The sequence below is a fragment of the Orrella marina genome (assembly GCF_003058465.1).
Classification (GTDB): domain Bacteria; phylum Pseudomonadota; class Gammaproteobacteria; order Burkholderiales; family Burkholderiaceae_B; genus Algicoccus; species Algicoccus marinus.
The window spans coordinates 2,707,033-3,168,405 of the sequence record NZ_CP028901.1 but is presented as its reverse complement, the minus strand read 5'-3'; the positions used below and the strand labels follow the sequence as shown (position 1 = coordinate 3,168,405).

Annotated in this window: 427 protein-coding genes, 7 tRNA genes, 12 pseudogenes and 4 riboswitches; of the genes and pseudogenes, 244 read left to right on the top strand and 202 right to left on the bottom strand. The window is 55.2% G+C overall.

The annotated features are described in order from the left end of the window. Nucleotides 1-531: 531 nt before the first annotated feature. On the bottom strand, nt 532-1,431 hold the full coding sequence (locus DBV39_RS14475; protein ID WP_108622137.1) for a LysR family transcriptional regulator ArgP: 900 nt from the start codon (nt 1,429-1,431) through the stop codon (nt 532-534). Between the two features lie 97 nt (nt 1,432-1,528). On the opposite strand from DBV39_RS14475, the gene DBV39_RS14470 reads away from it, so the two are divergent. From DBV39_RS14470 to DBV39_RS14445, 6 genes are all read left to right on the top strand, one after another. After that, a complete protein-coding gene (locus DBV39_RS14470) occupies nt 1,529-2,149 on the top strand; it encodes a LysE/ArgO family amino acid transporter (RefSeq protein WP_108621386.1) in 621 nt (206 codons plus the stop codon). 10 nt (nt 2,150-2,159) lie between these two features. Then, nucleotides 2,160-2,804: an FMN-binding negative transcriptional regulator gene (locus DBV39_RS14465; RefSeq protein WP_108621387.1), complete on the top strand. Its 645-nt coding sequence runs from the start codon at nt 2,160-2,162 to the stop codon at nt 2,802-2,804. Between the two features lie 188 nt (nt 2,805-2,992). Beyond that, nucleotides 2,993-3,619 carry a tyrosine-type recombinase/integrase gene (locus tag DBV39_RS14460; RefSeq protein ID WP_108622136.1) on the top strand — a complete coding sequence of 209 codons (627 nt, stop codon included), beginning with the start codon at nt 2,993-2,995 and terminating at the stop codon, nt 3,617-3,619. A gap of 368 nt (nt 3,620-3,987) precedes the next feature. Beyond that, nucleotides 3,988-4,944: a reverse transcriptase family protein gene (locus DBV39_RS14455; protein ID WP_108622135.1), complete on the top strand. Its 957-nt coding sequence runs from the start codon at nt 3,988-3,990 to the stop codon at nt 4,942-4,944. Between the two features lie 38 nt (nt 4,945-4,982). Beyond that, nucleotides 4,983-6,278, top strand: coding sequence for an AAA family ATPase (locus DBV39_RS14450; RefSeq protein WP_227870646.1), 1,296 nt, complete (start codon nt 4,983-4,985; stop codon nt 6,276-6,278). Between the two features lie 118 nt (nt 6,279-6,396). Continuing rightward, nucleotides 6,397-6,960: a hypothetical protein gene (locus DBV39_RS14445; protein ID WP_108622133.1), complete on the top strand. Its 564-nt coding sequence runs from the start codon at nt 6,397-6,399 to the stop codon at nt 6,958-6,960. A 191-nt stretch (nt 6,961-7,151) separates the two neighbouring features. Here the strand turns inward: DBV39_RS14445 and DBV39_RS14440 are convergent, their stop codons facing one another. Further along, nucleotides 7,152-8,318: a hypothetical protein gene (locus DBV39_RS14440; RefSeq protein ID WP_159078966.1), complete on the bottom strand. Its 1,167-nt coding sequence runs from the start codon at nt 8,316-8,318 to the stop codon at nt 7,152-7,154. Nucleotides 8,319-8,807: 489 nt separating this feature from the next. On the opposite strand from DBV39_RS14440, the gene DBV39_RS14435 reads away from it, so the two are divergent. From DBV39_RS14435 to DBV39_RS14405, 7 genes are all read left to right on the top strand, one after another. Further along, a complete protein-coding gene (locus tag DBV39_RS14435) occupies nt 8,808-9,662 on the top strand; it encodes a metallophosphoesterase (RefSeq protein ID WP_108622131.1) in 855 nt (284 codons plus the stop codon). A 378-nt stretch (nt 9,663-10,040) separates the two neighbouring features. Beyond that, entirely contained in the window at nt 10,041-10,253 is a 213-nt protein-coding gene (locus tag DBV39_RS14430; protein ID WP_159078965.1) for a hypothetical protein, read from the top strand. Nucleotides 10,254-10,431: 178 nt separating this feature from the next. After that, a complete protein-coding gene (locus DBV39_RS14425; protein ID WP_108622129.1) occupies nt 10,432-11,268 on the top strand; it encodes a hypothetical protein in 837 nt (278 codons plus the stop codon). Nucleotides 11,269-11,503: 235 nt separating this feature from the next. Then, nucleotides 11,504-13,930, top strand: a complete 2,427-nt coding sequence (locus DBV39_RS14420; RefSeq protein ID WP_108622128.1) for an AAA family ATPase — start codon at nt 11,504-11,506, stop codon at nt 13,928-13,930. A 152-nt stretch (nt 13,931-14,082) separates the two neighbouring features. After that, entirely contained in the window at nt 14,083-14,382 is a 300-nt protein-coding gene (locus DBV39_RS14415) for a metallophosphoesterase (protein WP_108622127.1), read from the top strand. A gap of 32 nt (nt 14,383-14,414) precedes the next feature. Further along, nucleotides 14,415-15,581: a Shedu immune nuclease family protein gene (locus DBV39_RS14410; protein ID WP_159078964.1), complete on the top strand. Its 1,167-nt coding sequence runs from the start codon at nt 14,415-14,417 to the stop codon at nt 15,579-15,581. Further along, nucleotides 15,578-16,555, top strand: a complete 978-nt coding sequence (locus DBV39_RS14405; RefSeq protein WP_108622125.1) for a DUF3644 domain-containing protein — start codon at nt 15,578-15,580, stop codon at nt 16,553-16,555. Before DBV39_RS14410 ends, DBV39_RS14405 begins: the two co-directional genes overlap by 4 nt. Before the next feature lie 170 nt (nt 16,556-16,725). Here DBV39_RS14405 and DBV39_RS14400 read toward each other — a convergent pair whose 3' ends face one another. The 6 genes and pseudogenes from DBV39_RS14400 to DBV39_RS14380 all read right to left on the bottom strand — a co-directional run bounded on the left by DBV39_RS14400 (nt 16,726) and on the right by DBV39_RS14380 (nt 22,874). After that, a complete protein-coding gene (locus DBV39_RS14400) occupies nt 16,726-18,066 on the bottom strand; it encodes a hypothetical protein (protein WP_227870957.1) in 1,341 nt (446 codons plus the stop codon). 237 nt (nt 18,067-18,303) lie between these two features. Further along, nucleotides 18,304-18,585: pseudogene (locus tag DBV39_RS20660) on the bottom strand (hypothetical protein); the annotation flags it as partial. Nucleotides 18,586-18,587: 2 nt separating this feature from the next. Beyond that, complete coding sequence (locus DBV39_RS14395) at nt 18,588-19,619, bottom strand: TniB family NTP-binding protein (RefSeq protein ID WP_108622123.1); 1,032 nt, start codon at nt 19,617-19,619, stop codon at nt 18,588-18,590. After that, nucleotides 19,619-21,577: a Mu transposase C-terminal domain-containing protein gene (locus tag DBV39_RS14390; protein WP_108622122.1), complete on the bottom strand. Its 1,959-nt coding sequence runs from the start codon at nt 21,575-21,577 to the stop codon at nt 19,619-19,621. The genes DBV39_RS14395 and DBV39_RS14390 overlap by 1 nt, the downstream gene beginning before the upstream one ends. Beyond that, nucleotides 21,558-22,181 (bottom strand): TnsA endonuclease N-terminal domain-containing protein, encoded by a 624-nt coding sequence (locus tag DBV39_RS14385; RefSeq protein WP_108622121.1) that lies wholly within the window; start codon nt 22,179-22,181, stop codon nt 21,558-21,560. Before DBV39_RS14385 ends, DBV39_RS14390 begins: the two co-directional genes overlap by 20 nt. A gap of 285 nt (nt 22,182-22,466) precedes the next feature. Next, nucleotides 22,467-22,874 carry a helix-turn-helix domain-containing protein gene (locus DBV39_RS14380; protein ID WP_108622120.1) on the bottom strand — a complete coding sequence of 136 codons (408 nt, stop codon included), beginning with the start codon at nt 22,872-22,874 and terminating at the stop codon, nt 22,467-22,469. 1,038 nt (nt 22,875-23,912) lie between these two features. On the opposite strand from DBV39_RS14380, the gene DBV39_RS14370 reads away from it, so the two are divergent. The 7 genes from DBV39_RS14370 (at nt 23,913) to DBV39_RS19560 (ending at nt 32,681) form a co-directional block, all read left to right on the top strand. Beyond that, nucleotides 23,913-24,230, top strand: a complete 318-nt coding sequence (locus DBV39_RS14370) for a GIY-YIG nuclease family protein (RefSeq protein WP_108622118.1) — start codon at nt 23,913-23,915, stop codon at nt 24,228-24,230. Nucleotides 24,231-24,450: 220 nt separating this feature from the next. Further along, complete coding sequence (locus tag DBV39_RS14365) at nt 24,451-26,175, top strand: class I SAM-dependent DNA methyltransferase (RefSeq protein WP_108622117.1); 1,725 nt, start codon at nt 24,451-24,453, stop codon at nt 26,173-26,175. Beyond that, a complete protein-coding gene (locus tag DBV39_RS14360) occupies nt 26,165-27,145 on the top strand; it encodes a restriction endonuclease subunit S (protein WP_108622116.1) in 981 nt (326 codons plus the stop codon). Before DBV39_RS14365 ends, DBV39_RS14360 begins: the two co-directional genes overlap by 11 nt. A gap of 110 nt (nt 27,146-27,255) precedes the next feature. Continuing rightward, a complete protein-coding gene (locus DBV39_RS14355; RefSeq protein WP_108622115.1) occupies nt 27,256-27,639 on the top strand; it encodes a restriction endonuclease subunit S domain-containing protein in 384 nt (127 codons plus the stop codon). Beyond that, complete coding sequence (locus DBV39_RS14350) at nt 27,632-28,810, top strand: DUF4268 domain-containing protein (RefSeq protein ID WP_108622114.1); 1,179 nt, start codon at nt 27,632-27,634, stop codon at nt 28,808-28,810. Before DBV39_RS14355 ends, DBV39_RS14350 begins: the two co-directional genes overlap by 8 nt. Nucleotides 28,811-28,842: 32 nt before the next feature. After that, nucleotides 28,843-31,977 carry a type I restriction endonuclease subunit R gene (locus tag DBV39_RS14345; protein ID WP_108622113.1) on the top strand — a complete coding sequence of 1,045 codons (3,135 nt, stop codon included), beginning with the start codon at nt 28,843-28,845 and terminating at the stop codon, nt 31,975-31,977. A 38-nt stretch (nt 31,978-32,015) separates the two neighbouring features. Further along, nucleotides 32,016-32,681, top strand: coding sequence for a hypothetical protein (locus tag DBV39_RS19560; protein ID WP_159078963.1), 666 nt, complete (start codon nt 32,016-32,018; stop codon nt 32,679-32,681). A 208-nt stretch (nt 32,682-32,889) separates the two neighbouring features. Here DBV39_RS19560 and gyrB read toward each other — a convergent pair. From gyrB to dnaA, 3 genes and pseudogenes are all read right to left on the bottom strand, one after another. Further along, nucleotides 32,890-35,339 (bottom strand): annotated as a pseudogene (gene gyrB, locus DBV39_RS14340) (DNA topoisomerase (ATP-hydrolyzing) subunit B). 5 nt (nt 35,340-35,344) lie between these two features. Next, on the bottom strand, nt 35,345-36,457 hold the full coding sequence (gene dnaN, locus DBV39_RS14335; RefSeq protein ID WP_108622112.1) for a DNA polymerase III subunit beta: 1,113 nt from the start codon (nt 36,455-36,457) through the stop codon (nt 35,345-35,347). Nucleotides 36,458-36,460: 3 nt separating this feature from the next. Then, on the bottom strand, nt 36,461-37,924 hold the full coding sequence (gene dnaA / locus DBV39_RS14330; RefSeq protein ID WP_108622111.1) for a chromosomal replication initiator protein DnaA: 1,464 nt from the start codon (nt 37,922-37,924) through the stop codon (nt 36,461-36,463). Between the two features lie 179 nt (nt 37,925-38,103). Between dnaA and rpmH the strand changes: the two genes are divergently transcribed. The 6 genes from rpmH (at nt 38,104) to DBV39_RS14300 (ending at nt 44,904) form a co-directional block, all read left to right on the top strand. Then, complete coding sequence (gene rpmH / locus DBV39_RS14325) at nt 38,104-38,238, top strand: 50S ribosomal protein L34 (RefSeq protein WP_006578231.1); 135 nt, start codon at nt 38,104-38,106, stop codon at nt 38,236-38,238. Nucleotides 38,239-38,337: 99 nt separating this feature from the next. Beyond that, nucleotides 38,338-38,628, top strand: coding sequence for a ribonuclease P protein component (gene rnpA / locus DBV39_RS14320; RefSeq protein ID WP_227870643.1), 291 nt, complete (start codon nt 38,338-38,340; stop codon nt 38,626-38,628). 61 nt (nt 38,629-38,689) lie between these two features. Beyond that, nucleotides 38,690-38,923, top strand: a complete 234-nt coding sequence (gene yidD / locus DBV39_RS14315) for a membrane protein insertion efficiency factor YidD (protein WP_108622110.1) — start codon at nt 38,690-38,692, stop codon at nt 38,921-38,923. A gap of 59 nt (nt 38,924-38,982) precedes the next feature. Then, on the top strand, nt 38,983-40,656 hold the full coding sequence (gene yidC, locus DBV39_RS14310; RefSeq protein ID WP_108622109.1) for a membrane protein insertase YidC: 1,674 nt from the start codon (nt 38,983-38,985) through the stop codon (nt 40,654-40,656). Between the two features lie 47 nt (nt 40,657-40,703). Beyond that, on the top strand, nt 40,704-42,023 hold the full coding sequence (gene mnmE, locus DBV39_RS14305) for a tRNA uridine-5-carboxymethylaminomethyl(34) synthesis GTPase MnmE (RefSeq protein ID WP_108622108.1): 1,320 nt from the start codon (nt 40,704-40,706) through the stop codon (nt 42,021-42,023). A 352-nt stretch (nt 42,024-42,375) separates the two neighbouring features. Then, on the top strand, nt 42,376-44,904 hold the full coding sequence (locus tag DBV39_RS14300) for a bifunctional diguanylate cyclase/phosphodiesterase (RefSeq protein WP_227870641.1): 2,529 nt from the start codon (nt 42,376-42,378) through the stop codon (nt 44,902-44,904). A 2,340-nt stretch (nt 44,905-47,244) separates the two neighbouring features. Here DBV39_RS14300 and DBV39_RS14290 read toward each other — a convergent pair. Further along, complete coding sequence (locus DBV39_RS14290; RefSeq protein ID WP_108622106.1) at nt 47,245-48,414, bottom strand: methionine aminotransferase; 1,170 nt, start codon at nt 48,412-48,414, stop codon at nt 47,245-47,247. 62 nt (nt 48,415-48,476) lie between these two features. Between DBV39_RS14290 and DBV39_RS14285 the strand changes: the two genes are divergently transcribed. The 33 genes and pseudogenes from DBV39_RS14285 (at nt 48,477) to rpsQ (ending at nt 78,464) form a co-directional block, all read left to right on the top strand. Beyond that, entirely contained in the window at nt 48,477-49,526 is a 1,050-nt protein-coding gene (locus DBV39_RS14285) for an AbrB family transcriptional regulator (RefSeq protein WP_108622105.1), read from the top strand. 118 nt (nt 49,527-49,644) lie between these two features. After that, nucleotides 49,645-51,570 carry a tRNA uridine-5-carboxymethylaminomethyl(34) synthesis enzyme MnmG gene (gene mnmG, locus DBV39_RS14280; RefSeq protein ID WP_108622104.1) on the top strand — a complete coding sequence of 642 codons (1,926 nt, stop codon included), beginning with the start codon at nt 49,645-49,647 and terminating at the stop codon, nt 51,568-51,570. A gap of 237 nt (nt 51,571-51,807) precedes the next feature. Beyond that, nucleotides 51,808-52,521 (top strand): 16S rRNA (guanine(527)-N(7))-methyltransferase RsmG, encoded by a 714-nt coding sequence (gene rsmG / locus DBV39_RS14275; RefSeq protein WP_108622103.1) that lies wholly within the window; start codon nt 51,808-51,810, stop codon nt 52,519-52,521. Next, nucleotides 52,506-53,306: a ParA family protein gene (locus tag DBV39_RS14270; RefSeq protein ID WP_108622102.1), complete on the top strand. Its 801-nt coding sequence runs from the start codon at nt 52,506-52,508 to the stop codon at nt 53,304-53,306. The genes rsmG and DBV39_RS14270 overlap by 16 nt, the downstream gene beginning before the upstream one ends. A gap of 20 nt (nt 53,307-53,326) precedes the next feature. Then, nucleotides 53,327-54,241: a ParB/RepB/Spo0J family partition protein gene (locus tag DBV39_RS14265; RefSeq protein WP_108623296.1), complete on the top strand. Its 915-nt coding sequence runs from the start codon at nt 53,327-53,329 to the stop codon at nt 54,239-54,241. A gap of 494 nt (nt 54,242-54,735) precedes the next feature. Continuing rightward, nucleotides 54,736-54,822, top strand: a tRNA-Tyr gene (locus tag DBV39_RS14260). 50 nt (nt 54,823-54,872) lie between these two features. After that, nucleotides 54,873-54,946: transfer RNA gene (locus tag DBV39_RS14255), tRNA-Gly, on the top strand. 98 nt (nt 54,947-55,044) lie between these two features. Beyond that, nucleotides 55,045-55,119, top strand: a tRNA-Thr gene (locus tag DBV39_RS14250). Nucleotides 55,120-55,199: 80 nt separating this feature from the next. Beyond that, nucleotides 55,200-56,390: an elongation factor Tu gene (tuf, locus tag DBV39_RS14245; protein ID WP_108622091.1), complete on the top strand. Its 1,191-nt coding sequence runs from the start codon at nt 55,200-55,202 to the stop codon at nt 56,388-56,390. Nucleotides 56,391-56,449: 59 nt separating this feature from the next. Beyond that, nucleotides 56,450-56,525 (top strand) — tRNA-Trp (locus tag DBV39_RS14240). Nucleotides 56,526-56,581: 56 nt separating this feature from the next. After that, nucleotides 56,582-56,965 carry a preprotein translocase subunit SecE gene (gene secE, locus DBV39_RS14235; RefSeq protein ID WP_108622101.1) on the top strand — a complete coding sequence of 128 codons (384 nt, stop codon included), beginning with the start codon at nt 56,582-56,584 and terminating at the stop codon, nt 56,963-56,965. A gap of 12 nt (nt 56,966-56,977) precedes the next feature. After that, nucleotides 56,978-57,511 carry a transcription termination/antitermination protein NusG gene (gene nusG, locus DBV39_RS14230; protein WP_108622100.1) on the top strand — a complete coding sequence of 178 codons (534 nt, stop codon included), beginning with the start codon at nt 56,978-56,980 and terminating at the stop codon, nt 57,509-57,511. A gap of 61 nt (nt 57,512-57,572) precedes the next feature. Then, nucleotides 57,573-58,004 carry a 50S ribosomal protein L11 gene (rplK, locus tag DBV39_RS14225; protein WP_108622099.1) on the top strand — a complete coding sequence of 144 codons (432 nt, stop codon included), beginning with the start codon at nt 57,573-57,575 and terminating at the stop codon, nt 58,002-58,004. 1 nt (nt 58,005) lies between these two features. After that, complete coding sequence (gene rplA / locus DBV39_RS14220; RefSeq protein ID WP_108622098.1) at nt 58,006-58,704, top strand: 50S ribosomal protein L1; 699 nt, start codon at nt 58,006-58,008, stop codon at nt 58,702-58,704. A 256-nt stretch (nt 58,705-58,960) separates the two neighbouring features. Beyond that, entirely contained in the window at nt 58,961-59,485 is a 525-nt protein-coding gene (gene rplJ / locus DBV39_RS14215; RefSeq protein ID WP_108622097.1) for a 50S ribosomal protein L10, read from the top strand. An 83-nt stretch (nt 59,486-59,568) separates the two neighbouring features. After that, on the top strand, nt 59,569-59,943 hold the full coding sequence (rplL, locus tag DBV39_RS14210) for a 50S ribosomal protein L7/L12 (protein ID WP_108622096.1): 375 nt from the start codon (nt 59,569-59,571) through the stop codon (nt 59,941-59,943). Nucleotides 59,944-60,096: 153 nt separating this feature from the next. After that, the gene (rpoB, locus tag DBV39_RS14205) at nt 60,097-64,209 is read left to right on the top strand and encodes a DNA-directed RNA polymerase subunit beta (RefSeq protein ID WP_108622095.1); all 4,113 of its coding nucleotides are present in this window, start codon (nt 60,097-60,099) and stop codon (nt 64,207-64,209) included. Further along, complete coding sequence (rpoC, locus tag DBV39_RS14200) at nt 64,209-68,459, top strand: DNA-directed RNA polymerase subunit beta' (protein ID WP_108622094.1); 4,251 nt, start codon at nt 64,209-64,211, stop codon at nt 68,457-68,459. The genes rpoB and rpoC overlap by 1 nt, the downstream gene beginning before the upstream one ends. A gap of 314 nt (nt 68,460-68,773) precedes the next feature. Further along, a pseudogene (gene rpsL / locus DBV39_RS14195) lies at nt 68,774-69,150 on the top strand (30S ribosomal protein S12). 182 nt (nt 69,151-69,332) lie between these two features. Next, entirely contained in the window at nt 69,333-69,803 is a 471-nt protein-coding gene (rpsG, locus tag DBV39_RS14190) for a 30S ribosomal protein S7 (RefSeq protein ID WP_108622093.1), read from the top strand. Nucleotides 69,804-69,821: 18 nt separating this feature from the next. Continuing rightward, nucleotides 69,822-71,924 carry an elongation factor G gene (gene fusA, locus DBV39_RS14185; protein WP_108622092.1) on the top strand — a complete coding sequence of 701 codons (2,103 nt, stop codon included), beginning with the start codon at nt 69,822-69,824 and terminating at the stop codon, nt 71,922-71,924. A 27-nt stretch (nt 71,925-71,951) separates the two neighbouring features. Then, the gene (gene tuf, locus DBV39_RS14180) at nt 71,952-73,142 is read left to right on the top strand and encodes an elongation factor Tu (protein ID WP_108622091.1); all 1,191 of its coding nucleotides are present in this window, start codon (nt 71,952-71,954) and stop codon (nt 73,140-73,142) included. A gap of 56 nt (nt 73,143-73,198) precedes the next feature. Further along, nucleotides 73,199-73,510 carry a 30S ribosomal protein S10 gene (gene rpsJ / locus DBV39_RS14175; RefSeq protein WP_108622090.1) on the top strand — a complete coding sequence of 104 codons (312 nt, stop codon included), beginning with the start codon at nt 73,199-73,201 and terminating at the stop codon, nt 73,508-73,510. A 182-nt stretch (nt 73,511-73,692) separates the two neighbouring features. Beyond that, on the top strand, nt 73,693-74,382 hold the full coding sequence (gene rplC / locus DBV39_RS14170; RefSeq protein ID WP_108622089.1) for a 50S ribosomal protein L3: 690 nt from the start codon (nt 73,693-73,695) through the stop codon (nt 74,380-74,382). Nucleotides 74,383-74,385: 3 nt separating this feature from the next. Then, on the top strand, nt 74,386-75,006 hold the full coding sequence (rplD, locus tag DBV39_RS14165; RefSeq protein WP_108622088.1) for a 50S ribosomal protein L4: 621 nt from the start codon (nt 74,386-74,388) through the stop codon (nt 75,004-75,006). Further along, complete coding sequence (gene rplW, locus DBV39_RS14160) at nt 75,003-75,299, top strand: 50S ribosomal protein L23 (RefSeq protein ID WP_108622087.1); 297 nt, start codon at nt 75,003-75,005, stop codon at nt 75,297-75,299. The genes rplD and rplW overlap by 4 nt, the downstream gene beginning before the upstream one ends. After that, on the top strand, nt 75,300-76,127 hold the full coding sequence (rplB, locus tag DBV39_RS14155; RefSeq protein ID WP_108622086.1) for a 50S ribosomal protein L2: 828 nt from the start codon (nt 75,300-75,302) through the stop codon (nt 76,125-76,127). An 11-nt stretch (nt 76,128-76,138) separates the two neighbouring features. Continuing rightward, a complete protein-coding gene (gene rpsS, locus DBV39_RS14150) occupies nt 76,139-76,414 on the top strand; it encodes a 30S ribosomal protein S19 (protein WP_108622085.1) in 276 nt (91 codons plus the stop codon). Nucleotides 76,415-76,417: 3 nt separating this feature from the next. After that, nucleotides 76,418-76,747, top strand: coding sequence for a 50S ribosomal protein L22 (gene rplV, locus DBV39_RS14145; protein WP_108622084.1), 330 nt, complete (start codon nt 76,418-76,420; stop codon nt 76,745-76,747). A gap of 9 nt (nt 76,748-76,756) precedes the next feature. Beyond that, nucleotides 76,757-77,551 carry a 30S ribosomal protein S3 gene (rpsC, locus tag DBV39_RS14140; protein WP_108622083.1) on the top strand — a complete coding sequence of 265 codons (795 nt, stop codon included), beginning with the start codon at nt 76,757-76,759 and terminating at the stop codon, nt 77,549-77,551. 2 nt (nt 77,552-77,553) lie between these two features. Further along, complete coding sequence (gene rplP, locus DBV39_RS14135; protein WP_108622082.1) at nt 77,554-77,970, top strand: 50S ribosomal protein L16; 417 nt, start codon at nt 77,554-77,556, stop codon at nt 77,968-77,970. A 22-nt stretch (nt 77,971-77,992) separates the two neighbouring features. Beyond that, entirely contained in the window at nt 77,993-78,184 is a 192-nt protein-coding gene (rpmC, locus tag DBV39_RS14130) for a 50S ribosomal protein L29 (protein WP_108622081.1), read from the top strand. Between the two features lies 1 nt (nt 78,185). After that, entirely contained in the window at nt 78,186-78,464 is a 279-nt protein-coding gene (gene rpsQ / locus DBV39_RS14125; RefSeq protein WP_108622080.1) for a 30S ribosomal protein S17, read from the top strand. 147 nt (nt 78,465-78,611) lie between these two features. Here the strand turns inward: rpsQ and DBV39_RS14120 are convergent, their stop codons facing one another. Beyond that, nucleotides 78,612-80,039, bottom strand: coding sequence for an NAD-dependent succinate-semialdehyde dehydrogenase (locus DBV39_RS14120; protein ID WP_108622079.1), 1,428 nt, complete (start codon nt 80,037-80,039; stop codon nt 78,612-78,614). 420 nt (nt 80,040-80,459) lie between these two features. On the opposite strand from DBV39_RS14120, the gene rplN reads away from it, so the two are divergent. The 22 genes from rplN to DBV39_RS14010 all read left to right on the top strand — a co-directional run bounded on the left by rplN (nt 80,460) and on the right by DBV39_RS14010 (nt 94,227). Then, a complete protein-coding gene (gene rplN, locus DBV39_RS14115) occupies nt 80,460-80,828 on the top strand; it encodes a 50S ribosomal protein L14 (protein WP_108622078.1) in 369 nt (122 codons plus the stop codon). A 10-nt stretch (nt 80,829-80,838) separates the two neighbouring features. Further along, nucleotides 80,839-81,159 (top strand): 50S ribosomal protein L24, encoded by a 321-nt coding sequence (rplX, locus tag DBV39_RS14110; protein WP_108622077.1) that lies wholly within the window; start codon nt 80,839-80,841, stop codon nt 81,157-81,159. An 11-nt stretch (nt 81,160-81,170) separates the two neighbouring features. Then, a complete protein-coding gene (rplE, locus tag DBV39_RS14105) occupies nt 81,171-81,710 on the top strand; it encodes a 50S ribosomal protein L5 (RefSeq protein WP_108622076.1) in 540 nt (179 codons plus the stop codon). Nucleotides 81,711-81,721: 11 nt separating this feature from the next. Next, a complete protein-coding gene (rpsN, locus tag DBV39_RS14100) occupies nt 81,722-82,027 on the top strand; it encodes a 30S ribosomal protein S14 (RefSeq protein WP_108622075.1) in 306 nt (101 codons plus the stop codon). A gap of 11 nt (nt 82,028-82,038) precedes the next feature. After that, on the top strand, nt 82,039-82,434 hold the full coding sequence (gene rpsH / locus DBV39_RS14095; RefSeq protein ID WP_108622074.1) for a 30S ribosomal protein S8: 396 nt from the start codon (nt 82,039-82,041) through the stop codon (nt 82,432-82,434). A gap of 11 nt (nt 82,435-82,445) precedes the next feature. Beyond that, nucleotides 82,446-82,979 (top strand): 50S ribosomal protein L6, encoded by a 534-nt coding sequence (rplF, locus tag DBV39_RS14090; RefSeq protein ID WP_108622073.1) that lies wholly within the window; start codon nt 82,446-82,448, stop codon nt 82,977-82,979. A 21-nt stretch (nt 82,980-83,000) separates the two neighbouring features. Further along, nucleotides 83,001-83,366, top strand: a complete 366-nt coding sequence (gene rplR, locus DBV39_RS14085) for a 50S ribosomal protein L18 (RefSeq protein ID WP_108622072.1) — start codon at nt 83,001-83,003, stop codon at nt 83,364-83,366. Between the two features lie 15 nt (nt 83,367-83,381). Then, nucleotides 83,382-83,900: a 30S ribosomal protein S5 gene (gene rpsE / locus DBV39_RS14080; RefSeq protein ID WP_108622071.1), complete on the top strand. Its 519-nt coding sequence runs from the start codon at nt 83,382-83,384 to the stop codon at nt 83,898-83,900. Nucleotides 83,901-83,903: 3 nt separating this feature from the next. Continuing rightward, on the top strand, nt 83,904-84,089 hold the full coding sequence (gene rpmD / locus DBV39_RS14075; protein WP_108622070.1) for a 50S ribosomal protein L30: 186 nt from the start codon (nt 83,904-83,906) through the stop codon (nt 84,087-84,089). 13 nt (nt 84,090-84,102) lie between these two features. Further along, a complete protein-coding gene (gene rplO, locus DBV39_RS14070; RefSeq protein ID WP_108622069.1) occupies nt 84,103-84,543 on the top strand; it encodes a 50S ribosomal protein L15 in 441 nt (146 codons plus the stop codon). A gap of 14 nt (nt 84,544-84,557) precedes the next feature. Further along, a complete protein-coding gene (gene secY / locus DBV39_RS14065; RefSeq protein ID WP_108623295.1) occupies nt 84,558-85,880 on the top strand; it encodes a preprotein translocase subunit SecY in 1,323 nt (440 codons plus the stop codon). Nucleotides 85,881-85,889: 9 nt separating this feature from the next. Continuing rightward, nucleotides 85,890-86,108 carry a translation initiation factor IF-1 gene (gene infA / locus DBV39_RS14060; protein WP_003806927.1) on the top strand — a complete coding sequence of 73 codons (219 nt, stop codon included), beginning with the start codon at nt 85,890-85,892 and terminating at the stop codon, nt 86,106-86,108. Nucleotides 86,109-86,143: 35 nt separating this feature from the next. Further along, entirely contained in the window at nt 86,144-86,257 is a 114-nt protein-coding gene (gene rpmJ, locus DBV39_RS14055) for a 50S ribosomal protein L36 (RefSeq protein ID WP_003806928.1), read from the top strand. Nucleotides 86,258-86,294: 37 nt separating this feature from the next. Then, nucleotides 86,295-86,660: a 30S ribosomal protein S13 gene (gene rpsM / locus DBV39_RS14050; RefSeq protein ID WP_108622068.1), complete on the top strand. Its 366-nt coding sequence runs from the start codon at nt 86,295-86,297 to the stop codon at nt 86,658-86,660. A 12-nt stretch (nt 86,661-86,672) separates the two neighbouring features. Then, complete coding sequence (gene rpsK / locus DBV39_RS14045) at nt 86,673-87,071, top strand: 30S ribosomal protein S11 (RefSeq protein ID WP_108622067.1); 399 nt, start codon at nt 86,673-86,675, stop codon at nt 87,069-87,071. A gap of 11 nt (nt 87,072-87,082) precedes the next feature. Next, a complete protein-coding gene (rpsD, locus tag DBV39_RS14040; RefSeq protein WP_108622066.1) occupies nt 87,083-87,706 on the top strand; it encodes a 30S ribosomal protein S4 in 624 nt (207 codons plus the stop codon). Between the two features lie 117 nt (nt 87,707-87,823). Continuing rightward, nucleotides 87,824-88,810 carry a DNA-directed RNA polymerase subunit alpha gene (locus DBV39_RS14035; RefSeq protein ID WP_108622065.1) on the top strand — a complete coding sequence of 329 codons (987 nt, stop codon included), beginning with the start codon at nt 87,824-87,826 and terminating at the stop codon, nt 88,808-88,810. A 111-nt stretch (nt 88,811-88,921) separates the two neighbouring features. Next, nucleotides 88,922-89,323 (top strand): 50S ribosomal protein L17, encoded by a 402-nt coding sequence (gene rplQ, locus DBV39_RS14030; RefSeq protein ID WP_108622064.1) that lies wholly within the window; start codon nt 88,922-88,924, stop codon nt 89,321-89,323. Nucleotides 89,324-89,551: 228 nt separating this feature from the next. Beyond that, nucleotides 89,552-89,893: a divalent-cation tolerance protein CutA gene (gene cutA / locus DBV39_RS14025; protein WP_108622063.1), complete on the top strand. Its 342-nt coding sequence runs from the start codon at nt 89,552-89,554 to the stop codon at nt 89,891-89,893. Continuing rightward, entirely contained in the window at nt 89,874-91,850 is a 1,977-nt protein-coding gene (dsbD, locus tag DBV39_RS14020) for a protein-disulfide reductase DsbD (protein WP_108622062.1), read from the top strand. The genes cutA and dsbD overlap by 20 nt, the downstream gene beginning before the upstream one ends. Beyond that, nucleotides 91,847-93,034, top strand: a complete 1,188-nt coding sequence (locus DBV39_RS14015; RefSeq protein WP_108622061.1) for an MFS transporter — start codon at nt 91,847-91,849, stop codon at nt 93,032-93,034. Before dsbD ends, DBV39_RS14015 begins: the two co-directional genes overlap by 4 nt. Further along, nucleotides 93,031-94,227, top strand: coding sequence for an MFS transporter (locus DBV39_RS14010; protein ID WP_108622060.1), 1,197 nt, complete (start codon nt 93,031-93,033; stop codon nt 94,225-94,227). The genes DBV39_RS14015 and DBV39_RS14010 overlap by 4 nt, the downstream gene beginning before the upstream one ends. Before the next feature lie 27 nt (nt 94,228-94,254). Here the strand turns inward: DBV39_RS14010 and hemB are convergent, their stop codons facing one another. Together hemB and yihA are read right to left on the bottom strand one after the other, a co-directional pair. After that, nucleotides 94,255-95,274 carry a porphobilinogen synthase gene (hemB, locus tag DBV39_RS14005; RefSeq protein ID WP_108622059.1) on the bottom strand — a complete coding sequence of 340 codons (1,020 nt, stop codon included), beginning with the start codon at nt 95,272-95,274 and terminating at the stop codon, nt 94,255-94,257. Then, the gene (yihA, locus tag DBV39_RS14000) at nt 95,271-95,894 is read right to left on the bottom strand and encodes a ribosome biogenesis GTP-binding protein YihA/YsxC (protein WP_108622058.1); all 624 of its coding nucleotides are present in this window, start codon (nt 95,892-95,894) and stop codon (nt 95,271-95,273) included. Before yihA ends, hemB begins: the two co-directional genes overlap by 4 nt. Before the next feature lie 95 nt (nt 95,895-95,989). On the opposite strand from yihA, the gene DBV39_RS13995 reads away from it, so the two are divergent. The 5 genes from DBV39_RS13995 to DBV39_RS13975 all read left to right on the top strand — a co-directional run bounded on the left by DBV39_RS13995 (nt 95,990) and on the right by DBV39_RS13975 (nt 102,819). Continuing rightward, the gene (locus DBV39_RS13995) at nt 95,990-96,688 is read left to right on the top strand and encodes a c-type cytochrome (protein WP_407669206.1); all 699 of its coding nucleotides are present in this window, start codon (nt 95,990-95,992) and stop codon (nt 96,686-96,688) included. 154 nt (nt 96,689-96,842) lie between these two features. Beyond that, a complete protein-coding gene (locus DBV39_RS13990) occupies nt 96,843-98,915 on the top strand; it encodes a cytochrome c biogenesis protein ResB (protein ID WP_407669205.1) in 2,073 nt (690 codons plus the stop codon). Further along, nucleotides 98,915-100,249 (top strand): c-type cytochrome biogenesis protein CcsB, encoded by a 1,335-nt coding sequence (gene ccsB, locus DBV39_RS13985; protein ID WP_108623294.1) that lies wholly within the window; start codon nt 98,915-98,917, stop codon nt 100,247-100,249. Before DBV39_RS13990 ends, ccsB begins: the two co-directional genes overlap by 1 nt. Nucleotides 100,250-100,273: 24 nt before the next feature. Beyond that, on the top strand, nt 100,274-101,485 hold the full coding sequence (locus DBV39_RS13980) for an MFS transporter (protein WP_227870640.1): 1,212 nt from the start codon (nt 100,274-100,276) through the stop codon (nt 101,483-101,485). Nucleotides 101,486-101,574: 89 nt separating this feature from the next. Next, entirely contained in the window at nt 101,575-102,819 is a 1,245-nt protein-coding gene (locus tag DBV39_RS13975; RefSeq protein WP_108622055.1) for a Zn-dependent hydrolase, read from the top strand. On the opposite strand, the gene lysA is transcribed toward DBV39_RS13975, so the two are convergent. After that, on the bottom strand, nt 102,816-104,117 hold the full coding sequence (gene lysA / locus DBV39_RS13970) for a diaminopimelate decarboxylase (RefSeq protein WP_108622054.1): 1,302 nt from the start codon (nt 104,115-104,117) through the stop codon (nt 102,816-102,818). The two genes, DBV39_RS13975 and lysA, sit on opposite strands and share 4 nt — an antisense overlap. Nucleotides 104,118-104,138: 21 nt before the next feature. Continuing rightward, the gene (gene lptM, locus DBV39_RS13965; RefSeq protein WP_159078962.1) at nt 104,139-104,375 is read right to left on the bottom strand and encodes an LPS translocon maturation chaperone LptM; all 237 of its coding nucleotides are present in this window, start codon (nt 104,373-104,375) and stop codon (nt 104,139-104,141) included. Nucleotides 104,376-104,418: 43 nt separating this feature from the next. Here lptM and cyaY point away from each other — a divergent pair, with 43 nt between their 5' ends. Continuing rightward, nucleotides 104,419-104,748, top strand: coding sequence for an iron donor protein CyaY (cyaY, locus tag DBV39_RS13960; protein ID WP_108622052.1), 330 nt, complete (start codon nt 104,419-104,421; stop codon nt 104,746-104,748). Nucleotides 104,749-104,828: 80 nt separating this feature from the next. Here the strand turns inward: cyaY and DBV39_RS13955 are convergent, their stop codons facing one another. Beyond that, on the bottom strand, nt 104,829-107,255 hold the full coding sequence (locus DBV39_RS13955) for a penicillin-binding protein 1A (protein WP_108622051.1): 2,427 nt from the start codon (nt 107,253-107,255) through the stop codon (nt 104,829-104,831). Nucleotides 107,256-107,304: 49 nt separating this feature from the next. On the opposite strand from DBV39_RS13955, the gene aroK reads away from it, so the two are divergent. Genes aroK through DBV39_RS13935 form a run of 4 tightly spaced genes read left to right on the top strand, consistent with a single transcriptional unit; the run spans nt 107,305 to nt 110,641 of the window. Further along, nucleotides 107,305-107,847, top strand: coding sequence for a shikimate kinase AroK (gene aroK, locus DBV39_RS13950; protein ID WP_108622050.1), 543 nt, complete (start codon nt 107,305-107,307; stop codon nt 107,845-107,847). Next, on the top strand, nt 107,835-108,914 hold the full coding sequence (gene aroB / locus DBV39_RS13945; RefSeq protein ID WP_108622049.1) for a 3-dehydroquinate synthase: 1,080 nt from the start codon (nt 107,835-107,837) through the stop codon (nt 108,912-108,914). The genes aroK and aroB overlap by 13 nt, the downstream gene beginning before the upstream one ends. Before the next feature lie 24 nt (nt 108,915-108,938). Continuing rightward, nucleotides 108,939-110,078 carry a deoxyguanosinetriphosphate triphosphohydrolase gene (locus DBV39_RS13940; protein WP_407669204.1) on the top strand — a complete coding sequence of 380 codons (1,140 nt, stop codon included), beginning with the start codon at nt 108,939-108,941 and terminating at the stop codon, nt 110,076-110,078. 2 nt (nt 110,079-110,080) lie between these two features. Next, nucleotides 110,081-110,641: a hypothetical protein gene (locus DBV39_RS13935; protein ID WP_108622048.1), complete on the top strand. Its 561-nt coding sequence runs from the start codon at nt 110,081-110,083 to the stop codon at nt 110,639-110,641. Nucleotides 110,642-110,717: 76 nt separating this feature from the next. Here the strand turns inward: DBV39_RS13935 and uvrA are convergent, their stop codons facing one another. Then, a complete protein-coding gene (gene uvrA / locus DBV39_RS13930; RefSeq protein ID WP_108622047.1) occupies nt 110,718-113,543 on the bottom strand; it encodes an excinuclease ABC subunit UvrA in 2,826 nt (941 codons plus the stop codon). Between the two features lie 77 nt (nt 113,544-113,620). Between uvrA and DBV39_RS13925 the strand changes: the two genes are divergently transcribed. Continuing rightward, a complete protein-coding gene (locus DBV39_RS13925) occupies nt 113,621-114,841 on the top strand; it encodes an MFS transporter (protein WP_108622046.1) in 1,221 nt (406 codons plus the stop codon). Nucleotides 114,842-114,893: 52 nt separating this feature from the next. On the opposite strand, the gene DBV39_RS13920 is transcribed toward DBV39_RS13925, so the two are convergent. The 3 genes from DBV39_RS13920 to DBV39_RS13910 all read right to left on the bottom strand — a co-directional run bounded on the left by DBV39_RS13920 (nt 114,894) and on the right by DBV39_RS13910 (nt 118,883). Then, the gene (locus DBV39_RS13920; RefSeq protein WP_108622045.1) at nt 114,894-116,150 is read right to left on the bottom strand and encodes a D-amino acid dehydrogenase; all 1,257 of its coding nucleotides are present in this window, start codon (nt 116,148-116,150) and stop codon (nt 114,894-114,896) included. A 297-nt stretch (nt 116,151-116,447) separates the two neighbouring features. Further along, entirely contained in the window at nt 116,448-117,341 is an 894-nt protein-coding gene (locus DBV39_RS13915; protein ID WP_108622044.1) for a LysR family transcriptional regulator, read from the bottom strand. Nucleotides 117,342-117,347: 6 nt separating this feature from the next. Next, nucleotides 117,348-118,883: a M81 family metallopeptidase gene (locus DBV39_RS13910; protein ID WP_108622043.1), complete on the bottom strand. Its 1,536-nt coding sequence runs from the start codon at nt 118,881-118,883 to the stop codon at nt 117,348-117,350. Between the two features lie 328 nt (nt 118,884-119,211). Between DBV39_RS13910 and ssb the strand changes: the two genes are divergently transcribed. Beyond that, a complete protein-coding gene (gene ssb, locus DBV39_RS13905; protein WP_108622042.1) occupies nt 119,212-119,739 on the top strand; it encodes a single-stranded DNA-binding protein in 528 nt (175 codons plus the stop codon). 107 nt (nt 119,740-119,846) lie between these two features. Here the strand turns inward: ssb and DBV39_RS13900 are convergent, their stop codons facing one another. Then, nucleotides 119,847-121,949: an acetate--CoA ligase family protein gene (locus DBV39_RS13900; protein WP_108622041.1), complete on the bottom strand. Its 2,103-nt coding sequence runs from the start codon at nt 121,947-121,949 to the stop codon at nt 119,847-119,849. Between the two features lie 290 nt (nt 121,950-122,239). On the opposite strand from DBV39_RS13900, the gene DBV39_RS13895 reads away from it, so the two are divergent. Continuing rightward, a complete protein-coding gene (locus tag DBV39_RS13895) occupies nt 122,240-122,611 on the top strand; it encodes an ArsR/SmtB family transcription factor (RefSeq protein WP_108622040.1) in 372 nt (123 codons plus the stop codon). 19 nt (nt 122,612-122,630) lie between these two features. Further along, entirely contained in the window at nt 122,631-123,665 is a 1,035-nt protein-coding gene (gene arsB / locus DBV39_RS13890; protein ID WP_108622039.1) for an ACR3 family arsenite efflux transporter, read from the top strand. 150 nt (nt 123,666-123,815) lie between these two features. On the opposite strand, the gene DBV39_RS13885 is transcribed toward arsB, so the two are convergent. Then, nucleotides 123,816-124,439, bottom strand: coding sequence for an SAM-dependent methyltransferase (locus tag DBV39_RS13885; protein ID WP_227870639.1), 624 nt, complete (start codon nt 124,437-124,439; stop codon nt 123,816-123,818). Between the two features lie 38 nt (nt 124,440-124,477). After that, the gene (locus DBV39_RS13880) at nt 124,478-125,575 is read right to left on the bottom strand and encodes a branched-chain amino acid aminotransferase (protein WP_108622038.1); all 1,098 of its coding nucleotides are present in this window, start codon (nt 125,573-125,575) and stop codon (nt 124,478-124,480) included. Between the two features lie 156 nt (nt 125,576-125,731). Between DBV39_RS13880 and DBV39_RS13875 the strand changes: the two genes are divergently transcribed. Next, nucleotides 125,732-127,324, top strand: coding sequence for a GMC family oxidoreductase (locus DBV39_RS13875; RefSeq protein WP_108623290.1), 1,593 nt, complete (start codon nt 125,732-125,734; stop codon nt 127,322-127,324). A 171-nt stretch (nt 127,325-127,495) separates the two neighbouring features. Here the strand turns inward: DBV39_RS13875 and DBV39_RS13870 are convergent, their stop codons facing one another. The 10 genes and pseudogenes from DBV39_RS13870 to DBV39_RS13820 form a co-directional block, all read right to left on the bottom strand. Further along, entirely contained in the window at nt 127,496-128,593 is a 1,098-nt protein-coding gene (locus DBV39_RS13870; protein WP_159078961.1) for an Rpn family recombination-promoting nuclease/putative transposase, read from the bottom strand. A 380-nt stretch (nt 128,594-128,973) separates the two neighbouring features. Continuing rightward, nucleotides 128,974-130,286 (bottom strand): annotated as a pseudogene (locus DBV39_RS13865) (Na(+)/H(+) antiporter subunit D). 388 nt (nt 130,287-130,674) lie between these two features. Next, nucleotides 130,675-130,992: a hypothetical protein gene (locus tag DBV39_RS13855; protein WP_108622034.1), complete on the bottom strand. Its 318-nt coding sequence runs from the start codon at nt 130,990-130,992 to the stop codon at nt 130,675-130,677. A 73-nt stretch (nt 130,993-131,065) separates the two neighbouring features. Next, nucleotides 131,066-132,538: a monovalent cation/H+ antiporter subunit D family protein gene (locus tag DBV39_RS13850; RefSeq protein ID WP_108622033.1), complete on the bottom strand. Its 1,473-nt coding sequence runs from the start codon at nt 132,536-132,538 to the stop codon at nt 131,066-131,068. Beyond that, entirely contained in the window at nt 132,535-134,034 is a 1,500-nt protein-coding gene (locus DBV39_RS13845; protein WP_108622032.1) for a monovalent cation/H+ antiporter subunit D family protein, read from the bottom strand. Before DBV39_RS13845 ends, DBV39_RS13850 begins: the two co-directional genes overlap by 4 nt. Next, a complete protein-coding gene (locus DBV39_RS13840; protein ID WP_108622031.1) occupies nt 134,031-134,393 on the bottom strand; it encodes a cation:proton antiporter subunit C in 363 nt (120 codons plus the stop codon). The genes DBV39_RS13845 and DBV39_RS13840 overlap by 4 nt, the downstream gene beginning before the upstream one ends. Before the next feature lie 10 nt (nt 134,394-134,403). Continuing rightward, nucleotides 134,404-135,393, bottom strand: coding sequence for a DUF4040 domain-containing protein (locus DBV39_RS13835; protein WP_108622030.1), 990 nt, complete (start codon nt 135,391-135,393; stop codon nt 134,404-134,406). After that, nucleotides 135,390-135,713 carry a monovalent cation/H(+) antiporter subunit G gene (gene mnhG / locus DBV39_RS13830; protein WP_108622029.1) on the bottom strand — a complete coding sequence of 108 codons (324 nt, stop codon included), beginning with the start codon at nt 135,711-135,713 and terminating at the stop codon, nt 135,390-135,392. The genes DBV39_RS13835 and mnhG overlap by 4 nt, the downstream gene beginning before the upstream one ends. Next, entirely contained in the window at nt 135,710-136,006 is a 297-nt protein-coding gene (locus DBV39_RS13825; RefSeq protein ID WP_227870637.1) for a monovalent cation/H+ antiporter complex subunit F, read from the bottom strand. Before DBV39_RS13825 ends, mnhG begins: the two co-directional genes overlap by 4 nt. Further along, a complete protein-coding gene (locus DBV39_RS13820) occupies nt 136,006-136,488 on the bottom strand; it encodes a Na+/H+ antiporter subunit E (protein WP_108622028.1) in 483 nt (160 codons plus the stop codon). The genes DBV39_RS13825 and DBV39_RS13820 overlap by 1 nt, the downstream gene beginning before the upstream one ends. A 602-nt stretch (nt 136,489-137,090) precedes the next feature. Between DBV39_RS13820 and DBV39_RS13815 the strand changes: the two genes are divergently transcribed. From DBV39_RS13815 to DBV39_RS19550, 8 genes and pseudogenes are all read left to right on the top strand, one after another. Continuing rightward, nucleotides 137,091-138,509, top strand: coding sequence for an amidase (locus DBV39_RS13815; protein WP_108622027.1), 1,419 nt, complete (start codon nt 137,091-137,093; stop codon nt 138,507-138,509). A 4-nt stretch (nt 138,510-138,513) separates the two neighbouring features. Further along, a pseudogene (locus DBV39_RS13810) lies at nt 138,514-140,000 on the top strand (N-acyl-D-amino-acid deacylase family protein). A gap of 101 nt (nt 140,001-140,101) precedes the next feature. Continuing rightward, nucleotides 140,102-140,431 carry an FmdB family zinc ribbon protein gene (locus tag DBV39_RS13805; RefSeq protein ID WP_108622025.1) on the top strand — a complete coding sequence of 110 codons (330 nt, stop codon included), beginning with the start codon at nt 140,102-140,104 and terminating at the stop codon, nt 140,429-140,431. 38 nt (nt 140,432-140,469) lie between these two features. After that, nucleotides 140,470-141,078, top strand: a complete 609-nt coding sequence (locus DBV39_RS13800) for a DUF502 domain-containing protein (RefSeq protein ID WP_108622024.1) — start codon at nt 140,470-140,472, stop codon at nt 141,076-141,078. Then, nucleotides 141,079-142,881, top strand: coding sequence for an aspartate--tRNA ligase (gene aspS / locus DBV39_RS13795; RefSeq protein ID WP_108622023.1), 1,803 nt, complete (start codon nt 141,079-141,081; stop codon nt 142,879-142,881). A gap of 7 nt (nt 142,882-142,888) precedes the next feature. After that, nucleotides 142,889-143,755, top strand: coding sequence for an endonuclease/exonuclease/phosphatase family protein (locus DBV39_RS13790; RefSeq protein WP_108622022.1), 867 nt, complete (start codon nt 142,889-142,891; stop codon nt 143,753-143,755). A gap of 3 nt (nt 143,756-143,758) precedes the next feature. Beyond that, a complete protein-coding gene (locus DBV39_RS13785; RefSeq protein WP_108622021.1) occupies nt 143,759-144,355 on the top strand; it encodes a glycosyltransferase in 597 nt (198 codons plus the stop codon). Continuing rightward, nucleotides 144,352-144,654, top strand: a complete 303-nt coding sequence (locus DBV39_RS19550) for a galactosyltransferase-related protein (RefSeq protein ID WP_159078958.1) — start codon at nt 144,352-144,354, stop codon at nt 144,652-144,654. Before DBV39_RS13785 ends, DBV39_RS19550 begins: the two co-directional genes overlap by 4 nt. On the opposite strand, the gene DBV39_RS13775 is transcribed toward DBV39_RS19550, so the two are convergent. After that, nucleotides 144,628-145,308, bottom strand: coding sequence for a LysE/ArgO family amino acid transporter (locus DBV39_RS13775; protein ID WP_108623288.1), 681 nt, complete (start codon nt 145,306-145,308; stop codon nt 144,628-144,630). The genes DBV39_RS19550 and DBV39_RS13775 overlap by 27 nt on opposite strands. Nucleotides 145,309-145,441: 133 nt before the next feature. On the opposite strand from DBV39_RS13775, the gene argP reads away from it, so the two are divergent. Continuing rightward, nucleotides 145,442-146,374 (top strand): HTH-type transcriptional regulator ArgP, encoded by a 933-nt coding sequence (gene argP / locus DBV39_RS13770; RefSeq protein WP_108622019.1) that lies wholly within the window; start codon nt 145,442-145,444, stop codon nt 146,372-146,374. Here argP and DBV39_RS13765 read toward each other — a convergent pair. Both DBV39_RS13765 and DBV39_RS13760 read right to left on the bottom strand, forming a co-directional pair. Further along, nucleotides 146,359-147,816, bottom strand: a complete 1,458-nt coding sequence (locus DBV39_RS13765; protein ID WP_108622018.1) for a mannose-1-phosphate guanylyltransferase/mannose-6-phosphate isomerase — start codon at nt 147,814-147,816, stop codon at nt 146,359-146,361. The genes argP and DBV39_RS13765 overlap by 16 nt on opposite strands. A 108-nt stretch (nt 147,817-147,924) precedes the next feature. After that, complete coding sequence (locus DBV39_RS13760) at nt 147,925-148,917, bottom strand: PaaI family thioesterase (RefSeq protein WP_108622017.1); 993 nt, start codon at nt 148,915-148,917, stop codon at nt 147,925-147,927. A gap of 118 nt (nt 148,918-149,035) precedes the next feature. On the opposite strand from DBV39_RS13760, the gene dinB reads away from it, so the two are divergent. After that, nucleotides 149,036-150,175, top strand: a complete 1,140-nt coding sequence (gene dinB / locus DBV39_RS13755; protein WP_108622016.1) for a DNA polymerase IV — start codon at nt 149,036-149,038, stop codon at nt 150,173-150,175. On the opposite strand, the gene DBV39_RS13750 is transcribed toward dinB, so the two are convergent. Together DBV39_RS13750 and rfbC are read right to left on the bottom strand one after the other, a co-directional pair. Then, entirely contained in the window at nt 150,151-151,329 is a 1,179-nt protein-coding gene (locus DBV39_RS13750; RefSeq protein WP_227870635.1) for a hypothetical protein, read from the bottom strand. The two genes, dinB and DBV39_RS13750, sit on opposite strands and share 25 nt — an antisense overlap. Before the next feature lie 113 nt (nt 151,330-151,442). Continuing rightward, complete coding sequence (gene rfbC / locus DBV39_RS13745; protein ID WP_108623287.1) at nt 151,443-151,988, bottom strand: dTDP-4-dehydrorhamnose 3,5-epimerase; 546 nt, start codon at nt 151,986-151,988, stop codon at nt 151,443-151,445. 858 nt (nt 151,989-152,846) lie between these two features. Here rfbC and DBV39_RS13740 point away from each other — a divergent pair. The 6 genes from DBV39_RS13740 to DBV39_RS13715 all read left to right on the top strand — a co-directional run bounded on the left by DBV39_RS13740 (nt 152,847) and on the right by DBV39_RS13715 (nt 158,746). Further along, nucleotides 152,847-153,623, top strand: a complete 777-nt coding sequence (locus DBV39_RS13740) for a FadR/GntR family transcriptional regulator (RefSeq protein ID WP_322348719.1) — start codon at nt 152,847-152,849, stop codon at nt 153,621-153,623. Between the two features lie 6 nt (nt 153,624-153,629). Beyond that, the gene (locus tag DBV39_RS13735; RefSeq protein ID WP_108622014.1) at nt 153,630-154,412 is read left to right on the top strand and encodes an enoyl-CoA hydratase; all 783 of its coding nucleotides are present in this window, start codon (nt 153,630-153,632) and stop codon (nt 154,410-154,412) included. A 197-nt stretch (nt 154,413-154,609) separates the two neighbouring features. Beyond that, nucleotides 154,610-155,371 (top strand): sulfite exporter TauE/SafE family protein, encoded by a 762-nt coding sequence (locus DBV39_RS13730; protein ID WP_108622013.1) that lies wholly within the window; start codon nt 154,610-154,612, stop codon nt 155,369-155,371. A 37-nt stretch (nt 155,372-155,408) separates the two neighbouring features. Continuing rightward, nucleotides 155,409-156,347, top strand: a complete 939-nt coding sequence (rfbD, locus tag DBV39_RS13725; protein ID WP_108623285.1) for a dTDP-4-dehydrorhamnose reductase — start codon at nt 155,409-155,411, stop codon at nt 156,345-156,347. Then, entirely contained in the window at nt 156,335-157,279 is a 945-nt protein-coding gene (gene waaC, locus DBV39_RS13720) for a lipopolysaccharide heptosyltransferase I (protein WP_108622012.1), read from the top strand. The genes rfbD and waaC overlap by 13 nt, the downstream gene beginning before the upstream one ends. Nucleotides 157,280-157,417: 138 nt before the next feature. Beyond that, nucleotides 157,418-158,746: a 3-deoxy-D-manno-octulosonic acid transferase gene (locus DBV39_RS13715; RefSeq protein WP_322348762.1), complete on the top strand. Its 1,329-nt coding sequence runs from the start codon at nt 157,418-157,420 to the stop codon at nt 158,744-158,746. Here DBV39_RS13715 and DBV39_RS19545 read toward each other — a convergent pair. From DBV39_RS19545 to DBV39_RS13705, 3 genes are all read right to left on the bottom strand, one after another. Beyond that, nucleotides 158,734-158,904, bottom strand: coding sequence for a hypothetical protein (locus tag DBV39_RS19545; RefSeq protein ID WP_159078957.1), 171 nt, complete (start codon nt 158,902-158,904; stop codon nt 158,734-158,736). The two genes, DBV39_RS13715 and DBV39_RS19545, sit on opposite strands and share 13 nt — an antisense overlap. Before the next feature lie 8 nt (nt 158,905-158,912). Further along, nucleotides 158,913-159,734, bottom strand: a complete 822-nt coding sequence (locus DBV39_RS13710; RefSeq protein WP_159078956.1) for a type III pantothenate kinase — start codon at nt 159,732-159,734, stop codon at nt 158,913-158,915. A gap of 78 nt (nt 159,735-159,812) precedes the next feature. Continuing rightward, nucleotides 159,813-160,637 carry a biotin--[acetyl-CoA-carboxylase] ligase gene (locus DBV39_RS13705; RefSeq protein WP_108622009.1) on the bottom strand — a complete coding sequence of 275 codons (825 nt, stop codon included), beginning with the start codon at nt 160,635-160,637 and terminating at the stop codon, nt 159,813-159,815. Nucleotides 160,638-160,841: 204 nt separating this feature from the next. Here DBV39_RS13705 and DBV39_RS13700 point away from each other — a divergent pair, with 204 nt between their 5' ends. The 10 genes from DBV39_RS13700 (at nt 160,842) to lipA (ending at nt 169,214) form a co-directional block, all read left to right on the top strand. Then, the gene (locus tag DBV39_RS13700) at nt 160,842-161,957 is read left to right on the top strand and encodes an MlaE family ABC transporter permease (RefSeq protein WP_108622008.1); all 1,116 of its coding nucleotides are present in this window, start codon (nt 160,842-160,844) and stop codon (nt 161,955-161,957) included. A 2-nt stretch (nt 161,958-161,959) separates the two neighbouring features. Beyond that, a complete protein-coding gene (locus DBV39_RS13695; protein ID WP_108622007.1) occupies nt 161,960-162,736 on the top strand; it encodes an ABC transporter ATP-binding protein in 777 nt (258 codons plus the stop codon). Nucleotides 162,737-162,751: 15 nt separating this feature from the next. Then, nucleotides 162,752-163,699, top strand: coding sequence for an MlaD family protein (locus DBV39_RS13690; RefSeq protein WP_108622006.1), 948 nt, complete (start codon nt 162,752-162,754; stop codon nt 163,697-163,699). 12 nt (nt 163,700-163,711) lie between these two features. After that, a complete protein-coding gene (locus DBV39_RS13685; protein ID WP_159078955.1) occupies nt 163,712-164,329 on the top strand; it encodes an ABC-type transport auxiliary lipoprotein family protein in 618 nt (205 codons plus the stop codon). Nucleotides 164,330-164,349: 20 nt separating this feature from the next. After that, the gene (locus DBV39_RS13680) at nt 164,350-164,994 is read left to right on the top strand and encodes an alpha/beta hydrolase (RefSeq protein WP_108622004.1); all 645 of its coding nucleotides are present in this window, start codon (nt 164,350-164,352) and stop codon (nt 164,992-164,994) included. 73 nt (nt 164,995-165,067) lie between these two features. Then, nucleotides 165,068-166,282 carry a D-alanyl-D-alanine carboxypeptidase family protein gene (locus DBV39_RS13675; protein WP_108622003.1) on the top strand — a complete coding sequence of 405 codons (1,215 nt, stop codon included), beginning with the start codon at nt 165,068-165,070 and terminating at the stop codon, nt 166,280-166,282. A 77-nt stretch (nt 166,283-166,359) separates the two neighbouring features. Then, nucleotides 166,360-167,256 (top strand): D-amino acid aminotransferase, encoded by an 897-nt coding sequence (locus DBV39_RS13670; protein ID WP_227870932.1) that lies wholly within the window; start codon nt 166,360-166,362, stop codon nt 167,254-167,256. Continuing rightward, on the top strand, nt 167,256-167,528 hold the full coding sequence (locus DBV39_RS13665) for a DUF493 family protein (RefSeq protein ID WP_108622001.1): 273 nt from the start codon (nt 167,256-167,258) through the stop codon (nt 167,526-167,528). Before DBV39_RS13670 ends, DBV39_RS13665 begins: the two co-directional genes overlap by 1 nt. Beyond that, the gene (gene lipB, locus DBV39_RS13660) at nt 167,528-168,193 is read left to right on the top strand and encodes a lipoyl(octanoyl) transferase LipB (protein WP_108622000.1); all 666 of its coding nucleotides are present in this window, start codon (nt 167,528-167,530) and stop codon (nt 168,191-168,193) included. Before DBV39_RS13665 ends, lipB begins: the two co-directional genes overlap by 1 nt. A gap of 67 nt (nt 168,194-168,260) precedes the next feature. Beyond that, a complete protein-coding gene (gene lipA / locus DBV39_RS13655; protein WP_108621999.1) occupies nt 168,261-169,214 on the top strand; it encodes a lipoyl synthase in 954 nt (317 codons plus the stop codon). Nucleotides 169,215-169,252: 38 nt separating this feature from the next. Here the strand turns inward: lipA and DBV39_RS13650 are convergent, their stop codons facing one another. After that, nucleotides 169,253-171,127 carry a sensor histidine kinase gene (locus DBV39_RS13650; RefSeq protein ID WP_227870633.1) on the bottom strand — a complete coding sequence of 625 codons (1,875 nt, stop codon included), beginning with the start codon at nt 171,125-171,127 and terminating at the stop codon, nt 169,253-169,255. A gap of 13 nt (nt 171,128-171,140) precedes the next feature. After that, entirely contained in the window at nt 171,141-171,890 is a 750-nt protein-coding gene (locus tag DBV39_RS13645; protein ID WP_108621998.1) for a LuxR C-terminal-related transcriptional regulator, read from the bottom strand. A 294-nt stretch (nt 171,891-172,184) separates the two neighbouring features. Here DBV39_RS13645 and DBV39_RS13640 point away from each other — a divergent pair, with 294 nt between their 5' ends. Further along, nucleotides 172,185-172,517, top strand: coding sequence for a hypothetical protein (locus DBV39_RS13640; protein ID WP_108621997.1), 333 nt, complete (start codon nt 172,185-172,187; stop codon nt 172,515-172,517). A gap of 342 nt (nt 172,518-172,859) precedes the next feature. Here DBV39_RS13640 and DBV39_RS13635 read toward each other — a convergent pair. The 8 genes and pseudogenes from DBV39_RS13635 to DBV39_RS13600 all read right to left on the bottom strand — a co-directional run. Beyond that, a pseudogene (locus tag DBV39_RS13635) lies at nt 172,860-172,977 on the bottom strand (IS630 family transposase); the annotation flags it as partial. A gap of 28 nt (nt 172,978-173,005) precedes the next feature. Beyond that, nucleotides 173,006-174,484, bottom strand: coding sequence for an aldehyde dehydrogenase (locus DBV39_RS13630; protein ID WP_108621996.1), 1,479 nt, complete (start codon nt 174,482-174,484; stop codon nt 173,006-173,008). 151 nt (nt 174,485-174,635) lie between these two features. Then, nucleotides 174,636-175,199: a cob(I)yrinic acid a,c-diamide adenosyltransferase gene (locus DBV39_RS13625; RefSeq protein WP_108621995.1), complete on the bottom strand. Its 564-nt coding sequence runs from the start codon at nt 175,197-175,199 to the stop codon at nt 174,636-174,638. Nucleotides 175,200-175,265: 66 nt separating this feature from the next. Continuing rightward, on the bottom strand, nt 175,266-176,597 hold the full coding sequence (gene hslU / locus DBV39_RS13620; protein ID WP_108623283.1) for an ATP-dependent protease ATPase subunit HslU: 1,332 nt from the start codon (nt 176,595-176,597) through the stop codon (nt 175,266-175,268). A gap of 22 nt (nt 176,598-176,619) precedes the next feature. Continuing rightward, nucleotides 176,620-177,153: an ATP-dependent protease subunit HslV gene (gene hslV / locus DBV39_RS13615; protein ID WP_108621994.1), complete on the bottom strand. Its 534-nt coding sequence runs from the start codon at nt 177,151-177,153 to the stop codon at nt 176,620-176,622. A 71-nt stretch (nt 177,154-177,224) separates the two neighbouring features. Beyond that, nucleotides 177,225-177,689 carry an RNA polymerase-binding protein DksA gene (dksA, locus tag DBV39_RS13610; RefSeq protein ID WP_108621993.1) on the bottom strand — a complete coding sequence of 155 codons (465 nt, stop codon included), beginning with the start codon at nt 177,687-177,689 and terminating at the stop codon, nt 177,225-177,227. A gap of 45 nt (nt 177,690-177,734) precedes the next feature. Beyond that, entirely contained in the window at nt 177,735-178,817 is a 1,083-nt protein-coding gene (locus DBV39_RS13605) for a CobW family GTP-binding protein (RefSeq protein ID WP_108621992.1), read from the bottom strand. A gap of 148 nt (nt 178,818-178,965) precedes the next feature. Further along, complete coding sequence (locus DBV39_RS13600; protein WP_108621991.1) at nt 178,966-179,352, bottom strand: Fur family transcriptional regulator; 387 nt, start codon at nt 179,350-179,352, stop codon at nt 178,966-178,968. A 182-nt stretch (nt 179,353-179,534) separates the two neighbouring features. Between DBV39_RS13600 and DBV39_RS20325 the strand changes: the two genes are divergently transcribed. Genes DBV39_RS20325 through DBV39_RS13580 form a run of 4 tightly spaced genes read left to right on the top strand, consistent with a single transcriptional unit; the run spans nt 179,535 to nt 182,449 of the window. After that, nucleotides 179,535-179,660: a hypothetical protein gene (locus DBV39_RS20325; RefSeq protein ID WP_265416006.1), complete on the top strand. Its 126-nt coding sequence runs from the start codon at nt 179,535-179,537 to the stop codon at nt 179,658-179,660. 2 nt (nt 179,661-179,662) lie between these two features. Next, nucleotides 179,663-180,553: a metal ABC transporter ATP-binding protein gene (locus tag DBV39_RS13590; protein ID WP_108621989.1), complete on the top strand. Its 891-nt coding sequence runs from the start codon at nt 179,663-179,665 to the stop codon at nt 180,551-180,553. Continuing rightward, a complete protein-coding gene (locus DBV39_RS13585; RefSeq protein ID WP_108621988.1) occupies nt 180,550-181,422 on the top strand; it encodes a metal ABC transporter permease in 873 nt (290 codons plus the stop codon). Before DBV39_RS13590 ends, DBV39_RS13585 begins: the two co-directional genes overlap by 4 nt. 1 nt (nt 181,423) lies before the next feature. Next, nucleotides 181,424-182,449, top strand: coding sequence for a metal ABC transporter solute-binding protein, Zn/Mn family (locus tag DBV39_RS13580; protein WP_227870632.1), 1,026 nt, complete (start codon nt 181,424-181,426; stop codon nt 182,447-182,449). 31 nt (nt 182,450-182,480) lie between these two features. Here the strand turns inward: DBV39_RS13580 and DBV39_RS13575 are convergent, their stop codons facing one another. The 7 genes and pseudogenes from DBV39_RS13575 to DBV39_RS13540 all read right to left on the bottom strand — a co-directional run bounded on the left by DBV39_RS13575 (nt 182,481) and on the right by DBV39_RS13540 (nt 188,793). Beyond that, nucleotides 182,481-183,518 carry a nickel/cobalt transporter gene (locus DBV39_RS13575; protein WP_227870631.1) on the bottom strand — a complete coding sequence of 346 codons (1,038 nt, stop codon included), beginning with the start codon at nt 183,516-183,518 and terminating at the stop codon, nt 182,481-182,483. Nucleotides 183,519-183,537: 19 nt separating this feature from the next. Then, nucleotides 183,538-184,134: pseudogene (locus DBV39_RS13570) on the bottom strand (DUF1007 family protein). A gap of 225 nt (nt 184,135-184,359) precedes the next feature. After that, on the bottom strand, nt 184,360-185,349 hold the full coding sequence (gene xerC / locus DBV39_RS13560) for a tyrosine recombinase XerC (RefSeq protein ID WP_108621985.1): 990 nt from the start codon (nt 185,347-185,349) through the stop codon (nt 184,360-184,362). Further along, nucleotides 185,346-186,017: a DUF484 family protein gene (locus DBV39_RS13555; RefSeq protein WP_108621984.1), complete on the bottom strand. Its 672-nt coding sequence runs from the start codon at nt 186,015-186,017 to the stop codon at nt 185,346-185,348. Before DBV39_RS13555 ends, xerC begins: the two co-directional genes overlap by 4 nt. Before the next feature lie 4 nt (nt 186,018-186,021). Next, nucleotides 186,022-186,915 (bottom strand): diaminopimelate epimerase, encoded by an 894-nt coding sequence (dapF, locus tag DBV39_RS13550; protein ID WP_108621983.1) that lies wholly within the window; start codon nt 186,913-186,915, stop codon nt 186,022-186,024. 20 nt (nt 186,916-186,935) lie between these two features. Then, nucleotides 186,936-187,904, bottom strand: coding sequence for a lysophospholipid acyltransferase family protein (locus DBV39_RS13545; protein ID WP_108621982.1), 969 nt, complete (start codon nt 187,902-187,904; stop codon nt 186,936-186,938). Beyond that, nucleotides 187,897-188,793: a lysophospholipid acyltransferase family protein gene (locus DBV39_RS13540; protein WP_108621981.1), complete on the bottom strand. Its 897-nt coding sequence runs from the start codon at nt 188,791-188,793 to the stop codon at nt 187,897-187,899. Before DBV39_RS13540 ends, DBV39_RS13545 begins: the two co-directional genes overlap by 8 nt. A gap of 258 nt (nt 188,794-189,051) precedes the next feature. Between DBV39_RS13540 and metK the strand changes: the two genes are divergently transcribed. Beyond that, complete coding sequence (gene metK, locus DBV39_RS13535) at nt 189,052-190,215, top strand: methionine adenosyltransferase (protein ID WP_108623280.1); 1,164 nt, start codon at nt 189,052-189,054, stop codon at nt 190,213-190,215. A 168-nt stretch (nt 190,216-190,383) separates the two neighbouring features. After that, nucleotides 190,384-190,641 carry a DUF1289 domain-containing protein gene (locus DBV39_RS13530; RefSeq protein ID WP_108621980.1) on the top strand — a complete coding sequence of 86 codons (258 nt, stop codon included), beginning with the start codon at nt 190,384-190,386 and terminating at the stop codon, nt 190,639-190,641. 86 nt (nt 190,642-190,727) lie between these two features. Here the strand turns inward: DBV39_RS13530 and DBV39_RS13525 are convergent, their stop codons facing one another. After that, nucleotides 190,728-191,627: an NAD(P)-dependent oxidoreductase gene (locus tag DBV39_RS13525; RefSeq protein ID WP_108621979.1), complete on the bottom strand. Its 900-nt coding sequence runs from the start codon at nt 191,625-191,627 to the stop codon at nt 190,728-190,730. Continuing rightward, nucleotides 191,624-192,034 (bottom strand): carboxymuconolactone decarboxylase family protein, encoded by a 411-nt coding sequence (locus DBV39_RS13520; protein ID WP_108621978.1) that lies wholly within the window; start codon nt 192,032-192,034, stop codon nt 191,624-191,626. Before DBV39_RS13520 ends, DBV39_RS13525 begins: the two co-directional genes overlap by 4 nt. Before the next feature lie 242 nt (nt 192,035-192,276). Here DBV39_RS13520 and DBV39_RS13515 point away from each other — a divergent pair, with 242 nt between their 5' ends. The 5 genes from DBV39_RS13515 to metF all read left to right on the top strand — a co-directional run bounded on the left by DBV39_RS13515 (nt 192,277) and on the right by metF (nt 196,640). After that, nucleotides 192,277-192,987 carry a GntR family transcriptional regulator gene (locus DBV39_RS13515; protein ID WP_108623279.1) on the top strand — a complete coding sequence of 237 codons (711 nt, stop codon included), beginning with the start codon at nt 192,277-192,279 and terminating at the stop codon, nt 192,985-192,987. Then, nucleotides 192,977-193,795 (top strand): N-acyl homoserine lactonase family protein, encoded by an 819-nt coding sequence (locus DBV39_RS13510; protein WP_227870630.1) that lies wholly within the window; start codon nt 192,977-192,979, stop codon nt 193,793-193,795. The genes DBV39_RS13515 and DBV39_RS13510 overlap by 11 nt, the downstream gene beginning before the upstream one ends. A 25-nt stretch (nt 193,796-193,820) precedes the next feature. Continuing rightward, nucleotides 193,821-193,924, top strand: a riboswitch (S-adenosyl-L-homocysteine riboswitch). 76 nt (nt 193,925-194,000) lie between these two features. Then, nucleotides 194,001-195,416 (top strand): adenosylhomocysteinase, encoded by a 1,416-nt coding sequence (gene ahcY, locus DBV39_RS13505; RefSeq protein ID WP_108621977.1) that lies wholly within the window; start codon nt 194,001-194,003, stop codon nt 195,414-195,416. A 40-nt stretch (nt 195,417-195,456) separates the two neighbouring features. After that, nucleotides 195,457-195,795, top strand: coding sequence for a phage holin family protein (locus DBV39_RS13500; RefSeq protein ID WP_108621976.1), 339 nt, complete (start codon nt 195,457-195,459; stop codon nt 195,793-195,795). Beyond that, nucleotides 195,792-196,640: a methylenetetrahydrofolate reductase [NAD(P)H] gene (gene metF / locus DBV39_RS13495; protein ID WP_108621975.1), complete on the top strand. Its 849-nt coding sequence runs from the start codon at nt 195,792-195,794 to the stop codon at nt 196,638-196,640. Before DBV39_RS13500 ends, metF begins: the two co-directional genes overlap by 4 nt. Here the strand turns inward: metF and DBV39_RS13490 are convergent. Beyond that, nucleotides 196,632-197,294: a 5-formyltetrahydrofolate cyclo-ligase gene (locus tag DBV39_RS13490; RefSeq protein WP_108621974.1), complete on the bottom strand. Its 663-nt coding sequence runs from the start codon at nt 197,292-197,294 to the stop codon at nt 196,632-196,634. The genes metF and DBV39_RS13490 overlap by 9 nt on opposite strands. 181 nt (nt 197,295-197,475) lie before the next feature. On the opposite strand from DBV39_RS13490, the gene DBV39_RS13485 reads away from it, so the two are divergent. The 3 genes from DBV39_RS13485 to DBV39_RS13475 are packed head-to-tail and all read left to right on the top strand — an operon-like array spanning nt 197,476 to nt 200,538. Further along, nucleotides 197,476-198,768 carry a hypothetical protein gene (locus tag DBV39_RS13485; RefSeq protein WP_108621973.1) on the top strand — a complete coding sequence of 431 codons (1,293 nt, stop codon included), beginning with the start codon at nt 197,476-197,478 and terminating at the stop codon, nt 198,766-198,768. Beyond that, nucleotides 198,660-199,391 (top strand): lytic transglycosylase domain-containing protein, encoded by a 732-nt coding sequence (locus tag DBV39_RS13480; RefSeq protein WP_108621972.1) that lies wholly within the window; start codon nt 198,660-198,662, stop codon nt 199,389-199,391. Before DBV39_RS13485 ends, DBV39_RS13480 begins: the two co-directional genes overlap by 109 nt. Nucleotides 199,392-199,413: 22 nt before the next feature. Beyond that, nucleotides 199,414-200,538, top strand: a complete 1,125-nt coding sequence (locus DBV39_RS13475) for a CCA tRNA nucleotidyltransferase (protein WP_108621971.1) — start codon at nt 199,414-199,416, stop codon at nt 200,536-200,538. Here the strand turns inward: DBV39_RS13475 and DBV39_RS13470 are convergent. The 7 genes and pseudogenes from DBV39_RS13470 to DBV39_RS13440 all read right to left on the bottom strand — a co-directional run bounded on the left by DBV39_RS13470 (nt 200,529) and on the right by DBV39_RS13440 (nt 207,781). Continuing rightward, on the bottom strand, nt 200,529-201,728 hold the full coding sequence (locus DBV39_RS13470) for a class I SAM-dependent methyltransferase (RefSeq protein ID WP_108621970.1): 1,200 nt from the start codon (nt 201,726-201,728) through the stop codon (nt 200,529-200,531). The genes DBV39_RS13475 and DBV39_RS13470 overlap by 10 nt on opposite strands. Further along, nucleotides 201,688-203,013 (bottom strand): annotated as a pseudogene (locus DBV39_RS13465) (DEAD/DEAH box helicase); the annotation flags it as partial. The pseudogene DBV39_RS13465 and the gene DBV39_RS13470, both read right to left, overlap by 41 nt. A gap of 317 nt (nt 203,014-203,330) precedes the next feature. Continuing rightward, complete coding sequence (locus DBV39_RS13460; RefSeq protein WP_108621968.1) at nt 203,331-204,089, bottom strand: uracil-DNA glycosylase; 759 nt, start codon at nt 204,087-204,089, stop codon at nt 203,331-203,333. A 10-nt stretch (nt 204,090-204,099) separates the two neighbouring features. Next, entirely contained in the window at nt 204,100-205,017 is a 918-nt protein-coding gene (locus tag DBV39_RS13455; RefSeq protein WP_108621967.1) for an HpcH/HpaI aldolase/citrate lyase family protein, read from the bottom strand. Beyond that, nucleotides 205,014-205,463, bottom strand: coding sequence for an HIT family protein (locus DBV39_RS13450; RefSeq protein ID WP_108621966.1), 450 nt, complete (start codon nt 205,461-205,463; stop codon nt 205,014-205,016). Before DBV39_RS13450 ends, DBV39_RS13455 begins: the two co-directional genes overlap by 4 nt. Beyond that, nucleotides 205,456-206,940, bottom strand: coding sequence for a polyphosphate:AMP phosphotransferase (pap, locus tag DBV39_RS13445; protein WP_108621965.1), 1,485 nt, complete (start codon nt 206,938-206,940; stop codon nt 205,456-205,458). Before pap ends, DBV39_RS13450 begins: the two co-directional genes overlap by 8 nt. A 10-nt stretch (nt 206,941-206,950) precedes the next feature. Further along, the gene (locus DBV39_RS13440; protein ID WP_193853073.1) at nt 206,951-207,781 is read right to left on the bottom strand and encodes an MBL fold metallo-hydrolase; all 831 of its coding nucleotides are present in this window, start codon (nt 207,779-207,781) and stop codon (nt 206,951-206,953) included. A gap of 215 nt (nt 207,782-207,996) precedes the next feature. Here DBV39_RS13440 and DBV39_RS13435 point away from each other — a divergent pair, with 215 nt between their 5' ends. Then, nucleotides 207,997-208,341 carry an ArsR/SmtB family transcription factor gene (locus DBV39_RS13435; protein WP_108623277.1) on the top strand — a complete coding sequence of 115 codons (345 nt, stop codon included), beginning with the start codon at nt 207,997-207,999 and terminating at the stop codon, nt 208,339-208,341. Nucleotides 208,342-208,412: 71 nt separating this feature from the next. Further along, nucleotides 208,413-208,610: a YgaP family membrane protein gene (locus DBV39_RS13430; protein ID WP_108621963.1), complete on the top strand. Its 198-nt coding sequence runs from the start codon at nt 208,413-208,415 to the stop codon at nt 208,608-208,610. A gap of 133 nt (nt 208,611-208,743) precedes the next feature. Here DBV39_RS13430 and trpC read toward each other — a convergent pair whose 3' ends face one another. From trpC to DBV39_RS13375, 11 genes are all read right to left on the bottom strand, one after another. Next, nucleotides 208,744-209,556 (bottom strand): indole-3-glycerol phosphate synthase TrpC, encoded by an 813-nt coding sequence (trpC, locus tag DBV39_RS13425; protein ID WP_108621962.1) that lies wholly within the window; start codon nt 209,554-209,556, stop codon nt 208,744-208,746. Then, on the bottom strand, nt 209,553-210,584 hold the full coding sequence (gene trpD, locus DBV39_RS13420; RefSeq protein ID WP_108621961.1) for an anthranilate phosphoribosyltransferase: 1,032 nt from the start codon (nt 210,582-210,584) through the stop codon (nt 209,553-209,555). The genes trpC and trpD overlap by 4 nt, the downstream gene beginning before the upstream one ends. Further along, nucleotides 210,584-211,162, bottom strand: a complete 579-nt coding sequence (locus DBV39_RS13415; RefSeq protein WP_108621960.1) for an anthranilate synthase component II — start codon at nt 211,160-211,162, stop codon at nt 210,584-210,586. The genes trpD and DBV39_RS13415 overlap by 1 nt, the downstream gene beginning before the upstream one ends. Before the next feature lie 915 nt (nt 211,163-212,077). After that, a complete protein-coding gene (locus DBV39_RS13410) occupies nt 212,078-213,253 on the bottom strand; it encodes a transposase (protein WP_265416005.1) in 1,176 nt (391 codons plus the stop codon). 41 nt (nt 213,254-213,294) lie between these two features. Continuing rightward, a complete protein-coding gene (locus DBV39_RS13405; protein WP_108621958.1) occupies nt 213,295-213,624 on the bottom strand; it encodes an MBT domain-containing protein in 330 nt (109 codons plus the stop codon). Between the two features lie 144 nt (nt 213,625-213,768). After that, nucleotides 213,769-214,080: a hypothetical protein gene (locus DBV39_RS13400; RefSeq protein ID WP_108621957.1), complete on the bottom strand. Its 312-nt coding sequence runs from the start codon at nt 214,078-214,080 to the stop codon at nt 213,769-213,771. A 355-nt stretch (nt 214,081-214,435) separates the two neighbouring features. Then, nucleotides 214,436-215,329, bottom strand: a complete 894-nt coding sequence (locus DBV39_RS13395; protein ID WP_227870629.1) for a fumarylacetoacetate hydrolase family protein — start codon at nt 215,327-215,329, stop codon at nt 214,436-214,438. Between the two features lie 69 nt (nt 215,330-215,398). Then, entirely contained in the window at nt 215,399-216,373 is a 975-nt protein-coding gene (locus DBV39_RS13390; protein WP_108621956.1) for a Bug family tripartite tricarboxylate transporter substrate binding protein, read from the bottom strand. 62 nt (nt 216,374-216,435) lie between these two features. After that, on the bottom strand, nt 216,436-217,416 hold the full coding sequence (locus DBV39_RS13385) for a Bug family tripartite tricarboxylate transporter substrate binding protein (RefSeq protein ID WP_108621955.1): 981 nt from the start codon (nt 217,414-217,416) through the stop codon (nt 216,436-216,438). Nucleotides 217,417-217,433: 17 nt separating this feature from the next. Next, nucleotides 217,434-218,510, bottom strand: a complete 1,077-nt coding sequence (locus DBV39_RS13380; protein WP_108621954.1) for a mandelate racemase/muconate lactonizing enzyme family protein — start codon at nt 218,508-218,510, stop codon at nt 217,434-217,436. Nucleotides 218,511-218,532: 22 nt separating this feature from the next. Then, nucleotides 218,533-219,423 carry a TauD/TfdA dioxygenase family protein gene (locus DBV39_RS13375; RefSeq protein ID WP_108621953.1) on the bottom strand — a complete coding sequence of 297 codons (891 nt, stop codon included), beginning with the start codon at nt 219,421-219,423 and terminating at the stop codon, nt 218,533-218,535. Nucleotides 219,424-219,553: 130 nt separating this feature from the next. Between DBV39_RS13375 and DBV39_RS13370 the strand changes: the two are divergent. Beyond that, nucleotides 219,554-220,396, top strand: a pseudogene (locus DBV39_RS13370) (LysR family transcriptional regulator); the annotation flags it as partial. On the opposite strand, the gene DBV39_RS20655 reads toward DBV39_RS13370, so the two are convergent. Both DBV39_RS20655 and DBV39_RS19735 read right to left on the bottom strand, forming a co-directional pair. Next, nucleotides 220,390-220,713: a mechanosensitive ion channel domain-containing protein gene (locus tag DBV39_RS20655; protein ID WP_407669293.1), complete on the bottom strand. Its 324-nt coding sequence runs from the start codon at nt 220,711-220,713 to the stop codon at nt 220,390-220,392. The pseudogene DBV39_RS13370 and the gene DBV39_RS20655 sit on opposite strands and share 7 nt — an antisense overlap. Next, nucleotides 220,646-220,843, bottom strand: a complete 198-nt coding sequence (locus tag DBV39_RS19735) for a mechanosensitive ion channel domain-containing protein (RefSeq protein ID WP_193853091.1) — start codon at nt 220,841-220,843, stop codon at nt 220,646-220,648. The genes DBV39_RS20655 and DBV39_RS19735 overlap by 68 nt, the downstream gene beginning before the upstream one ends. Before the next feature lie 386 nt (nt 220,844-221,229). Here DBV39_RS19735 and DBV39_RS13360 point away from each other — a divergent pair, with 386 nt between their 5' ends. The 4 genes from DBV39_RS13360 (at nt 221,230) to DBV39_RS13345 (ending at nt 224,257) form a co-directional block, all read left to right on the top strand. Next, on the top strand, nt 221,230-221,697 hold the full coding sequence (locus DBV39_RS13360) for a hypothetical protein (protein WP_108621951.1): 468 nt from the start codon (nt 221,230-221,232) through the stop codon (nt 221,695-221,697). 122 nt (nt 221,698-221,819) lie between these two features. Further along, nucleotides 221,820-222,203, top strand: a complete 384-nt coding sequence (locus DBV39_RS13355; RefSeq protein WP_108621950.1) for a hypothetical protein — start codon at nt 221,820-221,822, stop codon at nt 222,201-222,203. A gap of 71 nt (nt 222,204-222,274) precedes the next feature. Next, nucleotides 222,275-222,991 (top strand): hypothetical protein, encoded by a 717-nt coding sequence (locus DBV39_RS13350; protein ID WP_108621949.1) that lies wholly within the window; start codon nt 222,275-222,277, stop codon nt 222,989-222,991. A 78-nt stretch (nt 222,992-223,069) separates the two neighbouring features. After that, a complete protein-coding gene (locus DBV39_RS13345; protein ID WP_159078954.1) occupies nt 223,070-224,257 on the top strand; it encodes a hypothetical protein in 1,188 nt (395 codons plus the stop codon). A 598-nt stretch (nt 224,258-224,855) separates the two neighbouring features. On the opposite strand, the gene trpE is transcribed toward DBV39_RS13345, so the two are convergent. The 3 genes from trpE to rpe form a co-directional block, all read right to left on the bottom strand. Then, nucleotides 224,856-226,382 carry an anthranilate synthase component I gene (gene trpE, locus DBV39_RS13340; protein WP_108621947.1) on the bottom strand — a complete coding sequence of 509 codons (1,527 nt, stop codon included), beginning with the start codon at nt 226,380-226,382 and terminating at the stop codon, nt 224,856-224,858. A 276-nt stretch (nt 226,383-226,658) separates the two neighbouring features. After that, on the bottom strand, nt 226,659-227,402 hold the full coding sequence (locus DBV39_RS13335; RefSeq protein WP_227870628.1) for a phosphoglycolate phosphatase: 744 nt from the start codon (nt 227,400-227,402) through the stop codon (nt 226,659-226,661). After that, a complete protein-coding gene (gene rpe, locus DBV39_RS13330; RefSeq protein ID WP_108623274.1) occupies nt 227,399-228,115 on the bottom strand; it encodes a ribulose-phosphate 3-epimerase in 717 nt (238 codons plus the stop codon). Before rpe ends, DBV39_RS13335 begins: the two co-directional genes overlap by 4 nt. 97 nt (nt 228,116-228,212) lie before the next feature. On the opposite strand from rpe, the gene apaG reads away from it, so the two are divergent. Genes apaG through DBV39_RS13300 form a run of 6 tightly spaced genes read left to right on the top strand, consistent with a single transcriptional unit; the run spans nt 228,213 to nt 233,956 of the window. After that, a complete protein-coding gene (apaG, locus tag DBV39_RS13325; protein WP_108623273.1) occupies nt 228,213-228,587 on the top strand; it encodes a Co2+/Mg2+ efflux protein ApaG in 375 nt (124 codons plus the stop codon). A 31-nt stretch (nt 228,588-228,618) separates the two neighbouring features. Beyond that, on the top strand, nt 228,619-229,890 hold the full coding sequence (gene mltA / locus DBV39_RS13320; RefSeq protein WP_108623272.1) for a murein transglycosylase A: 1,272 nt from the start codon (nt 228,619-228,621) through the stop codon (nt 229,888-229,890). Then, nucleotides 229,887-231,074, top strand: a complete 1,188-nt coding sequence (locus tag DBV39_RS13315; RefSeq protein WP_108621946.1) for an FAD-dependent monooxygenase — start codon at nt 229,887-229,889, stop codon at nt 231,072-231,074. Before mltA ends, DBV39_RS13315 begins: the two co-directional genes overlap by 4 nt. Nucleotides 231,075-231,115: 41 nt before the next feature. Beyond that, complete coding sequence (locus DBV39_RS13310; protein ID WP_108621945.1) at nt 231,116-231,865, top strand: DsbC family protein; 750 nt, start codon at nt 231,116-231,118, stop codon at nt 231,863-231,865. Between the two features lie 43 nt (nt 231,866-231,908). Then, nucleotides 231,909-232,856: a D-2-hydroxyacid dehydrogenase family protein gene (locus DBV39_RS13305; RefSeq protein WP_108621944.1), complete on the top strand. Its 948-nt coding sequence runs from the start codon at nt 231,909-231,911 to the stop codon at nt 232,854-232,856. Next, on the top strand, nt 232,856-233,956 hold the full coding sequence (locus tag DBV39_RS13300; protein ID WP_108621943.1) for an AI-2E family transporter: 1,101 nt from the start codon (nt 232,856-232,858) through the stop codon (nt 233,954-233,956). The genes DBV39_RS13305 and DBV39_RS13300 overlap by 1 nt, the downstream gene beginning before the upstream one ends. On the opposite strand, the gene DBV39_RS13295 is transcribed toward DBV39_RS13300, so the two are convergent. The 11 genes from DBV39_RS13295 to phnD (DBV39_RS13250) all read right to left on the bottom strand — a co-directional run bounded on the left by DBV39_RS13295 (nt 233,898) and on the right by phnD (DBV39_RS13250) (nt 244,643). Beyond that, nucleotides 233,898-234,662 (bottom strand): ABC transporter ATP-binding protein, encoded by a 765-nt coding sequence (locus DBV39_RS13295; protein ID WP_108621942.1) that lies wholly within the window; start codon nt 234,660-234,662, stop codon nt 233,898-233,900. The genes DBV39_RS13300 and DBV39_RS13295 overlap by 59 nt on opposite strands. After that, the gene (locus DBV39_RS20035) at nt 234,655-234,963 is read right to left on the bottom strand and encodes an ABC transporter permease (RefSeq protein WP_227870626.1); all 309 of its coding nucleotides are present in this window, start codon (nt 234,961-234,963) and stop codon (nt 234,655-234,657) included. The genes DBV39_RS13295 and DBV39_RS20035 overlap by 8 nt, the downstream gene beginning before the upstream one ends. Next, nucleotides 234,960-235,859: an ABC transporter permease gene (locus DBV39_RS13290; protein ID WP_227870625.1), complete on the bottom strand. Its 900-nt coding sequence runs from the start codon at nt 235,857-235,859 to the stop codon at nt 234,960-234,962. The genes DBV39_RS20035 and DBV39_RS13290 overlap by 4 nt, the downstream gene beginning before the upstream one ends. After that, on the bottom strand, nt 235,849-237,006 hold the full coding sequence (locus DBV39_RS13285; RefSeq protein ID WP_159078953.1) for an efflux RND transporter periplasmic adaptor subunit: 1,158 nt from the start codon (nt 237,004-237,006) through the stop codon (nt 235,849-235,851). The genes DBV39_RS13290 and DBV39_RS13285 overlap by 11 nt, the downstream gene beginning before the upstream one ends. An 18-nt stretch (nt 237,007-237,024) precedes the next feature. Further along, nucleotides 237,025-238,182, bottom strand: coding sequence for an alpha-hydroxy acid oxidase (locus DBV39_RS13280; protein WP_108621940.1), 1,158 nt, complete (start codon nt 238,180-238,182; stop codon nt 237,025-237,027). Nucleotides 238,183-238,207: 25 nt separating this feature from the next. Continuing rightward, nucleotides 238,208-240,106, bottom strand: a complete 1,899-nt coding sequence (locus tag DBV39_RS13275) for a TRAP transporter permease (protein WP_108621939.1) — start codon at nt 240,104-240,106, stop codon at nt 238,208-238,210. A 29-nt stretch (nt 240,107-240,135) separates the two neighbouring features. Then, on the bottom strand, nt 240,136-241,086 hold the full coding sequence (locus DBV39_RS13270) for a TAXI family TRAP transporter solute-binding subunit (protein WP_108621938.1): 951 nt from the start codon (nt 241,084-241,086) through the stop codon (nt 240,136-240,138). A 115-nt stretch (nt 241,087-241,201) separates the two neighbouring features. Next, nucleotides 241,202-242,020 (bottom strand): phosphonate ABC transporter, permease protein PhnE, encoded by an 819-nt coding sequence (gene phnE, locus DBV39_RS13265; RefSeq protein WP_108621937.1) that lies wholly within the window; start codon nt 242,018-242,020, stop codon nt 241,202-241,204. Between the two features lie 8 nt (nt 242,021-242,028). Further along, nucleotides 242,029-242,841: a phosphonate ABC transporter, permease protein PhnE gene (phnE, locus tag DBV39_RS13260; protein WP_108621936.1), complete on the bottom strand. Its 813-nt coding sequence runs from the start codon at nt 242,839-242,841 to the stop codon at nt 242,029-242,031. Next, nucleotides 242,838-243,659 carry a phosphonate ABC transporter ATP-binding protein gene (phnC, locus tag DBV39_RS13255; RefSeq protein WP_108621935.1) on the bottom strand — a complete coding sequence of 274 codons (822 nt, stop codon included), beginning with the start codon at nt 243,657-243,659 and terminating at the stop codon, nt 242,838-242,840. The genes phnE (DBV39_RS13260) and phnC (DBV39_RS13255) overlap by 4 nt, the downstream gene beginning before the upstream one ends. 33 nt (nt 243,660-243,692) lie before the next feature. Beyond that, nucleotides 243,693-244,643 carry a phosphate/phosphite/phosphonate ABC transporter substrate-binding protein gene (gene phnD, locus DBV39_RS13250; protein ID WP_108621934.1) on the bottom strand — a complete coding sequence of 317 codons (951 nt, stop codon included), beginning with the start codon at nt 244,641-244,643 and terminating at the stop codon, nt 243,693-243,695. Between the two features lie 84 nt (nt 244,644-244,727). On the opposite strand from phnD (DBV39_RS13250), the gene DBV39_RS19540 reads away from it, so the two are divergent. Then, nucleotides 244,728-244,889 carry a hypothetical protein gene (locus tag DBV39_RS19540; protein WP_159078952.1) on the top strand — a complete coding sequence of 54 codons (162 nt, stop codon included), beginning with the start codon at nt 244,728-244,730 and terminating at the stop codon, nt 244,887-244,889. A gap of 119 nt (nt 244,890-245,008) precedes the next feature. After that, the gene (locus DBV39_RS13245) at nt 245,009-246,106 is read left to right on the top strand and encodes a TRAP transporter substrate-binding protein (protein WP_108621933.1); all 1,098 of its coding nucleotides are present in this window, start codon (nt 245,009-245,011) and stop codon (nt 246,104-246,106) included. A gap of 275 nt (nt 246,107-246,381) precedes the next feature. Here DBV39_RS13245 and DBV39_RS13240 read toward each other — a convergent pair whose 3' ends face one another. The 10 genes from DBV39_RS13240 to DBV39_RS13200 form a co-directional block, all read right to left on the bottom strand. Beyond that, a complete protein-coding gene (locus DBV39_RS13240) occupies nt 246,382-247,770 on the bottom strand; it encodes a TRAP transporter large permease (RefSeq protein WP_108621932.1) in 1,389 nt (462 codons plus the stop codon). Nucleotides 247,771-247,772: 2 nt separating this feature from the next. Next, entirely contained in the window at nt 247,773-248,339 is a 567-nt protein-coding gene (locus tag DBV39_RS13235) for a TRAP transporter small permease subunit (protein WP_108621931.1), read from the bottom strand. Between the two features lie 197 nt (nt 248,340-248,536). Then, a complete protein-coding gene (locus DBV39_RS13230) occupies nt 248,537-249,424 on the bottom strand; it encodes a DUF6279 family lipoprotein (protein WP_108621930.1) in 888 nt (295 codons plus the stop codon). A 27-nt stretch (nt 249,425-249,451) separates the two neighbouring features. Next, a complete protein-coding gene (locus DBV39_RS13225) occupies nt 249,452-250,705 on the bottom strand; it encodes an MFS transporter (RefSeq protein WP_108621929.1) in 1,254 nt (417 codons plus the stop codon). Nucleotides 250,706-250,865: 160 nt separating this feature from the next. After that, nucleotides 250,866-251,870, bottom strand: a complete 1,005-nt coding sequence (locus tag DBV39_RS13220) for a YeeE/YedE family protein (RefSeq protein ID WP_108621928.1) — start codon at nt 251,868-251,870, stop codon at nt 250,866-250,868. Between the two features lie 167 nt (nt 251,871-252,037). Next, complete coding sequence (locus tag DBV39_RS13215) at nt 252,038-253,507, bottom strand: TauD/TfdA family dioxygenase (RefSeq protein WP_108621927.1); 1,470 nt, start codon at nt 253,505-253,507, stop codon at nt 252,038-252,040. A 73-nt stretch (nt 253,508-253,580) separates the two neighbouring features. Next, nucleotides 253,581-254,048: a DUF3750 domain-containing protein gene (locus DBV39_RS13210; RefSeq protein ID WP_265416004.1), complete on the bottom strand. Its 468-nt coding sequence runs from the start codon at nt 254,046-254,048 to the stop codon at nt 253,581-253,583. Then, nucleotides 254,045-254,365 (bottom strand): DUF3750 domain-containing protein, encoded by a 321-nt coding sequence (locus DBV39_RS20320; protein ID WP_265416003.1) that lies wholly within the window; start codon nt 254,363-254,365, stop codon nt 254,045-254,047. Before DBV39_RS20320 ends, DBV39_RS13210 begins: the two co-directional genes overlap by 4 nt. Continuing rightward, nucleotides 254,366-255,031, bottom strand: coding sequence for a carbonate dehydratase (gene can / locus DBV39_RS13205; protein WP_108623271.1), 666 nt, complete (start codon nt 255,029-255,031; stop codon nt 254,366-254,368). Nucleotides 255,032-255,177: 146 nt separating this feature from the next. Continuing rightward, nucleotides 255,178-255,702 (bottom strand): GNAT family N-acetyltransferase, encoded by a 525-nt coding sequence (locus tag DBV39_RS13200; RefSeq protein ID WP_108621926.1) that lies wholly within the window; start codon nt 255,700-255,702, stop codon nt 255,178-255,180. 225 nt (nt 255,703-255,927) lie between these two features. Between DBV39_RS13200 and rsmI the strand changes: the two genes are divergently transcribed. Beyond that, on the top strand, nt 255,928-256,893 hold the full coding sequence (gene rsmI, locus DBV39_RS13195; protein ID WP_108621925.1) for a 16S rRNA (cytidine(1402)-2'-O)-methyltransferase: 966 nt from the start codon (nt 255,928-255,930) through the stop codon (nt 256,891-256,893). Here the strand turns inward: rsmI and DBV39_RS13190 are convergent. The 10 genes and pseudogenes from DBV39_RS13190 to DBV39_RS13145 all read right to left on the bottom strand — a co-directional run bounded on the left by DBV39_RS13190 (nt 256,858) and on the right by DBV39_RS13145 (nt 264,236). Then, nucleotides 256,858-257,748 (bottom strand): septal ring lytic transglycosylase RlpA family protein, encoded by an 891-nt coding sequence (locus DBV39_RS13190; protein ID WP_108621924.1) that lies wholly within the window; start codon nt 257,746-257,748, stop codon nt 256,858-256,860. The genes rsmI and DBV39_RS13190 overlap by 36 nt on opposite strands. A 9-nt stretch (nt 257,749-257,757) precedes the next feature. Beyond that, nucleotides 257,758-258,636: an RNase adapter RapZ gene (gene rapZ / locus DBV39_RS13185; protein WP_108621923.1), complete on the bottom strand. Its 879-nt coding sequence runs from the start codon at nt 258,634-258,636 to the stop codon at nt 257,758-257,760. After that, nucleotides 258,629-259,560, bottom strand: a pseudogene (hprK, locus tag DBV39_RS13180) (HPr(Ser) kinase/phosphatase). Before hprK ends, rapZ begins: the two are co-directional and overlap by 8 nt. A 16-nt stretch (nt 259,561-259,576) precedes the next feature. Beyond that, nucleotides 259,577-260,044 carry a PTS IIA-like nitrogen regulatory protein PtsN gene (gene ptsN, locus DBV39_RS13175; RefSeq protein ID WP_108621922.1) on the bottom strand — a complete coding sequence of 156 codons (468 nt, stop codon included), beginning with the start codon at nt 260,042-260,044 and terminating at the stop codon, nt 259,577-259,579. An 87-nt stretch (nt 260,045-260,131) separates the two neighbouring features. Beyond that, nucleotides 260,132-260,467, bottom strand: coding sequence for a ribosome hibernation-promoting factor, HPF/YfiA family (gene hpf / locus DBV39_RS13170; RefSeq protein ID WP_108621921.1), 336 nt, complete (start codon nt 260,465-260,467; stop codon nt 260,132-260,134). Between the two features lie 99 nt (nt 260,468-260,566). Next, nucleotides 260,567-261,340: an LPS export ABC transporter ATP-binding protein gene (gene lptB, locus DBV39_RS13165; RefSeq protein ID WP_193853028.1), complete on the bottom strand. Its 774-nt coding sequence runs from the start codon at nt 261,338-261,340 to the stop codon at nt 260,567-260,569. Nucleotides 261,341-261,399: 59 nt separating this feature from the next. Then, on the bottom strand, nt 261,400-262,038 hold the full coding sequence (gene lptA / locus DBV39_RS13160; protein WP_108621920.1) for a lipopolysaccharide transport periplasmic protein LptA: 639 nt from the start codon (nt 262,036-262,038) through the stop codon (nt 261,400-261,402). After that, nucleotides 262,035-262,634 carry an LPS export ABC transporter periplasmic protein LptC gene (gene lptC, locus DBV39_RS13155; RefSeq protein WP_108621919.1) on the bottom strand — a complete coding sequence of 200 codons (600 nt, stop codon included), beginning with the start codon at nt 262,632-262,634 and terminating at the stop codon, nt 262,035-262,037. Before lptC ends, lptA begins: the two co-directional genes overlap by 4 nt. Nucleotides 262,635-262,647: 13 nt before the next feature. After that, nucleotides 262,648-263,244: a KdsC family phosphatase gene (locus tag DBV39_RS13150; protein ID WP_108621918.1), complete on the bottom strand. Its 597-nt coding sequence runs from the start codon at nt 263,242-263,244 to the stop codon at nt 262,648-262,650. Beyond that, nucleotides 263,241-264,236: a KpsF/GutQ family sugar-phosphate isomerase gene (locus tag DBV39_RS13145; RefSeq protein ID WP_108621917.1), complete on the bottom strand. Its 996-nt coding sequence runs from the start codon at nt 264,234-264,236 to the stop codon at nt 263,241-263,243. The genes DBV39_RS13150 and DBV39_RS13145 overlap by 4 nt, the downstream gene beginning before the upstream one ends. Before the next feature lie 209 nt (nt 264,237-264,445). Here DBV39_RS13145 and purT point away from each other — a divergent pair, with 209 nt between their 5' ends. Further along, nucleotides 264,446-265,663, top strand: a complete 1,218-nt coding sequence (gene purT, locus DBV39_RS13140; protein WP_108621916.1) for a formate-dependent phosphoribosylglycinamide formyltransferase — start codon at nt 264,446-264,448, stop codon at nt 265,661-265,663. Nucleotides 265,664-265,707: 44 nt separating this feature from the next. Here the strand turns inward: purT and ilvA are convergent, their stop codons facing one another. Next, the gene (gene ilvA / locus DBV39_RS13135; RefSeq protein WP_108621915.1) at nt 265,708-267,216 is read right to left on the bottom strand and encodes a threonine ammonia-lyase, biosynthetic; all 1,509 of its coding nucleotides are present in this window, start codon (nt 267,214-267,216) and stop codon (nt 265,708-265,710) included. A gap of 8 nt (nt 267,217-267,224) precedes the next feature. On the opposite strand from ilvA, the gene DBV39_RS13130 reads away from it, so the two are divergent. From DBV39_RS13130 to DBV39_RS13120, 4 genes are all read left to right on the top strand, one after another. Further along, a complete protein-coding gene (locus DBV39_RS13130; protein ID WP_108621914.1) occupies nt 267,225-267,887 on the top strand; it encodes a nucleotidyltransferase family protein in 663 nt (220 codons plus the stop codon). After that, complete coding sequence (locus DBV39_RS13125; RefSeq protein ID WP_159078951.1) at nt 267,887-268,330, top strand: YqaA family protein; 444 nt, start codon at nt 267,887-267,889, stop codon at nt 268,328-268,330. The genes DBV39_RS13130 and DBV39_RS13125 overlap by 1 nt, the downstream gene beginning before the upstream one ends. Nucleotides 268,331-268,551: 221 nt before the next feature. Next, nucleotides 268,552-269,955 carry a DUF3683 domain-containing protein gene (locus tag DBV39_RS20650; RefSeq protein ID WP_407669201.1) on the top strand — a complete coding sequence of 468 codons (1,404 nt, stop codon included), beginning with the start codon at nt 268,552-268,554 and terminating at the stop codon, nt 269,953-269,955. Next, nucleotides 269,916-272,480 carry a DUF3400 domain-containing protein gene (locus tag DBV39_RS13120; RefSeq protein WP_407669292.1) on the top strand — a complete coding sequence of 855 codons (2,565 nt, stop codon included), beginning with the start codon at nt 269,916-269,918 and terminating at the stop codon, nt 272,478-272,480. Before DBV39_RS20650 ends, DBV39_RS13120 begins: the two co-directional genes overlap by 40 nt. Nucleotides 272,481-272,593: 113 nt before the next feature. Here the strand turns inward: DBV39_RS13120 and DBV39_RS13115 are convergent, their stop codons facing one another. The 6 genes from DBV39_RS13115 to phoB are packed head-to-tail and all read right to left on the bottom strand — an operon-like array spanning nt 272,594 to nt 277,669. After that, nucleotides 272,594-273,352, bottom strand: coding sequence for a LamB/YcsF family protein (locus tag DBV39_RS13115; protein WP_108621912.1), 759 nt, complete (start codon nt 273,350-273,352; stop codon nt 272,594-272,596). Further along, a complete protein-coding gene (locus tag DBV39_RS13110) occupies nt 273,336-274,391 on the bottom strand; it encodes a 5-oxoprolinase subunit C family protein (protein ID WP_108621911.1) in 1,056 nt (351 codons plus the stop codon). Before DBV39_RS13110 ends, DBV39_RS13115 begins: the two co-directional genes overlap by 17 nt. Further along, the gene (pxpB, locus tag DBV39_RS13105; protein WP_108621910.1) at nt 274,388-275,125 is read right to left on the bottom strand and encodes a 5-oxoprolinase subunit PxpB; all 738 of its coding nucleotides are present in this window, start codon (nt 275,123-275,125) and stop codon (nt 274,388-274,390) included. Before pxpB ends, DBV39_RS13110 begins: the two co-directional genes overlap by 4 nt. A gap of 13 nt (nt 275,126-275,138) precedes the next feature. Further along, on the bottom strand, nt 275,139-275,573 hold the full coding sequence (locus tag DBV39_RS13100; RefSeq protein ID WP_108621909.1) for a VOC family protein: 435 nt from the start codon (nt 275,571-275,573) through the stop codon (nt 275,139-275,141). Nucleotides 275,574-275,614: 41 nt separating this feature from the next. After that, nucleotides 275,615-276,922, bottom strand: a complete 1,308-nt coding sequence (phoR, locus tag DBV39_RS13095; RefSeq protein WP_108621908.1) for a phosphate regulon sensor histidine kinase PhoR — start codon at nt 276,920-276,922, stop codon at nt 275,615-275,617. Between the two features lie 48 nt (nt 276,923-276,970). After that, on the bottom strand, nt 276,971-277,669 hold the full coding sequence (gene phoB / locus DBV39_RS13090) for a phosphate regulon transcriptional regulator PhoB (protein ID WP_108621907.1): 699 nt from the start codon (nt 277,667-277,669) through the stop codon (nt 276,971-276,973). Nucleotides 277,670-277,806: 137 nt separating this feature from the next. Here phoB and ubiE point away from each other — a divergent pair, with 137 nt between their 5' ends. The 6 genes from ubiE (at nt 277,807) to rfaE2 (ending at nt 283,552) form a co-directional block, all read left to right on the top strand. After that, nucleotides 277,807-278,547, top strand: a complete 741-nt coding sequence (gene ubiE / locus DBV39_RS13085; RefSeq protein ID WP_108621906.1) for a bifunctional demethylmenaquinone methyltransferase/2-methoxy-6-polyprenyl-1,4-benzoquinol methylase UbiE — start codon at nt 277,807-277,809, stop codon at nt 278,545-278,547. Between the two features lie 281 nt (nt 278,548-278,828). After that, on the top strand, nt 278,829-279,770 hold the full coding sequence (locus DBV39_RS13080; protein WP_108621905.1) for a Tim44 domain-containing protein: 942 nt from the start codon (nt 278,829-278,831) through the stop codon (nt 279,768-279,770). A gap of 92 nt (nt 279,771-279,862) precedes the next feature. Beyond that, nucleotides 279,863-280,528 carry a ubiquinone biosynthesis accessory factor UbiJ gene (locus DBV39_RS13075; RefSeq protein ID WP_159078949.1) on the top strand — a complete coding sequence of 222 codons (666 nt, stop codon included), beginning with the start codon at nt 279,863-279,865 and terminating at the stop codon, nt 280,526-280,528. Next, nucleotides 280,525-282,072: a ubiquinone biosynthesis regulatory protein kinase UbiB gene (gene ubiB, locus DBV39_RS13070; protein ID WP_108621903.1), complete on the top strand. Its 1,548-nt coding sequence runs from the start codon at nt 280,525-280,527 to the stop codon at nt 282,070-282,072. Before DBV39_RS13075 ends, ubiB begins: the two co-directional genes overlap by 4 nt. A 92-nt stretch (nt 282,073-282,164) precedes the next feature. Beyond that, nucleotides 282,165-283,040: a ferritin family protein gene (locus tag DBV39_RS13065; protein ID WP_108621902.1), complete on the top strand. Its 876-nt coding sequence runs from the start codon at nt 282,165-282,167 to the stop codon at nt 283,038-283,040. Nucleotides 283,041-283,057: 17 nt separating this feature from the next. Next, nucleotides 283,058-283,552 (top strand): D-glycero-beta-D-manno-heptose 1-phosphate adenylyltransferase, encoded by a 495-nt coding sequence (gene rfaE2, locus DBV39_RS13060; RefSeq protein ID WP_108621901.1) that lies wholly within the window; start codon nt 283,058-283,060, stop codon nt 283,550-283,552. Nucleotides 283,553-283,634: 82 nt separating this feature from the next. Here rfaE2 and DBV39_RS13055 read toward each other — a convergent pair whose 3' ends face one another. The 10 genes from DBV39_RS13055 to DBV39_RS13015 all read right to left on the bottom strand — a co-directional run bounded on the left by DBV39_RS13055 (nt 283,635) and on the right by DBV39_RS13015 (nt 293,294). After that, entirely contained in the window at nt 283,635-284,312 is a 678-nt protein-coding gene (locus DBV39_RS13055) for a 3-oxoacid CoA-transferase subunit B (RefSeq protein WP_108621900.1), read from the bottom strand. Further along, nucleotides 284,305-285,000 carry a 3-oxoacid CoA-transferase subunit A gene (locus DBV39_RS13050; protein ID WP_108621899.1) on the bottom strand — a complete coding sequence of 232 codons (696 nt, stop codon included), beginning with the start codon at nt 284,998-285,000 and terminating at the stop codon, nt 284,305-284,307. Before DBV39_RS13050 ends, DBV39_RS13055 begins: the two co-directional genes overlap by 8 nt. 386 nt (nt 285,001-285,386) lie before the next feature. Continuing rightward, entirely contained in the window at nt 285,387-286,373 is a 987-nt protein-coding gene (locus DBV39_RS13045; RefSeq protein ID WP_108621898.1) for a Bug family tripartite tricarboxylate transporter substrate binding protein, read from the bottom strand. Nucleotides 286,374-286,639: 266 nt separating this feature from the next. Continuing rightward, nucleotides 286,640-287,461 carry a TolC family protein gene (locus DBV39_RS20030; RefSeq protein ID WP_227870624.1) on the bottom strand — a complete coding sequence of 274 codons (822 nt, stop codon included), beginning with the start codon at nt 287,459-287,461 and terminating at the stop codon, nt 286,640-286,642. 35 nt (nt 287,462-287,496) lie between these two features. Further along, on the bottom strand, nt 287,497-288,024 hold the full coding sequence (locus DBV39_RS20025; protein ID WP_227870623.1) for a TolC family protein: 528 nt from the start codon (nt 288,022-288,024) through the stop codon (nt 287,497-287,499). Between the two features lie 18 nt (nt 288,025-288,042). After that, nucleotides 288,043-288,723 carry a protein-L-isoaspartate O-methyltransferase family protein gene (locus tag DBV39_RS13035; protein WP_108621897.1) on the bottom strand — a complete coding sequence of 227 codons (681 nt, stop codon included), beginning with the start codon at nt 288,721-288,723 and terminating at the stop codon, nt 288,043-288,045. Between the two features lie 40 nt (nt 288,724-288,763). Then, complete coding sequence (gene thiD / locus DBV39_RS13030; protein ID WP_108623269.1) at nt 288,764-289,588, bottom strand: bifunctional hydroxymethylpyrimidine kinase/phosphomethylpyrimidine kinase; 825 nt, start codon at nt 289,586-289,588, stop codon at nt 288,764-288,766. Nucleotides 289,589-289,592: 4 nt separating this feature from the next. Next, nucleotides 289,593-290,393: a thiazole synthase gene (locus DBV39_RS13025; RefSeq protein ID WP_108621896.1), complete on the bottom strand. Its 801-nt coding sequence runs from the start codon at nt 290,391-290,393 to the stop codon at nt 289,593-289,595. A gap of 38 nt (nt 290,394-290,431) precedes the next feature. Then, nucleotides 290,432-291,373 carry an ABC transporter substrate-binding protein gene (locus tag DBV39_RS13020; RefSeq protein WP_159078948.1) on the bottom strand — a complete coding sequence of 314 codons (942 nt, stop codon included), beginning with the start codon at nt 291,371-291,373 and terminating at the stop codon, nt 290,432-290,434. 1 nt (nt 291,374) lies between these two features. Continuing rightward, entirely contained in the window at nt 291,375-293,294 is a 1,920-nt protein-coding gene (locus DBV39_RS13015) for a TonB-dependent receptor domain-containing protein (RefSeq protein ID WP_108621894.1), read from the bottom strand. Between the two features lie 66 nt (nt 293,295-293,360). Next, nucleotides 293,361-293,563, bottom strand: a riboswitch (cobalamin riboswitch). A gap of 182 nt (nt 293,564-293,745) precedes the next feature. On the opposite strand from DBV39_RS13015, the gene metH reads away from it, so the two are divergent. After that, nucleotides 293,746-297,519, top strand: a complete 3,774-nt coding sequence (metH, locus tag DBV39_RS13010; protein WP_108621893.1) for a methionine synthase — start codon at nt 293,746-293,748, stop codon at nt 297,517-297,519. Nucleotides 297,520-297,643: 124 nt separating this feature from the next. Here metH and thiC read toward each other — a convergent pair whose 3' ends face one another. Beyond that, nucleotides 297,644-299,557 (bottom strand): phosphomethylpyrimidine synthase ThiC, encoded by a 1,914-nt coding sequence (gene thiC, locus DBV39_RS13005; protein ID WP_108621892.1) that lies wholly within the window; start codon nt 299,555-299,557, stop codon nt 297,644-297,646. Nucleotides 299,558-299,730: 173 nt separating this feature from the next. On the opposite strand from thiC, the gene DBV39_RS13000 reads away from it, so the two are divergent. Continuing rightward, the gene (locus DBV39_RS13000; RefSeq protein ID WP_108621891.1) at nt 299,731-300,324 is read left to right on the top strand and encodes a hypothetical protein; all 594 of its coding nucleotides are present in this window, start codon (nt 299,731-299,733) and stop codon (nt 300,322-300,324) included. 85 nt (nt 300,325-300,409) lie between these two features. Here the strand turns inward: DBV39_RS13000 and proB are convergent, their stop codons facing one another. The 4 genes from proB to rplU all read right to left on the bottom strand — a co-directional run bounded on the left by proB (nt 300,410) and on the right by rplU (nt 303,329). Next, nucleotides 300,410-301,552 carry a glutamate 5-kinase gene (gene proB / locus DBV39_RS12995; RefSeq protein WP_108621890.1) on the bottom strand — a complete coding sequence of 381 codons (1,143 nt, stop codon included), beginning with the start codon at nt 301,550-301,552 and terminating at the stop codon, nt 300,410-300,412. A gap of 2 nt (nt 301,553-301,554) precedes the next feature. Next, nucleotides 301,555-302,661, bottom strand: coding sequence for a GTPase ObgE (gene obgE / locus DBV39_RS12990; protein ID WP_108621889.1), 1,107 nt, complete (start codon nt 302,659-302,661; stop codon nt 301,555-301,557). 66 nt (nt 302,662-302,727) lie between these two features. Next, nucleotides 302,728-302,985, bottom strand: a complete 258-nt coding sequence (gene rpmA / locus DBV39_RS12985; protein WP_108621888.1) for a 50S ribosomal protein L27 — start codon at nt 302,983-302,985, stop codon at nt 302,728-302,730. Nucleotides 302,986-303,017: 32 nt separating this feature from the next. Beyond that, nucleotides 303,018-303,329: a 50S ribosomal protein L21 gene (rplU, locus tag DBV39_RS12980; protein ID WP_108621887.1), complete on the bottom strand. Its 312-nt coding sequence runs from the start codon at nt 303,327-303,329 to the stop codon at nt 303,018-303,020. A gap of 137 nt (nt 303,330-303,466) precedes the next feature. Here rplU and ispB point away from each other — a divergent pair, with 137 nt between their 5' ends. Beyond that, nucleotides 303,467-304,393, top strand: coding sequence for an octaprenyl diphosphate synthase (ispB, locus tag DBV39_RS12975; RefSeq protein ID WP_108621886.1), 927 nt, complete (start codon nt 303,467-303,469; stop codon nt 304,391-304,393). 188 nt (nt 304,394-304,581) lie between these two features. Continuing rightward, nucleotides 304,582-304,658: transfer RNA gene (locus DBV39_RS12970), tRNA-Pro, on the top strand. A 138-nt stretch (nt 304,659-304,796) separates the two neighbouring features. Here DBV39_RS12970 and DBV39_RS12965 read toward each other — a convergent pair. Further along, nucleotides 304,797-306,047: an amidase gene (locus tag DBV39_RS12965; protein ID WP_227870622.1), complete on the bottom strand. Its 1,251-nt coding sequence runs from the start codon at nt 306,045-306,047 to the stop codon at nt 304,797-304,799. A gap of 303 nt (nt 306,048-306,350) precedes the next feature. On the opposite strand from DBV39_RS12965, the gene DBV39_RS12960 reads away from it, so the two are divergent. The 8 genes from DBV39_RS12960 to DBV39_RS12925 all read left to right on the top strand — a co-directional run bounded on the left by DBV39_RS12960 (nt 306,351) and on the right by DBV39_RS12925 (nt 314,962). Then, complete coding sequence (locus DBV39_RS12960; RefSeq protein WP_108621885.1) at nt 306,351-307,124, top strand: YoaK family protein; 774 nt, start codon at nt 306,351-306,353, stop codon at nt 307,122-307,124. Between the two features lie 165 nt (nt 307,125-307,289). Continuing rightward, nucleotides 307,290-308,342, top strand: a complete 1,053-nt coding sequence (locus DBV39_RS12955; RefSeq protein WP_108621884.1) for a cytochrome-c peroxidase — start codon at nt 307,290-307,292, stop codon at nt 308,340-308,342. A gap of 230 nt (nt 308,343-308,572) precedes the next feature. Further along, the gene (locus DBV39_RS12950; RefSeq protein ID WP_108621883.1) at nt 308,573-309,085 is read left to right on the top strand and encodes an anti-virulence regulator CigR family protein; all 513 of its coding nucleotides are present in this window, start codon (nt 308,573-308,575) and stop codon (nt 309,083-309,085) included. Nucleotides 309,086-309,310: 225 nt separating this feature from the next. Beyond that, nucleotides 309,311-310,774: an FAD-dependent oxidoreductase gene (locus tag DBV39_RS12945; RefSeq protein WP_159078947.1), complete on the top strand. Its 1,464-nt coding sequence runs from the start codon at nt 309,311-309,313 to the stop codon at nt 310,772-310,774. Between the two features lie 280 nt (nt 310,775-311,054). Further along, nucleotides 311,055-312,623, top strand: coding sequence for an FAD-dependent monooxygenase (locus tag DBV39_RS12940; RefSeq protein WP_108621881.1), 1,569 nt, complete (start codon nt 311,055-311,057; stop codon nt 312,621-312,623). Nucleotides 312,624-312,650: 27 nt separating this feature from the next. Next, nucleotides 312,651-313,088 (top strand): acyl-CoA thioesterase, encoded by a 438-nt coding sequence (locus DBV39_RS12935; protein WP_108621880.1) that lies wholly within the window; start codon nt 312,651-312,653, stop codon nt 313,086-313,088. Between the two features lie 309 nt (nt 313,089-313,397). Further along, a complete protein-coding gene (locus DBV39_RS12930; protein WP_108621879.1) occupies nt 313,398-313,976 on the top strand; it encodes a carboxymuconolactone decarboxylase family protein in 579 nt (192 codons plus the stop codon). A 17-nt stretch (nt 313,977-313,993) separates the two neighbouring features. Then, nucleotides 313,994-314,962, top strand: a complete 969-nt coding sequence (locus DBV39_RS12925) for a hydroxymethylglutaryl-CoA lyase (protein WP_108621878.1) — start codon at nt 313,994-313,996, stop codon at nt 314,960-314,962. 124 nt (nt 314,963-315,086) lie between these two features. Here DBV39_RS12925 and DBV39_RS12920 read toward each other — a convergent pair whose 3' ends face one another. The 5 genes from DBV39_RS12920 to DBV39_RS12900 all read right to left on the bottom strand — a co-directional run bounded on the left by DBV39_RS12920 (nt 315,087) and on the right by DBV39_RS12900 (nt 319,559). Then, nucleotides 315,087-315,770, bottom strand: coding sequence for a dienelactone hydrolase family protein (locus DBV39_RS12920; protein WP_159078946.1), 684 nt, complete (start codon nt 315,768-315,770; stop codon nt 315,087-315,089). Between the two features lie 161 nt (nt 315,771-315,931). Continuing rightward, on the bottom strand, nt 315,932-316,753 hold the full coding sequence (gene nfsA, locus DBV39_RS12915; protein WP_108621876.1) for an oxygen-insensitive NADPH nitroreductase: 822 nt from the start codon (nt 316,751-316,753) through the stop codon (nt 315,932-315,934). A 93-nt stretch (nt 316,754-316,846) separates the two neighbouring features. Next, nucleotides 316,847-317,659, bottom strand: coding sequence for an enoyl-CoA hydratase/isomerase family protein (locus DBV39_RS12910; protein WP_108621875.1), 813 nt, complete (start codon nt 317,657-317,659; stop codon nt 316,847-316,849). A 182-nt stretch (nt 317,660-317,841) separates the two neighbouring features. After that, complete coding sequence (locus DBV39_RS12905; protein WP_108621874.1) at nt 317,842-318,876, bottom strand: ROK family protein; 1,035 nt, start codon at nt 318,874-318,876, stop codon at nt 317,842-317,844. A gap of 5 nt (nt 318,877-318,881) precedes the next feature. Next, nucleotides 318,882-319,559, bottom strand: a complete 678-nt coding sequence (locus DBV39_RS12900; RefSeq protein WP_159078945.1) for a GntR family transcriptional regulator — start codon at nt 319,557-319,559, stop codon at nt 318,882-318,884. Nucleotides 319,560-319,800: 241 nt separating this feature from the next. Here DBV39_RS12900 and DBV39_RS12895 point away from each other — a divergent pair, with 241 nt between their 5' ends. From DBV39_RS12895 to DBV39_RS12855, 9 genes are all read left to right on the top strand, one after another. Beyond that, nucleotides 319,801-320,979 carry a CaiB/BaiF CoA transferase family protein gene (locus tag DBV39_RS12895; protein WP_108621872.1) on the top strand — a complete coding sequence of 393 codons (1,179 nt, stop codon included), beginning with the start codon at nt 319,801-319,803 and terminating at the stop codon, nt 320,977-320,979. Next, nucleotides 320,976-321,776, top strand: a complete 801-nt coding sequence (locus DBV39_RS12890; RefSeq protein ID WP_108621871.1) for an enoyl-CoA hydratase/isomerase family protein — start codon at nt 320,976-320,978, stop codon at nt 321,774-321,776. The genes DBV39_RS12895 and DBV39_RS12890 overlap by 4 nt, the downstream gene beginning before the upstream one ends. Nucleotides 321,777-321,873: 97 nt before the next feature. Next, the gene (locus tag DBV39_RS12885; protein WP_108621870.1) at nt 321,874-322,815 is read left to right on the top strand and encodes a hydroxymethylglutaryl-CoA lyase; all 942 of its coding nucleotides are present in this window, start codon (nt 321,874-321,876) and stop codon (nt 322,813-322,815) included. A gap of 50 nt (nt 322,816-322,865) precedes the next feature. Next, the gene (locus DBV39_RS12880) at nt 322,866-324,047 is read left to right on the top strand and encodes an acyl-CoA dehydrogenase family protein (protein WP_108621869.1); all 1,182 of its coding nucleotides are present in this window, start codon (nt 322,866-322,868) and stop codon (nt 324,045-324,047) included. Between the two features lie 30 nt (nt 324,048-324,077). Beyond that, entirely contained in the window at nt 324,078-325,448 is a 1,371-nt protein-coding gene (locus tag DBV39_RS12875) for an MmgE/PrpD family protein (RefSeq protein WP_108621868.1), read from the top strand. Nucleotides 325,449-325,621: 173 nt separating this feature from the next. Then, a complete protein-coding gene (gene dctP, locus DBV39_RS12870) occupies nt 325,622-326,650 on the top strand; it encodes a TRAP transporter substrate-binding protein DctP (protein ID WP_108621867.1) in 1,029 nt (342 codons plus the stop codon). A gap of 31 nt (nt 326,651-326,681) precedes the next feature. Continuing rightward, nucleotides 326,682-327,233, top strand: coding sequence for a TRAP transporter small permease (locus DBV39_RS12865; RefSeq protein WP_159078944.1), 552 nt, complete (start codon nt 326,682-326,684; stop codon nt 327,231-327,233). Between the two features lies 1 nt (nt 327,234). Further along, nucleotides 327,235-328,512 (top strand): TRAP transporter large permease, encoded by a 1,278-nt coding sequence (locus DBV39_RS12860; RefSeq protein WP_108621865.1) that lies wholly within the window; start codon nt 327,235-327,237, stop codon nt 328,510-328,512. Continuing rightward, nucleotides 328,479-330,059 (top strand): class I adenylate-forming enzyme family protein, encoded by a 1,581-nt coding sequence (locus DBV39_RS12855; protein ID WP_108621864.1) that lies wholly within the window; start codon nt 328,479-328,481, stop codon nt 330,057-330,059. Before DBV39_RS12860 ends, DBV39_RS12855 begins: the two co-directional genes overlap by 34 nt. 53 nt (nt 330,060-330,112) lie before the next feature. Here DBV39_RS12855 and DBV39_RS12850 read toward each other — a convergent pair whose 3' ends face one another. Further along, a complete protein-coding gene (locus DBV39_RS12850; RefSeq protein ID WP_227870621.1) occupies nt 330,113-331,279 on the bottom strand; it encodes an iron-containing alcohol dehydrogenase in 1,167 nt (388 codons plus the stop codon). Nucleotides 331,280-331,566: 287 nt separating this feature from the next. Between DBV39_RS12850 and DBV39_RS12845 the strand changes: the two genes are divergently transcribed. Together DBV39_RS12845 and DBV39_RS12840 are read left to right on the top strand one after the other, a co-directional pair. Further along, nucleotides 331,567-332,964: a CoA transferase gene (locus tag DBV39_RS12845; protein ID WP_108621863.1), complete on the top strand. Its 1,398-nt coding sequence runs from the start codon at nt 331,567-331,569 to the stop codon at nt 332,962-332,964. Nucleotides 332,965-333,141: 177 nt separating this feature from the next. Beyond that, nucleotides 333,142-334,299, top strand: coding sequence for a PQQ-dependent sugar dehydrogenase (locus DBV39_RS12840; protein ID WP_407669200.1), 1,158 nt, complete (start codon nt 333,142-333,144; stop codon nt 334,297-334,299). 68 nt (nt 334,300-334,367) lie between these two features. Here DBV39_RS12840 and pagP read toward each other — a convergent pair whose 3' ends face one another. From pagP to phnD (DBV39_RS12815), 5 genes are all read right to left on the bottom strand, one after another. Then, complete coding sequence (gene pagP / locus DBV39_RS12835) at nt 334,368-334,946, bottom strand: lipid IV(A) palmitoyltransferase PagP (RefSeq protein ID WP_108621862.1); 579 nt, start codon at nt 334,944-334,946, stop codon at nt 334,368-334,370. Nucleotides 334,947-335,034: 88 nt separating this feature from the next. Next, on the bottom strand, nt 335,035-335,874 hold the full coding sequence (gene phnE, locus DBV39_RS12830) for a phosphonate ABC transporter, permease protein PhnE (RefSeq protein ID WP_108621861.1): 840 nt from the start codon (nt 335,872-335,874) through the stop codon (nt 335,035-335,037). Beyond that, nucleotides 335,871-336,746, bottom strand: coding sequence for a phosphonate ABC transporter, permease protein PhnE (gene phnE / locus DBV39_RS12825; protein ID WP_193853027.1), 876 nt, complete (start codon nt 336,744-336,746; stop codon nt 335,871-335,873). The genes phnE (DBV39_RS12830) and phnE (DBV39_RS12825) overlap by 4 nt, the downstream gene beginning before the upstream one ends. Then, entirely contained in the window at nt 336,734-337,504 is a 771-nt protein-coding gene (gene phnC, locus DBV39_RS12820; RefSeq protein WP_108621860.1) for a phosphonate ABC transporter ATP-binding protein, read from the bottom strand. The genes phnE (DBV39_RS12825) and phnC (DBV39_RS12820) overlap by 13 nt, the downstream gene beginning before the upstream one ends. 35 nt (nt 337,505-337,539) lie before the next feature. Continuing rightward, nucleotides 337,540-338,484, bottom strand: a complete 945-nt coding sequence (gene phnD, locus DBV39_RS12815; protein WP_227870931.1) for a phosphate/phosphite/phosphonate ABC transporter substrate-binding protein — start codon at nt 338,482-338,484, stop codon at nt 337,540-337,542. 391 nt (nt 338,485-338,875) lie between these two features. Between phnD (DBV39_RS12815) and DBV39_RS12805 the strand changes: the two genes are divergently transcribed. Together DBV39_RS12805 and DBV39_RS12800 are read left to right on the top strand one after the other, a co-directional pair. Continuing rightward, complete coding sequence (locus DBV39_RS12805; protein ID WP_108621858.1) at nt 338,876-339,490, top strand: chromate transporter; 615 nt, start codon at nt 338,876-338,878, stop codon at nt 339,488-339,490. After that, entirely contained in the window at nt 339,487-340,080 is a 594-nt protein-coding gene (locus DBV39_RS12800; protein ID WP_108621857.1) for a chromate transporter, read from the top strand. Before DBV39_RS12805 ends, DBV39_RS12800 begins: the two co-directional genes overlap by 4 nt. A gap of 13 nt (nt 340,081-340,093) precedes the next feature. Here DBV39_RS12800 and DBV39_RS12795 read toward each other — a convergent pair whose 3' ends face one another. Beyond that, the gene (locus DBV39_RS12795) at nt 340,094-341,791 is read right to left on the bottom strand and encodes a sensor domain-containing diguanylate cyclase (RefSeq protein ID WP_159078943.1); all 1,698 of its coding nucleotides are present in this window, start codon (nt 341,789-341,791) and stop codon (nt 340,094-340,096) included. A 386-nt stretch (nt 341,792-342,177) separates the two neighbouring features. Here DBV39_RS12795 and DBV39_RS12790 point away from each other — a divergent pair, with 386 nt between their 5' ends. From DBV39_RS12790 to DBV39_RS12780, 3 genes are read left to right on the top strand one after another with little or no spacing between them, the layout of a single operon-like run. Then, nucleotides 342,178-343,455 carry an exonuclease SbcCD subunit D C-terminal domain-containing protein gene (locus DBV39_RS12790; RefSeq protein WP_108621855.1) on the top strand — a complete coding sequence of 426 codons (1,278 nt, stop codon included), beginning with the start codon at nt 342,178-342,180 and terminating at the stop codon, nt 343,453-343,455. Between the two features lies 1 nt (nt 343,456). Continuing rightward, nucleotides 343,457-346,867, top strand: a complete 3,411-nt coding sequence (locus DBV39_RS12785; RefSeq protein WP_159078942.1) for an AAA family ATPase — start codon at nt 343,457-343,459, stop codon at nt 346,865-346,867. Then, nucleotides 346,864-347,136: an SbcC/MukB-like Walker B domain-containing protein gene (locus DBV39_RS12780; RefSeq protein WP_159078941.1), complete on the top strand. Its 273-nt coding sequence runs from the start codon at nt 346,864-346,866 to the stop codon at nt 347,134-347,136. The genes DBV39_RS12785 and DBV39_RS12780 overlap by 4 nt, the downstream gene beginning before the upstream one ends. A 333-nt stretch (nt 347,137-347,469) precedes the next feature. Here the strand turns inward: DBV39_RS12780 and DBV39_RS12775 are convergent, their stop codons facing one another. The 6 genes from DBV39_RS12775 to DBV39_RS12750 form a co-directional block, all read right to left on the bottom strand. After that, nucleotides 347,470-348,093, bottom strand: coding sequence for a CoxG family protein (locus tag DBV39_RS12775; protein ID WP_108621852.1), 624 nt, complete (start codon nt 348,091-348,093; stop codon nt 347,470-347,472). A gap of 89 nt (nt 348,094-348,182) precedes the next feature. Then, nucleotides 348,183-349,406 (bottom strand): vWA domain-containing protein, encoded by a 1,224-nt coding sequence (locus DBV39_RS12770; RefSeq protein ID WP_108621851.1) that lies wholly within the window; start codon nt 349,404-349,406, stop codon nt 348,183-348,185. An 11-nt stretch (nt 349,407-349,417) separates the two neighbouring features. Next, nucleotides 349,418-350,344 (bottom strand): AAA family ATPase, encoded by a 927-nt coding sequence (locus tag DBV39_RS12765; RefSeq protein ID WP_227870620.1) that lies wholly within the window; start codon nt 350,342-350,344, stop codon nt 349,418-349,420. Beyond that, the gene (locus tag DBV39_RS12760; protein WP_108621850.1) at nt 350,345-351,145 is read right to left on the bottom strand and encodes an FAD binding domain-containing protein; all 801 of its coding nucleotides are present in this window, start codon (nt 351,143-351,145) and stop codon (nt 350,345-350,347) included. A 14-nt stretch (nt 351,146-351,159) separates the two neighbouring features. Then, nucleotides 351,160-353,541 carry a xanthine dehydrogenase family protein molybdopterin-binding subunit gene (locus DBV39_RS12755; RefSeq protein ID WP_108621849.1) on the bottom strand — a complete coding sequence of 794 codons (2,382 nt, stop codon included), beginning with the start codon at nt 353,539-353,541 and terminating at the stop codon, nt 351,160-351,162. Nucleotides 353,542-353,556: 15 nt separating this feature from the next. Next, the gene (locus DBV39_RS12750; protein ID WP_108621848.1) at nt 353,557-354,024 is read right to left on the bottom strand and encodes a (2Fe-2S)-binding protein; all 468 of its coding nucleotides are present in this window, start codon (nt 354,022-354,024) and stop codon (nt 353,557-353,559) included. 369 nt (nt 354,025-354,393) lie between these two features. On the opposite strand from DBV39_RS12750, the gene DBV39_RS12745 reads away from it, so the two are divergent. Then, nucleotides 354,394-355,311 carry a pirin family protein gene (locus tag DBV39_RS12745; RefSeq protein ID WP_108621847.1) on the top strand — a complete coding sequence of 306 codons (918 nt, stop codon included), beginning with the start codon at nt 354,394-354,396 and terminating at the stop codon, nt 355,309-355,311. On the opposite strand, the gene DBV39_RS12740 is transcribed toward DBV39_RS12745, so the two are convergent. Next, complete coding sequence (locus tag DBV39_RS12740; RefSeq protein ID WP_108621846.1) at nt 355,312-356,190, bottom strand: N-formylglutamate amidohydrolase; 879 nt, start codon at nt 356,188-356,190, stop codon at nt 355,312-355,314. It abuts the gene before it with no gap. 464 nt (nt 356,191-356,654) lie between these two features. Here DBV39_RS12740 and DBV39_RS12735 point away from each other — a divergent pair, with 464 nt between their 5' ends. Further along, nucleotides 356,655-357,509 (top strand): M90 family metallopeptidase, encoded by an 855-nt coding sequence (locus tag DBV39_RS12735; RefSeq protein WP_108621845.1) that lies wholly within the window; start codon nt 356,655-356,657, stop codon nt 357,507-357,509. A gap of 64 nt (nt 357,510-357,573) precedes the next feature. After that, nucleotides 357,574-359,583, top strand: coding sequence for an aconitase family protein (locus DBV39_RS12730; protein WP_108621844.1), 2,010 nt, complete (start codon nt 357,574-357,576; stop codon nt 359,581-359,583). Between the two features lie 35 nt (nt 359,584-359,618). Here the strand turns inward: DBV39_RS12730 and DBV39_RS12725 are convergent, their stop codons facing one another. Further along, nucleotides 359,619-360,299, bottom strand: a complete 681-nt coding sequence (locus tag DBV39_RS12725) for a helix-turn-helix transcriptional regulator (protein ID WP_159078940.1) — start codon at nt 360,297-360,299, stop codon at nt 359,619-359,621. Between the two features lie 231 nt (nt 360,300-360,530). Between DBV39_RS12725 and DBV39_RS12720 the strand changes: the two genes are divergently transcribed. Both DBV39_RS12720 and DBV39_RS12715 read left to right on the top strand, forming a co-directional pair. Beyond that, complete coding sequence (locus DBV39_RS12720) at nt 360,531-361,538, top strand: hypothetical protein (RefSeq protein ID WP_227870619.1); 1,008 nt, start codon at nt 360,531-360,533, stop codon at nt 361,536-361,538. Between the two features lie 48 nt (nt 361,539-361,586). Further along, nucleotides 361,587-364,196, top strand: coding sequence for a VWA domain-containing protein (locus DBV39_RS12715; protein WP_108621842.1), 2,610 nt, complete (start codon nt 361,587-361,589; stop codon nt 364,194-364,196). A gap of 67 nt (nt 364,197-364,263) precedes the next feature. Here the strand turns inward: DBV39_RS12715 and DBV39_RS12710 are convergent, their stop codons facing one another. Then, nucleotides 364,264-364,872: a pyridoxamine 5'-phosphate oxidase family protein gene (locus DBV39_RS12710; protein WP_108621841.1), complete on the bottom strand. Its 609-nt coding sequence runs from the start codon at nt 364,870-364,872 to the stop codon at nt 364,264-364,266. A 199-nt stretch (nt 364,873-365,071) separates the two neighbouring features. Here DBV39_RS12710 and DBV39_RS12705 point away from each other — a divergent pair, with 199 nt between their 5' ends. After that, nucleotides 365,072-366,796: an N-acyl-D-amino-acid deacylase family protein gene (locus DBV39_RS12705; protein WP_108621840.1), complete on the top strand. Its 1,725-nt coding sequence runs from the start codon at nt 365,072-365,074 to the stop codon at nt 366,794-366,796. 31 nt (nt 366,797-366,827) lie between these two features. Here the strand turns inward: DBV39_RS12705 and DBV39_RS12700 are convergent, their stop codons facing one another. The 5 genes from DBV39_RS12700 to DBV39_RS12680 form a co-directional block, all read right to left on the bottom strand. Beyond that, nucleotides 366,828-368,132: a pyridoxal phosphate-dependent decarboxylase family protein gene (locus tag DBV39_RS12700; RefSeq protein ID WP_159078939.1), complete on the bottom strand. Its 1,305-nt coding sequence runs from the start codon at nt 368,130-368,132 to the stop codon at nt 366,828-366,830. Then, complete coding sequence (locus DBV39_RS12695; RefSeq protein ID WP_108621838.1) at nt 368,129-369,637, bottom strand: tripartite tricarboxylate transporter permease; 1,509 nt, start codon at nt 369,635-369,637, stop codon at nt 368,129-368,131. Before DBV39_RS12695 ends, DBV39_RS12700 begins: the two co-directional genes overlap by 4 nt. Nucleotides 369,638-369,660: 23 nt before the next feature. Further along, entirely contained in the window at nt 369,661-370,137 is a 477-nt protein-coding gene (locus DBV39_RS12690) for a tripartite tricarboxylate transporter TctB family protein (protein ID WP_108621837.1), read from the bottom strand. 50 nt (nt 370,138-370,187) lie between these two features. After that, the gene (locus DBV39_RS12685) at nt 370,188-371,135 is read right to left on the bottom strand and encodes a Bug family tripartite tricarboxylate transporter substrate binding protein (protein ID WP_108621836.1); all 948 of its coding nucleotides are present in this window, start codon (nt 371,133-371,135) and stop codon (nt 370,188-370,190) included. 241 nt (nt 371,136-371,376) lie between these two features. Continuing rightward, a complete protein-coding gene (locus DBV39_RS12680) occupies nt 371,377-371,790 on the bottom strand; it encodes a YchJ family protein (protein WP_108621835.1) in 414 nt (137 codons plus the stop codon). A 291-nt stretch (nt 371,791-372,081) separates the two neighbouring features. On the opposite strand from DBV39_RS12680, the gene glnH reads away from it, so the two are divergent. From glnH to DBV39_RS19535, 9 genes are all read left to right on the top strand, one after another. Further along, complete coding sequence (gene glnH / locus DBV39_RS12675; protein WP_108621834.1) at nt 372,082-372,843, top strand: glutamine ABC transporter substrate-binding protein GlnH; 762 nt, start codon at nt 372,082-372,084, stop codon at nt 372,841-372,843. A 32-nt stretch (nt 372,844-372,875) separates the two neighbouring features. Next, entirely contained in the window at nt 372,876-373,532 is a 657-nt protein-coding gene (gene glnP, locus DBV39_RS12670) for a glutamine ABC transporter permease GlnP (protein ID WP_108621833.1), read from the top strand. After that, a complete protein-coding gene (glnQ, locus tag DBV39_RS12665; protein ID WP_108621832.1) occupies nt 373,529-374,257 on the top strand; it encodes a glutamine ABC transporter ATP-binding protein GlnQ in 729 nt (242 codons plus the stop codon). Before glnP ends, glnQ begins: the two co-directional genes overlap by 4 nt. Further along, a complete protein-coding gene (locus DBV39_RS12660) occupies nt 374,247-375,299 on the top strand; it encodes a C45 family autoproteolytic acyltransferase/hydolase (protein ID WP_108621831.1) in 1,053 nt (350 codons plus the stop codon). The genes glnQ and DBV39_RS12660 overlap by 11 nt, the downstream gene beginning before the upstream one ends. An 8-nt stretch (nt 375,300-375,307) precedes the next feature. Further along, nucleotides 375,308-376,228, top strand: a complete 921-nt coding sequence (locus DBV39_RS12655; RefSeq protein ID WP_108623262.1) for a MurR/RpiR family transcriptional regulator — start codon at nt 375,308-375,310, stop codon at nt 376,226-376,228. A gap of 144 nt (nt 376,229-376,372) precedes the next feature. Beyond that, nucleotides 376,373-377,170, top strand: coding sequence for an enoyl-CoA hydratase/isomerase family protein (locus DBV39_RS12650; protein WP_108621830.1), 798 nt, complete (start codon nt 376,373-376,375; stop codon nt 377,168-377,170). Nucleotides 377,171-377,227: 57 nt separating this feature from the next. Further along, nucleotides 377,228-379,387, top strand: coding sequence for an acetate--CoA ligase family protein (locus DBV39_RS12645; protein WP_108621829.1), 2,160 nt, complete (start codon nt 377,228-377,230; stop codon nt 379,385-379,387). 16 nt (nt 379,388-379,403) lie between these two features. Further along, nucleotides 379,404-380,204, top strand: a complete 801-nt coding sequence (locus DBV39_RS12640; protein ID WP_108621828.1) for an enoyl-CoA hydratase-related protein — start codon at nt 379,404-379,406, stop codon at nt 380,202-380,204. A gap of 156 nt (nt 380,205-380,360) precedes the next feature. Then, on the top strand, nt 380,361-380,543 hold the full coding sequence (locus DBV39_RS19535; protein WP_159078938.1) for a hypothetical protein: 183 nt from the start codon (nt 380,361-380,363) through the stop codon (nt 380,541-380,543). 77 nt (nt 380,544-380,620) lie between these two features. Here the strand turns inward: DBV39_RS19535 and DBV39_RS12635 are convergent, their stop codons facing one another. Continuing rightward, a complete protein-coding gene (locus DBV39_RS12635) occupies nt 380,621-383,056 on the bottom strand; it encodes a sensor domain-containing protein (protein ID WP_159078937.1) in 2,436 nt (811 codons plus the stop codon). A gap of 158 nt (nt 383,057-383,214) precedes the next feature. After that, nucleotides 383,215-386,211 (bottom strand): CheR family methyltransferase, encoded by a 2,997-nt coding sequence (locus DBV39_RS12630; protein WP_108621826.1) that lies wholly within the window; start codon nt 386,209-386,211, stop codon nt 383,215-383,217. A 372-nt stretch (nt 386,212-386,583) separates the two neighbouring features. Here DBV39_RS12630 and DBV39_RS12625 point away from each other — a divergent pair, with 372 nt between their 5' ends. From DBV39_RS12625 to DBV39_RS12615, 3 genes are all read left to right on the top strand, one after another. Then, a complete protein-coding gene (locus tag DBV39_RS12625; RefSeq protein ID WP_108621825.1) occupies nt 386,584-387,510 on the top strand; it encodes a 3-hydroxyacyl-CoA dehydrogenase in 927 nt (308 codons plus the stop codon). Between the two features lie 219 nt (nt 387,511-387,729). Next, nucleotides 387,730-389,901 (top strand): sulfatase-like hydrolase/transferase, encoded by a 2,172-nt coding sequence (locus DBV39_RS12620; RefSeq protein WP_108623261.1) that lies wholly within the window; start codon nt 387,730-387,732, stop codon nt 389,899-389,901. Beyond that, nucleotides 389,888-391,045 carry a formylglycine-generating enzyme family protein gene (locus DBV39_RS12615; RefSeq protein ID WP_108621824.1) on the top strand — a complete coding sequence of 386 codons (1,158 nt, stop codon included), beginning with the start codon at nt 389,888-389,890 and terminating at the stop codon, nt 391,043-391,045. Before DBV39_RS12620 ends, DBV39_RS12615 begins: the two co-directional genes overlap by 14 nt. Nucleotides 391,046-391,080: 35 nt before the next feature. On the opposite strand, the gene gspF is transcribed toward DBV39_RS12615, so the two are convergent. The 12 genes from gspF to gspG are packed head-to-tail and all read right to left on the bottom strand — an operon-like array spanning nt 391,081 to nt 401,469. Then, nucleotides 391,081-392,289, bottom strand: a complete 1,209-nt coding sequence (gene gspF, locus DBV39_RS12610; protein WP_108621823.1) for a type II secretion system inner membrane protein GspF — start codon at nt 392,287-392,289, stop codon at nt 391,081-391,083. Between the two features lie 21 nt (nt 392,290-392,310). After that, entirely contained in the window at nt 392,311-393,732 is a 1,422-nt protein-coding gene (gene gspE, locus DBV39_RS12605; protein ID WP_108621822.1) for a type II secretion system ATPase GspE, read from the bottom strand. Nucleotides 393,733-393,739: 7 nt separating this feature from the next. Then, on the bottom strand, nt 393,740-394,522 hold the full coding sequence (locus DBV39_RS20470) for a type II secretion system protein D (RefSeq protein ID WP_322348718.1): 783 nt from the start codon (nt 394,520-394,522) through the stop codon (nt 393,740-393,742). Beyond that, entirely contained in the window at nt 394,519-396,159 is a 1,641-nt protein-coding gene (gene gspD, locus DBV39_RS20465) for a type II secretion system secretin GspD (RefSeq protein WP_322348717.1), read from the bottom strand. Before gspD ends, DBV39_RS20470 begins: the two co-directional genes overlap by 4 nt. A 41-nt stretch (nt 396,160-396,200) precedes the next feature. After that, a complete protein-coding gene (gene gspN / locus DBV39_RS12595) occupies nt 396,201-396,965 on the bottom strand; it encodes a type II secretion system protein N (RefSeq protein WP_159078936.1) in 765 nt (254 codons plus the stop codon). 2 nt (nt 396,966-396,967) lie between these two features. Further along, nucleotides 396,968-397,561 carry a type II secretion system protein GspM gene (gene gspM / locus DBV39_RS12590; protein ID WP_108621820.1) on the bottom strand — a complete coding sequence of 198 codons (594 nt, stop codon included), beginning with the start codon at nt 397,559-397,561 and terminating at the stop codon, nt 396,968-396,970. Next, complete coding sequence (locus DBV39_RS12585) at nt 397,558-398,625, bottom strand: GspL/Epsl periplasmic domain-containing protein (protein ID WP_159078935.1); 1,068 nt, start codon at nt 398,623-398,625, stop codon at nt 397,558-397,560. Before DBV39_RS12585 ends, gspM begins: the two co-directional genes overlap by 4 nt. Before the next feature lie 23 nt (nt 398,626-398,648). Next, nucleotides 398,649-399,587, bottom strand: coding sequence for a type II secretion system minor pseudopilin GspK (gene gspK / locus DBV39_RS12580; protein ID WP_159078934.1), 939 nt, complete (start codon nt 399,585-399,587; stop codon nt 398,649-398,651). Beyond that, a complete protein-coding gene (locus tag DBV39_RS12575) occupies nt 399,584-400,171 on the bottom strand; it encodes a PulJ/GspJ family protein (protein WP_108621817.1) in 588 nt (195 codons plus the stop codon). Before DBV39_RS12575 ends, gspK begins: the two co-directional genes overlap by 4 nt. After that, nucleotides 400,168-400,539, bottom strand: a complete 372-nt coding sequence (gene gspI / locus DBV39_RS12570; RefSeq protein WP_108621816.1) for a type II secretion system minor pseudopilin GspI — start codon at nt 400,537-400,539, stop codon at nt 400,168-400,170. The genes DBV39_RS12575 and gspI overlap by 4 nt, the downstream gene beginning before the upstream one ends. After that, the gene (locus DBV39_RS12565) at nt 400,536-401,078 is read right to left on the bottom strand and encodes a prepilin-type N-terminal cleavage/methylation domain-containing protein (protein ID WP_159078933.1); all 543 of its coding nucleotides are present in this window, start codon (nt 401,076-401,078) and stop codon (nt 400,536-400,538) included. Before DBV39_RS12565 ends, gspI begins: the two co-directional genes overlap by 4 nt. After that, nucleotides 401,047-401,469, bottom strand: coding sequence for a type II secretion system major pseudopilin GspG (gene gspG / locus DBV39_RS12560; protein WP_108623260.1), 423 nt, complete (start codon nt 401,467-401,469; stop codon nt 401,047-401,049). Before gspG ends, DBV39_RS12565 begins: the two co-directional genes overlap by 32 nt. A 269-nt stretch (nt 401,470-401,738) precedes the next feature. Between gspG and DBV39_RS12555 the strand changes: the two genes are divergently transcribed. Then, a complete protein-coding gene (locus DBV39_RS12555) occupies nt 401,739-402,257 on the top strand; it encodes a type II secretion system protein N (protein ID WP_108621814.1) in 519 nt (172 codons plus the stop codon). Between the two features lie 31 nt (nt 402,258-402,288). After that, nucleotides 402,289-402,963 (top strand): prepilin peptidase, encoded by a 675-nt coding sequence (locus DBV39_RS12550; RefSeq protein ID WP_108621813.1) that lies wholly within the window; start codon nt 402,289-402,291, stop codon nt 402,961-402,963. A gap of 42 nt (nt 402,964-403,005) precedes the next feature. Here the strand turns inward: DBV39_RS12550 and DBV39_RS20020 are convergent, their stop codons facing one another. After that, nucleotides 403,006-403,137: a putative transporter small subunit gene (locus DBV39_RS20020; RefSeq protein ID WP_227870618.1), complete on the bottom strand. Its 132-nt coding sequence runs from the start codon at nt 403,135-403,137 to the stop codon at nt 403,006-403,008. A 31-nt stretch (nt 403,138-403,168) separates the two neighbouring features. Next, nucleotides 403,169-404,932, bottom strand: coding sequence for a sodium:solute symporter family protein (locus tag DBV39_RS12545; protein WP_108621812.1), 1,764 nt, complete (start codon nt 404,930-404,932; stop codon nt 403,169-403,171). A gap of 455 nt (nt 404,933-405,387) precedes the next feature. Here DBV39_RS12545 and DBV39_RS12535 point away from each other — a divergent pair, with 455 nt between their 5' ends. Further along, nucleotides 405,388-406,104, top strand: coding sequence for a DUF937 domain-containing protein (locus tag DBV39_RS12535; protein WP_227870617.1), 717 nt, complete (start codon nt 405,388-405,390; stop codon nt 406,102-406,104). Between the two features lie 119 nt (nt 406,105-406,223). Here the strand turns inward: DBV39_RS12535 and DBV39_RS12530 are convergent, their stop codons facing one another. Both DBV39_RS12530 and DBV39_RS12525 read right to left on the bottom strand, forming a co-directional pair. After that, a complete protein-coding gene (locus DBV39_RS12530) occupies nt 406,224-407,021 on the bottom strand; it encodes a TAXI family TRAP transporter solute-binding subunit (protein ID WP_159078932.1) in 798 nt (265 codons plus the stop codon). Between the two features lie 81 nt (nt 407,022-407,102). Further along, entirely contained in the window at nt 407,103-407,360 is a 258-nt protein-coding gene (locus tag DBV39_RS12525) for a glycine betaine ABC transporter substrate-binding protein (RefSeq protein ID WP_159078931.1), read from the bottom strand. A 210-nt stretch (nt 407,361-407,570) separates the two neighbouring features. On the opposite strand from DBV39_RS12525, the gene DBV39_RS12520 reads away from it, so the two are divergent. The 4 genes from DBV39_RS12520 (at nt 407,571) to DBV39_RS12505 (ending at nt 410,532) form a co-directional block, all read left to right on the top strand. Next, complete coding sequence (locus tag DBV39_RS12520) at nt 407,571-408,326, top strand: carbonic anhydrase family protein (protein ID WP_108621808.1); 756 nt, start codon at nt 407,571-407,573, stop codon at nt 408,324-408,326. 653 nt (nt 408,327-408,979) lie between these two features. Beyond that, nucleotides 408,980-409,375: a hypothetical protein gene (locus DBV39_RS12515; protein ID WP_108621807.1), complete on the top strand. Its 396-nt coding sequence runs from the start codon at nt 408,980-408,982 to the stop codon at nt 409,373-409,375. Nucleotides 409,376-409,621: 246 nt separating this feature from the next. Further along, nucleotides 409,622-410,173: an NAD(P)-binding domain-containing protein gene (locus tag DBV39_RS12510; RefSeq protein WP_108621806.1), complete on the top strand. Its 552-nt coding sequence runs from the start codon at nt 409,622-409,624 to the stop codon at nt 410,171-410,173. Beyond that, the gene (locus DBV39_RS12505; RefSeq protein WP_265416002.1) at nt 410,170-410,532 is read left to right on the top strand and encodes a DUF2520 domain-containing protein; all 363 of its coding nucleotides are present in this window, start codon (nt 410,170-410,172) and stop codon (nt 410,530-410,532) included. The genes DBV39_RS12510 and DBV39_RS12505 overlap by 4 nt, the downstream gene beginning before the upstream one ends. A 255-nt stretch (nt 410,533-410,787) precedes the next feature. Here DBV39_RS12505 and DBV39_RS12500 read toward each other — a convergent pair whose 3' ends face one another. Continuing rightward, the gene (locus DBV39_RS12500) at nt 410,788-412,029 is read right to left on the bottom strand and encodes a TIGR03862 family flavoprotein (RefSeq protein WP_108621804.1); all 1,242 of its coding nucleotides are present in this window, start codon (nt 412,027-412,029) and stop codon (nt 410,788-410,790) included. Between the two features lie 366 nt (nt 412,030-412,395). Here DBV39_RS12500 and DBV39_RS20315 point away from each other — a divergent pair, with 366 nt between their 5' ends. Further along, nucleotides 412,396-412,518, top strand: a complete 123-nt coding sequence (locus DBV39_RS20315) for a hypothetical protein (RefSeq protein WP_265416001.1) — start codon at nt 412,396-412,398, stop codon at nt 412,516-412,518. Nucleotides 412,519-413,391: 873 nt separating this feature from the next. Here the strand turns inward: DBV39_RS20315 and DBV39_RS12490 are convergent. Together DBV39_RS12490 and DBV39_RS12485 are read right to left on the bottom strand one after the other, a co-directional pair. Continuing rightward, nucleotides 413,392-414,301 (bottom strand): annotated as a pseudogene (locus DBV39_RS12490) (nucleotidyl transferase AbiEii/AbiGii toxin family protein). Beyond that, the gene (locus tag DBV39_RS12485; RefSeq protein WP_108621802.1) at nt 414,294-415,049 is read right to left on the bottom strand and encodes a type IV toxin-antitoxin system AbiEi family antitoxin domain-containing protein; all 756 of its coding nucleotides are present in this window, start codon (nt 415,047-415,049) and stop codon (nt 414,294-414,296) included. Before DBV39_RS12485 ends, DBV39_RS12490 begins: the two are co-directional and overlap by 8 nt. 925 nt (nt 415,050-415,974) lie before the next feature. Here DBV39_RS12485 and DBV39_RS12480 point away from each other — a divergent pair. Then, nucleotides 415,975-416,445 (top strand): helix-turn-helix domain-containing protein, encoded by a 471-nt coding sequence (locus DBV39_RS12480; RefSeq protein WP_108621801.1) that lies wholly within the window; start codon nt 415,975-415,977, stop codon nt 416,443-416,445. Then, nucleotides 416,445-417,026, top strand: a complete 582-nt coding sequence (locus DBV39_RS12475; protein ID WP_108621800.1) for a PIN domain-containing protein — start codon at nt 416,445-416,447, stop codon at nt 417,024-417,026. The genes DBV39_RS12480 and DBV39_RS12475 overlap by 1 nt, the downstream gene beginning before the upstream one ends. A 376-nt stretch (nt 417,027-417,402) precedes the next feature. Here the strand turns inward: DBV39_RS12475 and DBV39_RS12465 are convergent. After that, a tRNA-Leu gene (locus tag DBV39_RS12465) sits at nt 417,403-417,487 on the bottom strand. Between the two features lie 119 nt (nt 417,488-417,606). On the opposite strand from DBV39_RS12465, the gene DBV39_RS12460 reads away from it, so the two are divergent. From DBV39_RS12460 to htpG, 3 genes are all read left to right on the top strand, one after another. Continuing rightward, entirely contained in the window at nt 417,607-418,422 is an 816-nt protein-coding gene (locus tag DBV39_RS12460; RefSeq protein WP_108621799.1) for a cysteine dioxygenase family protein, read from the top strand. Nucleotides 418,423-418,488: 66 nt separating this feature from the next. Further along, nucleotides 418,489-419,268 carry a 3-oxoadipate enol-lactonase gene (pcaD, locus tag DBV39_RS12455; RefSeq protein WP_108621798.1) on the top strand — a complete coding sequence of 260 codons (780 nt, stop codon included), beginning with the start codon at nt 418,489-418,491 and terminating at the stop codon, nt 419,266-419,268. Nucleotides 419,269-419,609: 341 nt separating this feature from the next. Beyond that, the gene (gene htpG, locus DBV39_RS12450) at nt 419,610-421,517 is read left to right on the top strand and encodes a molecular chaperone HtpG (protein ID WP_108621797.1); all 1,908 of its coding nucleotides are present in this window, start codon (nt 419,610-419,612) and stop codon (nt 421,515-421,517) included. A gap of 48 nt (nt 421,518-421,565) precedes the next feature. On the opposite strand, the gene ampD is transcribed toward htpG, so the two are convergent. Genes ampD through DBV39_RS12435 form a run of 3 tightly spaced genes read right to left on the bottom strand, consistent with a single transcriptional unit; the run spans nt 421,566 to nt 423,265 of the window. Continuing rightward, nucleotides 421,566-422,150: a 1,6-anhydro-N-acetylmuramyl-L-alanine amidase AmpD gene (ampD, locus tag DBV39_RS12445; protein WP_108621796.1), complete on the bottom strand. Its 585-nt coding sequence runs from the start codon at nt 422,148-422,150 to the stop codon at nt 421,566-421,568. Next, on the bottom strand, nt 422,147-422,407 hold the full coding sequence (locus DBV39_RS12440) for a PP0621 family protein (RefSeq protein ID WP_108621795.1): 261 nt from the start codon (nt 422,405-422,407) through the stop codon (nt 422,147-422,149). Before DBV39_RS12440 ends, ampD begins: the two co-directional genes overlap by 4 nt. 3 nt (nt 422,408-422,410) lie before the next feature. Continuing rightward, on the bottom strand, nt 422,411-423,265 hold the full coding sequence (locus DBV39_RS12435; RefSeq protein WP_108621794.1) for a cytochrome C assembly family protein: 855 nt from the start codon (nt 423,263-423,265) through the stop codon (nt 422,411-422,413). A 27-nt stretch (nt 423,266-423,292) separates the two neighbouring features. Here DBV39_RS12435 and ffh point away from each other — a divergent pair, with 27 nt between their 5' ends. Next, a complete protein-coding gene (gene ffh / locus DBV39_RS12430; protein WP_108621793.1) occupies nt 423,293-424,705 on the top strand; it encodes a signal recognition particle protein in 1,413 nt (470 codons plus the stop codon). Between the two features lie 189 nt (nt 424,706-424,894). Here the strand turns inward: ffh and trmB are convergent, their stop codons facing one another. Further along, complete coding sequence (trmB, locus tag DBV39_RS12425; protein ID WP_108621792.1) at nt 424,895-425,584, bottom strand: tRNA (guanosine(46)-N7)-methyltransferase TrmB; 690 nt, start codon at nt 425,582-425,584, stop codon at nt 424,895-424,897. A 5-nt stretch (nt 425,585-425,589) separates the two neighbouring features. Further along, nucleotides 425,590-425,790, bottom strand: a complete 201-nt coding sequence (thiS, locus tag DBV39_RS12420) for a sulfur carrier protein ThiS (RefSeq protein WP_108621791.1) — start codon at nt 425,788-425,790, stop codon at nt 425,590-425,592. 58 nt (nt 425,791-425,848) lie between these two features. Between thiS and DBV39_RS12415 the strand changes: the two genes are divergently transcribed. Next, a tRNA-Gly gene (locus DBV39_RS12415) sits at nt 425,849-425,921 on the top strand. Between the two features lie 783 nt (nt 425,922-426,704). Here the strand turns inward: DBV39_RS12415 and DBV39_RS19530 are convergent. Further along, complete coding sequence (locus DBV39_RS19530; protein ID WP_159078930.1) at nt 426,705-426,842, bottom strand: hypothetical protein; 138 nt, start codon at nt 426,840-426,842, stop codon at nt 426,705-426,707. Nucleotides 426,843-427,127: 285 nt separating this feature from the next. Here DBV39_RS19530 and acuI point away from each other — a divergent pair, with 285 nt between their 5' ends. From acuI to DBV39_RS12390, 3 genes are all read left to right on the top strand, one after another. Then, nucleotides 427,128-428,111, top strand: coding sequence for an acrylyl-CoA reductase (NADPH) (gene acuI, locus DBV39_RS12400; protein ID WP_108621789.1), 984 nt, complete (start codon nt 427,128-427,130; stop codon nt 428,109-428,111). A gap of 111 nt (nt 428,112-428,222) precedes the next feature. Next, nucleotides 428,223-428,822: a peroxidase-related enzyme gene (locus tag DBV39_RS12395; RefSeq protein ID WP_108623258.1), complete on the top strand. Its 600-nt coding sequence runs from the start codon at nt 428,223-428,225 to the stop codon at nt 428,820-428,822. A 55-nt stretch (nt 428,823-428,877) separates the two neighbouring features. Beyond that, nucleotides 428,878-430,578: a carboxylesterase/lipase family protein gene (locus tag DBV39_RS12390; protein WP_227870616.1), complete on the top strand. Its 1,701-nt coding sequence runs from the start codon at nt 428,878-428,880 to the stop codon at nt 430,576-430,578. 130 nt (nt 430,579-430,708) lie between these two features. On the opposite strand, the gene DBV39_RS12385 is transcribed toward DBV39_RS12390, so the two are convergent. Together DBV39_RS12385 and DBV39_RS12380 are read right to left on the bottom strand one after the other, a co-directional pair. Then, nucleotides 430,709-432,700: an acyl CoA:acetate/3-ketoacid CoA transferase gene (locus tag DBV39_RS12385; protein WP_108621788.1), complete on the bottom strand. Its 1,992-nt coding sequence runs from the start codon at nt 432,698-432,700 to the stop codon at nt 430,709-430,711. Nucleotides 432,701-432,962: 262 nt separating this feature from the next. Next, nucleotides 432,963-433,850 (bottom strand): LysR family transcriptional regulator, encoded by an 888-nt coding sequence (locus DBV39_RS12380; RefSeq protein WP_108621787.1) that lies wholly within the window; start codon nt 433,848-433,850, stop codon nt 432,963-432,965. A 104-nt stretch (nt 433,851-433,954) separates the two neighbouring features. Here DBV39_RS12380 and metE point away from each other — a divergent pair, with 104 nt between their 5' ends. From metE to DBV39_RS12355, 5 genes are all read left to right on the top strand, one after another. Then, nucleotides 433,955-436,375 (top strand): 5-methyltetrahydropteroyltriglutamate--homocysteine S-methyltransferase, encoded by a 2,421-nt coding sequence (metE, locus tag DBV39_RS12375; RefSeq protein ID WP_108621786.1) that lies wholly within the window; start codon nt 433,955-433,957, stop codon nt 436,373-436,375. Between the two features lie 250 nt (nt 436,376-436,625). After that, complete coding sequence (locus DBV39_RS12370) at nt 436,626-437,030, top strand: group III truncated hemoglobin (protein ID WP_108621785.1); 405 nt, start codon at nt 436,626-436,628, stop codon at nt 437,028-437,030. After that, nucleotides 437,023-438,222, top strand: a complete 1,200-nt coding sequence (locus DBV39_RS12365; RefSeq protein ID WP_108621784.1) for an NnrS family protein — start codon at nt 437,023-437,025, stop codon at nt 438,220-438,222. The genes DBV39_RS12370 and DBV39_RS12365 overlap by 8 nt, the downstream gene beginning before the upstream one ends. A gap of 2 nt (nt 438,223-438,224) precedes the next feature. Further along, nucleotides 438,225-438,725, top strand: coding sequence for an RrF2 family transcriptional regulator (locus tag DBV39_RS12360; RefSeq protein WP_108621783.1), 501 nt, complete (start codon nt 438,225-438,227; stop codon nt 438,723-438,725). A 139-nt stretch (nt 438,726-438,864) separates the two neighbouring features. Next, complete coding sequence (locus DBV39_RS12355; protein WP_407669199.1) at nt 438,865-440,037, top strand: IS4 family transposase; 1,173 nt, start codon at nt 438,865-438,867, stop codon at nt 440,035-440,037. Nucleotides 440,038-440,104: 67 nt separating this feature from the next. On the opposite strand, the gene serA is transcribed toward DBV39_RS12355, so the two are convergent. Beyond that, nucleotides 440,105-441,304, bottom strand: coding sequence for a phosphoglycerate dehydrogenase (gene serA / locus DBV39_RS12350; RefSeq protein ID WP_108621782.1), 1,200 nt, complete (start codon nt 441,302-441,304; stop codon nt 440,105-440,107). 255 nt (nt 441,305-441,559) lie between these two features. On the opposite strand from serA, the gene kch reads away from it, so the two are divergent. Both kch and DBV39_RS12340 read left to right on the top strand, forming a co-directional pair. Then, a complete protein-coding gene (gene kch, locus DBV39_RS12345) occupies nt 441,560-442,810 on the top strand; it encodes a voltage-gated potassium channel protein (protein ID WP_159078929.1) in 1,251 nt (416 codons plus the stop codon). 246 nt (nt 442,811-443,056) lie between these two features. Beyond that, nucleotides 443,057-443,854 (top strand): sulfurtransferase, encoded by a 798-nt coding sequence (locus DBV39_RS12340; protein ID WP_108621780.1) that lies wholly within the window; start codon nt 443,057-443,059, stop codon nt 443,852-443,854. A gap of 69 nt (nt 443,855-443,923) precedes the next feature. Here DBV39_RS12340 and metG read toward each other — a convergent pair whose 3' ends face one another. Together metG and DBV39_RS12330 are read right to left on the bottom strand one after the other, a co-directional pair. Further along, the gene (gene metG, locus DBV39_RS12335; RefSeq protein ID WP_108621779.1) at nt 443,924-445,999 is read right to left on the bottom strand and encodes a methionine--tRNA ligase; all 2,076 of its coding nucleotides are present in this window, start codon (nt 445,997-445,999) and stop codon (nt 443,924-443,926) included. A 296-nt stretch (nt 446,000-446,295) separates the two neighbouring features. Beyond that, nucleotides 446,296-446,565: a hypothetical protein gene (locus tag DBV39_RS12330; RefSeq protein ID WP_108621778.1), complete on the bottom strand. Its 270-nt coding sequence runs from the start codon at nt 446,563-446,565 to the stop codon at nt 446,296-446,298. A 79-nt stretch (nt 446,566-446,644) separates the two neighbouring features. Here DBV39_RS12330 and apbC point away from each other — a divergent pair, with 79 nt between their 5' ends. From apbC to gcvP, 8 genes are all read left to right on the top strand, one after another. Then, the gene (apbC, locus tag DBV39_RS12325; RefSeq protein ID WP_108621777.1) at nt 446,645-447,727 is read left to right on the top strand and encodes an iron-sulfur cluster carrier protein ApbC; all 1,083 of its coding nucleotides are present in this window, start codon (nt 446,645-446,647) and stop codon (nt 447,725-447,727) included. A gap of 238 nt (nt 447,728-447,965) precedes the next feature. Next, entirely contained in the window at nt 447,966-448,529 is a 564-nt protein-coding gene (gene dcd / locus DBV39_RS12320; RefSeq protein ID WP_108621776.1) for a dCTP deaminase, read from the top strand. Between the two features lie 17 nt (nt 448,530-448,546). Next, nucleotides 448,547-450,808 (top strand): arginine/lysine/ornithine decarboxylase, encoded by a 2,262-nt coding sequence (locus tag DBV39_RS12315; RefSeq protein ID WP_108621775.1) that lies wholly within the window; start codon nt 448,547-448,549, stop codon nt 450,806-450,808. A gap of 47 nt (nt 450,809-450,855) precedes the next feature. Next, nucleotides 450,856-452,040, top strand: a complete 1,185-nt coding sequence (locus tag DBV39_RS12310; protein ID WP_108623256.1) for a BaiN/RdsA family NAD(P)/FAD-dependent oxidoreductase — start codon at nt 450,856-450,858, stop codon at nt 452,038-452,040. Nucleotides 452,041-452,327: 287 nt separating this feature from the next. Beyond that, on the top strand, nt 452,328-453,290 hold the full coding sequence (locus tag DBV39_RS12305) for a Bug family tripartite tricarboxylate transporter substrate binding protein (RefSeq protein WP_108621774.1): 963 nt from the start codon (nt 452,328-452,330) through the stop codon (nt 453,288-453,290). Between the two features lie 162 nt (nt 453,291-453,452). After that, nucleotides 453,453-453,546: riboswitch (glycine riboswitch) on the top strand. An 18-nt stretch (nt 453,547-453,564) separates the two neighbouring features. Next, nucleotides 453,565-453,675: riboswitch (glycine riboswitch) on the top strand. 43 nt (nt 453,676-453,718) lie between these two features. After that, the gene (gcvT, locus tag DBV39_RS12300; RefSeq protein WP_108621773.1) at nt 453,719-454,813 is read left to right on the top strand and encodes a glycine cleavage system aminomethyltransferase GcvT; all 1,095 of its coding nucleotides are present in this window, start codon (nt 453,719-453,721) and stop codon (nt 454,811-454,813) included. 39 nt (nt 454,814-454,852) lie between these two features. Further along, nucleotides 454,853-455,233, top strand: a complete 381-nt coding sequence (gcvH, locus tag DBV39_RS12295) for a glycine cleavage system protein GcvH (protein ID WP_108621772.1) — start codon at nt 454,853-454,855, stop codon at nt 455,231-455,233. A 1-nt stretch (nt 455,234) separates the two neighbouring features. Continuing rightward, nucleotides 455,235-458,105 carry an aminomethyl-transferring glycine dehydrogenase gene (gcvP, locus tag DBV39_RS12290; protein ID WP_108621771.1) on the top strand — a complete coding sequence of 957 codons (2,871 nt, stop codon included), beginning with the start codon at nt 455,235-455,237 and terminating at the stop codon, nt 458,103-458,105. Between the two features lie 113 nt (nt 458,106-458,218). On the opposite strand, the gene DBV39_RS12285 is transcribed toward gcvP, so the two are convergent. The 3 genes and pseudogenes from DBV39_RS12285 to DBV39_RS12275 all read right to left on the bottom strand — a co-directional run bounded on the left by DBV39_RS12285 (nt 458,219) and on the right by DBV39_RS12275 (nt 459,976). After that, nucleotides 458,219-458,728, bottom strand: a complete 510-nt coding sequence (locus tag DBV39_RS12285) for a dihydrofolate reductase (RefSeq protein WP_108621770.1) — start codon at nt 458,726-458,728, stop codon at nt 458,219-458,221. After that, a pseudogene (locus tag DBV39_RS12280) lies at nt 458,725-459,518 on the bottom strand (thymidylate synthase). Before DBV39_RS12280 ends, DBV39_RS12285 begins: the two are co-directional and overlap by 4 nt. Continuing rightward, nucleotides 459,515-459,976, bottom strand: a complete 462-nt coding sequence (locus DBV39_RS12275; protein ID WP_193853071.1) for an OsmC family protein — start codon at nt 459,974-459,976, stop codon at nt 459,515-459,517. Before DBV39_RS12275 ends, DBV39_RS12280 begins: the two are co-directional and overlap by 4 nt. Nucleotides 459,977-460,382: 406 nt before the next feature. Here DBV39_RS12275 and coq7 point away from each other — a divergent pair, with 406 nt between their 5' ends. Further along, the gene (gene coq7, locus DBV39_RS12270) at nt 460,383-461,051 is read left to right on the top strand and encodes a 2-polyprenyl-3-methyl-6-methoxy-1,4-benzoquinone monooxygenase (RefSeq protein ID WP_108621768.1); all 669 of its coding nucleotides are present in this window, start codon (nt 460,383-460,385) and stop codon (nt 461,049-461,051) included. The last annotated feature ends 322 nt before the right edge of the window (nt 461,052-461,373 follow it).

The following is a 461,373-nucleotide window of genomic DNA, read 5'->3' as shown; positions in this document are numbered from 1 at the left end:
ATCACAAATCAGGACCCATCAACAATAGCTATCAAAGCAAATAGACCCATAAACATCTGTAGGATCCGATTAGAACTTAGATTGAGCGATCAACGGATCAAGAACTTAGAAATCTTAAATCGGACACTCAAATCGATCCGTCCGGTTTTGGTTAGATTTTCCTACTAAGATTGGCTTTCAATCAACTACTTGAAACTGTCTCCCGCCTAACGAACAGTCTTTTCCTGGCTACTTCACCAGAACCGACCGAGAAACAAGATATCACTGCAATCGAACTGAGGATAATTGAGGAATGAAAACGGGCGAAGAAGCTTGACCAGGTTGGCGGATCTGGCCAAGCTTGCCTTTCAAACTGAAATCGTCACTTTATTACCATAGCGATTCAGAGGTAGGTGCTGTAGTTTAAATCATCGCTCGGCAGCTTTCGGCCAATAGCCGTCACTGCCGTCGCGCTCTTAATTTCAGCCATATGCGCATCCCGAACGGCAGCAATAAGGTAAGCAAATTAATCCATGGAATTTGGCGCCACAATCAACCCGTCTGCACCAGCGCCACTTTCGCGGCATCAATCACTACCCTCGACAAACCTTCTAGAAGAGACGATGAAGCTCTGGCGTGCTGCCAAAACAATGACACATCCAAGTGAGAATCGGGAACCAACTCGACCAGATCTCCAGCCGCAAGATAGGGAGTGATGAGCGATTGCGGATGCAGTCCCCAACCCATGCCAGCTAAAGCGGCCGTCACAAATGCATGGGGAGAGGGAAAGGTGTGTCGCGGCAATTCCACATGTCGATGGCACAACCGATAGGCCCAACGCGCCTGTAATTCGTCCTTCGTATTGAAGACCAAACTGGGTGCGCGTGCCAACGTACCCGCGCCGACGCCTGCAGAGAAATATCTAGCTACGTAGGCGGGGCTGGCAACTGCCAGATACCGCATGGCACCCAGTGCCCGACTGTTGCACCCGGCAGGCGGTCGCGATGACCCCGTCACTGCAGCGATGACGACACCACTGCGCAACCATTCTGCTGTATGGTCCTGATCATCAAGCGCCACATTAAGCAGCACAGGAGACTCGGCAGCAAACGTTGCTGCCACGGGCGCAAACCACGTCGCCAGACTGTCAGCATTGACCGCAATTGGCATTTCCACTCGGGCGTCACCATCCGTTGCAAGCGTTGGTAACGCATCGTGTAATTCCCTTTCCAGCAACCGTACGCGATCGACGTGCTGGCAAAGTCGCCTACCCATTTCTGTCGCGTGGCATGGCTGCCCTCTCACGACCAAGGGCGTGCCGACACGCTCTTCCAGCAAGCGAATTCGCTGCGACACCGCGGATGGGGTCACGTTCAGGGTACGTGCTGCACGCTCAAAGCTACCCTCACGAATGATGGCGGCGAGCGCAAAAAGCGATTCGTAGTCAAACACTCTTTAGATTTCCTAATCTTGGTTCAGTAAAGATAGTTTGCCTTCATTGCATCCGGAAGGCAATCTGTCTGACATCAAGCATCGGGGAGCAATAAAGATGGCCGTCGCAGTATTTATTCAAGGTCTTGTACTCAGCCTCGGTTTGATTGTCGCTATTGGCGCGCAAAACGCATTCGTCCTGCGTCAAGGGTTACGGCAAGAGCACGTCGGGTTGATTGTGCTGTTCTGCGCTTTGGCGGATGCCTTATTGATTGGCGCAGGGGTCTTTGGCTTGGCCCAGGTTATTGGCGATCGACCCGATTTGGCGAAGGCCATGGCGTTATCTGGCGCCGTGTTTCTTGGTTGGTATGGATGGCAAGCACTACAGCGCATGCGACAAAAAGCAGAATTGCGCGCCGATGCGAGAAGCGATGGACTTAGCCGAGGCGCTGCGGTGGCACAGGCGGCTGCCTTTACGCTGCTCAATCCACACGTTTATTTGGATACCGTCTTGCTGGTCGGGAGCATCGGTGCGCAGCAACCATCTTCTCTCAGGGGATGGTTTGTTGCCGGTGCTAGTTCGGCGAGCTTGGCGTGGTTCAGCGCATTGGGCTTGGGTGCCCGCTGGTTGGCGCCATTATTCGCCAAGCCGAGGTCCTGGCAAGTGCTAGATGGCATCATTGGCGTGACCATGTGGGTATTGGCGGCCTTGCTACTCAGCCACGTCGTGAGCAATTGAAGGAGAAAACATGTACCGGCCGAAATATCACGCCTTAAACGATCTGGCCCAGATGCATGCCCATATCGACCAATATCCACTAGGTGGATGGGCCTGCCAGACGGGCGACGGTCTCGTGGCTAACCACATACCGTTTGTTCTTGACCGAACGTACGGGGAAAGCGGTCGCTTGATCGGGCACGTGTCGAGAGTCAATCCGGTTTGGCGACTACTTCTTGCAGGTGCCCCGTCAGTCGTCATGTTTTTGGGGCCTCAAGCCTATATAACGCCGTCGTGGTATCCCGGCAAGGAGGGACATGGCAAGGTCGTTCCCACCTGGAATTACGTCACGGTTCATGCCCATGGAAATGCGAGGGCTGTTGAAGACGGCGAGTGGATTCTGAGCATGCTGCATCAATTGACTGATGCCCAGGAGTCGTCACGGCCGACTCCGTGGAGCGTGAAAGATGCTCCGACGGACTATGTCGAAAAGCTACTGCGCGCTATTGTCGGTATTGAAATTCGCATTGATCGACTGGAAGGGCGACTCAAGGTCAGTCAGGATGAAGCGCTCGTCGACAGACACGGGACGGTTGATGGATTAATGGCTGAGCAGGACTCCCAATCAAACGCGATGGCGGAACTCGTGCGTCAGCAGATTGACAGCCCCCAGTAGCGGGAGCCGAGTGGCGGCTTCCGAGAATCGAAGTAAAGATTTGAGTGTTCGGGCAACGGCGCCTTAGGGGCTGGCACAACGTCGACAAAGGGTCGGTAGCGTTTGATCATGTTCTCACTCGACAGCCTATGGAATTTGAGTCATTGGCAGCACACTAAAACTCCTTTCCCTATAAAAAGGAGCTCCTCATGAAACCGAATGTGCATACTGCCTTAACGCACGAGCCATGGAACAAGGGCAAGCTCGTTGGGCAAAAAGCACCGTTAAAGCTCAAGGACATATGGGCTATCCGTGTCCGACTACAACTGTCGAACGATCTCCGTAATCTTGCTCTTTTCAATCTCGCCATTGACAGCAAGCTACGGGCCTGCGACTTGGTGAAACTACGAGTCCGAGACATCGCACACGGGGAGCATGTGGCACCTCGTGCGATTGTTATGCAGCAAAAAACCCAACGCCCTGTGCAATTTGAAATCACTCAGCAAACACGCGAATCGTTGGTGAGATGGATACGCTACAAACAACTGCGCGCTGATGATTTCATTTTCTCAAGCCGGATCCACGCATCTTTGCACTTATCGACCAGGCAATACGCTCGGATAGTCGATGCTTGGGTGGTCGCCATTGGTTTAGATCCGACAGCATACGGAACGCACACAATGCGAAGAACAAAGGCATCTTTAATTTACCGTCGCACAAAAAACCTGAGGGCAGTTCAATTGCTCCTCGGTCACACCAAGCTCGAAAGCACGGTGCGATACCTTGGCATCGAGGTCGATGACGCCCTTGAAATGGCAGAGCAGACAGAAGTGTGATGTTTACTTAATCTCGGACAGTGCGGCCACCCAACTGGTCGCTGTCCGGCCATGAGCGGCCGGTGAACTGGTACCCACAGCGCTGAGCCTCTACTGGCCGAAGTCTAGGCTCTCCGTCGAATGCCCCGGATCTAGTGTCAGCACCCTATTTGCTTGTCTATCGAAACGGAGCTGTGCTACAGTTTTTCCATACCAGCGACTAGGAGTAGCTCCAGTCTAATGTCTGGTACCTAGGGCGTTTTATCAACTTACGCGTGCCCGGTCGAAGGCTTGTGCTATGTTCGGCCGGGTATTTCGTAAATGCCAACGGGCTGCAGTCAGGCACGCCTCAGCTTTAGTTGTGAAGGGATGCCCAAGGTGAGTGATCGATGACTCCACGACCGCTGCATCAGTTGTTCGATGCCATGTATCACGGGAAGTATAGGTTCGAAGAGTTCTCTGAGTTAAACCCTAGGGAACACTATACTTCCGTGCAGTGGAACAACAGAACCATCTATAAGCCTTCTAAAAAGCTGAAGGACTTTCACTCGTTCCTCAACGGGTTTCTGCTTGAGTTTCTTCCAGTTAATCAATCTGTGTCGTTTGCTTATCGCAAGGGGGCAACCCTTCTGCAAGCTGTTATGCCCCACTCACGCAGCAGAGCTTTCTACCGAACAGATCTGGAACGGTTCTTCGATAGCATTACCTCTGGCCTAGTCCGATCAGCTCTTGAGAGGGCCGTAACCCCCATCTCTGACTTGGCCGAGCATATTGACCATCTTCTGGACCTGCTCACAATCAACGGCAAACTGCCAATTGGCTACTCAACATCCCCCATCCTAAGCAACGCTTGCCTGCTCGGATTCGACGAACGACTCGCGTCTATAAGTAGAGAGCGACAATGGATATACACGCGCTATGCTGATGACATCATTATTTCAGCAGATGATCGCTCGGCTATTGAAGCTGCTAGTGACGTGATCAAAAGTTGTCTTTCAACTGAGTTGGGAGATGAGTTCGCGCTCAATTCCAGCAAAAGCAAATTTACGACTATCGGAAGAAAAGTGAAGCTGCTAGGCCTTGTCATTTTGCCTAATGGCACTATCGCTATTGATCGCGACGTTAGGAACAGGGTCGAGTCTTGGCTTCACTTCTATGTAAGCGATCGATCGCGGTTGGCGAAAATTTTCGAGGAAGAACGAAGCGAGGGAATGGAGGAAGGGCTGCAAAGGCTAAGCGGCTTGATCAGTTACGTATATGCAACTGATCCTCGCTACTTGGAAAAGCTTAGGGCCAAGTTCGGGACAACAGTCATTGATAGCTTCTTGCATAGATCCGCCCAATGAACAGTCTTCGAGTCCACCTCGAGTTCATCCAGCACGTTATGAGCCTTACGCTAGAACTGGATCTCTCTGCTCCCGGACTGATTTGTTTGGTAGGACGAAACGGAACCGGTAAAACTACTTTGGTTCGTGCGTTGCGCAACCTCTCGAGCGCCGATACTTTTATTAAGACAGCAACACCCTATGCGTTCTCATTCAATAGTCGAATCACCTACATCGTAGACGGAACCAAGTTAGTGTTTTCGTATGACGAGAAGATTCGATCACTGAACTGCAGGGAGGTAATTCCGTTCGAGCTGCGCGGCCTCATTTCAGCCGAGCTGCCGATGCCCCACGGCAATCGCTTCAATTACTTCAAAAGTGCTAGCGAGGCGGACTTAGATATCCGTAAGGCGATTGCACTCGGCAGTCATGGCCGCCCGGATGAGCTTATTGCCTTTCTCACCGCAATATATGGTTCGATACGCTACTCGAGCATGGTAGAGGTGACCGTCAAAGGTAAGAGTTACTACGCGATCGTCAAGGACGATCACACCTACATCCGTGAAGACTACCTGAGCTCTGGGGAGTATTTTCTTATAAACTTGTATCGGACTATCAAGGGGTCAGCTCAACTCATCGTGATTGATGAGATTGACCTTTCTCTCGATGCGGCAGCGCAGGCTAACTTGACTGCGTGGCTACGCGATTTCTGCGCCAGGTATGAGCGCAAGATTCTATTTACAACCCACTCGCTTGCCCTAATGCGACAGCTTGAGGCGAGAGAACTTTTTTATATTGACGAAAGCCAAGGACAGATTTCTATTAGTCCAAAATCTTATAGCTACGCCAAAGCGCGCCTTTTCGGATTCTCGGGATGGGATAAGTATATCTTAACAGAAGATGAAGTTCTTCTTGGTTTCATTGAAGCCATCATACAAAAGTACTGTCCTCAGATATTCTTTCGCTACAAGATCATCTTCATCGGTGGAGGAACCCAAGTGATTAATCTGATGAAGCACAATGAGAGGGAACAATTTCTGTCTTCACCTGGCAACGTGATGGCAATCCTTGATGGTGACCAAAAAAATGAGAAATTTGTTGAACACTCTGGGGTATATACGATCCCTCTCGAAAGCGTTGAAAAGGCTATCTATGCAGAAAGCCAAGTAGATAATCAATTTCCGTTTGTGACGAGCAGAGGTAGCTTTACTGGTCCCAAGGATTTCCATAATTATCTTCAGGAAAAGAAAGTAGCGACACAGAAGGAGATTTTCGAATATTTGATGGACAGAAACGATATAGCGCTGCAGGGCCTTGTTAGCGTGCTTCGTGATTTTCTCGCTCGCGTAGCCTGACTCTGATTGGTGGAACAGCGTGAGATACCCTCAAAATCGGGCAAAGATTCTCTCGAGAACCCCAGTACAGAGCTTCCACTAAAGATCAGGCTCAGCAACTGTTTGTGAGTAAAAACCCATGACTATGCCTGTAAGCCGATACTCCATCGAGAAACACAAACACGTGTACGCTCAATGGTGCGCCGCCGCCGCATATGGCCGTGGCTTGGTCGGCGGCGGTAACTCCCTGGCGTTTGATCTAATAGAGGTAAGTGGCTTAGGTCAGGTAACCGGGCCAGAACATATCGGACAAAATGTCGATGAATGGCAGATGAGTTTTATGAAGAAGATCGAGGCGGAGGCTGCGCGTTTAGGTGTGAGGAGTTTCTCATTCGGCCGTGCCCAGAAGCTAGTCAACATCTACTTAAAAACGATATTGGTCTGCGGAGGCCACCACGACCACCCAAAGGTTCCCTTGCTCCATCCTCCGCTAGACTTAGAGCTGTTCAAAGGGCTACGCACTTTCCTGTCGAAGAACCGGGATGCTATGAGTGAGGCGCGTTCAGCATTTCTCTGTGCGCAAAGGCGTAATCCGCGATGGACCACGTTCTCTGAGGCTGACTACGTGGCCCACATAGATGCCATTAAACTGCTGATGGCCAGCAAGCCACTCTATCAGGTCGAGGAACACTGGAAACTCTGAGTTGATCAGCAACGTAGACTTATGAAAGCTAGCTTGAAACCTCGCGAGAGACAGGTTTGGGTCGGGAGCTGCCACTCATGACCGTCTGGTTTCGACACAAACCGGTAGTTGGCTGCTTGTGAAAGTAGACGTTCACCGTTTGAAGTCACCGGTTTGCGCGGCTTTTCGCGCAGGTCCGGTGGAGTGACAAGTTAGGTTTCAAGTGGGGCGTCTTCTTCCAGTGGATTCGACATAACGGCACTTGGGAAAGCCTCGGCGAATATTTCCTGGTATGCCACCAGAAACTCGGGTTGGGTGCGAAGCTCGCGGAAAAGTGGCCAGTCACGATAGTTCAGCTTTGAAATTGACCCACTCGTTCCGATACGACGCACGATTTCAATTGCCTTTGGCCAATCCTCCCTCAACGTTGCTTCAGCCAACTTAAATTCATCACCTTTGGCTGACCAATCAACTATTCTCAACGTGTTAGTGCACTCAGCTTTCTTTCCAGACCACTTGTACGCTTGCGCTCGATTGATCGTAAATGCAAGTTGAAACCACTCTGAGGAGTGCTTCTTGAACGTGTCGCAAGCCAAGTCGAGAAGAGCTAAGGCTAGATCGTTGTCGTCACGGTCAATCAGTTCGTAAGTAGTAGAAGCGAGATTGCCATCAGCGGATTCTCTTTCATCTGGCAGCAATTTCCTCCATAGGACGTGCCCAAGCTTTACGCCAAGCTCGAAAACGCAGCAATACGCTAGATCAAAATACTTTTGTGGAACTCCTAGCCGTGCGCCCTCTATTGTTTCTGGATCAAGGGTGACACCATGTTGCCTGCAAACTGAAAGGTACTGACTGGAGACCGTTCCGTCGGTATGAACAAACAGGTTTCTTCGCTCCGTCAATTCAATAAACCTTGGCCAAATAGCAAGTCCTTTTGTTAAGGTCAGATCGAAGCGGCTTTCCATCCATTTGATCTGATCGGAGTGGCTCGTTCGAAGCACAGCTTCGATTTCCTTTTCAATTAGATGATCACGAATACTTTCGATCGAAGGAAATGATGCGACCTGCGAAAATGACAGAGACTTTTCTGAAGCATTTAGTAGCTCAGGTCTAGCTAAAAAGATTGCTCTCAACAATCGGCCAATGAACGCGTCGTATTGGCTGACAAGCGATACCATCATGCTCCTTGGCACGAGTATCCTTGCATGTTCCGATTGATCGTGCCGACTGTTTAGCTTCTTCCAGCGCCTTATGTGTTCCAATGGGATAGAAACACGTCGTTTATCTCCGTCGGTTGTTACGGCGCAATTGTCTGTTTCGAACTTCACTAACTCTGAGGAGAATTTCTTCCCTACCTCTTGAATGACAAGCATCGTCATTGGTAGCGTTCCACGAAGACTATCGATGTGGCGAACGAACAAATTGATCTCATCGCCGATTGACTGTTTTGGGGTGGTAGCTTGTGTCATATCGAGAGGGGTGAGTCTGAAACCTAAGTAAAATAGACCGCATGATTGCCGCATAAGCTGGCCGACTGCAGTATGTTCTGGATAGCACTGCACATAGTAAACCTTACTAATACTACTGATCGGAAGACTCCTGGCGATATTTGCCAGAATATATAGCCGTCATACGCGGCGCAGTCCAATGACGTAGGGGTTGTGCCAGCCGTACTCCCAGTTGTTATTCCGTGAGCTTCTATTGCCTAAGGCTGCTTTGGAACAATTTCCCCTGCGTCGGCTCCTGGCCGTTTACAGCCACTCACCCCTTAGACAAACAGTATCGCATCTGACAGAAGCGGTGTAACCTGATCAAAAGATTCTTGCCCCCCCCGTTGAGCACAATTGCAGGATCAATCTGCGTCAACCATGCAACCACTTCACAAGCGCTTGCCCTCCAATACGAACGGACGCGATTTCATCGTCGGCGACATGCATGGCTGCTACGACTTGTTTGAAGTAGAGCTGGAGAAGGTCAGTTTCGATCCTGCTTGTGATCGCGTCATCAGTGTAGGTGACCTGATTGACCGAGGGCCGAACTCCCTGGCGTGCCTGCGCCTGCTCAAACAACCCTGGTTTCATGCGGTTCTTGGCAACCATGAAATCATGCTGCTCAATTACGCCTACCCTGCTCTGAGGTCCTGCCCGCTCTTGCAGAACGACGACCTGTTTCTCAAAAACGGCGGCAACTGGGTAGAGAGGCTCGATGATATAGGGCAGACAGAGCTGCACTACCAACTCTTACCCCTGGTTGCCGCCCTGCCCTTTGTCATCAGCGTGGGAGAAGGTTCGGACAGGTACCACGTGGTGCACTCAGAGCTGCTGACAGGCGACCCGGAGCTGAACACCCGCTTTTTTGCACAACAGAGTATCCACGAGAAACCCGTACCCGACAGGATTCTGACTGATGCCGACCTCGATTCGTGCCCCGAGGATGTTCTGGGTACTATGCACGATGCCATGGTGTGGGGAAGACGAGTATTCAAAGCGGCCAAGCCGGGCCAGGCCCAAGCGGTTGACTCACCCGCAGGCCGGCTTCTAGTGAGCCGAAAGCCCTGGCACCCGGGACTATCACTCACCTATGCAGGGCATACACCCGCATATCAGTTGCGGCTGCACGCCTCGCACCTCTTCCTTGACCGGGGAGCCTTTAAGCGGGATGCAAACAGTTGCCTGCAGCTGTTGTGTCATCAGCACATTCACCCGTGGCTGACGGGACTTTGATCACAAAGTCCGGAGTACAGCCCGTCAGCAACCTGCAAACAACCCTCGAGCCATCAGCAGAACCGGACAATGACATCCGCTGGAACGCCTTTACTGGCGAAGAAACCCAAAAAAGACTGAACATGCCTATTCCAGACGAAGCAGTCGCCGAAAACCGGTACGACTGTGACGGCACGTTAGTCGTAAGATATCTGAGAAGAAGGTCTGTGACCTGCACCTGATGACATCAAACCGATCGTCTTGATACATTTTCGCAAGAACGATGATGCAGGTTGGACGGCGGTCCATGAAAGCCAGATGCTAGGCCGTGCTAAATCTTCCGACCTTATCGAACGAGGAGGCCAAGATTCACAGACAGCAGTCCAGGAACTTCAGTTCTTGTCTCAAGCAGTGAATCTTGCGATGGAATCGGTCGCCGACGAAGCGACTCACATTCAGGCGCGGTTTTTTGAAGGAGTACGAACACTACAAGAAATTGCTAGCGAATTCCCGGAGGGCGAACAACGAGAGGCGTTGGCTGCGTACGCCACTGTCCTCCATTTCTGCTATCTGAATCGCCTTAACTGGCTAGTTGCCGGACATGCTGGCTAACCCATTCCACCGGGCTACGCGAAAAGCCGCGCAGCCCGGTGGATTCGAGCGTTGATAATTTGGCTGTCTGCTATGGGGAGGGGACAGCCGTAAAGGTCTGCAACCGGCCAGGAGCGGTCTATTGCCAACTGAGCAATAATCTGGTGCTAGGAGAATTTATGAAACCGTGGGGCTCAGCATGACGGCCATTGCCATTTGGTTTAATAATGAATCGCAAGAGCACCCGACACTGTGGGTCGCCGCGGACAGCCGTATCAGTGCATCGCAGACCGGAAGAGTACTGCTTGAGGATGGCGCGAAGATTTTCCCTCTTCAGATTGTTTGTCGCGAACCTGGAGCGGACGGTTTCTTTTCAAATCTCAGCTATTTCCATTCGGTTGGCTTTTGCTTCGCTGGCAACACTCTTATGGGGCAGAACGCATATCTTTCACTTGCTCCACTTCTCAGCAATCTAATATCGCCTACAGGATACGTTCCTTCTATGGCTGACATTGCTCGATATGTTCATACCTACCTGCAGCGTACATTCGACGACTACAAGAGTCGAGTGGGGAAACATGCCATATTCGAGGCGGCTCTTTTTGGCTATTGCCACTCAATCAAAGCGCTCGCGATCATTCACTTTAGGCCTCAGATGAGTGACGGCATGTGTGTGCTTGGCGCCTCGACAAAGAATGTAATGCGGACTGGCGAGTTCCAGTATCTGGGAGACAAGAATGAGCTGATGACGAAAAGACTGTCTGAAGCTCTGTCGGGAGTGCCCGCTCCGGGAAGACCGATTAGCAGGATGCCGCGTTACGTTATTCAGGACTGCATCGACGACGAGTCATTGCCAAGCATCGGGGGAGACCTTCAACTTGGCATCGCGAGTTCATTCGGCTTTCAACCATTGGCGCTATGCAAGCCTCGAATTGTTGGGCAGCCCGAAGCCTTCCTGAGCTACCTTGGTAGGGAGCTGACGACTGAGCTCCTGCATGTCGGCGAAGCCCGAGTGGGCTTTCCTGCACTAGCTTAGCGCTGTATCACCGAGCACAGCTTGCGCTTGTCCGGCACCGGCCACAACCCGTCGTTCAGATGTGTCGTCGGTGAAACGTCCAGGCGCAGGATCCGCTCTGTAGCCGATCATTCGATTATCGAAGGAAAATCCTCCTTGGCCGAAAAGGAATTGTCTTGTACAAGGGGAGCCTTGTAGACTTGAAGCAACATTCTGTTTCGAACAGCTTGAGGGCCGCTATAGGGGGACTGAGCCGGTGATTAATCAGATAGACATAGCAAGCTTTGGTAGCTTCCAAGGTCTGGAGTGGAAAAAGACCGTTCGGGACAGCGGCAAAAGCGTCAAGCTCTTTCAGCGTCTGAACATCCTCTATGGACGCAACTACTCTGGCAAGACGACTCTCTCTCGTATTTTTCGTGCGCTGGAAACGCGCAAGCTCCCTCTGAACTATATTGGCTCGTCCTTCACCGTGACTGGTGAGAAAGGTGCGGTCACCGATGCTGATCTGCTGACGCACAACTATGACGTGCGGGTCTACAACCGCGACTTCGTGACCGACAACCTGAGCTTCCTGGTCAATCAGGAGATCGGAGGCGTTATTAAGACCTTCGCCATCGTCGGTGAACAGAACAAGGAGATTGACGACGCCATTGCTGCCATCGAAGCCAAGCTTGGTAGTGTGGAGGGCAAGGCTGGACTGCGCTTTGATCTGGAGGCCAAGAAGAGAGAGCGTGATCGCACCAAGACAGCCCACAGCACGGCTTTGAGCGGCTTAGAACAGAAGCTGCGCTCACATGCTGCTGAGAAGATCAAGAAGAATCCCCTGTACCGCGTACCCGTCTACACCATCGACCACATCAAACGTGACATTGATTCCACCAGTAAGCCCGGCTTCTCCGCCCTGACCCCTGAGGAACAAGCAAGCAAGCTCACCTTGCTCAAGCAGGAAGCCCTACCTGACATCGAAGGCACTCTGGCCATCATCCTCAAGCTGGAGTCGCTGAAGGCCACTGCTGAACCTCTTCTATCCAAGGCGATAACGCCTACCAAAGCGATTGAAGAGCTGCTCAAGGACAGCGCTTTGCAGCTTTGGGTCAAGCAAGGTATCGGACACCACCGGGACAAACGGAACACCTGTGCTTTCTGCCGGCAGGACTTGCCGCACGACATTTGGCAGGTGCTGGACGAGCACTTCAGCAAAGAGTCGGGCGACCTGGAAACCGCCTTGGATGCTGCTATAGCGTCAGTCACGGACGAGATCAAGTCCGTTGCTGGACTCAATACCTTTACAGGTGCTCAGTTTTATGCGGATGAACGTACCGCGTTTGAAGCGAGCAGCAAGGCACTGTCGGAAGCACTTGGTGTCTACGAGAAGGACTTGGAATTCCTGAAGAAGTCGCTTGAGACTCGCAAAAACAACCTGTTCCAGCTTGTGATTCTGAAGCCCCCTTCCCATGACGCCAAGGAGATCGAGAAGCATGTTCAGGACATCAATGCGCTGATCGTCACGAGCAACGGCAAGACGAGGACTCTGGAAAAAGACAAGGCTGCTGCCATAGATGCACTTCGCCTGGCTGACGTGTTCGAGTTTGCTGATGCGATCACCTATGACAATGAGGTTGCCCGCATAGCTACCCTCAAGACCGGCGCCGACACGGCAGGCACGGCCCATACGGACGCGGAAAAAGAGATCCGTGACGCGGAAGCAGAAGTCCAAAATTTGAGAGCCAAGCAAAAGGATGAGCGGAAGGGGGCCGAGCGAGTCAACTCACTGCTCAACAACTTCTTCGGTCATGACGGTATCAAACTTGAAGCCCGCGACGGCGCAGACAAAGCCACGGTCAAGTTTGAAATCACGCGAAACGGCAAGGCCGCGTACAACCTCAGCGAAGGTGAGTGCAGCCTGATTGCATTCTGCTATTTCATTGCCAAGCTAGAAGACCCTGAGAGCAAAGGCAAAGAACTGATTATCTACATTGACGATCCAATTTCTAGTCTAGACGGAAACCATATCTTCTTCATGTTCAGCTTGATTGAGAGCTTGATTGCCAAGCCGATCAAGAATGCTGACGGTTCAAACGCCTACCGCTACAAGCAGCTTTTTATCTCCACCCATAATCTGGACTTCTTGAAGTACCTCAAGCGCCTGTCCATTCCGAAGAAGAAACTCCCTGCTGGTGAAGGCAAGACGAAAAGTACCGATGACCACGAGCATTTCATGATCGAGCGCAACGGCGCTTCTAGCAACATCTTGCTCATGCCGTCTTATCTCAAAGATTACATAACTGAGTTTCACTACCTCTTCCATCAAATCTACAAGTGCAAAGATCAAGCTGCCGCAGCAGATAGCCATGAACCGTTTTTCGGCTTTGGCAACAATCTGCGAAAATTCCTAGAAGCCTTTTTGTTCTTCAAGTACCCCTATCATGATGATAGAAACGACGCGTTTGAACGGATAAAGAAATTCTTTGGGGAAGAGGAAGATACAGCAGTTGCACTGATCAATCGGCTTAACAACGAGTTTTCGCACCTGGAGGCCGTCCCAGATCGAGGCTTTAAGCCCGTAGAAATTCCTGAGATCGCCAAGGTAGCTAACTATGTGTTGGACAAGATTTACGCTGCCGACAAGGTGCAATATAACGCTCTGTTGAAGAGCATTGGAGAGCCTGAGCGAGTAGGCTGAAGGATCGCTCCCAATGTTCGCTTGTGGCCGTTCGCAGCCACTCACCTCCCCAGACGAACAGTACCGCATCTGAAAGAACCGGTGTACCCTACGCAAAAGATTCTTCTTCCCCATAAACACCCTTGCAGGATCGACACACAACTGCGTCAACCATGCAGCCACTTCACAAGCGCTTGCCATCCAACACGACTGGACGCGATTTTATCGTGGGTGACATGCATGGCTGCCACGACCTGTTTGAGGCAGAATTGGAAAAGGCCAGTTTCGATCCTGCATGTGATCGGATCGTCAGCGTAGGCGACCTCATTGACCGAGGACCGAACTCCTTGGCGTGCCTGCGTTTTCTCAAACAACCCTGGTTTCATGCGGTTCATGGCAACCACGCTACCCAGCGCCTCAGATCCGTTTTGAAAGACTCCTTTTCCCCCGCCTTGACGCTCGGCGAACCATGATCGACTTCATCCGAAGTGGAGATCATCTGCTAATGATTTACGTACCCGAGAGAGGTGCGGATAACTGGCTGGTGAAACCCTTGGAGAAGAAAGAAGACATTCCGCTTTCCGGTCGAGCTTTGCACGTCCGTCAGGAAATCTACCAACCAGAGTTCAACGATGGGGACTATGGAATGGATGTCTGCTACCGCTTCTGCGTTGGAAATCTCGTAGATGATTACTACCAGATCGATCGTCGTTTCCTTGGCATTGAGTATGACTTGTTCATCCATCACGCACTCAAGTTCAGGCGTTCAATGTTTGTAGCCGAAACAAATATCCCGATTTTCCGAGGTTTTAACGATTACGGCTTCAACGCCCTGTACGTCGGTGGTGACCATCCCGACGCGCTGCCTGAGGAAGTCTTCAAGGAAATGCTTCGCCAGTTTCCCAATACCTACGAGTTGAAGAAATACGCTAGAGCGCGGGTCAGCAGCATGCTCCGCAGCTATATTCCTATCAAGGAAGACCACGAGGCCCAGTATCTGAAATACCGGCAGCGTAAAAAATCTGCCAAAGGCTATCAGCCCCAAAAGGTTTTCGCATGCTACGAAACAGATAAATTCGCGTTGCTGGTGGAGAAAATCGAAGGAATGTTAGTCAGTGCTGACACCTACAGCGAATCACAATGGCAGGCGGAGATTCTGCAGGTCATCCAGTTTCTTTACCCCAAGTACGTGTGCGCATTCCCCGAAGCCCCTGTGATGGACAGCCTGGCGGGCAAACATAGGAAGATTGATTTTTTGCTCGTAGACGCATCCGGATACGTCGATGCCATCGAAATCAAAAAGCCATTTTCCGAATGCCTGGTCACCAGCAATCGCTATCGAGACAACCACGTCCCCATGCGGGAGCTCAGTGGCACGATCATGCAGCTGGAGAAATACCTCTACCACCTTAGCCGCTGGGGGCAGACGGGCGAAGAAAGACTCAACGATCGCTATTCTGATCAACTTCCCAATGAACTGCGCATCAAGATTGTGAATCCCTCCGGCATGATCATCATGGGCCGCGATGCCGCATTGTCACCGGATCAACGCACTGACTTTGAGGTCATCCGGCGTAAGTTCCGGCACGTCGTTGAAATCATGACCTACGATGATTTACTCCACCGATTAAAAGTCATCCGTGCTCAATTTAAATGTAAAGTAACGCTATGAAGGCCCGCTCCAAGGAATTACTTGATCGCGCCGTTGCAGCCACCGTCGCCGCCATCGAAATCTACAACAAGCCAGACTTTCTCTATCGAGAAGAAGCCTTCTCTGTTCTTGCCATCAACGGCTGGGAACTGCTCCTTAAGGCGAAATGGCTGGCTGATCACAACAACAAAGTCAGTACGCTCTATGTCATGGAGCCGCGCACAAAGAAAGACGGCACCAAGAGCAAGAAGCTTCGAGTCAAGGAAACTCGCTCCGGAAACCCGTTCACCCACTCCATAGACTTTCTTGCCAAGAAACTGATTGAAACGAAATCTTTCGATGCCAACGCGTGGGCCAACATCCAGGCATTGCTGGAACTTCGGGACTCATCGATTCATTTCTACAACCGATCAGGCGCATTTCCCTTGCGCCTCCAGGAGATCGGAGCCGCAAGCCTGAAAAATTTCGTCGCTGTCACGAAAGCATGGTTTGGGCGTGACATGTCGGAATTCAATTTTTATCTGATGCCGCTGTCGTTCGTCACCCTGCCGCAACAGACAGCGGCTGTCGTACTAAACCAGGAAGAGAAGAAGTTTCTCGCATTCATAGAGAGCCTCGAACCCGCAAACGACGATGCCGAGTCTCCCTATTCAGTGACGGTGAACATCGATATAAAGTTCACTCGTTCAAAGGCTAAGGATGCACTTGGCGTGCAGGTGACGAACAATCCCAACGCGCCCGAGGTCCGGCTCACCGAAGAGCAAATCCGTGCTCGTTTCCCTTGGGATTACGTCCGCCTGACTCAAGAATGCCGCAAGCGATACGAAAACTTCAAAGTCGCCCGAAAGTATCACGATGTGCGAATGAAACTGCAGAAGGATAAGCGTTTTGGAGAAATCCGTTTCCTTGACCCGAGCAATCCCAACAGCCCAAAGAAATCATTCTTCAATCCCAGTATCCTGCAAGAACTGGACAAACACTTCACGAAGAAGTGAACGGTGTTAACGAACAAATTGTCAGTTTGATAAGGGCTCACGACCATCTCGCTGGCACACAAGCCAATCCAGCTTGATGCCACGGCATCATAAACCTGTTGTTCCAGAGCGAACCACATAGGGTGGAAACAACCGGCTAGACAGCGTCTCAAAAAATTATATTTGCATAGTCATATATTCCTTTGCGGCAGAACGACCTTGATGCGACTAAGAAAATCCATCAAACGCGGAGTCTTCGCATAGAAGGTCTTACCGCATTTCTCTAATTCGTTGTTGATACCGGACACCGGATAGAACCCTTCGTCCGCCAGCACTACTTTCATTCTTTGTGGTGTGACGTTGAGTTGCGCGGCGATATCAGCCGAAAACACATAGCGCTCATTAAACCGCCTTGCATCGTCACGATGAATTTGCGCACCACATCCACCTCGCTGAGATATCTGACGGGTCAGCTTCACAAACTCGTTTCTTGCAAGCCAGTAGCCCACCCTCTCCGTCACTCCCATCAAAGTCGCAAACGCTGGAATGCTCAGGTATGTCGCGCGTTCCGGGGTGTGATTCGTTACCCATGCTTTAACTGCCTTGATCTCAAACAGCCATCCTGCGACACCTGGAACAGATTCCAAGGCTCCTACCAATTCGGGGCCTTTCGAAGCCATGACATCTCGAATTAGATCGATCACTTCCATATGGCGCCACGCCCAAAATTGCAGGATATGGGCCAGCGAGACCTGGTGCTCTTCAGGAAGCGCAACAACGCGAGTTATAGCTCGTCGCTCAACGTAGTTCTCGACATCAACACGACGAATGCGCCAGCCAGCCTGCCCTGGGACTGACGGAGCCCGAGGGGCGATCGGAAAGAGATGCATCAGCAACTCTCTTGTTCGTATTTTTCCCAGCCCTAACATCCGGGATACGTCCTTGAGGGTAACCTCATTCAATAGGCTGACATCGATGCGATCAACCTCTTCTTTTGCAATGACGAGATAGACGCGTAGACTTTGGGGAGCAATGAGCTTGTATCCCTGGATAACATTTTCCTCGACGAGTTGCTTTAACCGATTCAGGCTTATCCCTAGCTTTTTCGCGACAACAGGTCCCGGGCGCCAGCGAATGTAATCCAAAAGCTTTTCACTTAACCACCGGTTTCGTTTACCGACTGCACCCGTCCAATTCTCAACAAACCAACCCTCGAATGCCTGGCGAAGAGGGTCAAACACGTCGTCCTTGATAACCGCATAAAGGTAGACATAGGCTCGCTTGAAGGTTTTAGGCAAACCCTGTCGGCGCGGCGGTTTGCCATTCAGACGCGTAAAGCATTCCCCAAATGCCTGTGGCCAATTAGCCAGGATGCTGGCGGCATAGCTACTGATTGGCCAAGACCTTTGTAGATCGCTCAAGTTCGCAACTGTTATTGAGCGCGCTGCCGTGTTCGGATCGAGACGAATCCCAACAAACCGGATCAGCCGGTGTAGCTGCTCCAAAGTCATCGGCCCGAGCCATGAAGGCACCAGCTCGTCTTCACGCTCGTGTAACTTCTGATGCAAAGCCTTAGACAGTGCGCACACCTCTGCCGGCGCCTCTCGCGCCACTTCGCATCGAAGATCCGACCCACAATCACAGCGCAGTAGTTCTGTTCGCTTCCACGAGAGCGGTTTTGTACAACTCGAGCAGGCGTCCACCATCCATACTTGGTGCTCATGGCAGGCATCGTAGAAAGTCAGCTCCCAGCACGCTCGCCAACTATCGTCCTCGACAAGACAGTGCGGACAGAATCGCCCGCGTCGGGCATTCCAGAGACGCGGGTGATTTTTGCGCAAGCGAGCAATTCGAGAGATCCACTCCCACAATCCAGGATCAAGCTCTTTCATGGGCATGAGACCATGGGCATCGAGCCATTGCGTATCGAACGTTAGGCCAACATTAGCGAGATCCTTGATGACCAGTCGATTTGATTCTGCCAATCGCAACAGATACCCCAGCGCACCCTCTGTTCGATAGGGTGCATGTTTGAACAACAACGCGTCCATCATCACCTCCCTTTGGGCACATGTAGTCTTGTTCGGGTCGACGTCTCTTTCGTCCGGCCCTGGCCAGCGTTGTGGAGATAGAAAGGTTCACCACCCTTGTCCAAAGGCTGAAGATAAGAGTCAGGGTGAAACGGGTTCTTGCGATCCGGGACTTCACGCCAGATATTTTCCCTAAACGCGGCTGCGAACACCTCCTGCGTAATTCGGTCGAGACCTGCTCGCGCGCATACACTCGTGGCACCCTCAATTAATTTTCGAACATAGTCCAGTAACCCATAACTCGCGAGGTGTATTCTGCGCGCAAGATTTGCGTCGTGAAACGGCGTCTCGGACTCAATCGGTAAAATTGACTGCAACATCCTGAGTACACTGCGGAATTCTTTAAAGTCTTCCGCGTCCTCCAGATCAAATCGCGACATTTGAAAATGAGTCGAAAAGCGACGTTGCAACTGCTCATTCGATGACACGACCAGACTCGATTCATGCAACCCACACGCCACCACCACGACTTTTACGAGATTTATCAGATTCTTTAGCCAGTCGGTAACATCCCGATACAGCGCATTGGTGGGTGCATAGAAGAGGTGCTGAAATTCATCGAGCACCAGCACTTCGACATCGCAGCGTGTGATCAGGTCGCAAATCAAAGCCGTTTTCTGTGGAGCACTGCCATTGTGAGCTTTGGGATAGCCAAGTGCCAGCAGAATCGCGGCAGCAAGGCTTTTGGAGGTTGGCGACGAAGGCACCGTGACCATCAAAACCGGAATCTTTGTGTGTTGCAGGTTGGCCTCTCGCTGATGCTTCTCGGCGTACGCGCCAACGAGCATGGTTTTGCCCACACCCGAAGGCCCGGTCACCAGAATGCCTGCCGCTCGGCCATGCAAACGTCGAGCATGGTGAAGCTCCCCTATGGTGTAAATACCTTTCTTGAACCGTTGATGAATGATGGGTGACGTTTTCAGACGGTATCCGTACAGATCCCGCTGCGTGGCCTCCTCAGATACACAGTTGGCTAGCCTTTCTGCGAAAGTCATCACTTACCCTCCGTGCCAAAGACATCGAGGTCAGGCAGATCGTCATCTAGACCATCTGGTAACGGGTCCGGCAAGGGTGTACGACGCTCCTCTGGTACCGGATTGAGGGCGTCGTCAATCGGATTCTCCTTGCGCAGTACCGCTTCGCTGTCGTGCATGACGGTGCGAGCCGCTTTCTTTCGATGTGCTGTCTTTTTTGACACGATAGAGTTAGCGACCATCTCTCTGATCGCTTCCTCGGCTTCGTACAATTCCCGGATACTGTGGTTTTCGCCAAACGTCTTTCGGGCGTACTCCCGGATCAATCGATGCATTGGACGGTTGCGCCCAACCGCATATTCCTGGTCTTTGGCGGGCACTTTCAAATAGCATGCTGCCTGCTCATCAAAGACATGCACATATGCAATCTGGTCTTCATCAAACTTCAATTGAACCTTTGGGTTCTTGCCTAATTTCTCACGTAGTGCATTCAACTCCGGGCTGTGATAAAAGAGGCCTTCCAACTCGATACCATAATGAAACACAGTCCGCTCTGCTTTCTGTGCCGCCAAAATTGCGAGTGACTCTGGATAGGCCGGCATCTCAATAATGGCTCGCTCGGCCAGCTTCGCCCACTCTCTGATTGGACTGTTTTTCAGCGTTCTATGATGCTTGATGTGATAGACATCAACAATCCACTTCACCAGTAACTGCGTTAGATCGGTCAATGTGATGCAGCTCTCAAGCTCCGAAGGGTAATCGCCGCGCTCTCTCGGATTCGAAAAGGTCGTTCCGGGCAAACGATGAATGAGCCCTTGACCGGACGTTCTCATAAATCGCTCGATTACAGCCTTGAACTCAGGTCCCCCCGCAGGGCAAAAAAGAGTCTCGATGCCAGTGTCCTCGCAAAACGCCTCCACCGACGCTGCATGAAGATCCATGCCGTTGTCGACCGCCACTAGCGTTGGCAATCCCTGGGCAGGCCAGTTCCCAGTAACTTGCTTGAATCGCTCGAGCCACTGGTTTTTTGGCAAAATCGCGCATCGGATCGCCTGGTTGACACTGTGGGCACTCGGGGCACCAAAAGAGATATAGAAGCCCATGATCATGCGTGTAGCGCAATCGATCACTAGGGTGATCCAGGCTCTGCCCAACACAAGATTGGTTACGCTATCAAACACATGCAAATCGAGCGGCGTGTGGTCGATCTCCCATCTCTCATTAACTTCTTTTGTTTTGACATGAAACAGCGCCGCCCGGTACTTGAGCCCCGCCTGTTTGGCGCCTAATCGCTCGACGTCGACCATCTGTTGGTTTAGCTCTTTGAGCCACTCATAAACTGTGGAGCGAGACACCGGTTTGATCTTCTCAGGTGAGCCATCATTGACGTTCCTGATTCGATGGTCAACCCTCTCAAAAACCAGCTGTGCCGGTAATCTCTGCTTGTTTAGATAGACCTCCTCGATAACCTCCAGGAATATGCTGTGTCGCGGGCACTCTATGGGTCTGCGACGCCCCTTTCGCTTAGGAATCAGCGCGTTAATCGACTTCGTGTTCCGATACTGCCTCCACCAGTTCTGAACGCTGGCGACACAAGGGGGCCTCTTGTCTACGGTCTTTTCGGCATGTTCGCTGATCAGCGAACCCCACCGCTCCCGATTGAATCGATTGACTGACGGATCGACAGCCTTAAGGTATCCGTAGCGATATCTCGCCGTGCGCTGTTCATAGTCAGTGAAAGTGGAGAGATCTCGGGGTGCCACCATGTAGGTAGCTTTCGAAAGTGAGCCAATTGAGGCCTCATCGATCACCCATTCCCCCGCAAGCCACTTGCTATCAATCTCTGACCGGGTAATTTCAAGATGCTCGCCCTCGCCCGAGATCAGCTGGTACTTGTTGGTCACCAGCAGACGCTCCAACTGCCAACGCGTCTGCCCTTGAATGAAAACCAGGCCGCGCTTATAGGTATAACGAATCATGTCCGACCTCCTCAGCACGTTGAACCAGCAAAGATCCCTGGAGCGGTTGCTCGAGATTGCACTGCCAGATGCCCAATGCGACCCGCTTCATGAGCGCGTAGTGGCCAACCCTTGATTCCAGCCCCTCCCATGGCTCGCCACCCCCACGCAGCGATAGCGTCTCAACATCACCCGTCGGCCGAGCGCGCAAGCCAGAAAGCTTGCGCAGGTTTGAGTGAAGTGGCTCTCTTCGCACCACAGTCTCTGTGACCACCTGATATTGCTCGGAACGATGATTGGCATAGTGCTGAGCGATGTGGTCGTACTTGGTCCGTGTCTTGATCGAATCAAGCTTGGCCTGCGGTTTGGCCTCCAAGTGAAGTCTTTGACCCGTAACCAGTTCAACCGCAAAGTCCGGGAAGTACACCCGCATCGTTTCGCCATCAAAGTACTCAAGTCGCTCGGGTTGTTCCTCATACGAAACAACCCCTGTGGAGAACTCCAGCAACTGGATCAAATCCCTCTCAATCAGTGACTCGAACTCAACCATCCTGCCCATCTTTCGGGACGGATAGCGACCCCGAAATCCGCGCCCACTGCGCGTAATAACCCGTCTTGCAACCATGATTCTTCTCCTGTGCGTCAGGCAACAGAAAGCCCTGCGCCCTTGCACGCATCAAAATGAAATGTGTTTCAAAGCCTGATCGACGGCAAAAGTGAACCCCTCGCGGGTATCAAAAGCCACGATCGATCGTCTGAAAATGGGGATAAGGCCTTGACGCCTCTGGAGAAGAATTCGATACTGCAGGTGTCAAATCACAGTATCTCTTCCCTTTGAGCGGCGGGCCTGCCTGACTCGCTTGTCTCTTTTAGGTCATCAACTTCTCCTCTTTGATCTGTCCTGTCTTCCCTAGCGTTCGCGGGCACACGCGAAGTGCGCGTGTTGCTCGTGATCGCTAGCCGTAGACATGGGTAAGGAAAGTGCAATCTGAATCAGCGCAATTTGCTGTTCAGAAAGGTTGCCCAGTTGCGGTTCAAGAGCCCGGATGAGCGCGTATTCTTCCTGTGGTGCGTTTGCGGGCAATACGATCTGACGGCGTGACAAGCGCAAAGCGTCATTGAGCTCGGATCTCTCGGCAGGTGTCAGTTTGAGACCCCGAACCAGCCGGGACAGGAAATCATGACGGGGCGGGCCCTTCACGCTGCGTTCGAGCGCAGACAAATAGCTCTGCTCATACCCAAGCAGATCAGCCACGTCCTTTTGCTTCAAACCTCGACGCTGACGCACGGTTCTCAAAAACTGCGCGAAGGGGCTCATGACATGCCTAACGCCAGACAGTCATCATGCCAACCCGGGTCCCGAGTCTTGCTCGGGCTTCGCCTGCCAAATCCTGACCATCATGCCGACTCCTCAACCACTCTTTGGTCGATCAGATTACATCGGAATGGCAAGGCTAGTCAACATTTTATTTAATAAAATCAATATGTTATGAGAATCATACTGATGATTCAAATGTAATTTTCTGGAAATTAATTGTGCGAAATGTCCGTGCCCTTCCAATTCCAATTGTTTTGGTCGTATGGAAGCACTCCGATACTGCAGCCCCGAAAACTATTCGATGCAAAAGTCATAGCAGCCGCATCACAACGACGCCTCTAGCCAGTTGGAAATAGTGAATTTGGGGTGTACCAAGATGCTCCGGGGCATGCTGGTCTCCAGCACCATGGGTGTACTCGAGGGGTGTTTTCCCTTGGGCAAATTATTTGCTAAACATTAATGAGTTCGCTAAGGCACGGAAAGGGTATGGCAATTGAAGTGTTGTGCGTGTAGATGGTTTTATTGTCGTTACTGGCAGGCGCTTTAGGGGCTGTGTCGTTCAGTGACGTTCCAATGATATCCAGCGCCGGCATGTCCTACCATATAGAGAGATCCTGGTGGTTTGTGACCTACTGGCTGTCTGGTGGAGTGGTAACTACTTTGCTCTGGTACGTACTGAACGGAATCGGCACCATGATCAGATAGGCAGAGATATCTTCAAGTTCAGGCTCTCGTGGCAAAGTTGGATCATCAGATTTGCGTGAAAAATACACAGACACGGACAGTCTCAGTTAAGCTCAAAAGGATTATTGGAGACCAAGCAATGCTCCTTTGCTGGCCATCTGGAGCGTGATCGCATTCATTGTGGTGATCGTCATGATCGTTGGTCGTTGATACCGTGGTCCAAGAGTAGTCCTGAGCCATTGCGCTTGAGCGCTCCTGATCTGGGGTCGATATCCAATACTGTTGTCATTTCGTAGTCCCGCTTTTCTGCGTGCCAGCCACGACCCTATCCTTTTGTCCAAACAACGGATTGACATGTCCTTCTTCCAGCACGTGGTCTACAAGATCACCTTCCCGAACGGCAAGATCTATGTCGGTATGGACATCGGAAATCCCGGGCACTCCATCCGTTATTTCGGAAGCTGGGACCGGGACCTTGTCAGCAGAGACTTCACCCGAGAGCAGCTCGCGGATTTCACGCTGCGCAAGCAGATCCTGTTTGAATCCAACGACAAGGCTGAGATTGCCCGCATGGAAAGTCATTTCATTCGTGAGCTGCGAAGCAATGAGCCTGCCATTGGTTACAACCAGACTCACCGGGGCCAACCGATACCTGAGCCAAAGGATCAATGATCATGCCACCAGCCCACTCAGGACGGGCGTGAAGAGACGGCAGCCTTCCCCCTGGGCGTAGAAGTACGGTAACCTGCAATTTCTTTAGGCGTGCGGTGCCATCGCGTTGCTGCGACAGGTTTCGTCGCAACCGGATGGCACCCTTGGCCGCGTCGACGCCTGTCAATGGCGCGATCTTTGCGGTCGGCTCACCCCCCTATACACGGACTCTCGACGAGACATGTCAGACACAAGCCAAACAGAACAACAATTCCTCAAACAGCTGGATGACAAGCTCTGGGCTTCGGCCAACAAGCTGCGCTCAAATCTCGATGCCGCGAACTACAAACACATCGTCCTCGGTCTGATCTTTCTGAAGTACGTCTCAGACGCGTTTGAGCAACGGCAGGAACAGCTTGTCGAGCTCTTTCAGACGGATAACGACGACAACATTTACTACCTCTCACGCGACGACTACGACAGCGAGGCGGAGTACCAGCAAGCGATTCTGGATGAACTGGAGGTGCTGGACTACTACCGGGAAGCCAACGTCTTCTGGGTACCCAAAGCCGCGCGCTGGAGCACGCTCAAGGAGAAAGCGGTTTTGCCCATCGGATCCGTGATCTGGCAGGACGCGGCTGGGAATGATGTGAAGCTGCGCTCGGTGTCCTGGCTGATCGACAATGCCCTTGAAGAAATCGAAAACAACAACCCCAGACTCAAGGGGATCCTGAACCGGATCAGTCAGTACCAACTCGACAACGACAAGCTCCTGGGTCTGATCAACACCTTTTCTGACACGTCCTTCACCAAGCCCGTCTTCAATGGCGAAAAGCTCAACTTAAAGAGCAAGGACATTCTGGGTCACGTTTACGAGTACTTTCTGGGCGAGTTTGCGCTGGCCGAAGGCAAGCAAGGCGGTCAGTACTACACCCCCAAGAGCATCGTGACGCTCATTGTGGAGATGCTTGAACCCTACTCTGGCCGTGTGTATGACCCGGCCATGGGCTCTGGGGGATTTTTCGTCTCCAGCGACAAGTTCATTGAACAACATGCGGGTGAGCAGCACTACGACGCCTCCGAACAGAGAAAGCGCATCTCGGTCTACGGCCAGGAATCCAACCCCACCACCTGGAAGCTCGCTGCCATGAACATGGCCATCCGGGGAATCGACTTCAACTTTGGCAAAAAGAACGCCGATACCTTTCTGGATGATCAGCACCCGGACTTGCGGGCCGATTTTGTGATGGCCAACCCGCCCTTCAACATCAAGGACTGGTGGAGTGAGTCGCTGGCTGAAGACGCGCGATGGAAGTACGGAACACCACCCAAGGGCAATGCAAACTTTGCATGGGTTCAGCACATGCTGCACCACTTGGCTCCAACTGGCAGCATGGCCATCTTGCTCGCCAATGGTTCCATGAGTTCCAACACCAACAACGAAGGTGAGATCCGCAAGCGTCTGATCGAAGAGGATCTGGTGGAATGCATGGTGGCCTTACCCGGGCAACTGTTCACCAACACGCAGATCCCGGCCTGCATCTGGTTCCTGACCAAAGACAAAGCCAACGGGATGGTCCACAATGAAAAGAAGCGTGACCGCCGCAAGGAATTCCTGTTCATTGACGCTCGCAACCTTGGATTCATGCGCGACCGTGTCTTGCGCGACTTCACCAACGAGGACATCGCCAAGGTTGCCGACACATTTCACGCCTGGCAACGTGGTCAGAGCTATGAAGATGCCCCTGGCTTTTGCGCGTCTGTCACGCTCGATGACGTCAAGAAGCATGATTATGTGCTCACACCAGGTCGATACGTGGGCGCACCAGACCAGGAGGACGATGGTGAGCCGTTTGCTGACAAGATGGCCCGATTGACAACACAACTCTCGGAACAGTTCGCAGAGAGCGCCCGGCTGGAGGCAGAGATTAAGCGGAATCTTAGGGGGCTTGGGTATGACATCTAAGACGCGCTTATTTCATTTAGGAAATCTTACAGTTTGGTTTTCTGGAGGCACCCCTTCGAAAAAAAACACTGACTACTGGGACGGAGACATACCCTGGATAAGTGCCTCATCAATGGAAGGTGATTTATTTTCGAATTCCGAACTTAAAATCACAAAGCAAGGACTATTAGCCGGATCACGACTTGCTCCATCTGGCTCAATTTTACTTTTAGTCAGAGGAAGCACATTACACAAAAAGATTCCTCTCGGTATGGCCTCTTGTGACGTCGCCTTTAACCAAGACGTTAAAGCTATTCGGGTCAAACCGAACCTACTCAACGAAAAAGTCGTTGACGAACGCTTCTTGTATTACTGGCTAAAAGCTAACGAGCCAAAATTACTCGAGATGGTAGAACATACCGGAATCGGTGCTGGCAAGCTCGAAACCAAACGTCTTCAAGAAATGAAGGTAGAACTCCCGACTTGGGACGAGCAAAGACGCATTTTGGCGGTTGCTAGCGCGCTTGATCAGAGAATCCGAAACAACAACCAAATCAACCAAACCCTCGAATCGATGGCTCAGGCGATTTTCAAGAGCTGGTTCGTAGACTTTGATCCGGTTCGCGCCAAGATGGCTGCCCTCGAAGCCGGTGGGTCAGAGGAAGATGCCCTTCTCGCAGCAATGCAAGCCATCTCCGGAAAAGATCCCGAGCAGCTCGCTCAAATGGCCGAGGAGCAGCCCGAAGAGTACGCGGAGTTGAAAACGACTGCGGGGCTTTTTCCGTCGGCCATGCAAGACAGTGAGCTTGGGGAGATTCCGGAGGGGTGGTACCTAAGACCCTTTGGCTCCGTTTTACTCAAGACCATAGGGGAGATTGGGGCAAGGACTCACCTGATGAAGAACACACAGAGAAAGTCAAAATCGTTCGCGGAACAGACATACCAAACATCTACTCCGGTAATTACGGCACAGCACCAGTTCGCTATGTAAGTACGAAAAAGCTATTGCAGCGCCAACTACAGCCTAGCGATATCATTCTAGAAGTATCCGGGGGTAGCAAAGGCCAGCCAACCGGTCGATCGCTAATGATCACGAAACACATGTTTGATCAACTGGGCGTAGCAGAGCCAGCAAGTTTTTGTCGTCTCCTTCGACCGCAGAGCAATGACATCGGACTGATTCTCGGACTGCATCTGCAAAAAATTTATGCTGACGGTAAGACTTGGCTGTATCAAAACCAAAGCACTGGGATTAGTAACTTTCAGACAAAGGTCTTCCTTGAAAAAGAACTCGTAGTCATTCCCAACGAGGTAACAATGTCGTGCTTCTCATCGATAGTAATGCCACTAGTTGAGAAGATATCCAGCAACTCAAACACGAACCTAAATGCACTTCGCGACACCCTCCTCCCCAAACTCCTCTCAGGCGAACTGACGGTTTCAGATCTGCCTTCGATTGAGATACTGGAGACAGGCGATGTTTAAGATCGACGTCAGCCAGAACCGGATCATGCCGCTGGAGACAAAGCGCTTTATTGAGCTCGGATTCACTGAGCGCAAGCATTTGCAAGAATGGCTGGAGAACTGCCCACAGGCCCTGGCACAAGGCGATGGTGACGAGCTTCTCATCATCCAGAAAGAGTTTGACGGCTTTGATGACACTCGTGAGCGCCTGGACCTCCTGGCCATCGACAAGGAAGGCAACCTTGTCATCATTGAAAACAAGCTCGATGACTCCGGCCGGGATGTGGTCTGGCAGGCATTGAAGTATGCGGGCTATTGCGCCAACCTCAGCAAGACGCAGGTGGTGGAGATCTACCAGCGGTACTTGAACCAGAGAGCCCAGGTGTCCGGAGAGTCCGTCGGAAACGCCGCAGACAATCTGATCGAGTTCCTGGAGGTGGATGATCTGGATGCGGCCCAGATCAATCGGATCAAGACCCAGCGCTTGATCTTTGTTGCAGCACGCTACCGCAAGGAAGTGACCAATACGGTCTTGTGGCTCAGCCAGTTCGGAATCGCCTGCCAATGCTTCAAGGTCACGCCCTACCAGGCAGGCGGGGAGCTCTTTCTGAACGTGGAGCAAATCATCCCCACGCCCGAGTCCACCGACTTCATGGTCGGCATGGTGGCCAAGGAAGCCGAGGAGAAGAATGCCGACACAGAGCTCAAGCTCCGTCACAAGCTGCGCCTGGAGTTCTGGGAGCAAGCACTGGAGGCCTTCAGCCACAGTCAGTGCACGCTGTACACCAACATCAGTCCCGCCAAGGATCACTGGCTCAGTGCTGGCTCAGGTATTCGGGGCATGCCCTTTCAGCTGATCTTTGGAAAGGACGAGATCCGCGTGGGATTCAGTCTGCAAAGCGGTAGCGCCGAGGTCAACACCTTCGTCTATGACCGACTGTACGAGCAAAAGGCAGAGATTGAGTCGCAGTTTGGTCAGCCACTCGTTTGGCTGCCCCTACCCAACAAGAAAGCCTGCCGGGTTCAGTTCGAAAAGTCGGTTGACGGCTACGACAAGGGTAACTGGCCCGACATGATCAGCTGGATGGTGACTCATATGACAAGGCTAGAGTTCGCCCTACGCAAACCCCTTGATCAAATCAAGCGAGAGTTGCGGCAGACAGACTTCACCACAGAGCCTGTCGAGGAATGAAGGCGACCCGCGGCTAACAAGAGGATTGCGGCATGACCGAAGATCAACTGGAACAGCAATGCCTGCTGTGGTTCGCTGAAGGCGGATGGGATGTGGCCCATGGACCCGATCTTGCGCCAGATGGTCCCTCCCCTGAGCGCGTTGATTACCGACAGGTGCTGCTCTTGGGCGATCTCGAACACGCCATCAGCCGCATCAATCCCCATTTGCCTACCAGTGCTGTCGAGCAAGTCGTTGCTCGAGTACGAAAGCCTGAGAGCCTCGACACCGTTATCAATAACCGAGCCTTTCACCGTATGCTCCTCGATGGTGTGCCCATCGAGTACAAGCGCGATGACGAGTGGATCCATGATCGCGCGTTTCTGATCGACTTTGAATCAATCGAGACAAACCGGTTCCGCGCAATCAACCAGTTCACCCTTCAGGGCAGTCGACAGCCGCGAAGGCCCGATATCATCTGCTTCATCAATGGTCTGCCTTTGGCTGTCCTGGAGCTCAAAAGCCCTGGGGCAGAGAACGTCGATATCTGGGATGCCTTCAATCAGATCCAGACGTACAAGAGTGAGATCCCAGACCTCTTTGCGTACAACGAGGCACTGGTCGCAAGCGACGGATACACCGCCCGTGTCGGGTCCCTGACCGCTGATCGCGAGCGGTTCATGCCCTGGCGCACCCTCAAGCACGAGAATGACAAACCCCTGTTGTCCTGGGAGCTGGAAACCATGGTCAAGGGCTACTTTGATCGGGAACTGTTTCTGGACTACATCCGCTTTTTTGTGATCTTTGAGACCGAGTCTGATCGGCTGACCAAAAAGATTGCCGGCTATCACCAGTTCCACGCCGTGCGAGAAGCCGTCCGAGCCACCGTCCTGGCCGCCAAGATCCCCAAAGGGGGTCAACTCTCCTCAGATCGTCATTACGGCAGCAAGAAGGCGGGTGTCATCTGGCACACCCAGGGATCCGGCAAAAGCATCTCCATGTGCTGCTACGCGGGCAAGCTCCTGCAACAGCCCGAGATGAACAATCCGACGATTGTTGTTGTAACGGATCGCAATGATCTGGATGGGCAGCTGTTTGCTACCTTCACGGCCGCGAGAGACCTGCTCAAGCAAGATCCCGTGCAAGCCGATGATCGAGACACGTTGCGGCAATTGCTGGCTGAGCGCGAGTCCGGTGGCATCATTTTCACGACGGTCCAGAAGTTTGCCTTGCTGGACGATGAAGATGGACACCCCATCCTGAACGCGCGTCACAACATCGTGGTGATCTCGGACGAAGCCCACCGCAGTCAGTATGGCCTGAAAGCGACCTTAAAGAAGGACGGCAGCTACAAGTACGGGTACGCCAAACACATGCGCGATGCGCTGCCCAATGCCTCTTTCATTGGCTTTACCGGTACCCCGATCGCGTTTGAGGACAAGGACACCCGGGCAGTCTTTGGCGATTACGTTTCCGTCTACGACATCAAGGATGCGGTCGATGACGGGGCAACCGTGCCCATCTACTACGAGTCTCGTCTGGCCAAGCTTGATATCAACCAGGAGGCCATTGAGGAACTCTCTGCGCAGGTTGAGGAGGTGGTTGAGGACGAGGAAGACGTCAGCACCCGCGAAAGAACCAAAAGCCAGTGGAGCCGGCTGGAAAAACTTGTCGGAGCCGAACCACGCCTGAAGGAAGTTGCCAAGGATCTCGTCGAGCATTTTGACGCTCGCAACCAGGTCATTGAAGGCAAAGCGATGATCGTGGCCATGAGCCGGGAAATCTGCGTACACCTGTACAACGAGATTATTGCGCTGCGCCCAGAATGGCATGATGTCGACCCGGAGAAAGGCGCCATCAAGATCGTGATGACAGGGTCCGCATCGGACAAAGCCTTGTTGCAACCCCACGTGTATAACAAGGCCGTCAAAAAGCGCCTTGAGAAGCGCTTCAAGGATGTGAACGACCCGCTCAGACTCGTGATTGTGCGAGACATGTGGCTCACAGGCTTTGATGCGCCCTGTTGCCACACCATGTACGTCGACAAACCCATGAAAGGTCACGGGCTCATGCAGGCCGTGGCGCGTGTTAACCGGGTATTCAAGAACAAGCCCGGTGGACTGGTGGTGGACTACATCGGCATTGCCAATGAGCTCAAGCAGGCATTAAAGACCTACACCGAATCGAAGGGCAAGGGTGAGCCCACGCACGATGCTCACGAGGCGTATGCCGTGCTTCTGGAAAAGCTCGATGTCATCCATGGATTGTTCGCCAAAGGACCCGAGTCTGACGGTTTCGACTACAGCGACTATGAGGAAAACGCGAACCAGTTGCTGATCCCGACCGCAAACCATGTCCTGGGGCTCAAAGACGGGAAGAAGCGTTTCCTGGATGCAGTATTGGCCATGAACAAGGCCTACTCGCTATGCAACACCCTGGACGAGGCACGACAGCACCAGAAGGAGGTGGCATTTCTCTCTGCGGTCAAAGCGGCCATCACCAAACACACCAGCGTCGACAAGAAATTGACCGAGGACGAAAAGAACACCGTCCTGAAACAGATCCTGGACAATGCCTTGGTTGCGGAGGGTGTGTCGGACGTATTCGCATTGTGTGGGCTGGACAAACCCAACATCGGACTCCTGTCAGACGAGTTTCTCGAAGACGTGCGACAGATGCCGTACAAGAACTTTGCCGTGGAGCTACTGGAGAAGTTGCTCAAAGATGACATTCGCGCCAAAACGCGCAACAACGTGGTGCAGGAAAAGAAGTACGGCGATCGCTTGCAGGAAACCTTGCGCAAGTACAACAACCGAGGCATTGAAACGGCCCAGGTAATCGAAGAGCTCATTGCCATGGCGAAACAGTTCAAGGCAGATCTTGAGCGAGATGAAGCCTTGGGACTGAACCGCGATGAAATCGCCTTTTACGACGCGCTGGCCAACAATGAAAGTGCTGTCCGTGAGCTGGGTGACGCCACGCTAAAAAAGATTGCGATCGAACTGACTGAGAAGTTGCGTAAATCCACGACGGTTGACTGGCAAGTGCGAGAGAGTGTGCGAGCCCGATTACGCATTCTGGTCCGGCGAACGCTCCAGCGTCACAAATATCCACCCGATGGACAGGAGGATGCGATTGACATGGTGCTGGAACAGGCTGAGGCGCTATCAAATGCTTGGAGTAACTAAAAGCACCTTCCCTGTGATGGATAATGTAATTATCACCCATGAAAAAAGAGGGTTTCATGTGTAACGCCCATAATCATCCTCCGGGATGTACTTGTGGTTGGGGTGGAGCATCATATTCCAGTCTTGGACAGGGATATTCTCCAAAAATTTTTAAGGCTACCCCTCGTCTTGCCCCCCAGATTCCAAATTTCTCTGGTTTTGCCTCGAGCTATACAAAGCCGAATGCGCGGTGTCCGGTCTGTGGTGTCCCTGTATTTTTTTACGCTTCTGAGAATGGCGGCCGCGTATTTTTTGATTCACTCGGGCCTCCTTGGCCAAAACATCCTTGCACGGATCGAACTGGCTCAGCAATATTCTCAAATAATGTTATCGGTGCCACCCTGTCTCAAGTAAAGCATCAGCCCCCAGAACACTCAAACGAATGCTGGAAGGAAGTTTCATCATTCTTCTTCAGTGTAGATGAATACGAGGGTTACAGACACAAAATAGTAGCTGAGCTTGACGGTAGAAAGTATGCATTTTTTACCTACTTCAAAATTGAAGAGGGACAGCCAGATTTTTTGTTCGTGAGAGATTTGAAAAATGGTAAATACGTTTTCGAACTGATGTATTTCGGAAACAACTACCAGGAAGAAATCATGACCAAGAAATTGCTGGCCATATACGACAGCAGAGCAACTCGTTATATTAATATCGATCAGTGATCTGTTTTGAAACTCATTAAAATATTTGTTATTAATTAATCACTCCTAAGGATCTTGATGCAAAAAAAGACCACCCGAAGGTGGCCTATCTAAGATTAAACCGGAAAATCTAAACTACTCCGGATAAATCTAAGTTCTAATCGGATCCTACAACATCTCTGTTTGTGGGTCTATTTGGCTCATATTTTATATCTACCTACAACAACGCTTAAATGTCTATATTTGATGCATAAAGTGCATTACGTTCTATGAACGCGCGTCTTGGTTCGACATGATCCCCCATCAGCGTCGTGAAGATTTCGTCCGCAGCAATCGCGTCTTCAATCTGTACTTTCCAGAGTCGGCGGACGGTCGGATCCATCGTGGTTTCCCACAACTGTTCAGGATTCATCTCACCTAGACCCTTATATCGCTGCTTGGAAACACCGCGTTCGGCTTCCGAGCGCAGCCACTTCATCACCTGACCAAAATCCTCGACCGGTGATTCTCGACGCTTCTCTCCGTCACCTTTGTAGACAACACCACCCTCTCCGATCAGATCCCGGAAAGTCCGAGCCGCATTGACCAGGACCTCGTTGTCCGCGCCTATCAGAAAGTCTTCTGTTATGTGAGAAGCCTTGACGTTGCCATGATGTACACGCTCGATAGCGAGACGGCGCTTCTCTGTTACCTCGTCATACTCAGCCCGTACAGCCAATGCTTGAGGTGCAAGAGGATCCGTGAGTGCCTCCTGAAGTTGTTGCGCACTCTTGTTTGCCGCTTCCTCACTACTCAGATCAAGTCGGATACCGTTCATGATTGCCCACAGCGCCTCAGCGTCCATGTGACGAGCCAACCTGCCGACTACAGCCTCTGCTAGCGCATACTGGCGTGCCAGATGATCAAGTCCTTCACCAGCGATAGGTTCTGCATCCTTTCGAGGTGTAAGACCAGCGTCCTTGAGTGCCATCTGCAGCATGAACTGGGCTTCTTCGGCCTCGTCCTTAAGATAGCGCTCATCTTTGCCAACTTTTACTTTGTACAGAGGTGGCTGAGCAATGTAGATGTGACCTCCCTCTACAAGCTGCGGCATCTGGCGATAAAAGAGCGTCAGAAGTAGTGTACGAATGTGTGCACCGTCTACGTCCGCGTCAGTCATGATGATGATGCGGTGATATCGCAGTTTCTCGATATTGAAATCCGGCCCAATGCTGGTGCCAAGTGCCGTGATGAGCGTGGCGATCTGATCGCTGGCAATCAATCGATCAAAGCGGGCTTTCTCAACGTTGAGAACTTTGCCTCGCAGAGGCAGAATTGCCTGAAACTTGCGGTCGCGCCCTTGCTTGGCCGACCCACCAGCAGAGTCACCCTCGACGATATAGATTTCGCTAAGCGCTGGATCCTTTTCCTGACAGTCAGCAAGTTTGCCTGGCAGACCCGCTCCTTCGAGAACACTCTTTCGACGCGTCATTTCACGAGCTTTTCGAGCGGCCTCGCGTGCTCTAGCTGCCTCGACAACCTTGGCACATAACGCCTTTGCATCGGTTGGGTTCTCAAGCAACCAGCTTTCGAGCGTTCTAGCAACGGCCTCTTCAACAGCTGGACGCACCTCACTGGAGACCAGTTTGTCCTTTGTCTGGCTGCTGAACTTTGGTTCGGGAACCTTCACCGACAACACACATGACAAGCCTTCACGCATGTCGTCACCGGAGGTCTCAACCTTTGCTTTCTTGTTGATCTCGTTGTCGTGAATGTACTTGTTGATGATGCGCGTCATCGCAGCGCGCAGGCCTGTCAGGTGGGTACCACCATCGCGCTGAGGGATATTGTTGGTAAAGCAAAGCACTTGCTCGCTGTATCCGTCATTCCATTGCATTGCCACTTCAACACCGACAGAGACTCCCCCGGCATCTGACTCCGTGGAGACACTGAAGACATTCGGATGCAGAACTGTCTTGCTGCGATTGATGTATTGAACGAATCCCTGAACACCACCGGCAAACGCAAAGTTCTCTTCCTTATTGTGGCGTTGATCAACGAGACGGATCTTGACACCGTTGTTCAGGAAGGAGAGCTCACGCAAACGCTTGGACAGAATCTCGTAGTGATACTCGACGTTGTTGAAGATGTCCGTATCAGCCAGGAAATGGACTTCCGTTCCCTGTCTCGTCGTGTCTCCGATGACTTTCAGTGGCTCGAGTCGCTCACCACGACGAAATTCCATCTGATGAACTTTTCCATCACGTCGAATCGTCAGACGTAGCCAGGAGGAGAGTGCGTTAACGCAGGAAACACCTACGCCGTGCAGACCGCCAGACACTTTGTACGAGTTCTGATCGAACTTTCCACCAGCGTGCAATTCGGTCATCACGATTTCAGCAGCACTACGCTCAAACTCGTCATCCTTATGGATAGCAGTCGGAATTCCCCGACCATTATCTGTCACAGAGATGGAGTTGTCCGAGTGAATAGTGACCACGATGTCATCACAATAGCCCCCAACGCCTCATCAATCGCGTTGTCCACCACCTCGAAGACCATATGGTGCAGACCCGTTCCATCGGATGTGTCTCCAATGTACATGCCGGGACGCTTCCGCACAGCCTCAAGGCCCTTGAGCATCTTGATCGAATCGGCACCATATCCGGAGTTGGCTCCAGCGTTCTGAGTATCTGACATATTGATTAAATCCGCATTGGCATTACGACGTACTGAAAGGAATCCTCGCCTGGTACTCCTAGAAGTACTGAGGAACTGGTCTCTGGCTTGACCGACCAGCGAACTGTTTCGGACTTCACGCTCGACAGGAAATCCTGCAGATAGGTTACGTTAAAGCCGATATCAAGGGGCGAGAATGAATAGTCGATCTCGAGTTCTTCGTTCGCGGCTTCCTGGTCCGCATTACTTGAAGAGATCGTCATGAGGTTATCCCCAAGCTGAACTCTGACACTGCGCAGCTTTTCGTTTGTAGTGAGAATCGCCGCGCGATTCAGACTACCAAGGAGCTGTTCACGCTCGACATCGAAGTAGCAGACATAGTCGGTCGGAAGAACCCGTTTGTAATCCGGGAATTTGCCTTCGACCAGCTTGGAAATAAGTTCGACATTACCAAAGCTGAATCGCACCTGTCCGATACCTACCTGTAGCCTTACCTGATCGTCCGAGTCTGGAAGCATGCGTTGAAGCTCTGTGACTGTCTTTCTGGGAAGAATGATGTCATGTGGTTCTTCCACTCCTTCAATCTCGACCGCGCAATGTGCCAGACGATGAGCATCGGTACCGACCGCATGAAGCAACGTCGGCTCGAACACCAGCAAAGTACCATTCAGGTAATACCGAATGTCCTGCTGGGCCATCGAATAATGGGTCATATTGAACAAGTGCTTGAGCTTGTTCGACGGAATATTGATCTCAATGTCGCTGCGTGTCAGTTCGGTCAGCGTCGGGAACTCGTTCGCGCTGACAGTCTGAATGGTAAACCGGCTCTTGCCGCACTGGATCAGCAACTTGGACTTTTCCACCGACAGTGATACCTGTCCTACCGACGGCAAGGCCCGGAGGACATCTATCAGCTTGCGGGTGTTGACGGTTGTTGCTGATTCTTCAGGAGTCTCATCGAAGACAGCCTTCGCGGAAATCTGTACTTCCAGATCGGTCGCGATAAAGAACACCGATGTACCCACTTTCTTAATCAGGACGTTGGCAAGAATGGGCATCGTGTGCCGTCGTTCAACAATACCAGCCACTGTCAATAATGGCTTTAGCAGTTCATCCCTGCTTGTCGAGATCAGTCGCATGGATCATCCTTTGAGAGTTTGTTCGAGCACGTGCAACGCGTGATTCAATTCTGCTTGCTTGCCCCGTAATTCGGTAATTTTTCTGACTGCATGTAGCACCGTGGTGTGGTCGCGTCCCCCAAAAAGTTCGCCAATCTCTGGCAGACTTTTCTGTGTCAGCTCTTTCGCCAGGTACATCGCTATCTGCCTGGGAACCGCAATACTGGCAGGTCTGCGTTTCGAGTACATGTCGGCGACCTTGATCTTGTAGAAGTCCGCGACCGTCTTCTGAATATTCTCAACCGTAATCTGTCCATTGAAGACCGACAGCAAATCCTTCAACGCTTCCCTGCACAATTCGACTGACAGTTCGTTACGTCCGTGAAAACGGCTGTAGGCGAGGACCTTGTGAAGCGCACCTTCAAGCTCCCGCACGTTACTACGCAGATGCTTTGCAATGAAGAACGCCACCTCTTCAGGCATGCGCACGCCCTCGACTTCCGCTTTGCGCAACAGAATAGCCACTCGCATCTCCAGTTCCGGTGGCTCAATAGCCACCGTCAGTCCGGAGTCGAAGCGAGAGATCAGTCGGTCATCGATTCCGGACAGCTCCTTGGGATAGGTGTCACTGGTGATGATGATTTGCTTGTGCTGAACCACCATTGCCTCAAACGCATAGAAAAACTCTTCCTGCGTCCGGTTCTTTCCCGAGAAAAACTGAATATCGTCAATCAAGAGCAGATCAAGCGAATGATAGTACCGCTTGAAATCGTCAAATGCCTTACGCTGGTAGGCTTTGACCACATCGGAAACGTACTGGTCAGCATGGACATACCGTACTCGTACGTCATTGCGGCGCTGGAGCATCGAGTTACCGATCGCATGGATGAGGTGCGTTTTCCCGAGGCCAACACCCCCGTACAGAAACAGCGGGTTGTAAGAACGTCCCGGATTCTCTGCAACCTGCAATGCTGCAGCCCGTGCAAGCTGGTTGGCCTTCCCGGTCACAAACGTCTGGAAAGTCAGGTTGGCATTCAAACGCGACGGGTTAGGCAGATTCTTCTCACTGTCAGCCGTTGCCGGTTTGGCGTGCACAGCAGGCTGACCTGACAACGGCTGAACGGATGTGAGATTCGGTGTAATGCCCCCCTGCTGCGCTGCTGCCTGGGTACCACTCGCTCCTGCAGACTGTCGTGCACCCGTCTCAGGGCTAGCCAGTGGACGCAGACCAGATCCCGCTCCAGGAGCAGCCAGGGTCAGCGTCAAAGAAACAGGTTTCTCGAAAAAGTCACTTGCGAGCTCTTCAATCCGCGAAGTGAAGTTCTTCTTGACCCAGTCAAGCTTGAAACGATTGGGCGCAGCAATCCGCACCGTCGATTCCGCATCATCGAAATCGATCGGTGTCAGTGGCCTGATCCAGGCGTTCATTTGTTGAGGGGGAAGCTCCTGCTCGAGCGTCTCGAGACAGGCTTGCCAGAATTCATCCATAATGCTGCTTAGGTAAACCTTGATTTTAACTGTTTGTAGATAGGTTATCCACAGGGACAGGATACTCTAGGACATTTGGATACATCGACTGAAGAAATTGTGATATTTGACTATCTTTCAAATAACTGTTGAAATAGAGGGCTTTTCCGGGGGACCGGGATTACATTTCGAGTGATGTCATGAAAAGAACTTATCAACCGTCAGTTACCCGCCGTAAGCGTACGCACGGATTTCGTGTGCGCATGAAAACGCGTGGTGGCCGCGCAGTGATCAATGCACGTCGTGCCAAGGGTCGCAAGCGTCTGGCCGTCTAACATGTATCAGACTGCCTCCGGCCCCAGTGTTTCCGACACTGGGCCTGGCGACCTGCACAACTTGCACTTTGTTTTACCGTCTATCTGGTAGGTGGCGTTATGCCGGAGTTTCCGCGCGCCGCTAGGATGCTGCAACCTTCCGACTTTGCGGCTACCTTAAGAACACGGCCTGTCGCAAGAGGGTCCGTTCTCGTCCTGAATCACAAGCGGGCCAGCAATACCGAGTGCGCCCGACTGGGATTGATTGTTCCTAAGCGCTTCCTGAAGCACGCCGTTTCCCGAAACGCCGTCAAGCGGGTCGTGCGAGAATTTTTCAGAAACAATCAACATCTGCTTCCCCAGGAACTTACGCATTTAGAGTGCATTCTAAAGTTGCACCCTTGTCCCTGACAGCGCTCAAGCAATTGATCGCTTTCGAATGCAGCAACCTGACCCATAGACTGCTCAAGTCATGATTGCCTGGCTTCTCATCAAGCTCGTAAGAGGCTATCAGTTTTTTCTCAGTCCATGGGTTGGAAGTAACTGCCGTTTTACACCAACCTGTTCACAGTATGCGATTGAAGCACTGCGCGAACATGGCGCTTTGCAAGGCAGCTGGATGACCATCAGGAGACTTTCCCGATGTCATCCCTGGAGTCACGGTGGCCACGATCCGGTTTCGAAATCCAAACCACATGATCACTGACACCGAATAAGGCTACACTGCCATGTTTTCTTGAATTCTCCTCAGGTAGCTCGCTAAGAATGGATATCCGTCGCACTATCCTACTGATGATTTTTGCTTTCTCGTTGCTCATGCTCTGGAGCAACTGGCAGATTCATCAAGGTGGAACCTCAATATTTGGTGGACCCGCCCCTCAAAGCCAAGAGTCCACGGCATCTGGTAATGCTTCTGGGCCAGCTGGTGTTCCCAGTGCTCCGCAAAACGCCAGCGGAACCCCTGCTGCCACGCCGATGGCGCAACCACCCGCACCCGATCCAGCTGAAACCATCACCGTAACGACTGACGTCCTGAGACTGCATTTCGATCTCAACGGAGCTCAGCTCGTTGGTGCAGACCTGCTCAAGTATCCATCTTCGGATGACAAAAACGAGCCTTTTGTCCTTCTGGAGCAAGGCAACCTGCACACCTATGTCGTGCAGACCGGTGTTGTTGGCGCAGAGGATGGCTCTAGCTTTCCCACCCACCTGACCCGGTTCGAGTTTGTGGGTGGCGACACCAACATGACCGGAGACACTCTGCCTGTTCAGTTTGTTGCCGAGTCCGGCGGTGTCAAAGTAACCAAGACCTTCACTCTGCACAAAGGGTCCTACGCAATCGATGTTGACCATCAGATTGAGAACCTTAATGACTCGCCCGTCAATCCTTCACTGTATCTTCAGATTACGCGTGATGGCGAGGACCCGGAGAACACCTCAAGCTTCTATCACACCTTCACCGGGCCAGCCATTTACTCGGAACAGGACAAATTCCAGAAGGTATCCTTCTCAGACATCGAGAAGAAGAAAGGCGACTATATCCGTCAGGCTTCAGACGGCTGGTTCGCCATGATCCAGCATTACTTCGTTACTGCCTGGGTTCCACCACAAGGAAAAGAACGCTCCTATGAAATGGCGCCTCTCGGACAGAATCTGTATGCAGTTCGCAGTATCGAGCCGCTTGGTTCCATCAATGCCGAGCAAAATGCATCCCTGCAAGCCAAACTGTGGGTCGGACCTCAAGATCAGGACCAGCTCAACGAACTCGCTCCCGGACTGGGCCTGGTGGTTGATTACGGCTGGCTGACCATCATTGCACGTCCTTTGTTCGTTCTGATGACCTGGATTCATGATGTCATCGGTAACTGGGGGTGGACAATTGTTGCCCTGACGATCCTGATCAAGCTGGCCTTCTACCCGTTGTCGGCCGCGAGCTATCGTTCGATGGCCAAAATGAAGCTGGTTGCGCCTAGACTGCAGGCACTTAAAGAGAAATATGGCGATGATCGCCAGAAGCTCAACACGGCAATGATGGAGATGTATCGGACTGAGAAGATCAATCCACTTGGAGGATGTCTGCCGATTCTGATCCAGATCCCTGTCTTCATTTCACTTTACTGGGTGCTACTGGCCAGTGTGGAAATGCGCGGGGCTCCCTGGATTTTGTGGGTGGACGACCTGTCAGCGCGTGACCCGTTCTTTATCCTGCCAGCAGTCATGATGGCAACGATGTTCCTGCAGATCAAACTCAACCCTACACCTCCGGACCCAATGCAGGCCAAGGTCATGATGCTCATGCCGCTGGTGTTTGGTGGAATGATGTTTTTCTTCCCGGCCGGACTGGTACTTTACTGGTGCGTGAACAACATTCTCTCGATTGCACAGCAGTGGTATATCACCCGCAAAATGAACCAGTCGGCGAATCAGCCGCACCGATAAGTGCCGATTCAGGCGCGCCTGAGCCCATTGCTGCGATCGCAACAGCAATGGGTAAGGGTGGCGTAGGTGTGATTCGTATCTCCGGCCCAAACCTGCGCCAGTTCATCAAGAAACTCCTCGGGCGGGACCTGATCCCACGGCACGCTCACTACCTTCCTTTCCCAGGCGCTGACCAGACAGTGCTGGATTATGGTATTGCCCTGTATTTCCAGGCACCCGCTTCCTATACCGGAGAAGACATACTCGAACTGCAAGGACATGGTGGTCCTGCGGTGCTCCGCATCCTGCTTGCCCATTGTCTTGAAGTTGGAAAGGCATACGGACTGCGTCTGGCCAACGCTGGGGAGTTCACCCTCAGAGCCTTTCTGAATGACAAGATCGACCTGGCTCAAGCAGAGGCAATCGCTGACTTGATTGATGCCAACTCGACCGCAGCCGCTAAAGCCGCGGCAGCATCACTTAGCGGCAGGTTCTCTGAAGAAGTCACCAGACTGATCGAAGATCTGGTTGAACTGCGGATTCTGGTTGAAGCCACACTCGATTTCCCGGAAGAAGAAATCGAATTCATCGAGAAGTACCAGGTGCGATCCCGTCTGGAAACGGTATACAGCAAGCTTTGTGAGACGCTTGAAATTGCGAAGCAGAGTCGCTTCCTGAGAGAAGGCCTGAAGGTTGTTCTGGCAGGGCAGCCCAACGTCGGAAAATCCAGTCTGATGAACGCGTTGTTCGATCAGGATATTGCGATTGTCACTGACATCGCTGGTACGACTAGAGACTCCATCCGTGAAACCTTGAATCTAGATGGAGTGCCTGTCACGGTCACTGACACAGCTGGCTTGCGTGATGCGACAGATCAGATCGAGATGATAGGTATCGAGCGAAGCTGGGCTGAGATCCGGTCTGCTGACGTTATTCTTAATGTCATGGATAGCCGTCATCCAGTCTCCGTACTGGACCCGACACTCCACGGGGACGTACTGAAAGGAAAGATCCTGCTCAACGTCTTAAACAAAGTGGATTTGATCGACTCATCCTCTGAGCCATTTCAATCGTCTGGAACGGTCCGGGTATCAGCCAAGACAAGGAAAGGGCTCGACAGCCTTCGCCAGGCTATCCTGGATGCTTCAGGCAGGACACTGGGTGAGGCATCTCCCTGGCTCGGTCGCGAGCGTCACATCCAGGCCATGCAAGCCGCGTTGGAGCACCTTGAGCTAGCCAGGGACCATGCAAGACTCAATGATGCTGTTCTGGATCTGTTAGCAGAAGAATTGAGGCTATGCCACGACCAGCTTGGGGAAATCACCGGCAGGATGACGTCAGACGACCTGCTGGGACGTATCTTTTCTAGCTTTTGTATCGGCAAATGATTGACAGGCTATGGATCAGCTTCATCGACAACACCTGAGGCTTCGCAAGAGTCGGCTGTCTGGCTTCTTGATCACGGAAAAGATACTATTTTTGAATAGCATCAATATGCATATTTCTTAAGCATATAAGTAACTGCTGTTTCACATCGGTAGAATGTCACGAGTTTCCTTTTCGGGCGAGTTGCATGGCGTTCTTCCCAGGCTTTCATCATGACGGCATAATTTGTATGCATCAGTCCGGTTAAGGCCAACGATGCCGTTACCTAGACCCTTACCTGACAGGTTGGTAGGCGACATGATGAACAGACCCGATGAGCAGTCGTTGCTTGACTCACAGCAACGAATACACGAAATGATTGTCCATCAGCACTCTCTATCAGAGACGCTCGGTGCTATCACGAACTGGATTGAGCTGATGATTCCCGACGCACTTGTGTCGGTCATGCAGTACGACCAGACGTCCCACACACTCAGCCTGGTATCGGGGCCTCGCTTCTCTGAGCACTATGTTCTGGCAATGCAAGGTATCCCGGTGAATGCGCACACAGGCACTTGTGGATTCGCCGCTCACAACAAGAAACTGGTTATCACCAAAAACATTTCCACAGATTCCAACTGGTCCGGCTACCATCATCTGGCGCACGAGGAGGGGTTGAAAGCTTGCTGGTCCATGCCAATCATTGGGGGCAACGGCGAGTTACTCGGAACGTTTGCGACCTATTATCAAAAGCCCCATCTTCCTCGTGAAAACGATCTCAGGTCTCTTGCAAGAGGAGCGGGACTGGCGGCTCTCGCTTTACTTCGCGATCGGGACACTCACAAACACCTGGTCCTGACCCAATGGCATCAAGCCCTGTTCGAGAATCACCCCGATGGCGTCTACACATTTGATCTGCAAGGAAGATTTTTATCGGGCAATCGATCGTTTGAAAGGATTAGTGGTTATGGACAGGCTGACATCATTGGCTTTCACTTTTCTGAGTTCATTGACCCTGCCTATCGTGACAGCACTCTGGAAGCATTTCAAAGAGCATGCTGTGGAGAATCCGTCACCTACGAAACCGCTGGACGCCATGCCAGAGGACATACTTATCATCTCGAGATTACAAATTTTCCTGTTCTCATTCAATCCAAGATTGTTGGCGTGTACGGAATCTGCCGTGATGTGAGCGAGCGCAAGAAGCAACAATGCGAACTTCGATACCTGAAACGCGGCATCGAAGCCAGTCCACACGGACTGGTGTTACTCGACGCGCGACAAATGCATACGCCAGCTACCTATGTGAATCCTGCGTTTCTCCAGATTACTGGATATGCACCAGAAGAGGTCATAGGGAGGGATCTCAGCTTTCTCGAAGGTCCCGATACCTCACCTGAACATGTTAGCTTGATATACGAAGGTTTGAAGAATCAAACAGAAGTAGACGTGGTGATCAAGAACTACCGTAAGGATGGAAGCTGGTTCTGGAATCATCTCATGATTCGACCTGTCTTCAATGAAGAGAAGGAGTGTTCACACTTCATCGAGATTCAACAGGACGTCACGCGAGAACGACAGCAGGCGCAACAGATCACCTACCAGACAACTCACGATGTACTGACCGGACTTCTTAACCAATCCGCGTTCACTGATTTGATGAACGAAGCGTTCGAAGAGAGCAAGATCTCGCCATCCCTGATTGGCTTGCTTTCCATCGATCTGGATGATTTCAAACCAATCAATGATGGGCTCGGGCATCACATCGGAAGCAGAGTACTTTCGATCATAGGAAATAGGCTCAAGAAACTTGCTGGTCCACGGGATTTCGTCGCAAGAATAGCGGGGGACGAATTTGCCATATTGTTACGAGGATACTCCAACAGGACAGAGATAATTCATGCGGTCAACAGAGTTCTTAGGGCAGTTGGTGAACCGCTTCTTGTGGGAGACCGTCCCATTCACCTGAGTGCTAGCATTGGGATAGCCTGCAATTCTGAGCCACTTGATCACGCTCACGAACTGTTCCACTATGCGGATCTCGCCTTATCCGAAGCCAAGAAACAGGGCCGCAATACCTGGATCTGGTCGAAAGATCGTAGAGAAAAGGCAACCGTTCATAACGTGACCGTGCGACAGGAATTACACGAAGCGCTCAATTCTGATCAGTTCCAGATACACTATCAACCCATCTTGCGAACAGCCGATCAGTCCATCTGTGGCGTCGAAGCACTTGTGCGATGGCTACACCCAAAACGAGGGCTGATCATGCCGAGTGAGTTCATCCCATTGTCGGAACAATCAGGTCAAATTATTCCGATTGGAAGATGGATTCTTCATCATGCCTGCAAGGAAATCGGTTCGCTCAATGACAAACTTGATAAGCCCTTATCTGTTGCAGTGAACATATCCTCATTGCAGTTCCACCGCGACGGATTTCTTGACGATGTACGTAGTGCGCTTCAGGCGGCAGATATGCAACCAGGACAGCTGGAACTCGAGGTAACCGAGAGCATCTTGCTCGATGGGACTGACAACGTTCTTAAACTGATGGACTCCCTCAAACATCTGGGAGTCGGAGTCGCGATTGACGATTTCGGAACAGGGTTCTCGAGCTTGAGTTACTTGTGCGATCTACCGACACATAAACTGAAACTAGACCGGACTTTTGTACAGCGCACCAAATCAGAGCAACGGATGGCAGCCATCGTTGAAGGAGTGATCACGATGGCCCACCACATGGGGATGCTGGTTGTTGCTGAAGGCATAGAGACCTTAGAACAACATAAAGAATTAGCAAATCGGCAATGCGATCAGATGCAGGGTTTTCTCTTTGCGCGGCCCATGCCTCTCAGCCAACTTGTCACCTACTTGCAGAACCATCCGACTCCAGTCACCCATTAGCAAGGGCTCCGTCAGAGCATGTCAACCTTACCGTCGCCGGAATCACGCATCCGATCTCGTTTTATCTTTAACCTGAATCTCTGCTTTCACCGCTTCCCTCTCGTTCCGGGTCGGGTTGAGGTAACCGCAACGACAGGAGACCCATTCCTGGCTTGGTCCGGGCAACGTGGTGGATTCGTCCGTTTCCGCTGTTAGTAAAGCGTATAGCGGGCATCCAGAATCCGGGTGTCTTCACCACGATACTACGTGCCGACATGACGGACGCGATACCCCCATGTGCCAGTGTTTATGGTTATTCCAGCATAAACAAAATCGCTCTCCATCGCTATCTCCCATTCAGGAAGACTGTAGTGGGCGTGTACGGCCTCTGTGAAAGGGTCTGGCCATGTTGCCTGAGTACACCATAGATCGTGGCCTCAGAGCCCATAGGAACACCTTCGTCAGCCAGCATCGGCACGATGCACGCAGGGGACAGTCCGCAAGACTGGCCGCTTGCTGATGGGCTTAATCAATGTGATGGACAAGTACCGGTATATCGCGATCTTTCTGGCCAGCCATTCTGACACAGCGCGGGGATCGTGCTTAAGTTCCTGGATCCGTTTTCGATCGACCTTGGAGCGCTGACGCGATCAGCACGCGCCATTGATCAAATTCCTGGTAGGGGTAGATATGCCTCACACATTGTCAGACTCTGGCCCGTAGACGCCAACGTACACGTTTCCATGTCATAGCCATCGCCACATCGCTGTCGCCCATCGCTTCAGCAGCATGTGCTTGAAAGTAATCGAGCATAGAGCTTCATTCCAGACCCGGTCCCTCGGAAATTGAGAGAACATTTCAGCCTGGTGCGATTCAAGCTATCCAGGCATCTAAAGCAACCACATCTGGGGAAAATTTCGCCAGAATACTGAAAAAATGTCCACTGGATAACGTTGTTCACAAGGTGTGCGTGGTTTGTGGACAAAGCAAGATATTGCTTTGAAGAAGAAAGTTATCCAACTTGGTCCCCAATTTCAAACAGATCTTCTGCACAGCAAAATTTGACTGTAACCATCTGATAAAAAAGATTCATTTCAAGATGATCAAGTTATCCACAACCTGTATTATCCATTAGTAGTTATATATAAAGAATGTTGGTAACAACTACTGGTTTGCCATTGTTCTGGCGTTCATCGAAGTTCCGGGCAGTCATCAAAAGATAGTTTCAGACATCTGGTCCAGCCTTTTTTGTACCGATAAGGCTGGTACGATGTTGTCTGTATTTGAATTGAAGGTCAGACAGGTTCGTACTGCTGCTGGAACAACTGGAACTCAGGCCAGAGCGCCATTTTTTTGAAAAAATATATATATTTCAATTAGTTGAAACTGATAATCCGGAGCTGTCGACTGGGGTGTGAATGACCGCCACAGGCCGGAAACAGCGGTTATTTGACGGCAGGCTTTCGGTCACAGCCAGAGTTGCCGAGCAGGTCTACCAACTCTGCAAGAAGGCTGTGGGTGCTTTGATGGGTAGCAATGCGCGTCAAATGCCATACCCAGCCAGAATTGCCGAGCCATGTGCTTGTCCAGCTGCGCATAGGCTAGCGTGTCAGATGTCGAGAAGCATTGATGAAAAGAGGTACGTCTCGGGCAGACTTCTAGCGGTGTTCAGGACGATTGTTGGGTGACGGTTACCGACAAGTCTGAAAGCTAAAGTAGCTTTGTGAACAAGCATGCCTGTTCATCAGCGTATCTTGTTTAAGTCAGTTGCCGGTTGGTGAATCGATGGTTGACTTCTGACAAGAAAGAAGCGCGGCCAGGTTCTCAGTGTTGCTTCTGAAGATAAAGACTACCTGAACCTTTCATCTTGGAAACCAAAATATTTCTTTTTGACTGATTGTTGGTTTCATTACCGAAGCGTTTACAGCCCCATGGCGCTGTTTTAGATACCATGTTCACCCCGGGGTATGAAAAAGGTTGTAAAACCGGCTAGAGGGCTCTTAAGACCTCTCAGTGGGGCTGTTTTTGAAGTGGCCAGCCTGGATTTGACTTGCTGACAGGACTGGCTAGCTGACTCGATATCTTTCACTCACATTGTTCTCACGAGTCATCCTTACGGTGGATAACCCTGTTTAGAAGCTGTGCTGCAATTGGTGACAAGTACCGATTGTCACGGTCTGTCCGAAGTTATCCAACTTGGTCCCCAATTTCAAACAGATCTTCTGCACAGCAAAACTTGACTGTAACCATCTGATAAGAAAGATTCATTTCGAGATGATCAAGTTATCCACAACCTGTATTATCCATTAGTAGTTATATATAAAGATAAGTATTCATAACTACATGTCGTACGATCAAAGGCTAAAGACTCATGAGCTGATCTACAGCTCTGTCGAGTGTTGCGTCTTGTTTTGCAAAACAAAATCGGACGATCTTGTGATTGGATGAGTCAGACAGAGGATCACCGTAGAAGGCAGCAACTGGAATGACAGTGACGCCGTGTTCTTTTGTCAGCCAGATAGAAAAATCTGATTCGTTCATATCTGAAATTTCACTGTAGTCTGCAAGCAAGAAGAATGTGCCGGGACAGTCAAGGGGACGGAACTTCGTATTCAGTAATCCTTGCTGTAGTCTGTCTCGTTTGGCTCGGTAAAATTCTGGCAGTTTTCTGTACGTCTCAGGATTGCCCGTGTATTGTGCAAGCGCGTACTGAAATGGTGATGGTACGGTGAACACCATGAACTGATGGACCTTTCGCAGTTCTGCAGTCAGGTTGGCCGGCGCACAGCAATATCCCACCTTCCATCCGGTTGTATGTGTTGTCTTGCCAAAAGATGAAATCACAAAGCTGCGCTCGGCCAGAGAGTCCCGGCTTGCGAGACTGATGTGTCCTTGGGGCGCAAAAATGATGTGCTCGTACACTTCGTCAGAGAGGAGCAGGATGTTAGTATTGGTGACAATCTGTTCCAGAGCGTCAAGATCGTCTTGCTTGAGGACTGCACCGGTCGGGTTATGCGGAAAGTTCAGGATAATCATCCGGGTTCTGGGTGTAATAGCATCAGACACCTTGTTCCAGTCGATCTCGAATGTTTCATCCAGGGTTTCGGGTGGTCGCATGCTTACACGGACTGGAATGCCACCTGCTAGTCTGATCGCCGGAACGTAACTGTCATAACACGGCTCAATCACGATTACCTCGTCGCCGGTGTGTACGACTGCGGTGACTGCTGCCATGATGGCCTCTGTTGCACCACTGGTAACGGTGATTTCTGAATCCTTGTCGTATTGCTTTCCGTATAGCGCACTCACCTTGTCAGCAATCACTTGACGCAGAGGTTCGACTCCAGGCATGTATGGATATTGATTATGCCCGGCGTTCATTGCATCGGTCACTAATGTGAGTAGTTTTTGATCAGGATTGAAGTCTGGAAATCCTTGACCGAGGTTGATTGACTTGTGTTCAAGAGCCAATTTGCTCATGACGGTAAATATCGTTGTGCCAATCTCTGGCAATTTTGAAGCTAGTTGCATGTTGACTGTCGCTCTCGTGGATTGTCGATAGATAAACTGATCATAGATAATTTTTTTGCCTAATGTTTGAGCATCTTTTTGCTAGGCGAGTCCTTGGTGGACTAACAGCCTTGAGCGGGGCGTTACTCGCAAGTTTTCTTAATTTTCCTTTGCCATGGCTGCTCGGGCCGATGCTTTGTGTTGCTACCTTCAGACTTGCTTCCGCTCCAGTGTCTGCGTATAAGCCATTCAGATCGACTGGGCAATGGGTCATCGGAGTATCTCTCGGGTTGTATTTCACGTCCGAGATCCTTGATCTTTTTGCGCAGTACTGGTTCGCGATAGGTATCGCTACACTTGTCCCTATCCTTATCAGCATTGTTGGAACAGTGGTGTTGAAGTATGTCGGAAATGCTGATCTGAAGACGGCCTGGTTTTCTTCAGCGATTGGCGGCGCGAGTGAAATGAGCACCCTGGCCGAGCGATACAGTGCCAGGGTTGATCTAGTTGCAAGCGCCCATTGTCTGCGGATTCTTGCCGTTGTTATTGTTGTGCCGTTTGGTTATCAGGCTTGGAATGTCACTGGTGGTGATGTTTCAAGTCTTACTCAGCGTTTAGTTAATTGGGAACAGATTCCGGTTCTTTTGCTCGCAACAGTTGCAACAGGATTTCTTTTCAAGAAGTATCGCGTTCCAACATCCTGGGTTCTCGGCCCTTTGTTGGCTGCCGGAGTTCTTTCCATGTCCGGGTTGGTTGAAACAACTTTGCCTGGGGTGGTGGTGAATGTAGGGCAACTTCTCATTGGCTGGAGTCTTGGAGATAACTACCGACCAGCTTTTTTCAAAGCGGCGCCGCGATTTCTTCTCGGTATTGCCTTGTTTTCCGCTTCTGCGATTGGAATTGCTGCCCTCGCCGGGTATGTCATTTCATTCATGACTGATATTCCTTTGGAAACGATCTGGTTGGGACTAGCGCCAGGCGGGCTGGCAGAGATGACGATTACTGCCAAGGTTCTGGGGCTTGGAGTTCCTATAGTTACTGCGTTTCAGGTTAGTCGACTCGTGTTTGTCGTGATGGTAACGGGGTGGTTGTATAAGAGGTACCTGGCACATCTCGAGAAGGAAGATCAATAGTCTTGCACAGGTTATCCAGGACTTATACACATAGTTTTCCATATGTTTCACGTGGAACATATGGTTAGTGGGATCTATAATATGAACCTTCAACAGGTCATTGGCTACGTGGATATATATGTCATCTGACAATTTCTTTGATGTGATCGTTGTAGGTGGAGGCCACGCCGGAACAGAAGCAGCCTTGGCGTCTGCTCGCACCGGCGCGAGTACTTTATTGATCACGCATAATGTCGACACACTCGGCCAAATGTCTTGTAATCCATCGATCGGCGGTATTGGGAAAGGGCACCTTGTAAAAGAAATCGATGCGTTAGGTGGCGCAATGGCGCTTGCAACTGACCACGCCGGTATTCAGTTCCGAATACTGAATAGCTCAAAAGGACCGGCAGTCAGAGCAACTAGAGCGCAAGCGGACCGCACGTTGTATAAGCAAGCTATCCGGCATACGCTTCAGCATCAGCCTAACCTCCGGATTTTTCAGCAGGCGGTTGACGATTTACTCGTCACTGGGGATCGTGTCACCGGAGTCGTTACTCAGCTAGGATTTGTCTTTAACGCACGCTCTGTCGTTCTTACCGCTGGTACCTTTCTAAACGGTTTGATTCACGTTGGGCTTCAAAATTACCAGGCGGGAAGAGCTGGAGACCCACCGGCTGTCTCGCTGGCTTCTAGATTGAAAGAGCTCTCTCTTCCTGTTGGACGTCTCAAAACCGGGACGCCTCCAAGATTAGATGGCAGATCGATCAATTTTGCGCAACTTGCAGAGCAACCCGGAGATAACAATCCTGTGCCAGTATTCTCTTTCATGGGGAATTCGGAGATGCACCCGCGACAGGTGCCATGCTGGATCACCCATACGAGTGAAAGGACACACGAAATCATTCGAAAGGGACTGGATAGATCACCACTATACAGTGGAGTTATCGAAGGTGTAGGCCCTCGGTATTGCCCTTCCATTGAGGACAAAGTCAATCGATTTGCTGACAAAAACAGTCATCAGGTCTTCCTTGAGCCAGAGGGTTTGGACACTACTGAGATCTACCCAAATGGTGTCTCAACGAGTCTTCCGTACGATGTTCAGTTGGAATTGATTCGATCCCTACCGGGTTTGGAGAGTGCATGTATTGTTAGGCCGGGATATGCGATCGAATATGACTATTATGATCCACGAGGTCTTCTTCCTTCCCTCGAAACAAAGGCTATAAGCGGTCTGTTTTTCGCTGGTCAGATTAATGGCACCACAGGATACGAAGAGGCTGCTGCGCAAGGTTTGCTAGCCGGACTGAATGCTGCAAATGTTTCACGTGAAACAGAACCGTACATTCCTACACGGGACAGCTCATACCTAGGGGTACTTATAGATGATTTGGTCACAAAGGGTGTGACGGAACCTTACCGTATGTTTACTTCTCGCGCTGAATATCGCTTAAGCCTCAGGGAAGACAACGCTGATTGGAGGTTGACAGAAATCGGCCGGAAGATGGGGATCGTGTCAGATCAGAGGTGGGATTCTTTTTCTCGGAAGTACGATGCCGTCACAGCTGAAGTTCGACGTCTTGGCCAGACCTGGGTCCATCCTGGGAATGTGGATCAATCGGCAATTGAAACTCTACTCGGAAATCGAATTGAGAAAGAATATCTGTTAGCAGATCTGCTGCGTCGTCCAAATGTTAAGTATCGAGATCTGTCGAACTTACGTACAAACGACGGAAACCCATTTGGCAATTTATTAGAGGATGAGATCCATGCCGAGCAGGTCGAAATTCAAATCAAGTACGAAGGCTATATCAGTCGACAGAAAGAGGAAATCGATCGCCAGCGCAAGAGTGATCAACAGCCGATCCCGCAAGATCTTGATTACGACGAGATAAAAAGTCTTTCTTTCGAAGTTAGACAGAAGCTTAAGGAGCACAGCCCTTTAACGATAGGCCAGGCTTCCCGAATTTCCGGCATTACTCCAGCTGCAATCGCTGGTCTGATGATTCACTTACGTAAGCTGAGCCGCTCTCGTTCGAGTGTTGCAGACAGAACTGATTGTTGATAACGATTGAATCGTTCAGGACCATAATTGAGGCTATTGGGTTGTCTAGCGTGGGCCGGGGGCTAAAGGTTAGCTTCAATCGAGCCCTTAGAGACCCTATTTTTATTGAACCAAACGCGACCGTATTTCGCTCGTGCACCCAAGTACATTTACCAAAGATGACGTACTGGAACTAATCCTGGTCAGGATGCAATTGTTCACAAACCGTCCACTCAGTTTGGTTAACGCTATTGACTAATGACTAAAGCGAACAATTCTGATTTTGCCACCTCTTCAAACTGTCAGATAGTGGAGAGGGTCACAGCTGCAGCCACTTTATTGGAGATTGATGTTTCACGTGAAACACTCCAGAAAATATACTGCTATGTCGAACATCTTCAAAAATGGAATCGAACTTACAACTTAACGGCACTCCGAAACTTCGATGACATTCTGATCCACCACATCTTTGACTGCATGGCAATCATCCCGGTAATAAGCTCGTTAACAGGCGGTAAAAAATTCACGCTTGTGGACGTGGGAAGTGGAGCGGGATTACCAGGTCTTGTCATAGCGGCGTGGTTTCCTGAGAGTCAGGTAGTGTGCGTGGATAGTGTCGAGAAAAAGACTACATTCATACGCTATGTAGCTGGACGAATGGCATGTGTGAACGTCCAAGCGTTACACAAAAGAATAGAAGACATTCCGATCCTGAATGCTGAGATTGTCATCTCTCGAGCGTTTGCTTCTCTTAAACTATTTTCAGAGCTTGCCGGAAAACATGTCAGCGAGGGTGGATGGTTACTCTCGATGAAAGCCGCAATGGTGAATGAAGATATAGCAGAGCTGGAATCGTCGGAAGATAAGGAATGGAAGGTTAGCTTGACTAAACAACTAACGGTCCCTGAAAGCGTTGCGTCACGCTACCTGGTTGGTTTGCAGAGGAATCGAACGAGATGGATCAGACAGTGAAGAGCAAAGATATGCAAGTCTTTTGTATCGCAAATCAGAAGGGTGGGGTCGGTAAGACGACGACAGCTATCAACTTGGCCGCTGCACTAGCCAAACATAAAAAGAAGGTACTTCTTGTCGACCTGGATCCTCAAGGCAATGCAACGATGGGAAGCGGGATCGATAAGGCAGCAGTTGAAAGAAGTGTTTATAACGTGCTAATTGGCCAGGCGACGCTGGATCAGGCAACACAGTATTCCGAGACAGGAAACTACGATGTCATCGCTGCCAATCGAGAGTTGTCTGGTGCGGAGATCGATCTGGTCAGCATGACTGAGCGCGACAAGCAGTTAAGAAAAGCAGTTGAGGCAAGCGAGAAAAGTTATGATTTCGTTCTGATTGACTGCCCGCCAACGCTTTCGTTGTTGACGCTGAATGGGCTCGCCGCGGCAGATGGGGTGATTATCCCAATGCAGTGCGAGTACTTTGCGCTGGAAGGCCTCTCTGATCTGGTGAACACCATTAAGCGTGTATATCGAAACATTAATCCGAACTTGAGCCTGATTGGATTACTTAGAGTGATGTTTGACGGAAGGGTAACGCTTCAGCAACAAGTGTCTTCCCAACTGCACAATCATTTTGGTGAAAAGGTGTTTGATACTGTCATTCCACGAAACGTCAGACTTGCTGAAGCTCCGAGTTATGGCATGCCAGGTGTTGTATATGATCCATCGTCACGTGGAGCGAAGGCGTACATGGCATTCGGCTCAGAACTTATTAAGCGAGTTAAATCCAGCAAAGCCTAGTGAACACAGAGAACAAGACAATGGCCACAAGAAAGCAAAAGGGTTTGGGAAGAGGGCTCGACGCACTGTTAGGCGTTGATAGTGATGTTATCTCAAGCTTGGGAAAGGGAAATCCTGTACTGAACAGCCTTCAGGAAATGCCGATTCAGAGCCTTCAACCGGGAAAGTACCAGCCGCGTTCGTTCATGGACACTGAGTCGATTCAAGAACTGTCGGAGTCAATCAAAGAACAAGGTGTGATGCAGCCTATCATCGTCCGAAAGGTCGATGGAAAGAATGACTTGAAGTTTGAGATTGTCGCCGGTGAGCGACGGATGAGGGCCGCAAAACTGGCTGGTCTGGAAACCGTACCGGTGATCATCAGGGATATATCGGATGAAAGCGCCGCTATCATGGCGCTCATCGAAAACATCCAGCGCGAAGATCTGAATCCAATTGAAGAGGCGCAAGGAGTAAGGCGGTTACTGGACGAGTTTGGCCTGACTCATGAGCAGGCATCAAAAGCGATAGGGAGATCTAGATCTGCTACAAGCAACATTCTTAGGCTGCTAAACCTGGTGATGCCTGTCCAGAAAATGTTACTAGCCGGTGACATTGATATGGGCCATGCCAGGGCACTGCTTTCGCTGTCTGCTGCTGAGCAGATACAGATTGCAAATCTCGTTGTAGCGAAGCGACTCTCCGTACGTGAAACAGAGAAACTGGTTCAGAACGGATTGAATGAGCCTGACAATACAAAGGTAAATTCAAAAAAGGAAAAAAGCCGCGATCTTCTGAGACTAGAAGAGGCATTATCTGATCGTCTGGGCACATCAGTCCGTATTTTGTCAGCAAAGGGACAGAAAGGAAAAGTAGAGCTTCCTTACCATGACTGGGAGCAGCTACAAGGTATTTTGCAAAGGATGGGGCTGGATAGTGTTCTTGAGGAAAACTGAACAGAATATATTTTCCCTTGTAACGACAACAGGCAAGCACCAAGCACCTGGTGGACTCGTGAAGACTTTGAATTAGCCACTCCGCGATGCAGTGAGTTTGTACGCCCCATGTTCTGCAGTGTTTCTGAAACCTCTGCAGCACCGCCCCTGATTCACGGGCTCCAGGTTCTTCTCCTCGGACACATCTCATTAACAGCAAGACATGAAAAGTGACCAGGCACCTAGGAGCATCCACACCATCGCCTCCCGTACACAGCTAAAGAACTAAAATCCATCGTCTGAAACATACCTACCACTTGAGTTGTATTGATTAATATTCTTTAAAATCAATTAGATAGAAAAGACATTCAACCTGAAAAACATAAAATCAAAACATCGGTTAAACTATCGCCCAGATGCACTCGATATAGACAAGTCGTTCCTTGAATTACCAAAAATTTATTGATCGACTTGACAACAAGAAAATATACGAGCATAATCTTCGGTTCTCATATGGAGGGGTGCCCGAGTGGTTAAAGGGGGCAGACTGTAAATCTGTTGGCCTTGCGCCTACGTTGGTTCGAATCCAACCCTCTCCACCAAGAGAAACCGGTTTTTAATTGGAAGCCGAAGATTAAGGAAAACAACTCGTGCGGGTGTAGCTCAATGGTAGAGCAGAAGCCTTCCAAGCTTACGACGAGGGTTCGATTCCCTTCACCCGCTCCAGCGATTTTGACATCCTGATCCTGATTTCATGGCTTTACTGAAATAAGAACCGATCAGTAACAGTTTAAATACGCGTCAGATGTAAAATCTGTCGTTTTGCCCATGTGGCTCAGTGGTAGAGCACTCCCTTGGTAAGGGAGAGGTCACGCGTTCGATCCGCGTCATGGGCACCAAAAATATTTCCGAGTACGGCAGCAGTTAAGTCTAGTAGTTTTTAAACCTACCAGCTTCCATTCAGGTTCAGGAGTTTGTCATGGCAAAAGGCAAGTTTGAGCGTACCAAACCACACGTGAACGTGGGTACGATTGGTCACGTGGATCACGGCAAGACGACGCTGACAGCAGCGATTTCGACAGTGCTGTCGCGCAAGTTTGGCGGTGAGGCCCGGGACTATGCAGCGATTGACGCCGCACCTGAAGAGCGTGCACGAGGTATCACCATCAACACGTCACACGTGGAATACGAGACCGAGAGCCGTCACTACGCGCACGTTGACTGCCCGGGCCACGCTGACTATGTCAAGAACATGATCACGGGTGCAGCGCAGATGGACGGCGCGATCCTGGTGTGTTCGGCCGCTGACGGCCCAATGCCGCAGACGCGTGAGCACATTTTGCTGTCGCGCCAGGTGGGTGTGCCCTACATCGTCGTGTTCCTGAACAAGGCTGACATGGTCGATGATGAGGAGCTGCTCGAGCTGGTCGAGATGGAAGTGCGCGAGCTGCTGTCAAAGTACGACTTTCCGGGTGACGACACCCCGATCATCAAGGGATCGGCACTCAAGGCACTTGAGGGCGACACCGGCGAGCTGGGCGAGCAGGCGATTCTGAAGCTGGCCGAAGCACTGGACAGCTACATTCCGACACCAGAGCGAGCCATTGACGGCACGTTCCTGATGCCCGTTGAAGACGTGTTCTCGATTTCGGGTCGCGGTACTGTGGTGACGGGACGTATCGAACGTGGAGTGGTCAAGGTTGGTGAGGAAATCGAGATTGTCGGTATCCGTGACACCGTCAAGACGACCTGCACGGGCGTGGAGATGTTCCGCAAGCTGCTCGACCAGGGTCAGGCGGGTGACAACGTGGGCATTTTGCTGCGTGGCACCAAGCGTGAAGACGTCGAGCGTGGTCAGGTACTGGCCAAGCCCGGTTCGATCAACCCGCACACCGAGTTCACCTCCGAGGTGTACATTCTGTCCAAGGAAGAGGGTGGCCGTCACACGCCGTTCTTTAACGGATATCGTCCGCAGTTTTACTTCCGTACGACGGACGTAACCGGTTCGATCGAGTTGCCGGCCGACAAGGAAATGGTGTTGCCAGGTGACAACGTGGCCATGACGGTCAAGCTGATTGCTCCGATCGCGATGGAAGAAGGTCTGCGCTTCGCGATCCGCGAAGGTGGCCGTACGGTTGGTGCCGGCGTCGTCGCAACCATCCTGAAGTAATTAGTTGTTCAAGGCTGGGTTAAAGATAAGTAATCTTCAACCCAGCTATATCAAGGTAAAGGGGCATAGCTCAATTGGCAGAGCGTCGGTCTCCAAAACCGAAGGTTGGGGGTTCGAGACCCTCTGCCCCTGCCACCTAAATATGGCTCGATATAGCCAACATCGTGCCCACGCACAATGAGTCACTGTTGATGTCCAACACAAGCGTACAAACTGTCACAAGCGCAGCCGACAAGGTCAAATTGATCCTGGCGGTTCTTGTTGTTATTGCAGGTATCGTGGCTTTTTCCGTACTTGAGACTCAACTTGCCGCTCCTGTCAGAGCAGCGATATTTATTGTCAGCTTGCTCGCCGCAGCAGGAATAGTTGCAATCAGTGAGCCGGGTAAAAGATTTATTGGATTCGCCCAGGACTCCTACTACGAAGTTCGCAAGGTTGTTTGGCCTACCCGCAAAGAAACGTTTCAAATGACAGGAATCGTTTTTGCGTTTGTTGCGGTAATGGGCATCTTCCTCTGGATTCTGGATAAAAGTCTGGAGTGGCTTCTCTATAGTGTGTTGCTTGGCTGGCGATAACAGGGGCAACAGATGAGTAAAAAATGGTATGTAGTCCATGTCTATTCAGGCATGGAAAAGAGTGTTCATAAAGCACTCGTAGAAAGAATTGACCGGGCTGCGTTACAAACATCATTTGGCCGGATACTCGTTCCATCGGAAGAAGTGATCGAGATGAAAGGGGGCCAACGGTCAATCAGCGAAAGAAGAATCTTTCCTGGGTATGTTTTGGTTGAGATGGAGCTGACAGACGAAACCTGGCACTTGGTGAAGAGTACACCGAGAGTCACAGGGTTCCTTGGAAGCTCTGCAAATAAACCGACACCTATTTCAGAGAAGGAAGTTGAAAAAATTCTTTCTCAGATTGAAGAGGGTGTTGAAAAGCCAAGACCCAAGATTCTGTTTGAAGTAGGTGAAATGGTTCGAGTCAAAGAGGGCCCGTTCGCCGACTTCAATGGAAACGTGGAAGAAGTTAACTACGAGAAAAGCAAAGTCCGCGTTTCAGTAGCTATTTTCGGACGTTCCACACCAGTGGAGCTCGATTTCAATCAGGTCGAGAAAACCTGAGTTTTTTCACCGGGGAGTCAGCGCGAATGTGCTGACGTTAGCACCCATCAGGAGTTAACAAATGGCGAAGAAAATCGTCGGCTATATCAAGCTGCAAGTACCAGCTGGTAAGGCCAATCCGTCCCCCCCAATTGGTCCCGCACTCGGTCAGCGTGGCTTGAACATCATGGAATTCTGCAAGGCGTTTAACGCCAAGACTCAGGGCATGGAGCCCGGTCTGCCGATTCCAGTGGTTATTACTGCCTTTGCAGACAAGAGCTTCACCTTTGTGATGAAGACTCCACCTGCTGCGATCCTGATCAAGAAGGCAGCAGGAATTCAGAAAGGTTCGGCACGCCCGCACAGCGACAAGGTCGGCAAGCTAACCCGCGAACAGGCTGAAGAAATAGCCAAGACCAAAACGCCAGACTTGACTGCTAGCGACCTGGACGCAGCTGTGCGTACCATTGCAGGTAGCGCTCGTAGCATGGGCATCACGGTTGAGGGAGTCTAAGATGGCTAAAGTTTCTAAGCGCATGGCCGCTATCGCACAAAAGATTGATCGCAGCAAGGTTTACGCGGTAAGCGAAGCGATCAATCTGATTAAAGAGTGCGCGAATGCAAAGTTCAACGAATCAATTGACGTTGCAGTTCAACTTGGTATTGATCCAAAGAAATCTGACCAGTTGGTTCGCGGTGCGGTTGTGATGCCCGCCGGCACAGGTAAAGATGTCCGTGTGGCCGTTTTTACGCAAGGTGAGAAGGCAGAGCAAGCAAAAGAAGCTGGTGCTGACATCGTTGGCATGGAGGACCTTGCTGAGCAAATTAAAGGTGGAAACCTGAATTTTGACGTGGTGATTGCTTCTCCAGACGCAATGCGTGTTGTAGGCGCACTCGGACAGATTCTTGGTCCACGTGGTCTGATGCCGAACCCGAAGGTTGGTACCGTGACTCCAGATGTTGTGCAAGCTGTGAAGAATGCCAAAGCTGGTCAGGTTCAATACCGCACAGACAAAGCGGGCATCATCCATGCGACGATTGGACGGGCATCGTTCGACACAGAACAGCTAAAGATTAACCTGAATGCATTGGTAGATGCTTTGAACAAGGCTCGCCCCGCTTCAGCAAAAGGTGTTTATCTCCGCAAGTTGGCCGTGTCGTCTACCATGGGCGCTGGCGCACGTGTGGAAATTGCTTCTCTGAATGCTGACTAAACTAGTCAAGCATTGTTGTTAAAGACTTTGGGCTGTACCGTGCACGCCGTTGCGCGGTGCTGCTGTCAAAGACCGCTGGAGTCTTCGAGTTATTAGGAAAAGCCTTTCCTGAAGCTCAACGACTTAATAGAGGAAGTATCCGTATCCAGCGTAGACGGCGTCCATGGAAGATTTCTGTAAAAGAGCTCGACCAGGTTCGCCGCGTTCGGAAGATGCAAAGGATTCTCTTTGCATTCATTGATGGAGTGTTCAAACCGTGAGTCTCAATCGTACTGAAAAAGCGGTCGTGATCGAGGAAATCGCTGCAGAAGTTGCTAGCGCACAATCGATCGTCGTCGCTGAGTATCGTGGTCTGGACGTCGCTGCCGTCACCGTACTGCGCAAAAATGCGCGCGAGGCAGGCGTTTACCTCCGTGTTCTCAAGAATACGCTGGCACGCCGCGCACTGGCAAACACCCCGTTTGAGGGTTTGTCAGATCAGCTCACCGGACCCCTTATCTACGCAGTTGGTAAGGATCCAGTGGCTGCTGCAAAGGTACTTGCTGAGTTCAGCAAGACCAACGACAAGCTGGTTATCAAAGCTGGTTCGCTGCCAAACAGCGTGCTGGATGCCAACGGCATCAAAGCTCTTGCAACCATGCCGTCTCGCGATGAGTTGCTGTCCAAGCTTCTCGGAACGATGCAGGCCCCTATCGCGCAATTTGTTCGTACTCTCAACGAAGTGCCTACGAAGTTCGTTCGAGGCCTTGCTGCGGTCAGAGACCAGAAGCAAGCTGCCTAATCTAACGACCCATCGTTTGGCACATCCTTGAGATGGCAATCGATTTCCAACACCTGGTAATTAAATTTAATCGGAGTTCTTAAATGACTAAAGCTGAAATCCTCGACGCAATCGCCGGTATGACCGTGCTTGAATTGTCCGAGCTGATCACTGAAATGGAAGAGAAGTTTGGTGTGTCGGCTGCTGCTGCTGCTGTTGCAGTGGCTGCACCTGCTGCTGGCGGCGCTGCCGCCGCTGCTGAAGAGCAAACCGAGTTCGACGTTGTTCTGACTGAAACCGGTGCTAACAAAGTTAGCGTCATCAAGGCAGTTCGTGAGCTAACCGGTCTTGGCCTGAAAGAAGCCAAAGACCTGGTAGACGGCGCTCCGAAGCCTGTCAAAGAAGGTGTTGACAAGGCTGAAGCTGAAACTGTCAAGAAGAAGCTGGAAGAAGCCGGCGCCAAGGTCGAAGTCAAGTAATCGACGGCCCTGCCTGACCCGGGGAGGCCATTTGTGCTCTCCGGGTTTTGCGCCTTCAGGAAACCTGGTTATCAAAGGTAGCGAAGTTTCCTGAAGTCGTACCCCCCTCCGAATCGCATTCAGCGATTCCAGTAACCTCGAGTCGGAGTGCTCATGCCTTACTCGTTCACCGAAAAAAAGCGCATCCGTAAAAGCTTTGCCAAGCGGGAGGACGTGCAAGCCGTCCCTTATCTTCTGGCTACGCAACTAGAATCTTTTAGGACATTTCTTCAAGCCGATGTTACGCCTTCAAAGCGTAAGGCAGAAGGGCTGCAAGCCGCTTTCACATCCATTTTCCCAATCGTAAGCCATAACAATATGGCAAGGTTGGAGTTCGTCAGCTTTTCGCTGGCAGATCCCGCGTTTGACGTTAAAGAATGTCAACTGCGCGGCTTAACTTTCGCGTCTTCGCTGCGTGCGAAAGTGCGCCTCGTCCTTATGGATCGCGAGGTAAGCAAACCCACCGTTAAAGAGATCAAGGAACAGGAAGTCTATATGGGTGAAATCCCGTTGATGACGAATACTGGTTCCTTTGTGATTAACGGTACTGAGCGCGTTATTGTTTCTCAGTTGCACCGTTCGCCAGGCGTGTTTTTCGAGCATGACAGGGGCAAGACACACAGTTCAGGAAAATTGCTTTTTTCTGCACGGGTCATCCCTTACCGTGGCTCCTGGCTTGACTTCGAGTTCGATCCGAAGGATGTCCTCTTCTTCCGCGTCGATCGCCGCAGAAAAATGCCGGTGACTATTCTGCTGAAGGCGATCGGAATGACGCCTGAGGCAATCCTTGCTCATTTCTTTGAGTTCGATCAATTCGAGATGATGTCAGATGGCGCGTTGATCGACTTTATCCCGGAGAGATGGAAGGGAGAAGTCGCAAGGTTCGATATCAAGGACAAGGACGGAAATGTCCTCGTCGAGAAAGACAAGCGGATTAACGCCAAGCACCTGCGTGACATTTCAAACGCTGGTGTTAAACGCATATCGGTCCCGGAAGATTATTTGATTGGCCGCATTCTTGCGACCAAGCTGGTCGACCCCGATACCGGTGAGATGATTGCGACAGCGAACGAAGAAGTTACCGAAACGTTGCTTGCCAATATCCGGACAGCAGGTATCCAGACCATTCAGACTTTGTTCGTGAATGATCTTGATCGCGGCTCTTATATCTCGCAGACCCTTCGGACTGATGAGACAGCGGACCAGATGGCAGCCCGTGTTGCAATCTACCGCATGATGCGTCCTGGAGAACCTCCTACCGAGGACGCTGTCGAGGCGTTGTTCCAACGTTTGTTCTACAGCGAAGAGACCTACGACCTGTCACGCGTTGGACGCATGAAGGTTAATAGTCGACTAGGACACCCGGATGGCGAAGCTGACCCGATGACCTTGACTGACGAGGACATCCTCGACACGATCAAGGTGTTGGTCGAATTGCGAAACGGGCGTGGTCAGATCGATGATATCGATCACCTTGGTAACAGACGTGTTCGCTGCGTAGGTGAACTTGCCGAGAATCAGTTCCGTGCGGGTCTGGTGCGAGTCGAGCGCGCAGTTAAAGAGCGTCTGGGCCAGGCTGAAACCGAGAACCTGATGCCGCACGATTTGATCAACTCCAAGCCAATCTCTGCGGCTATCAAGGAGTTTTTCGGGTCAAGCCAGCTTTCTCAGTTCATGGACCAGACAAACCCATTGTCTGAGATCACGCACAAGCGACGCGTTTCTGCGTTGGGACCCGGTGGTCTGACACGTGAACGTGCCGGATTTGAGGTTCGCGACGTACATCCGACTCACTATGGACGTGTTTGTCCGATCGAGACTCCAGAAGGACCAAACATTGGTCTGATTAACTCGATGGCTCTCTATGCACGCCTGAATGAATACGGTTTTCTGGAAACGCCCTATCGCAAAGTCGAGAACGGACGCGTAACAGATCGCATCGAGTATCTGTCTGCGATTGAAGAAGGTACTTTCATCATCGCCCAGGCGAACGCCAAGATTGACGAAACCGGCGGGTACGTTGATGATTTGGTTGCTTGCCGACAAGCTGGTGAGACGCTGTTGACCGCGCCTGCCAAGGTCGATTACATGGACGTGGCTCCTTCGCAGATCGTGTCGGTTGCCGCTTCCTTGATTCCGTTCCTGGAGCACGACGACGCAAACCGTGCGCTGATGGGTGCAAACATGCAACGTCAGGCTGTGCCTTGCCTGCGTCCGCAAAAGCCGCTCGTTGGTACAGGAATCGAACGCACTGTTGCAGTTGACTCTGGCACCACCGTTCAGGCATTGCGTGGCGGCGTTGTTGATCACGTTGATGCCGAGCGTATCGTGATTCGTGTCAATGACGAAGAAAACGTCGCTGGTGAAGTTGGCGTCGACATCTACAACCTGACCAAATACACCCGTTCCAACCAGAATACAAACATCAACCAGCGCCCTGTTGTCATACGTGGTGACAAGGTTGCACGGGGCGACGTACTCGCGGACGGCGCATCGACTGATTTGGGCGAACTTGCGCTTGGTCAGAACATGTTGATCGCGTTTATGCCTTGGAATGGCTATAACTTTGAGGATTCAATTCTCATTTCCGAGAAAGTTGTATCGGATGACCGTTATACCTCGATCCATATTGAGGAACTGACTGTTGTTGCTCGTGATACGAAACTCGGACCTGAGGAAATCACAAGAGATATCAGCAATCTGGCAGAGATCCAGCTGAACCGCCTTGATGAGTCCGGTATTGTCCATATCGGTGCAGAAGTGCGCGCTGACGACGTTCTGGTGGGTAAGGTCACTCCGAAAGGCGAGACCCAGCTCACGCCGGAAGAAAAATTGTTGCGTGCCATTTTCGGTGAGAAAGCCTCGGACGTAAAAGATACTTCCCTGCGCGTTCCATCCGGAATGGTCGGAACCGTTATCGACGTCCAGGTCTTCACACGTGAAGGGATCCAGCGGGACAAGCGGGCTCAGTCAATTATTGATGATGAGCTTCGTCGCTACCGCCAGGACTTGAACGATCAGCTCCGGATTGTTGAAAACGATACCTTTTACCGTGTCGAGAAGCTCCTGGTTGACAAGACAGTGAATGGTGGTCCGCGCAAGCTGGCTAAAGGATCTGTCATCACGAAGGAGTATCTGACTGAACTCGACCGTTGGCAGTGGTTTGATATTCGACTCGCTGACGAAGGGCACGCCCAGGTCCTTGAGCAGGCAAAAGATTCGCTCGAAGCAAAGCGCCATCAGTTTGATCTTGCATTTGAAGAGAAGCGCAAAAAGCTTACACAGGGCGATGAATTGCCGCCAGGCGTTCTCAAGATGATCAAGGTCTACCTTGCCGTCAAGCGCCGTTTGCAGCCTGGTGACAAGATGGCTGGTCGTCACGGTAACAAAGGTGTTGTTTCTCGCATTACGCCAGTGGAAGATATGCCTCACATGGCGGATGGAACACCGGTCGACATCGTTCTGAACCCGCTTGGAGTTCCATCGCGGATGAACGTAGGACAGGTTCTCGAGGTTCACCTGGGTTGGGCCGCAAAAGGTATCGGACGCCGAATTGATGCCATGCTGAAGGATCAGCAGAAAGTCGAAGTGGCCAACGTGAGAAGTTTCCTGGATCGTGTCTACAACGAAACCGGTGCTGGAGCGCAGATTAACGACCTCTCCGATGGCGATGTAATGGAATTGGCACGTAACCTGCAGGACGGGGTGCCATTCGCGACACCAGTTTTCGATGGTGCATCAGAGGCAGAAATTGGCATGATGCTGGAACTTGCGTATCCCGACGAAATCGCAAGTGAACTTGGTCTGACCGAGAGCCGAGCTCAGGCTTGGTTGATTGACGGCAGGACGGGTGATCAGTTTGAACGTCCCGTGACGGTTGGCTACATGCATTACCTGAAGCTGCATCACCTTGTTGATGACAAGATGCACGCGCGCTCAACAGGACCTTATTCGTTAGTGACTCAGCAGCCACTCGGTGGTAAAGCCCAGTTCGGTGGTCAGCGATTCGGTGAGATGGAAGTCTGGGCACTGGAGGCATACGGCGCTTCGTATACGCTGCAGGAAATGCTGACGGTCAAGTCTGACGATATTAGTGGTCGTACCAAGCTTTACGAGAACATCGTGAAGGGTGATCACACGATTGATGCCGGGATGCCCGAGTCGTTCAACGTGCTTGTCAAGGAAATTCGTTCCTTGGCTCTGGACATGGATTTGGAGCGTAAATAATGAGAGCGCTACTCGACCTTTTCAAACAGGTATCTCACGACGAGCAATTTGATGCCATCAAAATCGGCATTGCGTCGCCAGAGAAAATTCGCTCATGGTCTTATGGAGAAGTTCGTAAGCCAGAGACCATCAACTACCGGACGTTCAAACCAGAACGTGATGGTCTTTTCTGCTCCAAAATCTTTGGCCCTATCAAGGACTACGAGTGCTTGTGTGGCAAGTACAAACGTCTGAAACATCGCGGTGTGATTTGCGAGAAGTGTGGCGTTGAGGTAACTGTTGCGAAAGTGCGACGTGAGCGAATGGGCCATATCGAGCTGGCAAGTCCTGTTGCGCACATCTGGTTTTTGAAGAGTCTGCCGTCCCGTCTCGGAATGGTTCTCGATATGACTTTGCGCGATATCGAGCGAGTGTTGTATTTCGAGGCATGGTGTGTGATTGAGCCCGGAATGACGCCGCTCAAGCGTGCTCAGATCATGTCTGATGATGACTTTCTTGCAAAGACTGAAGAGTACGGTGACGAGTTCAAGGCACTCATGGGTGCCGAGGCTGTTCGTGAGCTTCTTCGCTCGATCGATATTGATCGTGAGGTAGAAACCTTGCGCGGAGAGCTGAAAGCCACGAGCTCAGAAGCGAAGATCAAGAAGATTTCAAAGCGCCTCAAGGTTATCGAAGGGTTCCAGAAGTCTGGTATCAAGCCGGACTGGATGGTCATGGAAGTACTCCCAGTGCTTCCTCCCGATCTGCGTCCACTTGTTCCTCTGGATGGCGGCCGATTTGCGACGTCTGATCTGAACGATCTTTACCGTCGTGTCATCAACCGCAACAATCGTCTGAAGCGATTGCTCGAGTTGAAAGCACCCGAGATCATCCTGCGTAACGAAAAGCGGATGCTTCAGGAGTCGGTTGACTCGTTGCTGGACAACGGTCGTCGTGGCAAGGCCATGACAGGTGCAAACAAGCGCCAGTTGAAGTCCCTTGCCGACATGATTAAAGGCAAGAGCGGTCGATTCCGGCAAAATTTGCTGGGTAAACGAGTCGACTACTCGGGTCGTTCCGTGATTGTGGTCGGTCCAACCCTCAAGCTGCATCAGTGTGGCCTTCCAAAACTGATGGCGCTGGAGTTGTTCAAGCCGTTCATCTTCAATCGACTGGAGATGATGGGCCTGGCGACGACCATCAAGGCAGCAAAGAAGCTGGTGGAAAGCCAGGAGCCGGTTGTATGGGACATTCTGGAAGAGGTGATTCGCGAACATCCGGTCATGCTCAACCGTGCGCCGACTCTTCACCGCCTTGGTATTCAGGCGTTTGAACCTGTTCTGATAGAAGGCAAGGCGATTCAACTGCATCCGCTCGTCTGCGCTGCATTTAACGCTGACTTTGACGGCGACCAGATGGCCGTTCACGTACCTCTTTCGCTTGAGGCACAGCTTGAAGCCCGTACGCTCATGCTTGCATCGAACAACGTCCTGTTCCCCGCAAACGGTGAGCCTTCGATTGTTCCGTCGCAGGATATCGTGCTCGGTCTCTATTATGCGTCCCGAGAGCGGATCAATGGCAAGGGCGAAGGCATGTTCTTTACGGACGTTGCCGAAGTACAGCGAGCCTACGACAATCGCGAAGTCGAGTTGCAAAGCCGTATCACTGTTCGGCTCAAGCAATGGAGTCACGATAACCACGGCGAGTGGGTATCCGAGATCAAGCGATTCGAGACGACCGTCGGTCGCGCATTGCTCTCTGAAATCCTTCCGAAAGGTCTGCCTTTCGATAACCTCAACCGTTCGCTGAAGAAGAAGGAGATCTCACGTCTGATCAACCAGTCTTTCCGTCGTTGCGGTTTGCGCGATACCGTGATTTTTGCGGATAAGTTGATGCAGTCGGGCTTCGCGCTCGCAACTCGTGGCGGCATTTCCATTGCGATGCAGGACATGTTGATCCCTGACGTCAAGCATGAGATTCTTGCGCAGGCGTCTTCTGAAGTTAAAGAGATTGACAAGCAGTACTCATCCGGTCTCGTGACCACCCAGGAACGCTACAACAACGTAGTTGATATCTGGGGCAAGGCAGGCGATCGCGTAGGCAAAGCAATGATGGAACAGCTTGCGACCGAGCCAGTGCTTGATCGCCACGGAAAGGAGGCCCGGCAGGAGTCATTCAATTCCATCTATATGATGGCAGACTCAGGTGCTCGTGGTTCCGCAGCACAGATTCGCCAGCTTGCGGGAATGCGCGGTCTGATGGCAAAACCTGATGGATCCATTATCGAGACACCAATCACAGCAAACTTCCGTGAAGGCTTGAACGTACTTCAGTACTTCATTTCGACCCACGGTGCTCGTAAGGGGCTGGCCGATACCGCACTTAAAACAGCGAACTCCGGATACCTGACACGCCGCCTGGTAGACGTGACCCAGGATCTCGTAATCACAGAGAGCGATTGCGGCACCTCGCAGGGCTATGCCATGAAGGCGCTCCTCGAGGGTGGCGAAGTGATCGAACCTTTGCGTGAGCGAATTCTCGGTCGCGTAGCTGCAGTGGATATTGTGAATCCGGACACGCAGGAAACAGCGATTTCTGCAGGTACGCTGCTTGACGAGGACATGGTTGACTACATTGACCGTCTCGGTGTTGACGAGGTCCGTGTACGGACCCCACTGACTTGCGAGACCCGTCACGGTCTGTGCGCACACTGCTACGGACGTGACCTTGGTCGCGGTTCGCTCGTGAATGTGGGTGAAGCCGTTGGTGTGATTGCCGCTCAATCGATCGGTGAGCCCGGTACGCAGTTGACGATGCGTACGTTCCACATCGGTGGGGCTGCCTCGCGTGCGGCGATGGCAAACAGCGTTGAAACGAAGTCGGCCGGAACGGTACGCTTTGCCAGCTCAATGCGTTATGTCACCAACCCGAAAGGTGAGCGTGTTGCGATTTCGCGTTCTGGCGAAATCGTGATCTACGGAGATAACGATCGGGAACGTGAGCGTCACAAGGTACCGTATGGTGCTACGTTGCAGGTCAACGACGGAGACATCACAAAGGCTGGTTCACGTCTCGCAACATGGGATCCGCTGACTCGACCGATTGTGTCAGAGTATGCTGGCACGGTCAGATTCGAGAATATTGAAGAAGGCGTGACGGTTGCGCGTCAGCTGGACGACATTACGGGATTGTCTACGCTTGTTGTCATCACCCCCAAGACGCGCGGTGGAAAGACCATGCAGCGCCCACAGATCAAGTTGGTCGGTGAGAACGGTGAGGATGTGAAGATTGCAGGGACAGATCACCCAGTCAATATTTCATTCCCTGTCGGCGCACTGATTACCGTTCGTGATGGACAAGAAGTTCGAATCGGTGAAGTACTTGCCCGTATTCCGCAGGAATCACAGAAGACCCGTGACATTACAGGTGGTCTGCCGCGTGTGGCCGAATTGTTCGAAGCTCGTTCACCGAAAGACGCTGGCATGCTTGCCGAGGTGACTGGCACGGTCTCCTTTGGTAAGGATACGAAGGGCAAGCAGCGTCTGGTCATCACTGACATGGATGGTGTTTCTCACGAGTTCCTCATTGCAAAAGAGAAGCAGGTGCTGGTTCACGATGGCCAAGTCGTGAATAAAGGCGAGACAATCGTTGACGGTCCTGCGGATCCACACGACATCCTTCGCCTGCAAGGTATCGAGCGCCTCGCAACTTACGTTGTCGATGAGGTCCAGGACGTTTATCGCTTGCAAGGCGTGAAGATTAACGACAAGCACATTGAGGTGATTGTTCGTCAAATGCTGCGTCGTGTGCATATCGTGGATGCTGGAGATACCTCCTTCATCCCTGGAGAGCAGGTAGAGCGTTCGGAGTTGCTCAACGAGAACGATCGGGTCGTGGCGGACGGAAAGCTTCCTGCTACCTACGACAACGTTCTCCTCGGTATTACAAAGGCTTCTCTGTCGACAGACTCGTTCATCTCTGCAGCATCGTTCCAGGAAACAACTCGCGTGCTGACCGAAGCAGCGATCATGGGCAAACGCGATGACCTGCGTGGGTTGAAAGAGAACGTGATCGTTGGACGACTTATTCCTGCTGGAACGGGTATGGCCTACCACGATGCTCGTCGCGAGAAGGAAACCACTGAGGCGAGAGAGCGAGAAGCAGCTCGTGCACTGGCGAACCCCTTTGAGGAGACACCGGTTTCAGCCGGCGATATTCTCGAAGGAGATCCTCCATCCGAGGGTATGGATGGCGGATTGCCAGAGGAGTAAGTTCAATGCGGGCCGAGGTTCTTTAACTGAGGCCCGCATTGTGTAGTAGGTGTCAACCCGACTTGACAAGCTGCGCGCGTAGGAAATTATCTTGACAATGTCAAGATAATCACGCTATGCTAGCTGGCTAGGTCATAAGTACATTGACCAAAGTACCAAACAGGTGTTCTCAGCTGGGCTCGGCGGCACCTGTAAAGCATTCCCGCTCTTTTTCGGATCTTCGTGAGGCGTGGGCGTGCATCATATGCCCAGAACAGGATCAGGGAAAAGAGATCTGGCAGCAAGCTCGTTGTCAGACATTTAAGGGAACTAATATGCCGACTATCAACCAACTCGTGCGCAAACCACGTTCGGTTGCGACAGTAAAAAGCAAGAGCCCCGCTCTTGAAAATTGCCCGCAACGTCGTGGCGTATGCACACGTGTATACACAACAACCCCAAGAAGCCAAACTCGGCACTGCGTAAAGTGGCCAAGGTTCGTCTGACCAACGGTTACGAAGTCATTTCGTACATCGGTGGTGAGGGACACAACCTGCAAGAACACTCGGTTGTTCTCGTACGTGGTGGCCGTGTGAAAGACCTCCCAGGTGTTCGCTACCACATTGTTCGTGGTTCGCTCGACCTGCAAGGCGTCAAAGACCGTAAGCAATCCCGTTCGAAGTACGGTGCCAAGCGCGGCAAGAAAGCTTAATACAAGATACAAGGCGACTCAGCTGAGTCGGTATTGAGGCTGCGCGTTTTAGCGCCCAGCGTCAAGTGCAACTGGACACTTTCCAGGAATCGTAAGTGGCTCGTGGAATCACGGGTCGTGAGTAGAAAGACTTGAACTGGTCAGGTCCTGCTCAACTGAATGACACTTAAAAAGGAACTGCAATGCCTCGTCGTCGCGAAGTCCCCAAAAGAGAGATCCTCCCTGATCCCAAGTTTGGTAGCGTGGAACTCGCTAAATTCATGAACGTTGTCATGCTCTCCGGCAAGAAAGCCGTTGCAGAGCGCATCGTCTACGGTGCTCTTGATCATATTCAAACCAAGACTGGCAAAGAGCCGCTCGAGGTTTTTCAGACGGCTATCAATAACGTAAAGCCACTGGTCGAAGTCAAGAGCCGCCGCGTCGGTGGTGCGAACTACCAGGTGCCCGTTGAAGTACGCCCTGTACGTCGCCTGGCCTTGTCGATGCGCTGGATGCGCGAAGCCGCCAAAAAGCGTGGTGAGAAGTCGATGGATCTGCGCCTTGCAGGTGAATTGATGGACGCTGCAGAAGGCCGCGGCGCAGCAATGAAAAAGCGTGACGACACACACAAGATGGCGGAAGCTAACAAAGCCTTCAGCCATTTCCGTTGGTAATTTTAGGAAGTCATCATCATGGCCCGTAAAACCCCGATCGAGCGTTACCGTAACATCGGTATCTCCGCTCATATTGACGCAGGTAAGACAACAACTACCGAGCGTATTCTGTTCTACACCGGCGTGAACCACAAGCTCGGTGAGGTTCACGATGGCGCTGCTACCATGGACTGGATGGAACAGGAGCAGGAGCGTGGTATCACTATCACGTCAGCTGCGACAACCGCGTTTTGGCGTGGCATGGGTAACAACTACCCAGAGCATCGCATCAACGTTATTGATACCCCGGGCCACGTAGACTTCACCATCGAAGTTGAGCGTTCCATGCGCGTTCTGGATGGCGCTTGCATGGTGTACTGCGCAGTCGGCGGTGTTCAGCCACAATCTGAAACTGTCTGGCGTCAGGCAAACAAGTACGGTGTGCCACGTCTGGCTTTCGTCAACAAGATGGATCGTACGGGTGCAAACTTCTTCAAGGTCTATGACCAGCTGAAAGTCCGCCTGAAGGCGAATCCTGTGCCTATCGTTATTCCAATCGGCGCGGAAGAGAACTTCCAGGGCGTGGTTGACCTGATCAAGATGAAAGCGATCATCTGGGATACGGCTAGTCACGGTACGAAGTTCGAGTATGTTGACATTCCTGCCGAGTTGGAGGCGACCGCCAAGGAATGGCGCGAGAATCTCGTTGAAACGGCGGCAGAGTCTTCTGAAGAACTGATGGACAAGTACCTCGAAGAGGGAGATCTGTCCGAAGAAGATATGTTCAAAGCGCTACGTGCCCGTACCATTGCTGGCGAGATCCAGCCAATGTTGTGCGGTACGGCGTTCAAGAACAAAGGTGTTCAGCGTATGCTGGATGCGGTCATTGAATTCCTCCCTTCTCCTGTGGATATTCCACCGGTTGAGGGCGAGCTCGACGACGGATCGGAAGCATCCCGCAAGGCTGATGACAGTGAGAAGTTTGCCGGGCTTGCGTTCAAACTGATGACAGACCCGTACGTTGGTCAGCTGACGTTTGTGCGTGTGTACTCGGGCGTTCTGAAGTCCGGTGACACGGTGTACAACCCCGTCAAAGGCAAGAAGGAGCGTATCGGCCGTATTCTTCAGATGCACGCGAACAACCGCGAAGAAATCAAGGAAGTTATCGCAGGTGATATTGCGGCTGTGGTTGGTCTGAAAGACGTGACTACAGGTGAAACCCTGTGCGATGTCGATTCACACATTACGCTTGAACGCATGGTCTTCCCGGAGCCGGTGATTTCTCAGGCTGTAGAGCCCAAGACAAAAGCCGACCAGGAAAAAATGGGTCTCGCATTGAACCGTTTGGCTCAAGAAGATCCATCCTTCCGTGTTCGCACGGATGAAGAGTCCGGCCAGACCATCATTTCCGGAATGGGCGAGTTGCACCTGGAAATTCTGGTAGACCGGATGCGTCGTGAGTTCAATGTCGAAGCCAACGTCGGTAAGCCGCAGGTTGCCTACCGCGAGACCATTCGCAAGACTTGTGAAGAAGTCGAAGGCAAGTTCGTCAAGCAGTCGGGTGGTCGTGGTCAATACGGTCACGTGGTGCTCAAACTTGAGCCGCTCGAGCCAGGTGGTGGTTACGAGTTTGTTGATGCAATCAAGGGCGGTGTTGTTCCTCGTGAATACATCCCGGCAGTTGACAAAGGCATCCAGGAAACACTTCCTTCCGGTATTCTCGCCGGCTATCCAGTGGTTGATGTCAAGGCAACGCTGTTCTTCGGTTCCTACCACGACGTTGACTCCAACGAGAACGCGTTCCGCATGGCTGGATCGATGGCCTTCAAAGAAGGTATGCGCAAGGCAAGCCCGGTTCTGCTCGAGCCAATGATGTCTGTCGAAGTTGAGACGCCTGAAGACTACGCAGGAACAGTGATGGGCGACCTGTCATCGCGTCGCGGCATGGTCCAGGGAATGGATGACATGGTTGGTGGCGGAAAGGTTATTCGCGCTGAAGTGCCCCTGGCGGAAATGTTTGGCTACGCTACCAATCTGCGTTCCCTGACGCAAGGTCGGGCGACATACACCATGGAGTTCAAGCACTACGCCGAAGCTCCAAAGAATGTGGCTGACGAAATCATCGCAGCCAGAAGCAAGTAATTCAATTGAAGATTTGAGAGGACTATCATGGCAAAAGGCAAGTTTGAGCGTACCAAACCACACGTGAACGTGGGTACGATTGGTCACGTGGATCACGGCAAGACGACGCTGACAGCAGCGATTTCGACAGTGCTGTCGCGCAAGTTTGGCGGTGAGGCCCGGGACTATGCAGCGATTGACGCCGCACCTGAAGAGCGTGCACGAGGTATCACCATCAACACGTCACACGTGGAATACGAGACCGAGAGCCGTCACTACGCGCACGTTGACTGCCCGGGCCACGCTGACTATGTCAAGAACATGATCACGGGTGCAGCGCAGATGGACGGCGCGATCCTGGTGTGTTCGGCCGCTGACGGCCCAATGCCGCAGACGCGTGAGCACATTTTGCTGTCGCGCCAGGTGGGTGTGCCCTACATCGTCGTGTTCCTGAACAAGGCTGACATGGTCGATGATGAGGAGCTGCTCGAGCTGGTCGAGATGGAAGTGCGCGAGCTGCTGTCAAAGTACGACTTTCCGGGTGACGACACCCCGATCATCAAGGGATCGGCACTCAAGGCTCTTGAGGGCGACACCGGCGAGCTGGGCGAGCAGGCGATTCTGAAGCTGGCCGAAGCACTGGACAGCTACATTCCGACACCAGAGCGAGCCATTGACGGCACGTTCCTGATGCCCGTTGAAGACGTGTTCTCGATTTCGGGTCGCGGTACTGTGGTGACGGGACGTATCGAACGTGGAGTGGTCAAGGTTGGTGAGGAAATCGAGATTGTCGGTATCCGTGACACCGTCAAGACGACCTGCACGGGCGTGGAGATGTTCCGCAAGCTGCTCGACCAGGGTCAGGCGGGTGACAACGTGGGCATTTTGCTGCGTGGCACCAAACGTGAAGACGTCGAGCGTGGTCAGGTACTGGCCAAGCCCGGTTCGATCAACCCGCACACCGAGTTCACCTCCGAGGTGTACATTCTGTCCAAGGAAGAGGGTGGCCGTCACACGCCGTTCTTTAACGGATATCGTCCGCAGTTTTACTTCCGTACGACGGACGTAACCGGTTCGATCGAGTTGCCGGCCGACAAGGAAATGGTGTTGCCAGGTGACAACGTGGCCATGACGGTCAAGCTGATTGCTCCGATCGCGATGGAAGAAGGTCTGCGCTTCGCGATCCGCGAAGGTGGCCGTACGGTTGGTGCCGGCGTCGTCGCAACCATCCTGAAGTAATTTCTACTGGAGAGCGTTTTAAAGGCGCTCTCCTAATTCGTTCTTTGGAAACTAACATGAAAAATCAAAAAATCCGGATTCGTCTCAAGGCGTTTGATTACAAACTCATCGATCAGTCTGCCGCTGAGATCGTTGATACAGCCAAACGAACTGGTGCTGTGGTTCGTGGTCCGGTGCCTCTGCCAACGCGTATCCGTCGCTACGACATTTTGCGTTCACCTCACGTGAACAAAACCTCGCGCGATCAGCTCGAGATGCGCACACATCAGCGACTGATGGACATCGTTGATCCGACTGACAAGACTGTCGATGCGTTGATGCGCCTTGACTTGCCAGCTGGTGTTGATGTCGAGATCGCACTTCAGTAATACCGTATCTTTGGTGCGCAGATATTGCGCACTGATAAAAAACATGTTATCGTCGAAGGCTATCTTTTTTCCGTAAGGAGAAAGGGTAGTCTAGTTTGATAAGAAGCGCCCGGAATTACCGGGTTTTGTTTATAGCCCCGACCAATCGAAGTCGGGTATCGGGTCCAACCCGGGAGATTAGAATGTCGAAACCGACACAGACGCCTGCCGCCTATCGGCTTGGGCTGGTGGGTCGCAAGGTCGGCATGACCCGCATTTTCACGGACGAAGGTGAATCCATTCCCGTGACAGTGCTGGACGTGTCGAACAATCGCGTTACCCAGGTCAAGCTGCCAGAGACCGATGGCTATGCCGCCGTTCAGGTGGCCTACGGGAGCCGCAAAGCATCCCGCGTGACCAAGCCCCTTGCAGGCCACTTCACTAAAGCTGGCGTAGAGTCAGCATCGCTACTCAAAGAGTTCCGTCTTGATCCCACACGCGCCGCTGAGTTTCAGCCAGGCGCTGTAGTCGCTGTCGATTCAGTCTTTGAGACTGGACAGCAAGTTGACGTGACAGGAACAACTATTGGTAAAGGCTTTGCCGGCACCATTAAGCGTCACCATTTTGGGTCACAGCGTGCATCGCACGGTAACTCTAGATCGCATCGCGTACCTGGCTCCATCGGTCAGGCTCAAGATCCAGGCCGCATCTTTCCTGGTAAGCGCATGGCTGGCCACCTTGGCGACGTCACACGGACTGTTCAGAACCTCGACGTTGTACGCGTCGATGTGGAACGTGGTCTGCTGATGGTCAAGGGAGCTGTTCCTGGACATGCAGGCGCAGAGATCATTGTGCGTCCCGCTGTTAAATCACCAGTCAAGCAAGGAGCCTAAAGCATGGATATCAAGCTCCTGAATGAGCGGGGCGAAGCCGCTTCAACTTTCAGCGTCCCAGATACCGTTTTTGGTCGTGATTTCAACGAAGCGTTGATTCATCAGGTGGTTGTTGCCTATCAAGCTAACGCCCGTTCTGGTAATCGTGCTCAGAAAGATCGCTCTGAAGTTCGTCACTCCACCAAGAAGCCGTTCAAGCAAAAAGGTACGGGACGTGCACGTGCCGGTATGACATCCTCGCCACTGTGGCGTGGGGGTGGTAGAGTTTTTCCGAATAGCCCGGAAGAGAACTTCACCCAGAAGGTCAACAAGAAGATGTATCGCGCTGGTGTGCGTTCCATTCTTTCGCAGCTGGCACGCGAAGATCGTATCGCCATCGTCGACGACTTTATGCTGGAATCGCCAAAGACCAAGCTTGCTGCGCAGAGACTGCGTGAGATGGGACTTGACTCGGTTCTGATCATCACCGATACAGTTGACGAGAATATCTATCTGGCAACACGCAACCTGCCTCACGTGGCTGTTGTTGAGCCACGTTATGCAGATCCGCTTTCGCTGATCCACTACAAGAAAGTGTTGATCACAAAGCCAGCCGTTGCACAACTTGAGGAGATGCTGGGATGAACAACGAACGTTTGTTGCAAGTTCTCCTCGCGCCGATCGTCACAGAAAAGGCGACCGTGATCGCCGAGAAGAACAATCATGTCGCCTTTCGCGTTGCGCCTGATGCAACGAAGCCAGAAATCAAGGCGGCCGTCGAAATGTTGTTCAAAGTTGAAGTTGACTCGGTTCAGGTATTGAACCGTAAGGGCAAGGAGAAACGGTTTGGTCGTTTCGTTGGTCGTCGCCGTAATGAGCGCAAGGCCTACGTTGTCCTGAAAGAAGGTCAAGAGCTCAACTTTGCGGAGGTGAATTAAATGGCCCTCGTTAAAGTAAAACCGACCTCGCCAGGCCGTCGGGGCATGCTCAAGGTCGTTACGCCGACCTTGCACAAAGGTGCTCCAGTCGCATCGCTGGTCGAGAAGAAGAGTCGTGGATCCGGTCGTAATAACAACGGCCATATTACGGTTCGCCATCGTGGAGGTGGTCACAAGCAGCACTACCGCTTGATAGATTTCCGCAGGAACAAGGACGGTATTCCGGCTCGTGTAGAGCGGCTCGAATACGACCCTAACCGTACTGCGCACATTGCTCTGTTGTGTTACGCAGACGGTGAGCGTCGGTACATCATTGCGCCACGTGGTCTCGAAGTTGGCGCTACGCTGCACTCCGGAATCGATGCCCCGATTCGTGCGGGAAACACTCTGCCGATTCGCAACATTCCGATTGGTACGACAATTCACTGCGTCGAGATGATTCCCGGCAAGGGTGCCCAGATGGTCCGCTCAGCCGGGGCATCAGCTGTTCTCCTGGCTCGTGAAGGCACATACGCTCAGGTTCGTTTGCGTTCGGGCGAGGTTCGCCGAGTGCATATCGAGTGCCGTGCAACGATTGGTGAGGTCGGTAACGAAGAGCATAGCCTGCGTCAGATCGGTAAAGCCGGTGCGATGCGGTGGCGTGGTATCCGTCCGACGGTACGTGGTGTAGCCATGAACCCGGTAGATCACCCGCACGGTGGTGGTGAAGGACGGACTGGCGAAGCCAGAGAGCCGGTGAGCCCATGGGGTACGCCATCCAAGGGTTTCAAGACCCGTCGCAACAAGCGGACGAACAATATGATCGTCCAACGTCGCAAGCGTAAGTAAGAGGGCGAATCATGTCACGTTCGATTAAGAAAGGCCCGTTCGTAGATGCACACCTTATTAAAAAGGTAGAAGCATCGATTGCGGAAAAAGGTAAGAAGCCGATCAAGACCTGGTCGCGTCGTTCTACTATTCTGCCCGAGTTCATCGGGTTGACCATCGCCGTCCATAATGGCCGCCAGCACGTTCCCGTTTACATCAACGAGAATATGGTTGGACACAAGCTCGGCGAATTTGCACTGACCCGTACGTTCAAAGGTCATGCTGCAGATAAAAAGGCCAAGAGGTAAGCAATGGAAACCACAGCGATTATTCGTGGGGTGCATATTTCAGCGCAGAAGACACGCCTTGTTGCGGACATGATCCGTGGCAAGTCTGTTGCTCAGGCACTGGAACTTCTCACCTTCACAAACAAGAAGGCCGCCGGGATTTTGAAGAAAGCCGTTGAATCTGCTATCGCTAACGCGGAGCATAATGACGGCGCGGATATCGACGAACTGAAAGTAACCACGATTTTTGTGGATAAGGCTCAGTCGATGAAGCGTTTCTCGGCACGTGCAAAAGGGCGCGGTAACCGCATTGAGAAACAGACCTGCCACATTACCGTCAAGGTCGGCGCATAAGGAGTCACGATGGGTCAGAAAATTAACCCGATTGGGTTCCGTCTCGCAGTCACCCGTAACTGGGCGTCTCGCTGGTATGCGTCAGATAACGACTTCAGTGGACTGCTTCAATCAGATATTCGTGTACGCGAGTATCTGAAGAAGAAGCTTAAGTCCGCCTCTGTTGGCCGTGTTGTTATCGAGCGTCCTGCCAAGAACGCAAGAATTACTGTTTACTCTGCCCGTCCAGGCGTGGTGATCGGTAAGCGTGGTGAAGATATTGAAAACCTGAAGGTCGATCTGCAGCGCCTCATGGGTGTTCCCGTTCACGTGAACATCGAAGAGATCCGCAAGCCGGAAACCGACGCTCAGTTGATTGCCGATTCTATTGCACAGCAGTTGGAAAAGCGCATCATGTTCCGTCGCGCAATGAAGCGTGCCATGCAGAACGCAATGCGGCTTGGAGCACAAGGCATCAAGATCATGAGCTCAGGTCGTTTGAATGGTATCGAAATCGCACGGACCGAATGGTACCGGGAAGGTCGCGTACCGCTTCATACATTGCGTGCACACATCGACTATGGCACATCTGAAGCCCATACCACCTACGGTGTGATCGGGATCAAGGTCTGGGTCTATAAAGGTGATATGTTGCCCAATGGTGAGTTGCCAGTCGAGCCGGCAGGTCCGGCACGTGAAGACGAGCGCCGCCCGCGTCGTTCACCTAGAGGTGAAAGACCAGGACGCCCGTCCAATCGATCTCGTGGTGCCCGTCGAGGCGAAGCCTCTGCGGCTCCCGAGGCGGCGGCATCTGAAGGAGAATAAACATGCTGCAACCGTCACGTAGAAAGTATCGTAAAGAGCAGAAAGGCCGTAACACTGGCCTGGCAACCCGCGGCGCTAGCGTATCTTTCGGTGAATTTGGATTGAAGGCGACGGGTCGGGGTCGTTTGACCGCTCGTCAGATCGAATCCGCGCGTCGTGCGATCAACCGCCACATCAAGCGGGGTGGTCGTATCTGGATTCGTATTTTCCCGGATAAGCCAATTTCACAGAAACCTGCTGAAGTTCGTATGGGTAACGGTAAAGGCAATCCCGAGTACTGGGTTGCAGAGATCCAGCCGGGCAAAGTGCTTTATGAGATGGAGGGCGTTAGCGAGGAAATGGCTCGCGAGGCCTTCAGACTGGCTGCTGCCAAGCTTCCGATATCGACGACGTTCGTAACTCGTCATATCGGCGGATGATCGGCCTCTAGAGGAAAATATTATGAAAGCTAGCGAACTCCGCGAGAAGGATGTTACCGAGCTGAAGACCGAGTTGGAGAGTCTGTTGAAGGCGCAGTTCGGCCTGCGTATGCAGAAGGCGACCCAGCAGTTGTCTAACACCAGCGAGATCCGCAAAGTGCGTCGTGACATTGCTCGCGTCCGCACGTTGCTGACTCAGAAAGCGGGAGCCTGAAATGACAGAAGTACAAGCTACTCCGGCAAAGCGTCAACGTACTTTGGTTGGCAAGGTCGTCAGTAACAAGATGGACAAGACAGTTGTTGTCCGTGTCGAGCGTCGCGTCAAGCACCCGATTCTTGGCAAGATCGTGATGCGTTCTGCCAAGTACAAGGCGCACGACGAAACGAATCAGTACAACGAAGGTGATACGGTAGAAATCGCAGAAGGTCGTCCGATTTCTCGTAGCAAAGCCTGGACGGTCACACGTCTGGTCGAAGCTGCGCGGATTATCTAAATAGCAGGGACCTTATCGGATCCCGACTTTGTCGGTTTCCGATTAAAAACGCGACTCTCTATGACGTCGCGTTTTTTTTTAGATCGTTTGTTGTTTATTTCGTGGTAGCGATCTAACCGAAGTTAGAACACTACCAAGATTTGTTACTTAAACGTGGGTAACAAATTTTGTGACCAAATATCCGTCAAAAGTTTCACTTCCGCCCTCACTTCCAATACCGCTATCCTTTACGCCACCAAACGGTGTTTCTGGGAGTGCACTGCCAAAATGGTTGATATTGACCATGCCGACCTCGAGTGCGTTTGATACGCGTGTAGCTGTCTGCAGCGAATTCGTGAATACGTAGGAAGACAAACCAAATGGGAGGCTGTTTGCCTTCTTGATGACTTCTTCTGTGTCGTCAAACGCGACAACTGGCGCTACCGGACCAAACGGTTCTTCGGTCATCAGCATGGAATCGTCAGGGAGATTGGTTACAACGGTGGGCGGGAAGAAAAAGCCTTTCCCTTCAATCGGATCACCACCAAGAATCACATCACCTCCGCGCGCTCTTGCATCTTCAATAAAGCGCGAGATAGAAGGGATACGTCGCTCGTGCGCAAGTGGTCCCATTTCAGTACCCTCTTCAAGACCGTCTCCGGTCTTGATGCCCTTGAGGACATCCGTAAACGCGGCGAGAAACTTGTCGTACGCCTTACGCTGAACGTAAAAACGGGTAGGCGATACGCAGACCTGGCCTGCGTTGCGAATCTTGAACTTAGCAAGCATTTTTGCGGCTTTCTCGATGTCCGCATCATCAAAGACCAGAACAGGCGAGTGACCACCGAGTTCCATGGTTACCCGTTTCATGTGTGCACCGGCAAGGGCTGCGAGTTGCTTGCCGACTGGAACAGAACCGGTAAAAGAGACCTTTCTGGAAATCGGTGATCGAATAAGATAATCAGAAACCTTCGGAGGATCACCCCATACAAGGTTGAGTACGCCTGGGGGAAGTCCAGCATCGTGGAACATCTTTGCAATTGCCATCACTGCACTGGGTGAGTCTTCTGGCCCTTTCAAAACAATTGTGCATCCGGCGCCAATAGCAGCGCAGACTTTCCGGATAGCCTGGTTATACGGGAAATTCCATGGTGTGAATGCGACACACACACCGATTGGCTCGCGCAGCACCATTTGACGAACATTTGGCGACCTGGGGGTAATAATTCGACCGTAAATACGACGACACTCCTCAGCATGCCAATCCGCGTGATCGGCACATGAGACAAGCTCGCCTAAAGCCTCGGAGAACGGTTTGCCCTGGTCAAGAGTAAGGTTCCTCGCGATGTCCTTTGCTCGCTCACGTGTCAGTTCGCCAACCTTCCGTAGAATCGCGGCCCGATCCATTGGGTTGGAATGCTTCCACGACTGAAATGCACGGTCAGCGGCTTCTAGTGCAGCTTGTAAATCTTCCTCAGTGGCGTGGGGGAGGTGACCCAGAACCTCCCGGTTGGCGGGGTTAACCACTGGCTGTGTGTGTCGGCCTTCAGCCGCAATGAACTTGCCATCGATATAAAGAGTAAGGTTTTCGTACATAAGTGAAGAATTCCTGGTGGATTGGCTTCGAAAACAAATAATACTTCTGTAATCGTACCGTTACGGACGACCAAATGCCATCAGGTACCGTGCACGCCAATTGCTGAACTTCCATCGCCCAGTCATGAAGATCGCTGTCACGCGAGATCAATTTAAAGATCAAGGCTTGCAACAAAACTCCTTATGCGTTATATTGATGGACTTTTCCGGGAAAAGGTGAGTTGCTGTCGAAGACAAAAGCCACTTATCTCGAAAAGCACGGCATCAACGGTGAACGCAAGTTGCCAGGCAACACGCCTGGTAAGTGTGATCGCTGTAACGGATTTCTAACGAATTTCGACCCAGGGTGTAAAAAGCCTGACGGGGCCAAAACTGGCTTATATGCAATTGTGTATAAGTTAAGTTGGAACAGGAAAAATCATGATTCAAATGCAGACCACGCTAGACGTGGCCGACAACACTGGTGCACGTTCAGTCATGTGCATCAAGGTGTTGGGCGGCTCGAAGCGACGCTACGCCGCAATTGGCGACATCATTAAGGTTAGCGTCAAGGATGCGGCGCCTCGCGGTCGCGTCAAGAAAGGCGAGATTTACAACGCCGTCGTCGTGCGTACAGCAAAAGGTGTACGCCGGAAAGACGGTTCACTGATCCGCTTCGGCGGCAATGCGGCCGTATTGCTCAATGCAAAGCTTGAGCCAATTGGAACCCGCATTTTTGGGCCGGTCACACGTGAACTGCGCACAGAGCGCTTCATGAAGATCGTGTCGCTCGCGCCTGAAGTGCTGTAAGGGGCAAAAAATGGAAAAAATTCGCAAAGGTGATGAGGTCATCGTCCTGACAGGGCGTGACAAGCAGCGCCGCGGCACGGTGTTGGCACGTGTAGACTCCGATCACGTTCTGGTTGAAGGTGTCAATGTTGTGAAGAAGCATACGCGCCCGAATCCGATGCTTGGCACACCTGGCGGCATCGTTGAGAAGAACATGCCCGTCCATATCTCTAATGTTGCTATCTACAACCCTGCTAACGGAAAAGCAGATCGTGTCGGCATCAAAGAGGTTGATGGCCGCAAGGTGCGCGTGTTTCGTTCCAGTGGCGAAGTTATCGGCGCCAAGGCATAAGGAGCATAAACATGGCACGTTTGCAAACTGAGTATCTCGAGAAGATTGCTCCTCAGCTGAAAGAGCAGTTCAATTACAAAAGCGTGATGGAAGTACCTCGCATAAGCAAGATCACGCTGAACATGGGTGTATCCGAAGCGGTTGCTGACAAGAAAGTGATCGAGCATGCGGTGTCGGATATGAGCAAGATCGCTGGTCAGAAGCCAGTTGTAACCAAGACGAAGAAGTCGATCGCAGGATTTAAGATCCGCGAAGACTATCCGATCGGTTGCATGGTTACGCTGCGCGGTCGCCGCATGTACGAATTCCTCGATCGCCTGATCAATGTTGCATTGCCACGTGTCCGCGACTTCCGCGGTATCTCGGGTAAGGCTTTTGATGGTCGGGGCAACTATAACGTTGGTGTGAAAGAGCAGATTATTTTCCCGGAAGTCGAGTACGACAAAATCGACGTTCTGCGTGGAATGAACATCAGCATCACTACGACCGCCAAGACTGACGAAGAAGCGAAGGCGCTGCTTACAGCGTTCCGCTTTCCGTTCCGTAACTAAGGGGCAATCAAGTGGCAAAACTCTCACTGATTAACCGTGACGTCAAGCGCGTAAAGCTGGCAGAAAAGTACGCCGCGAAACGTGCCGCACTCAAAGCAATCATCGACGACTCAAACAAGTCCGATGAAGAGCGTTATGAGGCAAGGTTGAAGTTGCAACAGTTGCCTCGCAACTCAAATCCCACTCGCCAGCGTAACCGCTGCGCGATCACTGGCCGGCCCCGCGGTGTTTTCCGCAAGTTCGGTTTGGCTCGCAACAAACTGCGTGAATTGGCCATGAAGGGAGAAATTCCCGGCGTGACCAAGGGCAGCTGGTAGGAGAATAGAACATGAGCATGAGCGATCCAATCGCAGATATGCTGACGCGCATCCGCAATGCGCAGCAGGTCGATAAGGCAACTGTAACGATGCCAAGCTCGAAAGTGAAGGTGGCGATTGCCAAAGTCCTTCAGGAAGAGGGCTATATCGACGGTTTCCAGGTTAAGGGTGAACAAGCCAAGCCGGAACTCGAGATTGCGTTGAAGTATCACGCCGGTCGTCCGGTAATCGAGCGAATCGACCGCGTTTCACGCCCTGGACTGCGTATCTACCGAGGTAGGTCTGCGATCCCCCACGTGATGAACGGACTGGGTGTGGCTATTGTTTCGACCTCGCGTGGTGTGATGACCGACCGCAAAGCCCGGGCAACCGGCGTCGGTGGCGAAGTTCTTTGCTACGTCGCTTAAGGGAGAATCAAATGTCACGTATTGCAAAATACCCCGTTGAGCTTCCAAAAGGCGTTGAAGCAACGATTCGTCCCGAAGCAATTACAGTCAAAGGACCGCTCGGTTCAATGACTCAAACGCTCAGTGGCGATGTCATCGTCAACGAAGATGCTGGAAAGCTGTCTTTCGTTGTAGCTAACGAGTCCCGTCAGGCTAAAGCAATGTCCGGAACGTTGCGTGCGCTGGTTGCGAACATGGTAACGGGTGTCAGCAAGGGTTTTGAGCGCAAGCTTAACCTGGTTGGCGTGGGTTACAGGGCGCAGGCACAGGGCAACTCCCTCAAGCTACAGCTTGGTTTTTCGCACGACATCATCTATGCACTGCCCGAAGGTGTCAAAGCTGAGTGTCCTACCCAGACGGAAATCATCCTCAAGGGATCGGACAAGCAGGTTGTAGGCCAGGTTGCTGCAGAGATTCGTGCTTATCGTCCGCCAGAGCCGTATAAGGGTAAGGGTGTCAGGTACTCCGATGAGCGCGTTGTGCTCAAGGAAACCAAGAAGAAATAACCGGGCCGACAAGGAAAGATTATGGATAAGAAAGTCTCCCGTTTGCGTCGCGCGATTCCGACACGTCGGAAGATCGCCGAACTGCGTGTGCATCGGCTTACGGTTTTCCGTTCAAACCAGCACATCTACGCAAGCATTATTGGACCAGAAGGCGACCGAGTACTCGTGTCGGCATCTACCAATGAGCCAGAAGTTCGTCAGCAACTCGCTGGCCAGACTGGTCGTGGTAGTAACACATCGGCTGCTGCCATCATTGGCAAGCGTGTCGCTGAGAAGGCAAAAGCGGCTGGCATCGAGACAGTTGCGTTTGATCGTGCCGGGTATCGGTATCATGGGCGTGTAAAAGCCCTGGCAGACGCCGCGCGTGAAGCCGGTCTGAAGTTTTAAGCGAGGAATTGTCAAATGGCTAAAGTACAAGGCAAGGGCGCCGCGGAAGAGCGTGATGACGGTCTTCGCGAGAAAATGATTGCGGTCAACCGTGTAAGCAAGGTTGTTAAAGGTGGCCGCACGATGAGTTTTGCTGCGCTGGCAGTCGTCGGTGACGGTGACGGTCGTGTGGGCATGGGCAAAGGCAAAGCGCGTGAAGTGCCAGTCGCTGTTCAGAAGGCTATGGAGCAAGCCCGTCGGGATCTGTTCAAAGTGCCTCTGAAGAACGGTACGGTGTTTCATACGGTTGTTGGCCAGCATGGTGCATCCAAGGTTCTCATCTCACCTGCTGCAGAAGGTACTGGCGTGATCGCTGGCGGCCCGATGCGTGCAATTTTTGAAGTGATGGGTGTGCGCAACGTCGTTGCGAAGAGCCTCGGTTCTAGCAACCCATACAACCTGGTGCGGGCTACGCTTAATGGACTGCGTGCAGCGGTTACTCCTGCGGATATTGCAGCGAAGCGTGGCAAGACCGTTGAAGAGATTCTGGGGTAAGTCATGGCACAAAAGCAGATCAAGGTCACTCTGGTCCGATCAGTGATCGGTACCAAAGCAGACCACCGCGCCACCGTGCGTGGACTGGGCTTGCGCGGCGTTAACAGCTCGCGCGTACTCGTCGATACGCCAGAAGTGCGAGGAATGATCCGTAAGGTGAACTACCTCGTCACTGTCTCGGAAGTCTGAAAGGATTCTAACCATGTCGGACATGCAACTTAATACACTCAAGCCGGCAGAGGGCTCGAAGCACGCCAAACGTCGCGTTGGTCGTGGAATCGGCTCTGGCTTGGGAAAGACCGCCGGACGCGGCCACAAAGGCCAGAAGTCTCGTGCGGGTGGTTTCCATAAGGTTGGCTTCGAAGGCGGTCAAATGCCTTTACATCGCCGTCTGCCAAAGCGCGGCTTTACGAGCCGTGATCAGCACCTGTATGCGCAGATTCGTCTGTCGGATCTTGAGGCTTTGCCTGTCGATCAGGTTGACCTGCAGGTTCTGAAGCAGGCTGGTGTGGTTGGCCAGGCTGTCAAGTTTGTGAAGGTCTTCAAATCAGGGGATCTGAGCAAGAAAGTTACACTGCAAGGCGTGAGCGCAACAGCTGGTGCCCGTGCTGTGATTGAGGCAGCTGGCGGCTCGATTGCCTAAGATCGGAGTTGGGATTGGCTACACAGGCAACTGGTAAGACTGGACCACGCTACGGTGACCTCGGTCGTCGTCTCGGATTCCTTATCCTCGCTCTGGTGGTATACCGGTTAGGGACACACATCCCTGTTCCCGGTATTAACCCAGATGCGTTGGCGGATCTTTTCCGTCAGAACGAGGGCGGGATCCTGGGTCTGTTCAACATGTTCTCGGGGGGGGCATTGTCGAGATTCTCGATATTTGCACTCGGGATCATGCCGTACATTTCCGCGTCGATCATCATGCAGTTGATGTCGGCAGTCGTTCCTTCGCTGGAGGCGATCAAGAAGGAAGGTGAGGCAGGGCGTAGGAGAATCACCCAGTACACTCGCTACGGAACAGTGTTTCTGGCGCTGATTCAGGCTATTGGTATTTCAGTTGCCTTAGAAGCTCAGCCCGGTCTTGTTATCGAGCCCGGTATCATGTTCCGCGTCACGACAATCGTCACGCTAGTTACTGGCACGATGTTCGTCATGTGGCTGGGTGAACAGATTACTGAGCGTGGTATTGGTAATGGTATTTCGATCATCATCTTTGCCGGGATCGTAGCTGGTTTGCCATCGGCTCTGGCTGGATTGTTCGATCTGGTTCGTACGAATGCGATGTCGATTCTGTCAGCACTCTTTATTCTCTTGCTGGTGGTGCTCGTCACTGCGTTTGTTGTTCTGGTCGAGCGCGGCCAGCGCAAGATTACGGTGAACTATGCCAAAAGGCAGGTGGGCAACAAGGTATATGCGGGTCAAACCTCGCACTTGCCCCTCAAGCTCAACATGGCTGGTGTCATTCCGCCTATCTTTGCTTCGTCGATCATTCTGTTTCCGGCGACCGTGAGTAGTTGGTTCGCAAGTAGCGAGAACATGACGTGGCTGGCGGATTTGGCAGCAGCTTTGGCCCCAAGGCAGCCGCTTTATATCGTTCTCTATGCAACTGCGATCATTTTCTTCTGCTTTTTTTACACTGCACTGGTGTTCAACAGCAAAGAGACCGCAGACAATCTGAAGCGCAGTGGAGCGTTTGTTCCGGGTATTCGACCGGGTGAGCAGACAGCCAGGTTCATCGACAAGATCCTGACTCGCCTGACCCTTGCCGGATCTCTGTATATCACTCTGGTGTGTTTGTTACCTGAGTTTCTGGTGATGCGATGGAATGTCCCGTTCTATTTCGGTGGCACTTCCTTGCTGATTATTGTGGTGGTCACCATGGACTTCATGGCCCAGGTTCAGGCCTACATGATGTCCCACCAGTACGAGTCGTTGCTCAAGAAGGCAAACTTCAAGGGCTCGAATCTACCAATGAGATAAGCGAATAGCATGTCAAAGGACGACGTCATCCAAATGCAAGGGGAGGTCCTTGAAAACCTTCCCAACGCAACCTTCCGTGTCAAGCTTGAGAACGGCCACGTAGTACTAGGGCACATATCGGGCAAGATGCGTATGCATTACATCCGGATTCTGCCGGGCGACAAGGTCACTGTGGAACTCACGCCATATGATCTGACTCGTGCAAGGATTGTGTTCCGTTCCAAATGACGGAACGGTTCAGACAAGGACTATAGGAGTCAACCATGAAAGTTATGGCATCGGTTAAAAGGATTTGCAGGAACTGCAAAGTCATCAAACGTCACGGTGTGGTACGTGTTATCTGCACAGATCCACGTCACAAGCAGCGCCAGGGTTGATCTGGTCGCGACCAACGTTTTTATCTAAGGAAAAGCTATGGCCCGTATTGCTGGGATCAACATTCCGCCTCATCAGCACGCTGAGATCGGTTTGACTGCGATCTTTGGGATTGGTCGTACCCGCGCCCGCAAGATTTGTGAGTCCGCTGGTATACCGACCTCAAAGAAAGTTAAAGACCTCACGGACGCCGAACTTGAGCGTATTCGTGAGCACGTAGGTGTATTTGCCGTTGAAGGCGATCTTCGTCGCGAAGTTCAACTGTCGATCAAGCGTTTGATCGATCTGGGGACCTACCGCGGAATGCGCCACAAGCGCGGTCTGCCGGTTCGCGGACAACGTACCCGCACGAACGCCCGGACCCGTAAGGGTCCCCGTCGCGCTGCGGCTAGCCTGAAAAAGTAAGGGGATTGCAAGATGGCAAAAGCCAACTCTGGCGCATCTCGGGTGCGCAAAAAAGTTAAGAAGAATGTATCGGACGGCATTGCCCACGTACATGCTTCTTTTAACAACACTATCATCACTATCACCGATCGCCAGGGCAATGCGTTGTCATGGGCTACTTCCGGTGGTGCTGGTTTCAAGGGATCGCGTAAGTCGACGCCGTTTGCTGCACAGGTTGCTGCAGAATCCGCCGGTCGTGTCGCGATTGAGTACGGTATCAAGACGCTCGAAGTTCGCATCAAAGGCCCCGGGCCAGGTCGCGAGTCTTCTGTTCGTGCCTTGAACGCACTGGGAATCAAGATCAGCAGCATTGCTGACATTACGCCCGTGCCGCACAACGGATGCCGTCCGCCCAAGCGTCGTCGTATCTGAGGATTAATCACATGGCACGTTACACAGGACCGAAATGCAAACTCTCGCGTCGCGAGGGTACCGATCTTTTTCTGAAGAGCGCTCGTCGCTCTCTGGATTCCAAGTGCAAACTGGATTCGAAGCCCGGCCAACACGGACGTACGTCCGGTTCCCGTACTTCGGATTATGGTCTCCAGTTGCGCGAGAAGCAGAAGCTTAAGCGTATGTACGGCGTACTTGAGAAGCAGTTCCGCAAGTATTTTGCGGAAGCTGATCGTCGCCGTGGCAACACGGGTGAGACCTTGATTCAATTGCTTGAATCGCGTCTCGACAACGTTGTTTACCGCATGGGTTTTGGTTCAACCCGTGCAGAAGCACGGCAACTGGTTGCTCACCGTGCAATTGAAGTCAACGGCGTTACCGCAGACATCCCGTCGATGCTCATCAAGGCCGGCGATGTTGTCGCAGTCCGTGAGAAAGCAAAAGCGCAAGGTCGCATCAAGGAAGCGCTTGACCTCGCAACAGGCATCGGCCTGCCGCAGTGGGTTGAGGTTGATACGAGTAAGCTGGCAGGAACCTTCAAACAGGTCCCTGACCGTGCAGACGTTGCACGTGACGTGAACGAGTCAATGATCGTCGAATTGTATTCACGTTAATCGCAAAAGGGGCGTGCCAAAGGTTGGCGCGTCCGTTTTCGCATTTTTGCCGGATCCCCGGTTTCCATCAGCCTTATCGGTGTAACGAGCCGAGGGTATTGAAAAAGGAATCGTTGAATGTCCACACAGGGATTTTTGAAGCCCCGTTCGATTGAAGTCGAATCGGTTGGCAGCCATCATGCCAAAGTGATCATGGAGCCTTTCGAGCGCGGCTATGGCCATACGCTTGGAAACGCGCTTCGTCGTATCCTCCTTTCTTCAATGACAGGGTACGCTCCGACAGAAGTACAGATCACGGGTGTTGTTCACGAATACTCCACCATTCCAGGCGTTTCTGAGGATGTGGTCGACATTTTGCTGAACCTCAAGGGCGTCGTGTTCAAGTTGCTTGGTCGTGACGAGGTTACTCTGGTTCTTCGTAAGCAGGGTGAAGGTCCAGTCTACGCTTCAGACATTGATCTCCCTCATGATGTCGAGATCATCAACCCGCATCACGTTGTCGCTCATCTGACGGAGGCTGGTCGCCTCGAGATGCAGATCAAGGTGGAAAAAGGTCGTGGTTACGTTCCTGGAAACGTGAGAGCGCTGACCGAAGATCGTAGCCAGACGATTGGACGTATTGTTCTGGATGCGTCCTTCAGCCCGATTCGTCGCGTCAGCTACACCGTCGAGAACGCTCGTGTTGAGCAGCGTACCGACCTTGACAAGCTGGTTCTGAATGTTGAGACAAATGGTGTTATCTCACCTGAGGAAGCAGTCAGACAATCGGCCCGTATTCTGATGGACCAGATCTCTGTATTTGCTGCTCTGGAAGGTGCAGGTGAGTCGTTTGAGGCTCAGCCGCGTGGTACACCGCAAATCGATCCGGTTCTGTTGCGTCCGGTTGATGATCTCGAGTTGACTGTACGCTCGGCGAACTGCCTGAAGGCTGAGAACATCTACTACATCGGTGATCTCATTCAGCGGACCGAGAACGAATTGCTCAAGACGCCGAATCTCGGTAGAAAGTCTTTGAATGAAATCAAGGAAGTTCTTGCTGCGCGTGGATTGACTCTCGGAATGAAACTTGAGAACTGGCCGCCAGTTGGACTTGATCGTCCATAATCGTTTAAAGTTCAGCCCGCCAGATTATTGATCTGGTTGGCTTTTAACCCTTAATTGCCCCGCGGGATTCCCGATAGAAGAGGCAATTATCTAGATTCAAAGGAAATTAAGATGCGTCACGGTAACGGTCTCCGTAAACTGAATAGAACTAGCAGCCACCGCCTTGCGATGTTTCGTAACATGGCTGTTTCGCTGATCACCCACGAGGCGATCAAAACCACACTGCCGAAGGCGAAAGAGCTGCGTCGCGTCGTTGAGCCGCTGATCACGCTCGGTAAAGAGCCGACGCTAGCAAACAAGCGACTTGCCTTTGCCCGACTTCGCGATCGCGATGCTGTCGTTAAACTTTTCGCAGAAATCGGTCCTCGGTATGCCGCACGTAACGGTGGTTACACCAGGATCCTGAAGATGGGATTCCGTCAAGGTGATAACGCGCCGATGGCATTCATGGAGTTGGTTGATCGTCCAGACGTGGATGACCAAGGATCTTCGGATAAGGCATCAGACGAGTAAGTCTCTCGGAGTAGAGCCTGCTAAACAGGTGATGAGAGAGTACCTAACGGTGTAAGTAAAGAAGCGGCCTATGGCCGCTTCTTTACTTTTAAGGAACGTCATGAACGCGTTCAAGGTACGTTTTCTGAGTGGGAGAGGTCAGTAGAATATTTTTCATAAGGTGCTTCTACGGGTTTTTACGTACGGCATAGGCTCTCTGGCTACAATGCCCGCTCGGAGGAGAGTGTTATGACACAGGTGACTGCATCAGAATTTGCTGCTGTTGTGATTCTTTCAACAGCACCAGATCTAATCCTTGCCAAACGGATTTCCCATTTGCTTATCGAAGAAGGGCTTGCCTCTTGTGTGCATATCGGACAGCCATCTCTTTCAATGTTCGCATGGGATGGTGACGTGCAAGGGGAACAAGAGCTTCCAATGACCATCAAAACATCCGAGCGGGTACTCGATCAGGCGGTTGCGCGCATTGTTGAACTTCACCCGTACGACGTTCCTGAAGTGATCGTCCTGCCAGTTATCGCAGGCTATGGGCCTTATCTTGAGTGGATTAATGCGACTACCAAATCTTGATGCTGTGATTCCGTCCCGGTGGGGTCACTGGGTAGCGGGGTTGTTTTTCCTGGCTCTCACCGCGCTTGCGCAAGCACAGGATTTTTTACCACCGGATCGTGCTTTCGCCATGCAGGCCCGACAGGTCAGCCCGAACGTCGTAGCTGTTTCGTTTCAAATCGCTGACGGCTACTACATGTACAGGGACAGGCTGGAAATTCCGAGTGAATATTCTGACTGGAACCCTGTCATGCCTGAGTTGCCACCAGGAGTCGTGAAATATGATCCAACATTCGATCAGGACATGGCGCTTTACTATGACATGTTCGAGTTCACGCTTGATCTGCCACGCTGGCCATCTGAAAAGGATAGCGCTCCATTTATTGTGAACATCATCAGTCAGGGCTGTGCAGACGCAGGTTTGTGCTATCCACCGATGACCTCTGCAATCGAACTTGAGCCTGATGGAGACGGATTTCGTCTATTGCGTCAGCAGGCGTTAGTCGATTTCGAGCAACCGTTTGGAGTTAACACCCGAGTAGGTAGCATTGAGCCGTCTTCAACCCAGTTTGTTGGGTCAACTCCGGATGGGCTTGGAGCCTCGAATACGGCTAGTTGGTCAGCGTTGCTCTCCACGGGAAGTGACACGCAGATAGCAGATGCTCTGGGCAGTCAGAGCCGACTTGCACTACTTGCCCTGTTTTTTGCCCTTGGTCTGCTTCTGGCATTCACACCTTGCGTCCTCCCGATGATTCCCATCCTGTCGGCTGTCATCGTTGGTCAGTCAGTCAGGGTGACGCGTTTGAGAGGTCTAGCGCTGGCCGCTGCATACGTTGCCGGAATGTCGATCGTCTACACGGCTCTGGGTGTGCTTGCCGGTATGACGGGTGCCGGGCTTGCTGCATGGCTGCAGACTCCGTGGGTGCTCACGTTATTCGCATTACTGCTTTTTGTGCTGGCTCTTGCCATGTTTGATGTGATCACGATTGAAATGCCGTCGTCACTTCAAACCAGATTGACCAGTTTGTCGTCGCGGCTGCCAGGTGGGCATTTGACGACATCTGCCGCAATGGGTGCACTCTCTGCCCTGATCGTCGGTCCATGCGTAGCTGCTCCGCTGGCTGGGGCGCTCCTATACATATCTCAGACAGGTGATGTGATCCTGGGTGGTGGTGCGCTGTTCTCAATGGCATGGGGAATGGGCGTACCTCTGTTGATTGTTGGTGCATCGGCCGGCAGTCTCTTGCCGAAAGCCGGTCCATGGATGTCTGGTGTGAAAGGGTTCTTTGGGGTACTGTTGCTGGCAACTGCTTGGTGGATGGTCAGTTCGGTCATGTCATCGGGAGTCGTTCTTTTTGGCTGGTCTGTCCTTGTCATCTTTTCCTCTGTTCTGCTCGGTACATTTGAGCCATTGCGTATGTCGGCAGGTTCTGGAGAGGAAAGGGCGTTTTACGGAGCCGCTCTCCGAAAGACTTTCGGGGTGGTTCTCGCAATCATCGGACTGATCTGGCTGATTGGCTTGGCGAGCGGCTCTACATCGATGATCCGCCCGTTCGAAAAACTGACTGCGTCAGGGGAGAGTTCCATCTATTCGCCAGGCCCTGTCCCAGCGGTTGTGTTTGAGCCGGTTCGATCTGTTCAGGAACTCGACCGCATCGTTAGAAATTCAACCAGACCTGTCATGCTGGATTTTTACGCTGACTGGTGCGTATCGTGCAAAGAAATGGAAGCCTTTACATTCTCGTCACCCGAAGTGGCACAGAAAATGCAGCAGTTCACATTGCTTAAAGCAGATGTGACAGCGAATGATTCGGAAGATCGCGCTTTGCTGCGTCGCTTCAAACTCTTTGGCCCTCCGGGCATTATGTTCTTTGAGCCAGGCGGGCAATACCGTGAAGACATCCGTGTGATCGGTTTTCAGGATGCACGGAAGTTCGCAGAAACACTCGATCAGGTTCTTGATAGCACACAGAGATGAATCCAACCTCTCGTGTGGTCGTGATTCTGGCGATTGCTGCGTTTGCCAGCACGTCGGCGTTTCGCGTGCTGGACCCGGCGATACCTCAACTTGCTGAAGAGTTCAATGTCACCACAGGACGAGCTGGTGACGGAGTCATGTGGTTTGCGCTGGCGTACGGGATCGCGCAGTTCTTCTACGGGCCGCTAGGCGATCGTTTTGGAAAGTTTCGAGTCCTTACCCTCGCGACTGTGGCAAGTGCTGCTGGAAGCCTGGTTGTCGCACTGGCGCCGACATTCGAGATGGTACTGTTTGGGCGCTTCCTGTCGGGCGCGACCGGTGCGGCGATCATACCGTTGGCGCTCGCATGGATCGGGGATCACGTTCCTTACGAACAACGCCAGGCAACACTCTCGCGATTCATTTTAGGGAACATTATCGGAATCACGTCCGGGCTTTGGATCGGCGGCTTCTTTGCTGATGTTACGGGGTGGAGGGGAGCGGCTTTGTTTCTGGTCGGTCTGTATCTTGTTGTAGGTGCGCTTCTGTACAGTCAGCGTAAGCACGTCGATGAGGTGCCTTCTGCCTTTGCGAAGATTGACTTCTTTCAGCCGCTGGCAGAGGTGTTTCGGACGAAATGGGCGTGGGTGATCCTGACAGCAGTGATGTTTGAAGGAGCGCTTGTATTTGGGTCGGTGGCCTATGTCCCAGCGTATTTACAGTACACCTATGACATTTCACCGACCAGGGCGGGTGTCGTTACCAGCCTGTTTGCTGCGGGTGCATTGACATACGTTGCCAGTGCGAAGTGGCTCATCGGATCACTAGGTGAGTTCAGGATGGCGATGACCGGCGGTGCTGTCCTCGCGGTTAGTTACATAATCTATTTGTTTGGCCCAACCTGGCAGTGGGCGCTGCTTGCGGGTGCTCTTTGTGGACTAGGATACTATTTTTTGCATGCTGTTCTGCAGGCACGGGCAACCCAGATGGTCGAGCATGCAAGGGCGACTGCCGTTTCTATGTTTGCCTGTTTCATGTTTGTCGGACAGGCAGTTGGTATTGTGCTCGGTTCGATGCTCGTTGATGCGTTTGGTCTGCGTGCATTGCTCTGGGTTTCAGTAGTGGCACTGCCTTTGCTAGGAATATGGTTTGGACTCAAGCTCAGGCAGTACATGAGTCAGACCCAACTTAGAAGTCAATCATGACAACCCATACTGCCAATCCTCAGCAGACAAGCCGTATCATACTTTTACTGGCGCTTGCAGCGTTCTCCAGTACCAGTGCTTTCAGAGTACTGGACCCTGCTTTGCCACAACTGGCTCAAGAGTACTCGGTGTCCACCGGAGAGGCTGCAGACGTTGTCAAGGTCTTTGCGCTAGCTTACGGCGTTCTACAGTTCTTCTATGGACCGATGGGTGACCGGTTTGGTAAGTTTCGTACCCTGGCGTGGGCAACACTGGCGTGTGCCCTTGGAAATGTCCTGGTCGCTTTAGCTGGAAATTTTGATGTGCTTCTGCTCGGTAGAATCATGTCGGGTGCGACTGCGGCAGCGATTGTTCCGTTGTCTATGGCGTGGATTGGAGACCATGTGCCCTACGATCAGCGTCAGGCAACGCTTGCACAGTTCATGACAGGCACCATTCTTGGCATGACCTCCGGCCTGGTGCTCGGTGGATTATTTACCGACACGCTAGGTTGGCGTGCGAGCTTCTGGTTTCTTGCTCTTGTTTATACCGTCATCGGATTGTTGCTCCTGAGCCAACTTTCAAAGGTACCGGAGAGTGTCAGTACAAACAATAACCGTCTTCAGGTTATCGGGCCGATCATGCAGGTCTTGAAGACGCCTTGGGCAAGAGTGATTTTAGTCGTGGTTCTCCTCGAGGGTGCACTCGTTTTTGGCGTGATGTCGTTTGTTCCTTCATATCTTCAGCTCCGACACGGCGTGTCCTCGACCATGGCCGGACTGATCACTAGTCTGTTCGGGTTGGGGTCATTGATCTACGTTGCGCGCGCAAGGTGGCTGGTCGCAAAACTTGGCGAAGCACGTATGGTCTGGATTGGTGGATGGGCGATGGGTTCTGGCTATCTGCTCTACACCCTCGGATTCCACTGGTCGATTGGTGTGGTGGCCAGTATCGCCTGCGGGTTCTCGTATTACCTTGTACACGCTGTTTTGCAGACAAATGCAACCCAGATGGTTCCCGAGTTCAGGGCAACGGCCGTTTCCTTGTTTGCCTCCTTTCTCTTTTCCGGTCAGGCAATCGGCGTGGCGCTGGGGGCCTTGATTGTCGATCACATTGGCATCATCTGGGTGATTGCATCGGGTGCAATGATGATGCCATTTCTGGGTATGTACATGGGCTGGCGTCTCAAGCAGCGTCCAGCCCAGTCCGGTTAACCGGACTGGTGGGTGCGATTCCCGCGATCAGCGGGATCCGTTCAGAATGCGCGCCGCATCCGGTGCAAAGTACGTCAGGATTCCATCAGCACCAGCTCGCTTGAAGCCGAGAAGCGACTCCATCATGACCTTGTCGTGGTCGAGCCAACCGTTGCCAGCAGCTGCTTTGAGCATCGCGTATTCGCCACTTACCTGATATGCAAAGGTCGGAACCCTGAATGCATCCTTGACCCGGCGAATGACATCCAGATAAGGCATGCCTGGCTTGACCATGACCATATCGGCCCCTTCGCGCAGATCCGCTGCCACCTCGCGCAATGCTTCGTCGATGTTTCCAGGATCCATCTGATACGTCACTTTACTGGATTTTCCAAGGTTACTGGCAGATCCAACCGCGTCTCTGAAAGGACCGTAAAAAGCGCTGGCGAACTTTGCTGCATAGGCCATGATCCGTGTGTGGATGTATTGATTGGTTTCCAGCGTCTGGCGAATTGCACCGACTCGTCCGTCCATCATGTCGCTCGGTGCAAGAATGTCAACGCCCGCTTCAGCTTGCACCAGAGCCTGTTGAACCAGGATATCCAGGGTGACGTCGTTGATAACATAGCCTTCGTCATCAATCACGCCGTCCTGGCCATGGCTGGTGTAAGGATCAAGTGCGACGTCAGTCAGTACGCCCAGATCGGGGAACCGCTCCTTGAGGGCACGCACCGCGCGGGGGACAAGCCCTTGCGGGTTTGTGGCTTCCGAACCTTGCAAGTCTTTCAGTTCGGGTGCGATAACCGGAAACAGCGCCATGACGGGAATGCCGAGCTTTACACAGTCTTCCGCTACTGACATCAGTTCGTCAATCGAATAACGATTGACACCTGGCATGGATGGGACGGGCGTGATCATGCCGCTACCTTCCACAATGAAAACTGGATAAATCAGGTCGTTGACAGTGAGCGAGTGCTCGCGAACGAGTCGACGAGTGAAGTCATCTCTGCGCAGTCGGCGTGCACGATGGGTCGGGAAGTCTGCGAACGGAAAATGGGGAGTGATCATGGGACGGCCTTAGGTGAAATCCAGTTTTCGATATGGTGAGTGGCCTCTTCAATTCCAATGCGGGCAGGTGCCGAGAAAGGAATGGCCGCAAGCTGGCCAATGTCTGCCAACTGTTTCTTGACTGCAAATACGGCGTTCATACGCTGACCATAGGGTAACTTGTCGGCTTTGGTCAGCAAAGCCAGCACCCCCTTGCCGGTCGGGGCAATCCAGCGAGTCAGTCGCAGATCAAGGTCAGTCACCCCGCGCCGGATATCGATCATGATGACAATACCGGCGAGTGAGGGTCGGATTCTCAGGTAGTCTCCGAGAACGTCAGCCCACTCTTCTTTGGCGTGTTTGGCGACAGAAGCGTAGCCGTAGCCAGGGAGGTCGACCAGGTAGCCGTAGTAATCTCCAGGGTTGAGTGGGTCCGGAAGACCAAACATGTTGATCAGTCGGGTGCGACCAGGTGTCTTGCTCGAATACGCCAGTCGGCGTTGATTGGTGAGCAGGTTGATTGCCGTTGACTTGCCCGCATTGGACCTTCCTACGAAACAAACCTCCGGCGCACCAGGCTCGGGAAGCTGATCCAGCCGGGCTGCAGAAGTCACGAAAGTAGCGCGATGTAAGATGGACAAGTTGTTTCTTCCAGTACAGTTGTTTCCCTATTGTATAATCCCGGGGTTTGGTAAGAGTGCCGAATTCTGTCGAGGTCCTAAATATGAAGCAAGTGATGTCTTGGGTGGCAAAGGTATCGGGCGTAGCACTGACCAGTGGTCTTTTGCTCGGAGTATCCGCAGTCCATGCTGCCGACGTTCCGCAGGGTCCGGTCAAGCCTGATGTGAAGGCGGGTGCCCTGTTGTACCAGCAAGGTGATCCTGCCAGAGGAATTGTTGCCTGTGTAACCTGTCACGGCGAAGCCGGAAACAGCGCGTTGCCAGCCAACCCCAATCTGGCCGCGCAACCACATGAGTATATTTACAAGCAGCTTGTCGAGTTCAGGCCCAAAGAGGGTCAGGACGCGGCACCTCGTCGTGGTTTGGATGGTGCTCCATCAGTTATGACGGCTCTTGCAACGCCACTGACTGAGGCGGACATGCGCAACGTGGCGCTGTATCTGGCTGAGCAGCCACTGACCGAGCCAGCAACGGCCGGACACGAAGATCTGATGGCACGTGGGCAGAAAATCTGGCGTGGTGGTATCCCGGATAAGAATGTGCCTGCCTGTGCTGCATGTCACCTGGCCAATGGTGCTGGTATCCCTGCTCAGTATCCACGTCTCAGTGGTCAGTTTGCATCGTATATTGAAGAGCAACTCAAGCTCTTTCGCGCCGGTCACCGCGCAAACAGTGAGATGATGATTCAGATTGCTGATCGCATGACGGATGCGGATATCAAAGCTGTTTCTGATTATGCAGCTGGTCTGCGTTAACTGACAGGAACACGCATTCTGAGCCAGACAGACTCTGCGCACTCTGGTCTGGTTGGGGCGCCCAGGAACTATTGGGGACAAGGCCCAGTCTGATATGGGGCACTTGGTGCCCCATACTTTTATGTGGGTGCTGTAGATTTAGAGGCACTTCCTAGTGACATCGACTGTAACTACCCCTCGCCAGAGATCCAGACGTAAGGTCACGGCGGCATCGCTATTCGAGCTGCTCGGGTCAATGCGATTTGCGATCTACCTGCTCGTCATCATTTGCGTTGCCAGCATCATTGGTACTGTGTTGCCGCAGAATATGTCGGAGAACACCTACATCGACCAGTTTGGCCCGTTCTGGTTTGATGTGCTTTCCAAATTTTCTGTCTGGTCGATCTACAACAGCGGCTGGTTCCTGGTCATCATGACATTTCTCGTGATCTCGACCACAATCTGCCTGATCCGCAACACGCCCAAGATGATTCGAGAAATGCGCTCGTTTCGTGAACAGGTGCGCGGGTCTTCACTTCGGGCGTTTAGACACCGCGTTGATTTGATCACGGAGCGTAGCCTTACGTCGTGTGATTCGGCTGTGAAGAAGTGGCTCCAGAGTCAAGGCTATCGTTTCAAGACTCGTGAAGAGCCTGGTGGCGTGATGATTGCGGCCAAAAAAGGCTCAGGCAACCGCCTTGGTTATATCTTTGCGCACGCGTCGATTGTCATCATTTGTATCGGTGGACTGCTCGATAGCGAGTTACCAGTACGGGCGCAGGTGTGGCTATTGGGTAAGACGCCAATCGTAGAGAACATGCTGATCGCCGACGTGCCCCCGGAGGGCCGACTGGCGCTCTCGAACCCAAGTTTTCGGGCGAATCTTCTGATTCCGGAAGGTGCGACGCGCGCCAATGCGGTTGTCAACGTGGGTGAGGGTGCGCTGGTGCAACCCCTGCCTTTTGAACTGACACTTAACAAGTTCATTATCGACTATTACTCCACAGGCATGCCGAGTCGGTTCGCCAGTGAGGTGACTGTCAGAGATTCAGAAACCGGCGAAACTTTCGATCAGACGATCGAGGTCAATGAGCCTTTGCGCTACAAGGGTGTGACGGTTTATCAATCGAGTTTTGATGATGGTGGCAGCAATGTGGATCTTGCTCTCTACCCGTTGAGTGGAACCCAGAGCGGACCCTTTGATCTGGCCAAACGGGTAGGCGAGAGCATCGATTTCCCGGTAGGAAGCTCAGGCAATGTCCGTCTCGAGATTACAGGGCTACGTCCCATCAATGTCGAGGATCTTACCAGTGGTGAGCCGCAGCCCAGGCAGTTAGCGGAACACGTGGCGGCGGTGACTGGAAGTGCCGCATCCCGACGTAACGAGAATCTGCGCAATGTGGGACCAAGCGTAGAGTTTCGTATCATCGATTCCAGCGGTCAGGCGACGAATTATCACAATTACATGTTGCCAGTCGAGCTTGATGGTGCCTTTGTCATTCTCGCTGGAGTTGATCAAGGCGGTGGACAGTTCAGCTACTTGCGAATACCGGTGGATCAAGACAATTCAGCGGGTGAGTTCATGAAATTGCGGGCTGCACTCGCGAATCCTGAGATGCGTGAGGAGGCTGCGAGGCGTTTTGCGCTTTCAAACACATCTGACCTGACTGACCAGGAAGCGCTACAGCTATCAGCAAGGCGCGCCCTAGACACATTCTCTGTGGGGGGATTGCAAGGGTTATCACAGTTTCTCGAGAAAAATGTGTCTGAAGAGGAGTTGCCCCGGGCTGCGCAGGTCATTGTGCGCTTACTAGGCTCCTCCATTGCGACACTGAGGAACGTTGTGCGTGAACAGGAGAACCTGCCTGTGCTTGACGCTGCGGATCCAGGTAATCAGCAATGGAATCAGATGGCCGTCGCTGCCCTGTCGGATCTGCAGTTTTATCCAGCTCCGGTTCTGGTAACAATGACTTCGTTTGATCACTTGCAGGCAAGCGTATTTCAGGTCAGCAGGACGCCAGGCATGCTGACGGTTTATCTTGGCTGCCTGTTGTTAACTATTGGTGTGTTTGCGATGTTTTATGTGAGGGATCGACGCATCTGGATCTGGTTGCGCCGGGATGATACCGGTACGAAGACCGAGGTTCTGGCTGCGATGACCTCACAAAAGCGTACGCTGGATTTCAATCGAGAGTTTGAACGATTCAAGCAGACGATCGGAATGCTTGATCAGAAGGAGAGTGGATGATGGCTCAGACAATTGCAGCCACAAACGAGCACGTCTGGAAAGAACTTGTCGAGTCGGGTGACAGCCGCCAGATGCGGGGTCGTCCGGACTGGACGGACATGGTGTTCTTTCTGTTGCTCAGTGCGGGAGCTGCGTACGCGCTTGTCGCCCTCAGCCAGTCAATGGATATCTACGAGAAACTGATTCTCGTGGGAACTGTACCTTCACTAGTATGGCTAGGATGGCTCTGGCGTCCGCTTCGGACGTTGCTGGTGGCCAGTGGCCTGTCTGCGTTGTTCGCTATCTGGTTATATCAGGGCGATATTGCGAGGGCGGACCAGGCGTTCTTGCTGCAATACTTGTTTTCGTCTCAGTCGGCCATTCTCTGGATGTGTATGCTGTTCGTGCTGGCGACTGTCTGTTACTGGCTAGGCTTTGTCAGTCAGACCGCGGCATGGCTTGGAACGGCACTTTCCTGGGGAGCAGTGTACGCAGGAACAACAGGGCTGCTAGTGCGCTGGCGTGAAGGTCACCTGATGGGGCCTGATCTGGGCCACATTCCAGTGAGCAACCTGTATGAGGTGTTTGTACTATTTGCCCTCATCACGACCCTGTTCTACCTGTACTACGAGCGACGATACGCTACGCGCACGCTCGGTGGTTTTGTCATGCTGGTGGTTACGAGCACGGTTGTCTTTCTGCTTTGGTATTCATTTACCCGGGACGCCTATGAAATTCAGCCACTTGTGCCCGCACTCAAGAGTTGGTGGATGAAGCTGCACGTGCCCGCCAATTTCATTGGATATGGCACCTTTTCTCTCGCTGCTATGGTCGGATTCGCTTATCTGGTCAAGGAAAACGGAGAAACGAAATCCTGGCGCAAGCTTCTGCCTCTTTTCGTCCTTGGGGTATTGCTGGCAGTCGAGCCCATGGTGTTTCGCACCGAAGGGCTTTCTGCGACCTGGATGATTTATTTCGGAATTGGCGTTGTTCTGGTGGGCGCAATTTTGACCTTCCGGGGACCCATTTCCAGAAAGCTGCCCGCACTAGAGATTCTTGACGATATCATGTATCGGGCAATTGCCATCGGTTTTGCGTTTTTCACCGTGGCAACAATCCTGGGCGCGTTGTGGGCTGCCGACGCCTGGGGTGCGTACTGGCAATGGGACCCCAAGGAAACCTGGGCCTTGATCGTCTGGCTGAACTATGCCGCCTGGCTGCATCTGCGACTAATGAAGGGGCTTCGTGGAACGTTGGCTGCTTACTGGTCGCTTGTAGGTCTGTTGATCACTGGATTCGCGTTTCTTGGCGTGAATATGTTTCTGTCCGGTTTGCATTCATATGGCGCCTTGTAGCATGACTGATTGAACAGATAGAAAGTGACGACACCGACCAGACCCTGGATCATTCTCTCCGCAACATTGGCAATTCAGGCGCTAGTCGCCATGGCGCTCATTACGCTTCCGGTGGTGGCGCCAGTCGTTGGTCAGGCCATCAATTTGTCCCCGGCATACGTCGGGGTTTATGTCGCGTTTGTCTATGTCGCGGCAATGACTTCGAGCATTCTGGGTGGGTCTCTGGTCAGGCGCTGGGGAGCATTGCGCGTCAGTCAGATCGGGATGTGTTTTTCAGCGACAGGGTTGGCGTTATGCGCTGTCGCCCACCCCGTTTCTATGGCGTTGGGTGCCGTGCTGATCGGTTTGGGATATGGTCCTGTTACCCCCGCAAGCTCGCATCTTCTTATCAAGACCACGCCGCCTGAGCGTATGTCCCTGGTGTTCTCAATCAAGCAGACGGGTGTGCCGGTTGGTGGCATGATGGCGGGCATGCTGGTGCCTTCATTCGAGGTGCTGGTTGGATGGCAGGCGGCATTCATGATTGTCTGCGCCATGTGTCTGCTGCTTGTCGTACTGGTTGGGCCGTTGCGACCTGTTCTGGATGACGATCGAGATCCGACGATTCGACCTTCACTTGTGAACAGTTTCGTAGCTCCAATCAAACTGGTACTCAAGACGAAGAGTTTGCGGATACTTGCAGCCGTCTCCTTCATGTTCTCGGTTACCCAGTTGTCGGTTACCACCTACATGGTGACATTTCTCTACGAAGATCTTGGCTGGAGTCTGGTGGCCGCGGGTGTGGCTCTGACCGTTGCACAAGCCGCTGGAGTCGGGGGACGAATTCTGTGGGGATGGGTTGCAGACAACTGGCTGGGATCCGGCATCATGCTGATCCTGGTTGCAGCCTTGCTGGGAGTTTCCGCCATCGGACTCGCACTATTTACATCCGCGACCCCGCACTGGGTGCTTTATCTTGTGTTGATCACGATTGGATCAACTGCGATTGGCTGGAACGGTGTGTTTCTTGCGGAGGTGGCGAGACAGGCGCCGCATGGGATGGCCGGGATGGCCACTGGCGGAGCCCTTGGCTTCACCTTCATGGGAGTGTTGTTCGGGCCGCCGATTTTTGGTGCTGCCGCATCGACCTTGCACAGTTATGGATCCGGTTATGCACTATTGGTGGTCCCGGCTTCGATCATTGTGGTGCTTTTGTGGCGCAGTCGAGCCCGCTGGAAGAATTCCAGGGCAACTTGACACGGCTCCTGCCGGGTTCTCGGTTCTGCGACGCGACGGCATGAAAATTGCATGTTAGATGACAGCATATTGCCAAGGAGAAGTAGCTCATGTCCTCAAACGTAGAAACCCCAGTCAAAGTGTCGGCAAGCCGGCTTTACGAGTCTCTGATGGAGCTTGCCCGGATTGGCGCGACTGATAAAGGTGGTTCCTGCCGCCTCGCGCTGACTGAACTCGATGGGCAGGGGCGCGATCTCGTGACGCAGTGGATGCGGGATGCGGGCATGAGCATTCATGTCGATCAAGTTGGGAACATCTTTGCACGTCGATCGGGTCTTGATGACTCTTTGCCAGCCGTGATGACCGGCAGCCATATCGACACACAGCCAACTGGCGGGAAGTTTGATGGCTGCTTCGGCGTGCTGGCAGGCCTGGAAGTGATCAGAACGCTGAATGATCATGGAATCCAGACTCGTGCGCCGCTTGAGGTGGCCATCTGGACCAACGAGGAGGGCACCCGCTTTGTGCCCGTCATGATGGGCTCTGGTGCTTTCATCGGGCGTTTTTCGGTTGATGAGGTACTTGCAACCACAGACAAGGATGGCTTGACGGTTGGCGATGAGCTAAAGAAGATTGGTTACGCGGGCGAATTGCCTGTTGGGCAGCGAGCAGTCGGTGCCTACTTTGAAGCGCATATTGAGCAAGGTCCCATTCTGGAAGCTGAGCGCAAGACAATCGGAGTAGTCACAGGATCTCTGGGCTTGCGCTGGTACGACATCACTGTCACTGGTATGGAAATGCACGCTGGCCCGACCCCGATGACGGGCAGGCGTGACGCGTTGTACACATCGACTATCATCATGCAGGATGTTGTCAACTACGCCAGGCAACACGCTCCATATGGCCGAGGGACTGTCGGACTGGTAAACGTTTTTCCAGGGTCAAGAAATGTCATTCCAGGGAAAGTGACTTTCACTGTCGATTATCGCCATCCAGACGCCTCAGTGTTGCAACAGATGCATGAGCGCCTTGAGTCCGTCTGCGAGCAAGTCGCTCAAGAGCACAATGTGGAAGTGAAAGTCACGGAAGTATCTTATTTTCCACCGACGCCTTTTGATGTGAAGATGGTGCAGTCGGTTAGAGAGGCGGCAGTTGCTTGTGGTTATTCACATATGGATATCGTCACAGGGGCGGGGCATGACGCCGTGCATATGGCCAGTATTGCCCCAACTGCGATGGTCTTCGTTCCCTGCAAGGATGGCATCAGTCACAATGAGATTGAAGATGCGACCCCTGAGGATCTTGGTGCCGGCGCGCAGGTACTGTGTGACGCCATGCTGAGCGCTGCTAGTTAGCGTAGAAGATGCTCGCCCCGCACGAGATCTTCAAATGTTTCCCGTTCCCGAATCACATGGTGCTCTACGCCATCAACCAGTATTTCCGCTGCTTTGGGACGGGAGTTGTAGTTGCCGGCCATGACAAACCCGTAAGCACCCGCAGACTCGATTGCGAGGACGTCGCCTTGTTCGATTGCGAGCATTCTTCCTTTTGCTAGCCAGTCGGCACTTTCACACACGGGTCCGACCACATCCCATTGGGTAGGAGCAAAGTCTGAGCGTGGCCTGACCGGCAGCACGCCGTGCCAGGCCTCGTACAGCGCGGGGCGCATCAGGTCATTCATGCCGGCATCCACGATTGCGAATGACCGGTCAGCAGTTGGTTTTAGAAACTGCACTTCTGTGAGCAGAACTCCAGCATTGCCAACAAGTGAGCGACCGGGTTCGAGCACAAGCTCCAGGTGAGTGAGTCCGAAAGAGTCCAGGCGCGCAAAAACTTTGTTCAAGAGGATCGATGGGTCAAGCGGTGTTTCGTCGTCGTAACGAATTCCAAGTCCACCCCCCAGGTCGAGATGCTTGATGTGGATTCCGTGCCCGGACAGTTCCTTGATGAGTGCGATGAGTTTGTCCAGTGCGTCCAGATAAGGAGACACCTCCGTAATCTGGGAACCGATATGACAGTCAAGACCTACAACCTCCACACCAGGTAAAGACTTTGCGAGTTGATATGCCTCAGACGCAGTTTCAATCGCGATTCCGAACTTGTTTTCCTTCAGACCAGTTGAAATATACGGATGTGTCTGTGCGTCGACGTCCGGGTTCACACGTAGCGAGACAGGCGCCAGGCGACCCATTCTGCTGGCAACATCAGAGAGTCTGTGCAGTTCCGCGACAGACTCGACATTGAAGCACTTGACGCCAGCAGCGAGGGCCTGCTCCATCTCCCAGGCTTGCTTACCCACCCCCGAAAAAACGACTTTTCCCGCATCACCACCCGCTTTGAGCACACGTGCAAGTTCCCCGTCCGAAACAATATCGAAACCGCTACCAAGTCTGGCAAACTCCTGGAGAATGGCAAGGTTCGAATTCGCCTTCATTCCGTAGCAGACCAGCACTCGGCGTGATCCGATGGCATTGACATAAGATTGCCAGGCTTGACCAATCGCGGCGCGCGAATAGACGTAAAGCGGTGTGCCATACTGTTTCGCTAGTGTGGACAGTGCGAGCGATTCGACGTGAAGTTCGCCACTCACAAAGTGAAAGTGAGGAAATCCCGCCGGTTGTGGCAGGTTTTGTAGGTCTGACGGTGAGGACATGTTCGACAATCTGGTTTTGGGTTATTCAGTCAGGACTGGAGGGGGAGAGAGCAGTGACTCTTCCTCGATGGCGGCCGGCTCACCCCGCCGTTCTTCTGCATTTGGCAAGGAGCCTGCGTCAGGGCTATTGTCCTGCCCTCCCAGCGTATCCGGGGGCGGTGGTAAATACAGAGGACCTTTGTAGCCACACGCGCTAATGGCCATTGCCAGCAGCATGACAAAAAACGCCTGAGTGATTGACCGTACCGTTTGGCTCACAGGGTTGAACACTATTGCTCCATATGGGTTTAAGGACACAATTATGACTGAATCAGAATTTGAAGATCGCGTTGGCAAGATTCTCGATGCAATTGAAGCACATTCGGACGACTGGTTTGACCGTCTCGATGTCGATCTGGACAGCAAGCGGGAGGCAAATGTTCTGAACCTGTTGTTCGATAATAAAACGCCTGTTGTCATCAACAGTCAGGCACCGATGCAGGAAATCTGGGTTGCGGCACCAAGTGGTGGTTTTCATTACCGCTTTGACGGGCACCAGTGGGTCGACACTCGCGGCGGCCCTGATCTTGAAACAGCACTGAAAGTTATTTTCTCTGACGCAACCGGCCATGACGTCGAACTCAAGTTCTGACAAACCCTGTTGATTCAGGTGGGATGGATCACATCCCACCTGTTGCTTGCAGACTGTTTTTATCCGCTACGCGTTGCGTGTCAGTTCAAGGCCTCCTGCGGAATAAAGTTGACACTTTCCTGAGATGCTCCGCCTAGTGAGTTCAGCAAATCGTCAATCGATTCCTTTTTCTGATCAAGTCCGACACGTGTGATTGCCTGGGCGGGCGGGTACTCCGCAAAATACATGCTGTTTCCTTGCACGATCAGGCCACTGGGTGGCGCGCTGCGTGCCTCCTCGGGATATCTTTCCAGCGCCTTGGACATGTAGCCCAGCCAGATTGGCAGCGATGCTCCACCACCCGTTTCTCGGCTACCCAGCGATTTGGGCTGGTCGAATCCCAGCCATGCAACGCCAACCAGCGACGGTGTGTAGCCCGCAAACCACGCGTCAACCGCGTCATTGGTTGTTCCAGTCTTGCCAGCCACATCTCTGCGTTTGAGTTCCCGACTGGCGCGCGATGCAGTGCCAGACTGAGCCACACCACGCAGCATGTCATCCATGACATAGGCTGTCCTGGGATCAATGACGCGTGCGGTTGAGTCTCCGGCGATGGTCGGGTTGGCCCGCATCAGGACTTTGCCCTCAGAGTCTGTCACGGAGCTGATCAGGAATGGCGTTACTTTGTAGCCACCATTTGCAAACACGGTAAATGCGCTTGCGAGCTGCAAGGGCGAGACTGCACCTGAACCGAGCGCCATGGGCAGATAAGGCGGATGCTTTTCCGCTTCAAAGCCAAACCGGGTGATGTACTCCTGCGCATACTGCGGGCTGATTGCCTGCAGGATGCGGATGGAGACCATGTTTCGTGACCGGGCAAGCGCCTCGCGCATACTTAGAGATTCGCTGTAGGCGTTACCGTAGTTTCGGGGTTTCCAGCCCTGGTTGGAGCCAGTCTGCGCAGCAGTCAGTTCGAATGGCTGATCAGAGATCATGGTCGATGGCGTCATGCCCCGCTCCAGCGCCGCCGCGTAGATGAAGGGCTTGAAAGCCGAGCCTGGCTGACGCCAAGCCTGCGTGACGCGGTTGAAGTTACCACTAAAAAAATCAAATCCACCGACCATCGACTGGATGGCGCCATCTTGTGGGGTCATGGAAACGAATGCGCCTTGAACTTCAGGCAGGTTCAGAATCTCCCACTGACCATCGGTACGCTGATTGATTGTCACAACCGATCCTCGTCGTATCCGCATGGCTTCCGAGGCCTTGGGGTTCAGGGAGCGGGCGACAATCGCCAGGACCTTTTTGTCGTCGATCGTAATCGTTTCGTTCGCGCTGCGGGCAACGGTGACAGCCGTCGGACTGGCTTGCAGGACGACTGCCGTGTTGAAACCGGCTGTATCAGGATACTCGTCAAGCACTTGGTCCATGAATTCATCAAACCGGACCGTGTCCGTTTCAAGTCCATCCGGAAGGGTGGACTGACCCAGTGGACCCGGATAAGGCGCACGCCGTGTGTAGTCAAGCACCCCGTCACGCAGCGATCTCCATGCCCACTCCTGGTCATCTGACCGAATGGTTGTATACACATTCAGGCCACGCGAATACACCTCTTCGCCGTAGATGGAGAACATCAATTGACGTGCAAGTTCTGCAGCGTACTCACCGTGCACGGTGTATCCACCAGCCGGGGTCCCTTTTCCAGACTCGAGAACGATAGGCTCCTTGAGCGCAGCGTCATACTCCTGCGTTGTGAGATAGCCCAGGTCGTGCATGCGTCCGAGGACGTATCGCTGGCGGGCAACGGCACGTGGCATGTTTGAGACCGGGTTGTAACGGGAGGGGGCCTTGGGAATGCCGGCGAGCATGGCAGCTTCTGCTGCGGTCAGGTCCTCGACGTTCTTGCCAAAATAGGTTCTGGAAGCGGCAGCAAAGCCATAGGCACGACGACCCAGGAAGATCTGGTTCAAGTACAGTTCGAGGATCTGGTCCTTGGAGAGACTGGATTCGATCTTGTAGGTCAGCAACAGTTCGTAGAACTTGCGGGTATAGGTCTTTTCCGAGGACAGGTAGAAGTTACGCGCCACCTGCATGGTGATGGTACTTGCACCCTGGGTCTTGGACATCGCGGCGAGGTTGGCCAGTCCGGCGCGGGCGACGCCCATCCAGTCGATTCCACCGTGCTGGTAGAACCGATCATCCTCGGCTGCCAGGACGGCTGATTTCAGCACATCCGGGAACTCGTTGAAACGCAGAACGTTGCGACGTTCCTCACCGAACTCGCCAATGAGTACTTTGTCCGCTGTGAATACGCGCAAAGGAACCCGCGGTCGATAGTCGGTCATTGCGTTCAGGTCCGGGAGATTCGGCCACGCAATTGAAAGCGCGATGATCAACAACAGTGCTCCACTAGCCGCCAGTCCGGCACCCAGTGCAATCGTTTTGAGCAGAAACCGGAGAATCCATGGGCTCTGGGAGCCTGTCGATTTGTCGGATTCATCGCGCGAGCGGGAAGTGCTTTTTCTCATAAGTTCAGGATTCTACGCTTTCACGTCACGGCGGTGGGATAATAGCGCCATGAATCAAAAGCATGCGTCAATTTATCTGGTTGGCATGATGGGATCGGGCAAATCCACCATCGGCAAGGTTCTTGCCCGCTCTCTGAATATGCCGTTCATGGACCTCGACCACCAGATCGAGTCGAAATGTGGTGTCAAGATTCCTCTGATATTTGAGATCGAAGGTGAAGAAGGGTTCCGTAAACGTGAGGCTCAGGTTCTGGAAGAAGTGACCCGGCAAACAGGCATTGTGATGGCGACAGGCGGCGGAGCCATTCTTCAGGAACACAATCGGGCATTATTACGTGAGCGAGGTATTGTCGTCTATCTTAAGGCGTCCGTCGAGGAACTTTACAGGCGAACCTGTCGTGATCGTAACCGACCTTTGCTCGCAACCCAAGATCCCAAGGCTCGACTGCGAGAAATTCTGGCAGATCGCGAGGCCCTCTATGACGAAGTCGCAGACATCATCATGGAAACCAGTTCTTCGACCGTGACCTCGGTCGCCCACAAGCTGATCGAACGTATCAACCAATATCGGGATTTTCAATGCACGTCGTGAATGTCAAGACGCCCTCAGGGGAATACCCCATCCATATCGCTTCTGGCCGCCTTGACCAGATTGCCAGGAGCGTACCTGCTGATGCCAGCGCCATTGTATTGGTGACCAATCCCTCTATTGACGCGTTGTATGGGGAGCGAGTGCGCACAGCGCTGTCGCACCTGAGTTGTACTGTACAGACGGTTCTCTTGCCAGACGGTGAAGGTCACAAGGATTTCAGCAGCCTGAATCAAGTTTTTGACGCCATGCTGCAAGCCCGGTATGACCGGCGAGCTATCATTGTTGCCCTTGGTGGAGGGGTGATTGGTGACATGGCCGGCTTCGCGGCTGCGATTTACATGCGAGGCATCCGGTTTGTCCAGGTGCCAACTACCTTGCTGGCTCAGGTTGACTCATCTGTCGGCGGCAAGACCGCCGTGAATCATCCGCTTGGCAAGAACATGATCGGTGCATTTCACCAGCCTGTGGCGGTCGAGATCGATACCGATGTGCTCGACACGTTGCCACAGCGGGAAATCAGTGCTGGACTGGCTGAGGTGATCAAGTATGGTCTGATCATGGATGCCGGGTTTTTCGCATGGTGCGAATCCAATGTAGCCGGCCTGGTGGGTCGGGATCCGTCTATCCTGTCAGAAGCGATCCGTCGTTCGTGCGAGTTCAAGGCTGAAGTCGTGGGAGAGGATGAGCGGGAATCCGGTCGCCGGGCAATTCTGAACCTCGGTCATACGTTCGGTCATGCGATTGAAGCGGGTCTCGGGTATGGGCAATGGCTGCACGGTGAGGCGGTCGGATGTGGACTGATTATGGCTGCAGAGCTTTCAAACAGGGTTTGCGGGCTACCTGAATCAGATGTCAGACGGGTTCGTGATCTTGTGGGGGCGATCGGTTGCCCGGTCGTTGCACCCGGACTCGATGGTCAAGAGCACTGGATCTCGCTGATGAAAGGCGATAAAAAGGCAGAATCAGGTCAGATCAAGTTTGTTTTGATGCCCAGGATCGGGCGGGCTGTGGTTCAGCCTGTCGATCCGGGCGCGCTCAGGGAGGTACTTGCTACCTGCTGTGAGTGAGATCAACCTTCGGAGCCCAGTTCCTTGATATATACACGTGCCCCATATGCCAGTCATCCAGATCAGAGTCGTGGGCGTCGTCATAGCGAACCGCCGCCAGGGAACCGCTCCCAGTTTCAGCGCGACAGAGACCGGATCATTCATGCCAAGGCCTTCAGGCGCCTGGAATACAAGACTCAGGTCTTTATCAATCACGAGGGTGACTGGTTTCGTACCAGATTGACACATTCGCTCGAAGTGGCGCAGATCGCGCGTGTCATTGCCCGTAGTCTGCATCTGGATGAGGACCTCACAGAAGCGATTTCACTGGCGCATGATCTGGGTCATACGCCCTTTGGCCATGCGGGTCAGGAAGAGCTCAATGCTTGTATGCGAGATCTGGCACCAGAAGTTGGCGGCTTTGAACACAATCTTCAGAGCCTGCGAGTGGTCGATGAGCTCGAGGAACGGTACCCGGCATTCAATGGCTTGAACCTGTGCTTTGAAACCCGGGAAGGTATTCTGAAACACTGTTCGCTTAACAATGCCCGCAAGCTCGGTGATGTTGGCCAGCGTTTTATCGACCGCAAGCAGCCAGCCTTAGAAGCACAGCTCGCAAATCTGGCTGACGAGATTGCCTACAACAATCATGACATCGATGATGGTATCCGTTCGGGGCTGATTACACTCGAACAGTTGCTGGAAGTTCCGATATTTCACGAGCACTTTCTGGCGGTGCGCGGGAAGTGGCCCGCGTTGCCAGAGCATCGGGCTATCTCTGAAACCATCCGCCAGATGATCAACACCCTCATAACGGATGTCACTCGAACCACTCTGCGTAACCTTGAGACGAGCAAACCCGACAGTGCGGACGCCGTCCGGGAATGTCCCCCGCTCGTGGCCTTTTCTGCTGAAATCAGGGCGCAGGCCGATGAGCTGAAGCGATTCCTCCTGCAACACCTGTACCGGCATTACAAGGTCATGCGAATGACCTCCAAGGCGCGCAGAATCGTGCGTGAGCTATTTACAGGGTTTCTTGATGAGCCTATCCTGTTACCACCGCGGTTTCGTTGCGATGGCCATCATCAACAGGCGCGGGCCATTGCGGACTACATTGCCAGCATGACAGATCGCTATGCCATGCTGGAACACCGGCGTTTGTTCTTGATTGACGAGAGGTTCTGACAATGAAGTTCTCACTTCCCCTTAAAATTTTGATGGCGGGCTCTGCGCTTGTTATTGGAGCAGTTGTTCATGCACAGACAGCCACGACTGCTGTGGAATTGTTTGTCGTGGATTCATGCAAGCCTGCAGCCCAGGGAGGGCGTTGCGCGCTGGGGCTGGTTCAGGTACCCCCGGGCGTGACCCCGCCCGCCAACGTTCAGACTTCCTGCGCACCAGGCTGGATCGTCCATTTCACTGCCGAGCAGGGTACCGTGGAGCAGGGTGGCATTAACCGTGGTGCGAGCCTGGTATGTGGTTACCAGGATGCTGAAGCAGCACTCAGGGCTGCGATCCAGGCCTGCAATGAGCGGACTTTTGTCAGGTGTGATTCCGCCAGTCAGATTGCCGCTCACTGGGCCCGCTGGGACGGCGGTTCGTTGACCGGGCAGCCACCCACCAGCGTGGCCGTGACGGTTGACACGGTGCCTGGTGCGCTCTCTTGCAGCTCTTCCTTGCCGATAACGGAGTCCGCGCAGTGTCCTCCCGCGGCAGCTGTCCAGCTAAGAAGCGCTGGTTTGCGTTAATTCAACGACTGGTCCTATGCCCTGAAGGTCCCCGGCAAGCATTGGTTTGTCAGGCCTTCAGGACGCCTTGGATTCATCAGCCTGCTGTCGACTGTAGCATTGCCAGATAATGCCCCGTCAGGCTGGCTGAGCAGTTTGCAATATCTAGCGGCGTTCCCTGCACGACAACCTGTCCCCCACCATCTCCACCCTCAGGCCCCATGTCCACAATCCAGTCGGCGGTTTTGATGACATCCAGATTGTGTTCGATGATGACGATCGTGTTTCCAGCGTCGACCAGTTGATTCAGGACTTTGAGCAGCAGATCGATATCATGAAAGTGTAGCCCCGTCGTGGGTTCATCAAGAATGTACAGAGTACGCCCTGTCGCACGTTTGGAAAGCTCCTGGGAGAGCTTGACCCGCTGGGCTTCACCACCCGATAGTGTCGTGGCACTCTGGCCCAGCCGGATATAGGAAAGCCCAACGTCCATGAGTGTCTGAAGTCGACGTGCAATAGAAGGAACTGCTTCGAAGTAAGGTAGCGCTTGCTGAACCGTCAACTCCAGTACCTCGTGGATATTCTTGCCGCGGTATCGGATTTCGAGGGTTTCCCGGTTGTACCGCTTGCCGTGGCAGACATCGCAAGGAACGTACATGTCTGGCAGAAAGTGCATTTCAACCTTGACCACTCCGTCACCTTGACATGCTTCGCATCGACCACCCTTGACGTTAAAGCTGAATCGTCCTGGGTCGTAACCCCGCGCTTTGGCCTCTGGCACACCTGCAAAGAGTTCCCGGATGGGCGTGAACAGACCGGTGTAGGTGGCCGGATTGCTGCGAGGTGTCCGTCCAATGGCGCTTTGGTCCACATTGATGATTTTGTCAAAGTGCTCAATTCCCAGCAATTCTTCGTAGGGCGCTGATTGACTCTGGGCCCGGTTCAGGATTCTGGCCGCAGCAGTGGCCAGCGTGTCGTTCACCAGTGTTGATTTGCCGGAACCCGAGACACCACTTACACAAACCAGATGACCAACCGGTAGTCGAAGGTCGACAGACTTCAGATTGTTGCCCGTGCATCCTTTAATCTCCAGCCACTTTCCCTGCGGATCTACTTCGCGACGGTTTGACGAGGAGATCTCGCGTACTTTAGTGAGGTACTGGCCCGTTAATGAGTCCTTGCTTTCGCAAATCATGGCTGGTGTGCCTTGGGCAACGACCTCACCACCGTGCTCGCCCGCACCCGGCCCCATGTCGACAACCCAGTCGGCGTGCCGGATCATGTCCTCATCGTGCTCAACCACAATGACGCTATTACCCAGATCACGCAGATGTGTCAGCGTGGCAATCAGTCTGTCGTTGTCACGCTGGTGCAACCCGATGGACGGCTCATCCAGTACGTACATGACCCCGGTGAGACCGGAACCAATCTGGCTGGCCAGGCGGATTCGCTGCGCCTCACCTCCCGAAATTGTGTCTGCCCGACGATCCAGCGACAGGTAGGTCAGGCCAACGTTGTTCAGGAATGTCAGACGGGCCCGAATCTCGCGTACGATCCGTTCGGCTACTTCTTGCCTCGCACCAGTCAGTTCAAGTGATTCAAACCATGTCAGGCATGCTGCAAGCGTGAGCGCCTCGACCTCGTAAATAGCCTTGTCTGCAATCCTCACCGAGCGCGCCTGAGGCTGAAGGCGAGAGCCATGGCAGTCAGGGCAAGGTTTTGATGTTCTGAGTTTGTTGAGTTCTTCCCGAACCGCACTGGAGTCGGTCTCACGCCAGCGGCGCTCGAGATTGGGGATGACACCTTCGAAAGGATGCTTGCGAACAGTACTCTTTCCGGATGGACTCAGGTAGAAGAACGGGATCTCGGTATCGCCCGATCCGTAGAGTACTGTTGTGTGCACATTCTCCGGAAGATCCTGCCAGGGTGTCTCGAGATCAAATTCCAGATGAGATGCAAGACTCGCCAGCATGGCATAGGTGAAGGCGTTGCGTTTGTCCCATCCGTGGATTGCGCCAGCTGCCAGGCTTAGTTCTGGAAATGCAACGACCCGGTCCCGATCTATCGTTTCAACGTGCCCGAGGCCATCACAGGTCGGGCAGGCCCCGCTCGGATTGTTGAAGCTGAAGAGTCTCGGCTCAAGCTCTTGCAGCGTGTGGTCACAGACCGGGCATGCGTACCGGCTCGAGAATGCCTGTATACGATCGCTGTCGAGGTCCACCACAATGGCTTTGCCTTGTGCGAGTCTGGTCGCTGTTTCAAAGCTTTCAGCAAGCCGACTCTGGATGTCAGGACGGATTCTGAGCCGGTCGACCACCACCTCCAGATCAAACAAATCCTGTTCAGGTAGCTCTGGAATAGGATCCAGCGAGACCATTTCACGGTTGATCCTCACTCGCACGAACCCTTGCGCTTGCAGCCCTTCAAGGGTGGATCGCAACCCCGATGCCTGTTGTCTGGCAACCGGGGCCAGTATGGCGACGCGCGTTTCTGCCGGCCATTGCAGGAGTTCGTCCACCATCTGGCTGATGCTCTGGGCATTCAGCGGCTCATTATGTGTCGGGCAGAAGGGCGTACCGACTCTGGCAAACAACAGGCGCAGGTAGTCGTGAATTTCTGTGATGGTTCCAACGGTCGAGCGAGGGTTGTGACTGCCAGACTTCTGCTCAATCGCAATCGCAGGTGAGAGTCCTTCGATCAGGTCGACATCGGGTTTCTCCAGCCGCTGCAGGAACTGTCTTGCATAGGCGGAGAGACTTTCAACATAGCGGCGCTGTCCTTCGGCATAGAGCGTATCGAATGCCAGAGATGACTTTCCTGATCCGGACAAACCGGTCAGAACCACCAGCGCATTACGCGGCAAGTCAAGGGAGATGTTTTTAAGATTGTGGGTGCGAGCACCCCGAACGCGGATATGATCCATTCGGCTTGGACGCCTTCGGCCAGAAAATTTTAGGTAACTTGGTACTATAACGCGCTCACCACTTGCTTAGATATCCAATGCCAAAACCAGCGAAACTGTCCTTGAATCCCAGTGAACGACGCGCCAGCGTGTGTCTGGCGGGATTGTTTGCAGCGCGAATGCTGGGTTTGTTCCTTTTGTTGCCGGTTTTTGCGGTGGCAGCCCAGAGTCTCGAGGGAGGGCTCGATCCGGTTCAGGTCGGGCTCGCGTTGGGGATGTACGGCCTGACGCAAGCCGTCATGCAGATTCCATTCGGAATGGCATCTGACAGGGTGGGGCGCCGTCCAGTGATCTTGTTCGGCCTGGTGCTGTTCATTGTAGGTAGCGTGATCTGCGCGCTTTCCGAGAGTCTTTTCTGGGTCACGATCGGCCGCGCGGTTCAGGGGTCTGGCGCCATTTCGGCGGCGATCACAGCCTGGCTTGCCGACTCTACTCGCCCAGAAGTCCGCACCCGGGCCATGGCCATGGTGGGTGCTTCCATTGGTTTGTCGTTCGCCGTTTCACTCGTGCTCGCTCCGGTTTTGGTCGGGTGGGGTGGTCTGCAGGGGCTGTTCTGGGTCATTGCCGGTTTGGGGGGAGTGGCATTTGCCGTGGCCGCCTGGGTGGTGCCCGTTGTACCGAGGGATACCCATGCGCCGGCGCAAACAGGCACGGCCCTTGAAGTGCTTGGCCATGGAGGATTGATCCGACTCAACATTGGGGTGTTCAGTCTGCACTTGACCCAGGTCGCACTGTTTGTGGTTGTTCCACCGCTTCTCGTGCAGTTTGGTGGCATATCGGCTGATCACCTGTGGCACGCCTATCTGCCTGTTATTCTTGTGTCGTTCCTGCTCATGGTTCCCATTGTGTTCCTGACGGAAACACGCCGGATGCATGTGCTGACACTTAAGCTTTGCGTGATGTTGCTGATGATTGTGGGGGCGGGGCTCGCGCTGGCCACCTCGGGATGGTGGTCATTGTTGTTCTGGTTGACGGTGTTCTTTGTGGCATTCAACGTACTCGAAGCATTGCAGCCATCATTGGTTTCCCGAATTGCACCACCCCACATGAAGGGACTTGCACTTGGTGTGTACAGCACGACGCAGGCTCTGGGATTGTTTCTCGGGGGTGCGTTGGGAGGATGGCTCGCGCGCGCAGGTGGGCCGGAGTCTGTCTTTTGGGCTGTGACGATTCTCAGCACGGTCTGGCTCGTCGCAACATGGTCACTCAAGTCGCCACCCATGGTTCAGAAGGCGACAGTCGCGACCGAGCATCCCTGATCGCCGAGTGCGCGGACTAGCCGTTTGATGGTGTTTTTGACCTTTCGATCACTCAGCGGTGTGCGGATAGTTCAAATGGTCTGGCTTCGATGCTCGTTGGACGGCCAGAGATCTTGTCCGCCACCAGGACAGCAGTGGCGCAGGCCAGCGTGAAACCGAGTGCGCCATGCCCGATGTTAAGCCACAGGTTCGCAGTGTCAGGTGTACGATCCACGATTGGCTTTCCAGAAGGTGTGGCGGGCCTCAGACCTGCCCAAGGCACACCCTGGTCGACCTCAAGCTCCGGAAAGGTTTCTTTCACCTGCCGTGCCAGGCTGCGCATGCGATCGGGCCGGATATCCGTCGTTTCATCTCCGATGTCGACCATGGCAGCTGCACGAAGTGTGTTGCCAATACGGGCGTAAACAATCCGCCGCTGATAGTCCGTGATGCTGATTTGCGGCGTCTGACCGGATTCACCCAGAGGAATGCCCAGGCTGTAGCCTTTCAGGCCGTAAACAGGGACATCACATCCCAGTGGGCGAAGAAGTTCACGACAAGCCAGTCCGTTGGCAACTACAAATGCGTCAGCGTGGATGACGTCGTGGTCGGTTACTGCGGAGACAATTCGGCCTTGCTCCCTGACCAGTCTTTTGACTGTTGTTCCCATCCGGTAATCAAGATCAAAGTCTGATCGCAAATGGTCAAATAGCGCTTGCGTGAAACGATGACAGTCGCCTGCCTCGTCGTCTTCCGTGAATACGCCACCAGCGATCAGATGCCCGATCTGTTCGAGAGAGGGTTCAAGCGCCAGCACTTCGTTCCGGCTCAGTACGCTCTGTTTTGAGCCGTACCTGGCCTGATAATCGACGAGCTTGCGTGCCGATTCAAATGAGTTCCTGTCTCGATGGATGATCAGCTTGCCGTTCGTTTTGTGATCAAAGTCCAGGGCAAGCGTTTGCTGCCAGGAGTGCAGTGTGGTCTGGCTCAATGCGGACAGGGTCAGCATTTCCGATGTGGACCGGGCCGAAGTGCTCTGGTTGCATGCCCGCAGGAATGAGAGTAACCAACGCCACTGGTGCAGGTCGAGCTTTGGACGAAATCGTAAAGGAGAGTCGGAGTTCAGCAACCAGCCAGGCATGTTGGAGATCACACCCGGTCCGGCCAGAGGAGCGACGTAGCTATAACTCAACTGCCCACCGTTTGCCTTACTCGTCAATTCGCCAGGACCATGCAAGCGATCGATCAAGGTGATCTGATGGCCTTCACTGGCAAGGGCGTATGCACTCGTCACACCGACGACGCCAGCTCCGATGACACAGATTCTCATAGGGATCCGATTGGGTGAGTAATCGGTTCATTCTGTCGGGGATGACGCAGTGAGGTCAAATTCCAGTTTCGGCATTACCTATAACTTTTTGATATGGAACAGGGGTTTCATCTCAATTCAAGCCATTGCCTGTCTTGAATAGCTACAACAGAGCTGGATATTGGCTCTGGTGATGACCTGCTGCAAGTTTATGCGGTCAACGAATTTAAGCCCGGTACGGTTTCATCGATCGGTTGAACACTTGGCAAAGTGTTTACTGAGATCGTCAAGTAGGTCCTGAAAGGGTTATGTGTTGCTTTATTTATGTGTTTCAGCAGAACCGAGTGTGCGGCAGGTGACGCGTATTGCGTCCAGGACGAGATCGTGCTGTACCGAGAGAGGGTCCGCTGCCGGGACGAGTGCGTTGACTGGAACTCGCAATGTTGGATTCAGTCGACTGATGTAGAGACCCGGTTTGTCCATTGAGCGTGCCGTGATGTGGTCAATGATGGTGTTACCACAACCCGCTTCGACCATTGCAAACGCGACGTAGTGGGTTTGGACGCGAGAACTCACTGGCAGAGTCATTGCGCCAGTTGATAATGCCTGTTCGAGAATCTGACTCGAAGGGTCGCTAGCATCTAGCGCAATGAAAGGTTCGTCAGGAAGTGCATTCAGGGAAACCGGATTGGGAATTTCTGTGCGCGACACAAATACCAGTTCGGTCTGTCCGACCGGAATCTGTCTGATGCCAGGGCGGGTGTTGGCGTCTAGCGTGACTGCAATATCAAGCTCTCGAGTCTGAAGCTTGGAAACCAGTTCATCGCTGTGGTGCGTATATAAGTCAAACGTCACCCTGGGCTGGCTTTCGTTGACTTTGCGAATCACCCTGGGAAGCAACCCCAGCCCCAGGGCCGGGGTTGCCCCGATCCGGAACTGCCGTTGCTGGTCATGATTCAGGTTGTGGGCAAGTTTGCGCAGGACTGAGAGATCAGCGATCAGGTTCCTGCACCTGGGCTCGAGAATTCTCGCCTCAGGCGTCGGGTGCAAACGTCCTTTTACCCGATCGAACAGTCGATAACCCAGCTGGGCTTCGACCGAAGCCAGTAGCTTGCTTGCGGCGGGCTGGGAAATGTGGACGTGATGGGCTGCCTCGGTGATCGAGCCCGTTCGGAGTATCGCTTCTACAAGTTCGATGTGTTTCAGACGCATGATTCTTCAGTTGATTTCCCAAGACGGCTCTACCCAGTGGGCTGTCTCGTCCAGGGGCCAGACTGGTCGTGGCAAGCGCTTGAAAGGAACCTGGGCCAGGTTGGGCGTGGTCAGACCTTTGCTGTCCACATCATGAATTTGATCCGCTTTGAAGAATTCGTCAAATCCGGCGCGATAGTGTCCACGGCTTTTGACTACGAGGATGCGAATCCTTGAAATGTCGAGTTCGTGCATCTCCAGCATTGCAGGATCGGCCAACTGTCTTCTGAGGCTGCCCACAACCACCCGTACGCATGAGTCAGTAAGCTCGAGCACCGCACTGGGTCCGAGCGAGAACTCCCGGCCCTTGTAGATACCGCGTCTTCCGGTCCCATTTCCATCACTTAATCGAATCACTGAGGCTTGCGCTTCATAGCGATGAGCGAACTCATTAGGTGTCTGGTTAAAGACAGCACGAAACTGCGCGCCGACACCTGCCAGGTGAGCGTTTGCGACCACAGCAGGATCGATGAAGACCCCAAGCGTCACGCCAGGTACCCTTGCTTCGTGAAATGCCTTTAACAGCCATATGGTGTTGCCTCCACCACCGCCCCCGGGATTGTCGGCAACATCCGCGAGAAGCAAAGGGCTGTCAGCAGTGCTGGCCATTTCCACCGCGCTGGCTACACTGATCGTGTCGGGTACGTAGCGAGCTCGATCAGCCCAAATTGATCGGGCAATTTCCAACGCTGTATAACGGGCTTTTGGCAGATCGCCTCTTGCTGTGACGATGACAGTCATGCCGCATTTGGGAAGATCCGAAAAAACGAACCCTGCACAGACCGATACCGCCGCAATTGGCCCTTCTCCTCTTGCCTGGATCATTGCTGCCCCTTTGTGGACCGCATCTGCGTAGGGCCCGTGTGCGGTCAGCAAGGTGACCGAGGGGGGTGTAATTGGCAGCCGGATGTAGGCGCTGACTAGCTTCTGGCCTGAGAGTGCTTCGTGCATGAGGTCTGCGGCTTCTGCTGCTCGTTCACGCTGATCGACGTGCGGGTTTGTACGGTAACTGATCAGCGCATCGAGAGCCTTGATGGTTTCTTCCGATACGTTGCAGTGAAGGTCGTGGGTAGCGATGATAGTGGTGTGGGGGCCAACAATCGATCGGATCATGCGGACCAGCTGTGTCTCGGTGTCGTCGAGTCCGATGGCGGAAGATGCACCATGATTGGCGATATAGACACCATCAAACTCTCCGGCGTTGCGAAGCCCTGATTCAACCTTTTCCATGAAAGTGTCCCAGACGGCTCTTTGTGCCGGACCTCCCGGAGGTGTCGCTGCTACTATGATCGGGACTGGAATCCACGGGCCGGTTTCATCCATGCGTTTGTAAAAACCGGGGATTTCGACAGGCAGGTGACTGGTTTGACGGGCCAGCGTAGAGATGACCTCCCCCTCCTCCCAGCATTGCGCCGTAAAGTCTGCCATTGTGGAGACAGGAGAAAACGCGTTGGCTTCAAGATGAAAACCCAGAATGGCGATTCGGGGTATCGAACAAATCATTTCGGTGAACTCCGGTTGGTTCAGACCAGATGTTGCCCGACCGTACCCATGTAACTTCCCAGGAAATGCCAGCCGATGTCCAATCTGGCCCGCTCAGTGGAATGCTGTCATGAATTTCGTATCGTACTCTCATAGGATAGATCTGGGCGAACTGACCGGTGCATGTTGGACTCATCTGCACTTGGGCAACGAAAACATCCCGGTTGCGCTTAAACTGACAGGTTTTCCGGGGTGGTAATCCTTTTTCATGCGCGGTTGAGGTGGCAGGACCGTTCTGGCCGACAGGTTTTGCCCGGATCAGGTGAAATATTTTATAAAGGGGATCTGTATGGCATCGGTTAACAAAGTGATTCTGGTGGGCAATCTTGGGCGCGATCCGGAAGTGCGTCATAGTGCTGATGGTGCAGCGATCTGCAATCTGTCGATCGCGACAACTTACGTCACAAAAGATCGCAACACCGGAGATCGCCGGGAAGAAACCGAGTGGCATCGCGTTGTCATGTTCAATCGCCTGGCCGAGATTGCAGGCGAGTATCTGCGTAAAGGTCGTCCGGTTTATATCGAAGGTCGTTTGCGCACCCGCAAGTGGCAGAACCGCGAAGGACAGGATCAGTACACCACCGAGATTGTTGCCGAGCAGATGCAGATGTTGGGGAGTCGTGAAGGCGGCGGACCTGGCGCAGGTCAAGGACGAAACGACACTGCGAGTGGTGACTATGGTACCTCTCAGGGTCAGCGTTCCGAGTTTGAACAAGGTACACCAACACCGCCTCGCCCATCCGCACCCCGACCTGCCGCACCGGCTTCAAGTGCGGCAATGAATCCGGGTGACCTGGACGATGACATCCCGTTCTGACAACCTTAGCGTACAAAAACAGTCAGGGCCATGCCGGGAAAAGTGTCCGGCATGGCCCTGATCTCTTTCATTGCATTCACTGATCCAGCGAACGAGGGGGTTCGTGATCAGTCAGGATCTTTGAGTGTGATCACAGCGTCAGCCGCAAACGCACCCTGACCTTCTGGCATTGCGAATACCGGATTCAGGTCAATAGATTCAAGACGCGGGCCCGCCGCAACTGCAAATGCAGACAGGCGTGAGAGCATTCCGGCCAGTGCCTTGATGTCCGCAACCGGACGACCACGTGCGCCTAGCAGCAGGGGAGCACCTTTGATCGAACGAATCATGTTCTCGGCAACATCCTCGCCAAACGGGCAGCGATGCAGAACCACGTCTTCCAGGATCTCGACAAAGATGCCTCCGAGTCCGAACATGGCCATCGGCCCAAACACAGGGTCGCGATGAATACCCAGAATGCACTCAACACCACCAGAGAGCTGTTTGGCGACCAGTACCCCTTCGATCCGAGCATTCGGTACTGCCTTCCTGGCGCGTTCGATCAGCGTGTCGAAACCAGCCCTCACAGCTGCGGCACCCTCAATGTCGAGTAGCACACCACCGATCTCCGATTTATGAAGGATGTCTGGCGACACAATCTTCATGACGACCTTGCCACCCATTGACTGGGCAGCTGCAACTGCCTGATCAGCGTCTTTGCAGACGGATTCAGGTGCGCTTTCGATCCCGGCTTTGGCTAGCAGTTGTTTGGCCACGGCTTCGCTAGGATTGCTTTGTGGCAGTTCGACCGCGTTGATCACCGGAGCGGGAAGTGCCTCAGGCCGTTCAAAAGCAGCACCAAACCGTCCCATTGCGTCGATCGCAGTGACTGCGCGGCTGGGATCTTCAAAGATTGCAAAACCGTCGTCTTCGTACTGACGCATCTGTTCGCGCGAACCCATAGCCGCCAGCACAAACAGGCGGTCAGGATACTGTTCACGCACGCCTTTGATTTCCTGACGTAACCGTGCACCCGTGCTGGCTGCACTGGTCGTGTAGGTAAAGAAGCCCAGAATGGATTTGTAGCCACCGTCACGTACCAGAGACTCGGTGAACCGTCTAAGTAGTGACATGTCGTTCAGAACCTGTGCAGTCGTGTCAACGGGGTTGCGAGGCGCGGCGTAAGGCAGGACTTCAGTCAGTTCTTTCTGTGCTTTTTCGGGCATGGGAGGCATCGGCAAACCAAGCGCCTCGGCTGCATCAGAGATGATGACGCCAGCACCGCCACTCACCGTGATCACACCAAGCGAATTGTCGGCCGGGTAAATGCCACGGGTTGCCAGTCGGGCAATATCCAGCATCTGTTCGGTGGTTTCCACGCGGATGACGCCGAGCTCTTTCATCACCGCGTCAAATACACGATCATCGCCGGCAATCGAAGCGGTGTGGGACTGGGCTGCAGCCCCTCCCACCGCACTGCGACCGACCTTCATCATCACCACGGGCTTACGCTTGCGACGAGCACTTTCAAGTGCCTTGACCAGTACGTCCGCACGACGCACGCCCTCGGAGTACAGGGCAATGACTTGGGTCTTGGGGTCATCAACCACCATCTGGACGATGTCACCGACTGAAAGATCCGCTTCGTTGCCGGTCATGACCGCAGCGGACAGACCGATATTGTTCTGCACGGCAACCGCCATCAGGTGCGCGCCATAGGCGCCGGACTGGCTGACGATCGCAACGTTGCCAGGCTCGGGGAAGCCGAGTTCAAGTCCGGTTGCAAATGTGCCGTAGAAGTGCGTTTGTGGGTTGAGCATGCCCAGCGAGTTGGGACCCAGAAGACGCATACCGTGGGCTGTGGCCACCTCAGCCATCTTGTTCTGGATGGCCGCGCCTTCCTCATTCATTTCTGCAAAGCCGGCGCTGAACAGAATTGCACCACCTGTACCGCGCTTGGCCAGAGCCGTGATGGTTTCAAGTGCGGCTGATGCGGGGACCGCGACAATTGCAATATCCGGTGTGTCTGGCAGGGCGTCTACGCTTGGATAGCTTTTGATTCCCTGAACCGTGTCGCGCTTCGGATTGACAGGCAAAATCTTGCCTGCGTACCCTTGTTTGACCATGTATGAAATAGGCTTTCCACCGATGCGGGTGGGATCATCAGATGCGCCGATGACGGCAATAACTTTCGGGTTGAGTAAACGCGACAAATCGTTAACAACGGACATGGTACCCTCGACAGATTAGATTGGGTCAAGTGTATGGGTAGCGCGCACCTGACACAATTTGTTTTCTGGAAGGTATTGCTTCATAAAACTCAAACACGGTCTGATTTGGCCGCCTGGTCTAGGAATTGGATGCCAGTTTTAAGCCGGAGGACAGGTTAACCTTACGCCGGCCCACATAAGTTTTGATATTTCACCAATTATCAAAATATAATCCGTGTCTTAGCGCCACCTTGGTTCAGACTGGATAAGTGGTGCATGGGGTAGGAGTACTTAACCATGAGAGCGACCTGATGGATGTGGAGAAAGCAGCGAGTATGCTTGCAGCAATTGGTCATTCGGCAAGATTGCGTGTTTACCGTGTGCTGATCGAGGCGGGTCCATCTGGTCGGGCGGCAGGCGAGCTCGCGCATACCCTCGATATTGCGCCATCGTCGCTAAGCTTCCATCTCAAAGAGCTCGTTCATGCGGGGCTGATTCAGTCCAGACAGCACGGTCGGTTTGTCATCTATTCAGTGATCTTTGAGTCCATGAGTGAACTGATGTTGTTCCTGGCAAAAGATTGTTGCGAAGGCAATCCATGTCTTCCAGTCAATTTCTCACCAGCCGAAGCAGTTAACAGTATCGATTGTGAAGGTTGTGGTGAACCACAGCCGACGAAGTAGCAGATCAAAGTGAGTCAGCATGGGTTTTTTTGAACGATATCTGAGCGTCTGGGTCGCACTGTGCATTGTTGCCGGTGTTGCACTGGGCAAGTCCTTTCCTGGTGTTGCGCAGGCTGTGGGTTCGATGGAAGTCGCGCACGTGAACCTTCCTGTCGGTATTCTGATCTGGGTCATGATCATCCCGATGCTCATGAAGATCAACTTCAGCACCATTCGCGAAGTGGGTGGCCAGAAGGCGGGAATCGGCATCACCCTGTTCGTGAACTGGGCAGTCAAGCCATTCACGATGGCAGCCCTTGGCTGGCTATTCATCGGATACGTTTTCAGGCCCTGGTTGCCTGCCGACCAGATAGATAGCTATATAGCAGGACTCATCCTCCTTGGTGCTGCACCATGTACTGCGATGGTATTTGTCTGGAGTAATCTCTGCCGTGGAAATGCCAACTTCACCATTAGCCAGGTCGCATTGAACGACTTGGTGATGGTCTTTGCGTTTGCGCCAATCGTGGCGCTCTTGCTTGGTGTGTCCTCCATTCCGGTGCCCTGGGATACCTTGTTCCTGTCGGTCGTCATTTACATCGTGATACCGCTACTGATCGCGCAGACCGTCAGAAAGATGCTGCTTCGAAAAGGGCAGGAAAGTTTTGAGAGGGTATTGGCGCGGCTTGGACCATTTACCATGGCTGCTTTACTTGCAACGCTGGTGTTGTTGTTCGCGTTTCAGGGCGAAGCGATTGTTCGCCAGCCATTGATCATTCTCATGCTTGCAGTGCCGATTTTGCTACAAGGGCTTTTGATCGCAGGGCTTGGGTACTGGCTCAATCTGAAGTGCCGAGTCCGGCATGATGTGGCTGGGCCATCTACGATGATTGGCGCATCGAACTTTTTTGAACTGGCAGTTGCAGTCGCAATCGTTCTGTATGGTTTTGACAGCGGAGCCGCGCTCGCAACTGTCGTAGGCGTGCTGATCGAGGTGCCCGTGATGTTGTGGCTGGTCAAGATGGTTAATCAGTCCAGAGGCTGGTATCAGCAACAAATCAAAGTGTCATCCTAACTCGATCGCAAGGGCATGACGGACGACCAGACGAGCCAGCGCGGGCCTGGTGATGCGCTGCTGTCTTCTGGCGCGCCAATGAAAACGGGCCGGATCATCCGGCCCTATCCATCACTACTGTCGAACAATTCAGTTAATCGGTACGATTAATCAGCGTTTTCTCGCAATCAGATCAACTAGCGCCGATATGCCACGGTGTCCGGCCCCTTCATTCAGATCTGAATCGTATTCTTCGAGCAGCAGGATGTCCATGTCGTCGAACGAGGATTTCATGAGATCAAGCGTGTATAAGTGCTCTGGAATGTCCGGGCCGCCGGTCTTGTATTCAAGCTGCTTCAGGCCATAGCCTTCGATCATCAGGACACCACCTGGCTTGACTGCTCGCTTCATCCCCTCGAACAGCTCGGCACGTAGTTTCGGGTTGGCGAACTGGAAGAAGATACCAATGACTGCATCAAATGGCTCGGCGGCCCAGTCCCATTTGGACATGTCGGCGGTTTCAACTCGTAACTGAACGCCACGCTCTTGCGCCAGACGTCTGGCTTTCTCTGAGGCGGCGGGAGCTGCGTCAACCGACCAGACATCAAAGCCCTGTTCAGCGAGCCAGACCCCGTTTCGCCCTTCACCGTCCGCAACCGCCAGGACTCTCATGCCTGGCTGAATGTAGGTTCCAGCGTGTCTGACCATGAACTGATTGGGCTGGGTACCAAACACATAGTCGTCAGTTGCAGAGAATCGATCGTTCCAGCGAGATACGGCAGGGTTCATCGTCATCAAAAGGGTCCGTATATTTATTTTAGAAAAGCCTTATGTTAGTGGACTTTGACCATCCATTGGTGTGGATCAGGCAGACGGCCGTATTGAATGTCCGTCAGTTCTTTGCGAATAGACATGGTGAGCTCGCCCGCTGGTGCGTCCTCGCGACCAGCTGAGACTCCGTCTCCTTTAATCATGGCGATTGGCGTTATGACCGCAGCGGTACCACACGCAAACGCTTCAACAATCTCGCCAGTGGCAAGACCATTGACCGTTTCTTCGAGTGTGATCTTGCGTTCTTCGACCGCACGACCACGATCTTTCGCGAGTGTGATGATGCTGTCGCGTGTTACGCCTTCGAGAATGCTTCCCGTCAGTGATGGCGTGAGGAGCGAGCCGTCTTTGCGTACCAGGAACAGGTTCATCCCGCCGAGCTCCTCCAGGTACTTCCCTTCCTGCGCATCCAGAAACAGAACCTGCGAGCAACCGTTGCGAGAGGCCTCTTGCTGCGGCAATAGCGAAGCAGAGTAGTTGCCGCCACATTTGGCTGCACCAGTGCCCCCTCGACCCGCGCGAGTGTGTGCCTGGGAAACCCAGATGTTGACCGGTGCGACGCCCTTGGGAAAGTATGCACCAGCAGGTGAAGCGATCACATAGTATGCAGCGTGTTGCGCTGCACGAACACCCAGGAACCGTTCATTGGCAATCATGAACGGGCGGATGTACAGACTGGTCTCGCCTGAACCCGGCACCCACATGTGGTCAACCTTGATCAATTCCCTGATGGACTGAAGAAAGTCCTCTTCTGGCAGTTCAGGCAGTGCCAGACGGGCCGCCGATCGCTGCATGCGACGAGCGTTGTCCTGGGGCCGGAACAACCAGATCGAACCATCCTGATGGCGGTAGGCTTTCAGCCCCTCAAAAATCTCCTGCGCATAGTGAAGTACCGAAGACGCTGGATCGACCAGTAGCGGACCATACGGCTGCACTCGCGCACCATGCCATCCCTTGGTGAGCGACCAGTCAATGACGACCATGTGATCAGTGAAGTGCAGACCAAACCCGGGATTGTCGAGGATCTTTTGGCGGTCCTGCTCGCTCTGGCGTTGGGTTGATTCGGTGATTTCAAAAGCTAGCGCAGCGGAAGAGTTCATGTTCAGGTAAAAAATGGGTCAGGGGTTATGGCAAAAAAGCTTGATCCTGTATTGTTTCAACATTCAGACAGAATTACTACAGAATACGCTTTTATACAGAATTTGCGGGCATCAGAGGAGCATTCGGCCATGGAAACCAGAACGAGTTCGGACAGCATGGGGGAATTTGACTACGTGGTGGTTGGCGCAGGGACGGCCGGTTGCCTCCTGGCCAATCGCCTGAGCGCAAACCCAAACCATCGAGTATTACTGCTTGAGGCAGGCGGACCCGACAACTACCACTGGATCCACATTCCAGTCGGCTACCTTTATTGTATCGGCAATCCAAGGACCGACTGGTGCTTCAAGACCGAGCCGGATTCCGGACTCAACGGACGTTCACTCGGATATCCGCGCGGCAAGGTTCTGGGAGGAAGCTCGTCGATCAATGGCATGATCTATATGCGAGGACAGAGGCAGGACTACGATGGATGGCGTGATCTGGGCAATCCAGGTTGGGGCTGGGATGACGTTCTACCTGTTTTCAAGTCCATGGAGGACTATCACAAGGGGACAGACGAATGGCATGGAGCAGGAGGGCCATGGCGAGTGGACAAGCAGCGGCTGTCCTGGGAGATTCTGGATGCGTTCCAGGCCGCAGCACAGGAAGCTGGAATCGAGCCAGTGGAAGACTTCAATCGAGGTGACAACGAGGGCAGTGGTTACTTCGAAGTCAACCAGCGCAAGGGATGGCGATGGAATACATCCAAAGCGTTCTTGCGTCCGGCTATGAAGCGAAGCAACTTGAAGGTCGTGACGCATGCACGGGTGACCCGGTTGCTATTTAGCGGAAACAAAGTCAGTGGTATCGAGCTCATTGCGGACCAGAAGCGAATGCGAGCGCAGAGTCGGCGCGAGGTGGTGCTTTGCGCGGGTGCGATTGGTAGCGCGCAGATACTTCAGACGTCAGGAATTGGTCGCAGCGAATTGCTGGGCAAGTATCAGATTCCCGTGGTGCATGAACTTCCCGGTGTTGGTGAGAATCTTCAGGATCATCTCCAGTTACGTACTATTTATCGGGTCGAAGATGTCAAGACGTTGAATGCACAAGCCAACAGCTTGCTTGGCAAGATTTGCATGGGGATTCAGTACGCATTGACTCGCAGCGGGCCATTAAGCATGGCTCCATCCCAGCTTGGGGTTTTTGCGCGATCTGGTCCATCACAATCTCGCGCAAATGTCGAGTATCACGTTCAGCCGCTGTCACTGGAAAAATTCGGAGAGAATCTGCACGACTTTCCGGCATTCACTGCATCCGTTTGCAACTTGCGCCCAACCAGCAGGGGGCGAGTGCAGATTGTCTCGCCCGATACTGCTCAACCACCGTCGATCTTGTGCAACTACTTGTCTACCGAAGAGGATCGTCAGGTTGCTGTCGAAAGCATTCGCCTCACCCGAAAGATCGTGGGCCAGCGTTCGTTAGTGCCGTTTCAACCTCAGGAACTCAAGCCGGGCGCACATCTCAAATCAGATGAGGAACTGGTCCAGGCTGCAGGAGACATCGGGACTACTATCTTTCATCCCGTAGGGACTTGCAAGATGGGGCAAGACGAGATGGCCGTTGTAGATTCTGACCTGCGTGTGCACGGTGTGCGAGGATTGCGGGTGGCGGACGCCTCGATCATGCCTACCATTACGTCCGGGAATACGAATTCACCAACGCTGGTAATTGCGCAGAAGGCAGCAGACAGCATTCTGAGCAGATCTTGATCTTGACATCCTTGGTGCCGGGAAAGCATCAAGGATGTTTATGCCAAATGCCAAGCAGGCCCCGCGAGACGAGGCCTGGTCTGGCCAAGGGGTTGAGCGAGCTCCCTCAATAGTTTCTTGCAGTTTCCCGTGCTTGCCATCATCCGGTGGGGATTATGTTCAGGCAAGTGTTCAATGATCGCCCGCAAAGATCTCTTCAATCGTCTTCGCATCGAGCAGGTTTCGTGCCCATCGAGACAGTTCTTCGGGGCTTGCGTTCTCGAGGCGCAGCAGAATGTCCTCAGGGATAGGCCCAAAGCGATACGACATCGTGTCAGCCAGTTGCGCTGCCTGGCCTTGTCGGATCCCTTTCTCGATCCCTTTCTCGATCCCTTCCTGTCGCCATTGTTCTTCCCAGTTACGTGTGTTCATAAGCATGTTGATGACCTCGGAAATGCTGATTGTGGACGAAGCGTTCAGGTTCTCTTGTGACCCAGTCTTGCATTGATGCAAGGCTGGCAAACTGCGGGGCAACACGACAGAATGAAGCCAGTTTGCGAAGACGTCTTGCGTACTGCTGTTGCCTTGCGAACCGGATTCGTGGAGCTCGCTAGATTGCTGTTGTCCGAGTGACGGTTGAGTCAGGCTCACCAGACGGTGTATCAAGTCGATCACATCGTCGCGCCCTTTGTTGTGCTCAAGCCGGAACTGTAACCATGCCAGATTGTCCTGCAGATCGGCATCGGTGATTGCCCCGGGGGTTGCCGTGCTCTCCAGAACTTGTCGGGTCAGAGTCTGAGTGTCCAGTAAAATATATTTTAGCCTGGGCTGGAATGGTTCGAGCAAGTCGTTAACCGGCAAGATCAGGTCCCGTATCTGGTGCGGTGCCTTCCAGCGTCGGATTCCGCTGTAGAGCACGATCGGAATCATGGCCGGTAACAGACCGCCGGTGGCCTGGGTGTCTTGCCCGGCTTGCCTGCTGCGCAGGTCTTCGTACAGCAGGCCGCGGTAAGTCATCATGCGCAGCGCCATGTCCTGTCGAGGTTGTGACTGGTGTTCGACATGGATCTGGATGCACGCAGGCTGGTCGTCCAGGGTACGTGCCTGCCAGAGGATATCGACACGGCGCTGGCGCAGACGGGTGGTGACGAGATCGGTGCAATCGCCTGGGCGAAGGGTGTCAAGATCAAGCGTCACGCCAAGCTGGCGCAGCCATGGCAGGCGTAGCAAGTCACGCATCACGGCGTGGTTGCCAAAGAGCTGTCGATAGCTAGGGTCGTTCTGGGTCATGGGTATTTCTGGATCAGGAAAAAGGTCCACCAGAATAGAGTTGCCACGAGAAATGCAATAGCCGCAATGTCCACGCTCTGCCATGCGTGGAAATGCCTGATGCCGCATTTTGGGGATCAAGGAGATGGGGCGTGGTGACGAGGGGAGAGCTTGGTGTCTGGTCGATACGATCAAACAACTACCGCGTGATCTGATCTTGCTGCTGGTATCCATATAAGCCAGGTGGACCAGATTCAGCGTGTCAGCACAAAAAATTGCCGGATGCCGCCACGTATCAATCGGTAAGGTATGCCTTGAGCGGTGGCTATGCCCGGCATTGCCCCACTTGAATGCTCGTGATGAAAGCGTTCAAGAGAGGACAACTGGCTACGAGGAGCTAACTAGAAGAAAACTACAAACGCACCAAACAGCCCCAGGAAAAGTGCAATCCATATAGTCGTTGCACCGATGCTCCAGGTGTCACCCAGAACACCGCCACGACCAAAGTCTCCGCGCAAAGACCGGATGATGGCACCAATCATTCCCAGTGAAGCACCGATGAGGCTGCGCCAGGTCTGGCGAACATGGTCAGCCACTTTGTAAACCAGTCCAGGTCCAGCCTTGCGGTAAATCCAGTCAGTATCGACACTCAGCTTGCGCTCCCCACCCAGTTGTTTGATCATCAGGAAAAACCCAAGTCCTGTGAAGAGAAGCAACTGGATTTCCCAGAACAAGTGTCCTGCAGAGTAGGCGTTGTAGTTTACCGGTGCGGGCATGAAGCTATAGAGCCATGCTGGATACACACCGATAAAGATGCAGAAAAAGGCAGCAATACCCATGGCAAGCAACATGTTCCAAGGAGCTTCCTTTGGTTTGAGCCCAGAGTCTTTACCAAGAAATGTAAAGTAAGGCAGTTTGAGACCAGTGTGCAGGAACGTACCGGCAGAGGCCATTGACAGCAATAGCCAGACCCAGGCGCGGTGATCCACTGCCGCTGCTTCCACAACCATGGTTTTACTGACGAATCCACTAAACAGCGGGAACGCTGAAATGGAAAAGGCCCCGACCATATACAGAACAAATGTCAATGGCATGTATTTGTAAATGCCACCCAGTTCGGTAAGTTTTGATTTGCCTGTCATATGCAGAACGGCACCGGCACCCATGAACAACACGGACTTGTAGAGAATGTGAGTAAATGCGTGCGCCGTTGCTCCATTCAAGGCGATTGCAGTTCCCATCCCTACGCCTGCAACCATATATCCGACCTGGCTGATGATGTGATAAGCAAGCAGGCGACGGATGTCGTTTGCCAGAACCGCGTAAACCACCCCCAGAGAGCCATGATGACTCCCATCCAAATCAAGAAATCAGTGCCTGGGAACCCCCTGATCAATGTATAAACAGCGGTCTTGGTGGTCAGGGCACTCAAGAAAATTGCACCGGTTATTGTAGCTTCTGGGTAAGCGTCCGGTAGCCAGGCTCCAAAAGGAGGAACCGCCGCGTTAATCAGGAATCCGATCAGAATGAGATAGAACGCAAGATTCTGGGTCTGCATCTGTTCGAAGGCGATTGATCCTGTTTCGCCGTACATGATCACGATTCCAGCCAGCAAGAGCACCCCGCTGACCGCGTGTACAAGAATGTATCGGTAGCCTGATGTGTAGGCGGTTGGAGTCGCGCGACGCCAGATCAGCCAGACCGATGCCAGCATCATCATTTCCCAGAACACGTACAGTGTCATGAGATCGCCCGCCAGGGCCACGCCGATTGCAGCGGCCGCGTAGATCATGCTCGTGACGTGCTGAATGTTGTCCTTGACGTGAAGCGAATAGATCGTAGCGATCAGTGTGATCAGACTGAAGACATAGACGAAGGCGAGACTGAGTTTATCTGCTCGGCCAGTAACGATGTCCATACCGGCAACGTTGAATTGACCGTAGATGCCGTGCTCTATGGAAAAGGCAATATAGATGACGAGTAACGCCAGGGCGACTCTGAAAAACTTCTGGGCATTCCCGCGAATGAGAGGCGTCAGGAGTGCTCCAAAAATCATGACAAGAGACGGATGCAACCACATGCCTGAAGAAAGCGTCATCGTTTCAGTCATTACGATTCTCCCTGTCCGCTGGGTTGCCAATCAATTCGTTTGGGCGTGACTCATTATCGTAATAGTCTTCCTTGCGATATAAAAACTTGTATCCCAGAAACTTGGAAACAACAACGATCACGAAGCAGGAGAAAATTCCATAGATGGCTCCTGCTGCGGGTAAGGACTCCCAGAAGAAGCGATCATAACCAGCCGGAAAGATGAAATTGGTGATCACCAAGCCTGCCATGATGACCAGCATGACCCGACTGAGCGTCTTCGAGTTGTTGACCATCCACTCAAGCAGTTGTCCTAATTTGTTCACTTTCATAGTCCGGCTCCACGTTCGGCGGTCACGTCTGGTGAAAGAAAAGGAAATTTCTGCGAGATTGTTCCAGATGCGATCACATTACGCTCCCGAAAATTGTGCCGATAAAGCCGCGGATTGGGTCTGCTACAAAAAAGAGAACAAATGTCCCGATTGCGGTCAATGTAAGGGGGACCAGGCAGAACAGCGGCGCCTCTTCGATTCCAGGCTTACTCTGCGCGCCATCGGCCGGTTTGAGCAGGAATGCCCGAATGACTGGAGGGAGCAGGTAGGCAATGTTCAGTAGCGTACTGATCAAAAACACTGCGATCATGATGCTGTGTTGTGCATCGGCAGCGCCAAGCATCAGGTTCCATTTGCTCCAGAATCCGCCTAGCGGTGGTGCTCCGATGACTGACAGTGCACCTAGCAGGAAGGCCCCCATTGTGATTGGCATTTTTCTTGCCAGACCATCCATTTCGTGTATTTCAGTCTTGTGAGCTGCAACATAAATCGCACCAGCGCAGAAGAAGAGAGTGATTTTTCCGAAAGCATGCATCACGATATGCAATCCACCGCCGACAATAGACAACTCGCTGGCAAGCATTGCACCGAGAGTGATGTAGGACAATTGGCTGACTGTAGAGTATGCAAGACGGGCTTTCAGGTTTGTCTTTTGCAAAGCGACGATCGATGCAGCCAGCAGCGTGAATGCAGCGACCCACATGATCAGGTCGCTACTCCAGAGACTCTCCAGATAGTCCAGTCCGAACAGATAGATGCTGACTTTGAGAACGGTGAAAACACCCGCTTTGACCACAGCCACGGCATGCAGAAGGGCACTGACTGGTGTCGGAGCGACCATAGCAGATGGTAGCCAGCGATGAAATGGCATCAGAGCCGCTTTGCCGATTCCGAACATGTAAAGCAGTAGCAAGACAGCTCCGACCCCACGACTCACATTGTCCTGAAGGATGCCACCCGACTGGAAATCAAGCGTACCTGTCAGATGCCAGGTGACCAGCATGGCGGGCAGCATGAGTCCGATAGATGTGCCGATCAGGAGTCCAAGGTAGATTCTGGCGCCACGTTTCGCTTCTTCGTTACCTTTGTGGGCTACCAGCGGATAGGTCGACACCGATAGAACTTCGTAAAAAATAAAGAGCGTGAGCATATTCTCTGCAAATGCAATACCAAGTGCAGCAAATATCGCTATCGAGAAACATGCGAAGAATCGAGTCTGGTGCTTTTCTTGCGCACCTCTCATATAGCCGATCGCATAGACGGACGTCAGGATCCAGAGTCCAGACGCGACAAGTGCGAACACCATGCCGAGTGGTTCAATCGCAAATGCAATTGACAGCCCTGGCATCATTGTGACGAGGTTTACCGCTAGGACGCTGCCATCAAGGACCGAAGGAAGCAGGCTTAATACTGCGATGAAGCCCAACGTTGCACCGCCGACCATGAGAGAGTCGCGCAAGTTCCGATTATGACCGCTTAGTGCAGTGACAACCGCGCCAATTAGCGGAATGGCAATTGCTACCAAAAGGAGAAACTGATTTGTCACTTGCCCACCCCCATCAGATTGACGGCCTCTGAACGAGCGAGTGAGAGTACAAGCTCCGGATCAATACCAAACCAGAAATTGGCCAGAACCAATGCCCAAAGGACGATCAGAACGGGTGCGGGAGCCTCCCGGCGACCTGGTGGCAGTTCTTGCCTGGCTGGTTGGAAGTATGCAATCTCAATGACTTTCCATATGTAAATGACTGCCATAAGCGAACTGGTCAGAATGAGAAGAGTCAGGAGAATTCCGAGTGTGCCACTCTCAAGTACAGCCTGTATCAAATACCACTTGCTGATAAACCCGGCTGTGAGTGGGACGCCAATGAGGGAGAGTCCGGCAAGTGCAAATCCTAGCATTGTCAGTGGCATTTGCTTGCCGACGCCAGCGAGGTCCTCGATTTTTGATGAGCCAAATCTAAGTACCATGGCCGCAACCGCCGCAAAAAGTGCTGCTTTCATGATCGCGTGGTTAAAGGTGTGAATGATGGCAGCACTGATCCCAGCGCTTGTCCCGAGGCTGATGGCGAGAACGATGTAACCGAGTTGGGCGACTGAGGAGTAACCGAGGAGCCGCTTGAGGTTATCTGAGAAAATAGCAATCAGTGAGCCTGCGATGAAGCCAATTACGCTGAGCGTCATGATCAGCGCGTTCAGTAGCTCCAGATGGTTGCCCAGATTCGGGGTCAGTATCTGGAATTGAAAGCGCAACATGACGTAAAGCGCTACCTTGGTTGAGCACGCAGCAAAGAATACGGCCACAGCGGATGGAGCGAACTGGTATGCATTGGGCATCCATGCGTGCATGGGAAACAGGGCCGCCTTCATGGCCAGACCAAGAATCAGAAAACCTCCGGCGACGATCACAGGTAACGTGTCCGAGACGTCTTCAAGTCTGACGGCCATGTCCGCCATGTTCAGAGTGCCAGTCATCATGTAGAGATAGCCGACGCCAATCAGATAGAACGTGGCGCCCATCGTACCTGTGACCAGATACTTGAAGCTTGCTGTCAGGCCCTGGCGAGTAGGACCATTGGCGACCATGACATAGGATGCCAGCGACGAGATTTCCATGAATACAAAGACGTTAAAAGCATCGCCTGTGATCACGATGCCGATCAGGCCAGACATGGCAAGCAGCCAGCATGAGTAAAGCAGTGACTGATGCTCTGCTGGCACTTCGTTGTCCATGGCACTGGCCGAAACAATCAGGCCAGCGAGCGATGCACCGCTGATGATGAGTGCCATCATTGCGGAGAAGGGCCCTATGTACAAGCCAATTCCGAATGGGATGGGCCAGTTTCCAAGCAGGTACGTGAGGCTGCCTGTTTCAAGAACCTGGGTGACAAGACTGATCGAAATTGCAAAGGTCAGCGCGGTTGTAATGGTTGCAACCAGCCACGGTAATTTGCCACGACTCGGCAAAGTTGCCACCAGTGGGGCGAGAAAGAGCGGCAGGACAACAACAAGGACGGGGAGTTGATCGTACAGTGTCATCATGATTGATCATCCATACGACGGGTATCTGCCTCTTCGACTGATCCGTATTCCTCTCGAATCCGGATTGCGATCGCAAGTCCGAGCGAAGTCACCGCGATACCCACGACAATCGCCGTCAGGATCAGAACTTGTGGCAAGGGATTCGCGAATAACTGCCCTTCAGTCGGTACGCCCCGAAAAATAGGTCCAGTACCGCCTTCCACCTTGTCCATGCTGATAAACAACAAGAAGACCGCTGACTGAAAAATCCCCAAGCCAATCATGCGTTTCACATAATTGCCTTTGACGAACACAGCGTAAAGACCAACAACCAGAAGAAAAATGTAAATCCAGTAGTTATAGAGACCGAGCAGATTCATCCAGCTACCCTCAGTATGTCGCCCGGTTGGCGATCGCGTTGAAGATCATGATCAAAACAGCCGTTACCGTCAGACCGACTCCGAATTCCACCATCAGGATTCCGTAATACTGGGCGATCTGCGGATCAGTCCAGAGTGCGTTGTAATCCAGGAAATGGTGACCTAGCAGCATGCAGGCGACGCCAACTCCGGTATATATGGTGCAACCTAGCGCAGCAAGGTTGATCATGACCTTTTGCGGCATGGCCTTGGCAGAACGGTCCGCGCCTTCAAGGATGCCGTAAAGCATGATTGCAGCTGCAAACAAGGCACCGGCGGAGAATCCGCCTCCAGGGCTATATTTGCCGTGGAACTGCACCAGCAGTCCGAACAGTAAAAGCACAGGGATCAGCAGTTTTCCGACCACGCGCAGAACGGCGTGGTGTTGCAAACCGCGTATCGCTTGTCCGAGTTCCTCGCTTGAAATGGATGCGCGTTTTTTTGGCTTGAAGCTTAGAACAGACAGTACGCCAATGCCGGCTGTGAAAATGACGAGGACTTCACCCATCGTGTCATAGCCTCGGAATGAGGCAAGAATGGCAGTCACAATGTTCGGGATGTTGATGTACTCAGGGGTCTTTTCTATGTACCAAGGCGCGACGTGCTGATGAACCGGTGCCAGCGGATCGCCCAGGCGGGGTTGTTCCAGCGTTGCGATCAACAAAACCAGGCCTACGACCGCAACGACCACAATTGGTAACAAGCGACGCCCTTGCCTGATGCTTTCCTTGTCAGCGGTTAGGGAGAGTGCACCCATGAAAAGTACGGTTGAAACACCGGCGCCCACGGCTGCTTCAGTCAGCGCAACATCCGCCGCATCCAGAATGAAAAAGTTGGAGGCCATCAGCAAGCTGAAAATGCCGAACCACATGCTCGCAACAAACAGATTGCTTGACACGACGGTCGCTACCGCCACGACTGCAACCATTGTCAATGTGAAGAATCCAAAGAATGTCATCATGGGAGGGTCTCCTGATCGTTCTCGTGAGCGAGCTTGGGCTTGACCCCGCTTATCAGTGCAGCATTGGCCATCGCGTAGGAGGCAACCGGTGCAGTAAACAACAGGAATACGGCGATTGCGAACAGTTTGAACGTAGCCAGTGACCATCCCTGGGTGAGCAGGAGTCCCACCATCACCAGCAGCATTCCAAGTGTCTCTGTCACGCTCGACGCATGCATCCGTGTGTACAGATCAGGCATCCTGATCACACCAAATGCACCAATCACGACAAAAGCAGCACCGGTGGCGAGCATTGCATCTGAAATCAGGCCCAGAATCATGAGGAAACTCCCTTTCGTTGCCTGCGCTCCTTGTTCGCGCGGCGCGCATCCCTGTTTTGTACAAACTGGAGAACTGCCAGCACGCCGATAAAGTTAATCAGCGCATATGCAAGTGCCAGATCCAGAAAATCGGGTCTGCCATACAGAAGTGCAACAATGGAAATAAGAAGCACTGTCTTGGTGCCAAACATGTTCATGGCAAGTACCCGGTCATAAACGCCGGGCCCGAGAATGCCTCGCAAGATGGCCAGGGCCATGCTGACCAGAACGGCAAGTCCAGCAGCTGTCAACATTAACGATCTCCCCTTGCTTGGAGGTTGGCTACGCGGTCATTCATGTCGCCAGTCAGGACGCCTTCAGCGGTGTCCTGGGTGATGCCGTGTACAGTCAGTTCTCCCTTCTCGTCAATGTCGATCGTGACGGTTCCCGGCGTCAAAGTGATCGAATTGCCAAACAGGACCCATCCTACGGATCCTCGACTTTTTGATTTCACTTTGACGATGCCGGGACTAATCGGCATGGAAGGAGAGAGAATGATGCGACTGACCTGAATGCTTGAGACAACGATTTCCTTGAGAAGCCATGCCCAGTAAGTGATGACGCCCAAGCCCAGGTGACTGGGGACTGACTCGTGATCAATGGTTTCAAGTCGCCCGACTAACCACACGGTTAGCAGACAAGAGCACAGTCCCAGAAAAATCATTAACGGAGAATAGACACCGGACCATAAAAGCCAGAGTATTGCCAGAGCAAAAAGCAAAACGAATTTACGCATGACGCAGTTTTCCTTTGGTCCTTTCTATTCTCGTGAGTGTTAGCTCACCCGGTTTTAAGCTCGTTGAAGTTTCAGTGATACACGATAGAAACTCAATCTGAGCCATTTTTCTGACTTTCGTATTGTTTTTTGGCCCGCTGCACTGCTACTAACTCGACAGCCGGTATCGCGTGAAGAAATCCGATTTCCTTATTCCGAACCGGGATAAGAAAAGTGGTGCTGGATATGAAATCCAGGCTCAGAGCGACACGCTAGTGGCAAAGTAAACCGCCCATATCGTAGCAGGGATGAAAAATCTTTGGGGGCTGAAAAGTCCGTCGATTGGCCCTCTAATTCCCCGACCTGGAGATAACTCAGGGATATCCCTGATAACGCATTTGCTTGATTCGCATTGTCGAATGTTGATCATCACGCTGTGTTTTCAGGGAAGTTCCATGTCTGAAACCTTTTGGCTGTAATTATGCTGGCGCGCATTTTGCTTGCTCAGAATCGAGCTGCCCAATCCAGGCGCAGTGCTGATCAAGGTTATGCTCCCATTCAGTGCATAGTTGCGCGGATGGAGATGCCTTGCCCCGCATCGGAACCATTACGAGGACCTGAACGTGAACGCTGACATCGCTTTCTCAACACTGACTGAATTATCTGCCGGACTGGCCGCGAAGAAATGGAGCGCGCTCGAGCTGACGCAGGCGTATCTGGCCCGCATTCATCAGGCCAACGGCAAGCTGCACGGATATGTTCAGGTTGACGAAGGTATTGCGCTGGCAATGGCCAGGGCCTCGGATGAGCGCAGGGCAAACGGCGTTTTGCTGAGCGAGCTTGACGGAGTGCCTTTTGCAGCCAAGGACTTGTGTGAGCTCGAAGGCCAGGTGACCACTGCCGGATCGCAATACTGGGTGGACCGACGAAGCACTCAGACCTGTACACCGCTGCTACGTCTGATGCAGGCCGGGATGGTGATGCTGGGTAAAGTGCATATGGTCGAGTTTGCGTTTGGCGGGTGGGGCACCAATCCGGTCATGGGCACACCCTGGAACCCCTGGGACCTCGAGACACATCGAGTGCCAGGTGGCTCATCGAGTGGGTCGGCCGTTGTCGTGGCGGCCGGCCTGGCGCCGGCGGCAATTGGGTCAGATACGGGAGGCTCCATCCGGATCCCGAGCTCTCTGAACGGCCTGACGGGGCTTAAAACCACGCGCGGACTGATCAGCCTGCACGGGGCAGTGGCTTTGTCCAGCACGCTTGATACGCTTGGTCCCATGGTTCACAGTGCCGAGGACGCGGCGATCTGGACCAGGCTCATGGCTGGGCCTGATTCGCTGGATCCCGGCAGTTTGCACCGACCGCAGTTTCAGTGGAGTACCCCTGCGCCAGTCAGTAAGCCACTTCAAGGAGTCAGGCTTGCTGTGCTACCCGAGTCGGAGTATCCGATCAAGGTGGCTGACGATGCCATGAGTGCGTTTGAGCAGGCCTGCAAGACCTTTGAGGCGCTGGGCGCCACGATTAGTGAGCTGTCCCTGCCTTTCGATTTTGGTGATCTGGTTACCCGCAATGGCCAGATCATTGCCGCCGAGGCGTTCTCGGAGCACTGCGATTACATAGAGGACGAGTCCCTGCCCTTCGGTCCCGGTGTGAGAGGCCGCGTCCTTGGAGGTCGGTCAGTCACGGCTTCTCAATACATCAAGGCCATTGCACATCACCGCGCAAGCAGTGCATTATGGAAGGAACTGATGCGCGACTACGTGGCACTGGTCACGCCCACGACGCCATTTGCAGCTATTCCTGTGTCGGAAGTTGATGAAGCGGTAACTCCGATGGCGTCATTCTCCAGAGCCGGGAACTACCTGACTACCTGCGGGTTGACGTTGCCAGCAGGACAGAGCGCCGAGGGCCTGCCACTGGGTGTCCAGTTGCTTGGCAAGCCCTTCGACGAGGCTGCACTCCTGCGGGCTGGTGTTGCCTTTCAGCGGGAAACAGACTGGCATCGCGCACGTCCTGATCTGAGCAAACTGGGAATATGAAGCAATGACACAAGTGATGCGTGACTGTGAACTGGCAATAGTCGGTGGCACGGTAATCGACGGGACCGGGGCGCCTCGACGTCTGGCGAACGTCTATGTCAGCGATGGCCGGATTGTTGGCATAGGTAGCTCCCAGGAGGGGGGGCGACCCTTGAGAGTGTGAACTGGAGACCGGAACAGACAATTGATGCGACTGGCAAGATTGTGGCACCGGGTTTTATTGATGTGCACACTCACGATGACCGGGCCGTGTTTTCCCCTGCCCAGATTCTGCCTAAGGTGTCCCAGGGTGTCACGACAGTCATTACCGGCAACTGTGGCATCAGTATCGCGCCTTTCACCAAGGCCGATACTCCACCACCAATCGATCTCGTCGTGGAGAGTGAGGATATCAACCCGGCACCCATGCGGTTTCCGACATTCACTCAGTACATGCGTGCGCTGGATATGGCCAGTCTCAGTGTCAATGTGGCACCGCTGGTTGGACACAGCTCACTACGAGTCCAGGCTATGGACGACCTGGATCGCCCCGCGACCGACGCAGAGATTCAGGTCATGCGCCACTGGGTGGACGAAGCCATGCAGGCAGGTGCCTGGGGGCTGTCTTCGGGCGTGTTTTACCCTCCCGCCAGGGCAGCGACAACACGGGAGCTGATCGAGGTGGGAAGGCCACTGAGTGCCGCGCGCGGACATTACGTATCCCATCTTCGGGACGAGGGCAACAACATTCTCGAGTCGATGGCCGAAGCGTTTGAGATCGGACGTACGCTGGATATACGGGTGGTGCTGTCTCACCACAAAGTGGTTGGGGTATGCAATCATGGGCGCTCCACTGAAACACTGGAGGCCATCACGCAGGCTGCACGCAGTCAGCCGGTTGCGCTCGATTGCTATCCTTACCATGCTTCTTCCACAGTGCTCAGGCCCGAGTTTCTGCACCGGGCCAAGCGCACTCAGGTCACCTGGTCTCGCCCGCATCCGGAGATGGCTGGTCGAATGCTTGATGAGGTCGCGCGTCAGTGGGGCGTTAGCGAGCACGAAGCGGCTGAGCGCCTGGTTCCGGCGGGTGCGATTTATTACGCCATGGACGAGCAGGACGTTCAGCGCATTCTGGCGTATGAGTCGACAATGATAGGGTCGGATGGCATCGCCCACGATGCCATTCCGCATCCCCGGCTATGGGGTACATTTCCGCGAGTGCTAGGTCACTATGCCCGGGACCTTGGGTTGTTTTCTCTTGAAACTGCGGTTCACAAGATGACCGGGTTGCCAGCATTGAATTTTGGTCTCAAAGGCAGGGGCGAGGTTGCTCCTGGTGCGTGGGCTGATCTGGTGCTTTTCGATCCGGAAACAGTGGTTGATGTGGCGGACTTTGATGAGCCGACCAGACCAGCGGCCGGAATCTCGCATGTTCTGGTCAACGGGCGGGTCACCTTTACGCCTGACCAGGGGTTGTCATCCGGGGCGGGGCAGGCGCTGCGACGGCCATAATGTCCAGTAACCGTAAAAGCGGGGTAAAATTGAGGGCTTTTTAGCAGATTTTCCCTCTTTTTCTTAAAAATCTCATTACCCGCTTTTTCAAGGAGTGGAGTATGCCCATCTACGCCTACCGTTGCTTGGCCTGTGGCCATGAGCAGGATGTGCTTCAGAAAATGTCCGATGCCCCGCTGACGGTTTGCCCCGCCTGCAGCAAGGAAACCTATGCCAAGCAGGTGACTGCTGCCGGGTTTCAACTTAAGGGATCAGGCTGGTACGTGACTGATTTTCGAAACGGTTCGTCCGGTGGCAGTTCGGCCACCACCTCTTCCACCGCAAAAGGTGGAGATTCTGGCCAGAGTACCGACACGACATCGACGGGCCCGGCCTCATCGACGACCGCAGCAGCCGCCTCGAGTGACAAGACCCCTGCTGCAACGACCTGAGCAGACAGGCGGATCACCTTGTCCGCAGGATGAGCACAATGCGAGCCTTTAAGAAGTACCTGATGGCGGGTCTGCTGATATGGGCTCCGCTGGTCATCACCACCTGGGTTGTCTGGACGCTGGTCAGCACGCTTGAGAGCATCCTGCCAGAGTCCCTCTCTGCGAGGGCACTCCTGGGTGTGGATGTGCCTGGTCTGCGTTTTCTGATTGTCCTGCTGGTCTTGTTACTGACAGGCGCTTTGACGGCGAACTTTATCGGTCAGGCGCTTGTCGATCGGTGGGAGCGCCTGATGGGACGGATTCCGCTGATCCGTTCGATTTACAATTCGGTCAAACAAGTTGGTGACACCCTGCTGGCTCCCAACGGGCAGGCCTTTCGTCAGGCTGTCCTGGTTCAGTATCCGCGCGTAGGTGCCTGGACCATTGCTTTTGTAACCGGTGTGCCGGGTGGCGAAGCTGCCAGGCACCTGTCGGGTGATTACGTCAGCGTGTACGTTCCGACCACACCTAATCCGACCTCAGGTTTTTTTCTGATGGTTCCGCGGGCAGACATTGTTGCATTGAACATGAGTGTCGATGCAGCGCTCAAATATATTGTTTCGATGGGGGCGGTTGCTCCTCCCCCACCTCCTCAGGAGTCTCACTGAATGCGTACTTGCTATACCGGCCAGGTTTGTCGGGATCATCTGGGCCAAACAGTCACCCTTTTCGGGTGGGTCCATCGTCGACGCGATCACGGTGGCGTCATTTTTATTGATATGCGTGACCGTGCCGGACTCGCACAGATCGTGTTTGATCCGGACAACGAGCAAGCATTTGCCATTGCAGAGAAGCTTCGCAACGAGTTTTGTGTGCGGATCACGGGTCTTGTGCGCGAACGTCCTGAAGGGACGGTCAACACGGATCTGGCATCTGGCGAGATTGAGATCCTGTGTCGTGAGGTCGAGATTCTTAATGCATCGGTCACACCGCCATTTCAGCTTGATGATGAGAACCTCTCTGAAACGACCCGCCTGACTCACCGCGTCCTCGATCTGCGTCGTTCACAGATGCAGAAGAACCTGACACTGCGGTATCGGGTCTCCATTGAGGTCCGCAAGTTTCTGGATGAGCTTGGCTTCATCGATATCGAGACGCCGATGCTGACCAAGAGCACACCTGAAGGAGCCCGAGATTATCTGGTTCCATCCCGCGTGAATGCAGGCGAATTCTTTGCGTTGCCTCAGTCCCCGCAGCTTTTCAAGCAGATGCTGATGGTGGCCGGGTTTGACCGCTATTACCAGATCACAAAGTGTTTCCGTGACGAAGATCTGCGCGCAGACCGTCAGCCGGAGTTTACGCAGATCGACTGCGAGACATCCTTTCTGAATGAAACCGAGATCCGGACAATTTTTGAAAGCATGATCCGGCACGTGTTTCGTGTGGTTCAGAATGTTGATCTTGCTGATCCATTCCCGATCATGCCGTATTCCGAAGCGATGCGCCTGTACGGCTCAGACAAACCCGATTTGCGCGTGAAACTGCAGTTCACAGACTTGTCTGATGTCATGAAGGACGTGGACTTCAAGGTGTTCTCGCAGGCTGCTCAAACCCCTGGAAGTCGCGTAGTGGCACTGCGTGTGCCTGGCGGAGTGCAACTGTCTCGTAGCGATATTGATTCTTACACCAAGTTTGTGGGAATTTATGGTGCCAAAGGTCTTGCGTGGATCAAGGTCAACGAGATTGCCAAGGGGCGTGAAGGGTTGCAGTCACCCATCGTCAAAAACATTCATGATGCCGCTCTTCAGGAGATGCTCGCTCGAACGGGCGCTCAGGATGGCGATCTGCTCTTTTTCGGGGCTGATCGTGCCAAGGTCGTCAACGATGCAATCGGTGCCTTGAGAGTCAAGATCGGTCATAGCGAATTTGGCCACCAGAATGGTCTGTTCGAAGCAGGGTGGAAGCCTCTGTGGGTGGTTGATTTCCCGATGTTTGAATATGACGAGGAAGCCGGTCGCTACACCGCTGCCCATCATCCGTTCACCAGTCCCAAAGACGGTCATGAGGATCTACTCGCGACTGACCCGGCTCAAGCGCTGTCCAAAGCTTACGACATGGTCCTCAACGGCTGGGAAGTTGGCGGAGGATCGGTTCGTATTCACCGCGAGGAAGTCCAGAGCAAGGTCTTCCGGGCCTTGAAGATTGATGAGCAGGAGGCGAGACTGAAGTTTGGATTCCTGCTGGATGCCTTGCAGTACGGTGCGCCACCACATGGTGGGATTGCGTTTGGTCTGGATCGTCTGGTTACTCTGATGACCGGAGCCGAGTCGATCCGCGATGTGATTGCCTTCCCTAAAACTCAGCGTGCCCAGTGTCTGCTGACTCAGGCCCCTTCCGCTGTGGACGAGAAGCAACTCAAAGAGTTGCATATTCGACTGCGCCAGGTTGAGCTGGCCGCAGACAAGAAGTAAGTAGGTCATGCCAGGGCTGCGTATCGTCAGTTACAACATCCATAAAGGCCGCTCCATGAGCGGCAAGGATTCGCTGTACGATCTCAGGCTTGGCTTGCATCGCTTGCGGCCTGACCTCCTGTTTCTGCAGGAGGTTCAGGGCCGAAATGAAAAGCACGTTAATCTGGATGCCCAGCACGCCTCGCTTGCTGCGGCCTTGCAGATGAATGCCGCTTACGGGTGCAATGCGATCAGAGACATGACGGATCATGGAAACGCGTTGCTGTCACGCTTTCCGATCCTCAGTTTCGAGAACGAAGATGTGTCAGATCATTCGCTTGAGCAACGAGGGCTGCTTCATGCTGTGGTCGATATCCAGGGACATGAAGTCCACTGTTTCGTGATTCACCTCGGTCTCTTTGGTGGTAGCCGGATCCGCCAGATTGAAGCGATGGCGGCCCGTATCCGAAAGATGGTCCCTGATAATGTGCCGTTGCTGATCGCAGGCGACTTTAATGACTGGCGCGACGAGCTTGCACCGCTCTTTGTCCAGCAACTCGGGGTGCATGAAGTGTTTGCCACAGCGCCGCGAACAGAAGGGGATATTCCCAGTCTGCGAGACTCGGTTCGACACTTGAGGCAGGTCCTTAAAGGTGAGCAACCGCTCAGACTGATTGCCAGGAGCCGCCACGCGGATCCCAACCAGTTGTCCATGGCGGGTGCTCAAGCACTTAAACGCCCCCCTAAGACATTTCCGTCCAAGTTTCCAATGTTCAGGCTGGACCGGATCTATCAAAGAGGATTCGCAGTCAGGCAGGCACAGGTCCTGCGAGGTCGTCCGTGGAGTCTGCTTTCCGACCATGCCCCTCTACTGACCGAACTGGAGCTGTGCTGAGTCATGCCTGCCCTGTCTGAGTCTGTCGCGCCACGGGCGACCGTGATTGCGGCGTTTTATAACGACATCGATACTCTGATTCTGCTCATGCGAGCACTTGATGAGCAGGCCGATGGCAGTTTTGAGTTGATCATTGCCGATGATGGGTCGCGCGACGATGTTGTTCAGGAGATCGCCCGCCACATGGCGCGGTGCAGCTATCCGGTCAGACATATCTGGCAGGCCGACAACGGGTTTCTTAAAACCGTCATTCTCAACGATGCCGTTCGCCAGGCGCGAGGTCAGACGCTGATTTTTGTTGATGCGGATTGCGTGGTGCAGACAGACTTCGTCAGAGATCATCTTGTGCACGCAGGTCCAGGCATCATGCAGACCGGTCGACGTGTTGATGTTTTTCATGATGCCTACCAACTGCTCGACTGCTCTCACGCCAGCCAGATTGTGCGACGCAATTTTGTACGTTTGTTGCTCTGGACCTTACGCTCAAAGGCGCGCAATCTCGAAAAAGGCATTCGTTTCCCGATCGGTATCAGAAGGCTGTGGAGAGGGCGGGACTGGGGGTCCTGGGTTGCAATTTCTCGGTTGACCGTGAGGACTTGATCGCTGTCAACGGATTTGATGAACGGCATGGTGTTCAGTGGGGAGCAGAGGATTCCGATGTGGAGCGTCGTCTAAAGAAGATCGGTGTTCGCGTAAAAAGTCTTCGCTTTGCAGCCACCATGATTCATTTCGATGGACAGTATTTCAAACGAGGTCCATCCGAAGATGCTCGCGAACGCTGGAAGCTTTATCAGCAGGCCGAGAAAGAGAACCGGACCTGGACGCCTGACGGTTTGATCAAGCAGGACCGTCCGGACACGAGTATCACGCGTTCATATCGTAAAAACGTTGACCATTAGTAAGACCGCAATCGCGAGCATGATGATGGCGACCAGACCGTCGATCCAGTGTGCAATCCGCTTCAGTTCCAGCCTCTGACCAAGCCAGCAGGCGATTCCTCCGAGAAACAGAAACCAGATGATTGCACCGGTCATCGCACCCAGGCCGAACACAGTGTTTCCCGGTGTCTGGTAAGCCAGAGAGGCTGTTCCGATCAGCACAGCAGTATCGAGCCACGCGTGCGGGTTGAGCCATGAGAATGCGAGTGCGGTTAGCACGGCCTGCTTGCGTGTCATGTTCGTAGCACCAGGATAGGCCATGGTGCTGGTCATTTCACCTGGGGTGGATGCTACTTTCGGAAACTCATCTTTTAACGAGTCGCGACTAGCCTTCAGTCCGTGCAGAAAGTTTCTCGCGGCTTTGCTTCCGTAGATCAGCAGAAAGACCACACCGGCGAGCAGCAGTAGCCGGTGCACAGTGGGAGAAAGTCCTCCGAGCTTTGACAGACCAATGACGCCCAGACTGATGAGCACGATGTCACCGATGGCACACACACCGACTGTGAGCCAGAGATGCTGGCGTCGCAGCCCCATTCTGATCAGATGGGCATTTTGAGGGCCGATGGCCATGATCAGGGAAATGCTCAAAAACATTCCTGCAGAGAAAGCTGACATGTTGACACCTGTTTCCTGAATCGGCTCCCGTCGAATCCGGAGCCCGCGAACGATGGTGAGCATGATGCCGGAGTATGCAAAAGAATTAAATTGAAGTAAAAATATTTTATGTAAATTTAATAGAAGTTAATTTATGTTCGACCCAAAGCATATTCAGACTTTGCTGGCTGTTCATCGTGAAGGCAGCTTTCAGGGGGCTGCACGGGTGCTCAATGTGACCCCGGCGGCTGTGACACTGCGGGTCAAGGCGCTTGAGAGTGACATCGGCGCAATGGTACTGATACGGGGCAAATCCTTGCGATTGACGCCGCAGGGGCAGGCTATCGTGTCCTACGCCCAGCGTGCCCAGTTGCTGGAAGATGAACTGATGCGATCGCTCTCGCTTGACCAGCAGACATTTCATGGTGCAGAAAGCTGGAGCAGCCTTAGAGTCGCCATCAATACGGACTCTCTCGCCACCTGGTTTCTACCTGGCGTGAGCGCAGACCTTCAGGCCAGAAACATTTTGCTGGACATTGTCGTGGACGATCAGGACTACACACATGAGGCGCTCGCCAGTGGTGAGGTCGTTGGCTGCGTGACAACACTCTCCAGGCCGATGAAAGGCTGTGTGGCGGAACCGCTAGGTGTGATGACTTATCGTGGACTCGCACATCCGGCGTTTCTGGATCGCTGCAGATCAACACAGGGAGAACTTTCCATACATAAGTTGCTTTCCAGGCCAGCCATCATCTTCAATCGCAAGGATGCGTTACATGATCAGTTCATTCAGACACATCTCGGATTGCGCCAGCCTAGCTATCCACGCTACTTCGTGCCGGCACTTGACGCGTTCGAGAGAGCGATTGAGCTGGGGCTCGGGTGGGGGGTTGTCCCACAACCGGTCCTGCGAAGAAATAATGAACCGGTGGTGCGCCCGCATACCATGGACCAGCTTGCAGAGATCGTCCCGGGTGCCAGGCTGGATGTGTCGTTGTACTGGCAGCACTGGGAGAGGGAGTCAGAACCAGCACAGCGATTGACTCGCGCGGTAAAAAGTGCCGCGAGAGCTTACTTGCGACCGTAGTGATCTTCAAATCGAACGATATCGTCTTCGCCTAGATAGCTTCCTGACTGAACCTCAATGATCTCAAGGGGGATCGTGCCCGGGTTGGCGAGCATGTGTCTTTCGCCTAATGGAATGTAGGTCGACTGGTTCTCTGACAGGAGAATAGTCTTGTTCCCACAGGTCACAGCCGCGGTGCCCTTAACCACAATCCAGTGTTCGGCCCGATGATGATGCATCTGCAGGCTCAGACTGGCTCCCGGTTTGACCATGATGCGCTTGACCTTGAATCGATCTGATTCGTCAATGCTGTCATACCAACCCCAGGGCCGATAGACCTTGCGGTGTAGCTCATGCTCTTGCCGCTTGCTGGAGATCAGCTGCTGGACAATGGCTTTGACATTCTGTGCCTTGTCTCGTCGCGCCACCAGAACAGCATCCGATGTTTCGACTACGACCAGGTCGTCAACGCCAACTGTACTGACGAGTCTGTGACTGGCATGAACCAGGGTATTGCGTGTGTCTACACAGACTGCATCGCCGGCAAACGCATTACCCTGGTCGTCGTGTTCATTGACCTGCCAGACTGCATCCCATGCCCCGAGATCACTCCAGCCGGCCTCAAGTGCAACCATGCGGATCGGTATGTCACTACCAGGACAGTTCTCAAGTACAGCATAGTCGGCCGACTCCGATCGTGTACTTGCAAAGTCGGTTGCATCGGGCCTCAGAAACAGACCGTCATGTTTGCGCTTCTCCCATGCCTGGCTGACTGACTGAAGAATGTCTGGTGCGAATCTGTCCATGGCTTGCAGCCATACGCTGGCTCTGACCACAAACATACCGGAATTCCAGCTGTACTCGCCACTCTCCAGATAACGCCGAGCCGTTTCGAGGTCCGGCTTCTCTGCGAAAGCAATGACCTGGACTTCTTCTTTGACTATTTCGGACTTCTCATGCTGGATGTAGCCGTAACCGGTTTCAGGACTGGTCGGCGTGATGCCAAGAACAACCAGATGACCCTGTGCCGCACTGCTGACCGCAAGTCGTAGTGCGTCATTGCACGCGGCCAGATCCGTCACAATCTGGTCAGCAGGTGAAACGACCAGGACCGGATCATTACTATTCTGAAGCGCCTGGAGTGCAGAAAGCGTGATGGCGGGCGCTGTGTTGCGTCCCTGCGACTCGAGCAGGATGTCAACATGCGCGAGCGCATCGAGCTCTCTGAGCTGATCAGTGACCAGAAACCGATGGGCTTCGTTGGTGATCACCAGCGTCTTGTCCGCGCGAAATGCTTCCGTCTCGATCGACCTCAAGCGCTCGTAGGCCTGCTGAAACAAGCTGTTGCGACCGTTAAGAACCAGGAACTGCTTCGGAAAACCGGTTCGCGAGAGCGGCCATAGCCGTGTCCCGGAGCCACCACAGAGAATTACCGGAGTAAATAGAATCTCTTGCTCGCTCATCACCCGTCCGTTATGAGTAATCACTGACCATAATGCGCCATATGGCAGCGTGGCTGACATCCAGTTGCCAGATCAGTACAGTGCAGACCAAGTATAAAGGGAGTCCGTTCAGACCGTTCCGACTTCACCAGGTATTTGTGGCGTTGCGCCATCCTGACGTCGCGTGTGGTTGGTCGTCACTTCCAGAACCAGTCGACCCTCGATCCCGAGTAATTTAGTGCTGACCACGGCAGTGAGTCGGCCTCGATGAATAACCTCAGAGTGTGCGGTCAGTTCATCACCCTCACCCGGGCTGACATAGCTCGCCGTAATGCCGACCAGAGCCCACTCCGCTGGCAGAGCGGCGCTCGCACTTTCAATCACCATGCCCATGCTGATCCCGCCCTGGACGTGACCAACCCGGTTTCCAACGTGCGGCCCATTGTCCATCCGGGTACGGGCACTACGATCACCTGCCTCGGATCTGATGTTGAGGAACTCGGTCAGAAAAGCTGTTCCCCGGGATCTGGATGCAGCGATTGCGCGTTCGCCGCGGCTGACGATCTCTTGTTCTGACTCATCCAGATTACTGATCGCGGGTAGCGTGACGTCACCAGGACGGTTGTTGATCCATGGAATCGGATCGAGCTTGCGGCCACCAGGCGGGGGCAGGACCATGAATGTACTGGTTCCGAATCCGACCAGCTGGTTATCGGATTCAAGATGAAACCTGGCCAGACCGAGTCGACCCTTGACGCCCTCGAAGAACCCGTCAAGCGTTCCGTACGCGACCAGATCACCCGAAATTGGTGCGTTGGTCAGTTGCATGTGCAAGGAAACGGTTGCCAGTCGATCCGAGGGATCGCCTGCTGTTCTGATTGCCGTGGCCGCCGCAAAATCTGCCGCAACGGCTAGCGGGGTGGGATCCATGTTGCCATCGATGCCGGTTACGTGCGGCGCTGACTTGATGGTCACACGGGCCTTGCCATCATGAACATCTTCGAACCACAGATCAAAAAAATTGCCACAGAAGTGGTAGCCCGGTATCCGGTTCAAGGCAATCGCGCGCAGAATCTGCTCGCGTATAAACTCGTCGTGATTCAGGATTGACGAACTGTCCATGGCTTGGCTCTGTCTGATGAGGATTGGATTCAATACGGCGAACACTATACACTTGTGGCGCGCTTGAAGCGGTACCATAAACCAGGTGCGGACAGTGACTGCGTCTAAAGAGAACGGAATGTCTGAACATCGGCGGATTGCTCACCTTGACATGGATGCATTTTTTGCGTCAGTCGAGCTTTTGCGATATCCGCACCTCAAAGGGCAGGCGGTCGTGGTCGGTGGACGCAGTGTTCCAGCTCCCTGGCAGGATGATAAGGGAAACTGGCATCACGCACGCCTCAGGCAGTACGCTGGCAGGGGGGTTGTGACAACCTCGACCTACGAAGCGCGAGCGCACGGTGTCTTCTCCGGAATGGGCCTCATGCAAAGCGCCAGGCTGGCACCAGAGGCGATCTTGCTACCGGCGGACTTTGAGGCGTACCGGCACCATTCCCGGCTTTTCAAGTCAGCGGTGCGTTCGATCGCACCGCTTGTCGAAGATCGTGGAATCGACGAAATTTATATCGACCTGACAGAGTCGGACGTATCGTCTGTTGATCTGGCCCGTCAGATCAAGCAAGCTGTGCGAGATGCAACCGGCCTGAGCTGTTCAATTGCCGTGGCTCCAAACAAGCTGCTTGCCAAGATTGGTTCGGATCTGGACAAGCCAGACGGGTTGACCATTCTAGACATGCCAAGCTTTCGGGAGAGGATATGGCCCCTCTCTGTCAGCAAAGTCAACGGGATCGGACCCAAAGCCACCGCGCGTCTGAAAGAGAACGGGATACACACCATCGGCGAGCTGGCTGAAACGCCGGTGGACCAGTTGATTTCGCTGTTTGGCGCCAGCACGGGTAACTGGATGTTCAGGATTGCGCGAGGTCAGGATGATCGGCCTGTCCTGACACACAGCGATCCAAAGTCGATCAGTCGCGAAACCACCTTTAGCAGAGATCTGGACGTCAGGCTCGACCGGACCGAACTGACATCGATCCTGGACCAGCTCTGCGAACGTCTCAGTGAGGACCTGCAGCGCAAGCAGGTCTTTGCCAGGACCATTGGTATCAAGGTCAAGTTTGCCGATTTCAAAGTGGTCACGCGGGATGTGACCCTCACCAAATCGATTGGACAGGCGATGGACTTGAGGCGTGCCGCCTCGGAGTGTCTGAGACGCATCTCATGGACAGACAGGATTCGATTGCTCGGTGTCAGGGCGTCGGGACTATCCGGACTGGATGCGCGAGAGCCCGATCAGTTGCAGTTGTCACTCTGGTGATCTGTTGCGTCCTGTCCAACGCCGGACACGCGCTCCTCTGTCAAGACCTTGAGCAGATACTCTGCGGCCTGCCGGTTACCAGTCGGTTGCAATGCGTCGAAACGTCCCTGTTCGAGAAGGGATGCCATCGCCGCTTCAATCTGATGCGTGCCGAGTTGATCCAGCATGAGTGGGGCTGCCCGACCATGTTGCAGAATCCAGTCGACCAGCGCAGGCGATTCTGGCCAGTCTGGTCGCGGTAAAAATAACAACGGTGTGCCGCTGCAGGCAGACTCAACAAACGTGCCGTAACCAGGTTTACTGATGACGAGATCACACCCGGCAAACAGGTTTGCGAACGTCAGGCCCATAGACTGCATAGACGCATCATCAATCGCCAGGGCCTGCGGGTGTCTGGCAGCCAGGCCGGATGTCACAAGATAATAGACAGGCTTGCCCAGGCAGCTTTCTGGCCACCTTTCGGGGCTCAGGCGCGTCGGTATACCGCCCATGCTCACCAGCACGAACCAGCCAGTACCGTCATGCCCATGGAGACGCGCGAGTGCCTCGAGAGATGCTCTTGGGCAAGGGCGAGGAATCTCGCAGACCGGGCCAACTGCTAAACCGTTGGTGAGTGATGGCATGGCCATTCCAGGCTCGGGCTGCAGAAACCGGCTGGCATGGTTGTATGCCTCACGCATCTGATCGAGGATTTGCTCAAAGCCCTGCCAGCTCAGACCAGCTTTACGTAACGAATCGCCTGCAGCCGGTGCTTTGGCAACACAGGCCTGGAGAATGTCGGCCCAGTTCAGTGAACAAAGTGCCACAGTACGGATGCCGGCCTGATGTGCAGCCGCGAGTGTGAGGTAAGGGACATCAGCCAGCACCGCGTCAATTTTCAAAGACGTCAGATGGTCCGCCAGAAGGTCCACCTTGGCCGCCCAATCCTGGTGGGCGTGCGCATATCGGGCAAGGCTGCCTGACAGATCCAGTGTGAGAGCATCGTGCATCACCATCCCGAAATCGTCTGAGCCAGGGTCGATCCGGATCTTGGGGGCAATCCGCGAATTGACCTGTCGAGGGTCCAGGGATGTTCTGACGATCCAGTTCACGCTCCGAGGCAGGTGATGTGAGCCTGAGGGCTCACCGAGCATCTGGTCTACCGTGTTGATCACCGGTACGACCTGAGAAAGATGGCCGAAGCCGTGGGACGAGACCGCGACCAGGCAGGTGGATACCGGACGAATGTGCATATCAGGCCAGAGGATGGGCAGGGCCGGCCGTGCGATCAGATGTCTTTCAGGCGCAGTGCCCGCGATTCTGTGTCCTTTTCCGAAAGCAGCACGTCGGCTACCGCAGGCCAGTCAATCGCTACATCCGGATCGTTCCAGTAAAGGCTGCGCTCGGATTCGGGGGCGTAATAATCCGTGGTCTTGTAAAGAAACTCGGCATGATCGCTCAGCACCAGGAATCCATGCGCAAATCCTGGGGGGATCCAAAGTTGCTGAAATTGCTCCGCGCAGAGAATATGGCCTGTCCAGCGCCCGAAATCTGGGGAGTCCTTGCGTATATCGACTGCGACATCAAATACTTCGCCAGCAGTCACTCGAACCAGCTTTCCTTGAGCCTGCTGAGTCTGGTAGTGCAGGCCGCGCAGCACGCCGCGACTTGAACGGCTGTGGTTGTCTTGTACGAACCGGGCATTAACGCCAGTTGCCTCTTCAAAATCCCGCTGGTTGAAGCTCTCGTAAAAAAAGCCACGATGATCCCCAAAAACCCTGGGTGTCAGAAGCAGTACATCGGGCAATTGGGTTGTAGTGACAGAGTATGGCATGCGAAGTGGGTCCGATGTGGATGCGCAGAACATAAACGTCCTGTGCCGGATGGTTTCAATGACTACATTTGGTCAGCCTCTGGATTGTAAACAACGCACCACGCGAGCAAGAGGCTCCGCACACAAAAGCAGGATTCACGCGTGCTGGCTCCAGTCCTGGGTCAAATCAGAACTGATGTGTTGGGTAAAGCCAGATGGATAGATTAAGAGCATGGCAAATTTCGTATTCCATTCAATGGAATTGATTTGTGCGGCGGATCTTCATGCGAATGAGCGATCCGCATGTCAGTAGAAATTACATTAGTGCAAGGAATATTCTATTTGGTTTTTATTAATCAGCATCTTAAGTATGGCAGTTCAGGCAAGGTTGTCCAACAACAGGGATGAGTCATTCGTGTTGTTTAAAAAACATTAAAAATCTATATATATCAATGATGTGGTGGCTTTTCTTTTCTGGCTTGCCTTGCTTGATTGCAATTCGACGCCTCCTCGAGCCTCTTGACCGATTGCGGTGCGCCATGTCGTGGCTGTCGAATTGTTGCGCTGCGCAACGCTAAATCATCGAACGTCGGTCTTTTTTGATGTTTCACGCTCAATTCGGAAGAACTGGTTTTGTTTCACAGATGTTGGACATCCTATGTCCATACATTGTGACTAGAAGTGACTATCATTTGGTCGTAGTCGCACATCGCTCTTACAGTTGACGAAGCCTCAAGATTTCGCTGACTAGCATCAAAGGATCCCGCCACCCGTGTCTTTGACGGGCGACGAAAAATAGTCCGATGCTCAGTCGCTTCATAAAGTGAGGGGACAAACTTTCATGAACTTTGACACAGTATCAGAACAACGGGGGTTAGCATGATGAACGGTCTTGGCAGAACAATCCACAGTCGCGAAACACGCCGTCAGGCAATGAGCAAGCCGGTAGCGGCGTTCGAGAGCCTTGGGCGACCAGAGAATCTGGCTGACGAGATCGCACAGCAGCTAAGAGACAGAATTTTGAATGAAACACTGAGCCCCGGACAGAGACTGCCGACAGAGCAGGCCCTGGGCGCCCAGTTTGGTGTGAGTCGTAATGTCGTTCGTGAAGCGATCGCACGCCTGAAACTGACAGGGTTGGTGGAGACACGCCACGGAGTGGGAACGTTTGTAAAGCGGGACCTGGAGAACCGTCCTTTCGAGGTGGAGCAGGATGACCTGCTGGATTTCAGACAACTGATTGATGTGTATCGGTTGCGAGTCGAGATTGAGTCGGGTGCGGCGGCACTTGCGGCGACACACCGCTCGCAGGCGCAACTCGATTCCCTGAAGCAGGCACTCAAGCAGATGGAGCAGCAGCCAGATGACTGGGAAGCTGGTACCAATTCAGCCGTCGACTTTCATCTGGCTGTCGCACAAGCATCCAACAACCCATATTTCGTCCGGATTATGGGACATCTGAGTTCTGTGCTTTGCGACGCGGTCCGCACCCTGCGTTTCCGTAGTTGTGGGACATCTCGCACGCAGGAAGCCCAGCAAGAACATGCAAGGATCGTCGAGGCAATTGAGCGACAGGACGCCAACGCAGCCCGCCAGGCCATGCGCGAGCATCTCGAGCACGGCATCAACGGCTATCGCAGCCTGTTCGGGGATTGATGCCAGATGAGCAACGTTCTAGTAGAAAAGAAAGGGGCTGCTGGCTGGATCACATTTAATGATCCAGCCAGGCACAATGCCATGTCACTCGACATGTGGGCTGCAGTCGGTCCAGCGCTAGAGTCATTCGCGGCCGATGACGAAATCAAGGTGGTTGTGGTCACGGGAGCCGGTGGCAAGGCGTTTGTCAGCGGGGCGAACATTTCCCAGTTTGACAAGCTGCGCACGTCCGCGGATGCAGTTGCCGAGTACGAACGGGTGGCAGAAGGAGCACAACAGGCTCTGTATGACTTCCCGAAACCGACCATTGCCAGAATCCAGGGATACTGCATTGGTGGTGGCTTGAATCTGTCACTGTGTTGCGATATCCGGATCGCGAGTCAGGCAAGCAGCTTCTCCTTGCCAGCCGGGAAGATGGGTCTGGGCTACCGCTACACTGCTATACGTAACCTGGTCACGGTTGTCGGTCCTGCCAGAGCGCTTGATATCTTCCTGTCTGCACGCCGCTTCAAGGCTGAAGAAGCGCTGGAAATGGGACTGATTCACTTTATGCAGCCTGACGAGAGTTTTGATGCCTTTGTCGACGACTATGCTGCAAAAATTCAGGCCAATGCGCCACTGACGCTTCGGGCTGGCAAGACCATGATCCGCGAGTTTCAGAAGATGCCGGCAGATTCGGATGCCGAGAGAATGCGAGAGCTCGTCATGCAGTGCTTTGCAAGCGAAGACTATCAGGAAGGCAAACGCGCTTTCGCAGAAAAACGTGCGCCGCAATTCAAAGGCCGTTGACGGCTGGCATATCCTCTAGTCGGGATTGATCGTCTTTCGGGTCAGATCCGGTTGCCCCCGCGTGACGGGCGCAACCGGAAATATCATGGCTGTGATGCCCTGATCCCCAAATGGCCAACCTGTTTCAGTAACGGACCTCGCGATGCGTCTGTAATCGTGATTTGGCCAGTTTCCTAATTGATCGTCAGGGCCTTGCAATGATTGACATGTGGGAACAGTTGTTCCCGACATTCTCGATGTTTCTGGTGATGCTGCTCGCAACCATTGCGGCGGCGACCATGCGGGCGTTCTCCGGTTTTGGTGCCGGACTGTTGCTGGCACCTGTGCTAAGTCTGTATCTTCAGCCTGTGGATGTCGTGGCCGTGGTGGTCATGCTGAATTTTGTATCGACATTTCAGATGCTGCCTTCGATGTGGAAGGACATCGACTGGCCTCTGGTCTGGCGTATGGTGCCCCCGGCGCTCATCGGTATCCCTGTCGGGGGCGTGCTGCTTGCCGGACTTGACGCAGACCTGTTGCGCAGGATAGTTGCAGGCGTGGTGGTGGTCCTGTCCCTGATATTGCTGGCAGGCTGGCATTACAAAGGTGCCCGAGGCCGATTGCAAGACACGATTGCGGGAGTGGCGAGCGGAATCCTGACCTCGATCGGAGGAATAGGTGGACCACCATTTGTGCTTTACATGATGTCAGCCAAAGGGTTCTCGCCGGTCGCTTTCAGGATCTTCTTTACGGTTTTCTTTGCTGTTACACAGATTGCAACGTTACTCATGCTGTTGTTGAAAGGCTCGTTGCGGCCAACTCAGTTCGCCTACACCGGGGCCTTTCTCCCGATATACGTATTGGCGACTGCATTTGGATCTTATTTGTTCGTGCGGGCACTTGCCACGCGTGCGGACCAGATCAAGAGAATCTCCCTGTGGTTCTTGCTGATTGTCGGTGTCGTGACTTTCATCATTTGATGTGCATGTACAAGCCATGCAGGCATACAATCGCGCCATGAGCAAAGAACAATCAAACAACAAGCGAATTCTCGTGATTGGCGGTACCGGGCAAGTCGCCTGGGCGCTCGGGCAGGGTTGCCCGCAAGACTACACGCTGCGAATGGTGCCGCGCCAGGAGCTGGATCTGTCAGACGTCGATGTGCTGGCTAGCAGAGTCGAGCAGCTGATTCAGTCGTTTAACCCGCAGTTTATCGTCAATGCGGCAGCCTATACGGCTGTTGACCGGGCAGAGTCTGAGGAAAACATAGCATTTGCTGTCAACGGGATTGCGCCGGCAATTATTACCAATATTGCAGCACAGGCCAACTGCCCGGTTCTGCATTACTCCACGGACTATGTGTTTGACGGGACCAAAAGTGGGTCGTATGTCGAGGATGACGAGCCTAATCCGGTTTCTGCCTACGGGATCAGCAAGCTCGCTGGTGAGCGCGGCATGAGAGCCGCCAGCCAGCAGATTCTGATTCTGCGCACAAGCTGGGTGTTCGGGGTGCATGGCAGCAATTTCCTTAAAACCATGCTTCGGCTTGCCAGCGAGCGTGACGAGCTCAGCGTTGTGAGCGATCAGTTTGGTGCACCGACCAGTGCGGATCTGATAGCCCGGGTTTCATACGAGCTGATGGGTGCGATGCTTGACGTGCAGGTTGATGCAGATGACCCGCGCTGGGGCCTGTATCACCTGACCGCATCTGGCGAAACCAGCTGGCATGGATATGCGGCTTATCTGATTGCACGCGCACGCGAAATGGGCTTTCCTGTACGGGTAGAGCAGGAGAAGATCAAGCCGGTTACGAGTGAGCAGTTTCCGACCGCTGCAGTACGCCCGGCCAACTCCCGGCTCGATACGCAGCTGCTGCGCAGCACATTCGGTTTGACTCTGCCAGACTGGACGGTCTGCGTTGATGAGGTGCTCGGGAAACTTCGATGCGAGTCCTGATCGTCCGGACCTCCTCGCTAGGTGACCTGATTCACATGTTGCCGGCGATCACCGACATTGCCAGACATGTGCCAGGTGTCGAGATCGACTGGGTTGTTGAAGAGGCATTTGCCGAGATTCCAGCCTGGCACCCGGCAGTCAGACAGGTCATCAAGATTGCACATCGGCGCTGGCGCAAGGCGTGGTGGTCGAATCAGGCCAGGCAGGAGCGCAAGGCGGTGCTGGAGCGTATCCGCAGTGCTCGCTATGACCTTGTGCTGGACATGCAGGCACTGCTGAAATCGGTCTGGCTAGTCAGGGCCGCCAGTGGTGTTCATCACGGTCTGGACTGGCGTTCGGCGCGAGAGCCTCTTTGTACCTTGTTTTACGATGTGAAGCACCGCATCCCCTTCTGGCAACCGGCTGTCAAGCGCCAGCGAGATCTTGCGGCAGCGGTCTTCGAGTATGCCTATGACGATCCGCCTGATTTCGGGCTGGGCAGGAGATTCTTACGTCAAGTAAAGAATCCACCCTATGCTGTGATCATGCCTTCAGCCAGTCGGGACGACAAGCTGTGGCCGGTGGCTTGCTGGGACGGTGTCTTTGATCGACTGCAGATGCAAGGGCTCGGGTTGGTCCTGCTGGCAGGGTCTGAGCGCGAAGCTGACAGAGCCCACGCATTGATCGCGGCGCGCGAGAATGCTGTCGTTCAGCCGCGCTCCAGCCTGACCGACCTTGCACGGTTGCTGGCAGAAAGCCGGATCATGATTGGACTGGACAGTGGCCTTACCCATCTGGCGGCCGCAGTCGGGACAGATACGGTAGGTATATACAAGGCATCGACGCCGGTGCGCACGCCTGTGACGGGTAATGGGCAGACGTTTAGTCTGGGTGACCGCGATCATGAGCCCACGCTGGAGATGGTGCTGGATGCGGTCAGGAAGGTGTTCTGATCGGGTGATTCGGCGACAGGGGCGAGTTGTGAGTTGCCAGTCATGCGCAGCAGGCGTGGTCTGGTGCGTATACTCTTGTACGGCTATTTCTGCCGGAAGTACCGAACCGTAATGTTTTTGGAGGTTGCTGGCTTGGTCGTGAGACTGATCTATTCGATAGTACTGATGCTGGTTGCACCGCTGGTCTGGTTTGGGATGGGATGGCGTGCGCGCAAGACCGAAGGTGACTGGGGGATATTTGCGGCCGAAAGATTCGGATGTTTCCCTCAGCCCTGGGACGGCAGGCCTCCTGTCTGGGTGCATGCCGTCAGTGTTGGAGAAGTTCGTGCAGCGGTTCCGCTGATACAGTCATTGCTGCTCAAAGGCGACCGAGTCTTGCTGACTCACATGACGCCAACCGGGCGCGCCGAGGCGCGCCGTTTGCTGGCACGTGAAATCAGCGACGGACAGGTCAGGCAGCAGTGGATCCCATATGATTTCTATGGTTCGATGAACCGGTTTCTAAGGCACTTCTCGCCTCGACTGGTGATACTGATCGAACGTGAGGTCTGGCCAAATCTGGTGCATGCAGCCAGAGTCCGGCGCGTGCCGGTCATACTGGCGAGCGCCCGGTTCTCCGAACGATCTGCCCGCCAGACGCGGCGGATCAACCAGATATTTGGAGGCTTGTTGCGTGATACCTACTCGGGTTTGACCAAGGTGCTTGCACAGACACCGGAAGATGCGCGTCGACTGTTTGATGCGGGTGCGCCGGATGTCTCTGTGTGTGGCAATCTGAAGTTTGATGTCACGTTGCCTGTTGTTGCCGTCCAGGGAGGACAGGCCTGGCACGAAAGAATCGCTAGACCGACGGTCGTCATTGCAAGCACACGGGAAGGAGAGGATGCCCGGTTTGTACCATTGATAGCCGAGCAGGTCCGCCAACCGATCGAACCCGCGGGCGTGCCGCCATTGTTTGTCCTGGTACCAAGGCATCCGGAAAGATTTGATCAGGCCGCCGGTCTGCTTGACAGCCATAGACTGAGATATGTGCGCTGGAGCATGATCCGTGACGATCCGGCAGCACTAGATGATGTCAAAGAGATGGAAGTGATACTTGGTGACACCATGGGCGAACTGCCGTTTTTCTATGGTGCTTCAGATGCCGCGATCGTGGGTGGAAGTTTCGAGCCCCACGGAGGGCAGAACTTCATCGAGGCCAGTGCAATTGGTGTCCCGGTACTGGTTGGCCCCCATACGCGCAACTTCAGGGATGCTGTTATCAGTGCCCTCCAGGCGCAAGCGCTTGTCCAGGTCAACGACCCGGAGCAGGCATTGATGCAGGCGCTGCAGTGGCTACGCGAACCGGACCAGGCACACCAGATTGGCATGGCTGGGAAATCCTGGGTAGCTACCCACGTTGGGGCGACAGCCAGGATTTCGGAAGCAATCGCAACACTGAATCCAATGGACGATCAAGGGTTCTGAAGGCGTCCACGTGAAATTTGCACGGCATCCATGTTGAGTTGATTCTGGCTCATGGACGGGGTGCGTCCAAGATCACTTCTCACTGTGCCGAACCAGCCTTGGCCGAGTCCGAACACTAGCAGATTGACCACCGTCAAAACGATTACGAAACCTTTCATAAAACGAACTATACAACAGGTCCATCCGAGTTTGCCCGTAGTTGAGGGCCTGCAAACAAACTGAGTCCATCCAGTACAACATTTGGCACTTCCTCGACCAAAGTGCCCGGTAGTGTCCGGTGCCATTCCTTTCTGAGCAGATCCCACGCGCCTCCACTGACACACATCAGCGGGGGACGCTGGTCCCTTTCCTGACTCAGGTCGATCTGACGACGAATCGCACCGAGTTGTGCCGCGACAATTCCGGTGGTGATTGCTGCATGGGTATTGGCAGGGTAATCGGCGACTTCACCAGTTGCCATGGGCAGACGGGCAGTTCCTTTGGATAGGGCCATCTGCATCATGGATACGCCAGGCAAGATGAGCCCGCCGAGAAACCGCCGGTCGCGGCTAAGCGTATCGATCGTTGTCGCCGTTCCAAAATTGGCCAGCACAATGCTTCGGTCCTCGTGTGCGAACCGCTTCATCACGCCCAGCATACCTGCCCAGCGATCTGCGCCCAGTTGTGGGGGATCAGGATAGGCGTTGTGCACGCCGTGCGCATGGACGGCCGGCCAGACCCACTCTACTGGAATCGGTTGACTGCGGTTCGCCAGAAAGCCTTCAAGCGCCAGCATCAGTGCCTGACTCGCCACACTCACACCAATGGCCTTGTGAGGTGTGACGCCGAGACGCAAGAGCTCCTGGTCAAGCCAGTCCAGAAGCGACTCTTGTGTCTGATGAGGATGTGCATTCAGATAACGGGTTTCTCCGGCGTCTTCATGCCAGAGTCCTAGCTTGAGTCGAGTATTGCCCAGATCAATGAGCAGAACATAATCGGGAGTGTTCACGGCTTGGCCAGTCATGACTTTGTAGTAGGTGATTCCGGAAGCAGTAATGGGGGCAGGATCATCTGGCAGGCACGGACATCAGACCTTGCGCACTGAAATATCTCCGACTCGAACAGATTCCATTGTGCCATCGGCAAGGCGGACCAGCAGGCTGCCATCTTCTGCCAGACCAGACGCTGTCCCGGTCAGCTGGATCTGGTCTCCTTGTAGAACGTTGACCTGTCTGTTTCGTAAATAGTCAAACAGCTCAAAGGATTCTCTGAGATGTTGCAAAGGAGCGAGGCTATGTAAGGCAAGGCATTGTTGCCAGCTTTGCGCGACCTGTGCAACCAGCCGGGATCGTTCTGCGACAGCGCCGTCCAGGCTGCTCCAGTCGGAAACGTCACGATTCAGTTCGGCTGACAAGTCTGATGCGCCAGCCAGATTCAGCCCCATTCCGACGACCAGAAATATCCCGTTTCCCATGATTCTTGACTCGACCAGAATGCCGGCAAGCTTGCTGTCGTCAATCATGATGTCGTTAGGCCATTTCATGCTGAGGCGCCCGATGTCGTGGCCTGCAAGTGGTCTGAGTGCCTCACAAGTGGCAATCCCCAGTGCAGGTGCAACACCCGCGAGCAGTCTTGTGGGCATGTTCAGCATGAAGCCGCACGAGAACATGAGCGTCTCACCTGACCGGTCTAGCCAGGGTCTGCCCGCACGACCTTTGCCTTGCGTCTGGTGGTTGCTGCCGAGCAGGCGCGGCCAGTGTTCAGGCGTTCTGTACTGTCTTGCCAGTTCAAACAGATCGGCGTTGGTCGACCCCGTCTGTTCAAGCCAGTCCGTATGAGCCCATTGAGGTAGCTTCTGACGCAACTGCAAGACGAAGTCCGGGATGCTTTGTCGGGTGTCAGGCACTTTCATGCGGGCGTGTCAGTGTAGTATCCATTGTTTATGGCAATATTTAGTCCTGTCCAGGGATGGCCTCGTGCTTGTTCAATCTGAAGGGTGCGGTCTGCATCATCCGGGAACGACCAGTGATGTTTTCGGTCAGTATCTCACAGGCGACTGGACTACGCGGGCATTATGCCAGACAGGAATAGCCATTGAATTCAGGTTTTGGGGCGAATGAAGACTGCGAAGAGTGAGTCTTTTATTTCACGTACAGATAGTGTCTGCACAATCAGCGGACGCTGGGATGTGGCCGCGCTCTCCAGCGGGGGAGAGGTTGCCCGTCGCCGTCGTGAGCTCAAGGCGGTCAAGGAAGATATGCGCTGGGAGCTTGATGAGCAGACCCGGCTTGATACTGTTGGCGCACAGCTACTCTGGGATCGCTGGGGCCACAAGGTACCAGATGGACTGGAGCTGACGGCTGGACAGAAGGACCTCTTTCGCATGCTGGCCATGGGTGCGCAGCAAGACAGAATCCCGAAGCAGAAATTTGACCCGTTTGGCTGGATCGAGCAGATCGGGCGAGGCGCAGGCGTGGCATACGAGCATGGTGTCATGCTGCTGACCCTGCTTGGCCGGCTTGCATTTGATATGGTCGGCTTTCTCGCCAGACCTCACCGTGGCCCCTGGAAAGAAATCTCGGCGCAGGTGTTTCGTGCGGGCGCGCAGGCGCTAGGTATCACGGCACTGGTCGGGTTTCTGATCGGCGTGGTGATTTCCTATCTTTCCGCCCAGCAGCTGGCTATGTTTGGTGCGGGGCAGTTTATCGTGACCCTTCTGGGTGTTTCGATCGTTCGGGAGCTGGGTCCGGTGCTGGCAGCCATTCTGGTGGCGGGTCGCTCGGGTTCGGCCATTACCGCCCAGATTGGCGTCATGCGTGTCACTCAGGAGCTTGATGCCATGGACGTTATGGGCATATCCCAGAGCCAGCGCCTGATCTTGCCGAGAGTGATTGCGCTGGCTCTGGTGATGCCACTGCTGGTGCTCTGGACGGATGCGCTTGCATTGTTCGGTGGCATGATCGCCGCCAAGTACGAACTTGGCTTGCAGATGGCATGGTTTTTTGAGCAGCTTCCCAGAGCCGTGGGCCTGAAGAATTTCTGGATTGGAACGATCAAGGGTGTGACATTTGGTGCGTGGGTGGCGTTGGTAGCTTGCCATTTCGGGTTACGTATCGAGCCCAATACGGAAAGTCTTGGCAAAGGGACCACGACTTCGGTTGTGACGGCCATCACGGGTGTCATTCTGATTGACGCGATTTATGCAGTCATCTTTAGCCAGATGGGGATCTGACGATGCAAGAACAGGCTCCCGTCATTGAGGTCAAGGATCTGACGACAGGATTTGGCACCCACGTCGTGCACGAGCGCCTGAGTATGGATGTTCAACCGCGCGAGATTCTCTCTCTGGTGGGGGGGTCTGGCTCTGGCAAAACAACCTTGTTGCGTCACATACTCGGATTGCAGCGCGCGTGGGGGGGCACCATCAAGGTGTTTGGCAGGCTGATCGAGTCTTACAGGGGGGCCGACCGGATCGCGCTGACACGCCGCTGGGGAATGCTGTTTCAGTCGGGTGCGCTTTTTTCTGCGTTGCCGGTTTTTGACAATGTTGCCTTGCCCTTGCGCGAGGTCAGGTACCTGCCTGAGGATCTGATCCGTGAGGTGGTGCTGATGCGGCTGGCGTGGGTTGGCCTTTCGGCGCAGGACGCTTTGCTGATGCCCTCGGATCTTTCGGGCGGAATGATCAAGCGGGTTGCGCTAGCCCGGGCGCTCTCGCTGGATCCCGAGTTGCTGTTTCTTGACGAGCCGACAGCTGGGCTGGATCCCCAGCGTTCGGATGAATTTGTGGCGCTGATCAAGTCACTGCACCAGCAGCTTGGATTTACGGTGATCATGGTGACCCATGATCTTGATACGATTCGAGACCTGTCCACGCGTGTGGCAGTTCTCGCAGAAAAGCGGGTTCTGGTTGAGGGCTCGATTCAGGACGTCATGCAGACCGAACACCCGTTTATTGAAGCGTTTTTTCATGGTGAACGTGGGGTGAGGGCGATGGGAAAGACCGCACAATGACAGATTGGGATTGATATGGAGAATCGAAGTCACGCCATCATCGCCGGGTTGTTTGTGCTGGTGCTGCTTGCAGCAGCAGCCATCACGGCCATCTGGATTGGTCGCAAGAATGTCACGTACGAGCCGTTTGAGCTCGTTTCGCAATTACCAGTTGGAGGCTTGTCGGTGCAGTCCCAGGTTCGCTATCAGGGCATGCCGGTGGGGCAGGTTCAGGGGCTTGGCTTTGATCAGGAGAACCCTGGAAGTATCCGCATCAGCATTGGTGTGTTGCCGCAGACGCCAGTGACAAAAGGCACATGGGCCGAGATCAGCACCCAGGGGGTGACAGGAATCTCCAATATTGACTTGAGAGATGATGGCAGGGACCCGGAGAAGGTTGTCTCGACCCCTTCAAAGCCTTATTTGATTCCTGTGCGCCCAGGTTTCTTTCAGCGACTGCAGAGCGCGGGGGTTGACATGGTGTCAGACTTTGAGGGTGTGCTCAGACAACTCGAGAGTTTCGTGACCAAGGAGAATGCCACGGCTTTCACCGAGATCATGAACAACACCCGGACGCTGACGGCCTCCTTGAATCAGTCGGTTATCAAGCTCGAGCCGACTTTGCAGGAGCTGCCCGGTCTGGCGAGAGATCTGAAGCGTTCTCTGGAAGTCTTTGACGGGATGGGCAATGACGTGAGTTCGCTGGTCAAATCGGCTCAGACGACGATCGATATGCTCAACAGCAGTAACGGGCCAATAGGTCAGGCTGCGCTGAGCCTCAAGCAGCTTGAGCGCTCTGCCGCGCAGTTGCAATCCTCCGTCCTGCCCGAGGTGAACCGGGTGCTGGAAAGTTTGAGCCGGGCCTCCAGAACCTTCGACAGGACGATGCGTGAAGTTGAGCGTGCTCCGCAGTCCCTTCTGTTCGGTGCACCAGAAGTCAGGCCAGGCCCGGGCGAGCCTGGATTTGACGGATTCAACCAGTAAAGGATGTTTTGCATGAACCCTTTCATATCAGTAGCGCCTGGCCGATTGATCACTATCCTGGCTGCCATGCTGCTCGTCGGGTGTACGGGGCTTGGTCAGGTGCCACCAGCTCTGCAGAGACTCGACCTGGGTGCTCCACCTGATGGTGTGACACGTGCCGCACAAAGTGCACCAGTCAAAACGCTCGTTGTTCCCCCTGTTTCAGCACCAGCCATGCTTCAAGGGGTTGGGGTGGTCTGGCGCATGGGGCCCGATGGCTTGCCCAACCGCTACGCAACCTACGAGTGGGCTGCGTCACCAGACAGCCTGATCCACGAGCGATTGATCGACCGGCTTTCCCGGAATTTTGCGATCTTGCCAGAGAGTGTAGGCAGTGATGCCCTGACTTTGCGTGTCAACCTTTTGCAGTTTGAACAGGTGTATGCAGCAGACGGTTCAGGCAATGAAGGTATCGTGGGCATTCAGGCGGTGCTGTTGCGCGGGAGTGATGTTTTAGGGCAGTATCGCGATACGGAGCGCGTACGTGCGCAGGCCAACGATGCGCAGGCTGGGGCACGGGCCTTGCGGATAGCGACCAACCAGCTGGCAAACGACCTGACAGCCTGGATTAGCCAGACTGCGCAGAAATAGATCGGATAGAAGTGACTCTCATGGCAAGTAAAACGCAGAAAATGATGTTTCAGGGACTGGTGGGCGATATAGATTGTGCGCTGGACTGGCCTGATGGCGAGCCGCAGGGCTGGGCCCTGGTGTTGCACCCCAACCCGGTACAGGGTGGAACCCGTGACAACAAGGTGGTCACAACTATTTCCCGGGCATGTGTTCAACGGGGCCTGGTAGCTGTGCGTCCGAACTTCAGAGGGATTGGTTCGTCAGCTGGTGAGTTTGACGAAGGACGCGGCGAAACCCAGGACATGAAAGCACTGGTCGAGCAGTTCAGCGAACAGTTTCCGGATATTGCCGCTGGCAAATGGGTTCTGGGCGGATTTTCTTTCGGGACATCGATTGGGCTTCAACTCTACGGTATCTGGCAAGCTGCCGATGAACGCCTGCCCGACGCCGTCATTCTGGCCGGATCGGCTGCATTGAGATTTCGCCACCTCGAGACTGTCGCGCCCGATGACGCCCTGATTGTTCACGGAGAGAACGATGACGTCGTTCCCCTGTCAGAGGTCATGGACTGGGCGCGTCCGATCGACATGCCGGTTGTGGTGGTGCCAAATGCTGGTCATTTTTTTCATGGAAAGTTGCTGATCCTCAGGCATCTGGTCCAGACAAGATTGCGCGCACTATAAGATGACCAAAGCCGCCGGTGACCTTCATTCCAGTTAACATGACGCTTTAGATTGCTCGTAACGGAAAGCCCAGATGTTTTCAAGAATTTCTCTACGTTCCAGACAGTTTGTGGCCGCTGCGCTGGCTTGTGCGCTGGTACCAGCTTCGGTTGCCCAGAGCATTTACAAGACCGGTTCACCTGAAGCGCAGACTGTGCCGGTTCAGAGTGTGTCGACCATGCCAGCTCCCGTGATCGCTGCGCGTGCCTGGATTGTGGTGGATGCGGTGACTGGCCAGGTCATTGCTGCACAGAATCCTGATCAACAGGTTGAGCCAGCCTCATTGACCAAGATCATGACGGTCTATCTGACATTTGATGCGCTCAAACAGAACAGGATCACACCTGACCAGCAGGTGCCAGTATCAGAGAAGGCGTGGAAGACGCCTGGGTCGAGGATGTTCATTGAGCCGCGCATGCCGGTCACTGTTGATGAGTTACTCAAAGGAATCATTGTTCAGTCAGGAAATGATGCGTCGGTCGCCATGGCTGAGCTGCTGGCCGGGACGGAAGAGGCATTTGCCCAGTTGATGACAGAGAAAGCTGTTGAAATGGGCATGACCGAAACGACTTTCCGCAATTCGACTGGACTGCCTGATCCACAGCACACTACTACGGTCAAGGATCTCGCCATCCTTGCGCAGAGAATGATCGAGGACCATCCGGATCGTTATGCGCTCTACTCCATGCGCGAGTTCACCTATAACAACATCAAGCAGGCAAACCGCAACCGCCTTCTCTGGGCAGATCCATCGGTCGATGGTATGAAAACAGGGCACACGGATGCGGCAGGCTATTGCCTGATCTCGACCGCACAGCGTGGTGATCGCCGGGTGATCAGCGTACTGGTTGGTGCAAACAGCGAGGCCAGCCGTGCAGAAGAAAGCCTCAAACTTCTGAACTGGTCCTTCCAGAACTTTGACACGGTTGAGCTCGTTGCTGCAGGGCAATCCGCCGTTCAGGCTCAAGTCTGGGAAGGTACGACAGATGTTGCAGAGCTCGGTAGCACCAAGCCGCTTTTGTTGACAGTGCCACGTGGCAAGACCGGGGAGGTGCGAATGGTCGCCAGTCGTCCGGATCCGCTGCTAGCACCCCTGTCCCAGGGTGAGCGGGTGGGTACGCTGACGATGACGCTCGAAGACAAGCCGTTGCGGGTGGTTCCGCTGAATGTGCTGCAACCTGTCGATCGTGCGGGTTTCTTTGGAAGGGCGTACGACCAACTGCGACTTTGGCTACAGCAGTATCTGTAGGGTCGCCACAGGCCAGGATTCGCCGGGCGTCCCCGTTGCCCGGCCATACAGACAAGAGTGTGTTGACCATGCATGACATCATTCAGGGCGTGAAAGGCGATCCGACGGTTTACGTCGGTGGCGAATTTCTGCCGCTATCTCGTGCCAGCGTTTCAGTGCTGGATCGGGGATTCATTTTTGGGGATGGTATCTACGAAGTTGTACCGATCTATTTTGGGCAGCCATTCAGAATGGCTGAGCATCTTGATCGCCTTGACCGCAGTCTTGCCAAAATCGAGATCAGCCAGCCGATGAGTCGGGAGCAATGGGAAGGTCTGGTCAGGGATCTGATTGCCAAGACGGATTCGCAAGGCAATTGTGCCATGGTTTATATCCAGGTTACCCGGGGTGTTGCAAAGCGGGATCATGCGTTTCCGAGCCCACCTGTCAAACCAACTGTTTTTGCCATGGTCGCGCCGATGGTGCCACCCACTGAGCAGGTTCGCCGTGCAGGACTGAAGGTGATCAGTCTGCCGGATGAGCGCTGGTTGCACTGTGACATCAAGTCGGTCTCCTTGCTTGGCAATGTGCTGGCCAAACAGGCCGCGGTCAAGGCCGGGGTTGACGAGGTGGTTCAGTTTCGAGATGGAATGTTGACCGAAGGCGCGTCTTGCAACATCTGGGTCGTCAAGGACGGCAAAGTCTACGCACCGCCCAAGAACCATCTGGTGCTCGAAGGTATCCGTTATGGGTTGATGCAGGAGTTGTGCGAGGAAATCGGTATCCAGTTTCTGCTGAAGCCTGTCCCCAAAGAGGCGGTTCAGTCTGCCGACGAGTTGATGCTGACTTCGGCCACCAAAGAAGTGCTGCCTATCGTTGAGCTTGACGCTCAACCTGTCGGGTCCGGTCGTCCAGGTCATGTCTACGAAAGTCTTCGCAGAGCGTATGACGCACGCATCCAGGCATTGAGTCAGTCTATCTCAGAGGCGTTGTAATGAGTACACCGGAGCAGGAATCTCTGATTGAGTACCCGTGTGACTTTCCGATCAAGGTGATGGGAAAGCAGGATCCAATGCTTGCCCAGACCTTGAGCGAGGTAGTGATTGGCTTTGATCCGGCATTTGATCCCTCTACGGTCGAGATTCGGATGAGCAAGGGTGGCAATTATGTGGGACTGACTTTCACTGTGCGAGCAACCTCCCGACAGCAGCTCGATGATCTGTATCGCGCCTTGCACGGGCACCCGCTGGTTTCGATTGTGCTCTGATGAACGTTCCATTGCAGGCAACAGATACGCCTGGGGTGTTGCGCTGGCCCGGACTGACTGATTACCAGACAGTCTGGCAGTCGATGCAGGCATTTACTGAAACCAGGGACGCGCTCACACTTGATCAGATCTGGCTTGTAGAGCATACCGCCGTTTACACGCTGGGCCTGGCTGGAAAGGCGGAGCACGTGCTGGCTCCTCATGACATACCTGTGATCAAGTCTGACCGTGGTGGACAAGTCACCTACCACGGACCCGGCCAGGTCGTGGCGTATGTTCTGGCGGATCTCAGGCGCCTGGGTATAACCATCCGGGAGCTGGTCAACCGACTGGAATCAGCGGTCATCATCACGCTACAAGAGATGGGCCTTGAGGGCGCAACACGTAAGCCCGGGGCCCCAGGAGTCTATGTGCCAGTACCCGGTAATGCCGAACTGGCCAAGATTGCTGCGCTTGGTCTGAAAGTCCGTAAAGGCTGTACTTATCATGGCGTCAGCCTGAACGTTGACATGGATCTGACGCCATTTGACTGGATCAACCCGTGTGGCTATCCCGGACTCAGAACGGTTAGCCTGGCAAGCTGTTGTGTGAACAAGTCCTGGAACGAATCAGCCCTTGCCCTTGCGGGAAATATCGTACGCGTTTGTGGTGTACGAGTAGAATAGTACCTAGTCGTCAGGCTCTTCATGTTCAAAGAGCCACCCCCTAAATTCTTTGCTCAGGATCGCTTTTATGTCGAATGCGTCCACGTACGATCCAACCCAGAAACAGAAATCTCAGGCCAAGACCTCCCGTATCCCGATCAAGATCGTGCCGGCAGAGCGGCTGAAGAAACCTGAATGGATCCGGGTCAAGGCCGCGCCTGCCGGATCCCGTTTCTACGAGATCAAGCGGATCTTGCGTGAGCACAACCTTTATACCGTCTGTGAAGAGGCGTCCTGCCCGAACATCGGAGAGTGTTTTGGCAAGGGAACGGCGACGTTCATGATTATGGGTGACAAATGCACGCGGCGTTGCCCGTTCTGTGACGTAGGTCACGGACGCCCAGATCCGCTGGATGTGGACGAGCCTTCAAATCTGGCCAAGACCATTGCGGCGATGCGCCTAAATTATGTTGTGATCACCTCGGTTGATCGTGATGATCTGCGGGATGGCGGGGCTGGGCATTATGTCGAATGCATCCGTTCCGTTCGCGAGCTCTCGCCGCAAACACGGATCGAGGTGCTGGTTCCTGACTTCAGGGGGCGTCTGGAGAAGGCGCTCGATATTATGGATGCCGAACCACCTGACGTGATGAATCACAATCTGGAAACGGTGCCACGTCTGTACAAGCAGGCCCGGCCGGGTTCGGACTACATGCATTCATTGAAGCTGCTTAAAGACTTTAAGCGCCGCAATCCGGATGTCCCGACCAAATCTGGCCTTATGGTAGGTCTTGGCGAGACGGATGAAGAAATTCTGGAAGTGATGCGGGATATGCGTGAGCATGACATCGAGATGCTCACAATAGGTCAATACCTGCAACCTTCTGTGCATCACCTTCCAGTCTTGCGATACGTTCATCCAGACACTTTTGCGATGTTCGAGGCCAAGGCATATGAAATGGGATTCTCTCACGCAGCGGTCGGGGCGATGGTTCGGTCCTCCTATCATGCCGACGAACAGGCACATGCGGCCGGGCTCTGACGCCTGATCAGGCCTCTCACTGGCCTAATCGAGGATCATCAGGGGTTTTGTACCGAGACCCGGACGGTTGTGCCATTCGGGTCTGACTCAACAGAAAACTTTCCCCCAAGTCTTTGCATTCGAGCGTTCATGCTTCGCATGCCGACACTGAGGCCGGCATCTCGCACCGCATCCGGATCAAACCCTACACCATCGTCGCGAATTTCAAGCACAAGTGGTCCGGCTTTGGATTGTGTGCAGAGGACCGATACATTGTGCGCGCGACTGTGTTTGATGACATTAGACAACGCCTCTTCCACCACGCGTGTCAGTGCCAGACACAGCAAAGCATCCGGATGAGACTGCCACGCTTTATCAACGATCCATTTTGAGTCGATCCCGCACTCATCAAAGATCCGGGTGAAGCGATGACGCAGAGGTGCCATCCATTGAGTCGGGGTGGCCGGGATGTTTGCGCCAGCACTTGATCCGTGATCGATCACCTGACGTAAATCATCCCGCAGGACTTTGAGCAGGGACAGCATTCTTTCATTCGACAAGAGGTGCGGAGATTGCTCAACCAGTGCCATGTTGCGCACCAGACTGCTGCCAAGACCATCATGCAGGTCATGCACGATCTGCATTCGTTCCTGTAGCTTGGCATGGTTGATTGCCTGCTGATGCTCTCGTTTCAGTACGTGTGAAAGCTCATCGCGGGCATGGGTGACGCGCGCTTCAAGCGCCTCGTTGAATGACTCGATCTGCTTCATGCCTGATACCAGTCTGCCACCGAGCAGGAGTGCCATGAACATGGCGGCAATCAGACTCGTTACCGCTCCCCACATTTCATGGGCGCGCCATCCGTCAATCAATACCATGAAATCGTGAATGCCCACGGCAAGGAAGATCAGCCAGCACATGGCCAGTAGAATATGCTGAGGCTCACGTGTGCGCCAGGCATGGAGTTGAAACTGTATGCAGTTGACCAGAAAAATCAGCACGAACGTCATCCAGATCATTTCGACCAGATTGCGCGGGGCAAAGCAAGCGACGATGATACCAAGGCCGGTGAATATCCCCAGAGCACGCTGGATTCGCGGTAATTTCTGCCCTCCGAAGCGCCAGGTGAACATGCAGAAGCTCGTCACGTAAAGCAGAAAGGCAATGATGTTCAAGCGCGAATGGCTGATGACGTCCGGAAATGGCCATGGCGAAGAGGCAAGAATGGTTGAAAGGTATACAACCCAGCAGAATGACATGGCCGCGTACCACCCGAAAGCTTGTTCGCTGCGCCTCAGGCACCACACCACCAGAAAGATACCACCTAGTGCTCCCGACATCCCCAGGTTCATGTAGTAGACCGTGCGCTGTCGCCATTCGCTGGCAGTGTGTGCGGCGTAGACCTGCTCTGGCGACCCAAGCCGTACACGCCCGATTCCCAATGCCAGTTCGCTGGCACCGACAGTGCGTATCCAGATGGAGTTGACACCGTCTTGCATGGCGGACTCGGGAAGTAGCCACCAGCGAGGGGTGTTCCAGCTCATGGACATTGGCTCCTCCAGCGAGTTGTCTCGCCAGATGAGGTCGTGATTCAGGTACACCTCGCCCGCCATGCCGATACCGTCAATTCCTAGCGCGACGGGCGAATTGTTCGCATCCTGCCCAGCCTCGCAGTCACGATTCCAGTTCACCTGATACCAGACAGGACCCTCATGATCCAGCCAGCGAGTCTTCCATAAGTCCGGAACTGAAACAGCCTCCCATCCTTGTGTAGGAGGTTGACTGTCATGAGCTGTCGCGCGTGCTGCACGGATGTCGGAAATATTGACGTTGCACGTCATTTCCGAGGCTTGCGCCGGGACGGCAGATGACAGCACTATGGTGATCAGAGCCAACGTCGCCAGAATCAGATACTGCAACACAAGCGGTCTCACTCGGAGACCTCTCTCACTCAAGTACTCCGCGTTCGCGTGCTGTGCGGATAGCCATGGTGCGTGATGACACACTCAATTTCCGGTATACCCGTTTGATATGGCTCTCCACGGTATGGCGAGAGATAAACAGCTGCTCGGCAATCTCCCGGTTGGTCAGGCCATCAGCAACGAGTCGCAGAATCTGGGTTTCTCGCTCGCTTAGTGCTTCGCTGCCAGCAGGTATCGCCTGCTGAGCGCCAGCTGAAGTTGGCTCGGCCAGGATAGCGAGCCCGGATGTCGAGGTTTCGCCAGCTGATTTATCCGAATCTGGCAATAGCTCCAGAATACGTCTGGCAATAAATGGATCAATTGGTGCTCCGCCTCTCAGGACACTGCGGATCGCCATGGTGACTTCTATGTCGTCACGCTCTTTGAGGACATATCCAGTCGCTCCGGCTCTGAGTGCATTCAGGATGGACTCTGCTGTGCTCCAGGCAGAAATGACCAGTATTCCCAGGGAGGGATCACTGTTCCTCATTTGCTCGATCAGGTTCAGCCCGCTCCCGTCTGGCAGCATCAAATCAACCAGAGCGAGTGCGAGTGGTTCATTACGCAGCATGGCCTGTGCTTCGCTGACGGTCGCCGCAAACAGCAGCGCTGCTGGCGGATATCCCACCTCAAGCAGGATGCCCTGCAATCGAGCTTGCAACAATGGCTCGTCTTCTACGATCAGGACAGGTGCAGGCAGTGGAATGTCCAGGGAGGTCGGTGATGCTGAATTCATGTCCAGATGCCAGGTGAAAGCCGTATCTGGCGATTTAAGGCAAGAGTGATCAGGAGAGGCAAACCTGGACTGTTGACTTACAGATGACGAATGGGATAGACGAAGAGCGCATTTTACTGGGATACGACCTGTGCAGCCATCACCAGAAATAGTGAACTGAGCAAGGTATACATCATTTACCTAGTTTCAGGGATACCGTGACCGCAATATGGTCCGTATGATCCGCCATCAACATGGCTGACTGACCCTTCGTCGCACCGTGTCAGAGTTGATTCATCCCATTCAGGAGTTTGTATGTCCAGGTTTCGTTCTCTCTTTACCGCGGCTGTGGTTGCTGCAACAGTTTTGCCCATGAGTGTGTCGTTTGCAGCTGACCGTCGCGTCGAGATTGTCAACCATACTGGTGTGACTATGTCCGCCTTTCACGCATCCCGTGCATCGACTTCTGATTGGGAAGAAAACATCATCAGGGGCCAGTCATTGCGCTCTGGCCAGTCCATCATCATTGACCTTGATGATGGTACAGGTGCCTGTAAATTTGACTTCAAGGGCACCTTCACCGATGGTGAGGAAGTGGTCAGCGAAAACAATGATGTCTGCACTCTCGAGCAGTTTGTATTTGAGTAAAGATTGAGTTCAGGATCTCACAGACCCCGTCGACGGCAGACGCTTGTCGATAGTCGTGATGGGCGGGCAGCAGATTTTCACTGGCCTTTTATGGCCGCAATGCTGTTGTCCCCCGCCCTCCCGATTCAGATCCGGCTAAATCCGTGAGTCGCAAGGAATTCAGTTATGTCCCGGGTTTGTAGTAGTCATTTGACTCATTGCTGGGTGCTGTCTGGCAGGATCAGTACTAGTATTCTGATTGATTAATTCAATTATTCAAAATCATCGACGTTTTCGCACGGTGACGCTTGGTCACGTGCCCTGACCAGGGCGAAGAGGCAATTGTGGCTGGATTCTGTCCTATGCTTGAATCTGCGTCTTATGTATTCTCGTCAATGGATAGCACCATCGCGGTGTCAGGTGGGTTCATGTAGAGCCCGACGATGTCAACGACTTTTCTGGCAAAGTCTGGGTCGCTGCTGATCGGGGCGGGCCGTTCAGTGAGATCTTCAGTACTTTCTGACAAACGGGTCTGGCATGTCCAGGTCGCTCGACATCCACACACTCTTGGTTTCCAGATATTCCTTGACGGCCTCAACTCCTCCTTCCCGGCCGATACCACTGTCCTTGTATCCACCAAACGGTGTGGTGTAACTGGTTGAGCGATAGTTGTTGATCCAGACCGTGCCAGCACGAAGGCGCTCTGACATAAGCATGGCGCGATGCAGGCTTTGCGTCCAGACCCCTGCCGCAAGACCGAATCGGATGTCGTTACCGATGCGCACTGCATCCTCTTCATCCTTGAACTTGATTACGGCAAGTACTGGTCCAAATACTTCTTCCTGCGCGATACGCATCTGGTTGTTGACGTCCACGAAGATGGTTGGCTCAACAAACTGCCCAGCACCGTACTCAGGGCCTTGTGGCGAGTTGCCGCCGGTCAGGCATCTGGCGCCTTCGTCTCTGGCGATCTGGATGTACTGCATGACCTTGTCGTACTGTGGACGCGTCGCAACCGGCCCAACCTGAACATCTGGCCGGGCAGGGTCGCCGAGTTTTGCGTTGGCCGTGATTGAACGGAGCTTCTCGACAAACTCGTCGTGAATGCTCTCCTGGACCAAGAGGCGAGATCCAGCCATACAGGTTTGTCCGCCAGCCGAGAAGATGCCGGTGATCACGCCGTTGGCTGCTCGATCCAGATTTGCATCATCAAAGATGATGTTGGGAGACTTGCCACCGAGTTCAAGGGAGATGCGCTTGAAGTGAGCCGCTGCCAGCACATTTACGCGACGTCCACCTTCATCACCGCCGGTAAAGGCAATGCGGGGCACCTTAGGGTGGGTGACTAGCGGTTCACCTACTTCGTTGCCAAATCCGGTTACTACATTGAACACGCCTGCCGGAAATCCTGCCTTCTCGAATAGTTTGGCAAAATGAAACATCGAAACAGATGTATGTTCCGACGGCTTGGCAATGATTGTATTGCCGGCGCACAAGGCGGGCGCAACCTTCCAGGCAGTCAGTAAAAGTGAGGAATTCCAGGGGGTGATCGTGGCCACCACGCCCATCGGTTCGTACTTGACGTAGTTAAACACCTTGGGCTTGTCCATTGGCACCACCAGCCCATGGATCTTGTCTGCCAGCCCAGCGTAGTAGTAGAAATACTTCGCCATGTAGCGAATCTGTCCGCCCACTTCGCTTCGCAGCTTGCCATTGTCTCGGCTTTCAGCTTCAGTGAGCTCGTCCGCATGCTCCTCGATCAGCGTGGCAAGCTTGAATAGCAGCTTGCCACGGTCGCTTGGCGACATTTGTCCCCAGGGGCCCTGCATCGCGGCGTCCGCGGCCACGACGGCGCGCTCCACATCCTCAGCACCAGCACGCGGGATCAATGCCCATGGATCACCGGAGAATGGGTCCAGAGACTCAAACCACTTGTCAGTTTGGGGGTTGATCCACTCGTTGTTGATGAATAACTGAAACTTTTCCATGCTGCAACCTTCCTGAATAACAAGACTTGTTGACGGAATTGTTATGTTTTTTAAATGACATGAGGCCTCAAGGGTAGCCACTATGCCTGCTGTCGCTTGAATGCCTGGCCCACGCATGACACACCCTGGTAATCAAGATGTAATCAGGGCACTAGCGCGCCCAGAGAATATCCTGATGGCGACGTATGCGGTTGATCGTTCGAGCCAGAATGAACAGAAGATCCGCCAGTCGGTTCAGGTATTGCTGCGCTGGTGGGTTGAGCATGTCGGTCGTTGAAACCAGTACCACACTGCGTTCGGCGCGTCTGCAGATGGCACGTGCGATGTGCGCCTGAGCTGCCAGCGTGTCGCCGCCAGGCAAGATAAACTCCTGGAGCGGAGGGAGTTGACTGTTCAGAGTATCAATTGCGTCATCGAGATGCTTGAGTTGCTCGATCCGCAGTTGCTGATGACCAGGAATCGCCAGTTCGCTTCCGAGATCGAAGAGCGCATGCTGGGCAGGCGAGATCACGTCGATCACAGACTGAAGCCCGGGTGATGCAGAAAGCGCTTCATGCAGTTTTGCGACCAGCAGGCCAAGGCTGCTGTTGAGTTCGTCGACGTCGCCCATGGCTGCGACACGTGCGTGAGTTTTAGGGACACGCGAGCCATCAGCCAGACCGGTGGTACCGTCGTCGCCAGTGCGCGTAGAAATTACGGTTAGCCGGTTGGCCATGGATCACGTCCTGATTCTGTTTGTGAACAATCTGTTTGTCAGGTCCTCAGGAGAATCGTTTGATCCTCAGAGAACGTACCGGGCCAGATCCTGACTGGCTGCTGTCTCGGCGAGCTTGTCGTTGACATACTGAGCATCAATGTCGACAGTGAGCTCGCCGTGACTCGCTGCGTCAAAGGAAAGCTCTTCAAGCAACTTTTCCATGACGGTATAGAGACGTCTTGCTCCGATATTCTCATTGCGCTCATTCACTTCGAATGCGATCTGAGCCAGGCGTTCGATTCCATCGTTCATGAAATTAAGATGTACATCTTCGGTGTCCAGTAGCGCCGTGTACTGCTTGGTCAGCGATGCATCGGTCTGACTAAGAATACGCACAAAATCTGCAGAGGTCAGCGACTCGAGTTCTACACGGATCGGAAAACGGCCCTGCAACTCAGGGATGAGATCCGATGGACGTGACAGATGAAATGCGCCCGATGCAATGAACAGAATGTGGTCGGTGCGAACCATCCCGTACTTGGTTGACACGGTGGTCCCTTCGACCAGAGGCAGCAGGTCGCGCTGGACGCCTTGACGCGACACATCAGCCGATCCAGTCTCCTGGCGGGCGGCAATCTTGTCGATTTCGTCAAGAAACACGATTCCGTTCTGCTCGACCTGTTTGACGGCGAGCGTACGGATGTTTTCTTCATTGACCCGCTTGGCGGCCTCTTCGTCAGTAGTCAGTCTGAACGCTTCCTTGACCGTCATCTTGCGGGTTTTCTTCTTTTCGCGAGACAGACCCGCAAACATCCCTTTGAGTTGTTCAGTCATCTCCTCCATGCCCGGAGGACCCATGATGTCCATCTGCGGCATGGGCGCATTGATCTCGATCTCGATTTCCATGTCGTCAAGCTTGCCTTCACGCAGTCGTTTGCGAAACGTCTGACGGGTGGCGTTTTCTTCACGCACAGGAGAGCCATCTGCTGCCCGTGGAGGGGCGATCAGGACATCCAGAACCCGGTCTTCAGCAGCTTCTTCAGCCTGCGTTCTGACCCTGCTCATCTCTTGTTCCCGGGTCTGCTTGACAGCGACTTCGACCAGGTCACGGATGATGGTGTCTACATCCCGTCCCACGTAGCCGACCTCCGTGAACTTGGTCGCCTCGATCTTGATGAAAGGAGCATTGGCGAGCCTGGCAAGCCTTCTGGCAATCTCGGTCTTTCCAACACCTGTTGGTCCGATCATGAGAATGTTCTTGGGATGAATCTCGCTTCTCAGGGGCTCGCTGACCTGCTGGCGTCGCCAGCGGTTTCGCAGCGCCACCGCAACGGAGCGCTTGGCTGCCTGTTGGCCAACGATATGTTTGTCAAGTTCGGAAACGATTTCCCGGGGTGTCATGGTGGTTGCAGACATGCGCACAGCCTCTTGCTTGGATTTATAGAACTTCAATGACGTGTTGCTGGTTCGTGTAGATACACAAGTCACCTGCAATGGTCAGCGATGCCTTGGCAATGTTTTCCGGGGGAAGTTCCGTATGCCGGAGCAGGGCGAGGGCCGCAGACTGGGCGTAGGCGCCACCGGACCCGATTGCAGCCAGGCCATTCTCAGGCTCGAGCACATCGCCTGTGCCTGTGAGGACTAGCGTGTGCTCTTTGTCGGCCACAATCAGCATGGCTTCAAGTCTGCGTAGCACTCGATCCGTGCGCCAGTCGCGCGATAGTTCGACTGCAGCACGCATCAGGTGGCCCTGGTGCTTCTCCAGTTTGCCTTCAAACCGCTCCTGCAGTGTGAAAGCATCGGAGGTCGCGCCGGCAAATCCGGCCAGGACCTTGTCATGGTAAAGCCTGCGAATTTTTCGGGCCGTTCCCTTGATCACGATGTTGCCAAGCGTGACCTGTCCATCCCCACCCATTGCGACCTGCTCGCCTCGGCGAACGCAGACAATGGTGGTTGCATGAAATTGTTCCATACGGTGTATTCAGTCCTCATCCCGGCAGCCACCAGGGCTGTACGGGAGCGTATTAACAGGCTGCTTGAGTTTTAGTCACCAAACATCTTCTGGCGCATTTCGCGCCGCTCCTGGGCTTCCAGGGAAAGAGTTGCGGTTGGACGTGCAAGCAGGCGGGGCAGGCCAATCGGCTCGCCAGTTTCCTCGCACCAGCCGTATTCACCCGAATCGATCCGGGTGATCGACTGCTGCACCTTCTTCAGAAGCTTGCGCTCACGATCACGTGTGCGCAGTTCAAGCGCGTGCTCTTCTTCGATCGTTGCGCGATCGGCAGGATCCGGCACAAACTGTGTTTCGCGCAAGTGCTCAGTAGTTTCACCCGCGTTGCTCAGGATCTCGGCTTCAAGCTTGCGGAGTCGCTCTTTGAAAAATGCCAGCTGAGCTGCGTTCATGTATTCCGATTCAGGCATCTTGAGCAGCTCCTCCTCGGTCAGGATGTGGGTCGAACCAGATGACATGGGTGTCTCGTTGGTATTGTTTGCTGCCTTCGTTGCCATGCAAGTACTCCGTTACAGTCAGTTGCCGATACAGCCGGCTGCCAGTTACTTAGCCAAACACTGCTCCAGGCCTTTCGTAAAAATGTCCTGGGGAAGTTTTCGACCGATAAAAACCATCTTGGTTGCTTTTTTCTCGCCTGGTGCCCAAGGTTTTCCAGGTTCGGCTCCCATCAGCATATGCACGCCTTGAAACAGCATGCGCCGGTCGATGCCTTTCATATAGAGGATGCCCTTATACCGCATCAGATCCGGGCCGTATACCTGAACCACACCACCCAGAAACTCTTCAAGTCGCATCGGATCGAACGGTTTGTTCGACTGGAACACGAACGCACCTATCTCGTCGCTATGCGCGTGATGATGGTGGTCATGCCCGTGATCGTGGTCATGGTGATGATGGTCATGCCCGTGATCGTGGTGCTCATGTATGGCGTCTGGATGGGTCTGTGCCAGAAACTGAGGATCAATATCAAGAATCGTGTTGAGATTAAAACCACTGATGTCGATGATCTTGCTGAGATCCGCTTCTCCGAAGTGAACCGCTTCGATATGCGCTCTCGGATTGATCCGGATAAGGCGATTGCGTAGCGCTTCGAACTCTTCGTCCGTCACCAGATCTTTTTTGGAGATCAGGATGCGGTCCGCAAATCCAACCTGTTTCTGGGCTTCTTCCTGGTTGTCCAGGGTCTGCATGCCGTGCTTGGCATCGACAAGCGTGATGACGCTGTCAAGTCTGAAGTATTCGGCGACCTCGTCATCCATGAAGAAGGTCTGGCAGACGGGACCAGGATTGGCCATGCCGGTGGTTTCAATGATGACGCGTTCGAAACTCAGTTCTCCCGCCTCGCGTCGCTTGCGAAGATCCACCAGCGTGCGCATCAGGTCGCCACGCACCGTGCAGCAGACGCAGCCATTCGAGAGCTCAATGATCTCTTCGTCATGGACCTCGACCAGCAGGTCGTTGTCAATGCTCTCAGGCCCGAATTCGTTCTCGATCACGGCAATTCGTTTGCCATGGTATTCGGTCAGGATGCGTTTGAGCAGCGTCGTCTTGCCGGCTCCTAGAAACCCTGTCAGGATTGTGGCGGGAACCATTTCTTCGAGCGGTCTGGGAGATGTTTGTGCCATAGTGAATCTTTAAAAGTTGACGCGGGATTACAGCACACGTCGTGCCGCTGGTAAACCCGCTCAGTGAGTTTTCTGCCTAAGCGATCATAAAACTGACCAGACCGGCACTATATGGGGGCGATCGGGCCTGATTTCAAGACCTTGCCGGTCAGTTACCTGCCGCGGGATGCTCCTGGCAGTCTGCGCACGTGCCATACAGTGTCAGTTCGTGGCTTTCGACCACAAACTCTGGCGGAGCAAGCAGCGCAATGTTACCCGGACATGCGTGAATGTCATAGACCCGCCCGCAATGCTGGCAACTGAAGTGATGGTGATGGCTGTGGGCAAACTCGAATCGAGGGTTTTCTCCGGGCAGTTCAACCACCTGAAGGTCCTCCTGGGCAACGAGTGCCTTGAGGGTTCGGTAGACAGTCGCCAGACCTAGGGAAGGGACCGTCAGCTTTGCCGCATCCATAACCTCGGTCGCCAGAAGTGGTCTGTCTGCATCAAGCAGTACCTGTCGGATAGCAGAGCGTTGCCGGGTTGATCGTTCCATGACCCTATCGTAACGGACGTTCCGGTCACATGATCGTTTCAATCAATCAAAAACGGGTCGATCCAGTCTTATTGATAATGAAATATCATTATAATTCACAAATCGACTTTTCCGCCATCCAGGAGTCGACTCTTAAATTGATTCCGAAGCCGGCCCGACCAATTCTGTCATCGAATATTTTCATGAAGCAGCGCATGAGCACCAGTCCGATGTTGTGGGGCGTCGCAAGACGTTTGCGTTTTGTGGCGGTCCTGCTCGTGCTGCTCTGGTTCGCGGTCTGGGCGGTTATTCCACCTGCTGGAGCGTAGTGATGAGTTGCGGCATCGAACTTGAAGATGTGACCTTGGCCTATCGTGGCCATCCGGCGGTTCATCACGTCAGTGGACGTTTCGATACCGGTTCTCTGACCGCCATTATCGGCCCGAACGGGGCCGGCAAATCAACTTTGCTGGGAGCAATGGCGGGGACGCGCAAGCTGACTCAAGGTTCGATCCGGTTTGTATCGACAAGCGACGGGCCCGGAGAAGATCTGGCCTATCTTGCCCAGTTGTCCGGCATCAATCATGACTTCCCTCTACGTGTGCTTGAGGTGGTGGCGATGGGAGCCTGGAACCGGATCGGATCATTTGGCGAGGTGACTGCCGAGCTTGAGATTCAGATTGATGCCGCACTGACCCAGGTCGGGCTGCAAGGATTTGAGGACCGGCTGGTCGATGAGTTGTCAGTGGGGCAGTTGCAGCGCGTGCTGTTTGCGCGTCTGATCGTTCAGGACGCACCGATGATTCTGCTCGACGAGCCTTTCAATGCCCTCGACGCGCAGACAACTCAAGACCTTCTCGGTGTCATCAATCACTGGCACAGGGACGGCAGGACTGTTATTGCAGTGCTTCACGACTTGCAGATGGTCCGAGACTTCTTTCCCAATACTCTGCTGCTTGCCAGAGAGCTGATCGCCTGGGGGCCAACACGCGAGGTACTCGTGCCAGCCTTGCTGCAGCGCGCACAAGGTAGTCGTCTGGCGTGGCAGGAAGCTGCCCCCTGGTGTCGGGAGCCACAGATTCCGCTGGATGCTGTGTCTGGGTCCACTCATGACCACCATCAGCACGACCATCATTCTCACCACTCGCATGGTGCGCAGCTGGTCGAAAGCGGTGAGGGCAACGGTGACGGCCAGCGAGTAACCAAGGTGATCGCGCCATGATGCAGGAGTTGTTCTGGATACCATTCGCAGAGTTTGGTTTCATGCAGCGTGCGTTGGTGGCCTGCCTTGCGCTCGGCCTGGTTAGTGGACCAATTGGTGTGCTGCTGGTCATGCGACGCATGAGCCTGGCTGGTGATGCAATCTCGCACTCCGTCTTGCCGGGTGCTGCGGTGGGATACCTGATTGCCGGTATGTCGTTTGCCGTGATGGGTGTCGCAGCTTTTATGACAGCAATGCTGGTGGCTTTGATGGCCAGCGGGGTTTCGAACCTGACATCACAGAGGGAGGACGCGAGCCTGGCAGCGTTCTACTTGATTGCACTTGCGCTGGGCGTTGCGATCATCTCGATGAATGGCAGTAACGTTGATCTCATGCACCTGTTGTTCGGGAGTGTCCTGGCAGTCGACCGAAGTGGCCTGATTCTGGTCGCTGGCGCGGTCTCTCTTGCGCTGGTTGTGCTGGCGTTGATCTGGCGCCCCCTGCTTGCGGGCAGTTTTGATCCGTTGTTTGTGGCCCAGCATGGCAAGGCTGGACGTCGCGCCACACAGTTGTTCATGTTTACGGTTGTTCTGACGTTTGTTGCATCATTTCAGACTCTGGGCACGCTGATGGCCGTCGGGCTCCTCATGTTGCCAGCAACTGCAGCGAGATTCTGGGTGCGTGATATTTCCCGCGCATGTGCACTGGCCAGTCTTATGGCCATGGCAAGCGGGGCAGTCGGTTTGCTCGTCTCCTATCACGCGAGTGTTCCTTCCGGACCAGCGATCGTGCTGACGGCCGGTTGCTTCTATCTGATTTCTCTGCTTGCAGGCACGCATGACAGTCTGCTGGCGCATTCTCTCAAAGTCACGCGACACAAGGAGTCCTAGCATGTTGACGTCTCACGTCATGCGTTCGTTTGCCGGCACAGTTGCTGCAGGTGTCCTGATTCGCAGAGTGGCACTGGCCACCAGTGTGGCCTTCGGGACGTTTCTGGGGGTTGTACCGCTCGGTGCACACGCGGCCGACACCAGACCGGATCCGCTGAAAGTCGTTGCCAGCTTTTCCATTCTTGCCGACATGGTTGAACAAGTAGGTGGATCGCAGGTGCAGGTGCACTCTCTGGTTGGGCGTGATGCTGATGCTCACGTGTTTAACCCGACACCTAAAGATACTCGCGAACTGGCTCAAGCAGATCTGGTTGTGATCAACGGTTTGGGGTTTGAGGGATGGCTCGAACGCCTGGTCAAGGCTTCCGGTTTCAAAGGTCCTGTCGTGGTCGCCTCGGAAGGCATTGAAGCCCTTGATGGTGAAGAGGATCACGATCGTGATCACCACGAGCATCACGGGCATCACAACGACCACGACAACCGGCATTTGCACGATCATGGCCCGATTGACCCTCATGCATGGCAGAGCTTGCGCAACGCTAAAGTCTACGTGGCGAACATTAGGGATGCGCTCATTGAGGCACGTCCGCAGGCGAGAGAAGAACTGACTGCCAGAGCTGCCAGTTACATAGTTGAGATTGAGGCGCTGGACCAGCAACTTACGGCTGCACTTGCCGTGATCCCTGAAAATAAGCGCAAGGCCCTGATCTCGCACGATGCATTTGGTTACCTCGCGCACGATTACGGTATCGAGTTTTTGCCAGTCCAGGGCTGGTCAACTGGCCGCGAAGCATCCGCGTCCGATGTTGCCAGCCTGATTAGACAGGTGCGAGACGGCAAGGTGCAGGCGTACTTTATAGAGAATATGTCCGATGCTCGCGTGCTACAGCGGATCGCCGATGAAACCGGAGCCCGTTCAGGTGGATCGCTCTATTCAGACGCGCTCTCGGCGAAGGGAACCGAAGCAGACACTTACCTGAAAATGTATCAGGTGAATGGTCGGCGCCTGATTGAAGCACTGCAATAAGGGCGATAGCATCAGGCGCGGATGCACACGACTAGCTTGATACGCCGTATCGCCAGGTGGCCAGCAAGAGCAGCAAGCCGAAGGTGAGAACCATGATCGAAGCGCCACCCTGGATCATCAGTCCAAGTATGCGGCCTGCCCGTTGATGGCGTGCACCTGTCGCAGTCTCAGTCAGCGCTCTCGCGCCGACTGAGCCCATCGCAAGCGTGGCAACTGTGATGCCAGTTCCCAGTCCCATTGCCAGGGCAGCACCAGCACCGGCCCAGAACATTTGTTGCGACAGGGCAAACACCAGCACTAGAATGGCACCCGAGCAAGGTCGAAGACCAATTGCGATGATGGCGGCGATCGCCTTGCTCAAGTTGAGCTGACCAGAAACCATTTCCGGCGCGGGCAAGTGGGTGTGACTGCAGCTTGAGCAATTACCTGCGTCGCCCAGGTTGTGCTCGTGATGATCGTGAGCATGGCGATGAAGCGCCGAGTCCCTCATCCTGGATACGATCGCGCTCCAGACAACCCGGACCACATGTTTGCAAACCAGCCAGATACCCAGTGCTGTAAGTAGTGCGTAGGCCCCGAGCTCGAGCCAGCCAGTGATCTGGGTCAGCATGGCGCCTGTCAGGTTGAGTACTCCCGCGGCAAGGCCAACCAGTCCGATCGCAACCAGTGCCTGCACTATCGACGCGATCATCGACAGGGTGGCTGCGTTGCGAAGTGTTTCCCGGTTTGCCAGGACATAGCCGGCGAGTACCGCTTTGCCGTGTCCAGGTCCGAGTGCGTGAAACACGCCGTAGGCGAATGAAAGTGTCAGCAATAGCCATGCATTCCATGGGTTCTCTTGCCATGCCCGGACTGCAGACGTGAGCTGTCGGTAGAAACGCGACTGCAGGTCTGAAATCTGGGCGGTGATCTGGTCAAGTCCAAACCATGACGTTGTGGAAACCGTTTGCTCTGCGATTGCGAACGGATGTTGGCTTTGAGCCATACCAGTCCCTGCCAGGGTGATCAGCAAGACGGTGAGCAAGGATGCGGCAAGCGCAGAGTACGAGAGCGATCGGTTCTGAAGCATTATGGTTCGGACGGATTGATCAGGAGGGGCTGCATGACAGCTCGATCCGGTGCTGTAGTGTGCGTGTGATGGCCAGCAGCTCTGGCGGAGGTTCCGTCTGGCTGGAAGGAATGGATGCGAGACGGCTGGCTGTCACGGGATCGAGTTGACGCGCAGGGATATACTCGGTCGTGCAGCCTTCCGGCAGTCTGGATGCCTGGGAGAGTTGCTCCCGATCGAACTCGTATGCAACAAAGAAGGTCGGATCAGCTACCCGCACCGAAATACTGCCTGCCCGGGGTTGCGCGGATGTTTGCAGCGGCAGATCAAAGGTCAGTGTCAGACGGCCTTGTGCTGCATTCCAGAGTGAGCCGACATTGTTTGCTGATAGCGTCGCAATGGTCTGGCCATTTTGTTCAATGTCGGTGAAATAGTGAGACATCGGGTCACCAAGAGCCTCAATCCAGTCGGCAGCGATGACATCCAGATCGCTTTGCCGGGGTTGACGCCGGGCATCAAGTGGCACCCCCTGAATGGCGTAGCTGGAGAACATGTCATCAAAGGTCTAGGTCTGACGCACACCAGTCAGCTGACCTTGATCGTTGACGATCATCTGGACATTCGCGTCAATCCACATGTGTGGGTGGGCCTGCGTCAGGGGGGTGAACAGGCTTATGCCTAGCAGCATCAACACGGGTGGCAATTTGTCGGAGAAAGTGAGTCGTTTCATGGCACCCTGGTGCAGGAGTGTTGGTGAGTGTTGCAGGCAGATGTCTCTGCACGGTCAAGGCAGCAGGACATCTTGAATCACAAAAGGTTTTTGCATCCATAGCAGACAGCACGGGCTGCTATCAGGCCTCTTCTAGTCTGATGACGAGGGCGGAGGTTTTCTGCCGGCTCTTGGGTGCGCTGCATCGTAGACTTTGGACAAGTGCTGGAAGTCTAACTGCGTGTAAATCTGGGTCGTCGAGATGTTGGCGTGACCGAGCATCTCCTGAACCGCGCGCAAGTCCTGCGCAGATTGCAGCATGTGACTCGCAAAACTGTGTCTCAGAACGTGGGGGTGCAGTCTTGACGGCAGGTCGGCCTGTCGTGCCAGCGTGCTGACCCGCTCCTGTACCACCCGAGGGTGAATACGCCGACCCTGCTTGCCAACGAACAGTGCATATCGATCTTTCGGCGCGGCATCAGGCTTGATCAGCCCGGATCTGCAAGTCAGCCAGCACTCGACGGCCTTGATGGCGACCTGTCCCACCGGCACGGTGCGTGATTTGTTTCCTTTGCCCGTGACGTGGATGTCACCACTATCCAGATCGATCCAGCCTGCTGAAGTGTAGCCAGCTTGCTGGACGTAATGCAGATCCAGCTGGACCAGCTCTCCCAGGCGTAATCCGCTTGAATAGAAGACTTCCAGAATGGCCCGATCACGCCGGGCGAGCGCAGTCTCCTCAGCATGAATGGCCGGTGCGTCTAATAGTGCCTGGGTCTGATCGACCGACAGTGCTTTGGGAAGGGAACGCTTTGCTTTTGGCGCCCTGATGTCCTGTGCCGGATTGGCCGGCATCTGGCTAAGAGGTGCCCACCAGCGGTAAAACCCTCTCCATGTCGCGAGTATCCGTGCCAAGGTCTTGGGGTCGTAACCAGACCCGTGCATTTTTGCCAGCCAGTGCCGGATGTGACCAGAATCCACGACTTCGAGAGCCAGTCCTTCTGAATGCTCAACGAGCTTGCCCAGATCGACGCGATAGGCTGATAGCGTGTGCACGGAGTAATGTCGCTCTCTGGCCAGAACGGATAGCCAGCGAAGCATGGGCTCCGGCAGTTCGGCCTTTCCGTCAGCGACCGATGTCATTGTGTCTCTGAAGGCATTGCTAACCGCGAAAGCGCTGCTGCCGAGAGTTCGCTGATTGTCTGAAGAAAGTCAGTTGCCATGTCTTCCTCATATCGCTCAGGGTCTTCTGAGCCAAGTACCAGCAGGCCGAATGGTTCCTGCTGTTTTCCGTGTCGCAATGCCATTGCTGCCATGGACGCGGTGGGCTTTTGAAACCAGGCGCTCACGATCGAGTCACTAGCAGGACCGCAATAAGGGCGTTTGAGGCCAGTTGCATATTCTCGGACCGCGACGTCAACTGGCGCTGCAACGCCTTCGGGCGCAAGATCCAGATCCCAGACCCGCAACACAATTTCGGACAGATCGAACTGTTGCGCGAGCCCGGTCACGATGTGTCCAGGGATGTGGGACGCAACAGGCTCGGCCAACATCTGTGTACACCACTGGCTAAGCTTGCCGCTGACAGATTCGTTGAAACTGGCCTGACGACCGAGTGTAGCGAGCTGAAACTCCAGCGTTTTCAGCTTGTCCCGCAATATCAGGATCTGTCTTTCACCGAGGGAAATTGCGCGGGCCTGATGCGGGTGCGGGACGCTTAGCGAGGCAAACAGCTCCGCATGCTCATCAAAGAATCCGGGGTTGTCCTGAAGAAACCGGGCGATTGCTGCGGCGCTGATCTGTTCGGTCATGGCTCTACTCAAAAACGGGTTGGCTAGATAGCAAATGTTTGATGTCCAGTGTGCCTTCAAACACAGTTGTGGCGGGACCTGTCATTTGTAGTTGATTGCCGTTCCATTCGATGGTCAGCCGACCACCGCGGGTGTCCACCCGGACAGGTGAGTCAAGCAATCCCTGGCGAATGCCGCTTGCAACGGCCGCGCACGCACCAGTGCCGCACGCCAGTGTCTCACCGGCCCCTCGCTCGTACACGCGCAAGCGGATGTGATGACGATCGAGAACCTGCATGAATCCAGCGTTGACCCGTCTGGCAAAGCGAGGATGGCTTTCAATGAGTGGCCCAATTGCCGCGACGGGGGCGTTTGATACATCTTCCACGACCTGTACGGCGTGCGGATTGGAAATCGAGAGCACGGACAACCAGACCGTCTGCTGCGGCGAGGCTGCCGGTGTCAGCGTCAGTCCGTACAGGGTGTCCTGGCCATGTGTCTGGGTCGGCAGGTAGCTGGTGTCAAACGGCAGGCTCTGCACATCGAACCGGGTCTGACCCATCTCGACACGAACTTCCCCATCGTCCTGCATCTGGAGTGTGAGCAGTCCGGTTGCGATCTCAGCACGCAAAGGGTTGCGGCGGCTCAACCCTTTTTCGTGCACGAACTTCACAAAGCAGCGCGCACCGTTGCCGCAGTGTTCGACCTCGCTACCGTCGGAGTTGAAAATCCGGTATCTGAAATCCGCCTCCGGATGGGTGGGCGTATCCACGAGCAGAATCTGGTCGCAACCGACACCGAACTGTCTGTGAGCGATGGCGCGAGCGATCTCGGTGGTGAGTTCAATGCGATTGCTCACGCCGTCAAGCACGACAAAGTCGTTGCCTGCGCCATGCATCTTTGTAAATGGCCATTTCATCGTTTGTCACTTCCTGGTGTCTACCGGTATAACCCTGGTTGCCCCGGTGGGCGGGATTTGAACCGGCGATGAACCCAATAGTACTGTTCAGGGGCCTGTTCAATCCAGTCCTGAAGATGCCGGTTCAGTGCAATGGTGTCGGACTCAGGCGTGCCGTTCGGTTCAGGGAAGTCGGCCAGTGGTGCAAGAACCTTGGTCAGGTACTGGCCCGAACCGGGATCGCGAAACGAAAGAACGGGGAATACGACCATACCAAACTGTCGCGCAAGCTGCGCCGTGGCAGTCTGGGTGGCAGCCTCTATTCCAAAAAACGGCGCAAATATCGCACCCCGTCGTCCAAGATCCATGTCCGGCAGGTAGTAGATCGGAATGCCGGCACGAATCTTTCTGACCAGGCCACGAATGCCCTCGCGACGACTGATCAGGTGGACCTGGTGGAATCGTCCGCGACCGAGTCTCACCAATGCGTCGATGTCAGGATCTGACTGTGGGGCGTAGATTGTCGCCCCTTCGGGTCCCTCCAGCGTCAGCCGGCTGGCCGACGCGTCAAGTCCGACAAAATGAGGCGCCAGCAGCATGATGTTGCGGTTTTTGGCCTGGGCATCCCGGATATGCTCCAGCCCCTCAAGTCTGACCAGATTGCGGATGCTGTCAGGGGAGCCAAACCAGAGCACCGAGCGGTCCACGACTGTCTGGCTCATTGCCCGGAAGTGCGCGCGCAACATGCGCTTGCGTTCTGCTGCGGACCTGGCCGGGAAGCAAAGCTCAAGGTTGCGCTCGACAACCTGGGCCCGGTGTCTGATCAGGATGGGTGCCAGTATCCCCAGGAATGCTCCGAGCCATTGTCTGGGACGGTGTCCGACTCTGGCCAGGACCTGAAACAGCGTCGTGACCAGCCAGGCCTTGATCGACCTGCGTTTCAGCTGGCGCAGGGCCACGCGCCATGCCCGGGCGTCCCCGGGCCCATCATGCCCATCCGTACTAGCCATGACCAGGTGTATCGGTACCAGCTGCAGAAGCGGGCTCTGCGGGTGGATCGGGCGGCGGTGGCGGTGCAGAGCTCGGGCGCTTGTAGCGGTAGTAACCCCAGAGGTACTGCTCTGGAAACTTGCGGATCATCTTCTCCATTTCCCGGTTGAACAGGGCAGCCTGCTCGACCGGATCTTCCGGGACAGGGTCGAGAACTTCATTGAAGTGCATGCGCCATCCCTGTCCTTTGGGCAGTCGCTCGCAGGCGGTGACGATGATGAGCGGGTTGGTTGCACGCGCCAGCTTGCCCGGTAGCGTCACCGAGAAGGCCTGCTTGCCAAAGAATGGTGCCCAGACGCCATCGCCTTCCCGGGGTACCTGGTCCGGCAGCATGCCTACCGATTCGCCATTTTTGAGTGCCCGCAAAAATGCTCGCACACCTTTGATATTGGCAGGGACTGCTGTGATGCCCGACCCACTGCGTGCAGCATCCATCAGCGGAACCAGGCTTTGCTTGCGGGGTGGGCGGAACATGACCGTGAACTTTGCACCCTCCGCTCCGTAGCGGCCGGTGATTTCGAAGCAGCCCAGATGCGGGGTCAGGAAGAGAATCGGACGTCCGGCTGATCTTGCATTGGCGATCAGTGATTTGTGGTCATCGTGTACGAGTGCCAGACACTCCTGCGTTCTGAGCCAGATCTTGGGTAGTTCCATGATCATGGCCCCAGTCTCGGCAGCCGCTCTCCAGGCAAAGCCAGGGTCATGGTAGCCTGCCTGCCTGACATTGAATTTGAGCCTGTCCCGGTATCGACCAGGTAACGCAAAAATCAACCGGCCCCCCAGACGCCCGATGCTCTGAAGGGTTCGCAGTGGCAATCGTGCCAGCAGTCGGAATAAGATTAGGATCATTTCGTTATTTTCGCTTAAAATCCGCTTGAGCCGTTGAGTTAACCGACAACTTGCGGGACGGCTTGCCTTGTGGACTCGCTGCAGGTGCTCCCAATGCCACCTTTAAAGTGACATTGTGATGCATTTCTTGCGGTTCGCGAGTCGTGAATTCCGCTAAAGCGTCGCGCCCACAGCCAGCGTTCTTGATCCGGTAGGGGGTGCAGCGCACCCATACCGCCGCCATTTGGCGGCATTCGATTGAGGACGTATTCCATGTCAATGAAATCAAACGATTTTCTGTTCACTTCAGAATCCGTTTCAGAAGGCCATCCTGACAAAGTGGCCGACCAGATCTCCGACGCCGTGCTGGATGCACTGCTCGAGCAGGACCCTGACTCCCGGGTTGCGGCAGAAACACTGTGTAACACCGGACTGGTGGTGCTGGCCGGTGAAATTACCACCAAGGCCAATGTTGACTACATCCAGGTTGCCCGCGACACGATCAAGCGCATCGGCTATGACAACACCGAGTTCGGCATCGATTACAAGGGCTGCGCGGTGCTGGTGGCCTATGACAAGCAGTCACCTGACATCGCCCAGGGAGTAGACCGCAGTTCTGAGGAGTTTCTGAATCAGGGTGCGGGTGACCAGGGTCTCATGTTCGGATTTGCGTGCGACGAAACGCCAGACCTCATGCCTGCTCCAATCTGGTACGCACACCGTCTGGTCCAGCGCCAGAGTGAGTTGCGCAAGGACGGAAGACTGCCCTGGCTGCGTCCGGACGCGAAGTCACAGGTCACGTTCCGTTACGTGGACGGCAAGCCGGTGCAGGTCGATACAGTGGTATTGTCGACCCAGCACGCTTCTGAGATCTCTCAGTCTGCGATTCGTGAAGCGGTCATCGAAGACATCATTCGTCCCAGCTTTCCAGACGGATTGCTCACGCCCAAGACCAAGTACCTTATCAACCCGACTGGTCGCTTCGTGGTGGGCGGCCCGCAGGGTGATTGCGGTCTGACAGGGCGCAAGATCATTGTGGATACTTACGGCGGTGCTTGCCCGCACGGCGGTGGTGCCTTTTCCGGCAAGGATCCATCCAAAGTGGATCGCTCGGCTGCCTATGCCGCACGCTATGTTGCCAAGAACATCGTTGCAGCCGGTCTCGCCACGCAGTGCGAAGTGCAGGTTAGCTACGCAATCGGTGTGGCCGAGCCGATCAATATTACTGTATACACCAACGGCACCGGCGTCGTGTCTGATGACCGTCTGGCAGAACTGGTGCGCGAGCATTTTGATCTGCGCCCACGTGGCATCGTCAACATGCTGGACCTGCTGCGTCCGATTTACAGCAAGTCGGCTGCCTATGGTCACTTTGGTCGTAGCGAGCCCGAGTTCACCTGGGAGGCAACCGACAAGGCGGCAGATCTGAAAAAGTCTGTTTGAGTTTCTTCAGACGTTGCCGGTCTGGTGATGTAAGCCCGATCCCATACCCGAAAGGGCTGGGGTCTTTGTAACTTGATATACCCACCTCTCTGGGCCGGCTACTGGGGCGCCCGTCTCTCTGCTCGTCTATGATCAACCGCTTAAAGTGAATTTCCCGGATACTTGATAATGGACAGTAACAGCCCGGACCGGCCAGCGAGACCAGTGGCACGGGTGGTGCCAGATCCCAGCACTGCAGACTCGCCTTGTGTGGCGGTTTGTTCGACTTTGTTCGACGACATTTGCAGGGGATGCGGACGCACGGTGATGGAAGTGTCTAACTGGGTGTTCATGACGCAGCAAGAGAAACAGGAAGTCTGGAAGAGAATTCTCCAGGAAGGGTACCCACGACCGCCCGGACATCAACGCACCCGGCCTGAATCCTGAGAAACAGGGTGTCTGAAACCGAACCGGCCAGGACCTTGTTGAGGCACTGGCCGGTTGACTTCTGGAGCACGATGCTCGTCAGTGATTTAACTCAGCTTGTCGTTGTTGAGGTTCTCGACCAGCTTGGCGATGGCCGTATGATCCTGGCCCGGCCCGAGCATTTGCCCCGTTGACGCCCACAATTCACGACACATGGCCGAGAAAGGTGAGGCAGTCGAGGTGTCACGCGCGATGCCCATTGCGATGCTCAGATCCTTGACCATCAGATCCAGCCCGAAGCCCGCGTTGTATTGACCATTCAGAACGAACTGCTTGAACTTTTTCTGGGTCGAGTTGTTCATGCCAGTGGAGGCGTTGAGCACATCGATCATGGTCTGCGGGCTCAGTCCGAAGCGTTTGCCGATCATGAGCGCTTCAGCTGCAATCAGAAACCCGCCAGCCGACACCAGATTGTTCAGTGCCTTCATGGCGTGGGCGGTTCCGACTGCACCGGTATGCTGGATGGCAGTGCCCATGCAATTCAAAACAGGCTTGACGCGATCGAGCAGCGCCTGACTCCCGCCGAACATGATGGCAAGTTCACCGGTTCTGGCGCGTGGAACCCCGCCTGATACTGGCGCGTCGACCAGATGTCCGCCTGCCTGTTCGGCCAGTTTCGCAAACTCCAGCGTCATGCCAGGAACCCCCGAGCTCATCTCGATAATCACGGCATCGGGACGAAGGCCCGCAAGTACGCCCTGGTCACCCGCGAGTACCTTCTCGACGATTGCACTGGTGGGCAAAATCGTGATGATGATGTCACTGGCTTGCGCAAGGGCCTTGTTGGACTCGCTGACCGTTCCACCGACTTCGCTCGCAAACTGCTTTGCGCGTTCCTGATCGGCGTCAATGATGTGCAACGGGTAACCCGCCTTGTGCAGATGGGATGCCATCGGCCACCCCATGCTGCCTACGCCGACAAATCCGATTGTGGGCAAACTGCTCATTTGCCTGCGTCCTTGAATGCACCTTCCTCTTCAAGCACCTGGTTGGCGACCTTGAATGCATCAAGACCTGCCGGGATACCGCAATAGACTGTAGCGTGTAACAGGATTTCCTTGATCTCTTCTGGTGACACGCCGTTGGCCAGTGCGCCTTTGGTGTGCAGCTTGATTTCATTTGGACGGTTCAGCGCGGTGAGCATCGCCAGGTTCAGCATGCTGCGGGTTTTGCGATCAAGGCCGTCACGAGTCCAGGCATAACCCCAGCACCACTCGGTGGTGATGCGCTGGAACGCCATCATGAAATCATTTGCTTTGGCCATGCCGCCGTCTACATACTCTGCGCCGAGCACCTCGCGACGAACCTCCAGACCCTGTTCGAACAATTTTTCTGTTTCCTGCTTTGCAGTCATGTGTCTCTCCTGAGTCAATGGGCGTGCGCTGGCTGCTGGCCAGCGGATAAGTGATTTATGTGGATTGTGGAGACAGAGTCTGCGTTCTGTCAAGATGATTGTCAGACAATCTGAACATGATAAAGTATTGCTCAACGTGCCAAACGTATGGCACTTGTTGCCTGGTGAGCGTCGGCTGTGCAACGACCAGTTACGAACCGTCACCAAGGCGAATGGAAGACAGAGTGGACGACAGTCAGACCATGTCAGAGAACACCGTGATTGCGTTCGAGAAACCCGCCACCCTTCGTGAAAGGGTTGAGGAGTTTTTGCGCGAATCCATCATGCAAGGAAATTTGCGTGCGGGGCAGAAGTTGCGCGAGGCAGAACTTTGCGAGCAACTTCAGGTCAGCCGCCCAACGCTTCGAGAGGCACTGCGCACGCTGGAGGCGGAGAGACTCATCGTTATTGAGCCTCACAGGGGGCCCAGCGTCGCGAGAGTGACACGCAAAGCCGCGCTGGATCTGTATGCGCTACGGGGTTTGCTTGAGGGTTACGCGGCTCGGGAGTTTGCTCGCCACGCCGACAGTGATCTTGTCGAGCAATTGCGAAATCAGGTTGCAGAGCTTGCCAGACAGGCAGGGCTCGCGGACCGGGCGGGCCTGCTCAATGCCAAGCAGCGGTTCTACCAGATCTTGCTGGAAGGGTGTGATAATGAACTGGTTGCCCAGATGCTGCCGGGGCTGCTGTCCCGGATCAATCTGTTGCGAGCAACGTCATTCTCAAAACCGGACCGCACGCCCCAGAGTATCGAGGAAATTCAGGAAATTCTGCGGTGCATCGATAATCGGGATCCTGCGGGGGCGGAAGCAGCCGCGCGTCGTCATATCTGGCACGCGCAAAGAGCTGCACTGGACGTGCTGGCCAAGGAAGACTTGGTCAGGCAAAACAAAGGAGAAACAGGTGGGACATGATTTGAAGGCAGATCTGCCGGTCTATGAGATCTTCGCGTTACGTTATGCTCAGATCGAGGAGCGCCGGCGCAACGAGAATTTCATCGCGCACGATCCGCACGACGGACCCATGCCAATGGATTATTTCGTGTGGGTCATACGCAACCAGGAGCGGACGATACTGGTGGATACCGGGTTCAGTGAGCGTGCGGCCAAAGCACGCAAGCGCAAGCTTCTACGCTGCCCGGTCGAGTCGCTCAAGCTGCTGGGTATCGATCCTGTCACAGTAGAGGATGTGATCATTACCCACCTGCACTATGACCATGCGGGCAATATCCATAAGCTTCCGAATGCGCACTTTCACATTCAGGAAGATGAAATGCATTACGCCTGTGGACACCACATGTGTCAGGGCTTGTTTCGCCACGCCTATGACGTGGAAGATGTGGTCGAACTGGTGCGTCGTGTCTACGCAGAGAGAGTCCTGTTCTACCAGGGTGATCAGACGCTGGCGCCTGGTATCGAACTGGTGCTTGTCGGTGGGCACACCAAAGGATTGCAGTCAGTGCGTGTTCACACCGAGCGTGGCTGGGTCGTGCTGGCGTCCGATGCCAGCCACTACTACGACAACATGATGAATATCTCGCCATTTCCGATTGTGTATCACGTGGGCGATATGGTGGACGGCTACGCGAAGCTCAAGCGTCTGGCCGCGTCTGAAGATCACATCATCCCTGGCCACGATCCGCAGGTCCGGAAAAGATATCCTTTTGAAGGGCTTCCCGAGAACGATATCGTGAAACTGCACGTCGCACCCAATATGCGCTAAACGCGTTACAATCCGGCCTACAATCCTTGCTGAGGAGCGTTGCGACAGTCTTGCGAATCACGCCTGACTGCCAGGCTCAGTAAAGGTCCATTGTGGGAGCTTCTCTCACTACAACGGCGCTCACCCAATCCAGACCGATGGCGATTGTGGTGAGTCTCCCCAGAGCCGTGAGCGTTGTCGGTCCGAATTTCAGGAGTCTACCGACATGAACGCTGTAAACGAATCCGTGCAAGACTTTGTGGTTGCGGACCTCTCGCTGGCCGACTGGGGTCGTCGCGAGATCGAGATCGCCCAGACCGAGATGCCCGGCCTGATGGCTGTCCGTGAAGAATTCGAGGCGGTCAAGCCGCTCAAGGGTGCACGCATCGCGGGTAGCCTGCATATGACCATCCAGACCGCTGTGCTGATCGAAACCCTGCAGGCGCTGGGCGCTGAAGTACGCTGGGTGTCGTGCAACATTTTCTCGACCCAGGACCATGCGGCTGCAGCGATTGCTGCCGCTGGTACGCCCGTTTTTGCCAAGAAAGGCGAAACGCTGGAAGAGTATTGGGACTACACTCATCGCCTGTTCGAGTGGCCAGCCGGACATTATGCCAACATGATCCTGGATGATGGTGGTGATGCCACCCTTTTGTTGCACCTTGGCGCCAAGGCCGAGCAGGATATCTCCGTGCTGGACAAACCCGGATCGGAAGAAGAGCGTGCCTTGTTCGCCGCCATTCGTGCCACGATTGCTCGCGATCCCAAATGGTACTCGACCCGACTCGCCCAGATCCAGGGTGTGACTGAAGAGACGACGACGGGTGTTAACCGTCTTTACCAGATGTCACGCCGTGGTGAGCTGGCATTTGCAGCGATCAACGTGAACGATGCGGTCACCAAGTCCAAGTTTGACAATCTCTATGGTTGCCGAGAGTCGCTCGTTGACGGCATCAAACGTGCTACCGATGTGATGATCGCTGGCAAGGTTGCAGTGGTGTGCGGCTACGGAGATGTGGGCAAGGGTTCGGCACAGGCGCTGGCAGCCTTGCGCGCACAGGTATGGGTAGCCGAGATCGACCCCATCTGCGCCCTGCAGGCTGCTATGGAGGGTTACAAAGTTGTCACGATGGAAGAGGCTTGCGACAAGGCCGACATTTTTGTCACAGCTACAGGTAACTACCACGTGATCACAGTCGATCACATGAAGCGAATGAAGGACCAGGCTATCGTCTGCAACATCGGTCACTTCGACAACGAAATCGATGTCGCAGGTCTTGAGCAGTTCCAGTGGGAAGAGATCAAACCCCAGGTCGATCACATCATTTTCCCGGACGGCAAGCGCATCATCCTGCTGGCACAAGGACGACTTGTGAATCTTGGTTGTGCCACTGGCCACCCGTCATTCGTGATGTCCTCCTCCTTCACTAACCAGACGATTGCCCAGATCGAACTGTTCACGCGCAACGATGAGTACAAGGCCGGCGAGGTTTATGTGCTGCCCAAGCACCTGGACGAGAAAGTGGCAAGGTTGCATCTGAAGAAGATTGGTGCGAATCTGACTGAGCTCACCCCGCAGCAGGCTGCCTACATTGGTGTGGCGCAGGAAGGCCCATACAAGCCAGAGCACTACCGGTACTAAACTTTCCCCGGTCTAGCCGTCAATCTGAAGGAGAACGCACGTGTTGATCATCGTCTGGATACTGAATGCGGTTGCCCTGCTTGCAGTGGCTTACCTGTTGCCAGGTATTGCTCTGGCCAGCTTCTGGTCGGCAATGGTGGCAGCCTTGGTGCTGGGCTTGCTCAACACGCTGGTCAAGCCGGTACTGATTTTGCTCACTCTGCCGATCACGATCGTCACGATGGGACTGTTCCTGCTGGTGCTCAATGCACTGGTTTTCTGGCTGGCAGGATCTTTGTTCAGAGGGTTTCAGGTTGATGGTTTCTGGTGGGCTGTGGCAGGGGCAATCCTCTACAGCCTGATCTCGGCGCTGTTTTCTATGTTGCTTTATCAATCATGAGTGTCTCGACAGGCCAGCAGTTCAGTCTGGAATTTTTTCCGCCCCGTGATGAGGCTGCCCAGGCGCGTCTGGTTGAATGTGCCCAGTCGCTCAAGGTCATCGACCCGTCGTATGTGAGTGTGACGTTTGGAGCTGGGGGTACCACGCGGGATGGAACCCTCGAGACCGTGCAGACGCTCACGGGTATGGGGTTCGACGCCGCGCCTCATCTGTCGTGTATTGGTTCAAGCCGTGACCAGTTGCGTGCGATGCTGGACCACTACAGGGAAATGGGGGTTCGACGTATTGTCGCCTTGCGTGGTGATCTACCCTCGGGAATGGGATCTATGGGAGGGCAGGGATCGCTCGCGCACGCGGTGGATCTGGTTCGCCTGATCCGTGAACATAGTGGTGACTGGTTCCATGTTGAAGTGGCGGCGTATCCCGAGATGCATCCGCAGGCAAGCGGTCCGCAGAAGGATCTTCGCCACTTTGTGGAAAAGGTCAATGCAGGGGCCAATGCTGCGATCACCCAGTATTTCTTCAACGCCGATGCGTACTTCGATTTCGTGGATCGCGCGCAGATGCTGGGTGTCACCATACCAATCGTTCCCGGCATCATGCCAATCACCAATTACTCCCAGCTCATCCGCTTTTCGGACATGTGCGGCGCGGAAATCCCGCGCTGGATCCGGCTCAGGCTGGCAGAAATGGGCGACGATCGTGCATCCATCCGTGCGTTTGGTATTGATGTGGTCGCCGAGCTTTGTCAGACGTTACTGGAAAACCAGGTGCCAGGCCTGCATTTCTACACGCTGAATAATTCAGCTGCGACGCTGGCGATCTGGAAGTCTATCTCAGGCTGATGTGCCTCCCGGCTGGGTTGACGGCAACAAGGCTGGTGCTACGCCTCCAACCCAGCCGTCTGGCGTAAGAATACCGTCCAGACGGTAGTCATGGGAAGCAGGCTGATAATCTGGTTCGATCGCCTCAATAGCCCCTTCGTTCCATGCAATACCAATCGTGACAGGCGCCCGGCCGCGAGCGGCCATTGCCTGCAGGGTCCGGTCGTAATAGCCTTGCCCGTAACCCATCCGGTCCAGGTGAGTGGTGAAACCCAGTGTTGGCACCAGCACGACGTCGGGCTCAATCTGTTCGGAATCTGCAGACGGCTCCTTGACGCCGAACGAACCCTCGACAAGTCGTGTGTCTGCGGTCCAGCGATGGAACGTAAGAGGCTCACCGCGTCCTGACATGACGGGCAGCGTGACAAGAATCCCCGCATCATCCCATTGGGTCAGCAGTGGACGTAGATCAGGCTCATCACTCAAAGGCCAGAATGCGGCGATCGATGTTGGCGCGTTCAGACCCGCGTCACGTGCTTCATCGCTCGTGATGGCAAACCAGGTGAACAGCCGTGCCCGCATTAACAGGCTGCCGCGCTGGCGGTTGGCGACTGGAATATGAATCCGCGTGGCCTTCAGGCGCGTACGCAACTTGTCTGAGTTATTCTGTGTCATAGAGAAATGATTAAACGTCGCTAATAGAAAGATGGTAGGGTCATTCCGAGTTGCAGGTACAAATAACAGCTCAGCACAACGCGCTGGCTGCTTCCAGTCAACCAAAGGTAAACGGTATCAGAGATTTATGTCAAAGATATGTTCAGTTTCGTGGCGAGGTGTAACTGTAGGCCTGACTGTGATGGTGAGCTCACTGCTGCTTTCACCTGCTCAGGCGCAGGGGACCTCCTCAGGTTTTCAATACGATATTGATACACCACAAGCTCGAGCTGTTGCTCAGGCGCGGGAAGCCGTTCGGCAAGGACAGTGGGGCAGGCTGCCTTCGCTGGCCGATCAGGCGCAAGGTGACGTGCTAGGCATCTACGCAGACTTCTGGGTGGCTCAAGGGGCCATCAAGCAAGCGCTGTCCACCCAGCAAATTCCGGTTGCGCAAGCATTTCTGGAACGATATCCGGGTAGCTATATGGCTGACCGGGTCCGGGCGGAATGGGTGCTTGCCGCAGCCGAACACGGTGACTTCAAGACGATCCAGGAAATCGGCGAATTCATCTGGTATAACAATCAGGTGCGTTGCGCCAAGATTGAGTCGCGTCATATGACCGGCAAGCGAGCCACGGCTGAGGAGGCCGTGCGGGACTTCGCGCCGGGCCAGACCTGTTGGTCGATGATGGCGCAACTGGTTGCCGATGGCGTGTTGACTCGCAGGCAGCTGACTCCGATGATGCTGGATGCTCTGGAGATCAATCATACGAGGACTGCCGAACGGATCGCTAGCCATATATTTGATCGGGCTGCGTTGCAGACCTACAAAAACATGATGGCCAATCCCGGTCGCTGGGTGCGTGCCCAGAAGGGGCGCTTGACTGGCGATGACGCACTGATTGCCGCAATGGGCCTGGCGCGCATGGCGCGTGATGATCTCTCCGGTACGGCTGCTTACGTCGGGAAGAGCTGGCAGAATCGTCTGCCGCCGGAGTTGTTGGCGTGGGTGAGGGTTCAGATTGCGTTCCGGGATGCTCTCAATCTCGAGATGACACGTGCCGACCATCTCTACAGGCAGGCAGGTAATATCGAGCTGAGCCCCTCCAACTACGAGTGGAGAGTGCGTGCTGCCCTTCGACAGCCAGTGATTGACTGGAAATGGGTTCAGACCGCGATCGACTGGATGCCGCCAGCGTTGCGTTCTGATAACACCTGGCAATACTGGAAGGCCCGAGCGCTCGCTGCGCAGGGGGATCAGCAGGCTGCGAATCAAATCTATGCATCGATTGCAAAGGATCTGGATTTTTACGGTCAGCTGGCACTCGAAGAGCTCGGTCGTCCGATTCTGATTCCGGTGCCTCCCCCCCGGTCACAGCGCAGGAGTTGCAGCAGGCCCGGAGCAATCCACACCTGCAACAGGCCGTCGCCTTATTCAGACAGGGTTGGCGCCCGGAAGCTGTTCCCCAGTGGAATTACGGGTTGCGAGGGCTGAATGATCGCGAGCTTCTGGCGGCGGCCGAGTTTGCGAGGGAGCAACAGATCTATGACCGAGTTGTAAACACATCAGAGAGAACTCAGGAAAATTTCGATTTTTCTCAAAGGTTTATTGCTCCATTTGAGGAGCGCGTCTCTAAACAGGCTCGCTCTATCAACCTTGATCCGGCCTGGGTATATGGTTTGATAAGGCAGGAGTCCCGCTTCGTGATGGATGCTCGCTCGGTTGCCGGTGCTTCGGGGTTGATGCAGCTGATGCCGGCTACTGCACGGTATGTTGCAAGACGGATCGGAATGAAGGACTTCAGGCCTTCGCGAGTTAACGACTTTGATGTCAATACGGCGCTTGGAACCAACTATCTCCGTATGGTGCTGGATGATCTGGATGGCTCTTTTGTTCTGGCCAGTGCCGGTTACAACGCTGGTCCGGGCCGTCCAAAGAGCTGGCGGGCGACATTGTCCAGTCCGGTAGAGGGCGCGATTTTTGCGGAAACCATCCCTTTCAGTGAAACCCGCGATTACGTGAAGAAAGTTCTGTCTAACGCGACGTATTACTCGGGTGTCTTTACCGGAGAGCCACAATCACTCAAGCAACGGCTCGGTGAGGTGCGCCCGAGATGATTCGTGGACAGGAGTTGGGGTCGTGATCCGTATCGATGACCCTTTGCTTGCGGGCCTGGATGTTTACATTGTGGGTGGTGCAGTCAGGGATGGATTGCTGGGACTTGTCTGCGGTGACCGGGACTGGGTTGTAGTTGGTGCTGGTCCTGACCAGATGCAAGACCGAGGTTTTCTGCCTGTCGGTGCCGATTTTCCGGTGTTTTTGCACCCGGTAACCAAAGAAGAGTTTGCTCTGGCCAGAACCGAGCGTAAGTCTGGGCGTGGTTATAAGGGATTTACTTTTTATACCGGGTGCGAAGTGACGCTGGAGCAGGATCTTGCGCGTCGCGATCTTACTATCAATGCGATGGCCCAGCGCCCAGATGGTGAGATTGTGGATCCCTATGGCGGACAGCAGGATCTCGAGCGACGTGTGCTGCGGCATGTTGGACCTGCTTTTGAGGAAGATCCAGTGCGGATTCTGAGGCTGGCGCGATTTGCCGCCCGGTTTACCGAATTCGACGTTGCAGAGACCACCTTGGCACTATGCAGGAAGATGGTGGCAAATGGTGAAGTGGATCATCTGGTGCCGGAGCGGATGTGGCAGGAGATCTCGCGCGGGCTGCGAAGTGAGAAGCCATCCCGGATGTTTCAGGTGCTGCAGGATTGTGACGCACTCGGTGTGATCATGCCTGGCTTTGTCTTTGACGAGGCGCTCGGACACCAACTTGATCATGCACGACGAGAGCTTGATCCGCCTTTGCAGACAATGTATGCGCTTGCCATGTACCGTACCGAAGATCGAAAGTCTTTGGCGACAGGCTTGCGAGCCACATCGGAATGCGCGCAATGGGCCGAGCTCTTTCCTGTCATTCTGCAAGCGCTTTCCCGCCCTCCAGAGCAGGTCTCACCCGACACTGCGCAAGCAATGCTTTCTTTGATCGAGAAGGCTGACGGTTTGAGAAGACCAGAACGGATGGAGGCATTGCTGACACTGACCGCCTGGTTGCTCGGTCACGATCAGATTGGCTGGGTAAATGCCTTGCGTGCTGCACGCAGCGTGGATGCGGGAGCGATCGCCCGGCCTCTGGCCAGCGCGGGCGCGCAAGCAATCAGCTCAGCCGTCCGGCAGGCACGACTTGAGGCTGTCAGGCAAACTCAGAGTTGATGCAGGCGATCTGCACGCACGAACCCTTGAAGTATCGGATCGATGTCGCGTCCGAGTGCTAATACCTTAAAAAGCTCACCCATTTCCGCTTCAGAGACCAGTTTCTCCACGGCTCGCATTGCCTGCGTGGTCTGCAGGTCCGTGCTATGGGTCAGCACATCGTGTAGCCCAGCGTTCAGCAGAAAACGTGCCTGACTGGTGTACCCCAGCACGTCCAGCCCAGATTGATGGGCACTGGCTGCCACAGCAGAAAAGTCAACGTGAGCGGTGATGTCCTGCAGGCCGGGGGCAAAGAACGGATTGTCGTGGGCACGGTGCTGGATATGGCACATCAGTGTGCCGCGATTACGCTGAGGGTGGTAGTACTCCAGACGACTGAATCCGTAGTCAACCAGCAGAACCAGACCGCGTTTCAGATGGCTGGCGAGTGTGCGTGTCCAGGCTTCTGCTGGCAGGTTGATCTCGGTCGTGTATCCAGGCAGCGCTGGCATCCGCTCGCGCAGTGTCTGTTCAAGGTGTGATTCAGCGCGACGGTCTTGCCAGGCGAAGTCATTCTCAAGGGATATCACGCCTCGTTCAAGCACCCCGCTTGCGTCATCGTTCCATCTGAGCACATGCACAGGCATGGCATCGAGGACTTCGTTAGCGAGCACGATGCCTTCAAATGTATCGGGGAGGGTGTCGATCCACTGCACCTTGGCTGTCGCCGGTAGCTTCGCTTGCTGACGCTCGCGCAGGTCCTGGGAGATCTCAAGTATGCTGTACTGGAAATTGTGAACACCGAGGGCATGAAGTGCCTCGATGATGTCCTGGGCCAGTTGTCCGGAACCCGCGCCGAACTCGAGAATCCGGGTGAGACCGTTTTGGGTCATGGCCTGACTGATCTGGAGGGCCAGGGTACGCCCGAATGCCGGGCTAAGTTCAGGAGCGGTGACGAAGTCACCCCCTGGATGCCGTACGTCTGGATCACTGCGTTGCGCAAGTTTGCGCGAACCAGCTGTGTAATAACCGAGGCCGGGTGCGTAAAGCACCTCAGTCATCCAGTCTTTGAAGCTTAGCCAGCCACCTGCCCGGGCGATGCACCGGTGCAGGTGGTCAGAAACTCGTTGGCTATGCTCAAACGCTGCTGCGCTGACGCGCACGCCCTGCTGGACGTGGCTTTGCGCGGGGTGGTCGGGCACCGAACTCATTGAACGTATTCTCTTTGCTGGGGGCGCGTCGTGCATGTACGGGAGTAGAGGGTTTGCTGCCAGGGTGTGCGCTTGGGCGTGCACCAGCACGTGCATTCGGACGTCCTGATCCCGGAGTGCGACGTGGTTTGGCCTTCTCTGCCATGCGTCGTGGCTCCAGGCCTTCGATTTCGCTGGTCGGAATAGGATGGCCGACAAAATGCTCAATCCGGCGGATCTTGTGGCGTTCGCGGTGTTCAACCAAAGTGATCGCCGTGCCTGAGCGTCCGGCGCGTCCAGTACGACCAATACGGTGTACGTAGTCTTCAGCCTGCATCGGAAGATCGAAGTTGATGGCGTGGCTGATTGTTTGTACGTCAATGCCGCGAGCGGCAACGTCAGTAGCAACCAGTACGCGGATACGACCACGCTGCATGGCAGTCAGGGTACGGGTACGTTGACGCTGGTTCATGTCGCCATGCAAAGCCATCGCCTGGAATCCTTCGTCATTCAGTGCTTCAGCAAGATCGTCAGCGCCACGTTTGGTCGCGGTGAAGACGATTGCCTGGTCCAGGCTGGCGTCGCGCAGAACGTGGTCCAGCAGACGGCGCTTGTGGGCGCCATCATCTGCATAAAGCACGCTTTGCGAAATCTGTGCGTGAGGCTTGTTCGATGCGCTCACTTCGATGCGGACCGGGTCGCGCATCATGTTGGCAGCGAGCTTGGCCACATTGCCATCCAGAGTTGCCGAGAACAGCAGGGTCTGACGGCTTGCAGGGGTCTTCGAAACCAGCATCTTGATGTCATCAATGAAGCCCATGTCGAGCATGCGGTCCGCTTCGTCGAGGATCAGTGTGTGAACAGTCGACAGGTCAACACGTTTGGTGTTCAAGTGGTCGATCAGTCGTCCGGGTGTCGCCACCAGTACGTCGACGCGCCGTGACAGTGCCTTGAGTTGCGCACCATAGGGCACGCCGCCAACGACTGTGGTCACACGCAGACCGCCGAGTTCTGCGCCAAGCAGACCACTTGCGTCGCTGACCTGCTGGGCCAGTTCGCGGGTGGGTGTCAGAACCAGAATTTGAACGCCGCGTCCGGCATTGCCAGGGTTGCCAGCCAGCTTCTGCAGAGCGGGCAGCATGAACGCAGCTGTCTTGCCGCTACCTGTCTGGGCGCTGACCATCAGGTCTTTGCCAGTTAAAGCGGCAGGAATGGATTGTGATTGAACTTCAGTAGGTTGCGTGAAACCGGATTTATCAATGGCGCGCAACAACGCTGGGGCAAGGCCCAGAGATTGGAATGACATAACTTTCCTTGGTTGATTTGAATCGTGCCGACCGTATCAACCGAACGCGTAAATGCCAAAAGGGCTGCGAAAGGAAAGGGGTCAGAAATCGATAAGAGCACGGAGTGTAACCGCAATTCGCTTCAGGGTAAACCCCCGGTTTCACAAAAAGACCAGCATCCGCAGCAGATCAACCGGGACTCCGGCCTGTTCAATGTCGCACTTTTCTTTCACTTTCCCTATGAGGACATAGAAAATTTCCGGAATGTTGCATGGCGATCAAATTTTTTGTAACAGACGTCAAAAAATCTTTTGAGTCGCTGCCAAATCCGGATTAATCACCACACGATGGGAGTCTGATCCCTTTTGACAAGCCACTGATTGGTCAGTTGGAAATGATCGCAACCGATGAAGGGTGTCGGGCCACGCATGGCCGAAAGAGGTGATGGATGATTGGCCGTGAGAATACTATGCATCCTGTCAGTATCGGGTGCCGTGTTGCCAGCCTCGATCAACGAGCGCTTTTCCTGCGCGTGGCGTCCCCATAGCAGGTACACGGTTGGCTGATGACGTGCCGCAACAGCGCTGATGAGCCTGTCAGTGACGGTCTGCCAGCCAATCCTCGCATGCGAGGCGGCAGCCCCTTGTTGTACGGTCAGACTCGCGTTCAGCAGCAGCACACCTTGTCTGGCCCATTCGGTGAGATCGTTGCTTCGAGGTGGCCGCAATCCCGGCTCGCTGCCGCGGTCCAGCTCCTTGAAAATATTGCGCAGGCTCGGTGGCGTCGGACAGTGACTGTCCACAGAAAATGCCAGCCCACGCGCCTGATTTGGTCCATGATAGGGGTCCTGGCCGAGAATGACGACCTTGACCTCCGATAAAGGAGTGAGTCTAAGCGCCCGCCAGGGGTCATCCGGAAACAGAACGAGCCCCTTGTCCAGTTGCTGCTGTAATGTTCGCCGGATGGATGCCAGCTTGTCGGCCACGCACGGCTCATCCAGAATTGCCCGCCAGCAGGCGGGCAATGTCTGTGTGTCGAGCGCCGCGATGTCGCGCAGACAATTGGTCGGCAAGTGATCCGGCAGAATGCCCGACATGTGGCTTGACCTATGTGCCTTTGGCAGCGGTCCGGCGGGCTTTCATGGCAGAAATCGCTTCGTCGCGTTCGATCAGCAGGCGCGCCTGGGCAGCAACGGGCGCATCTACCATCCGTCCCTCAAACTTGCAGGCAGCGCGTCCTGCTGCCATCTCCGCGTCAAACGTCTCAAGTAGCGCCCGTGCACGCTCAACCGCCCTGGGGTCGGGGCTGAAGGCTTCATTAGCCGCTTCAACTTGCGATGGGTGAACACAGAAGGCACCCTCGAATCCGAGTCGTGCCGCGCGTTGTACCGTTTCACGAAACTTCTCCCGGTCCGCAAAATCTGCCACTGACCCGACAAATCCGAGCGGAACAATACCAGCGCGGCGGCATGCAACGACAGTCATGACGTTCGGGATGTAGAGACCATCTGGATCAACTGCCATGCGCATAGATACGGCCAGGTCTTCGGCGCCCACGATCATGCCGTACACCCTTGAGTGGGCCTGGGCGATGTTATCCAGGTTGGCCAGCCCGTCAGCATCTTCGACCATGGCAATCAGTCTGGTGTGTCCGACTGGCAGCCCTGCTTCGATCTCGCATTCGTCGAGCACTTCGGAAACACTGCGAATAAACGATCCGTCAGGCACCTTGGGCAAGGTGATCGCCTTGACAGCCGGGTGCACGCACCCTTCTAGATCACGCACCAGCATTCGCCAGGGGCGATTCACACGCACAATGACATCAAAACCAGCATCGGCTGCGCGCTGGGCAATCTCGCCGATACGCCCACGAGTCGCTTCTTTCTGGTCGGGTGGGCAGGCATCTTCGAGATCCAGTTGAATGGCATCTGCATCACGACGAAGGGCGCTTTCGAGAAACTTGTCACTGTGAGCCGGAACAAACAGCAGCGAGCGCCAGGTCTGGCTTGGAGAGGTCTTTGTCATGTCTCGTTCTGGAATTCGTTGATCAAAGCCTGATGATAATCGCTAAGACGACTATTGACAGTTGCTGATCTCAGCCCGGCGAGCGTAGCCTTGTCTGGACCAGGTGCCGGTGCGTTCCAGATCGGGGCGGGAAACGCCAGATCATCTTCCCAGCGTGGTATCACGTGCCAGTGTAGGTGAGCAACCTGGTTACCCAGACTGGCCAGATTGATTTTGTGGGGTTCAAGTGTTTCACGCATGACACGTTCAACGCGAAGCACGATCGCTATCAGCCTGGCTTGAGAATCGCTGTCAAGATCCGTCATTTCCTTGACATGGGCGTTCCAGACCACCCGGGTAAATCCGGCAAACACCGGATCACCAGCGTCGATGATTCGCCAGAGTCGGGCTCGTACCAGGACCTGACCACCCTCGGTCTGGCACAGCTCACAGTGTGTTTCAGTCATGGGACTTGATGGCATTTTCGATCGCCTGTGTGACACGCTTGACAACCTGAACCCGAGCATAACGCTTGTCATTTGAAGACAGGACATGCCAGGGGGCTAGATCGGTGTGGGTGAACGAAAGCATGTCGCCCGCAGCGCGGTAATACTCCTTCCACTTTTCCCGGTTTCGCCAGTCATCCGCCGTGATCTTGAACTGTTTGAAGGGTGACTTCTCGCGTTCTTTGAACCGTTTGAGTTGTTCGTCTTCTGTGATGGCGAGCCAGAATTTGAGAACAATCGCACCATGGTTGACTAATTGTTGTTCGAAAGCATTGATCTCGGTATAGCCTCTGCGCCACGATACCTTGGGAGTCAGGTTCTCGACGCGTTCGACCAGAACGCGCCCGTACCATGATCGATCAAAAATCGCGATCTTGCCCTTGGCAGGAACCTCTCTCCAGAAACGCCACAAGTGCGGACGGTTCAGTTCGAACTGCCGTGGAGCAGAAATAGGGGTGATCTTGTACTGGCGCGCGTCCATTGCTCGGGTCAGGCGGCGGATGTTGCCTCCTTTGCCGGCGGCATCCTGGCCCTCGAAAGCAAGCACCAGCGAGTGATGTTTGACGAACTTGGGATGTCTGACCGCCTCGGCAAGCCTGTTCAGCCAGAGGAGCATCTGCTCGTCGTACTCATCCTTCGGGATGGAAACCGTGTAATCGAGCTTTGTCAGTGGATTGATAGACGGTCTGAGCTTTGGGAGCTCGGCCGGGTCATGCAGGGCCGGGACGCGAATGGATTGTCTGCGCAGGGCCTGCAGGACAGCCTGTCCGGTTCGCACGTTGCGCATGTTCTCGTCGGCTGCCGGGATGATGATCCACGGCGAATGCGCCGAGTCGGTCGCCTCGATAATTCGCTGTCCTGCGTCTCTCAAGCGAGAGAATCGTTTATGAACTTTCTTGTCCAGTGGGCTTACCTTCCACGCAGTTGACGGATTCTCGAGCAATCGGCTGGTACGTTCCGACTGGGCCTTTCGCGATAGGTGAAACCACAGTTTGATGACTTGTACCCCGTTGGCAACGAGGTCTGCCTCAAACCGCCTTGCCATCAGCACCATGTCTTCCAGTTTGCGTGTATCGGGGCGCTTTTTGACGGCCTCTGAGATGAGAGGCGCATAGCCGGATCCAAACACAATGCCGGTCTGGCCTTTTGGTGGCAGTGCCTGCCAGAAACGGTACGCGGGCGGGTATTGCTTGTCGGAGCGGTTGGCCGGCCCAAAAGCAATTGTTCTGATATGCCGGGGATCCATCCAGTCATTGAGCAAGTTGATGGTGTCGCCCTTGCCCGCACCATCAATACCACCCACCAGAATCAGTAGTGCACGATCCTGCTTGTTCAGATGCTGATACTGTGCTTTGAGCAGTTGTGTGCGAAGGGTCGGAATAATCCGGTCAGCCTCGTCACTGAGCAGTTTCGGGTCGGACTCGGCGTCATCGAACATGCACTGGGCCTCACAAAGCGTTTATCGGGATTTTCAGATAATGTATCCCGTTTGACTCCGCCGGGGGAAATTCTCCTGCCCGGATGTTGACCTGAATCGACGGCAACAGCAGTGTGGGCATGGCCAGCGTGTCGTCACGGGTGGTACGCATGTTGACAAATTCCTGTTCTGATATCCCGTCGCGCAGATGGATGTTGTGTGCACGTTGTTGCGCAACCGTTGTTTCATGACGTACTTCCCGACCACCTGGCGGATAGTCGTGACACATCATGAGCCGCGTCTGGTCCGGCAGGGCCAGAATGCGTCTGGCCGATGCGTAGAGAGCGGGGGCACTGCCTCCAGGAAAGTCACAACGAGCCGATCCAACGTCTGGCATGAACAGCGTGTCACCGACAAACATTGTGTCTTTGTTCACGAGATATGCCATGTCTGCTGGCGTGTGGCCGGGGACGTGCCATGCCTGGGCTTGAATGTTGCCAATATGAAACACTTCGTCCGGTTCAAACAGATAGTCAAACTGTGACCCGTCAAGCTGAAATTCGGGTTCCAGATTGAAGATTTTCTTGAAAACGCCCTGAACAGTCTGGATGGCTGATCCAATGGCAATCTTGCCACCAACCGCCCGTCGGATGTAGGGCGCAGCCGAGAGATGGTCCGCGTGGGCGTGTGTTTCAAGCAGCCACTGGACCCGGAGGTTCTCATGTCTGATGTATGCAATGATCTGGTCAGCACTTTCAGTGCTGGTGCGTCCAGATTTTGGATCGTAGTTGAGAACAGAGTCAATAATGGCACAAGGTGTACCTGGACCGTCATCCACGACGTACGTGAACGTGGCAGTCATTTCATCAAAAAAAGATTTGCAGCGCACGATCAAACTCCTTGCGATAATTAAATGTACGCTAATATTTTATTGAAACATAATTTATTTGTAAATATAATGATTGCATCAGGCTCGACCCGCGCTATACGAGGTTTTTCCATTGAGCGGTTCCTGTGGACCGTCTCTTCGGAACAGGGATGTGTCGTGAGGGAATCAAGAGGAAAATTGTCATGAATATGGTTGCCAATTTGCCAGCATCTGCGATCAACGAGTTGCGAGACTCGGCCGGCAGGGCGTGTTCTTTGCTCAAGACAATGGCCAATGAAGACCGCTTGCTGCTTTTGTGTCACCTGATCGATGAAGAACGCAATGTAGGGGAACTCGAGCGGCTCACTGGAATTCGCCAGCCAACGCTGTCGCAGCAACTTGGTGTCTTGCGTGACGAGGGGCTGGTCAACACCAGAAGGGAAGGAAAGTTCATTTACTACACGCTGGCTAGTGAATCCGTTCTTCAGATCATGTACACACTGCATGGGCTTTTCTGTCATCCCCAGGGTGAGGCAGAAAGGGAGCAGGATTGATCGAGTACTTTCGGCTCTGCCTGGTTGCAGGGTCTTTCTAACCTTAAGACTTACCGCACAAGGAGCGAGCAATGAATAGCAATGTAGGAACAGTTGATCGGGCGATCCGCATCATCGTTGGCATTTTGCTGATCGTGTTGACCTTGACCAACCAGATTGGGCCGTGGGGCTGGATTGGTGTGCTGCCGCTGTTGACAGGGCTTTTGCGAGTGTGTCCTGCCTATTCGCTGCTGCGTATCAATAGCTGCGGAATCAACAAGAAGTCCTGACAGGACTGCCAAAGACGCATCACGTCACGACACCATTCACGCCAATCAGTGGCCGGAGCAGGACCCGGGCATGGCTGGTGTGAATTTGGTGCGGGCGTGACACGATTGAGCTCGTTTGGGGTTCGGATCAGCCCTACGCCGCCTTCTGGCGTGTGTGCTGAAACAGATCGGAAAGCGCTTGTCCCGGGTTTTCTGCTCGCATGAAAGCTTCTCCAATCAGAAATGCCTCCACGCCGTTGTCTCGCATGAGTTGTGCATCATCCGACTTGAGGATGCCGCTTTCGGTCACAACACGCTTGTCTGCCGGAATTCTGGGCAGCAAGTCCAACGTTGTCTGCAAGGTGGTTTCGAACGTCTTCAGGTTGCGATTGTTGATCCCGAGCAGAGACGTCTTGAGTTTCAGTGCGTTTTCGAGTTCGCTCTCGTCGTGAACCTCGACCAGGACATCCATGCCGAGATCGACCGCGCAGGACTCCAGCTCCTGCATCTGGCCCAGTTCAAGCGCAGCGACGATCAGCAGAATGCAGTCAGCACCCATGGCTCTGGCAGAAACGACCTGATACGGGTCGATCATGAAATCCTTTCGCAACACTGGCAGGGGGCAGGCTGCGCGCGCCTGGCGCAGGTAGTCATGAGAGCCCTGGAAGAACTGCACATCGGTCAAGACTGACAGGCAGGCGGCGCCAGCGGCTGTGTAGGATTTTGCAATCGTTGCCGGATCAAAGTGTTCTCTGAGCACCCCTTTTGAAGGTGACGCTTTCTTGACCTCAGCAATCACTGCAGCGTGTCCGCTGGCAATCTTGTCTTCGATCGCTGAGGCGAAACCGCGAACATCCTTGCGAGCCTGGGCCTCGCGCATCAGCTCGTTCAGACTGCGCAGTTGTCGCGCCATCTTTACTTCTTCTGCCTTGACGGTCAGGATCTTGCTTAAAACGTCAGTGCTCATTTTGCAATCCTCCGGGTGGCTTCGCAAAACTGCTCGAGTTTCTCTCGTGCAGCACCACTGGCCAGTGCATCGAAGGCCATTTTGATGCCTTCCTGAATGGATGGTGCCTTGTTGCCGGCGTAAATCGCGATACCGGCGTTATACGCCACGATGTCACGGGCCACCCCAGGTTTGTTCGAGAGAGCTTGCAGAACCAGTGCCTTGGACTCCTCCCGAGTGCTTATCCGGATAGAGCGGTTTGAAATCATGTCCATCCCGAAGTCTTCAGGGTGGATTTCGTACTCAATGACTTCCCCGTCCTTGAGTTCCCCGACCATTGTCGGTGCGCCGAGTGAGGCCTCATCCATGCCATCCAGACCATGCACAATCAGCACATGTCGTGAGCCCAGGGCTTTGAGTACCCGGACCTGGATCCCGACAAGATCCTGATGGAACACGCCCATCATCTGATTTCGTGCGCCAGCCGGATTGGTCAATGGGCCCAGAATGTTGAAAATGGTCCTGACCCCGAGTTCCTTGCGAATGGGCGCAACATGCCGCATGGCAGAGTGATGGTTCTGCGCAAACATGAAGCCTACCCCTGTTTCGCGCAGACACTCATTGATTTGCTCCGGGTTCAGATCGACGCGGGCTCCCAGTGCTTCGATCAGATCCACGCTGCCGCTAGGCGATGACGCGCTGCGACCGCCATGCTTGGCAATCTGTACGCCGGCCGCGGCTGCAACGAACATGGCGCTGGTTGAGATATTGAAAGTGCTGGTACCGTCTCCTCCCGTTCCGCAAAGATCAAGCAGCTCGTCTGGATCGTCGACTTTAACCGGGGTCGCAAACTCACGCATGACCATGGCCGCTGCGGTGATTTCACCGATGGTTTCCTTCTTGACCCGCAATCCCATCAGCAGAGCGGCCGCCATGGTCGGGGCCATCTCTCCTTTCATGAGACTGCGCATCAAGTACAGCATCTCGTCATGAAAAATTTCGCGGTGCTCAATACAACGGGCCAGAGCTTCGGTTTGAGTGATTGTCATCATGCCTCCATCGCCACGTGGTGCTCGATTCGCAGGAAGTTGCGCAGCAGCGCGTGACCATGTTCGCTTAGTATGGATTCAGGGTGAAACTGTACGCCATAGATTGGCAAGGTTTTATGACGCACACCCATGATCTCGCCATCAGCTGTCTGTGCTGTGACAGTCAGGCAGTCCGGCAGGGTTTCGCGTTCAATGGCCAGAGAGTGGTAGCGGATCACGGTAAAAGGACTTGGCAGATCCATGAAGACGTCCGATCCGGTATGGGTGATAACAGACGTCTTGCCATGCATGATCTCCTTCGCACGCACGATTCGCCCACCAAACGCAGCGCCAATTGCCTGATGACCCAGGCAGACTCCCAGAATCGGGGTCCTGCCGGCAAAGTGTTTGATGACAGGAACCGAAATGCCCGCTTCTGCGGGAGAGCACGGACCGGGCGAAATGCAGATGTGATCGGGCGCCAGAGCTTCAACCTCTTCGATTGTGATCTGGTCGTTGCGGTAGACGTGAACATCTTCACCCAGTTCCCCGAAGTACTGCACCAGGTTGTAGGTGAAGGAATCGTAGTTGTCGATCATGAGTATCTTGGACACACAAACCTCTTCTTATATTCAGTCGCTTGTCACCAAGCAAAACTTTTCCAGTCGCGCGTGAAAGGCGCACGAGTTAGCCTGGTGTACCTTCATGTACAGCAAGGTTCCAGACAGATCAGATTTAGAACGGGTTTGATGGCGGTCATCAGGCTTTCTCCTGGAATCTGGGAGCCGCCGTGCCGGAGAGACTTTTGCAGAACCTTGCCTGTCCGGAGTCGGCGGCAAGGTGCGGTCGGGGCCGCAACACAGTGTCGCCTCCTACTGGAAGCGCCACCACAACGAAACAGTGCTAGAAACCGGTTGTGTCATGTCTGTCCTGCAAGTCAAGAATTGCGGAGGTGAATCAGATTGACTCGACGACAGGCCATCCTGAAAATCGTTCAGGTGTACTTTTGCCATGTCGCGTGTACCGCTAACTGGTCAAAATCATACCATGTTGATACTGGCTGCTGGTAGTGAACTCTGCAGGGGTTCTCCCGGATAAACAGAGACGATCGCGTGTTCCAGATCTACCCGGTTCGTTGAGCTTTGGTTTGCCGGGTTGTCGAGATTGGGGAACGCACATGTTCTCTGACGACTCAACTAGCCCAGTCGGAGGAAACACCGTATGGCCAACCTGATCATGAGTTATCGACTCACACCCGAAACCAATCCGGATCTATTTGAGGAGTGGATCCAAAAAACGGACTGCCCCTCGCTGCGAAGGCTGACATGCATGCATCGGGTCGTTTGCGAGCTACAAAGTCCATCGTAAACCTGTGCCCCAGAGTGCCGAGACCCTATCGTTTGTCGTGGTGTCAGCGATTGAGTGAGGTTAGGCCCGGTCGGGCAGGGTACTTCCCGTGTGAAGTGGAGTTTGTCCTGGCGATCGATCACCTTTCTTGATCCTAAAAAAAGCAGTTAGCCCGTCGCCGGCAGTGTCCGACAGGCTGGTTGAGCATCAATCCGGGGTGCAATTTTCTGGCATACGTACTTCAGCAGGGTGCTCCATCGGTCGACATCCTTGAACTGCTCCGCGGTCAATCTGACATGCTGTAAAGCCGCACGAACGTTGACCAGCAACTGATTGATAGTGTCCATTCTGGCGTGCATGGACGTCAGATACAGGGTCGTCTGTCCAGCATGACTCGCGGCCTTACCCACGGCGGCCAGCAACAACGGGCGACTCGTGATCGCCTCGAGTCTGCCACCCGGATGGGCAGCCCGACAGTACCAGCTCCACCAGTTGTAGATCAGGGCTCCCGCACGTGCAGTCGTCTGACTGCGATTCAGATCCCGGGTGGTGAAACCTGAGAGCCCCCACTGATTCTTCAGTTCATCAAAGCCATTCTCGCAATCACAGCGATCCCGATACAGTTGGGCAATCGATTCCAGGCGATAGTCCGCGTTGGTCACCAGCACGGTGTATTCCCACATCCGGGCGGCATCCAGGATATGGTGATCCGCAAAGTCCAGACGCAACTGCCCATGGTCATCCAATGTCTCCCGGGCAATACCTTCGCGTAGCCGGCGACGCAGGATCACCACCCGCCGTGGCTGGCTCCAGCCCGAGAGCTTGACCTCGTCCTGAACCGCCTGGAAGCCCTGAGAGTCGGTGCGGCTCCAGTCCAGCCGGTCAAACTGGCGTCGCACCAGGCGTTGAACGTTAGCCGTCTGGCGCAGCCGCAGCAGATAGGGTTGCTGGCGTTGCTCAAGCGCCACCAGAATCCCCTCGTTGCCGTAACCACTGTCACCGCGCACCAGCGCAGGCGCTTTCTCGCCCAGCTCGTCCAGTAGCTGTTCCAGACCTGCTCGAGCATGGGAACTCGCATGCTGGTTGCCCGCTGTCAGCTGCACATCCAGAACCTGTCGTAGCGGACTCACCCAGTACGTGTGCAGCACGTGACTGGGTCGGCCGGGCTTGTGCGGGTTGTAGCCCTTCAACGCCCCTTCCTGTTTGCCGTATAAAGGCTTAACGCTCGCATCTATGTCCAGTATCCAGTCGCGATCCAGCGCCTCGCGTACACTCGACATGAGTGCGGGGCGCAACCACGCCTGACTAGCTTGCTCGTCCATCCGGGCCAGTGCCCGGCGCAAGGAGTCCTCGCTGATGATTTTGTTCGTTCCGAGCGATTTCGCTACGACCTGATCACCCCTCTATCGTTACGAAAGGCGGTCACATGCGCATAGCGCTGGTAACCCGCCAGGATGGCCAGCAGCAACGTCCCCAGCACATCCCGGTTGCCCGGCGAGTTGGGACTGGTATAGGTCAGAGGGCAGCGCTCGACCCAGCGATCAAAGACGCCCGTGCAGGCAAGAAACTCGGCAAAAAAGACCAGCTGTCCGTTGGGAGTCGCTTGCGCTGACTCATCCCAGTGCACATGTATGCGACCGCCCATGGTGTCCACCACCAACGGCTCAGAGACGGTCGCAACGGCTGTTTTTGACTTGTTTTTACGCTCACCCATTTGGTGAATACCCCCATCTGATGCAAACCCGCATAAACATTAGCGTCTAGCCGAATTGGAAGCAAGCAACTGACGGATTTAGGTTGATCAAATTCCACCAATAACACATAAAGTTAGCTGATCACACTCATCGTACAGGGCTACTCAGAATCCACGAAAGATTCCGGTGGCGACTCCAGTGCTTGCGCTCTCGAAAGCCAGTGTTCGGCCGTTCGTGTCATCAATATAAAGCCGCTCGCACGTATCACACTGCCAGGCCGTCCTCTTACTATCATTCAGCTTTTTGCGCACGGCCATGCATGCGGTTTCTCGTTCTTTATCCGTTTTGCCTGGACGCTCAATAGCAGAGTTGATGCGATCCAGCAGGTCGAGCCAGAGTTGATCCGGTATGACATGCCCTTTGTTTGAAAGGTGGTCATGATTGTCCAGGATCAGATGGCCACAGATGCATTCCATTTTCATTCTTCTTATCACCCCCCGCACAGACTGACTGATACGTGTCGACTAAAATTTCCATGGAGAATGCGTTTAAAGAAAGAGGCCGGCTTCGCAGTCGTGTGCGTAAACCTTCTTCGGGTAGATCGCTTTTTTTATGAGACCTCAGAGTCTGGGCCCGAAAAAATTCTGCAGTATCAAGTCAATGCTAAAGCCTGATTCACCCTCCACAGTGCATCTTGAAACGATTTTGAAGCCGCATTTCAATTTTTCAAAAAGTCGACCTGGTTGACCCGGTTGCCCTTCCAGTCAAGGATACATCTCTGAAAAGGCCCGGGGTGGTTCAGTACTAGCTCTCTGAAAGAGATTTCTCAACTTAAGTGATCTGACTGCCATGCTGTTTTTGAGACGCTACGGTATTTGAAAGAATGCCGATGCCCTCGATTTCCACTTCAACCAGATCGTTAGCTTTCATCCATACGGGCGGTTTGCGCGCAGCACCAACTCCTGCAGGGGTACCCGTCACAATGACATCGCCCGGTTCCAGGGTCATGCACTCCGACAAAATCGCAATTGCCTCCTCAACGGGAAAGAGCATGTCGCTGGTATTCGCGTCTTGCATCACGACACCGTTGAGTCTGGTTTGAATACGCAAGCCTTTCGCAGCGGGTGGTAACTCTTCTACTGACACAAAAAATGGCCCGAAGGCACCTGTCGCATCAAAGTTCTTCCCTACCGTCCACTGCGCCGTTTTTCTCTGGTAGTCACGAATGCTTCCATCGTTGAAACAGCTGTAACCGGCTATGACCTCCTGCGCTTTCTCGACGGGTACGTTCTTGCAACGAGTTCCGATGATGACGGCGAGTTCAGCCTCATAATCCAGTTGCTCTGAGCATTCAGGAAGAATCATGTTCTGACCGTGCGCCACAAGAGATGTCGCGCTACGCAGAAAAACACTAGGATATTCTGGGCGGGAATGACCTCCTTCTGCAGCATGGTCAGCATAGTTAAGCCCGAGGCAAATGATCTTGCCCGGGCGCCCAATGGGTGGCAAAAACCGCATCGATTCGAGCGTCAGTGACTTGTCGACCGGCAAATCGCTTTGGGCAAACTTGTCAGACAGAGAGGCCAGTGCATCTGGACCCTGTCTCAGGATATCCATCAGATTTGCCTGCGGGTCATCCAGGATGGAATCGAGTCGGTACACGTTTCCATCTTTCAGTGCTGCAAGTCTGGGTTGGCCCTGGTCTAAGAATGAAATCAGGCGCAATTGAAACTCCAGTCAGTAGATTAGTTATACGCAATGTTTCAGGGTCGGCATCAGTCAAACGTCGCTTGCCTAGCTCTTGCTGTCGAAGCCTGACTGGTCCAGTATGCTTTTCCACCTGGCCTCATCTTTAATCAGAAATTCACCAAATTGTTTGGTCGGCATTGGGGAAACGATGCTTCCGAGTTGCTCAATTGCGGTGCGGATCTTTGGGATTTCGACGATCGATACGATTTCATCGCTGATCTTGTTACGAATCGATTCCGGCGTACCTGCAGGAGACAACAGGCCTACCCAGGTTGTAATGTCGAAGTCTTCCACTCCTTGCTCGAGTAGTGTCGGAACGTCTGGCATGGCCGGAATTCGATCCTCGGTCGCCACGCCGATCACCTTGATACTTTCGTTTTGAAGATAAGGTGTCAACGGAATTGGATTGCTGAACATAATCTGAACCCGTTCTGCGGAAAGCTCGCGTAGTGCTTCATTGCCTCCTTTGTATGGAATGTGAGTCCAGTCGACGTCTGCGCGATTTTGTGCAAGAGCGCCGAGGAGATGCTGAACAGAGCCGAGTCCGGTCGATCCATAGTTAAGTTCACCTGGATGCTGTTTGCTGTATTCGACCAGTTCCTCAAAGGTATTGATTCCCAGGCTTGGTGAGATCGCAAGGGTGTAGGGGGTGACCGTCAAACGAGCAACGGGAGAGAAGTCCTTGATCGTAAAGCTTAGATTGGGGTCAACCAATGGGCTCAGAATGGCGTTGGCGCCGCTGAGAAGCATTGTGTAGCCATCTGGTTTGTCTCGTGCAACTGAAGCAGTACCAATTGAGCCGGCGGCACCTGCCTTGTTTAGCACGACAACAGGTTGTCCAAGTCTGTCCGACAGCTCTACGCTAATGAGCCGTGCCAGCGTGTCTATTCCGCCCCCAGGTGGGTAGGCAACAACGATGGTGATGGGTCTGTCCGGGTAGGCTTCATCCGCTTTTACCGGTGATATGGCTGCTACGAAAATGGTAGTAACTATTGCTAGAGCATTTATACTTTTCAACATAATCAAGTCTCCTGATTATTTCTTGTAATGTGTTGATTTTTAAATATTTGTTTATGTGTTTGTTATGAACCCGCCGCAATATCAGACTCTTCTACAGTCTTCTTCCAGCGCTCATAGTCGCGTGAGACGAATGCTTTAAAGTCGTCCGGAGAGTGCGGGTCCGCGGGCTCGATAACCATGACAGCAAGCTGTTCACGAACAGGCTCTTTCTCCAAAGCTTTGTGCAGTGATTGATTGATCTTTTCAACCACATCCTTCGGGGTTCCTGCTGGTGCAAACATCCCGAACCATGATGTGCTGGTTAAGTCTGGCATCTTTAGCTCTTCGAATGTCGGGGCATCTGGAAAGGCGGTCTGGCGCTTCTCCGATGTCTGTCCAAGCACACGTAGCTTGCCACCTTTGACGCCACCGTAAGCAGCGGGAGGTGTGACAAACATCATGTTGATCCGACCGCCAAGCAGGTCCATTAATGCCGGACCGCTGCCCTTGTAAGGAACATGCAACATATCTAGGTCGTTGATTTTTCCAAACGTATAGCCAGCAAAATGCTGAGTTAGTCCAACTCCTGGTGATCCATAACTTAGCGTTGTGCCACTTTTTGCAAGCGCAATGAGATCCTCGACCGACTGGATGTCAGAGCTGGTTGGTACGACCAGGATATTGGATGTCGATCCCACCTGACCAATGGCTTCAAAGTCATCAACTGGGTTGTAGGGTGTCGGATCCTGGACGGCCGGGACGACAGAGTGCGTGGAGACGTGTCCAAGCAGTATGGTGTAACCGTCGGCTGGCTGTCTGAGCAGCGCCTGGGTGCCTATCATTCCAGACGCTCCCGCTCTGTTTTCTACGACAACGGGCTGCCCCCACTCTTCGGAGAACTCCTTTGCCAGGAGTCGTCCGATCCCGTCCGTTCCACTACCCGCAGGTCCTGGAACAATCAGTGTTACAGGTTTGGTCGGATACTGTGCGGCTGCCGTCAGCGGTACCGACATGAGTGTCAGACTGATGGCTCCAACAAATGCACCACGTGAAATAAAATTCATTTTGATTATCCCTCCAGTTATTCTTTGCTGAATCGTTTGACTCGTTGTGTATAAAAACGCACGACGTCATGGTCGATATCGGGTTGAAAGTTTGCAGGAATGAGCATGCATCCCTCTGAGAAAGCTAGTGGATCTTTAAAGAGACGGTCTGTTGTCTTTAAAAACCCGTTCATCTCTCCAGCGTTGTTGATTTTCTGCGCAGCCACACACGCTTCCATCCAGCAGCCGACTTCCAGAGCTGTCCCGTCACCCAGAACGGGCTCAACACCGAGGTTTCTGATTTCGTCCAGCGCATCGCATAGCATTTCAACGCTACCGATTTTCTTGAGTTTCAGTTTTATAAACTTGACGCCGTCGATAGCCGCTGCGCGGCGTACGTCGTCCATGTTGTAGATGGACTCATCAAGCATGACGGCTACGTTTGATTTCGCGGCAACTGCGGCATTGTCGTCCCACGCATCTGAACCGCAGGGTTGCTCGAATAGCTCAATTCCCTCTGCCTGTAACTTTTGTGCGAACTTGATGGCATCGTCAACTTTGAAACTTCGATTCGCATCAAGTCGTATGGTTGTTCGGCCCCGAATGGCTTGTTGAACCAATTCCACTCGGTGAAGGTCATCCTCCCAGTTGAAGCCCACCTTGACCTTGAGCGTTTTAAATCCTTGTTCAATCAGCTTTTCCACTTGCTCCTCGATTTCAGATGGAGAGTGTCCTTGCAAAGGCGCCAGTAAAGGAATTTGAATATCTTCCTTGGGGTTCAACACCGAAACATTCTGCAGCATGTCCATCGCAGCGAGCAAAGCGCTGGCAGCGCCCGGACTTGTCGCGAGATTCTCTGAAACAATGCTGCGAGCCTTGTCAATTGACTCACCGCATATCAGCCCGGCCGCCGTCTCACAAAAGGTCCAGGCTCCTTCAAGGGTTTCATAGGTATAGCCAGGCGCAATAAGTGCTTCGCCCCATCCTTCGCGGCCATCTTCGTCGCGAGCGCAAATGAGGATGGGGTCGAAGTCTGTGATCGTACGGGTGGAAACCACGTAAGGAACGGTCAGCGGCACCTTGACTTGAATCAGGTCAATTTCTTTAATTTTCATCTTTGGTCAATCGCCTGAGTTCTTAAAGACCGACAACAGGTTCACCGGAAATCTGAGTGCGAAACATTATTCTGCGTGAGGACGGGTCAAACGCTTCCCGGTAATGCATGGTGCAGCGGTTGTCCCACATGATCATGTCGCCGAGTTCCCACTCTTGGCCCCATGTGAACTGCGACTGGGTTGCGTGCGTCCAAAGCTTGTTCAGTAACGCTTCGCTTTCCTCAAGGTCGAGCCCGTTGATGTATGCATTGCGACGGCGTCCCAGCAACAAGCATCTGCGGCCAGTGGTTGGGTGGATACGTACCAGTGGATGTGATGGTCCGATCGTCTGTCGGGGATCATTAATTTCTTCGTATCCGTTGCGAAGTTGCCCGGCACTGTTTCGACTGGCATCGTGAATGCAGGTAAGGTTCTCGATTTTTTGCTTTGTCTCGTGGTCCAGGGTGTCGTAGGCCAGATACATGTTGGCAAAGTACGTTCGGCCGCCTGCGGGCGGGATTTCCACGGCATAAAGGCAGCTGCCTTTCGGTGGCCGCTCAACATATGTCATGTCAGCGTGCCAGTCAGCCTCATAAGCACCCAGACCGCCAATGGGCTTGCCATCAATGATGACATTGGAAATGATAGTCAATTCCGGACGATCGACTTCCAAGTAGGCGCCTCTGTCTCCAGTTGCAATTGGACGCGCGTCCAACGTCCCAAAACTCTTTGAGAAGTCGATCAGCTCTTCTGGGCTGAGGCCTTGCAATCCCCTGAACCTGAGAACCAGGTGTTTTGCCCAAGCCTCGTTGATCTCTGCGAGAACGGATTCGGTTAGTGGTTGCTTGAAGTCAACTCCGCTGATCTCAGCACCTAGTGCTTCGCCGAGAGGAGTGACACTTATGGACCTTGTATCGGTTGAACTGGCATTCATCGTATGTCTCCTTCGCTTGTGATTTATCAAGCTTTTGTTGCGACTATCGGTCTTGACGTATTTCCTGACTTGTAGATTAGTGCTATGTTCGACCCTTGTTTATCGATTTATAAGGTCAAATTTATAGGAAATGCCGATAATTAACCCTAGACGGCGAGTCAATATCCGTGATCTGGAAGCGTTTGTCGAAGTCGCCCAAGCTCTGAGCTTTAGCCGGGCTGCAGAAAACCTACATATCTCGCAACCCACACTTTCCGACAAAATTCGTAATCTTGAGCGCACCATAGGTGCGCGGCTGCTTGATCGTCACACCCGTTCAGTAGAGCTCACCTCGGTAGGCAAAGAGTTTCTGAAGCTCGGACGGCAGCTTCTATTCGAATTTGACCTTACTTTCGAGAGGCTTGAGAGCGTTGTGACAGGCAATGCAGGCTCATTACGAATTGCTGCGTCGCCTTCAGTCATGGCGAGTTTTTTGCCTGGTGCTCTACGTCGATTCAGTGGCAGGCTACCCGGAGTTGAGGTTCAGCTTATTGAAAAAGTGTACGAAGACTGTATCGATGCCTTGCGTTGTCGGCAGGTCGAGGTCGTGCTGACACCTCGGAAGCAGACAGCAGCCGATCTCATGCAACGTGAACTGTTCGTCGATAAACTCGTGCTCATCTGCCCGGAGGGGCACCCGCTGACTCATTTTCAATCGGTTCGATGGGAGCAGATTGCCCAGTTTCCACAGGTTGCCATGCGACCAACCAGCAACGTACGACAATTGATCGATCATGAGTATTTAAGAATCGGGTTAACTGTCACACCTGTTTACGAAGTGGACCGAGTTAACTCGATGATCGGGTTTATTGGAGCAGGCCTGGGAATCGGAATTCTTCCATCTTCGTTCCTGCGCGTATATAACCAGGATGCTATTTCATTGGTGCCTATTGATGATCTTGCTCTTTCCCGGGTAATCTGTGCCTCCTATTTGCTCGATGCGACTTTATCGAGTCCGGCCCAGATATTCATTGAAACCTGTATTGAGCACTTGCTAGATACGGAAACAATAAAACTGACCGATAGCGTACGTACTCCCCGAAACGGGTCGGGTGTTGTTTCATAACGTACCTGCAAGGTCGTGTTCAGAGCCATGCAGTCACGGTTGGTGTAATTCTCCAACCGCATGTTGGAGAATTCGTTGTTTGGAACGGTTAGGAGCGTGCGATCCGGCGTACGGATTCTAGTTGACCGCATCCTGACGCACTCGACTGTGCCATCTCTGCTGCCAAATTTGCAGTAGTCCCCAATCGCTAGGTTGGTCGAAGTAGAGCGTGATGCCAGAGATGAAGTTTTGCAACGTTGACTGGGCAGCCAGGGCGACAGCCAGACCACCGACACCCAGGCCTGCGAGCACTTCCTGCCAAAGCACGCCACGCAAGACGGGCACAGTCCGTCCCGGCACCGGCTCGCAAAGGGCTGGGCGGTTGCGCAACCGCTACCAGAACGCGCGGGACTGTGACCGCTTCACGAATCGACAAGCGGGTCGCCTTGCGGCAATCCCACAGTGGCTATTGCATCAGAGTCGATCGCGCGGCAAAGAAGGTTTGTGCAAGGTCCCGGCCGGGATGCTGTACGTCGCCAGACTCAGAGCCCGGATACCCCTCGCACGCACGCCTTCAGAACCCCCTGGGCTTTAGCCATGGGGTGGTTCAGTACTCACGCTTACTCCCGATCACGTTCAATCAGGAACCCCAAGGAAATTCACTATTTTCAGGGGGGCAGGCTCAACTAACCTTTTGTTGATACGCACTCCAAGGAAAAGTCATGGCCGCTCGTCTCCGACCTTTCCCCCTTTCACTGACGGCAGTTGTTTGCCTTTCGGGGGCGTTCGCTATTGTTTCGGGTCCCGCCCGTGCTGCGCCTGATGCATTGCCTTGTGCGATCAACTACTGGGCCTTCGCACTGATGAATCCGGCAAAGGCCCAGGCTGGTCAGGCACGAGCCCAGCATTTGATCAAGGGATATGTTGATCAGAATGCAGGCCAGAGTTTCGAGTCGGTCGCGAAAGATGTGGACTCAAAGGGCCGGGGGCTGGCTGCCAACATCCAGCATTTGAAAGCTGAAGCCGGTCGGCTCGTATACGACATTGAGAGTAAACCCGGCTCCAAGGCCGAGAAAAAAGCGCTCGCCGATCAGGAGTATGCCAAACGCAAGGCCTATCTGGATCTTGAACAGTCACTGATGGCGGATCTGGCCGCCTGTGAGAGGACCTTCTTCCAGAAAGCCCCCTGAGCTGCCTGGGCGGACCAGGCAAGAGTTCGTAGAGCTAAACGGCTCTCCGGGTTTGAGGACATTCTGGACTCCGAGGTGAGGGCGTGTGAAGCCCGGTATTAGGTTTCATAGGAGTCTGACTCATGATTCGAACAATACTGGTTATGACACTGGGGCTGACTACGCTGGCTGCCAGCCCTGTGCATGCCGATGCCTGTGATGCCGAGGTATTGCCTGATGCTTTAGGTGTCGTCCTGGATAGTACGCAGATGCTGGTGGCGAAGGCCAGAGACATGGACGCCTATGTTCAAGCCTGCCCAGATCATCCCTGGGTCAATATGCTGGGCGCCAACACCAACATGGTTCTGTTTCGTGCACTTCTTCAGGCAAACAAAGGGGTGTTCAATCAGGATGCCGTGAACCAGCTGGCGCAGGCTTTTGCCAGATCACAAAGGTTCTACGACTCCCCGCCAGGTTGCGTCAAAACCGGTACCGGGTCTCGACGCCTTCCGGTATCGGAAATCTGACACACGGCGCCGCTTCGAAGAACCGAAGCGAGATACTCCAGGGATTGATGGCGTTAGCCAGAGTAGGTCACATGCATCCTTACCTTTCCGGTAAAGAGCTGTCAGTCTGTGGCGGGTGGCTGATGAGCGATACGCAGACGGTGGCATTTGCCATCACCTCGGAGAAGGACCGCCCGTATCTGCCATTTCTGGATGCTGCCGCCGATGCTTGCCGGGATGCAGACTCACAGTTTCAGCGGCTGCCTTTGGCGATGCAGGCCCGGGGGTATATGACGATCGTGCAGAAAGGCAATGGTCTGGATGATTCAGAGAAACGACGGTTGCTCACGATCGCTCAACGAGCCGCCCGGGAGTATGTCGAAGGCGCTGGCTACGATGTGCATTTCCCGGAATCGGCGGAATCAACATTACAGTCCCTGCTGGTGAAATATGCCTGGACCGAAACGCTGAGCCCCGATGACTGGTATCTCCCGGATCGTATCGGGAGCCCACAAGTGATTCGAGCCATGGCGCTGGCATTGAACCAGTACTGGACACCCGAGGCGGCTGGTGTGACTGATGCCAGCGCAGATTCGGTTGCTAAAGCACGCGCGCAGTTCGGTGTGCAGCTCATGCGAATGCGCAGTGAAGGCCGGCAGGCGGGGCTGCAGTCTCAGACTTCGGCTTCACTCAGACGTGCACTGAAGGCTTTTCAGTCTGGCGATATTCGGACGAGTGAAACAAAGGACTTGCCAGGTTTGCCACAGTCGTTGTTTGATTCATTAACAAAGCTGCTTTCTGTCAGCTGATCGTGGCCTATGCGGTGTCAGCCTGATGGCCTTGCCAGCATTTCCGCCTGCCTGTTCTGTGACTGGATGAGACTGTTCATGAATATTTCAATGCTTAGACCCTGGGTGTTCGGCACTCTGGCCATTGCGACATCAGGACTGATGCAGGCGGCCCAGGCGGCCACAATCACGCTTAAATCGATGCGGTTCTCCGATGCCAAACCTGTCCCGCACCTGCATTACGAAGGGGAGGTCGTTCCAGGGGATCTGAAGCGTCTGGCTGCGGCTGTCCGGCAGCATGTGGATTGTGATCCCAAAATATTGCCGGATACTGGCGCCAACTGCGCAGTCCTCACGCTTGACAGTGGGGGCGGCAACTACGTGGAGGGACTGGATATTGCCCATTTTCTGCGTAAGAATGCCATTGCGTCCTGGGTAACTAACGGTTCCGGGTGTTTTTCTGCATGTGCGTTCGCGTTTCTTGGCGGGTCAGGCTACTCGTCCTGGCGTCCGACTGGCGCGTATATCGACAGAACGATCGAACCAGGGGCCACACTGGGCTTTCATGCACCTTTCTTCACACCCGACTCGTTAGGCGATCTGGTGGCCAGACATGGAGTCGAGGAGGTGTTGGGCGGGAACCGGGAAAGCATTGCATTAATGATTGAACAATTGGTGCACTGGAATGTCGATCCGACCGTTTTGAGCCGGATTGCGGATATGGGCCCACAAGACGCATTCGTCGCTGCCTATGCACAGGACTTGTATCTGTTGCGCACAGCACTGCCAAATGTGCCGCTGCAGGTCTGGGAATCCAGTGCGCAGCAGGCATTGCGAAATGCCTGCATGCGATTGCTGGCCTATCACGAGCAAACCTGGCCCTACGACACTCGCAAGCAACTCGCCGGTGAATTCAAACACAACATTGGCCAGGATGATGGGGGTCGAATGTTGTCTGGCTATCAGATTGTTGATCGCCCCGGTGGGTTGACTATCAGCTACTGTGCGGTCGCGACGGCAGACGTCGACCTCAAGTCAGCAGCCGATATTGCACTGTTCTTCGGACCAGGCATCGAGGGTGTGATGCGACCCGCATTGACGTTTTTCAGTCGTCCTGAAGGATGGTCGACGATGGCGACGGGAGGACGGCCTACTCAGCGCATCTTTCAGAAAGGATTGATCGGGCACTTTTTCATGGCACCAGAACAGGCGCTTGCCGATGGTCCGGCCATGACCTGGCGTCTGATCGGAGAAAAATACCTTCAGACAGGTCAGGCTGGACAATAAGCCTTACTCCTGCCAAGGCTGTTGAATAAATGATGGGGAGTGACAGCTGACGGCATTTTCAACCGTTATCAGGTCGATCGGTATGGCTTGTCTGGGAGGAGGTGTGCTTCCCGCAGTGCCTGAGCGACTCAGGTACTTTGTCTGTCGGCTGATCTGGAGTGGATGCCCCGGGACGTTGCTAAGTACCCGGAGTTTGCACAGCTCGCATCCTTCCCCGCGCAATGCTGAAAAAGATGCTTGCAGGGAACTCTGACGTGTTTGTCAACACCAGCAAGACCTGGATGATGCGAGAGAGGGTCGGGGCGGGACGTATGTGCTGGGCGTCAATCTTCTGGAGACGGAAGTGCTTGATACGCTGGGTTGCTATCTTTATGATTTTGACGCGTCCCGGCTATTGATTCTGCGCTGGTTACGCAGTTGCTTCATCAGCCAGTTGCCTACGGCACAGACAAGAGTGCCCAGGGGTTTGAGCGATTACGCGAAGTGGATCCTGCCATCCTGGTCAGGATCATGATCTGGTCGTTGGACAGCCTGTCGTTGAGAGCGCGGACCAGGCGCCCTCAACGGGTCAGCGACCGACCTTGTGCTGATGTGAGACTCAGACTGGCGAATCCAGACCGTTCTGTACCTGCTCTGCTGCCCGCAGGACTGCCCGTGCCTTGACTTCGGTTTCGAGCCACTCTTTCTCTGGATCCGAGTCCGCCACGATACCGGCCGCGGCCTGTACGTAAAGCATTCCATCTTTGATGATGCCGGTACGAATCGCGATGGCAACATCCATTTCGCCACCGTAACTCAGGTATCCCGCTGCACCGCCGTAAATACCGCGTTTGACCGGTTCCAGCTCATCAATGATCTCCATGGCCCTGACCTTTGGGGCGCCAGTCAGAGTGCCGGCGGGGAAGGTCGCTCTGAGTACATCCATGTTCTTCATGCCTGCCGCGAGCGTACCCGTGACGTTCGAGACCAGATGCATGACATGCGAGTATCGCTCGATGACCATGGTATCGGTGACTTTGACCGTTCCGATCTTGGCAACACGTCCCACATCATTTCTGGCCAGATCGATCAGCATGACATGTTCTGCGCGCTCTTTGGGGTCGGCCTGAAGTTCAGCTGCGAGGGCTGCATCCTCTTCAGGCGTGCCACCACGTTTGCGGGTCCCGGCCAGCGGACGTATGGTGACTTCCGTTTCCGGATCTTTCGGATCGCTACCGCTGATGATTTCCTGCCGGACCAGGATTTCTGGAGATGCACCGACCACCTGAAAATCCCCGAAGTTCCAGAAGTACATGTAGGGCGACGGGTTCAGAGAGCGCAGGGCGCGGTAAAGCGACAAAGGTGAGTCGCTATAGGGTTTGACGATTACCTGCCCCACCTGAACCTGCATCAGGTCGCCTGCCTCGATATAGGCCTTGGCTTTGCGAACCGCCGCCAGGTAGTCATCTTTCTTGAAACTGCGAATCTCCTGGGTCGGTGCGCTTGCATGGCTGTAGGGCGTATCTACTGGTTTGCGCAATTTGATGCGAAGTTCCTGCAGACGGGCTCTGGCTTTGCTGTAGGCTTCGGGCTGTGACGGGTTGGCGTACACCAGCAGGTAGATACGGCCTGCCACGTTGTCGACGATCACCAGTTCATCGACTTGTAACAAGAGAATGTCCGGTGTGCCTTCTCCCATGCCTTGCGGGAAGGGCTTGACCGCAGGACCCAGGCGCGATTCGATGTGACGCACGGTGTCGTAACCGAAGTAGCCTGCGAGGCCACCAGCAAATCGCGGCATACCGGGTCGTAGTGCGACTTTGAAGCGTTCCTGATAGCTTGAAATGAATTCCAGCGGATCGCCTTCATGCGTCTCAACCACTTTGTCATCGGTGATGACTTCTGTGTTGGTGCCATGTGCCCGAATGATGGTGCGTGCCGGCAGCCCAATGAAGGAGTAGCGGCCAAACCGCTCCCCGCCGACGACTGACTCGAGCAAACAAGTGTATTTCCCGGCTTGCGGGGTGGCATGGGCCAGCTTCAGGTAGATCGCAAGCGGTGTGTCGAGATCAGCATATGTTTCGCTGATCAGCGGAATCCGGTTGTAGCCTTCGGCGGCCAGCGCGTTGAATTCGATTTCAGTCATGATGCGTCGTAGAAGATAGATTCAGTCGGATGCCGGGTTTGTCCCACAAAAAAAGCCCGGCCAGGAAAGGGCGGGCTTGTCTGACAACTTTGCTGACTGTTCCTGAACAACTCGTTTTTCATGACCCGTGTTGTTTCTCGCAGCCACCGAACAGATGAACCCTACCCGTTAGACGAACGCCACCAGCGCCACCAGGCGCTTTGCAGAGTCACAACAGTCAGAGGGTGTACGATCATTCGATTCTCAGAAGCCAGTTCAGGAAGCTTGTCCGGAGCGTTAGCCAGTCGTACCTGATGCGGTAAAGCGCCCGGTGAAACGATTTGAAGCCCAGACTGACGCTTCCATGATGCTTTCAACTATACCATCGACGGGCAGATTCCCGACAGGTTCGCCCTCGTTGTATCCATAGGGCACAGCGAGAACCGTGCAACCGGCTGCCCTGGCGGCCAGGGCATCGTTGATGGAGTCTCCGATCGCGAGTGTTGCTGCGGGCGCCGCTGACAACTTGTTGCAGGCCAGAAGAAACTGGTCCGGGTCCGGTTTGCGTCGCTCGCAAGTGTCGCCGCATACAACCACTGACATGTGTTCGGCCAGACCCGTGCGTTCAAGCAGAGGCAGTGTGAACACGGTCGGTTTGTTTGTCACCACGCCGAGCCGGATCCCCATGCCGGCAAACGCCTTGATCCCTTCCAGAACACCAGGATAGAAGGTGCAGGCCTGTCCGTTCAGCTCGGTGTAGTGACGATAAAACACCGATCTTGCCCGATTGAAGTCGTCTTCTGGAATGGCTTCGGTGGTCAGTTGCCCTGACAGCGTACGTCTGACCAGGTTGTCCACGCCTTTACCGATGAACGTTCCAATCAGCTCATATGCCAGCTCTGGCATGCCCAGCTCCCGACGCATGGCGTTCGCAGCTGCTGCCAGATCCGGTAACGTGTCGAGCAGCGTGCCATCCAGATCCAGCAATACCGCCTGGAGTGCATTTTCTGGTGCGCAAGTCGCTTTCAATTGCTGATTCACGCCTGTTCTCCTGCACGGTCGGCCTTCTCGATTTCCTGTCGCATCCGCGAGATAACGCCTGCATAGTCGGGTTGTCCGAAGATGGCCGAACCGGCAACGAACGCCGTGGCACCCGCCCGCCTGATCTTGCCGATGTTGTCGATTTTGATGCCACCATCGACCTCGATGTCGATCAACGTGCCTCCTTTGGCCATGTGCTCGTCGACTCGCTGTCTGACCAGCCGAACTTTGTCCAGTGTGCTTTCAATGAAGGACTGGCCCCCGAATCCCGGATTGACTGACATGAGCAACACCATATCCACCTTGTCCATGAGATGGTCAAGCCAGTGAACCGAAGTCGCCGGATTCAGCACCAGTCCAGCCTTGCACCCGTGGTCGCGGATCATGGCAAGCGTACGGTCGGGATGGCGAGATGCTTCCGGGTGAAATGTCATGACGTTGGCCCCTGCTTTGGCGAACAGGGGAACCAGGCTGTCAACGGGTTCGACCATGAGGTGCACGTCGATGACTGCATCAGTGAGCGGACGGATGGCCTCGCAGACCAGCGGGCCGATGGTGAGGTTTGGAACGTAGTGATTGTCCATCACATCGAAATGAATCCAGTCGGCTCCGTCCTTCAGGACCTGTGTCACTTCCTCGCCCAGTCGGGCAAAGTCAGCAGATAAAATGCTGGGAGCCAGCTTGGCTGGTGCAAGTGGGGAGAAATCTGGCATGATGGCGAACGATCGGTTACGGTAAAACGTCATTATCGCAGGCTGCGGCGACCAGATGGGGCTGCAGCGATTTGAATCAGCGGCTTGGGGTAAATACGTGAAGCCTTTTGAACTGAAAGTAGAAGTTGAGTCAGAGTACGTTCCGGAGCAATCTGACCCAGGTAAACAGACGTATGTCTTTGCCTATCGCGTCCGGATCACCAATACTGGAGAGCGTCCCGCGCAGGTGATCGCCAGACACTGGATCATTGTTGATGGCAACAACCAGAGACAGGATGTGAAGGGGCTCGGGGTCGTGGGACAGCAACCGTTACTTGGTCCTGGCGAGCATTTCGAGTACACCAGCGGTTGTCCACTTCATACGCCGGTTGGTTCCATGCGTGGCAGTTATCTTGCTGTCGGTGAAGATGGTGAGCCCTTTGCCGTGCCCATTGAAGAGTTTGTGCTAGCCATGCCTCGCACGTTGCATTGAATTTCAGGAGTAGTCGGAGATGGGTATGCGTTTGAGGTCAGTGCTGGTCCTGAGTGCTTTGGCCGCTGTGATGGCAGGGTGTTCGGCTCCAGGGGACAGGCCGGTTGACGAGGTTGTTTCGGTGGATGCGTTTACGGTTCCGCCACTTTCAAGTTTGCCAGAAACCAGGCCTCGGCCTTTGGCTGGGCGTTATGTAGAAGTCGCGTGGGGTTCGCTGCCGGGGTGGCAGAGTGATGACCTGACGGACTACTGGGCCAACTTTGTGCGCAACTGTACTGGACTGATGCGGCCCGTCAGTGGCAACTTGAGCACGCCTGCGCGTGCGGCTCCAAGAGCCTGGCACGGGGTATGTTCAGCTGCTCTTGATCCGGCCACGGCACCCGATTCAGATGACTCGGCTGCAATTCGCAAGTTTCTGCAGTCTTACCTGAATCCCTGGCAGCTCGAAACAACTGACCGCAAACTGGCCGACGGAATGGTGACAGGGTATTACGAACCCGTGGTTCAGGGTTCCAGGCGCCGTGGTGGCGCATATCAGTGGCCACTGTATGCGGTGCCGGATGATCTGCTTAATGTCGAGCTCGGTGATCTGTACCCGGACCTGGCTGGCAAGCGCGTGCGCGCCAAGCTTGACGGTAACCGGGTTGTACCCTACGACAGCAGGGCCGAGATCGCACGCTCTGACAAGCAGCCACCGGCAATCGTCTGGATTGATGATCCGGTCGACAACTTTTTCCTGCAAGTCCAGGGTTCAGGTCGTGTCTACCTGGCAGACGGTCCAGATGCAGGCAAAACGATCCGTCTGGCCTATGCCAACCACAACGGGCACCCTTATGTATCGATCGGGCGTTGGCTTGCCAATCAGGGTGAAATTCCCCTCTCGCAAGCTTCGATGCAGAACATACGGGCCTGGGCGAAGAAAAATCCTGATCGTGTTCAGGAAATGCTGAACGCCAACCCTGCTGTGGTTTTCTTCCGGGAGGAGCCGATCAATGACGAGCTTCAAGGACCCAAGGGTGCTTATTCGATCCATCTTGGTGCGCGTCGCTCGATCGCGGTAGATCCGACATTTGTCCCGCTGGGTACACCCGTGTATCTCACCACGACCATGCCGGCATCTAGCCAGCCACTGAACAGGATGGTGTTTGCGCAGGACACAGGCGCGGCAATCAAAGGCGCCGCCAGGGCCGATTTTTACTGGGGTTCGGGCAAGGATGCTGGCGCGCTGGCCGGGCGCATGAAACAGCGCGGCCAGATGTGGCTGCTGTGGCCCAAGTCTGCAGGAGTGCCATCAGCTCGATGAAAACACAGTCAGTTGTCGTTTGCGGCGCCGGTATTGTCGGCATGGCACTTGCCCTGGATTTTGCCAGAAGAGGGGTGCGCGATGTCGTGCTGCTGGGTCCGCCTCCAAGAGTGGCCGAACTCGGACCGGATGATTACCATCTGAGGGTATATGCCATCTCAGCGGCTAGCCAGGCGTATCTCCAGACCCTGGGTGTCTGGGCGCTGCTGCCCGAGAATCGGGTTACGCGAGTGCAGGCCATGGAGGTTCGCGGTGATGCGTTTGGCGCCATCTATCTCCGGGCGTGGCAGGCGGCGCAGAACGATTTGACATGGATCGTGGAGTCGGCCCAGATCGAGCATGTGCTGGCCCAGGCATTAAGGGTCTACGGTGTTCAGTGGATACAGGACACACTGACCGATTTCCGGGAGGAAACCGGTGTGACCGCCTCTGGGCAATCACTCAAAGCATCTCTTTGGGTGGCTGCTGATGGCACCGAATCAACCTTGAGAGCCCGGTCAGGTATCCGGTTTGATGTCCGTGACTATGACTCGATGGGAGTGGTAGGGCATCTGACGTGTGAGCGCCCGCATCAAGGAGTAGCATTTCAGTGGTTTCAGGATAAGGGAATTCTGGCTTTGCTGCCGTTGCCTGACACGTCCAGAGGTCATCAGGTTTCGATGGTCTGGTCAATTCGCAAAGAGCTGGCCCGGCCTCTTCTCGACATGCCGATCGAGTCACAACAGAACATGCTGGCCGAGCGTCTGGGTAAACTCTCCAGAGGGCGGCTGGGCAAGTTGCGACTGCATACACCCATTCGAGGGTTCGATCTGCTACTGGCGCAGTCGGACATGATCGGTCAGCGTGTGGCGCTGGTGGGCGATGCTGCCCACCGGGTACATCCGCTTGCCGGTCAGGGACTGAACCTGGGACTGGCTGATGCCAGGGATCTTGCCCGGATCATGGTCGAGCGTGAACCTTTCCTGGCGATGGGCGATCAAACCCTTTTGCGCCGTTATCGCAGGGCCCGGGCACAGGAGTTGCTGGAAATGCGCCTGGTAACCGATGGTCTGAAACGTCTGTTTGATCTGGATTTGCCGGGCGCGGTGTGGGTGCGAAACGCCGGCATGAGCCTGCTTGATCGTCTGCCACCAGCGAAACGGGTGCTGGTCGAGGCAGCGACAAGGCTCAGTCGGCAGGCCTGACGAAACATATTTGGAGAATTTGCGTGTTTAGAAAAGTATTGATGGTGTGCGCTGTGTCAGCGGCCTTTGCAACAACTGCCTTGGCACAAAGCGCGGGTGACACGCCTGCGAAGGAAATCACTCCAGGCAAAGAGCCGGCAGTCGCCGCGAGTGAAGCGGCCGTGCTAGAGCGATTCAAGGAGAGGTTTGGCAACATGCCCATCAGTAGCGTGCGTCAGTTGCCATTCGGGATTTTTGAGGTTCAGCTCGGAAACAGTCTGCTGTACACCGATGAGATGGTTCAGTACGTCATGGACGGGCATATTATCGACGCCAGAACCCGGACGGATATGACCCAGGCAAGACTGGACGAGCTGGCCAAGGTGGATTTTGATGCGTTGCCATTTGATCTGGCTATCAAGCAGGTGCGTGGTGATGGCAGTCGCCGGATCGCGATTTTTGAGGATCCGAACTGCGGCTATTGCAAACAGTTGCGCAAAACAATGCAAGGCATTGACGATCTGACTATCTACACCTTCCTGTTCCCCATTTTGTCAGCTGATTCCACGCAGAAAGTTCGTGATGTCTGGTGTGCAGAGGATTCCGGAAAGGCCTGGGATGACTGGATGCTCAACGGCAAAGTCCCATCCAGATCCGAATGCGATGCGCCGATCACGGAAATGCTGAATGCGGGAAGACAGCTGATGGTTCAGGGTACGCCTGCTGTTTTTTTTGAGGATGGCTCGCGAGTGCCAGGTGCCATGTCCAAGGAGCAGTTGCTTGGCAAGCTGGGGACAGTGGAGACCAACTGATCCAGCGTATTTTTAGACGAACTACCAACAATCAGGGGGCAACATGAAAATCGCAGTGCTGGATGACTACCTCAAAGTTGCGCAGGGCCTGGCAGACTGGGCTTCATTGAAAGCAGACGTGAAGTTCTTCCATGACTACATCGAACCGGCCAGTCTGGTGAAGTCTCTGGCCGGATTTGACGTAATTGTTGCGATGCGCGAGCGAAGTCGCCTGTCAGCAGAGCTGCTCGGGCAGTTGCCTGAGCTCAAACTCATTGTCACGACGGGATTGCGTAATGCCTCGATCGATATGCAGGCCTGCAAGGAGCGAGGGATCATGGTCTGTGGTGCACCTGGCTCTGATGATGGCGGCAAGGGGACAGCAGAACTTGGATGGGCGTTGCTCATGGCGCTGGCCAATCGCATTCCTCAGGAAGCCCAGAATATGCGTGAAGGGCACTGGCAGACAGCGATGACACCGGTTCTGTCCAGCAAGCGACTGGGTGTTGTTGGCCTGGGCAAGCTGGGCCAGTTGATGGCTCGCTATGGCAAGGCATTTGACATGGACGTGGTGGCCTGGAGTCCCAATCTGACCGAAGAACGAGCCAGCGCGGCGGGTGTGCGGCGGGTCGAAAAGGACGAGTTGTTTTCTGGTTCGGACTTCATCACTATCAACCTGGTTCTGAGCGCATCGACCCAAGGCATTGTCGATGCACACTCGATCGGACTCATGAAGCCAACAGCATGTCTTGTCAACACCTCACGCGCCGGGCTGATTGATCAGAACGCGCTGCGTTCGGCGCTGGAGTCCAGCAAGATTGCTGGCGTTGGACTGGATGTGTTCGATGTCGAGCCCCTGCCTGCGGACGATCCATGGCGGCGCGTACCCAATGCGTTGCTCACGCCGCACCTGGGATATGCCAACCCGGAGAACTTCGCGGCCTACTATCCCAATGTAGTTCAGGCGATTGCTGCCTGGAAGAAGGGTGAGCCGGTCCGGGTGATCGATTGATGGAAAGCGTGCTGTCAGCACCGCTACTGGTGCGGATTCTGCTCCTGCTGGTTCTGGCAGCCGCTGCGTATTTCTTTTCAGGGTTCCTGGTTCCGGTACTTGCGGCACTGATCATCGGTTTTGCCAGCTGGCCAGCATACGAGAGGCTTGTCCAGCTTGTCAGGGGCAGCACAACGCTAGCGGCCACGATCGCACTGCTAATCGTGTTGACTGTTCTTATTATTCCCCTGTCGATCGCGCTCTCTTACGCGATTTCAGAGGCAGGTGTGCTGGTCCGATGGCTTCTGATGGCCAACCGCAATGGTATGGCTGTTCCCGAGTGGGTGATCGCACTGCCTGGTGTGGGCCCGACCGTGGGTGAGTACTGGAGCCGTTTTCTGGGTGAACCCCATGCGCTTGGCAAGTGGATTGAACTGGTCAGCGGTCAGCACATCGGTGATATGTACAGGATGGTGATTTCAGCCACTGGCAACGTGTTTCACATCTCGCTTTCGATCCTGTTCATGTTGATGACGCTGTTCTTTGTTTATAAGGATGGACGTATTCTGTCTGTACAGCTTGATCTGGTGGGTGAGCGTATCTTGCCGCGGCGTTGGCAGCAGTTTTCCCGGGTCGTCCCTTCGACTGTGACCGCAACCGTGACAGGCATGGGGCTGATTGCAATCGGTGAAGGCGTGGTTCTGGGCATTGCATACTGGGTTGCAAGTGTCCCCAATCCGGTACTGCTAGGGGTCATCACCGGTTTCATGGCGATGATTCCGGGCGGTGCTCCGTTGAGTTTCACGCTAGTGTCGCTCTATCTCGCTGGATCAGGTAGCCCAATCGCAGGGGTGGCGCTTTTTCTATGGGGGACGATTGAGCTGTTCGTCGTCGACAAGACGCTGCGTCCCAGACTCGTCGGGGGGCCAGTCAAGTTGCCTTTCCTGCCCACATTCTTCGGGCTGGTGGGGGGCGTTCAGACCATGGGGTTTGTCGGGTTGTTCGTCGGGCCCGTGCTCATGGCACTGGTTGTCGCCATCTGGCGCGAATGGATCTACAACCTCAGGTTTCCGAGTCCACACGCGAAGGTTGTGGTGCCTGGGCGTGCCGATGATCCTTGATGATGTGCCCATCGACCAGGGTGATCGTCCTGTCACATGTTTCAGACAGGCGTGGGTCATGGGTCACGATCAGCACCGCACATGAAAAATCTTTGTGAAAGCGTCTGAGCATCTCAAAGATGCTCGCTGCAGTCTGGGTGTCCAGATTGCCTGTCGGTTCGTCGGCCAGCAGCAGAGCCGGGCGGGTCGCAAGCGCTCTCGCAATTGCGACCCGCTGCTGTTGACCGCCTGAGAGCTCGCTGGGTTTCTTCCCGTGAGACCCTTTGAGCCCAACCGACTCCAGCAGGTGCAAAGCCCATTCCTTTTGTTCCTGCCCGGGCTTGCCGTGTCTGACCATCAAGGGCATCAGAATGTTCTCCAGTGCCGTAAACGCTTCAATCAGATGGTGAAACTGAAAGACGAAGCCGATGCTTTCTCGCCTGAGGGCGGTGCGACGTTCATCGTCGAGCTCACGGGTAGGTCGGTCAAGCAGGTATAACTCCCCGGAAGTGGGCTGATCCAGCAGTCCTATGATGTTCAGTAGCGTACTTTTGCCCGATCCGGACGGACCGATCAAGGCAGCAAACTCACTGCTATGCACCTCGAAGTTGATGCCGTGCAACACTTCAACTTCGGTCGGCAGATCGAGGTTGTATGACTTTCGTAGTGCATCGAGTCTCAGAACGCTGTGAGCGAGAGGCGGGGAGTCAGTGGTGAGTTCATACATAACGAATGGCCGTCACAGGATCAAGCTTTGCGGCTCGCCACGCTGGCGCAATGGCAGCCAGCACGCCAGTCAGAGTGGCGAATGCGACGGTCACTGGAAGGATCGCAACCGACGGTTCGATGTCGAACAGTTTGGGGCCGAACCGGTTGAAAGACCAGACCATGCTCCATCCGGCTGCAGAGCCCGCCATCGAGCCGAAAAGTCCGAGTATGGCACCTTGAATCAGAAACACCCGCAACATCTGAATGCGGCGTGCGCCCATCGCACGAAGAATACCGATCTCCCGCGTGCGTTGAGTCACGCTGATCGCCAGGACGCTGGCGATCCCGAATGCCACCGAGACCCCACAAAAAAGCTGATCAGGTTGGTCGACAGACTCTGCGATTGCAGTGCATTCATGAGTTGGCTATTGATCTGCATCCAGCTCTCTGACTTCAATCCAGTCAGCCGTGCAATGTTCTCGGAAACACGGCTGGCATCGAAAATGTCGGTTACGGTCAGATCAATGACAGTGGCAGCACCGTACAGGTCGAGCAAGGCCTGAGCCTGTTTCAGGTCGAGATACACGAAGCGAGAGTCAAGCTCACGTACACCAAGATCGAAGACGCCTGTGATAGTCAGTACGGCGTTGCGGTCACCACTTGCCTCAATACGCAGTTTGTTGCCGACCTTCAGTCCCAGGTCCTGCGCGAGCTTGGAGCCGATGACCGCGTTGCCAGGCGCGACATCGAATCGTCCGGTAACCATGCTGTCACTGATCTTGATGATCCGCTCGTAACGTTCGGGGATGACACCCACTAGCGAGATCGCCTTGACTGCGTCAGCACGTCTGGCGAATGCGGGGCCCGAGACAACCGGTGATGCTGCTGTGATGTCGGGCAAGGACTCAAGTGATGTCAGAACCTGCTGCCAGTTATTGATTGAGCGCAACCGCTGCGCACGGGCATCTTCAAGCAGAAAGTGAACCGTGGAATCATCCATGCTGATTGCCGGCAGATTGGCATCAGGCCTGGGTTCTACTCGCACGTGCGCTTGCGTGCCCAGGGTGCGGTCGATCAGGTTGTGCTGCAGACCGGTCACGAGCGTGATGATGAAGACAATGACAGATACACCCACACCGATTCCGAGCAGGATCAGGATGGTCTGGGCCAGCCCCTGTCGTAGAAACTTGAGAGCAATCGTGAACTCAATCCACATAGTTGGCGCGTACGCGGTCACCTGCCTTGACCAGACTGGATGTGATGACGGTTTCCCCGGCCTGAAGCCCATCCAGAACCTGGGACTGAGTCAATCCACGAAGTCCGAGCTTGACCGGTCGCTGAACAGCTTTGTTGAGCTGCAGGACCAGTACGTTGGCGCTGTTACCATGAACATCTCGCAAGGCGTCATTCGGAACCAGCGTTGCATTGGGCACTTCGGCCGTTGTGATCGTGGCTGTAACGGTCATGTCTTCGCGCAGGTAATCCGCAAGTTGATCAATTGATAGCCGTACGTCGACCGTGCCACGTTGAGGATCAATGGCTGGAGCAATCGATTTGACACGGGCGGCAAAGCGCTCGGTCGGGAATGCGTCCGCAATACAGGTGGCCTTTTGTCCAACGGCCAGCAGGCCAAGATTTCGTTCGTCGACGGGCACAAGGACTTCAGCGTCGTCTGTTCTGGCAATCTCGAACAGTACCCGTCCGGGTTGCACCTGATCACCGGGCTCAACTTCTCGTGTCAGAACCAGTCCGTCAAACTGCGCCCTGAGTTCGGTTTTGTTTAGCGCAGCCTCGGCAGCACGCACCCTCTCCAGCAGGATCCGCTCTTCGCTCGCGCCCGGGGCGAGTGCATCAGCGACGATACCTGCCTGTTCGGCTTTTGCTCTCGCTGCGGCTTCAGCCTGGGCCGCTTTTTCATATAGTTCGGTCGCGATCGAACGTGTTTTAACGAGATCCAGACGACGCTGTGCCTCACGCTGAGCCTGCTCAAGCTCCAGTCTGCTTTGTTCAAGGGCTGACATCGCTTGAGGTCTGCGACTGTTGCGCAGGTTGTCCAGTGACGCCTGGGCCTCGGCCAGACGTGCTTTAAGTTCATCTGCACGCAGCGTAAGAAGCAGGTCACCTTGCTTGACAGGATCGCCCTCCTTGACGAACCGTTCAGCGACAGTCCCAGTGATTTCCACGCCGACCTGAGCCCGTGATGTCGCAATCACCCTGCCAGCTGCCACAACGTTCTGGACCAGTAGAGCGCGCTCGACGCGCTCAACCTCGACAGCAGGTACCTGCCAGATTCGCCATACAAAAAATGCAAGGATTGCAAGGGCGATCAGCCCCAGAGTGATGGAGTAACGACGTGCGATCAACGAAGACCCCGCGATTGGTCAGGGTGTGGGAAAGGTGCCAGGCAACAGGATACGCTTGTCGACGGTTTCGATGTTGGTATGCCCACAAAACGCCATGGTGAGATCCAGTTCTTTGTGAATGATCTCGAGCGTTTTGCTGACACCCTCCTGTCCCATCGCACCAAGGCCATATAAAAAGGCCCTGCCAATGTAGCACCCCTGGGCGCCAAGTGCGCGGGCCTTCAGGACATCCTGCCCGCTACGTACTCCGCCATCCATATGGACTTCGATACGGTTGCCGACCGCATCGACAATTGCTGGCAATGCATTGATACTCGAGTCTGCGCCGTCGAGTTGACGTCCACCGTGGTTGCTGACGATGATGGCGTCAGCCCCGGTCTCCACTGCAAGACGGGCATCCTCCACATCCATGATGCCCTTCAGGATCAGTTTGCCACCCCAGAGTTTCTTGATCCATTCCACGTCCTGCCAGTTCAGGCGTGGGTCAAACTGAGATGCGGTCCATTCGCTGAGCCTGCTCATGTCGGTCACTCCCTTGACGTGGCCGACGATGTTTCCGAACTGTCTTCTGGACGTTCCCAGCATGCCCATGGCCCAGCGAGGTTTTGTCGCGATGTTCAGAATATTCTTGAGAGTCAGTTTAGGTGGTGCGCTCAGGCCGTTACGAATATCTTTGTGACGTTGACCGAGAATCTGCAGGTCCAGCGTGAGCACCAGTGCGGAACACCCGGCTGTCTTGGCTCGTTCGATGAGTCTTTCAATGAAATCCCGGTCTTTCATGACATAGAGCTGAAACCAGAACGGATGTCGTCCTGTCTGCTCCGATACGTCTTCAATCGAGCAGATACTCATGGTCGACAGCGTGAAGGGGATGCCAAACTCCTTGGCCGCGCGGGCAGCCAGAATCTCGCCATCGGCATGCTGCATCCCGGTCAGTCCTGTCGGCGCAATGGCTACTGGCATGGCAACCTGCTGCCCGATCATGGTGGTCTGTGTACTGCGATTCTCCATGTTCACCAGAATCCGCTGACGAAGCTTGATCTTCTGGAAGTCGCTTTCATTGTTCTGGTAGGTCGACTCGGTCCATGAGCCCGAATCGGCGTAGTCGTAAAACATGCGCGGTACCCGTTTTTGAGCGAGTACGCGCAGATCTTCTATGTTGGTGATCGTTGGCATGACAAAACCGGTGAAGACGGCAGTCTCAGGATGTTTGTGGAAGCGGTGCTTTACGCCGCTCCAGTGACTGCCAGACTAAAGCAGCCGCTAGTATGCCAAATCCGATCAGATCAGTCAGGCCCCCGGGCTTGATCAGACTCAATGCTCCCACGACCAGCAACACACGCTGGACCATGTTTGCATGGCCGATCATCCAGCCAAACAGACCGCCTGCCAGCGCGATGACCCCGATACAGGCGGTTGCAATCGGCCACACGGCGTGATACCAACTCTGGTCCTCATCCAGGATGAACAGCAGAGCCGGTTCGTAGACGAACATGAACGGAACGATGTAGGCAGGCGCCGCCGCACGTACTGCAGCCAGCCCGGCACTCCACATGTTGGCGTTGGCAATGCCCGCTGCAGCAAAGACAGACAGGGCAACGGGTGGAGTAATAGCCGACAGGATCGCAAAGTACAAGGCAAACAGGTGAGCGGCTGGCGCCACAATGCCCATCTTGATCAGAGCAGGTACCAGCAAGGCGACCATCACGATGTAAGCGGGTGTGGTCGGCATGCCCATGCCCAGGATAATGCCGGCCAGCGCCGTCACAATCAATGCCAGAAGCACGTGGTTGTTGGCCAGTTCAATCACGATTTGCGTGAACACGATGCCCAGACCGGTGATGGTGATGGAGCCGATCACAAGGCCAGCACAGGCACAGGCCATGGCGACAGACAGGGCGCCACGAGCGCCTTCTTCAAGCGCCTGGATGGGGGTGCGCCAGGTCAGATCCTTACGAGTGGCTTTTTTCAGCATCGCAACGGGAAGGCAGGCGATCGCGGCAACGAGTGCGCACATTGGTGCCGAATATCCGAGAACCAGACCAATCAGGATGACGAACATCGGTATAAATAGCTGACCTCGGACCATCATGACCTGCCACAGCTTGGGCAGCTCCTCCTCAGGGATCCCGGCAAGCCGATAGCGCTTGGCTTCAAAGTGCACGGCAAAGAATACTGAAAGGTAATACAACGCGGCGGGCACAATCGCCCAGATGGTGATCTGGAGATACGGCACCGCCAGAAACTCTGCCATCACAAACGCGACAGCCCCCATGACGGGCGGCATGATCTGGCCACCAGTGGACGCAACTGATTCCACTGCAGCCGCAAACGGGGCCCGAAAGCCAGTGCGCTTCATGAGTGGAATCGTGATGGGGCCGGTCACCATGACGTTGGCGACAGCACTACCGGAGACCGTACCAAACATGGATGAACTGACGATGGCAACCTTGCCAGGTCCACCGGCACTTTTGCCGGTCAAAGACATGGAAAAATCCATGAAAAGGCGTCCAGTGCCGCTTTTTTCCATGAACGCGCCAAAGATCACGAAGAGCATCACGTAGGCGGCTGATACCCCGAGCGTGGACCCGAAAATGCCTTCGGTGGAAAGGTAAAGCTGTTCGAGCAGGACAGGGAGCTTGACTTGCGTGAAGATGGCTGCGTACCCGACGAACACCATGGCCGTGATCGGTAGGGCCCAGCCGATGATGCGTCGTGTTGCCTCGAGGACAATAAACACCATGATGACCCCCCAGAATTTGTCGCCTGTGGTGAGGTCATCGATGTAGATGATTCGGTATGTAAAAGCTTCGTAATTGACGAAGATATGTAAAACCCCACCAAGGCCCAGTGCCAGCAGCAGCATGTCGTAGGAACGCCATGCCCGGCTGTTACCGCCCTTGGTGGGAAATAGCAGAAAGACCAGGGCAAGTGCGAACATGAGGTGAGTGCCCCGGAAGATGATCGCCTCAGGTGGCCCGAAACCCGCAACATACATGTGGTACAGCGACATCGATACTGCGATGACGGTGACCAGCAACTTCATGAAGCGCGAGCTTGGATCCAGTGCGCTCTTTTCATCCGAAACAACAGTGCTCATGTTCACATCCTGGTTGTCAGTTCAACAGATCAAAGTGCGCCGACTTCTTTGTAGAACTTCTCGGCACCAGGGTGAAGTTTCACGCCCATGTCTGCAGCCATGTCCTTGGCTGTCAGGCTGGCCATGCCCTTGTTGACGGCTGCCATGGAATCAATATTCTCGGTCATGGTCTTGACCATCTGATAAACCATGTCTTCTGGCAGGTCGCAGGCGACGATCAGGTGGGTGTAGTAGCCGATTGCAGGAACGTCTGCGGTTTGTCCTGGGTAGGTGCCCGCCTTGATGATCAGCTTGGTGTACGCAGGATTGATCTCCCGCATCGCGTTCAGTGTCTTGTCGTCGGCCGGAACCATGACCACATCACGTGAGTTCGCCAGATCCATGACGGCAGACGATGGGGCAGCCGTGCCAAGGGTGAAGATGTCGACGTGACCGTCCTTCATCATCGAGACAGCATCGGTGTAACCGGCCTGGAAGTTCATTCTGGCCAGGTCATCATAGGTCATGCCGTTGATGTCCATCACCATGGCAGTCAGGGCTTCACCGGTGTTACCGCGTGGCTGGGTGACGACACGTTTGCCCTTGAAGTCTGCAAAGGAGTTCACGTTAGCGTCTTTCTGGGCAACCACCTGAAAGAATTGTGGATACAGGTTTGCAAGCTGACAGACTTTAGTAGTCTTGTTCTTGAAGGGCGGCTTACCGAGCAAGCCGTCTACGGCGCTGCTGGAGTTCGAGAAGCCGATCTGTGCCTTGCCTTCATCTACACCACGTACGTTTGCGATACCAGCTCCAGGGCTGGAGGTGATGGACAGACCAGGAATGGCTTTCTCCCACATGCCTTTGAGCGCACCGCCGAGTGGTACCCACACACCGCCCTGAGGGCCAGTCATCATGGTGAGTTGTTGAGCACTGGCTGGCGCGCCGGCAAGGGCCGCAGTAACAGCGAGGACGCCCAGGCTGAGCTTAGTGACCTTTTTCATATTGTCTCCGTTCTTAGAATAGGGTGGACGGCAACGCGAACATTGCCGGACGGACCATTCTAGGCACGTAGTCGCACTTCTGAAAAGTCAGGGTTTACAAGGGGATCTGAGGGGATCAAATGAGTTTTTTGCGCACGACAGCCGAAATCCACTCACTGATTGCTACGGTCGCCAGGATGGCAATCAGAATCATGGACACTTTGGGCCACGCCAGCGTGTTGAGTGCGGACTCAAGCTTCATGCCGATTCCACCAGCACCCACGAGACCGAGTACTGCAGACTCCCGGATGTTGATATCCCAGCGAAACACTGTGATACCAGCGAGCGTGGGTGCCACTTGTGGCGTGATCGCCCACACTAATGTCTGGGCCGATCCTGCGCCCGTGCTGCGTATGGCTTGAATGGGCGCGTCGTGAACTTCTTCAATTGCCTCGTAGAGAAGCTTGCCGATAAATCCGATTGACCGTAATGCAATGGCAAATATGCCGGCGAGTGGACCAGGCCCCATGATGGCTACGAGGAGCAGCGCCCAGATGAGCGAGTTGATTGAACGTGAAGCGACTGTGATCAGTAGTGCTGCCGGTCGGGTGAGCCACTGACTGGGGGTCGTGTTCCTTGCGGCTAGAAATGCGACTGGTGTGGCGATGACGACGCCAAGCAGTGTGCCCAGGGTCGCAATATTGAGTGTTTCCCAAAGCGGCCAGAGCAGGTCACTGGTCGACGCCCAGTCAGGTGGCATCATGCGTGATGAGATATCCACCGCCTGCCGCGGCGCGTCACTCACAAACGCCCAGATCGTCTGGGCGGTCATCACCTGGAAGCACCAGACAAACAGCAAGGTGCCTGCGAACCAGAGTGCATACCGGGTCCACTCTTGTCGGGTGGTGCGATAGCGCCAGACTGTCTGATGAGCGCTGTTCAGTTCGGAGGTCATGGCGGGACTCACTGTAGCCGCTTTCGGATCAGACTTGAGACGTACTCAGTTGCAAACACGATTGCGATGATGATCAGGAGAATGGCAGCCGCCGAATCGTATTCATAGCGATCCATTGCCGTGTTCAAGGTTGCCCCCACGCCGCCCGCACCAACGATCCCGATGACGGACGACTCACGAAAATTGATGTCCAGACGGTAGAGTGATAGGCCGACCAGTCGGGGCTTTACCTGAGACAGCACCGCAAAGTCCAGCCATTGCATGAAGCTGGCCCCTGTGGAACGTAATGCCTCGAGCTGGCTGGTGTCGATCTCTTCGATATCCTCGGCGAGTAGCTTGGCCATGAATCCGATCGTTGCAAATGTCAGCGTCAGATACCCGGCAAACGGTCCAAGCCCGAACATCGCCACCAGCAGAATGGCCACAATGATCTCGTTCAAAGTCCTCGACAACGCGATGAAGCCTCTGCAAAACAGGTAAACCCAGCGATTGGCCAGATTGCGCGCTGCACCCACAGCGAACGGAATGGATAGCATCACGCCAGTGACCGTTGCAGTGACCGTCATGGTGAGGCTTTCGATAAACCCTGTGCGGATGTCGCTCCAGCGGGACGTGAAATCAGGCGAACCAAAAGCGCTGATGAATCGCCAGCCACGCTCCCAGCCTTGCGCAATCCGGGTCCAGTTCACTTCCAGCGAAGACAGCCCGAGAAACAGGTAGAGCAAAGCGCCCAGAATCAGGCTCCAGCGTAGAACAGGTGACGCAATCCACGCTGGCTTGCGCCAGGTGATTGGGTATGCCCGGGCGGGGTGGGCACTCATGCTGAAAGTTCCGGCACCACGATTTCCTCTCTGGTCGCGTGCTCGCGTTGTTGATCGAGGCGTCGGGTCAGTGCGGACCAGTCTTCCTGGCCATAAATCATGCCCAGTACCGACTCGTTCACTTGGGACGCAGGGCCGTCAAACACGATCTGACCTTTCTTGAGGCCAACGATTCTGGGTAGAAACTCGGTTGCCAGGACCACATCGTGAATATTGATGATGGCTGCCAGTCCTTGCTCCTGGCAGAGATCGACAATCAGGCGCATGATCTGACGCGAGGTCTTGGGGTCCAGACTTGCAGTCGGTTCGTCTACCAGCAGAAGGTCTGGGGCCTGAATCAGTGCTCTGGCGATCCCGACCCGTTGCCGTTGACCACCCGATAAGGTATCGGCACGCTTGTTCTCCATGCCAGAGAGTCCGACTCGCTCCAGCAGATCGTATGCTCTGGCGATGTCGGCAGAATCGAAACGCCGAAACCAGCTCGCCCAGAACCCGGTATGGCCGAGTCGACCGGACAAGACATTCTCCATGACCGTCAGTCGCTCGACCAGCGCGAACTCCTGAAAGATCATGCCGATGCGCCGGCGCCAGAGGCGCAGCGAACGCTGTCCGAGCGCCGTTCCTTGCTGATTGCCGATTGTGATAGTGCCAGAGGTCGGTTCAACCAGCCGATTGATGCACCGGATCAGTGTTGACTTTCCAGCGCCTGATGGGCCGATCAGGCCAATGACCTCTCCTGATGCCAGGTTGAGATCAACTCCGTGAAGGGCCTTGTCACCAGTGGCGTAGGACTTCAGCAGCCCTTTGATTTCCAGCACGTTCGACTCCTGAGCGACCAGATACTTGCAGGGTTACTTGCAGGCGTAGGTTACGCCCATCGCACGGTCGATATCGCGCACGACTGACCAGTGTTCCTTGTACGTGATGGGCATGAACTTCTCTTGCGGCGGTTGCGACTTGGTGAACTCATTCTGCAATCCCGTCCCTTCCCAGTCGAAGCTGAAGAAAGCATCCTTGACCTTCTGCGCTAACTCAGGCTTGAGGTTGTAGACATGGCCGTATCCGGTTGTCGGAAATGTTTCGGACTTGTAGATCACCTCGATTTGCTCTGGTTTGACCGCATCGCGCGCGATCATACGCTGTTTGACCGAGTTGGCGATGGCGGCAGCCGGGTAGTCCTGGTTGGCAACGCCCAGAATGGAATTGTCGTGCTTGCCGGAGAATACCGCTTCGAAATCTTTGCCAGCTTCCATCTTGAACTTGTCTTTAAGCAGCGCAGAAGGAGCCTTGAAACCCGAGTTCGAGGTTTCAGATGTGAAAGCCATCTTCTTGCCCTTGATGTCTTCGACCTTGGAGATGCCACTGCCCGGGAAGGTGATGATCTCCATTTCGTAGCCAAACGCATTGTCTTTTGAGGCCATCATGGCAAAGGGCACAAATCCTGCACAGTTCACAGCGATCGGATTCGATCCCGTGTTGAATCCGGCCACATGCAGGCGGCCTGCACGCATCGCCTCAAGCTGGGCTGCGTTGCTTTGCACCGGGAAGAACTGGACCTTCTTGCCCGTCATGGTTGCCAGATGGTCAACGAACTCTTCCCATACCTTGGCGTAGACGGCCGGATCTTCAACCGGTGTGTACGCAAACACCAGCACAGGTGGATCAATCCAGTCGGCGGAATTGGTGGGGGTGTCTGCTACCAGATCACCATCGCTGTCTTTGAATCGCGGATCCATTGCAACTGCGCTGAAGGAAACCGCCGCGGAAATGAGGCCAAGCACGACCTTTGATACAACACGCATCTTGTTGCTCCGTTGAAAAAACAGGATCGGGACCGGCACAGTGACCCGGTCAGTTCAGAGCGCATTATGTGGAGTGTTCATGACATGACCATGACAGCAGAGTCGGGCGGTACGCGGTCGTTTTCTGTCCCAGGCACTGCTCGGCCGACCTGCGCGCACCATCTGGACGGGCGTGGCGGCGAGACCCGGATCGTTGGTGCGGCAACGTGTCAGGCCCAGGCTTTGAGCCGCGAAATCTCCCGTTAGAACGACACGAGAAACCTATACGGGAGAGCCTCTATAAGGGTTTGTCTTGAGGTGACCGATTGGGTGGCTGCATATAATCTTCAAGTTTCGTTGCATTAATCCCAGATGGAGACTCCCAAATGAATAGGCGTTCCTTTATCCGTAAAGGTGTGGCTGGAGCCGGTGTAGCTGGCCTGGCAACTGTTGCGACTCCCGCACTCTCCCAGAACAAGATTACGTGGCGGATGGTCACGACCTGGCCTAAGAATTTCCCGGGTCTTGGTGTCGGAGCCCAGCGTCTAGGTGATCGCATCACGCAGGCTTCCGGTGGGCGTCTGACTGTGCAGGTGTATTCCGCAGGTGAACTGGTCCCACCTCTTCAGTCGATCGACGCTGTGATTGATGGCGGTGCCGAGATGTCGCACGGTGCAGCCTATTACTGGCAGAACAAGAGCCCTGCACTGTCATTCTTTACGGGGGTGCCATATGGTATGACCAGCCGTGAACTCGCTGCATGGGTGCGCTATCTGGGTGGACAAGAGGTTTGGGACGAGGTGTACGACCAGTTTGGACTCCAGGGCTTTCTGTCGGGTGATACGGGCACGCAGGCTGGTGGCTGGTTCAAGAAAGAAATTACGAGTCTTGACGATATCAAGGGCATGCGTTTCCGTACGCCAGGCCTTGGTGGTCAGGTCTGGTCCAAGCTCGGTGCATCGGTCACCAACATGGCTGCTGGCGAGATTTTTCAGGCGTTGCAGTCAGGAACGCTGGATGCCGCCGAATTCGTGGGGCCCTATAACGATCTGGCCCTGGGCTTTTACAAAGTCTGCAAGATTTACTACACCACCAGCTTTGTGGAGCCAGGCTTGGCGACCGAGTGTGTTGTCAACAAGAAGAAGTTCCAGGAACTGCCCAAGGATCTTCAGGCGCTCGTGCGCGATGTCTGCCAGGCTGAGTATGACCAGGTGGCATCTGACTTTGCCGCCAATGACCCGCGTGCGCTGGAAGTGCTGGTCAAGCAGCATGGCGTGACTGCAATTCCCCAGTTCCCCGACAGCATTCTGAAGGCCGGTGCAGAGGCATCCGTGGAAGTGTTGCGCGAGATCGGTGACAAGGGTGATGCGCTGACCAAGAAGACACTGGATAGTTTCACCAAGGCCCTCAACATTGTCAGAATCAAGACCGAGGGAACGGACATCAACTTTATCGAAGCCCGCAAGAAGTACTTCAAGCTCTGATTCGATAAAAATCAGAAGCCCACCTGCAGGTGGGTCAGGTGTTTCAGGTTCGGCCCCAGGCAGCTTCTGTCTGGGTTTTTTTCTTGTTCATTGATGGCGCCAGATCGCTCAGAATTCACTAACAATGGGTGTCAACAGGACGCACTGATGATCTAGTCTGTGCTCTGAGGCGGATCAGTCGTCACTCGGGCGGGACTCAAAACAGAACAGCCCCGGACGGGGCTGTTCTGTTTTGAGTTGACTTCAATATGGTGGATAGGGGGCAATCAGCCGTTTTAATAAAGTACAGTGGGCAACCAGGTCACGATTTCCGGGAAGATGAACAGAAGCGCGATGGCGATAACCTGCAGTGCGACGAACGGTATCGCCCCCTTGTATATGCTTGCAGTCGTCACGTGGTTAGGGGCGACCCCTCGTAAATAGAATAGTGCGAACCCGAATGGTGGCGTCAGAAAACTGGTTTGAAGATTGACGCCGACCATCACACCCAGCCAGATCGGATCAATATCGAGCATCAGCAAGATCGGTGCAGTGATCGGGATCACGATGAAGATAATCTCGAAGGTGTCGAGAATGAACCCGAGCAGGAACATGATCAGCATGACCACGATCATGGCGCCGATCGCACCGCCCGGCAGGTCGGTGAGAAATTCGTGCACCAGATTGTCACCACCCATCTGACGGAACACAATCGAGAACACAGATGCGCCGAACAGGATGATGAAAATCATCGAAGTGATGGTCGCTGTCGAAATGACTGCGTCTTTGAGCACCTGCCAGGACAGGCGCCATTTCATCGCGGCGAGGACGGTAGCACCCACCGCACCTACAGATGCGGCTTCTGTCGGCGTCGCCACACCGCCCAGAATGGAACCAAGCACAGCGATGATCAAAAGCAGGGGTGGTAGCAGTGCGGTCAGAATCTCTTTGCCAAGCGTGGCCTTCTCTTCTTTGGATACAGGTGTTGCTGGACAGGATTGCGGGTCTGTAATCGCCTTGAATATCATCCAGAGCAGATAGAGCCCTACAAGCATGAAGCCGGGCAGAAATGCGCCCGCAAACAAGTCCCCAACCGAGACAGGCGAGGGGGCGAAGTTGCCCTTGGACATCTGTACCTGGGCATTGATACCGGCGAGCATGTCCGCCATGAAGATTAAAACGGTGGATGGCGGAATGATCTGCCCAAGCGTCCCTGATGCGCAGATCACGCCGGTTGCCAGCTTGGGGTTGTAGCCCGCTCTGAGCATGGCCGGAAGAGATATCAGACCCATCGTGACAACGGTTGCGCCGACAACGCCGGTCGATGCCGCGAGTAGTGTGCCGACAATAATGACCGATATGCCCAGACCACCTCGCAGATTCCCGAACAGCTTGCCCATGGTCAGCAAGAGCTGTTCGGCTATACGCGATCGTTCCAGCATCACACCCATGAAGATGAACAGCGGTACTGCCACCAGCACCTCATTGGTCATGAAGCCGACATAGCGGCCAGCCAGAGAGGAAAAGTTGCTGAAATCAAATACGCCAAACCAGTAGCCCACGATAGCAAAGATGAGTGACGTGCCTGCGAGCGTGAATGCGACCGGGAACCCGAGCATGAGCATGCCGATCACACCAAAAAACATCAGTCCGGAGAGTATTTCTCCGATGAGGATTGGATCCATACTTATTCCTTGCCAGCCTGTGCAACGGGGGTGTATCGATAGTCTTCTGGAATCAGGTCTTCGCGGTTGCGTAGCATCAGTATCGACCGGACTGCCATTGAAATGCCTTGAAGGGCAACCAGGACAGCGAAGGCGATGATGAAGGACTTGAGTATGAATAGACCAGGCATGCCGCCGACGTTGGCCGAGGCTTCCTTAAGCCCCCACGAGCGCTGCACGAAGCCTATGCAATACTCGTAGACAACGTAGGTAAATGGAAGCAGAAAAACGATCACACCGATCAGGTCGGCAATCGCCTTGCGTCTTGATGAGGCAGGTCGATAAAAGATGTCGACACGGACATGATCGCCGCGAAGTAGCGCGAACGCAGCAACGCCGGTGAACATGGCGCCATTGAGCCAGACGTAAAGGTCTTGTGCCCAGAGACGAGTGACACCAAAAACATATCTCTCAAAGACAACAGCAAAACAGACCAGAACAATTCCCACCGCCGCCCAGGAAAAAATCAGGCCGATGAGTTTGTTCAGTCCGTTGATGGTTCGCATGAGCGCGGACAGGACAGTTAGCATTCAGTTTGGCTCCAGGAAGCGGCGATCACAGTGCACGGATGGACTGCTCAAATGACATACGGGCTTCTTGTGTGCGGTCGGGCTTGACAATTGAAACCTTGGCATTGTATCGACTGCGAGCCAATTACGCCTGAGGGATAGTATGGATATCACGCATAAATGCGCAAAATCCATACTGATCTGCACAACATTGGTGCTCAGGGGGATGACAGTTTGCGTGAGGTGGCGGTGGTGCCCGCAAGTGACTCAAAGTCAGCAGCATAAGAAAGCAGTTCGTCCTGCAGATGTTTGCGCTGGGTGTCTGTCATGATGTTGAGAAGTTCGGCACTTAGTTGTGCCAGCGCAATCCTGCGCTCCTGTTGCCTGGCTTGTATCGTTGGTGTTTGATAGCTCGTCAGACTAATCAGATAGTCATTGAGCGCCAGGCTGGCCTCGTCCGGTGTTTCGAACTGTGGTGCCTCGGCGATCAGGTTGAGCAATGCCTGTTGACGCGCCTGGCGTTCCGCCGCCCAGAGGGCGGGATTGTTCGGGTGGGTATCGAGCCACTGATCCAGAAGGGTCAGTTGTTCTTCGGACAATGGGCCGAGCCATCTCTCATAGTTCTTGACAAAGCGCTCCCGGCGTTCGGACCGCCCCTGGTCTGGCGCATTGAGGAACTCTTGCGCATATTCCCTGTTTGAAGTTTCAAACCGCCTTGCCAGGCGGTCTCGCTGAGTCGGTCCCAGTGTGACGATCACGGGTCCAAGCAACTGGGCAGCCTTCTGACCGAAGGCCAGTGCCTCGTCCTGAAGGACAGCCTGTTTGTCCAGAATCTCCTGCGCAGTAAACGTGCGTGCGCGCGATAGTGTCTGAGCCCAGCCACGCAAGGTCTGTGCGTACAGGGGTAGGGCGTGTGACTTGTGCCATTGTTGCAGTTCGACCAGTTGAGCGCGCAGAACCCGTTCCTGTTCGTCATCCAGATCCAGATAACGGTCGAGCTGATACTGTAGCAAGAATGGCGCGTTGTTATAGGCAAGCTGAACAGAACTGCATCCAGCAACGATCAATGCAAGCAATGCAGCGATCAGTCGGGAAATCCATCGCATGAGTCGATTGCTCCAGCAAATCAGTCGTCATGTCTGCGACTTCATGCGTGAGGAGGCGATGGCAGAAGTTGTCCAGAACGGCGAGACTGCGAGCAATACGCCTATCATTGAAGCGGCAAACCCTAATCGGTAAGATCCGCTCAAATCGTACAACAGGCCGGAAGCATACGCCCCTAATCCCGCACCGAGTGACATGCAGGCGTAAATGGTGCCATAGATGGTGGCCTGAGCCCGGCCCGGGAAGACTCTCGCGCTGATGGTGGAAATGATCGGTCCACGAGCACCTTGCGAAATGCCAAACAGCAGAACGTAGCAGGCAAGAACTAGTTGCAGTGGATAGTAGGAGAGCACAAACAGCAGGATGATGCCCAGGAATGTACAGACGAAAGTAGCGGTCACTGTTTTACGGGCTCCAAAGCGATCTGCAAGCCATCCTGCACTACTGACGCCAAAGACTGACAGCATGCCGGCAAATCCGAAGGCTGTTGCCGCCTCAAGTGCAGTGAAGCCTGAATCGACCAGAAACACGATGGTCTGGACCATGATCACGTAGGTGGAAAATGCCGTAAAGAAGAATGCTTGAGCCAACGACCAGAAGGCGCGGGTTTTCATGGCAGCACGCAGAGGCTCCATGCTCATTCTGGATTGTCCAGCGGGTCTTGCCTCAGCCTGAAAATCGGCAGGACCTGCGTGGATCCGCTTCCAGGGCAGGACCAGAATGACAGGCAGGGCTGCCAGCAGAATGGTGCCCAGCGTGTAGTAAGCGGTTCGCCAGCCTTGCCAGTCGATCATGTACTGGGCAAAAGGCACAATCAGAAGGCTGCCCGCCCCGAAGCCCGCATAGGCCAGTCCGATGGCCGTACTGGTTCGTGTGCGGAACCAGCGGCTGATCAGTGTGGTGGCAGGAACCATGCCAAGCGCCGAGATGCCGATCCCGCCTGCCAGTCCGATACACAGATAGAGTTGCCAGATATTCTGTAAGGATCCCGCCAGAAAATAGGCCGACCCCATGATGGTGAGTCCGACCGTGTAGACCACTCGAGGTCCGAAACGGTCAAATAAAACACCAATGAAAGGTGCAGATAGTCCATTGGCGAGCATGTAGATTGAATACACACTCGAGATTGCCGTACGGCTCCAGCCGAACTCTGATTCGAGTGGCAGCAGAAATGCGACATAGGTATCAGCGATTCCGCGACCTGCCATATTGAAGCCGAAACATAGCACCAACACCATGATGGCGATCGTACTGTCTGACAGGAGTCTGCGTGAACTACTCATTGTGCTGGGTTTGTCTCTTGTTGTATTTCCGCCTGGGGCGGAACCAGTACGTGGAACCGGTTGTTTGAACCCAACTTAGCACATCGGCGTCACCTGTGTCAGGACCGGCGGGTCGTTTCCTTTGGTCACTTTGCCGGATCTTGACGCAGACTCCGCCAGTTCAGTGTCCCTGCCTCAGCGCAATCAGGGCACCGATGACAATCGCGCCGAATGCCACAATCGACACAAAGGACAAAGTCGACATTCCCGTTAATCCCTGGCCAATCGAGCAGCCAAGCGCAAGCGCTCCACCAGCGCCCATGCAGAGTCCACCTGCTATGTAACGAGGCATTCTGTACGTTTCATCAAAACCCGTGATCTTGAACTGTCGTGTCAGAACGGAGCTGGCAAATGATCCCGTCAAAACCCCCGCGACCAGAACGACCCCGAAGCTCAGGGAGGCGCCCGTTGCGATCATCAGGTACTGAATGCTTGCGCCGATGGGTGCGACAAATGTCAGTGACGCGGGCTGGGACGGTTCAAACTCATCAATACCCAGCCATCCAGTAACGAGCCAGCCTGCCACAATGAGTAAACCGATCAACAGTCCGCTCATACTGTCCCTGATCTGGGTGATGAAATTCTTGTCACGCAGGATGAACCAGGACCCTGCCACCGAAAATACAGCCGTCAGTAGCCAGCGGTGAAAGTCCGATGCAAAGGTGTAATGCTCAAGTGTGCTGGCAGTATGGGTCGTGATCCAGGCACGTAGAGGCCCCAGCACACCGGTCAGGGTGGCGTAGGCGCTGATTCCGAGACACAGCAGGACCACCAGCGATCGCAGATTTCCCTGCCCAAGCAGGACCAGTGATCTGGCACCACATCCCCGGGACAGAATCATTCCGTAGCCAAACAGCAAGCCCCCAAAAACGATCAGCGACCAGGACACCCGTTGAGCGGCATAAATGGATTCAGAAACATCTACCAGCCCAGCGTGTCCGATGATCTGGGTGCCGATCATTGCGATGAGCAAAGCCAGAATGAAGGCGCGCAACTTGAGGCCTTCTCCGTGCCGAATCTGGTTTCTCAGGGCACTATTCAGGCAGAATCCGCTGATCTGCGCAACGACCCCATAAATCAGGCCAGTTCCCAGTCCACCCCAAACTACCCAGTCGCCAGGGTCCATCCCGTGTTGCCTACCTGTATAAAGGTTTGATGACTCTGGATTCACCAGTACTTATAGCCGGGACAGTACTCTCTTGAGTCTGGAGGTCCCCGGCTCAAGAGAGTAGTGATGCCCGGCCATATTGGCAAACAACTGCGGGCAAGAAGCTTATTACCGCGGTGTGGCGGTCATGCTGCGTTTCGAGCAAGATCCAGCGTCGTGACCCGTGTCAGCTCGCGCTTGTATTTCACATCATCAAACGGACGTGCCCGATGCATGGTCATCCGGTTGTCCCAGATGACAAGATCACCCTTTGCCCACTCATGTGAATTAAGGAACTCGGGACGTGTGGCGTGTTCGATCAGATCCCGAAGCAGGAGTCGTCCGCTCGGAACGTCAAGCTCGATGATGCGTTCTGCATGCGAGGCCAGGTAGAGCGCCCGACGGCCATCATCAAAGCGCCTGACCAGTGGGTGTGTGGCACCCGGCAACTGAGCAGCTTCTTCAGGGGAGAAGTCAAATCCCATGACATGGCGCGAGTAGACAATGGAGTGGTAAGCGTGCAGGTCCTGAATGGCTTCTTTGGTTTGCTCGTCCAGAGCGTCGTAGGCAGCGCGCATGTCGGCGAACTCTGTGTCAGCACGTACGGGCGGGATATTACGGGCAAACAGCATCGAATAGCGCCCGGCTGGCTCTTCGAAAGATGCGTCGGTATGCCAGATCCGGTTACAGATGCCGTTCATGCGGCGGCGATCCTGCGTGCCCAGAATGTCCCCTTCAGCACTGACATTTGAAATATCAGTGAGCGCCTCGTTGCCGTAGCGGTTCTTGGCAAGCACTCGCGATGAGGTTTTCTCATGGAGCTTGCCGTCAAGGCGCTTGGCGAACTCGACCTGCTCCTGATTCTCAAACTTCTGGTCGTGAAACACCAGGACCCCGTACTGGTTCATAGCCTGACGGATTGTCCCAAGCGTTTCCTCGTCGGTGACTGTGCGCAGGTCAACCGGGCTGACTTCAGCCATGAAACTGCGATGCAGAGGTGTAAAAGTGAGTCGGGTCAGTGTTGCCGTCATGGGGATGTCTCCTTTATGTCTTTGTCGTGAGCATGATGCCTGACAGAACAGCATACGATCAAGTACCTCGTCTTTGTTGATCAGCCAGTGCCTGAGTGCAGCAGCGATGTGCAGTGCGGTCAATCCGATCAGTACGAATGCCAGTGTTGAATGTATCTCGAAGAATTGCTTTGCGAGGGCTTGGTCGGTGCTGATGCCTGGCATGGCAGGCAGACTCAAATTTGCGTTAATCCCTAGAGCGGGAAACGCTGTCACGCCCGCCCAGCCCATTAGGGGAATAACCAGAAGCAGCAGATACAGCAGTCCGTGAACACTGGCGGCTATCTTGCGCGTTGCCGGGGAGAGCGATGCGACCGGCCCGGGCTGAGCACAGAACAGCTTGACCAGTACCCGGATGAGCATCAGAAGGAGCACTGCAAATCCCATGGCCTTATGCCAGGCATAGAGTGAGTTGGTCAGATCATCCCACAGATCTGCACCGGCCCTGCTCACCATCCAAAGTCCTGTACTGGCAAGTCCCAGGACCAGTATGGCGACGATCCAGTGCAAGATACGTCCTGCGAGCGGGTATTTACGTGTATTCATGGCGGTTACACTTTGCGTTGACTTAGGCAAGCCAGCGATACCAGGTTAGCGCATTGTGGCTGTCTTCAGGCGATCATGCGCACTCGTCTGCGTGACTGGTTCCAGTGAAATCTAGTCGCCCCACAAAAGGCAAGCGAATTGCAGGACACGTCACATCAACTCCGAACCCCAGGCCCAGAAAGTTGAACTCAATTCCTTCCTGTGGACTGGCGATCAGACCCAGCAACCCTGCCAGAGAGAACTGAATACCTTCTCCAGAAGGTGGTCTTCCGATCGGGTCGGTCAGGGGACGATAGTCTTTGCCGATTGCTGTGGGCGGCATGTCCAGGGAGAGTTCGGGAACCTCTCTGCCGATATGCGCCAGGAATGTGTTGCTGTTAGGACCGGGAAATGTCCGGTAAATCCCGTCATAAGGGTACGATGCGATAGCCTGCCTGACGGGCTCTATCAGGGTTGCTGCCAGGGGGCCTTCAACCCGCGCGAGCACTTGCGGCTCAGAACCAAACCATAGCGCATCAGGTTGTGCCCGGTTTCGTCTCACAACACTGTCGCCGCCCCCCAGCGAATGACCTCATAGCGCTCATAGCGAGTCTGGCCCCCTTCCTTGTAGATGATCCAGGGATGAATTGCAAAGTAACCGCGCCAGCCGTAAGTCGGTGCTGCCATCACCATGATCACCGCATCCGAGTCTGGTGTTGAGGGTGGCAGGATTTGCGCGGAATTACGGGGCAACTGATGCCAGCCTAACGAGCTCGCCTGTGCGATACGCTCACCATCGACGATCCACTTGATTGCTGCACTGGTCATTACAACGAACAGCACAAATAGCAGACTGCGTCCCAGGGTGCGCTTCATCATTCAGTCTCGTGGGTATCGCCGGGTGATCACGGCTTGATAGCGTTCTTCAAGTTCTTCCGGGCTGGCTAGACTGATGCCAAGATCCCTGGCGATGCCGTCTTTCACGCCATAGGCCCAGCCATGAACGGTCAGAGATTGTCCTCGTTCCCACGCATCCTGCACACTACTTGTCTGGCAAACATGGACCACCTGCTCGATGACGTTGAGTTCGCACAGACGATCAAGTCGCTCATCGGCCCGGGTCAGGCTGCCCAGGTAGGTTTCGTGCTTCTGGTTTACGTCCTTGACGTGCCGTATCCAGTTGTCGGCCAGACCGATGCGGCGATGCTCCATGGCGGCTTTAACGCCTGAGCATCCATAGTGACCAACGACAATGATGTGCTTGACTTTGAGCATCTCGATTGCAAACTGGATCACGGACAGGACGTTCAGGTCTGTATGCACCACCACATTGGCGATGTTTCTGTGGACGAATACCTCACCAGGCGCCAGTCCTGTGATCTGGTTGGCCGGCACCCTGGAGTCGGAGCAGCCTATCCAGAGATACTCAGGGGATTGCTGCTCTGCCAGACGACGGAAAAAGTCCTTGTCCTGGGCTGTTACGTTGTTGACCCAGTTCTTGTTGGCTTCAAACAGTTCTGTCAGCATGTAGGGGTTGTGGGGCATGGTTGTTTCACCTGGTTCGACTTTTTGGATCATTCTGCTAAAAGATAGCAGATCTGGATCCCGACACATTAATCTCAACAGGTAAGGTTTCAGCTCAGACCCTTTGGTGGCCTGTGCGTTCCCCATTCCCCTGTGAGTTGAAGGGTTTAACCGTCCTGGGGATCCTCAGGTGTGGGTAGTCGCTTGTGCAGCAAGGCCAGGTCCAGCCAGCGACCAAATTTGAACCCGGCTTGTTCAATGACGCCCGCCTGGATGAAACCGTGCCGGCGATGAAGGGCAATACTTGCCGTGTTGTCGGCATCGATCGCGCCGACGATCAGATGCAGGTTGCGATCAATGGCACATTGCACAATGTCTTCCAGCATTGCAGAGCCAATTCCTTGACCGCGTGCGGCCGAATCAACATATATTGAGTGTTCGACCGTGTACTTGTAAGCCGGGTGGGGCCGGAATGGCCCGAACGTTGCAAAGCCGAGAAACCGTTCCTGTTCGTCAAGCGCGACTCTGACGGGAAGCCCTAGCGCCAGTTTGTCTGCCATCCATTGACTGACTTGTGCCAGAGGGCGTGGCTGGTAGTCATAAAGGGCTGTCGAGGTCTCGATCACTTCGTTGAGCAGAGCATGGATCGGTTTGAGGTCGCGTGTGATCTGGGCGTCTGTAATGTTCAGCATTGGCGGTGAACCGGAGTCGGATCGGTTGTCTGGGGGTGGTGCTACGGAGCAGCCAGCCACAAAAGCCTGGCTGGATCCCGATGCAGTACGGCTGGGTGCGGGCTGTACTGGCGGATTGTAGAGGAATCTGCACACCACGACCTGATGAGAGAAGGGCCAGAATCGGGCGATTACACTGTGAGGGTGGCATGTTGCCCGAGTGTTCAAACAAGGTGTAGTCAGTCGATGCGTAAAGATACTCAGTCCGACAGTCAGACAATCTGGGACCAGACCTGTGCCCGGCTGGGTCAGCAGCAGTGGCCGTCACCTGCACTTTATGTGGTGGCAACGCCGATCGGCAATCTGGCTGATTTCACGCCCCGCGCATGGTATGCACTCAAGCATGCAGATGTTGTCGCGGCGGAAGACACCCGCGCGACCCGGGTATTGCTGGATGCGTGGCAGATTCAGGCGGACCTTATATCGGTCCACCGGCATAACGAGCGTGAGCGATACGTTGACATCCTGGAACGTCTCGCATCGGGGCAGCGGGTTGCGCTCGTGAGTGATGCGGGTGCCCCGGGTGTCAGCGATCCTGGTGGCCATGTGATTCAGGCTGCCCGCGCTGCTGGCTATCCGGTCGTCGCGTTGCCGGGTGCGAGTTCCGTGATTGCGACACTGATGACGTTTGGAACCACAACAGATGATCACCCCGGGTTTGTGTTCCTGGGCTTTCTTCCAGCCAAATCAGGTGCCCGGCGTAAAGTGCTGGCTCGCTGGGCTGACTATGATGGAACACTCATTGCGTTTGAGGCACCGCACCGTATCCAGTCATGTTTGCAGGATTTGCAGACAGTCTTCGGTGATGAGCGTCAAGTGGGGCTTGCCAGAGAGTTAACCAAGCGGTTCGAAGAGACAGCAATGATGCCTCTGCGCGATGCCCGTCAGTGGCTGGAAGACGGTCGGCACCGCAATCAGGGTGAATTTGTGTTGCTGATTGCACCGCAAGCAGCGCAGGCATCGGAGGCTGCTGAAACGGTTTTGCAGCTTGATGCGGGTTCCACCAGGTGGGTGAATGCGTTGCTTGAACGAGTCTCGACACGCGATGCTGCGCGAATCATGGCACAGGTGTTAGAGCAGTCCAGAGACGTCTGTTACGACTGGTTGTTGACTCGCTCAAAGGGTCGAGATGCTGGGCATGACACCGATTGACCGATGAATGGGACTGGCCTCACGCAAGGCCGAGTCCCTGCTCTCGAACGGTCCGATTCGCACTCTGTAGATGCCCGGTGTGCGCTGATCTATCTCAACTGTCTTGCCAGGCGGAGCGCTGCCAGCGGCCCGGCTTGCCAGCGCGCGGGCATTGTTCAGATCGCGAAATGCGCCGATCTGAAGAAATATGCCACCAGAACCCGTTGAGGCAGGAATGGACTGCATCGAGACAGGGGTCGCTGATGGTGGGGCCTGTACTGAAAATGTTCCACCAGATCCGTCCCATGTCCCTGCCCGAATCTCGTCTGGGGTGATCCGCTCGACAAGGACTTCAGCACTGCCCGGACCGACCATCCCGAGTTTGTGGGCTGCAGCGTAAGACAGGTCAATCACTCTGCTATGAAGAAACGGACCACGATCGTTGACACGGACAATGACGCTTCGGCCGTTGGAGATCCGGGTCACCCGCACATAGCTTGGAATCGGCAGAGTCGTGTGAGCAGCCGTCATCGCGTACATGTCGTAACGCTCACCATTCGAGGTCGGATTGCCGTGGAATTTTTTGCCATACCAGGACGCCATCCCGCGCCTTCGATAGGGGCGTTCGCTGGTGTCTGGCACGTATCGCTTGCCCATAACTGTGTATGGACGGTTTGGCCCGCTGGCTAGCGGCTCGATTCTTGGCACAGCATCCGGAACAGAATCCAGATTTGACGGTGGGTTGCGAGGCGGGCCGTCGTCCATGTAGTAGCCGCCACCTCTGCCCCCTCGTCCGCCTGAGCATGCGGCCAGAACCAGCGCGAGTGCAAGAATCAAGCCAGTATTCGCGATACGGATTAGCCTGGCAGCCATCATTAGACCCTCTCAGGAAAACTCTGGGCGGTTTCGGTGTCTCACCAGCAGATTAGAAATGTCCACGAAACGTTGGGCTAGCTGCTCAACCACGTAAACCGAGCGATGCTGGCCGCCCGTACATCCGATCGCGATTGTGAAGTAGGCGCGGGTGTCCGTCGTGTACCTGGGGAGCCACTTGCGTACGAATTGTTCGATGTCATTGACCATCTCTCTGACCTCGCCGAATTGCTCGAGCCAGGCGATGACCGCGGGGTCACGCCCTGTCAAGGGTTTCAGGGCCGGTTCGTAATGAGGGTTGGGAAGACAACGCACGTCGAACACCAGGTCAGCATCGCGAGGAGATCCGATCTTGAAAGCAAAAGACTCGATCGTCATGATCACGCGCTGTCTACTCTGGCCTACTAGTTCCTGCATCCAGTGACGCAACTGGGACGGCGTCAGGCCGGAGGTGTCGATCACGTGCTCCTGGTTGCGCAACGGGTCGAGCAACTCACGCTCCTGCTGAATGCAAGCGTGTAGTCCAGGTGCCTGGCCGCTATCAGTCAGTCGCCTGGAGAGGGGATGTCGGCGTCGGGATTCCGAATACCGCTGCACTAGCGTGATGTCGTCAGCGTCGAGAAACAGTACCCGGATCGAGAGTCCTTGCAGTCGGTGGCGCCGCAAGATGTCAGGAAGGGATCGCAGGTTGCCAGGAGAGCGTGCGTCGATTGCTACAGCCACACGCGTCTCGCCCGCTCTCTGAGTGGTCTCGATGAAGTGGTCCAGGAGTGTGACGGGCAGATTGTCGACACAGGCATAGCCGACGTCTTCAAGATACTTGAGAGCAACAGACTTGCCTGCACCAGAGATGCCGGTCAGCAGAATGAACTTGACTTGAGGTTCATCCATTTCCAGCCTCCCGTGAGATCGCCTGCGCCTGTTTTTCCATGAACTCTTGCAGAGTGTCAATCCCGCGCAGCTTCAAAATAGTATTGCGAACGGCTGCTTCAACCAGCACTGCCAGATTCCGGCCCGCAGCGACCTGCAGCATGACCTTGCGAATTGGCTCGCCCAGAATATCCTGAGTCATATCTTGAATTGGCAGGCGCTCGAACTTCTCCTGAGCACTGGCGCGAACCAGGTGCACGATAAGCTTCAGGCGCATTTTGCGACGGACTGATGTTTCTCCGAAGATGGTCCGGATGTTGAGAAGCCCGAGTCCGCGGACTTCCAGCATGTTCTGGAGCAGCTCTGGACAGTGGCCATCGATTGCGTGCGGTGCCGTACGCGAGAGCTCGACCGCATCGTCTGCGACCAGTCCGTGCCCTCTTGATATCAGTTCGAGCGCCAGCTCGCTTTTACCGAGCCCCGACTCGCCAGTGATCAGGACGCCCAGGCCCAGTACATCCATAAAGACACCGTGGATGATTGTAGAAGGGGCAAACTTTCTGGCGAGATAGATTCTGAGCAGGTCAATCAGCTGCGCAGCCGACACAGTCGTGCTCAGCAAGGGGACTTCGGCCGTGTCGCATACGTCGACGATGTCTGGCAGCGCTTCGATGCCGTCTGCCAGCAGGATCGCAGGTACGCCCCTGCGATCAGTTCTTCAAGGTGGTGGATCCTGCGTTTGATGTCGAACCGCGTGTAATAGGCAATCTCTTCTCGCCCGAACACCTGTATGCGCGCAGGATGAATGAGATTCAGGTGACCTATCAGGTCAGCTGGCGCACGGCCATCATCGGGAATGCGCCTGAGCTCTCCGCTGGTGCCGGCTAGCCAGGTGAAGTTCATTTCATCCTGGTTGTCTGTCACCAGGTCTTTCACGCTGAGCATTTATATTCCTCCGACCTCAGTCGTCGTCGGACTCACCTGGTCGTGTGAGCAGATCGTAAACTGCGGAAGGTTGTGTTGCCTGACGCAACGACTCAAGGACGGAGTCATCAGACAGGCGGCGTGCAACTTCTGCCAGGATGTCCAGGTGTTGCTGCGTCGCTTCTTCAGGGACGATGATCACGAGCAACAGATCAACCGGTTCTCCGTCAGGTGCATCGAATGATACTGCCTGGGACAACCTTGCAAATGCGGCACAAGGCTTGCTGAGGTTCTTGATGCGCCCATGAGGAATCGCGACACCATGGCCGAGACCCGTGGAGCCCAGGCGTTCACGCGCAAACAGGCTGTCAAAAACACCAGAACGTTCCAGGCCGTGGTTGTTTTCCAGTAAGAGGGCAATCTGCTCGAGCGCTCGCTTCTTGCTGGTGACCGGTACGTCCAGAACGATGTTATCGGGGGGGAGGAATTGCGACAGAAGATTCATGTCGCTGATTATAAGGGGTTATGCGGCACCGCAACAATCACCGCACGAGATGGCAGTGATTGTTGCGAACAAGTGCTCAACAGTGCGTTAGTTGAGCACATCTTCGTCAACGAACTGACGTTTTGCAGGCTCGTGAGCGTGGCTCTGAGTCTTGTTCTTGTGCTGGACAACCTTTCGGTCGATCTTGTCGATCAGAATGTCGATTGCTGCATACAGGTTCTCCTGAGCGGACTCGCAATGGATGTCCTTGCCTCGCACGTGCATCGTGATTTCTGCCCGGTGCTTGAGTGGTTCGACCGACAGCATCACTTTGGTGTCGATCACATGATCGAAATGTCTGGTGACCCGCTCGAGTTTCGTTTCGATGTATTCGCGTATAGCGGGGGTAACTTCCAGATGATGTCCTGTGATCTGCAGATTCATAGGCAACTCCTTAAGTGATGCTGCAACGTGTGAAACTTCATGTACGAGCTTTTAGTGTATCGGGTTGAGGCAGGAAATCAAGCTTGCCGGAGCCAGTTGTTACATCCGGAAATGTTCCCCGAGATAAACCCTGCGAACAACCTCGTCTTCGACGATGTCAGCGGGCTTGCCATTCGTGAGGACCGTTCCCTCACTGATGATGTAAGCCCGATCACAAATGCCCAGTGTTTCGCGTACGTTGTGGTCAGTAATCAGGACACCAATGTTGCGGCCTTTGAGAAATCGCACGATCCGCTGGATCTCGATCACTGCGATGGGGTCCACGCCAGCAAAAGGCTCATCCAGAAGAATGAAGCGCGGACTGGTTGCGAGTGCTCTGGCGATCTCGACACGTCTTCTTTCGCCACCTGACAATGAAAGAGCACTGTTGTCACGCAAGTGGCCAATCTGCAACTCATCCAGAAGTTGCTCGAGCCGGGTCCCGATTTCCTTGCGACCAATACGTTTCCCGTGCTCGTCGCGTTGCAGCTCAAGCACGGCCCTGATGTTTTGTTCGACTGTCAGTCGCCGGAACACCGAAGCATCCTGGGGCAGGTAGGAAAGCCCGCGTCTCGCACGCTGATGGATAGGCATGCTTGTGATCGGCGTACCATCGATCGATATCCGACCTGCTTCCGCACGGACCAGCCCAACGATCATGTAAAAACTGGTCGTTTTGCCAGCACCATTGGGACCAAGCAGACCGACAACTTCCCCGCTGTCAACTGAAAGTGAAACGTCCTGAACGACCATTCTGCCGCCGTAAGACTTGCGCAGTCCAACGGCGGCAAGCCTGCCTTGCCTGGCTGCCGGCTCTGTGTTCAGGGTGGGCATGTTCTCGTTTGATGTCATTGGGGTCGAGTAAAAAATGGGGGTCAGTGCTTCAGGCCGTTTCACTGCATTCGGGGAACTTCGGGAATGCTGGCGCCGGATGCCTGCAGTTTGCTACAAGCCTCGATGGCAGCATCAATCTTGCTGCGTGGCTGAGCAATTGAGCGTACCCGCCCTTGCGGGTTCTCTGACCCCGGGCCTCCAAACGCACGGTAAGTATCGGATTTCTGGTCATACCTGACGCGTTCTCCGCTGATGGTGTCAAACGGCCTGCCGCAGATAAAGCGAACCAGTAGCGCCCTGTCGATCAAATCAAACGTTTCATGCCTGCCGTCGTACTCTGCTCGCTCTCCCAGCCCGACCAGCACCTCGAACTTCGCCGGGTTCTCCTGACGGATATAGACTCGCTTACCCGCGGCAACGGTCGCTGTGCCGTACTGGAAACCTTCGTCATCTTCCTTCAGGTCAAGCTGGTCGGCGGTCATCGTCAGCGGACCACGGGTCATGATCACATTTCCGGTAAACCGGCTTGTCTTGCTGGTGTCGTTGTAGGTCAGTGTGTCGGACAGGATCTGGGTTGCAGGGTCTTCCTGTGCTCCGTCGCCCGATGTCGCACTGTCAAGAAAGCCCGTCTGCGCGAAAGCCGTTCCGCCCAGAGACATGCTCAGCAGCAGTGCGGCCGTTAAAAGCGGCTTTTTCATTCTGATTCACTCCCCTCTTGTGTCATCCGAGGCGCTATCTCAAGGTCGCTCGATTTGTAGACATTGAGTTCGCGAGTCTTGTTGTCATAGTGCATGCCGGTACCCGACAGGCGGGACATGCCGCGTACAGCGACCGCGGGTAGCTCAGTGTAGGCGACATCCTCTTCGGCAAGCAGGTGGATTTCATCGCTGGTGATGTTTAGCGGCTCGGTCTGCTCGTCGCCGAGCCGGATCATGACCGCATCGCCCTTCATCAGGATGCGGTCACCTTGATCCAGTATGGCTGCTGTGTTGGAGGTCGCAACAGTTACCGGTGAATCGGGCTGCATGTTGAAGGCTCTCGGGAGCTGGATCTCGTAGGAGTCGTCATCCGGAAAGTGCTCCATGTAGTCACCTTCCAGCCGGTTATATGCCAATCCTGTTTCGTTCGTGCGGATGATGGTGACGTTACGTGCCCATGTGTCGGGGTCGTGCGTGGCCCGAGCCGGTGCATCAAGCTCCACGGCTCGTGTGGTGTACTCGGCAGCAATCCAGGTTCCGATCACAAGAGCAATCAGAATCAGGATTGATGCAATGGTGGGCAATCGGTCCTTCATCGAGATTCAGATTTCATTGGGTCACGCCACCCGGAATCACCCGGTCAGGACGAAACTGTGCGCCGAGCCGGCCCTGCGCAGCCAGGATCAGGTCGCAGCACTCTCTCACTGCGCCATGTCCACCCGGAACCTGAGTCGTCCAGTGCGCGCCTTGCGCAACGTAGGCTGGCGCATTGGGCACCGTGACGGCAAATCCTGCTCGCTGGAGGGCAGGCATGTCAATGATGTCGTCTCCCATGTAACCGACATGCTCCAGTGCAATCTCATGCTGTGAGGCCAGTGTGGTCAGCGCCAGACCTTTGTCTCGTGCGCCCTGAGTGACATCGCCAATACCGAGTTCGGCTGCCCGCATGGCCACGATAGGACCCTGACGGGCGGTGATCAACGCGACCTTCACTCCGCTGGTGGCCAGCATCTTGAGGCCATGTCCGTCAAGGACATTGAACCGCTTGAGCATTTCGCCTTGCTCGGAGTACCAGAGACTGCCGTCGGTCAGAATGCCGTCGACATCGAAAACCATGAGCCGAACGCTTGCGGCACGCTGTATAACACTGGCAGGAGCCCGTGCGAGGATGAGTGCTTCAGCGGGATGGGAAACTTGTTCAGTCATATGATCTTTGCGTGCATCAAATCGTGCATGTGAAGGGCGCCGGCAAGCTTGCCGTGTGTATCGGCAACCAGCAACTGGGTGATCTTGCGATCGTCCATGATCTTGGCGGCATCAATGGCCATGGCCAGAGCATCGATCAGCTGGGGATTAGCTGTCATGCCCGCAGTCACTGACAGACTGCGAACGTCCCCCTTTTGTTCCAGCAGGCGCCTGAGGTCGCCGTCTGTAAAGATACCGACAGCTTGTCCGTTTTCGTCGACAACAGCTGTCATGCCCATGCCCTTGCGTGACATTTCTTCCAGAGTTTCGGTGATTGAGGCGGTTGACTGCACTACGGGCATGGCCGGGCCAGTGCGCATGACATCGGCAACCCGGGTCAGCAGACGCCGGCCAAGGGTGCCACCCGGATGCGCGCGCGCAAAATCGTGTGCGTTGAACTGGCGCGCATTCAGGCAGGCGACTGCCAGTGCATCACCGAGCGCAAGTGTGACGGTCGTGCTGGTTGTGGGGGCAAGATTCAGCGGACACGCCTCGCTCTGCACCGCAATGTCCAGGCAGTGATCAGATAGTCGAGCCAGCTCGGACTCAGGATTGCCTGTGATGGCGATGACGGTGATGCCGAGTCTTCTTGCGCCGGGCACGATCGCCTGCCATTCCTGTCCTGATCCCGAGTACGAAATCGCGACCAGCAAGTCCTCACGGGTCATGGTGCCCAGATCGCCATGCAGCGCTTCTGCGGCGTGCATGAAAAGTGAGGGCGTGCCGGTCGAGCTCAGTGTGGCAGCAATTTTTCTGGCGATATGTCCAGACTTGCCCAGCCCACTTACGATGATGCGTCCCCGGCAGTCCAGTAGCGCCCGGACGGCGGTCACGAATGGCGGACCCAGCCGTTCACTCAGGGATTTGATGGCCAGACTTTCGATTTCCAGGGTTCGCTTGCCGTCGGCAAGGATCGGCTCGGCATTGTTGCGGATTTCTAATTCTTCTCTCATTTGCTGATTTTAAAACATCGCGAGGGAATTCCCCAGCGATCTGGCTCTGGGTGGGCGGTCTGAGGAGAGGGCTTCTGGACTCTGCCTTTGGCAGGCACAACCAGGGTCGCTCTGGGAGGCGGGTCGTGTCAGACGTTTCACAGCGTGTTAAAACACGGAGCAGCATGGCCTGGTGAGAGCCCGGGCATTATTTTGTTCTGGAGAACCTGATGTCTTTGCCTGATACCCCTGTCTGGGGCACTCCGCTGAGTCCTGTTGCCCTCAAAGTCATGACCCTCGGCTCGGGGGAGCTTGGCAAGGAGGTCATCATTGCCTTGCAACGATTAGGCGTGGAAGTCATCGCCGTGGATCGGTACCCCAACGCACCGGGTCATCAGGTTGCCCATCACGCGGTGGTCGTCGATATGACCGACAGACAGGCGTTGCAGGCGGTGATCGACCAGTACCAGCCACATGTCATCGTACCGGAGATCGAAGCAATCGCGACTGATCTTCTGGTTGAAATCGAGGGAAAGAACGGACTTCGAGTGACCCCGACTGCACGCGCGGCACAATTGACTATGAACCGCGAGGGAATTCGTCGTCTGGCTGCGCAAACGCTTGGACTGGAAACCTCGGACTTCCGGTTTGCTGATACTTTGCAAGAACTACGTGACGGCGTTGCCGCTGTCGGGTTTCCCTGTGTGGTCAAGCCTGTGATGTCTTCTTCCGGTAAAGGGCAGAGTCTGCTTAGAAGTGACGCCGATATCGAGTCTGCTTGGTCCAGGGCGCAGACAGCCGGACGGACCGGGGCCGGGCGTGTGATTGTGGAAGGCTGGATCGACTTCGAGTACGAGATCACGCTGTTGACCGTCCGGGCCCGTAACCCGGACGGTGATGTCCAGACGTATTTCTGTGAGCCGATCGGGCACAGACAGGTTGATGGTGATTATGTCGAGAGCTGGCAGCCCCAGCCCATGAATCCGAAGGCGCTCGAGCGTGCGAGAGAGATCGCGCTGGCTGTGACCAGCAATCTGGGCGGACTGGGGATTTTTGGGGTGGAGTTGTTTGTCAAGGGCGATCAGGTCTGGTTCTCGGAGGTCAGCCCTCGCCCCCATGATACGGGTCTTGTGACGCTGGCTGCCCAGGTGCAGAGCGAGTTCGAACTGCATGCGAGGGCGTTGCTCGGGTTGCCAGTCGATGTCACGCTTCGCTCACCGGCGGCCAGCAGTGTCATTTACGGGGGAGTCGATGCCGATGCCGTGGTGTTTGAAGGCATGGCCCAGGCACTGGCGATCCCGGGCACCGATCTGCGGCTGTTCGGTAAACCGCAGTCCTTTGTGAAACGCCGGCTTGGCGTGGCTGTTGCTGCCGCAGCCGATGTTCAGATCGCTCGCGAGAACGCGCTGGAAGCCTCGTCAAACATCTACGTGCGGGCTGCCGGCTGACAGGATCGGGCGACAGTTTATCTGTCGCCCGACTTGGCTTGCGATCACAGAAATAGCCGGTATGCAGGGTTATCCGTTTCATTCCAGTGCGGGTATCCGATTTCGCTCAGAAATGCCTTGAAGCGCGTTTTCTGGCCTGGAGGTACCTGAATGCCGACCAGAATCTGACCGTAATCTGCTCCCTGATTACGGTAGTGGAACAGGCTGATGTTCCAGTCCGGATTCATGGTGTTGAGAAACCGCATCAGGGCGCCCGGCCTTTCCGGAAACTCGAATCGATACAGCAACTCATTGTCGGCCAGACCACTGCGGCCACCCACCATGTGGCGGAGGTGGGTTTTGGCCATTTCGTTGTGAGTCAGGTCAATGGTCGGGAAGCTCTTTTTCTCAAACTCGCTTGCAATACGTTCGGGCTCTTTTGGATTGCCGATCTGGATGCCGACAAACACGTGCGCTTTCTCGGCATCTGAAATGCGGTAATTGAACTCTGTCACATTTCGCGGACCGACCAGTTCGCATAGTTGCCGGAAACTGCCACGCTCTTCCGGCAAGGTGATCGCAAACAAAGCCTCTTTGGCCTCACCCACTTCTGCTCTTTCAGCGACAAACCGCAACCGGTCGAAATTCATGTTGGCACCGCAGGCGATCGCCACCACGGTTTTTCCCTGCCAGCGATGTTCGCTCATGTAACGCTTGGCGCCTGCGATCGCCAGTGCACCAGCCGGTTCGAGAATGTTGCGCGTATCCTGAAACACGTCTTTGATGCCCGCGCAGATCTCGTCCGTGTCGACTGTCACAAAGTCGTCAACAAACTCTTTTACCAGTTTGAAGGTTTCCACGCCGACTTGCTTGACTGCGGTACCGTCCGAGAAAAGTCCGACGTCGTTGAGCCGAATCCGCTTGCCGGCCCTGATACTGCGAATCATGGCGTCCGAGTCCTCGGTCTGCACGCCGATCACTTTGATCTCCGGGCGTAGCTGCTTGATATACGCGGCAACTCCTGCAATCAGTCCGCCACCGCCAATGGCCACGAACACTGCGTCGATTGAGTCCGGATGCTGGTGCAGTATCTCCATCGCGATCGTGCCCTGACCGGCAATGACGTCCGGATCGTCGAACGGGTGAACAAAGGTCAACTGTTCGGCTTTCTCCAGCTCGGTGGCTTTTTCGTAGGCATCGGTGAAACTGTCTCCGAACAACACTGTCTCGGCACCTAAACGTCTGACGGCCTCAATCTTCACCGGAGGCGTCGTGGTTGGCATCACTATGACTGCCCGACAGCCTAGTCTGGAGGCCGCCAGCGCAACACCTTGTGCGTGATTGCCCGCTGATGCAGCGATCACGCCGCGCGCTCGTGCCGCCGGACTCAGAAGTGCCATCTTGTTGTAGGCACCACGAAGCTTGAAACTGAAGACGGGCTGGGTGTCTTCGCGTTTGAACAGTACAGTATTGCCCGTTCTCTCCGAAAGTGCTTTGGCCTTTTCCAGCGGTGTCTGGATGGCAACGTCATACACTCTGGATGTCAGGATGCGTTTCAGGTAATCAGTAGACATAAAAACTCATGAACCAGGAATCTTTTTCATTATCCCACGTGCCATCGAGGATTGGCGGTTTGCTGCTTGCTGCCGGTCGAGGTCGTCGCTTTGACCCTGACGGAAAGCAACAGAAGCTGCGTGCCCGTCTTGCACACGGAGAGGTGCTTGTTGTTGCGAGTGCCAGTCGGCTGTTGCCGTGGGTCGATCACCTGACTGTGGTCGTCGGACCACACAGCAGCGGATTGGTGAGGGAGTTTGCCGGCCTGGCCGTGAATGTGGTGGTCTGTTCGCAGGCAGACGCAGGACCAGGTGCGACGCTGCGTTGCGGGCTGCGGGCCAGTGCCAGGGCGGTTGCCAGTGAGCCGCCAGACGGGTGGCTGATCGCGCTGGGCGATATGCCATTTATTGCCCCTGACACCTATCGTCTGATGTGTGCGCGGTTGATGGACGGTATCGCTGCACGCCGGTCTGCTGTCTGGCGTCCGACCTATGCTGACAGGCCAGGCCATCCTGTGGCGGTGTCAGCTACTGCAGTGGATCGCTATCTTTTGCAGCAGGCTCATCCGGGTAAAGGTGAGATGCCGGGGCTGGCTGCCTTGTGGCGCAAGGAGCCTGAGTTGTTACAGCAGATACCGGTCAGTGACGACGGATGTATCCGGGATGTCGATCGGCCGCAGGACCTGCTCTGATGCTCGCGGGAGCCGGTCTGGCAGGTTTGTTCGTGACAGGGCTGGTTGCCTCCACGCTGTTACCGCTCGCATCCGAGCCTGTGATGGTCGCCTATTTGCTCGCCAATCCTGATATTGCGAGGTGGATGCCGGTACTTGCGATCGGACTAGGTAACACGCTCGGTGGTGTCATTACCTATCTGATGGGACGAGGGCTGAGATTGGCCTGGTTGAGGTGGCGGCCTGATGATGCACCTGAAGGCAAGGTGGCTGCCCGGGCAAGAGCCAGCGTGGAGCGGTTTGGCCCACTGGCTCTGGTGATGTCATGGCTGCCGGTCATTGGAGACCCTTTGTGTCTGATTGCAGGGAGTCTGCGACTGTCCTTCCAGGCGTGTGTATTCTGGATTGCGCTGGGCAAGTTTGGCCGGTACGCGACGCTCGCCTGGTTGACTCCAGTGATCTGATTTGTAGATTGAAGGTCTCCGAAAGAGGTGACTCCGGGAGACAGGTTCCCATCGCTGGGTAGCCCGGGCCAGTTGCCGCAGGGGTTGCCTCGTATCTCCCCAAACTCTGGAAGGAACTGTGGGCAACGCTGAACAAGTCCGTCCAGTGCCCTAAAATGCGTGTTTGCCGGTCGAATTTTGTTTGACGACCGCCGTTTCCGAGCTGTCAGCAAAAAGTCTCCATGAATGCTCCTATAGCCAGTCACCTGCTTGCGTCCAAGCCAGCCAGTCATCCAGATACACGTCTGCGAGAGATTCCGTATAACTACACGTCATTCTCTGACAGGGAAGTGGTTTGTCGCCTTCTTGGCGAGCAGGCCTGGACTCTGCTGAGCGAGCTCAGGCAGGAGCGCCAGACTGGTCGCTCGGCGCGCATGTTGTACGAGGTGCTGGGCGATATCTGGGTGGTCCAGCGCAACCCCTATCTCCAGGATGACCTTCTTGATAACCCGAAACGTTGCAAGTTGCTGATTGAGGCGTTGCAGCACAGGTTGCGAGAGGTCGACACGCGACGGGCATCTGATAACCTGGAGCGTGACGAGAAAGTGGCGGCACTGCTAAAGCATGCCCGACGTGCGGTCACAGATTTCGAACAGAGCTTTAGTCAGACCGGCGCGCTACGCAAACAGGTCTCCCGAGTGCTGGGCAAGCTGACCGCGCGTGACAACATCAAGTTTGACGCACTCTCGCGTGTGTCGCACGTCACTGATGCAACTGACTGGCGAGTCGAGTATCCGTTTGTCGTACTGACGCCAGACGACGAGAGCGAGATGGCGGCCCTGGTGCGCGGCTGTATTGATCTGGGGCTGACCATCATTCCCAGAGGGGGCGGAACTGGCTACACAGGTGGTGCCCTGCCTCTCACCTGGCGCAGCGCAGTGATCAATACCGAGAAGCTCGAAACGTTGGGAGAGGTTGAACTCACGCCGTTGCCGGGTCTTGATCAGCCTGTTGCCACCATCCGTACTGGTGCGGGGGTTGTGACTCGCCGTGTGGCTGAGGCGGCCGAGCATGCCGGTTACGTTTTTGCGGTTGACCCGACCTCGGCCGATGCGTCCTGTGTCGGCGGAAACGTTGCCATGAATGCAGGTGGCAAAAAGGCGGTGCTCTGGGGAACTGCGCTGGACAACCTGGCGTGGTGGCGCATGGTTGATCCGGAGGGAAACTGGCTGGATGTCACCCGGGTTGGTCACAACCTGGGCAAGATTCACGATGTGGACGTGGCCCGGTTCGAGCTTTCCTGGTCAGATGGGCAACAGGCGCCGGGTGAGCGAGTATTACGTAGCGAGACGCTCGAGATTGAAGGGCGCACGTTTCGCAAGGTCGGGCTTGGCAAGGATGTGACGGACAAGTTCTTGTCGGGACTGCCCGGCGTACAGAAGGAAGGCTGTGATGGGCTCATCACGGCAGCACGCTGGGTGGTGCATCGCATGCCTGCACATACCCGTACGGTCTGTCTCGAGTTCTTCGGACAGGCGAGAAACGCGATTCCGTCGATTGTCGAGATCAAGGATTATCTGGATGCACAGACCCGCTCGGGGGCGCCATTCTGGCGGGCCTCGAGCACCTGGACGAGCGCTACCTGAGAGCGGTCGGTTATGCGACCAAGAGCAAGCGCGGTGGTCTTCCAAAGATGGTTCTGATCGGTGACATAGTTGGCGATGAAGACGCAGTGGTTGCTGCAGCCTGTAGTGAAGTCGTGCGAATGGCCAACACCCGTCATGGCGAGGGTTTTGTGGCTGTCAGCCCGGAAGCTCGCAAGAAATTCTGGCTCGACCGCTCACGAACTGCCGCGATCGCACGTCATACCAACGCTTTCAAAATCAATGAAGATGTTGTGATACCGTTGCATCGCATGGGTGAGTACACCGATGCGATCGAGCGTATCAATATTGAGCTTTCAACGCGCAACAAGCTTCGCCTGATCGATCAGCTTGTCACCCGCCTTGATGAGCCCTTTCCCAAGGGTAAGCTGGTTGACGGACTGTCGAGTGACGAGCTTCTTGCCCAGCGGCGTCAGCAGGTGCTTGAACTTCTGGACAGTGTCCGGGTTCGATGGCAGTGGGTGCTTGATCACCTGGATACAGCGCTCTCTGACGCAGTCACGGTGTTTGCGCGTTACGGACTCGAATCGCTGGTTCAGGTGGCGCAGATGCGACTGCAACAGCAGCCGGATGCCACGCTGTTCGATGTTGTTCAGGACCGAACACTGCGCATCTCATGGAAAGTGGAGATTTTGCGGCATCTGGAAGACATCCTTGGCGGCAACGATCTCTCTCTTGTTTTGAACGAATTACAGGCCGTGCACGCCAAAGTTCTCAAGAGCCGCGTATTTGTTGCGTTACATATGCATGCGGGTGACGGTAATGTGCACACCAATATTCCGGTCAATTCGGAAGACTACGCCATGCTGCGCGAGGCCAACGAGACGGTGGTGCGTATCATGCAGGTTGCGCGTGATCTGGACGGGGTGATATCGGGTGAGCATGGAATTGGCCTGACCAAGCTTGAGTTTCTGACTGATGTTGAGCTCAAACCGTTCAAAGACTATAAGGATCGTATCGATCCTCAGGGCCATTTCAATGCAGGCAAACTCATGCCCGGATCAGACTTGAGAAACGCCTGGACGCCAAGTTTCGGATTGCTTGGTCACGAGTCGCTGATCATGCAGCAAAGCGATATCGGCAACATCAGTACGTCGATCAAGGACTGTCTGCGTTGCGGCAAGTGCAAGCCCGTGTGTGCAACCCATGTGCCACGCGCGAATCTGCTGTATTCACCTCGCAACAAGATTCTCGCCACATCGCTTTTGATTGAAGCCTTCCTGTACGAGGAGCAGACTCGCCGTGGTGTCAGTCTGAAGCACTGGGAAGAGTTCGAGGACGTTGCAGATCACTGCACTGTTTGCCATAAATGCTACACACCCTGTCCGGTCGACATCGATTTCGGGGAAGTCTCCATGAATATGCGTGCGCTTTTGCGCCGCATGGGACGCAAGTCCTTTAATCCTGGTACGACGGCAGCCATGTTCTTTCTGAACGCCAAGGATCCGGCTACGATCAATGCCACCCGGACCGCCATGGTTTCAGTCGGCTACAAGCTTCAGCGCACGGCTAACAATCTTCTGTCCAAAGTGGCTCACAAGCAGACCGGGAAGCCGCCGGCGACAGTCGGCAAGGCACCTCTGCGCGAACAGGTAGTGCACTTCATTAACAAGAAAATGCCAGGTGGACTCCCCAAGAAGCCGGCTCGCAAGCTGCTTGATATCGAGGATGCGAACTACGTTCCGGTTATTCGTGATCCGGTAAGGACCAAGGTTGATTCGGAAGCTGTCTTCTACTTTCCGGGATGTGGCTCAGAGCGGCTTTTCTCTCAGGTTGGTCTGGCCACGCAAGCTATGCTCTGGCACGCAGGAGTGCAAACAGTTCTTCCACCCGGCTACCTGTGCTGTGGTTATCCTCAGCGTGGCAACGGCATGTACGACAAGGCAGAGAAAATCATCACCGATAACCGGGTTCTGTTTCATCGCGTAGCCAACACACTGAACTATCTGGATATCAAGACGGTGGTGGTGAGTTGTGGCACCTGCTACGACCAACTGCAGGGATACGAGTTTGACAAGATCTTCCCTGGTTCCCGACTGATTGACATTCACGAGTATCTGCTGGAAAAGAATGTCAAACTTGAGGGTATCCAGGGCGTTCGATACATGTACCACGACCCCTGTCATACACCTATGAAGCTTCAGGATCCCATGAAGACCGTACGGTCGCTGGTTGGTGATGATGCGATCAAGACTGATCGCTGCTGCGGGGAGTCAGGCACGCTCGCGGTGACACGTCCTGACATCTCGACGCAGGTCAGGTTCAGAAAGGAGCAGGAACTGGAGAAGAACGTATCAACCCTGCGCGCAGACGGGTTTACGGGCGAACTCAAGATGCTGACCTCGTGCCCGTCCTGTTTGCAAGGCTTGTCACGTTATGGTGATGACACCGGTGCGAATGCAGACTACATCGTGGTCGAGATGGCCAGGCACATTCTCGGACCAACCTGGATGGAAGATTATGTCAATCAGGCCAACAATGGTGGTATCGAACGCGTTCTGGTTTGACCGATCGATGATGCGTTGAATAATGAAGCCCCTCGAAATGATCTTCGAGGGGCTTCATTTGCGACGGGCTATTGCCCCTGCTACCAGCTTCACCGGAGAGTCATCTGGCTGGACTAGAGCGCCCCGACTTCTATGTTTGCCTCTTTCAGGGCATTGCGGATCGCTTGTGCGAACGATACGGCATCAGGCTGATCTCCGTGCAGGCACAGGGTGTCGGCCTGGACCGGGACTTGTGTGCCATCCTGGGCGATGAAGATCTTTTCTTTTACCATTCTTAAAACTTGCTCAATCGACAGACTGACATCTGTGATCATGGCGCCCGGCAGATTGCGTGGAGTCAGGCTGCCGTCTGACTGATAGGAGCGGTCGCCAAACACTTCGCTCGCGGTTCGAAGTCCGAGTGCTTTGGCTTCATCAATCATGATCGTGCCTGCCAACCCAAAAAACACCAGTGAAGGGTCGACGTCGTGCACGGCTCTGGCGAGCCCTCTGGCAAGTGCCTGGTTCTTGACGGCCATGTTGTAAAGCATGCCGTGAGCCTTGACGTGGTTCAGCTTTGCGCCTTGTGAGGCGGCGACGCCTGCGAGCGCACCGATCTGCACGACAGCCATGTCATAGGCCTCCTGCTCGGTAATCTGCATGAAACGACGTCCAAACCCCTGCAAATCCGGTAGTCCCGGGTGTGCGCCGATGGCAACGCCGTGAGCAATTGCACAGGCAACTGTCTCGCGCATTGTGGCTGGGTCGCCTGCGTGAAACCCGCAGGCGATGTTGGCTGAGGACACATAAGGCATGATGGCCCGGTCGTGCCCCATTTTCCAGGTCCCGAAACTCTCCCCCATGTCACAGTTCAGATCAAGCTTCAGGTTCAATTGCGATCCCCTTTTGTTCAATGGTTTCTGGTTCCAGCGCTTCCGAAAGTAATTGTCGCACTCGCGCCATGTCAACACGAAGCACGGCGAACGCTTCTTCGCGAACTGCATCTAGCCGTTGGGCCTGAGAATGATCGATCAGTGTGAAGCGCACCAGATCGCCTGGCTTTTTCTGTGCCAGAATCGGCAGATCGACGCTCGCGACGGTTGCAATCTTTGGGTAGCCACCTGTTGTCTGGCGATCAGCCATCAGAATGATGGGCTGGCCGGAGCCGGGAACCTGGATGGTACCAAACGCAGCGCCCTCGGAGATCATCTGCCGGGATTGTGCCATCTCGAGTCTGGGGCCTTCCAGGCGGTAGCCCATGCGTTCGGACTCCGTGCATATCCGCCATTCGGTTGCCAGCAGGCTAGCGCAACTGTCCGGTGTGAACTCGCCCCACAGGTGGCTACGAATGATGCGGACAAGCGATTTTCTGCCAGTCAACTGCCCGATTACGCTCGGAAGGTAGATGCTCTGTTGCCAGATCCGCTCTGCCAGGTCTTTCAGCATGGCCGTGTCGTCCGGGAGGCTGCGATTGATATCGATGCTGTCGCCCTTGCGCAGGGCCCGCCCCTGCCAGCCACCCAGTCCGGCGCGCAGATAAGTGCTCTGGCTCCCCATGACGACAGGCAGATTGAATCCGCCATGAACGGCCATGTATGTTCTGGCACCGGTTTTTGTGGTGCCCAGCTTCAGCGTCTGGCCAGCCTGAATCAGAATGGGACGGTAAGGGACAATGCGACGACCGTCGCAGCGCGCATCCATGTCTGCGCCCGTGAGACTGATGCAGCAGGATTTTTCAAACTGGATCGTCGGTCCGATCAAGGTCATCTCGAGTGTTGCCCAGTCCCTCTCGTTACCAACCAGGAGGTTGGCTACATGATGGGCCTGCACGTCCATGGCGCCCGTTACCGAAACGCCAAGATGCTGATGCCCCCATCGACCTTTGTCCTGAAATGAGGACAGCAGGCCGGGCTTTTCTATGCGCAGCGTCATGTGGACGACTCCATCTGGCGTGCGCGAATCACGTCAAACTGCGCGCTGTTGATCGGCTCGAATCGTACCTCGTCTCCTGGTTGCAACAGTGTTGGAGATTCGGCGTCCGGATTGAACAGTCTGAGCGGGGTTGCGCCAATGATGTGCCAGCCTCCGGGTAGCCGGTTAGGGTAGATCGTACTCTGTTGGTTGGCGATGCCGACCGAGCCTGCTGGTACTGCGGTTCTGGGCGTGTCACGTCTGGGGATTGCAAATCGCTCGTCGTGAATGCCGATGTATGGATGCCCCGGTGCGAACCCAAGCAGAAATACGCGCAGCGGCTCTGCTGCGTGCGCGTCGATGACCGCCTGCGCAGACAGTCCCATCGCACTGGCAACGTCCATCAGGTCTGGGCCGTGCTCGCCACCATAGCAGACCGGGATCACGATATGCCGGCCCTGGATTCTGGACAGCCCATCCTCGCCTTGTGCACCTATGGCGCTAATGTGAGCGAGGATCTTCTGTTGCAAAAGGGCAGCAGGATCCTTGCCCAGTCCCGCAGATGGCTCAAAATAGACCGTCACCGACACAAAGGAGGCGACTACGTCGAGGACGCCATCGATTTCGTCTGAGCGAAGCCGCGCAGCGAGCGCCAGACATCGTAGTCCGGTCGATTCGTCAATACGTTCACCCAGATCGACCGTCAGACAGCGATCACCCTGGTGACGGAATCTGGGAGGAGTGTCAAATGCCATGTGTACTGGCCTGTCACTTCGCAAACAGGGAGCTCATGTCCTTGAATGCCTTGATTTCGATGGCATTGCCAGATGGGTCATGGAAGAACATTGTGGCTTGCTCACCTACCTCGCCTTTAAAACGGACGTATGGTTCTATTACGAACTTCGTTCCGACCGATTTGAGCTTGTCTGCCAGTACCTCCCACTCGGGGATCGACAAAACCGCTCCGAAGTGACGAACCGGAACTTGCTGGCTGTCGACCGAGCTCGTTGCAGCCTGGGTGCACTCGTCCGGAGAGAGGTGTGCAACGATCTGATGGCCGTAGAAATTGAAGTCCACCCACTCGTCAGAGCTGCGGCCTTCGGGACAGCCGAGCAGTTCTCCGTAGAACTGACGGGCTTCGGCAAGGTCACGAACCGGGAAGGCCAGATGGAAGGGGGGCATGGATGGCGTGGCAGCTGGCATGACAGCGAGACTCCTGGTGGCAGGGTTGACATGTTAAAGCGTCAGTTTACCGCCGGCGCAATGCGCCTTGCATCAAAACTCAGACTAAATGTACTTCCTTTGCCAAGGCGGCTTTCAATATCCAGTGTCGCATCATGTCTCATGGCGATATGCTTGGTGATTGCCAGGCCAAGTCCAGTTCCGCCGACATCACGGGAGCGGCTGCGATCAACCCGGTAAAACCTTTCGCTCAGGCGTGGCAAATGCTCTGTCGATATGCCGATGCCCGTGTCCTTGACGCTGTAGCGAGCTTTGCCATCCGGTGTCCGGCACCAGCGAATCTTGATCTTTCCACCATCTGGGGTATAGCGGATTGCGTTAGTGATGAGGTTCGAGAATGCCGAGGCGAGTTCGGAAGCGGCGCCCAGTAGCTTGAGATCCGGGTCGATATCGAACTTGATCTCATGCCGGCCATCTGAGAGGGCAATCCCTTGTTCGATTGCTGTGTTTAACAGATGAGGAACATCAACCAGTGCCTGGTCAGCTTGCGGGCTGTTCTCCAGATCCGACAGGGTCAGGAGATCGGCAACTAGTGTCTGCATGCGCGTTGCCTGGGTTTGCATCAGTTGTAGATACTGCTTGCGCAGCGGCTCCGGAATTGCATCATCGGGCGCTTCAATGATGGTTTCAAGAAAGCCCGCTAGTACCGTGAGTGGTGTGCGTAACTCATGCGAAACGTTTGCCACGAAGTCCCTGCGTGTGGTCTCGAGCCGGTCGATCTGGGTCAGGTCCCGGGTGATCAGCAATCGCTGGTGCCGTAGATAGGTGACAAGTTGCAGCATTAGCAGCCTTTCGGATGATCCATTGGGCTGCTTGATGACAACGGACTCCGGCCAGGTTGGCTGCTTGCTGTAGCGCAAGAACTCAGGGTGTCTGATCAGATGCAGGATACTCTGACCGAGATCCGTGTTTTCATTCAGGTTGAGCTGGTCACGCGCTGCGCGGTTGAACCAGTTGATGGAAAGGTCCTGGTCAAGTGCAATCACGCCAACTGGCAGCGCTTGCGCTGCAGCCATGACGGCGGTCGTATTTTCGATTGACTCGTTGAGGATGGTTTCCTGCTCCCTTGTGTGCTTGTGTAAAGCTTTGACGACAGGCTCCCAAGGGCCCACATCAGTCGGCGGGCTGGACTCCGAGGGTGCTTTGGCCCAGAGGGCAACCCGGTGCGCCTGGTGGCGGCGCAGGGTCATCATGACACCGGCACCGACAGACAGTGCGATCCAGCCGAGTGCGCTGCCCCAGAAAAACTGGACGGCAGCCGCACTCGCCAGGCAGGCGAGGTAGATGTACAGCGTTCGATGCCATTGCATGGTCGGAATTTTCTCACGCACCCCTGGCAGAGGCGCTCAGAGCTCCCATCAGTGAGTGCTGGGCTGGCGGGTAAAACGGTAGCCGCTGCCACGTACAGTTTCGATGTGGTTGTCGTGTCCGCTGGGCTCAAGGGCTTTGCGCAGGCGGCGGATGTGGACGTCGACCGTTCTTTCCTCTACGAAGACGTGATCACCCCAGACCTGGTCGAGCAACTGGGATCTCGAGAACACCCTTTCAGCGTGGGTCATGAAGAAATGCAGGAGCCGGAACTCGGTCGGTCCGATTTGCAGAGGAGACCCGTTGCCGCTAAGCCGGTGAGAAGCCGGGTCAAGCTGCAATCCAGCCACTTCGGTTACATCGTCGGTCAACTGCGGGGCCCGACGACGCAGCACGGCCTTGATGCGGGCGATCAGCTCCTTGGGAGAGAAAGGCTTGGTGATGTAGTCATCGGCGCCTGCCTCGAGCCCATCGACCTTGTCTTGCTCGCTTCCCTTTGCAGTGAGCATGATGACGGGTACCTGGCGTGTACGTTCATCGTTGCGCAGCTTTCGGGCCAGTGCCAGACCGGAGGTGCCAGGCAGCATCCAGTCAAGCAGGATCAGGTCCGGTAGTTCGGCCTTGATCAGGGTCTCCGCCTGGGAGGCATCAAATGCTCGCAGGACCTTGTGACCGGAAAAGGACAGATTGACCGCAATCAGCTCCTGAATTGCTGGTTCATCTTCAATGACTAGAATTGTGCTGGACATGGATTTGACATCAATATGACATGAAACATGTGCAATCGTAAGACCCGATTGTTTCAAGTCTATGACAACCACCAATGTCCTGGATCGGATACCATTACTTTATTCTCCGATAAAAGCAGGCAGGCACGGTCAAACGAATGTCCCAGAATCAGACAGATTTCGGTTTCCAGAAAGTAGACGAATCCCTCAAGGCAAGCAAGGTTGCGCAGGTCTTCGATTCGGTCGCGAGTCGTTATGACATCATGAATGACCTGATGTCCGGCGGGCTTCACCGCCTGTGGAAGCTTTTTGCACTGTCCCGGGTGGGGGCGCGCAAAGGCATGAAAGTGCTAGACATTGCCTCTGGTACGGGGGACCTTGCCAGATCGATGTCCGGCAGCGTGGGGTCCACGGGTGAAGTCTGGGCGACCGATATCAATCTGTCGATGCTTAAAGTAGGCAGGGACCGTCTGCTTGATGAGGGCTGTGTTGTTCCGCTCGCGGTTTGTGACGCAGAGGCCCTTCCCTATCCCGACCAGTATTTTGATCGCGTCACGGTTGCGTTCGGGTTGCGCAACATGACCCACAAGGATCAGGCACTCGCCGAAATGTATCGAGTGCTTCGCCCGGGCGGCAAGCTGGTGGTTCTCGAGTTCTCGCGGATCAACAAGGCGCTTGAACCGGCTTACGACTGGTACTCGTTCAATGTGCTTCCGTGGCTGGGCAAAAAAGTGGCCGACGATGAGGCAAGCTACCGTTATCTCGCCGAGTCGATCCGGATGCATCCGGATCAGGAAACCTTGAAGTCGATGATGGCCAGTGTCGGTTTTGGGCGTACCGAGTACTTCAATCTGACGGCTGGCCTGGTGGCCGTACATGAAGGTGTGAGACTGGGCTGAGTTCAGTCAGAGATCCGAGCAGCGGCAGAAGATCTGAATCAAGAGGCCCAACCTGCTCTCACTTTGTCAGTTTTGCTTTCATTTTGTTACTTTTCTGGCCGGGAACTTTTATATAGTTGCAGGCGTCTCACGACGCCGGGCGTCTGTTGTGTCGCCAGTTCTGTGTTTTTTTGACTCAGGAGCGCGAGACAGCGAGCTTTGACGGGCTGTGCGAGCCGGGCGTCTTGAGTGTTTTTACCGATAAATGAGAGACGTATTGTCTTTCGAGAGGAGTCAGTTGCATGAAACACGCGATTTATTCGAAACTGCTCGCGCTGGTACTGGTGGCCGGAAGTGCCTTTGCCATGTTAGCGGTTTCATTTGATGCAGAAGCCCGTCGTATGGGGGGTGGCTTTAGTAGTGGGCGCCAGTCAACCAATGTTATGCAGCAGCGTCAGGCCACGCAGGCACCGTCTGCTGCGGCACCGACCGCAGGTGCCTCGGCTGCTGCAGCCGGCGCGCGTTCAGGTGCGTCGCGCTGGCTTGGGCCACTGGCCGGTATCGCCGCCGGTCTCGGTCTTGCCGCACTGCTCTCGCATCTCGGACTGGGTGGTGCGATGGCGGATTTGCTCGTGATCGCATTGATCGCTGGCCTTGCATTCTTTGCCATCCGTTTCCTGATGCGCGGAATGCGCCCGAACAATGGCGCAGCAACTGCGACCTCACAGGCAGGGCAGGGCATGAACCGCCAGTCGTTTGAGCAGCAGGGTCGTCCTCAGCCAAACAATGTCCAGAACCTTTTTGGTGGTGGTGAAGCAGCCCAGCCGGCAGCCAGTGCGCATTCAGAGCCGGTTGTCGGGTCCTGGTTTATTCCTGCGGGGTTCAATCAGCAGGAGTTTGTCGAAGAGTCCAAGCGTCAGTTTGTTGCTGTGCAGAAAGCCTGGGATGATGCCGATCGCGACGAGTTGCGTTTGCGTTTGACCGATGACTTCTATGCGGAATTTGAAGCGCAACTCAGTCAGCGCACACAAGAGAACAAGACCGAGGTCGTGATTCTGAATGCAGATATGCTGGGCATCGAGAAACTTTCAGACGGTTACCTTGCCAGCGTACGCTTCTCCGGCATGATTCGTGAGGACGATGCGCCTGAAGCGACCAGTTTTGAAGAGGTCTGGAACCTGCACAAGCAGGACGGTCAGGGATGGTTGCTGGCAGGTATCCAGCAGATGCCTGCTGCGCACTGAGTCGGTTTCTGCCGTTGCCAGACGTCATGAGGCGGTACACTCGGGGGTTTGATCAATTTCGAGGTGCCGCCATTACTGCCCCTGTGCTCCCCATGCCGAATTTTGGCGCTGACCCCCTTCAATGGGTCATCGGGGCGGTCAATGCGCTGATGAAGCGCCAGCCCGCCGCCCAGGACCTGCTTGCCCAGCATGCGGGGCGTACGGTACATCTCTACGTCGGTCAGCCGCGTTTTGCGCTGACAATAGGCCATGATGGAACGCTCAGCGCCGCCGATGCTGCTGTGCTCCCGGATGTGACTCTGCGGGTCGATGTTGTGCGGCTTTTACAATCAGGGTGGATGCCTGGTCGTCCTCTGCCCGAGAGTACGGGGCTGCTGCACGTCACGGGCGATGCCGCCATGGCGCAGACGCTCTCGACTCTGGCCAGGCACTGGCGCCCGGATCTGGAAGATCTTCTGTCGGAGATGGTCGGGGATGTGGCTGCCGTACAGATCGCGCTCGGTGCCCGGTCTCTCGCGCGTGGGCTGTTCGAGGCAGGGGAGAAGTTCACCCAGAATCTGGCGGAGTTTCTTGCATATGAGACCCGGGATCTGACGCCAGGTCCAGTACTACAGACGTGGCAACAGCAGTTTCAGTCTTACAAAAGGCAAATGATCGAAATGGATCAGAAGGTAGGCCAGCTTTCGAGGCGGCTGCATGAGGTGGAGACTGCGCGCACCCGCAAGGGACCCAGGTCTGCGCAAGGAGATGGTGCATGACCATCTTGCGCGTCATCCGGATATTTGTCGTGGTGCTCAGGTATCGTCTGGATGAGCTGGTTTTGTCGGGGATCAATCATCCGTTTGCGGTCCGCCTGTTGCGAATCGTGCGCATGGGAAGCCCCCCGAAATTGGAGCGGGCGGTGCGGCTACGTCTTGCGCTGGAGTCCCTCGGTCCTATTTTTGTGAAGTTTGGGCAAGTGCTTTCCACCCGGCGAGATCTGATCCCAACTGATATTGCCAACGAACTTGCCTTGCTGCAGGATCATGTTGCTCCGTTTCCCTCCAGGCAGGCGGCTCAGATCATCGAAGACGCGCTTGGCGCTCCTCCGGCGGAGCTTTTCGCCCATTTCGAGGTGGATCCCGTCGCGTCCGCCTCGATCGCCCAGGTGCACTTTGCACGGTTGCATGACGGACGTGAAGTGGCAGTGAAAGTGCTCAGGCCAGGTATGCTCGAATTTATCGAGAATGACCTGGCGCTTATGCGCATTTTTGCGAGAATTGTCGAGCGGTTATCGCCTGATGGCCGCCGCCTCAAGCCCAAAGAAGTGGTGGCTGAGTTTGACAAGTATCTGCATGATGAACTAGACCTGTTGCGTGAGGCGTCCAACTGCAGTCAGCTGCGGCGCAATTTTTCTCCTGAGTCTGATCGCGGCGAACTACTGATGGTTCCTGAAGTGGTTTGGGACTATTGTGCGAACAACGTCTTCACCATGGAGCGTATGTACGGCATCCCGGTCAGCCAGATTGAACGTTTGCGTATGGCCGGTGTCGATATCAAGGACCTTGCACGGCGCGGAGTGGAGATTTTCTTCACTCAGGTCTTTACGGATGGCTTTTTTCATGCCGACATGCACCCTGGCAATATTTATGTTTCTGATCAGCCCGAGACGCTTGGACGTTATATTGCATTAGACTTCGGTATAGTCGGGTCACTCTCGGAGTTTGACAAGAATTATCTGGCTCAGAATTTTCTGGCTTTCTTTCAACGTGACTATAGACGTGTTGCTCGTTTGCACATTGAGTCTGGCTGGGTGCCTTCCAACACAAGGGAAGAGGAACTCGAAGGTGCGATTCGCGCTGTTTGTGAGCCGTATTTTGACAGGCCACTGGCCCAGATTTCGCTGGGGCAGGTCCTGATGAGACTGTTTCAGACGTCGCGCAGGTTTCACGTCGAGATTCAACCCCAGCTGGTCCTCCTTCAGAAGACGCTGCTCAATGTTGAAGGGCTAGGCCGTGAACTTGACCCGCAACTGGACCTGTGGGAGACCGCAAAACCTTATCTGGAAGGCTGGATGCATGATCGGGTGGGTCTGACTGGACTGCGCAACAAGACCATGTTCGAGGCAGGTCAGTGGGCTCAGTGGTTACCTGAGTTCCCCCGCCTGGCGCATGCAGCCCTGACACGCCCTGATCATAGCCATGCAGTTCTGGAAGAAATGCGGGCGTTGCGTCAGGAGCGTCAGAAATCCAACCGTCTCATGACGGCGCTTTTAACAGTACTGGCCCTTTTTCTCGCGATATGGCTGTTTCGCAACTGGTAGGGCCGCTTCTGCACCGTGTCGAGTCTCTGTCATCACACTGAAGGCTTGATCGACTATCAATGTAGCTTCATTTTGTTTTTAAGGCTTATTCAATGCTCTACCCTGAACTGTTCAAGTCTCTCGAATCGGTGCGATGGAACATGCGCACGGACATTCCATGGGACAAATTTGATGAATCTCTGCTGTCTGATGAGCAGGCCTTGACGATCAAGATGAATGCAATCACGGAATGGGCTGCGTTGCCGGCGACCGAAATGTTTCTGCGAGACAACCGTGACGACAGCGACTTCAGCGCGTTCATGTCTGTCTGGTTCTTTGAGGAGCAGAAGCATTCTCTGGTACTGATCGAATACCTGAGACGCTTTCGGCCAGACCTGATGCCGACAGAGGAGGAGTTGCACAAGGTTCGCTTTGACTTCGACCCGGCTCCGCCTCTCGAGACACTCATGCTGCATTTTTGCGGTGAGATTCGTCTTAATCACTGGTACAGGTGTGCCGCACAGTGGCACACCGAACCGGTGATCCAGAATATCTACAAGACCATTGCCAAAGACGAAGCCAGACATGCGGGTGCCTATCTGAAGTACATGCGCCGTGCCGTTCATGACAAGGGACAGGTTTTTGCTGATCAGGCAAAACAGGCGTTTGCAAAGATTGGACTTTTGATGGCGTCAGCGCGACGCACGCCACAGGCGTTGCATCCGACCAACCTGCATGTCAACAAGGACATGTATCCAGACGATACCGTTCAGTCTAAACTGCCTGAGCCTGGCTGGCTCGAACACTGGCTTGACCAGCAGATCCGGTTCGATGCGGAGTGGGAAGCCAAGGTCAGTCAACGCATTCTGCATAACCTGTCAGTACTGCTCGAAGTGCCAATCAAGACCGTCCAGGATCTGAACCGGGTCAGAAAGTCTCTGATGTCACCACCCAATGCGTCAGGTTCCGAGTCGGCACTCGCAGTCTGAGTGGGTCAGAAGCGATCATGTCAGCGCGATTTGAAGGCAAGATCATGACCGTGCAGGCTTGCGCAGACTGGCTTGCTGGAATGCGCGCTGCCGCGAAAGGCCCTGTTGTTTTTACCAACGGGGTCTTCGATCTGTTGCATCGTGGCCATGTCAGCTATCTGGACGAGGCGGCCCAATGTGGGGCGATTCTGATCGTCGGGGTCAATAGCGACGCGTCGGCGAGACGTCTGGACAAGGGGCCGGAAAGGCCACTGAACTCGGAAGATGATCGCGCCGCATTGCTGGCAGCGCTGGCCTGTGTGGATGCAGTGGTCGTTTTCGATGAGGACACGCCTTACCAACTGATCGACGCCTTGCGCCCAGACACCATCGTCAAAGGCGGTGACTACGAGATGGACAAGCTTCCGGAGACATCGCTGGTTCGGTCGTGGGGTGGCCGGGCGCTTGCCATTCCGTTCGAGTATCAGCGATCTACAACAAGCCTGGTCGAGAAAATCCGGAAATCTGCCTGACCTGTTCTCAGGTATTCATGGGCGATCCTGTTGGGTCGTCAAGATTCAGGCTAGGATTGATATGACCACCACCATGTAGTGGTCAACTCGATCTGTTTGTCGAGAGTGTGGCGCAGTCCCGATGCAGGATGAGTTTCGCTGCAGTCATCGACTGAAGCTGCGCAAACTCCAGTCCGGCGACCATTGCGATCACGTGCATCGCACCCTGCTCAAACTGGATGATTGCGAGATCTGTGTAGATGCGGTCCACCACGCCAGATCCTGTCAAAGGGTAAGAGCACTTTTCGACGATCTTGGGCTCTCCTTTTTTGGTGACATGCTCCATGGTCACATAAAGTCGCCTGGCTCCTGCGACAAGGTCCATGGCGCCACCTACCGCCGGAATATCGTCGGGATGGCCGGTGTCCCAGTTAGCCAGATCTCCTTGTGCCGAAACTTGAAACGCACCCAGAATGGTCAGATCAATGTGACCGCCACGCATCATTGAAAATGAGACGACATGATCGGTGATTGATGATCCGGGAATGAGCGTGACAGGTTCCTTGCTTGCATTGATCAGGTCAAGATCAAGTGGCAGGGAGGTGTCGCCTGGACCCATCCCCACGATTCCGTTCTCAGTGTGCAGAATTATGTCTCGTCCTTCAGGAAGATAGTTCGCCACCAGTGTAGGCATCCCTATTCCCAGATTGACATACCAACCTTCCTGAATATCCTGTGCGACAGTCTGGGCAATTTCTTGTCTCGTCAGCTTCTCATACATTGTTGTAGGTTTCCTTGATCTCTATGACTCGCTGGACAAAAATTCCCGGCGTGTCAACACTCTCGGGAGGGAGCTCACCGAGTTCAACGATCTCTGTAACTTGGGCGACGGTCACTTTTGCTGCCATGGCCATGACAGGTGAGAAGTTGCGGCCAGCATAGCGATAGATCAAATTGCCCCAGCGATCTGCTTTGCTTGCTTTGATGAATGCAAAATCTCCTTGAATCGGGTGTTCCAGAACATACCCTCTCCCGTTGAAAACACGTGTTTCCTTTCCTTCAGCGAGTCTGGTTCCGTATGATGTCGGCGTGTAAAAGGGGCCCTGACCAGCGCCCGCAGCGCGCATTCTCTCGGCCATGGTCCCTTGAGGAACACATTCCAGTTCAATTTTGCCTGCGCGATAGGCGTCTGCAAATGCTTGGGCATTGGGTTTGAGTCTGTTTGATGAGCGAGCGAATGAGCAAACCATTTTCCTCACCCGCCCTGCCTCGATGAGCTGACTCAGGCCAATCGGGCCATTGCCCGCATTGTTGTTGACGACAGTCAGTTCTCTGGCTCCTTGCTCCAGTAGTGCGCACACGAGCTCCGTCGGTACGCCCGATGATCCAAATCCACCAATCAGAATGGTTGCGCCATCGTGCACTCCTTGTACAGCCTGCTCCAGCGTCTGAACTTTTTTATCTAACATTGTTTGTCTCAAGGGTGATAGGTGAAACTGCGGACTCCTGGGTGAACCAATGGAACAGATACTTCAAGAAACACTTCGATCAATTCTCGAGTTTGTACCGGGTCAATCACATTTTCCACAACGAATGTCTCAGCACTTCTGAATGGCGAGGTCAAGAGTTTCACCAACTTTTCAATTTCTGCACGCTTTGTTTCAGGATTCCGGGAGCCTTGGATCTCGGCTTATGTGGCCTTGTATCTTCTGGGTTCCGCCCGTCAGCAAAGATGGTCGACGACGCTCTGCAAGCTCTCCCAGCTTTCTATCCCATGCCATCCTGTACTTTCTCCATTTGAATGCGCCTTGCCGCACGACAAGGCGCATGACCCGGCAAGAGGTTCCTGACGATGTCAGTTGCCGATCTTGATATTGGCTTTCTTGATCAGGTCTTCGTTCTGTTTGAGCTCATGTTCAATCTTTTGTCGGAACTCGGCAGGTGACATATTCAGTACATTTCCCTGCAACATCAGTCGTTGCTGAATCTCCGGGTCTTGTGAGACGGCAGCGATAGCTTCGTTCAAAGTTGCCACAATTTCAGGTGGAGTGCCTTTCGGAACGAAGGTGCCGACCCAGAACGAAACGTCAAAGCCGTCGAACCCTGCTGCAGCGACAGTCGGGACGCCCGGCAAGTCACGCCATGGCTCAGAGGCTGAAATGGCCAGTGGCTTGAGTTTGCCTGACTTCATCAGGGGTACACCAGCCAGCGTGTCAAATCCAAAATCGATCTCTTTTGAAAGCAGGGCTGCTTGCATGGGGGCGGCCCCTTTGTAAGGGACGTGAAGCATCTCGGTGTCGGACATGGCCGCTAGCTGCGCGCCAGCCAGGTGCATGAGGTTCCCGTTGCCTGCTGAACCATAGGAAACTTCTTCGGGTTTTTCGCGGGCAAGCTTGACCAGGTCATGAACACTGTTTACACCCTTCATCCTCGGGTTGTCTGGGTTGATCGTTAGAACAAAAGGAACCGAGACAACGGTTGTGATCGGTTCATAGTCCGTCAGAGGGTCGTAGCCCAGATCATCATAAAGCAGAGGGTTCACCGTGATTGAGCTCGAATTGCTCACAAGCAAAGTGTGCCCGTCCGGTTGAGCACTTGCGACGGCCCTCGCTGCAATCATGCCATTGGCACCGGCGCGGTTGTCTATCACAAAGGGCTGGTTCAGTCGCTTTGACAGACCATCGCCGATGATGCGTGCAACGGTGTCAATGGTGCTTCCTGGGCTAAAACCAACAACCAAACGAACGGGCTTATCTGGGTAAGAGGATGCGTGTGCTGTGGCTGCCATACAGAACATGCCGATGGCGACTCCTAGCGCTTGAACGGATCGGGTCAGTTTCATGATTGTCTCCGGGATGATGGGTGTTGTAACGTTTTCTTAGGTGAAACGGTCGCTCCATTATGTATCAAGTGAAACGTACCTGTGTCAATGCGAACAGAGGCATTCTGAGTTCAACGCGTGTGACTCTCTCGGTATTGTTGTGGGCATCAGCATGTCAGCAGTGCCGCGTCGCAGAGATGGGCGACGTGTGTGTTTCGAGCGACATCGGGCGTGCTGCCACGAGGAGGCAGTCGCCTGGCTATGTCAGTCTGCCATGCATGGCAGTACTAGCGGCGAGTTCGCGGTAGTTTGAGATCGTGCATGATGCCTGTACCGGGCGATCCAGGCGGTTTGAGCAGTGTGTTGATGGTTCGCAGGTCTGCTTCTGACAGCACACCACTGTTGGCCCTTAACCTGAGTCCAGCCATGACCGCCTGGTAGCGGGCACGCGCGAGGTCGCGCTTTGTGACAAAGAGCTGCTGCTGCGCGTTCAGAACATCAAGGTTGATGCGCACACCTACCTGGTATCCGGTCAGATTGGCGGTAAGCGCCGACAGGCTGGATTTTTCGGCGGCCTGCAGGCCTTGAATTCTGGCCAGACCCGACACGACTCCATGGAAGTACTCGCGCGAAAGTTGAATCGATCTCCGCCTGGCTGCCTCAAGATCGTAAACAGATTTTTGCTGGAGTTCCGCTTTTTCGACAACTGTTGCGCTGACTCGTCCCCCAGAGTAGATGGGAACAGATAGCGTGATGCCGACCGAGTTGTCGATTGTCCTCCCGTCATAAAACGGTCTGACCTGCGAGTTGCCGACCGTATTGCTTGTCGACGATGCCGTCAGGTTAACTGATGGGTAATGGCCTGACTTGGCGATCTGGACATCACGTTCGGATATGCGTGTCTGAATGCGAGCTCTGACAACATCCAGATTGGCGGAAGATGCCTGCATGGTCCAGTCATCAAGTTTATTGGGTATGGGTGCCGGTATCCTGACGTTGTAGGGCAGGGCATAAAGGCTGCCTGGCGGCGGCTGACGTCCGACAATACGCGCAAGCTCATTCTCGGCATTACGCAGGTCATTTTCGGCAGCAATGATGTTGGCCGACACCAGATCGAACCGCGCCTGAGCCTCGAGGGCATCGGTTACCGTTGCATCCCGAGTTCAAATCGCTGTCTTGAGGCTGCAAGTTGCTCCTGGACCGACTGAAGTTCTGCTCGGAGTGCCTCTAGCGTGTCTTGCGCTGTCAGCGTATCAAAATAGGCCTGACTGACGCGAATGAGCAAGTCCTGATAAGCCAGTTGTAGCTGAACCTCGGCACTTGCGACCACAAGCTTGGACTGCTCATAAGTCTGAATAGCAGACCAGTTGAAAATAGGCTGCGTCAGAGACAAGGTCCAGGCTGAGCGGGTGCTGTTGTAGACCTGGTTCAGCGGACCTGTTGCCCGGCTGTCGAGATAGGCGCCTGTCAGCGTTCCGTCGACCTGCGGCAAGAGTCCCGCCCGAGCTTGTGGCAGTTTCTGCATCGAGGCCCGGTACTGGGATCGTGCAGCTGCATATGTTGCGTCGTGATTGAGTGCGAGCTGCCAGGCCTGCGCCAGGTCCATTGCGCTGGCAGGTACAGACGTACAGCAGATCACCGCTACGATGATTTTCTTGAATGACCACCGCATGATGAGCTGCTCCAGCAGTTAAAACTTGAATCGTGATACCTTGGGCCCCGTCAGGGGCTTGATCACCGTTTCAAACAGCGTTTCCATCTCGAAGCTGGCTGCCGTGATCCGGGTGATTCTCACCACAGTCATGGCGGGAGCCTGACCGACCACTGCCACCAGGCGTCCTCCGACCCGGAGTTGGTACTTCATGGGGTCTGGAATGCTTGGGATCGATCCTGTGACCAGAATGGCGTCGTACTCGGTGGTCCCCCATCCTTGACTGGCGTCACCTGTTTCGATCGCAACTCCCTCGACGCTGGACTGGGTCAGGTTTTCCTGAGCGAATGCGACCAGTCTTGGATCAATCTCGATCGAGGTGACCTGCCGGGTCATAGTGGCCAGGATCGCTGCCTGATAACCAGAGCCTGTGCCGATCTCAAGTACACAATCTGTCGGCTTGAGACTGAGCGCCTGTGCAAGCCGGGCCTCGAGTTTGGGTGCCAGCATGGTCTGCATCGTGTCGACACCATGGATGATCAGCGGTACTTCCAGATCAGAAAAGGCCATGGCGCGAAACTCGACAGGAACGAAACGCTCGCGCTGAACGGTTGCAATCGCTTGCAGAACCGCTTCATCATTGACGTCCCAAGGCCTGATCTGCTGTTCGATCATGTTGAAACGTGCTTGTTCGACATTGGGCAAACTGGTGGGCTTCATGACTCTACTTGGTAACAGATGGGAGAATTGATTGTACTAGTCACTGGGACCATAACTCGTAAAAGTGGTGCACTGGACCATGACCACTGCCGACCTGGAGTTCGTCAGCGTGTGCAATCGCGTTGATCAGGTATGCCTTGGCCTGTTTCGCAGCCTGTTCCATGTCCGCGCCTCGTCCGAGCAGGGTGGCCAGCGCGGCTGAGAGGGTGCAGCCGGTCCCGTGGGTATTTCGGGTATCGATGCGTTGCCCTGGCAGCTCGATCATGACGTCGCCGTCGTGCAGCAAGTCTGTTGTCTCATTGCCGGGCAGGTGACCGCCCTTGAGGAGTACCCAGCGATGTCCCTGATATGTCATTGTTTCACGCAAGCGCTCTGCCATGATCCGCATTTCTCGCAGATTATCGGGTGCTCTGCGCTCGGTCAGTACGCCGCCTTCTGGCAGGTTGGGCGTGATCAGTGTTGCAAGTGGCAGCATGGCCTCACGCAATTCACCGACGGCGTCTGGCTCTAGCAGCATGTCACCGCTTTTGGCGACCATGACGGGATCCAGGACCACATGTGGGACCGGATGGCGAGCCAGTTCATATGCAACCGCACGGATAACCGGTGCCTGACCAAGCATGCCAATTTTTGTGGCGTGAATGGTTACATCGTCAAACAATGTCTGCAACTGGGCGCTGACAAACTCGTGCGGTACCGGACTAATGTGAGTGACTGCTCGGGTATTCTGCGCTGTCAGGGCCGCCACGACCGCGCAGGCGTACCCACCCAGCGCGCTCATGGCTTTGATATCCGCCAGGATGCCAGCTCCGCCAGATGGGTCAACGCCGGCGATTGTCAGAATGTTCGGAGGTGCCGTGGACATGGTGTCAGGCACCTTGTCCGGTAATCATCCCGGCAGTGGGCGAACTCGGGCTTGCCTGATAGATCTTTCGAGGGATACGACCAGCCAGGTAGGCCTGGCGGCCGGCGAGCACGGCGTTCTTCATGGCGGTAGCCATCAGAATCGGATCCCTTGCACCGGCAATGGCCGTATTCATCAGAACACCATCGCAACCGAGTTCCATGGCAATGGACGCGTCCGAGGCGGTGCCCACACCGGCATCCACCAGAACTGGAACGTTGGCTTGCTCGATGATCAGTTGCAGATTCCAGGGATTGAGAATCCCCATTCCCGAGCCGATCAGCGACGCAAGTGGCATGATGGCCACGCAGCCAATGTCTTCCAGCATGCGAGCCTGGATCGGGTCGTCGGTGCAGTAGACCATCACCTCAAAACCTTCGGCGACCAGTGTTTTTGCCGCCTGAAGAGTCTCGGGCATGTTCGGAAACAGACTCTTGGGGTCGCCAAGCACTTCGAGCTTGACCAGGCGATGGTCATCAAGCAGCTCGCGCGCGAGCCTAAGGGTCCGGATGGCATCCTCTGCCGTGTAGCACCCGGCCGTGTTGGGAAGCAGGGTGAATTTGCTGGCTGGCACATGATCTAGCAGGCTTTCCTCACCCGCGTTCTGTCCGATATTGGTGCGACGGATGGCCACAGTCACGATCTCTGCACCACTGGCATCCAGCGCCTCGCGTGTCTGCGCAAAATCCCGGTACTTGCCGGTACCAACTAGCAGTCTGGATTGATATGTTTTGCCTGCGATAATCAGGCCGTCTTTTTCACTCATCAATTTCTGTCCTCGCGGGCGATTTGCTTGATCATCGCTCAATTATGACGGGAATAATCCCTCGATTGATCGGGCCTGGTATCTGTCTTGCTCGTTTCATGCCTGGCGGTTTCGATGGCCTTGCACAACTGCCTGGCAGCCAGAACAAAACGCGGGCCAGGGCGATACATCCAGTCAGGGTCGATCAGCCGCACGGGTGCGACTGCCTTGATCGATGCCGCAGGCGTCGAACCGCTCACAATCAAGGCGGGATGGGTTGAAATGATACCCTCCAGACTGGCTCGCGGGGTAATTAGCTGACTGCTGCCAAATGGATTGGTTCCGCCGCACAGTTCGATGACCTGGTTGATCAGTGGGTCAGCACCCATCACCACCTGACCATCGGCGCTGGCCAGTACGACGACTGTCACGATCGATGCTGGTGTTGCCGATGTCGGTGAGGAACGACTGGATGTCCTGCCTGGTGCTCTGGTTGAGGAAGTGGACTGACTTTCATCGGTCAGAGCACTCAGGCTCCGGATTTCTTCGCGCAGGGCCAACGCGGTTTCCCTTGCGTGCGAGAGCGTTCCCAGTTGCAGCCCGATCCTCTCAATATCGCTTGCGATTTCATCCAGTGAGGTCGGCCTGCTGAGCAGCACCTGCTTGCCGAGTTGCTGCAACCGGTCTGTGTAAAGGGATGGCCAGCTGACGATGAGGTCAGGCTCCCAGCGAAGAATTTCTTCGAGACTGGTGTGAATACCATCCCCGAACCGGGGGATATGTCTGGCCTGTTCCGGGAAGTCGCTGGCGTTGACGGTTGCGACGATCATGTCACCGCCACCTGCAGCGAACACCATCTCGGTTGCGTGTGGAGTGAGGGTAACGACTCTTGGGGCAGCCCAGGCCGGGGTGATCAGGCAGATCGCTGGGATCAGGAGCAGGAGAGCCGCAACCTGGTTGCATGACCAGGCTGTTCGGCGCAATCTGCGCAAAGAATGCAACTTACATCTCCAGGCGGACATTGAAGAACACATTCGAACCAGGGGTGTTGTAGCCTCTGACCAGAGTGTAGTCCTTGCCTAGCACGTTGTTCCAGCGCAGCTGAACCGACACCTGACGCGAGACAGCATACTGAACGCCCAGGTTCAGCAGCCCATAGCCACCCAGAACGGCGGTGCCGTCACTTCGGTCGCTTGTGAGCATCCAGTCAGCGTCCAGTGTCAGGTCGTTGATGCGATGCTCAGCCCCCAGACGCAGCGTTCGCTGAGCAATGAAAGGCAGGCGTTTTCCGGTCGAGTTGTTATAGGGACTCAGCAGGTCAAAACTGCCATAGACCTGGGTCTGGCTTCCCACCCACTGCTCGAAGGAGAAGGTCATTCCTTTGATGGTCGCGTTCTGGATATTCTGGGGAATGTAGGTCGGGGCTTCGGAGGCGATGAGATCGGTGATGCGGTTGTGATATCCCACCAGCGACAGCTTGCCTGACTGATGGGTGTAGCGTAGGCCAATCTCGTAGTTACGTGACTTCTCCGGCGCGAGATCCGGATTGCTGAAGCCCGGGTAGTAAAGTTCACTGAACGTCGGCGCGCGAAACGCATTGTTCATGGCGACACTGGCCTGCCAGCCACGGGCGAACTCGTACGCATACGCCAGGCTGCCGGTTGTGAAATTGCCGTACTGGGAGTTGTCATCATTTCGCAGACTGGCCTGGATCCGGTGTGCCCCCCACTTGCCGGTGTAATTCGCCATCACCGAATTGGTATGAATCGAGTCCTGTGCAAACTGCACCGGGCGACCTGCGTCACTCCCGTTGACGGACTGTTCGAGGCGCTCCAGCCCCACGTTGAGCGTCTGGTCGGCCGCAATGTCGAGCGTGTTGAGCCAGAGGTACTGGGCCTGACTGGATTGAAAGTAGCCCGGTGGTCCGGATTTCGGATCGGTGCGTGTTTCGTTCTTTTCGTCCAGAAAGCTGCCTGACAGCGTGCTCAGCCACCGGTCATTGATTCGGTTGCGGGATGTGATGATCGTATTGCCCAGCGTCTGGATGCCCCGGTCGTTATAGACCGGGTCAAACGAGTCGTACCCACCGTTGACCCTTGACTGCAGCGTCTGGACGGAAATCGTCTGATCAGGGGCCCAGGTCAGGCCGATCTGTCCACCGATATTGCTGCGGTAGTAGGAATCTTTGTCTGCGTTGTTGGCAAACGGATAGTCTCCGTTGGTTGCCTGGTATCCGCCGCTTTGCCCGTAACCTCCGTACAGACTGTAGGACCACATATCCTGGCTGCCTGAGAGTCCGGCGTCATACTCTGTTGTTCCATAGGAGCCCACACCCATGTTGATGTAGCCACTCAGTGGGCGATCGGCGGGCTGTCGCGTGATGACGTTGATGACCCCGCCCATTGCATTGGCCCCGTACAGGCTGCTGGCTGCTCCACGCACAATCTCGATGCGTTCGATTGCATTGAGCGGGATAGCGTTCAGAACAGGCAGACCGTTGGTCGGTGAATTGACTCGCATGCCGTCGATCATGACCAGGCTCTGGCGACTGTTGGTGCCACGCACGTTGATGGTGGTGAGTGTTTGCGGGCCGCCGTACTCGACGATTCCGATGCTGCGCTCGCGTCCCAGAACGTCTCCGAGCGTGGCGCTTGGGGTTTTTTGCAGGATCTCGCTGTCAATCACCGAGTCGTCACCAATCGTGTGGCTGAGGGTTTGGGGGGTGCGTGTCGCGGTGACAATGATCGGAGAGAACGTCTGGGCTAGGTCGTTCTGGCCTGCAGGCGGTGATACCGGCTTAACAGCCGTATCTGTTGTAGACGTGCCAGTTTGGGCAAGCGCCACCGGAGCAAGTAAAGGCAGGGGAGCCAGCAGGGCACAGAATGTGCTCACGGCCAGCGTCGGGCGAAATGGGGATGTCATGCTGAAGTCTCGTGTCTGACGTGCGTCCCCGCACGTCGATTGCACTCACCAGGCCTGCACTCAAAACACAGGCCCACCTGTCTGGCTGGTATCGGGCTGGCAGACAACGGGTTCCTGTAGACAGGAACCCGTTGTCTGGTGACCGTTGCGGGGGCAGCACAGGCTGGCGATGACATCGCTTCCTGTTTCCCAATTAACTTTCCCGGCACATGCGTCTGCTTCGTGGCTTGACCGTATGCGCTGAAAGCACCAGAGCAGGCGAACTGTAGCATGGTGGCACCATTGAGATGGCCCTGAGCCGTCTGGGTCTCTGCCAGAGTCGATCTTCTGGTTTGTTACGATTGCGGGTTGACTTTTCTATCCATCACACTATTTCACCTCTCACATTGCCCGGTATTTCTGACGTGACAGAATGAATATCGGGGATTCGAGCGATCAAGGCCCATTCGCCATGTCATATCCAAGAATTCCATATCCGATCAGTGATTACACCCGTGGACGCGCGTTTGTCGAACGATTGCAGTCCGGCATTCTCATCCTGGACGGTGCGATGGGAACCATGATCCAGCGCTACAAGTTCAGTGAGTCGGACTTCAGGGGCGAGCGGTTCGCAGACCACTTCAAGGATGTGAAGGGCAACAACGAACTGCTGTCGCTGATCCGGCCTGAGGTCGTTCGCGAGATTCATTGCCAGTATCTCGAGGCAGGTGCCGATGTGATCGAAACCAACACATTTGGTGCGACCACCATCGCTCAGTCAGATTATGGTCTCGAGAGTCTGGCCTACGAGATGAATCTGGAGTCTGCGCGAATTGCCTGTGCCGCCCGTGACCAGTACAGCTCTGCCGCGCAGCCACGATTTGTTGCGGGAACGCTGGGGCCTCAGCCTAGAACTGCGTCTATCTCCCCCGATGTCAATGATCCTGGCGCCCGTAATGTCACGTTCGATCAGCTCCATGAAGCGTATGCCGAGCAGGTCCGTGGGCTGCTCGATGGCGGCGTAGATCTGATTCTGATTGAAACGATCTTCGATACGCTCAATGCCAAAGCTGCGATTTTTGCGGTGGAGTCTGTATTTCATGAGCGTCATGAGCGCTTGCCTCTCATGGTTTCTGGCACGGTCACCGACGCGTCTGGACGCATCCTGTCGGGTCAGACGGTCGAGGCGTTCTGGAATTCGGTGCGTCACGCCCGCCCGGTCACCGTCGGTCTGAACTGTGCGCTCGGAGCGGCGTTAATGCGTCCTTACATCGCGGAATTGTCCAAAATCTGTGACACATACATCTGCGTGTATCCCAATGCTGGACTGCCAAACCCGATGAGCGATACGGGGTTTGATGAGACGCCTGAAGACACATCTGACCGTTTGCTGGAGTTTGCCCAGGCAGGTCTGGTCAACATGGCAGGTGGCTGTTGCGGAACGACACCCGAGCATATTGCACAGATTGCGAACAAGGTTCGTCCACTCTCGCCACGCCAGGTGCCTGATGTGCCGGTGAAAACCCGCCTTTCCGGGCTCGAAGCGTTGAATTTTGATGAAGAATCCCTGTTCATTAACGTGGGGGAACGCACCAACGTGACAGGGAGCAAGATGTTTGCGCGGCTTATCCGTGAGGAGAGCTATGAGCAAGCGCTCGATGTCGCCCGTCAGCAGGTCGAGAACGGGGCGCAGATCATCGACATCAACATGGACGAAGCCATGCTTGATTCCCAGGCTTGCATGACCCGGTTCCTTAATATGATCGCGTCCGAGCCTGATATCGCGCGTGTGCCCATCATGATCGACAGCTCCAAGTGGTCGGTGATCGAGGCGGGCCTGAAGTGCGTTCAGGGCAAGCCGATCGTCAACTCGATCTCGCTCAAGGAGGGAGAGGAGTCCTTTCTGGAGCAGGCTCGGCTCTGCAGGCTTTACGGAGCCGCGGTAGTGGTCATGGCATTTGATGAGCAGGGGCAGGCCGACTCGCTGGCTCGTCGTAAGGAAATCTGTCAGCGTGCCTATGAGCTGCTGACCCGGGAGGTGGGTTTCGCGCCAGAGGACATCATTTTTGATCCAAACGTGTTTGCGATCGCGACGGGGATTGAAGAGCATAACAATTACGCAGTTGATTTCATCCAGGGCGCCGCTTGGATTCGCAAAAATCTGCCGTACGCACGACTCTCGGGTGGTATATCGAATGTGAGTTTTTCGTTTCGCGGCAATGAGCCCATGCGCGAAGCGATTCATACCGTCTTCCTGTACTACGCGATCCGTGAAGGCTTGAGCATGGGCATTGTCAATGCTGGCCAGCTGGGTGTCTATGCCGATCTTGATCCGGTGCTGCGGGATCTGGTAGAAGACGTGGTGCTTAATCGTGAGAGTCCGGTCGGGCGAACGGATCCGCAGGATGAGCGCACCAGCACCGAGCGTCTGGTTGAGTTTGCAGACACCGTCAAAGGCTCCGCATCTCGCAGGCAGGAAGACTTGAGCTGGCGCGAGCAAAGTGTCGAGAAGCGGCTCTCGCATGCGCTGGTTCACGGAATCACCACTTTTATCGTCGAAGATACCGAAGAGATTCGACAGGCGATCGAACAACGTGGCGGACGTCCTATCGAGGTCATTGAAGGGCCATTGATGGACGGCATGAACGTGGTGGGTGATCTGTTCGGGCAGGGCAAGATGTTTCTGCCCCAGGTGGTGAAGTCTGCCCGGGTCATGAAGCAGGCCGTCGGTCACCTGATTCCGTTCATCGAGGAAGAGAAAAAGCAGATCGAAGCCGCTGGCGGAGATGTCAGAGCCAAGGGCAAAATCGTGATCGCCACGGTCAAAGGAGACGTGCACGATATCGGGAAAAATATCGTGACCGTGGTCTTGCAGTGCAATAACTTTGAAGTGGTCAACATGGGGGTGATGGTGCCGGCGACCCAGATCCTTGACTGTGCCAGGGAAGAAGGTGCCGATATCGTCGGTCTGTCGGGACTGATCACACCCAGTCTTGAAGAGATGGCCTATGTTGCGAGCGAGATGCAGCGTGATGAGTACTTCCGTTCGCGCAAAATTCCGCTCCTGATCGGGGGCGCGACCACGAGTCGCGTACACACCGCTGTCAAGATCGCACCCAACTATGACGGTCCTGTGATTTATGTGCCGGATGCAAGCCGTTGTGTCGGTGTTGCCCAGAACCTCGTGTCTGACAATGCCCAGACCTACATTGACCAACTCGCCGAGGACTATGAGACAGTCAGGCGCCGGCACGCTAACAGGCGGACGACGCCGCTGATGCCGATTCAGGATGCTCGCAAGAGCAAACCGCAGATTGACTGGAGTGCCTACATACCGCCCAGACCCAAGTTCATTGGCCGTCGTGAGTTTCGTAACTATGATCTGGCTCAACTCGCCGAGTACATCGACTGGACGCCATTTTTCCAGACCTGGAGTCTGTTTGGACAGTATCCTGCGATTCTGGATGATGACGTGGTCGGCGAACAGGCGCGCAAGGTGTTCGCTGACGGCCAGGCCATGCTGCGCAAGATTGTTGAAGGTCGCTGGCTTACTGCCAGCGGTGTGATGGCGTTTTATCCCGCCAGTCAGGTCAATGATGACGATATTGAGGTCTATGAAGACGAAAGTCGCCAGAAAGTGCTGTTTACCTGGAGGGGGCTGAGGCAGCAGGGCGTCAAGCGCGAAGGTGTCGACAACAAGTGCCTTGCTGATTTCATCGCACCCAAAGACAGCGGGGTCGTTGATTACATCGGGTTGTTTGCCGTGACAGCGGGTCTCGGTGTGGAGAAGAAGGAGGCCCAGTTCATGGCAGCCAACGATGATTATTCGGCGATCATGTTCAAGGGACTTGCAGACAGACTCGCCGAGGCGTTCGCGGAAGCCCTGCATGCCCGTGTGCGTCGTGATCTCTGGGGCTATGCCGCCGATGAAGAACTAGATAACAGTCAATTGATTGCCGAGGCCTATCAAGGTATTCGCCCGGCGCCAGGCTATCCCGCCTGTCCGGAACACGTGGTCAAGCGAGAGATGTTTGAGGTGCTGCAGGCCGAGGCAATCGGCATGCAGCTGACGGAAAGCTATGCAATGCACCCGGCAGCAAGTGTTTCAGGTTTTTACTTCAGCCATCCGAAGTCGCAGTATTTCAATGTCGGCGTGATCGGAGAGGACCAGTTGCGAGATTATGCGCAGCGCAGTGGACGTTCGGAAGATGAGCTCCAGCGCTCGCTTGCGCCGGTGCTCGGCTAATCACCAAGGCAGGAAGGTGCGAGAAGGTGGGATAGTGGGCCGACGGCTCAGCTGTTTCCTCCTGAGGGATATCAGCGGGCGGGGATCACGAGCGTGCGCTGTGCCCCGCCTGATTGCTCTGGTTTCAGGTCTTCTGGTAAAGCTGTGAACCCTTTGAGACAAATTCCACGGCTTTTTCCTGCATACCTTTCTGCAAGGCCGCGGCTTCGTCGACTCCCAGTTTCTCTGCATACTCTCTGACATCCTGGGTGATTTTCATGGAGCAGAAGTGTGGGCCGCACATGGAGCAGAAGTGCGCCACTTTCATGGAGTCTTTGGGCAGCGTTTCATCATGAAACTCTTTGGCCGTGTCCGGGTCCAGTCCCAGATTGAACTGGTCTTCCCAGCGGAACTCGAATCGGGCCTTCGATAGCGCATTGTCCCGGATGGCGGCCCCGGGGTGTCCTTTGGCGAGATCCGCAGCATGGGCAGCAATCTTGTAGGTGATGATGCCGTCCTTGACGTCCTTCTTGTTTGGCAGGCCCAGGTGCTCCTTGGGCGTTACATAGCAGAGCATTGCAGTGCCATACCAGCCGATCAGTGCGGCACCGATGCCGGAGGTAATGTGGTCATAGCCGGGCGCAATGTCGGTTGTCAGGGGGCCCAGCGTGTAGAACGGTGCCTCGTCGCAGTGCTCGAGTTGCAACTCCATGTTCTCCTTGATCATGTGCATGGGCACATGACCCGGACCCTCAATCATGACCTGTACGTCGTGCTTCCACGCAATCTTGGTCAGCTCACCTAGCGTCTTGAGCTCAGCAAACTGGGCTTCGTCGTTGGCGTCATAGGTGGACCCGGGACGCAGTCCGTCGCCGAGCGAGAATGCAACGTCGTAGGCTTTCATGATGTCGCAGATGTCCTCGAAATGCTCGTAGAGGAAACTTTCCCGGTGATGAGCCAGACACCATTTGGCCATGATTGAACCGCCACGCGACACAATGCCGGTCAGTCGCTCTGCGGTCATCGGGATGAACGGCAGTCTGACGCCGGCGTGGATCGTGAAATAATCCACTCCCTGTTCGGCCTGTTCGATCAGGGTGTCACGGAAGATCTCCCAGGTCAGGTCTTCCGCTTTGCCGTTGACCTTCTCGAGTGCCTGGTAGATCGGCACCGTTCCGATCGGTACAGGTGAGTTGCGGATGATCCACTCACGGGTTTCATGAATGTGTTTGCCTGTGGAAAGATCCATGACTGTATCGCCACCCCAGCGAATGGACCAGGTCATCTTTTCCACCTCTTCGGCAATCCCGGAACTGACGGCCGAGTTGCCAATATTGGCGTTGATTTTTACCAGAAAATTTCGCCCGATGGCCATTGGCTCTGATTCGGGGTGGTTTATGTTGGCCGGGATGATCGCCCTGCCGCGGGCAACCTCGTCACGCACAAACTCGGGCGTGACCTTGGCGGGGATGGACGCGCCAAAAGACTGACCCGGGTGCTGGCGCAGCAACCGCTGAACCAGCTTGTCACCGATCGGACTGCTTGCGCGCAGCGCCTCGATGTAGTGCTCAAGACGCTGGTTCTCACGGATGGCCACGAACTCCATCTCAGGGGTGATGATGCCTTGACGGGCATAGTGCATCTGGGTCACGTTGTGACCGCTTCGGGCACGCCGGGGTGGACGTTGCAGGTCAAAGCGCATGGCCGAGAGCAAGGGGTCTGTCAGACGCTCTTGACCGTAATGGCTGGTCGGGCCAGACAGAACCTGGGTGTCGTTGCGCTCCTCGATCCATGCTTTGCGAATCGCAGGCAATCCCTTCCGAATGTCGATTTCAGCCTGGGGATCCGTATACGGGCCACTGGTGTCATAAATCGTCAATGGAGGGTTTTTTTCACCACCAAATGATGTCGAGGTATCTGATTGATCGACCTCCCGGAACGGGACACGGATGTCCGGGCGTGATCCTGTTTCGTAGACTTTGCGTGACTTGGGCAGAGGTGCAACGGCAGCACTGTCAACCTGAGCGGTTGCAGCGAGAAATTTTGGATTGGCGTTCATTGAAGCTCCAAAGAAAATGGAGCCGAGTCGGGATGGATTCGTACTTTACGAAACGCGCTCCCAGCGTCGGCATTATCCGTACTGGTGCGAAGGGACTCTCTCAACCGGGCCGTCCTGGCCCAGTACCCCCTGCGTTGACCACGTTAGTATAGAGGCTTGTTGCGCTGGAGCCTATGGTGGAAACACTCATATTCAAAACGTTGTCAGGGGTGAACGGATTTGCCCGCCATATCAGCCGACTGGCAGGCATGGTTTGCCTGACGCTGCTTGTCGGCTGTGGAGCGATGTGGGAGGCAGCGTATCCACTGCAGGATCCTCGTGAAGACCTGACTTTCCATCTGGCCAGTTTTACGCCCTATGCGGACTGGAACTTGCGGACCGGACCACTGGGCGACCCACAGATCTATGTTCAGCAATCTGCCCTGTTCACTGGGGCATCCATCGAAATGGCTGCTCCCATGGTGGATGCAGGCAAGCAGTACTTTGTGGGGGTCAAACTTGAACCGGTGGCAGCGCGGCGCCTCGCCGGTGCGACCCGTGCGCCAGAGCAAGTCTCGAGTGTTGTGCGCAAACCCTCGCTGCCTGGAAAGCTGCTTGCCAGAGCGCCTGGTGGATGGCAAGGATACATCGCCTTGTTGGAGCGGTCGAAACTTGTTTCTGTCATGCCTGTCGATCAGCCCATTGCTGGTGGAACGTTTGCGATACCGGTTATCGATGCGGCAGCGGCGCAGGCCTTGTCAGACGCGCTCAGTGCGCGCCCGGACTGAGGCCGGTCAGGCATGTCAATCACAAGTGGCGATTGCAAGGATCGTCTGACGTCTGCAGCAGGCGGTGGTTCGTCCTGATCGTACGTCAGAAGGGCGTCAGCACAACCAGATTGTCCCGATGGATCAACTCGGAAGGGGTCATCTCGCCCAGAATCTGCGGGATCTGGTGGCTGGGTTTGCCGATGATCTGACGCGCGTCGTAGGCGGAGTAGTTAATCAGACCCCGGGCATGTTCGTGACCATCCGTATCAACACAGGACACCAGATCACCTGGCTCGAACACGCCATCAATGGCCTTCACGCCAATGGGTAACAGGCTTTTACCGTCGATCATAATGGCCCGGATGGCGCCCGCATCCAGTGTGACGCGTCCGCGCAGTCTCAGGTGATCAGCCATCCATTGCTTGCGTGCCGACCACACGGGCTGGCTGGCAAGCAGCACGCTGCCAATCGATTCCCCGTGGCACAGTCGCAGCAGAACGCCTTTCTCCTGGCCGGATGCGATGACCGTGTGTGCACCACTGCGAGCAGCCCGTTTGGCTGCCAGGACCTTGGTAAGCATGCCCCCTTTGCCGAGATGGCTGCCAGCACCACCCGCCATCTGCTCCAGCGCCGGGTCACCTGCCTTGGCATAACGGACCAGCTTTGCGTCTGGATTCTTGCGTGGATCGGCGTCATAAAGTCCTGACTGGTCTGTCAGAATGATCAGGGCGTCGGCTTCCACCAGATTGGTGATCAGGGCGCCCAGGGTGTCGTTGTCCCCCACCTTGATCTCGTCGGTCGAAACGGTGTCGTTCTCGTTGACGATAGGGATCACCCCGAGCCGCAACAAAGAAAACAATGTTGATCTGGCATTGAGATAACGCAGGCGGTCTGCCAGATCTTCGTGTGTGAGCAGGATCTGTGCGGTTCTGAGCCCGTGCGCGGCAAACGCGGTCTCATAGGCCTGTGCGAGGCCGACCTGGCCAACTGCGGCTGCTGCCTGGAGCTCGTGCATCTCCTTGGGACGTTTGTCCCACCCTAGTCGGGCCATGCCTTCAGCGATGGCGCCGCTCGACACCAGTAGCACGGACTTGCCCATCTGCCGCAAAGTCGCGATCTGGGATGACCAGTGGGCAACGGCATCCAGATCAATGCCTTGTCCGTTGTTGGTCACAAGTGTGGAGCCGATCTTGATGACCAGGCGATTGCTTTTACTGAGCGCATCGGCTGCCGAAACGCTGTCCATATTCACTGCTGATCTCCTCGAGTGGGGTCAAACCTGGGGTCGATCTCGACGTCTTCATCGCCAGTCACCCCGTCTTCAAGGTGCTGCTTGTCACGCGCGACATCCAGCGCATCCTGAAGGGCGTAGATCAGTTTCCGAGTGCCGTCTCCGGTCAGGGCCGAGATGGTGAATACGGGGCCTTTCCACTGGCTGGATGCGAGAAACGCCTCGCGTGCAGCCTCTGGATCTTCCACCATATCGAGTTTGTTCAAGATGAGCCATCTTGGCTTGTCAAACAAGGCCTGGTCGTAGCGCTGCAGTTCCTTCTCGATTGCCTGCATCTCTTTGACGGCCTGTGAAATGCGGTCAGCATCCGGATCCGGGTTCGAGAGGTCAACAAGGTGCAGCAGGATGCGGGTGCGGCTCAGGTGTCTTAGAAACAGGTGGCCGAGTCCTGCTCCTTCAGACGCTCCTTCGATCAGTCCGGGAATGTCCGCCACCACAAAACTTCGCTCGGCTGAGGTTCTGACAACCCCGAGATTCGGGTGCAGAGTGGTAAACGGGTAGTCTGCAATTTTGGGGCGCGCGTTGGAAATTTTGCTGATGAGAGTCGATTTGCCTGCATTGGGCATGCCAAGCAGACCGACATCAGCCAGTACTTTCAACTCTAGCCTCAGGCGCCGCTGTTCCCCGTCTTCGCCCGGGGTGAACTGTCGTGGCGCGCGGTTGATGCTGGATTTGAAACGGATGTTCCCCAGCCCGCCCTGTCCACCTTTTGCCAGTGTGACGGTCTGACCGTGTGTATCAAGATCGTGCAGCAGTTCATTGGTTTCTGCGTCGTAGATCATGGTGCCAACGGGCATGCGTAGCACCACGTCGTCTGCGCCGGCTCCGTACTGGTCCGAGCCTCGTCCGTTCTCGCCGTTGCGAGCGAGGTGCTTGCGAGCGAAACGGTAGTCGACGAGCGTGTTGATGTTGCGGTCGGCTCTGGCAATGACGCTGCCGCCGCGGCCGCCGTCTCCGCCATCGGGTCCCCCCTTCGGGATGAACTTCTCCCGCCGGAAGCTTGCGGAACCGTTGCCGCCCTTTCCTGCGATGACCTCAATGGTCGCTTCGTCGACGAATTTCATAATCTATTCTTCAAAAAAAGAAGCCCTGCCGAAATCGACAGGGCCACGCTCCTGGGAGGGCTTCGATTATTCTGAGATGATCGAAACCGTCGACTTGTTCAGTCGACCTTTGACTGCAAATTTGACCTTGCCGTCTGTCAGTGCGTACAGTGTGTGGTCCTTGCCGATGCCGACATTGACTCCGGGGTGGAACTTTGTACCGCGCTGACGAACGATAATGGAACCGGCCGAAATCAGTTCGCCACCGTAGCGTTTGACGCCAAGTCGCTTCGATTCTGAATCGCGACCGTTGCGGGTTGAGCCGCCGCCTTTTTTCTGTGCCATGTTTGACTCCTTAGCAATCGAGTGTGCCTGAATCAGGCAGTGATCGACTCGATACGGATTTCCGTATAGTTTTGACGATGACCTTGCCGCTTCTGATAGTGCTTGCGACGACGCATCTTGAAGATTTTGACTTTGTCGTGGCGACCGTGCGCAAGAACTGTGGCCTTGATAACGGCACCGTCAACGTGAGGCGTTCCGATCTTGATCTGATCGCCTTCACCAACTGACAGTACTTCGTCCAAGGTAATTTCTTGCCCAATCTCCGCCGGTATCTGTTCTATCTTGAGTTTTTCGCCGGTAGCAATGCGATACTGTTTGCCACCAGTTTTTATGACCGCGTACATGGGTTAACCTCTTGGTTTGCCTGAATTTAGTATTTCGGAAATTTCCGAACCAGTGATAATATCATTTAACCGTTTGAAAGTCAAAGAAATTGTCTGCTCATTCTCTCTCGGAACTCCTGGCGCCAATCGCCGATGACATGAAAGCTGTGGATGCTGCCATCCGCAAGCGGCTTGATTCGGACGTTGTGCTGATCAGAACCATTGGTGATTACATCATTGGCTCGGGCGGCAAGCGTCTGCGGCCGGCACTCGTCCTGCTCTCGGCAAAGGCGTGTGGCTATCAGGGCGAACAGCATGCGCTCATGGGGGCAATTGTGGAGTTCATCCACACGGCCACATTGCTGCATGATGATGTCGTTGACGAGTCTGATCTGCGTCGCGGCCGGTCCACGGCCAATGCGGTATTCGGCAACCCGGCCAGTGTGCTGGTGGGCGATTATCTTTACTCCCGCGCTTTCGAGATGATGGTCGATATCGATCGCATGCCGATCATGCGCACCATGGCTGAGGCAACAACGGTCATTGCCGAGGGTGAAGTCCTGCAGCTCCTTAATGTTCATGATCCGGACGTGACAGAGGACCGCTATCTGACCGTGGTTCGTTACAAGACCGCCAAGTTGTTCGAGGCTGCTGCGCGGTGTGGTGCAATCCTGTCGGACGTTTCCGAAGAGCAGTGTGATGCGATGGCAAGCTATGGCCGACACCTCGGTACAGCTTTTCAGTTGGTTGACGATCTGCTCGATTACTCTGGAGACGTGCAAGCGATCGGCAAGAACGTCGGTGATGATCTGCGCGAGGGCAAACCAACACTACCACTGCTAAGAGTGCTGACGGTGGGTACTGAGGAGCAAAAGGCGTTGATTCGCTCGGCTATCGAGAATGGTAGTGGCGACTTCGAGGGAGTGGCGCATGCTATCCGTCAGACTGATGCGCTGGAGCATACACGCCGGGCGGCGATGCGGGAGGTCGATCGTGCAATTGAGGCACTCGGGGGTGTGGCGCAAGGGAGCTGGAAGGATTTGCTGGTGAGTATTGCCCATGTTTCGGTTGATCGAGATCATTGACGTAGCCAGGTTCCAGAAAACTGCTCTGTAAAACCTGTTAGAATCCGTAGTCTTGAAATTCACGTCTGCTTACATTCTGGGTCTGATTCAGATGGCGCAGATGGTTCATACGAAATTCAATTTCCCGGTGCTGGTTCGCGACACGGCAATCCTGTTGCCCAGATCTGAACCAGTAGCATGCCCGACGTCGGGGCGTAGCTCAGCCTGGTAGAGTACTGCGTTCGGGACGCAGGAGTCGGAGGTTCGAATCCTCTCGCCCCGACCATCATTCAAAAAGCCCCTCTGAGGGGCTTTTTGCTGTGCGCTTGCAGTCTATCCCGCACTCGTGCGCTTCAGTGTCTCGTCGAATACGCCGACCATTCTGATAGCTATCGCGACCTGACTAGCATCGCACAGGACTGACTCAGGACTGACTCAAGGTTGTTGCTGTCTTGATAGCCAGACGCAACAGTGCCAGGTCACTGCCTGCTGGTCCGAGCAGTGAGATGCCCACAGGCTTTCCTTCGGCTGTTTTGAGCGGGATGCTGACTTGCGGTAGTCCTGCAAGACCTGCAATGCAGGTGATGCGCATCGTTCGCATGCGCACCTGATCGACTTCTTCCGGGGTCGCGTCAATGTACGGTGCAGTGCTGGCCGAGGATGGTAGCACCATGACACCGTTGTTTTGCAAGACCTCCCGAACAGCCTTGCGGATCTGGCTCATCTCGCTCTTGGCGGCGTCTGCCTGTGCGTGTGTGACCGTGCTCGCGAAGCGAAATCGCTTTGCGATGGGATCACCGAAAGCAGGGTGGTGTTGTTCAATCCATTCGCCATGTGCTTTCCATGCCTCGTACGCACCAGCAATGTGATAAGCCATGCGCCAGGTCTCGAGGTCCTGATTCTGTGCAAGTGGACTGGCTGTTCCGAGTTTGATGCCAGGCATCTCTGCCACGCAGGTCTGGACTGCCTCAAGCAAGGGGTGAAGATCTTCATCGGCGATCTGCCACGGCTCGTCAAAGTGCAGTACTCGATCGAAATGGTGTCGGGTTGAGGGCAGTAGCACCTGCGCGACCCGTTCGAACACGCTCGCTTTGCTGGCAAGCCAGCCGACGGTATCAAACGATCGCTGCAGCGGCATCACTCCTGCGACGGGTATTGCTCCATGCGTGGTCCGGATGCCCCAGACGCCACAGTAGCTGGCAGGAATCCGGACCGATCCACCGGTGTCGGTGCCGAGCGCAAAATCCACGGACTGCGCTGCAACTGCAGCCGCAGATCCGCTGGACGAGCCGCCCGGTACGCACCCCGGTGCCAGGGTGTTCAGAGGCGCTCCGTAATGAACATTGTCACCATTGAGGCTGTAAGCCAGTTCATCAGTGATCACTTTGCCGCAAAGCTTGGCGCCAGCGTCCAGAAGCGACTGGACGACCGGGCTGGTTAGCGTCGCAGGTTGGTGAGTATCGAGCCAGACTGGGTTGCCGAAACCCGTTCGATGGCCAGAAATATCGTAGATATCCTTGGCAGCAAACGTCAGACCGTTGAGGCTGCCGTTGGGGGTGCCTGTGATAACAAAACGTCCATGAGGAACCCAGGCCCGGGCTGTGTCGTCAACTGAAAAAACGGGACCAGGGTGGTGTGGGTCAGGTGCGCGCCCAGGCTGGGCCATGTCGTTCATGCCGGGTTCCTCCTTTCTTGCTTCGTATTACTTCGCGTTCGCTTGGCCAATACACATGGCTCTAGCAAAAAACATGCCGACCGCAGACCCGTGCTGGCCCGTCAGGATTCCCGTAACAGGTCGACAGATCACTCGTTCAAACAAAAAATGGTTACCTTTAGCGTGTTACCTTCAGGGTGGCACTGGATCATTGCGATGCAGTCGCCATATGGATGGCTCGCATGCCTTTGGAACGTCTTGTGTCGGCCAGTCAGGCTGTGGTCATCCGCTTCAGATTCCAACTCGCCTGTCACTGCTGCACCCATGTTTTCTTTTTATATTCGACTCACTGGCAAGAACCGGGATCACCGCACAAATCGGGTCCTGGGCGTTTTCATGGCGTTTGTCGCAGGTGCAGTCAACGCGGGCGGCTTTCTGGCGATCCAGAAGTACACCTCTCACATGACTGGCATCATCTCTGGTATTGCTGATGACCTGGTCATCAGTGAACTCAAAGTGGTGTTTGCAGGTGTAGTAGCACTGGCAAGCTTCGTGGTTGGGGCGGCAACCACGTCGGTGTTCATTAACTGGACGCGTCGCCAGGGATTGCATAGCGAATACGCGCTCTCCTTGTCGCTGGAAGCATTTCTGCTTCTCATATTCGGTCTGTTAGGTGCCAACCTGAATGTCCTGGTGGAAGTTTTTGTCCCGACGACGTTTATCTTGCTTTGCTACATCATGGGGTTGCAGAATGCCCTGATGACCAAGGTGTCGCGTGCGGAGATCCGGACGACGCACATGACAGGAATCGTGACGGATATCGGAATTGAGCTTGGCCGGCTTTTTTACTGGAACAGAAGCCGGCACCACACACCCGAGCAGAACGTACGGGCAAATCGCAGCAAACTGGCCATCCACCTCTCTGTCTTTGCGTCATTTCTGGTTGGCGGGATTGTGGGGGCTTACTCGTTCAAGGCGTACGGGTACCAGATGACGATCCCGATTGCCTTGTTTCTGTTCGTGCTGGCAGCCCCTCCGCTGGTTCAGGATGTGTATGCGTATCTGCGTGGCAGGCGACTTGGGAGCAGGGCTGGTTGATCGGCAGCGTCGGCATATTGCCACGCGTTGGGGCAGGGATTCTGATGTGAAACAAGGAGTGTCATTAAGCAGTTCAGGAATGAATGTCGGGTTGATTTATATCAGAATAGCCCTATTCAAAAAATGGTTACATGGGTCATAACAACACAAGACTAGAGGTGTCCCATGAAAGCAAGACTCTCAACCGTTGCCTTGTCGCTGATGTGTGGCTTTAGCGCGCAGAGTATGGCTTCTGAAGTTGATACAGCCCAGTTGCGCGAACTCTCCAGGCAGTTCTTCCAGCCGATTCCACAAGTTGAGGTGCTGGTTCAGGAGCGTCAGGTCGATCCGACCAAGGTGGAACTCGGTCGCTGGCTGTTTTTCGAGCCACGTCTGTCAGCAAGTCACATCATCAGTTGCAACACCTGCCACAGCGTAGGGACGGGCGGTGCAGACAATATTCCCGTCTCGATTGGGCATGGCTGGCAGAAAGGACCACGTAACTCGCCAACGGTCTTGAATGCGGTGTTCAATGCTGCCCAGTTCTGGGACGGTCGTGCGGCAGATCTGGCAGAGCAGGCTAAAGGCCCCATCCAGGCTAGTGTCGAAATGAACGCGACACCTGAACACGTTGAGGTGACGTTAAGGAGCATTCCTGAGTACGTGGAACTTTTTGCCAAAGCGTTCCCGCAAGACCAGGAGCCGGTGTCCTTTGACAATATGGCCACTGCGATTGAGGCGTTTGAAGCGACGCTGATCACTCCGAACGCCAGGTTTGACGAGTTTCTTGCTGGTAAGGACACATTGAGCGTGACCGAAATTGCCGGACTGAACAACTTCATCAACAAGGGCTGCGTGGCCTGTCACTCTGGCATAAACTTTGGTGGTCAGGGTTACTTCCCGTTCGGTGTGGTCAAGCGCCCCGGTGCCGACATCCTGCCCGTAGAGGATCGTGGGCGGTTTATGGTAACAAACACGGCATCTGATGAGTATGTCTTTCGCGCAGGTCCACTGCGTAATATTGCGCTGACGGCACCGTATTTCCATAGCGGTGAGGTGTGGGATCTGGAAGAAGCTGTTGCCATCATGGGTACTAGTCAGCTCGGTACCGAACTGACTGACGATGAGGTCAAGTCCATTACAGCTTTCCTCCACACACTCACGGGCGATCAACCCGAGGTTGTCTATCCGACACTGCCGGCTAGCACGAAGGATACGCCCAGGCCATCGCCGATGTAATGACAGTGCTGGTGACTACTGTTCGGTAAAACCCACCCCCGCCAGACCTTGGCGGGGACGACGGTATCAGGACCCCTGCCACTGCGCAGGCCATTCCCCCTCAGTGAGCAGCGCCCGACTACAATCGAATTGCTCGTTCCATGGTGCGAATCATGCGGTGTGAGCGATGGCGCGCTACACAGCGTGCGGCGGACCGGAAAAAGCGGGTCTGATGCGAACTGGAGGTCGAGATGCACAACAAACTTCATGCGCTGGCGATTGTTGGCGTGATGGCGCTGGCTGGGCCTGTACAGGCAGATCCGCCACCCGGAAAAGGTAACCCGAATGCAGCTCAACCAGGAAACTCTGGAAACAGCAATCAGGGCAAGGGAAACCAGGGCAAGGGCAACCAGGGCAAGGGCAATCAAGGAAAGAACAATGACCAGCGTGATGCAGGGACTGCGGTGCTGGAGTCGGTCCTGACTGGATTGGTGGTTGCGAGTATCACGCAGCCGGACGCCCGTCAGCTGGCGATCCAGTACGGCCTGACCGGTTATTCACCCCTTCCTCCCGGTATCCAGAAGAACCTTGCACGGGGCAAACCGCTTCCACCCGGAATCGCAAAGAAGCTGGTTCCAGGACCGATGCTGAACCGTCTGCCCCAGTATTCGGGGTACGAATGGCGTGTGGCTGGCACCGAGCTCATTCTGGTCAATCTAGCTACGCTCGCTGTTGCCGAGGTGTTGCAGCAAGTGTTTGATTAGGCTTTCTGTTTTTTTTTCTGACAAGGGGCTGAGACGCCTGGTGTCACGTGGTTTGCTGATCCTGTTCATTCCACAGAGTGGGACAGTCATTCGTTAAGTGCTCGGTGTGAGAAGCGCCGTCGGCTATCTTCGTTGCCATCTTTGCAGTCGCGTTTTGAGGAGGCTGCAGTATTCAAATCTGATGCGTCATTGACAGGTGCGCGCATCATTTCAAGGTGGTCACGAATGCAAGTAAATGAATGGGATCAGCAGGCAGATATTGTTGTTGTCGGATTTGGCGGTGCGGGTTCGGCCGCCGCGATTACTGCCGCTGACGCGGGAGCGTCGGTCATCCTTCTGGACAAGGCGCCAGAGCATGCGGTGGGCGGCAACACACGCGTTGCTGCACAGGGTTACTTCAATCCCTCCGACCCAGACAAGGCCATCACCTACTTTAATGCACTGTGCGGGCCTTTCGAGGTTCCTCAGGAAATGGTCACGGTGTGGGCAAAAGAGAACTGCCGCAACAATGAGTGGCTGGAAAGTATCGGTGGCGATCCGCAGGAACACCAGCATCAGCCGGCCGGTATCGAGTATCCGGATCTGCCTGGTTCAGACTGTGTTCACAAGTATCACCACGGCGACATTCTTGGATACTCCAAGACGTGGGAGTTTCTCGAGCAAAGCGTCAAGAGTCGGTCCGCGATTCAGATCCACTATGAAATGCCTGCGACAGACTTGATTCAGCACGCGGATGGGTCGATTGCGGGTGTCGTCGCAGAGCACCACGGCAAGTCGGTCCGGATCAAGGCTCGCAAAGCGGTGATCCTTACCTGCGGCGGTTTCGAGAACAATCAGGAAATGATCCGTAATTTCCTGCCGGGCCTGAAGTACTGCTACACCTCTGGCTCACCTTACAACGAAGGTGATGGCATCCGCATGGCCATGCAGGTTGGCGCCGATCTCTGGCACATGAACAACTATGCAGGGCCTTCGATGGCGTTTAAGGCGCCGGACGTTCCGACGACGTTTTCTTTGGTGCCGTTGCATTTTTCGTTGGAACCAACCGGTGGAATGGTGGTCGTGGGACCTGATGCCAAGCGGTTTACCGACGAAAAGTACAAACACAAGCACGGTAAGGTCAACGTAGGTGGGCAATGGATGCCTATGCCCGTACGTTGCCCGATGTACATGATCTTTGATCAGGCTCTGATGGATGCAGGTCCGTTGTATGACGGAGCGCCTACCCATGGCTGGACCCAGATCATGGAGCGTTACCAGTGGAGCGAGGATAATCGCGCAGAGCTTGCAAAAGGCTGGATCAAATCTGCACCAGATCTCCAGTCTATGGCGAGTTTGCTCGGGCTGGATGCGGTTGCGTTACGTGAAACAGTCAATCGCTGGAACCAGCACGTGGCAAACGGACACGATCCTGAGTTCGGTCGTACCAAGATGATGAACCCGTTGGCAGACGGGCCGCTTTACGCCATGGAAATCTCGCCCAGCATGCTCAATACTCAGGGTGGTCCGCGGCGTAACGAGAAAGCCCAGATTCTGAGACCCAACGGTCAGCCAGTTGGCCGCCTGTACAGTGCCGGTGAAATGGGCTCTATCTTTAGTTACCTTTATCAGGGCACGGGTAATATTGGTGAATGTTTCGCTTTCGGACGGATTGCAGCAACTGAGGCAGTCGCATTGCCCGCTTGCTAAATGCAGTTCGACCGAGCAGGACTATGATGGGTGGATCGCCTGGTTCTGCCCTAAGCTTTTCCGGGTTGTTGTTTTTCGGTTTGCCTGACCAGAGTTCACATCGAACCGCCCTGCATATTCCTTAATGGTCGAGGTGGCATTGATTGGTTATTCTGCTCCAGAGAGTTTTCCGGGGTGGATCGTCGGTGGCTGCCCAGATCCTTGAGTCAGACAGAGTGCAGTGGGTAGGCCGGTTGGCAGCCACTGCGCACCAGCCATCTTCAACCAGTGAGGATATTCCATGAAACCGGATGTGGTGGTAGTGGGGGGAGGGCCTTGTGGCTTGCTGGTCGCGCTTTTACTTGGTCGCCAAGGGGTTCAGACTGTACTGATCGAGAAACACGCGCAGGTGCTGGATCACCCCAGGGCCATGGGGGTGATGCGCCGTACCAATGAGATTTTCATGCAACTCGGGCTACTGGATGCCGTGATGCAAGGGGGCATGAGATCCTCGCCGGATGCGCTCTCCATCTGGTTTCGTGGCGCCATGACAGGGGAAGAGCTTGGGCGTGCGCGCATGCCGGATGACGACACGCAGTACAGTCCCTGCTTAAAGTTGCACTGTCCGCAACCACATATCGAGAAAGTTCTGCGACGCGCCGTGCTCGAGTGCCCTTCAGTGAAGTGCCTGTTTGGATATCGGCTCGACAGTTTCGAGCAGGGTCCTGACGGGGTCCGGGTCTCGCTCACTCCGTCCGGTCAGCAGGCGGATCGACCTGAGCCAGATCCAGGCGTCGATACAATGCATGCCCGATACATGGTCGCAGCCGATGGTGACCGTAGCGCGATACGGGATGCGCTGGGAATTGTCAGGCGCGGGCCCGGTGAGCGAGGGCGGTTCCTGAGCGTTTACTTTCAGGCCGATCTGACTCAGGAGCTTCAGGGCAGGATGGGGCTGCTCTGCAACGTCGTGGACAGTGAAATGTTCGAGGCTTTTGTGGCGGTTGACGGGCAGAGTCACTGGCTGATGCATCATTTTCTTGATGCGCAGGCTCAACATCAGGAGCATACATCTGACGAGATGAGGGCGGTGATCGCGCAAGCGTGCGGAATCGAAGCATCGCGCATTCAAGTGTTGAGCATGAACCCATGGGTGATGTCACCGAGCGTGGCGCCAGTGTGGCGCAAGGATCGCGTGTTTCTGGTGGGTGATGCCGCAGCCAGGGTTTCGCCTGCTGGCGGGCTGGGTATGAACAATGGTTTGCAAAGTGCTCACAATCTGGCCTGGAAGCTGGGACACGTGGTCAGGGGCAGTGCGCCTGATGCATTACTGGATAGCTATGAAGCAGAGCGACTGCCCGCTGCACGGTTCACCTTTGAGAACAGTGAAGGCAACTCCAGCGAAGTCTTTCGTGTTGTCGAAGCTGCCATGTCGGGTCGCTGGGATGAGGCCAGAGAGATCGTGCGTCATTCCAGACGCGCAGCACCCGGGTATGGTCAGGATTTCGGGATTGTTTACGAGAGCACCGCGATGATTCCGGATGATACTGAGCCACTGATTGCGTCGGATGTCGTCAACGAGTACATTGCTCAGGCTCGTCCCGGACATCGGGCTCCGCACTTCATGATCCAGGTCGATGACAGAACGGAGTCAGTCCTGAGCTTGCTGGATTATCGCTACACCGCATTACTGGGACCGAAGGCGGAGTTTTCCCAGTACAAGCGCCTGTGGCCATCAGCAATACAGATTGCTGATGGCAGAGACTTTACGGCCTCTTCCGACTGGCTCGATCTGTATGGCATCAGTGAGCACGGTGCGGTGCTGGTCAGACCTGACGGATATGTCGCAGCGCGTGAGGCATGCAGGTAGACTGCGGGTTTTCTGGATAGGTTTGTCATGGTCGAAAAGTCTGCCCCTGATACGATCGAGCAGTACCGTTTTGTGCACAATCTTTCCACCAGATGGATGGATAACGACGTGTACGGTCACGTTAACAACGTGAACTACTATTCCTTTTTTGATACGGCGGTCGGTGCGTTTCTTATCCGGCACGCCGGACTGGATTACGAGAACGACCCGTGCGTTGCATGGGTCGTGGATACCCGCTGTTCATACTTCAAGTCAATCGCGTTTCCTGACGAGGTGAAGGTGGGAGTTCGCGTTGCCAGGTTGGGCAATAGCAGCGTGCACTATGAGTTGGGCATCTTCAAGAACGACGATCCGCAGGCATGTGCACAAGGACATTTCGTCCACGTATATGTTGATCGAACCACACAGCGGCCTGTGCCGATCCCGCAATCAACCCGACATGCCCTCTCGGAACTGACGGTCTGACCGGTTGATCCGGGCCGGTGCTGTCATTGACTGGCTCGCAGTGAGGGCCACACCAGTGCTTTGCCCTCAAACAAATTGACAAGGCGAGGACCTCCCAACTAGCCTGCAGTCCCGTCATGCCATTTCATTCTCACCTGTTTCGCGTTCGCCCATTTCACCCTTGCCTTTGTGCGTTGTGATTCCCAGGCGGCATTCCGTCCAGGAATCCTTCCCAGCTTTGATGATCAAGTCCAGAGCGGCTGACATGGGTGTGCAGGCTAATTTGTTACCTTTGTGATGTATTGCATATCTGAGAACCGGAGCCCCCCTATGCGTTTTCCAGTCATCAACATGGATCAGTTATCCCCCGAGCAGCAGGCTCTTGTGGATCAAATTTCCCAAGGGCCGAGAGGAGGGGTCCGAGGGCCCTTTCTGCCGCTCCTGCATCACCCTGAACTGGCGATGTGTGTTCAGGCAGTGGGAGAGCATTTGCGCTACCGTGCCAGTATTGATCAGTCACTGATTGAGCTGGCCATTCTGGTTACAGCCAAGCGCTGGAACTGTCAGTATGAGTGGTTTGCTCACAGCCGGATCGCACACACCACAACGGATCTCCCGCACGACGTGATCGAGGCCGTCCGCCAGGGCAAATCGCCATCAAGCGCCAGCGCACATCAAATGCTGGTCTATGAGCTGGCTTCAACGCTTCATGCTGACGGGCGACTGTCTGATGACCTGTTTGACTCGGCAGTCCAGGCGTTTGGATACCCGGGGGTGCTGGATCTGATCAGCACTTGCGGGTACTACACGACGATCGGAATGGTTTTGAATGTTGCCCAGATCCCGCTGCCCGATGGTGCCGACCCTCAGTATTGTCTGGATCGACCCGCAGCAAGCATCGGAACTTAACCAGGAGAAACACAATAATGGACATGCCCAAGTCGATTCGTATCAACGAGGAAGGACCCAGAGAGGGGTTTCAGATCGAAAAGGGCCCTATCCCGACTGCCAGCAAGATTGCCCTGATTGACAGTCTTTCACTGACAGGCCTCAAGCAGATCCAGACGGTCTCGTTTGTACCGCCCAGGAATGTACCAGGCATGGCAGATGCCGATGAAGTGGTTCAGGGGTTTACAAGGCATCCCGGGGTGGCCTACACCGCTCTGTGGCTCAACGAACGGGGGTTGCAACGAGCGATTGCAACACAGAAACTTGACATCAAAGGCACGATCACACTGTGTGCATCGGAGCCATTTCTGCTTCGCAACCAGAAGCGTACGCTGGATGAAAATCTGCAGGCCCAGCACGGCATCATCAAGATGTATCAGGATAACCAGGTGCCAATTGTGCGAGCCGGCCTGATGGCCGCGTTTGGGTGTAACTTTGAAGGGGATATCCCGCCGTCAAAGGTGCTTGAGATGGTCGATACCATGCACCAGCTCGCTGATCAGTACGGTATCCAGTTTCAGTTCCTGTCACTCGCGGACACCATGGCCTGGGCCACGCCCCTGTCAATCAAGCGCGTGGTGGGTGCAGTACGCGAGCGGTATCCAGAGCTCCCGGTCTCCCTGCATCTGCATGACACCCGGGGCATGGGTATCGCAAATGCCTACGCTGGTCTGGAGATGGGTGTTGCGATTTTTGATGGGGCGGTAGGCGGCCTGGGTGGTTGTCCATTTGCCAAACACCAGGGGGCTGCTGGCAATGTCTGTACCGAAGACCTGGTGTTCATGTGTGACGAAATGGGGATTGAAACCGGTATCGATCTGGACGCCTTGATCGAATCCGCAAAACTTGCAGAAGAGATCGTGGGCCATCCGATTCCAGGAACCGTTATGAAAGGTGGTTCTCTCAAGCGTCTGCGTGAGAATATTCAGCAGGCCAGACAAGCGTGATCAAGTGGCGGTCTGAGCCCGACCAGGATGAAATCGGGCGAGCTGTCTGGTCTGACTGGTTCCGGTAAGGACGCGAGTGGCATGGGCATACTGGCGTATGCCCATGCCTGCCATATCAGACGGGTCAGCGCTCGGCATTCAGTCCAAGGAAGGCCAGTGTGCGCTCGGTGGCCTTGGCCGACGAGTCTTTGTCGAACGATCCGCGCTGATCGCAGTTAAAGCCATGTCCAGCCGGATAGAAGTAGGCAATCACTGTTGGATGTTCAGCCAGTACGGTGCGTGCTGCGTCGGGTGGGGGACTCTTGTCCTGCTCACCCAGATGCATCATGGTCGGGCATTGCGGCTTGAGATCTGCGTTGGCAATCAGCCCGCCCGGGTAGTAGGAGATCGCCGAGCTCAGGCCGGGTACCTGGGCTGCGGCAACCCAGGCGACGGTGCCTCCCCAGCAGTAGCCAATCACGGCGACCTTCTCGTGAAGGGCCCTGACGTGTTCAACCGCGGCATGGGTGTCTGCAATCGCATCGGTCATCGGGATCTTCTGCATGATGGCAATCCCTGTTTCGATGTCTGACTGCTCGTACCCCGCGACATACTGGGCCTGAACCCGGTCAAACAAGGCGGGTGCTGCTGCAATGTACCCGGAGGCTGCGTACTGATCAGCCACGCTCTGGATATGGCTGTTGATCCCGAAGATCTCCGGGCAAATAACGACTGCACCTTTGGCTTGCCCTTCGGGCCTGGCGAGGTACATGTCAAAGTTGTGTCCGTCTGCGGACTTGATGCTGACGGTGGTTCCTTTAGTTCCCATTGTTTGACTCCTGTGTCGGTGTGTTTGAGGCCCACCTTCGACAGCCATAAAAGATGTCCGTCTGCAGAAGGTGGTCTGTCAGGCAAGCGCCTGACACTGATGATGGTGCGCAGGTGGTGTTGTCAACATTGTCAGGAACGCTGCCTGCGTTGATACAGCCTCTAGCGCAGCGGAAATCCAAGGCGCTCCAGGATGGACTTTAGCTGGGCACGTCCGCCAACCGCAGCTTTCTTCTGGGTCCGGTCGATGACCCGGGCTGACCAGGTGTCATGGGCCATCTCATGGCGACGAGAAAACTCGCCCAGGGTTTCATCATACCCGTTGCGCAAGACATGCTCGTTCGGGGTGGAATAATGATTTTCGAACAACACCGCAGGTTGCGGCAGACGTGGTTTGACCTCCGTTTCGGTGTCAGCGTATCCAATACACAGACCAAATACCGCGAAGGCGCCTTGTGGCAATTTCAGCAGTTGCGCAACCCGTTCGGCGTCGTTTCTCAGCGCGCCGATGTAAACCGTAGACAGGCCAAGTGATTCGGCTGCGACGACTGCGTTCTGTGCAGCCAGCGCTGCGTCGACAACCCCGACCAGAAAGCTCTCTGTCAGCTCGAGTGACGTCAGTTCGATGTCGTGCGCTTCGCCCAGTCTGCGGTTGCGAGAAAGGTCACATAGCCAGACAAGAAACAAAGGGCATTGTTCGATGTGCTTCTGGCCACTGGCAATTTTTGCGAGTTCGCTTCGTATCGCCGGGTCGGTGACATTGACGACTGACCAGCACTGCAGGTTTGAACTGGTGGACGCAGATTGAGCGGCTGCAATCAGCGTTTCCAGTGTGCCGGATTCGAGCGGTGTGGGCTTGTATTTTCTGACGGAGCGATGAGCAAGCAGCCCTTCAATGGTCGAGCTCCAGGGGCCGGCCGCTGGAACGGATTGTTGGCCATATCGCAATGTCAGCGCTTGGGTGTTGGCAGTAGATGTTGTCATGAGTCTCGTCGATGGTGTTCAGGCCGAGTCAGGTCCGGGAGTTTCGCTGGCGCACAGCTCCCGATGCGCTCGGGTAGCGTGCGGGCAAGCAGACTAGCGTCCCTGAAACTTGGGTTTGCGCTTCTCCAGAAAGGCCGTTCTACCTTCCTGGAAGTCTTCGGTTCCAAACAGGAGTCCCTGCATGTCGGTTTCGAGATCGAGCAACTCGGTGAACGTCATGGGGCCACGTGCCATTGCTGCCTTCACAAAGCCGTTTGTCAAAGGCGCTGTCTGGGCAATCTCCTGGCCCACAGCGATCGCGTCTTCCAGCGCTTTGCCGGGCTCGCTGATCTGTTCGACCAGACCATACTCCTGCGCCGTTTCAGCGGTGATCATGCGACCTGTCATCATGAGCAGCTTTGCACGACCCATGCCGACTCGCTGGGGAATCGACCATAGCCCACCAAGGTCGGGCAGCAGTCCGATCTTGTTGAACGAGCAGGTGAACTTGGCTTCTCTTGATGCCACGACGATGTCACAATTGGCTGCCACACACATGCCTGCACCAGCTGCATGACCTTCGACTGCAGCAATGATTGGTTTTTCGCATGCGACCATCAGCTTGACCATCAGGTCGTGGGTCTTTTTCATGCGAGCGCGCCCGTTGATCGAATTCACACCGGCGAAGCTGGTGATGTCTCCGCCTGAAGAGAAATGGTTGCCCTCGCCCGTCAGGACGATTGCCCGGCACTCAGTGTCGGCAATCGCATCCTGCAGCGCCTGACCGAGCCTTTCTCGCAAAGGCATCGATAGTGCGTTGCGCTTCTCGGGGTAGTTGAATTTGAGAACGGTGACTGCACCGTGTTTCTCGACGATGATTGATCCACCTGAGGTGCCAGCGCTGTTCTGGGGTTGTGTCTGCAACATTGTTCTCCATCCATGTTTGAAATGTTTACTTCGAAGACGCGACGCAGCTCGGGCGCATTCTTCGCGTGCGATGTTTTGGTGAATCGCGATATCTCCCGATTCTACGCAATAACCTCTCTCATGGTTAGCAGGTGCGTTCTGGACAGAGGAACGGTCGGCAGTAGCCGGTCAAGTCAGATTGCTTATAACCAGGCAGCGCCACGCACACCGCTGGAGTCGCCATGCATGGCCTTGACGATCAGTGTATCGGTCCGGTCGTTGAACACGTAATCAGGTAGAGCGAGCCGCACACGGTCATATAACGATTCCATGTTGCTGACACCCCCTCCGAGCACGATTGCATCCGGGTCGATCATGTTGATCACTGTCGCAAGTGCACTGGCAAGCTGTCGGCTGTAGAGATCCAGCGTGTGCTGGCAGAGTGAGTCACCGGCCTGGGCAGCCTGCGCAATCTGTTCACCTGAGAGAGTCTCATGATCCTTCAGTTTGTTCTTCTGGTTGGCGCATGAGTGCCTGTACACCCACGCATGCGTGCGTCTCAAGCCCGCTCCGCATAGATGAGTTTCGATGCAGTCGGTCAGCCCGCAATAGCAGGCGCGCCCGAGATCGACAAAGGGTGCACCGGGCAGTCTGCCGTGCAAGACGGACTGAACGTCTGATGCCTGAGGGTCGAGGGATCCGTCGCTCTGGGCATTCCGGGAGAGTGTGCGAATGGGGACAGGGTTGTGCCCCCATTCGCCAGCGATATGGTGAATTCCGCTATGAAGCTCGCGATTAACGACCCATCCACCCCCTACGCCTGTCCCCAGAATGACGCCAAACACGACGCGATGCTTGCGGGCTGCGCCATCAATCGCTTCCGAAAGGGCGAAGCAATTGGCATCATTCTCGAGCTTCACCGGGCAACCGATGGCTGAGGCGAGGTCTGCAGCCAGGGGCTGGCCGATGAGGCAGGTTGTGTTGGCGTTTTTCATGCGACCGCTGTCTTGGTCTGGTGCGCCTGGTACACCGATGCCGACATGTGTTACTGGGCCGATGAGCGCCCTGGCTTCGCACGCCAGGTCCGCGACCGTTCGGATGATGTTCTGATAAGAGTGGCTCGGCGTGGGCGCGCGTTTGCGAAGCAGTGTCTCCCCTTGTGCGGAGAGCGCAATGACTTCAGTTTTGGTGCCGCCTAGATCAATGCCGATCCTGGGTTTGTTGCCTCTGGAATACATGCAAATCAGAGTATGTCTCTGCCTTGGTCAGGCCGGTCACGATCCCAGCGTGTGACGAGCTGGAAGCGAAATGGCGGGTAGTAGTTGATCGACGCGCTCATCACGCGACTTTCATGGTCCAGATAGCTGCGAGTCATCTTCAACGTCGGTGTGGAAGGGCAGATGCCCATCAGGTTCGCCGCATCGTCGGGCAACAACGCCGCATCAATCTTCTGTATTACAGACGCGACTGGCCGGCTATAGAGCATCTCGTGCAAATTGAAGATGCTGGGGTGTCGGCCCTTGAGATGATCTGCGATCCCGGCATACTCCGGACGCAGGTAGACCAGCGTATGTGAGATTGGTCGTACTTCTTCGAGGCGGTGGCGTTGACTGTGCAAGAGAAGCCAGCGTGTACCGATTTCTCCTCCGAGTAGCCTGGCGAGGGGTTCGTCAAGTGTGACCGACTCTCGCTTGATGATTTCCAGACGGGTCGTATGCGTGTACTGCATCAACTCCTGCAGGCTGCCAAGCGCGGCCACATAAGGTTCGTGTTGTTGGGTTGCCGTCACAACGGTTCCCGTGCTTCGGCGGCGACTGATGAGCCCTGCTTGAACCAGGTGACGGGTTGCCTCTCGGACGGTGTGTCGACTGACCTGGTACTGGCTGGCCAGCTGCTCCTCGGTGGGAAACGCAGTGCCCACAGGGTATCGCCCCTTTTGAATATCCTCGAGGAGGCAGTCACGCAACCAGATGTATCGGGGCTGCCGAGGGGGGCCGTATCGGAAGTCGCCTTCGGCTGAGTGTTCCGAATTTGTCTGGATATCATGGTAAATCCTAATAAGATCGTCGATGCATTTGCTCATCTTTGTCCGTACAATGAATTCTACTTTTGTACGGACAAAAGTTCTGGGCAGAGATCCAGCAACTAAAGAACAAGTAGATATGAGCGAATCGCAGCAAATCAACTCGAATCATACGCCGGCGAACCAGCCCTTTGCCGGGCTGACCGTTGTCGAGATCAGCACTAGCGTGGCCGCACCATTCGCCGGTCAGATATTTAGCGAGCTAGGCGCACGACTCGTCAAGGTGGAAAAGTCGACCGGCGATGATGCGCGCGGCTGGGGACCCCCTTTCTGGGAAGGTGCTTCGGCGTATTTTCAGGCGCTGAATCGTAACAAGCTGTCGATCGTATGTGACCTCCGCAGCGATGAGGACCTGCAGGCACTGACGGACTTTATCGTCGCAGAGGCCGATATCGTCATACAGAACCTGCGTCCCGGCCAGGTCGAAAAGCTCGGGCTTGATGGCGAAACCCTGACCCGTCTCAAGCCCTCTCTCATCTACTGCAACCTAGGCGCGTTTGGCAAAGTCGGCCCGCTCAAGGATCGGCCAGGATACGATCCGCTGATGCAGGCCTTCAGTGGCATCATGAGTACAACAGGTGAACCCGGTCGTCCGGCTGTGCGCGTGGGCGCATCTCTCGTGGACATGGGAACCGGGATGTGGGCCGTGATCGGCGCACAGTCCGCATTACTCAAGCGTCAGCAGACCGGAGAAGGCGGGATCGTCGATGTGTCGTTATTTGAGACGGCAGCGTGCTGGGTGTCGCTGATTGGTTCTCAGGTGCTGGCTTCGGGAGAGATTCCGCAGCGACAGGGCTCGGGGGCTTCCGGAATTGTTCCGTATCGTGGGTATCTCACTCAGGACGGAGAAATTGTGATCGCAGCCGGTAGCGACAAGTTGTTTGGCCTGCTCAGTGGCGTGCTTGGTCATCCGGAATGGGTGGCTGACCCGAAATTCGTCGACAATCCCAGCCGCGTGAAAAATCAGAAAGAGCTTTACGCAATGATTGAGGAGCTGGTGGCCAGACAGCCCACCGAGTACTGGATCAAGGTTCTTGAGGACGCAGGCATTCCCTGCTCACCCGTCAACAACGTTTTACAGATGCTGGAGCATCCGCAAACCGAGGCACTTGGCCTTGTCCAGAGTGTGCCTGGAACAGGAATGCGGTTTGTCGGATTGCCGCTCAGTTTCAACGGAATGCGGCCGCAGCCACTGTCTGCACCCCCAAAGCTCGGGGAACACAGTGATATTTTGAAGGAGAGCCGTGAGGCATCATGAGTACATTTCCTGAATACGAAACCATTGCTACCGAAATGGTGGCAGACCATGTTCTGAAAGTTACGCTGAACCGGCCGCAGGTCGGCAACGCCATCAATACTCAGACAGGACATGATTTACTCGATCTGTGGAATCGCCTGACCGCTGATGCGGGCGATGTTCGCTGCATTGTTTTAACGGGGGCGGGAGAGAAGATTTTCTGCGCCGGCGGGGACTTAAAAGAGCGCAACGGCATGACCAAGCGCCAATGGACACTTCAGCACGAGCTCTTTGAGCGCATGTACTGGACACTGGTTGACTTGCCAGTGCCGATCATTGCAGCAGTCAACGGTCACGCCTATGCAGGCGGTCTGGAGCTCGCGTTGTCGTGTGACTTTATCTATGCCAGTCGGGCGGCGCGATTCGCGCTGACCGAGGTCACCCTGGGCATTATGCCCGGGGCGGGTGGCACCCAGAATCTTCCTCGCGCCGCGGGTGATCGACGGGCGAAGGAGATACTGATGACCGGCAAACCCTTCAATGCCGAGCAGGCATATGAGTGGGGCGTTGCCAACCAGTTGCTTGATCCGCAGGAAGTGCTGGGCCAGGCAATCGAAACAGCCAAAGTGATTGCAGGCAATGCACCACTGTCGGTTCGTCAGATCAAGAAATCAGTTCGTTATGGTGGCCAGATGGAACTGCGCACCGCCTTTCGCTTCGAGATCGAAGCCTACAACCATCTGATCGACACAAAAGATCGAATCGAGGGTGTGGCTGCGTTCAACGAGAAGCGCAAGCCGAACTTCAAGGGCGAATAAACTTATCCGGGTGGTTGGAAAGGCCCAGCCACCCCGTCAAGATCAGTACCGGACGCTATGGGGCGGCAGACCCCGGCAAACCGGGCAGGAGAAAGCAATGCGAGAAAAAATTACTGTTCGAGAGGTTGGTCTGAGAGATGGTCTCCAGATTCACCCGACATTCATGCCTACCGAAGACAAACTCGAGTGGATTGCCGCCGAAGCCGCAGCGGGCGTGGGCGAGATCGAGGTCACATCCTATGTCCCCCCCAAGCTGATACCGCAGTTTGCGGATGCGGCTGAGGTCACGGCAGGTGCCCTGAAGGTACCCGGGCTGACCGTGAGTGCACTGATCCCGAATCTTCGTGGTGCGCAGCGTGGTATTGACCTCGGTGTGCACAAGCTCAACTTCGTGATGTCGGTCAGCCACACTCACAACCTCAAGAACGTGCGTCGCACGCCAGAGGAGTCCGTGGCGGATTTCAAGGCGATTGTTGAACTGATTCAGCAGCAGCCGCAAGACAGGCGTCCCCTGATTTCAGGGGGACTGTCGACAGCACTGGGTTGCTCGTATGAAGGCAAGATTGCCGTAGATGCCATCGTGCGCAGGGCAGTTGAGTTGGTTGAGGCCGGCGCCGATGAGCTGGTGGTAGCCGACACGGTCGGATATGCAGACCCGTTGCAGGTGCGGGCGGCATTTCGCGCCGTGATGAAAGAAGTGGGTAATGTTCCTGTGGCGGCCCATTTCCACGATACGCGTGGCACCGGTCTGGCAAACGTCAGTGCAGCACTCGACTGCGGTGTGACGCACTTCGATGCCTCGCTTGCAGGACTTGGAGGCTGTCCCTTTGCGCCGGGTGCGACCGGCAACATCGTCATGGATGATTTGTGTTTCATGCTTGATTCCATGGGCTACGACACAGGAGTCGACCTGCAGAGATTGCTGGAAGTGCGCAAGATCATCGAGCGCAGTCTGCCGGATATTGCCATGCAGGGCGCGTTGGCCAAGGCAGGTCTGCCAACCAATTACGTGCCGGCTGCACAGCGCAAGGCAGCCTGAGCATCGGGCTTACAACAGGCAGTGTTTTTAGAACAGGCGGGAGAGCAGGATTGGACGGGGCAGCAGAACTGAGTGTGGTGTGTGGGGAAGATTACGCGGAGATCCGCGAGAGTGTGCGCAGAGTATGTGCGGATTTTCCGGGGAGCTACTGGCGTGAACTGGAAGAGCGCGAAGCGTATCCGACCGAGTTCGTCAATGCGTTGACGCAAGCCGGTTATCTGGGAGCCCTCATTCCGGAACAGTACGGCGGCAGCGGTATGCCGTTGCGTGCGGCCATGGTGATTCTGGAAGAGATCCACGCCAGTGGCTGCAGCGCAGGCGCTTGTCATGCCCAGATGTACACCATGGGCACCGTGTTGCGCCATGGCAGTGAGGAGCAGAAACGCAAGTACCTCCCGGAGATTGCGGCAGGCAGGTTGCGTTTGCAGGCTTTCGGTGTCACGGAGCCGACCACTGGTACCGACACCACCAAGCTCAAGACGCGGGCTGTGCGCGAAGGTGATCATTACGTCATCAATGGCCAGAAAGTCTGGACGTCGCGTGCGCTGCATTCTGACCTGATGCTGTTGCTGGCTCGCACAACGTCACTTGAAGACGTCAAAAAGAAAAGTGAAGGGTTGTCGGTATTCCTGGTAGATATTCGTGAGGCGCTGGGCAAGGGGCTTGAGATCCGCCCGCTCAAGGCGATGGTCAATCACAACACCACTGAAGTCTTTTTTGACAACCTGCGGATTCCGGCTGACAGCTTGATAGGAGAGGAGGGCAAAGGCTTCCGGTACATTCTGGACGGCATGAATGCAGAACGGATCCTGGTTTCAGCAGAGGCCATTGGTGATGCGCGCTGGTTCACGAAGAAGTCCGTTGATTATGTGAGCGAGCGGCGCGTGTTTGATCGCCCGATCGGGCAGAATCAGGCGGTTCAGTTCCCAGTTGCGCGTGCTTACGCCGAAGCGCAGGCAGCCGACATGGTGTTGCGGCGTGCTGCCGCCAAGTTTGACGCTGGATTGCCGTGCGGCGACGATGCCAATATGGGCAAGCTGCTGGCTTCCGAGGCCTGCTGGCATGCTGCTGAAGCCTGTCTGCAGAATCATGGCGGGTTTGGTTACGCCCGTGAGTACGATGTCGAGCGTAAATGGCGTGAGACCCGACTGTTCCAGATCGCCCCGATCTCGACCAATCTGGTGCTGTCCTACATCGGTGAGCACATTCTGGGGATGCCACGTTCGTTCTAAAGCGAATACGGCAGGTGAGGAGACAAAACAATGAGTCAGTTGACCCGCGCGCTCGCGCAGTATGTTGCCAGTCCGACGTTTGGTGATGCCCAGTCTGAAGCATTCCGCATTGCAAAGCTGGGCTTTGTCGACACGGTAGGCACGATGTTTGCCGGATGTGACGAGCCTGTCGTCAAGATCGTACTCAAGCACCTGGAGAACCGCAACGAGTCGCAGGATGCACCTGTGCCACTCGCAGGGCTGCTCAAGCCCTCGATGGTTGCTGCCTGTATCAATGCTACAGCTGGCCACGCGCTTGATTACGACGATGTTGCCATGGCAGGCCACCCGAGCACGGTGCTGGTGCCAGCCATTCTTGCGGAGTCGCACCGTCTGGGACGAACGGGCCATGAAGCCTTGGTTGCCTACGTCGTGGGTTATGAAGTCTGGTCTGAGCTGGTATTCCGTGATCCGGGCAAGTATCACCTGAAAGGGTGGCATCCGACGGGCGTGCTCGGAACAGTTGCTGCTGCGGCAGCGGTGGCCAGTCTGAACCGGCTGGATGTTGATCAGACGTCTACCTCATTGGCGATCGCCGCCAGCATGGCGAGCGGTCTGGTTGCAAACTTTGGGACTATGACCAAGCCACTGCACGCGGGCAGGGCGGCGTCCAATGCGATTGAAGCCGTTCAACTGGCCATGCTCGGCTTGACCGCAGCGCCTGACGCGTTTGAGCACAAGGCGGGTTATCTGGCTGCGCTGTCTCCTGCTGGCGACGTGGACCGGGATTCGTCACCTTCTCGTCTGGGAGGTCGTCCGCGTATCCTTGAGACGGGCTTGTCGATCAAACGCTATCCAGTTTGCTATTCCTGCCACCGAAGTATTGATGGAGCAGTCAAGCTGGTTCAAGAGCACGATCTCAAACCGTCGGATGTCAAATCGGTCACCGTCACCATCGGCCCGGCCCAGGCTTCGATGCTACGCAACCACACTCCCCGGACTGGACTGGAAGCGAAGTTCAGTATCGAGTTCGCAATGGCCAGTGCCCTGGTCGCACGTGAAGTGGGCCTAAGGCAGCTGACTGACGCGTTTGTGCTCGAACCCGAGGTCCAGGCGCAGTTCGAGAAGGTCAGAACCGAGATCAACAACAAGCCGTGTCCGCTTGAGCCGACGTTCTCATACACTGATCGTGTCGTGATGCACCTTCACGATGGCCGCACGCTCGATTCGGGAGACATCCGGTTCCCTCTCGGTAATGCCGAGAACCCGATGGATGAAGCGGGTATGCGCAGCAAGTTTCTCGACTGTCTGGCCAGTGGACGTGCGCTAGGTGCCGTCACAAAGTGTGACGACGAAACCTTGTATGAACGGCTGGCCAATCTTGAGACACAGGGCGATCTGAAAGCCCTTTTCGAGGCTTAGATCTCTGCGTATTTCTGAGAACGAATCGTCCGGAAAGCCTTGATTCATCGGGGTTTACCCACAAAATGACCTATGGATGACTGAACTTGCTTTACACCCAGATTACATTTCGTTAGATTCACCGCCGAGGCTGCAAGAATGAGCGGCGAACGGTTCCATAAAGAGGAGACACCATGAGTACTTTACGTAGAAAGTTTATAGGCACGACCTTCGCTGCCCTGGCAGCAGTTTTTGTCGCAACACCGGCTTCCGCACAAGAGAAGCTGCGTATTGCGCTGGACACCAACCCGGTTCATGTCCGTAATAAAGGCGTGGACTTGTTTGTCGAAGAGCTCAAGAAGCGCACGGGCGACCACTTCGCAATCGAGGTCTATCCAAGTGGACAGTTGTTCCGTGATCGTGACGTACCCCGTGCCTTGCGCCAGGGTGCACTGGAAATGGGCGTGCCCGGAATCTGGCAGCTTGATGCGTCCGAACCCAATGCAGCGCTTGTGACTTTGCCAATGTTCTATGGCGTACCAGCGGATACGGTTTACAACGTCATGGACGGTGATCTGGGCACCTTTCTGAACCGCAAGTTCGAAGAGCGTATGCGCGTCAAGATCCCCGGCAAGTGGATGGCGCTGGGCATGCAGAACACGTTTGGTGTGAGCCAGCCGATTGATTACCAGACCTACAAGGGCAAGAAGATCCGTTACCCCAGCGGTACCGGTAACGCTGCCCGTATCGACAAGCTCGGTGGCATCGGCATTCTGGTGCCATGGCCAGACGTTCCCCTCGCGATGAGCCAGGGTGTGATGGACGGTCTGCTGACCACGTTTGAAAGCGCATCTTCCTCCAAGCTGATGGATTCTGGAATGCAGTATGCCTTTGAAGACCAGAACATGTTCAACCAGTATGTGCCGATGTTCTCGGACTCATTCTGGAGAAAGCAGCCTGAGGATATCAAGGCCGCCATTCTTGATGCATGGGATGTTGCTGCAACATGGCAGCGCGCGCAGGCTTTCAAGGCACAGGATCATGCCAAGGATACGATGGTCAAAGCTGGTCTGACTGTCATCGTGCCCACACCTGAGCAGATTGCCAATGCCCGTCGTGAGCTCATGACCATTCAGGATCAGCTCATCGACAGCATGAAGATTGACAAGGAAGTGGCTAAAACAACCCTTGAAGCCCTGAAGGCCGCGGGCGTTTCTTTCTAAGAGACTTATGCAAAACGAGAACACCGCTCCGATGAAAGAGCAAGAAACGAGCAGGGTCCATGAGGCCTTGCGCAAGAAGGCGCAGGAGGATCTGGAGGCGGAATCGCACGCCATTCCTGCATCAAACCCATTTGAAACCTTCGTGGTGGGAGGACTGGCATTTCTGGCACTGGTACTTTGTTCGTACAACGTGTTAGCCCGTCACTTCTTCCCGCAGCACATTCTGGATTTTGTGGAAGAATTCCAGGTGTACTTCGTCATCTGGGCGGTGTTTCTCTCGCTGGGAACGTTGACCCTGACGGATCGCCATGTGAAGTCAGACTTTTTTGTGAATATGTTTTCCCCTGCAATGAAGACATTCGTTGCGTGGCTGGCGGATATTCTGGGTCTGATCTTTTCGGTCGTGATCGTTTATTACGGTTTCGAGGTGGCCTATCAGGCGTATGAGTTTGGTGATGTGTCGACGACGATGTTGCGCACCCCACTCTGGATATACTTTGCGGCATTGCCGGCTGGCGGTGTGGTGATGGGAATCGCCTACATCCTTCGACTCAAACGCAAGCTGATCGGCGGGGGAGCCTGACATGCTGACAATGATCGCTCCAGTATTTGTGCTGTTACTGGTGCTGGGGGTACCCATCTTCCTGACGATGGGTATCACTTCCGGTGTTGTATTTGCAATCGAGGGTAGTCTGACCCCGCTTGCACAAAAAATCATCGATGAGCTGAACTCGCCTACCTTGCTCGCAGTTCCCTATTTCGTGATTGCCGCTACGTTTATGGAACGTGGTGGCGTTGCAAAGGCGATTATCGAGTCGGTAACCGCATGGCTTGGCCGATTGCCGGGCGGTCTCGGTATTGTCTCGGTGGTGACATGTGCCATTTTTGCGGCTATGTGCGGATCGTCTGTCGCGACCGCGATCGCGATGGGTACTATTCTGATTCCAGCCATGCTGCGAGCGGGATACAAACCTTCATTCGCGGGCGGTATTCTTGCCTCTGCAGGCACGCTGGGCATCCTGATTCCGCCGTCACTGGCTTTCGTTGTGTATGGCGTGCTGGCCGATGCGTCTATTCCACGGCTGTTCCTGGGCGGTGTGATCCCGGGATTGCTGAGTGCGACGATGATGTGTAGCTACGTGTATTACTTTGCCAAGAAGAACGGATACGCACAGCGTGAGCCCGTGCCGATGGACGTCAAAGTCAAGAAGACCATCTCGGCCTTGCCGGCGCTGTCAGTGCCGGTGATTGTGCTCGGTGGTCTTTATGGTGGCGTGGTTACGCTGACCGAAACGGCCGCGCTGTCGGCTGTGGTTGCCATGATTCTGGCGCTGTTCATCTACCGCGGTATTCCGATCAGAGATTTCTTCAAGGCCCTGACCTATTCCGTGCGCAGTGCTGCCGCCATCATGATCATCATCGCGATGGCACTGGCATTCGGTCACCTGATTACGGAAACGGGCATTGCCCAGAAGACACTCGAATTGATGGAGGCATGGGAAATCAAGCCTTGGCAGTTCCTGCTGTTTGTGAACATCATCCTGATCTTCCTGGGTATGTTCCTGGAAGTCTTCTCGATCCTGCTTATCATGGTACCGATCGTGCTGCCGTTGCTAGATCCGCTAGGCATTGATCCGATTCACTTCGGTGTGATGCTGGTGATCAACATGGAGCTTGCCTTGATGTCACCACCGGTCGGGCTCAACCTCTTCGTAATCAGCAACATCTCCAACATTCCGTTAACGCAGGTTCTCAGAGGTACCGTGCCATTCTTCCTGATGATGGTCGTTCTTCTTATTCTTGTGACTTACGTTCCAATCGTTTCAACATGGCTTCCCAACTTCCTGATGGGACCGGCGTAAGTCAGATCGGATGGTCCGCCAGTCTCAGGACATTGGCGGACCAGTATGACCAGTTTGTCGCTGTCAGCGATGCACTGGGTCATACGCTGACATATTCCGATTTATCCCGACAAGCTCACAGCATTGCTCACTTTTTGCTCGACAGTCTGGGTGTTCAACCCGGTCTGCCCGTTGCCACCTTGCTGCCCAACAGCGTAACTGCCGTATGGGTGTCGTATGGTGTGCGCATGACCGGTGCAGCCGAAGTGCCTGTTGGCTGGTCCAGCACTGTCGAGGAGATCGCCTGGTGTGCACAACTCTCCGGCTTCAGGACGGTTCTGACACTTTCTGAGCGTGAGGCTGAGCTGCGTCAGGCCGGACTTGACCCGATCTGTGTGGATTCGCTTGCGACTGCCACCAATGACACGCAGCTAGCTGCTGTCGATGACAGCAAACCCGGCAGGATTCTGTTTACCTCCGGTACGACTGGCAAGCCTAAGGGTGTGCTGTACAGCCACGCCAGACGCTGGGGTGGCGAACAACTGCTCAAGGCGACCCTGCCGTTTGTGCCTCATCCTGGTGAGCGCATCATTCTGATGACGCCTTTCGTTCATGGCTCTTCACTGCTGACTTATGCCTGGTGCGATCATGGTGCACATGTGGTACTGCTAGATGGTGTGCGTGAGCAGGATCTGGTCAGGGAGCTTGCAGACCCCTCGGTTCGTGCAATTTTTGCACCACCGACCGTCCTTGCAAAAATCACGACCTTGTTCGAGGGGCAGCAGTTCAGGCATATCAAGTGTGTCTTCACAGGTACACAGCCGCTGACCCAACTGGTCTACAAGCGAGCCAGGGAAATGTTCGGTCCTGTGGTGCGGATCACCTACGGAAAGTCCGAGTGTGTCAATCCGATCACTGTGCTGACGCCTGAGCAGACCGAAGCCTACTATGGTGCAGAAACGATGCCACCAGGTGCCTGCGTCGGTTACCCTTCACCGGGTGTCGAAATCCGGATTGAATCGGCGCCGCCCGAGCCTGGGCAGGAGCAGGAGGAGCGAGACGGAGAGATCTGGTTGCGCGCCCGTCAGATGTCGCATGGCATGATCACAGAGCAAGGATTCAAGGCGCACGAGCCCGATGGGTGGCACCAGACAGGTGATCTTGGTCACCTCGACAGTCAAGGACGTCTGGTTCTCACGGGCAGGGTTGCGGACGTGATCAAAACGGGCGGGTATCGAGTCAATCCTGATGAAATCGAGGCGCTGCTCACGGGGTGGTCCAGTGGTATGCAGATCAGTGTGACGTCACTACCCTCGGACTACTGGGGTGAGATCATTGTTGCTGTCGCTGAAATGCCGCAATCCGACTGGCAAGAAGTCATTGCTGAGCGAGTTCAGGGTCTGTCGCGTCACAAGCGTCCTCGTCTGTGCGTGACGCTGGACTCGCTGCCTCGAAACCCACAGGGCAAGGTGAATCGTCGGCAGGTCAGGGCACAAGTACTGGCGCACTACGTGCTCGAGGATGGCCCTTACCCGGTATTAATGGCCAGAGACGCTACGTTGCCCTGACCGCCACAAATCCGGCTACTTGGCCCGCTGTTCTGTTGACTTGTCAGGCTGGCTCAATACGCTGCCTTGAACAACTCCAGAAACTCCTGCTCGCTGGTTTGCCGCGGATTCCACTTGTTATAGCCCGCTTTGAGGCAGTCGGCCGCCATCTCTGGAAAGTCCTCTGGATTGGCGCCGACGTCGCGCAGTCCTTGCGGAATGTCGACCGCCGCGCACAGATTCTCGATTGCTTGCAGTGCAGCCTTGACGGCATCGTTTTGCGGTGTGTCCGATGCGCTCACGCCCATGGCGCGGGCGACGTCTGCATATTTCTGCGGCACAGCCAGTGCGTTGAAACGCGCTACGACAGGCAGACACAAGGCGTTCGAGAGGCCATGCGAGACATGATACCGGGCGCCCACAAAGCGGGCCATGCAGTGAACATTGCCCAGCCCTGTTTGACCAAACACCGTGCCGGCCAAGGCAGATCCCACCAGACACTTGAGTGCCGCATCGGCGTTGCGCCGGTCACTCACAAAGGCTGGCAAGCTTGTCGCCAGAAGTGTGATGGCCTGCAGGTTGATGGCATCCGTGATCAGGTTGGCCTGACGAGAGGTGAGTGACTCCAGTGCGTGCACGAAGGCGTCCACACCGGCGTGTGCTGCAACGTGAGCCGGTAGCGTCTGTAACGCATCGGGGTCCAGGATCGCGTGCCGGGCCGGATTGAGTCTTGCATGCCGGATTGACATCTTTCTGCCAGATGCCGTGTCTGTGATCACGCATGATCCGGAAACCTCGGATCCGGTTCCTGCCGTTGTGGGCAAGGCAAATAACGGCAGAGGTGACGTCGTAAACTTGTCGATGCCTTCGTAATCATGGATTCTTCCACCGTTGGTGGCGAGAATCCCGATGGCTTTGGCGACATCCATGCTACTACCGCCACCAATGGCCACGATCGCACGGTTTTGCTCTTGCGGGAGACAGGAAAAGCCTTTCATTACTACATCGTCACCCGGATCTGGTTTGATCTCGGTAAATGTCTGATACTGAAACTTCTCACGATCCAGTATCGCGAGAACTGCCTGCCCATATGGACTGTCGTGAACAGCCTGGTCAATCACGATCAGGATGGACTGGACCTTTAGGTTGTGCAACAGTTCGGGCAGGATACGAACTGAGCCCTGACCCATGTGTATCTGGGTCGGACAGTAGAAGCTTGAAACGGGTGTGGAATCGGACATTAGCGCGCTCATGAGTCTCGTATAAGGTAACTGGCGATTGAGAGAACCATTGGTCTGGCGTGGATCTGAGTGTTTCTTTCATCTTCGCTGGCGGCGTGGATGTTGTCAAAGGCGCAGAAGATATTCGACCTGGTTTCTTCGAAAGGGCTGGATCGGGCCAACGGGTTGGCGCGAGATGTGCCGGTGCAGGAAACAGGTCGACACTGAGATAAGATGAGGGTGAGGCGAGTCTTGCACTGTTTTGTGGCATGACGCGGTACACGAGTCCTGAACAAGAAGAGCTAAACATGTCTGAACCGACACCCCAACATGTGCTGAACTCCCTTTGGGAGATGACCGGGCAGCCCCAAGGTATTTTGAGTCAGCTGGCGTTGCGGGCGGATCACAGTCTGCCGTCGCTGTTTCATGTTGGACCAGTCGCCAGTGCAACCATTTCAGCACAGGCGCTCATGGCTGCGCAGATCTGGGGAGACCGGACAGGACAAATGCAGACGGTTGAAGTGGACCAGCGTCACGCACTGGCGTGTTTCAGGTCGGAACGTTACCTGCATGTTGATGGGATAGCGAACGGTGAGTCCCACGATGATCTTCATGGCTTTTATCAGACTGCCAACCGACAGTGGGTACAACTTCACACAGCGTTTCCCCATCACCGTGAGGGCGTACTGCGCATTCTGGGGTGTGAGCCGTCGCGTGAGGCAGTCAGTGCAGCCTTGCAGAGATGGCAGGCTGAGCAGCTTGAGTCTCAGTTGGCAGAAGCTGGTCTGGTCGGGTCAGCGGTTCGTACTACCGATCAGTGGCAGCGTCATCCACAGTCGGGTGCGCTGTCCGGTCTGCCATTGTTCGAGATTCAGCGAATAGGTGATGCACCGGCCGAACCGGTTGGAAGGGGGGTAGATCCCACCCAGCCATTGTCTGGCGTGCGGGTACTGGATCTTTCTCGTGTCATTGCTGCTCCGGTTGCTGGTAGGACCCTTGCACAGCACGGTGCGAACGTACTGGCGATCTCGGCGCCGCATCTGCCGCAGGTGCAAGCACTTCTGATCGACACTGGGCGTGGCAAACGTCAAGCCTTTCTGGACTTGCGTCAGACTCAGGAGCGGGACCAGTTACTTGAGCTGGTGCGGCAAGGTGACGTGTTCATCCAGGCCTTTCGCCCTGGCGGGCTTACGCAGAAAGGGATGGGTCCTGAGGCGCTGGCAAGGGTGAGGCCCGGGATCATTTATGTCACGCTTTCTGCTTATGGGCACACTGGACCCTGGGCCATGCGTCGCGGCTATGACAGTCTGGTCCAGAGTGCGACCGGGATCGCTCATGCTGAAGGGATGGCTGCCGGATTGAGTGGCCCTGGTAAGCTGCCTTGCCAGGCCCTGGATTATGCCTCCGGGTATCTGGCTGCCATGGGTGCCATGGTTGCCCTGCGCAGGCGTGCAACAGAAGGCGGCAGCTGGCTGGTCAGGGTTTCACTGGCACAGACTGCTCGTTGGCTGCGTCAGTTGGGTGAACGAGAAAATGGTCTTCTGGAACCCGAGTTGACGCTCGATGAGGTGCGTCCCTGGCTTCAGACCATGCAGACCCCGTTTGGAGAGGTGGCGGCTGTAGCACCAGCCGAACAGATGGCCGCGACGCCCGCGAGGTTCAATCAGGTGTGTGTGCCATGCGGCACCCACGAGCCCGAATGGTAGGGCTGAAATCCCGTAAATGACCCGCGAATCACCCCATGGCTGAAGTCATGGGCTTGCGCTCACAGTTGGTCAAGATGCCGGGCGACTGGTCTCCAGAAGGGGGGCAGCGGAACTGATCGGCATGGCGGAGGTCTCATCGCTTGTAACCCTGCACGCCGGCGTATTTGGGAGAGTCCGATGAAGAGTTGCGCGACCAGAACCTTTTCCGTTACCAACATCGTACGCTGTGCGCTGTTCATTGTGATGTCTGGCACGGCGGGTGTAGCAAGTTCCCAGGCCAGGCTCGCGCCGACGGTGGTGGCAGAGGGTCTTGAGAACCCCTGGGCCCTGGCCTTTATCGAGAACGGAAACATGCTGGTCACTGAACGACCTGGACGTCTGCGTGTCGTCTCGGCAGAAGGTGGGGTAGGTGCAGCTCTGGCGGGTTTGCCCGCAATCAGTGTGGGCGGGCAGGGAGGATTACTCGATCTGGTGACTGATCGCGAGTATGGCGCGAATCGGCAACTCTACTTTTGCTATTCGGAACCCGATCCGGAGAACCCGACCTCCAGGGCTAATTCGACCGCACTGGCCAAGGCGCGTCTGTCTGATGACCGCACACAGCTTGAAGATGTCCAGGTGCTGTTTCGTCAAATGCCCAAGATTGCCAGCACCTTGCACTTCGGTTGCAGGATCATCCAGTTAGAGGATGGGTCGCTCTTGCTGGGGCTCGGCGACCGGTATGGCCAGATGCAGCAGGCGCAGAATCTGGAGAATCATATCGGTAAGGTTGTGAGGGTCTTCCCGGACGGATCAGTGCCCCTGAATAATCCGATGTTTGATGGCCAGTCTCATGCGCCCGAGATCTGGAGTTATGGTCATCGCAACATCCAGGGCGGCGTGATGGCAGATGATGGAACGGTCTGGATACATGAGCATGGTCCCCAGGGAGGTGACGAGGTTAACCGGATCAGACCTGGGCTGAACTACGGCTGGCCTGTCATCACTTATGGTGAGAACTATGGTGGTGGCCGGATCGGTCAGGGCATCACCCAGGCGCCAGGTATGGAGCAGCCGGTTTTGCAGTGGACCCCGTCGATCGCGCCTTCCGGCATGGCCGAGATTACCAGTGATCGCTACGGGGCGGACTGGAAAGGAAATCTGATTGTTGGTTCGCTGAAATTCAGGAACCTTCATCGCCTGCAAGTCCAAGGGGACAGCCTGGTTCCGGCCAGTGTCGAGTTGCCCGATCTGAAACAGCGCGTGCGTGATGTGCGGCAAGGACCGGATGGATTACTGTACATCCTCACTGATCAGGCCGATGGCCAACTGATACGGCTTGATCCGGTGCAGTGATATGTTGCGTGGCGTGTCAAGGGAGTCAATCAATTTAGGTCTGCCAGCGAGGTCTTGTCTGAGAGACCTCAGTTGAAGGTCCATTTGCCCCAGATGAAGAATACGTTGCCGTTGTTCTGGCCGCCCGGCACGTAGGCTGCCTGCAGGGCCAGGTTCTTGTAGCTGACCGATGCGACAGGGAGTACACCAGGAAATGGTATGCCCCCAAAATAATCACTGCGCGACATCAGGAACCCTGTCAGGCCAACCCCGACTTTGACCTGGGACTGTCCGAGCTCCCAGGTGGGTACCCATCCATACCCGAGCATGAATGAAGGGTCCCCGTGGGAGTCACGAAATCCCATCGCATACATGCCTTCCCAGTTGCCGTTCTGGTTGTAGCGCCCTTTTCCAAGGCCGATGCCACCTGGGTACTCGGTGTATGAGTCGAGTAGCTCCTGTCTGTAGGCAAACGGCAGGTGCCAAGTGTAAAGCGGGACGTACAGCTCGATATCCCCGTCGCGCCACGTGGTGCTGACATGGTCGACAGCTGTGTTCCATGCCGAACGCATCCAGTTTTCTTCGCTGCCTGAGGGGCCGGCGACGGCGATGCTCGCAGGCGCGGCGAGCATCGCACAGGAAAGTGATTGAACCAGGGCTTTTTTCATGGCTGCGCCTAAAGGTTTAACTGGTGCGAATTATAGTTAATCCGTAAAGGGTTAATCCCTTGGTTGCACGCAGTGTCGAGAGGTTCCCTTAAAGAATCCGCTTACGTACCTGGGTGATAAGGATTTCTGCCAGGATCACAATCACAAATATGGCGATCAGGATCACGGCGACCCGTTCCCACTGAAACAGGTTCATCGCTGTATCAAGTGTCATCCCGATGCCGCCCGCGCCGACCAGTCCGAGCACTGCTGATTCGCGAACGTTGATATCCCAGCGCAGCAGCACGATTGACCAGAAAGCGGGTTTGATCTGTGGCCAGTACCCGTAGTTGAGTTGTGAGGACTTTGTGGCGCCCGCAGCCTTTAATGCCTCGATTGACCCTGCATGTGCTTGCTCGATCGCTTCACCAACCAGTTTGCCAACAAATCCAATCGAGCGAAAGGCGATCGCCATAGTTCCAGCAAGCGGTCCTGGGCCGAAGATCGCAATAAACAGGAGTGCCCACACCAGTGAATTCACCGAGCGACTTGAAACCAGAATCAGTCTGGCCAGAAAGTTCAGGATCTTGCTCGGGGTGAAGTTGTTTGCGGCCAGCAGGCCGACTGGAATGGCGAGCATGACCGAGAGAATGGTTCCCAGTGTGGCGATGTGGATGGTTTCGACCAGAGCCGTATGCACAGAATCCGGATAATGCGCCCAGTCAACAGGCCACATCCGGTTGAAAAGATCAGCCATCTGCTCCGGGGCATCATAGAGAAACTCCGGGATGATGTTGATATTGCGAATCGACTGCACAATCGCAATGACAACCGCCAGATAAATGGCGAATCGCAACACTCTCTGACCCAGGGTGTACCGTACCCAGATACGGTCGTGTTGAGTCCCTGGATTCGTTTGCTTTGTTTGAGCTGCCACGGCCTCGCTCATGCGTCTGCTCCGTCCGGGCGCTTCTGGGCACGAGGTTCGCGCTTGAAAATGTCCCCCAGGCTCAGGTTGTCGACAAAAATTGCACGCACCAGGTTGGCGAGGATCTCGCCCAGCATGATCACCGCGATGATCGTGATCAGGATTGCCGCCACAAAATCGTAGTCAAATCGCTGGAAGGCGGAGAAGAGTGTGCCGCCGATCCCTCCGGCGCCGACAATACCGACCATGGTTGAGTTGCGTAGGTTGGAATCAAACTGATAGGTCGAAAAACCGACAAAGCGCGCAAAAACCTGTGGCAGCACGGCAAACAGGATCACGTTGGCAAACGAGGCACCGCTGGCCCGCACAGCTTCGACCTGCTTGATCGAAATCTCTTCGACTGCTTCGGTGAAGAGTTTGCCGATGAATCCGATGGATGCCACTGTCAGCGCCAGAATGCCAGCCAGTGCCCCGAAACCCACTGCCTTGACGAACAGAATGGCCACGATCACCGGGTGTAGGGCACGGCACACGGCAACCAGGGTGCGAGCGGGCCAGCTGGCCCATCCTGGCATCAGATTGCGCGCACCCAGCAGACCGATCGGCAATGCGAGTGCGATGCCAAGTGTCGAGGCAAGCACGGCAATTTCGAGGCTTTCAAGCATTCCTTTGATCAGGATTGACGAGCGAGAGAAGTTGGGAGGAATCATTCGTGCGAGAAATGTACTCGCGTTGTCCAGACCAGTAATGAAACGCGAGTATGTGAAATCCAGCTGAGCGGCTGCATAAATCACATAAACCAGCATCAGCAAGAAGCCGATCTTCGCTTTGGGCGAAATCGAAAATGGTTTGAGAGAAGGTGTCACGCCGGTTTGGTCAGTCACTGTAGCCACGACTCACCACCATAGATCTGTTTGAGGTGTGACGCTTCAAGCGTACTCTTGTCACCATCAAAGACAATCTTGCCACCCGACATGCCGATGATTCGTCTGGCAAATCGTTTGGCCAGCTCCACATCGTGCATGTTGATGATGATCGGAATGCTTTGTGCCTGAGCCAGCCCGGTCATCAGTTCCATGATTTCGACAGAGGTCTTTGGGTCCAGTGAGGATGTCGGCTCGTCAGCCAGCAAGAGCTCGGGGCGCTGCATGAGTGCCCGTGCAATGCCGACCCGTTGCCGCTGGCCACCCGAGAGTGCATCGGCACGCTGAGAGGCGTGCTGGGCCAGTCCCACGGATTCGAGCAACTCAAAGGCATGATTGATATCGGTCTGGTCAAACCTTCTGAGCCAGGCTTTCCACGCAGGCAGGTAGCCCAGACGCCCTGTCAGCAGGTTCTCCATCACACTCAGTCGCTCCACCAGGTTGTACTCCTGGAAGACCATGCCGACCCGTCGCCGGGCCTGCCTGAGAGCGGAACCACGAACCGATGCCAGATCAATTTCTCCTGACCCAGTTTCAAGAACAACTTTGCCCGAGGTTGGCTCGACCAGACGGTTGATGCACCGTAAAAGAGTGCTTTTTCCCGTGCCAGAGGGGCCGATGATGGCCGTCACGCCATCACCGGAGACCTCCAGGTCTATCCCCTGCAAGACAGGAACCCCCGCCTTGTAGGATTTGAAAAGGTTCTCGATTCGTAATGCTGCACCCATGAGATGGATTCCTGCTGTCAGTGACGTGTCAACAATTACTTCTTGGACTTGGCTGTCTCAGCCTCGTAGGAGGCACGGTTAAAGCTCTGCCCACCTGCCTCGGCGACCTCCCGGATAATCGCCCAGTCGTCCTTGAAACTGATCGGATAGAAGCGGTCTGCACCATCAAATGCCTGTTTCATGGAGTCCGGGAAACGGTATTCATAGAAGCAGGTGAGCATCTTGTCGCGAAGTTCTGGCTTGAGGTCGTGCGAGTAGGCAAACGAAGAGGTCGGGAACTTGGCGCTGGTGTAGATGATCTTGAAATCGTCTTTGTTAATCTGTCCGCGCTCGGCCATGCGATTGAATACGTCTGACGCAACGGCGGCAGCATCATAGTCGCCGGAGTTCACACCCATGACGGACTGGTCATGCTTGCCTGAGAAAAGGACTTTGTAGTCTTGCTCGGGTACCAGACCCTGTCCGGGGAACAGGGCCATGGGCGCCATGTGTCCCGAGTTCGAGGATGGAGAGGTGTGTGCAACCTTCTGGCCTTTGAGATCTTTGAGCGATTCGTACGGCTTGTCTTTCTTGGCGATCACAATCAGGTTGTAGCCCTGGAAGCCGTCTTCATAACCTTTGACTGCAAACGGTACGGCACCGGCGATGTTTACGGCAAATGCGGTCGGACCTGTGGAGAAACCACCGACATGCAGACGTCCTGAGCGCATCGCTTCGATCTCTGCAGCATTGCTCTGAACTTGATAAAAGACGACACGCTTATCGACACAATCTGCGAGATAGTCTACGAACGGCGAGAACAAGTCTTCGTAGACAGCGGGATCCTCAACAGGTGTGTAGGTGAAGACGATCGTTGACGGGTCCTTGAGCTTTGCTGGGTCGGTCGGCGTGTCGGCAACCAGGTCCTTGTTTTCATCGCAGTAAAGCGTGTCGAGGTCACCGCGGTTGCCGCATTCCTGTGCCATGGCGACGGGCGCCATGCCAAATGTCACAGCCGCGCAGGCACCGCTTACAGTAAGCCAGTACTTTAGTTTCATGATCGTCTCCGTATCAGTCAAAGACATGTCATACATTGGTCGCACGACACGTCGCATTCTTCTTTTTCTGGTGAACAGGCCAGGCATTCGTTTTGAATTGTTACAGCCCTGTTACGCCACAGTTGGATTGAATCACAAACTCAATCTGGTGCAAAGCGAATCTTGGTGAAGGTTCTGGCATACCCGAATAACCTCCGTGCAAACACTACTTGACGAGGTCGCCACACAGGTATCATCAGCAGATTCATGCACCGACTCGCGGCCTGGCATGTGACATGTCCGCGCTTGTTGTTGTGCTGGCTTTCCGTTTTACTTGCCGAGCGAGTTTTCATTCATGTCTCCTGAACCCAGAAAAGCGCCAGGCTCCGTCAGGGAGCTGTTTGTGTTTTTTAGCCTGCTCGCCCTGCAAGGGTTCGGAGGCATCATAGCGTTTATCGAAAAGGGACTGGTTCAGAACAAGAAGTGGATGACGCGGGAGGAGTTTCTGGAGGACTGGGCAGTCGCCAGAACCATGCCAGGCCCACCGGCCATCAATATGGGCATCATCATCGGGTCGCGGCATTTCGGAGCGCGCGGTGCATTTGCCGCTGTTCTGGGCGTGTTCCTGTTTCCCTCATTCCTGGTGCTTGGTCTGGCCGTGCTGTACTCCAGTTTTGGCCACCTGCCGGAAGTATCGAACGCATTGCGTGGCATGGGTGCGGTTGCCGCAGGCTTGCTGATTGCAACCGGTATCAAATTGTTGACGGCGCTGCCATCCAATGTGATGGGCTTGCGGGTCTGTGCAGTGCTGGTGGTGGTGACCTTCGTGATGATCGGGTTGCTGCATATGCGTGTCGCCTATGCTCTGTTCGGATTGGGAGGTCTGGCCTGCGTGTACGCGTATCGGTGCCTTGGACGACACCGAGCCGCTGATCCGGCAAGCTCCAGGAAAGACAGGGGACAGTCATGAGCCAGGACCCGACCGTAGTCTTGGCGTTGATAGACTGGTGGCGTCTGGCCGAGAACTTCCTCATTCTGTCGGCCATCTCCATGGGTGGCCCACTGATTCTGCTGCCTGAGATGCGCCGCTTTCTGGTGGTTGAACAAGGATGGATCACCAATGAACAGGTGACCGCGTCAGTTGCCCTGGCACAGTCGGCACCAGGACCCAACGTGCTGTTTGTGGCATTGCTGGGCTGGAATGTCGGCATGAATGCAGGCAGTTACTGGACAGCCTTCTTTGCGGCGATGCTGTCGATGATCTGCATGATGGTGCCATGCTCGCTGATCGTATACGGGGCAGCGAGATGGGTCCAGCAAAACGCGCACAAACTGTTTGTCAGAGCGTTCAAACAGGGTATGAGTCCAGTTGTGATCTCCATGCTGATTGCATCAGGATGGACGCTCGCCACCGCCGGCACGGAGTTGCAGGCAGACTGGCCAATCTGGCTGCTTTCTGCCGTGACCGTCGGTCTGGTGCTGTGGGGCAAGATCCCGCTGGTTCTTCTGATTGCGATCGGTGGCGCTCTTGGCGCACTGGGCCTGCTCGGCGGGGTCTGATCCAGTTCGACAGTCAGCACGCAGTATCGCCTGGAATCTGTACCACCTGGTTGCGACCTTGTGCTTTCGCCTGATATAGCGCCGCATCGGCGCGAGCGATAACAGCCTCCGGGCTTGCGTCGCTTTTGTGTGACTGGCTGACACCTACACTAATGGTGACATGACCGGCGTGCATAAATTCTGTCTGCTCAACCAGTTGTCGAATGCGTTCGGCCAGTTCACGGCCTTCCGAGGAGCTGCTGCGCCGGGGGACCAGAATGATGAACTCCTCACCCCCGTAGCGCGCGCACACGTCTGTGCCACGAATGGTCTGAACCATGAGTTTGCCCAAGGTTTGTAGCACCTGGTCCCCGATCTGATGACCAAACCGGTCATTGATGGACTTGAAATGATCTGCATCCAGCATCAGGATGTCGTACGGCTCCCGGGTTTGAAGGAATTGCCGGTGGTGCACATGCAATGCCTCTTCAAAGTGTCTCCGATTGAGCAGTCCGGTCAGGGGGTCAGTTCGTGCCAGCAACTCAAGCTTCTGATTGGCCTGTCTGAGTTCATCAGTACGCGACTCGACCTGCGTTTCCAGATTCGCGTTCAGATTGGCCAGTTCTTGTTCCCGGCTCAACAAGCTGCTGGTCATTGACTCAAGAGCTCGGGTCAGTGCAGTCAACTCTGGTGATCCGGATTCGCTTGGAAACCGGGCGTGCTCTGGTTCTCGCTCGATGATTCGGGCAACTCTTACAAGCTCTTCGATGGGTCGGGTCAACCGGATGGCGATCCGGTGCGCGATGAGGATGATGACCAGAAACGTGAGTGCACCCAGCCAGAGCAGTCTGATCTGCAGGGCAGCGACTGCCTGCGTCGTGGACTCGATGGGTTGGCGCATGACGACTTGCCAGCCTAGATCAATGCTGGTGGCGGTTCCCACCGGTGCCACGCTGGTGAGGTAGTGCCTGCCATCTGGCCATAGCAGGTTTTCGTACGTAATCGACGGTTTCAGATCCTGCGGGATGCCAGTCACCCCGGTGTGCTGTTCAGGATAAAGAACAGCGCCTTGCGCGTTGACAATCATCAACTCGGCATTCTGAAGCAGCTTGTCATGCTGCTGGATGGACTTGACGACATCTGTCACCCAGGTCCAGTGCAGATGGGCGGCGAGCACGCCAGCGACATCACCATTGTCGCTTTCGATTGGCACAGCGATATCAATAAAGCGCATTGGCTGGTTGTCCTGAAGCTCTGGCAACAGCTTTGCCAGCATGACCGCCAGATGCAGATCGCCGATGAACAAGCCGTCAAAAGCTCCTTTGAACCAAGGCCTCTCGCGGGCATTCTCGCCAATCAGCATGCCGTCGGTTGCCTGAACAATATTGCCATGCTTATCGGTCAGGCCGATCCAGGCGTACCCGGACTTTAGCTGCTGAATCCGCTCTACCATCAATCGGGCTTCGAGGTTGGAGAGATCATCCTCGTACTCCAGCGTCTGGCGTAGCAGTTCGATCTCCCTTTCCCGCTCGCTCAGACTGGTCGCCAGCAGCTCGGCACTTGCTCGAGTGCTCACTGACAGGGTCTCGCCGGCTGTGTGCATGATCTCTTTACTGGCGATCTGCCCGACGTACAAGGCAACACCTGCGAGGGTGATCAGCAGCAGCCCGCCGAACCAGAGCGTTAGCTGGGTTCTGAGGGCTTTGAGCGGAGCGGTTCTGGTTCTCGGCATACCTGGACAAAGGTTATGGCTGTTAAGTGACCCGGGGAAACAAGGTAAAACCACGGGTGTGGGCATTAGAGTGTACCGATGGAACTGCGACTGCGCTTTGGTGGTGACCCCAGTTGCGAGATCCCCGGCGACTGCAAGACAACATGGATCAGCCTGCATCAGATCACATGCTCATTGCAAGAAAAGTTTCACAGACCAGGTTGACCCTGGCTTCTTTCAGGTGCCTTCTTGGTACCCTCTTGATAGCTCCCGGGTATCCTTCACAGCGCTGTGATCGAATCATCGCATGTCAGCGAGTGAGGTGACTGCTATTCACCTCTGGCTATCACTGTGGTGTGATGCACAGATCCGTTACAGTCACAGACAAACCTTTGCCTGCCTTGAACATGAAACTACTGCACACATCCGACTGGCATCTGGGCCGGTCTCTTTATGGGCGCAAACGCGATGAAGAGTTTGCGCAGTTTCTGCAATGGATGGTGCAGACTGTGCGAGAGCGTGAGATTGATGTCCTGGTTGTGGCAGGTGACGTATTTGATACCGCGACGCCTGGCAATCGGGCGCAGGCGTTGTACTACCAGTTTCTCCACCAGATGGTTGCCTCACCGTGTCGTCACATCGTGATTGTGGCGGGCAACCACGACTCTCCCTCATTTCTGAACGCACCAGGCGATTTGCTTCGTGCGTTTGATGTGCATGTAATTGGCCAGGCCAGCACCGATGTGGCGCAGCAAGTCGTGGTCTTGCGCGATGAGTATGGTGAACCCGGGATGCTGGTCTGTGCGGTGCCCTACCTGCGTGACCGTGATGTGCGCGTCGTGTCCGCAGGTGAGTCGATGCAAGACAAGGACGCGAATCTGGTTGCCGGCATCCGCGACCACTACGAAGCGATTGCGCAGGCGGCGCAGGATCTCCGGACAAGTCTGGGCAGGGCTATTCCGATTATTGCTACAGGTCACTTGTACACGGCCGGAGGGCAAGTGCTTGATGGTGATGGGGTGAGGGACCTTTATATCGGGTCACTCGGGCAGGTTCATGCAAGGATCTTCAGTGACGTGTTTGATTACGTGGCGCTTGGTCACTTGCATGTGCCTCAGATTGTCGACGGTCAGACCCGGATCCGCTATAGCGGATCCCCTCTGCCGATGGGTTTTGGTGAGGCCAGGCAGCAGAAGGTTGTCTGCCAGGTGACGTTTGATCACGACCTCACTTCAGACAGGTTCGTGCCTGAAGTCGAGACCATTGGGGTGCCAGTGTTCCAGCGGCTCAGACAGGTCAGAGGGGACCTTCAGGCCATCACGGGCCAGCTAGAGGTCTTGCGAGAGGACGGTCAGTCATGCTGGATCGAGGTGTTGTATGACGGTCAGGAAATTGTGACTGACTTGCGGCAACGCGTCGAGCAGGCCGTCGCGGACAGTCCGGTAGAAGTGCTTCGCGTGAAAGTGAACGGACGCAGCAACCCGGCCATGACGTCAGCCAGGCAGCAGGAGTCGCTTGAGGACCTGACCCCGATGGACGTGTTCGAACGGTGTCTTGAAGCGTATCAGGTGCCAGACGAGCAACGATCAGAGATGCGTCATACCTATCAGGAAGCGCTGGCTCTGCTTGAACCCGTCGATGAGCAAGCGTCCCGGATACAGACTACCAAGTCGGAGCGTCACTAAATTGAGAATCCTCGATATCCGTTTCACCAATCTGAACTCTCTGGTCGGTCACTGGCACATTGATCTGACTCACCCTGAATTCGCACGAGAGGGCATATTTGCGATAACGGGTCCGACCGGCGCGGGCAAGACAACGATTCTGGACGCAATCTGTCTGGCCCTCTACGGCACCACACCACGACTGGGCAAGGTGGGAGGCAAGAGTGGCAATGACTTGATGTCACGTCACTGCGCAGAGTGCGATGCCCGAGTCACGTTTGAGACATCTAGCGGATGTTACGTCAGTCACTGGGCACAACATCGGGCACGACGTAGGCCTTCAGGTGATCTGCAGTCCGCAAGACACGAAGTCAGTGAGGCGGGGACAGGCAAGATTCTTGCATCTAGCCTGAAAGATTCAGCCGCGCTGGTTCTCGAACTCACCGGGATGGGATTCGAACAGTTCAGCCGTTCCATGATGCTGGCACAGGGGGCGTTTGCTGCGTTTCTGCAAGCCCGTTCAGAGGAGCGAGCGCCTATTCTGGAGCAAATCACAGGTAGCGAGGTCTACAGCAAGATATCGATCGCAGTGCATGAACGTCGCGCTCAGGAGAAGTCCCGGTTTGAGGCCTTGCATGCCCAGCTTGAAGGCACACAGGTTCTGGCCCCTGAGGCGCGTGCGGCATTGATGCACGAAGTTGACGCACTGGGTGCACAAGTGAGGACATTGCATGACCAGTACCAGACGGTGCTGCAGCGATTTCAGACGTTGCAGCAGCTTCACGAGATTGGCCTGAAGCTTCAGCAGCATGAGCAAAGTCGTCAGGAGCTGTTGCAAAAACAGGCAGTGTTCGCACCCGATCTCCTGCGTTTGCAGACTGCCCGAAGAACTGATGGTATTGCACCGCTCTATCAGGCTTTGTTGCAGGCACGTCAGGAGCAGAGCACGGACCAGATCAGTCTGGGCACGTGTCAGGTCAAGGTGCCCGCGCTTGAGGAGGCGGTTCACGAGGCGAGACAGCATCTTGGGCAATGTGAGCGCCTCTGGCAGGAGCGGCGCTCGCGATTTGACGAGATCGAGCCCGTGCTCGAGAAAGTGCGTGCCCTTGACGCGACCCTTGGGCAGTCCAGAGCACAGATCTCCAGTCTGACGGGGGCTGCCGCCGAGGCAGAGCAGTCCCTGAAAACACTCGCACTTGAACAACAGGCCCTACTGGCCAGACTAACGCTCGCCCGAGAAAAGCTCGAGCGGCTGCGCCAGGAATTGACCCGTCACAGCACAGATGCTGAACTGGTCGGCGATCTGTCTGGGTTGAAGCAGGCACTTCAGGGGCTGGCTGACCTGGACCAGCAGATTGAACGGATCCGAGTAAGCGTGCAGGAGGGTGAGGTTGCGCGGGGTTCGGCTGAGCGGGCCTTTGAGGCATCCGAACGCGTGCGACAGGAAACCACTCGCGCTCTCCAGGATTTACACGATCGGATCAATGCGCTGAGGGAGCGGTCGGGAGCACTGCTCGAGGAGCGCTCGCTGACTGACTGGCAGTCCCTGCACGCAGACTTGCTTGCACGCCAGTCGGTATGTGAAACGGCCATCGAGCGGGAGCATGCGTTGAGCTCGGTACTTTCTCAGACAGAGAAAGACCGGCATGATCTGCTGCACGCGAAGGCGCGCAGCGAGCAACTGGACATGACGGTCAGTCAGCTTGAAACACAAGTTCGTCTGAGACAGGAACAGCTCGAAGGGTTGCAGCAGCAGTTGCTGCTGCATCGTCGTATCGAGGATTACGCCCAGGCGCGTACTCATCTGCATGATGGACAGCCCTGTCCCTTGTGTGGCGCACTCGAGCATCCGTACGCGCAAGGTGTTGCGACCGAATCAGATAATGTCTTGCAGAGACTGAGGTCATGCCAGGACGAGTCTGAGCGGGTGGGGCGCATACTGGCGGCGCAGCAGCTCGAACGAATCCAGATCGGGCAGCAGATCACGCAGATCGAGCAACAGCTTGCGCGGGGCGCCGAGTCCGTCGCCCACTATCAGGCTGAAAGACCAGCGCTGTTGAGACAGCTGGGTGTGACGCATCTGCCTGTTGACCAGCCCATATCCGAGTTTCTTGCAAACATAAGGATGCAACTCCTGCAGGAGATTGAGCTCGTGCGAGAGCGGCTCAGTCAGGCAGCTACGCTTGGACGCGAGTTGCAGACGCTCGAGTCACAGGAGCGAGAATCCGGGCTGGCCGCAGAGCAGGCACGCGCCGCGGTACTCAAGGCTGAGCAGCAGGTAGCCAATGCAAGGTTCCAGCTGGAGCAGGCACGCAATGCGCACGAGCAGAGTGCCAAGGCGCGACAGACGCAGGAGGTCAGTCTGGCGCAGCGGCTTGCTCATTATGCTGTCGAGTCTGAAGCACTGGCCAGTATTGAGACACTGATTGGTCAGCTGGATGCGCGCAGGAAGGCGTGGCTACGTTTGCAGAACGACTATCAGGATGCGCAACAGCAGATACCCGGCATTGAGCAGTCACTCCAGTTCATGCAAGAAAAGATGGACGCCAGGCAGTCAGCTTTGCAGTCGCTCTCCCAACAGTTACTGGTGTTGCAGGAGGAGTCCGGCCGGGTGCAGACAGAGAGACAGTCGCTGTTGCAGGACCAGAATCCGGTTCAAGTCCACAAGGCGCTCAGGGAAGCCATTGATCAGGCCAGACAGGCCTCTGACCAGGCCCGAGAGCGGCTAGTCCTCGAACAGACCCGCTTGCAGCAGCACAGTAGCCGGATCGAGTCGATCCGGGAAGGGCTGGACAAACGGGCTGAACGCATCGCAGAAATGGATAAAAGGCTGACATCTCTGCTTGTGGAGTACGGATTTGAAGATGAAGCCGCGTTGCGGGGCGCGTTGCTGACGCATGAGCAGCGCCAGGCGATCGAGTCACAGGAGCGAGCACTATTGCAGGAGCAGTCCTCCATCGAGACCACACTCAAGTCACTCCAGGTTGATCGAGAGCGCCTTGCTGCACTGGTGCAGCAAGGGGATGTGGCCGATGCGCTTGGCGAGCAACTCCAAGCGATTGATCAGCAGTATCGCCAGCACTCTGAAGAGCTCGGTGGGTTGCGCCAGCGAATCCTGGATGATGATCGCGCCAAGGCTGAGCACGCCAGTCACCTTGAACAGATCGAGGCACAGGCACGCGAACTGGAAAGGTGGAACAATCTGCACGAGTTGATCGGATCGGCTGATGGCAAGAAGTTCAGGACATTTGCCCAAGGGCTGACATTTGAGATCGTGATTCAACATGCCAACCAGCAGTTGCAGCGGCTGACGGATCGTTACCTGCTCACTCGGGGTGTACAGGAGCCACTTGAACTCAACGTGATTGATCAGTACCAGGCTGCCGAAGTCCGGACCACCAAGAACCTGTCCGGGGGGAGAGCTTTCTGGTGAGCCTGGCGCTTGCGCTGGGTTTGTCCAAGATGGCCAGTCGCAATGTCAGAGTCGATTCTCTGTTCCTGGACGAAGGGTTTGGAACCCTGGACGAAGATGCGCTGGAAATGGCGCTTCAGACTCTGTCGAGCCTGCATCAGGAGGGCAAACTTATTGGCGTGATCTCACATGTCCAGGCACTCAAGGACCGGATCGCAACCCGGATCCAGGTGGTGCCTGTTCGTGGTGGGCGCAGCGAACTGGAGGGACCCGGTTGTCAGCGTGAGTAGTGCAGGATGAATCGCCTTTGATTGATCGTTTTGAGGGTAGGGTGCTGACCACCTGTCCAGGAAATTCTGCGCCGCACGCCTTGTTTGGAGGCGACGCCACCGCAAGAGCGTGACGTCAAGGCGCTTGCGCAAGGCTTGAACTTTCGCTTTGCGCCTTCCTGCAACGCACCGCGCAGCTGTTCTGCACATCAAAAGCCTGTGGGAACATTGCTAGCACGCTCCCGTTTGCGAAGCAGGAATCAGCGCATCCCTGCGGCAACAACTCGATGCGCGTTGTAGCGGCAGGTGTCATCAGGGTCTTATCAGCCCATTATCCGGACCGGATGGCCACGGTCAGATCACAATCAGGATCATCAGGATCGATGCGATGATTGCGATCCAGAGCCACTTCGGAAAGCTTGGTTTTGACTGCGCCTGGGCAACGGTTCCAGCCTCAGGTGTGTCGGCAGCTGAACTTTCCTCGCCACCGTTGGCTGCAGTGTCTGTTGGCTCCCCGGATGGCGCATCACCAGCTGTCTTTTCCTGGAGGGCTTTCTCGAAGCGTTTAAAAAAGTCATCCGCCATGGACTTGGCTGCTCCGTCGACGAGTCGCTGACCAAGCTGGGCAAGTTTGCCACCAACCTGTGATTCGACGGTGTACTTCAGTTCGACACCGTCATCGGTCTCGACCAGTTCGACGTGCGAGGTTCCCTTGCCATGTCCGGCTACGCCACCTTGAGCTTCGAAGTGCAGAGAGTACGAGTGAGGTGGGTTGATATCAGTCAATTCGACCCGACCAGTGAACTTGGCTGATACCGGTCCGATCTTGATGTTGGCGGCCGTCAAGTAGACATTCTCGGATTCGGCTTCAAACTTCTGGCATCCCGGAATGCATTGCTTCAGTATTTCCGGATCATTGAGGGCTTGCCAGGCATCCTGCGCACTGGCGTTCAGTTGTCGGCTTCCTTGCATCTGCATGACCTTCTCCTCTGGGGGGGTTCAATATTCTGTGTCTGGATTCGAGCCGCGTGTCCAAACGATGTTGTCTGTTTTCGGTGAGGTTCACTCTAGCTCAAAGATCGTGAGCGAGGATGCGAACGCTTTGTCCGGTGCAGTAACTGGCTGAGCGCACTCGCTAGCGACTCAAGGTGAGCAAGATTGTGAATTGCGAGCATCTGATCCACCCGTCTGGCCAGCACTTGTGCACCGCCTGCCAGCGGCTGATACTCATCGTACCGCAACAGTGGATTGAGCCACACAGTGCGTCGTGCCTGCCCGCATAACCACGCCATCTGTTCGTCTAGCATGGCAGGATCGCCAGTGTCGAGACCGTCCGAGATGATCAGGACAATACTTCGGTTCCCGACGATCGCGTGGCGATATTGCTGTCGTAAACACCGGATGGCCTCACTGATCAGTGTGCCGCCACCGAAGTCTGGAACGGCCTCGTTCACGCTGGCCAGCATGGCGTCTGCATCGTCGAGTCGAAAGGCCTTGTTCAGATTGGTAAGCTGGGTGCCGAACGCAAACACCGCGCGTCGCGTCTGGCGCAAATCGTGAGTTGCCTGGTGCAGGAAGGCCAGCAACAGCCGTGCGTAACGTTCCATGGAACCTGAAACATCCACCAGCACCAGCAGTGGCAGAGGCTGGGTTTGTCTGGTTACCCGCGCAATCTCAAGAAACTCGCCGTCGTGTCGTGCGAGCTCACGCATCAGTCCGGGCCAATAAATCTGGTCGCCCCGGTTTGCTGCACGATACCGCCTCGCGTTGTGTCGTGGCAGACTCAGCGGGATCTCGCGCGCCAGGCGTTCGACGAGTCGGTACTCACTGGCACTAAGTCCCTCAAAATCCGCGTGCCGCAGTCGCTCGCGGTCACTGGCACTCATGGCAGCGTCGAGCTTGATCTCGTCCTCCCTGGGCTGCGGAGTCTTGCGATTTGGCTGATTGATCACATGTAGCGCTTCCTGGGCACGCGGGCTGCGTTGTGCGGGTGTCTTGCTGGCCTTGGACTGCGGTAGCAGCTGCGCAAGGAGTTGCCTGGCAATCTCAGGATCCTTGAAGTAAGCGTCAAACAGTTGCTGGAACACCTCGCGATCCTGATGACGGCTCACGAGCGTGCTTTCCAGTGCGGCCATGACCTCGATTCGAGCACCCAGATCAACCTGGGTCAACGCTTGTTGGGCAAGCTTGATTCTTGATGTGTCAACGCGAAGGCCGGCCCTTCTGAGCATGCGACCGAATCCAGTCAGATTCTCAGCAAACTTACCGGCGCGCGCGTCTCCCAGTACCATCGAGAGGGGCCTCAGTTCTGGGGTGCGAGCAGTTCGTCAAGCAGGGGCTCAAGCGCCTGGATGTCTTCTCGCTGTTTGAACATCACACCGGCTGTGTTCTGCACGATCTCAGGATCCAGTTGCAGCGTGTTCAGTGCAACCAGTGCTTTGGCCCATTCGACACTTTCCGCAATACCTGGCGTGCGACTGAACGCGTCCGCAAACGGCCGGTTTCGAAGTCGCTGGACAAACCCAGTGATCTGGCTGCTCAGCTTGTCTGGCAGGTCTGGTACTTGTGATTGCAGTATCTGCATTTCCCGGTCGCGATCTGGATAGTCAAGCCAGTGAAACAGGCAGCGTCTCTTGATTGCATCATGCAGCTCCCTTGTCCGATTGCTGGTCAGGATCGTGACCGGTGTGCTCATGGCCCGGATGGTGCCTAGCTCCGGTATGGTGACCTGATATTCGCCCAGATACTCCAGCAGGAATGCCTCGAACGGTTCATCAGCCCGGTCCACCTCGTCGATCAGCAGGACCGCCCCCGGCGCGGGCTCTTCGAGCGCCTGCAGTAGCGGCCTGCGAATCAGGTAGCGTGGCTGGTAGACCTCACGTTCGATATCTTCAGCGCTTCGCTGTTCTGAGGAAGCTCTCAGATGAATCAACTGTGCCGAATGGTTCCACTCATACAGTGCATCACGTAGCTCCAGCCCGTCGTAACACTGCAGCCGGATCAGCTTCTGCTGTCTGACCAGTGCCAGCGCCTTGGCCAGTTCGGTTTTGCCGACCCCAGGATCGCCCTCCAGCAGGAGAGGTCGGCCCAGACTGATGGCCAGGTGCAGGGCCGTGGCCAGCCGCCTGTCAGCAAAGTACCCGACCGTTGCCAGTTCTGCAATCAAACCGTCAATGGCTGGGCTAACCCCCAGATTCACTGAGCCTACCTTGACTTCAGACTCCGTCAATCAGACCTCCTGACCAAGTGCCATCGCCACCGCCCTTTGCGCCTGCACCTTGATGAGCTGGGCTCGATAGGCTGCGCTGGCATGCAGATCTGCGCTGAGATCATCGGCGTCGATCTGTACATTGGCCACAACATCCGGGCTGAAGTCTGCATTGAGGGCATTTTCCAGTCCTTCGTGACGGAAAACCCCGTTGCCGGCTCCAGTAATGGCGACCCGTACTCCCCCTGCTGTCTTGGCAACAAACACCCCAACCAGGGCAAACCGGGAAGCCGGTTGCCTGAACTTGGCATAAGCTGCCTGCTGCGGAACCGGAAACCCGACCGAAACAATCAGTTCCCCTGGTTCAAGTGCGGTGGTGTACATCCCCTGAAAGTACTCGTCGGCCGGGATGATGCGCTGATCTGTGTTGACTGTCGCACCCAGACCCAGTACTGCACAGGGGTAGCACGCTGCCGGATCATTGTTGGCCAGGGAGCCGCCCAGCGTCCCCATGGCACGCACCTGCTTGTCACCGATGCCGGCTGCCAGGGCTGCCAGGGCCGGGATTCTGGCTTTCACCAATGCGTCTGTCTCCACATCCTGGTGGCGGGTCATGGCCCCGATGACCAGCGCAGATCCTTCTTCGCGGATGCCTTGCAGTTCGGCAAGCGAACCCAGATCAAGCAGTGTCTCCGGCTGAGCCAGACGTTGCTTCATGGATGCCAGCAAGGTCTGGCCGCCTGCCAGGTACTGGCCACCTTGCTGGGCCTTCTGACTTGCCTCTTGAACAGAGGATGCACGAACATATTCAAATTGATACATGATGGCTCTCCTGATCAGGCTCGGGCATTCTGGATGACTTCCCACACGCGGTGGGGTGACGCGGGCATATCCAGGTCTTTGACGCCCAGTGGAGCGAGCGCATCCAGCACCGCATTGATGACTGCCGGAGGCGATCCGATGGCACCTGCTTCACCGCAACCTTTTGTGCCTAGCGGATTGGTTGTGCAAGGGGTGCAGACATGCCCTATGCGGAATTCCGGAAAGTCGTCTGCCCGCGGCATGGCGTAGTCCATGAACGAACCGGTCAGCAACTGGGCTGTTTCACGGTCATATACACAGTTCTCCAGCAGCGCCTGACCGATTCCCTGTACCAGTCCGCCGTGGACCTGACCTTCCACGATCATGGGGTTGATGATCGTTCCGAAGTCATCCACCGCAGTGAACCGGTCGATCTTGACTTCGCCAGTCAGTGGGCTGACCTCCACTTCGCAGATATAGGTTCCAGCCGGGAAGGTGAAGTTGGTCGGGTCATAGAACGCAGTTTCGTTGAGTCCAGGTTCCAGTGTCTCGAGCGGATAGTTGTGCGGGACATAGGCTGTGAGCGCGATCTCTGCGAAGGGAATTTTCTTGTCCGTTCCCTTGACACTGAATTCGCCATTGGCAAACTCGATGTCGGCATCACTGGCCTCAAGAAGATGCGCCGCAATCTTCTTGGCTTTGGCTTCGACCTTGTCGATGGCCCGCATGATGGCGGCGCCCCCAACCGAAATCGAGCGTGACCCGTAGGTGCCCATGCCAAACGGTACCCGACCAGTGTCGCCGTGCACGATGTCAACATTCTCGACCGGTATGCCGAGTCTGGCGGCGACGACCTGGGCAAACGTTGTCTCGTGTCCCTGACCGTGGCTGTGTGAGCCAGTGAAAACGGTCACGCTACCTGTGGGATGGACCCGGACCTCTCCGCATTCGAACAGACCCGCGCGTGCGCCCAGAGCTCCGGCGATATTGCTCGGTGCGAGACCGCAGGCCTCAATGTAGCTGGAGTAACCAATTCCACGAAGCCATCCTTTAGCCTCAGTGGCTTTGCGTCGGTCTTCGAAGCCGGCAACTTCCCCGAGTTCCATGGCTTTGTCCAGACACTGGTTGTAGTCGCCGGTGTCATACTGCAGGGCGACTGGTGTCTGGTAGGGGAACTCGGTGATGAAGTTGCGCCGCCGGATCTCGTCCTGACTCAGCCCCATTTCCCACCCGGCACGGGTGACAATGCGCTCAAGCAGGTAGGTGGCTTCGGGGCGGCCTGCGCCCCGGTAGGCGTCAACAGGGACCGTGTTGGTGAACCAGGAGTCCACCTCAACATAGACTTGCGGGGTGGTGTACTGGCCAGCCAAAAGCGTTGCGTACAGAATGGTTGGTACCGCGCTCGAGAACGTTGACAGGTAGGCACCCAGGTTGGCGTCTGTGTGCACACGAAACGCCAGGAATTTGCCGTCCTTGTCCATGGCAAGCTCGGCATGCGTGACGTGGTCACGTCCATGGGCGTCAGACACAAAGGACTCGGTCCGTTCCGCTGTCCACTTGATGTTACGGTTGAGCTTTTTGGCGGCCCAGGTCACGCAGACGTCTTCGGCATACAGGTAGATCTTTGAACCGAATCCGCCACCCACATCTGGTGCGATCACCCGCACCTTGTGTTCAGGCAGTCCCATGACAAATGCGGTCAGCAAGAGCCGCTCGACGTGCGGGTTCTGGTTCGCCACATACAGGGTGTACTCGTCGCTGGCACGGCTGTAGCAGCCGATGGCTGCGCGAGGCTCCATGGCGTTTGGAATCAGGCGGTTGTTGATCAGGTCGAGCTGGGTGACATGTGCGGCCTGTTCAAAGGCAGCATCGACTGCATCCTTGTCGCCGATGACCCACTTGAAGCAGTGGTTGTCAGGGGCTTCATCGTGCACGGCAGGTGCACCCTCCTTTTGAGCGTCGCGCACGTCGGCAACCGCGGCAAGAGGCTCATAGTCGACCTCGATCAACTCGGCTGCGTTCTTGGCCTGTTCGGCGGTTTTTGCGATCACCATCGCCACCTGGTCTCCGACGTGGCGCGCCTTGCCGACTGCCAGGATCGGGTGAGCCGGCTCCTTCATCGGTTCGCCATTGGTGCTGGTGATCAGCCAGCCACAGGGCAGACCACCAATCTTGTCGGCAGCAACGTCTTCGCCAGTAAAAACGGCCAGCACCCCTGGTGCTGCCTTGGCGGCAGTCGTGTCGATGGAGCGGATATTCGCATGTGCATGAGGCGAGCGCAGAAACACCGCCTGCGCCAGGTTGCTCAGGTCGATATCGTCAGTATATTGACCGGCGCCGGTGAGGAAACGTTCGTCTTCTTTTCTGAGAACCGAGTCACCGATGTAGGGAAGACTCGCAAAATCGTTTGAACCCATGATTCATTGCTCCTTTCAGGCTTTCATCTGGGCTGAGCCTTGCTGCACGGCCCGCACAATGTTCTGGTAACCAGTGCAGCGGCACAGGTTGCCTTCTAGAAGTTCGCGAATCTCGCGCTCACTCGCGTCGGGATGTTTGTTGGCCAGATCGACCGCGCTCATGACCATTCCAGTGGTACAAAATCCGCATTGCAGACCATGGCACTCTTTGAATGCCTGCTGCATGGGATGCATGGTGCCGTCTTCTGCTGCAAGGCCCTCAATGGTGGTGATCGCCTTGCCAGCGACCTGTGCGAGCAGCACATTACAGGATTTGAGTGCGTCACCATTCACGATCACGGTACAGGCACCGCACTGGGCCGTGTCACAGCCGACGTGGGTTCCTGTTAGCTGGAGATGTTCTCTAAGCGCCTGCACGAGCAAGGTGTTCGGGGGCGCGTCGATTTCAACGGCTGACCCGTTGACAGTCAACTCAGTTTTCATGCATGTCTCCTGAAGAAATCTTTGTCTTGTTATATGTCTCATGCTAAGGGACAAATGTGATTTCTTCAATCCTTTGGTTCGCCATTTCCGTGACAACATGTAGCGAATGACACGCGTGGCGAGATGCGGCACCGGTCAACTTGATTGCAGGAGACACTGGTCATGTCCGGGCCGTCCCCGTAACATGTGTGATCAGGAGGAGGCGCAGATACGTGATGTCAGGTATGTTTTCTTGGGGTCACTCGTGTCCGGCAAACCGTCAGTCAGCGCTGCCGTCAATATTCGCAGCTTTTCCGGTTCAGCCGATTCATCGATTGTCAGGCTCTTCATCGCCCTGTTCTGGGCATTCGTCACACAAGGAGTGAGCATATGGAGCATGATTCAAAACCCACTGACGTATCGGGAGAGTCCCGTGTCAGTCAAATCGATCTCAGACTTGCCGAACTGGGGGAAGGGTTCGAGGTCGCCCGTGCACTACCCTCAAAGCAGCAGCGACTGGTGGGGCCGTGGTGTTTTCTGGATCATCTCGGGCCTGCGGATCTGGCTGCAGGCAAGGGTCTGCATATCGGGGCGCATCCCCATACCTGTCTGCAGACCTTCACATGGATGATGAAAGGCGAGATTCTGCATTGTGACAGTCTCGGTTATGAGCAGGTCATCCGGCCTGGCCAGGTCAACCTGATGACTGCAGGCAGGGGAATCAGTCATACGGAAGATTCTGTCGGGGATGCCGGGCAGCTACACACGGCGCAGTTGTGGATCGCCCTGCCACCGGGTCAGGAAGAGATTGATCCGGCATTCGAGCATCACGCCGATCTTCCTGTCTGGGGCCTGGGAGCTATGACTTGTACATTGCTCGCAGGTGAGCATGATGGCCGTTGTTCGCCCGCAAAGGTTTACTCGGACATGATGGGAGTGGACCTTCAGGCGAACGTAGCGACCCGTCAGCGGTTCGAGCTGAGGCCCGACTTTGAATACGCCGTGCTGGTCTGCGAGGGCAGTGTCGCGTTAGATGACCAGCCTGTGCAGTCCAAGCGCTTTGCCTATCTGGCTCCTGGACGTGATCACGTGACGGTTTCACTTGAAGCCAGCAGCCGTTGTCTGCTGATCGGGGGCGCGCCTTTCACCAGCGAAGTTCATATCTGGTGGAATTTTGTAGCGCCCAGTCGAGAGCACATCAACCTGGCGTTTCAGGACTGGCAGGATCACGGCCCGCGATTTGGAGAGGTGCCGGGCGCATCACGTCGTCTTGATGCGCCTCGTCCGCCTTGGATGGAGTCGCGATGATCAATCCTGTCTGGGTTGCTGATCGGTGATGTAGTCACGCAGAACGCCAAGCAATTCAGTCAGATCAGCCTGTAATGTCACAAAGCCGTCGTTCTTCTCGCGTGTCTGCTCGTTCATGTAGATCGGACGAATGATCTCCACCTGCAGACTGTGACGGTTCTTAGGTGGCTGACCGATCTGCGCAATCAGCTCCACTCCTTTGTAAGGATCGTTGCGAGCAACCGTGTAGCCCTTGCCGATCAGAAACGATTCGACCAGGCCGATGAAATCCGGTGAGCAGGTTGTGCCATCCCGGTCTCCGAGCACAAAGTCTGCAAGTTTCTTGTCTGTCTGGATATCCATGCGTTCGTAGGCGTTCGCGGGCATCGAATGCAGATTCAAGTGCCAGAGCGCGCCGAACTGCTTGTAACGCTGGTCGATCGCCTCAGCCAGTGCCTGGTGGTACGGTGTGTAGAACTGGTCGATGCGCTTGCGGACTTCGGCCACGGGCAGTTTCTGGTCATAAATGCGGACGTTCTGGTCAAGCGTGGTCCACACCAGTCCTTTGCCGAGACGGGTTTTTTCTCCGGGTGACAGCGGGTCTGGCCATTGTCCGTCTAGCAAATCAGGGTCCAGATCTTTCAGGCTGCGGTTCGGGTCAATGTAGACACGAGGAAACGTGGCTTCAACCAAGGTTGCACCAACGGATGGTGCGGCATGCCATAGTTCATGGACATGATTGTCCTCACCCTGCCGTAATTGTTCCATTGGTACGGCGCAACGAAAGTCAACGGGGTAGGTGATACCACTGTGAGGAGAGTCACAGACCAGTGCAATAGGCTCTACCGTCGGATCGTGACGGATGAATGGGGGCAGGTGATTGAGTGTGGAGTTGCTCATGAAACAAGAAATCCTTGTGTTAACGACAGGTGCCTGGCGAGAAATTGCAATCGATGTGCGAGATCGTTGGGCGTGATCGTTGGGCCTTCAGGCTCAACGCGCTCTGGTCTGACCTTGTGTTTCTCACCTTGAACTGTCGATGATACCGGGCAACAGGTACTCTGTGTAAGGGATTCCTTGAGGATGTCACTCCTGTGCTGCCAGGGCGTTTTCGAATCGGGCCAGCCAGTATGTGGATAACCCTGTGGATGAACCGCTCTTCTTGTGTGTATATCCTGTGAGCAAAGTGTGTGCAAGTTGTGGAAATCTCGCACATGCGTTGCGTGAAAGGAAAACTTGCGCAAAGCTATGATGGAGCTGGACTGGATAACGGCAAACGCAATTTGATGCAAGGCTGAGCATGTCTTTGGTGATGCAGGCCTTGGCTCAGGTTGTGCTGGCATGAGTGGACTTGGGGAAGCGGTATGTTTCGATGGCTGGCCGGGCTTGGTGCCCGTGATTATGAGGTGGCGGATGTTCTGTCTCGAGTGACGCAGCAGCAGTGGGACCAGACGTTCAGATTGCTACCTTTTCTAGCTGGGCTGGGCCCTGATGAACTCGATCGTTTGCGCCACAAAACGGCCTGGTTTCTGGCAAGTAAACGCTTCAGCGCCGCCCATGAGCTCGAGCTGACGGATGAGATTATGCTGTCGATTGCCGTGCAGGCGAGTGTGCCCATTCTGAATCTTGATACAACGGTATACGAAGGATGGACGCAGATCATCGTCTATCCGGGAGCATTTCTGGTTCCGCGCACAGAAATGGATGAAGCAGGGGTCATACACGAGTACATTGCGCCCGCCAGCGGTGAGGCATGGGATGGAGGGCCTGTCATCCTGTCCTGGGATGATGTCGAGCACGATGCACAGCACCTGGCGAATGTGGTCATTCATGAGTTCGCACACAAGCTTGACCTTTACAACGGCCAGGCCGATGGTATCCCCGTCAAACCAGGTAAACAGAGTGCCGGTCGTGTGTCCTTGCGTGAGTGGCGATTAGCACTGCGCAATGCGCTCGAAATGTTTCGCGATCAGATTGACCAGCTTGAACAGTCCGTCCCGTCGGGGATTGATTCCATGTCCGGGCTTGTTCAACCCTGGTATGACACGCTGCCCATGGATCCCTACGCTGCGACCGACGAGGCAGAGTTCTTTGCGGTTAGCTCGGAAGTGTTCTTCGTGGATCCGTTGCGACTAGAGTCGGATTTTACGCAATGGTATTTCTGCCTGAGTCAGTATTACGAGCAGGATCCCGCGACTAGATTTCGTTCGGCCGGCTAAGGCATGTTAACGACGATGCGACTATGATGCGGTCTATTCTGATCGTCCAGAACGCTGAACATTTATGCCCAATATCCTGTTCGACACGCCAGTTCCTATCCTTTTCCTGACATGCCTGGCACAGCAGGTCGCTTCCCAGATCAATGGGCAGAGGCTCTCATTGTCTGATGTGGGAAAGCTGCGTGATGATATCTCCACTGACGAGATCACGCCGGTGCCGGTTCTTACCCATTTTGACGAGACGCTCGGACGGTTTCCGTACACAGGACTCACGCTTGAAGGTGAGCGACCCATCGAGGTTGATGCGATTCGTCATGGCGGCTTCAAGGTGGTCGTGGCGGGGCGTCGATATGGCAAAGGCTCCTCGCGAGAGCATAGTCCTATGGCTGAGCGAGCAGCGGGCGTTCGCCTGGTCATTGCCGAGAGTTTCGAGAGAATCTACCGCCAGAATGCAGACAACATAGGGCTTTACACCAGCACGGACATGGGGCTGGTGCAGCGCATACAACGCGGTGAGGCCGTGACGGTCGAAGAACTCGTTGCGGATCGGGATGCGCTGTCTGCGACGATCATTCTGGCTGGTGGTCTGTTGCCATTCGGTCAGCGTTATCTGGCGCCGGATGTTTTGGACATGCCAGAGTCGTCACCACGCAGCGAAGGCGTTGGTCAGACCTTGTTCCAGAAGATTGTCGCTCGCCAGCGCCTGCACCCGGCTGGTCTGGCTGGCCCAGGGATGTCCAGTCTGCCGGATGGCACGCCGGTGGGGCAAGGCTTGTTTGTGCGTGCGCACTGGCGATTCATTCACGAGTACTACACAGGGATGGCGGCAAGCCTTCTCAAAACACACCTGGACGAGAAGGTCCGGTTGGTGGACGCGCAACAGATTGTTGTCTTCGAAGATCACACATCTTATGTCGAGGAAAGTCCCAACCACCTGAGAGCAGGCATCGTGCCGAATGTTGTTCGCATGTGCGAGGCACAGCGCGCGTTCGTTGCTACGCATGGGTTGCGCGAGCACCGGACACTGACCGAGGCGCAAGCTGCCAGTGACACAGGTCAGAATGTGGCTGGCATTTCGCACGCCATGATGGCTGAACACTACGCTTTACCGGGGCAGGTGGTGGTGGGAACGGATTCGCATACGCCGCATAGCGGTGCACTGGGCTGTGTTGCATTCGGGGTGGGTACGACTGACATGGCCAATGCGTTTGTGACGGGCGTGGTTCGACTGACAATGCCTGGCAGTATCCGGGTTGAACTGTCGGGCAGACTGGCACCCGGGGTGACTGCCAAAGATGTGGCACTGCATTTGCTTGCGTTGCCGCAGATACGTGAAGGTCTGGGTGTAGGCAAGGTGTTCGAGTTCTGTGGTGAGAGCCTGCGGCATCTGTCGGTGGACGAAAGGGCGACGCTCACGAACATGGTCGCCGAACTGGGAGGGCTCACCGGTCTGGTCGCCCCTGATGACCGTACGGTCGACTTTCTGCTTGAACGCAGGGGTGTCCGGTTCACGGTTGAGCCCTGGATGCAAAGCGATCCAGGCGCGGTATACGACGCGTATCTGGAAGTGGATTGCACGGCGCTTGCCCCCATGGTCGCTGCACCAGGCGACCCTGGTAACGGCTCTCGAATCGATCACATTCGAGAGCGACCGCGTGTGGATATTGCGTACGGCGGGTCTTGTACGGCCGGCAAACGTGAGGACTTCGATCACTATCACGAGGTACTCGCCTGGGCGCTGGAACATGGTATGCGCGTTCCGGAACATGTAAGCCTGTTGCTGCAGTATGGCACCACAGCGGTCAGGGATCATTGCGTATCCCGGGGGTATGAGCAAACTTTCAGGGCGATGGGCGCGCGCATCCTTCAGCCCTCTTGTGGGGCGTGTGCAAACTGTGGGCCCGGTTCTTCGACCGACGCCGCTCAAGTCACGGTGAGCACCATCAACCGGAACTTTCCCGGGCGCTCCGGACCTGGTCAGGTCTGGCTGGCCAGCGCACCGACGGTCATGGCTAGCGCGGTCGCAGGCGAGCTTGTGTCTTTTGACGAGTTGCGAGCACGACAGGACTCTTGAGTGGATTCGTAGCGGATGACGCTCTCATTCCTTGCTTAGTAGACAATGCCAGGTGTGGCAGTCAGCACACGCGAGACGAATCCGGCCTGCCGGTGTGTGCCTGTTTTCTGGTAAAGATTGCGCAAGTGAAACGCGACGGTGGTCTGGGATACGTTCAGGCTGCGCGCGATATCCTCGGGAGACTTGCCGTGGATCAGCCCGTTGGCAATTCGCGTCTCGGCCGGTGTCAGACCAAACTGCGATGCAATCAGGCGACTACTGTGTTTTGAGACACGCTGTGGGTCGGTTATGAAAAGTGCTGCGACAGCATCGGTCTCGGCGACTGCTTCGTCTCCATCGAGCGCACAGGCCACCATGGTCAGTTCACCGCGTGAGCCCCGGGAATTGCGACGCTTTAGCGCGTAGCAAAGCACTCGGTCTTGACGCTTTAATGCGCAATAGACTACCTTGCCAAGCATGTCTCGCAAGCTCAACTGGTGTGTGCCATCGAGTGCCTTGAGGGTTTCGCCAGGCGTGAGGCCTCGCAGGTTGCGTGCAATCTCGACCGCGCTGTGATTCGCAAAACAAGTCCTGCCGCGCCGGTCCAGCAAGACTATCCCGACGCTGAGCATATGGAGAATCTTCTCGACGCCGTTAGGTTTGCGTGAGGTCCGCGTGATGCAACTGGTGTCCGGGGTGGGTTGTGAATAGGGCGTACAGTCAGGTGGCGCGTCCACTCGTTCGTCCTCCTTGTTTCTGGCTCAGGCGAGCTGGCCGAACCAGGTGCTCGCAACAACGCTCTCGACCATCTTTAGTGTGATTGTGCACCAAGGCGTGGTGTGGTTCTACCCTTGCGGACAGGTAATTCCCCATCTGAACAGACGGGGTCAGTCAGGGCGCGAACCCATAAGATGGCGTGACAAGATTGCACGCAGTCTATCTTCGTTACAGAAAAAAAGGGGAATGCGATGTGGGACTTCAGTCTCGGTGGAGCTTTTGGGCTGCTGTTACGAACCATGCCTTTCATCGTTCTGCGCATCCTCGTTTACTTCGGGATCACGTTGGCCTACGTCCTGGTAACGGGGATCGGTGCTGGCATTGGTTTTGGAGTCGGGGCTTTAGGTAGTAGCGGGTTTCAGGCAGGGGCGACCTTCTGGGGCGGCGCCATTGGTTTCGGGCTGGTCGGCGCAGTGGCTTACTGGGCACGCGAGTACATCCTTTATCTGGTCAAGGCAGGCCACACCGCCGTGTTGGTCGAGTTGATGGATGGTCGTGCGTTGCCGCCAGGCAAGTCACAGATTGCCCATGGCAAAGAGGTGGTGACTGCCCGGTTTGCACAGGCTAGTGTCCTGTTCGGTGTCGATCAGTTGATCAAGGGGGTACTCAGGGCTGTAACGCGGCTGGTACAAGGTTTGCTGTCCATGCTGCCAGTTCAGGGTGTGCGTCAGCTCGGATCCATTCTCCAGGCTTTCCTCAAAGTCGGGGTGGGATTTATCGACGAAGTGATTCTTGCCTATTGCATCAGGACGGGATCGAACACGCCCTGGAGTTCTTCCAGGCAGGCGCTGGTTCTGTACGGCCAGAACTACAAGATCATGCTCAAGAATGCGGCATGGCTGGTCGTGATTGTGTATTTGATCAGCTTTCTGGTGTTTGTCCTGATGCTTGGGCCAGCTGCCTACATCATTTATCTGATGCCAGGTGGGTGGAGTGCAGGGGCGTTTGTGTTTGCCTTGCTGATGGCGTGGAGTATCAAGGCTGCGTTTCTGGAACCACTGGCGATCACGTGTCTGATGCAGGTGTACTTCAAGGCCATTGAAGGGCAGCAGCCCGAGCCTGAGTGGGATGCAAAACTCGAGCAGATGTCTGACAAGTTCCGGACCCTGAAGCAGCGCGCTCTGGGCGAGCAGCAGACACCGGCAACGGATGTCGCGAGTACGGCAGCGCAGGCACAGGGCCCCGGCAGCCTGCCCTGACAACAGGGTTCAGTGAGTGCAACATCAATTGTCTGAAGGAGACTTCTTTTGTCGAGCCAAGGTCAAGCGCCAGTTCTGTCGAGATTGACAGCTTTTGGGGTGGGTGTGCTGATGATGGGCAACGTGCTTGCATCGGACAAGAGCAACGCGGCACACGACATCATGGTGGTATATGACGCATCGGGATCGATGTGGGGGCAAATTGATGGTGTCACCAAAATCGAGATTGCCCGAGATGTCATGGCCGACTTTCTGGATCGATGGCCAGTGGATAGCCGGCTCGGTCTGGTGGCATATGGCCATCGCCGGGAAAAAGACTGCCGGGATATCGAGACATTGATTCAGCCAGAGGCAGTAGATCGGCCTGCTTTTCTTGAAACCGTCAACCAGATTCGCCCCAGGGGGCGCACGCCCTTGTCGGCCGCAGTCGAGCATGCGGCCAATGACCTGGCATACCAGGAAAGGCCGGCAACAGTGGTGTTGATCTCGGACGGCATCGAGAATTGTCAGGCTGATCCCTGCGCACTGGCCGAGAAGCTCGCGCAGCAGGGCGTTAACTTTACAGCCCACGTTATCGGGTTTGACGTCAGTGCCGAAACCCAGGAACAGCTGGCATGTATTGCTGAACGCACAGGCGGACAGTTTGTTGCAGCGAAGGATGCTGCCCAGTTGCAGCAGGCCATGATGACGGTTCAAACAGAAATCGAGCGGCAGGCTGTCTCGGCGGCCCCACCCCCGTCTGATCAGGAGGTAGCATCCGTCAAGGTGGATGTATTTGCGCCTGAAACGGTCGTGGCCGGTTCCCGGTTTGACGTGCAGTGGAGCCTCCCGGAGGACGTTGACCCATCTGGTGTGAGTTCGACAGACCGTATCGGTATTGCGCCGGCTGGTGCGAAAGAGGATGTGCTGATTACTGCAAGGCGGGTTTCAGAGCAGAAGAAGGCTCAGCTGACTGCGCCTGGTCTGGCAGGGCCTTTCGAGGTTCGCTACGTTTCGCGGGCAAGCGCCGATGTCGCTGGGCGTGCTGCCATTGAGGTTGTCGATCCTGATCTCACCCTGACTGTTCCAGAGCATGCGGTTGCCGGCGAGCGATTTGAAGTGGCATGGTCCGAGACAGTCAATTCGCTTGATCGGGTTGGGGTTGTGCCCTCTGATGCGGAACCAGGCCAGTTTGGTAACTATCTGCGAGTCAGAGAGAGCGATACAGGTTATTTGACCGCACCCTCCGAGCCTGGCTCGTACGAGGTTCGCTACATGCTCAGTGAGGGCGGGGCAACTGTCGCGAGTGCGCCCATCGAGATCATCGAGGCCGAAGTCACTTTGCGAGCGCCAGATGCTGTCAATGCCGGTTCCAGGTTCCAGGTGGGCTGGTCGGAAACTATTCACCAGAGTGACTTTGTGACGATTGTGCCGCAGGGAACCCTGGAGGGAGAATTGGGTAACCGAAGTCGTGTCGGTACCCGTGAGCAGGGAAGCCTGACAGCACCTGCCGAGCCAGGCGCGTACGAAATTCGATATGTTCTCCATCAAGGCAAACAAAGAACAGTGGGCAGACTGCCGATTGCGGTCATACAGTCTGATGTGTCACTAGAGGCGCCTGAAAGTGTGTCGACGGGGGAGCGGTTCACTGTCAACTGGTCTGATTCGATCAACCCCAACGACCTCGTCACGATCGTTGCGCATGATGCGCCAGACGATACGCGGGGTAACCGTAGGCGGGCAGGAAGCGGCCAGACGCAAGGGGTATTGACCGCCCCGGCTGATCCCGGATCGTACGAGGTTCGCTATGTGTTGCACGAAGGGGGAGAGGTACTCGCACGGGCGCCCATCGAGGTTGTTGCCGCGACAGCCAGTCTTTCGGCACCCGAGCAGGTGGTGGCCGGCAGTCGATTCGAGATTGAGTGGACTGAAACGATTAATCAGAACGATTTTCTGACGATCGTCTCGCATGACGCGCCAGACGATACGCGGGGTAACCGTAGGCGTGCAGGAAGCGGCCAGACGCAAGGGGTTTTGACCGCCCCGGCCGAACCGGGTGAATACGAAGTCCGCTATGTGCTGCACGAGGGGGGAGAGGTGCTTGCCCGTGTTCCAGTAACGGTCGTTACGCCCGAAGTGGGGCTTCTGGCACCGGCCAGTGTGGTGGCCGGCAGTCGGTTCGAGATTGAGTGGACTGAAACGATTAATCAGAACGATTTCCTGACGATCGTCGCGCATGACGCGCCAGACGATACGCTGGGTAATCGTAGGCGGGCAGGACGCGGCCAGACGCAAGGGGTATTGACAGCACCGGCCGAACCGGGTGAATACGAAGTCCGCTATGTGCTGCACGAGGGGGGAGAGGTGCTTGCCAGTGTGCCTGTCGTGGTGACGGAACCAGAGGTCAAACTGACGGTGCCTTCTCGGGTGCGTGCGCAGGAGAGGTTTGATGTCAACTGGTCTGCAGCGATCAATCCGAGCGATACCGTGACCATTGTTTCGCAGGGCTCGGACGATCGTGAGACGGGCCCTCGCACAAGGGCAGGCAATCGCACGCAAGGGAACCTGACGGCGCCGGCTGAACCCGGGGTCTATGAGATTCGGTACATCATGCAACAAGGAGGAAAGGTGCTAGCCCGGGAGAGGATCGAGGTGCTCGCAAAGGATGCACCGCTCTGATCCGTCATTTGCGCAACATTGTTTGGCAACCGACGGTCAGTTCAGCGTCCGGACTCGGTGTGCTGACTTAAAGGTCTGACTGATAGCGCCTGAGCATATCCTGCTGGCTTTCAACCGGTGAGGTATCGCCGGTTTGTGCATGGATCATCTCATTCAGGGTAGGAAATGTCTCTCGCGCAATTCTGACATCCGGATCCCACAGACGGGACCGCATGAGCGCCTTGGGACAGTGCAGATAGGCCTCCTCTACCGTGATGCGAATCACGCAACGTGGTTCGCGACGCCCGTCCTGCAGGCAGGCAGCCAGATCGTCATCATCGTTGCTCAGACTGGCAAGACCGTTTACCCGCAACGTTTCGTCCACGCCTGGAATCAGAAACAGCAAGCCGGCGCGACCGGTCTGCACGATGTTCTGCAGCGAGTCCAGTCGGTTGTTACCAGGAGAGTCTGGTATTAACAAAGTTTTGTCATCACGAATGCATACAAACCCTGGTTGTCCGCCCCTGGGTGACGCATCTTGCAGGCCAGTCTGACCAGAGGTGGATAGAATCAGGAACGGTGACGTTTCAATGAAGCGTCTGCAGTGGGTATCGAGGTGGTCAAGCTGCTTGCGAAGTGCCCGCTCCCGCGGCTCGGGATAGAGCGATCTGAGTGCTTCTAGGGTCTGGATCTGCATGATGCTCACTCGCTGGGATAGATGGCAGTTGAGTCAGCATACACCCGCAGCGTGCATGTCTGCCTTGCATGAGACGGTATCGCGGTCTGACTGCTTTGGCAAGTGCCGACTGGCGAGAGCGTTTGGCGTTTACAGGGTGGGGGATAGTGTCTACACTCGACGCAACAATAAAAAAAGATACATGTCCGGAGGAGCAACAATGTTCGATACAGTGATCCGTGGTGGCCGGGTGGTTGACGGTACAGGCCAGCCTGAGTTTGTTGGTGATATTGGAATCAAGGATGGCAAGATTGCCGCTGTGGGTGGCAAGCTGGGGTCTTCGACCCGGATAATCAATGCCGATGGTGCCATTGTGACGCCAGGCTGGGTGGACGTGCACACCCACTATGATGGGCAGGCAACCTGGGATCCCTATCTGAGCCCCTCGACCAATCACGGGGTGACCAGCGTGGTCATGGGTAACTGTGGGGTGGGGTTTGCCCCGGTTCGGGCTGACAGGCGAGACTGGCTCATCAGTGTCATGGAAGGGGTTGAGGATATTCCGGGGGCAGTCTTGTCAGAGGGTATCCAGTGGAGTTGGGAGAGTTTCCCCGGATATCTGGATGCTCTGGAAAAGCGGCCTTTTGCGCTCGATGTCGGTGCGCAGATTCCGCATGCCGCGCTCAGAGCATTTGTCATGGATGAGCGGGCAATCACGCATGACGAGGCTACGCCGCAAGACATCAGACGCATGGCGGATCTGGTCGAGGAGGGCATTCGTGCGGGTGCGCTCGGCTTCTCCACGACCAGAACATTGATCCACAAGTACGCGGGTCGCAAGTATCCACCGGGCACGTTTGCTTCGCAGGATGAAGTGGTCGGGATTGCCAAGGCAATGGGCCGTGCAGGGCATGGCGTCTTTCAGATGACGTCCAACCATCACCAGATGGAGTCCGAGATTCCCTGGTTGAGAAAAGTGGCCCAGGAAAATGGTCTGCCGGTTGCGTTTGCTCTGGTTCAGACGGACAACACCCCAGACACATGGGTTCGTCTGCTAGACGCGCTGGATGATGCCCGGCGCGATGGGTTGCCACTTTATGGTGCCATCAGTGGTCGACCTGCAGGCATTCTGATGAGCTGGCAAGGTTCGACTCATCCGTTCATCGGGCACCCTTTGTGGCCGGAACTGGCCAGTCTTGCCTGGCCGGAGCGTCTCGCCCAGTTGCGCAGGCCCGAGATCAAGGCCAGACTGACATCAATGCGGGAGCTTGCGCCATCGATCGAGAACGACAGCAGAATGCTATACATCACCCAGAGTTTCCAGAAGATGTTCGCCCTGGGTGATATACCGGAATACGAGCCAGCGCCGGAAACCAGCGTGGCGGCGATTGCCAATTCGACAGGTCGCTCGGAGCTCGACATCGTTTACGACATGCTGATGGAACAGGAGGGCGAAGCGATGGTTTATTTTCCGAGCTTTAACTACGCCTATCAGAACCTGGATCATCTTCACAAACTCTTGCAGCATTCCAACACCATGCTGAGCCTTGCAGATGGTGGCGCCCATTGTCACTATATCTGCGATGTGAGCATGCCAACCTACATGCTGACGCACTGGGTGCGTGACAGGTCAAGAGGCGATCGCCTTCCCCTTGAGTACATTGTGCGCCGCCAGTCCCAGGATACGGCCAGAGTTTATGGTTTGAATGATCGTGGCGTTCTTGCACCTGGCATGAAAGCAGACATCAATGTCATCGATTTTGACGCCTTGCAGTTGAAGTCACCGTATATGGCGTTTGACCTGCCGACCGGAGGCAAGCGGCTCAAACAAGAGGCTGACGGCTATATCGCTACCATGGTCTCAGGTCAGACGATCATGGAGAATGGTCAAGAGACGGGGTCATTGCCAGGCAAGCTCATCAGGGGGCCACAGCATTTGTCTTGACTGAGTGCGTGCCATCACAAGACTGGAGTGATCAGTAGGTCGCGTCAGTCTTGCCACGGCTGAGGCCTGCTTCGTTTGTTGTGCCTGAAGGGCCAGATGTTCCCTTGCTCCGAAGTGCGGTACGGACATCTCGCAGATAGTCGTGAAGCGAGTCGGGATGCGTTGCGTTGAGCATCAGATGAATACCCGGTGGTTCGGTCAGGTAACCGACTAGCCAGCCGTTTGCGGCCAGACTGTTGCCGACTGAGTGGACCTTGCTCTGGTCGTCGTTTCCCCAGGCCAGAATCGACAGTTTGGGGTCTCCCCAGATGTTGAACCCCATATCGCGCAGCCCATCCTGCAACGACTGCCTGCACGTTGTGATCTGTTGTGCCACCTTCTTGTAGCCATCAATTCCCAGAAAGTTCATGACCGCCCAGGCAGCGGCAATGGCGCCGCCCGGACGTGTCCCAACAAGGGTTTGTGTGTGGTAAGTACCTCTTGGCCAGCTGTCAAAGAAGTAGTCGGCGTGCCTCGCAAGCGTTGGGTCTGCAAAAAATAGTGTCGATGCGCCTTTCGCGGCGTAACCGTACTTGTGTAGATCGGCCGAAATTGAACTGACGCCTGAAACACTGAAATCGAATGGAGTCAGATCAACGCCTAACATGCGCACGAATGGCGCAAAATACCCACCTACACAGGCGTCCACATGCATCCAGATGTTGTGCTGTTCAGACAGCGTTGCCAGTTGATCGATTGGGTCAATGACGCCATGCGGGTAGGCGGGTGCGGATCCGACAATCATGGCTGTGTTGTGATTGATGTATCGTTCGAATACCGCTGGGTCAGCGCAAAACTCGCTCGAAAGTGGAGTCCTGATCGCCTTGAGTCCCATGAAGTGTGCAGCCTTGTCAAATGCTGGATGTGCACTTCTGGCCAGAAGGATCTCAGGCGTGCGTGACTGACCATGCCTGGTTTGAAACCGGTCTCGTGCTGCCTTGACTGCCATGAAGATGCTTTCAGTTCCACCGGTCGTCATGAAGCCGGTTGCCGAAGCGGGTGCGTTCAATAGCCCAAGTCCCATGTCTATCACATCACGTTCCAGCTTTTCCAGGCTCGGAAACGCGCGTTTGCCCAGCCCGTTTTCGCTGAAGTACATGGTGTAAGCCTGTTTTGCGATCGCGAGTGCCTGTTCGCCAGCGTAGTGGACAAACACGGCGGCTTTGCCGTGCTTCCAGTCGATATCGTTGGACTTGAGGCAATTCAGCTCTTTTTCGAGGACTTCCCATGGTGTGCCTGACACAGGCATCTGGTAGCGCTCGCCAGGCTCCATACTCTGATTCTGTCTGTTATTCACGGTATAGCCCTGCCTTTACGGATACTCGACCGGGCGACGTTCACGATCACGAAAAGCGTGAGCAACAGGAAACCCAGCGAAATCGGCTTGGTGACAAAGGTCGTGAAGTCGCCACTCGACATCATGAGTGCCAGCCGCATCGATTGTTCCCACTGTGGCGTCAGCACGAACGCAATGATCAGCGGGGGCAATGGAATATCAAGCTTGATCATGATGTAGCCGATCAGGCCAAACAACAGCATGACCCAGACATCCATCAGTGAGTAGTTCGTGCTGTAAGCACCGATGATGCAAAGCATAAGCACGATCGGCATGATGATCGCCTGCGGCAGCAATGACATTCGTCTGAATGCGGCGATCGACGCCCTGCCCACGAAATAAAGGGCTACGACCGATAGCAGTAGCAGCCCGAAAATCGTAAAAACGAACTCTCTGTTGTTCTGGAAAATAAGGGGCCCCACATGGATGCCGTGCACCGTCAGCGCACTCATCAGGATCGCCGTCACGACGTCGCCCGGGATGCCTAGTGTCATCATTGGAATCAGAGCGCCACCACACACAGCGTTATTGCCGGATTCAGCGGCAGCGAGCCCCTCGATGGATCCCTTGCCAAACTCCTCGGGGTTTTTTGAGCGGCGTCTGGCGACAGCGTACGACAGATAGGCAGCTGTGGTCGAGCCTGTTCCCGGTAACGCGCCAATGGCAGTACCAATCACGCTACTGGTCAGAAAGTTTGGTGTGCATCGCTTGATGTCAGGCAGTGTCGCCACGTTGTCAGAGGGTGTATTCGGAGCCGGGAGCAGAGCTCCTTTGTCGTGTTTGACAATTTGCTCGGCCTGTTTGAGTATCTCGGCCATTGCAAACAACCCGATGACCATTGGAATGATTTGTAGCCCGTCATCCAGTGCAATGAAACCGAAAGTGAACCGTGTCAGCCCGGCGACATTGTCCATGCCGATCGTGCCAAGCAACATACCGATCCCCGCTGCGATCAGGCCTTTCAGTAGTGAATTGCCAGAAAGTGCAGCGATCACGGTCAGGGCGAACAGCAGAAGGGAGGCCAGTTCGGTCGGACCAAACTTCAGTGCAATGGCGGCGAGCGGTTGTGCAAGAATGCACAGAAAGAATATGCCGATTGCATCACCGATGACTGATGCAATCAGTGCAATGTTCAACGCCTTTCCAGACTGCCCTTTTAGTGCGAGCGGATACCCGTCAAGCGTTGTTGCAGCGGCAGCGGGTGTACCGGGCGTGTTGATCAGAATCGCCGATATTGAGCCGCCATAGGTGCCCCCCTTGTAGATGCCCAGCATCAGTGAAATCGCGACCAGTGGTCCAAGCGAATAGGTCAGGGGGATTGCGAGTGCGATTGCCATCGCCGGCCCAAGACCGGGCACCACGCCGATGACAACGCCGACAATCACGCCCAGAATGGACGATAGAAGCAAAGAAAACTGCCATGCCTGGGAGAACCCGCTACTCAGATCCGCAAACCATTCGATCATGAAGTTTCCTTGTGAGGCAATCCCTAGAAGAGAAGGGTGTCTGGCAGGGGCACCTGCATGAGTTTGTGGAAAAAATAGTAGAGCAACACGGAGGTGAGGATAGAGATGATCACGACCAGCCTCTTTCGGCGCTCCCCGCTAAAGACCATCGCGGCTGCGAGTGCCAGAATGGTCGAAACGATGTACCCCATGTAGGTCAGGCCAAGCGTGTACAAAACTGCCAGTGTGGTCAGCATGGCAACTCGTTTGTAGCGATGTCCTGGTGACTCGTGGCTTGGCGCTTGCTCGTACGAAGATGTCCGATGCATCGTTCGCAAGGACGTGATCGTCAGTGCCAGTCCCGTAATCAGAAGGAACCCACCCACCATGAACGGGAGGGTTCTTCCCGACACAAAATCATAGCCGTCCGAGTCAGGCTGAACCTGATAGGGAATGAGCGCCAGATACAGACCGGCGAGCAATACCGTTCCCATTCCAATCAGGAAATCTCGTTTCAACATCAGCACCCTTGCAGTCGAGGAATAGGGAATGAATCAGATGGAAACCGAATTCACTCCGCGTTCATCAGACCAGCATCGACGAGCCCCTTGACAGCCATAGCTTCAGTCTGCACGGCATGTCTGGTTTCTGCCTGGTCGCGCCACAAGGGGTTCCAGCGCAGCGACTTCAATACTTCCAGGTACTTCGGTGATCCTGCTGCGACTTTCAGCGCGGACTCCAGTTTGTCGACAACAGCCTGAGGAGTGCCGTTGGGGGCAGCAACGATGTACGTGACACCCGATTCAGCGTTTGGAAATCCCAGCTCTTTCAGGGTTTTGACACCGGGGTAAAAGTCACTGGGCTGGCCTGTCAGGGCGATTGCCTTCAGGGAATCGTTGAAGTTGTCCGTGATCAAACTGTCAGCATGGCCTCCGAGCACGGCAGCGACGGTTGGTGGTCCGCCGTTAAACGGGAGCGACTTGAGCTTGATGTCGGCCGCTTCGGACATGCGCAGCACGATCGTCTGGTACAAACCGGCCCGCCCAATGATTGCCACACTTACTTCGCCTGGCTTGGCTTTAGCGAGGTCCACAAAGTCCTGGAATGTCTGGATTTGCTTGTTGTTCTTGTCGACACCAATGTAGGTGGTCGGAGCAGCGATCGATGCGATATATGTGGGGGTGTCCCACTGGAAGCTCAGTTTGCGAGTCTGGGTGGGAACCGTGATGGAGGATTGTGCACTGACAAGAAGGGTGTATCCATCAGGTTTGCTGCTTAGCATTTTCTGTGTGCCCGTCACGCCTCCCGCGCCTGGGGAAGGTGTAACTGCAACCGATTGTCCCAGTTCTTTCTCCAGCGCCTCAGCCAGAACGCGAACGGATACGTCTGCGTTGCCACCTGCCGGATAGGGAACGATTAGCGTGATCGGGCGAGTAGGGTAATTGTCGGCTGCGTGTGCGCTGGTAATGCCCGCAGTCAGACAGCAGGCGACAGCAATTGCTGTGGCGATGTTCTTCATATGTCTCCTCCTGGATCTGGAATGGGAATTTTTGTCGTTATAGGTATCGATATTCTTGTGCGTATTATCAGAGTGTGTCGAGACGTAACCCCGATGTGCATCAATCCTAGACAGCAGGTATCAGCCTGTCAACAAGTAGATACCAGTGCGTGGCACCGTCTGGTGCCCTGTGACTGGACCCGATTGAGTGCTTCACTCGCTCTGGCTCAAGACCCGGTCTACTGGATTACGGTCAATCGAATCAGTTCCTGAACTCGCCATCCAGATAAAACCAGTGGCCATCCACTTTCTCAAAGCGGCTGACTTCGTGGAGTCGCTGTGCACGTCCTTGCGGGTTGCGCACTCGCGCCACAAACTCGACCGTTGCATGGAATTGATCCGACTGCTCATGCTTGACGATCTTGAGACCGAGCCATTGCGTTCCCGGTTCGTTGGGCTCAATGAAGGGAGGTCGGCTCTTCGGATCCCATGTCTGCAGCAGATAGTCGGTGTCGTCGAGCACAAACGCGCAGTAACGGGATCGCATTAGTCTTTCCGCATCTGGCGCTTGCAGATGCAAAGAGCCACGGTGGTACTGACCACAACACTGTTCGTAGTGCGTATGACTGCCACAAGGACAAGAGTTGACTGAAAGTGATCGAATGTTGGTGGCCATGGTGCATGCAGAGGTGTTGGTGTTGCAGTTGCCGTCAATATGCCATATCGAATGCGCCGATCGACTTTTCAAAGATATTTGCGCAGGAACAATCCCTGTTTGAGCAGTGACACTCAGAGAGGATAGGGTGTTCTGGATTCTTTGCCTAAGGGATTTTACTAATTTATGCAATAAAAGTTGCTTTTCCTGTTGATTTGCAATTTGCTATGCACTTATGATTGCATTAAGACTGGTTACGCAAATATTCTTGCATCAGCCTGACTCTCAAACAATCCCCTTTGAGGAGACACCATGAAATCATTCGTCAAACATCTGGCAGTTGTTGCTGTCACTGCCACAGCCCTGTGCGGTCAGGCCGCCGTGGCACAGACCAAGAGCGACCCACTACTCGTCGCGGTCGACACCGCATTCGTACCTTTTGAATTCAAGGAAGATGACAAGTACGTTGGTTTCGACATTGATATGTGGGATGCCATCGCCAAAGACCTGAACCTTGAGTACGAGCTGCGCCCGATGGATTTCAACGGCATTCTGCCTGCGCTGCAAACCAATAACGTTGATGTCGCACTTGCCGGCATCACCATTACAGATGAGCGCAAGAAAGCAATCGACTTTTCTGATGGCTATTACGACAGCGGGTTCCTGATCATGGTGCCGGTCGACAGCGACATCGAGGGTGCAGAGGATCTTGCTGGCAAGTCACTAGCCTTGCGAATGGGCACATCGGCTGCCAATTATGCACGAGAGCATTTCAAGGATACCGAGAAGCGACTGTTTCCGAATATTGACAACGCATACCTTGAACTGCAGACCGGGCGAGTTGATGCCGCTATGCATGACACGCCAAACGTTCTGTATTACATCAACAAGGCAGGCCAGGGACGGGTCAAGGCTGTTGGCAAGCAAATGATGGCCCATGAGTACGGCATTGGGTTCCCCAAGGGTAGTCCGCATGTCGAGCAGGTCAACGAGGTCCTGGAGAAGATGCGTGATGATGGTCGATACGAAGAGATCTATGTGAAGTGGTTCGGAACGACTCCGCCTGCTCGCTGATCCGTAACCCCCAGATATAGGGAGGAGACAAAATGGAATTCGACTGGTCTGTCGTCAGCAACAACATTCCGGCTCTGCTGGAAGGTGCCAGGCTGACAGTATTCATCACAGTTGTTGGTCTGGCCGGCGGCATGGCTGTCGGCCTGTTGTTCGGGCTGATGCGTGCGTACGGCAATTCGCTGGTCAACGGCATCGCATTCATCTACGTCGAACTGGTCCGCGGCACGCCGATCGTGGTGCAAGTGATGTTCATCTACTTTGCCTTGCCGGTGGTGATGGGCATACGGGTCGATGCATTGACTGCTGCTATCACCGCCGTAATCGTCAACTCGGGTGCTTATATTGCGGAGATTGTGCGCGGCTCGTTTCTGTCCGTTCCAAAGGGTTTGCGTGAGGCCGGCCTCGCTCTGGGCATGCCGGTCTGGCGAGTGCTGGCGTTCGTGGTGGGGCCCGTCGCGTTTCGCAGGATGACACCCCCACTGGGTAACCAGTTCATCGTCAGCCTGAAAGACACCTCGCTCTTTATTGTGATTGGCGTGGGTGAGCTGACCCGACAAGGGCAGGAGATCATGGCCGCAACGTTTCGCGCAGTCGAGATCTGGTCTGCCGTTGCCATCATCTACCTGATTCTGATTGGCACCATGACCGCCATCTTGCGAATCATCGAGAAAAGGATGCGCATCTTATGAGCATGATCGAATTCAAATCCGTATCCAAGTCCTTCGGTGCCAACGTTGTGCTCGACAAGGTCGATCTGAGTATCGATCAGGGAGAGGTGGTCGTTCTGATCGGGCCCTCTGGGTCTGGCAAATCCACGCTGTTGCGGTGTATCAACGCACTTGAGGAAATCAACGGTGGAGATCTGATCGTTGATGGAATCAACGTACGTGCAGGAAAGGCCAAAGTGCGCGAGATTCGGCTTGAGGCTGGCATGGTATTCCAGCAGTTCAATCTGTTTCCTCAGCTGACTGCGATCGAGAATGTGGCATTTGGCCCGCGTCAGGTCAGAGGCATGAGCAAGACCGAAGCCGTGAAGCTGGCCGCTGAGTTGCTAGCCAAGGTTGGTCTGGCAGAACGCATGAACAACTTTCCGAATGAGCTTTCCGGGGGACAGCAGCAACGCGTGGCCATCGCCAGGGCACTGGCTGTCAAGCCCAAGGTCATGCTGTTTGACGAGCCAACCTCCGCGCTTGACCCTGAGCTTCGTCAGGAAGTCTTGCGAGTCATGCAGGCCTTGGCTGAAGAGGGCATGACCATGGTCGTGGTTACCCATGAGATTGGCTTTGCCCGTCAGGTCGGAACCCGGCTCATCTTTATGGAGAATGGCCATATTGCAGTCGATGGCCCACCGCGTGAGCTGATAGACAATCCGCCTAACCAGCGTCTGAAGGAGTTTCTGCAGCATGTCGAATGATCGGTTTGCACTGGCCGCAATCGAGTTGAGTGGCACCCCGTTTGAGGTCGGCCAGCAACTCGGAGAGTTTGGCAAGGACGTTGTGCACAGGTATCTGGTGCACAGCGAGTCGTGGGCAACAGTGATGCAATGGCGAGGTCATGCACGAGTCCAGGAAATGGCCCGGTTGACGCGCGAGCGATTGCCAGCGATCTGGCAGGAAATTGAAGGCCTGGCGCAAGGCCTGGCGTTGCCGCTCGATGATGTGTTTCTGTGGAACTGCCGTGGAGATGTCTGGGCCATGGCGCCAGATGGGTGTACGTCTGTCATGATGCCATCCGATGTCAGCCCCAGACTGTCACACAACGAGGATGGTGACCCAGGGTTTGCCGGGCACTGTGCTGTCGCGACGGTCCGAAGGTCTAAAGGTTCTGCGTTTGCAGCATTTGTTTACCCTGGTTCGATACCGGGGCACACGTTCACGGTCACCGACCACGGACTGGCGATGACCGTGAACAATCTTCGCTGCAGTCACGTTGGAGCAGGTCTGCCAAGAATGGTCCTGGCGCGTGCTGTGCTCGAGAAGGGTTGTGCTGCCGATGCGATCGATATGTTGCGCCAGTTGCCGCGCGCCGGTGGGTTTCATCTTGCGCTCGCAGACCGGCAAACACGTCAGGTTTACAGCGTCGAATTCAGCGCCCATTTCTGTTCAGTCACACAGGTCGTCGAGGTGTCAGTGCATGCAAACCATGCGATTCATCCCCAGACCCGTGACTATCCACAGGTCATCACCGGGTCGTCCGGGATGCGCCAGATTCGCGGCCAGCAGATGGTTCGTGAGGCGCTTGAGGCGGACAGGGAGGTTGATCCGGTCGAGATTCTGACTGATCAGGATCACTCGCGGTTTACGATATGGCGAGAAGACCCGAATGACGACGATCGTGAGAACACGGTTGGCAGTGCGGATATCCGGATCCACTCAGACCATATCGAGTGGGTGGTTCGTACCCGTCGGGATGGACCAGTGAGCCTGGCATTCAGAGATGCCCATCAAGTGAGTTGAAACAAGCCATGACCAAGCTAGCGGCAAATGCTGAACCTCCCCGCACTTTGCAGTCTCTGCGCGAGTTGGTGGTGCGTATTGGAAGGGCCGAGTCCCCGATCTCGCTGGGCGTCAAGGCGCGCAACGTGTTGGCACGTCTGGTCGAGCAGCCCGAGGAGGTCGCCACACGCAGCATCACTGATCTGGCCGTGCGGCTCGATGTCAATGCCTCCACGCTTTCTCGCCTTGCGCGCAGTCTCGGATACACCGGATTTGCCGAGTTTCAGGGCGTGTTTCGGGCCACGGTTACGCAGAGTCACCAGCGTTTCTACAGCGAACAGGGCCAGCGACTGATCGGGCAGCAGATACCTGAGGACGACTATCTGGGGGTGGCTGTGCAATTGGCCAGCGAATCAATCCGCAATGTTGACGCGTTTCTATCCCGACTGGATGCAACCGAGCTTCGCGGGGCTGTCACTTTGCTGGCAAGTGCACCGCGGGTGCGGCTGTTTGGTGTGCGGCAGATTCACTCGGTCGTGACGTTACTTTGCTACGGCCTTGGTCTGGTTCGCCGGGATGTTTCGATGCTTGACGGACCAGGCCGAGGCATCGCCGAGTCGCTTGCGCAGATGCGCAAGGGGGATGCATTGGTTGTATCAAGCGTGTCCCCATATAGCCGCCGGGTCGGAGAAGTGAGCCGGGTCGCCGCCCAGGCGGGTATTCATGTGATTGCCGTTACGGACTCACTTGCTTCACCCCTGGCAACGCATGCCCGCTACAGTTTTCTGATCTCGCATGAAAGCAGTTATATCAGCAACAGCATGGGCGCTTACGTGGTCTTCTGTGAGTCACTGGTCAATCTGGTTGCTCGCGAACTCGGACCGAAGGCCCTCGAGGCGTTGGAAAGACATGAGCATTTTATCGAAGCACTCAATATCGAAATGCGCTAGTCGCATTCACCAGCACGGGATGTGAACCCGCCCGTGTCTCTCTGAAACTGGCAGAAACGAACTTCTGCCCGGGTATCTCTATATGCCGGGTAGGGCAAGTTGCAACCTGGTCACCCCGAACACTTATCTGAAGGAGCGCATTGCATGGACAGTAGCAGCCAGGAAGGGCCAAACATCATTTACGAACTGCGGGATGGAATTGCGGAGATCCGGCTGAACCGTCCGCATCGACTGAACGCGGTCACGCAGGATCTTTATGACGAGCTCAATGAGGCGTTGACTCGGGCCGAAGAGGATAAAAAGGCCAGGGTAGTCCTGATCACCGGAGAGGGCCGGGCGTTTTGTGTGGGGGCCGATCTCAAAGCCCACAAGCAAGGGCGGACAGCCTTTGATCGACGACAGTACCTCAAAGGTGAGCAGGATGTCTGCCGCCGTTTGCTGCACATGCAGACCCCGGTGATTGCAGCCGTCAATGGGTATGCACTGGGCGCCGGAGCCGAGATCGCGATCGCTGCAGACTTCATGCTGATGGCACATAGTGCCCAGATCGGTCTGCCCGAGATTTCGATTGGCAACTTCCTCGGCGGTGGTGTGACCTGGCTGTTGCCTCGGCTTGTAGGACTGGCCAAGGCGCGGGAGCTGGCGTTCCTGGGTGAGCGTATTCGTGGTGAAGAGGCCGTGCGAATCGGACTGGCCAATCGTGTGCTGCCTGATGACGGGTTCCTTGAGCAAGCACGGGCGTTTGCGGCCAGAGTGGCCAGCAAGGCACCGTTTTCCATGCAACTGGCCAAGCAGCAGCTCAACATGTCGGCCGAGCGCACCTTGGATGCCTGCCTGACTGCGGAGCTTGAGGGCATGATGTTTGTGAGCACGACCCGCGACTGGCAGGAGGGGGTCGATGCTTTCTCGGAGAAGCGTGCGCCTGTATTCAAGGGCGAATGACTGTAGTCAGATCAGGCGCGACATTGTTTGAGTGCGTGTGGGGCGGGAGAAAGGACGATGGGACAAGTGAGCAGGAATGAAAGTGAGTTACATGCGTTTCTGGCACCAGATTCAATAGCGATCATTGGTGCGTCGGCGGATCCAACCAAGCGTGGCTACAAGGCCATGGTTGGACTGATCAAAGGTCATTACACGGGCCGTGTCTATCCGATCAACCCGAAAGTTGACGAGATACTCGGGGTGAAGGCGTATTCCAGCCTTGGGGAGGTGCCGGGTTCGGTGGATCTTGCGGTGATCTGCACGCCAGCGGCGACGATTCCAGGCATTCTGACCGAGTGCGCAAAGATAGGGGTCAAGGGTGCGGTCATCCTTGCTGCGGGGTTTCGTGAAACTGGCGCGCAGGGCGCAGCACTCGAGGAGGAGGTGCTAAGAGCGGCAAGAGCCGGTGGCGTGAGGATCATCGGGCCGAATACGTCGGGCATGTTCAATCTGCACAAACACGTAAATTTGCTGGACCTGCGTGACACCAAGGCGGGCGACATTGGCTTTATCTCCCAGTCTGGAAACATGTTGCTGGCACTGGTGCTTGAAGCCCAGTACAACGACTATGTCGGGTTCTCCACCTATGTAGGGCCTGGCAATCAGACTGATATCGGGTTTGATGATTATCTGCGTTATCTCGGCGAGGATGAACACACCCGGGTTGCTGCCTTGTACGTCGAGGGATTTAGCGACGGTCAGAAGTTTCTCCAGGCAGCACGCGACATCACTCCGGTCAAACCTGTGGTGGTCTACAAGTCGGGCGCGACTGAAATGGGTAAGAAGGCAGCGAGTTCCCACACCGGGGCACTTGCCGGCAGTTACGAGATGACCGTTGACTTGCTCAGGCAGGTGGGTGTGACGGTCGTACGTCAGTCAGACCAGATTCTGCCGGTTGCCGAAGGTCTTGCATTGATGCGCCAGAGCGCGGGCAAGCGGGTGGCCGTCATCTCAGACGGAGGTGGTCAGGCGACCATCGCATCGGACCGTCTGTCCGATGCAGGCCTGTCGCTGGCCGAGTTGTCGGAACACACGCGACAGCGTCTGTCAGAAATTCTGTTTGACCAGGCGTCGCTGGTCAATCCGGTCGACGTGGCTGGTACGTCCGATGCGGACCCGGAGGTGCTGGCGCGATGTCTGGAGATCGTGTCGCAGGACGAGAACGTCGATGCCCTCTTTCTGGTGGGGATGTTTGGTGGGTACCACACCCGGTTCGCAGAGTCACTACTTGGTGCGGAGATGCGTGCGGCGCAGGCAATGGTCGATCTGGCCGGCGCGTGTCACAAACCGCTCGTGGTCTACAGTTTGTACGCACCAATCAAGCCACCGCCATTGCGCAGCATGCACGAAGCAGGATTGCCCGTGTACGCGTCGATTGAACAGGGAGTCAAGGTGTTGCAGGCGCTTGCCGAGCGCGGGCTCTATCTCCAGGATCAGGATGGACAGCCTGTCGAGGATGCAGTCAGGCCAGACGATGCAGTGAAGGCCATGTTTGAACAGACGCGTCAGGACAACAGGGATCTGTTCGAATACGAGGCCAAGTCCGTTCTGCGAACTCATGGGGTAGGTGTTGCGCCAGAGGTGGTCGTGCGCAGTTCGGAGCAGCTTGAATCGGTTGCCCGCCAGTTCGGAAATCAGCCGCTGGCGATGAAGATTGTTTCGAAAGATATCTTGCACAAATCCGATGCAGGTGGGGTCAGGCTCAATCTGACCGGAATGGCAGACTTGCTGGAGGCGTATGAAGACATCATGGCTCGCTGTCGGGCGTACAGCCCTGATGCCGACCTTCACGGCGTACTTGTCACGCCGATGGTGCGCAAGGGAACCGAGGTGATTGTCGGGATGGTTCGAGACCCGATATTCGGGCCAGTGCTGATGTTCGGGTTGGGTGGCATTTTTGTGGAGGTGCTGGAGGATGTGGCATTTCGTGCGATCCCCTTGTCCCGGACGGATGCCCGGATGATGGTCTCTCAGATACGGGGGCGCAAAATACTTGACGGAGTGCGAGGCGAGCCCGGCGTTGACCGGGAGGCACTCGTTGATCTGTTGCTGAAGGTGTCGTCCATCGTGGCTGCCTATCCTCAGATCCGCGAACTGGACCTGAATCCTGTCATCGCTTATCCGGACGGTTATGCTGTGGTCGATGCACGCATCATTGTCGAGCCCAGCGGGCCATGAAAAGGAGAGAATACAAATGCAATTGCCAGTCACCAACGATGCCCTTTTAACCCTCGAGAACCGGGTTGCGACCCTGACGCTCAACCGGCATGATGTGCGCAACGCGCTTACCGGAACCGGTCTGATTGACGACATCGTCAACGTGGCTGAATGGATCAACCGGTGCGACGATGTATCGGTGTTGATCATCACCGGGGCGGGATCGGCCTTCTCGGCCGGAGGCAATATCAAGGACATGGCCGAGCGGGGTGCAGATTTTGCGGGGACGGTGGCAGAGGTCGAGGCACGTTATCGCCGCGGCATTCAGCGTATTCCAATCGCGTTGCAACAGGTGGAGGTGCCCATCATTGCCGCGGTCAACGGTCCTGCGATCGGTGCAGGATTCGATCTGGCGAACATGGCGGATGTTCGTATTGCGTCGACCAAAGCCAAGTATGGAGAAACATTCCTGAATCTCGGAATTATTCCGGGTGATGGTGGCGCCTGGTTTATGCAGAGGTTGATAGGTTACCAGCAGGCATTCGAGTTGACCCTGACAGGACGGATTGTCGACGCTGAGGAGTCGAAGAAGATCGGTATCTCGCTCGAAGTGGTTGAGCCTGAAGCACTGATGGACCGTGTCAGCGAAATGGCCCGACAGTTTGCTGCGCAACCGCCCAAGGCCGTGCGTCTGACCAAGCGCATGATGAAGATGGCGCAGCGTATGGAGCTCAAGGACTTTCTGGATCTTTGTGCGACCTTCCAGGGCATGTGTCACAACGAGCCTGAGCATCTTGATGCCGTCAATCGTGTGATTGCTATGACACAAAAGCGTTGATCAGCGTATTGCCCGCAGGTGACCGCGCGATTCAACCCTCGCAGTGCCGATGATGTCATCGGATCGTAAGCGCTAAAATGCCGGGAGAGCGGAGTCGATCAGATCTTCTGATGGACTCCGTATGATACTTTCGGGCCCGATTAAAGGAGACCAGAATTGAACGCGAGAATCCGTCCTGTATTGGCAATGATTTGCGGGGTGTTTGTGATCGGACTGGCTGGATGCCAGGAAGAGGAAGGTCCGGCAGAAAAAGCCGGAAAAGAAATCGACAAGGCAGCCTCCCAGCTTGGAGACAGTGTTGAGAAGCTCGGTCAGGATATCCAGAAAGCAACGAACTGAGTCAACGATATCCGGGTCGGGAAGCGCCTGCCGATGCATCCCGACCGGCAAGGCGATTCAGGCTGACCCAGACCGGTTCAGGTAGGTGAAGGCTCTGGCAGAAACCTCTCCTCGAAACACTTGGCCGATAGAGGCGGGCTGAGCAGGTAACCTTGGGCGGCCGTACATCCCTTTGCAAGCAAGACCTTTCGCTGGGCCTCTGTTTCCACGCCCTCGGCAATCAGCTGATACTGCAGTTTTTTTCCAAGCGCGATGATGGCTTCAACCAGTGTGGAGTCTTCATTGGCGCTGTCGAGTTGAGCCACGAAATGTTGATCGATCTTGATCACAGATGCTGGCAGCTCCTTCAGGTAGGCCAGGCTTGAATAGCCCGTCCCGAAGTCATCTATGTAGAGGGTGAGTCCCATTTGCTGGATCGTTCTCAGGTTTTTAAGAACAACGGGTACAGGTTCGGTCCAGAGTTCCTCGGTGAGCTCGATGCCGACAGCCTGTGCCGGTAGGTTCAGTTTCTTCAGCATCCGGGCGAGCTCACTCGCCCAGTCCTTATGCCGGATGTCATCCGTATTCTGGTTGATTGATACGCGCCAGTCCGGCTTCCACCGGCCTTGAGCGTGCCATGCTGATACTTGTCTGAGGGTGGCGTCCAGCACCCAGTGGTCGATGGCGCCCATCATCTTGCTCGCTTGCGCGACGGGCAGGAACTCTCCTGGAGAAAGCAGGCCCATGGAAGGGTGCTGCCAGCGAACCAGCGCCTCTGCGCCGATGACATCAAGCGTTTCAAGATCGAATACAGGTTGCAGGAATACTCGCAACTCGTTATTCATCAGCGCATCGGCGAGCTCACGGCGCAACGTGAAGGTGCGCTGATTTGCTTGCTCAAGATCGGCCGAGTACGCACGAGCCTGGTTACGCCCTTTGTGCTTGGCTGCATACATCGCCTGGTCGGCATGTTTGAGTAGTTCCTGTCCCGAGTCACCATCCTCCGGAAACATCGCTATGCCAATTGACGCCTGGGGACGATAGTTGATGAAACTGTCCAGCAATAGTGGGTAGTGGACATGCTGGAGAATCTGATGGGCGATCACGATCGCTTCGTCGCGTGAGGTTGCCGGCAGCAGGATGGTGAACTCGTCACCGCCCAGACGAGCCACAATGTCTGATGTCCGGGTCGCTTCGCCAAGGCGGTGAGCAATCTGCACCAGCAAGTGGTCGCCCATGTGATGGCCCAGAGAATCGTTGACTTCCTTGAAGTGATCAAGATCCAGAAACAGCAGTGCGAACGACGGATGATGTGTACCCGCCTTGCCGATTTCATCGTCAAGTTGTTCGAGGAATTTCTTACGGTTGGGCAGGCCGGTCAGCGTGTCTGTGTTGGCAAGTAGCCGGATCTTTTCATTCGCCTGTCGAAGGTCAGTGATGTCTGTCTGGACAGCCAGGTAGCCCAGCAGATGGCCGTCCTCCTTGAACATGGCGCTGATGGTCGACCAGACGACAAACTCTGTGCCATCGGATTTTCGGTTGACGAGTTCTCCGCTCCAGTGTCCATTCTCGAGAATATTTCGCCAGATTTCTTCGTACTGGCGGGAGTCCTGGTGTCCAGAGTGAACCAGACTCAATTTCTTTCCCAGCACCGCCGCCTCAGAAAACCCGGTGATTCTCTCCCAGCCAGGATTGACTCTTGTGATACGACCCTGTGCATCGGTCAGGACGATGGCTTCGCGAGTGTTCAGAAAGATGGCTTCGCTGAGTTTCTGAAGTCGCAGGGACTCATTTGGACCCGTCATGTCACGCGAGATGCTCCCGATCCCGTAGAGTCTGGATGATTCGTCCAGCAATGGGAACTTGTGCGTATCGAGCTCGAATGTCCCGTTCCGAAGGTAAACTGCCTCGGACATCCGCATGGATTCTTGTGTGGCTTGAATCTGGTTCTCGGCTTGGACGTGTTCGATGGCATTTCGCAACGGCAGAAGATACTCGAGTCGACGTCCGATCACTTCACTGGCGGGTTTGTCGATCACACTCAGATAGGCAGGGTTGGCGTAGATCACTCGTCCGCCAGGATCGGTGGCGAACACATAGTCGGTTGAGCCCGCCAGCAACGCCGGCGCGATCGGTTCTGCTGTTTCCAAGGTGGAGGTCTTCTCTGCATCGAGCTTTGTCAGCACGACCAACGCCAGTGATGCGCCTGCCTCTCCTGACAAATGGGTGATCTGGGCATGGCAGGCGATGATTTCAGTATGGCCTCTCTTGCCTTTGATCCGGGCGTCGAGTGACTTCTTGGACAGAATGGACTGGCGCACCATTCCTCTTAGCAACTCGATATCGTCCACAACTAGAAAGTGCTGTAGCACGTAGGGCTCGCCCGACACATCAGGGCGTGACGTACTGTCAGTCGTCCGGGTGATCAACTGGTGTGCAGCCAGATTTGCAAAGCGGACTTTGAGCTGGTCATCCACGATCAGTGCGGCCACCGGCAGCATGAAAAGCGCCTGTCGGATGGCGTCGCTGATCATTCGCTCAGTCGGGGTGTGCCGACCTTGGTCGGAGAGGGCCGCTGTATCGAGCGACCTGATTAGGTCAGACGAGTCAGAGGAACGCTCTGCAGGCCGCTTGTCAACTACGTTACGAACCTTCTGTCGCAGTGCTTCAATCGGATCTTGCGGGTGGTTGCTCATAAGTCCGGTTGTTTTTGCTGGTAAGCGCCTGTGATATCAATGTGGCTGATCACCGCGCCAGACTGGTCGCTGTGCAGACGGTTGGCGTACATGATGAACCAGCGTCTGGTTTCAGGTGAGTGGCAAGGATACGTCATCTGAAAGTGTTCCGCCTGGCCCGTGAGAACCTTGCGTATGCCGTCATAAGCCTGGCGGGCTGCCGTATCGGTTTTGGCAGCATCCTGACATGCCTCAAGATAATTGTCCCCCGGCCCACTTCGCATCAGCGTGTCATTGCCATTGGCCTGACCAAACCGGATCCAGGCGTCGTTGACCATGACAATGTTACCGTTCTCGTCCAGTACCGCCACGCTCTCTGCCAGGGCGTCGACCACATTCTGGAGTCGCTCGACAGCCTGGTGTAGTTCAGTGATCTCGACCAGGCTGATGACCAGTCCCCGGGCTGCAGTAGATGGAATATTGTAGGGGAGCATGCGTATCACGAAATGACGCGAATCCAGTGTGCTGCTCACCCGTTTTTCCAGCATGGCACCGGTTTCAAGGGTGCGTGACAGGTCTTGCATCAACTCGGAATAGTCCAGAGAGTGGTTCAAGTCACCTAGCGGTCGCCCGAGATCTGTTTCACGGAGTCTGAAAATACTGGCAGCCTCTTCACTGAACCGAACCAGGGCGAGTGTCTCGTCAACAAACAGCGTACTGGTGGCCACCACCTTGGTCAGATTGTCCAGGTCCGCATTGATGCGATTCAGGATTTCGATCTTCTCCTGGTACTCGGCATTGACGGTGTTGAGCTCCTCGTTGACCGACTGCAATTCCTCGTTGGAGCTCTGGAGTTCTTCGTTGGAGGCCATCATCTCCTCGTTTGTGGCTTGCAGCTCTTCGTTTGCCGTCTCGAGCTCCTCGATGGTTGCCTGAAGATTCTCGCGTGTCATGGCTAGTTCATGCTCGAGTGCCTGGATTCGGTCAGCTGTTTCCTGGGAGACATCGACCGAGAGCCGATTCTGATCAGTGTCTGATGTATCGATCGTTTCGAACACCAGAAGCATGTAGTTGATACCATCCAGATCGCCAGCGGGAATGGCAGTGAGCCGGACCAGTTCGGGAGCAGGATGCGGTGGCTGCTCTTTGGCCAGGGGACCATGGAGTCGGATAACGTCAGACGATATCGCGTCGCTTTCGCGCGCGCATTTGAAAAATAGCGCTGAGACGATCGGAATCAGTGGCTCCAGCAGCATGCGCGAGATATCCAGTGAGACCTGGCCGTCGCGGATTCGGAGGAAAGGGGAAACATCTCCGTACACGTGCACGAGTTCATGCGCCGCATTCACGAGTACTGAAGGCGGTGGCCCAAAACTCTTGAGCAATGACTCGAATCCGATATCAATCGCACTTTTACTCAGTCTTGCGGGGCGAGGCTGCATGAGTCTCGGAGGTTGAACGCCTGTCCTGACCTGTGGACCCGACTGACGGTGCAGATCCAGTGGTGAGGTTGCCGTTCTCACTACCTGCCAGAGCTTGAATCGGGCGCTCAGGATCTTGAAGTCTGTACTCAGTTCCGCCAGAGACTCGCTGGGCCCGAGGAAAAGGTGTGCGTCCTGGGTGAGCGCGTAATGCAGACGGCGCAACGCGCTGGACTGGGCCTGGGGCTTAAAGTAGATAAGCGTGTTGCGGCACACAACCAGATCCATCCGGGTGAATGGCGGATCAACCAGCAAGTTGTGACGAGCAAAGACGACGGTTTGCCGGAGCTCACTCTTGACCACGTAGCGGTGGCCTCGCTTCTGGAAGAATCGACTCAGGCGTTCAGGGGATATTTCGGCTTCAATGGATTCCGGGTAGCTGCCGCTGGCTGCGTTCTCTACATTGATCTGATTAACGTCGGTTGCAAATATTTTCAGGCTTGGCCAGCGCTTCTGTTTCTCGAACGCTTCGAGAAACAGAAGCGCAATCGAGTAGGCTTCCTCGCCAGTCGATACTCCTGCACACCATACCCGAATTGGCTGACCAGACTGCCGGTTCGCAACCAGTGGAGCAATGATTTGTGACTCCAGAATGTCGAATGCATCGACATCTCTGAAGAAGCTCGTGACAGGAATCAGGATCTCATGACCGAGTGTCTGAGCCTCGGTGCGGTCGTCCTTGAGCAGTTCGAGATAGTCATGGACGTCAGATACCTGCCTGACCGTCATGCGTCGCTCGATGCGCCGCACCACTGTGGCAGGCTTGTACTCCCGGAAGTCTACCCCGGTCAGTTGATGCAGCAAGTGCAGAATTCCGGCCAGCGCCCCTTCGGACGTAGACTTGTCTGAAGTGACAGGGGCATCAGACCGGGTTGCAGCGCCAACGGATTCGAAAGCTCCCCTGAGTACATGCGCCATCAGTCGTGCTGGAATGGACTCAACGGGCAGAACCTCGTCGACCAGTCCTGTGGAAATGGCACTGCGCGGCATGCCGTCAAACGCTGCGTCGGAAGGCTCCTGTGCGATCGAGAAACCGCCCAGTTCGTTGATCGTCAATATGCCTCGCGTTCCATCCGACCCCGTGCCAGAGAGAATGACTCCTACACAGCGGTTGCCCCAGGTTCTGGCAGCCGACTGAAAGAACACATCGACTGGCAAGGTGTTGACGCGAGGCTCCTTGGGAGTGAGTCTCAGGCGATCGTCGTCGACGTGCATCAGGGAGCCGGGCGGGATCAGATGAATCCGGTTTGGCAAAAGCGGCATGTTGTCGTGTACCACGACCACTGACATGCGGGTGTGACGCGAGAGCAGGGTGTCCATCATGCTCTTGTAGTCAGGCGACAGGTGCTGGATGATGACAAATGCGGCACCCGAGTCGATCGCCAGTCCGGCCACCAGTTTCTCGAGTGCATCAAGTCCACCGGCTGATGCGCCGATTGCGATCAGGTATTCGGGACGAACAGGCGGTGCGTTTGCAGTTTGGTCGGGCTTGCGGTCTGTTTGCAGATTGGGTCCAGGCGACATTGAGTTCATGGCAGTTTGGCTGATCAGGTTGCCTCGCAGCTGACCGGGACCACTGTTGCTGGTCGAGTTCTTGTGTCAGGGCAGCTTTGCGTGCATTGTCTGTCTTTCGTTCGTGTCGGAGGTTGGGTATTAGCGGACACTAAAGTCCGGAGTTGAAGTGTCGCACAAAGGCAGATTGCCTTGAATTTTCGTCAGCTTAGCGTGCTACCTGCTGGAACAGATCGAAATCCTGAGGACGTTGAGGTTTTTCTGTTGCCGTATGCAGGTCAGATTACGCGACAACGACGTTTGCGCTTCGAGTCCGGTAGAAGAATTGCTAAAAAAGTGTCACAAAAAGTGATTTCCGGTGATTTCAAATCAAATGGATAAGGGTGTCGTGTCATGAAAGTTGCCATTGTTGGAAGTGGTCTGGTTGGTCAGGCATGGGCGATTGTGTATGCCCGTGGTGGGTGTCAGGTGCAGATGTGGGATGGGAGTGAGCAAGCCTTGCAAACGGGCTACGAAATCGTCAAGCGGCAGATTCGTGAGCTTCAAGCGTGCGGCCTGCTTGATAATCCCGAGGATGTGACTGGGCGACTTCAGATCTGTTCATCACTGGAAGATGTGCTTGATGGCGTCGACTACGTGCAAGAGAGTCTCCCTGAGAAGGTTGAGATCAAGCGACAGATTTTTGAACAGATGGACACCCTGGCACCGTCAGGTGTCATTCTGGCGAGCTCGACTTCCAGCATTCCTGCTTCGGCCTTTACCGACGCGCTGGCCGGGCAAAACCGGTGCCTGGTAGCGCATCCGGTCAATCCCCCATACCTGATCCCTGTGGTGGAGATCTGTCCCGCACCCTGGACTGACCCGGATGTGGTGCTGCGAACCCGGCAACTTATGGATCAGATCGGGCAGAAGCCTGTTACGGTCAACGAAGAGGTTGAAGGGTTTGTACTGAACCGGTTGCAGGGGGCATTGTTGAGAGAGGCCTTCCGGCTGGTTGAGCGGGGTGTGGTCAGTGTCGAAGATCTGGATGCGACGGTCAAGGACGGGCTCGGTTTGCGCTGGGCCTTTATGGGGCCTTTAGAGACTATTGATCTGAACGCACCAGGCGGTTTGAAGGAGTACTGCAACCGTTATGGCGGCATGTTTCAGCGCATGTCGCTTGAGCAGACGAGTACCGAGCCTTGGTCAGACAGTCTGGTAGAGCGTCTGGACCAGGAAAGGCGAGAGCTGCTGTCCGCAGATGAGCTTGAGAAACGACGGATCTGGCGTGATCAGCGCCTCATGGCTCTGATGCGGCACAAACGATCTGAAGCGCAATGAGGTTCTGGTCAACATTTGCTGGTGGTTATATCGACAGTGTTGCGGATGCGAAAGGTGATCCGCGGATCACCCGTGAGGCGGAACTTTGAGGTATAAGTGCGGTATTGACATGTGTCAATCCGGGTGTATTTGCTCACGCACGTCACGGAATGGACACTGCCGCCCTCCGTTGAGTCGCCAGCATGTCGTCCAGATACCAACAATAAGAAGGGTCGCATCATGAAAGGTGTTACCACAATTGCCGGTGCAATCGTGTTGTCCGCAGGTCTTGCGGGTTGTGATAGTGGTGGTGGGGGCAGTAGTGCTGCGGCCGACGACGATACCGCCAAACCGAATATTCTGTTTGTCATCATGGACGATGTCGGCATCGACCAGATGAAATCATTTGGTTACGGGGGCGTCACAGGTCCCTTTCTTCCGAACATGGATGCGATCGCCAAAGCCGGCGTGCGATTCCGCAATACCTGGTCCATGCCAGAGTGCTCCCCCGGACGGGCGGCTGCATTTGTAGGCCGTTACCCTTACCGGACGAACATTTATCAGGCGATTGGTCCCAATGATCTGGCCAACTCCCAGATATCCCCGTATGAGGTGACGGTCCCCAAGATGCTGGATCAGGCCGATTACGAAAGCGCGATGTTCGGCAAGTTTCACCTGGCTGGACCCGAGAATAATTCGGCCGGTATCACTACTCCACGAGAGCTTGGCTGGGATTACTTCTACGGCTGGATTGGCGGTTTGCCGGGTTCGATCGATACCACTGCCGGTGGCGTTGCGCCAGCCGGAACCTATTCCTGCGGGTTTGTGCCCGGTCGCGCCGCGGGAGGAACTGATCGCGGGGCCTGTTATCAGGCCGACGGATCTTGTAGCAGCCTGAGCAGGTCAAAGTCAGATCTGGAGGCGCCAGGACTGCAGTGTCTGGACTCTGGCGGGATTTTTGTGCCTGACCAGAGTTGTGGCGCACCCCCTTCGGGTCTGAACTTCAACGTTCAGAATGCCTACTACGTTTCTCCGCTGGTCATTCTCGATGGTGACAGTGTAGAGGACGTGCCGCTGACCGATCCACGGTCACGCGGCTATCGCACACGGATCGAGACTGATGCCGCCATCCAGTGGATCAACAGTCGTTCCGGCAATCGGCCGTGGATGGCGTCGGTTAGTTACAGTTCTGCTCACACACCCTGGCAGCAACCACCATCGAGCCTGATTCCTGGTCCACTTAATCCCGGGTTTGATGGTTTCAGTTGCACCAATACTGTAAATGGCCGGGTGATTCAGGATCGCATGACCGAGGCGATGGATACCGAGTTTGGCCGGCTCATGGTCCAGACCGGACTCGCGACACAGGACGCAGATGGTCGTTTGATCTACGATCCCCAGGCGAGCAATACCGTCATTGTGATCGTTGGAGACAATGGCACGCTGGGCACTGCGGTCAAACTGCCATTCTCGCCGAGTGAAGCGAAAGGTACTGCGTATCAGACCGGTATCTGGGACCCGTTAATCATCGCTGGTCCTATGGTGACTGAACCTGATCGTGACGTCGAGCATATGGTCAACATGGTGGATGTTTTCCAGTTCTTTGGCGAAGTCGCTGACCTGGATGCCCATGCGGTCGTACCGCAGACGCTCGATTCGGTGGGGATCATGCCATACCTGGAATCTGCCGGGCAGAGCAGTCTTCGCACCATCAATTTTTCGATGGGTGGCGTGAATTATCAGGCTAATGGCGCTCGCAATGCGCCTTGTGCGATCAGTACCTCTTGTTCCCAGATCCCGGTGTCCAAATCGGTCTGCGAAGACAATTCTGGCATCTGGTGGGGCCCTGGGTACACCGATCCTTCCGTCATCGACAATGGCGGTCAAGGCTACAGCATGTGTTATGAAGTGAACAAGGCACTCTATGACAACGGGCAGACCATGTTCAATATTCTGCCGGAAACATCAATTGCTGTTCGCAATGACACGTACAAGCTGGTTCGCAATATCACTCAGGATTATTTGCCCCAGACGGACTCGGTTCAAACCATCACGACCGAAGAGCTCTATACCGTGAATCAGGCTGTTCCAGTGCCGCTGCTTGACACGCCGGACCGCAATCTGCTTCCGGCCAAGGATGCAGCGACCCAGTCACAGTACACCAGCTTGCGTACCACTATGGACAGCATTCTGGCTTCTGAACCGTATTGTGCGGGCGATGGCAACATTGATGGCGTGGTCAACGCAAAAGATGTCGCCAACTGGAGCCAGATCGCTTCGAGCTGGGGGCTGTCGAGTGTGTATGACTTTTTTGTCAATGGTGTGCTGGATGGCAAGACCAACTCAGTTGATGGAGACATCATTCAGGCGAACCTAGGCCGGACCTGCCCTCCAAGTTATGGCACGTACTAATGCAGGCCGCTTCAGCCGGGTCGGGTTAGCAACGCTGGCAGTTGCTGTTCTCGTCCTGGCTGGATGGTGGCTCGGATCGCTGTGGTCAGGGTCATCATGGCTGGAAAGACCAGGCTGGCAGACAGGTCCCCGCGACACACCACATGAAATCGTGGTGGGTGACGGGGTGACCGGGCCAGCTGACATGGCCTGGGTCCCGGGCGGCGAGTTTCTGATGGGTAGCGACAGCCGGCTGGCGCAACCAAACGAAAAACCGGCACATCCAGTTCGGGTCGACGGATTCTGGATGGATGTCACGCACGTGACCAATCAGGACTTTGCCAGGTTTGTCGAAGAAACAGGTTATGTCACAACCGCTCAGCGTAAGCCAGACTGGGAAACGATCAGGGTCCAGTTGCCACCAGGTACGCCGCGTCCTCCTGAGGAAGTGCTTGTATCTGGTGCGATGGTGTTTACAGGCACATCCGCGCCAGCGAATCTGATGCATTACTGGCAGTGGTGGACCTATGTGCCAGGCGCTGACTGGCGTTTTCCACAAGGTCCGGACAGCACGATCGAAGGTAAAGCCGATCATCCTGTTGTTCAGGTCAGCTATGAAGATGTGCTTGCCTATGCCCACTGGGCAGGCAAACGGTTGCCGACTGAAGCCGAATGGGAATTTGCGGCCAGAGGCGGTCTTGAGCAGGCGACCTATGTCTGGGGGGATGAGCTGATGCCAGAGGGTCGTTTGCAGGCCAATTACTGGAGCGATTCGCCAACGTTTCCTGTCGTCAGCCCGAAGGCGGGTGGCGCGACCGGCACATTACCGGTTAAAACTTTTGCGCCCAATGGGTACGGTCTGTACGACATGACCGGTAACGCATGGCAATGGGTCGCTGACTGGTACCAGGCAGATTACTTCATTGAACAGGCTCGAAAGGCTAAGGGACACATTGTGGATCCGCAAGGCCCCTCGCAATCCTACGATCCCTATGAGCCTGGCGTGCCGGCAGATGCTCCAAAGCGCGTGATTCGAGGTGGGTCATTCCTGTGTAACGAGCGGTATTGCCTGTCCTATCGCCCTAGTGCGCGTCAGGGCAGTGATCCATACAGCCCGATGTCACACCTTGGCTTTCGGCTAGTCAGTGACGCCCCTGCGCCATAGAGATCAGACCTTGTCAGAATTTGTGGTTCTGTCTGTCATTGCACCAGCTGGTTGATCTCGATGATCGGCAGCATGATGGCCAGTACGATAAACAGTACCAGTGCACCCATGATCAGGGTCGCCAGGGGTTCCAGCACGGCGGCCAGTCGGGATGTGCGCTGCTGTACCTCTGAAGACAGTGTGATCGCAGCGCGTTCGAGTAGCTCGGGTAGCTGACCGGTTCGCTCACCGCTTTCGACCAGATGTACCAGGATTGGCGGGAAAGCCTTCTGCGCCTGCAATGCCGAGTAAAGGGTGCTGCCTTGCCTGACACGCTCGGTGGTGTCCCCGATGGCGGCCTGAAGCTGGGTGTTGGTCAAGGTTTTGCGGGAAGATTCGAGTGCCATGAGGAGCGGGACGCCACTTCCCACAAGAATGGCAAGCGTTGAAGCAAACCTCTCAGTGTTCACTTCCTGAATGTAGCGACCGAGAACCGGAAGGCCTAGCAGCTTGGTGTCCCAGCGCCTGCGAGCGCGCGGATCACGCAGCAGCAATCGTGTCGCGAGCATCCCTGCCAGAATGACCAGAGCCGATTGCCAACCCCAATGTTGCACATAGTGGCTCACGCCCAGAAGTACCTCTGTTGCCCATGGCAGGCGCTGCTGAGTCTGGGTAAACGCGCCCACCACCTGCGGAACGACGTGGGTTAACAGAAACAGTACCATGACTAGCGCAACCATCGTCACCAGCGCCGGGTAGATCAGCGCCGTGACGAGCTTGTTCTGAGTGGCATGACGAGAGTCCAGATAGTTCGCCAGCCGGCTCATGACTTTGGGCAGTTCGCCCGAGGACTCCCCAGCCTCGATCAGACCACGATAAATGGCAGGAAACTCTTTTGGGTGAGCTGATAGCGCATCGCTGAGACGATGCCCCGCTCGCACATCGGCGCGAATCGCCGCCAGCATGTGGGCGACAGGTTTGCGATCGGCCTGCTCGAGTGCTGCGGTCAGCGTTGCCTCGAGTGTCAGTCCTGCGTCAAGCAAGTTTGCAAACTGGCGTGTCAGCCAGCCCAGTTCGGAGGAGCGCAGACGCGCCCGGCCTGGCGACAAGGCAGATCTAGACGTCTGTCCGGGCGTGATCTTGAGCGGAATCAGACCTTTTGCGCGTAACTGCTGACGGGCATTGCGTTCGCTTTCTGCGTCAATCTGGCCTTGAGAGAGCTTCCCAGAAACCTGATCAGCCGCTTCATACTGGTAATTCGGCATGCCGTGCGCTCCTTGCGTGCATCAGGGATCCCGGGTGATGCGGATAATCTCGGCCGCGGTAGTGTCGCCCGACTCGACCCAGCGCTGTCCGTCCTGATTCAGCGTGCGCATGCCACGCTCGATGGCCTTTTGCCGGATGAACTGTTCGCTTGTCTCATCATGAATCATTTCTCGCAGTTGCTCGTCGATGACAAGCAACTCGTGGATTCCACTACGTCCCGAATATCCCGTGTTTCCACAATGGACACATCCATCAGGTGCTGGTTCGAACGATCCATCGGGTTGTGCCATCTTGCAGTGCCGGCACAGTTTTCTGAACAATCTCTGTGCAAGAACTCCTTGCAGTGTCGAGGCGAGCAGGAAGGGTTCGATCCCCATGTCGGTCAGACGTGTGATCGAAGCGACAGCATCGTTGGTATGGAGCGTGGCCAGCACCAGGTGACCTGTCAGGGCGGCCTGAACGGCAATCTGAGCGGTTTCCAGGTCGCGTATCTCGCCGATCATGATGATGTCGGGGTCCTGTCTCAGGATAGCGCGCAAGGCTCTCGCGAAGCTCAGATCGATGCGCGGATTGACTTGCGTCTGGCCAACGCCCGGCAAATCGTACTCGATCGGATCTTCAACTGTCAGGATATTGGCGGTGCCGGTGTCGAGGCGGCTCAAGGCCGCATACAGCGTGGTGCTCTTGCCGCTACCGGTCGGCCCAGTCACCAGCACGATGCCGTGGGGGCGGTGGATCAGCGTGTCGAGCTGGCTCAGGACGCTCGGTGCCATCCCCAGGTGTTCAAGCGTCAGTCTGCCCGCAGTCTTGTCGAGTAGTCTGAGCACTGCCCGCTCACCATGACCGGTCGGCAGTGTCGAGACCCGGACATCGACTGCCTTGCCTCCAATCAAAAGGGCGATTCGTCCATCCTGCGGAAGGCGCTTTTCTGCGATGTCCAGGCCAGCCATGATCTTGATGCGTGAAATCATGGCGTTGTGCAGGGCCCTTCTGGGCGCTACGATGGTACGCAAGGTGCCGTCAACCCGATATCGCACGACAGAGCGTGTTTCAAACGCTTCCAGATGGATGTCACTGGCACCATCACGAACAGCCTGTGTGATCAGTGCGTTGATCATCCTGATGACAGGCGCGTCGTCGTGGACTTCGAGCAAATCCTCAACCTCTGGCATGGCCTGCATCAGACGGTCCAGGTCGTAGTCGTTGCTGACCGAGTCAACAATTGCGGCCGCGTCGTCTGTGTCGGCATAGGTCCTGGCGATGCGAGTCTCGAACTCGGTGTCGCTCACGCTCTGGATGGGCAGTGATCCATGTACCCGGCGCATCTCGGCGAGGGCCCATTGCGGCGTGCGCGGACAGATCACAAGGCGCTGACCTTGAGAATCTGTCTCGATGAGGACACCGTTCGCACGGGCCCAGACAAACGGGAGCCTGACGGTCATCGCTTGCTCACAGATTACTGTTGACAGGCGCCTGAGGCGCTGAGGGCGCATTTCGCAGGTCCAGCAAACCGTTGCGAGGATTTTGTTGCAGCGCAGGGAGCTGGCTCATCTCGGCGTTGGGATCGAACCAGGTCGAGCGCGGTGGCAGATGTTCCTGGGCCGCACGCATGTAGTTATAGCGATCAAGGGTGATGCTGGCACCGTCGCGAGCATCGCGGATGATGTGGGGCCGCAGAAAAACCATCAGATTGGTTTTTGTGCGGCGTCGGGTGTCATAGCGAAACAGATTGCCAATACCGGGGATGTCTCCCAGCAATGGGACCGAACTGGTGTCGTCCATGATCGTGTCCTCCAGTAAGCCCCCCAGTACGATGATCTGGCCGTCGTCAATGAGTACATCCGTGTCAAGGGCTCGCTTGCGGGTGATGATGCCAGTCGACGGACTGGAAGCCGCCGTATCGATGCTGCTGACTTCCTGGTAGATTGCGAGTTTGACGGTGCCGCCTTCACTGATCTGGGGCCTGACACGAAGTGTCAGTCCGACGTCTTCCCGGGTGATGGTCTGGAATGGATTGCTGGCGCCGTCAGCCGAGGTCGTGTACTGACCTGTGACGAAGGGAACTGTTCTTCCGACCATGATGCTGGCTTCCTCGTTGTCCATGGTCATCAGGTTGGGAGTGGACAGCACGTTGACATCGCCCGTGGACTGCATGGCTCGCGCAAGCAGGCCTAGATTGAGTATCTGATTGCCCAGCACGTTGATCGATCCACTGACCACACCCAGGCTCATGCCCGCACCGAGGCTGTCGATTGTGGTGACACCCGAAGTGTTGATGCCAGTCCCCCGAAGTTGGCACCACCGATGAATCCGCTACTACTGTTTCGGGACAGATTGTCACCGCCCACCATCCACTGGATACCGAATTCGGCCAGATTCTCTGCGTTGACTTCCACGATCAGCGTCTCCACCAGAACTTGTGCACGTCGCTGATCGAGTTGGTCAATGACTTTTCTGAGGTTGCGATAGATCGGTGGCGGGGCAGAAATGATCAGGGTGTTGGTGGCAGGGTCCGCCTGAACTGTTGCACCGCCCGCGGTAAACGAATACGGATCCAGGTTGTTTCCCGAAAGAGACTGACTCGAATCGGAAGACCCGCCAGTTGGGAGACTGTCAAATATCGATCCGCCGGTCGGGCTTGCGACAACCTCTCGCGTAGCAGACGGATCACCACTACTCATGCCTGCCATCCGGTTGTTATCGAAACCACTGCTTGCCGAGGATTCATCCGCTTCGGAAGCGTGGCCGGAGAGCACCCCTCTCAGAACCTTTGCCAGTTGGGTCGCCTGCGCGTTACGCAGGTAAACCACGTTGAGATTTCCTTCGCGAGTGTCTGTGCTGTCGATGCGCCTGACCAGTTTGCGGGCAGCAGCCAGGCGGTCTGGACTACTGGCCCGAATCAGTACGGAGTTGCTTCGGGTATCCGCAAGTACCATAGTCTGGTTTCCTGAAGGGCCATCTGATCTGAGCATCTGCGAGGCCAGTGCAGCCACATCCAGTGCCAGCCCGTGACGAATCGGGATCACATCGGTGCTAAATGAGTTCGGTGTATCGATGCTTTCAATGACTGCAGCAATGCGGTCCAGATTGTCGGTGTAGTCAGTGATGATCAGCGTGTTGTTGGCAGGGTAGGCATTGATGGTGTTGTTGGGTGCGATCATGGGGCGAAGCACTGGAACAAGACTGGCTGCATTCTCATAACGTAACTGGAACACCCGGGTCGCAAGATCGCCACGTGGGGAAGAAACACCTTGTCCCTGAAAGACTGGCATACCCTGTAGCTTGGCATCAGCCTCTGGAAGGACACGATTGACTCCATCCACCTCGACTACGGCAAATCCCTGCATGCGAAGCGCAGCCAGCAGCATGTTGTATGCCTGGTCAGGTGTCACAGGCTCCTCAGAAACCAGGGTCAGCTGGCCTTTCACGCGCGGGTCAGTGACGAAGTTCTGTCCGGTAAAGCGCGCCAGCGCCTGAATGACCCCGGGCAGGTCTGCGTCAACAAAGCTGAGCATGGTGCGAGGCCCATCTTCGGATGGCGGAATTCGTCCTGGTGATGAGACTGGTTGAATCCGGGGCTGATTTGAAGAGCCGCCCGTTGATCGATTCAGATCAGAGTGTGACTCATTCTCGAACTGGATCTCAGGTTCGACGGTTCTGAACGGTCGGGCACTTTCACCACCTGCCTGGCGCTGAGTGCCGTAATGATCAGACGTCTTCACAATAAGCTGTGACGGCATGTTGCCAGGGTTGGCGCCGCGTTGCTGTGTTGAACAGCCTGCCACCAGAAAGACGGTGAGTAGCACGGATAGGATGCCAGAAGTCTGTCTGGATGGCATCAGGCCATGTCTGTATTTCAGGTGGGTCATGTCTGTTCGATTAAGTGATGTTCTGTGAGTTTGATGCAAGGCTACTGCAAGCGCAACCGGGTCTGTCCTTGGCCCGATGTGCCAGTCCCAAAAGTGGACATGAATGTTTGCAGATCATCCCGAATGGCGGCCGGTGCCGCTGGGTCCGCCTCCAGCGTCAGGTTCATAAGCAGGCGCTGCTCCGCGGAAAATGAACCAGAACCCCGCGCGACAAGAGGGCCATGGATGGTTGTGAGGATGACAGCCATGGTGCCGTCTTGCTGCGTGGATACATCAGCACGATAAGAGCCCAGTGGCGCGACGGAAGTGAGGCCGACACTGGCGTCCAGCCATTCAATCTGGGCAACCGATGTTCCGGCCAGACGTTGGCCAGGTCCGAATGACAGGGCTGGCCATTTGATCTGGATCTCACCTCCAGGGTTGGCAGACGCCAGCACCGCATTGACGGTTGTCAGCAGTGGAGCAGGTAGTTCAATCGTCTGTGCCGAGATATGCAGGCCCTGGAGTCCAAGGGTGATGATAACGGGTCCTGCGAGCCAGGGATGTGTGACAGTGACCTCTGGCAGGGGAGTCAACGAAGTTTGCCAGCGGACCGGGTCGGGCAAGGTACGCTCATAGCCTGGCTGACCTATTGCAACGAGTGTCTGGCCATGCCAGATCGTACCGCGGGTTGCGACAGGATGAAAGGGCAATCTCTGTGTGTTCTGATCAAGAACCCAGGTTGCCGGCAAAGCCGCCAGTGCACTGATGAACGCCAGTGCAAGCCAGAAACCGGCATGAATCCCAAGGCGTGTCAGGTTGCTCAAGGCTATGCTCCTCCATTAGCAAGGCTGATGATGCCCGTCACGTATCCTGGCCGGTCCCGGTGGTCCACCTCGGCGCGCTGCAATGTTGCTTGCACAATGCGTAGGTTGTACGCCCGAAGCGATTCAGTAAGCCATTGCATCAGACCATCGACTTTCGCCTGTTCAATGCGCAATTGCCACTGCTCACCGTCCGCTGACACATTTGAGCCGGCTAGCGGCTCGACAGTGACGGGCAGACCGGCTTGCGTCAGGCTGCCCTGCAGCTCCACTGTGGACGGTATCGGGATGTCGCGCGTCAGGACACGTGACCGGAGGGTTTGTGCCTGCAGTCCAAGGGCCTGGACGCGAGCCAGGTCAGTCTGCAGGCTCACAATCCTCTGATGGTCCATATGGATCGACGACAGCGCTGGCTTGATCGCCAGTAGCCAGATCGCAATCAAGAGAATAGCGAGCCCGCCCGTGGTCACAAAGATACGCTCACGCGCTGTCAGTTTTGCCCAGGTCGCCTGGCCTCGCTGTTGCATGCCTTGCAACCAGGTCAGTAGCGGATATCGGCCATCAGTGGCACGAGTCGAAGATCGGGTCGGCTGGTTCATTGTTGACGAGTCCCTGTAGCAACGGATTGTGATGCGGTGGTATTCTGGCGCGATACTTGCCAGCGATCAGGATTCGATTCGTCGTGATTAAGGATCAGTCCAAGACGGTTTGCTTCTTTGTTCAGATCAGACCTGCTGGGTGAATCTGTCATCATATTGGCACCGGACGCAAGCCCCAAGGTGAGGTGACCGTTTTCATACTCGAGTGTACGGACCCGGGATGAAACAAAAGGCAGTAATACACTGGCATCTGCTACCAGTTCGATAAACGGGTCCTGCGATGTTCCAGATGCTTTGCGTTCAAGCAGGTCAAGCTGGCGTTGCGCCTGAATGACAGGATCAAGCAAGACTGGTATCTCCGGAAAGCCCGCTCTCACCGTGGATTCGATCGCTTGCAGGATTGTTTCTGCCTCACGGTTCAATTGCATTGCGTACAAGTTCAGGCCAACGATCCATACGCCTGCTGCGACGGCGGTCCAGATCATGGTTGATCGGGTGGGGCCGGGTCTGGACAATGGCTCTTCATGCGCCAGCGTAAACGAGCAGCCAGACAGAGCTGGTAGCGCAGGTCGTATTTCTGCGCCGCCATTTCCTGTTAGCGAGTCCTCTGCCTCGAACACACCGCGCTCCTGGTCAGGAAGTGGCTGTCCGGGCATGATTCCTTTAACCTTGAGACCCAGTTCCAGTAGCAGGCGCCAGACCCGTAGCAGCGCGTCCTTGTCTGTCCAGGCGACCTGGGTGGTGCCGGTCTGTTCGTCCCGGGGGGCATACGTAATCAGCGTCGTATCGAGCCGTCCAAGGATCATTGGTTCAACACTTGCCACAACCGCCTCGCGTTGTCTTGTTCGTGGCAAGGGTGGCAGGCTGATCTCTGCAACGACCGCATCGGCAGGGTCAAGCAGCACATAAACATGGGCAGACCTTACCGTGTCAGCAAGCATATCGAGCCGGAGATGATGGGTATGCACCACCCGCTGTGACGGGTCAACCTGGACCAGCTCTACCAGGCTGGCGGCATTGACGGACTTGAGTGCGGGTAGCTGTATCCGGAAATGTTGTCTCATGCGGGTTCTGATCCACTCATTCTTCAATCCTTGATCCAGCGCACGACGGGCATGCCGTCAAGTGGGCGGTAAACAAGGGCTTGCATCTGGCGCTGTGCATCGTCCAGTGAGGCGGTGCCAAACGTCATGAACCACTGGCTGTTGACGCCTAGCAGTTGCCGTATGGTTGGATCTGCTGACAGATTCAGGCGATTCAGTAAATCGCCTGCACTGCTGAACCATTGTCCTCGTTCCCTTTGTTCGACTATCTCTCTGGCCTGACCAATTGACAGGCCTTCAATCGTGACGCTCAGTACCACAGCACTCGCCGTGTTGATGTTCAGGCTGGCATCCGGACCGATCAAGGTCGTGTGATGCCTGAGTACTGCTAGCTGACTGGCTGTCAGGCTCGACGCAGGAATGAGATCCTGAACAGCTCGAATATAAACTGTGTTGTTTGCGCCGCGACCCGTGGTATTGCTGTGCGCGTTGGTCAGCAGATGCTGTGCAATACGGGTCGCGAGCTCCGTCGGCAGTGACAGCCACGCCAGGAGTCGCTCGAATCGGGCCAGCTCGTCTTTCTGAATCGCGTTTGCGCGCACCAGTCGCATCAGGTTGAACTTGCCCTGCTCGTCCTCTATGTGCCCAGAAAACGTGGCTTTGTCTTGTCGACCTGGCAGGTCAAGTTCGAGTCCTACCAGAGGCTGCGCCCACGGACCATCATTGCGGGTGACAGCATTCTGTTTGCCGTCATTAAACAGGACTAGACGGGCCCAGTCTAGTCCGGCCCTTAACAGCCATGTAGCCTGGGCCCGGTCACGCTCGACTTCGAGTGCTTTGACATCCACAGTCTGTTGTTCCAGCAGTCCGCTTGCAGTGCTCGCCACTGCTGCGACGACAACCAGCGCACCGATGACAGCGACACCGCGTTCGAGAGCGGGGTGGCTTGCATGAAATCTGAACGTGCGTAAGCCGGGTTTCATGGCAGCATCACCACCATTCTGAAGGTCCGGGGGGCCGCGTCGTTCTCGCGAGCCTGCTCGATGCTGATCTCGAGGCCACTGGCACGCAAACCAGCAGGAATGGCAGCAGGTTCGATCCAGCCACGACCTCCAATCCATGCCTTTAGCGAAAGGCGTGTCACATCATGCAAGGCTGCCTGCCCTTGTTCTGAGGGCGTGTTACGCACGAGTGCGTTCCGGGTGATCTGCCAGCTGACTGGAATGAGTTCGCCATTGCGACTGTGTTGAAGGATGGTGAGCCGATTGTCTGACCAGGTGATACTGGCTGGCAAAGACGGGGAATCTGGCCTTCTGAGCTGACCCGACCGGTCCGGATAGGGGGACTCCAGCAGCGCATGTCTGGCCAGGTCCTCAGAGATCTGATCGAGTGTGCGCACAATGGCCGTGCTGTCATTCGAGATGTCCTGCGCTCGGGTGACAGATCGTCCGGTCGCATCAAGCGCCTGCCAGGCCAGCAGACTCACGATTGACATCAGCGTGATCGTGACCAGCATTTCGATCAGCGTGAATCCATCCGAGGGCGTGGTGTGTGCAGTCTCGGTCATGGCAGGCGAGAAAGTGTGCCGGACAGCTCCGCGAGTACAGGACCACCCCGGATGCGTGTGCGAACTGTCACGATGCGAAACAGTTCGTGTGGCGCGCTACTGACTTGCTGCTCGCTGATGAATACGTGAGGCCCTTGCCTGCACGAGGCTGTCGTGACACCGGGTGGGGGGAATGCTTGTTGCAGGGTCAGATCTGCGAGATGATTCTGCACGCAGATCAGAGCAAGGCTTCGCTGTTGCATTGCGTGTGCGCCGCGAACACCCATGTCGATCGCACGCATGGCGGCGACACAGGCAATACTGATGATCGTCAAGGCAATCAAAACTTCAATCAGCGTAAAACCAAGTGATTTTCTGCCGCCGTTCATTGCGTCAGCTCCGATCCGGTGGCAGGTACAACGGTGTACTGTCCAGCCAGCGTTCTCGAAATTATGACCGAGTGGCCGCCAGCACTTAATTCAACGGTGTCTGGGCCAGAATACCAGCTGGCGTCAAAAGTGGTCGCGCCCGGTGGGGCTACCCGAACCTGGACGCCTTGATTGCTTTCCCAGCGGCGAGCCCGCAAAGGACCGGTCGCAAACGGTGCGCGCACGGTTTGCGTTCGGGTGATCCGCTGGGCCGATTGCGAAACGGCGGCGGTTGATGTAGCAAACAGGTAGCCTGACCCATCGAAGCGCCACTCGATGGCGGTGTTCCAGGCTCTTGCATCGCTGTGAGCGAACTCAAACAGACGGGCCAGTCGTGCCGCGTCCTGCCCAAGTGTTCTGGCCGGGGTCGATGACCAGGGACCCAGTCCGGCTACGCCAGCGATAATCGCAACGATGCTCAGTACGACCAGGGTCTCGATCAGGCTGAAACCCTGAGCAGGGTGTCTGTCAGAGTGTCCAGGAACCAATGTCGGCGTCATTGCCGTCGCCTCCTGCGCGCCCATCTGCTCCATAAGAAAACACATCGACTTCACCGTGAACACCGGGATTCAGATACTGGTATGGGTTGCCCCAAGGGTCGTTTGGAAGTCGGTCCAGATAGACTCCCCGGCCTTGTGCCTGGTCGGTCAGAGCGCTCAGTCCCTGCTGGGCGACCGGATATTGCCCGTGATCGAGCCGGTACAGTTTGAGCGCCTGCATCATTGTCGCGATATCCTGTCGGGCGGCTACCATTCGTGCCTGGTCTGGACGGTTCATCACGTTTGGTACGATCAGTGCCGCCAGAACGCTCATGATGACGACCACGACCATGATCTCGATCAGCGAGAATCCACGTTGTGCGGAACAGAGGTAAGAGCTGGATTGGCGCATGGCAGGTACGAGGGGGCAAAAGAGCAGTGACAATCGGGAGATCTGTCAGGATCCTGTTGACGGGATGCGGCTAGATTGAGATGCTGGCATCTTTGCATGGCCCGCATCTGCACGAACTGTATCAGTTTGTTAGCGTCACCGCGGGGATTTAGGCAGAATTGGCGGATTTGTAGTCCAGGGTATGTCTGTTTTTAGAATTTGAAGTGCTGATAAGTGACAGTGCCGGAAACAGGTTTCCGGATGCCGCACCTTGGAGGTTGGAGTAGAACATGCAATTGCTGGGTGATTGGACAAGCTTCGGGTGGTCAGATCTTGCAGGTCTTCTGGCAAAGATGGCGGTTGCAGTCGGCCTTGGTGTCTGGGCAGTGATTCTGCTGGCCCCGACCGCTGCGTTGCCGCCCGCCACTTTCGAGCGGCATGCAAGCGAGAAGCAGGATCTGGGTGCTGTTGCTGACTGGTTTGGTGGTCAGGCCCTGCGTGTGGCGGTTTCGGCCACTGGAGTCATGGCGACTGACGATGGACGTGGCTCGGCACTGCTGTCTATCAACGGGGCCAGACCAAAGGGGTTCAGGGTGGGAGAGCGCCTCGCTCCCGGGGTCACTTTGCACAGCGTTTACGCGACCCATGTCTTGATTGACCAGGATGGTCGGATAGAGGAGGTCCAGATCCCGGAATCGCCCTCATCCCGTATCAATGGCTTTCGTCTGGTTCCGTCAAGTGCGACAAGTGATGTCAGAGAAACAGACGGCACGAGTGACACGAATGACACGACCGGGACGATGAGATGATCGTTGAGTCGATGGTGCTGGATAGCCAGTCATGCTGAATCTCTGGACAGTCTGGTCCATCCCCGCTCCCGTTGTTGTGCCCATCTTTGCTGGCGTCTGGTGCATCGGACTATTTTTTCTGATGCGTCAGGGTTACGAGCGCGTTCGGGAAATTGAACCGGAGCAGGCGCATCGAATACAGCGTGTAGACGGGTGGGCCGGCGTGGTTGCGGGACCGCTGATGGGTATGGCTGTCTGGTGGGTGTTTGGCGCAACGCCGGCAGCGGTGGCCAGCCTGATGGTATCTCTGTTCCTGTGGGTGCTTGCGGTGATTGATGCCCGCACTGGATATTTGCCGGATTTGCTGACCCTTTCACTCGTCTGGCTGGGGTTGCTGGCGAATCTGCATACAGGGTTTGCCGCGTTACAAGAGGCGGTGCTCGGCGCAGTGGCGGGCTATCTGTTTCTTTGGCTGATTGCGATGGCGTTCGTTTGGTCGACGGGTCGTCACGGGCTTGGGCGCGGCGACTGCAAGCTGCTTGCCGCGCTAGGTGCCTGGTTCGGCCTGGCCGCCTTGCCATTTATCCTCCTGCTTGCGTCAGCAACAGGGCTGTGTGTTGCTCTCGTCTGGCGGCTGACCGGAAAGCTGCAGGCGGGCCAGTCTTTCAGCTTCGGCCCTTTCCTTGCAGCGTCAGGTGTGTTCTACCTGTTCTGGGCATATTGCTGACAGAGTCAGCACAGATTCTCCTGACTCGAGGAGAATCTGCTTTCAGACCATGTCTCGCCCGCTTTTACGGGCTTTTAGCCAGTCTTTGACGAGAGAAAAAAGTAAAACGGCCAGGACTCCCGCGGAAATCACGGGCCAGATGAGAATGTAGAAAGTGATCCAGAAGCTGGACATAAACGAACTCCTTCTTTAAATCGGTTGGTTGTCAGGCGCGCGAGGCACCCGGAGCCGGGGTCGTCGGGCTTGCGGATGTTACGGAGCCGTCTGCGTTTGTTTGATTGCGAGAGGTGTCGCGCGGATTCTCGCTGACAGACTGCTTTCCCTTGAGCTCGCTGGTGGTGGACTGAAACGACGTGACCTTCTGGGCGAGCGTGTCGAAATCAAAATTCTCCTTGCTGCGCCAGCTCATGATGGTGCATATGACCGCACTGACTCCGTAGGCCGTCAGTGAACTCAGCAACACAGGATAGTCACGCAAGGCTCCGATTGCATACGGCATGGCTCCGATTGCCACGAGCACACCGACGGCGATGGCAAGGTGACGATTGAAAAACGCAAACGTCATCAGGCCAAGGACAACCCCGGCGCCAATGGATGCGCTGATCTCAAAGAACACGGCCACAATGCCGGTTAAAGGCAGGATCTCAAAGCGGGCAATGGTGAAGAGCACGACGGCTGCGATGACCGAGGTGGTGAATGCGCGATTGGTGATTTTGCCCCAGTAGAAGCTGATAATCACGGGGAAGACAATGGCACCCCATAGCGCACCGACAAATACCAGCATCACCAGAATATCCAGGCGCAAGCTTGCGAAGATCACGCCTGCCAAGGTGGCAACAACCATGGTCATGCGGCCCCACCAGAGCATGCGCTGCGGATTGACACGTCCTTTGGCAATATTTTTGCCGTAAATGTCAGTCATCATGATGGCCGACAGAGCGGACAGGTCAGAGTCGGCCGTTGACGACAGTGAGCCAATGACCAGAACGAAGAAAAGCACGATGCCGATCGGTGGCAGGTACTGGGAAGCCATCTGGGGAATGATGTTGTTCATGTTGCCATCAGCGGGCTGCAGCCCGACAAACAGCGCCAGCATGCCCAGCATGCCCAGACCGATCACGACGGCACCGTATCCGATTGTCGCGGTCAGGAAAGTGGGCTTGATCAGGTCTTCACGCACAGCAAACAACCGCTGAGCGATGGTCTGATTGCCGATGGCATAGGCCAGAACCGCCACAAAATATGGAGCGCCCTGTTCAAGAATCGCTGTCGAGGAAAAGAAGTCCTGTTGCTGCGCAGACAGGTTCGACATGTTGGCCATCAACATATCGGTGCCGCCTGCGTTGACGAAGATGATGGGGATGATGACCACAGCAGCGATGATCATGGCGATCAGCTGGACGAAGTCCGTGATGACAGATGCCCTGAAACCAGACCATAGCGTGTAGGACAGGACGCCAACCCCGGCGATGAGCACGCCCTGGATGAAAGTCAGTGGGGTCAGGACGGCAACTAGTGCTCCCGCAGCGGTGAAGTTCACCATCAGGCTGATGCAGCTACCGATCAGGTTGGAAACTGCCATGATCAACTGGCTTGATGATCCGTGTCGGGCGTGAATGACTTCTGCCAGTGTGTGGGCCTTGGGCGCCAGCGCTCGAAACCGGCGACCAAAAGGGTAGATGAAGAGAATCATCAAGGCGCCCCAGAATCCGTAGTGGATAGGACCTGACAGACCGTACTTGAACCCCGAGGTTGCGCTGGCATAGAAGGACGCAGCCCAGATCCAGGTGGCGATCATGCTGGCGGCTGCCAGACCAAACCCGACAGCATTGTTTGACACCATGTAGCTGTCCACGTTCTCCCGCTTCTTGCCAATCAGCAATGAGAGAAGGAAGGTGAGTCCGTAGAAACCCACCAGAAGAACGATCGCGTGAGTGATCGATAATTGGTAAAAGACAGGTTCTTGCATGCAGAGTTTCCCTTGTTTGTTGTTATGGACGACGAACGACGGCGACCTGGTGTCGAGGAGGACACAAGGTTGCACATATCGCCGCGAGGCTTGCCTGCGGAACGAATGTGTTTGCGGTCCGTCGATGGACGAACCCTGGCATTGTCCGAAAGCGAACTGGCTGGCTGCTGTTGCTTGCCGGCCGGCGTGGTGCGCAAACATTGGTTCGAATTGCGCAAAGGTCTGGCTCTAGGTCCAGGCTACTGTCCAGGCAGATTCGGTAAAACGGCACCGGGTGGAAAGACTGCCGGTGCGGCGCGCTGGAATTTTCTAAAAGACCGGAACGAGTAGTTAATTACGTGTCAATTTCGCGTAATTTCGGTCTTTCTGACTGACTAAGGGGCGTATTCTATCTGGGAGTCAACCATATGTCCAATCGCAGTGGACAGGTTCCTTGTGCTAAGGCGGCTTGATTCTTGTCAATTTCAATGGGTGCTGATCGCAGCATCGAGCATGTTTCGAGGGCTGATGGTAAGGTTCATGTTGAGTTTCTGGACCGGAGCCAGAACGAACTGAATCAACTTTCAAGGAATCGCCGCATGCAGATTCTGGACATGCTCGTACAGACCGGTGGACTGCAATCCATCGCCAAAGAACTCGGTATCACTGAGGCTCAGGCTGCCAGTGGCGCTCAGGCACTCGCACCAGCCATTCTGGGTGGTATGCAGAAGCAGGAGCAGACCCGCCATCCTTTGAACTTTTCTGGGTTGGGTGGGCTTCTGGAGCAAGTGCTCAAGCCACAGGCAACCGATCTGAGTGAGGGCAATGATGTGCTTGGACAGATCTTCGGCTCCAAAGACATCAGCCGGGCAGTGACACAGAATGCAGCTTCGCAGACCGGCCTGGATCAGTCTGTGCTCAAAAAAATGTTGCCCATGCTGGCGATGTTGATTGCCGGTTATGTTTCGAAGCAATCCACAGGGCAGTCGTCCGATGCTGGATCAGGGCTGGGCAGTATGCTGGGTGGCCTGCTTTCAGGCGGGCTCGGGAGCCTGGGTCAATCAGGAGAGTCCGCAGGGTCTTCCTCGAAACAATCATCGACCCAGGGGATTGCGGCGATGTTCGACATGAATCGTGACGGTAATGCGCTGGATGATATTCTGAGAATGGTTGGAAAGTCGCTACGCTCATAGCATCGTGTTCGATGGAGTCTGTCTTGAAGCGCCGGTTGAACGTCGCAGGCTGCTGATGTTGCCAACACCCCGTCTTTGAAACGATCAAATACGGGGTGTTGTTACCTTCAGGAGACCCGCTATTCCCAGGGTCTTGTGTCTGACTTGTGCTCTGGTCGAATGTAAAGCCATCCGGCCCAGACAAGACACCCGATGATCGCAATCAACAGCAGGGCGTGGCTCGGATACGGATTAATCCGGTCATTCCGAAGATTGACTTCATCGCAGTACACACCTGGCCCTTGTGGGCCCATGGTGAAGTGATCACGTCCGCTGGGCCCGAACAGGATCAACTGGGTGGCGATGGTTGAAACGGTTCTGTCGACGCCAGCGTAGACACCCGGATCGATCTGCGCCTCGCGCAAGACAGGCAGCGCCAGTCTGGCGTCGCTGTTCCACCAGGCATCTGCGTCAACGAGCGTGATTTGCTCCTGAGATAGTGCACTCTGAAAGTCCGGTCTGCCTGGCGTTGCGAATAGCAGGGCGACCTCGGCGAGATTGTCCTGCAAGGCTTGAGACGCTGTCAGCGCATCGCTGTCGGCCAATGAAAGTACAGTTTTCTCCTGTTGGCTGGTGTTGGCCAGGACTGTTGCAAGTGTATGCGATGCAGATCCTTGCGGACCTGTTGCAATCGTGGTGGCCTTGACAGGAGAAACGGGGTGCCCAGCAAGAGAGAGTGCATGCAGAAATGTTGAGCCAATGCCTGCCAGTGCTTCAACTCGCAGGTTGGGAGTTGTGCCGTCAGGTCCCGCAATGAACGCCGCCACGGCGGGAGCGATGGCAAGCCTTGACTGTGCGGAAATGACTGCCTCGATCGGAACGCGTCCCGGTGAAAGGTCAACGTCGCGTCCTCGCACGGCATGTCGGACCGCTCGCAAGGTTGCAGTTGCCTCATCTGTTCCAATTGCCTGTGGGTCTAGTGCAATATTGAGAACGGGGACACGTTCCCGCGGGGGGGTTTAACCAGGCCTAATTCGCACAAAGACCTTTGTGCAACCTGAGTGGACAGGACCTCCATCCAGACTCACGGCAGCGTTGAGTTCACGCATTCTGGTGTGATTGATCTTCCCTGCAAGCAGATTGATGACGGACTCGATCTCAGGTGTGCGAGTGAGCGCATTTTTGGAGGTCAGTGGCGCAGCCTGGTACGTTGGGAAAAACCGGGTTGAGTCTGCCAGTTCGTACAGTTCATAGTCGACGATCTCGGGGTCATTCACCGCACATCGCCTCAGGCCTGCTAGAAAAAGAACCTAAGTTGTTTGTTAAATGCTAATCTTTATCACTCGTCTCTTTAGGCCGCGCCTAAGTCTCTCATCGCACTGTAGTAAGTGGCCTTGCCAGGAAAGAGGCGAGTCGTCGCGATGGTCAGTAAATGTTCGTATCAGTTTCCAGCGTAAAGATCACCTTCATTATCCTTGGAGAAGTACATGCAACATTCACGTGATTGCTGCTCGCCCGCATCCCCGAAAAATCAATCCCGACGTAACTGGCTCAAGACCAGTGCCGGTGCCGGCCTTGCCGCAGCGACAGCCGGTCTCTCGGTTGTACCCGCCACATCTTTCGCTGCCTCACTGACGGAAGAGCAGCGCAATGCCATGACCCCTGACCAGGTCATCGAAATGCTGCGAGAAGGCAATGCGCGTTTTCGGAGTGGGAAGATGCAGTCGCACGACTTTCTTGCGCAGAAGAGAGCGACAGCATCGGGCCAGTACCCGGCTGCAGTGGTGCTCAGTTGCATCGATTCACGCGCACCGGCCGAAATCATTTTTGACACAGGAATCGGAGATGCGTTCGGTGCACGCATCGCAGGCAATATTTCCACGCCCGACCTGATTGGCAGTATGGAGTTCGCCTGCGCTGTAGCGGGTGCAAAGCTTGTTCTGGTGGTGGGCCATACCGCGTGTGGGGCGATTGCCGGGGCAATCAGCGGTGTGCAACTAGGTAACCTGACTGGTTTACTTCAGCAGATTGAACCCGCAGTCGCGACAACGGTCTATGACGGTGAGCGTACGGGCAGTAATCCTGCATTTGTCGATGCCGTCGCGCAGGAGAACGTACTGCGTACCGTAGAGGCCATTCGCAAGAATAGTTCTATACTGGCTGAGCTGGAGAAAGAGGGCAGAATCAAGATAGTCGGTTCCATGTACGACTTGTCCAATGGCGAAGTGACATTTCTGAGTTAGTCCTTTTCTGGTCTCAGGCGTCTAACTAGCCAGGAATGTCAAGCCTGGCTCAGGAGTTGGCCCGTCAGTTTGGCAACGGTCAACCCTTTTAATTCGACATCGCCGTCGGTCCCGTGTGCCGGCGGCGATGTCGAATCCTCTTGCCAAACTGAGTCAGGGCGATGATCGTCCGAACCACGAGCGCGACATCAGCGCTATCTCCACAGCCACGACAGTGACGCAGCATGCGCAATGATGAAGTCGGTCAGCTCCCATGAGGGTACCTCCTGCCAGACTCTGCAGTTGCCAGACTAGCGCGGTGCCAAACGCCTGCAAGGTGAAGAATCAGTGAGTACCACTGGGTGCTTCTGCCCCGGAAAAAGAGCAAGGGTTCATTTGTTTATTTGCAGCTTTGTCCGCTTCGCCGGTCTGGGATAACGCCAGTCCTGTCTTAAAAAAGCGGGTTGACCGCCAATCCGGAAATTAACCAGTTTCGGGGATGTTGCAAATCCTCTCAGACGCGTACAGTACCACCCGATATGAATGCATCACCTGGTGCCTTGTCATACCGAATGTGTTCGGCACTGTACGTACGCAAACGGTTCTGCAGGGAGTCCATTACCTGGTATTTGCCTTGAGGAAGTGCATGGTGGACTGCTCAGTCTGGAAGCTGAATGAAACTTGAAGCGCTGTTACGGTGGGTCCTGTTTCCGGGTGTCTTCGCAGCACTCATGTTGCACGCCTATACCTGTTTTTTCATACCGGAGGGCGCCACGGATGGATTCCTCGCCGGTTTGTTTGCGTTGTCGGTTCTTCCCTATCTTGCCTGCGTCGCCATTGGCGTAAGAACTACGCGCGGACTACTAATGGCCGCCTGCGCGATTGCGCCAATGCTTCTCTTTGATTCCCTCGCATTTCACGAGGCAATCATTGCTCCGACTTCGTCGACGTCATCCCTGGTGCTTCTGGTTGTTCCGGTTCTTAATCTCGGTGTCCTGCTAATGGGTTTTCTCGTCGGCTGGATCGTATTTGCTTTGTGTCGCAGGAGCGAGACAAAAGGGACCTTGTGAGAGGGGTCAAATCGATATTGACCGGAGTGCAGTTGTGGGTCATTGCCTCAGCTGGATATGATCGGGAATCCTGTCTGAACGGTCGATCCAGCGCGTGCTCTTTTGTTACCATGGCTCGGTTTTCCACAGCTTACACATTTGCCTCGGCAACGTGGTAAGTTCAAGTGCGTGACCCGAGAACCCCCCGCGACAATCGTCCAGGCGGTTTAGTGCCGGGAGCGTTCATCAGGGCAAGGTTCCAGATCCATGACACGTATCGATCACCTGCAAATCGGATTCATCGGCGCAGGCCGCCTGGCTAAGGCCCTGGCCCGCCTCTGTTCGATTCGCGGACTGAGTGTCAGCGCCATCGGTAGCCGGAGTGCCGTTCATGCAAAAGAGCTCGCTGCGTTGCTCAGTGGGTGTGTCAGCATGTCAGCTCAACACGTGGCTGACACCTGTGACCTGATTTTTATAACAACACCTGACCATGCCATTAAAGCGACTGCGGACAGCATTACATGGCGGCCCGGAACTTTCGTTGTGCACTGTAGCGGAGCCACTGAAGTCGAGGCGCTGCACAAAGCGGCAACAGACGGTGCATTCATCGGTGGCTTTCACCCTTTGCAGAGTTTTGCGGATCCGGACGCGGCGATACAATCATTGTCCGGCTGCACGATTACCGTTGAGGCTAGGGAAAGCAGACTGAACGAAACGCTAGTGACGATCGCAGAGCTCCTGGACTGCAAGGTCAATCGGCTACCCCGGGGGCTCGCCCTCTTTATCATGCTGCCGCTGGATATGCTTCGCAGTTTGTGAACGTATTGTTGCGCGATGCCGCTCTCATCTGGTCATCGTGGGGTGGCACGAGCAATGAGGCAATTCATGCGCTGATGCCCCTGGTGCGCGGAACACTGGCGTCAATTGAGCAACTGGGCCCGGTTGCCAGCATGCCTGGCCCGGTTTCGCGAGGTGATGTGGACTCTGTTGCAAAACATATCAAGGCATTGGCCGACAATGATCCTTCCATGTTGTCTTTGTACAGTGCGTTGTGCAGTGAAACTGTTTCAATGGCACAGGAAAGTGGGCGTATCAACATAGAGCAAGCAGCAGAACTCAGGGCGTTACTTTCGATTGCCGGCACTCGCTCAGTACCGAAGTCCGATAAGACCGTTTAATAACCAAACCGAAAGATGCGAGTCACGTCTGGAGATCGCTTGATAGCCCGTGTCAGGTCAAATCAATGTCAGTCCAGTGCTTCAGGACAGGTCCGCGCGAGCGGAATTCGAGCGATCCTGTCGGAGTGCCACTGTTTCTGGTCGTAACGTGTTTCGGAGTCTGGAAAGGTGTATCGCTGACTTGTCTTGCCAGCAGTCCCTGGCATCGACCGTATTGCGCGATGGATCTATACCGTAGTGGATTTACGCAGTGGCTTATAGCTGCTGCTCTAGCCATGCCTGAACACCGGCGCCAGCCCATCGCCCCTGGGCCAGGCAGGCAGTCAGTAAGTACCCTCCGGTGGGTGCCTCCCAATCCAGCATCTCGCCGGCTAGAAAGACACCAGGCAGCGACTTGAGCATCAGGCGCTCATCCAGTTCGTCCAGGTGTACTCCACCTGCCGTGCTGATGGCCTCGGCCAAAGGACGTGGCGCAGTCACGGTGATCGGTAGCGCTTTGATCTGCTGGGCCAGTCGGGTAAGGTCGTCGCCGGCGGCTTTGCCCAAAGTCTCCCAGAGCAAGGCTGTACGGATGCCTGACAGATTGAGTCTGGTTTTGAGATGACTGGACAGAGATCGTTTGCCACGTGGGTGACGCAAGGCGGCCAGTATTTGTTGCTCAGTTCGGTCAGGAGCCAGATCGAGCGTGAAAGTGGCACTGCCTTCTGTCTTGATCATTTCACGCAGGCTGCGCGAATAATGATAGATCAGGTTGCCTTCCACGCCGTACTGGCTGATGATGAGTTCGCCACGACGCTGGCTGGTGTTGCCTTGCTGATCCGTCAAGCGCATTGTGACCGGCTTGAGTTGTGCGCCCGCATGTCGCTCGCGCAGGTGCTCGCTCCAGGCGACTTCAAATCCGCAATTGGCGCTTTGCAGAGGTGTCACCTGGATTGACTTTTCGCGTAGCCACGGCACCCAGGCCGCATCGGATCCCAGTTGTGGCCAGCTGCCACCACCGAGGGCGAGGAGGACTGCACGCGGACGTGCCTTGATTGATCCATTCGGGGTGTCGAATCGCACGCTCCCGTCTGCGTTCCAACCCTGCCAGCGATGGCGTAGTCTGAACTGTACGCCTAGTCCACGCAGTCGTTGAATCCAGAGCCGTAGCAACGGCGCGGCTTTCATGCCTTCAGGGAATACTTTGCCCGAGGATCCCGCGAAGGTCGAGACGCCCAGCGATTCCAGCCAGGCTCGTAACGTCAGTGGTGGAAAGTGATCCAGAATGATTTGCAAGCGAGCCTGTTCTGGGCCATAGCGGGTGCAGAACAAGGCGTAGTCTTCACTGTGGGTGATGTTGAGTCCACCAATGCCGGCTCTGAGAAACTTGCGTGCCAACGAAGGTTTGGCTTCGTAAACGATGACAGAATGGCCGTTTTGCGCCAGTATCTCTGCTGCCATCAGACCTGCGGGTCCACCGCCAATAATGGCAACTGACTGATAGGCGTATTCGGGCATAAAATGATTGGATATTCTGAGAGAAGTGCGCCAAAACAGAGACCAAAACGAAAAGTCATTCTACTGTATGTGCTGGTGGCGTCGAATGCTGACGAGATGAATTTATGGTGATATTCAGAGCCGGATCCCTTCATGCTAGGGAATGGCTAAAAATCGTGCTGGACGTTTTTAAGTATCAGGGGATTTCAGGTTGTGTTCGGGTCCGAGTTCCGTCGGCATGCCTTGCAAGGGGTATGCCCGGCAAGCGTGAGCCCGCAGTTCGATGCCGCCCTGTTTCACCTCATTGCGGCGATACGCTGGTCATCTACAGACTGCTGGCTTTGGCACGGTCCCGCCAGCTCCAGGCGCGTGTGATGAGGTGTGCACATGGCCCGGAAAGTCCGTCTCGTCAGCCTGCGCAAACGGCTTGATACCGTCGACCAGAAAGCTGCAAAGGCGCTGGTTCAGATGGTGCTGGTGCGGCCATTTCCTGAGCAGCTGAAATGTTAGATTTCCGGCATTGCCCTGGATGCTCCCTTGCAGCTGAAACGTCCGCTATTGCGCAGGCTGGACAGGCGGCACCCCGGGATGGGTACGCGAAGCGTGGGCAAGGCCATAGCCCCCGGGAGCACAGTGGCAAGACGCGGCATATCCCCACATCGACCTACTCGTCAGCCCGGCCTCAGGCCGAGGGCTGTAGGCAGGTCCCTCGTGGCCGCCGACGTAAGAGTAGAGTCATGCAGGTGGGGATTGGACGCCAACTCAGGCAGGCCTAAAAAGCGGGTAACCCGGCAGCGACCGCCGACGTAAGAAGCGAGTGGCCTGCGCCTTGGTGGCCTCATTGGTGACTCTATGTATTCTTTCGGAAACCTGCTCATCAACACGGCAAGGTCCATACATTGGTGCTGACACTCCTGACAGAATCAATCCCTGGTAGAAGCTGCCAGGAGATACAGCTTCGCGGTAGCCAGTGATGCGCATGAGCACTGCTTTCGTGTCCAGACAGTGATGCGCTGGAGGGGGGCAGGTAAGCGAGACTTCATGCTAATGCAGAACCACGCAATCAGGCTGATCAGAGAGCGGATAAGGTGATTGCAGTGTGCAGTCAAGATTCGCGAACCAGCCAAGGCCATGTGTGTTTTTGTGGCCGGGTTTGCAGCCCGGTGATCGCGATCGAAGACTTTGAATTGGCGGGTTGCGGTCTCTGTGTCGGTAAGCGTGGCGAAGTCGAGTGTGGGTTGATAGAGATAAAAACTCGCGAATCCATCGATTGGCGTAATTTGTCGAAACCCAGCAAAACTGGTCGCCGTACCTGTGTTGTACTGAAATGCTGCGTGAGGTACAGACCGGCGCATTGCTCACCGGTTTCGTGCTCGTCTGCCGTTACCCCTTGCTCAGCGCTGCGATCAGGATTTCTGCCTGTGCCGCAAAGTCAGCGGGCCGCCGTTTACGGAAGGTTTCGAGGTTTGCGAGCTTCCAGCGAATGGCCGGAAGGTCGGCCGTATGGCTGCATCCAAGTAAGGTCCAATCAGGATCGGCGCGTACCAGTCCAGCAAGAAACCGCTTGTGTTTGTCAGTCAATTGTTGCGCAAGATCGCAGCGTAATCGGGTGCGAACTTCCAGCAGCGTATCCAGTGAGCAAGGCACTTCGGTCATGCCCACAAACGCGCGTTCGTATTCTGTTTCAATGTCCTTGTCACTGCCAAACAGTACCTCATGCGGCGGTCGATTGTGTCCGGCGAGGTAGATGATGAAGCATTCAACCATGTTTTCAGTCAGGCAGTCTGACTCATACAGTTGCCATACGTCGAACAAATCACGCGGATGTTGCCGATCCAGCGCGGCGACCAGCTTGCCGGCGTACAGTTCATTACGAGCGAGAGTGGGTGTTTCAAACTCCACACCAAACAGATCGCTTGCCCGGGGGCTCAATGGCCGGTGCTCGGCTGGCAGTACCGTACCTCGGAACACAACGTTCACTTCGACTTTGACCAGGCTGGTGTCGTTTTCAACGATCAGCTTGGTGTCTCCAAGGTCTTTGCTACGAATCAGGCGTGTGTGGATGCCCAGCGGCTCGACACGTTTACTGATCTCGGCCAGTTCCTTATTGATTGCATGCAGGGCTTCATCACGTCGGGGCTGCCACGGCCGGTACACGACGAGATAGCCGCGGCATGTCTTGTACAAAGAGGTTGATCGCTGTGCCGCCTTTCATCGCAAAAATATCGTTGGCGAATACAGCTGGGGTGACAGCCAAGAGCAGACGAACAGTGTCTGCATAGCTTTTATCCATGTGGCTTCAGGCTTAGTAAAGTACCGTCCGGGAGTTGGCTCATCCAGCGCTTGTTGCTGCCTGTGCGCAGACAGTAGTGAGCAAGGATGTCATCGACGTTCACCACACCGGTTTCTCGCGCCCATGTTAGGAACATTCTGATGGTCTTCACGCTGGTGCAGCACGCCAGTAACTGGCCAAGCAGGTCTTTGCGAGGTGTGCGCAGGCCATCGAAGAGATTGCGTGCTTCTTCCAGGCTTTGTCGGGTGCCAGCGTCATACAGCATTTCCAGCACTGCGCGCTCGGCCACCGACACGCATGATGCGTCAGGTTGACCTGGAGGCGTTCCCAGGGTCTTGGCAGCCAGCATGTTGTCAGGCCACTCAAAGAGGCGTGCATAGACATAGCGGGCAGGGAATCGCGTGGTGAACCAGTCAGGAAGTGCGTAGCGGGTGTCGCCCCACAGGACCAGTGTGTCGCGGCCCAGATTGTGCCTGATACCGTGCAACGCCAAAGCGCTCTTGCCGCCGACATGCAGACCGGGGACGTGGCGCTGGAGAAACTGTAATGCGCCGTAGACACTGAAGTGATCGTTTGGGAAGGCATAGACGCCTTGCGCCAGGCGCACGAGCCAGCCGCTCTTGGCGTAATCAGCGGCGAGCTTGGGTGACACGCCAAACGTTGCTAGCGTGGCCAGGTCGAATGGTGCGCCGCGCGGCAGGTCAGCCTGAAGTCGCTTGATTAGATTGTATCGTGAATTTCTTTCCATAAGTTAAAAATAACACGTAATCTAATCTCATGGCCGTCGAAACATAAAAATGAGCTGCCATCTTTGTGGCCTTGGTCATGTGCCGAATGATTGAAAAACGTATTTAATATAACTTTTGAAGTAATAATGTGAACTAAATCTAATCGTCTTGGCTTTGCGTACCTGTTCTGCGGTATCAATCAGGTTCGCTGGCTATTCTGGTCGATCGTGACCGGGCATTCCGGGATCGTGGCCACCATCGGGTCATCGGTTGGCTCTGCTCCAGAGTTCGACGAAAACTAGAGAGCTAGCTTGATATTGGCAAAGCGACACTTGGCAGGTTCTTTTAATTTTTGCTCGAGCGATTGGATGATGCTTAGTGTGTACCGAGTATTTCCGATCCAGCGATGGTCGTACATTGGTTCACCAACCGCGCCAATCAAAATGAGTTCGATCTAAAGGCGACTGGGTCCTGTTGGTCTCGATGCTTAAAAGTGCTTGCCCTTCAAACCGGACCCAAACCGGATCGGAGATTTTTTTGGGGAAAGAGGCGGGACCAGCGGACTTCTGTAAGTGTTTGATTTTGTTGGTAGTTCCCGGGGCTGGACACAAAAGCCGCATGAGTAAAGGCTTTGCGTCAACTTGGGGAAAAACAATTTTCCCCATACAAGATTTCACTTCGGTGTCAGTAGGGCGCAACAGGGACAATCGGGATAAGCAGGTCAGATTGGTCGTGTATGCCCGTTTTTGACATGGTGTCGATCTTCCTGGCCCGCAGGTGTCCAGTTAGAAAAGGAGGGGCACTGACAGTCCAGGTGCAAGTAAGATAGCCATCACCAAGACGACTGGGCAGTCATGTCTTTTTACAGTATTTTCATTTAATTCATTTGTTGCACTTGATGTGCTTAAAGCGTTAGCATATGTTCACTTTAAAAAGGAAAACGTCATGCGAACAGTCGATCGAGTCCGCGAGGTCGCCCCACCCCTATTGAACCCTCACGACAAGGAGATGGTTCGAGCGGCTCAGCGTTGCATCATGGCATCGCTTGATCATTCTCGTGCTGCGTCCATTACCTTAACCACAGACACTGGGGAGACGCCAACTGTTGAGGTGCCGCCGGCAGCACTGAAGTTGATAGGTCAGTTGCTTGGTGCAATGAGCGAGGGGCGTGCAGTTATGTTGGTGCCCGCTGATCAAGAATTCACAACGGTGGAAGCGGCAAATTTCCTCAATGTGTCACGTCCATTTGTCATCAAGGAAATCGAATCAGGAAGATTACCGCACCGCAAGGTTGGGTCACATCGTCGTGTCGCTTTTGATGATCTGATGGCCTACGCACAAAAAATGCGTGAGCAGCAAGCGAGTGCACTGGAGCGGATGGCAGATAATGCACGCGAGTTGGGTCTGGAGTATTAATGGCTGGTCATGCTCGGTACACGGCACTTCTGGATGCCTGCGTTCTTTATCCCTTGGCGATGACCGATGCACTAATGAGCCTTGCTACAGCGGGACTGTATGCGGCCAAGTGGACAACCAGAATTGAACAAGAGTGGATACGCTCTTTGGAGCGGCAGCGACCTGAACTTGTGGGCAGGCTCACGATACGGCGTGATTCGATGCGTCAGGCTGTGCCCGATTGGGAAGTGCCAGAGTCTGCGTGGGCACCGTTAGTTAGCGGAATCGTGTTGCCTGACCGTGGTGATGTGCACGTTCTGGCCGCTGCGATTGCTGGTCATACTGATTGCATCGTAACTTCGAACCTGAAGGACTTTCCGGTCGAGGTGCTACAGCCTTACGGCATTGAAGCAATCGACCCTGACACGTTCATCGTCAACCAGTGGGAACTTGACCCCGTGCGCGTCATCACCGCATTCAAGCGTATGCGAGCGCGCCGAAGAAAGCCTTCGGCAGGTCCAGAAGAATTCGCCTATGCGCTTGAGGTTGGAGGCTTACCAGCCACGGCCGAAAGGTTGAGAGTCGCTGCGGAATTGATCTGAGATGGGCAGAGCGGGAAGTTGATTGTCCATGATGACCCACAAGCGCTACAGCGGTGTGCGATTTGATCGCGGCGAAGAAAATCGCGAGAGCTTGGAGTGAGGTAATGAATGAAAAATTGATCGCCTACGATCCGGCTGTTGCATTGGTCGACGATGAAGAGATCACGTTTTTCATGGCGGATGCTGTTGAGACCGGTGATTCAGCGAGCCAGCGTACATAGCCAGAACCCTTGATGCAGTTGCTCGTGCAAAGAAGGTGGTCAAGACTTCTGACAAGAATGGGTCATTGTCGGGGAGTGAGTGATTGCTTCCCCCCAATAATGGGGTAGAACCAACCGAATGACCTAAAAATCATTATAAATCAATGACTTAGTCGTGGTGCCCGGGGCCGGAATCGAACCGGCACGCCTTGCGGCGGGGGATTTTGAGTCCCCTGCGTCTACCAATTTCACCACCCGGGCATTGTGTGATGAGCTTCACTTTGCAGAGAAGTCATGAATTATACGTCGAAATTTAGATGTGGTCAGGGCCTTTGCTGCGCTAGACTAAGATTGACCCCAGAGAACAAGGAGACAAGGCTGTGGATATTCAAGTCCGTCACGACGCTGTCATGAGCACAATCGAGCAGATAACATCGCTCGGAGCTAATCTACATGAACTCGAAACCCGCGAGAAGATCCGCAAGTTGCTTGAGAATCTGGCGATCCAGTCTGACCTGTTTCCGGAAGAAGACTTCAAACCTCGGCCAGGCGCCTCAGGTGGCCTGTATGAACTGTATGTGGCACCTGATCGTTCCTTGTCTTTGTATGCCTCGGCAGGCGCTAGCGGCAAGTACCAGCCCCCGCATGACCACACCACCTGGGCGGTCATTGCAGGCATTCGGGGGATCGAACGCAATCAGTTCTTCGAATGCCTGGAACGCGACGACGCAACATCAAGTGGCACGATCCGCTTTGTACGGGATGCAGAGGTTGGACCAGGTCAAAGTGTGACGCTTGCTGCGGATGAGTTTCATACGATCGCAGTGGACGAGGGTGGTGATGCATTGCACCTGCATTTGTATGGAAATGCACTGGATACCTTGGTAGGTCGTATCGGGTTTGAGTCCGAAACCGGTGGACAATTCAAGCGTTTCATGGCCAAACCCATGACATTTGCGCCGTGGGTGACACAAGATGAACTTGAACAGATGGAATCCGACGGCAAAGCACTGACGATCCTGTCTTTCACGCTTGGTGATCTCTGTATGGCCGTAGGCGGGGCAGGGTTGCAACCAGGAGACAGGATTGTGCTGATTGACGCGCAGTCCCAGAATGATTCTGCCGCCGAAGAGCAAGTCCGGGCGCTCCAACGCAAGGGGTTCCATAACATTGCAGTGCTCAAGCCTGTGAACTGACTCGGTTTTCAACCTGGACGGAGGTTGATGTTGGACGATCCGGTCTGATAATACAAGGAGTGACGAATGCCATTGCTCAATCTGGGTGAGCGGTCTCTGTATTGGCGCACCGACGGAGATCCCTCTAAAACACCTCTCTTGTTGCTCAATTCGCTGGGTACGGATCATTCCATGTGGAATGTGCTGATGCCTGAGTTGCTCAAGGACTTTCATGTTCTGCGGATGGACAAACGAGGCCACGGTGGCTCATCCAATGTGACCGAACAGTGCTCGATTGCTGAACTGGGGCGAGACGTACTGGCCGTGCTGGATGCAGCAAAGTGGCCCAGAACCCATCTTTGTGGTGTCTCCATTGGCGGCATGACCGGCATGTGGTTAGGGTTGAATGCGCCAGAACGGCTGGATCATCTGGTGCTCTCGAACACTTCTGCCAAAGTGGTTACCGAGGTGTTTGCCGACAGGATCAAGCTGATCAAGGACAAGGGGTTGCAGGCAATCGTTGATCAGGCTCTGGGAAGGTTCTTCACACAAGGGTTCGTGACTGAGGCATCGCCTGCCTATCACTCTATCCGTGAGGTGTTTCTCCAATGTGATCCCGGTGGCTACATCGCTTGCTGTACGGCTATCCGGGACATGGATCAGCGACAGGATATCGCCGGCATCAAGTTGCCGACGATGGTGATCATAGGAGATCAGGATCAGTCCACTGTGCCTGCCATGGGTGAACAGATCGTGAGCCAGATTGCAGGTGCATCAGTCGAGCGGATGCCGCTTGCGCACATCCCGATGATTGAGGACCCAAAGAGCTACGTCCAGATTCTCCGGAAGTTTCTGCTGGGCACCTGATCTCCAACGCACTAGACTCGCCAGGGTTTGGCTGCCGTAGCAGCCGCAAAATGTGGATAGCAACGCTCAGGCGCCTGCGTAGACTTCGGTCTGTCTCCAGGGCGAGAGCGCCCGGATGATCGGCGCAGCAAAGCTTGAGTCCACCAGCGTTAACGCGAAGCATTTTGCAGGGAGTCGACATCACTTTGTAGAGAAGTGGCTGGATTTTCTGTGTGTCAATAGGCTTGATATTGACGTGCTTGCCCCCATGTACATCCGATAACACCGCTCGCCTGGTTGGTTTAATGACTGACCCGGTGTGCTTTTGATGATTTCAGAACCTTTTTTTGACAGGTGAATCCATGACAGAGACCACCAAGCCATCAACTTCGGAAACCATGGGGTTTCAGGCAGAGGTCAAGCAACTGCTGCACCTCATGATCCATTCGCTATACAGCAACAAGGAAATCTTTCTAAGAGAGCTGGTTTCCAATGCGTCTGATGCTTGCGACAAGTTGAGGTTTGAAGCGATCGACAAACCTGAGTTGCTCGAGAGTGACCCCGATCTGCGAGTTCGTGTTGACTTTGATGCAACTGCCCGGACTGTCACCATTTCTGATAATGGTATCGGGATGTCGCGTGATGAAATCGTGTCGAATCTCGGCACGATTGCCCGTTCTGGAACGCGTGAGTTTTTCTCGCAGCTCACGGGTGACAAGCAAAAAGACGCACAGCTGATTGGTCAGTTTGGTGTGGGGTTTTATTCGTCCTTCATCGTCGCAGACGAGGTCACGGTTCGCAGCCGTCGTGCTGGTTCGCCCGCCGCTGAGGGCGTGCAGTGGAAGTCCGATGGTCAAGGCGAGTTCTCGGTTGAGCCTGTCGAGAAAGTTGATCGTGGGACCGAAATCACCTTGCATTTGCGGGAAGAGGAAGATGACTTCCTTGGCAGCTGGAAGCTGCGTGACATCCTGCGTCGTTATTCCGACCATATCTCTCTGCCGGTGCAGATGCCCAAGGAAGAGTGGGACAAAGACGCATCGGAAATGAAGCGCACAGGAGAGTGGGAGTCGGTCAACCAGGCAAGTGCCCTGTGGACACGCAGCAAGTCTGACATCACCGAGGAGCAGTACAAAGAGTTCTACAAGCACGTCTCGCATGACTTCGAAGATCCTCTGGCATGGACCCACAACCGGGTGGAAGGCCGAAGCGAGTACACACAGCTGTTGTTTGTGCCCAGGCGAGCACCATTTGACCTGTACGACCGTGACGCCAAGCGCGGAGTCAAGCTGTACGTCAAGCGGGTCTTCATCATGGATGATGCCGAACAACTGCTGCCTGGCTATCTGCGCTTTGTCAAAGGTGTGATCGATTCTGCCGACCTGCCCTTGAACGTCTCGCGAGAGATCCTCCAGGAGAGCCGGGATGTTCGTTCGATCCGTGAGGGGTCCGCCAAGCGTGTGCTGTCCCTGCTTGAGGATATGGCTGAGAACCGTAAAGAAGACTATGCAGTCTTCTGGTCGACGTTTGGTCAGGTCCTGAAAGAAGGTACGGGTGAAGACCCATCCAATCAGGAGCGAGTTGCAAAGCTGTTGCGCTTTGCTTCAACGCATAATGAGTCGGACGTCCAGGATGTGTCGCTGGCTGACTATGTCTCTCGCATGAAGGAAGGGCAGGAGAAGATTTACTACGTCACGGCCGAGAGCTACAACGCGGCCAAGAACAGTCCGCACCTGGAGATCTTCCGCAAGAAGGGCATCGAAGTGCTGCTGCTGTGGGATCGGGTTGACGAGTGGATGCTTAGCTACCTGACCGCTTTTGAAGAGAAACAACTGGCATCGGTTGCCAAAGGGGGGCTGGATGTAGAGGCCCTGGCTGACGAAGAAGAGAAGAAGAAGCAGTCCGAGGTAGCAGAAAGCCTCAAGCCACTGGTTGATCGCCTGACTGAATCGCTCAAGGACAAGGTCAAGGAGGTTCGTGTCACGCTGCGTCTGGTCGATTCGCCTGCTTGCGTGGTGGTTGACGAGAATGATATGAGCCCCCACCTGCAACGTATGTTGCATGCGGCCGGTCAGGCGGCACCCGCGGTGCTTCCGATTCTTGAAATCAATCCGGATCATGCGCTCATCAAGCGGATCGAGTCGGCTGATGACACGCAGTTTGGAGATTGGTCGGCGCTGTTGCTGGATCAGGCCCTGCTTGCAGATGGGTCACAGTTGTCTGATCCGGTCGCTTTCGTCAAGCGGATGAACGACCTGCTGCTCAAGCAGTAATTCAGATGGCGTCGGGCGCCTGGAGACCGTTCTCGAGGTTCCCGTCAGCTACGCGATCAGGCGAGGAGGTCGACTCGACTCTGGCCAATTAGTGAGCTGTCCGAACCGATCCCAGTCAAACTCAGACCCGGGGTCGGTTTTTCTGTCTGGAGCGATATGGCAATGTCCCAGTGCCGCAGTCAGCGGGTAACGAGCCCTGAGTGCGCGGGTCAGCCTGCCGAGTGAGTCGTACTGCGCATCCGTATAGGGCGTGTCGTCGGTGCCCTCTAACTCGATTCCAATCGAGAAGTCGTTGCAGGCCGACCTGCCTTGAAACATAGAGAGGCCAGCATGCCAGGCGCGATCGTTACACGAGACAAACTGGGTGATGTGCCCGGTTCGATCAATCAGCAAGTGCGCCGAGACCTTGAGTCCCCTGATGTTTTCGAACCAGGGGTGCGCCTCAAAATCGAGTGCGTTACAGAAAAGGTCCGCAGGGCATCCCGTTCCAAACTCGCCGGGTGGCAGGCTGATGTTGTGGATCACTAGCAGATCTGGCTCAACCCCAGGCTGACGCTGGTCGTGATTATCCGATTGCCTGATGGTCACATTACGTTCAGGCGCGAGCCACCCGTCGGCATGGATGTGAATCATCGTTCTTTGACACCAATGCTTGCGTGCTCCTGACTACACCAGAGCTGTCCTTCTTTCATGAGAGCTTCGGATCGGGGCAGATACACGCCACAGTGTGCACAGCGTACCATTTCTTCTGCCTTGTCCAGACCTGGCTTCTGTGGCGCGTTGGGGGGCTGCTCCTGGGCCCTGGCAGCCTTGGCTTTCTGATGATTGATCAGCCTTACGGCAAAGAGCACCACGAGTACGACCGCAATCCAGAATAGTAGTTTACCCACGAGTTACACCCTCTCCAGAATCACGTCCACTACAAACCGGCTGCCGCTGTAGGAAAGCACGACAAACACAAAACCTATCATGGTATAACGAAGCGCGATACGACCGCGCCAGCCTCGCAAAATGCGCCCGGTCAGCAGGACCGCAAAGGTGATCCACGATAAAAGCGTGAATACCGTTTTGTGGTCCAGCAGGAGCCACTTGCCTGTCATCGCCAGAGTGATCAGTGCACCGGTGACGATTGTGAAGGTCAAAGCGGTGAAGGCTACCCAGATGAGGCGGAACAGCAACCTCTCCTGGGTTAGCAACGGCGGTTGAACGTCCAGCATGCGTCCAAGCGCCTTGCGAAGTCCTGTGACACTGCCGATCGATTCCCGCGGGTTGTGCAGGTGGTAGTCGAGCGCTGCCATGAGGGCTGCCTGCATTGCGGCGATGGTGATGATCCCGTATGCACTCAAAGCGAGCAAAAGGTGCCATCGCAGGGCGGGGTCGTCCGAAGATGCAATAATGAAGGTCTTTGGATAGAGACCGGCAAACAGGCACACAATACCGGCAAGCGGTAGTAGCAGCAACTGGATGCCGTCAATCCTGACGACGAGACTCTCCAGCCAGTAGATGGCCAGGCCCAGCCAGAGTGCAGCGGAGAGCGCCAGCGCCCAGTTGATCTGAAGCAATCCATGACCCAGTACCTGGTGCCAGAGGGCAAAGCCCTGCAGCCCCAGAGCGATCAGAAGCCCGAGACGTGTCTGGCGGCCCAGTGCTTCGACTGGTTTGCCGGCCTGTAACGTGCCCCATAGCACCGCTGCCAGTCCAAGATAGACCAGTGCGGCAAGCGAGTGAAATACAATCCCTGATGACATCCATCTAGTTTAAGCGAATCTGTCACCATGCTTGAGAACCTTACCGAACGAATGTCGCGTGTTGTAAAGACAATACGCGGTCAGGCCCGTCTAACCGAGGCCAATACCCAGGAGATGATGCGTGAAGTTCGTCTCGCTCTGCTCGAGGCGGATGTTGCCTTGCCAGTCGTGAGGCAGTTTGTCGAGCAGGTCAAACAGAAGGCCTTGGGTGAGGAGGTTGCAGGCAGTCTGAGTCCAGGTCAGGCACTTGTCGGCGTTGTGCACAGGGAATTGACCGCGTTGATGGGGGGCGACCTCGGAGAGCATGCGAGCGAACTCTCGTTGGCGGCCCAGCCACCAGCAGTCATTCTGATGGCCGGTTTGCAAGGTGCGGGTAAAACTACCACGACGGCAAAACTGGCGCGCTGGCTCAGTGCGGGCCAGTACACACAGGGCGGGCGCAAAGGTTCAAAGAAAAAAGTTGCAGTGGTCAGCGCTGACGTCTACCGACCTGCAGCGATTGAGCAGTTGCGCACCGTTGCCCAGCAGGCAGGTGTTGAGTGGATCCCGTCAGACGCCACACAGAAGCCGGAAGACATCGCACGCGATGCGCTGGATTTTGCGAAGCGGCAGCATTTTGATGTGCTGATCGTGGACACGGCAGGGCGTCTGGGTATTGATACGGCCATGATGCAGGAAATCCAGTCGTTGCATAAATTGCTCGATCCGGTTGAGACGTTGTTTGTTGTGGATGCCATGCAGGGCCAGGATGCGGTCAACACCGCCAAGGCATTTGGTGAGGCGCTGCCGCTGACGGGGGTGGTCCTTACCAAGCTGGATGGTGATGCCCGCGGCGGCGCTGCGCTTTCAGTGCGACATATCACTGGCAAGCCCCTGAAGTTTGTCGGTGTATCAGAAAAGCTGGACGGGTTTGAGGCATTTCACCCGGAGCGTATGGCGCAACGGGTGCTCGGCATGGGGGACATTGTCTCGCTGGTCGAGCAGGCCCAGCAGAAAATGGATGTGGCTGGGGCAGAGAAGCTGGCTGCGAAGATCAAATCGGGTGACAAGTTTGATCTGAATGATTTTCGGGAACAACTGGTTCAGGTTCGCAAAATGGGTGACATGAGCAGCCTGCTCGACAAGTTGCCGGGCCAGTTTGCCCAAGCGGCAGGACAGTTGCAAAGTGGTCAGGCAGAAAAGCAGATGCGCCGTACTGAAGGCATTCTGAACTCAATGACAGCCACGGAACGTTCCAAGCCTGAGTTGCTCAAGGCGTCCCGCAAGCGCCGAATCGCGGCCGGATCCGGCGTGTCAGTACAGGAAGTCAATCGTCTGCTGAACCAGTTCACCCAGATGCAGGGCATGATGAAACAGATGAAAAAAGGCGGTATGGCCAAGATGATGCGTGCCATGGGGGGCATGAAAGGCTTGGGCAAACTCGGTGGGTTCGGACGCTAATGGCTGACGGTGGTGCTGATGACGAAGGGTTTATTGCGCTGCGGTATTGAAGGCCACAGCATGCGATCACCACGGGGGGGCTGCTGTAAGCCATGTCATATAAAAGAGCGGCCAGACCTCAAAAGTCTGGCCGCTCTTTTATATGAACGTCGGATTGGCTCGGACAGGACGCTTGATTGGCGATTGGGCTCAGTCTTTCGGGGCGGGTTCTTCGTTGCGTTTGAAAACCAGATCAAACACGCCATGCCCGAGTCTTAATCCACGGGCTTCGAACTTGGTGAGCGGTCTGTGCTCTGGCCGGGGGCAAAATCCCTCGCAAGTGTTGTCGATTAGCGGGCTGGCATTCAGCACTTCCAGCATTTGATGAGCGTAATGTTCCCAGTCTGTGGCGCAATGCAGATAGCCGCCAGGTGCGATTCGGCTTGCCAGTAATTCGATGAACGGAGGCTGGATCAGTCTGCGCTTGTGGTGGCGTTTTTTGGGCCAGGGATCAGGAAAGAAAATGTGTACGCCTGCCAGGCTGCCTGGCGAAATCATTGTCTGAAGCACCTCGACCGCGTCATGCTGAATGATGCGTATGTTTTGAAGCGATTGCTCTTCAATCCTGGTCAGAAGTTTGCCGACCCCCGCGTTAAAGACCTCCACACCCAGGAAGTTATGGTCAGGCTGGTTGCTTGCGATGGTTGCCGTGGTCTCTCCCATGCCAAACCCGATTTCCAGGATGACGGGTGCCGAGCGATCGAATGCTTTCTCATAGTTCAGGCTGGTTGCCTTGAGCGGTATAACCCACTGCGGCGCAAGCGTCTCGAGTGCCTGACGCTGTCCCTGAGTAATGTGTCCGCGCCGGTGAACGAAGCTACGGATATGTGTTGATTGCATGGGTATCAGCCTCCACCGACGGCGACAACCACTTCCACGACATCATTCTCCTGAACGGTGTGATTAGCGTGCTGGCTTCTGGGGACGATTTGCCGGTTGATCTCGACTGCCACCCGTTTGCCGGTCAGGTCCAGTCTGGCGAGGAGATCCAGTACGGTCGAGCCAGTTTCAACCGTCGTAGTATGGCCATTCAGTTGTATTTGCATAGGGTGTATTTTAGCCTTGCCTGTGCGCTGGTTGTTGATCCTGTAATAAAGATCTTGCGCGGGTGTCGTTCAATGGTAGAACGGCGGCTTCCCAAGCCTCAGGCGTGGGTTCGATTCCCATCACCGCTCCATGTCCCCTTGTCTGCTCCACAGTTGCCTGAGGCCGGTTGACCGGTCGGACCAGCCTCGAAGTTGTCCCGCACGCAGTAGTAAGTGTCGTAGGCGTCCTTTTGCTTATAGCGGCCCATCAGAACATGACCCTTCAGGCTCTTTGGAAAGTGGTGAGTGGCTGACTGCGCCTGAGGTTGCGCAAGTTACCGGACTGAGCACCCGTAGTCCCGGCGATCGGCTCAGTAAATGGAGAAAGCAGGGGCTCATCTTCGCCATTAACCAGGGTGTGGACTATTTTTCCGGGCTACGGACTGGATCGCGATACAGGTTTCAGACCAGTGAGTGCGCTTGCCAGGATCTCCGGGTCGTTTGAAGGCCATAAAGATTCCGGGGGTATGGCCTACTGGTTCCGTTCTGAGAACAGTTGCCTGGGAGAAATACGACCAGAGAATCTAGTGACATCAACTCCCACGCCGGTGATCGCAGCGGCTGTGGGCGAGTTTCAGGATGCTGCCCATGCGTGAGCAAAGCGTCACGGAAACGGGTGTGGAGGGGGCACCGTGAAACATTTACCCGCCGGGACTTTTTTTACACGCCAGTCCCTCCAGACAGGTTGCATGGCACGCTCACGTTGCTCTCAAGGGACACGGTGTCGCACTGCTGGCACCAGTGCACGTATCTGCCCGATCGGTGTAACCCCGGCGTACATGGCAATGCCCGGTTCATTCCGATCAAGGACGAGCGTGAGAAGCCAGTCAATCCCTGCTCTGCGTGATGGCTTGACGGTAGAGTGCGTGAGGGAGTCAGTCTTTCATGGCGTTCAGCACGCTGCCGGCTTCAAGTGCTTCAGCAAGGATAAATTGGCCGGGTAGGTACATTGCGCTGTTCAGGTCCAGCGTGATCTTCAGTTCATCGATCTGGCAGAGTGTATTGGTGTTCATATCGTGCCTGGGATGGGTTGAATGGGTTGCGTTTTGATCGCCATAAGTATTGAAGCCTCGGAAGGAAGCAGGGTGCTGGCAGTTGATCGTGTTAGTCGTGTCATTCGTGTCGGCATTTGTACCGATTGCTTCCTGATGCGCCGCTAGTGCAGAATTCTTAGTGAGGTGTGTGTCGAGTTCATCAGCGTGCGAGTATCGGCTGTCAGTCGCACCACAGTGCCTGGGTTTCGGGGCTGTGCCATCGTCAACCCAGGTCATGGTCCAACACTTGGATAGGAATTGGCGATGTTCAGAGCGATATTGATTGACAAGAACGAGCAGGGATATGGTGCGTCACTGACCATGCTTGATGACACCCGGTTGCCGGACAGTGATGTGACCGTTGATGTTGCCTATTCAACGCTCAATTACAAAGACGGACTCGCGATCACTGGCAAAGCTCCAGTCGTCAGAAGATTTCCCATGGTCCCCGGCATTGATCTTGCTGGCGTCGTGCAAAGCTCCTCACATCCTCGATACAAGCCAGGTGACAAGGTGCTTTTGAATGGCTGGGGCGTCGGCGAGACCCACTGGGGTGGGCTGGCTCAGAGGGCACGGTTAAAGGGTGACTGGCTGATCCCCGTCCCGGATGCTTTCAGTCTGAAGCAGGCAATGGCTATCGGAACCGCCGGATACACCGCCATGCTTTGCATTCTTGCCCTTGAGCGACACGGCGTCAGGCCCGATCAGGGTGAGATCGTCGTCACCGGTGCATCGGGTGGCGTAGGCAGTGTGGCGGTCGCTGTCCTGAGCAAACTTGGCTACGAGGTGGTGGCCGTTACAGGGCGCACGGAGGAGGAGCCCTATCTTAAAGGACTGGGCGCCAGTCATGTACTGTCGCGTGAAGACTTTTCTTCTCCGGGCAAACCGTTAGGTAAAGAGCGGTGGGCGGGGGCGATTGACACCGTTGGCAGTCATACGCTTGCCAACATCTGCGCCACCATGCGTTACCGTGGTGTTGTGACAGCGTGTGGGCTTGCTGCAGGAATGGACTTGCCTGCAACGGTTGCGCCGTTCATCCTACGTAACGTCACGCTGGCTGGTATTGATAGCGTCATGTGTCCGCGAGACGATCGCATTCAGGCCTGGGCCCGGCTCGCAACCGATCTGGATGTTCGGAAACTGGATAGCATCTGCAAGGAAGTCGGCCTGGCTGATGCGATCGATCTGGCAACGCAGTTGCTGGAAGGCAAGATCAGGGGGCGGTTGGTGGTGGACGTCAATCGATGATCCTGCTGTATCAGACATCCAGCAGGACACTGCGCGGTGCGTCCGTACGGCACGAGTGGAGCAGAGTAATCATTAACTGGCCATCACTTGAGGATGGTCGTGGAGAATGCAATGACCGATAAAGACAAGTCGTCAGACGAACAGCCCGAGCAGCCGGTGAGCCGGTTTCACGTTCCTGAACTCAACGAGATGCCAGAAGATATCAGGCAACGGATACTCAAGGTGCAGGAGAAGTCGGGTTTCATTCCCAATGTGTTTCTCACGCTGGCGCATCGTCCGGACGAGTTTCGTGCCTTCTTTGCCTATCATGATGCCTTGATGGAGCGTCCCGGCAATCTCTCCAAGGCTGAACGTGAGATGATTGTGGTGGCGACCAGTAGCGTGAATCAATGTCAGTACTGTGTGATCGCCCACGGTGCGATTTTGCGGATACGGGCCAAGAACCCGTTGATTGCCGATCAGGTCGCTTCCAATTACCGCAAGGCAGATATAACCGAGCGTCAAAAAGCCATGCTGGATTTTGCGATGAAGGTTTCGCAGAGTGCCCATCTGGTGGATGAATCGGATTTTGAGGGGCTCAAGGTGCATGGCTTTAATGATGATGATATCTGGGACATCATGGGGATTTCGGCATTCTTCGGAATGTCCAACCGGATTGCCAACGTAAGCAGCATGCGCCCGAACAGCGAGTTTTATGCGCTTGGCCGTTAAGGTGGTCGGGGCGTGACATCAACGACAAATCGACAGGCCTGGCGAGTGTGACTTCATGAGTATGGGACGACGGTTGAAAGGGTCTGGCAGATCGCTCAGGCTGCTGGCCAGTGTGTGGCTACTGGCAGCAGGAATGAATGTCTCTATCGTGTCGCCGGCACTGGCAGAGTCTCCAGGTCCGGTCGTTCAGACTGCGGCTGGCAAGGTGCAGGGTGTGCTGCAAGGCAGGGCGCCCGGGATGCCGGGTGCACAAGATGTGCTGGCTTTTCGGGGGATTCCGTTTGGAGACTCCGTTGCGGGTGAGCGGCGGTGGACGCTTGCTCAACCGGCACCCCCTTGGAGGGGTGTGCTGGATGCAGCCCACTTCAAGCCCGCGTGCGCACAGCTTGCGCGATACAACCTGACCGAGGCGAGTGAGGCCGAGGACTGTCTGACCTTGAACATTTCGCGTCCGTTCCAGCCTGATGTTCCTTTGCGTGAGCAAACATTGCCTGTGCTCGTGTGGATACATGGCGGGGCGTTTGTAGGCGGGTCCGGCTCACTGTATCGGCTTGACCGACTCGCCCGAGATGCAAATGCAGTTGTCGTTTCATTCAACTACCGTCTCGGCGTATTCGGATTCATGCCCCATCCGGCATTTGATGCCGAGCACAACGGTGGGTACGCACTTGAGGACCAGCTTCTTGCGATGAAGTGGGTTCAGGACAATATTTCTGAGTTTGGTGGCGATCCGGACAACATCACCCTTGCGGGCGAGTCAGCGGGCGGCGCATCCGTCTGCATGCATCTGATGACACCAGAGAGAACACAAGGGCTATTTCACAAGGCCATCATCACCAGCGCGGCATGTTCGTTCGGATTGCGCAGTGCTGAACAATGGGGTTCATTTGGAGAGCAGGTGGCACGCGAAGCGGGCTGTGCGAAAGGTACGGATGTGCTCGAATGCCTGCGAGGCAAGGATGCCAACGCGTTGATGCAAGCTGGAGACCGTATTGCAGGGTCGGATCTGGCTGCGTTTGCGCCGGTCTACGGTACCCGGACGCTGCCACGGCAGGGGCTTGAGTCGCTTGAGTCTGGCAAGGTCTTGCCGATTCCGTTGCTTTATAGCGGTACCCGGGATGAGCTGCGGCTCTATGTCGGATACGCCGTGCAGGCAGGTGATGTCATTACGCATGAGAATTACCTGGATCACTTGCGTGCCGTGTATGGCGATCATGCGCAGGCTGTTCTCGAGCGGTATCCGGCCGATCGAGAATCATCTGCTGCCGCAGCGTTAGGGTCGGTCAACACAGACTTTCATCCGGGTGTCGGACTCAATCATTGTCAGTATGTCGATACAGCAAGGCTGCTGTCGCGGCACCTCCCCATATTCAAGATGGAGTTTGCCGATCGCACTGTTCCGGTTCTCGGGGTTTCCATCCCGGCTAAACCTGACCCGGGGTTTGAACTTGGGGCTGTGCACTCGTCCGATCTGAACTACTTCTTTCCGAATTTTTCCAATACGAGCCGGATGAATGCGCCGGATCTCTCCCTGGCCTCGCAACAAGTGGCCGATGATGTGGTCAAGTCGTGGGCCAGTTTCATGAGAACAGGCATTCCCGTTAGCGATGGTCTGCCGCAGTGGCTGCCTTTCAATGTCTCACAACAATCCATGCGGGTTGGGCCCGGGCAGATTGCGATGTTTGATCCCGAGTCTGAGTACCAGTGTGGGTTCTGGAAGAAACTGTATCCAGCTTCGTTTTCGGGGCCCAGGTAGTGCAACCGCCGCACCCAGGCAGACCGGGTGACGGCGATTCTCGAAATTCATAAATGGGTCCGGTAGTCCTGGATAGTTCCATTAGCTCCGGTTGCGCCTTGATCTGCAACTAGTGATCGGGACGTGGATATCAATTCAGATTGTGCAGCGCTTCGTCCCGGGTTTCAAAGATGTGGGGCGCGAGCTTGCGCCTGGATAACGCTTCGCCCAACTTGGCTCGCATGAAGGCGCTGGTCGTAAAACGCGTCACGCTGGAGTAGTACCGTTCCACACAGTCCCGGACCATGTCGGTGTATTCATCTTCCAGGTCACGGTCGAGCCAGAATCCTTCGTAGTTCACGATCGCCTGGACTTGCCTGCCTTGCTGCGCAACAGGTTCACACCGCTTTTTAACCATGGCTCGAATGTCTTCGATCTCCTGAACGGTCCTGATCTCCAGGCCTTCGAAGTTCAGGTACATCACGTTATTGGCGTCATCGTAGGCAAACCGGGCCTCGAATGGCAGGTTCACCAGGCTCTTGCGTAACTCCATCAACTCAGGCCTGAAAATCCGGGCGTCCATGAGCCGGGGGCCTTCGATGACCGGGCGAAACGCCATGTGCGCCAGAACGTCACGTTCAAGATCGATACCTGGTGCAATTTCAGTCAGAACCAACCCCTCTTTTCTGAGCTCGAACACGCAGCGTTCGGTGATGTAGAGCACTTCCTTGCCTTGGGCTGCCGCGTGCGATCCTGAGAACGTTCGATGTTCAACTTCTTCTACAAACTTGCGCTGGCTCGCATCGCGCTTGATCTGAAGCCCCTGCGGTGCAACATCAATCTCACACTTTCCGCTCAGAAATGTCCCGGTGTAGACGACTTTCCTGGCGCTCTGGCTGATGTTGATGAATCCACCGGCACCGGCGAGACGGGGACCAAACTTCGAGACGTTGACGTTACCTTGCGCATCGGCCTGCGCGAGTCCAAGTACGGCAACGTCTAGACCCCCTCCATCATAAAAGTCGAACTGGTAGGGTTGATCAATGATCGCCTGGGCGTTGACCGCAGCGCCAAAGTCCAGTCCGCCGGCAGGCACACCACCAATGACACCGGGTTCGGCCGTGAGTGTGAACAGATCAGCGATTTTCTCCTCGTCTGCAACTGCCGCCACACCCTCTGGCATGCCGATGCCAAGATTCACGACGCTGCCTGCTCGAAGCTCCATGGCGGCACGCCGCGCAATCACTTTGCGCAAATTCAGAGGCATGGGTGCATCACCGCCTTCCGGAATGCGCAGTTCGCCAGCGAAAGCCGGGTTGTATCGGGTGGCAAACGTCTGCTGATGCTGTTCGGGTGGTGCCACTACAACGCAGTCAACGAGAATCCCGGGTATCTTGACCTGGCGCGGGTTGAGAGATCCCTTCGCAGCCATGCGTTCAACCTGGGCGATCACCAATCCGTCACTGTTGCGTGCAGCCATGGCCAGCGAGAGCATTTCTAGCGTCAGCGCTTCACGCTCCATGGTGATATTACCGTCAGGGTCCGCTGTGGTGCCGCGCACGATCGCCACGTCGATAGGAAGCGCTGTGTAGAACAGATACTCCTCACCATTGACTGGCATGAGCGTGACCAGATCCTTCTGGGTGCGTGCGTTGAGCTTGCCGCCACCAAACCGGGGGTCGACGAATGTGCCGAGTCCAATCCTGCTCAGATGGCCAGGTTTGCCCGCTGCGATATCCCGGAACAGGTGCGTGATGACACCTTGCGGCAGGTTGTAGGCCTCGATCTCATTGTCCAGAGCAAGTTTTTGCAGTCGGGGCACCAGGCCCCAGTGTCCACCGATTGCGCGCCGCACGAGTCCCGGATGACCGAGGCGGTTCAACCCCTGTTCCTTGCCGTCGCCCTGGCCTGCGGCGTACAGCAGAGTTAGCTCAGCTGGTTTTTTATGGGCAGGGGTGTCGGGGTCAAGGTAAAGCGATTCCAGCGCGGTGGCAACAGCTTCTGGGAATCCGATTCCAACAAAACCGCCCGTCGCAACGGTGTCGCCACGATGAATCAGACGAACGGCTTCGGTTGCGTGAACCAGCTTGCCGCGGTCCCGAGTTTCAAAAGGTTTGGTTGACGCACGAGGAGAAAGGGCCATAGTGCTCTCCTCGCTTAGTGGAGTATCACATTGGCGGACACGCCCATGCGGACAGGCATTGTCGCAATGCTGATGCAGGGATGAGGTTGATTTGAAATAAACGATGTGCCCAGGTGCATGATGTCGTCTCCAGTCTGCAAAGAATGCACGGGCGAATTCGCTCGTGCTCCGTTTTTTTTAGCAGTCTATTCCATTTTTTGCATGAAGAAACGCACGCATCGGTTCACCTGGTCGCGCGATCCAGGGAATCGTGGTGCACAGGTCAGATCTGGTGCCGGCGAGCCAGCTCGATGAAGGCTTGCAGATAGGGCGTCTGCATATCCTCTTCGCGAGCGCCCAGGTGGATTTGCTTCGAGATGCCAGATTGGCCAAGTCTGACTGTGGTGATGTCAAGTTTCGAGGCGAACTCTTCAGCCAGCCATCTAGGCAGGGCCGCGACGCCGCGCTGACTGGCAACCATCTGCAACATAATGTCGGTGGTTTCGATGGTCTTGTGCCGCCGTGGCGAGACGCCGGCTGGCGTCAGGAACTGCGCGAACACATCGAGTCGCTCGGGAGTGACCGGATAGGTAATGAGTGTTTGCGATAGCAGTTCTCCGGGCTCAATAAAGTCACGAGCGGCCAGTGGATGAGCGTGCGCCACAACCAGCACCTGTTCGTAGTCGAACACGGGTGCGAACAACAGTCCGGGTTTGTGTAGCGGGTCGGGTGTGACCAGCAAGTCAATCTCGTAGGCAAACAGGGCACCAATCCCGCCGAACTGGAATTTCTGTTTGACGTCAACATCGACGTCAGGCCAGGTGGTCAGATAGGGCGCCACAATCTTGAGCAGCCACCGGTAGCAAGGATGGCATTCCATGCCGATCCTGAGTGTGCCGCGTTCACCTCGCGCATACTGTTGCAACTGCTCTTGCGCGACGTTCAACTGGGGCAGGACCCTGCGTGCCACACCTAACAAATACTGCCCGGACTGGGTCAGACGTAACCCACGACCGTCTTTGGTCCATAGCGGTGTGCCGAGCTGGGATTCAAGCTTTCTGATTGAGTGGCTCAACGCTGACTGGGTCAGACATAAGGCGTTTGCGGCGGCTGTTAATGAGCCCTGACACTCGATTTCATAGAGGATAGCGAGATGGATGCGCTCAATCATATATGAGTAAAAATAATTATTTGGTGAAAAATGATCATTTTACGTCATGAGTGAGGTGCTTCTACGATTGAGCCTGTTTCGTTTCTTCAGACAGGACAGTCGTCATGGTCACTCTTCACAATCTTGGATTTCCGCGCATTGGTCGTAACCGCGAACTTAAGTTCTCGCTCGAGTCTTACTGGAAAGGTCAGTCAACCCGAGAGCAACTCTTGCACACCGGTGAGCAGGTTCGCCGAGAAGGATGGGCCACCCAGTCATGCCTGGACCGGGTGCCCGTTGGTGATTTTTCGTTCTATGACCAGGTGCTCGACATGAGCTTCACGCTGGGAAACCTGCCTGCACGGGTGAAAGGTCAAGAAGGCGGCTCTCTGGACAGCTATTTCAGGGTTGCTCGTGGTCGTTCGGTTGATCTCCCGGCGGATGCCCCCTCTTTGCCCAGGAGTCAGGACAGCCACAATCACCACAAAACTCACGATGTCCAGGAGGTCACCTGCTGCCATGCGGTGTCCGCAGGTGAGATGACCAAATGGTTTGATACGAATTACCACTACATTGTCCCGGAGTTTGATGCGCGCACCCAGTTCAGTCTGGATGCCACACGTCTGCTGGAACAAATCGATCAGGCCCGTGAGTCAGGTGTGACCCATCCCAAGCCCGTGATCATTGGACCAGTGACTTATCTCTCCCTTGGAAAGTCCAAAGATGGCTGCGACAAGCTTGCCTTGCTAGATCAGCTTGTGCCGGTTTACGCGCAGTTGCTTGAAAGCCTGGCAGATCGGGGGGTCGAATGGGTGCAGGTCGATGAGCCCATTCTGGTCACGGAACTGGACAGCCGATGGCAGCATGCGTTCAAAACGGCCTATCATGGGCTCAAGGGCAGCCGGGTCAAGTTGTTGCTGACGACCTATTTCGGACAACTGGGCGAGAACCAGTATCTGGCTGCGCATCTGCCTGTTGCCGGTTTGCATGTTGATGTGGCGACGAGCCGTGCTGACCTTGTTCCTCTTCTGAACTTGCTCCCGACCCATAAAGTCCTGTCACTTGGTGTGATCAGCGGCCGGAACATCTGGAAAGCAGACCTGAATGGAGTGCTCGACTGGCTTGAGCCGCTGGCTGATCGACTCGGGGATCGGCTCTGGATCGCGCCGTCGTGCTCGTTACTGCATGTGCCGGTTGACCTGGACAGTGAAACCTCGCTCGACCCGGAAATTCGCTCATGGCTTGCGTTTGCTGTACAGAAGCTCGATGAGTTGGGAGTGCTAGGCACCGCGCTGACGAACGGGCGTGATGCAGTGCGCGAGTCTCTGGATGCTAACCGGCACGCGATCGAATCCCGACGTAATTCGACCAGGGTGCATAACCCGCGAGTTCGATCTGCGGTGAGTTCGGTGACGCCAGGAATGGGGCAACGGCAGCATGGCTATGCACGGCGAGCGGTGCTGCAGGCCGGGTGGTTAGATCTGCCGAAATATCCAGCAACAACGATTGGCTCATTTCCGCAGACGACGAATATTCGTCGGATGCGCAAGGCCTATCGGACCGGAGAACTGGACCGTGTCGGGTACGAGTCGGCGATTCGTGGCGAGATTCAACGTGCTATACGCGAGCAGGAGAAGCTGGGTCTGGATGTGCTGGTGCATGGAGAGGCAGAGCGCAATGACATGGTGGAATATTTTGGTGAGCAGCTGACCGGCTATGCGTTCACAACACATGGCTGGGTGCAGTCCTATGGTTCACGTTGCGTCAAGCCGCCAATCCTTTATGGGGACGTCAGTCGTCCCCATCCTATGACGATTGACTGGATTCAGTACGCACAATCGTTGACTGACCGTCCCGTCAAAGGCATGCTGACTGGTCCTGTGACCATTCTCAACTGGTCGTTTGTGCGCGACGATCAGCCCAGGCGCGAGACCTGCCGGCAGATAGCACTGGCGATCCGCCAGGAGGTGCTGGAGCTTGAGGCCGCAGGCATCCGGATCATCCAGATCGACGAGGCCGCGCTGCGTGAGGGTTTGCCGTTGCGCCGGTCACAGTGGGATGCCTATCTTCAATGGGCAGTCGAGTGTTTCAGGTTGGCAGCCAATGGCGTTCAGGATCAGACACAGATTCATACACACATGTGCTATTCGGAGTTCAATGACATCATCGTGGCGATCGCGAACATGGATGCAGACGTCATCACAATCGAGACCTCGCGCTCTGACATGGAGTTGCTTGATGCGTTTGACCAGTTCGACTACCCGAACGAGATCGGTCCAGGTGTGTATGACATCCATTCGCCGAATGTGCCGTCTACGTCACAGATGGTTCGACTGATGCAGGAGGCTGCAAGGCGTATTCCCTCACACCGACTCTGGATCAATCCGGATTGTGGCCTCAAGACGCGGCGATGGGAAGAAGTCCTGCCAGCGCTCAGGAATATGGTCAATGCAGCACGAGAGCTTCGGGCATCAGAGGGCTCCGGGGCGTCGCAAGTTCGTGTCGAGCATGTTGGTCATGTCCGGCCTGCAGTGACCATCAACTGAGATGGACCGAGTTGTGTTGATTCAGTCTGTTCTGAAGGCTTGATCGCAGCATAGCGTGCGGGCATTAATGGCTGATTGAAACGTGGTGTCTTTTGAAATGGACAAGGCGAATTTTTAAGGTTACTATGATATGTATCTTTAAAAATCTTTCGGGACAGATTCGTAGATACGCTCGGTTTGCCGCAGTTTACTGACTGCCAGGATCAGCGGGTTATATGAAAGGATCTTGTCCCGGTTGTCAGGTCTCGTCATGTCCCGTTCAGATCTTTGCACGACAGAAGAAATCACCCAGATGGTTCATGCTTTCTACAAGCGTATCCGTGTTGACGAAGTGCTGGGGCCTATCTTCAACCAGAATATTCATGATTGGGATCGTCATCTCGCGACTATGGTGAGCTTCTGGTCCTCGCTCATGATCGGTGCTGGAACCTATGACGGCACACCCATGCCCAGGCATGCCGCGCTGCCTGGGTTGAGCGCTGACCTTTTCAGGCGGTGGCTCAATCTGTTTGATCAGACAACGTCTGAGCTGCCAAATCAGGACATGGCAGGTCGTGCCAGGGAGTACGCGAGACGTATTGCGCGCAGTCTGTGGTTTGGCTACCAGATCTCTCGCTCTCCAAACGCAGCTCCGCTGGATCTTGACCATGTCTGATTCCGTCAAGATCCAGACTGCTCGCAGGTCTCATGCTGCCCGGCCCAGCCTGGAGGCGTTTCTCAGCCTTGGATTTCGACCGCTTTATATTGCCGGCTGTGCCTGGGCACTAGTCTCGATTGCGATCTGGATATTTACCCCTGAGTGGCTGACAGGGCAATTGACAGGTGTTGCCTGGCACGCACACGAAATGCTTTGGGGGTTCGTGGTCACGATCGCGGTCGGATTTCTGCTGACTGCCAGCGCAACCTGGACGGGTCATAATCCGATTCAGGGCAAACCTCTGGGCTGGTTGCTGGTGCTGTGGATAGTTGCCCGCGCGGGCTATCTGGCCTCGCCACAGTGGATGTTTTACGTGGCCATTGCAGCGGAAACGCTGTTCTTTCTCGTGGCAGCACACAGTGTGATGAGGGTGGTCCTCAAAGCTGCGAGCAGGCGTAATGATGGAGTGCCGTATCTGGTTGCAGGGCTAGGCGTCATCAATCTGCTGTTTCTGCTGGCAGCCTGGCAGGGTGATTACGCAGCCTTGATCCAGCGATTCAATCTGGGTCTGATCTGCATGGCAGTGATCGCATTGCTGATTGGTCGCCGGGTCATACCATTCTTTGCAAATCGCCGGGTTGATGGGCTGAATCTGCCGATGCTCACCCGAAGTGGCCAGGTGCAGATTGGTCTTGGAGTGCTGGCCATTCTGGGTGGCCTCACAGGTCAGTACGTGCTGATGGGGGGCATTCTGGGTATTGTCGGACTGATGGGGCTGGTCCAGGTATACCGCTGGAAGCCTTGGGCCGTGCTGCATAACCCGATGCTCTGGATCCTGTATCTGGGTTATGCGTGCCTGTCTGCCGGACTGGTTGTGGCTGCCTTGCATTTTGTGGGGCTCTTGACGGTAACGCTGGATCGGCCCGCGACGTTTGTTCATCTGATCGGCATGGGCGGATTCGGCATATTGATCATCGGTATGGTCACCCGAACAGCGCTGGGTCACCTGGGGCGACCTCTGGCACTCGACGCCAGCATGCTGGCGAGCTATGTGTTGGTGACCGTTTCGGTTGTTTGCAGACTTTGGGCCCTGTTCCCGTCAGCGATGTCGGCGTTTGCCCTGCAGGCATCAGCTGTGACCTGGATGCTTGCGATGGCGCTCTATCTCTGGCGCTTCGTTCCCATACTGATTCGGCCGCGTGCAGACTGATCATGCGCCTGACTACGCTCACCGACTATGCCATGCGGCTGCTGATCTATGTTGGCCAGAACCCGGACAGGCTTTGCACGATCGCCGAGATCGCGCAGGCACACGGGATCTCCGAACCTCACCTCATGAAAGTTACCCATCGCCTCGCACAGACTGGATGGCTTGAGACCGTCAGAGGAAAAAACGGTGGTATGCGCCTTTCAAGGCCGCCCGCCCAGATCCGTCTGGGTGATGTGATACGTGACACGGAGAACGACCTGTCACTGGTGGAGTGTTTTGCAGGTCACAGCAACTGCGTGCTTCTTGGTAGCTGTCGTCTGGCGGGTGTCCTGAGCGGTGCGCTCGATCAGTTCATGAACTATCTGGATCAGTTCACACTGGCAGATATCCTGCCCTTTGATGCACTCACAATGCCGCCGACCACGCCTGGTTCTGGTGACATCCCGCCCGATTCTGCAGGTAGGGGCCGAGATGGCTTTGTGAGAATTGTTCCTCACCACTAGTGTCCGGTTAAACCGGTAATTTTTTCAGTGAAAGCCAGTATTGGCGCGGCTTTCGAGACGATTTTGTTTGGTGCCGATTTGAAACTGAATTCTTCATTTTTGAGTACTTTCGAAAGGGTAGACCTTTTGGGAGTGGCTCATGAACGTCGGCAAGACCTTGTTTGCGCAACTCATGGAGTTCGTGCCCTGGACGAGCTTTGGCCGGATTGTCGAGCGCTACGGTGGCAACACACGGGTTCGCCGGTTGAGCTGTGCAGAGCAATTTCGAGTCATGGCCTTTGCGCAGTTGACCTGGCGAGAAAGTCTGAGAGATATCGAAGTCACGCTCGGTGCACATCCCAGCAAGCTCTACGGTATGGGCTTTCGTCACAGCATTCGTCGCTCGACCCTGGCCGATGCCAACGAGTCTCGGGACTGGCGCATCTGGTCCGATCTTGCGGCGTTGCTGATCAAACGTGCCCGCAAACTGTACAGCGACACGGATCTGGTCGGCCTCGATCTCAAGAACACAGTCTATGCACTGGACTCCACTACGATCGACCTCTGCCTGAGTCTGTTCGACTGGGCCAGCTTTCGACAGACCAAAGCAGCGGTCAAGATGCATACACTGCTCGATCTTCGAGGAAGCATCCCGGCTTTCATCCATATCAGCAACGGCAAGATGCACGACGTCAACGTGCTCGACGTCATGCCTGTGGAGGCAGGTTCGTTCTATGTCATGGACCGCGGCTACCTCGACTTTGCTCGTCTGTTTGCGATGCATCAGCGCGGCGCGTTCTTTGTCACCCGAGCCAAGTCCAATACCCGGATGCGAAGGATCTACTCGCGGCGTACCGATCGACAGAGTGGCGTCATCTGCGATCAGACGGTGGTGTTCAACGGATTTCTTGCCGCACGACACTACCCAGAGCAACTGCGAAGGATCCGGTTCAAAGATCCCACGACGGGCAAAACGCTGGTCTTTCTGACCAACAACTTTGCGCTCGCGCCCCTGACGATTGCCACGCTTTACAAGAATCGCTGGCAGGTCGAACTGTTCTTCAAGTGGATCAAGCAACACCTCAGGATCAAGAAATTCCTGGGCAACAGCGAGAACGCGGTCAAGACGCAGATCTGGTGCGCTGTCTCGACCTACGTACTGATTGCCATTGTGAAAAAGGAACTTCAAATTGAGGCCTCACTCTACACTTTGCTACAGATTCTGTCGGTGTCTGTCTTCGAGAAAACCCAGCTTTTATGCGTCTTTCGAGAGACTGATGACCAGAATGAACGAACCGATCTTCCTAAGCAATTGAAATTATTCGAAAGTTAACCGGACAGCAGTGGTTCCTCACAAAGTCGCGCCAGATCCTGACCAGGCGGGTTCAGCCTAGTTCTGGTCAGACGCGGTCACACCGAACAGTGAAAGGCTGGGCTTTCAGGTCGTCCATGACAGCTGCGCCGACTTCACCTTCGACATCCGAAATCACGTAACCGATCTGTCCCATTGTCTGCAGGTGCTGGCTAACGATGTTCAATCCGTGTGATGCCATGACGTTACTCAGCGAACCGAGAGCGCCTGGCACGTTCTTGTGAGTGTGCAGAATGCGTGCCGATCCTGCTGGGGGCCGGTAGCTGATTTCCGGGAAATTGACCGATCCTTTTGTGGCGCCGGCGCGTGCAAACTGCACCAGTTTCTCCGCCACCTCGCGACCGATATTCTCCTGAGACTCCTGGGTACTGCCGCCAATATGCGGTGTCAGGATGACATTCTGCATGCCTCGCAGCGGGCTGTCGAGCGGCTCGTCGCGACCTTTGGGCTCGGCCGGGAAAACATCAAGTGCTGCCCCGCTTAGGTGATCTGCCTTGAGCGCTTCGTGCAGCGCGTCGATGTCAACCACCGTGCCCCTGGATGCGTTGATCAGTATGGAACCAGGCTTCATTACCGACAAGGCTTTTGCATCGATGATGTTTTTGGTCGATGATCCTCCTGGCACATGCAGGGTCACCACGTCTGATTGATTCAGCAGTTTTTTGAGAGAGCCGGCGGGGCGTGCATTACCAAGCGGTAGCTTGGCCTCGACGTCATGGAATACGACTCGCATGCCAGCTGCCTCGGCGAGCGTGCCGACCTGTGAACCAATGTTGCCATAGCCGATGATCCCGAGCGTCTTGCCGCGGGCTTCGAACGCACCCTCCGCGGTCTTGTCCCAGAACCCCTGGTGCACGCGTGCATTCTTTTCCGGTATGCGGCGTAAAAGGAGGATGGCTTCTCCGAGCACCAGTTCTGCGACTGACCGAGTGTTGGAAAAGGGGGCGTTAAATACAGGAATGCCACGCAGCAGTGCTTCGTCTACGTCCACCTGATTGGTTCCGATGCAAAAGCATCCGATGGCACGTAAAGATTTTGCGGCCTGCAGCACGGCTAGATCAACGTGAGTGCGCGACCGTATGCCGAGAATCGTTGCATCAGAAACGGCCTCCAGTAAAGCGTCCCTTGAGAGGGCCGAAGAATGTGTGATGATCTCTGATTCGCCAGCCACCCTGAAAACTTCGCTGGCGCTGGGGTGGATATTCTCCAGGAGTACGATGCGTGTCATGGATCTGAGGACCTTTGTGCGATTTTATGTAACTTGCTTCAGTGTTCTAGTATGACGCACCCCGATGAAAGCTTACGTAGAAACCCTGATCGCAGTAATCTGATGTGTTGGTGTGCGGTGCAAGTGCAACGCAGGGTGTGGCCTGCTTGCAGACGTTGCACGGCGCGTCGGCGATAATATTGACGAGATTCAAACTCTCAGATTGTGAACAGATCGGGCGAGCAAATTGTCGCCGGCGCGTCAGAGGATTCCAGCATGTTGGTCGCAGGCGGATCGTTGATCCATGTTTTGCGCAAAGTCGATGCCCAGGCGCACCGCCTGTTAGCCGTGGCCGTTCTCTTTAGCGGAGTCATGTTCATCTGGCCGCTCGTGTCAAGTGTGCTCGAGGGTGACCATCTGGAGTGGTTTGCACAGGACTCCTGGCGCGACGTCCTGAATGCCGTAGGACTGGCGCAGCTTCCAAGGGTTGTGATCTCACTCTCGCTGGTGCTGATGTCATTTGGCTTGCTCTCCAGAGCCAGGGTTGCCTGGGTTTTTACGTTGGTCATGTTGACACCCGCTATCTGGGTTTCGGTCTATCAGCACGATGGCCATCTCACCGCAAGCAGTATTTACAATGGTCTTCTGGGACTTGCTCTCCTGCATTACTGGAGCGCTTTCGGCCGCAGCAGTGTGGCCGCGGCCACACTGTTTGCGCTTTCCAGTCTGGTATCACTTTTCTGGTACGCGATTCTCGGGGTGTTGTATCTGGGGCACGAGTTTGCTCCGAAGGTGCTTTCATTGCCAGATGCCGTATATTTTGCGGTGGTGGCCATGACTACGGTCGGATTTGGTGACATTGTCCCGGTTTCCGAAGCTTCCCGGATGTTTGTGGTCTCCGTGATTCTACTGGGCGTGACGGTGTTCGCAAGTGCACTAGGTGCAGTCCTGGTGCCAGTTGTGTCGGGAAAAATCCGGTCAATGATTCAGCGTAAGGCGAGGCTATCCATGAAGAAGAACCATACGATCCTGTGCGGAGCAACGCCGCTGGCTCTGGCCCTGTATAAAAGTCTGATCGCAAGGGCCGAACCAGTGACAGTGATCATCAAGCCTGGCTTGCATAATGAGTATCCCGCCTCGACCGATCTGATTGAGGGTGACGCCGCCAGCGATGAGGTTCTCGAACAGGCCGGAGTCAAACAGGCGAGCAACGTGCTGGCTATGCAGGATGAGGACGCAGAGAATGCCTTCATTGTTCTGGCTGTTAAAGCAATTGATGGTTCTCAGGCCAGGACAATAGCGGTCGTCAACAACAGCCAGAATCTGGAGAAGATTCGTCGAGTCAAACCAGATCTTGTGTTTTCTCCGCAGCTGCTGAGTGCCGAGCTGCTGTCGAGAATCCTGAGAGGAGAAAAGTTTGATGCAGATCTTATCTCCGAGCTCTTTGTTGCCAAACCGATCCCGGCCACTGTTGATCAGGATCAAGATGAGACGATGGAAACGAGCCGGGCTTCGAAGGGGGGCTGAGTGTTCGGGTGTAATCTGACGCAACCCTGATAGACGTCGGCCGAATCAGCCTTGGTAGCCGGTGTCATAGCATGTCACCCAACGGAATCGATCGGTGTGACTGGGGCGTTTTACAATCTAAGCAGCCTGTCAGCCTGTCTCCAGCTTTATTGGCACAGCTTGTTTTGCACCGCTGATAGACACCTCTCGCCATCACGATACGGTCCTGTCTTCAAATCACAGTCGTCACTTTTAAAAGCTATTGTCATGTCCCAGTCCGTTCTCAATATTGCTGCATACCGGTTTACACCGCTGTCTGATCTGCCTTTGTGGAAGGAGCGCTTTCTCATGCGAACGCGCGAACTTGACCTGCGCGGAACGATTCTGGTGGCTCATGAAGGTATCAACCTTTTTCTGGCGGGGACTGAGCAGGCCGTCAATGACTTTGTGACATGGTTGCGTGAAATCGAGCCGTTTGCCGAGATAGAAGTGAAGTACAGCTGGTCTGACACGGTTCCGTTCAAACGCATGAAAATCAAGATCAAGAATGAAATCATTCGTATGAATCACCCCTCGGTGCACCCATTTGAAGGGCGAGCACCGAGCGTGGACTCACACACTGCCCTGCGCTGGATCCGGCAGGGGCAAGATGATGAGGGCCGTCCCGTCATGTTGCTCGACACACGCAATGAGTTCGAAATCGAGGCAGGGACCTTCAAGGGTGCCCAGCACTGGCATCTGGATCGGTTCACCCAGTTCCCGGAGGCTGTCCACGATCACTATGATGAAATCAGGGACAAGACTGTGATCAGCTTCTGTACGGGGGGTATTCGCTGCGAGAAAGCGGCGCTTTACATGAATGAGGTCGGGCTCGATCATGTTTACCAGCTTGAAGGTGGCATCCTCAAGTATTTCGAGGAGACGGGCGGAGCCGAGTTTGAAGGCACGTGTTTTGTGTTTGATGAACGTGAGACCCTGGATCCTGGCTTGCACCCAAAGCCGATCGTGGCGCACGAAGAAAGCGAGACCGGGGTGGACAAGGCGGACAAGGCGGACAAGACCTGACGCGGTCAATGGCAATGAACGGAGCAGGTCAGTGTGACAACCTGACGTGCTCCGGGTCGGACTAGGGTATCAGCGTACGCGCATGCCGGGCTGTGCACCTGAAGCCGGATCAAGCAGATAAATGCCCGAATCCACCTTGTCATCAGCGTGCCCTGCGGCGAGTACCATTCCTTCCGATAGGCCAAACTTCATTTTTCTGGGGGCCAGGTTGGCCACCAGAACGGTGAGCCGGTTGACCAGATCTTGCGGCTTGTAGGCCGACTTGATCCCGGAAAAAACTTGACGGGTCTTGCCTTCACCTGCGTCCAGCGTCAGTCTGAGCAGCTTGTGAGAACCTTCCACCTCTTCGCATGCGACGATCTTTGCAACCCGCAAATCGACTTTCAGGAAATCGTCGATCGTGATCGTCGGCGCGATGGCTTCACCACCCGGCTCGACAGCAGGCGCAGGAGCAGCTTCAGGCATCTCAAAAAGCGAGTCGACCATATCGGGAGTGACCCGTTGCATCAGGTGCTTGAAGGGGGCAATCGTGCGCGGCAGTACGCCTGCGTCAGCCCAGACAAAGTCTCTTTCCATCCCGAACAGTTCCTGCGCGATGCGGGTCGACAAGGCAGGGAGAATCGGGGTGAGCATGACGGACAGGGCCTTGAATCCGGCCAGTGCGGTCGAACAGATGTCCTGCAGGCTTTCCTTGTCTTCATCACTGGCTGAACTGATGCCTTTGGCCAGTACCCAGGGCTGAGCCGTATCAAAAGCCTGATTGATGATATCGGCCTGGGCCATGATCTCCCTGATCGCCCGACCATATTCTCTGGCTTCGATCAGCCCGCGCACTTCGTCTGCGACAGATTGCCACTGGAAACTGAGCACACCTTGATCGCCTGTGTAGGCCAGCACGCCTTCAAAATGACGTGTGATGAAGTTGGCTGCGCGACTTGCGATGTTGATGTACTTGCCGACCAGGTCGCTGTTGACGCGGGCAATGAAATCGTCCGGGTTGAAGTCGATATCCTCGACCCGGCTGTTGAGTTTGGCCGCCAGGTAATAACGCAGCCACTCCGCGTTCATTCCGATTTCGAGGTAACGCAGAGGAGAAATGCCGGTGCCTCGACTCTTGGACATTTTTTCCCCGCTCACCGTAATGAATCCGTGAACGTTGATCTGGTCTGGCACCTTGCGGCCGGAGAATTTCAGTGTGGCGGGCCAGAACAAAGCATGAAAATAGACGATGTCCTTGCCGATGAAGTGAATCTGCTCTGTTTCACTGTCCGGACTGACCAGTTTTTCGAAATCGAGACCGCGCAAGTCGCAATAGGCTTTCAGTGACGCCAGATAACCGACTGGCGCGTCAAGCCAGACGTAAAAGTACTTGCCCGGCGCATCAGGTATCTCGATACCGAAATACGGTGCATCGCGCGAGATGTCCCAGTCACCGAGTTTGGCCTCCTGGCTGTCGTCGCCCAGCCACTCCCGCGTTTTGGCCAGCACCTCAGGCTGCAGGTGAGGGATCCCGTGTCGACCCTTGCCCTTTGTCCATTGTTTCAGAAACTCGACGCAGCGAGGATCTGATAACTTGAAAAAGAAATGCTCGGAGTTTCTAAGTTCTGGCCGGGCACCTGAAATGGTCGAGTAGGGGGCGATCAGGTCGGTCGGGGCGTAGACTGCACTGCAAACCTCGCATGCGTCGCCGTACTGATCTTTAGCATGACATTTGGGGCACTCGCCCTTGATATAACGGTCGGGCAGGAACATACCCTGCACAGGGTCGTAAAACTGTTCAATGGTTTTGGTTTCGATCAGTCCGGCAGCGACCAGTTTGCGGTAGATGTCCTGGGACAACGCCGTGTTCTCAGGGGAGTCGGTTGAGTGCCAGTGATCGAAACGGATATGAAATCCATTCAGATAGGTGGGTCGCTCCTGAGCATACCGGGCGACCAGATCCTGTGGCGTAATGTTCTCAGACTGGGCCTTGAGCATGATGGGGGCGCCGTGAGTGTCGTCCGCGCCTACAAAATGGACGGTGTGTCCGGCCATCCGCATGGCTCTGACCCAGATGTCAGCCTGGATGTACTCCATGATGTGGCCAATGTGGAAGGATCCATTGGCGTAGGGCAGGGCGGTGGTGACGAACAGCGTGCGTGACATACATTCTCCGACAGGGCGAGACAGCCAAGGCACAGATTTTAAAGCATGGAGGGCGTTCACCCGATGGGGGCGATGAGGCGAGTGCCGACTGGTGATCAGGATTCGTCGTGATTCGGCGACTGATTTGCAGTCGGGAACTGGCAGCGGCTCAGGTCACTTGCAGATGGGCAGGCGACAGGAAGTCTGTGTAAAAGAGGCTACCCGGGAAAGTCGACCCGATGAAGATGGCTTTGTTCGTGTCGCTGGCGGGTACTGCGCCGGGTCTGCTCAAGCGGACGCCTGGCCATTGAAGCTGGTCAGGGAATGTCGCGCGCCTCGACATCAGTCACACCGTCACGTGGTCGCACGCCCGAACGGACCCCTGTCGGGAATACGGGTTTGCGTTCAGTCTGGCGTGTCGTCCAGTATTCTTGAACAGAGAACTTGCGACCACGAAAGCGCGCGACGACATAAAGCACCGCGACCGCTATGATGGTCGAGAATGTGAACACAAGCGCCATGAACAGACCGATCATGGCGATCAGTCCAAAAGCCAAAGCGCGAAAGATGCGGGTCAAGGTTTCCATACAGAAAAGTATACGACCAGTTTCCCGCGCGAGTGTGATAACCCGTTCAACGTATTGTAATTTTTTGAAACAGAGCAAAATGACTGTCAGCGAACAAGATATTCGGGCCGTTCTGGCCAGAACAACCGATCCTCTCACGGGCAAAGCCTATGATGAAATGATTGCCTCGATGGATGTGTCAGGCGGTAGCTGGCGACTCACGCTGGCGCCCGGGTACCCGGCACAGGAAGGCGGTGGCGATGTATTCAGGCCATTGCGCGATGCGCTGGCTGCTGTCGGGGTTGAATCAGTTGATCTGTTGGTGCAGCCGCGGATTCAGTCTCACAGGGTACGGGCGGGTGTCGATCGTGTCCCGGGCGTGAAGAACATTGTGGCAGTTGCCTCTGGCAAGGGCGGAGTGGGTAAAAGTACCACCGCCGTCAACCTGGCCCTGGCGCTTCGCGATGAGGGGGCCAAGGTGGGTATTCTGGACGCTGATATTTACGGACCAAGCGTGCCTTTGCTTCTGAACGTGTCAGGCAAACCGGAATCCCAGGATGGCAAGACGATGGAGCCACTGGTGGGCCACGGCATCAAGTCCAACTCGATCGGATATCTGATTGATGCCGATGCCCCGGCCATCTGGCGCGGTCCGATGGTGACTCAGGCGCTTGAGCAGCTTCTGAGGCAGACGCGATGGGGTGATCTGGATTACCTGGTTGTCGATATGCCTCCCGGGACGGGTGACATCGCACTGACGCTGGCGCAGCGCGTACCGGTGACGGGCGCGGTGATTGTGACAACGCCCCAGGACATCGCCTTGCTTGATGCTGTCAAAGGCGCGCGCATGTTCGAGAAGGTCGAAGTTCCCGTGCTGGGGATCATAGAGAACATGGCCGTACATGTGTGTTCTCAATGCGGTCACGTCGAGCATCTGTTCGGCGAAGGGGGGGCGCGCAAGATGGCGCAACAGTTCAATGTTGGTGTGCTGGGTAGTCTTCCGCTGGCGCTTGCTGTTCGGGAGGACGCGGATGCGGGTCAGCCAACTGTTGCGCGATCGCCAGAGTCTGAAGTGGCTTCCATGTATCGTCAGATAGCGCGCAATCTGGCTGGACAGGTCGCAGCCTTGCCACGTGACATGTCAAGTAAGTTTCCATCAGTTGTCGTCGAGAAAAAGCGCTAGTGGGTGATTGCCGGTCAGTGGGAGTCAGACCATCCTGGTATGCCAGAGCGTGCATCCAGGCATCCTCAGGGCCTTGCTTTTTTGTTCCACGGGGGGCGCAACTGGTTGGCCGCACCCTTGCGATCGCGGTTGCGCACAGGTTCCTGGTGGCAGGGAATAGATGAGGCTTGCTGTATTCAGCGCGCAGTCGCCTTCGTGAAGGTAAAATTCAGGGCTTTACCTCAGTTCAGGGGCTGACATGAGCATCAAGAACGATCGCTGGATTCGCGAGGCCGCCCGGCAAGGCATGATCGAGCCGTTTGAAGCGGGGCAAGTCCGTGAGAATGAAAAGGGCAAGATCGTCAGCTACGGGACCAGCAGCTATGGGTATGACGTACGTTGTGCTGACGAGTTCAAGATTTTTACCAACATCAATTCGACGATTGTTGACCCGAAGGCTTTCGACGAGAAGTCCTTTGTCAATTTCAAAGGGGATGTCTGCATCATTCCTCCCAACTCGTTTGCGCTGGCCCGTACTGTCGAGTTCTTCCGGATTCCCCGAACGGTTTTGACGGTCTGTCTCGGGAAGAGCACATACGCCCGCTGCGGAGTCATTGTCAACGTCACACCTCTCGAACCGGAGTGGGAAGGCCATGTGACGCTCGAGTTCAGCAACACCACTCCCTTGCCCGCCAAGATATATGCTGGTGAAGGCTGCGCACAGATGCTGTTTTTTGAGAGCGATGAGGTTTGTGAAACCTCCTATCGTGACCGCGGTGGTAAATATCAAGGACAACGTGGGGTCACATTGCCCCGCACATGACTCTCTGGAGCAGCATCATGAAATTCCGCTTTCCAATCTTCATCATTGATGAGGATTACCGTTCCGAGAATGCTTCAGGCCTGGGTGTGCGAGCGCTCGCTTCTGCGATCGAAGCCGAAGGCGTTGAAGTCATCGGTGTGACGAGTTATGGCGACCTGAGTTCGTTTGCCCAGCAACAGAGTCGGGCCAGTGCATTTATTCTCTCCATCGACGATGAAGAGTTCGAGATTGATGCTGCGTCCGGCACCTCGAGTGTGATTCAGAATCTTCGTGCATTCATCGGCGAATTGCGGTTTCGAAACGCCGATATTCCGATCTATCTGTACGGGGAGACGCGAACGTCAGAGCACATTCCCAACGATATTCTGCGGGAGTTGCATGGCTTCATTCACATGTTTGAAGATACGCCCGAGTTTGTTGCAAGACACATCATCCGCGAGGCAAGAAGTTACGTCGACGGACTGGCGCCTCCCTTCTTCCGGGAACTGGTCAAATATGCGCAGGACGGGTCCTATTCGTGGCATTGCCCAGGTCACTCAGGAGGTGTTGCCTTCCTGAAGAGTCCTGTCGGGCAGATGTTTCACCAGTTCTTCGGCGAGAATATGCTGCGTGCCGATGTCTGTAATGCGGTCGACGAGCTTGGGCAGTTGCTGGATCACACAGGTCCCATTGCGGAGTCTGAACTCAACGCGGCACGAATTTTCAATGCAGACCACTGTTTCTTCGTGACCAATGGTACGTCGACGTCCAACAAGGTAGTCTGGCATGCTCACGTGGCAGCAGACGACATCGTGGTGGTGGATCGTAATTGTCACAAGTCGATTCTGCACGCGATCACCATGACGGGGGCGATTCCGGTTTTCTTGCGACCAACACGCAACCATCTTGGCATCATCGGACCGATTCCGCTTAGCGAATTCGAGCCGGAGAACATTCAGAAGAAGATCGAAGCCAATCCGTTTGCGCGCAGGGCGCGCAATCACAAGCCACGAATCCTGACGCTTACGCAGAGCACCTATGATGGTGTGATCTACAACGTCGAGATGATCAAAGAGCGGCTAGGCGACAAGATCGATACGCTGCATTTCGACGAGGCGTGGCTTCCACATGCGACGTTTCACACGTTTTATCGGGACATGCACGCAATCGGAGTGGATCGTCCGCGCTGTGAGCGTTCGATGGTTTACGCGACGCACTCGACCCACAAGCTGCTTGCCGGAATTTCTCAGGCATCCCAGATCGTGGTGCAGGAACCCCTGAGCAGAAAGCTTGACCGAAACGTCTTCAATGAAGCGTATTTGATGCATACGTCCACTTCGCCTCAGTACGCCATCATTGCCTCATGTGATGTCGCAGCAGCCATGATGGAGCCCCCTGGGGGAACCGCGCTGGTTGCCGAAAGTATCCGTGAGGCCATGGACTTTCGGCGAGCCATGCGCAAGGTGGAAGCAGAGTACGGTGATGCGGACTGGTGGTTCAAGGTATGGGGCCCTGACAAACTGGTGACCGAAGGAATGGGGACGCAGTCGGACTGGATGCTCAAGGCCAACGATCACTGGCACGGTTTTGGTGATCTGGCGACCGACTTCAATATGCTCGATCCCATCAAGGCGACGATTGTGACGCCTGGACTCGATATGTCTGGGCATTTCGGGGAGACTGGCATTCCCGCCGCGCTGGTTTCCAAATATCTGACTGAACATGGTGTGGTGGTTGAGAAAACAGGTCTGTATTCGTTTTTTATTCTGTTTACCATTGGTATCACAAAAGGGCGCTGGAACACTTTGCTCACGGCTTTGCAGCAGTTCAAGGATGACTACGACCGCAACCAGCCGCTTTGGCGCATCCTGCCGGACTTTTGCAAAGGGCATCGCCAGTATGAGCGCATGGGACTGCGAGATCTCTGCCAGAAGATTCACGAAGCCTACCGCGCACATGATGTTGCCAAGCTGACGACCGAGGTCTATCTCAGTGACATGGTTCCAGCACTCAAGCCGTCAGATGCGTTCGCGCACATGGCTCATGGTGAGGTTGAGCGGGTGTCGATTGATGATCTCGAGGGACGGGTGACGGGCGTGTTGCTGACACCTTACCCGCCTGGTATTCCTTTGCTGATTCCCGGTGAGCGATTTAACAAGACAATCGTTCAGTATCTGCAGTTTGCAAGAAAGTTCAATGCGAGTTTTCCGGGGTTTGAAACCTACATTCATGGACTGGCCGACGACCGGACTGAGAATGGCGAGATCCGGTACTACGTCGACTGCATCCGTGAGGACTAGGTTTGTCTGCTTATGATGTTGCGGTGATTGGCGCAGGGGCGGCCGGCATGATGAATGCCGCCCGCCTCGGGCGAGCCGGATTGCGGGTTGTACTTATCGACCACGCGAGCAAGCTGGCCGAGAAAATTCGTATCTCGGGTGGGGGGCGTTGCAACTTCACCAATCTGGATGTCTCTGCGCGTAACTTCATCTGCACGAATCCGCACTTTCCCAAGGCTGCGCTGTCCGCTTATACGCCGCAAGACTTTTTGCGTGAGATTCAAGCCCATGGTATCGCCTGGCATGAGAAGCATCGTGGCCAACTGTTTTGTGACACGAGTAGCCAGGCCATCATTGACTGGCTACGTCTGCAGTGCGATCAGGCGCAGGTGGACTGGAGAATGGGGTGCACGGTCCTGGATGTGCAGAAGGTTGCTGAGGGTTTTCTGCTAGGCACAGAATCCGGGCCGATCATATCCGGACGACTCGTAGTTGCCACAGGGGGCATGGCTTTGCCGCAAGTTGGCGCGACCGATTTCGGTTTGAAACTGGCTCGTCAGTTTGGGCTCAGGATCATCGAGCCCCGGCCTGCGCTGGTCCCCCTGAAATTCGATAGCGAGCAATGGAAAGGTTTGACTGAACTGGCAGGGGTCGCATTGCCCGTAGATCTGGGTGTGAGTTCTGTTTTTGGTGGCAAGCAAGGTGTGGTCAGGTTTGCCGAGGATATGTTGTTCACCCACCGCGGGCTGTCAGGACCTGGAATATTGCAGATTTCGAGCTACTGGCGTCCCGGTCAGCCGCTGCGTATCAATCTTGTCCCATCAGTCGATCTTGAGCAGTTTCTTATCGACAACAAGCAGCAGACCAAACAGAGTTTGCTGGCCGCGCTGGGTCTACATCTACCGAAGCGGCTTGCGCAGTATTGGGCGGGCGAACTGGGCACGCGGCGTCTGGCCGAAATGCCGGATCGTCAGGTTCGCGAGTTGGCCAGACAGATCGCTGGCTGGCAAATCACGCCTAGTGGCACTGAGGGCTACAAGAAAGCTGAGGTCATGAGCGGCGGTGTCGATACCTCAGAGCTCAATCAACGGTCATTTGAATCAAATCGCGTGCCCGGGCTTCACTTTATCGGTGAAGTGGTGGATGTGACGGGATGGCTGGGCGGGTATAACTTCCAGTGGGCCTGGTCTTGTGCCGTTTCTTGTGCCAGTGCGATTTCAAGCTTAAGTTCCAGCGTATCCAAACAAGACTGAGTCTTCCAGTATCACCTGGCTCAAATGCAGATACAAGCGTTTCAGTTTCCAGATCCTGACTTTATGTTCAATCCGGGTGCTCGCTTGGGCCGTTTGCTCCTCCCGAGTAGCGATTCTCTTGTCTGACGAGTCGACAGGATGATCGGTTTGAGTATTGTTCAAGGGGTAGACCTTCATCCTTGAGTCCAGTGATGCTCAATGCTACAAGCAAATGAAGAGTGTCTCATTTATGAATTTAGCAGGTCGCGCAAGACGACCGGTCGCACTACTTACAACGGAGACGGATAATGATTTTTAAAAAAGGATTGGCGGGCGTAGCAGCCGGCCTGATACTGACTGTGCCAATGGCTGCGATGGCGCAGTATCCAGAAAGGCCCATCAAGATGGTGGTCGGCTACACCCCAGGTGGTGCGGCTGACAAACTGGCCCGGCCACTTTCAGAGCGAGTTTCCCAGAGCATGGGACAGCAGTTCGTGTTTGACTACAAGCCCGGTGCGGGCGCGACGATTGCACTGGATTATGTTTCGAAACAGGACCCGGACGGTTACACCGTTCACTTAACGGACTCTGGCCCAATGACGATCGTTCCCCATATCCGTCAGGTTGGATATGAGTCACTGAAGAGCTTTGTGCCGCTTGGTATGGTCGGTGAAGGTGGTGTGGTTGTTGTCGTTCGCGAAGACTCTCCCGCCAGGACTTTGCAGGAGTTTGTCGAGCTGGCAAAGAAAGATCCTGCCAAATGGAGCTACGGTACGTCAGGCGTTGGTGGGGTCGCACATTTGGCAGGTGAACAGTTCAAGACGGCTGCCAGTCTGGACATCAATCACATTCCCTACAAAGGCGGAAACCCGGCCATGACCGAGTTGCTGGGTGGACATGTCCCTATTCTGTTTTCTTCGCTGGGTGCCGCAGCGCCTCACATCAAGGCCGGTACAGTGCGTGCCTTGGCGAACTCGGCGGCTAGCCGCAGTTCCATGTTTCCTGACGTGCCGACGATCGCCGAGCAAGGGTATCCGGGGTTTGACGCACAAATCTGGTTTGGTATGGTGGCGCCTGCCGGGCTGCCTGCAGATGTAGAGAAGCGCCTGGTCAGCGAGTTCGCGAAGGCGATGAAGGATCCCGAGGTCCAGAAAATCGTGAGACAGGAAGGTTACGAGCCGATGGATATGTCGCAGCAACAGGCTGCGGACAGGATTAACGCTGATTACGCTGCATGGGGTGAAACGATCAAGCAAGCGAACATCAAGTGAAGTGATTCGGGCATCGTGACAGGTCGTGTCACCATTGCGAATTGAGTCGCGAGAGGACCAGGTGTACCCGTTGGTATGCCTGGCTCCTCAGTCGCCAGTCCGGGTCACCTTAAAGACTTGTGATTCTGAGTCTTTTGGCTTAATCTTTCGAATCATGATGTGATAACTCTAGCGGGAGAGCGCTTTGCTGCAAGGTAAAGCCACCGAAGGCGCAATACGCCCATAATCGCTCAGGTTCATGTACCGCGCAGAGATCAGTCCGAAGTCCGGGCTGTCACACGACTCTGGAGAGACCCGCTGACTGCATGCGGGCGCCGAAGGTGCAAACCGGTTCAGTCTTCTTTCTGACCGGGCAACTCTCAGGCAAAAGGACAGGGGGGCAGAGACAACATACTGGTTGTCTTTGATCCCTTTTATAGCGAGTCCTTATGTCTGCTGCACTCAAACGAACCCCACTATACGAAGCTCACAAGCAGGCACAGGCGCGTCTGGTCGATTTTGGCGGATGGGAAATGCCTGTCAGCTACGGCTCCCAGATCCAGGAGCATCATGCTGTACGAGAGGGCGTCGGTGTTTTTGATGTCTCGCACATGCTGAGTGTGGATGTCACCGGACCCGATGCCAGGCTTTTTCTCCGCCAGTTGCTGGCCAATGACGTCGATCGCCTGAGCGTAGCCGGGCGAGCTCTCTACAGTTGCATGCTTAATCCGCGCGGTGGGGTGATTGACGACCTGATTACATATTTCTTTTCTGACACGGACTGGCGACTGGTCGTGAATGCTGGGTGCGCAGAGAAAGATGTTGCGTGGATGCGACGGGTAATTGCCCGTTTCTCGCTGGATGTTGCACTGACGCCACGTAGGGATCTGGCCATGCTGGCCGTGCAGGGTCCGCAGGCGAAAGATCGTCTGGCGCAAATCAGGCCAGAGTGGCGTTCTGTGCTTGACGACCTCAAGCCTTTCTCAGCGTCGCACCAGGATGATCTGCTGATTGCACGGACGGGATATACAGGTGAGGACGGTTTCGAGATTGCGATGCCTGGCGATCAGATCCAACCGTTCTGGGAGGCGTTAATCGCTGCTGATGTAGTCCCCTGTGGACTGGGCGCCCGTGACACCTTGCGTCTTGAGGCAGGTATGGCGCTGTACGGACAGGAAATGGATGAGCTGACTCTGCCCGCAGAGGCAGGGCTGAGCTGGACCATCCACCTCAAGGATGAGTCCCGTCTCTTTATTGGCCGGGATGCGCTCGGGCAGTTTGCTCCAGAAGCCCGGTTACTTGGACTGAAGCTGCTGGAAAAAGGCGTCATGCGCTCGTATATGCCGGTCCACACAGAACATGGTGCAGGTGAAATCACGAGTGGAACCATGTCGCCGACACTCGGGTTTTCCATTGCCATGGCCAGATTGCCCCTCGAAGTCAAGGCCGGTGATGAAGTTCGTGTCGAAATACGCGGAAAGTCTGTTGCGGCACAGGTTTGCCTATTACCATTTGTAAGGCACGGCAAGGCTGTGACACATTGAACCGAACATACCAAGTTTTTAATTCGAGGGAGTAACTGAATGAGCATTCCGAATGATCGCAAGTACGCACAGACACACGAGTGGATCCGCGCTGAGGGTGACGTGATGCTGGTAGGGATTTCTGATCCAGCCCAGGACCAGTTGGGCGATCTGGTGTTTGTGGGCGACGTGCGAGTAGGCGCCAAACTCAAAGCCGGAGATACCGCAGGTGTGGTCGAGTCGGTCAAGGCCGCCTCGGATATTTATGCTCCTGTTGACGGTGAGGTGGTTGCTTTTAACGATGAACTCGGTGACGCGCCGGAGAAGCTCAACGCTGATCCGTATGGCAACTGGATTTTTAAGCTCAAGCCTGTGAACCCGGATGACATCGAGACATTGCTCGATGCCGATGGCTACCAGGCGGTTGTGGACGCAAGCTGATATGACATTTGAACGACCAACGACTGAAGGTCCTTTTGTTGCCAGGCATATTGGCCCGGTGCAAGAGGATCGTGCACACATGCTCAAAGTGCTTGATGTAGAAAGCATCGAGGCGCTCATGGAGCAGGTCGTGCCGTCCTCGATCAGAACCAGAGACCCGCTGGATCTGCCGCAGCCGTACGATGAGCCAGGTGTCCTGGCTCATCTGAGAGAGCTGGCAGACAACAACCGGTTGATGCGCAACTACATCGGGCAGGGGTACTACGGAACCCACACACCCAATGTCATTTTGCGCAACGTGCTTGAGAACCCCGCCTGGTATACAGCTTACACGCCATACCAGCCGGAGATCTCTCAAGGACGACTGGAGGCAATTCTGAACTTTCAGACGATGGTCGCCGATTTGACCGGACTTGACATTGCCAATGCGTCTCTGCTTGATGAGGGAACCGCAGCGGCAGAGGCCATGGCGATGGCGTGGCGGGTCGCACGTGACAAAAGCCAGCCTTTCTTTGTTTCCATACATTGCCATCCGCAGACGCTGGAAGTGGTTCGCACCCGTGCCAGTGGTCTGGGGATCGAACTGATTGTCGGTGATGAGCTGACCCATTCGGTTGAGCAGTGCTTCGGTGTACTCGTGCAGTATCCACATTCGCTTGGGCGTGTGGTTGATTACCGGGAGCTGGCACAGACGGTTCATGCCCGGGGCGGGGTGGTGGTATGTGCCACCGATCTGCTTGCGATGATGGTGTTGAGTCCTCCCGGAGAGTGGGGGGCGGATATCGCGGTGGGCTCCGCGCAGCGATTTGGTGTCCCGTTTGGGTATGGTGGGCCGCACGCGGCCTTCATGGCGTGCAAAGATTCGTTCAGGAGGCATTTGCCTGGTCGCCTGGTAGGCGTTTCCAGAGATTCCATGAACAGTCCGGCATTGCGTCTTGCCCTGCAAACGCGTGAACAACATATCCGGCGCGAGAAAGCGACTTCCAACATCTGCACTGCACAGGTACTACTTGCCGTGATGGCTGGCATGTATGCATTGTGGCATGGTCCCGATGGCCTGCGTTCGATCGCGCAGCGTGTTCACCGACAGACTGCCTCGTTGCGTGAGGCGATCCTTGCTGTAGGACTTGACGTCGTCAACGAGACCTTCTTCGACACGTTGCTGCTTCGCGCAAAGGGAAAGGTAGCTGTCATCCACAGCCTGGCCCGTTCGCGCGGAATCAATCTGCGGGAAGTCGATGCTGAGCATCTTGCGATTTCTCTGGATGAGACGGTGACTGAGGATGATCTGGCCAGTCTGGTGTCAGTGTTTGAATCGGCACAGGGCATTTCGTCGGCCCAGGCAGGACAGCCAGGTGAAGGGTTGCCGGGGATTCCTTCTGCGCTAGAGCGCCAGAGCATCCCGCTGTCTCACCCTGTGTTTTCGAGTATCCAGTCTGAAACGGACATGCTGCGTTATCTTCGCAGGCTTTCCGACAAGGACCTTGCGCTGGATCGCACCATGATTCCGCTGGGCTCTTGCACGATGAAACTCAATGCGACAGTCGAGATGATCCCGATCACATGGCCGCAGTTCTCGGGGATCCATCCCTTTGCGCCGGAAGATCAGGCTCAAGGCTATCGCGAATTGATTGCGCGTTTTTCCAGGTATTTGTGCGAGATCACCGGATATGATGCGGTCAGCCTGCAGCCCAACTCGGGTGCACAGGGGGAGTATGCCGGTCTATTGGCGATCAAGGCTTATCACGAGGCCAATAATCAGGGACATAGAAACGTTTGCCTGATTCCGTCGTCAGCGCATGGCACCAACCCTGCCTCGGCCAACATGGTCGGCATGGATGTGGTTGTGGTGAGCGCAGATTCGCGTGGCAACGTGGACGTCGAGGATCTCAAACGAAAAATTGCCGAGGTGGGTGACAGGCTGGCTGCCCTCATGATCACATATCCGTCAACGCACGGTGTGTTTGAACAAGCCATTCAGGAGATCTGTGCGCTGGTGCATGAGGCTGGTGGGCAGGTTTACATGGACGGAGCCAACATGAATGCTATGGTTGGTGTGGCCAAACCGGGCTGGTTCGGATCGGATGTCTCCCATCTGAATCTTCATAAAACCTTCTGCATTCCTCACGGTGGTGGCGGGCCTGGCGTAGGACCCGTCGCGGTTCGTGCGCATCTGGCTCCCTATCTGCCGGGTGTGATTGACTCCAGAGGTGAGTTGCCTGCCAATGCTCCGGTAGGGCCTGTCAGTGCGGCCCCGTTCGGTTCTGCCAGCATCTTGCCGATTTCCTATGCGTACATTCTACTGATGGGACCGGATGGGCTGCGTCAGGCAACTGAGATTGCGATCCTGAACGCCAACTACATTGCCGCTCGACTGGCACCGCACTATCCGGTTCTGTATGCAGGACAGAACGGCAGAGTTGCGCATGAATGTATTCTGGATATCCGGCCGATCAAGGATCAGACAGGTATTTCCGCCGAAGATATTGCCAAGCGTTTGATGGACTATGGATTCCATGCGCCGACGATGTCTTTCCCGGTTGCCGGTACCCTCATGGTGGAGCCTACTGAGTCGGAAGGGCTTGCCGAGCTGGATCGGTTCATCGACGCGATGATCTCGATTCGCAAGGAAATCGATCAGATTTCAAGAGGGGAGATGGATGCAGAGGACAACGTCCTCAAGAATGCACCTCATACGGCACAGATGCTGATGGCTGACGAGTGGTATCACCCGTATAGTCGCAGTCAGGCGGCCTATCCGGTCGAGTCCTTGCGTCAGAACAAATACTGGCCACCTGTTGCAAGAGTCGACAATGCGTGGGGTGACCGTAATGTGATGTGTTCGTGCCCGCCGATACAAGAGTATGCCTGATTCGGTGCGTCCCGCAGATGGGGTGCATGGATTGACAGATGCCCTGCCAGATCTGACTCTGACCGGGCATCTTCCTGATTGCTTTGAAACCCTGAAGCCGGGATGTGCTTTCCCTATCGTTTCACGTAGGTGACAAAGTCGTACCGGAGACCGTTTTCCGGGGGCTGGGGCCGTCGTTGTGTCTCAGCCCATATATTGCGGTCAAGTTCCGGGAAGTGCGCATCGCCGTCAATCTCTGCCTGAATCTCTGTTGCGATGATTTCCGTGGCGTATACAAGTGCCTGTTCGTACAGATTGGCGCCACCGATGATGTACGCACAGTCATGGCCGTGTGTCAGGCTGATCGCTTGTTCGAGCGATGCCGCGACTTTCGCACCCTGGATTTCTTTCAAGGTTCGTGTTACCACCACATTCAGTCGGCCAGGCAGCGGTCGGCCCAGAGACTCCCAGGTTTTTCTGCCCATGATGATCGGGTGGCCCAGTGTCTGCTGTTTGAAATGCTTCAGATCGCCCGGCAGTCGCCAGGGCAGGGTGTTGTCTCTGCCAATCGTTCTGTTGCGACTGTAGGCAACAATCAGCTTGATGGTGGTGCCTTGCTCACTTGTTGGTTGTGTGGACGTCATACGGCTACTGGCGCTTTGATGTGCGGGTGGTGCTGGTAATTTTCGATCACGATGTCCTCCAGCTCATAGCCGAAGATCGTCTCGGGTTTGCGTTCCAGCTTCAGTGTCGGGTAGGGGTATGGGGTCCGACTGAGCTGCTCTTTCACCTGGTCCAGATGGTTGTTGTAGAGGTGGCAGTCACCCCCGGTCCAGATAAACTCCCCGGCTCAAGATCACATTGCTGTGCAACCATGTGAGTCAGCAGGGCGTAGCTGGCAATATTGAAGGGTACCCCGAGAAAAATGTCCGCACTGCGCTGATATAGCTGGCAAGACAGCTTGCCTTGCGCGACATAAAACTGAAAGAACGCGTGGCAAGGTGGCAGGGCCATGTTCTCGATCTCCCCGACGTTCCAGGCCGATACGATCATGCGTCTCGAGTCCGGCGAGTTGCGAATCTGATCAATGACCTGGCTGATCTGGTCAATCTTGCGTCCGTCAGGCGCTGGCCAGGATCGCCATTGAACGCCGTAGATCGGGCCGAGTTCACCGTCTGCACGCGCCCATTCGTTCCAGATTGATACGCCCCGTTCCTGCAGCCATCTGGCGTTCGAATCGCCGCGCAGAAACCATAGCAACTCGACGAAGATGCTTCGTGTGTGAAGCTTCTTGGTTGTCACGAGCGGAAAACCTTCAGACAGGTCAAAACGCATCTGATAACCAAAGACAGATTTTGTGCCGGTCCCGGTGCGATCTGCTTTCTCTACACCATGCTCATGAACATGGCGCATCAATGTTTCGTACTGATTCATGCTTGTCCGTCACCAGAAGCCGCTTCAATCGCTCCATTCGAGTCGACTATTTCCACGGAAGTTGTGATCTCGGCCGTTTTTTCCATCATCGCAGACGCAGAGCAATACTTTTCATGTGAGAGCTTCACCGCTCTTTCGACTGCCTGCTGAGAAAGATTCTTGCCCGTCACAATGAAGTGGAAGTGGATCTTTGTAAAAACCTTGGGGTCCGTCTCGGTGCGCTCCCCTGAGAGCTTCACGCTGCAGCCTGTCACCTGGTGGCGGCCTCGCTTGAGGATCAGCACGACGTCATAGGCCGTGCAGCCGCCCGTTCCAGCCAGCAGCATCTCCATTGGCCGGGGAGCCAGGTTATGTCCGCCGCCGCCCGGCGCGCCGTCCATTGCCGTGACATGGCCTGATCCTGTTGTTGCCACAAACAGCATGCCATCCGGGCCGCCCCAGTTGACTGTGCATTCCATGCTCATTCTCAGACTCCTTCGTCAATGCGCCAAGATGGCGTCGATCATAATTTTTTGTAAATAGACCTGGCCGCCTGGGTCAATGTCGCTTCATATTCCAGCCGGGTTGCGTGTGCAAGCAGCATAAACAGCGCCCAGCATCTCGTATGATAAAGCCGGTATGCCCCCAGTGTTGCTGTTCCCCCTGTGCCGTCGCTGTTTGGAACCGGTAGAGGAGAATCGCAGAGGGTGGTTGATTCAGTCTGATCTGACTCATATGTTCGGGCAAGGAAGTAAGGGACACTCTCCCTCTCGGGTTTCTATAATTGAGACTAGAGGGTGCATGTGCGCCTGCGCTGGTTTGCCCAGTCTGGTGTGTAGGCCGGTGAGAGTCCGAATCGGTCGATCCTGTTCAAAAGGTGGGAATATGTCTTCAACTTCTGTTCGATTGCGCCGTCATCACACGCCTTTTGAGAAGCTCATTGGTGAAGTCGCTGCAGCACTGCAAGTGGTGTCAGGGGTCGCGCATGCCGCGCGGCCAAACCCTGCCGGAGATTTCAATGAGACCGAAGATGAGGCTCTGAGCCAGCACGAAAAACGTCACAGTGCTGGTTTGATGCGTGTGAATCACGTCGGTGAGGTCTGCGCGCAGGCTCTTTACCGCGGGCAGGCTTTCGTCGCGAAACGCGAACCAACGCGTCAGATGCTGATGGAGTCTGCAGCGGAAGAGGTCGATCATCTGGTCTGGTGCGATCAACGACTTCGCGAACTTGGTAGCCGGGTCAGTTTTCTGAATCCAGTCTGGTACGCCGGTTCGTTTGCACTGGGTCTTGTCGCAAGTCTGACGCCCGAACGATATAACCTTGGGTTCATGGCTGAAACGGAACGTCAGGTCGAGGCTCACCTGGATGGCCACTTGAAAGAGTTGCCTGCTCAGGATAGTCGCTCTCGCAAGATAGTGGTTCAAATGCGGGACGACGAGATCAAGCACCGTAAGACCGCTCAGCGCCATGGGGCGGCGCGACTTCCAGATCCGGTGCCCAGTCTGATGAAACTGACTTCCAGGCTGATGACCTCCAGTTCATACTGGATTTAGTGCCAGGAAAGGAGTCCAAATCGCACCTTGGTACTAACCCTAGCTTTAGTTTGTTGCAGCGCACCAACAAATTACCAAGAGTGTCGTCTGTGTGCGGTCAGGTGGTTCTTGCATTGCACAAAAAAAATCGTTATAGTTGAGGTGTGGTTGATGAAGACGTTAGCTAAAGATCTAGAAACACTTCATTTCACTGCTTTTTGAAAGGTAAGCTACGAAAATTTAGCGAGTTGCATTCAAGGAGCGACAGAGTGAAACGTGAGAGTGATGTTCTGTTGGTTATCGGGAACTTCCTCCCCTGCGCGCAGTCGTAAAAGCTGCTTGT

Coding starts and splice junctions, on each gene's coding strand:
- DBV39_RS14470 (WP_108621386.1), top strand. CDS start 1,529: ATGGCCGTCGCAGTATTTATTCAAGGTCTTGTACTCAGCCTCGGTTTG.
- DBV39_RS14465 (WP_108621387.1), top strand. CDS start 2,160: ATGTACCGGCCGAAATATCACGCCTTAAACGATCTGGCCCAGATGCAT.
- DBV39_RS14460 (WP_108622136.1), top strand. CDS start 2,993: ATGAAACCGAATGTGCATACTGCCTTAACGCACGAGCCATGGAACAAG.
- DBV39_RS14455 (WP_108622135.1), top strand. CDS start 3,988: ATGACTCCACGACCGCTGCATCAGTTGTTCGATGCCATGTATCACGGG.
- DBV39_RS14450 (WP_227870646.1), top strand. CDS start 4,983: ATGAGCCTTACGCTAGAACTGGATCTCTCTGCTCCCGGACTGATTTGT.
- DBV39_RS14445 (WP_108622133.1), top strand. CDS start 6,397: ATGACTATGCCTGTAAGCCGATACTCCATCGAGAAACACAAACACGTG.
- DBV39_RS14440 (WP_159078966.1), bottom strand. CDS start 8,318: ATGACGATGCTTGTCATTCAAGAGGTAGGGAAGAAATTCTCCTCAGAG.
- DBV39_RS14435 (WP_108622131.1), top strand. CDS start 8,808: ATGCAACCACTTCACAAGCGCTTGCCCTCCAATACGAACGGACGCGAT.
- DBV39_RS14425 (WP_108622129.1), top strand. CDS start 10,432: ATGACGGCCATTGCCATTTGGTTTAATAATGAATCGCAAGAGCACCCG.
- DBV39_RS14415 (WP_108622127.1), top strand. CDS start 14,083: ATGCAGCCACTTCACAAGCGCTTGCCATCCAACACGACTGGACGCGAT.
- DBV39_RS14410 (WP_159078964.1), top strand. CDS start 14,415: ATGATTTACGTACCCGAGAGAGGTGCGGATAACTGGCTGGTGAAACCC.
- DBV39_RS14405 (WP_108622125.1), top strand. CDS start 15,578: ATGAAGGCCCGCTCCAAGGAATTACTTGATCGCGCCGTTGCAGCCACC.
- DBV39_RS14395 (WP_108622123.1), bottom strand. CDS start 19,619: ATGACTTTCGCAGAAAGGCTAGCCAACTGTGTATCTGAGGAGGCCACG.
- DBV39_RS14390 (WP_108622122.1), bottom strand. CDS start 21,577: ATGATTCGTTATACCTATAAGCGCGGCCTGGTTTTCATTCAAGGGCAG.
- DBV39_RS14385 (WP_108622121.1), bottom strand. CDS start 22,181: ATGGTTGCAAGACGGGTTATTACGCGCAGTGGGCGCGGATTTCGGGGT.
- DBV39_RS14380 (WP_108622120.1), bottom strand. CDS start 22,874: ATGAGCCCCTTCGCGCAGTTTTTGAGAACCGTGCGTCAGCGTCGAGGT.
- DBV39_RS14370 (WP_108622118.1), top strand. CDS start 23,913: ATGTCCTTCTTCCAGCACGTGGTCTACAAGATCACCTTCCCGAACGGC.
- DBV39_RS14365 (WP_108622117.1), top strand. CDS start 24,451: ATGTCAGACACAAGCCAAACAGAACAACAATTCCTCAAACAGCTGGAT.
- DBV39_RS14360 (WP_108622116.1), top strand. CDS start 26,165: ATGACATCTAAGACGCGCTTATTTCATTTAGGAAATCTTACAGTTTGG.
- DBV39_RS14355 (WP_108622115.1), top strand. CDS start 27,256: ATGTTTGATCAACTGGGCGTAGCAGAGCCAGCAAGTTTTTGTCGTCTC.
- DBV39_RS14350 (WP_108622114.1), top strand. CDS start 27,632: ATGTTTAAGATCGACGTCAGCCAGAACCGGATCATGCCGCTGGAGACA.
- DBV39_RS14345 (WP_108622113.1), top strand. CDS start 28,843: ATGACCGAAGATCAACTGGAACAGCAATGCCTGCTGTGGTTCGCTGAA.
- DBV39_RS19560 (WP_159078963.1), top strand. CDS start 32,016: ATGAAAAAAGAGGGTTTCATGTGTAACGCCCATAATCATCCTCCGGGA.
- dnaN (WP_108622112.1), bottom strand. CDS start 36,457: ATGCGACTGATCTCGACAAGCAGGGATGAACTGCTAAAGCCATTATTG.
- dnaA (WP_108622111.1), bottom strand. CDS start 37,924: ATGGATGAATTCTGGCAAGCCTGTCTCGAGACGCTCGAGCAGGAGCTT.
- rpmH (WP_006578231.1), top strand. CDS start 38,104: ATGAAAAGAACTTATCAACCGTCAGTTACCCGCCGTAAGCGTACGCAC.
- rnpA (WP_227870643.1), top strand. CDS start 38,338: ATGCCGGAGTTTCCGCGCGCCGCTAGGATGCTGCAACCTTCCGACTTT.
- yidD (WP_108622110.1), top strand. CDS start 38,690: ATGATTGCCTGGCTTCTCATCAAGCTCGTAAGAGGCTATCAGTTTTTT.
- yidC (WP_108622109.1), top strand. CDS start 38,983: ATGGATATCCGTCGCACTATCCTACTGATGATTTTTGCTTTCTCGTTG.
- mnmE (WP_108622108.1), top strand. CDS start 40,704: ATGGGTAAGGGTGGCGTAGGTGTGATTCGTATCTCCGGCCCAAACCTG.
- DBV39_RS14300 (WP_227870641.1), top strand. CDS start 42,376: ATGATTGTCCATCAGCACTCTCTATCAGAGACGCTCGGTGCTATCACG.
- DBV39_RS14290 (WP_108622106.1), bottom strand. CDS start 48,414: ATGCAACTAGCTTCAAAATTGCCAGAGATTGGCACAACGATATTTACC.
- DBV39_RS14285 (WP_108622105.1), top strand. CDS start 48,477: ATGTTTGAGCATCTTTTTGCTAGGCGAGTCCTTGGTGGACTAACAGCC.
- mnmG (WP_108622104.1), top strand. CDS start 49,645: ATGTCATCTGACAATTTCTTTGATGTGATCGTTGTAGGTGGAGGCCAC.
- rsmG (WP_108622103.1), top strand. CDS start 51,808: ATGACTAAAGCGAACAATTCTGATTTTGCCACCTCTTCAAACTGTCAG.
- DBV39_RS14270 (WP_108622102.1), top strand. CDS start 52,506: ATGGATCAGACAGTGAAGAGCAAAGATATGCAAGTCTTTTGTATCGCA.
- DBV39_RS14265 (WP_108623296.1), top strand. CDS start 53,327: ATGGCCACAAGAAAGCAAAAGGGTTTGGGAAGAGGGCTCGACGCACTG.
- tuf (WP_108622091.1), top strand. CDS start 55,200: ATGGCAAAAGGCAAGTTTGAGCGTACCAAACCACACGTGAACGTGGGT.
- secE (WP_108622101.1), top strand. CDS start 56,582: ATGTCCAACACAAGCGTACAAACTGTCACAAGCGCAGCCGACAAGGTC.
- nusG (WP_108622100.1), top strand. CDS start 56,978: ATGAGTAAAAAATGGTATGTAGTCCATGTCTATTCAGGCATGGAAAAG.
- rplK (WP_108622099.1), top strand. CDS start 57,573: ATGGCGAAGAAAATCGTCGGCTATATCAAGCTGCAAGTACCAGCTGGT.
- rplA (WP_108622098.1), top strand. CDS start 58,006: ATGGCTAAAGTTTCTAAGCGCATGGCCGCTATCGCACAAAAGATTGAT.
- rplL (WP_108622096.1), top strand. CDS start 59,569: ATGACTAAAGCTGAAATCCTCGACGCAATCGCCGGTATGACCGTGCTT.
- rpoB (WP_108622095.1), top strand. CDS start 60,097: ATGCCTTACTCGTTCACCGAAAAAAAGCGCATCCGTAAAAGCTTTGCC.
- rpoC (WP_108622094.1), top strand. CDS start 64,209: ATGAGAGCGCTACTCGACCTTTTCAAACAGGTATCTCACGACGAGCAA.
- rpsG (WP_108622093.1), top strand. CDS start 69,333: ATGCCTCGTCGTCGCGAAGTCCCCAAAAGAGAGATCCTCCCTGATCCC.
- fusA (WP_108622092.1), top strand. CDS start 69,822: ATGGCCCGTAAAACCCCGATCGAGCGTTACCGTAACATCGGTATCTCC.
- tuf (WP_108622091.1), top strand. CDS start 71,952: ATGGCAAAAGGCAAGTTTGAGCGTACCAAACCACACGTGAACGTGGGT.
- rpsJ (WP_108622090.1), top strand. CDS start 73,199: ATGAAAAATCAAAAAATCCGGATTCGTCTCAAGGCGTTTGATTACAAA.
- rplC (WP_108622089.1), top strand. CDS start 73,693: ATGTCGAAACCGACACAGACGCCTGCCGCCTATCGGCTTGGGCTGGTG.
- rplD (WP_108622088.1), top strand. CDS start 74,386: ATGGATATCAAGCTCCTGAATGAGCGGGGCGAAGCCGCTTCAACTTTC.
- rplW (WP_108622087.1), top strand. CDS start 75,003: ATGAACAACGAACGTTTGTTGCAAGTTCTCCTCGCGCCGATCGTCACA.
- rplB (WP_108622086.1), top strand. CDS start 75,300: ATGGCCCTCGTTAAAGTAAAACCGACCTCGCCAGGCCGTCGGGGCATG.
- rpsS (WP_108622085.1), top strand. CDS start 76,139: ATGTCACGTTCGATTAAGAAAGGCCCGTTCGTAGATGCACACCTTATT.
- rplV (WP_108622084.1), top strand. CDS start 76,418: ATGGAAACCACAGCGATTATTCGTGGGGTGCATATTTCAGCGCAGAAG.
- rpsC (WP_108622083.1), top strand. CDS start 76,757: ATGGGTCAGAAAATTAACCCGATTGGGTTCCGTCTCGCAGTCACCCGT.
- rplP (WP_108622082.1), top strand. CDS start 77,554: ATGCTGCAACCGTCACGTAGAAAGTATCGTAAAGAGCAGAAAGGCCGT.
- rpmC (WP_108622081.1), top strand. CDS start 77,993: ATGAAAGCTAGCGAACTCCGCGAGAAGGATGTTACCGAGCTGAAGACC.
- rpsQ (WP_108622080.1), top strand. CDS start 78,186: ATGACAGAAGTACAAGCTACTCCGGCAAAGCGTCAACGTACTTTGGTT.
- DBV39_RS14120 (WP_108622079.1), bottom strand. CDS start 80,039: ATGTACGAAAACCTTACTCTTTATATCGATGGCAAGTTCATTGCGGCT.
- rplN (WP_108622078.1), top strand. CDS start 80,460: ATGATTCAAATGCAGACCACGCTAGACGTGGCCGACAACACTGGTGCA.
- rplX (WP_108622077.1), top strand. CDS start 80,839: ATGGAAAAAATTCGCAAAGGTGATGAGGTCATCGTCCTGACAGGGCGT.
- rplE (WP_108622076.1), top strand. CDS start 81,171: ATGGCACGTTTGCAAACTGAGTATCTCGAGAAGATTGCTCCTCAGCTG.
- rpsH (WP_108622074.1), top strand. CDS start 82,039: ATGAGCATGAGCGATCCAATCGCAGATATGCTGACGCGCATCCGCAAT.
- rplF (WP_108622073.1), top strand. CDS start 82,446: ATGTCACGTATTGCAAAATACCCCGTTGAGCTTCCAAAAGGCGTTGAA.
- rplR (WP_108622072.1), top strand. CDS start 83,001: ATGGATAAGAAAGTCTCCCGTTTGCGTCGCGCGATTCCGACACGTCGG.
- rpsE (WP_108622071.1), top strand. CDS start 83,382: ATGGCTAAAGTACAAGGCAAGGGCGCCGCGGAAGAGCGTGATGACGGT.
- rpmD (WP_108622070.1), top strand. CDS start 83,904: ATGGCACAAAAGCAGATCAAGGTCACTCTGGTCCGATCAGTGATCGGT.
- rplO (WP_108622069.1), top strand. CDS start 84,103: ATGTCGGACATGCAACTTAATACACTCAAGCCGGCAGAGGGCTCGAAG.
- infA (WP_003806927.1), top strand. CDS start 85,890: ATGTCAAAGGACGACGTCATCCAAATGCAAGGGGAGGTCCTTGAAAAC.
- rpmJ (WP_003806928.1), top strand. CDS start 86,144: ATGAAAGTTATGGCATCGGTTAAAAGGATTTGCAGGAACTGCAAAGTC.
- rpsM (WP_108622068.1), top strand. CDS start 86,295: ATGGCCCGTATTGCTGGGATCAACATTCCGCCTCATCAGCACGCTGAG.
- rpsK (WP_108622067.1), top strand. CDS start 86,673: ATGGCAAAAGCCAACTCTGGCGCATCTCGGGTGCGCAAAAAAGTTAAG.
- rpsD (WP_108622066.1), top strand. CDS start 87,083: ATGGCACGTTACACAGGACCGAAATGCAAACTCTCGCGTCGCGAGGGT.
- DBV39_RS14035 (WP_108622065.1), top strand. CDS start 87,824: ATGTCCACACAGGGATTTTTGAAGCCCCGTTCGATTGAAGTCGAATCG.
- rplQ (WP_108622064.1), top strand. CDS start 88,922: ATGCGTCACGGTAACGGTCTCCGTAAACTGAATAGAACTAGCAGCCAC.
- cutA (WP_108622063.1), top strand. CDS start 89,552: ATGACACAGGTGACTGCATCAGAATTTGCTGCTGTTGTGATTCTTTCA.
- dsbD (WP_108622062.1), top strand. CDS start 89,874: ATGCGACTACCAAATCTTGATGCTGTGATTCCGTCCCGGTGGGGTCAC.
- DBV39_RS14015 (WP_108622061.1), top strand. CDS start 91,847: ATGAATCCAACCTCTCGTGTGGTCGTGATTCTGGCGATTGCTGCGTTT.
- DBV39_RS14010 (WP_108622060.1), top strand. CDS start 93,031: ATGACAACCCATACTGCCAATCCTCAGCAGACAAGCCGTATCATACTT.
- hemB (WP_108622059.1), bottom strand. CDS start 95,274: ATGATCACTCCCCATTTTCCGTTCGCAGACTTCCCGACCCATCGTGCA.
- DBV39_RS13995 (WP_407669206.1), top strand. CDS start 95,990: ATGTCTTGGGTGGCAAAGGTATCGGGCGTAGCACTGACCAGTGGTCTT.
- ccsB (WP_108623294.1), top strand. CDS start 98,915: ATGGCTCAGACAATTGCAGCCACAAACGAGCACGTCTGGAAAGAACTT.
- DBV39_RS13975 (WP_108622055.1), top strand. CDS start 101,575: ATGTCCTCAAACGTAGAAACCCCAGTCAAAGTGTCGGCAAGCCGGCTT.
- lysA (WP_108622054.1), bottom strand. CDS start 104,117: ATGTCCTCACCGTCAGACCTACAAAACCTGCCACAACCGGCGGGATTT.
- cyaY (WP_108622052.1), top strand. CDS start 104,419: ATGACTGAATCAGAATTTGAAGATCGCGTTGGCAAGATTCTCGATGCA.
- DBV39_RS13955 (WP_108622051.1), bottom strand. CDS start 107,255: ATGAGAAAAAGCACTTCCCGCTCGCGCGATGAATCCGACAAATCGACA.
- aroK (WP_108622050.1), top strand. CDS start 107,305: ATGAATCAAAAGCATGCGTCAATTTATCTGGTTGGCATGATGGGATCG.
- aroB (WP_108622049.1), top strand. CDS start 107,835: ATGCACGTCGTGAATGTCAAGACGCCCTCAGGGGAATACCCCATCCAT.
- DBV39_RS13935 (WP_108622048.1), top strand. CDS start 110,081: ATGAAGTTCTCACTTCCCCTTAAAATTTTGATGGCGGGCTCTGCGCTT.
- uvrA (WP_108622047.1), bottom strand. CDS start 113,543: ATGGATCATATCCGCGTTCGGGGTGCTCGCACCCACAATCTTAAAAAC.
- DBV39_RS13925 (WP_108622046.1), top strand. CDS start 113,621: ATGCCAAAACCAGCGAAACTGTCCTTGAATCCCAGTGAACGACGCGCC.
- DBV39_RS13920 (WP_108622045.1), bottom strand. CDS start 116,150: ATGAGAATCTGTGTCATCGGAGCTGGCGTCGTCGGTGTGACGAGTGCA.
- DBV39_RS13915 (WP_108622044.1), bottom strand. CDS start 117,341: ATGCGTCTGAAACACATCGAACTTGTAGAAGCGATACTCCGAACGGGC.
- DBV39_RS13910 (WP_108622043.1), bottom strand. CDS start 118,883: ATGATTTGTTCGATACCCCGAATCGCCATTCTGGGTTTTCATCTTGAA.
- ssb (WP_108622042.1), top strand. CDS start 119,212: ATGGCATCGGTTAACAAAGTGATTCTGGTGGGCAATCTTGGGCGCGAT.
- DBV39_RS13900 (WP_108622041.1), bottom strand. CDS start 121,949: ATGTCCGTTGTTAACGATTTGTCGCGTTTACTCAACCCGAAAGTTATT.
- DBV39_RS13895 (WP_108622040.1), top strand. CDS start 122,240: ATGGATGTGGAGAAAGCAGCGAGTATGCTTGCAGCAATTGGTCATTCG.
- arsB (WP_108622039.1), top strand. CDS start 122,631: ATGGGTTTTTTTGAACGATATCTGAGCGTCTGGGTCGCACTGTGCATT.
- DBV39_RS13885 (WP_227870639.1), bottom strand. CDS start 124,439: ATGACGATGAACCCTGCCGTATCTCGCTGGAACGATCGATTCTCTGCA.
- DBV39_RS13880 (WP_108622038.1), bottom strand. CDS start 125,575: ATGAACTCTTCCGCTGCGCTAGCTTTTGAAATCACCGAATCAACCCAA.
- DBV39_RS13875 (WP_108623290.1), top strand. CDS start 125,732: ATGGGGGAATTTGACTACGTGGTGGTTGGCGCAGGGACGGCCGGTTGC.
- DBV39_RS13870 (WP_159078961.1), bottom strand. CDS start 128,593: ATGACCCAGAACGACCCTAGCTATCGACAGCTCTTTGGCAACCACGCC.
- DBV39_RS13855 (WP_108622034.1), bottom strand. CDS start 130,992: ATGAAAGTGAACAAATTAGGACAACTGCTTGAGTGGATGGTCAACAAC.
- DBV39_RS13845 (WP_108622032.1), bottom strand. CDS start 134,034: ATGATGACACTGTACGATCAACTCCCCGTCCTTGTTGTTGTCCTGCCG.
- DBV39_RS13840 (WP_108622031.1), bottom strand. CDS start 134,393: ATGAATCTGCTCGGTCTCTATAACTACTGGATTTACATTTTTCTTCTG.
- DBV39_RS13835 (WP_108622030.1), bottom strand. CDS start 135,393: ATGATGACATTCTTTGGATTCTTCACATTGACAATGGTTGCAGTCGTG.
- mnhG (WP_108622029.1), bottom strand. CDS start 135,713: ATGATTCTGGGCCTGATTTCAGATGCAATGCTCGCCACCGGTGCTGCT.
- DBV39_RS13825 (WP_227870637.1), bottom strand. CDS start 136,006: ATGTTGACAGCTGCTGGACTTGCCGTTCTGGTCAGCATGGCCCTGGCC.
- DBV39_RS13820 (WP_108622028.1), bottom strand. CDS start 136,488: ATGCGTAAATTCGTTTTGCTTTTTGCTCTGGCAATACTCTGGCTTTTA.
- DBV39_RS13805 (WP_108622025.1), top strand. CDS start 140,102: ATGCCCATCTACGCCTACCGTTGCTTGGCCTGTGGCCATGAGCAGGAT.
- DBV39_RS13800 (WP_108622024.1), top strand. CDS start 140,470: ATGCGAGCCTTTAAGAAGTACCTGATGGCGGGTCTGCTGATATGGGCT.
- aspS (WP_108622023.1), top strand. CDS start 141,079: ATGCGTACTTGCTATACCGGCCAGGTTTGTCGGGATCATCTGGGCCAA.
- DBV39_RS13790 (WP_108622022.1), top strand. CDS start 142,889: ATGCCAGGGCTGCGTATCGTCAGTTACAACATCCATAAAGGCCGCTCC.
- DBV39_RS13785 (WP_108622021.1), top strand. CDS start 143,759: ATGCCTGCCCTGTCTGAGTCTGTCGCGCCACGGGCGACCGTGATTGCG.
- DBV39_RS13775 (WP_108623288.1), bottom strand. CDS start 145,308: ATGTCAGCTTTCTCTGCAGGAATGTTTTTGAGCATTTCCCTGATCATG.
- argP (WP_108622019.1), top strand. CDS start 145,442: ATGTTCGACCCAAAGCATATTCAGACTTTGCTGGCTGTTCATCGTGAA.
- DBV39_RS13765 (WP_108622018.1), bottom strand. CDS start 147,816: ATGAGCGAGCAAGAGATTCTATTTACTCCGGTAATTCTCTGTGGTGGC.
- DBV39_RS13760 (WP_108622017.1), bottom strand. CDS start 148,917: ATGGACAGTTCGTCAATCCTGAATCACGACGAGTTTATACGCGAGCAG.
- dinB (WP_108622016.1), top strand. CDS start 149,036: ATGTCTGAACATCGGCGGATTGCTCACCTTGACATGGATGCATTTTTT.
- rfbC (WP_108623287.1), bottom strand. CDS start 151,988: ATGCCATACTCTGTCACTACAACCCAATTGCCCGATGTACTGCTTCTG.
- DBV39_RS13740 (WP_322348719.1), top strand. CDS start 152,847: ATGATGAACGGTCTTGGCAGAACAATCCACAGTCGCGAAACACGCCGT.
- DBV39_RS13735 (WP_108622014.1), top strand. CDS start 153,630: ATGAGCAACGTTCTAGTAGAAAAGAAAGGGGCTGCTGGCTGGATCACA.
- DBV39_RS13730 (WP_108622013.1), top strand. CDS start 154,610: ATGATTGACATGTGGGAACAGTTGTTCCCGACATTCTCGATGTTTCTG.
- rfbD (WP_108623285.1), top strand. CDS start 155,409: ATGAGCAAAGAACAATCAAACAACAAGCGAATTCTCGTGATTGGCGGT.
- waaC (WP_108622012.1), top strand. CDS start 156,335: ATGCGAGTCCTGATCGTCCGGACCTCCTCGCTAGGTGACCTGATTCAC.
- DBV39_RS19545 (WP_159078957.1), bottom strand. CDS start 158,904: ATGAAAGGTTTCGTAATCGTTTTGACGGTGGTCAATCTGCTAGTGTTC.
- DBV39_RS13705 (WP_108622009.1), bottom strand. CDS start 160,637: ATGAAAGTGCCTGACACCCGACAAAGCATCCCGGACTTCGTCTTGCAG.
- DBV39_RS13700 (WP_108622008.1), top strand. CDS start 160,842: ATGAAGACTGCGAAGAGTGAGTCTTTTATTTCACGTACAGATAGTGTC.
- DBV39_RS13695 (WP_108622007.1), top strand. CDS start 161,960: ATGCAAGAACAGGCTCCCGTCATTGAGGTCAAGGATCTGACGACAGGA.
- DBV39_RS13690 (WP_108622006.1), top strand. CDS start 162,752: ATGGAGAATCGAAGTCACGCCATCATCGCCGGGTTGTTTGTGCTGGTG.
- DBV39_RS13685 (WP_159078955.1), top strand. CDS start 163,712: ATGAACCCTTTCATATCAGTAGCGCCTGGCCGATTGATCACTATCCTG.
- DBV39_RS13680 (WP_108622004.1), top strand. CDS start 164,350: ATGGCAAGTAAAACGCAGAAAATGATGTTTCAGGGACTGGTGGGCGAT.
- DBV39_RS13675 (WP_108622003.1), top strand. CDS start 165,068: ATGTTTTCAAGAATTTCTCTACGTTCCAGACAGTTTGTGGCCGCTGCG.
- DBV39_RS13665 (WP_108622001.1), top strand. CDS start 167,256: ATGAGTACACCGGAGCAGGAATCTCTGATTGAGTACCCGTGTGACTTT.
- lipB (WP_108622000.1), top strand. CDS start 167,528: ATGAACGTTCCATTGCAGGCAACAGATACGCCTGGGGTGTTGCGCTGG.
- lipA (WP_108621999.1), top strand. CDS start 168,261: ATGTCGAATGCGTCCACGTACGATCCAACCCAGAAACAGAAATCTCAG.
- DBV39_RS13645 (WP_108621998.1), bottom strand. CDS start 171,890: ATGAATTCAGCATCACCGACCTCCCTGGACATTCCACTGCCTGCACCT.
- DBV39_RS13640 (WP_108621997.1), top strand. CDS start 172,185: ATGTCCAGGTTTCGTTCTCTCTTTACCGCGGCTGTGGTTGCTGCAACA.
- DBV39_RS13630 (WP_108621996.1), bottom strand. CDS start 174,484: ATGGAAAAGTTTCAGTTATTCATCAACAACGAGTGGATCAACCCCCAA.
- DBV39_RS13625 (WP_108621995.1), bottom strand. CDS start 175,199: ATGGCCAACCGGCTAACCGTAATTTCTACGCGCACTGGCGACGACGGT.
- hslU (WP_108623283.1), bottom strand. CDS start 176,597: ATGTCTGCAACCACCATGACACCCCGGGAAATCGTTTCCGAACTTGAC.
- hslV (WP_108621994.1), bottom strand. CDS start 177,153: ATGGAACAATTTCATGCAACCACCATTGTCTGCGTTCGCCGAGGCGAG.
- dksA (WP_108621993.1), bottom strand. CDS start 177,689: ATGGCAACGAAGGCAGCAAACAATACCAACGAGACACCCATGTCATCT.
- DBV39_RS13605 (WP_108621992.1), bottom strand. CDS start 178,817: ATGGCACAAACATCTCCCAGACCGCTCGAAGAAATGGTTCCCGCCACA.
- DBV39_RS13600 (WP_108621991.1), bottom strand. CDS start 179,352: ATGGAACGATCAACCCGGCAACGCTCTGCTATCCGACAGGTACTGCTT.
- DBV39_RS20325 (WP_265416006.1), top strand. CDS start 179,535: ATGAAGCAGCGCATGAGCACCAGTCCGATGTTGTGGGGCGTCGCAAGA.
- DBV39_RS13590 (WP_108621989.1), top strand. CDS start 179,663: ATGAGTTGCGGCATCGAACTTGAAGATGTGACCTTGGCCTATCGTGGC.
- DBV39_RS13585 (WP_108621988.1), top strand. CDS start 180,550: ATGATGCAGGAGTTGTTCTGGATACCATTCGCAGAGTTTGGTTTCATG.
- DBV39_RS13580 (WP_227870632.1), top strand. CDS start 181,424: ATGTTGACGTCTCACGTCATGCGTTCGTTTGCCGGCACAGTTGCTGCA.
- DBV39_RS13575 (WP_227870631.1), bottom strand. CDS start 183,518: ATGCTTCAGAACCGATCGCTCTCGTACTCTGCGCTTGCCGCATCCTTG.
- xerC (WP_108621985.1), bottom strand. CDS start 185,349: ATGACATCGGTCGCTGACGGAAAGGCCGAACTGCCGGAGCCCATGCTT.
- DBV39_RS13555 (WP_108621984.1), bottom strand. CDS start 186,017: ATGACCGAACAGATCAGCGCCGCAGCAATCGCCCGGTTTCTTCAGGAC.
- dapF (WP_108621983.1), bottom strand. CDS start 186,915: ATGAAATGGCCATTTACAAAGATGCATGGCGCAGGCAACGACTTTGTC.
- DBV39_RS13545 (WP_108621982.1), bottom strand. CDS start 187,904: ATGGCTAGTACGGATGGGCATGATGGGCCCGGGGACGCCCGGGCATGG.
- DBV39_RS13540 (WP_108621981.1), bottom strand. CDS start 188,793: ATGATCCTAATCTTATTCCGACTGCTGGCACGATTGCCACTGCGAACC.
- metK (WP_108623280.1), top strand. CDS start 189,052: ATGAAATCAAACGATTTTCTGTTCACTTCAGAATCCGTTTCAGAAGGC.
- DBV39_RS13530 (WP_108621980.1), top strand. CDS start 190,384: ATGGACAGTAACAGCCCGGACCGGCCAGCGAGACCAGTGGCACGGGTG.
- DBV39_RS13525 (WP_108621979.1), bottom strand. CDS start 191,627: ATGAGCAGTTTGCCCACAATCGGATTTGTCGGCGTAGGCAGCATGGGG.
- DBV39_RS13520 (WP_108621978.1), bottom strand. CDS start 192,034: ATGACTGCAAAGCAGGAAACAGAAAAATTGTTCGAACAGGGTCTGGAG.
- DBV39_RS13515 (WP_108623279.1), top strand. CDS start 192,277: ATGTCAGAGAACACCGTGATTGCGTTCGAGAAACCCGCCACCCTTCGT.
- ahcY (WP_108621977.1), top strand. CDS start 194,001: ATGAACGCTGTAAACGAATCCGTGCAAGACTTTGTGGTTGCGGACCTC.
- metF (WP_108621975.1), top strand. CDS start 195,792: ATGAGTGTCTCGACAGGCCAGCAGTTCAGTCTGGAATTTTTTCCGCCC.
- DBV39_RS13490 (WP_108621974.1), bottom strand. CDS start 197,294: ATGACACAGAATAACTCAGACAAGTTGCGTACGCGCCTGAAGGCCACG.
- DBV39_RS13485 (WP_108621973.1), top strand. CDS start 197,476: ATGGTGAGCTCACTGCTGCTTTCACCTGCTCAGGCGCAGGGGACCTCC.
- DBV39_RS13470 (WP_108621970.1), bottom strand. CDS start 201,728: ATGAGTTCGGTGCCCGACCACCCCGCGCAAAGCCACGTCCAGCAGGGC.
- DBV39_RS13460 (WP_108621968.1), bottom strand. CDS start 204,089: ATGTCGGGCATTCTGCCGGATCACTTGCCGACCAATTGTCTGCGCGAC.
- DBV39_RS13455 (WP_108621967.1), bottom strand. CDS start 205,017: ATGACAAAGACCTCTCCAAGCCAGACCTGGCGCTCGCTGCTGTTTGTT.
- DBV39_RS13450 (WP_108621966.1), bottom strand. CDS start 205,463: ATGACTGAAACACACTGTGAGCTGTGCCAGACCGAGGGTGGTCAGGTC.
- pap (WP_108621965.1), bottom strand. CDS start 206,940: ATGTTCGATGACGCCGAGTCCGACCCGAAACTGCTCAGTGACGAGGCT.
- DBV39_RS13440 (WP_193853073.1), bottom strand. CDS start 207,781: ATGACTGCCACGTTCACGTACGTCGTGGATGACGGTCCAGGTACACCT.
- DBV39_RS13435 (WP_108623277.1), top strand. CDS start 207,997: ATGGTTGCCAATTTGCCAGCATCTGCGATCAACGAGTTGCGAGACTCG.
- DBV39_RS13430 (WP_108621963.1), top strand. CDS start 208,413: ATGAATAGCAATGTAGGAACAGTTGATCGGGCGATCCGCATCATCGTT.
- trpC (WP_108621962.1), bottom strand. CDS start 209,556: ATGAGCACTGACGTTTTAAGCAAGATCCTGACCGTCAAGGCAGAAGAA.
- trpD (WP_108621961.1), bottom strand. CDS start 210,584: ATGACAATCACTCAAACCGAAGCTCTGGCCCGTTGTATTGAGCACCGC.
- DBV39_RS13415 (WP_108621960.1), bottom strand. CDS start 211,162: ATGATCGACAACTACGATTCCTTCACCTACAACCTGGTGCAGTACTTC.
- DBV39_RS13405 (WP_108621958.1), bottom strand. CDS start 213,624: ATGGGTGAGCGTAAAAACAAGTCAAAAACAGCCGTTGCGACCGTCTCT.
- DBV39_RS13400 (WP_108621957.1), bottom strand. CDS start 214,080: ATGGAATGCATCTGTGGCCATCTGATCCTGGACAATCATGACCACCTT.
- DBV39_RS13390 (WP_108621956.1), bottom strand. CDS start 216,373: ATGTTGAAAAGTATAAATGCTCTAGCAATAGTTACTACCATTTTCGTA.
- DBV39_RS13385 (WP_108621955.1), bottom strand. CDS start 217,416: ATGAATTTTATTTCACGTGGTGCATTTGTTGGAGCCATCAGTCTGACA.
- DBV39_RS13380 (WP_108621954.1), bottom strand. CDS start 218,510: ATGAAAATTAAAGAAATTGACCTGATTCAAGTCAAGGTGCCGCTGACC.
- DBV39_RS13375 (WP_108621953.1), bottom strand. CDS start 219,423: ATGAATGCCAGTTCAACCGATACAAGGTCCATAAGTGTCACTCCTCTC.
- DBV39_RS13360 (WP_108621951.1), top strand. CDS start 221,230: ATGGCCGCTCGTCTCCGACCTTTCCCCCTTTCACTGACGGCAGTTGTT.
- DBV39_RS13355 (WP_108621950.1), top strand. CDS start 221,820: ATGATTCGAACAATACTGGTTATGACACTGGGGCTGACTACGCTGGCT.
- DBV39_RS13350 (WP_108621949.1), top strand. CDS start 222,275: ATGCATCCTTACCTTTCCGGTAAAGAGCTGTCAGTCTGTGGCGGGTGG.
- DBV39_RS13345 (WP_159078954.1), top strand. CDS start 223,070: ATGAATATTTCAATGCTTAGACCCTGGGTGTTCGGCACTCTGGCCATT.
- trpE (WP_108621947.1), bottom strand. CDS start 226,382: ATGACTGAAATCGAATTCAACGCGCTGGCCGCCGAAGGCTACAACCGG.
- rpe (WP_108623274.1), bottom strand. CDS start 228,115: ATGCCAGATTTCTCCCCACTTGCACCAGCCAAGCTGGCTCCCAGCATT.
- DBV39_RS13315 (WP_108621946.1), top strand. CDS start 229,887: ATGAAAACACAGTCAGTTGTCGTTTGCGGCGCCGGTATTGTCGGCATG.
- DBV39_RS13310 (WP_108621945.1), top strand. CDS start 231,116: ATGGTGTGCGCTGTGTCAGCGGCCTTTGCAACAACTGCCTTGGCACAA.
- DBV39_RS13305 (WP_108621944.1), top strand. CDS start 231,909: ATGAAAATCGCAGTGCTGGATGACTACCTCAAAGTTGCGCAGGGCCTG.
- DBV39_RS13300 (WP_108621943.1), top strand. CDS start 232,856: ATGGAAAGCGTGCTGTCAGCACCGCTACTGGTGCGGATTCTGCTCCTG.
- DBV39_RS13295 (WP_108621942.1), bottom strand. CDS start 234,662: ATGTATGAACTCACCACTGACTCCCCGCCTCTCGCTCACAGCGTTCTG.
- DBV39_RS13290 (WP_227870625.1), bottom strand. CDS start 235,859: ATGTGGATTGAGTTCACGATTGCTCTCAAGTTTCTACGACAGGGGCTG.
- DBV39_RS13280 (WP_108621940.1), bottom strand. CDS start 238,182: ATGCCAACGATCACCAACATAGAAGATCTGCGCGTACTCGCTCAAAAA.
- DBV39_RS13275 (WP_108621939.1), bottom strand. CDS start 240,106: ATGAGCACTGTTGTTTCGGATGAAAAGAGCGCACTGGATCCAAGCTCG.
- DBV39_RS13270 (WP_108621938.1), bottom strand. CDS start 241,086: ATGAAAAAGGTCACTAAGCTCAGCCTGGGCGTCCTCGCTGTTACTGCG.
- phnE (WP_108621937.1), bottom strand. CDS start 242,020: ATGACCTCCGAACTGAACAGCGCTCATCAGACAGTCTGGCGCTATCGC.
- phnE (WP_108621936.1), bottom strand. CDS start 242,841: ATGAGTGCCCACCCCGCCCGGGCATACCCAATCACCTGGCGCAAGCCA.
- phnD (WP_108621934.1), bottom strand. CDS start 244,643: ATGCGTGTTGTATCAAAGGTCGTGCTTGGCCTCATTTCCGCGGCGGTT.
- DBV39_RS19540 (WP_159078952.1), top strand. CDS start 244,728: ATGACCATGACAGCAGAGTCGGGCGGTACGCGGTCGTTTTCTGTCCCA.
- DBV39_RS13245 (WP_108621933.1), top strand. CDS start 245,009: ATGAATAGGCGTTCCTTTATCCGTAAAGGTGTGGCTGGAGCCGGTGTA.
- DBV39_RS13240 (WP_108621932.1), bottom strand. CDS start 247,770: ATGGATCCAATCCTCATCGGAGAAATACTCTCCGGACTGATGTTTTTT.
- DBV39_RS13235 (WP_108621931.1), bottom strand. CDS start 248,339: ATGCTAACTGTCCTGTCCGCGCTCATGCGAACCATCAACGGACTGAAC.
- DBV39_RS13230 (WP_108621930.1), bottom strand. CDS start 249,424: ATGCGATGGATTTCCCGACTGATCGCTGCATTGCTTGCATTGATCGTT.
- DBV39_RS13225 (WP_108621929.1), bottom strand. CDS start 250,705: ATGAGTAGTTCACGCAGACTCCTGTCAGACAGTACGATCGCCATCATG.
- DBV39_RS13220 (WP_108621928.1), bottom strand. CDS start 251,870: ATGGACCCTGGCGACTGGGTAGTTTGGGGTGGACTGGGAACTGGCCTG.
- DBV39_RS13215 (WP_108621927.1), bottom strand. CDS start 253,507: ATGAATACACGTAAATACCCGCTCGCAGGACGTATCTTGCACTGGATC.
- DBV39_RS20320 (WP_265416003.1), bottom strand. CDS start 254,365: ATGATGAAGCGCACCCTGGGACGCAGTCTGCTATTTGTGCTGTTCGTT.
- can (WP_108623271.1), bottom strand. CDS start 255,031: ATGCCCCACAACCCCTACATGCTGACAGAACTGTTTGAAGCCAACAAG.
- DBV39_RS13200 (WP_108621926.1), bottom strand. CDS start 255,702: ATGCTGAACATTACAGACGCCCAGATCACACGCGACCTCAAACCGATC.
- rsmI (WP_108621925.1), top strand. CDS start 255,928: ATGCGTAAAGATACTCAGTCCGACAGTCAGACAATCTGGGACCAGACC.
- DBV39_RS13190 (WP_108621924.1), bottom strand. CDS start 257,748: ATGATGGCTGCCAGGCTAATCCGTATCGCGAATACTGGCTTGATTCTT.
- rapZ (WP_108621923.1), bottom strand. CDS start 258,636: ATGGATGAACCTCAAGTCAAGTTCATTCTGCTGACCGGCATCTCTGGT.
- ptsN (WP_108621922.1), bottom strand. CDS start 260,044: ATGAATCTTCTGTCGCAATTCCTCCCCCCCGATAACATCGTTCTGGAC.
- hpf (WP_108621921.1), bottom strand. CDS start 260,467: ATGAATCTGCAGATCACAGGACATCATCTGGAAGTTACCCCCGCTATA.
- lptB (WP_193853028.1), bottom strand. CDS start 261,340: ATGCCCACCCTGAACACAGAGCCGGCAGCCAGGCAAGGCAGGCTTGCC.
- lptA (WP_108621920.1), bottom strand. CDS start 262,038: ATGAAAAAGCCGCTTTTAACGGCCGCACTGCTGCTGAGCATGTCTCTG.
- lptC (WP_108621919.1), bottom strand. CDS start 262,634: ATGAAGGACCGATTGCCCACCATTGCATCAATCCTGATTCTGATTGCT.
- DBV39_RS13150 (WP_108621918.1), bottom strand. CDS start 263,244: ATGACTGAACAAGTTTCCCATCCCGCTGAAGCACTCATCCTCGCACGG.
- DBV39_RS13145 (WP_108621917.1), bottom strand. CDS start 264,236: ATGAGAGAAGAATTAGAAATCCGCAACAATGCCGAGCCGATCCTTGCC.
- purT (WP_108621916.1), top strand. CDS start 264,446: ATGTCTTTGCCTGATACCCCTGTCTGGGGCACTCCGCTGAGTCCTGTT.
- ilvA (WP_108621915.1), bottom strand. CDS start 267,216: ATGTCTACTGATTACCTGAAACGCATCCTGACATCCAGAGTGTATGAC.
- DBV39_RS13130 (WP_108621914.1), top strand. CDS start 267,225: ATGAACCAGGAATCTTTTTCATTATCCCACGTGCCATCGAGGATTGGC.
- DBV39_RS13125 (WP_159078951.1), top strand. CDS start 267,887: ATGCTCGCGGGAGCCGGTCTGGCAGGTTTGTTCGTGACAGGGCTGGTT.
- DBV39_RS20650 (WP_407669201.1), top strand. CDS start 268,552: ATGAATGCTCCTATAGCCAGTCACCTGCTTGCGTCCAAGCCAGCCAGT.
- DBV39_RS13110 (WP_108621911.1), bottom strand. CDS start 274,391: ATGACGCTGCGCATAGAAAAGCCCGGCCTGCTGTCCTCATTTCAGGAC.
- pxpB (WP_108621910.1), bottom strand. CDS start 275,125: ATGGCATTTGACACTCCTCCCAGATTCCGTCACCAGGGTGATCGCTGT.
- DBV39_RS13100 (WP_108621909.1), bottom strand. CDS start 275,573: ATGCCAGCTGCCACGCCATCCATGCCCCCCTTCCATCTGGCCTTCCCG.
- phoR (WP_108621908.1), bottom strand. CDS start 276,922: ATGCAATGGCATCGAACGCTGTACATCTACCTCGCCTGCCTGGCGAGT.
- phoB (WP_108621907.1), bottom strand. CDS start 277,669: ATGTCCAGCACAATTCTAGTCATTGAAGATGAACCAGCAATTCAGGAG.
- ubiE (WP_108621906.1), top strand. CDS start 277,807: ATGTCCCAGAATCAGACAGATTTCGGTTTCCAGAAAGTAGACGAATCC.
- DBV39_RS13080 (WP_108621905.1), top strand. CDS start 278,829: ATGAAACACGCGATTTATTCGAAACTGCTCGCGCTGGTACTGGTGGCC.
- DBV39_RS13075 (WP_159078949.1), top strand. CDS start 279,863: ATGCCGAATTTTGGCGCTGACCCCCTTCAATGGGTCATCGGGGCGGTC.
- ubiB (WP_108621903.1), top strand. CDS start 280,525: ATGACCATCTTGCGCGTCATCCGGATATTTGTCGTGGTGCTCAGGTAT.
- DBV39_RS13065 (WP_108621902.1), top strand. CDS start 282,165: ATGCTCTACCCTGAACTGTTCAAGTCTCTCGAATCGGTGCGATGGAAC.
- rfaE2 (WP_108621901.1), top strand. CDS start 283,058: ATGTCAGCGCGATTTGAAGGCAAGATCATGACCGTGCAGGCTTGCGCA.
- DBV39_RS13055 (WP_108621900.1), bottom strand. CDS start 284,312: ATGTATGAGAAGCTGACGAGACAAGAAATTGCCCAGACTGTCGCACAG.
- DBV39_RS13050 (WP_108621899.1), bottom strand. CDS start 285,000: ATGTTAGATAAAAAAGTTCAGACGCTGGAGCAGGCTGTACAAGGAGTG.
- DBV39_RS13045 (WP_108621898.1), bottom strand. CDS start 286,373: ATGAAACTGACCCGATCCGTTCAAGCGCTAGGAGTCGCCATCGGCATG.
- DBV39_RS20025 (WP_227870623.1), bottom strand. CDS start 288,024: ATGCGGTGGTCATTCAAGAAAATCATCGTAGCGGTGATCTGCTGTACG.
- DBV39_RS13035 (WP_108621897.1), bottom strand. CDS start 288,723: ATGAAGCCCACCAGTTTGCCCAATGTCGAACAAGCACGTTTCAACATG.
- thiD (WP_108623269.1), bottom strand. CDS start 289,588: ATGTCCACGGCACCTCCGAACATTCTGACAATCGCCGGCGTTGACCCA.
- DBV39_RS13025 (WP_108621896.1), bottom strand. CDS start 290,393: ATGAGTGAAAAAGACGGCCTGATTATCGCAGGCAAAACATATCAATCC.
- DBV39_RS13015 (WP_108621894.1), bottom strand. CDS start 293,294: ATGACATCCCCATTTCGCCCGACGCTGGCCGTGAGCACATTCTGTGCC.
- metH (WP_108621893.1), top strand. CDS start 293,746: ATGTCATATCCAAGAATTCCATATCCGATCAGTGATTACACCCGTGGA.
- thiC (WP_108621892.1), bottom strand. CDS start 299,557: ATGAACGCCAATCCAAAATTTCTCGCTGCAACCGCTCAGGTTGACAGT.
- DBV39_RS13000 (WP_108621891.1), top strand. CDS start 299,731: ATGGTGGAAACACTCATATTCAAAACGTTGTCAGGGGTGAACGGATTT.
- proB (WP_108621890.1), bottom strand. CDS start 301,552: ATGGACAGCGTTTCGGCAGCCGATGCGCTCAGTAAAAGCAATCGCCTG.
- obgE (WP_108621889.1), bottom strand. CDS start 302,661: ATGAAATTCGTCGACGAAGCGACCATTGAGGTCATCGCAGGAAAGGGC.
- rpmA (WP_108621888.1), bottom strand. CDS start 302,985: ATGGCACAGAAAAAAGGCGGCGGCTCAACCCGCAACGGTCGCGATTCA.
- rplU (WP_108621887.1), bottom strand. CDS start 303,329: ATGTACGCGGTCATAAAAACTGGTGGCAAACAGTATCGCATTGCTACC.
- ispB (WP_108621886.1), top strand. CDS start 303,467: ATGAAAGCTGTGGATGCTGCCATCCGCAAGCGGCTTGATTCGGACGTT.
- DBV39_RS12965 (WP_227870622.1), bottom strand. CDS start 306,047: ATGAACGACATGGCCCAGCCTGGGCGCGCACCTGACCCACACCACCCT.
- DBV39_RS12960 (WP_108621885.1), top strand. CDS start 306,351: ATGTTTTCTTTTTATATTCGACTCACTGGCAAGAACCGGGATCACCGC.
- DBV39_RS12955 (WP_108621884.1), top strand. CDS start 307,290: ATGAAAGCAAGACTCTCAACCGTTGCCTTGTCGCTGATGTGTGGCTTT.
- DBV39_RS12950 (WP_108621883.1), top strand. CDS start 308,573: ATGCACAACAAACTTCATGCGCTGGCGATTGTTGGCGTGATGGCGCTG.
- DBV39_RS12945 (WP_159078947.1), top strand. CDS start 309,311: ATGCAAGTAAATGAATGGGATCAGCAGGCAGATATTGTTGTTGTCGGA.
- DBV39_RS12940 (WP_108621881.1), top strand. CDS start 311,055: ATGAAACCGGATGTGGTGGTAGTGGGGGGAGGGCCTTGTGGCTTGCTG.
- DBV39_RS12935 (WP_108621880.1), top strand. CDS start 312,651: ATGGTCGAAAAGTCTGCCCCTGATACGATCGAGCAGTACCGTTTTGTG.
- DBV39_RS12930 (WP_108621879.1), top strand. CDS start 313,398: ATGCGTTTTCCAGTCATCAACATGGATCAGTTATCCCCCGAGCAGCAG.
- DBV39_RS12925 (WP_108621878.1), top strand. CDS start 313,994: ATGGACATGCCCAAGTCGATTCGTATCAACGAGGAAGGACCCAGAGAG.
- DBV39_RS12920 (WP_159078946.1), bottom strand. CDS start 315,770: ATGGGAACTAAAGGAACCACCGTCAGCATCAAGTCCGCAGACGGACAC.
- nfsA (WP_108621876.1), bottom strand. CDS start 316,753: ATGACAACATCTACTGCCAACACCCAAGCGCTGACATTGCGATATGGC.
- DBV39_RS12910 (WP_108621875.1), bottom strand. CDS start 317,659: ATGTTGCAGACACAACCCCAGAACAGCGCTGGCACCTCAGGTGGATCA.
- DBV39_RS12905 (WP_108621874.1), bottom strand. CDS start 318,876: ATGTATTCCAGAGGCAACAAACCCAGGATCGGCATTGATCTAGGCGGC.
- DBV39_RS12895 (WP_108621872.1), top strand. CDS start 319,801: ATGAGCGAATCGCAGCAAATCAACTCGAATCATACGCCGGCGAACCAG.
- DBV39_RS12890 (WP_108621871.1), top strand. CDS start 320,976: ATGAGTACATTTCCTGAATACGAAACCATTGCTACCGAAATGGTGGCA.
- DBV39_RS12885 (WP_108621870.1), top strand. CDS start 321,874: ATGCGAGAAAAAATTACTGTTCGAGAGGTTGGTCTGAGAGATGGTCTC.
- DBV39_RS12875 (WP_108621868.1), top strand. CDS start 324,078: ATGAGTCAGTTGACCCGCGCGCTCGCGCAGTATGTTGCCAGTCCGACG.
- dctP (WP_108621867.1), top strand. CDS start 325,622: ATGAGTACTTTACGTAGAAAGTTTATAGGCACGACCTTCGCTGCCCTG.
- DBV39_RS12865 (WP_159078944.1), top strand. CDS start 326,682: ATGAAAGAGCAAGAAACGAGCAGGGTCCATGAGGCCTTGCGCAAGAAG.
- DBV39_RS12860 (WP_108621865.1), top strand. CDS start 327,235: ATGCTGACAATGATCGCTCCAGTATTTGTGCTGTTACTGGTGCTGGGG.
- DBV39_RS12855 (WP_108621864.1), top strand. CDS start 328,479: ATGGCTTCCCAACTTCCTGATGGGACCGGCGTAAGTCAGATCGGATGG.
- DBV39_RS12850 (WP_227870621.1), bottom strand. CDS start 331,279: ATGTCCGATTCCACACCCGTTTCAAGCTTCTACTGTCCGACCCAGATA.
- DBV39_RS12845 (WP_108621863.1), top strand. CDS start 331,567: ATGTCTGAACCGACACCCCAACATGTGCTGAACTCCCTTTGGGAGATG.
- DBV39_RS12840 (WP_407669200.1), top strand. CDS start 333,142: ATGAAGAGTTGCGCGACCAGAACCTTTTCCGTTACCAACATCGTACGC.
- pagP (WP_108621862.1), bottom strand. CDS start 334,946: ATGAAAAAAGCCCTGGTTCAATCACTTTCCTGTGCGATGCTCGCCGCG.
- phnE (WP_108621861.1), bottom strand. CDS start 335,874: ATGAGCGAGGCCGTGGCAGCTCAAACAAAGCAAACGAATCCAGGGACT.
- phnC (WP_108621860.1), bottom strand. CDS start 337,504: ATGGGTGCAGCATTACGAATCGAGAACCTTTTCAAATCCTACAAGGCG.
- phnD (WP_227870931.1), bottom strand. CDS start 338,484: ATGGCGCCCGTCGCCATGGCACAGGAATGCGGCAACCGCGGTGACCTC.
- DBV39_RS12805 (WP_108621858.1), top strand. CDS start 338,876: ATGTCTCCTGAACCCAGAAAAGCGCCAGGCTCCGTCAGGGAGCTGTTT.
- DBV39_RS12800 (WP_108621857.1), top strand. CDS start 339,487: ATGAGCCAGGACCCGACCGTAGTCTTGGCGTTGATAGACTGGTGGCGT.
- DBV39_RS12795 (WP_159078943.1), bottom strand. CDS start 341,791: ATGCCGAGAACCAGAACCGCTCCGCTCAAAGCCCTCAGAACCCAGCTA.
- DBV39_RS12790 (WP_108621855.1), top strand. CDS start 342,178: ATGAAACTACTGCACACATCCGACTGGCATCTGGGCCGGTCTCTTTAT.
- DBV39_RS12775 (WP_108621852.1), bottom strand. CDS start 348,093: ATGCAGATGCAAGGAAGCCGACAACTGAACGCCAGTGCGCAGGATGCC.
- DBV39_RS12770 (WP_108621851.1), bottom strand. CDS start 349,406: ATGGTACTGGGAGACGCGCGCGCCGGTAAGTTTGCTGAGAATCTGACT.
- DBV39_RS12760 (WP_108621850.1), bottom strand. CDS start 351,145: ATGTATCAATTTGAATATGTTCGTGCATCCTCTGTTCAAGAGGCAAGT.
- DBV39_RS12755 (WP_108621849.1), bottom strand. CDS start 353,541: ATGGGTTCAAACGATTTTGCGAGTCTTCCCTACATCGGTGACTCGGTT.
- DBV39_RS12750 (WP_108621848.1), bottom strand. CDS start 354,024: ATGAAAACTGAGTTGACTGTCAACGGGTCAGCCGTTGAAATCGACGCG.
- DBV39_RS12745 (WP_108621847.1), top strand. CDS start 354,394: ATGGAGCATGATTCAAAACCCACTGACGTATCGGGAGAGTCCCGTGTC.
- DBV39_RS12740 (WP_108621846.1), bottom strand. CDS start 356,190: ATGAGCAACTCCACACTCAATCACCTGCCCCCATTCATCCGTCACGAT.
- DBV39_RS12735 (WP_108621845.1), top strand. CDS start 356,655: ATGTTTCGATGGCTGGCCGGGCTTGGTGCCCGTGATTATGAGGTGGCG.
- DBV39_RS12730 (WP_108621844.1), top strand. CDS start 357,574: ATGCCCAATATCCTGTTCGACACGCCAGTTCCTATCCTTTTCCTGACA.
- DBV39_RS12720 (WP_227870619.1), top strand. CDS start 360,531: ATGTGGGACTTCAGTCTCGGTGGAGCTTTTGGGCTGCTGTTACGAACC.
- DBV39_RS12710 (WP_108621841.1), bottom strand. CDS start 364,872: ATGCAGATCCAGACCCTAGAAGCACTCAGATCGCTCTATCCCGAGCCG.
- DBV39_RS12705 (WP_108621840.1), top strand. CDS start 365,072: ATGTTCGATACAGTGATCCGTGGTGGCCGGGTGGTTGACGGTACAGGC.
- DBV39_RS12695 (WP_108621838.1), bottom strand. CDS start 369,637: ATGATCGAATGGTTTGCGGATCTGAGTAGCGGGTTCTCCCAGGCATGG.
- DBV39_RS12690 (WP_108621837.1), bottom strand. CDS start 370,137: ATGTTGAAACGAGATTTCCTGATTGGAATGGGAACGGTATTGCTCGCC.
- DBV39_RS12685 (WP_108621836.1), bottom strand. CDS start 371,135: ATGAAGAACATCGCCACAGCAATTGCTGTCGCCTGCTGTCTGACTGCG.
- DBV39_RS12680 (WP_108621835.1), bottom strand. CDS start 371,790: ATGGCCACCAACATTCGATCACTTTCAGTCAACTCTTGTCCTTGTGGC.
- glnH (WP_108621834.1), top strand. CDS start 372,082: ATGAAATCATTCGTCAAACATCTGGCAGTTGTTGCTGTCACTGCCACA.
- glnP (WP_108621833.1), top strand. CDS start 372,876: ATGGAATTCGACTGGTCTGTCGTCAGCAACAACATTCCGGCTCTGCTG.
- glnQ (WP_108621832.1), top strand. CDS start 373,529: ATGAGCATGATCGAATTCAAATCCGTATCCAAGTCCTTCGGTGCCAAC.
- DBV39_RS12660 (WP_108621831.1), top strand. CDS start 374,247: ATGTCGAATGATCGGTTTGCACTGGCCGCAATCGAGTTGAGTGGCACC.
- DBV39_RS12655 (WP_108623262.1), top strand. CDS start 375,308: ATGACCAAGCTAGCGGCAAATGCTGAACCTCCCCGCACTTTGCAGTCT.
- DBV39_RS12650 (WP_108621830.1), top strand. CDS start 376,373: ATGGACAGTAGCAGCCAGGAAGGGCCAAACATCATTTACGAACTGCGG.
- DBV39_RS12645 (WP_108621829.1), top strand. CDS start 377,228: ATGGGACAAGTGAGCAGGAATGAAAGTGAGTTACATGCGTTTCTGGCA.
- DBV39_RS12640 (WP_108621828.1), top strand. CDS start 379,404: ATGCAATTGCCAGTCACCAACGATGCCCTTTTAACCCTCGAGAACCGG.
- DBV39_RS12635 (WP_159078937.1), bottom strand. CDS start 383,056: ATGATCAGCGACGCCATCCGACAGGCGCTTTTCATGCTGCCGGTGGCC.
- DBV39_RS12630 (WP_108621826.1), bottom strand. CDS start 386,211: ATGAACTCAATGTCGCCTGGACCCAATCTGCAAACAGACCGCAAGCCC.
- DBV39_RS12625 (WP_108621825.1), top strand. CDS start 386,584: ATGAAAGTTGCCATTGTTGGAAGTGGTCTGGTTGGTCAGGCATGGGCG.
- DBV39_RS12620 (WP_108623261.1), top strand. CDS start 387,730: ATGAAAGGTGTTACCACAATTGCCGGTGCAATCGTGTTGTCCGCAGGT.
- DBV39_RS12615 (WP_108621824.1), top strand. CDS start 389,888: ATGGCACGTACTAATGCAGGCCGCTTCAGCCGGGTCGGGTTAGCAACG.
- gspF (WP_108621823.1), bottom strand. CDS start 392,289: ATGCCGAATTACCAGTATGAAGCGGCTGATCAGGTTTCTGGGAAGCTC.
- gspE (WP_108621822.1), bottom strand. CDS start 393,732: ATGACCGTCAGGCTCCCGTTTGTCTGGGCCCGTGCGAACGGTGTCCTC.
- DBV39_RS20470 (WP_322348718.1), bottom strand. CDS start 394,522: ATGAGCCTGGGTGTGGTCAGTGGATCGATCAACGTGCTGGGCAATCAG.
- gspD (WP_322348717.1), bottom strand. CDS start 396,159: ATGACCCACCTGAAATACAGACATGGCCTGATGCCATCCAGACAGACT.
- gspM (WP_108621820.1), bottom strand. CDS start 397,561: ATGAACCAGCCGACCCGATCTTCGACTCGTGCCACTGATGGCCGATAT.
- DBV39_RS12585 (WP_159078935.1), bottom strand. CDS start 398,625: ATGAGACAACATTTCCGGATACAGCTACCCGCACTCAAGTCCGTCAAT.
- gspK (WP_159078934.1), bottom strand. CDS start 399,587: ATGAAACCCGGCTTACGCACGTTCAGATTTCATGCAAGCCACCCCGCT.
- DBV39_RS12575 (WP_108621817.1), bottom strand. CDS start 400,171: ATGACCGAGACTGCACACACCACGCCCTCGGATGGATTCACGCTGATC.
- gspI (WP_108621816.1), bottom strand. CDS start 400,539: ATGAACGGCGGCAGAAAATCACTTGGTTTTACGCTGATTGAAGTTTTG.
- DBV39_RS12565 (WP_159078933.1), bottom strand. CDS start 401,078: ATGACGCCGACATTGGTTCCTGGACACTCTGACAGACACCCTGCTCAG.
- gspG (WP_108623260.1), bottom strand. CDS start 401,469: ATGCGCCAATCCAGCTCTTACCTCTGTTCCGCACAACGTGGATTCTCG.
- DBV39_RS12555 (WP_108621814.1), top strand. CDS start 401,739: ATGCAATTGCTGGGTGATTGGACAAGCTTCGGGTGGTCAGATCTTGCA.
- DBV39_RS12550 (WP_108621813.1), top strand. CDS start 402,289: ATGCTGAATCTCTGGACAGTCTGGTCCATCCCCGCTCCCGTTGTTGTG.
- DBV39_RS20020 (WP_227870618.1), bottom strand. CDS start 403,137: ATGTCCAGCTTCTGGATCACTTTCTACATTCTCATCTGGCCCGTGATT.
- DBV39_RS12545 (WP_108621812.1), bottom strand. CDS start 404,932: ATGCAAGAACCTGTCTTTTACCAATTATCGATCACTCACGCGATCGTT.
- DBV39_RS12520 (WP_108621808.1), top strand. CDS start 407,571: ATGCAACATTCACGTGATTGCTGCTCGCCCGCATCCCCGAAAAATCAA.
- DBV39_RS12515 (WP_108621807.1), top strand. CDS start 408,980: ATGAAACTTGAAGCGCTGTTACGGTGGGTCCTGTTTCCGGGTGTCTTC.
- DBV39_RS12510 (WP_108621806.1), top strand. CDS start 409,622: ATGACACGTATCGATCACCTGCAAATCGGATTCATCGGCGCAGGCCGC.
- DBV39_RS12500 (WP_108621804.1), bottom strand. CDS start 412,029: ATGCCCGAATACGCCTATCAGTCAGTTGCCATTATTGGCGGTGGACCC.
- DBV39_RS20315 (WP_265416001.1), top strand. CDS start 412,396: ATGGCCCGGAAAGTCCGTCTCGTCAGCCTGCGCAAACGGCTTGATACC.
- DBV39_RS12485 (WP_108621802.1), bottom strand. CDS start 415,049: ATGGAAAGAAATTCACGATACAATCTAATCAAGCGACTTCAGGCTGAC.
- DBV39_RS12480 (WP_108621801.1), top strand. CDS start 415,975: ATGCGAACAGTCGATCGAGTCCGCGAGGTCGCCCCACCCCTATTGAAC.
- DBV39_RS12475 (WP_108621800.1), top strand. CDS start 416,445: ATGGCTGGTCATGCTCGGTACACGGCACTTCTGGATGCCTGCGTTCTT.
- pcaD (WP_108621798.1), top strand. CDS start 418,489: ATGCCATTGCTCAATCTGGGTGAGCGGTCTCTGTATTGGCGCACCGAC.
- htpG (WP_108621797.1), top strand. CDS start 419,610: ATGACAGAGACCACCAAGCCATCAACTTCGGAAACCATGGGGTTTCAG.
- ampD (WP_108621796.1), bottom strand. CDS start 422,150: ATGATTCACATCCATGCCGACGGGTGGCTCGCGCCTGAACGTAATGTG.
- DBV39_RS12435 (WP_108621794.1), bottom strand. CDS start 423,265: ATGTCATCAGGGATTGTATTTCACTCGCTTGCCGCACTGGTCTATCTT.
- ffh (WP_108621793.1), top strand. CDS start 423,293: ATGCTTGAGAACCTTACCGAACGAATGTCGCGTGTTGTAAAGACAATA.
- trmB (WP_108621792.1), bottom strand. CDS start 425,584: ATGCAATCAACACATATCCGTAGCTTCGTTCACCGGCGCGGACACATT.
- thiS (WP_108621791.1), bottom strand. CDS start 425,790: ATGCAAATACAACTGAATGGCCATACTACGACGGTTGAAACTGGCTCG.
- DBV39_RS19530 (WP_159078930.1), bottom strand. CDS start 426,842: ATGAACACCAATACACTCTGCCAGATCGATGAACTGAAGATCACGCTG.
- acuI (WP_108621789.1), top strand. CDS start 427,128: ATGTTCAGAGCGATATTGATTGACAAGAACGAGCAGGGATATGGTGCG.
- DBV39_RS12395 (WP_108623258.1), top strand. CDS start 428,223: ATGACCGATAAAGACAAGTCGTCAGACGAACAGCCCGAGCAGCCGGTG.
- DBV39_RS12390 (WP_227870616.1), top strand. CDS start 428,878: ATGAGTATGGGACGACGGTTGAAAGGGTCTGGCAGATCGCTCAGGCTG.
- DBV39_RS12385 (WP_108621788.1), bottom strand. CDS start 432,700: ATGGCCCTTTCTCCTCGTGCGTCAACCAAACCTTTTGAAACTCGGGAC.
- DBV39_RS12380 (WP_108621787.1), bottom strand. CDS start 433,850: ATGATTGAGCGCATCCATCTCGCTATCCTCTATGAAATCGAGTGTCAG.
- metE (WP_108621786.1), top strand. CDS start 433,955: ATGGTCACTCTTCACAATCTTGGATTTCCGCGCATTGGTCGTAACCGC.
- DBV39_RS12370 (WP_108621785.1), top strand. CDS start 436,626: ATGTCCCGTTCAGATCTTTGCACGACAGAAGAAATCACCCAGATGGTT.
- DBV39_RS12365 (WP_108621784.1), top strand. CDS start 437,023: ATGTCTGATTCCGTCAAGATCCAGACTGCTCGCAGGTCTCATGCTGCC.
- DBV39_RS12360 (WP_108621783.1), top strand. CDS start 438,225: ATGCGCCTGACTACGCTCACCGACTATGCCATGCGGCTGCTGATCTAT.
- DBV39_RS12355 (WP_407669199.1), top strand. CDS start 438,865: ATGAACGTCGGCAAGACCTTGTTTGCGCAACTCATGGAGTTCGTGCCC.
- serA (WP_108621782.1), bottom strand. CDS start 441,304: ATGACACGCATCGTACTCCTGGAGAATATCCACCCCAGCGCCAGCGAA.
- kch (WP_159078929.1), top strand. CDS start 441,560: ATGTTGGTCGCAGGCGGATCGTTGATCCATGTTTTGCGCAAAGTCGAT.
- DBV39_RS12340 (WP_108621780.1), top strand. CDS start 443,057: ATGTCCCAGTCCGTTCTCAATATTGCTGCATACCGGTTTACACCGCTG.
- metG (WP_108621779.1), bottom strand. CDS start 445,999: ATGTCACGCACGCTGTTCGTCACCACCGCCCTGCCCTACGCCAATGGA.
- DBV39_RS12330 (WP_108621778.1), bottom strand. CDS start 446,565: ATGGAAACCTTGACCCGCATCTTTCGCGCTTTGGCTTTTGGACTGATC.
- apbC (WP_108621777.1), top strand. CDS start 446,645: ATGACTGTCAGCGAACAAGATATTCGGGCCGTTCTGGCCAGAACAACC.
- dcd (WP_108621776.1), top strand. CDS start 447,966: ATGAGCATCAAGAACGATCGCTGGATTCGCGAGGCCGCCCGGCAAGGC.
- DBV39_RS12315 (WP_108621775.1), top strand. CDS start 448,547: ATGAAATTCCGCTTTCCAATCTTCATCATTGATGAGGATTACCGTTCC.
- DBV39_RS12310 (WP_108623256.1), top strand. CDS start 450,856: ATGATGAATGCCGCCCGCCTCGGGCGAGCCGGATTGCGGGTTGTACTT.
- DBV39_RS12305 (WP_108621774.1), top strand. CDS start 452,328: ATGATTTTTAAAAAAGGATTGGCGGGCGTAGCAGCCGGCCTGATACTG.
- gcvT (WP_108621773.1), top strand. CDS start 453,719: ATGTCTGCTGCACTCAAACGAACCCCACTATACGAAGCTCACAAGCAG.
- gcvH (WP_108621772.1), top strand. CDS start 454,853: ATGAGCATTCCGAATGATCGCAAGTACGCACAGACACACGAGTGGATC.
- gcvP (WP_108621771.1), top strand. CDS start 455,235: ATGACATTTGAACGACCAACGACTGAAGGTCCTTTTGTTGCCAGGCAT.
- DBV39_RS12285 (WP_108621770.1), bottom strand. CDS start 458,728: ATGACGTCCACACAACCAACAAGTGAGCAAGGCACCACCATCAAGCTG.
- DBV39_RS12275 (WP_193853071.1), bottom strand. CDS start 459,976: ATGGAATGCACAGTCAACTGGGGCGGCCCGGATGGCATGCTGTTTGTG.
- coq7 (WP_108621768.1), top strand. CDS start 460,383: ATGTCTTCAACTTCTGTTCGATTGCGCCGTCATCACACGCCTTTTGAG.